This is a genomic window from Amycolatopsis eburnea (assembly GCF_003937945.1).
GTDB lineage: Bacteria > Actinomycetota > Actinomycetes > Mycobacteriales > Pseudonocardiaceae > Amycolatopsis > Amycolatopsis eburnea.
In genome coordinates this window covers 170,530-573,040 of record NZ_RSEC01000032.1, presented here as the reverse complement: position 1 = coordinate 573,040, position 402,511 = coordinate 170,530, and the positions used below count along the sequence as shown (strand labels likewise).

The 402,511-nt window shown below is 71.4% G+C and carries 421 protein-coding genes and 3 pseudogenes (1 of these 424 cut by a window edge); 201 read left to right on the top strand and 223 right to left on the bottom strand.

Going from position 1 to position 402,511, the window contains the following annotated elements:
• Nucleotides 1–246: 246 nt before the first annotated feature.
• The 4 genes from EIY87_RS10555 to EIY87_RS10540 all read left to right on the top strand — a co-directional run bounded on the left by EIY87_RS10555 (nucleotide 247) and on the right by EIY87_RS10540 (nucleotide 3,514).
• A complete protein-coding gene (locus tag EIY87_RS10555) occupies nucleotides 247–2,229 on the top strand; it encodes a type VII secretion-associated protein (RefSeq protein WP_125307468.1) in 1,983 nt (660 codons plus the stop codon).
• 14 nt (nucleotides 2,230–2,243) lie between these two features.
• Nucleotides 2,244–2,591, top strand: a complete 348-nt coding sequence (locus tag EIY87_RS10550; protein ID WP_125307467.1) for a hypothetical protein — start codon at nucleotides 2,244–2,246, stop codon at nucleotides 2,589–2,591.
• Nucleotides 2,592–2,845: 254 nt separating this feature from the next.
• The gene (locus EIY87_RS10545; RefSeq protein ID WP_086857635.1) at nucleotides 2,846–3,166 is read left to right on the top strand and encodes a WXG100 family type VII secretion target; all 321 of its coding nucleotides are present in this window, start codon (nucleotides 2,846–2,848) and stop codon (nucleotides 3,164–3,166) included.
• Between the two features lie 54 nt (nucleotides 3,167–3,220).
• Nucleotides 3,221–3,514: a WXG100 family type VII secretion target gene (locus EIY87_RS10540; protein ID WP_086857634.1), complete on the top strand. Its 294-nt coding sequence runs from the start codon at nucleotides 3,221–3,223 to the stop codon at nucleotides 3,512–3,514.
• 79 nt (nucleotides 3,515–3,593) lie between these two features.
• Here the strand turns inward: EIY87_RS10540 and EIY87_RS10535 are convergent, their stop codons facing one another.
• Together EIY87_RS10535 and EIY87_RS10530 are read right to left on the bottom strand one after the other, a co-directional pair.
• Nucleotides 3,594–4,295 carry a DUF4333 domain-containing protein gene (locus EIY87_RS10535; protein ID WP_125307466.1) on the bottom strand — a complete coding sequence of 234 codons (702 nt, stop codon included), beginning with the start codon at nucleotides 4,293–4,295 and terminating at the stop codon, nucleotides 3,594–3,596.
• 29 nt (nucleotides 4,296–4,324) lie between these two features.
• The gene (locus tag EIY87_RS10530) at nucleotides 4,325–5,218 is read right to left on the bottom strand and encodes a hypothetical protein (RefSeq protein WP_125307465.1); all 894 of its coding nucleotides are present in this window, start codon (nucleotides 5,216–5,218) and stop codon (nucleotides 4,325–4,327) included.
• A 261-nt stretch (nucleotides 5,219–5,479) separates the two neighbouring features.
• On the opposite strand from EIY87_RS10530, the gene rplM reads away from it, so the two are divergent.
• The 3 genes from rplM to glmM all read left to right on the top strand — a co-directional run bounded on the left by rplM (nucleotide 5,480) and on the right by glmM (nucleotide 7,915).
• Nucleotides 5,480–5,932, top strand: a complete 453-nt coding sequence (gene rplM / locus EIY87_RS10525; RefSeq protein WP_086857631.1) for a 50S ribosomal protein L13 — start codon at nucleotides 5,480–5,482, stop codon at nucleotides 5,930–5,932.
• Between the two features lie 14 nt (nucleotides 5,933–5,946).
• Nucleotides 5,947–6,459, top strand: a complete 513-nt coding sequence (gene rpsI / locus EIY87_RS10520; RefSeq protein WP_125307464.1) for a 30S ribosomal protein S9 — start codon at nucleotides 5,947–5,949, stop codon at nucleotides 6,457–6,459.
• 121 nt (nucleotides 6,460–6,580) lie between these two features.
• Nucleotides 6,581–7,915, top strand: coding sequence for a phosphoglucosamine mutase (gene glmM, locus EIY87_RS10515; protein ID WP_125307463.1), 1,335 nt, complete (start codon nucleotides 6,581–6,583; stop codon nucleotides 7,913–7,915).
• Here the strand turns inward: glmM and EIY87_RS10510 are convergent.
• Nucleotides 7,901–8,782 carry a cytochrome P450 family protein gene (locus tag EIY87_RS10510; RefSeq protein WP_125307462.1) on the bottom strand — a complete coding sequence of 294 codons (882 nt, stop codon included), beginning with the start codon at nucleotides 8,780–8,782 and terminating at the stop codon, nucleotides 7,901–7,903. The two genes, glmM and EIY87_RS10510, sit on opposite strands and share 15 nt — an antisense overlap.
• Nucleotides 8,783–8,812: 30 nt before the next feature.
• On the opposite strand from EIY87_RS10510, the gene EIY87_RS10505 reads away from it, so the two are divergent.
• The 5 genes from EIY87_RS10505 (at nucleotide 8,813) to EIY87_RS10485 (ending at nucleotide 14,132) form a co-directional block, all read left to right on the top strand.
• Nucleotides 8,813–10,390: a fatty acyl-AMP ligase gene (locus EIY87_RS10505; RefSeq protein ID WP_125307461.1), complete on the top strand. Its 1,578-nt coding sequence runs from the start codon at nucleotides 8,813–8,815 to the stop codon at nucleotides 10,388–10,390.
• Nucleotides 10,383–10,643, top strand: coding sequence for an acyl carrier protein (locus EIY87_RS10500; protein ID WP_125307460.1), 261 nt, complete (start codon nucleotides 10,383–10,385; stop codon nucleotides 10,641–10,643). Before EIY87_RS10505 ends, EIY87_RS10500 begins: the two co-directional genes overlap by 8 nt.
• A 177-nt stretch (nucleotides 10,644–10,820) precedes the next feature.
• A complete protein-coding gene (locus tag EIY87_RS10495; protein ID WP_125307459.1) occupies nucleotides 10,821–11,102 on the top strand; it encodes a hypothetical protein in 282 nt (93 codons plus the stop codon).
• Nucleotides 11,102–13,636, top strand: a complete 2,535-nt coding sequence (locus tag EIY87_RS10490) for a WXG100 family type VII secretion target (RefSeq protein ID WP_125307458.1) — start codon at nucleotides 11,102–11,104, stop codon at nucleotides 13,634–13,636. Before EIY87_RS10495 ends, EIY87_RS10490 begins: the two co-directional genes overlap by 1 nt.
• 19 nt (nucleotides 13,637–13,655) lie before the next feature.
• Nucleotides 13,656–14,132, top strand: a complete 477-nt coding sequence (locus EIY87_RS10485) for a hypothetical protein (RefSeq protein WP_125307457.1) — start codon at nucleotides 13,656–13,658, stop codon at nucleotides 14,130–14,132.
• A gap of 34 nt (nucleotides 14,133–14,166) precedes the next feature.
• Here EIY87_RS10485 and EIY87_RS10480 read toward each other — a convergent pair whose 3' ends face one another.
• Nucleotides 14,167–14,991, bottom strand: coding sequence for a poly(ethylene terephthalate) hydrolase family protein (locus EIY87_RS10480; protein ID WP_125307456.1), 825 nt, complete (start codon nucleotides 14,989–14,991; stop codon nucleotides 14,167–14,169).
• A gap of 281 nt (nucleotides 14,992–15,272) precedes the next feature.
• Between EIY87_RS10480 and glmS the strand changes: the two genes are divergently transcribed.
• The 8 genes from glmS to tsaE all read left to right on the top strand — a co-directional run bounded on the left by glmS (nucleotide 15,273) and on the right by tsaE (nucleotide 24,771).
• Entirely contained in the window at nucleotides 15,273–17,135 is a 1,863-nt protein-coding gene (gene glmS / locus EIY87_RS10475) for a glutamine--fructose-6-phosphate transaminase (isomerizing) (RefSeq protein ID WP_125307455.1), read from the top strand.
• A gap of 15 nt (nucleotides 17,136–17,150) precedes the next feature.
• The gene (locus EIY87_RS10470) at nucleotides 17,151–18,590 is read left to right on the top strand and encodes an NAD(P)H-hydrate dehydratase (RefSeq protein ID WP_125307454.1); all 1,440 of its coding nucleotides are present in this window, start codon (nucleotides 17,151–17,153) and stop codon (nucleotides 18,588–18,590) included.
• Between the two features lie 135 nt (nucleotides 18,591–18,725).
• The gene (locus EIY87_RS10465) at nucleotides 18,726–19,562 is read left to right on the top strand and encodes a DeoR/GlpR family DNA-binding transcription regulator (RefSeq protein WP_125307453.1); all 837 of its coding nucleotides are present in this window, start codon (nucleotides 18,726–18,728) and stop codon (nucleotides 19,560–19,562) included.
• A complete protein-coding gene (gene xylB / locus EIY87_RS10460; protein ID WP_125307452.1) occupies nucleotides 19,552–20,979 on the top strand; it encodes a xylulokinase in 1,428 nt (475 codons plus the stop codon). Before EIY87_RS10465 ends, xylB begins: the two co-directional genes overlap by 11 nt.
• Before the next feature lie 3 nt (nucleotides 20,980–20,982).
• Nucleotides 20,983–22,074 (top strand): ABC transporter ATP-binding protein, encoded by a 1,092-nt coding sequence (locus EIY87_RS10455; protein WP_125307451.1) that lies wholly within the window; start codon nucleotides 20,983–20,985, stop codon nucleotides 22,072–22,074.
• Nucleotides 22,075–22,103: 29 nt separating this feature from the next.
• Nucleotides 22,104–23,219: an alanine racemase gene (gene alr / locus EIY87_RS10450; protein WP_125307450.1), complete on the top strand. Its 1,116-nt coding sequence runs from the start codon at nucleotides 22,104–22,106 to the stop codon at nucleotides 23,217–23,219.
• Nucleotides 23,216–24,313, top strand: a complete 1,098-nt coding sequence (locus EIY87_RS10445; protein ID WP_191984032.1) for an alpha/beta fold hydrolase — start codon at nucleotides 23,216–23,218, stop codon at nucleotides 24,311–24,313. The genes alr and EIY87_RS10445 overlap by 4 nt, the downstream gene beginning before the upstream one ends.
• On the top strand, nucleotides 24,310–24,771 hold the full coding sequence (gene tsaE, locus EIY87_RS10440) for a tRNA (adenosine(37)-N6)-threonylcarbamoyltransferase complex ATPase subunit type 1 TsaE (protein ID WP_191984031.1): 462 nt from the start codon (nucleotides 24,310–24,312) through the stop codon (nucleotides 24,769–24,771). Before EIY87_RS10445 ends, tsaE begins: the two co-directional genes overlap by 4 nt.
• Here tsaE and EIY87_RS10435 read toward each other — a convergent pair.
• The gene (locus EIY87_RS10435) at nucleotides 24,758–26,083 is read right to left on the bottom strand and encodes a carboxyl transferase domain-containing protein (protein ID WP_125307448.1); all 1,326 of its coding nucleotides are present in this window, start codon (nucleotides 26,081–26,083) and stop codon (nucleotides 24,758–24,760) included. The two genes, tsaE and EIY87_RS10435, sit on opposite strands and share 14 nt — an antisense overlap.
• A complete protein-coding gene (locus tag EIY87_RS10430; protein WP_125307447.1) occupies nucleotides 26,076–27,500 on the bottom strand; it encodes an acyl-CoA synthetase in 1,425 nt (474 codons plus the stop codon). The genes EIY87_RS10435 and EIY87_RS10430 overlap by 8 nt, the downstream gene beginning before the upstream one ends.
• Nucleotides 27,501–27,598: 98 nt before the next feature.
• Between EIY87_RS10430 and tsaB the strand changes: the two genes are divergently transcribed.
• The 3 genes from tsaB to tsaD are packed head-to-tail and all read left to right on the top strand — an operon-like array spanning nucleotide 27,599 to nucleotide 29,783.
• On the top strand, nucleotides 27,599–28,261 hold the full coding sequence (gene tsaB, locus EIY87_RS10425; protein WP_125307446.1) for a tRNA (adenosine(37)-N6)-threonylcarbamoyltransferase complex dimerization subunit type 1 TsaB: 663 nt from the start codon (nucleotides 27,599–27,601) through the stop codon (nucleotides 28,259–28,261).
• Nucleotides 28,258–28,737: a ribosomal protein S18-alanine N-acetyltransferase gene (gene rimI, locus EIY87_RS10420; protein ID WP_125307445.1), complete on the top strand. Its 480-nt coding sequence runs from the start codon at nucleotides 28,258–28,260 to the stop codon at nucleotides 28,735–28,737. The genes tsaB and rimI overlap by 4 nt, the downstream gene beginning before the upstream one ends.
• Nucleotides 28,737–29,783 carry a tRNA (adenosine(37)-N6)-threonylcarbamoyltransferase complex transferase subunit TsaD gene (gene tsaD, locus EIY87_RS10415; RefSeq protein ID WP_125307444.1) on the top strand — a complete coding sequence of 349 codons (1,047 nt, stop codon included), beginning with the start codon at nucleotides 28,737–28,739 and terminating at the stop codon, nucleotides 29,781–29,783. Before rimI ends, tsaD begins: the two co-directional genes overlap by 1 nt.
• Here the strand turns inward: tsaD and wecB are convergent.
• From wecB to EIY87_RS10400, 3 genes are all read right to left on the bottom strand, one after another.
• Nucleotides 29,780–30,931, bottom strand: coding sequence for a non-hydrolyzing UDP-N-acetylglucosamine 2-epimerase (wecB, locus tag EIY87_RS10410; protein WP_125307443.1), 1,152 nt, complete (start codon nucleotides 30,929–30,931; stop codon nucleotides 29,780–29,782). The genes tsaD and wecB overlap by 4 nt on opposite strands.
• 194 nt (nucleotides 30,932–31,125) lie before the next feature.
• Complete coding sequence (locus tag EIY87_RS10405; protein ID WP_125307442.1) at nucleotides 31,126–31,305, bottom strand: LPXTG cell wall anchor domain-containing protein; 180 nt, start codon at nucleotides 31,303–31,305, stop codon at nucleotides 31,126–31,128.
• Nucleotides 31,306–31,316: 11 nt separating this feature from the next.
• Nucleotides 31,317–32,084, bottom strand: coding sequence for a choice-of-anchor P family protein (locus EIY87_RS10400; RefSeq protein ID WP_125307441.1), 768 nt, complete (start codon nucleotides 32,082–32,084; stop codon nucleotides 31,317–31,319).
• 360 nt (nucleotides 32,085–32,444) lie between these two features.
• Between EIY87_RS10400 and xrtP the strand changes: the two genes are divergently transcribed.
• Both xrtP and EIY87_RS10390 read left to right on the top strand, forming a co-directional pair.
• Nucleotides 32,445–32,954 carry an exosortase P gene (gene xrtP / locus EIY87_RS10395; protein WP_125307512.1) on the top strand — a complete coding sequence of 170 codons (510 nt, stop codon included), beginning with the start codon at nucleotides 32,445–32,447 and terminating at the stop codon, nucleotides 32,952–32,954.
• Nucleotides 32,951–34,327: a glycosyltransferase family 2 protein gene (locus EIY87_RS10390; RefSeq protein ID WP_125307440.1), complete on the top strand. Its 1,377-nt coding sequence runs from the start codon at nucleotides 32,951–32,953 to the stop codon at nucleotides 34,325–34,327. Before xrtP ends, EIY87_RS10390 begins: the two co-directional genes overlap by 4 nt.
• 22 nt (nucleotides 34,328–34,349) lie before the next feature.
• On the opposite strand, the gene EIY87_RS10385 is transcribed toward EIY87_RS10390, so the two are convergent.
• From EIY87_RS10385 to EIY87_RS10375, 3 genes are all read right to left on the bottom strand, one after another.
• Nucleotides 34,350–36,206 (bottom strand): N-acetylmuramoyl-L-alanine amidase, encoded by a 1,857-nt coding sequence (locus EIY87_RS10385; protein WP_404800028.1) that lies wholly within the window; start codon nucleotides 36,204–36,206, stop codon nucleotides 34,350–34,352.
• 323 nt (nucleotides 36,207–36,529) lie between these two features.
• Nucleotides 36,530–37,834, bottom strand: coding sequence for a GNAT family N-acetyltransferase (locus EIY87_RS10380; RefSeq protein WP_125307438.1), 1,305 nt, complete (start codon nucleotides 37,832–37,834; stop codon nucleotides 36,530–36,532).
• Complete coding sequence (locus EIY87_RS10375; RefSeq protein WP_125307437.1) at nucleotides 37,831–38,163, bottom strand: ArsR/SmtB family transcription factor; 333 nt, start codon at nucleotides 38,161–38,163, stop codon at nucleotides 37,831–37,833. Before EIY87_RS10375 ends, EIY87_RS10380 begins: the two co-directional genes overlap by 4 nt.
• Before the next feature lie 298 nt (nucleotides 38,164–38,461).
• Here EIY87_RS10375 and groES point away from each other — a divergent pair, with 298 nt between their 5' ends.
• Both groES and groL read left to right on the top strand, forming a co-directional pair.
• On the top strand, nucleotides 38,462–38,755 hold the full coding sequence (gene groES / locus EIY87_RS10370) for a co-chaperone GroES (protein ID WP_004559922.1): 294 nt from the start codon (nucleotides 38,462–38,464) through the stop codon (nucleotides 38,753–38,755).
• Between the two features lie 89 nt (nucleotides 38,756–38,844).
• Nucleotides 38,845–40,458, top strand: coding sequence for a chaperonin GroEL (gene groL, locus EIY87_RS10365; RefSeq protein ID WP_125307436.1), 1,614 nt, complete (start codon nucleotides 38,845–38,847; stop codon nucleotides 40,456–40,458).
• Nucleotides 40,459–40,595: 137 nt separating this feature from the next.
• On the opposite strand, the gene EIY87_RS10360 is transcribed toward groL, so the two are convergent.
• The gene (locus tag EIY87_RS10360; RefSeq protein WP_034286049.1) at nucleotides 40,596–40,898 is read right to left on the bottom strand and encodes a WhiB family transcriptional regulator; all 303 of its coding nucleotides are present in this window, start codon (nucleotides 40,896–40,898) and stop codon (nucleotides 40,596–40,598) included.
• Between the two features lie 248 nt (nucleotides 40,899–41,146).
• Here EIY87_RS10360 and EIY87_RS10355 point away from each other — a divergent pair, with 248 nt between their 5' ends.
• The 5 genes from EIY87_RS10355 to EIY87_RS10335 all read left to right on the top strand — a co-directional run bounded on the left by EIY87_RS10355 (nucleotide 41,147) and on the right by EIY87_RS10335 (nucleotide 45,890).
• On the top strand, nucleotides 41,147–42,052 hold the full coding sequence (locus tag EIY87_RS10355) for a MerR family transcriptional regulator (RefSeq protein ID WP_191984041.1): 906 nt from the start codon (nucleotides 41,147–41,149) through the stop codon (nucleotides 42,050–42,052).
• 350 nt (nucleotides 42,053–42,402) lie between these two features.
• Nucleotides 42,403–43,263: a hypothetical protein gene (locus EIY87_RS10350; protein ID WP_125307434.1), complete on the top strand. Its 861-nt coding sequence runs from the start codon at nucleotides 42,403–42,405 to the stop codon at nucleotides 43,261–43,263.
• A 131-nt stretch (nucleotides 43,264–43,394) separates the two neighbouring features.
• Nucleotides 43,395–43,991 (top strand): response regulator transcription factor, encoded by a 597-nt coding sequence (locus EIY87_RS10345; RefSeq protein ID WP_003073605.1) that lies wholly within the window; start codon nucleotides 43,395–43,397, stop codon nucleotides 43,989–43,991.
• A 396-nt stretch (nucleotides 43,992–44,387) separates the two neighbouring features.
• On the top strand, nucleotides 44,388–44,960 hold the full coding sequence (locus tag EIY87_RS10340; RefSeq protein ID WP_072474704.1) for a sigma-70 family RNA polymerase sigma factor: 573 nt from the start codon (nucleotides 44,388–44,390) through the stop codon (nucleotides 44,958–44,960).
• Nucleotides 44,961–45,890: an anti-sigma-D factor RsdA gene (locus tag EIY87_RS10335; RefSeq protein ID WP_125307433.1), complete on the top strand. Its 930-nt coding sequence runs from the start codon at nucleotides 44,961–44,963 to the stop codon at nucleotides 45,888–45,890.
• A 62-nt stretch (nucleotides 45,891–45,952) separates the two neighbouring features.
• Here the strand turns inward: EIY87_RS10335 and EIY87_RS10330 are convergent, their stop codons facing one another.
• Nucleotides 45,953–46,348, bottom strand: a complete 396-nt coding sequence (locus EIY87_RS10330; protein ID WP_086856224.1) for a DUF5319 domain-containing protein — start codon at nucleotides 46,346–46,348, stop codon at nucleotides 45,953–45,955.
• Between the two features lie 129 nt (nucleotides 46,349–46,477).
• Here EIY87_RS10330 and guaB point away from each other — a divergent pair, with 129 nt between their 5' ends.
• The 3 genes from guaB to EIY87_RS10315 all read left to right on the top strand — a co-directional run bounded on the left by guaB (nucleotide 46,478) and on the right by EIY87_RS10315 (nucleotide 49,871).
• A complete protein-coding gene (gene guaB / locus EIY87_RS10325) occupies nucleotides 46,478–47,989 on the top strand; it encodes an IMP dehydrogenase (RefSeq protein ID WP_125307431.1) in 1,512 nt (503 codons plus the stop codon).
• Between the two features lie 142 nt (nucleotides 47,990–48,131).
• The gene (locus tag EIY87_RS10320; RefSeq protein ID WP_125307430.1) at nucleotides 48,132–48,656 is read left to right on the top strand and encodes a hypothetical protein; all 525 of its coding nucleotides are present in this window, start codon (nucleotides 48,132–48,134) and stop codon (nucleotides 48,654–48,656) included.
• Nucleotides 48,657–48,737: 81 nt separating this feature from the next.
• Nucleotides 48,738–49,871 carry a GuaB3 family IMP dehydrogenase-related protein gene (locus EIY87_RS10315; protein WP_086856222.1) on the top strand — a complete coding sequence of 378 codons (1,134 nt, stop codon included), beginning with the start codon at nucleotides 48,738–48,740 and terminating at the stop codon, nucleotides 49,869–49,871.
• Nucleotides 49,872–50,021: 150 nt separating this feature from the next.
• On the opposite strand, the gene EIY87_RS10310 is transcribed toward EIY87_RS10315, so the two are convergent.
• Nucleotides 50,022–50,222, bottom strand: a complete 201-nt coding sequence (locus EIY87_RS10310) for a DUF397 domain-containing protein (protein WP_125307429.1) — start codon at nucleotides 50,220–50,222, stop codon at nucleotides 50,022–50,024.
• A gap of 385 nt (nucleotides 50,223–50,607) precedes the next feature.
• On the opposite strand from EIY87_RS10310, the gene EIY87_RS10305 reads away from it, so the two are divergent.
• From EIY87_RS10305 to drmB, 4 genes are read left to right on the top strand one after another with little or no spacing between them, the layout of a single operon-like run.
• Entirely contained in the window at nucleotides 50,608–55,272 is a 4,665-nt protein-coding gene (locus tag EIY87_RS10305) for a DEAD/DEAH box helicase (RefSeq protein WP_125307428.1), read from the top strand.
• Nucleotides 55,269–57,119 carry an ATP-dependent helicase gene (locus EIY87_RS10300; protein ID WP_225439807.1) on the top strand — a complete coding sequence of 617 codons (1,851 nt, stop codon included), beginning with the start codon at nucleotides 55,269–55,271 and terminating at the stop codon, nucleotides 57,117–57,119. Before EIY87_RS10305 ends, EIY87_RS10300 begins: the two co-directional genes overlap by 4 nt.
• On the top strand, nucleotides 57,119–60,274 hold the full coding sequence (locus tag EIY87_RS10295; protein ID WP_125307426.1) for a helicase-related protein: 3,156 nt from the start codon (nucleotides 57,119–57,121) through the stop codon (nucleotides 60,272–60,274). The genes EIY87_RS10300 and EIY87_RS10295 overlap by 1 nt, the downstream gene beginning before the upstream one ends.
• Complete coding sequence (gene drmB / locus EIY87_RS10290; protein ID WP_225439806.1) at nucleotides 60,192–62,147, top strand: DUF1998 domain-containing protein; 1,956 nt, start codon at nucleotides 60,192–60,194, stop codon at nucleotides 62,145–62,147. Before EIY87_RS10295 ends, drmB begins: the two co-directional genes overlap by 83 nt.
• A gap of 444 nt (nucleotides 62,148–62,591) precedes the next feature.
• Here drmB and EIY87_RS10285 read toward each other — a convergent pair whose 3' ends face one another.
• On the bottom strand, nucleotides 62,592–65,126 hold the full coding sequence (locus tag EIY87_RS10285; RefSeq protein ID WP_158641298.1) for an ATP-binding cassette domain-containing protein: 2,535 nt from the start codon (nucleotides 65,124–65,126) through the stop codon (nucleotides 62,592–62,594).
• Nucleotides 65,127–65,251: 125 nt separating this feature from the next.
• Between EIY87_RS10285 and EIY87_RS10280 the strand changes: the two genes are divergently transcribed.
• The 4 genes from EIY87_RS10280 (at nucleotide 65,252) to EIY87_RS10265 (ending at nucleotide 71,528) form a co-directional block, all read left to right on the top strand.
• Nucleotides 65,252–67,420, top strand: coding sequence for a UvrD-helicase domain-containing protein (locus tag EIY87_RS10280; protein ID WP_125307424.1), 2,169 nt, complete (start codon nucleotides 65,252–65,254; stop codon nucleotides 67,418–67,420).
• Nucleotides 67,421–67,490: 70 nt separating this feature from the next.
• On the top strand, nucleotides 67,491–69,200 hold the full coding sequence (locus tag EIY87_RS10275; protein ID WP_125307423.1) for a GMC family oxidoreductase: 1,710 nt from the start codon (nucleotides 67,491–67,493) through the stop codon (nucleotides 69,198–69,200).
• Between the two features lie 10 nt (nucleotides 69,201–69,210).
• Nucleotides 69,211–69,921, top strand: a complete 711-nt coding sequence (locus tag EIY87_RS10270; protein WP_125307422.1) for a maleylpyruvate isomerase family mycothiol-dependent enzyme — start codon at nucleotides 69,211–69,213, stop codon at nucleotides 69,919–69,921.
• Nucleotides 69,922–69,998: 77 nt separating this feature from the next.
• Nucleotides 69,999–71,528: an FAD-binding oxidoreductase gene (locus EIY87_RS10265; RefSeq protein ID WP_225439805.1), complete on the top strand. Its 1,530-nt coding sequence runs from the start codon at nucleotides 69,999–70,001 to the stop codon at nucleotides 71,526–71,528.
• Here the strand turns inward: EIY87_RS10265 and EIY87_RS10260 are convergent.
• Nucleotides 71,525–72,970 (bottom strand): aldehyde dehydrogenase family protein, encoded by a 1,446-nt coding sequence (locus EIY87_RS10260; protein ID WP_125307421.1) that lies wholly within the window; start codon nucleotides 72,968–72,970, stop codon nucleotides 71,525–71,527. The two genes, EIY87_RS10265 and EIY87_RS10260, sit on opposite strands and share 4 nt — an antisense overlap.
• A 42-nt stretch (nucleotides 72,971–73,012) precedes the next feature.
• Nucleotides 73,013–74,047, bottom strand: coding sequence for a zinc-dependent alcohol dehydrogenase family protein (locus EIY87_RS10255; protein WP_125307420.1), 1,035 nt, complete (start codon nucleotides 74,045–74,047; stop codon nucleotides 73,013–73,015).
• A 74-nt stretch (nucleotides 74,048–74,121) separates the two neighbouring features.
• Between EIY87_RS10255 and EIY87_RS10250 the strand changes: the two genes are divergently transcribed.
• Nucleotides 74,122–74,727, top strand: coding sequence for a rhomboid family intramembrane serine protease (locus EIY87_RS10250; RefSeq protein ID WP_125307419.1), 606 nt, complete (start codon nucleotides 74,122–74,124; stop codon nucleotides 74,725–74,727).
• Here the strand turns inward: EIY87_RS10250 and EIY87_RS10245 are convergent.
• Together EIY87_RS10245 and EIY87_RS10240 are read right to left on the bottom strand one after the other, a co-directional pair.
• Nucleotides 74,715–75,146, bottom strand: a complete 432-nt coding sequence (locus EIY87_RS10245; protein WP_125307418.1) for a hypothetical protein — start codon at nucleotides 75,144–75,146, stop codon at nucleotides 74,715–74,717. The genes EIY87_RS10250 and EIY87_RS10245 overlap by 13 nt on opposite strands.
• A gap of 69 nt (nucleotides 75,147–75,215) precedes the next feature.
• The gene (locus EIY87_RS10240) at nucleotides 75,216–75,761 is read right to left on the bottom strand and encodes a DinB family protein (RefSeq protein WP_125307417.1); all 546 of its coding nucleotides are present in this window, start codon (nucleotides 75,759–75,761) and stop codon (nucleotides 75,216–75,218) included.
• A gap of 108 nt (nucleotides 75,762–75,869) precedes the next feature.
• Here EIY87_RS10240 and guaA point away from each other — a divergent pair, with 108 nt between their 5' ends.
• The gene (guaA, locus tag EIY87_RS10235; RefSeq protein WP_125307416.1) at nucleotides 75,870–77,426 is read left to right on the top strand and encodes a glutamine-hydrolyzing GMP synthase; all 1,557 of its coding nucleotides are present in this window, start codon (nucleotides 75,870–75,872) and stop codon (nucleotides 77,424–77,426) included.
• A 63-nt stretch (nucleotides 77,427–77,489) separates the two neighbouring features.
• Here the strand turns inward: guaA and EIY87_RS10230 are convergent, their stop codons facing one another.
• The gene (locus tag EIY87_RS10230) at nucleotides 77,490–77,732 is read right to left on the bottom strand and encodes a hypothetical protein (RefSeq protein ID WP_125307415.1); all 243 of its coding nucleotides are present in this window, start codon (nucleotides 77,730–77,732) and stop codon (nucleotides 77,490–77,492) included.
• Nucleotides 77,725–79,005 carry a PspC domain-containing protein gene (locus EIY87_RS10225; RefSeq protein WP_125307414.1) on the bottom strand — a complete coding sequence of 427 codons (1,281 nt, stop codon included), beginning with the start codon at nucleotides 79,003–79,005 and terminating at the stop codon, nucleotides 77,725–77,727. Before EIY87_RS10225 ends, EIY87_RS10230 begins: the two co-directional genes overlap by 8 nt.
• A gap of 190 nt (nucleotides 79,006–79,195) precedes the next feature.
• Here EIY87_RS10225 and EIY87_RS10220 point away from each other — a divergent pair, with 190 nt between their 5' ends.
• The 7 genes from EIY87_RS10220 (at nucleotide 79,196) to EIY87_RS10190 (ending at nucleotide 85,033) form a co-directional block, all read left to right on the top strand.
• On the top strand, nucleotides 79,196–80,176 hold the full coding sequence (locus tag EIY87_RS10220; protein ID WP_125307413.1) for a hypothetical protein: 981 nt from the start codon (nucleotides 79,196–79,198) through the stop codon (nucleotides 80,174–80,176).
• A gap of 80 nt (nucleotides 80,177–80,256) precedes the next feature.
• On the top strand, nucleotides 80,257–80,520 hold the full coding sequence (locus EIY87_RS10215; RefSeq protein WP_125307412.1) for a helix-turn-helix domain-containing protein: 264 nt from the start codon (nucleotides 80,257–80,259) through the stop codon (nucleotides 80,518–80,520).
• Between the two features lie 125 nt (nucleotides 80,521–80,645).
• Nucleotides 80,646–80,924, top strand: coding sequence for a hypothetical protein (locus EIY87_RS10210; RefSeq protein WP_125307411.1), 279 nt, complete (start codon nucleotides 80,646–80,648; stop codon nucleotides 80,922–80,924).
• 83 nt (nucleotides 80,925–81,007) lie between these two features.
• Nucleotides 81,008–81,271: a hypothetical protein gene (locus EIY87_RS10205; protein ID WP_125307410.1), complete on the top strand. Its 264-nt coding sequence runs from the start codon at nucleotides 81,008–81,010 to the stop codon at nucleotides 81,269–81,271.
• The gene (locus tag EIY87_RS10200) at nucleotides 81,268–83,001 is read left to right on the top strand and encodes a zinc metalloprotease (RefSeq protein WP_125307409.1); all 1,734 of its coding nucleotides are present in this window, start codon (nucleotides 81,268–81,270) and stop codon (nucleotides 82,999–83,001) included. The genes EIY87_RS10205 and EIY87_RS10200 overlap by 4 nt, the downstream gene beginning before the upstream one ends.
• A 51-nt stretch (nucleotides 83,002–83,052) precedes the next feature.
• Nucleotides 83,053–84,345 (top strand): ATP-binding protein, encoded by a 1,293-nt coding sequence (locus EIY87_RS10195; RefSeq protein WP_225439804.1) that lies wholly within the window; start codon nucleotides 83,053–83,055, stop codon nucleotides 84,343–84,345.
• Between the two features lie 7 nt (nucleotides 84,346–84,352).
• On the top strand, nucleotides 84,353–85,033 hold the full coding sequence (locus tag EIY87_RS10190) for a response regulator (RefSeq protein ID WP_125307407.1): 681 nt from the start codon (nucleotides 84,353–84,355) through the stop codon (nucleotides 85,031–85,033).
• Here the strand turns inward: EIY87_RS10190 and EIY87_RS10185 are convergent.
• Nucleotides 85,030–85,935: a DMT family transporter gene (locus tag EIY87_RS10185; RefSeq protein ID WP_125307406.1), complete on the bottom strand. Its 906-nt coding sequence runs from the start codon at nucleotides 85,933–85,935 to the stop codon at nucleotides 85,030–85,032. The genes EIY87_RS10190 and EIY87_RS10185 overlap by 4 nt on opposite strands.
• A gap of 104 nt (nucleotides 85,936–86,039) precedes the next feature.
• Between EIY87_RS10185 and EIY87_RS10180 the strand changes: the two genes are divergently transcribed.
• Nucleotides 86,040–86,942 (top strand): LysR family transcriptional regulator, encoded by a 903-nt coding sequence (locus tag EIY87_RS10180; protein WP_125307405.1) that lies wholly within the window; start codon nucleotides 86,040–86,042, stop codon nucleotides 86,940–86,942.
• Here the strand turns inward: EIY87_RS10180 and EIY87_RS10175 are convergent.
• The 7 genes from EIY87_RS10175 to EIY87_RS10145 all read right to left on the bottom strand — a co-directional run bounded on the left by EIY87_RS10175 (nucleotide 86,939) and on the right by EIY87_RS10145 (nucleotide 93,883).
• Nucleotides 86,939–88,033 carry a serine/threonine-protein kinase gene (locus EIY87_RS10175; protein ID WP_125307404.1) on the bottom strand — a complete coding sequence of 365 codons (1,095 nt, stop codon included), beginning with the start codon at nucleotides 88,031–88,033 and terminating at the stop codon, nucleotides 86,939–86,941. The two genes, EIY87_RS10180 and EIY87_RS10175, sit on opposite strands and share 4 nt — an antisense overlap.
• Before the next feature lie 16 nt (nucleotides 88,034–88,049).
• Nucleotides 88,050–89,666, bottom strand: a complete 1,617-nt coding sequence (locus EIY87_RS10170; protein ID WP_125307403.1) for a serine/threonine-protein kinase — start codon at nucleotides 89,664–89,666, stop codon at nucleotides 88,050–88,052.
• 215 nt (nucleotides 89,667–89,881) lie between these two features.
• Nucleotides 89,882–90,739 (bottom strand): hypothetical protein, encoded by an 858-nt coding sequence (locus tag EIY87_RS10165; protein WP_125307402.1) that lies wholly within the window; start codon nucleotides 90,737–90,739, stop codon nucleotides 89,882–89,884.
• 260 nt (nucleotides 90,740–90,999) lie between these two features.
• Nucleotides 91,000–92,277: a hypothetical protein gene (locus EIY87_RS10160; protein ID WP_125307401.1), complete on the bottom strand. Its 1,278-nt coding sequence runs from the start codon at nucleotides 92,275–92,277 to the stop codon at nucleotides 91,000–91,002.
• A gap of 334 nt (nucleotides 92,278–92,611) precedes the next feature.
• Entirely contained in the window at nucleotides 92,612–92,929 is a 318-nt protein-coding gene (locus EIY87_RS10155; RefSeq protein ID WP_125307400.1) for a hypothetical protein, read from the bottom strand.
• 64 nt (nucleotides 92,930–92,993) lie between these two features.
• Nucleotides 92,994–93,290: a chorismate mutase gene (locus EIY87_RS10150; protein ID WP_125307399.1), complete on the bottom strand. Its 297-nt coding sequence runs from the start codon at nucleotides 93,288–93,290 to the stop codon at nucleotides 92,994–92,996.
• A gap of 167 nt (nucleotides 93,291–93,457) precedes the next feature.
• Nucleotides 93,458–93,883: a DUF1707 SHOCT-like domain-containing protein gene (locus EIY87_RS10145; RefSeq protein WP_125307398.1), complete on the bottom strand. Its 426-nt coding sequence runs from the start codon at nucleotides 93,881–93,883 to the stop codon at nucleotides 93,458–93,460.
• Between the two features lie 286 nt (nucleotides 93,884–94,169).
• Between EIY87_RS10145 and pcrA the strand changes: the two genes are divergently transcribed.
• Entirely contained in the window at nucleotides 94,170–96,581 is a 2,412-nt protein-coding gene (gene pcrA / locus EIY87_RS10140; protein WP_125307397.1) for a DNA helicase PcrA, read from the top strand.
• A 708-nt stretch (nucleotides 96,582–97,289) separates the two neighbouring features.
• On the opposite strand, the gene EIY87_RS10135 is transcribed toward pcrA, so the two are convergent.
• A complete protein-coding gene (locus EIY87_RS10135) occupies nucleotides 97,290–98,102 on the bottom strand; it encodes a M23 family metallopeptidase (RefSeq protein ID WP_225439803.1) in 813 nt (270 codons plus the stop codon).
• A 920-nt stretch (nucleotides 98,103–99,022) separates the two neighbouring features.
• Between EIY87_RS10135 and EIY87_RS10130 the strand changes: the two genes are divergently transcribed.
• From EIY87_RS10130 to EIY87_RS10090, 9 genes are all read left to right on the top strand, one after another.
• Nucleotides 99,023–100,804 carry a hypothetical protein gene (locus EIY87_RS10130; protein WP_125307396.1) on the top strand — a complete coding sequence of 594 codons (1,782 nt, stop codon included), beginning with the start codon at nucleotides 99,023–99,025 and terminating at the stop codon, nucleotides 100,802–100,804.
• A gap of 95 nt (nucleotides 100,805–100,899) precedes the next feature.
• Complete coding sequence (locus tag EIY87_RS10125; protein WP_225439802.1) at nucleotides 100,900–101,247, top strand: hypothetical protein; 348 nt, start codon at nucleotides 100,900–100,902, stop codon at nucleotides 101,245–101,247.
• 132 nt (nucleotides 101,248–101,379) lie between these two features.
• Entirely contained in the window at nucleotides 101,380–102,549 is a 1,170-nt protein-coding gene (gene sucC, locus EIY87_RS10120; protein WP_125307395.1) for an ADP-forming succinate--CoA ligase subunit beta, read from the top strand.
• 1 nt (nucleotide 102,550) lies between these two features.
• A complete protein-coding gene (gene sucD / locus EIY87_RS10115) occupies nucleotides 102,551–103,441 on the top strand; it encodes a succinate--CoA ligase subunit alpha (RefSeq protein WP_125307394.1) in 891 nt (296 codons plus the stop codon).
• 207 nt (nucleotides 103,442–103,648) lie between these two features.
• Entirely contained in the window at nucleotides 103,649–104,434 is a 786-nt protein-coding gene (locus EIY87_RS10110) for a DUF5336 domain-containing protein (protein WP_125307393.1), read from the top strand.
• Nucleotides 104,435–104,579: 145 nt separating this feature from the next.
• Nucleotides 104,580–106,031 (top strand): cell division protein PerM, encoded by a 1,452-nt coding sequence (locus EIY87_RS10105; RefSeq protein WP_125307392.1) that lies wholly within the window; start codon nucleotides 104,580–104,582, stop codon nucleotides 106,029–106,031.
• A gap of 77 nt (nucleotides 106,032–106,108) precedes the next feature.
• Nucleotides 106,109–106,726 (top strand): phosphoribosylglycinamide formyltransferase, encoded by a 618-nt coding sequence (gene purN / locus EIY87_RS10100; protein WP_125307391.1) that lies wholly within the window; start codon nucleotides 106,109–106,111, stop codon nucleotides 106,724–106,726.
• On the top strand, nucleotides 106,716–108,275 hold the full coding sequence (gene purH, locus EIY87_RS10095; RefSeq protein ID WP_125307390.1) for a bifunctional phosphoribosylaminoimidazolecarboxamide formyltransferase/IMP cyclohydrolase: 1,560 nt from the start codon (nucleotides 106,716–106,718) through the stop codon (nucleotides 108,273–108,275). Before purN ends, purH begins: the two co-directional genes overlap by 11 nt.
• A 25-nt stretch (nucleotides 108,276–108,300) precedes the next feature.
• Complete coding sequence (locus tag EIY87_RS10090) at nucleotides 108,301–109,038, top strand: hypothetical protein (RefSeq protein ID WP_125307389.1); 738 nt, start codon at nucleotides 108,301–108,303, stop codon at nucleotides 109,036–109,038.
• Here the strand turns inward: EIY87_RS10090 and EIY87_RS10085 are convergent.
• Both EIY87_RS10085 and EIY87_RS10080 read right to left on the bottom strand, forming a co-directional pair.
• Complete coding sequence (locus EIY87_RS10085; RefSeq protein ID WP_125307388.1) at nucleotides 109,035–109,793, bottom strand: hypothetical protein; 759 nt, start codon at nucleotides 109,791–109,793, stop codon at nucleotides 109,035–109,037. The two genes, EIY87_RS10090 and EIY87_RS10085, sit on opposite strands and share 4 nt — an antisense overlap.
• A gap of 147 nt (nucleotides 109,794–109,940) precedes the next feature.
• Entirely contained in the window at nucleotides 109,941–110,420 is a 480-nt protein-coding gene (locus EIY87_RS10080; RefSeq protein ID WP_125307387.1) for a GNAT family N-acetyltransferase, read from the bottom strand.
• A 211-nt stretch (nucleotides 110,421–110,631) separates the two neighbouring features.
• Here EIY87_RS10080 and EIY87_RS10075 point away from each other — a divergent pair, with 211 nt between their 5' ends.
• The 4 genes from EIY87_RS10075 to EIY87_RS10060 all read left to right on the top strand — a co-directional run bounded on the left by EIY87_RS10075 (nucleotide 110,632) and on the right by EIY87_RS10060 (nucleotide 117,120).
• On the top strand, nucleotides 110,632–111,330 hold the full coding sequence (locus tag EIY87_RS10075) for a hypothetical protein (RefSeq protein ID WP_125307386.1): 699 nt from the start codon (nucleotides 110,632–110,634) through the stop codon (nucleotides 111,328–111,330).
• A gap of 283 nt (nucleotides 111,331–111,613) precedes the next feature.
• Nucleotides 111,614–113,218 (top strand): DNA polymerase Y family protein, encoded by a 1,605-nt coding sequence (locus tag EIY87_RS10070; protein ID WP_449657940.1) that lies wholly within the window; start codon nucleotides 111,614–111,616, stop codon nucleotides 113,216–113,218.
• 2 nt (nucleotides 113,219–113,220) lie between these two features.
• Nucleotides 113,221–113,808, top strand: coding sequence for a chromosomal replication initiator protein DnaA (locus EIY87_RS10065; RefSeq protein WP_125307385.1), 588 nt, complete (start codon nucleotides 113,221–113,223; stop codon nucleotides 113,806–113,808).
• Nucleotides 113,809–117,120, top strand: a complete 3,312-nt coding sequence (locus tag EIY87_RS10060; RefSeq protein ID WP_125307384.1) for an error-prone DNA polymerase — start codon at nucleotides 113,809–113,811, stop codon at nucleotides 117,118–117,120.
• Here the strand turns inward: EIY87_RS10060 and EIY87_RS10055 are convergent.
• From EIY87_RS10055 to EIY87_RS10045, 3 genes are read right to left on the bottom strand one after another with little or no spacing between them, the layout of a single operon-like run.
• Nucleotides 117,092–117,841: a class I SAM-dependent DNA methyltransferase gene (locus tag EIY87_RS10055; protein ID WP_125307383.1), complete on the bottom strand. Its 750-nt coding sequence runs from the start codon at nucleotides 117,839–117,841 to the stop codon at nucleotides 117,092–117,094. The genes EIY87_RS10060 and EIY87_RS10055 overlap by 29 nt on opposite strands.
• 17 nt (nucleotides 117,842–117,858) lie before the next feature.
• Nucleotides 117,859–118,278 (bottom strand): acyl-CoA thioesterase, encoded by a 420-nt coding sequence (locus tag EIY87_RS10050; RefSeq protein WP_125307382.1) that lies wholly within the window; start codon nucleotides 118,276–118,278, stop codon nucleotides 117,859–117,861.
• The gene (locus EIY87_RS10045; RefSeq protein ID WP_125307381.1) at nucleotides 118,244–119,080 is read right to left on the bottom strand and encodes a helix-turn-helix domain-containing protein; all 837 of its coding nucleotides are present in this window, start codon (nucleotides 119,078–119,080) and stop codon (nucleotides 118,244–118,246) included. The genes EIY87_RS10050 and EIY87_RS10045 overlap by 35 nt, the downstream gene beginning before the upstream one ends.
• A 76-nt stretch (nucleotides 119,081–119,156) precedes the next feature.
• Between EIY87_RS10045 and EIY87_RS10040 the strand changes: the two genes are divergently transcribed.
• Both EIY87_RS10040 and EIY87_RS10035 read left to right on the top strand, forming a co-directional pair.
• Entirely contained in the window at nucleotides 119,157–119,624 is a 468-nt protein-coding gene (locus tag EIY87_RS10040; protein WP_125307380.1) for a VOC family protein, read from the top strand.
• A gap of 28 nt (nucleotides 119,625–119,652) precedes the next feature.
• Complete coding sequence (locus tag EIY87_RS10035) at nucleotides 119,653–120,240, top strand: pentapeptide repeat-containing protein (protein WP_125307379.1); 588 nt, start codon at nucleotides 119,653–119,655, stop codon at nucleotides 120,238–120,240.
• Nucleotides 120,241–120,286: 46 nt separating this feature from the next.
• Here the strand turns inward: EIY87_RS10035 and EIY87_RS10030 are convergent, their stop codons facing one another.
• A complete protein-coding gene (locus EIY87_RS10030; RefSeq protein ID WP_125307378.1) occupies nucleotides 120,287–123,367 on the bottom strand; it encodes a glycohydrolase toxin TNT-related protein in 3,081 nt (1,026 codons plus the stop codon).
• A gap of 187 nt (nucleotides 123,368–123,554) precedes the next feature.
• Between EIY87_RS10030 and EIY87_RS10025 the strand changes: the two genes are divergently transcribed.
• Together EIY87_RS10025 and EIY87_RS10020 are read left to right on the top strand one after the other, a co-directional pair.
• Nucleotides 123,555–124,412 (top strand): bifunctional methylenetetrahydrofolate dehydrogenase/methenyltetrahydrofolate cyclohydrolase, encoded by an 858-nt coding sequence (locus EIY87_RS10025; RefSeq protein WP_125307377.1) that lies wholly within the window; start codon nucleotides 123,555–123,557, stop codon nucleotides 124,410–124,412.
• Nucleotides 124,409–124,732: a DUF3017 domain-containing protein gene (locus tag EIY87_RS10020; RefSeq protein ID WP_125307376.1), complete on the top strand. Its 324-nt coding sequence runs from the start codon at nucleotides 124,409–124,411 to the stop codon at nucleotides 124,730–124,732. Before EIY87_RS10025 ends, EIY87_RS10020 begins: the two co-directional genes overlap by 4 nt.
• A 49-nt stretch (nucleotides 124,733–124,781) precedes the next feature.
• Here the strand turns inward: EIY87_RS10020 and EIY87_RS10015 are convergent, their stop codons facing one another.
• Nucleotides 124,782–125,963 carry an MFS transporter gene (locus tag EIY87_RS10015; RefSeq protein ID WP_125307375.1) on the bottom strand — a complete coding sequence of 394 codons (1,182 nt, stop codon included), beginning with the start codon at nucleotides 125,961–125,963 and terminating at the stop codon, nucleotides 124,782–124,784.
• A 183-nt stretch (nucleotides 125,964–126,146) separates the two neighbouring features.
• Nucleotides 126,147–126,470: an ArsR/SmtB family transcription factor gene (locus EIY87_RS10010; RefSeq protein ID WP_125307374.1), complete on the bottom strand. Its 324-nt coding sequence runs from the start codon at nucleotides 126,468–126,470 to the stop codon at nucleotides 126,147–126,149.
• Between the two features lie 109 nt (nucleotides 126,471–126,579).
• On the opposite strand from EIY87_RS10010, the gene EIY87_RS10005 reads away from it, so the two are divergent.
• Complete coding sequence (locus EIY87_RS10005; RefSeq protein ID WP_125307373.1) at nucleotides 126,580–127,746, top strand: MFS transporter; 1,167 nt, start codon at nucleotides 126,580–126,582, stop codon at nucleotides 127,744–127,746.
• On the opposite strand, the gene EIY87_RS10000 is transcribed toward EIY87_RS10005, so the two are convergent.
• Nucleotides 127,743–127,931: a DUF1918 domain-containing protein gene (locus EIY87_RS10000; protein ID WP_086858096.1), complete on the bottom strand. Its 189-nt coding sequence runs from the start codon at nucleotides 127,929–127,931 to the stop codon at nucleotides 127,743–127,745. The genes EIY87_RS10005 and EIY87_RS10000 overlap by 4 nt on opposite strands.
• 113 nt (nucleotides 127,932–128,044) lie before the next feature.
• Here EIY87_RS10000 and EIY87_RS09995 point away from each other — a divergent pair, with 113 nt between their 5' ends.
• Nucleotides 128,045–128,563 carry a TrmH family RNA methyltransferase gene (locus EIY87_RS09995; protein WP_225439800.1) on the top strand — a complete coding sequence of 173 codons (519 nt, stop codon included), beginning with the start codon at nucleotides 128,045–128,047 and terminating at the stop codon, nucleotides 128,561–128,563.
• 1 nt (nucleotide 128,564) lies between these two features.
• Nucleotides 128,565–129,113 (top strand): hypothetical protein, encoded by a 549-nt coding sequence (locus EIY87_RS09990; RefSeq protein WP_125307372.1) that lies wholly within the window; start codon nucleotides 128,565–128,567, stop codon nucleotides 129,111–129,113.
• An 8-nt stretch (nucleotides 129,114–129,121) separates the two neighbouring features.
• On the opposite strand, the gene EIY87_RS09985 is transcribed toward EIY87_RS09990, so the two are convergent.
• The 3 genes from EIY87_RS09985 to EIY87_RS09975 all read right to left on the bottom strand — a co-directional run bounded on the left by EIY87_RS09985 (nucleotide 129,122) and on the right by EIY87_RS09975 (nucleotide 131,587).
• The gene (locus EIY87_RS09985; protein WP_225439799.1) at nucleotides 129,122–130,135 is read right to left on the bottom strand and encodes an EcsC family protein; all 1,014 of its coding nucleotides are present in this window, start codon (nucleotides 130,133–130,135) and stop codon (nucleotides 129,122–129,124) included.
• Between the two features lie 62 nt (nucleotides 130,136–130,197).
• Nucleotides 130,198–130,779, bottom strand: coding sequence for an HhH-GPD-type base excision DNA repair protein (locus tag EIY87_RS09980; protein WP_125307371.1), 582 nt, complete (start codon nucleotides 130,777–130,779; stop codon nucleotides 130,198–130,200).
• Between the two features lie 31 nt (nucleotides 130,780–130,810).
• The gene (locus EIY87_RS09975; RefSeq protein ID WP_125307370.1) at nucleotides 130,811–131,587 is read right to left on the bottom strand and encodes an AraC family transcriptional regulator; all 777 of its coding nucleotides are present in this window, start codon (nucleotides 131,585–131,587) and stop codon (nucleotides 130,811–130,813) included.
• A 50-nt stretch (nucleotides 131,588–131,637) separates the two neighbouring features.
• Here EIY87_RS09975 and EIY87_RS09970 point away from each other — a divergent pair, with 50 nt between their 5' ends.
• On the top strand, nucleotides 131,638–132,051 hold the full coding sequence (locus EIY87_RS09970; RefSeq protein WP_125307369.1) for a DUF2000 domain-containing protein: 414 nt from the start codon (nucleotides 131,638–131,640) through the stop codon (nucleotides 132,049–132,051).
• A gap of 142 nt (nucleotides 132,052–132,193) precedes the next feature.
• Here EIY87_RS09970 and EIY87_RS09965 read toward each other — a convergent pair whose 3' ends face one another.
• The 3 genes from EIY87_RS09965 to EIY87_RS09955 are packed head-to-tail and all read right to left on the bottom strand — an operon-like array spanning nucleotide 132,194 to nucleotide 133,736.
• The gene (locus tag EIY87_RS09965) at nucleotides 132,194–132,811 is read right to left on the bottom strand and encodes a class I SAM-dependent methyltransferase (protein WP_125307368.1); all 618 of its coding nucleotides are present in this window, start codon (nucleotides 132,809–132,811) and stop codon (nucleotides 132,194–132,196) included.
• A gap of 9 nt (nucleotides 132,812–132,820) precedes the next feature.
• Nucleotides 132,821–133,201 carry a DUF2203 domain-containing protein gene (locus EIY87_RS09960; RefSeq protein WP_125307367.1) on the bottom strand — a complete coding sequence of 127 codons (381 nt, stop codon included), beginning with the start codon at nucleotides 133,199–133,201 and terminating at the stop codon, nucleotides 132,821–132,823.
• Nucleotides 133,202–133,226: 25 nt separating this feature from the next.
• Nucleotides 133,227–133,736, bottom strand: coding sequence for a hypothetical protein (locus EIY87_RS09955; RefSeq protein WP_125307366.1), 510 nt, complete (start codon nucleotides 133,734–133,736; stop codon nucleotides 133,227–133,229).
• A 257-nt stretch (nucleotides 133,737–133,993) separates the two neighbouring features.
• On the opposite strand from EIY87_RS09955, the gene EIY87_RS09950 reads away from it, so the two are divergent.
• Together EIY87_RS09950 and EIY87_RS09945 are read left to right on the top strand one after the other, a co-directional pair.
• Nucleotides 133,994–135,217 carry an NADP-dependent isocitrate dehydrogenase gene (locus tag EIY87_RS09950; RefSeq protein ID WP_003064245.1) on the top strand — a complete coding sequence of 408 codons (1,224 nt, stop codon included), beginning with the start codon at nucleotides 133,994–133,996 and terminating at the stop codon, nucleotides 135,215–135,217.
• A gap of 182 nt (nucleotides 135,218–135,399) precedes the next feature.
• The gene (locus EIY87_RS09945; protein ID WP_125307365.1) at nucleotides 135,400–135,696 is read left to right on the top strand and encodes an SH3 domain-containing protein; all 297 of its coding nucleotides are present in this window, start codon (nucleotides 135,400–135,402) and stop codon (nucleotides 135,694–135,696) included.
• Between the two features lie 15 nt (nucleotides 135,697–135,711).
• Here EIY87_RS09945 and EIY87_RS09940 read toward each other — a convergent pair whose 3' ends face one another.
• The 3 genes from EIY87_RS09940 to EIY87_RS09930 all read right to left on the bottom strand — a co-directional run bounded on the left by EIY87_RS09940 (nucleotide 135,712) and on the right by EIY87_RS09930 (nucleotide 138,097).
• Nucleotides 135,712–136,260: a permease gene (locus tag EIY87_RS09940; protein ID WP_125307364.1), complete on the bottom strand. Its 549-nt coding sequence runs from the start codon at nucleotides 136,258–136,260 to the stop codon at nucleotides 135,712–135,714.
• A 79-nt stretch (nucleotides 136,261–136,339) separates the two neighbouring features.
• On the bottom strand, nucleotides 136,340–136,921 hold the full coding sequence (locus EIY87_RS09935; RefSeq protein ID WP_125307363.1) for a TetR/AcrR family transcriptional regulator: 582 nt from the start codon (nucleotides 136,919–136,921) through the stop codon (nucleotides 136,340–136,342).
• Nucleotides 136,922–137,347: 426 nt separating this feature from the next.
• A complete protein-coding gene (locus EIY87_RS09930) occupies nucleotides 137,348–138,097 on the bottom strand; it encodes an MBL fold metallo-hydrolase (RefSeq protein ID WP_125307362.1) in 750 nt (249 codons plus the stop codon).
• 91 nt (nucleotides 138,098–138,188) lie between these two features.
• Here EIY87_RS09930 and EIY87_RS09925 point away from each other — a divergent pair, with 91 nt between their 5' ends.
• Nucleotides 138,189–138,995: an exodeoxyribonuclease III gene (locus tag EIY87_RS09925; protein ID WP_125307361.1), complete on the top strand. Its 807-nt coding sequence runs from the start codon at nucleotides 138,189–138,191 to the stop codon at nucleotides 138,993–138,995.
• Here the strand turns inward: EIY87_RS09925 and EIY87_RS09920 are convergent.
• Entirely contained in the window at nucleotides 138,992–139,465 is a 474-nt protein-coding gene (locus EIY87_RS09920; RefSeq protein WP_125307360.1) for a cupin domain-containing protein, read from the bottom strand. The genes EIY87_RS09925 and EIY87_RS09920 overlap by 4 nt on opposite strands.
• Before the next feature lie 82 nt (nucleotides 139,466–139,547).
• On the opposite strand from EIY87_RS09920, the gene EIY87_RS09915 reads away from it, so the two are divergent.
• The gene (locus tag EIY87_RS09915; RefSeq protein ID WP_125307359.1) at nucleotides 139,548–140,048 is read left to right on the top strand and encodes a MarR family winged helix-turn-helix transcriptional regulator; all 501 of its coding nucleotides are present in this window, start codon (nucleotides 139,548–139,550) and stop codon (nucleotides 140,046–140,048) included.
• A 57-nt stretch (nucleotides 140,049–140,105) separates the two neighbouring features.
• Here the strand turns inward: EIY87_RS09915 and EIY87_RS09910 are convergent, their stop codons facing one another.
• On the bottom strand, nucleotides 140,106–140,834 hold the full coding sequence (locus EIY87_RS09910) for a chitinase (RefSeq protein ID WP_125307358.1): 729 nt from the start codon (nucleotides 140,832–140,834) through the stop codon (nucleotides 140,106–140,108).
• A gap of 453 nt (nucleotides 140,835–141,287) precedes the next feature.
• Between EIY87_RS09910 and EIY87_RS09905 the strand changes: the two genes are divergently transcribed.
• The 6 genes from EIY87_RS09905 (at nucleotide 141,288) to EIY87_RS09880 (ending at nucleotide 146,120) form a co-directional block, all read left to right on the top strand.
• Nucleotides 141,288–141,632: a hypothetical protein gene (locus EIY87_RS09905; protein WP_191984028.1), complete on the top strand. Its 345-nt coding sequence runs from the start codon at nucleotides 141,288–141,290 to the stop codon at nucleotides 141,630–141,632.
• 314 nt (nucleotides 141,633–141,946) lie between these two features.
• A complete protein-coding gene (trpS, locus tag EIY87_RS09900; RefSeq protein WP_125307356.1) occupies nucleotides 141,947–142,981 on the top strand; it encodes a tryptophan--tRNA ligase in 1,035 nt (344 codons plus the stop codon).
• On the top strand, nucleotides 142,978–143,466 hold the full coding sequence (locus tag EIY87_RS09895; RefSeq protein WP_125307355.1) for an ATP-binding protein: 489 nt from the start codon (nucleotides 142,978–142,980) through the stop codon (nucleotides 143,464–143,466). Before trpS ends, EIY87_RS09895 begins: the two co-directional genes overlap by 4 nt.
• Before the next feature lie 45 nt (nucleotides 143,467–143,511).
• Nucleotides 143,512–144,522 carry an inner membrane protein YhjD gene (yhjD, locus tag EIY87_RS09890; protein WP_125307354.1) on the top strand — a complete coding sequence of 337 codons (1,011 nt, stop codon included), beginning with the start codon at nucleotides 143,512–143,514 and terminating at the stop codon, nucleotides 144,520–144,522.
• A gap of 57 nt (nucleotides 144,523–144,579) precedes the next feature.
• A complete protein-coding gene (locus EIY87_RS09885; RefSeq protein ID WP_125307353.1) occupies nucleotides 144,580–145,686 on the top strand; it encodes an acyl-CoA dehydrogenase family protein in 1,107 nt (368 codons plus the stop codon).
• Nucleotides 145,683–146,120, top strand: coding sequence for a winged helix-turn-helix transcriptional regulator (locus EIY87_RS09880; protein ID WP_125307352.1), 438 nt, complete (start codon nucleotides 145,683–145,685; stop codon nucleotides 146,118–146,120). The genes EIY87_RS09885 and EIY87_RS09880 overlap by 4 nt, the downstream gene beginning before the upstream one ends.
• Here EIY87_RS09880 and EIY87_RS09875 read toward each other — a convergent pair.
• Nucleotides 146,117–147,364: a D-alanyl-D-alanine carboxypeptidase family protein gene (locus EIY87_RS09875; RefSeq protein WP_125307351.1), complete on the bottom strand. Its 1,248-nt coding sequence runs from the start codon at nucleotides 147,362–147,364 to the stop codon at nucleotides 146,117–146,119. The two genes, EIY87_RS09880 and EIY87_RS09875, sit on opposite strands and share 4 nt — an antisense overlap.
• Nucleotides 147,365–147,407: 43 nt before the next feature.
• Here EIY87_RS09875 and EIY87_RS09870 point away from each other — a divergent pair, with 43 nt between their 5' ends.
• Nucleotides 147,408–147,641: an SCO4848 family membrane protein gene (locus EIY87_RS09870; protein WP_125307350.1), complete on the top strand. Its 234-nt coding sequence runs from the start codon at nucleotides 147,408–147,410 to the stop codon at nucleotides 147,639–147,641.
• Between the two features lie 63 nt (nucleotides 147,642–147,704).
• Entirely contained in the window at nucleotides 147,705–149,102 is a 1,398-nt protein-coding gene (locus EIY87_RS09865; protein ID WP_191984027.1) for a S8 family peptidase, read from the top strand.
• 61 nt (nucleotides 149,103–149,163) lie between these two features.
• Here EIY87_RS09865 and EIY87_RS09860 read toward each other — a convergent pair whose 3' ends face one another.
• The 5 genes from EIY87_RS09860 to sdhC form a co-directional block, all read right to left on the bottom strand.
• Nucleotides 149,164–150,093: a hypothetical protein gene (locus tag EIY87_RS09860; RefSeq protein WP_191984026.1), complete on the bottom strand. Its 930-nt coding sequence runs from the start codon at nucleotides 150,091–150,093 to the stop codon at nucleotides 149,164–149,166.
• A 188-nt stretch (nucleotides 150,094–150,281) separates the two neighbouring features.
• Complete coding sequence (locus tag EIY87_RS09855; RefSeq protein WP_125307348.1) at nucleotides 150,282–151,052, bottom strand: succinate dehydrogenase iron-sulfur subunit; 771 nt, start codon at nucleotides 151,050–151,052, stop codon at nucleotides 150,282–150,284.
• A complete protein-coding gene (gene sdhA, locus EIY87_RS09850) occupies nucleotides 151,052–152,806 on the bottom strand; it encodes a succinate dehydrogenase flavoprotein subunit (protein ID WP_125307347.1) in 1,755 nt (584 codons plus the stop codon). The genes EIY87_RS09855 and sdhA overlap by 1 nt, the downstream gene beginning before the upstream one ends.
• 19 nt (nucleotides 152,807–152,825) lie before the next feature.
• On the bottom strand, nucleotides 152,826–153,239 hold the full coding sequence (locus EIY87_RS09845) for a succinate dehydrogenase hydrophobic membrane anchor subunit (protein WP_086861783.1): 414 nt from the start codon (nucleotides 153,237–153,239) through the stop codon (nucleotides 152,826–152,828).
• A gap of 1 nt (nucleotide 153,240) precedes the next feature.
• Nucleotides 153,241–153,684: a succinate dehydrogenase, cytochrome b556 subunit gene (sdhC, locus tag EIY87_RS09840; RefSeq protein WP_125307346.1), complete on the bottom strand. Its 444-nt coding sequence runs from the start codon at nucleotides 153,682–153,684 to the stop codon at nucleotides 153,241–153,243.
• Nucleotides 153,685–154,306: 622 nt separating this feature from the next.
• Between sdhC and EIY87_RS09835 the strand changes: the two genes are divergently transcribed.
• From EIY87_RS09835 to EIY87_RS09810, 6 genes are all read left to right on the top strand, one after another.
• Complete coding sequence (locus EIY87_RS09835; protein WP_125307345.1) at nucleotides 154,307–155,449, top strand: BMP family lipoprotein; 1,143 nt, start codon at nucleotides 154,307–154,309, stop codon at nucleotides 155,447–155,449.
• 80 nt (nucleotides 155,450–155,529) lie between these two features.
• Entirely contained in the window at nucleotides 155,530–157,101 is a 1,572-nt protein-coding gene (locus EIY87_RS09830) for an ABC transporter ATP-binding protein (RefSeq protein WP_125307344.1), read from the top strand.
• Complete coding sequence (locus EIY87_RS09825) at nucleotides 157,098–158,189, top strand: ABC transporter permease (RefSeq protein ID WP_125307343.1); 1,092 nt, start codon at nucleotides 157,098–157,100, stop codon at nucleotides 158,187–158,189. Before EIY87_RS09830 ends, EIY87_RS09825 begins: the two co-directional genes overlap by 4 nt.
• A 32-nt stretch (nucleotides 158,190–158,221) precedes the next feature.
• On the top strand, nucleotides 158,222–159,451 hold the full coding sequence (locus tag EIY87_RS09820) for an ABC transporter permease (RefSeq protein ID WP_125307504.1): 1,230 nt from the start codon (nucleotides 158,222–158,224) through the stop codon (nucleotides 159,449–159,451).
• Entirely contained in the window at nucleotides 159,451–159,840 is a 390-nt protein-coding gene (locus EIY87_RS09815; protein WP_125307342.1) for a cytidine deaminase, read from the top strand. Before EIY87_RS09820 ends, EIY87_RS09815 begins: the two co-directional genes overlap by 1 nt.
• Complete coding sequence (locus tag EIY87_RS09810) at nucleotides 159,837–161,120, top strand: thymidine phosphorylase (RefSeq protein WP_125307341.1); 1,284 nt, start codon at nucleotides 159,837–159,839, stop codon at nucleotides 161,118–161,120. The genes EIY87_RS09815 and EIY87_RS09810 overlap by 4 nt, the downstream gene beginning before the upstream one ends.
• A 147-nt stretch (nucleotides 161,121–161,267) precedes the next feature.
• Here EIY87_RS09810 and EIY87_RS09805 read toward each other — a convergent pair whose 3' ends face one another.
• Nucleotides 161,268–162,392: a PA containing protein gene (locus EIY87_RS09805; protein WP_125307340.1), complete on the bottom strand. Its 1,125-nt coding sequence runs from the start codon at nucleotides 162,390–162,392 to the stop codon at nucleotides 161,268–161,270.
• Between the two features lie 213 nt (nucleotides 162,393–162,605).
• On the opposite strand from EIY87_RS09805, the gene EIY87_RS09800 reads away from it, so the two are divergent.
• Nucleotides 162,606–163,700 carry an adenosine deaminase gene (locus EIY87_RS09800; protein ID WP_125307339.1) on the top strand — a complete coding sequence of 365 codons (1,095 nt, stop codon included), beginning with the start codon at nucleotides 162,606–162,608 and terminating at the stop codon, nucleotides 163,698–163,700.
• A 91-nt stretch (nucleotides 163,701–163,791) separates the two neighbouring features.
• Nucleotides 163,792–165,000 (top strand): MFS transporter, encoded by a 1,209-nt coding sequence (locus EIY87_RS09795; RefSeq protein ID WP_125307503.1) that lies wholly within the window; start codon nucleotides 163,792–163,794, stop codon nucleotides 164,998–165,000.
• A 190-nt stretch (nucleotides 165,001–165,190) separates the two neighbouring features.
• On the opposite strand, the gene EIY87_RS09790 is transcribed toward EIY87_RS09795, so the two are convergent.
• Nucleotides 165,191–166,453: a primosomal protein gene (locus EIY87_RS09790; protein WP_125307338.1), complete on the bottom strand. Its 1,263-nt coding sequence runs from the start codon at nucleotides 166,451–166,453 to the stop codon at nucleotides 165,191–165,193.
• Between the two features lie 147 nt (nucleotides 166,454–166,600).
• On the opposite strand from EIY87_RS09790, the gene EIY87_RS09785 reads away from it, so the two are divergent.
• Together EIY87_RS09785 and EIY87_RS09780 are read left to right on the top strand one after the other, a co-directional pair.
• Nucleotides 166,601–169,105, top strand: coding sequence for a DEAD/DEAH box helicase (locus EIY87_RS09785; protein ID WP_125307337.1), 2,505 nt, complete (start codon nucleotides 166,601–166,603; stop codon nucleotides 169,103–169,105).
• 101 nt (nucleotides 169,106–169,206) lie between these two features.
• Nucleotides 169,207–170,250 (top strand): C45 family autoproteolytic acyltransferase/hydolase, encoded by a 1,044-nt coding sequence (locus tag EIY87_RS09780; RefSeq protein ID WP_125307336.1) that lies wholly within the window; start codon nucleotides 169,207–169,209, stop codon nucleotides 170,248–170,250.
• A 1-nt stretch (nucleotide 170,251) separates the two neighbouring features.
• Here EIY87_RS09780 and EIY87_RS09775 read toward each other — a convergent pair whose 3' ends face one another.
• The gene (locus tag EIY87_RS09775; RefSeq protein ID WP_125307335.1) at nucleotides 170,252–170,797 is read right to left on the bottom strand and encodes an NADPH-dependent F420 reductase; all 546 of its coding nucleotides are present in this window, start codon (nucleotides 170,795–170,797) and stop codon (nucleotides 170,252–170,254) included.
• Between the two features lie 68 nt (nucleotides 170,798–170,865).
• Between EIY87_RS09775 and EIY87_RS09770 the strand changes: the two genes are divergently transcribed.
• The gene (locus EIY87_RS09770; RefSeq protein ID WP_125307334.1) at nucleotides 170,866–171,189 is read left to right on the top strand and encodes a winged helix-turn-helix transcriptional regulator; all 324 of its coding nucleotides are present in this window, start codon (nucleotides 170,866–170,868) and stop codon (nucleotides 171,187–171,189) included.
• Here the strand turns inward: EIY87_RS09770 and EIY87_RS09765 are convergent.
• Both EIY87_RS09765 and EIY87_RS09760 read right to left on the bottom strand, forming a co-directional pair.
• Nucleotides 171,080–171,730, bottom strand: coding sequence for a hypothetical protein (locus EIY87_RS09765; protein WP_404800027.1), 651 nt, complete (start codon nucleotides 171,728–171,730; stop codon nucleotides 171,080–171,082). The two genes, EIY87_RS09770 and EIY87_RS09765, sit on opposite strands and share 110 nt — an antisense overlap.
• A 120-nt stretch (nucleotides 171,731–171,850) precedes the next feature.
• A complete protein-coding gene (locus EIY87_RS09760; RefSeq protein ID WP_125307333.1) occupies nucleotides 171,851–172,837 on the bottom strand; it encodes a sugar-binding transcriptional regulator in 987 nt (328 codons plus the stop codon).
• Nucleotides 172,838–172,966: 129 nt separating this feature from the next.
• Here EIY87_RS09760 and EIY87_RS09755 point away from each other — a divergent pair, with 129 nt between their 5' ends.
• Genes EIY87_RS09755 through EIY87_RS09740 form a run of 4 tightly spaced genes read left to right on the top strand, consistent with a single transcriptional unit; the run spans nucleotide 172,967 to nucleotide 177,054 of the window.
• On the top strand, nucleotides 172,967–173,971 hold the full coding sequence (locus EIY87_RS09755; RefSeq protein ID WP_125307332.1) for a zinc-dependent alcohol dehydrogenase family protein: 1,005 nt from the start codon (nucleotides 172,967–172,969) through the stop codon (nucleotides 173,969–173,971).
• A complete protein-coding gene (locus tag EIY87_RS09750; RefSeq protein ID WP_125307331.1) occupies nucleotides 173,964–175,298 on the top strand; it encodes an ABC transporter substrate-binding protein in 1,335 nt (444 codons plus the stop codon). The genes EIY87_RS09755 and EIY87_RS09750 overlap by 8 nt, the downstream gene beginning before the upstream one ends.
• Nucleotides 175,298–176,230, top strand: a complete 933-nt coding sequence (locus EIY87_RS09745; RefSeq protein WP_125307330.1) for a carbohydrate ABC transporter permease — start codon at nucleotides 175,298–175,300, stop codon at nucleotides 176,228–176,230. Before EIY87_RS09750 ends, EIY87_RS09745 begins: the two co-directional genes overlap by 1 nt.
• The gene (locus tag EIY87_RS09740) at nucleotides 176,227–177,054 is read left to right on the top strand and encodes a carbohydrate ABC transporter permease (RefSeq protein ID WP_125307329.1); all 828 of its coding nucleotides are present in this window, start codon (nucleotides 176,227–176,229) and stop codon (nucleotides 177,052–177,054) included. Before EIY87_RS09745 ends, EIY87_RS09740 begins: the two co-directional genes overlap by 4 nt.
• Nucleotides 177,055–177,124: 70 nt before the next feature.
• Here EIY87_RS09740 and EIY87_RS09735 read toward each other — a convergent pair whose 3' ends face one another.
• The 3 genes from EIY87_RS09735 to EIY87_RS09725 are packed head-to-tail and all read right to left on the bottom strand — an operon-like array spanning nucleotide 177,125 to nucleotide 179,791.
• Complete coding sequence (locus tag EIY87_RS09735; RefSeq protein ID WP_125307328.1) at nucleotides 177,125–177,319, bottom strand: ferredoxin; 195 nt, start codon at nucleotides 177,317–177,319, stop codon at nucleotides 177,125–177,127.
• Nucleotides 177,320–177,357: 38 nt separating this feature from the next.
• On the bottom strand, nucleotides 177,358–178,557 hold the full coding sequence (locus EIY87_RS09730; RefSeq protein WP_125307327.1) for a cytochrome P450: 1,200 nt from the start codon (nucleotides 178,555–178,557) through the stop codon (nucleotides 177,358–177,360).
• A 10-nt stretch (nucleotides 178,558–178,567) separates the two neighbouring features.
• Nucleotides 178,568–179,791 (bottom strand): cytochrome P450, encoded by a 1,224-nt coding sequence (locus tag EIY87_RS09725; RefSeq protein ID WP_125307326.1) that lies wholly within the window; start codon nucleotides 179,789–179,791, stop codon nucleotides 178,568–178,570.
• 180 nt (nucleotides 179,792–179,971) lie between these two features.
• Here EIY87_RS09725 and EIY87_RS09720 point away from each other — a divergent pair, with 180 nt between their 5' ends.
• Nucleotides 179,972–180,610 carry a TetR/AcrR family transcriptional regulator gene (locus EIY87_RS09720; protein WP_125307325.1) on the top strand — a complete coding sequence of 213 codons (639 nt, stop codon included), beginning with the start codon at nucleotides 179,972–179,974 and terminating at the stop codon, nucleotides 180,608–180,610.
• A gap of 202 nt (nucleotides 180,611–180,812) precedes the next feature.
• On the top strand, nucleotides 180,813–181,535 hold the full coding sequence (locus tag EIY87_RS09715; RefSeq protein ID WP_225439797.1) for a GH12 family glycosyl hydrolase domain-containing protein: 723 nt from the start codon (nucleotides 180,813–180,815) through the stop codon (nucleotides 181,533–181,535).
• A 10-nt stretch (nucleotides 181,536–181,545) separates the two neighbouring features.
• Here the strand turns inward: EIY87_RS09715 and EIY87_RS09710 are convergent, their stop codons facing one another.
• From EIY87_RS09710 to EIY87_RS09690, 5 genes are all read right to left on the bottom strand, one after another.
• Nucleotides 181,546–182,607 carry a beta family protein gene (locus EIY87_RS09710; protein WP_158641297.1) on the bottom strand — a complete coding sequence of 354 codons (1,062 nt, stop codon included), beginning with the start codon at nucleotides 182,605–182,607 and terminating at the stop codon, nucleotides 181,546–181,548.
• Nucleotides 182,608–182,763: 156 nt separating this feature from the next.
• A complete protein-coding gene (locus EIY87_RS09705; protein WP_125307322.1) occupies nucleotides 182,764–183,630 on the bottom strand; it encodes an aldehyde dehydrogenase family protein in 867 nt (288 codons plus the stop codon).
• A complete protein-coding gene (locus EIY87_RS09700) occupies nucleotides 183,623–185,053 on the bottom strand; it encodes an aldehyde dehydrogenase family protein (protein ID WP_125307321.1) in 1,431 nt (476 codons plus the stop codon). The genes EIY87_RS09705 and EIY87_RS09700 overlap by 8 nt, the downstream gene beginning before the upstream one ends.
• Complete coding sequence (deoC, locus tag EIY87_RS09695) at nucleotides 185,053–186,027, bottom strand: deoxyribose-phosphate aldolase (RefSeq protein WP_125307320.1); 975 nt, start codon at nucleotides 186,025–186,027, stop codon at nucleotides 185,053–185,055. Before deoC ends, EIY87_RS09700 begins: the two co-directional genes overlap by 1 nt.
• Before the next feature lie 84 nt (nucleotides 186,028–186,111).
• A complete protein-coding gene (locus EIY87_RS09690) occupies nucleotides 186,112–186,726 on the bottom strand; it encodes a DUF1707 SHOCT-like domain-containing protein (protein WP_191984039.1) in 615 nt (204 codons plus the stop codon).
• An 85-nt stretch (nucleotides 186,727–186,811) separates the two neighbouring features.
• On the opposite strand from EIY87_RS09690, the gene EIY87_RS09685 reads away from it, so the two are divergent.
• The 5 genes from EIY87_RS09685 to EIY87_RS09665 are packed head-to-tail and all read left to right on the top strand — an operon-like array spanning nucleotide 186,812 to nucleotide 190,659.
• Nucleotides 186,812–187,234 carry a protein-tyrosine phosphatase family protein gene (locus tag EIY87_RS09685; protein ID WP_125307318.1) on the top strand — a complete coding sequence of 141 codons (423 nt, stop codon included), beginning with the start codon at nucleotides 186,812–186,814 and terminating at the stop codon, nucleotides 187,232–187,234.
• A 5-nt stretch (nucleotides 187,235–187,239) separates the two neighbouring features.
• Nucleotides 187,240–187,863, top strand: a complete 624-nt coding sequence (gene upp / locus EIY87_RS09680; protein WP_125307317.1) for a uracil phosphoribosyltransferase — start codon at nucleotides 187,240–187,242, stop codon at nucleotides 187,861–187,863.
• 34 nt (nucleotides 187,864–187,897) lie between these two features.
• Complete coding sequence (locus EIY87_RS09675; protein ID WP_125307316.1) at nucleotides 187,898–188,806, top strand: pentapeptide repeat-containing protein; 909 nt, start codon at nucleotides 187,898–187,900, stop codon at nucleotides 188,804–188,806.
• A gap of 33 nt (nucleotides 188,807–188,839) precedes the next feature.
• Complete coding sequence (locus EIY87_RS09670; protein WP_125307315.1) at nucleotides 188,840–189,409, top strand: RNA polymerase sigma factor; 570 nt, start codon at nucleotides 188,840–188,842, stop codon at nucleotides 189,407–189,409.
• The gene (locus tag EIY87_RS09665; protein ID WP_125307314.1) at nucleotides 189,406–190,659 is read left to right on the top strand and encodes a hypothetical protein; all 1,254 of its coding nucleotides are present in this window, start codon (nucleotides 189,406–189,408) and stop codon (nucleotides 190,657–190,659) included. The genes EIY87_RS09670 and EIY87_RS09665 overlap by 4 nt, the downstream gene beginning before the upstream one ends.
• On the opposite strand, the gene EIY87_RS09660 is transcribed toward EIY87_RS09665, so the two are convergent.
• Complete coding sequence (locus tag EIY87_RS09660; protein ID WP_125307313.1) at nucleotides 190,632–191,249, bottom strand: TetR/AcrR family transcriptional regulator; 618 nt, start codon at nucleotides 191,247–191,249, stop codon at nucleotides 190,632–190,634. The two genes, EIY87_RS09665 and EIY87_RS09660, sit on opposite strands and share 28 nt — an antisense overlap.
• Nucleotides 191,250–191,333: 84 nt before the next feature.
• Here EIY87_RS09660 and EIY87_RS09655 point away from each other — a divergent pair, with 84 nt between their 5' ends.
• The 8 genes from EIY87_RS09655 (at nucleotide 191,334) to EIY87_RS09620 (ending at nucleotide 199,913) form a co-directional block, all read left to right on the top strand.
• Nucleotides 191,334–191,735: a MerR family transcriptional regulator gene (locus EIY87_RS09655; protein WP_125307312.1), complete on the top strand. Its 402-nt coding sequence runs from the start codon at nucleotides 191,334–191,336 to the stop codon at nucleotides 191,733–191,735.
• 50 nt (nucleotides 191,736–191,785) lie between these two features.
• Nucleotides 191,786–192,709, top strand: a complete 924-nt coding sequence (locus tag EIY87_RS09650) for an aldo/keto reductase (RefSeq protein WP_191984038.1) — start codon at nucleotides 191,786–191,788, stop codon at nucleotides 192,707–192,709.
• A gap of 136 nt (nucleotides 192,710–192,845) precedes the next feature.
• Nucleotides 192,846–194,387 carry an NAD(P)-binding domain-containing protein gene (locus EIY87_RS09645; protein ID WP_125307310.1) on the top strand — a complete coding sequence of 514 codons (1,542 nt, stop codon included), beginning with the start codon at nucleotides 192,846–192,848 and terminating at the stop codon, nucleotides 194,385–194,387.
• Entirely contained in the window at nucleotides 194,387–195,457 is a 1,071-nt protein-coding gene (locus tag EIY87_RS09640) for an alpha-hydroxy acid oxidase (protein ID WP_125307309.1), read from the top strand. Before EIY87_RS09645 ends, EIY87_RS09640 begins: the two co-directional genes overlap by 1 nt.
• Complete coding sequence (locus tag EIY87_RS09635; RefSeq protein WP_125307308.1) at nucleotides 195,454–196,719, top strand: cytochrome P450 family protein; 1,266 nt, start codon at nucleotides 195,454–195,456, stop codon at nucleotides 196,717–196,719. The genes EIY87_RS09640 and EIY87_RS09635 overlap by 4 nt, the downstream gene beginning before the upstream one ends.
• Nucleotides 196,716–197,996: a cation:proton antiporter gene (locus EIY87_RS09630; RefSeq protein ID WP_125307307.1), complete on the top strand. Its 1,281-nt coding sequence runs from the start codon at nucleotides 196,716–196,718 to the stop codon at nucleotides 197,994–197,996. Before EIY87_RS09635 ends, EIY87_RS09630 begins: the two co-directional genes overlap by 4 nt.
• Before the next feature lie 64 nt (nucleotides 197,997–198,060).
• The gene (locus EIY87_RS09625) at nucleotides 198,061–198,708 is read left to right on the top strand and encodes a response regulator transcription factor (protein WP_125307502.1); all 648 of its coding nucleotides are present in this window, start codon (nucleotides 198,061–198,063) and stop codon (nucleotides 198,706–198,708) included.
• Nucleotides 198,705–199,913 carry a sensor histidine kinase gene (locus tag EIY87_RS09620; RefSeq protein ID WP_125307306.1) on the top strand — a complete coding sequence of 403 codons (1,209 nt, stop codon included), beginning with the start codon at nucleotides 198,705–198,707 and terminating at the stop codon, nucleotides 199,911–199,913. Before EIY87_RS09625 ends, EIY87_RS09620 begins: the two co-directional genes overlap by 4 nt.
• 40 nt (nucleotides 199,914–199,953) lie before the next feature.
• Here EIY87_RS09620 and hisS read toward each other — a convergent pair whose 3' ends face one another.
• From hisS to EIY87_RS09580, 8 genes are all read right to left on the bottom strand, one after another.
• Nucleotides 199,954–201,243, bottom strand: a complete 1,290-nt coding sequence (gene hisS, locus EIY87_RS09615) for a histidine--tRNA ligase (protein ID WP_125307305.1) — start codon at nucleotides 201,241–201,243, stop codon at nucleotides 199,954–199,956.
• A gap of 26 nt (nucleotides 201,244–201,269) precedes the next feature.
• On the bottom strand, nucleotides 201,270–201,659 hold the full coding sequence (locus EIY87_RS09610) for a hypothetical protein (protein ID WP_125307304.1): 390 nt from the start codon (nucleotides 201,657–201,659) through the stop codon (nucleotides 201,270–201,272).
• A 461-nt stretch (nucleotides 201,660–202,120) separates the two neighbouring features.
• A complete protein-coding gene (locus tag EIY87_RS09605; RefSeq protein WP_125307303.1) occupies nucleotides 202,121–203,281 on the bottom strand; it encodes an amidohydrolase family protein in 1,161 nt (386 codons plus the stop codon).
• A gap of 1 nt (nucleotide 203,282) precedes the next feature.
• On the bottom strand, nucleotides 203,283–204,398 hold the full coding sequence (locus tag EIY87_RS09600; RefSeq protein WP_125307302.1) for an MAB_1171c family putative transporter: 1,116 nt from the start codon (nucleotides 204,396–204,398) through the stop codon (nucleotides 203,283–203,285).
• The gene (locus EIY87_RS09595) at nucleotides 204,395–204,916 is read right to left on the bottom strand and encodes a hypothetical protein (RefSeq protein WP_125307301.1); all 522 of its coding nucleotides are present in this window, start codon (nucleotides 204,914–204,916) and stop codon (nucleotides 204,395–204,397) included. Before EIY87_RS09595 ends, EIY87_RS09600 begins: the two co-directional genes overlap by 4 nt.
• Nucleotides 204,913–205,317 (bottom strand): helix-turn-helix domain-containing protein, encoded by a 405-nt coding sequence (locus EIY87_RS09590; RefSeq protein WP_125307300.1) that lies wholly within the window; start codon nucleotides 205,315–205,317, stop codon nucleotides 204,913–204,915. The genes EIY87_RS09595 and EIY87_RS09590 overlap by 4 nt, the downstream gene beginning before the upstream one ends.
• 306 nt (nucleotides 205,318–205,623) lie before the next feature.
• Nucleotides 205,624–206,076, bottom strand: coding sequence for a flavodoxin family protein (locus tag EIY87_RS09585; RefSeq protein ID WP_125307299.1), 453 nt, complete (start codon nucleotides 206,074–206,076; stop codon nucleotides 205,624–205,626).
• Entirely contained in the window at nucleotides 206,076–207,710 is a 1,635-nt protein-coding gene (locus tag EIY87_RS09580; RefSeq protein WP_125307298.1) for a phospho-sugar mutase, read from the bottom strand. The genes EIY87_RS09585 and EIY87_RS09580 overlap by 1 nt, the downstream gene beginning before the upstream one ends.
• A 30-nt stretch (nucleotides 207,711–207,740) precedes the next feature.
• Here EIY87_RS09580 and EIY87_RS09575 point away from each other — a divergent pair, with 30 nt between their 5' ends.
• Nucleotides 207,741–208,901, top strand: coding sequence for a glycosyltransferase (locus EIY87_RS09575; RefSeq protein WP_125307297.1), 1,161 nt, complete (start codon nucleotides 207,741–207,743; stop codon nucleotides 208,899–208,901).
• A 59-nt stretch (nucleotides 208,902–208,960) separates the two neighbouring features.
• On the opposite strand, the gene EIY87_RS09570 is transcribed toward EIY87_RS09575, so the two are convergent.
• Genes EIY87_RS09570 through EIY87_RS09560 form a run of 3 tightly spaced genes read right to left on the bottom strand, consistent with a single transcriptional unit; the run spans nucleotide 208,961 to nucleotide 211,094 of the window.
• Nucleotides 208,961–209,740, bottom strand: coding sequence for a purine-nucleoside phosphorylase (locus EIY87_RS09570; protein ID WP_125307296.1), 780 nt, complete (start codon nucleotides 209,738–209,740; stop codon nucleotides 208,961–208,963).
• Nucleotides 209,737–210,156 (bottom strand): ABA4-like family protein, encoded by a 420-nt coding sequence (locus EIY87_RS09565; RefSeq protein WP_125307295.1) that lies wholly within the window; start codon nucleotides 210,154–210,156, stop codon nucleotides 209,737–209,739. The genes EIY87_RS09570 and EIY87_RS09565 overlap by 4 nt, the downstream gene beginning before the upstream one ends.
• Nucleotides 210,153–211,094: a hypothetical protein gene (locus EIY87_RS09560; protein ID WP_125307294.1), complete on the bottom strand. Its 942-nt coding sequence runs from the start codon at nucleotides 211,092–211,094 to the stop codon at nucleotides 210,153–210,155. Before EIY87_RS09560 ends, EIY87_RS09565 begins: the two co-directional genes overlap by 4 nt.
• Nucleotides 211,095–211,213: 119 nt before the next feature.
• Between EIY87_RS09560 and EIY87_RS09555 the strand changes: the two genes are divergently transcribed.
• The gene (locus EIY87_RS09555; RefSeq protein WP_404800025.1) at nucleotides 211,214–211,840 is read left to right on the top strand and encodes a MerR family transcriptional regulator; all 627 of its coding nucleotides are present in this window, start codon (nucleotides 211,214–211,216) and stop codon (nucleotides 211,838–211,840) included.
• Nucleotides 211,841–212,107: 267 nt separating this feature from the next.
• Here EIY87_RS09555 and EIY87_RS09550 read toward each other — a convergent pair whose 3' ends face one another.
• Entirely contained in the window at nucleotides 212,108–213,817 is a 1,710-nt protein-coding gene (locus EIY87_RS09550; RefSeq protein ID WP_125307500.1) for a serine/threonine-protein kinase, read from the bottom strand.
• Nucleotides 213,818–213,955: 138 nt separating this feature from the next.
• On the opposite strand from EIY87_RS09550, the gene EIY87_RS09545 reads away from it, so the two are divergent.
• From EIY87_RS09545 to EIY87_RS09525, 5 genes are all read left to right on the top strand, one after another.
• The gene (locus EIY87_RS09545; RefSeq protein WP_191984025.1) at nucleotides 213,956–215,791 is read left to right on the top strand and encodes a methylmalonyl-CoA mutase family protein; all 1,836 of its coding nucleotides are present in this window, start codon (nucleotides 213,956–213,958) and stop codon (nucleotides 215,789–215,791) included.
• Complete coding sequence (scpA, locus tag EIY87_RS09540) at nucleotides 215,788–217,956, top strand: methylmalonyl-CoA mutase (RefSeq protein WP_125307293.1); 2,169 nt, start codon at nucleotides 215,788–215,790, stop codon at nucleotides 217,954–217,956. The genes EIY87_RS09545 and scpA overlap by 4 nt, the downstream gene beginning before the upstream one ends.
• A 3-nt stretch (nucleotides 217,957–217,959) precedes the next feature.
• A complete protein-coding gene (gene meaB, locus EIY87_RS09535; protein WP_125307292.1) occupies nucleotides 217,960–218,955 on the top strand; it encodes a methylmalonyl Co-A mutase-associated GTPase MeaB in 996 nt (331 codons plus the stop codon).
• A gap of 49 nt (nucleotides 218,956–219,004) precedes the next feature.
• Nucleotides 219,005–219,307 (top strand): hypothetical protein, encoded by a 303-nt coding sequence (locus EIY87_RS09530; protein ID WP_125307291.1) that lies wholly within the window; start codon nucleotides 219,005–219,007, stop codon nucleotides 219,305–219,307.
• 197 nt (nucleotides 219,308–219,504) lie between these two features.
• Entirely contained in the window at nucleotides 219,505–220,806 is a 1,302-nt protein-coding gene (locus tag EIY87_RS09525; RefSeq protein ID WP_125307290.1) for an amidohydrolase, read from the top strand.
• Nucleotides 220,807–221,103: 297 nt separating this feature from the next.
• Here the strand turns inward: EIY87_RS09525 and EIY87_RS09520 are convergent, their stop codons facing one another.
• Nucleotides 221,104–221,556 carry a gamma-glutamylcyclotransferase gene (locus EIY87_RS09520; protein ID WP_191984024.1) on the bottom strand — a complete coding sequence of 151 codons (453 nt, stop codon included), beginning with the start codon at nucleotides 221,554–221,556 and terminating at the stop codon, nucleotides 221,104–221,106.
• A gap of 128 nt (nucleotides 221,557–221,684) precedes the next feature.
• Between EIY87_RS09520 and EIY87_RS09515 the strand changes: the two genes are divergently transcribed.
• The 5 genes from EIY87_RS09515 (at nucleotide 221,685) to EIY87_RS09495 (ending at nucleotide 225,784) form a co-directional block, all read left to right on the top strand.
• Complete coding sequence (locus tag EIY87_RS09515; RefSeq protein WP_125307289.1) at nucleotides 221,685–223,085, top strand: NAD(P)H-quinone dehydrogenase; 1,401 nt, start codon at nucleotides 221,685–221,687, stop codon at nucleotides 223,083–223,085.
• A 71-nt stretch (nucleotides 223,086–223,156) separates the two neighbouring features.
• Nucleotides 223,157–223,606, top strand: coding sequence for a hypothetical protein (locus EIY87_RS09510; RefSeq protein WP_125307498.1), 450 nt, complete (start codon nucleotides 223,157–223,159; stop codon nucleotides 223,604–223,606).
• A gap of 85 nt (nucleotides 223,607–223,691) precedes the next feature.
• Nucleotides 223,692–224,177, top strand: a complete 486-nt coding sequence (locus EIY87_RS09505; RefSeq protein WP_125307288.1) for a hypothetical protein — start codon at nucleotides 223,692–223,694, stop codon at nucleotides 224,175–224,177.
• 81 nt (nucleotides 224,178–224,258) lie between these two features.
• Nucleotides 224,259–224,894, top strand: coding sequence for a class F sortase (locus EIY87_RS09500; RefSeq protein WP_125307287.1), 636 nt, complete (start codon nucleotides 224,259–224,261; stop codon nucleotides 224,892–224,894).
• 86 nt (nucleotides 224,895–224,980) lie between these two features.
• A complete protein-coding gene (locus tag EIY87_RS09495; RefSeq protein ID WP_125307286.1) occupies nucleotides 224,981–225,784 on the top strand; it encodes a VOC family protein in 804 nt (267 codons plus the stop codon).
• A 53-nt stretch (nucleotides 225,785–225,837) separates the two neighbouring features.
• Here the strand turns inward: EIY87_RS09495 and glpK are convergent, their stop codons facing one another.
• A complete protein-coding gene (glpK, locus tag EIY87_RS09490) occupies nucleotides 225,838–227,352 on the bottom strand; it encodes a glycerol kinase GlpK (protein ID WP_125307285.1) in 1,515 nt (504 codons plus the stop codon).
• 31 nt (nucleotides 227,353–227,383) lie between these two features.
• A complete protein-coding gene (locus EIY87_RS09485; protein WP_191984023.1) occupies nucleotides 227,384–228,133 on the bottom strand; it encodes an MIP/aquaporin family protein in 750 nt (249 codons plus the stop codon).
• 235 nt (nucleotides 228,134–228,368) lie between these two features.
• Between EIY87_RS09485 and EIY87_RS09480 the strand changes: the two genes are divergently transcribed.
• Complete coding sequence (locus EIY87_RS09480; protein ID WP_125307284.1) at nucleotides 228,369–230,102, top strand: glycerol-3-phosphate dehydrogenase/oxidase; 1,734 nt, start codon at nucleotides 228,369–228,371, stop codon at nucleotides 230,100–230,102.
• 439 nt (nucleotides 230,103–230,541) lie between these two features.
• On the opposite strand, the gene EIY87_RS09475 is transcribed toward EIY87_RS09480, so the two are convergent.
• The 7 genes from EIY87_RS09475 to EIY87_RS09445 form a co-directional block, all read right to left on the bottom strand.
• Nucleotides 230,542–231,072, bottom strand: a complete 531-nt coding sequence (locus EIY87_RS09475; protein WP_125307283.1) for a GNAT family N-acetyltransferase — start codon at nucleotides 231,070–231,072, stop codon at nucleotides 230,542–230,544.
• A 57-nt stretch (nucleotides 231,073–231,129) separates the two neighbouring features.
• Nucleotides 231,130–232,143 carry a hypothetical protein gene (locus EIY87_RS09470; RefSeq protein ID WP_125307282.1) on the bottom strand — a complete coding sequence of 338 codons (1,014 nt, stop codon included), beginning with the start codon at nucleotides 232,141–232,143 and terminating at the stop codon, nucleotides 231,130–231,132.
• Between the two features lie 81 nt (nucleotides 232,144–232,224).
• A complete protein-coding gene (locus EIY87_RS09465; protein ID WP_125307281.1) occupies nucleotides 232,225–233,244 on the bottom strand; it encodes a hypothetical protein in 1,020 nt (339 codons plus the stop codon).
• Nucleotides 233,245–233,317: 73 nt separating this feature from the next.
• Nucleotides 233,318–233,704, bottom strand: a complete 387-nt coding sequence (locus tag EIY87_RS09460; protein WP_125307280.1) for a DUF1707 SHOCT-like domain-containing protein — start codon at nucleotides 233,702–233,704, stop codon at nucleotides 233,318–233,320.
• A gap of 7 nt (nucleotides 233,705–233,711) precedes the next feature.
• A complete protein-coding gene (locus tag EIY87_RS09455; RefSeq protein ID WP_125307279.1) occupies nucleotides 233,712–234,254 on the bottom strand; it encodes a DUF1707 SHOCT-like domain-containing protein in 543 nt (180 codons plus the stop codon).
• A 58-nt stretch (nucleotides 234,255–234,312) separates the two neighbouring features.
• Nucleotides 234,313–236,106, bottom strand: coding sequence for an acetyl/propionyl/methylcrotonyl-CoA carboxylase subunit alpha (locus tag EIY87_RS09450; protein WP_125307278.1), 1,794 nt, complete (start codon nucleotides 236,104–236,106; stop codon nucleotides 234,313–234,315).
• A 106-nt stretch (nucleotides 236,107–236,212) separates the two neighbouring features.
• Nucleotides 236,213–236,488 carry an SAV_915 family protein gene (locus tag EIY87_RS09445; protein WP_163046922.1) on the bottom strand — a complete coding sequence of 92 codons (276 nt, stop codon included), beginning with the start codon at nucleotides 236,486–236,488 and terminating at the stop codon, nucleotides 236,213–236,215.
• 129 nt (nucleotides 236,489–236,617) lie between these two features.
• Between EIY87_RS09445 and EIY87_RS09440 the strand changes: the two genes are divergently transcribed.
• Nucleotides 236,618–237,352 (top strand): hypothetical protein, encoded by a 735-nt coding sequence (locus EIY87_RS09440; protein ID WP_125307276.1) that lies wholly within the window; start codon nucleotides 236,618–236,620, stop codon nucleotides 237,350–237,352.
• Nucleotides 237,353–237,417: 65 nt separating this feature from the next.
• Here the strand turns inward: EIY87_RS09440 and EIY87_RS09435 are convergent.
• Nucleotides 237,418–238,185, bottom strand: a pseudogene (locus EIY87_RS09435) (dicarboxylate/amino acid:cation symporter); the annotation flags it as partial.
• Nucleotides 238,186–238,277: 92 nt separating this feature from the next.
• On the opposite strand from EIY87_RS09435, the gene EIY87_RS09430 reads away from it, so the two are divergent.
• On the top strand, nucleotides 238,278–238,673 hold the full coding sequence (locus tag EIY87_RS09430) for a hypothetical protein (protein WP_125307275.1): 396 nt from the start codon (nucleotides 238,278–238,280) through the stop codon (nucleotides 238,671–238,673).
• Here the strand turns inward: EIY87_RS09430 and EIY87_RS09425 are convergent.
• From EIY87_RS09425 to EIY87_RS09415, 3 genes are read right to left on the bottom strand one after another with little or no spacing between them, the layout of a single operon-like run.
• The gene (locus tag EIY87_RS09425) at nucleotides 238,580–239,422 is read right to left on the bottom strand and encodes a helix-turn-helix domain-containing protein (RefSeq protein WP_125307274.1); all 843 of its coding nucleotides are present in this window, start codon (nucleotides 239,420–239,422) and stop codon (nucleotides 238,580–238,582) included. The two genes, EIY87_RS09430 and EIY87_RS09425, sit on opposite strands and share 94 nt — an antisense overlap.
• Nucleotides 239,419–239,949, bottom strand: a complete 531-nt coding sequence (locus tag EIY87_RS09420) for a DUF6879 family protein (RefSeq protein ID WP_125307273.1) — start codon at nucleotides 239,947–239,949, stop codon at nucleotides 239,419–239,421. The genes EIY87_RS09425 and EIY87_RS09420 overlap by 4 nt, the downstream gene beginning before the upstream one ends.
• Complete coding sequence (locus EIY87_RS09415; RefSeq protein ID WP_225439793.1) at nucleotides 239,949–240,278, bottom strand: hypothetical protein; 330 nt, start codon at nucleotides 240,276–240,278, stop codon at nucleotides 239,949–239,951. Before EIY87_RS09415 ends, EIY87_RS09420 begins: the two co-directional genes overlap by 1 nt.
• A gap of 187 nt (nucleotides 240,279–240,465) precedes the next feature.
• Between EIY87_RS09415 and EIY87_RS09410 the strand changes: the two genes are divergently transcribed.
• From EIY87_RS09410 to EIY87_RS09390, 5 genes are all read left to right on the top strand, one after another.
• Nucleotides 240,466–240,750, top strand: a complete 285-nt coding sequence (locus EIY87_RS09410; protein ID WP_125307272.1) for a hypothetical protein — start codon at nucleotides 240,466–240,468, stop codon at nucleotides 240,748–240,750.
• On the top strand, nucleotides 240,747–241,070 hold the full coding sequence (locus tag EIY87_RS09405; protein ID WP_125307271.1) for a hypothetical protein: 324 nt from the start codon (nucleotides 240,747–240,749) through the stop codon (nucleotides 241,068–241,070). The genes EIY87_RS09410 and EIY87_RS09405 overlap by 4 nt, the downstream gene beginning before the upstream one ends.
• The gene (locus EIY87_RS09400) at nucleotides 241,067–241,267 is read left to right on the top strand and encodes a DUF397 domain-containing protein (RefSeq protein ID WP_125307270.1); all 201 of its coding nucleotides are present in this window, start codon (nucleotides 241,067–241,069) and stop codon (nucleotides 241,265–241,267) included. The genes EIY87_RS09405 and EIY87_RS09400 overlap by 4 nt, the downstream gene beginning before the upstream one ends.
• A gap of 2 nt (nucleotides 241,268–241,269) precedes the next feature.
• Nucleotides 241,270–241,605, top strand: coding sequence for a hypothetical protein (locus EIY87_RS09395; RefSeq protein WP_125307269.1), 336 nt, complete (start codon nucleotides 241,270–241,272; stop codon nucleotides 241,603–241,605).
• A gap of 229 nt (nucleotides 241,606–241,834) precedes the next feature.
• Entirely contained in the window at nucleotides 241,835–242,269 is a 435-nt protein-coding gene (locus EIY87_RS09390) for a hypothetical protein (protein WP_125307268.1), read from the top strand.
• Between the two features lie 61 nt (nucleotides 242,270–242,330).
• Here the strand turns inward: EIY87_RS09390 and EIY87_RS09385 are convergent, their stop codons facing one another.
• The 58 genes from EIY87_RS09385 to EIY87_RS09110 form a co-directional block, all read right to left on the bottom strand.
• Entirely contained in the window at nucleotides 242,331–242,561 is a 231-nt protein-coding gene (locus EIY87_RS09385; protein ID WP_125307267.1) for a hypothetical protein, read from the bottom strand.
• Between the two features lie 23 nt (nucleotides 242,562–242,584).
• Entirely contained in the window at nucleotides 242,585–243,418 is an 834-nt protein-coding gene (locus tag EIY87_RS09380) for a hypothetical protein (RefSeq protein WP_125307266.1), read from the bottom strand.
• Between the two features lie 13 nt (nucleotides 243,419–243,431).
• Nucleotides 243,432–243,722, bottom strand: a complete 291-nt coding sequence (locus EIY87_RS09375) for a hypothetical protein (RefSeq protein WP_125307265.1) — start codon at nucleotides 243,720–243,722, stop codon at nucleotides 243,432–243,434.
• Nucleotides 243,719–244,261 (bottom strand): hypothetical protein, encoded by a 543-nt coding sequence (locus EIY87_RS09370; protein WP_125307264.1) that lies wholly within the window; start codon nucleotides 244,259–244,261, stop codon nucleotides 243,719–243,721. Before EIY87_RS09370 ends, EIY87_RS09375 begins: the two co-directional genes overlap by 4 nt.
• A complete protein-coding gene (locus EIY87_RS09365) occupies nucleotides 244,255–245,052 on the bottom strand; it encodes a hypothetical protein (protein WP_125307263.1) in 798 nt (265 codons plus the stop codon). The genes EIY87_RS09370 and EIY87_RS09365 overlap by 7 nt, the downstream gene beginning before the upstream one ends.
• Complete coding sequence (locus tag EIY87_RS09360; RefSeq protein WP_125307262.1) at nucleotides 245,052–246,179, bottom strand: hypothetical protein; 1,128 nt, start codon at nucleotides 246,177–246,179, stop codon at nucleotides 245,052–245,054. The genes EIY87_RS09365 and EIY87_RS09360 overlap by 1 nt, the downstream gene beginning before the upstream one ends.
• Complete coding sequence (locus EIY87_RS09355) at nucleotides 246,179–247,405, bottom strand: hypothetical protein (protein ID WP_125307261.1); 1,227 nt, start codon at nucleotides 247,403–247,405, stop codon at nucleotides 246,179–246,181. The genes EIY87_RS09360 and EIY87_RS09355 overlap by 1 nt, the downstream gene beginning before the upstream one ends.
• 10 nt (nucleotides 247,406–247,415) lie before the next feature.
• On the bottom strand, nucleotides 247,416–248,279 hold the full coding sequence (locus EIY87_RS09350) for a phage distal tail protein (RefSeq protein WP_125307260.1): 864 nt from the start codon (nucleotides 248,277–248,279) through the stop codon (nucleotides 247,416–247,418).
• A gap of 1 nt (nucleotide 248,280) precedes the next feature.
• Nucleotides 248,281–250,887: a coiled-coil domain-containing protein gene (locus EIY87_RS09345; protein WP_125307259.1), complete on the bottom strand. Its 2,607-nt coding sequence runs from the start codon at nucleotides 250,885–250,887 to the stop codon at nucleotides 248,281–248,283.
• A gap of 220 nt (nucleotides 250,888–251,107) precedes the next feature.
• Nucleotides 251,108–251,611 carry a DUF7426 family protein gene (locus EIY87_RS47605; RefSeq protein ID WP_158641296.1) on the bottom strand — a complete coding sequence of 168 codons (504 nt, stop codon included), beginning with the start codon at nucleotides 251,609–251,611 and terminating at the stop codon, nucleotides 251,108–251,110.
• The gene (locus EIY87_RS09335; protein ID WP_125307258.1) at nucleotides 251,611–252,384 is read right to left on the bottom strand and encodes a phage tail tube protein; all 774 of its coding nucleotides are present in this window, start codon (nucleotides 252,382–252,384) and stop codon (nucleotides 251,611–251,613) included. The genes EIY87_RS47605 and EIY87_RS09335 overlap by 1 nt, the downstream gene beginning before the upstream one ends.
• A gap of 10 nt (nucleotides 252,385–252,394) precedes the next feature.
• A complete protein-coding gene (locus EIY87_RS09330; protein ID WP_125307257.1) occupies nucleotides 252,395–252,829 on the bottom strand; it encodes a minor capsid protein in 435 nt (144 codons plus the stop codon).
• Entirely contained in the window at nucleotides 252,826–253,170 is a 345-nt protein-coding gene (locus tag EIY87_RS09325) for a minor capsid protein (protein WP_225439791.1), read from the bottom strand. Before EIY87_RS09325 ends, EIY87_RS09330 begins: the two co-directional genes overlap by 4 nt.
• Nucleotides 253,167–253,475: a hypothetical protein gene (locus EIY87_RS09320; RefSeq protein WP_125307256.1), complete on the bottom strand. Its 309-nt coding sequence runs from the start codon at nucleotides 253,473–253,475 to the stop codon at nucleotides 253,167–253,169. The genes EIY87_RS09325 and EIY87_RS09320 overlap by 4 nt, the downstream gene beginning before the upstream one ends.
• Nucleotides 253,475–253,909, bottom strand: coding sequence for a hypothetical protein (locus tag EIY87_RS09315; RefSeq protein WP_125307255.1), 435 nt, complete (start codon nucleotides 253,907–253,909; stop codon nucleotides 253,475–253,477). The genes EIY87_RS09320 and EIY87_RS09315 overlap by 1 nt, the downstream gene beginning before the upstream one ends.
• 66 nt (nucleotides 253,910–253,975) lie before the next feature.
• Nucleotides 253,976–254,302 carry a hypothetical protein gene (locus tag EIY87_RS09310; protein WP_125307254.1) on the bottom strand — a complete coding sequence of 109 codons (327 nt, stop codon included), beginning with the start codon at nucleotides 254,300–254,302 and terminating at the stop codon, nucleotides 253,976–253,978.
• A 5-nt stretch (nucleotides 254,303–254,307) separates the two neighbouring features.
• Entirely contained in the window at nucleotides 254,308–255,360 is a 1,053-nt protein-coding gene (locus EIY87_RS09305) for a major capsid protein (RefSeq protein WP_125307253.1), read from the bottom strand.
• A 16-nt stretch (nucleotides 255,361–255,376) separates the two neighbouring features.
• Nucleotides 255,377–256,171 carry a hypothetical protein gene (locus tag EIY87_RS09300; protein WP_125307252.1) on the bottom strand — a complete coding sequence of 265 codons (795 nt, stop codon included), beginning with the start codon at nucleotides 256,169–256,171 and terminating at the stop codon, nucleotides 255,377–255,379.
• 24 nt (nucleotides 256,172–256,195) lie between these two features.
• On the bottom strand, nucleotides 256,196–256,375 hold the full coding sequence (locus tag EIY87_RS09295) for a hypothetical protein (protein ID WP_125307251.1): 180 nt from the start codon (nucleotides 256,373–256,375) through the stop codon (nucleotides 256,196–256,198).
• A 10-nt stretch (nucleotides 256,376–256,385) separates the two neighbouring features.
• Entirely contained in the window at nucleotides 256,386–257,222 is an 837-nt protein-coding gene (locus tag EIY87_RS09290) for a hypothetical protein (protein ID WP_125307250.1), read from the bottom strand.
• Nucleotides 257,209–258,339, bottom strand: a complete 1,131-nt coding sequence (locus tag EIY87_RS09285; protein ID WP_125307249.1) for a phage minor capsid protein — start codon at nucleotides 258,337–258,339, stop codon at nucleotides 257,209–257,211. The genes EIY87_RS09290 and EIY87_RS09285 overlap by 14 nt, the downstream gene beginning before the upstream one ends.
• Before the next feature lie 6 nt (nucleotides 258,340–258,345).
• A complete protein-coding gene (locus EIY87_RS09280) occupies nucleotides 258,346–259,905 on the bottom strand; it encodes a capsid protein (protein WP_125307248.1) in 1,560 nt (519 codons plus the stop codon).
• A 1-nt stretch (nucleotide 259,906) separates the two neighbouring features.
• Nucleotides 259,907–260,092 carry a hypothetical protein gene (locus EIY87_RS09275; protein ID WP_125307247.1) on the bottom strand — a complete coding sequence of 62 codons (186 nt, stop codon included), beginning with the start codon at nucleotides 260,090–260,092 and terminating at the stop codon, nucleotides 259,907–259,909.
• A 1-nt stretch (nucleotide 260,093) separates the two neighbouring features.
• The gene (locus EIY87_RS09270) at nucleotides 260,094–260,366 is read right to left on the bottom strand and encodes an Acb2/Tad1 domain-containing protein (protein WP_125307246.1); all 273 of its coding nucleotides are present in this window, start codon (nucleotides 260,364–260,366) and stop codon (nucleotides 260,094–260,096) included.
• Complete coding sequence (locus tag EIY87_RS09265; protein ID WP_125307245.1) at nucleotides 260,363–260,581, bottom strand: DUF2829 domain-containing protein; 219 nt, start codon at nucleotides 260,579–260,581, stop codon at nucleotides 260,363–260,365. Before EIY87_RS09265 ends, EIY87_RS09270 begins: the two co-directional genes overlap by 4 nt.
• Nucleotides 260,578–261,882, bottom strand: a complete 1,305-nt coding sequence (locus EIY87_RS09260; RefSeq protein WP_125307244.1) for a PBSX family phage terminase large subunit — start codon at nucleotides 261,880–261,882, stop codon at nucleotides 260,578–260,580. Before EIY87_RS09260 ends, EIY87_RS09265 begins: the two co-directional genes overlap by 4 nt.
• Nucleotides 261,869–262,390 (bottom strand): helix-turn-helix domain-containing protein, encoded by a 522-nt coding sequence (locus tag EIY87_RS09255; RefSeq protein ID WP_125307243.1) that lies wholly within the window; start codon nucleotides 262,388–262,390, stop codon nucleotides 261,869–261,871. Before EIY87_RS09255 ends, EIY87_RS09260 begins: the two co-directional genes overlap by 14 nt.
• Nucleotides 262,391–262,586: 196 nt before the next feature.
• The gene (locus EIY87_RS09250) at nucleotides 262,587–262,850 is read right to left on the bottom strand and encodes a hypothetical protein (protein ID WP_125307242.1); all 264 of its coding nucleotides are present in this window, start codon (nucleotides 262,848–262,850) and stop codon (nucleotides 262,587–262,589) included.
• Between the two features lie 116 nt (nucleotides 262,851–262,966).
• Nucleotides 262,967–263,098 (bottom strand): hypothetical protein, encoded by a 132-nt coding sequence (locus EIY87_RS48900; RefSeq protein ID WP_263855608.1) that lies wholly within the window; start codon nucleotides 263,096–263,098, stop codon nucleotides 262,967–262,969.
• Complete coding sequence (locus tag EIY87_RS09245; RefSeq protein ID WP_125307241.1) at nucleotides 263,095–263,298, bottom strand: hypothetical protein; 204 nt, start codon at nucleotides 263,296–263,298, stop codon at nucleotides 263,095–263,097. The genes EIY87_RS48900 and EIY87_RS09245 overlap by 4 nt, the downstream gene beginning before the upstream one ends.
• Entirely contained in the window at nucleotides 263,292–263,558 is a 267-nt protein-coding gene (locus tag EIY87_RS09240) for a hypothetical protein (protein WP_125307240.1), read from the bottom strand. Before EIY87_RS09240 ends, EIY87_RS09245 begins: the two co-directional genes overlap by 7 nt.
• Entirely contained in the window at nucleotides 263,555–264,037 is a 483-nt protein-coding gene (locus EIY87_RS09235) for a DUF6221 family protein (RefSeq protein WP_125307239.1), read from the bottom strand. Before EIY87_RS09235 ends, EIY87_RS09240 begins: the two co-directional genes overlap by 4 nt.
• 53 nt (nucleotides 264,038–264,090) lie before the next feature.
• The gene (locus EIY87_RS09230) at nucleotides 264,091–264,543 is read right to left on the bottom strand and encodes a DUF6221 family protein (protein ID WP_125307238.1); all 453 of its coding nucleotides are present in this window, start codon (nucleotides 264,541–264,543) and stop codon (nucleotides 264,091–264,093) included.
• A complete protein-coding gene (locus tag EIY87_RS09225) occupies nucleotides 264,543–265,196 on the bottom strand; it encodes a hypothetical protein (RefSeq protein ID WP_125307237.1) in 654 nt (217 codons plus the stop codon). Before EIY87_RS09225 ends, EIY87_RS09230 begins: the two co-directional genes overlap by 1 nt.
• Nucleotides 265,193–265,795: a hypothetical protein gene (locus tag EIY87_RS09220; RefSeq protein WP_125307236.1), complete on the bottom strand. Its 603-nt coding sequence runs from the start codon at nucleotides 265,793–265,795 to the stop codon at nucleotides 265,193–265,195. Before EIY87_RS09220 ends, EIY87_RS09225 begins: the two co-directional genes overlap by 4 nt.
• A complete protein-coding gene (locus tag EIY87_RS09215) occupies nucleotides 265,792–266,274 on the bottom strand; it encodes a hypothetical protein (RefSeq protein ID WP_125307235.1) in 483 nt (160 codons plus the stop codon). Before EIY87_RS09215 ends, EIY87_RS09220 begins: the two co-directional genes overlap by 4 nt.
• A complete protein-coding gene (locus EIY87_RS09210; RefSeq protein ID WP_125307234.1) occupies nucleotides 266,271–266,582 on the bottom strand; it encodes a hypothetical protein in 312 nt (103 codons plus the stop codon). Before EIY87_RS09210 ends, EIY87_RS09215 begins: the two co-directional genes overlap by 4 nt.
• On the bottom strand, nucleotides 266,575–267,303 hold the full coding sequence (locus tag EIY87_RS09205) for an exonuclease domain-containing protein (RefSeq protein WP_125307233.1): 729 nt from the start codon (nucleotides 267,301–267,303) through the stop codon (nucleotides 266,575–266,577). The genes EIY87_RS09210 and EIY87_RS09205 overlap by 8 nt, the downstream gene beginning before the upstream one ends.
• On the bottom strand, nucleotides 267,303–267,716 hold the full coding sequence (locus tag EIY87_RS09200; protein WP_125307232.1) for a hypothetical protein: 414 nt from the start codon (nucleotides 267,714–267,716) through the stop codon (nucleotides 267,303–267,305). The genes EIY87_RS09205 and EIY87_RS09200 overlap by 1 nt, the downstream gene beginning before the upstream one ends.
• Nucleotides 267,713–267,913, bottom strand: a complete 201-nt coding sequence (locus EIY87_RS09195; protein WP_125307231.1) for a hypothetical protein — start codon at nucleotides 267,911–267,913, stop codon at nucleotides 267,713–267,715. The genes EIY87_RS09200 and EIY87_RS09195 overlap by 4 nt, the downstream gene beginning before the upstream one ends.
• Nucleotides 267,913–268,242, bottom strand: a complete 330-nt coding sequence (locus EIY87_RS09190) for a hypothetical protein (RefSeq protein WP_125307230.1) — start codon at nucleotides 268,240–268,242, stop codon at nucleotides 267,913–267,915. The genes EIY87_RS09195 and EIY87_RS09190 overlap by 1 nt, the downstream gene beginning before the upstream one ends.
• Entirely contained in the window at nucleotides 268,239–268,421 is a 183-nt protein-coding gene (locus EIY87_RS09185) for a hypothetical protein (protein WP_125307229.1), read from the bottom strand. Before EIY87_RS09185 ends, EIY87_RS09190 begins: the two co-directional genes overlap by 4 nt.
• Nucleotides 268,418–269,179: a hypothetical protein gene (locus EIY87_RS09180; RefSeq protein ID WP_125307228.1), complete on the bottom strand. Its 762-nt coding sequence runs from the start codon at nucleotides 269,177–269,179 to the stop codon at nucleotides 268,418–268,420. The genes EIY87_RS09185 and EIY87_RS09180 overlap by 4 nt, the downstream gene beginning before the upstream one ends.
• A gap of 147 nt (nucleotides 269,180–269,326) precedes the next feature.
• Entirely contained in the window at nucleotides 269,327–269,833 is a 507-nt protein-coding gene (locus tag EIY87_RS09175; RefSeq protein WP_125307227.1) for a DUF6011 domain-containing protein, read from the bottom strand.
• On the bottom strand, nucleotides 269,830–269,958 hold the full coding sequence (locus tag EIY87_RS48895; protein ID WP_263855607.1) for a hypothetical protein: 129 nt from the start codon (nucleotides 269,956–269,958) through the stop codon (nucleotides 269,830–269,832). The genes EIY87_RS09175 and EIY87_RS48895 overlap by 4 nt, the downstream gene beginning before the upstream one ends.
• Nucleotides 269,958–270,335 carry a response regulator transcription factor gene (locus EIY87_RS09170; RefSeq protein ID WP_125307226.1) on the bottom strand — a complete coding sequence of 126 codons (378 nt, stop codon included), beginning with the start codon at nucleotides 270,333–270,335 and terminating at the stop codon, nucleotides 269,958–269,960. Before EIY87_RS09170 ends, EIY87_RS48895 begins: the two co-directional genes overlap by 1 nt.
• The gene (locus EIY87_RS09165; RefSeq protein ID WP_125307225.1) at nucleotides 270,332–270,559 is read right to left on the bottom strand and encodes a hypothetical protein; all 228 of its coding nucleotides are present in this window, start codon (nucleotides 270,557–270,559) and stop codon (nucleotides 270,332–270,334) included. The genes EIY87_RS09170 and EIY87_RS09165 overlap by 4 nt, the downstream gene beginning before the upstream one ends.
• Nucleotides 270,556–271,248: a hypothetical protein gene (locus EIY87_RS09160; protein WP_125307224.1), complete on the bottom strand. Its 693-nt coding sequence runs from the start codon at nucleotides 271,246–271,248 to the stop codon at nucleotides 270,556–270,558. The genes EIY87_RS09165 and EIY87_RS09160 overlap by 4 nt, the downstream gene beginning before the upstream one ends.
• On the bottom strand, nucleotides 271,245–271,634 hold the full coding sequence (locus EIY87_RS09155; RefSeq protein WP_125307223.1) for a hypothetical protein: 390 nt from the start codon (nucleotides 271,632–271,634) through the stop codon (nucleotides 271,245–271,247). Before EIY87_RS09155 ends, EIY87_RS09160 begins: the two co-directional genes overlap by 4 nt.
• Nucleotides 271,631–271,984 carry an HNH endonuclease gene (locus EIY87_RS09150; protein ID WP_125307222.1) on the bottom strand — a complete coding sequence of 118 codons (354 nt, stop codon included), beginning with the start codon at nucleotides 271,982–271,984 and terminating at the stop codon, nucleotides 271,631–271,633. The genes EIY87_RS09155 and EIY87_RS09150 overlap by 4 nt, the downstream gene beginning before the upstream one ends.
• Nucleotides 271,981–272,646 carry a hypothetical protein gene (locus EIY87_RS09145; RefSeq protein WP_125307221.1) on the bottom strand — a complete coding sequence of 222 codons (666 nt, stop codon included), beginning with the start codon at nucleotides 272,644–272,646 and terminating at the stop codon, nucleotides 271,981–271,983. Before EIY87_RS09145 ends, EIY87_RS09150 begins: the two co-directional genes overlap by 4 nt.
• Nucleotides 272,643–273,215 (bottom strand): hypothetical protein, encoded by a 573-nt coding sequence (locus tag EIY87_RS09140; protein ID WP_125307220.1) that lies wholly within the window; start codon nucleotides 273,213–273,215, stop codon nucleotides 272,643–272,645. The genes EIY87_RS09145 and EIY87_RS09140 overlap by 4 nt, the downstream gene beginning before the upstream one ends.
• Entirely contained in the window at nucleotides 273,212–273,484 is a 273-nt protein-coding gene (locus EIY87_RS09135) for a hypothetical protein (RefSeq protein ID WP_125307219.1), read from the bottom strand. Before EIY87_RS09135 ends, EIY87_RS09140 begins: the two co-directional genes overlap by 4 nt.
• Nucleotides 273,481–273,765 carry a hypothetical protein gene (locus EIY87_RS09130; RefSeq protein ID WP_125307218.1) on the bottom strand — a complete coding sequence of 95 codons (285 nt, stop codon included), beginning with the start codon at nucleotides 273,763–273,765 and terminating at the stop codon, nucleotides 273,481–273,483. Before EIY87_RS09130 ends, EIY87_RS09135 begins: the two co-directional genes overlap by 4 nt.
• The gene (locus EIY87_RS09125) at nucleotides 273,765–274,208 is read right to left on the bottom strand and encodes a hypothetical protein (RefSeq protein ID WP_125307217.1); all 444 of its coding nucleotides are present in this window, start codon (nucleotides 274,206–274,208) and stop codon (nucleotides 273,765–273,767) included. Before EIY87_RS09125 ends, EIY87_RS09130 begins: the two co-directional genes overlap by 1 nt.
• Complete coding sequence (locus EIY87_RS09120) at nucleotides 274,208–274,960, bottom strand: hypothetical protein (RefSeq protein ID WP_125307216.1); 753 nt, start codon at nucleotides 274,958–274,960, stop codon at nucleotides 274,208–274,210. The genes EIY87_RS09125 and EIY87_RS09120 overlap by 1 nt, the downstream gene beginning before the upstream one ends.
• 123 nt (nucleotides 274,961–275,083) lie before the next feature.
• On the bottom strand, nucleotides 275,084–275,338 hold the full coding sequence (locus tag EIY87_RS09115; protein ID WP_225439789.1) for a hypothetical protein: 255 nt from the start codon (nucleotides 275,336–275,338) through the stop codon (nucleotides 275,084–275,086).
• A gap of 122 nt (nucleotides 275,339–275,460) precedes the next feature.
• Nucleotides 275,461–275,679: a helix-turn-helix transcriptional regulator gene (locus tag EIY87_RS09110; protein ID WP_125307215.1), complete on the bottom strand. Its 219-nt coding sequence runs from the start codon at nucleotides 275,677–275,679 to the stop codon at nucleotides 275,461–275,463.
• Nucleotides 275,680–275,876: 197 nt separating this feature from the next.
• Here EIY87_RS09110 and EIY87_RS09105 point away from each other — a divergent pair, with 197 nt between their 5' ends.
• Complete coding sequence (locus EIY87_RS09105; protein ID WP_125307214.1) at nucleotides 275,877–276,269, top strand: hypothetical protein; 393 nt, start codon at nucleotides 275,877–275,879, stop codon at nucleotides 276,267–276,269.
• Nucleotides 276,270–276,392: 123 nt separating this feature from the next.
• Nucleotides 276,393–277,037, top strand: a complete 645-nt coding sequence (locus tag EIY87_RS09100) for a hypothetical protein (RefSeq protein ID WP_125307213.1) — start codon at nucleotides 276,393–276,395, stop codon at nucleotides 277,035–277,037.
• A 101-nt stretch (nucleotides 277,038–277,138) separates the two neighbouring features.
• Here EIY87_RS09100 and EIY87_RS09095 read toward each other — a convergent pair whose 3' ends face one another.
• The 5 genes and pseudogenes from EIY87_RS09095 to EIY87_RS09075 form a co-directional block, all read right to left on the bottom strand.
• Entirely contained in the window at nucleotides 277,139–278,026 is an 888-nt protein-coding gene (locus tag EIY87_RS09095) for a tyrosine-type recombinase/integrase (protein ID WP_125307212.1), read from the bottom strand.
• A gap of 92 nt (nucleotides 278,027–278,118) precedes the next feature.
• Nucleotides 278,119–278,727, bottom strand: a pseudogene (locus tag EIY87_RS09090) (dicarboxylate/amino acid:cation symporter); the annotation flags it as partial.
• Nucleotides 278,728–278,827: 100 nt separating this feature from the next.
• Nucleotides 278,828–279,457, bottom strand: coding sequence for a Maf family protein (locus EIY87_RS09085; protein ID WP_125307211.1), 630 nt, complete (start codon nucleotides 279,455–279,457; stop codon nucleotides 278,828–278,830).
• A gap of 274 nt (nucleotides 279,458–279,731) precedes the next feature.
• Complete coding sequence (locus tag EIY87_RS09080; RefSeq protein ID WP_125307210.1) at nucleotides 279,732–281,345, bottom strand: DHA2 family efflux MFS transporter permease subunit; 1,614 nt, start codon at nucleotides 281,343–281,345, stop codon at nucleotides 279,732–279,734.
• Nucleotides 281,326–281,952 carry a PadR family transcriptional regulator gene (locus EIY87_RS09075; protein ID WP_125307209.1) on the bottom strand — a complete coding sequence of 209 codons (627 nt, stop codon included), beginning with the start codon at nucleotides 281,950–281,952 and terminating at the stop codon, nucleotides 281,326–281,328. Before EIY87_RS09075 ends, EIY87_RS09080 begins: the two co-directional genes overlap by 20 nt.
• 117 nt (nucleotides 281,953–282,069) lie before the next feature.
• Between EIY87_RS09075 and EIY87_RS09070 the strand changes: the two genes are divergently transcribed.
• The 5 genes from EIY87_RS09070 to EIY87_RS09050 all read left to right on the top strand — a co-directional run bounded on the left by EIY87_RS09070 (nucleotide 282,070) and on the right by EIY87_RS09050 (nucleotide 286,007).
• A complete protein-coding gene (locus tag EIY87_RS09070; RefSeq protein WP_225439788.1) occupies nucleotides 282,070–282,750 on the top strand; it encodes a nucleotidyltransferase domain-containing protein in 681 nt (226 codons plus the stop codon).
• A 1-nt stretch (nucleotide 282,751) separates the two neighbouring features.
• Entirely contained in the window at nucleotides 282,752–283,144 is a 393-nt protein-coding gene (locus EIY87_RS09065; RefSeq protein ID WP_225439786.1) for a thiamine pyrophosphate-dependent enzyme, read from the top strand.
• 58 nt (nucleotides 283,145–283,202) lie between these two features.
• Nucleotides 283,203–284,096, top strand: coding sequence for an LLM class flavin-dependent oxidoreductase (locus EIY87_RS09060; protein WP_125307208.1), 894 nt, complete (start codon nucleotides 283,203–283,205; stop codon nucleotides 284,094–284,096).
• A gap of 9 nt (nucleotides 284,097–284,105) precedes the next feature.
• Nucleotides 284,106–284,558 (top strand): MarR family winged helix-turn-helix transcriptional regulator, encoded by a 453-nt coding sequence (locus EIY87_RS09055; protein ID WP_125307207.1) that lies wholly within the window; start codon nucleotides 284,106–284,108, stop codon nucleotides 284,556–284,558.
• A 69-nt stretch (nucleotides 284,559–284,627) separates the two neighbouring features.
• The gene (locus EIY87_RS09050) at nucleotides 284,628–286,007 is read left to right on the top strand and encodes a M6 family metallopeptidase (protein ID WP_125307206.1); all 1,380 of its coding nucleotides are present in this window, start codon (nucleotides 284,628–284,630) and stop codon (nucleotides 286,005–286,007) included.
• Here the strand turns inward: EIY87_RS09050 and EIY87_RS09045 are convergent.
• Both EIY87_RS09045 and EIY87_RS09040 read right to left on the bottom strand, forming a co-directional pair.
• Entirely contained in the window at nucleotides 286,004–286,222 is a 219-nt protein-coding gene (locus tag EIY87_RS09045) for an acyl-CoA carboxylase subunit epsilon (RefSeq protein ID WP_125307205.1), read from the bottom strand. The two genes, EIY87_RS09050 and EIY87_RS09045, sit on opposite strands and share 4 nt — an antisense overlap.
• Entirely contained in the window at nucleotides 286,219–287,856 is a 1,638-nt protein-coding gene (locus EIY87_RS09040; RefSeq protein WP_125307204.1) for an acyl-CoA carboxylase subunit beta, read from the bottom strand. Before EIY87_RS09040 ends, EIY87_RS09045 begins: the two co-directional genes overlap by 4 nt.
• Before the next feature lie 55 nt (nucleotides 287,857–287,911).
• On the opposite strand from EIY87_RS09040, the gene EIY87_RS09035 reads away from it, so the two are divergent.
• The gene (locus EIY87_RS09035) at nucleotides 287,912–288,697 is read left to right on the top strand and encodes a GNAT family N-acetyltransferase (protein ID WP_125307203.1); all 786 of its coding nucleotides are present in this window, start codon (nucleotides 287,912–287,914) and stop codon (nucleotides 288,695–288,697) included.
• On the opposite strand, the gene EIY87_RS09030 is transcribed toward EIY87_RS09035, so the two are convergent.
• The 5 genes from EIY87_RS09030 to EIY87_RS09010 all read right to left on the bottom strand — a co-directional run bounded on the left by EIY87_RS09030 (nucleotide 288,694) and on the right by EIY87_RS09010 (nucleotide 292,476).
• The gene (locus tag EIY87_RS09030) at nucleotides 288,694–289,368 is read right to left on the bottom strand and encodes a hypothetical protein (protein WP_125307202.1); all 675 of its coding nucleotides are present in this window, start codon (nucleotides 289,366–289,368) and stop codon (nucleotides 288,694–288,696) included. The two genes, EIY87_RS09035 and EIY87_RS09030, sit on opposite strands and share 4 nt — an antisense overlap.
• An 86-nt stretch (nucleotides 289,369–289,454) precedes the next feature.
• Nucleotides 289,455–290,102: a response regulator gene (locus tag EIY87_RS09025; protein ID WP_125307201.1), complete on the bottom strand. Its 648-nt coding sequence runs from the start codon at nucleotides 290,100–290,102 to the stop codon at nucleotides 289,455–289,457.
• Nucleotides 290,099–291,202 carry a sensor histidine kinase gene (locus EIY87_RS09020; protein WP_125307200.1) on the bottom strand — a complete coding sequence of 368 codons (1,104 nt, stop codon included), beginning with the start codon at nucleotides 291,200–291,202 and terminating at the stop codon, nucleotides 290,099–290,101. Before EIY87_RS09020 ends, EIY87_RS09025 begins: the two co-directional genes overlap by 4 nt.
• Nucleotides 291,203–291,236: 34 nt before the next feature.
• Entirely contained in the window at nucleotides 291,237–292,028 is a 792-nt protein-coding gene (locus tag EIY87_RS09015) for an SRPBCC family protein (RefSeq protein WP_125307199.1), read from the bottom strand.
• Nucleotides 292,029–292,059: 31 nt separating this feature from the next.
• Nucleotides 292,060–292,476, bottom strand: a complete 417-nt coding sequence (locus EIY87_RS09010; protein ID WP_125307198.1) for a MarR family winged helix-turn-helix transcriptional regulator — start codon at nucleotides 292,474–292,476, stop codon at nucleotides 292,060–292,062.
• 78 nt (nucleotides 292,477–292,554) lie between these two features.
• On the opposite strand from EIY87_RS09010, the gene EIY87_RS09005 reads away from it, so the two are divergent.
• Nucleotides 292,555–293,118: a flavodoxin family protein gene (locus EIY87_RS09005; RefSeq protein WP_125307197.1), complete on the top strand. Its 564-nt coding sequence runs from the start codon at nucleotides 292,555–292,557 to the stop codon at nucleotides 293,116–293,118.
• A gap of 97 nt (nucleotides 293,119–293,215) precedes the next feature.
• Here EIY87_RS09005 and EIY87_RS09000 read toward each other — a convergent pair whose 3' ends face one another.
• A complete protein-coding gene (locus EIY87_RS09000) occupies nucleotides 293,216–293,788 on the bottom strand; it encodes a TetR/AcrR family transcriptional regulator (protein ID WP_125307196.1) in 573 nt (190 codons plus the stop codon).
• Between the two features lie 73 nt (nucleotides 293,789–293,861).
• Here EIY87_RS09000 and EIY87_RS08995 point away from each other — a divergent pair, with 73 nt between their 5' ends.
• Nucleotides 293,862–295,046, top strand: a complete 1,185-nt coding sequence (locus tag EIY87_RS08995; protein ID WP_125307195.1) for an FAD-dependent monooxygenase — start codon at nucleotides 293,862–293,864, stop codon at nucleotides 295,044–295,046.
• Here the strand turns inward: EIY87_RS08995 and EIY87_RS08990 are convergent.
• Nucleotides 295,012–295,377, bottom strand: coding sequence for a winged helix-turn-helix transcriptional regulator (locus tag EIY87_RS08990; protein ID WP_191984022.1), 366 nt, complete (start codon nucleotides 295,375–295,377; stop codon nucleotides 295,012–295,014). The two genes, EIY87_RS08995 and EIY87_RS08990, sit on opposite strands and share 35 nt — an antisense overlap.
• Before the next feature lie 83 nt (nucleotides 295,378–295,460).
• On the opposite strand from EIY87_RS08990, the gene EIY87_RS08985 reads away from it, so the two are divergent.
• Both EIY87_RS08985 and EIY87_RS08980 read left to right on the top strand, forming a co-directional pair.
• A complete protein-coding gene (locus tag EIY87_RS08985) occupies nucleotides 295,461–296,318 on the top strand; it encodes an NAD(P)-dependent oxidoreductase (protein WP_225439785.1) in 858 nt (285 codons plus the stop codon).
• Nucleotides 296,315–297,064 carry an SDR family NAD(P)-dependent oxidoreductase gene (locus EIY87_RS08980; protein WP_125307194.1) on the top strand — a complete coding sequence of 250 codons (750 nt, stop codon included), beginning with the start codon at nucleotides 296,315–296,317 and terminating at the stop codon, nucleotides 297,062–297,064. Before EIY87_RS08985 ends, EIY87_RS08980 begins: the two co-directional genes overlap by 4 nt.
• Here the strand turns inward: EIY87_RS08980 and EIY87_RS08975 are convergent.
• Nucleotides 297,048–297,824, bottom strand: a complete 777-nt coding sequence (locus EIY87_RS08975) for an NAD(P)H-dependent oxidoreductase (RefSeq protein WP_191984021.1) — start codon at nucleotides 297,822–297,824, stop codon at nucleotides 297,048–297,050. The two genes, EIY87_RS08980 and EIY87_RS08975, sit on opposite strands and share 17 nt — an antisense overlap.
• Before the next feature lie 71 nt (nucleotides 297,825–297,895).
• On the opposite strand from EIY87_RS08975, the gene EIY87_RS08970 reads away from it, so the two are divergent.
• Together EIY87_RS08970 and EIY87_RS08965 are read left to right on the top strand one after the other, a co-directional pair.
• A complete protein-coding gene (locus EIY87_RS08970; protein ID WP_125307192.1) occupies nucleotides 297,896–298,894 on the top strand; it encodes a GlxA family transcriptional regulator in 999 nt (332 codons plus the stop codon).
• 9 nt (nucleotides 298,895–298,903) lie between these two features.
• Nucleotides 298,904–299,764, top strand: coding sequence for a transglutaminase-like domain-containing protein (locus EIY87_RS08965; protein WP_125307191.1), 861 nt, complete (start codon nucleotides 298,904–298,906; stop codon nucleotides 299,762–299,764).
• Here the strand turns inward: EIY87_RS08965 and EIY87_RS08960 are convergent.
• Nucleotides 299,721–300,620: a LysR family transcriptional regulator gene (locus EIY87_RS08960; protein ID WP_125307190.1), complete on the bottom strand. Its 900-nt coding sequence runs from the start codon at nucleotides 300,618–300,620 to the stop codon at nucleotides 299,721–299,723. The genes EIY87_RS08965 and EIY87_RS08960 overlap by 44 nt on opposite strands.
• A 96-nt stretch (nucleotides 300,621–300,716) precedes the next feature.
• On the opposite strand from EIY87_RS08960, the gene EIY87_RS08955 reads away from it, so the two are divergent.
• Nucleotides 300,717–301,100, top strand: a complete 384-nt coding sequence (locus EIY87_RS08955) for a nuclear transport factor 2 family protein (protein WP_125307189.1) — start codon at nucleotides 300,717–300,719, stop codon at nucleotides 301,098–301,100.
• A gap of 299 nt (nucleotides 301,101–301,399) precedes the next feature.
• Here EIY87_RS08955 and EIY87_RS08950 read toward each other — a convergent pair whose 3' ends face one another.
• The 3 genes from EIY87_RS08950 to EIY87_RS08940 all read right to left on the bottom strand — a co-directional run bounded on the left by EIY87_RS08950 (nucleotide 301,400) and on the right by EIY87_RS08940 (nucleotide 303,795).
• Nucleotides 301,400–302,002 (bottom strand): TetR/AcrR family transcriptional regulator, encoded by a 603-nt coding sequence (locus EIY87_RS08950; RefSeq protein ID WP_225439782.1) that lies wholly within the window; start codon nucleotides 302,000–302,002, stop codon nucleotides 301,400–301,402.
• Nucleotides 302,003–302,027: 25 nt separating this feature from the next.
• On the bottom strand, nucleotides 302,028–302,846 hold the full coding sequence (locus EIY87_RS08945; protein ID WP_125307187.1) for a class I SAM-dependent methyltransferase: 819 nt from the start codon (nucleotides 302,844–302,846) through the stop codon (nucleotides 302,028–302,030).
• Between the two features lie 88 nt (nucleotides 302,847–302,934).
• Nucleotides 302,935–303,795, bottom strand: a complete 861-nt coding sequence (locus tag EIY87_RS08940; protein WP_125307186.1) for a sigma-70 family RNA polymerase sigma factor — start codon at nucleotides 303,793–303,795, stop codon at nucleotides 302,935–302,937.
• Nucleotides 303,796–303,860: 65 nt separating this feature from the next.
• On the opposite strand from EIY87_RS08940, the gene EIY87_RS08935 reads away from it, so the two are divergent.
• Nucleotides 303,861–304,913, top strand: a complete 1,053-nt coding sequence (locus EIY87_RS08935) for an alkene reductase (RefSeq protein WP_125307185.1) — start codon at nucleotides 303,861–303,863, stop codon at nucleotides 304,911–304,913.
• A gap of 9 nt (nucleotides 304,914–304,922) precedes the next feature.
• On the opposite strand, the gene EIY87_RS08930 is transcribed toward EIY87_RS08935, so the two are convergent.
• Entirely contained in the window at nucleotides 304,923–305,261 is a 339-nt protein-coding gene (locus tag EIY87_RS08930) for a VOC family protein (RefSeq protein ID WP_125307184.1), read from the bottom strand.
• A 10-nt stretch (nucleotides 305,262–305,271) separates the two neighbouring features.
• Nucleotides 305,272–305,586: a DUF6223 family protein gene (locus EIY87_RS08925; protein WP_125307183.1), complete on the bottom strand. Its 315-nt coding sequence runs from the start codon at nucleotides 305,584–305,586 to the stop codon at nucleotides 305,272–305,274.
• Nucleotides 305,587–305,737: 151 nt separating this feature from the next.
• Here EIY87_RS08925 and EIY87_RS08920 point away from each other — a divergent pair, with 151 nt between their 5' ends.
• From EIY87_RS08920 to EIY87_RS08910, 3 genes are read left to right on the top strand one after another with little or no spacing between them, the layout of a single operon-like run.
• A complete protein-coding gene (locus tag EIY87_RS08920) occupies nucleotides 305,738–306,838 on the top strand; it encodes a sensor histidine kinase (protein WP_125307182.1) in 1,101 nt (366 codons plus the stop codon).
• Nucleotides 306,835–307,494 carry a response regulator gene (locus EIY87_RS08915; RefSeq protein ID WP_125307181.1) on the top strand — a complete coding sequence of 220 codons (660 nt, stop codon included), beginning with the start codon at nucleotides 306,835–306,837 and terminating at the stop codon, nucleotides 307,492–307,494. Before EIY87_RS08920 ends, EIY87_RS08915 begins: the two co-directional genes overlap by 4 nt.
• Before the next feature lie 34 nt (nucleotides 307,495–307,528).
• Nucleotides 307,529–308,545 carry an aldo/keto reductase gene (locus EIY87_RS08910; RefSeq protein ID WP_125307180.1) on the top strand — a complete coding sequence of 339 codons (1,017 nt, stop codon included), beginning with the start codon at nucleotides 307,529–307,531 and terminating at the stop codon, nucleotides 308,543–308,545.
• Here EIY87_RS08910 and EIY87_RS08905 read toward each other — a convergent pair.
• Nucleotides 308,518–309,540 (bottom strand): C40 family peptidase, encoded by a 1,023-nt coding sequence (locus EIY87_RS08905; protein WP_125307179.1) that lies wholly within the window; start codon nucleotides 309,538–309,540, stop codon nucleotides 308,518–308,520. The two genes, EIY87_RS08910 and EIY87_RS08905, sit on opposite strands and share 28 nt — an antisense overlap.
• Before the next feature lie 81 nt (nucleotides 309,541–309,621).
• Here EIY87_RS08905 and EIY87_RS08900 point away from each other — a divergent pair, with 81 nt between their 5' ends.
• The 5 genes from EIY87_RS08900 to EIY87_RS08880 all read left to right on the top strand — a co-directional run bounded on the left by EIY87_RS08900 (nucleotide 309,622) and on the right by EIY87_RS08880 (nucleotide 313,218).
• A complete protein-coding gene (locus EIY87_RS08900) occupies nucleotides 309,622–310,419 on the top strand; it encodes a biotin--[acetyl-CoA-carboxylase] ligase (protein ID WP_125307178.1) in 798 nt (265 codons plus the stop codon).
• 85 nt (nucleotides 310,420–310,504) lie between these two features.
• Nucleotides 310,505–311,086, top strand: a complete 582-nt coding sequence (locus EIY87_RS08895; RefSeq protein ID WP_125307177.1) for a PH domain-containing protein — start codon at nucleotides 310,505–310,507, stop codon at nucleotides 311,084–311,086.
• On the top strand, nucleotides 311,086–312,015 hold the full coding sequence (locus EIY87_RS08890; RefSeq protein ID WP_125307176.1) for a hydroxymethylglutaryl-CoA lyase: 930 nt from the start codon (nucleotides 311,086–311,088) through the stop codon (nucleotides 312,013–312,015). The genes EIY87_RS08895 and EIY87_RS08890 overlap by 1 nt, the downstream gene beginning before the upstream one ends.
• A gap of 37 nt (nucleotides 312,016–312,052) precedes the next feature.
• Nucleotides 312,053–312,958, top strand: a complete 906-nt coding sequence (locus EIY87_RS08885; RefSeq protein ID WP_125307175.1) for a TNT domain-containing protein — start codon at nucleotides 312,053–312,055, stop codon at nucleotides 312,956–312,958.
• Nucleotides 312,958–313,218, top strand: a complete 261-nt coding sequence (locus EIY87_RS08880; RefSeq protein WP_003105220.1) for a hypothetical protein — start codon at nucleotides 312,958–312,960, stop codon at nucleotides 313,216–313,218. The genes EIY87_RS08885 and EIY87_RS08880 overlap by 1 nt, the downstream gene beginning before the upstream one ends.
• Here EIY87_RS08880 and hisN read toward each other — a convergent pair.
• Entirely contained in the window at nucleotides 313,215–314,000 is a 786-nt protein-coding gene (gene hisN / locus EIY87_RS08875) for a histidinol-phosphatase (protein ID WP_125307174.1), read from the bottom strand. The genes EIY87_RS08880 and hisN overlap by 4 nt on opposite strands.
• 42 nt (nucleotides 314,001–314,042) lie before the next feature.
• Here hisN and EIY87_RS08870 point away from each other — a divergent pair, with 42 nt between their 5' ends.
• Complete coding sequence (locus EIY87_RS08870; protein ID WP_086862134.1) at nucleotides 314,043–314,738, top strand: response regulator transcription factor; 696 nt, start codon at nucleotides 314,043–314,045, stop codon at nucleotides 314,736–314,738.
• Between the two features lie 3 nt (nucleotides 314,739–314,741).
• Nucleotides 314,742–316,025 carry an ATP-binding protein gene (locus EIY87_RS08865; RefSeq protein ID WP_125307173.1) on the top strand — a complete coding sequence of 428 codons (1,284 nt, stop codon included), beginning with the start codon at nucleotides 314,742–314,744 and terminating at the stop codon, nucleotides 316,023–316,025.
• On the opposite strand, the gene EIY87_RS08860 is transcribed toward EIY87_RS08865, so the two are convergent.
• From EIY87_RS08860 to EIY87_RS08830, 7 genes are all read right to left on the bottom strand, one after another.
• Nucleotides 316,022–316,654 carry a response regulator transcription factor gene (locus tag EIY87_RS08860; RefSeq protein WP_125307488.1) on the bottom strand — a complete coding sequence of 211 codons (633 nt, stop codon included), beginning with the start codon at nucleotides 316,652–316,654 and terminating at the stop codon, nucleotides 316,022–316,024. The genes EIY87_RS08865 and EIY87_RS08860 overlap by 4 nt on opposite strands.
• Before the next feature lie 119 nt (nucleotides 316,655–316,773).
• Nucleotides 316,774–317,418, bottom strand: coding sequence for a response regulator (locus tag EIY87_RS08855; protein ID WP_125307172.1), 645 nt, complete (start codon nucleotides 317,416–317,418; stop codon nucleotides 316,774–316,776).
• Between the two features lie 18 nt (nucleotides 317,419–317,436).
• On the bottom strand, nucleotides 317,437–318,291 hold the full coding sequence (locus EIY87_RS08850) for an NAD(P)H-binding protein (RefSeq protein ID WP_125307171.1): 855 nt from the start codon (nucleotides 318,289–318,291) through the stop codon (nucleotides 317,437–317,439).
• 10 nt (nucleotides 318,292–318,301) lie between these two features.
• The gene (locus tag EIY87_RS08845; protein ID WP_125307170.1) at nucleotides 318,302–319,591 is read right to left on the bottom strand and encodes an MFS transporter; all 1,290 of its coding nucleotides are present in this window, start codon (nucleotides 319,589–319,591) and stop codon (nucleotides 318,302–318,304) included.
• Nucleotides 319,592–319,819: 228 nt separating this feature from the next.
• Complete coding sequence (locus tag EIY87_RS08840; protein ID WP_169735049.1) at nucleotides 319,820–320,344, bottom strand: GtrA family protein; 525 nt, start codon at nucleotides 320,342–320,344, stop codon at nucleotides 319,820–319,822.
• 38 nt (nucleotides 320,345–320,382) lie between these two features.
• A complete protein-coding gene (locus EIY87_RS08835) occupies nucleotides 320,383–320,880 on the bottom strand; it encodes a GtrA family protein (RefSeq protein ID WP_125307169.1) in 498 nt (165 codons plus the stop codon).
• 10 nt (nucleotides 320,881–320,890) lie between these two features.
• A complete protein-coding gene (locus tag EIY87_RS08830) occupies nucleotides 320,891–323,089 on the bottom strand; it encodes a sigma-70 family RNA polymerase sigma factor (protein WP_125307168.1) in 2,199 nt (732 codons plus the stop codon).
• A gap of 269 nt (nucleotides 323,090–323,358) precedes the next feature.
• Between EIY87_RS08830 and EIY87_RS08825 the strand changes: the two genes are divergently transcribed.
• From EIY87_RS08825 to purE, 5 genes are all read left to right on the top strand, one after another.
• Entirely contained in the window at nucleotides 323,359–324,207 is an 849-nt protein-coding gene (locus EIY87_RS08825) for a GGDEF domain-containing protein (RefSeq protein WP_125307167.1), read from the top strand.
• A gap of 71 nt (nucleotides 324,208–324,278) precedes the next feature.
• Nucleotides 324,279–325,622 carry a glycosyltransferase 87 family protein gene (locus EIY87_RS08820; protein ID WP_125307166.1) on the top strand — a complete coding sequence of 448 codons (1,344 nt, stop codon included), beginning with the start codon at nucleotides 324,279–324,281 and terminating at the stop codon, nucleotides 325,620–325,622.
• A complete protein-coding gene (locus tag EIY87_RS08815) occupies nucleotides 325,597–326,805 on the top strand; it encodes a glycosyltransferase 87 family protein (RefSeq protein WP_125307165.1) in 1,209 nt (402 codons plus the stop codon). The genes EIY87_RS08820 and EIY87_RS08815 overlap by 26 nt, the downstream gene beginning before the upstream one ends.
• A 111-nt stretch (nucleotides 326,806–326,916) precedes the next feature.
• On the top strand, nucleotides 326,917–328,101 hold the full coding sequence (locus EIY87_RS08810; RefSeq protein WP_125307164.1) for a 5-(carboxyamino)imidazole ribonucleotide synthase: 1,185 nt from the start codon (nucleotides 326,917–326,919) through the stop codon (nucleotides 328,099–328,101).
• Between the two features lie 14 nt (nucleotides 328,102–328,115).
• Nucleotides 328,116–328,613 carry a 5-(carboxyamino)imidazole ribonucleotide mutase gene (gene purE, locus EIY87_RS08805; protein WP_125307163.1) on the top strand — a complete coding sequence of 166 codons (498 nt, stop codon included), beginning with the start codon at nucleotides 328,116–328,118 and terminating at the stop codon, nucleotides 328,611–328,613.
• Between the two features lie 6 nt (nucleotides 328,614–328,619).
• On the opposite strand, the gene EIY87_RS08800 is transcribed toward purE, so the two are convergent.
• Nucleotides 328,620–331,181, bottom strand: a complete 2,562-nt coding sequence (locus EIY87_RS08800; RefSeq protein WP_125307162.1) for a pentapeptide repeat-containing protein — start codon at nucleotides 331,179–331,181, stop codon at nucleotides 328,620–328,622.
• Nucleotides 331,182–331,324: 143 nt separating this feature from the next.
• Nucleotides 331,325–332,983, bottom strand: a complete 1,659-nt coding sequence (locus EIY87_RS08795; RefSeq protein ID WP_191984019.1) for a class I adenylate-forming enzyme family protein — start codon at nucleotides 332,981–332,983, stop codon at nucleotides 331,325–331,327.
• Between the two features lie 114 nt (nucleotides 332,984–333,097).
• On the opposite strand from EIY87_RS08795, the gene EIY87_RS08790 reads away from it, so the two are divergent.
• Nucleotides 333,098–334,255 carry an acyl-CoA dehydrogenase family protein gene (locus tag EIY87_RS08790; RefSeq protein WP_125307160.1) on the top strand — a complete coding sequence of 386 codons (1,158 nt, stop codon included), beginning with the start codon at nucleotides 333,098–333,100 and terminating at the stop codon, nucleotides 334,253–334,255.
• A 46-nt stretch (nucleotides 334,256–334,301) separates the two neighbouring features.
• Here EIY87_RS08790 and EIY87_RS08785 read toward each other — a convergent pair whose 3' ends face one another.
• Entirely contained in the window at nucleotides 334,302–334,490 is a 189-nt protein-coding gene (locus tag EIY87_RS08785; protein WP_191984018.1) for a hypothetical protein, read from the bottom strand.
• Nucleotides 334,491–334,662: 172 nt separating this feature from the next.
• Between EIY87_RS08785 and EIY87_RS08780 the strand changes: the two genes are divergently transcribed.
• The 3 genes from EIY87_RS08780 (at nucleotide 334,663) to EIY87_RS08770 (ending at nucleotide 337,035) form a co-directional block, all read left to right on the top strand.
• Nucleotides 334,663–335,592, top strand: a complete 930-nt coding sequence (locus EIY87_RS08780; RefSeq protein WP_125307159.1) for an esterase/lipase family protein — start codon at nucleotides 334,663–334,665, stop codon at nucleotides 335,590–335,592.
• 68 nt (nucleotides 335,593–335,660) lie between these two features.
• Nucleotides 335,661–336,086: a hypothetical protein gene (locus EIY87_RS08775; protein WP_125307158.1), complete on the top strand. Its 426-nt coding sequence runs from the start codon at nucleotides 335,661–335,663 to the stop codon at nucleotides 336,084–336,086.
• Between the two features lie 136 nt (nucleotides 336,087–336,222).
• Nucleotides 336,223–337,035, top strand: a complete 813-nt coding sequence (locus tag EIY87_RS08770; protein WP_125307157.1) for a DUF1206 domain-containing protein — start codon at nucleotides 336,223–336,225, stop codon at nucleotides 337,033–337,035.
• Here the strand turns inward: EIY87_RS08770 and EIY87_RS08765 are convergent.
• A complete protein-coding gene (locus EIY87_RS08765; RefSeq protein WP_125307156.1) occupies nucleotides 337,032–338,885 on the bottom strand; it encodes an elongation factor G in 1,854 nt (617 codons plus the stop codon). The genes EIY87_RS08770 and EIY87_RS08765 overlap by 4 nt on opposite strands.
• Before the next feature lie 247 nt (nucleotides 338,886–339,132).
• Between EIY87_RS08765 and EIY87_RS08760 the strand changes: the two genes are divergently transcribed.
• Nucleotides 339,133–339,570, top strand: coding sequence for a DoxX family protein (locus EIY87_RS08760; RefSeq protein ID WP_125307155.1), 438 nt, complete (start codon nucleotides 339,133–339,135; stop codon nucleotides 339,568–339,570).
• Here the strand turns inward: EIY87_RS08760 and EIY87_RS08755 are convergent.
• Nucleotides 339,567–340,277 carry a TIGR03089 family protein gene (locus EIY87_RS08755; RefSeq protein ID WP_125307154.1) on the bottom strand — a complete coding sequence of 237 codons (711 nt, stop codon included), beginning with the start codon at nucleotides 340,275–340,277 and terminating at the stop codon, nucleotides 339,567–339,569. The genes EIY87_RS08760 and EIY87_RS08755 overlap by 4 nt on opposite strands.
• 108 nt (nucleotides 340,278–340,385) lie before the next feature.
• On the opposite strand from EIY87_RS08755, the gene EIY87_RS08750 reads away from it, so the two are divergent.
• Entirely contained in the window at nucleotides 340,386–341,222 is an 837-nt protein-coding gene (locus EIY87_RS08750) for an NAD(P)H-binding protein (protein ID WP_125307153.1), read from the top strand.
• A 168-nt stretch (nucleotides 341,223–341,390) separates the two neighbouring features.
• Here the strand turns inward: EIY87_RS08750 and EIY87_RS08745 are convergent, their stop codons facing one another.
• On the bottom strand, nucleotides 341,391–342,653 hold the full coding sequence (locus EIY87_RS08745; protein WP_191984017.1) for an LCP family protein: 1,263 nt from the start codon (nucleotides 342,651–342,653) through the stop codon (nucleotides 341,391–341,393).
• 37 nt (nucleotides 342,654–342,690) lie between these two features.
• Nucleotides 342,691–344,217, bottom strand: coding sequence for an LCP family protein (locus EIY87_RS08740; RefSeq protein WP_125307152.1), 1,527 nt, complete (start codon nucleotides 344,215–344,217; stop codon nucleotides 342,691–342,693).
• Between the two features lie 137 nt (nucleotides 344,218–344,354).
• On the opposite strand from EIY87_RS08740, the gene rfbB reads away from it, so the two are divergent.
• Complete coding sequence (gene rfbB / locus EIY87_RS08735) at nucleotides 344,355–345,344, top strand: dTDP-glucose 4,6-dehydratase (RefSeq protein ID WP_125307151.1); 990 nt, start codon at nucleotides 344,355–344,357, stop codon at nucleotides 345,342–345,344.
• 10 nt (nucleotides 345,345–345,354) lie between these two features.
• The gene (gene rfbD / locus EIY87_RS08730) at nucleotides 345,355–346,245 is read left to right on the top strand and encodes a dTDP-4-dehydrorhamnose reductase (protein WP_125307150.1); all 891 of its coding nucleotides are present in this window, start codon (nucleotides 345,355–345,357) and stop codon (nucleotides 346,243–346,245) included.
• Here rfbD and EIY87_RS08725 read toward each other — a convergent pair.
• Nucleotides 346,224–346,721, bottom strand: coding sequence for a TetR/AcrR family transcriptional regulator (locus EIY87_RS08725; RefSeq protein ID WP_263855606.1), 498 nt, complete (start codon nucleotides 346,719–346,721; stop codon nucleotides 346,224–346,226). The two genes, rfbD and EIY87_RS08725, sit on opposite strands and share 22 nt — an antisense overlap.
• A gap of 101 nt (nucleotides 346,722–346,822) precedes the next feature.
• Between EIY87_RS08725 and EIY87_RS08720 the strand changes: the two are divergent.
• Nucleotides 346,823–347,504, top strand: a pseudogene (locus tag EIY87_RS08720) (ABC transporter ATP-binding protein).
• Here the strand turns inward: EIY87_RS08720 and EIY87_RS08715 are convergent.
• From EIY87_RS08715 to EIY87_RS08705, 3 genes are read right to left on the bottom strand one after another with little or no spacing between them, the layout of a single operon-like run.
• Nucleotides 347,498–348,583 carry a glycosyltransferase family 4 protein gene (locus EIY87_RS08715; protein ID WP_125307148.1) on the bottom strand — a complete coding sequence of 362 codons (1,086 nt, stop codon included), beginning with the start codon at nucleotides 348,581–348,583 and terminating at the stop codon, nucleotides 347,498–347,500. The pseudogene EIY87_RS08720 and the gene EIY87_RS08715 sit on opposite strands and share 7 nt — an antisense overlap.
• Nucleotides 348,576–351,086 carry a glycosyltransferase gene (locus EIY87_RS08710; RefSeq protein WP_125307147.1) on the bottom strand — a complete coding sequence of 837 codons (2,511 nt, stop codon included), beginning with the start codon at nucleotides 351,084–351,086 and terminating at the stop codon, nucleotides 348,576–348,578. The genes EIY87_RS08715 and EIY87_RS08710 overlap by 8 nt, the downstream gene beginning before the upstream one ends.
• A 30-nt stretch (nucleotides 351,087–351,116) precedes the next feature.
• Nucleotides 351,117–352,049 (bottom strand): glycosyltransferase family 2 protein, encoded by a 933-nt coding sequence (locus EIY87_RS08705; protein WP_191984016.1) that lies wholly within the window; start codon nucleotides 352,047–352,049, stop codon nucleotides 351,117–351,119.
• Nucleotides 352,050–352,058: 9 nt separating this feature from the next.
• On the opposite strand from EIY87_RS08705, the gene EIY87_RS08700 reads away from it, so the two are divergent.
• The gene (locus EIY87_RS08700; RefSeq protein WP_125307146.1) at nucleotides 352,059–353,135 is read left to right on the top strand and encodes a glycosyltransferase family 4 protein; all 1,077 of its coding nucleotides are present in this window, start codon (nucleotides 352,059–352,061) and stop codon (nucleotides 353,133–353,135) included.
• 72 nt (nucleotides 353,136–353,207) lie between these two features.
• Complete coding sequence (locus EIY87_RS08695; RefSeq protein ID WP_125307484.1) at nucleotides 353,208–354,338, top strand: glycosyltransferase family 4 protein; 1,131 nt, start codon at nucleotides 353,208–353,210, stop codon at nucleotides 354,336–354,338.
• A 114-nt stretch (nucleotides 354,339–354,452) separates the two neighbouring features.
• On the opposite strand, the gene EIY87_RS08690 is transcribed toward EIY87_RS08695, so the two are convergent.
• Nucleotides 354,453–354,986 (bottom strand): DUF3800 domain-containing protein, encoded by a 534-nt coding sequence (locus EIY87_RS08690; protein WP_125307145.1) that lies wholly within the window; start codon nucleotides 354,984–354,986, stop codon nucleotides 354,453–354,455.
• Nucleotides 354,987–355,121: 135 nt separating this feature from the next.
• Here EIY87_RS08690 and EIY87_RS08685 point away from each other — a divergent pair, with 135 nt between their 5' ends.
• A complete protein-coding gene (locus EIY87_RS08685) occupies nucleotides 355,122–355,979 on the top strand; it encodes a glycosyltransferase family 2 protein (protein WP_125307144.1) in 858 nt (285 codons plus the stop codon).
• On the opposite strand, the gene EIY87_RS08680 is transcribed toward EIY87_RS08685, so the two are convergent.
• On the bottom strand, nucleotides 355,976–356,428 hold the full coding sequence (locus EIY87_RS08680; protein WP_125307143.1) for a hypothetical protein: 453 nt from the start codon (nucleotides 356,426–356,428) through the stop codon (nucleotides 355,976–355,978). The two genes, EIY87_RS08685 and EIY87_RS08680, sit on opposite strands and share 4 nt — an antisense overlap.
• A gap of 142 nt (nucleotides 356,429–356,570) precedes the next feature.
• Between EIY87_RS08680 and EIY87_RS08675 the strand changes: the two genes are divergently transcribed.
• Together EIY87_RS08675 and EIY87_RS08670 are read left to right on the top strand one after the other, a co-directional pair.
• Complete coding sequence (locus tag EIY87_RS08675) at nucleotides 356,571–357,650, top strand: mannose-1-phosphate guanylyltransferase (RefSeq protein ID WP_125307142.1); 1,080 nt, start codon at nucleotides 356,571–356,573, stop codon at nucleotides 357,648–357,650.
• A 3-nt stretch (nucleotides 357,651–357,653) separates the two neighbouring features.
• Entirely contained in the window at nucleotides 357,654–358,550 is an 897-nt protein-coding gene (locus EIY87_RS08670; RefSeq protein WP_125307141.1) for a DNA-3-methyladenine glycosylase family protein, read from the top strand.
• A 73-nt stretch (nucleotides 358,551–358,623) separates the two neighbouring features.
• Here the strand turns inward: EIY87_RS08670 and EIY87_RS08665 are convergent, their stop codons facing one another.
• Genes EIY87_RS08665 through EIY87_RS08635 form a run of 7 tightly spaced genes read right to left on the bottom strand, consistent with a single transcriptional unit; the run spans nucleotide 358,624 to nucleotide 363,609 of the window.
• Nucleotides 358,624–358,887: a hypothetical protein gene (locus tag EIY87_RS08665; protein WP_125307140.1), complete on the bottom strand. Its 264-nt coding sequence runs from the start codon at nucleotides 358,885–358,887 to the stop codon at nucleotides 358,624–358,626.
• Nucleotides 358,887–359,252, bottom strand: coding sequence for a GntR family transcriptional regulator (locus EIY87_RS08660; RefSeq protein ID WP_125307139.1), 366 nt, complete (start codon nucleotides 359,250–359,252; stop codon nucleotides 358,887–358,889). The genes EIY87_RS08665 and EIY87_RS08660 overlap by 1 nt, the downstream gene beginning before the upstream one ends.
• The gene (locus EIY87_RS49115) at nucleotides 359,249–359,941 is read right to left on the bottom strand and encodes a hypothetical protein (RefSeq protein ID WP_125307138.1); all 693 of its coding nucleotides are present in this window, start codon (nucleotides 359,939–359,941) and stop codon (nucleotides 359,249–359,251) included. Before EIY87_RS49115 ends, EIY87_RS08660 begins: the two co-directional genes overlap by 4 nt.
• 27 nt (nucleotides 359,942–359,968) lie before the next feature.
• On the bottom strand, nucleotides 359,969–360,514 hold the full coding sequence (locus tag EIY87_RS08650) for an NUDIX hydrolase (protein WP_125307137.1): 546 nt from the start codon (nucleotides 360,512–360,514) through the stop codon (nucleotides 359,969–359,971).
• Nucleotides 360,511–361,905 carry a coenzyme F420-0:L-glutamate ligase gene (locus tag EIY87_RS08645; protein WP_125307136.1) on the bottom strand — a complete coding sequence of 465 codons (1,395 nt, stop codon included), beginning with the start codon at nucleotides 361,903–361,905 and terminating at the stop codon, nucleotides 360,511–360,513. Before EIY87_RS08645 ends, EIY87_RS08650 begins: the two co-directional genes overlap by 4 nt.
• Nucleotides 361,841–362,830, bottom strand: coding sequence for a 2-phospho-L-lactate transferase (cofD, locus tag EIY87_RS08640; protein ID WP_125307135.1), 990 nt, complete (start codon nucleotides 362,828–362,830; stop codon nucleotides 361,841–361,843). The genes EIY87_RS08645 and cofD overlap by 65 nt, the downstream gene beginning before the upstream one ends.
• Nucleotides 362,827–363,609 carry a GNAT family N-acetyltransferase gene (locus EIY87_RS08635; protein WP_125307134.1) on the bottom strand — a complete coding sequence of 261 codons (783 nt, stop codon included), beginning with the start codon at nucleotides 363,607–363,609 and terminating at the stop codon, nucleotides 362,827–362,829. Before EIY87_RS08635 ends, cofD begins: the two co-directional genes overlap by 4 nt.
• 57 nt (nucleotides 363,610–363,666) lie before the next feature.
• Here EIY87_RS08635 and EIY87_RS08630 point away from each other — a divergent pair, with 57 nt between their 5' ends.
• From EIY87_RS08630 to dapC, 3 genes are all read left to right on the top strand, one after another.
• Entirely contained in the window at nucleotides 363,667–363,840 is a 174-nt protein-coding gene (locus tag EIY87_RS08630; protein ID WP_086865078.1) for a hypothetical protein, read from the top strand.
• A 109-nt stretch (nucleotides 363,841–363,949) separates the two neighbouring features.
• Entirely contained in the window at nucleotides 363,950–364,270 is a 321-nt protein-coding gene (fdxA, locus tag EIY87_RS08625; protein ID WP_072474489.1) for a ferredoxin, read from the top strand.
• Complete coding sequence (gene dapC, locus EIY87_RS08620; protein ID WP_125307133.1) at nucleotides 364,267–365,358, top strand: succinyldiaminopimelate transaminase; 1,092 nt, start codon at nucleotides 364,267–364,269, stop codon at nucleotides 365,356–365,358. The genes fdxA and dapC overlap by 4 nt, the downstream gene beginning before the upstream one ends.
• Here dapC and EIY87_RS08615 read toward each other — a convergent pair.
• On the bottom strand, nucleotides 365,352–365,969 hold the full coding sequence (locus EIY87_RS08615) for a TetR/AcrR family transcriptional regulator (protein WP_125307132.1): 618 nt from the start codon (nucleotides 365,967–365,969) through the stop codon (nucleotides 365,352–365,354). The genes dapC and EIY87_RS08615 overlap by 7 nt on opposite strands.
• An 81-nt stretch (nucleotides 365,970–366,050) precedes the next feature.
• Between EIY87_RS08615 and EIY87_RS08610 the strand changes: the two genes are divergently transcribed.
• Complete coding sequence (locus tag EIY87_RS08610) at nucleotides 366,051–367,457, top strand: FAD-dependent monooxygenase (protein ID WP_125307131.1); 1,407 nt, start codon at nucleotides 366,051–366,053, stop codon at nucleotides 367,455–367,457.
• Between the two features lie 213 nt (nucleotides 367,458–367,670).
• Here EIY87_RS08610 and EIY87_RS08605 read toward each other — a convergent pair whose 3' ends face one another.
• The 3 genes from EIY87_RS08605 to EIY87_RS08595 are packed head-to-tail and all read right to left on the bottom strand — an operon-like array spanning nucleotide 367,671 to nucleotide 370,069.
• Nucleotides 367,671–368,600, bottom strand: coding sequence for a CHAD domain-containing protein (locus EIY87_RS08605; RefSeq protein ID WP_125307130.1), 930 nt, complete (start codon nucleotides 368,598–368,600; stop codon nucleotides 367,671–367,673).
• A gap of 28 nt (nucleotides 368,601–368,628) precedes the next feature.
• The gene (dapD, locus tag EIY87_RS08600) at nucleotides 368,629–369,612 is read right to left on the bottom strand and encodes a 2,3,4,5-tetrahydropyridine-2,6-dicarboxylate N-succinyltransferase (RefSeq protein ID WP_125307129.1); all 984 of its coding nucleotides are present in this window, start codon (nucleotides 369,610–369,612) and stop codon (nucleotides 368,629–368,631) included.
• Nucleotides 369,613–369,640: 28 nt separating this feature from the next.
• The gene (locus tag EIY87_RS08595; RefSeq protein ID WP_125307128.1) at nucleotides 369,641–370,069 is read right to left on the bottom strand and encodes a hypothetical protein; all 429 of its coding nucleotides are present in this window, start codon (nucleotides 370,067–370,069) and stop codon (nucleotides 369,641–369,643) included.
• A 23-nt stretch (nucleotides 370,070–370,092) separates the two neighbouring features.
• Between EIY87_RS08595 and dapE the strand changes: the two genes are divergently transcribed.
• Nucleotides 370,093–371,163, top strand: coding sequence for a succinyl-diaminopimelate desuccinylase (dapE, locus tag EIY87_RS08590; protein ID WP_125307127.1), 1,071 nt, complete (start codon nucleotides 370,093–370,095; stop codon nucleotides 371,161–371,163).
• Between the two features lie 126 nt (nucleotides 371,164–371,289).
• Complete coding sequence (locus EIY87_RS08585) at nucleotides 371,290–372,099, top strand: DUF3152 domain-containing protein (protein ID WP_125307126.1); 810 nt, start codon at nucleotides 371,290–371,292, stop codon at nucleotides 372,097–372,099.
• Nucleotide 372,100: 1 nt separating this feature from the next.
• Here the strand turns inward: EIY87_RS08585 and EIY87_RS08580 are convergent, their stop codons facing one another.
• From EIY87_RS08580 to EIY87_RS08555, 6 genes are all read right to left on the bottom strand, one after another.
• Nucleotides 372,101–373,153, bottom strand: coding sequence for a chitinase (locus tag EIY87_RS08580; protein ID WP_191984015.1), 1,053 nt, complete (start codon nucleotides 373,151–373,153; stop codon nucleotides 372,101–372,103).
• Nucleotides 373,154–373,321: 168 nt separating this feature from the next.
• A complete protein-coding gene (locus EIY87_RS08575; protein ID WP_125307125.1) occupies nucleotides 373,322–374,926 on the bottom strand; it encodes a M28 family metallopeptidase in 1,605 nt (534 codons plus the stop codon).
• A 100-nt stretch (nucleotides 374,927–375,026) separates the two neighbouring features.
• Nucleotides 375,027–377,288, bottom strand: coding sequence for a M4 family metallopeptidase (locus EIY87_RS08570; protein WP_191984014.1), 2,262 nt, complete (start codon nucleotides 377,286–377,288; stop codon nucleotides 375,027–375,029).
• 285 nt (nucleotides 377,289–377,573) lie between these two features.
• Nucleotides 377,574–378,839 carry a helix-turn-helix domain-containing protein gene (locus tag EIY87_RS08565; RefSeq protein WP_125307124.1) on the bottom strand — a complete coding sequence of 422 codons (1,266 nt, stop codon included), beginning with the start codon at nucleotides 378,837–378,839 and terminating at the stop codon, nucleotides 377,574–377,576.
• A 78-nt stretch (nucleotides 378,840–378,917) separates the two neighbouring features.
• The gene (locus EIY87_RS08560; protein ID WP_125307123.1) at nucleotides 378,918–380,948 is read right to left on the bottom strand and encodes a M4 family metallopeptidase; all 2,031 of its coding nucleotides are present in this window, start codon (nucleotides 380,946–380,948) and stop codon (nucleotides 378,918–378,920) included.
• A 257-nt stretch (nucleotides 380,949–381,205) separates the two neighbouring features.
• A complete protein-coding gene (locus EIY87_RS08555; protein ID WP_125307122.1) occupies nucleotides 381,206–382,498 on the bottom strand; it encodes a helix-turn-helix domain-containing protein in 1,293 nt (430 codons plus the stop codon).
• A gap of 95 nt (nucleotides 382,499–382,593) precedes the next feature.
• Here EIY87_RS08555 and EIY87_RS08550 point away from each other — a divergent pair, with 95 nt between their 5' ends.
• On the top strand, nucleotides 382,594–384,426 hold the full coding sequence (locus tag EIY87_RS08550) for a glycoside hydrolase family 9 protein (RefSeq protein ID WP_125307121.1): 1,833 nt from the start codon (nucleotides 382,594–382,596) through the stop codon (nucleotides 384,424–384,426).
• Nucleotides 384,427–384,442: 16 nt separating this feature from the next.
• Here the strand turns inward: EIY87_RS08550 and EIY87_RS08545 are convergent, their stop codons facing one another.
• On the bottom strand, nucleotides 384,443–385,117 hold the full coding sequence (locus tag EIY87_RS08545) for a lysophospholipid acyltransferase family protein (protein WP_125307120.1): 675 nt from the start codon (nucleotides 385,115–385,117) through the stop codon (nucleotides 384,443–384,445).
• 51 nt (nucleotides 385,118–385,168) lie between these two features.
• On the opposite strand from EIY87_RS08545, the gene EIY87_RS08540 reads away from it, so the two are divergent.
• A complete protein-coding gene (locus EIY87_RS08540; protein ID WP_125307119.1) occupies nucleotides 385,169–386,071 on the top strand; it encodes a glucosyl-3-phosphoglycerate synthase in 903 nt (300 codons plus the stop codon).
• Here the strand turns inward: EIY87_RS08540 and cydC are convergent.
• The 4 genes from cydC to EIY87_RS08520 form a co-directional block, all read right to left on the bottom strand.
• Nucleotides 386,007–387,599: a thiol reductant ABC exporter subunit CydC gene (cydC, locus tag EIY87_RS08535; protein ID WP_125307118.1), complete on the bottom strand. Its 1,593-nt coding sequence runs from the start codon at nucleotides 387,597–387,599 to the stop codon at nucleotides 386,007–386,009. The two genes, EIY87_RS08540 and cydC, sit on opposite strands and share 65 nt — an antisense overlap.
• A gap of 182 nt (nucleotides 387,600–387,781) precedes the next feature.
• On the bottom strand, nucleotides 387,782–389,341 hold the full coding sequence (cydD, locus tag EIY87_RS08530; protein ID WP_191984013.1) for a thiol reductant ABC exporter subunit CydD: 1,560 nt from the start codon (nucleotides 389,339–389,341) through the stop codon (nucleotides 387,782–387,784).
• A gap of 10 nt (nucleotides 389,342–389,351) precedes the next feature.
• Nucleotides 389,352–390,338, bottom strand: a complete 987-nt coding sequence (cydB, locus tag EIY87_RS08525) for a cytochrome d ubiquinol oxidase subunit II (protein WP_125307117.1) — start codon at nucleotides 390,336–390,338, stop codon at nucleotides 389,352–389,354.
• A 3-nt stretch (nucleotides 390,339–390,341) separates the two neighbouring features.
• Nucleotides 390,342–391,502 carry a cytochrome ubiquinol oxidase subunit I gene (locus EIY87_RS08520; protein ID WP_125307116.1) on the bottom strand — a complete coding sequence of 387 codons (1,161 nt, stop codon included), beginning with the start codon at nucleotides 391,500–391,502 and terminating at the stop codon, nucleotides 390,342–390,344.
• Between the two features lie 140 nt (nucleotides 391,503–391,642).
• Here EIY87_RS08520 and EIY87_RS08515 point away from each other — a divergent pair, with 140 nt between their 5' ends.
• Genes EIY87_RS08515 through EIY87_RS08495 form a run of 5 tightly spaced genes read left to right on the top strand, consistent with a single transcriptional unit; the run spans nucleotide 391,643 to nucleotide 393,965 of the window.
• Nucleotides 391,643–391,960, top strand: coding sequence for a helix-turn-helix transcriptional regulator (locus EIY87_RS08515; RefSeq protein ID WP_125307115.1), 318 nt, complete (start codon nucleotides 391,643–391,645; stop codon nucleotides 391,958–391,960).
• Nucleotides 391,957–392,625 carry a permease prefix domain 1-containing protein gene (locus EIY87_RS08510; RefSeq protein ID WP_125307114.1) on the top strand — a complete coding sequence of 223 codons (669 nt, stop codon included), beginning with the start codon at nucleotides 391,957–391,959 and terminating at the stop codon, nucleotides 392,623–392,625. The genes EIY87_RS08515 and EIY87_RS08510 overlap by 4 nt, the downstream gene beginning before the upstream one ends.
• Nucleotides 392,622–392,945: a DivIVA domain-containing protein gene (locus tag EIY87_RS08505; protein WP_125307113.1), complete on the top strand. Its 324-nt coding sequence runs from the start codon at nucleotides 392,622–392,624 to the stop codon at nucleotides 392,943–392,945. The genes EIY87_RS08510 and EIY87_RS08505 overlap by 4 nt, the downstream gene beginning before the upstream one ends.
• Nucleotides 392,942–393,400, top strand: a complete 459-nt coding sequence (locus tag EIY87_RS08500) for an SRPBCC family protein (protein WP_125307112.1) — start codon at nucleotides 392,942–392,944, stop codon at nucleotides 393,398–393,400. The genes EIY87_RS08505 and EIY87_RS08500 overlap by 4 nt, the downstream gene beginning before the upstream one ends.
• Nucleotides 393,393–393,965 (top strand): DNA-3-methyladenine glycosylase I, encoded by a 573-nt coding sequence (locus EIY87_RS08495; protein ID WP_125307111.1) that lies wholly within the window; start codon nucleotides 393,393–393,395, stop codon nucleotides 393,963–393,965. The genes EIY87_RS08500 and EIY87_RS08495 overlap by 8 nt, the downstream gene beginning before the upstream one ends.
• Before the next feature lie 50 nt (nucleotides 393,966–394,015).
• On the opposite strand, the gene EIY87_RS08490 is transcribed toward EIY87_RS08495, so the two are convergent.
• Nucleotides 394,016–394,810 (bottom strand): enoyl-CoA hydratase-related protein, encoded by a 795-nt coding sequence (locus tag EIY87_RS08490; protein ID WP_125307110.1) that lies wholly within the window; start codon nucleotides 394,808–394,810, stop codon nucleotides 394,016–394,018.
• Nucleotides 394,811–395,007: 197 nt separating this feature from the next.
• On the opposite strand from EIY87_RS08490, the gene EIY87_RS08485 reads away from it, so the two are divergent.
• Both EIY87_RS08485 and EIY87_RS08480 read left to right on the top strand, forming a co-directional pair.
• The gene (locus tag EIY87_RS08485; protein WP_013222969.1) at nucleotides 395,008–395,175 is read left to right on the top strand and encodes a DUF3117 domain-containing protein; all 168 of its coding nucleotides are present in this window, start codon (nucleotides 395,008–395,010) and stop codon (nucleotides 395,173–395,175) included.
• 90 nt (nucleotides 395,176–395,265) lie between these two features.
• A complete protein-coding gene (locus tag EIY87_RS08480; RefSeq protein ID WP_125307109.1) occupies nucleotides 395,266–396,720 on the top strand; it encodes a leucyl aminopeptidase family protein in 1,455 nt (484 codons plus the stop codon).
• Between the two features lie 303 nt (nucleotides 396,721–397,023).
• Here the strand turns inward: EIY87_RS08480 and EIY87_RS08475 are convergent, their stop codons facing one another.
• Nucleotides 397,024–397,923 carry a LysR family transcriptional regulator gene (locus EIY87_RS08475; RefSeq protein WP_125307108.1) on the bottom strand — a complete coding sequence of 300 codons (900 nt, stop codon included), beginning with the start codon at nucleotides 397,921–397,923 and terminating at the stop codon, nucleotides 397,024–397,026.
• Between the two features lie 62 nt (nucleotides 397,924–397,985).
• Here EIY87_RS08475 and EIY87_RS08470 point away from each other — a divergent pair, with 62 nt between their 5' ends.
• Nucleotides 397,986–399,170: an MFS transporter gene (locus EIY87_RS08470; RefSeq protein ID WP_125307107.1), complete on the top strand. Its 1,185-nt coding sequence runs from the start codon at nucleotides 397,986–397,988 to the stop codon at nucleotides 399,168–399,170.
• Between the two features lie 158 nt (nucleotides 399,171–399,328).
• Here the strand turns inward: EIY87_RS08470 and EIY87_RS08465 are convergent, their stop codons facing one another.
• A complete protein-coding gene (locus EIY87_RS08465; RefSeq protein WP_125307106.1) occupies nucleotides 399,329–399,973 on the bottom strand; it encodes an O-methyltransferase in 645 nt (214 codons plus the stop codon).
• Between the two features lie 190 nt (nucleotides 399,974–400,163).
• Between EIY87_RS08465 and sigE the strand changes: the two genes are divergently transcribed.
• The 3 genes from sigE to EIY87_RS08450 all read left to right on the top strand — a co-directional run.
• On the top strand, nucleotides 400,164–400,775 hold the full coding sequence (gene sigE / locus EIY87_RS08460) for an RNA polymerase sigma factor SigE (protein WP_125307105.1): 612 nt from the start codon (nucleotides 400,164–400,166) through the stop codon (nucleotides 400,773–400,775).
• Nucleotides 400,772–401,422, top strand: coding sequence for an anti-sigma factor family protein (locus tag EIY87_RS08455; protein WP_125307104.1), 651 nt, complete (start codon nucleotides 400,772–400,774; stop codon nucleotides 401,420–401,422). Before sigE ends, EIY87_RS08455 begins: the two co-directional genes overlap by 4 nt.
• 219 nt (nucleotides 401,423–401,641) lie before the next feature.
• On the top strand, nucleotides 401,642–402,511 hold the 5' portion of the coding sequence (locus EIY87_RS08450) for a trypsin-like peptidase domain-containing protein (RefSeq protein WP_191984012.1). 648 nt of this gene lie beyond the right edge of the window; the window shows 870 of its 1,518 coding nt (coding positions 1–870); the start codon lies at nucleotides 401,642–401,644; the stop codon falls past the right edge of the window.

The following is a 402,511-nucleotide window of genomic DNA, read 5'->3' as shown; positions in this document are numbered from 1 at the left end:
GCATGGTGATGAACGGCTCCCGCGACGAGGGCGCGCTGGTCGGCAACATCAAGCCGAGCGCGATGCCGCCGGGCCGGGGCAACCTGCTGACCCGGAAGAACGGCAAGCAGCTGATCCAGGTGTCGTGGATCCAGCCCGACTGAGCACGGCTTCGGGGCGTCCCGCGGCGGGGGGTAGGTTCCTCCCCGTGGGGGCGCCCCGACGGCGGGGTGCGGGGGAACGCGACGAGTACTGCGGGAGCTGCTGGTGACGGTCCGGGTTGCGGTGGACTTCGGGACATCGAGCACCTGCGTCGTCGCCTCGGTGAACGGGCGCGAGCCGCAGGTCGTGGTGATCGACGGCCAGCCGCTGATGTCCTCGGCGGTGTTCGCGGCCGCGGACGGCACGCTGTTCGTCGGCCAGGAGGCCGAGCGGCAGGCGGCGGTCGACCCGTCGCGGTACGAGCCGAACCCGAAGCGGCGGATCGACGAAGGCGAGCTGCTGCTCGGGGACAGCGTCCTGCGGGTGACCGACGTCGTGCACGCCGTCCTGGGCCGCGCGGTGGCCGAGGCGCGCCGCCTCGCCGGGGACGCCGAGGTCGACCTGCTGGTGCTGACGCACCCCGCGGACTGGGGCGCGATCCGCACCCGGCTGCTGCGGCAGGCGGCGGGCGGGCTGGCGCGCGAGGTCGCGCTGGTGCCCGAGCCGGTCGCGGCGGCGGTCTACCACGCGGCGACGTTCGCGCCGCAGGACGTGACGAACGATCGCACCGTCGAGTTCAGCGGCCGCCCCGGCGACGCGCTCGCGGTGCTGGACCTCGGCGGTGGCACGGTGGACGTCAGCGTGGTCCGGCGGCTGCCGCCGGAGACCGCGCGGGACCGCGCCGGCCGGCCGCAGCGCGGCGGGTTCCAGGTCCTCGCCACCCGGGGCGACCCGGGGTTCGGTGGCGCGGACATCGACCAGGCGCTGCTGGAGCACGTCGGCTCGCTGGTGTCGGCCGCCGACCCGGACGCGTGGCGCCAGCTCGTCGAAGGGCGCGAGCTGGTCGACCGGCGCCGCCGCCGCGTGCTGCGCCAGGACGTCCGCGGTGCGAAGGAAACCCTTTCGCGGCACGCCTACACGGACGTGCCGATGCCGCCGCCGTTCGCCGACGCCCACGTCACCCGCGAGGACCTGGAGCGGCTGATCGCCACGCCGCTGGGCCGCGCGGTGGAGCTGACCGTCGCGGCCATCGGCGACGCGGGACTGCGGCCGAAGCAGCTCACGGCGATCTTCCTGGTCGGCGGGTCGAGCCGGATCCCGATGATCTCGCGGCTGGTGCACGAGCGCACCGGCGTCGTGCCGACGAGCCTCGACCAGCCCGAAACGGTGGTGGCGCGCGGCGCGCTGCGGGCGGTGCTGGTGGACCCGGACCGCACCGGCGCCCTGCCCGGCGAAGCGATGGCGCGGCTGGGCGCGGTCCCCGGCGGCACCGCCGGCCCGGCGGCGCAGCGCACGGAGGTCGTCCGGCCCGGCGACGTCGCCCCGCGCCCGGCCCCGCCGCGCACCCCGCCCGCGCCGAGCGGGTTCCCGAACCGCCCGGTGCCGCCGCCGTCGCCGCCCCGCGGCCAGCCGGCGGCCCGCCCGTGGACCCCGCCCGCCGGCCAGCCGGGCCCGTCGTCCGGTCCCGGCCGCGCCGCGCCCGAACCGGCCGCGAAGAGCAAGCGGAAGCTGTGGGGTATCGCCGGGATCGCGGTGGTCGCCGTGGCCGCGCTCGTCGTCGCCGGCTTCTTCGTGTTCAAGAGCTCCGGGAACGACGCCGTGAGCGGCCGCACGCTCTCGCAGTACGACTTCAAGTTCGTTTCGCCGGAAGACTGGGTCCAGACCGACGACCGGGTCGCCGAGCGGCAGGTGGTGATCCACCCGCAGGAGTCCCGGGACGGCAACGACCTGCTGGTCGCGCAGGAATACGTGATGGACTACGACGCGACCGCCGATCCGCAGAAGCTGGTCGACGAACTCAAGCGCAGCGCGGAAGCCGACACCGAGCGCTGGAGCGCGTTCACGCCGAGCCTGTCCTACGCCGGCCGGACCGTGATCGGTTACCACGAAAGCAAACCGGGCCGGCCGGATCTGCAGGTCGACTGGTACGTCGTGGCGAAGGGCAAGGTGCGGGTGCACATCGGCTGCCAGTACGCGACGGCGCAGTTGCGGGACCGAGTGGCCGTCGCGTGCACGCAGGCCGTGTCCACGGTCGAAATCCTCAACTGAGAGGAGGGCACGCGGTGCCGTCCGAAGAATTCGAAAGCGCCGCGGCGTCCTTCAAGCGGGTCGGGCAGGACGCGGTGACGCACGCCCGTCGCGTCGCCGGGAACGCGAAGGCGCGCAGCCAGCGGCGCCGCAGCGAGAACGCCGAGCTGCTGAAGCGCAGCGGCCGCGGCGTGAAGTCCGGCGACCCGACGCCGGGTGCGCTGCGTGCCGCCGCCGAACGGTTCCGCCGCGCCCGCGGGCTGGCCGTCCCGGCGGTTCCCGATCCGGTTCCTTCGCTTCCGCAACCGCCGGCCCGGCCCCCTCGATCGGGTGACGAAGACGAAGACTTTTCCCAGATGCGAATCATGAAACGCGATCAGTGAGAGCGTGCAACTGGTCGCTGTGCGTGTGCTAACCCCGCTGGTAGAGAACACATTTTCGGGTGACGTGTCGCCGAGCCGGGTCCTCGGTCGAATACCCGTGGCGACCGGTTCCCGCGGCGAGCGTTAACGCAAGCAACTACTTGCGGGCAAAGCACGACAAGGGGGAACCGGTCATGGCAATGTCTGCGTCGTAGGGCCGTACAACGAACAAGCCTGGTACGGACGACCATCAATCTTGCGAAGGGGGTTCCGGCATGACTGTCGGATTCCAGGGAACACCGGCTCAGTTCACCGAGGCCGAAGGCCGCGTCACCGAGGTGCGCGCCGGCATGGACGCCAACCTGTCCACGCTGCGCGACCGCATCGAGGCCACCCGCGCCGGCTGGCAGGGTGAGGCGCAGAAGGCGTTCGACCACGTCATGCAGCGCTTCGACGAGGACGCCCGCGGCATGAACCAGGCCCTGCAGAAGATCGCGGAGCTGCTCAAGGAAGCCGGCTCGAAGTACGAGCGCTCCGAGCAGCAGCAGCAGGAGATCATGCAGGCCGTCAACCGCGGCTTCGACCGCCTCGGCTGACCCTTCCCGTCCACCAAGACCACCTGACTTCCGCATTCTCAAAAGGAGCACACCATGCCTGATGGCGCCGGCATTGTCGTCAATTACGCCACCATCCACGCGGCCGCCGAAGACTGCAGCACCACCGGCAACGAGCTGCAGCAGGCGTTCGACCGCCTGAAGGACGACCTCAAGCCGCTGGTCACCACCTGGACCGGTGCCGCGAAGGACCAGTACGACCAGGCCCAGCGCAACTGGGACCAGAAGTTCGAAGACCTGAAGCAGGTCCTGGCGCAGATCGCCGCCGCCCTGCCGCAGATCGCCGACGGCTACCAGAGCACGGACAAGGCCGTCGAGGGCCTGTTCTGAGCCGCTAGCCCCGGAAACCACGGCGGGCCCGCACTCCGGTGCGGGGCCCGCCGTTTTCCGTTGCCGGGTAAGGGAAAACTCAGTGGGGGGCGCCGACCTCGTACTCCGGCCGGTCGTTGAGCACCCGCACGGTCACCTTCTTCTCCTGCCCGCCGATCGTGACGGTGCAGTCGAAGGTCGTCCCGTTCTGCGCGGCCTGGTTCGCCGGGCACTGCGCGTTCTTCACGTCCGGCTCGCCGTAGTTCTCGTTGAGGACCTTGACCACACCGTCCTGAAGGGACTGTCGCTCGAGGACGTCCCCGCGGAACGCGCCCAGCAGCCACGCCGCGCCGCCACCGATGGCGAGCACCAGGACGGCCGCTCCCGCGATCAGCAACGGCTTCTTGGACTTCGGCTTCTTCTCCGGCTCCGCGGCGAACGCGCCGAGCCCGCCGTACTGCGACGGCTGGAACCCGCCGCCGTACTGCTGCCCCGGCTGACCCGGTTGCCCCGGCGCGGGTTGCGCGGGCCAGCCGCCGCCGGGTGTGCCCGGCTGCTGTGGCGTCGGCTGGGACGGCGGTTGCCACGGCGCCGGCGGCCCCGGCTGCCACGGCCCCGAGAACGACCCGGACGTGCCGGGCTGCTGGCCCTGGTTCCACTGGCCCGTGTAGGAACCCGTGCCGGGGTCGGCCTGCTGCTGGTGCTGCCACTGCCCGGCGTGCGGGCCGGTCGCCTGCTGCTCGGGCTGGTTCGGCTGCGGCTGCCACCACTGCGGCTGCTGCTGGTCCGGCGGCTGGGTCATCGGAGATCACCTCGGGTCGTGGTCACGCTTCAGCTGCCCTGGGCTTCGCCGAGCTTGCGGTAGAACTCGTTCATCGCCGCTCGGTCGGGCAGCACGGTGATCTGGGACGGGTCCGGCAGCTTCGGCATGTCCTGGAGGCTCGCCTTGCCGGTGAACCGGAAGTCGTACTTGAGCTCGACGTTGTGCCCGTCGCCGGAGAACTTGGCCTCCATCCCGAACGAGACGAGGCTGCCGTCGGGGTTCAGCGTGATCGTCGCCGGGACGGGCGCCTTCTTCAGCTCCGGCCCGATCTGGTCGGTGATGCTCTTCGGCAGGATCTCGACCTTCTTCTTGACGAAGATCTCGAACGGCACCATCACCGTCAGCGCGGTCTTGCCGTCGCCGAGGCTCTTCGCGCCGCGCACGGCCCGCTTGTCGGCCTCGTAGGCGCTGAAGGCCGAGTCGGCCATCCGGCACGGCGTCAGCACGCCGCCCCAGACGCACGGCTGGACCAGGCCGGCCTCCGGTTTCGGCATCGACACCCACGCCGTCGGCGAGACGCCCTTCTGGACGTACATCGGGCCGAGGTAGGTGTACTCGACCGTGCCGTCGGCCGGCGTGTAGGTGTCGATGATCTCGTCGGGGTTCTTCTGCGAGCGGTGCCGCACCGCGCGGCTCTCCGGGCTGCCGGTGCGGGCCGACGTCACGGTGCTGTGGATCCACTTCTCGTCGAACTTGAAGTAGGCGTCCAGCGAGTTGGTGACGTCGCGCGTGTCGGTGATGGCGTCGCTCAGCTTGCCGATCACCTGCTCGAACTTGCCGCCGACGTAGTCCGCGGCGTCGTCGCCCTTCGCCAGCGCGGTGCCCGCCTTCGCCTGGCCGCAGGCGCTGACCAGGGCCAGGAGGGCAGCCAGGACGAAGGTCGCCGTAGGTCGTTTCCTCATGCCGTCCCCATGCTCGCGTGTGCCGCCCGGATGGTCCCATCCTCGCGTGTCGTGGCGACGCGTGCAGGCGGTTCGGCCGGAAAACCGGGTAGAGTCCGGCTGCGCCCGGGCCGCTCGGAGCCTAGTATGAGCGCTCCCACCCACCCCCGATGCACGGGCGCGGTGGACGTGGGGGTATCTTCATATGTCGTTGTGCGTTGCGGCGCATCAGCGCTAGGCCCGCACAGAACCCACACGCAATGTTGACGACGAGGTAGACCCTTGCCCACGTACAGCCCCAAGCCCGGCGACGTCACTCGTGCCTGGCACGTGATCGACGCCGAGGATGTCGTGCTCGGCCGGCTCGCGACCGAGGTCGCCACGCTGCTGCGCGGCAAGCACAAGCCGACCTACGCCCCGCACGTGGACACCGGTGACTTCGTCATCATCGTCAACGCCGAGAAGGTCGCGCTCACCGGTAACAAGCGCGAACAGAAGTTCGCGTACCGGCACAGCGGTTACCCGGGCGGTCTGCGGAAGCGCTCGTTCGGCGAGCTCCTGGACACCAAGCCCGAGCACCTTGTCGAAAAGGTCGTCAAGGGCATGCTGCCGAAGAACAAGCTCGGCCGCGCCCAGGCGAAGAAGCTGAAGGTGTACGCCGGCCCGCAGCACCCGCACACCGCGCAGCAGCCGCAGGTGCGCGAGATCACCAAGATCGCGCAGGTCGCGCAGTGAGTGAGGAACAGTCTGTGACCAGCACCGAGACCGAGACCCCCGAGGTCGTCGAGGCCACCGAGACCGGCGCCGTGGCCACCAGCGAGACCCCGGTCGCCACCAGCGAGTCGGAAGCCGCGCCGCGTCCGTCGCGCGCCGCCGGCGGCAACGCGCAGACCGTCGGCCGCCGCAAGGAAGCCGTGGTCCGCGTGCGGGTCGTCCCGGGCACCGGGGTGTTCAAGCTCAACGGCCGCACCCTCGAGGAGTACTTCCCGAACAAGGTGCACCAGCAGCTCATCCGCGAGCCGCTGGTCACGGTCGAGAAGCCGGACTCCTTCGACATCTTCGCCAACCTCCACGGCGGCGGCGTCTCCGGCCAGGCCGGCGCGCTGCGCCTGGCGATCGCCCGCGCGCTCGTCGAGGTCGACGCGGACGACCGCCCGGCCCTCAAGAAGGCCGGCTTCCTGACCCGTGACGCGCGCGCCACGGAGCGGAAGAAGTACGGCCTCAAGAAGGCCCGCAAGGCCCCGCAGTACAGCAAGCGCTGATCGCGCCTTCTGGCGCAACCGACCGGAGCGCCCATCCGTCCATCGGATGGGCGCTTCGGCGTTTTCACCGGTCCGTCAGGATCGCTAGGTTGTCGTGGTGGTTCCACAAGGAGGTCGATCGATGGCACGCCTGTTCGGTACCGACGGGGTACGTGGCCTGGCCAACGCCGAGCTGACGCCGGAGCTGGCTCTCACGCTGGCGGCCAGCGCCGCCCGGGTGCTCGCCGCGCACGACCGCTCGCACCGGCCGGTCGCCGTCGTCGGCCGCGACCCGCGGGCCAGCGGCGAGATGCTCGAAGCCGCCGTGGTGGCGGGCCTCACGTCCGCCGGGGCCGACGTCCGCCTCGTCGGCGTCCTGCCCACGCCCGCGGTCGCGTACCTGGTCGGCGCGCTCGAAGCCGACCTCGGCGTGATGATCTCCGCGTCGCACAACCCGATGCCGGACAACGGCATCAAGCTCTTCGCCGCGGGCGGGCACAAGCTCCCCGACGGCATCGAGGACGAGATCGAGGCCGGCCTCTCCGCCGACGCGGTCCGCCCGACCGGCATCGGCGTCGGGCGCGTCACCACCGTCGAGGACGCCCTCGACCGCTACGCGACCCACCTGCTCGGCGCGACCCCGCACTCCCTGTCCGGGCTGAAGGTCGTCGTCGACTGCGCGAACGGCGCGTCGTCGGCCGCCGCGCCCGAGGTCTACCGCCGCGCCGGCGCCGAGGTCGTGGCCCTGCACGCCGACCCGGACGGCGTCAACATCAACGAGCACTGCGGCTCCAACCACCCCGAGAAGCTGCGCAAGGCGGTCGTCGCGCACGGCGCCGACCTCGGCATCGCGCACGACGGCGACGCCGACCGCTGCGTGGCCGTGGACTCCGCCGGCGAGCTGATCGACGGCGACCAGATCATGGCGGTGCTGGCGCTGGCGCTGGCCGAACGCGGTGAGCTGACCAAGGACACGCTGGTCGCGACCGTGATGAGCAACCTCGGCCTGCACCTGGCGATGAAGGTCAACGGCGTGAACGTCGTGACGACCGCGGTCGGCGACCGGTACGTCCTCGAGGAGCTGCGCGCGAGCGGCTACGCCCTCGGCGGCGAGCAGTCCGGGCACGTCGTGCTCCCGGCCCACGCGACCACCGGTGACGGCCTGCTGACGGCGTTGCGCCTGATGAGCCGCATGGCCGAGACGGGCAAGTCCCTCGCCGACCTCGCCGCCGTGATGAACCGGCTGCCGCAGGTACTGGTGAACGTCCCGGTCGCGGACAAGTCCGCGGTCGCCGGCTCGACCGAGGTCCGGGACGCCATCGGCGAGGTGGAAGCCGAGCTGGGCGAGGAGGGCCGGGTGCTGCTGCGCCCGTCCGGCACCGAGCAGCTGGTCCGCGTGATGGTCGAGGCCCCGGCCCAGTCCACCGCCCAGGCGGCGGCCGACCGCCTCGCAGGCGTCGTCTCAGCCGTTTCCTGACCTGGTCACCACGGCCTTCGCCAGGCCGTGGAACACCGGGTGGGTCTTCCAGCGGACGTCGGTGACCGAGCAGCCGCCGGCGAGGAGCTTCGCCAGCGCTCCCAGCGCGACCTCGGCCTCGGCCAGCGCCACCCCGGACCCCGGGCACGCGTGGCGGCCGAGCCCGAACGGCAGGCCGTCGGCCAGCGAGATCGCCACCGGGCCTTCCGGGCCGAAGCGCAGGACGTACCGGGCCGGGCAGATCTCCGCCGCCAGCTCGCGCACGGACTTCGGCCCCGAAGTGGCCAGCGCCAGCCCGGCGCAGGCCAGGAAGTTCAGCGAGTTCTCGTACGCGGCGTGCGCGAGCACCACCGGGTTGAACATCAGCTCGTCCTCGTCCAGCCGCCCGGCCGCGTGCGCGTCCCGCAGCGCCGTGAGGCCGCCCGGCCCGGCCGGGGTGCGGCTGAGCTGCACCGCGAGCCGGAACGCGGCCGCCTGGCCGGCCCGGTCCGTGCCGCCGAAGACGTCGAGGTTCGCCGTCGTCGCCTCCAGGCGGTCCAGGAAGCCGTCGTCGAGGGCGACCCCGAGCACCGAGGACGTCACGGCGCCCGCGACCGGCCGGGCGAAGTCGCGCACCAGGTCGAACTCCGGGCCCAGCCCGGCCACCACGGCCTCGATCCCGGCCAGCACCGGCGCCGGCAGCGGCTCCAGGCGAGCGATGATCTCCCGCAGCACCCCGCGCAGCCGGGTGTGGCCTTCGCCGTCGCGCAGCAGCACGCTGGGCGAGCCGATACCGGGGTCCGACGTCAGGTCCGGCGAGCGCAGCGCCCGCGCGCTCGCGTCGCGTCCGGTGACGACGCGGATCCCGTGCTCTTCGAACTGGTCCATCGCCCGCCCAACCTAGGGCAGGATGGGCCCGTGCCGCCCGCAGCCGTCCCGGACGAGGTCCTGGCCACGCCGTTCACGGACCACCTGCTCCGCAACGCCGCCGAAGACCGCCCGGCCTTCACCTGCCTGACCTTCCCCGGCCCCGCCGAGCACACGCTGACCTGGCCCCGGCTGCTCGCCCGCGTCCGCGGCGTCGCCCGCGAGCTGCGGCACCACACCCGGCCGGGCGACCGCGTGGCGATCGTCGCCCGCCAGGACCTCGAGTACGTCGTCGCGTTCCTCGGCACGCTCTACGCGGGGCTCGTCGCGGTGCCGCTGTCGGTCCCGACCGGCCGCACCCACGCCGCCCGGATCGAGTCGGCCTTCGCCGACGCCCGGCCGTCGGTGTGCCTGACCTCGAAGAACCTGCTGGAGAAGACCGCCTCGCTGGCCGGACGGCCGGACGTCGTGCTCGCGATCGAGGACATCGGGCCCGACGACGCCGAGCCGCCCGCCGCGGTCGCGATGGCCGACCCGGCGTACCTGCAGTACACGTCGGGCTCGACGCGCCGCCCGGCCGCCGCGGTGATCTCGCACCGCGCGCTGGTCGCCAGCTGCTGGCAGACCACGCGCTGCTACCACGCCGACGCGTCGACGCCGCTGGCCGGCTGGGTCCCGTTCTTCCACGACATGGGGCTGGTCCTGCTGATCGGCACGCCGGTCTTCCTCGGCTCGCGGTCGGTGTTCTTCACGCCGATGGAGTTCGTGCGCGACCCGCTGCGCTGGATCCGGCTGCTGGCGGAGTACCCGGGCGCGATCACCGCGGCGCCGAACTTCGCCTTCGACCTGGCCGCCGAAGCGGCGGGGGAGCTGGAGCCCGTCGACCTCTCGCACGTGAACTCGGTGCTCAACGGCAGCGAGCCCGTCCGCGCGGCCACCGTCGCGGCCTTCGAGCGGGCGTTCGCGCCGTTCGGGCTGCCGCGCGCGGCGCACAAGCCGTGCTACGGGCTGGCCGAGGCGACGGTCTTCGTCACGAGCACGGGGGACGAGGGCCCGACCGTGACGACGTCCGGCCTGGTCTCCGTGGGGCGCCCGTACGGCCAGCGGATCCGCGTTGTCGACAAAGCGACCGGCGAGCCGCTGCCGGACGGCGAGGTCGGCGAGATCCGGGTGTCCGGGCCGAACGTCGCCGACCGCTACTGGGGCCACGACGCCCCGCTGGCGGACGGCGGCTGGCTGGCCACCGGCGACCTCGGCTTCGTCCACGAAGGACTGCTGTACGTCACCGGCCGGCTCAAGGACCTGATCATCGTCGACGGCCGCAACCACTACCCGCAGGACATCGAAGCCACCGTCGAGGCCGCGCACCCGGCCGTCCGGGCCGGCCGGGTCGCCGCGTTCGCCGTGGACGGGGCGGGTGGCGAGGGGGTCGCGGTCGTGGCCGGCTGCGCGGCGCCGGACGAGACCGTGGAGAAGGCGGTGCGGCGGGCCGTCTCGGCGGGGCACGACCTGCCGCTGCGCGCGCTGTGGCTCGTCCCGCCGGGCGCGGTGCCGCGCACCTCCAGCGGCAAGGTGGCCCGTGCCGCGGCCCGCGACCGCTGGTGGGGCGAGAATGGGCGGCATGGCTGACCCGGGCACCTACGTCGACGAGATCAAGCGCACCATCTGCTTCGCGCTGGAGATCCCGCCCGAGCGGCTGACCGACACGACGCCGTTCGACGAGCTCGGGATGACGTCCCGGCAGCGGATCCAGCTGCTCTCGCGCGTCGAGGTGACCTACGGCGTTTCGGTCGACCTCGACGAGCTCGACCGGCTGGTGGACGTCCGCGGCGTCGCCGAGGTGATCTCCGAGGCGGTCGCCGCGCAACGCCCGACCGGGTGATGGGCCAGTTCGGCAAAGCCCAGGTAGGGCGCCGGACCGGCCGCTAGACTCTGTGTGCATCTGCGACGGCACCGAACGGCGGCCGGGCGCGTCACAGTCTTGAAACCCGAGCCAGTGACTGTGGGATCGAAGGGGGCAGCGACCATGCCAGACGGGTATGCAGCGAGTTCGGAGGCGATGACGCGGGCGCAAATCCGCCTCGCGGACGCCGCCGACGACCCGGCGGCCGAAGCGAAGAAGGTCGCGCCGACCGAGATCGCCGCCGCCGACTTCGGCCGCGTGCACCAGGAGGGTTTCGGCAAGTACAAGGCCGGGATGGACGAGATCGGCGCGGGCATGACGGGGCTGTCGAACGCCCTCATGAACCTCGGCAGCGGGATCGGGACGGCCGGCTCCAAGTACACCGCGCAGGAAGCGAACGCCGGCGCGCAGGCGAACCAGGCCGGGGGTAACCGCTGATGGCTGACTGGGCCGAAATCAAGAAGGTCCTCGATGACCCGAACGTCTCCATGGAGACGAAGACGAAGCTCATGGAGGAGTACGACCGCAACACCTTCAACTTCAACGACGAAGAAGAAGAGTACGCGAAGAAGTACATCGAGAACTACTCCGACGGCGGCGGCGGTTACGACCCGTTCGATTCCAACGACACCGACGACATCGTCAAGGAAGCGAAGACGGAGTCGGCGGCCAAGAACCAGGAACACCAGCGCCAGACCGACGAGCGCGACCAGGCGAAGAAGAACCTGGACGGGATCACCACGCCGACGCTGGGGGTCGGCGCGAAGAGTTCCGACGAGCAGCTGGACCAGGGCAACGTCGCGGTCGACCTGCTCGCGAAGTGGACCGACGAGGTCTGGAACCAGATCAAGGGCGGCGAGGGCGAGAAGAAGAATTCCCAGACCGAACTCAAGGACAAGTTCCACGAGAACCGCGGGATCCAGTACCAGAAGTTCCTTTCCGACGCCGACGACCTCGCCAAGGCGCACAAGGTCGTCGAGGACACGCTGAGCAAGAGCGACACCGAGCTCCAGACCCTCTTCGGGGAATGGAAGGGCAAGGGCGCCAACGCGGCGGAAATCAAGTACGACGAGACGATCAAGCCGCACGCCAAGGAGCTTTCGCAGCAGATCGACGGCGCGGCGAAGCTGATCCCGCAGACCGTGACGCACGTCTTCGACGCCGTCAAGAAGAAGGTCGACGAGGTCCTGCAGCTGCACCGCCCGGTGATCGCCGAAGCCGACATCCCGATGGCGAAGGACGTCCTCAAGATCGCCAACGGCGACACCGAGGAGTTCGACGACTTCATGAAGGTCGCGAGCTGGATCGACGCGGTCAACGCGAAGAACAACAACCCGTCGAACCTCGCCGAGCGCCTGCAGAACGACGACTGCGGCTTCAACGACGAGAACATCGAATACGGCCGCCAGGTCACCCGCTACTGGCGCGACGGTGCTTTCGCGCGGGAGTACAAGGGCCTGATCAACGCCTTCGACGGCTCCTGCAAGACCGCCAAGGACACCATCGACCAGCAGTTCGGCGCGCTCGCGCGGTACATGGACGGCTACCGCAACCAGCTGACCGAGGCGAAGAACGACGGCGGCGGCGACAAGGGCGGCGGGGACAAGGGCGGCAACACCGGGGGCGGCGACAAGGGCGGCAACACCGGCGGTGGCACGGGCGGCGGGACCGGTGGCGGCACCGGTGGGGGAACCGGCGGCGGCACCGGCGGGGGCGGCACGACGCCGTCGGCGACCGAGCCGCCGAAGACCGAGGACCCCGCGAAGCCGGACGACGGCAAGAACCCGATCACCGGCAAGCCCCTCGAAGTCGACCCGGCGACCGGCGAGCCGTACCCGATCGACCCGAAGACCGGCGAAGCCATCAAGGACATGGACGACACCGACACGGTGTCGGTCAAGAAGGGCGACAACACGATCGAGATGTCCGAGCCCGACAAGGAGGGCAAGCAGGACATCTCCGTGGACGACGGCCACGGCCACAAGAAGGACTACCACCTCGACTGGGGTGACGACGACAAGGCCGAAGCAGGCAAGGACGGCAAGGACGGCGCCAAGGCCGACGGCAGCTTCGGCCCGCAGGGCAGCCAGGCGGTCAAGGAGGGCCAGCCCTCGGCCGACGGCAGCTACAAGCCCGGCCCGGACGGCAAGATCCACATCCAGGACGGCAACCTCAAGATCACGGCCGAGCGGCCGGAGGGCCCCGACGGCCCGACGATCGTGACCGTCGACGACGGCAAGGGCGAGCCGACCACCTACACGCTCGACGAGAAGGACGACCCCAAGGCCGACGACCTCAAGGCGGACGGCAAGGGCGACGGCAAGACCGACCCGGCGGGCTCGGAGATCAAGCACGACCCGAAGGCCGAGACCCCGCTGACGAAGGACCCGGCGCCGCCCAACCCGGACCCGGGCTTCACGCGCAGCGAAGCGGCCGGTGGCGGCGCGAGCGGGTTCAGCGCCCCGGGCGGGGTCGACGTCGGCGGTGACTTCGGCGGCGGCAGCAGTGTCGGCGCGGAGCCCGCCGTGGCGACGGCCGACGCGGGCGGCGGTGCCGGTGGCGGTGGCGACGCGACGACGACGGCGGGGGCGAGCGACTTCGGCTCCGCGGTCACCGGCGGCGGCGCGACGGCGGACTTCGCCGGCGCGGTGTCGCTCGACCCGGGTGCCCAGACGGGCAGCGACGCGTCGATGCCGATGTCCGACGGCGGCGGGCTGGGCGCGACCCCGGTCGACGCCGGCGCGCACCAGGCCGCGGCGAGCGGCTCGTCCGGCATGAGCGGGATGAGCGGCATGGGCGGGATGATGGGCGGCATGGGCGGTGCCCCGGGCGGCGGTGGCGGCGGCGACCAGCAGCGCGGCCCCAGCCAGTACCGCATCGAGGGCGGCGTGTTCGAAACGAGCGGCGCGAAGGGCCGGATCAGCGGCTCGCTCGACGACGAGGGTGACCGTTCGATCCGGTACGACCGGTGACGAGGGCTGAGGAGGGCCGATGAGCAGCGCCGAAGACCGGTACCGCGCGGCGATCTCGACGATGGAAGCCGCGGCGCGGGAGCAGGACGAGCAGCGGGGGCTGCGCGAACGCCACGTCGCCGAGGCCACCGCGGAGGCGCGCGAGGGGCTGAAGCGGGAGATGGGCGCCGCGCAGAAGTACGCCGAGCACATGGACGAGCTCAACAAGCGCAAGCAGAGCGCGGGTGGCTGGGCGACGGAGAAGACGCTGGCCGACAAGTCCCGCGAGTCGCTGATGGAGTTCGGCGTCCAGGACGAAGAGGCGGACACGGGCTACACGGCGTACCCGACGCCGAGCTACGGAACGCCGGTGCCGGCGCCCGCGGCGGTCGCCCCGCGTCCCGAGCCGGCCCCGGAGCCGCCGGCCCCGGCCGCACCGGAGCCGCCGCGGCGGGGCAGGCACGCCCGCCAGCCGGACGACGAAGACGATTTCTCCAGCACCAGCTGGCTGGTGTGAGGAAGGGCCCGGCTCCGGCCGGGCCCTTTCCACGTCAGTGCGCGGGTTCTTCCTCGCGCTCGATGGGGGCGCGCTTGACGTCCGCCTCGAGCAGCGGCCGGTACTTGTCGGTGCCGGTCAGGTGCGTCAGGAAGAAGGCGGTGAACAGCGCCCGGGTCAGCTGCTGCGTCCCGCGGTGCGGCTTGCCGTGCATGATCAGCTGCGACCAGTGCCTGCCCTCGGTGACGCCCAGGTGCGACGCCTTGCCGAGCAGCCGCAGCTGGACGTCGTCGCCACCCCAGCCGTTCGCGATGGCTTCGGCGTGCCCGACGGCCGGCGCGACCAGGTCCCCGTCCGCGGCGAGGTGCAGCCCGGGCACGGTGATGGCCTGGGCGGCCTCGTGCGCCGGCGGCAGCGTCTGAGCGGCGGTGATGGTGGCGACCGCGCGGATCCGCGGGCGCTCGGCCTGGGCGTCCTGCGCCGCGGCGAGCACGGCGGCGCCACCCCCGGTCGAGTGCCCGGCGAGCCCGAGCTTGGCGGGATCGACGCTGATGCCGTCCGGCCCGAGCCGCACGGTGGTGACGACGTCGAGGGTGGTCAGCAGATCGGCGGCGAGCAGCCGGTGCGACGGCAACGGCCCCTTCTGCGTGGCAGGCGCGGCGGCGACGATGCCCCAGCTGGCAAGGTGCTGCAACAGCTGCCGGTACCGGTGCGGCGGCTGCAGCCACCCGTGCCCGAAGGCCACGGCGGGCAGCCCGAGCCCGGCCCGCGGCGTGAACACCACACCGGGCAGCCCGACCAGGGCGAGATCACCCCGCAGGACCTCGTGCGGACCCGGATGCGTCAACTCCGCGAGCAGCTGCTTGGGCTTGCTGGCCATAGCCGGAACCCTACTGCGCGAGCCCGCAGGAGGCTCGCTCGCCGCCCCGGCAAGCCCCGGACCCACCCCCAAGCGCCCCAATGTGGCCTTCGGTGCGTCAGACGCACCGAAGGCCACGTTGGGTGCGTGAGACGCAACCAAGGCCACCTTGGGGCGCTGGGCCGGTACCCGAGTGGGTGACGGGGCATTGGTCCGGACCATGACCGATCCGGCTTGCCCAGGTCAAGCGGCCTTTCCGGACCCCGTCAGCCTGCCGAACGTCCCTCGTTAGGCTGGTGCGCGTGTGTGGAATCGTGGGATATGTCGGGCACCGCCCGGCTCTGGACGTCGTCCTCGGCGGGCTCCGGCGCATGGAGTACCGCGGTTACGACTCGGCCGGGGTCGCGGTCCTCGACGGTGCCGGTGCGCTGACCGTCGAGCGCAAGGCGGGCCGCCTCGCCAACCTGGAAGCCGAGCTCGACGCGGTCGGCCGGGACAACTTCGCCGGGACCGCCGGCATGGGCCACACCCGCTGGGCCACCCACGGTGCGCCGATCGACCGCAACTCGCACCCGCACCGGGACACGAGCCAGCGCGTCGCGATCGTGCACAACGGCATCATCGAGAACTTCGCCGCTCTCCGGGCCGAACTGGAAGCCGACGGCGTCGAGATGGCCAGCGACACCGACAGCGAGACCGCCGCCCACCTCGTCGCCCGCGCCTACGCCGAAGGCGACACCAAGGGTGACTTCGCCGCGAGCGTCGCCGCCGTCTGCCGCCGGCTGGAAGGCGCCTTCACCCTGGTCGTGACGCACGCCGACGAGCCGGACACCATCGTCGCCGCCCGCCGGTCGTCGCCGCTGGTCGTCGGCGTGGGCGACGGGGAGCACTTCGTCGCCTCGGACGTCGCCGCCTTCATCGAGCACACCCGGGAGGCCGTCGAACTGGGCCAGGACCAGCTCGTCGTCATCACGCGCGAGGGCTACGACGTCCGCGACTTCCACGGCGACGCCGCCCAGGCCAAGCCGTTCACCGTGGACTGGGACCTCTCCGCCGCCGAAAAGGGCGGCCACGAGTACTTCATGCTCAAGGAGATCGAGGAGCAGCCCGAGGCGCTGGCGAACACGCTGCGCGGGCACTTCGAGTCCGGCCGGATCATCCTCGACGAGCAGCGCATCTCCGACCAGGACCTCCGCGACGTCGACAAGGTCTTCGTCGTCGCCTGCGGGTCGGCCTACCACTCCGGCCTGGTCGCGAAGTACGCCATCGAGCACTGGACGCGGCTGCCGGTCGAGGTCGAGCTGGCGTCCGAGTTCCGCTACCGCGACCCGGTGCTGGACCGCGACACGCTCGTCGTCGCCGTGTCCCAGTCCGGCGAGACGGCGGACACGCTCGAAGCCGTCCGGCACGCGCGTGAGCAGAAGGCGCGCGTCCTGGCCGTCTGCAACACCAACGGCGCGCAGATCCCGCGTGAGTCCGACGCCGTCCTCTACACCCACGCCGGGCCCGAGATCGGCGTCGCGTCGACGAAGGCGTTCCTCGCCCAGATCGCGGCGAACTACCTCGTCGGCCTGGCGCTGGCGCAGGCGCGCGGCACGAAGTACCCGGACGAGGTCGCCCGCGAGTTCGCCGAGCTGGAGGCCATGCCCGCGGCCGTCCAGAAGGTACTGTCCACTGTGGAGCAGACCCGCGACCTCGGCCGGCGCATCGCCGACTCGCGCGCGGTGCTGTTCCTCGGCCGCCACGTCGGATTCCCGGTCGCCCTCGAAGGCGCGCTCAAGCTCAAGGAACTCGCGTACATGCACGCCGAGGGCTTCGCGGCAGGCGAGCTGAAGCACGGCCCGATCGCGCTGATCGAAGACGGCCTGCCGGTCGTCGTCGTGATGCCGTCGCCCAAGGGCCGCGCGGTGCTGCACTCGAAGCTCGTGTCGAACATCAGCGAGATCCAGGCCCGCGGCGCCCGCACGATCGTGATCGCCGAAGAGGGTGACGAGACCGTCCGGCCGTTCGCCGACGAGCTCATCGAGGTCCCCGCGGTGCCGACGCTGCTGCAGCCACTGGTGTCCACGGTGCCGCTGCAGGTGCTGGCCGCGGAGATCGCCCGCGCCCGCGGGTACGACGTCGACAAGCCGCGTAACCTGGCGAAGTCCGTGACCGTCGAGTAGCGGGAGGCCTTCGCCGTGCAGGGAATCTGGACCACGGAACGGATTCGCGAGGCGGAGGCACGGGCGTTCGCCGTCACGCCGGAGGGCGAGCTGATGCGGCGGGCGTCCTTCGGGCTCGCGGTGCACATCGCGGACTTCCTCGAAGACCACACCGGCGGCGTTTCCGGCCGCCGGGTCGTGCTCCTGGTCGGCTCCGGCGACAACGGCGGCGACGCGCTCTGGGCGGGCGCCTTCCTGCGCCGTCGCGGAGTGGCCGTCACGGCGGTCCTGCTCAAGCCCGAGAAGGCGCACGCCAAGGGACTGGCGGCGCTGCGCCGGTCCGGCGGCCGCGCGGTCCCCGCCGACGAGGGTCCACAGTGGATTGAGCGGGCCGACGTCGTGGTCGACGGGATCGTCGGGATCTCCGGCAAAGGCGGCCTGCGCCCGGACGCGGCCCGGCTCGTCGAGCTGGTGGCAGCCCCGATCGTCGCGGTCGACCTCCCCAGCGGCGTCGATCCGGACACCGGCGCGGTCGACGGCCCCGCGGTGGAGGCGGCCAAGACCGTCACCTTCGGCGCGCTCAAGCCGGTGCACGCGCTCGCGCCCGCCCACTGCGGCGAGGTCGTGCTGGTGGACATCGGCCTCGAACTCAGCGACCCGGACCTGCGGCGGCTCGACATCGCCGACGTCGCCGCCGCTTGGCCGATCCCCGGCCCGGACGATGACAAGTACAGCCAGGGCGTGGTCGGCGTAGCGGCGGGTTCGGCGACCTACCCGGGTGCGGCGGTGCTGGCCGCGGGCTCGGCCGTCCGCGCGACGTCGGGCATGGTCCGCTACGCCGGTCACGCCGCCGACGTCGTCCGGGCGCAGTGGCCGGAGATCATCGCGACGGGCACGGTCGCCGACGCCGGGCGCGTCCAGGCCTGGGCGGTCGGCCCGGGCATCGGCACCGGCTCCGAAGGCCGGGACGTGCTGCGGTACGTGCTCGGCCAGGGCGTCCCGGTCTGCGCGGACGCCGACGCGACGACGATCATCGCGAAGTCACCGGACGTCCTCGACGCCCGCGACCCGGACACGCCGCTGGTGCTGACGCCGCACGCGGGCGAGTACGAGCGCCTGATGGGCCGCAAGCCGGGCGCGGATCGCGTCACGGCCGCGCGTGAGGCCGCGAAGAAGTACGACGCAGTCGTGCTGCTGAAGGGGCACGTCACGGTGGTGGCGGCCCCGGACGGCCGGGTCGCGCTGAACAAGCCGCACGGCGCCTGGCTGGCGACGGCGGGCTCCGGCGACGTGCTCTCGGGCTTGGTGGGTTCGCTCCTGGCGGCCGGCCTGGACCCCTGGCTGGCCGCGGCCGCCGCGGCCCACGTCCACTCGCTGGCGGGAGCTATCGCGGCCCAGAACGCCCCGACGTCGGCATCGGGCCTGGTCCACGCCATCCCGGAGGCCATCCGCGCCATCCGCTCCCTGACGCCCTGAACGTCACTTTCTCTACCAAAGTGATCCGGAGTTCCCGCTCCGGGGCCACTTTCGGGTGAAAGTGGCCCCGGGGTCGTGCGAAGAGATATCGAGTTCTCTGTTAACTCTGGGCCGTAAATCTGGTAAGAAGGCTGTGTGAGCGGCGGCACAGCACCCGGAGACCGGAAGACCCGGCCGTCCGACGCTGCCGTCGAGCAGCGCCGGCAGGAGATCCTCGACCACATCATCGAGCAGGGCGAAGCGCGGATCGACGACCTGACCGCGCGCTTCAAGGTCAGCCTCATGACCATGCACCGCGACCTCGACGACCTGGCCGAACGCCGGCTCCTGCGCAAGCTCCGCGGCAAGGTCGAGGCCTACCCGGCGCTCACCGTCGAGTCCGCCGCCCGCTTCGGCGACGCCCTCCACCGCGGTGAGAAGGACGCGCTCGGCGAGGCCGCCGCGCGGCACGTCCACCCCGGCCAGACCGTCTTCGTCGACGACTCCACCACCCTCCTCCCGCTGGTCACGCGGCTCGCGGAGATCGAGGGCCTGACCGTCGTCACCAACTCCCTGCGGGCCGCGCGCGTGCTCGGTGACGGCGGCGCCGACGTCGTGCTCGCCGGTGGCCGCTACTCCCGCGAGTACGACTCCTGCGCCGGTCCCGAGGTGCTCGGCCTGCTCGACTCGATCCGCGCCGACGTCTCCTTCGTCTCGGTCACCGCGGTCGCCGTCGGGCGGCTCTTCCACCCGGACCGCGACTACGCCGAGCTCAAGAAGGCCGCGCTCAAGGTCGCGAACCACAGCGTCCTGGTCGTCGACCACTCGAAGTTCGGCCGCACCGCCACCTACGCCCACGGCGACGTCGGCGACTACGACCTGTTGATCACCGGCGAAGCCACGCCGACCGAGGAGATCGAGGCCGCGCTCAACGCGGGCACCGCGATCGAGATCGTCGAACACGTCCCAGAGGGGCAGCCCTATGACAGCTGAGCTGGTCGCCGGCATCGACTCGTCCACGCAGTCGACCAAGGTCGTCGTGTGCGACGCCGAAACCGGCGAAATCGTCCGCACCGGCCGCGCGCCGCACCCCGAGGGCACCGAGGTCGACCCCGCCGCCTGGTGGGACGCCTTCGGCGAAGCCACGAACGGCCTGCTCGACGACGTCAAGGCCATCGGCGTCGGCGGGCAGCAGCACGGCATGGTCACCCTCGACGAGGACGGCGAGGTCGTCCGGCCCGCGCTGCTGTGGAACGACACCCGCTCCGCGCAGTCGGCGCTCGACCTCATCGACGAGCTCGGCGGCCCGTCGGTCTGGGCGAAGTCCGTCGGCTCGGTGCCGGTAGCCAGCTTCACCGTGACGAAGCTGCGCTGGCTGGCCGACAACGAGCCCGAGCTGGCCGACCGCGTCGCGCGCGTGCTGCTCCCGCACGACTGGCTGACCTGGAAGCTCACCGGCGGCGACCCGGTCACCGACCGCGGCGACGCGTCCGGCACCGGCTACTTCTCGCCGTCCGACAACGCCTACCGCCTCGACGTCCTGAGCCACGCCTTCGGCGGCCGGACGCCGGAGCTGCCCACCGTGCTCGGCCCGGCCCAGGCCGCCGGCCACACCGCGGACGGCGTGCTCGTCTCGGCGGGCACGGGCGACAACATGGCCGCCGCGCTCGGGCTGGAACTCAAGCCCGGCGACGTCGTCGTCTCCCTCGGCACCAGCGGCACGGTGTTCGGGGTCGCCGAGACCGGCGCGGCCGACGCCACCGGCGAGGTCGCCGGGTTCGCCGACGCCACCGGCCGGTTCCTGCCGCTGGCCTGCACCCTCAACGCCGCCCGCGTCCTCACCGCGACGGCGTCGATGCTTGGCGCGACGCTGAGCGAGTTCGACCGGCTCGCCCTGGCCGGCGCGCCCGGCGCCGAAGGCCTCACGTTCCTGCCCTACCTGGACGGCGAGCGCACCCCGAACCTGCCGGGTGCCACCGGCTCGCTCAGCGGTCTGACCAGGGCGAACATGACCCCGCAGAACCTCGCGCGCAGCGCCGTCGAAGGCATGCTCTGCGGCCTCGCCGCGGGTCTCGACGCGGTCCGCACGCACGGTCTCGACGTCCGCCGCGTGCTGCTGATCGGCGGCGGCGCGCAGTCGGCCGCCGTCCGCGCGGTCGCGCCGCTGGTGTTCGGCGTGCCCGTGCAGCTGCCCGAAGTCGCCGAGTACGTCGCCATCGGAGCGGCGCGGCAGGCGGCGTGGGCCCTGGCTTCCAGTGCGGAACCCCCGTCCTGGCAGGAAAACAAGAAAGCGCTCGAGCTGGACGAGCCGACCGAGGCGCAGCGCGCCGAGGGCCACCGGATCCAGCAGCGCCACCTCGAAGCCCGCGAAGCGGCGTACGGGGTCCGGCGGAATCTCGGAGAGGACTGACCGATGGCTTCCATCACCTACGACAAGGCGACCCGGCGCTACGCCGGTTCGGAGCGCCCCGCGGTCGACGCGCTGGACCTGGAGATCGCCGACGGCGAGTTCCTGGTGCTGGTCGGCCCGTCCGGCTGCGGCAAGTCGACCAGCCTGCGCATGCTCGCCGGCCTCGAGGACATCGACGAAGGCGCCGTCTGGATCGGCGACCGCGACGTCACCCAGCTGCCGCCGCGCTCGCGCGACATCGCGATGGTGTTCCAGAACTACGCGCTGTACCCGCACATGACGGTCGCGCAGAACATGGGCTTCGCGCTGAAGATCGCCGGCCGCCCCGCGTCCGAGATCAAGCAGAAGGTGCTCGAGGCCGCGAAGCTGCTGGACATCGAGCAGTACCTCGACCGCAAGCCGAAGGCGCTCTCCGGCGGTCAGCGCCAGCGCGTCGCGATGGGCCGCGCGATCGTGCGGGAGCCGCAGGTCTTCCTGATGGACGAGCCGCTGTCGAACCTGGACGCCAAGCTGCGCGTGTCGACGCGTACGCAGATCGCCGCGCTGCAGCGCCGCCTCGGCGTCACGACCGTGTACGTCACGCACGACCAGGTCGAGGCCATGACGATGGGTGACCGCGTCGCCGTGCTGTCGGACGGCCTGCTGCAGCAGTGCGACACCCCGCGCGCCCTGTACGACAAGCCCGCAAACGCTTTCGTCGCCGGGTTCATCGGCTCGCCCGCGATGAACCTCGTCACCGCGAAGCTCACCGCCGACGGCGCCGAGGTGGGTGGCGCGCGCGTGCCGCTGACCCGCGAGACCATCGCCGCCGCCGACGGCGACACCGTGACCCTCGGCTTCCGGCCGGAGGCCCTCGAGGTCGCCACCAGCGAGGACGGCACCCTGCCGGTCAAGGTGGACCTGGTCGAGGAGCTCGGCTCGGACGCCTACGTCTACGGCAAGCTCGCCGAGACCGACGCCGACGACAACAAGTCCAACGTCGTCGCCCGGGTCGACCCGCGCACGCCGCCCGCCATGGGCGACACCCTCCACCTGCGGATCCGCCCCGACGCGCTGCACGTGTTCTCCACCACGTCCGGGCTGCGCCTGCCCTGACCTCGGGTCATGGGAAACTGGAGGGCGTTATGACCTCCAGTTTCCCTCGGGCGCAGGTCGACATCGACCTCGACGCGATCCGCCACAACCTCGCCCTGCTGGGCGCCCGCGCGCCCGGCGCCGAGGTGATGGCCGTGGTGAAGGCCGACGCCTACGGCCACGGCGCGCTGCCGGTGGCGCGCGCCGCGGTCGAGGCCGGCGCGAGCTGGCTCGGCACCTGCTCGCTCGGCGAAGCCCTCGCCCTGCGTGCGGCCGGGATCACCACCCGCCTGTTCAGCTGGCTGGACACCCCGGACGTCGACTTCGCGCCCGGCGTCGAAAACGACATCGACCTCGCCGCGAGCTCGCTGGGTGAGCTACGCCGCATCGCCGCCGCGGCGAAACCGGGTACCCCGGCTCGTGTGCACCTCAAAATCGACACCGGGCTTTCGCGCAACGGCTGCCCGCCCGCCGCGTGGGCCGAGCTGGTCGAAGCGGCGGCCGCCGAACCGCGGGTCGACGTCGTCGCGATCTGGTCCCACCTCGCGTGCGCGGACGAGCCCGAGCACCCCTCGATCGACATGCAGGCCAAGCGGTTCGCCGAGGCCTACGACGCCGCCCGCGCGGCCGGCCTCGACCCGAAGCGGCACCTGGCGAACTCCGCGGCCCTGCTCACCCGGCCGGACCTGCACTTCGACCTCGTCCGCCCGGGCATCGCGATGTACGGGCTCAACCCGGTCCCGCAGGCCGAAGACCTGCGCCCGGCCATGACCTTCCGGTCCGCGGTCGCGCTGGTCAAGCGCGTGGAAGCCGGGGAATCGGTGTCCTACGGGCACACCTGGACCACGCCGCGCGACACGAACCTGGCGCTCGTGCCGACCGGGTACGCCGACGGCGTGCCGCGGTCGCTGTCCGGGCGGATGGACGTGCTCCTCGGCGGGCAGCGGCGCCCGGTGGCCGGCCGCGTGTGCATGGACCAGCTCGTCGTCGACTGCGGTGACTACGAGCCGTCCGTCGGCGACGAGGTCGTGCTCTTCGGCCAGGGGACCCGCGGCGAGCCGACGGCCCGGGAATGGGCCGACAAGCTGGGCACCATCGACTACGAGATCGTCACCTCGATGTACCGCCCGCGGGTGCGGCGCCGGTATCTGGGGGAGCGCTCGTGACACCTTCACGTCGACTGCTGGCCATCGCCGGCGGGGTGGGGGCCGTGGCCACGGGGACCGCCGCCGCTATCGCCGTCGCCGCGCAGCAGCGGCGGCACAGTGAGGATCCGTACGTGGACGAGCCGCTGGGGGAGCTGAAGCCGGACCGCACGTCGACGGTCGCGGCCGAGGACGGCACGCCGCTTTCGGTCGAGGAGATCGACCCGGAAGACGGCGGGGAACCGGAACTGACCGTCGTGGGGGTCCACGGCTTCGCGCTTTCGCGGCGCTGCTGGCACTTCCAGCGCCGCGACCTCGCGTCGCTGCGGCTGCCCCGCGTGCGGCAGGTGTACTACGACCACCGCAGCCACGGCCTGTCCGGCGCGGCCTCCGCGGAGACGTCGACGATCGAGCAGCTGGCGCGGGACCTCGACTGCGTGCTGCGGTCCGTGGTGCCGGACGGGCCCATCGTGCTGATGGGGCACTCGATGGGCGGCATGGTGATCATGGAGCTGGCCGCCGAGTTCCCGGAGCTGTTCGAAGACCGCGTCTGCGGCGTCGCGTTCATCGCGACGGCGGCGGGCGAAGTGGGCGCACGCGGGTTGCCCCGCTCGCTGCTCTCGAAGTACAACCCGCTGACGCGCGCCGCCGGTGGTCTCGCCGGCTGGCAGCCCGGGCTGGTGGAGTTCGTCCGCGCGGCCGGCGGGCAGCTGACGCGGCAGGCCGTGCGCCGGCTGGCGTTCGGCAGCCGGGACGTCGCGCCGCGGCTGGTCGACTTCATGCTCGAGATGCTGGAAGTGACGCCCGTGCGCGGGCTCGTCAACTTCGTCGACACGCTCGGCAGCCACAACCGGTACGCCGCGCTCGCCGGGCTCAAGCACGCGGAAGTGCTGGTCATCGGCGGTGATTCGGACCGGTTCACGCCGTTCGCGCACGCCGAGCGGATCGCGGCCGAGCTGCCCGACGCGGAGCTGGTGCGCGTCCGCGGCGCCGGCCACATGGTCCAGCTCGAGCAGCCCGAGCTGGTGAACAGCCATCTGATCGATCTCCTGCAACGCTGTTCCGGTGTGGACGGCGAAACCTCGTCCCGGCGAACCTGGTGGTGGCAGCGTTGAGCATGGTGTTTCCCACGCCCGAAGAGACCATGGACTTCGGGCGGGCCCTCGGCCGCGCGTTGCGCGCGGGCGACCTGGTGCTGCTCGCGGGCCCGCTCGGCGCGGGCAAGACGACGCTGACCCGCGGCATCGCCGACGGCCTCGGCGTCGGCGGCCGCGTCAGCTCCCCGACGTTCGTCCTGGCCCGCGTCCACCCGGCGGGCGCGCCGGGCGTGCCCCTGGTGCACGTCGACGCGTACCGCCTGGGGGGCGACCTCTCCCAGCTCGACGACCTCGACCTGGACACGGACCTGGAGCGCTCGGCCATCGTGGTCGAGTGGGGCGAGGGATCCGCGGAGCGCCTTTCGGACGACTACCTGGTCGTCCGGCTGGACCGCCGCGAGGACGACGTCCGCGAGATCACCCTCGAACCGCACGGCACCTGGACCGAGCGCGTCCCGGAGCTCACGACGGCTTGACCACCGCCCGCGCCACCCCCAGGTCCACCAGGTCCTGGGGCCGCAGGTGCAGGCGGTTCGCGATGTCCGGGACCTCCGCCGCCGGGCGCTTGAGGATCGCCGCCGCGGCTTCCGGGGACGTCACCGAGAAGTACGCGTCCGGCGTCACCCACGTCGACTCCGCCGCGGCGAACGCCAGCGCGCCGCCCGAGCCGCCTTCGCCGATCACCAGCGTCGTCACCGGGATCGCCGCCGTCGCGACCGCCTCGAACATCGCCGCGATCGCCGCGCCCGCGCCCGCCTGCTCGGCGGCCGCGTCGTTGGCCGCGCCCGGCGTGTCGACCAGCGTCAGGACCGGGAAGCCCAGCCGGGACGCCAACCGCACCAGCCGCGCGGCCGTGCGGAAGCCCGCCGGGGACGTCGGCGTGCCGCACTGCGCCGCGTAGGCGATCGTCCGGCCGTCGCGCCAGCCGAAGCCGCACGCCACGCCCGGGTCGACACCGCCGGCGCGGTCGCCGCTGATGTCCTCCCGCCAGTCGAAGTACGCGTCCAGGTACTCCGCGGCCCGGGCTCGCTCCGGTGAACGCGCCGCCTGCACCGCTTCCCAGCCTGTCGAGGGCAGGGAAGCGGCTCGTAGCGCCGAAGGCGGCGGAGCGGCCGCCGACGAACGCGCGGTGAGCAGCCGCAGCCAGCGTTCCAGCGTCGTGCCCAGCTCAGCCGGCGTGACGACGGCGTCGACCTGGCCCCACTCGAGCTTCGCCTCCGCGGTGTACGCCTCCGGGGCTTCCGGCGGCCGCACCCGCGAGCCCGCGAACCCGACCTGCGCTTCCGGCAGCGCGAGCACGACGTCGGCGCCCGCGCCGAGGGTCGCCCAGCCACCGCCGGTCGTCGGGTCGCGCAGCACCGAGACCTGCGGGATGCCCGCCGCGCGGGTCAGCGCCGCCGCCCGCGCCACGCGCTGCAGCTGCATGAGCGCGCGCATGCCCTGCTGCATGCGGCTGCCGCCGGTCGCGATCAGCGACACCACCGGCAGCCGCGCGTCGCGGGCGTGCGCGAACGCCGCCTCGATCCGGTCGCCGGTGCGCTGCCCGAGCGACCCGCCGAGGAACCCGAACTCGAACGCGATCAGCACGGCCTCGACGTCGCCGATCTTCGCCGTCCCGCAGACGACCGATTCCTTCTCGCCGGTGCGCTCTTCCGCCGCCGCACGGGCTTCGCGGTACCCCGGCCAGCCGATCGGCCCGTCGGCCGGCTCGTCGCGCAGCGGCGTGGGGAACTCCGTGAACCCGCTCGCGATCGCTTCGACGACTTCGCGCGCGGGCAGCCTAGACACCGAGCGCCCGCTTCATGACCTTGCCCATGTCGTTGCGCGGCAACGCGTCCAGGTACCGGACGACCCGCGGGCGCTTGTGCGGCGCGAGCAGCTTCGCGACGTGGTCGGCGAGTTCCTCGGCGGCCGGTGGCTCGCCGTCGGGCACGACCCACGCGACGATCCGCTCGCCGAGGTCGTCGTCCGGCTCGCCGGTGACGGCCGCTTCGGCAACGCCCGGGTGTTCGAGCAGCGCGTTCTCGATCTCGCCCGCGCCGATCTTGTAGCCGCCGCTCTTGATCAGGTCGGTCGCCTTGCGCCCGACGATCTTGACGTAACCGTCGGCGTCCCGCGTCGCCATGTCGCCGGTGCGGAACCAGCCGTCGTCGACCGCGGCCGCGGTCGCGTCCGGGCGGTTGAGGTACTCGGTGAACAGATTCGGCCCGCGCACCTGGATCTCGCCGACCGTCTCGAGGTCGTCGACCACCTCGCCGGCGTCGCCGATCAGCCGCAGGTCGACCCCGCCGAGCGGGACCCCGACCGTGCCGGGCTTGCGCTCGCCGTCGGCGCGGACGCTGGTGTTCATCAGGGTCTCGGTCATCCCGTAGCGCTCGACGACCTGCTGGCCGGTCGCCGCGGTGATCCGCTGGTGGTCGTGCACCGGCAGCGCGGCCGAGCCCGAAACCAGGAGCCGGGCGCCGCTCAGCGCCTTCGCCAGCACGGGGTTCTCGCCGACCTCGCCCGCGATGCGGTGGTACATCGTCGGGACGCCGAACAGCATCGTGGCGCCGTTCGCCAGCTCGCGCGCGACGCCCTCGGTCGAGAACCGGCCGAGGTGGCGCACCGAGCCGCCGCGGCGCAGCGGACCGAGGATGCCGAGGATGAGGCCGTGCACGTGGAACAGCGGGAGCCCGTGCACGAGGACGTCGGCGGCCGTCCAGCCCCAGGCGTCTTCGAGGGCGTCGAGCGTGGCCGCGATCGCCCGGCGGGGGAGGACGACGCCCTTGGGCGGCCCGGTCGTGCCCGACGTGTAGACGATCAGCGCGGGCGTCTCCGGATCCGGCTCTTCGGTGGCGAACGCTTTCCCGCCGGTCAGCGGGATGTCCCGCCGCGGCAGTTCGGCGAGGGCCGCGGGCAGCTCGGCGCCCGGTTCGGCGAGCACGAGCTGCGGCTCGCTGTCGGTGAGGATGTGGGCGAGTTCGCGCTCGCCGATCTTCGGGTTGAGCGGCACGGCCGGCACGCCGGCGAGCAGCGCGGCGACGACCGCGACGCTCGTGTGCGCGGTCGGGGTCGCCCAGACGGCGACGCGGCCGCGGGGCAGCTCGGCGGCGAGCCCCCCGGCCACGGCGGCGAGGTCGGGGTAGGTGAGGACGTGGTCGCCGAAGCGCAGGGCTTCTCCGGCGGAACCGTCGGCAAGGGCGGGGAACAACGGGGCGGGCACCGCGGGGACCTCCCAGAGTCGGACTCGTCCGCACGTTACCGTGCGGATCAGTCCCCTGCAGAGACCTCTCGAAGACGCTGGTCGTAGGCTGGGACACCGTGTTGGTACTGGCGATCGATACCTCGACCCCGGCGGTCACCGCGGGCGTCGTCGAGGTGGACGGCGAAGCGGTCGAGACGCGCGGAGAGCGCGTCACCGTCGACCCGCGCGCCCACGGCGAGCTGATCACGCCGCACGCGCTGGCCGCCGCCGAAGCCGCGGGGGTCGCGCTCAAGGACCTCGACGCGATCGTCGCCGGCGTCGGCCCCGGCCCGTTCACCGGCCTGCGCGCCGGGATGGCGACCGCCGCCGCGCTCGGCCACGCCCTCGGCCTCCCGGTGTACCCGGTCTGCAGCCTCGACGCGCTGGCCGCGGACGTCACCTCCGCCGAGCCGTTCCTGGTGTGCACCGACGCCCGCCGCCGCGAGGTCTACTGGGCCGCCTACGACGGCGCCGGGAACCGCACCGACGGCCCGCACGTCCAGCGCCCCGCCGACCTCGAGGCCGACGTCAAGGTGGCGGCAGGCGACGGCGCCGTGCTGTACGCGGAGGCGCTCGGCGTCCAGCCGATCGAGCCGCGCTTCCCGTCGCCCGCCGGGCTGGTGAAGGCCGCCCGGAGCGCGTTGCTGGCGAAGGCGGAGCCGGCCCCGCTGACCCCGCTCTACCTGCGCCGCCCGGACGCCGCCGAGCCCGCCGCGCCGAAACGGGTGACCGCGAGGTGAGACTCGAGCCGCTGCGCCGCCGGGACATCCCCCGGTGCGTCGAGATCGAGCAGATCCTCTTCCCGGGCGACGACCCGTGGACGTCCCGCGCCTTCCACTCCGAGCTGGACGCGGGCCACTTCTACCTCGCCGCGCGTCCGGACGAGGGCGACGAGCTGCTCGGCTACGCCGGGCTGGCCGTCGTCGGGCGCCGCCGCGGCGAGTACGAGTCGACCGTGCACACGATCGGCGTCGCCCCGGAACACCAGGGCAAGGGGATCGGCAAGGCGCTGCTGCGCGCGCTGCTGGAACGGGCCGACGAGTTCGAAGCGCCGGTCTTCCTCGAGGTCCGCACGGACAACACGACGGCACTCGCCCTGTACGAGAGCCACGGTTTCGAACGGCTCGGCATCCGGAAGCGCTACTACCAGCCTTCCGGCGCCGACGCGTACACGATGGTCCGCCCCGCGCGGACGCGAGACGGGGTGGCGGGCTGATGTCACGCATCATCATGGGCATCGAGAGCTCGTGCGACGAGACGGGCGTCGGCCTGGTCCGCCTGCACGACGACGGCACGGTCGAGCTGCTCGCCGACGAGGTGGCGTCCAGCGTCGAGCAGCACGCGCGCTTCGGCGGCGTGGTGCCGGAGGTCGCGAGCCGCGCGCACCTCGAAGCGATGGTCCCGACGACCACGCGGGCCTTCGAGAAGGCCGGGCTCGCACTGTCCGATGTGGACGCCATCGCGGTGACGGCCGGGCCGGGACTGGCGGGCGCGCTGCTCGTCGGCGTTTCGGCGGCGAAGGCGTACGCGACGGCGCTGGACGTGCCGCTCTACGGCGTCAACCACCTGGCCGGGCACATCGCGGTGGACACGCTGCAGCACGGGCCGCTGCCTGCGCCGTGCCTGGCGCTGCTGGTGTCCGGCGGGCACACGCAGCTGCTGCGCGTCGACGACATCGCGTCGTCGATCACCGAGCTGGGGTCCACTGTGGACGACGCGGCGGGCGAGGCGTACGACAAGGTCGCGCGCGTGCTCGGCCTGCCGTACCCGGGCGGCCCGCCGATCGACAAGGCGGCGAAGAACGGCGACCCGGCGGCGATCGCGTTCCCGCGCGGCATGACCGGCCCGCGCGACGCGAAGAACGACTTTTCCTTCTCCGGCTTGAAGACCGCCGTGGCCCGCTGGGTCGAGGGCGCGTCCCGGCGCGGCGAGGAGATCCCGGTGGACGACGTCGCGGCGTCGTTCCAGGAAGCCGTCGCGGATGTGCTGACGATGAAGGCGGTCCGCGCGGCGGAGGAGCAGGGGATCGGCACCATCGTGATTTCCGGCGGCGTGGCGGCCAACTCGCGGCTGTCGGGCCTGGCGGCTGAGCGCTGCGCGGCGGCGGGCATCGAGCTGCGCGTCCCGCGCCCCCGCCTGTGCACGGACAACGGCGCGATGATCGCGGCGCTCGGCGCGCACGTGGTGGCGGCGAAGCGCCCGACGGCCGCGCTGGACTTCAGCGCGAACCCGGCCCTGCCGGTGAACGTGGTTTCGCTCTAGGAGGCGACAGCCTGGTTGCGCGCCGGGGAGCCGACGCCGAGCAGCTCCTCGATCGCGGCCACCGCCAGCACGGCCGCGTTGCCTTCGCCGTAGGGGTTTCCGACCTGCGCCGGCCGCAGCTCGCCGCTCAGCAGGTGGGCCGCGGTGTCGGCGATGCGCTCGGTGTCCGTGCCCACCAGCCACGCGCAGCCCGCCTCCACGACCTCGACGCGCTCGGTCACGTCGCGCAGCACCAGCACCGGGGTGCCGAACGTCGGCGCCTCCTCCTGGATGCCTCCCGAGTCCGTCAGCACCAGCGACGCCAGCCGCAGGGCGCGGACCAGGTCCGGGTACTCCAGCGGGTCGGTGACCGTCACCCGCGGCAGGCCGTCGAGCGCCGCCTCCACCTGGGCGCGGACCTCCGGGTTCGGGTGCGCGGGGAACAGCACCTGGACGTCCGGGTGCTCGGCGACGATCAGCTGCACCGCGGCCAGCGTCCGCTCGAGCGGCTCGCCCCAGGACTCCCGGCGGTGCGACGTCACGAGCACCAGCCGCTCGCCCGCCTCGGCGATTTCCATCTCCAGCAACGCCAGCGCCGTGTCGCGGGCCGGGAGGTCACGGGCCGCGATCTCCAGGACAGCGTCGACGACCGTGTTGCCGGTGACCGCGATGCGTTGCCGCGCAACGCCTTCCGCCCGCAGCTCGGCCGCCGCGCCGAGGGTCGGGGCCAGGTGCAGCGCCGCCAGCCGCGACACCATCTGGCGCGCGCCCTCCTCCGGGAACGGCGCCGCGAGGTCGTGCGTGCGCAGCCCGGCTTCCAGGTGCACCACCGGGATGCCCAGCCAGAACGCGGCCAGCGCGCCCGCGAGCGTCGTCGTGGTGTCGCCCTGGACGACCAGCGCGGCGGGGGCGTGGCGGCGCAGCACGTCGTCGAGCGCGGGGAGCAGGCCGGCCACGAGCTCCGCCTGCCCGCCGGTGACCCGCGGCGGCACGTCCAGCCACACGTCGGCGGCCAGCCCGAACGGTTCGAGCGCCTGCTCGACCATGCCCGGGTGCTGGCCGCTGTGGACCAGGACCGGCCGCAGCGCCGGGTGCGCGTCCAGCGCCAGCGCCAGTGGCGCGAGCTTGAGCGCTTCGGGCCGCGTCCCGGCCAGCAACATCACATCCACCCCGCGGTGCCCCTTATCCACATAGACCATTTTTCCTGCTGTGCTGATGATTCCCAATCCGACCACAGCCACGGCCGAATGGCTTCGTACCAACGGTTACGTACCGCGCGGCGATCGGCCTACTTTTGGCCGGATTGGGAATGGCCACCGCGGGGCCGCCGGCGTGCGAGGGGCACACGCCGACGGCCCGTCTGTCACTCCCGCGCCTGGGAGAGACGGCGGTTGCGGCGGTGGACGGCGATCAGCGCGACGGTCCCGAGCAGGACCAGGAGCACGCCGACGGCCAGCCACCACCCGATGTCGGCACCGGTGGCGGCGAGGGTGCCCACCCCGCCACCGGCCACGCCGACCCCGGCGCCCGGCATCTTGTACACGCGGACCTCGCTCAGGCCTGCGTCGCGCGACGGCGGAAGATGCGCGTCCCGACCGGCACCGCGACGGCGCCGAGCAGGCCGAGCCCGATCCACAGGCCGGCACCGGAGGCCAGCGGCATCGGCGGCGCGGCCGGGCCGCAGGTCGCCGACGACACGATGACGTCACCCGAGCCGAGCGAACCGACCACCCCGCCGAGCAGCTTCACGTGGATGGCGTTGACCGTGAGGCTGCCGTCCTTGTTCGCGATCTGCTCGTTGAGGATGACCGTCGCGATGTGGATCCCGGCCAATGCGACCTTGACCTGGGTGTTCGGCGCCGGGGTCGCGTCGACCGCGCCCGCGCTGCCGAGGTTGGCGCCGACCAGCGTGGTGCTGCCCTTGACGCCTTCCTGGGTCGCCGTGCAGACCGCCTCGACGGCCTTGGCGCCGACGTTCGGCCCGAGGGCCTTGAGCAGCGGCAGCCCGACGTCGGCGGTGCTCGCCTTGGCGGTCACCGCGCCGGAGTTGTCGTCGCGCTTGGCCTCGGTGTTGATCACGCCGGTGGTCAGGATCCCGGGCAGGTTCACCGTCGCCAAGCTGTTGCTCGTCGGGCCCGCGGTGTTCGCGGCCGCGAGCGGCCCCGCCTTCACCGCGGGCTGCCCGAGCAGCGTCACGTCGACGTTCACGCCGTACGCGGACCCGTCACCGGGAGCGGCCGACGCGGGGGCGGCGCCGGCGAGCACGACGCTCGCCACGACCGCGGCGAGCAGGCCGCCGCGGCGCACGAGGGAGCTCTTCATCAACTGATCCTCCGAATTCGCTGGAGTTTATCGGGGGTGCGTGACGGCGGCGCGGATCAACCGGCTTGCCTCGAGTCGGCACGCGAATCGACTATCGCGAAGCGGGGCTCGAATAGCACACAAAATTTCCCGAATCACCGGATCGGGTAAGACATGGTGAAGTTTCCGCAGGTCGTTTTGGCATCACTCGGATGGCCTAGCAAGTTCTCGGGGGAAACTGCCGAATGGGCGCCTGAACCACACCTCCGGGTGGAAGCGGGGGCCGGTCGTGTCTTACGCTCGCCCCGGGGTCCGCAGCTTGATCCGAGAATCGACACCGAGAGGAACGTCGTGGCCGTAGCGAGCGCTCCGAACGCAGGTATGGCACGGTTTCCGCTGGTCATCGCGCTGAGCGCGCTGGCGGCCGCGGGTGCCGTGGTGGTGCTGGCCGAGCGGTTCTACCGCGAGCTGGAAGTACGGCTCGCAGGTGCGATCCTCGACGTCATCACTACATCGGGTGTTTATGTGGCCCCGGATCGGGAGTCCGTTTACTTTGGGTTGACGAGTACTGCTCCGTTCGGGTTGAGAATGACGCCGGAATGTTCTTCGGCGTTCCTTTTGCTGCCCCTGCTCGTTGTGACCATGATCATGTTGTACTTCCGCCCCGCGAATGCGAAGCGGCTCTTCTTTTCGCTCGGAATTTCCGCACTCGTCGTCGTGCTGGTGAACCAGTTGCGCATTCTCACCATCGTCGGGCTGGTGCACGCCTACGGCACCGACGAGGGCTACTACTGGGGCCACACGCTGCTCGGCTCGATGGTCAGCGTGTTCGGCGGCGCCGTCTCGCTCGTCCTGTTCGTCTGGCTGGCCACCCGGAAGAAGAAGGCATGAGCGTCAAGGTCCTGCTGGCGATCACGCAGGCGTTCGCGCTCACGATGAGCGTGGCGTTCCTGGTCTACGTGGTCCTGATCGTGGTGCCGTACCTGCGCCGCAAGCCCGCGCCGGTCGGCGACCCGGCCGAGTTCACGTGGCACTTCTTCGTCCCGTGCCGCGACGAGCAGGTCGTCATCCGCGACACGATCCGCTACCTGCGCACGACGTTCCGCAAGGCGCACGTCTGGGTCGTCGACGACGACTCGGAGGACCGCACCGCCCGCGTCGTCCGGATGCTGTGGCGCCGCCACGGCGGCTACGACCCGTACCTGCACCTGGTGCCGCGCACGCGGCCCGAGGCCCGGACCGGCAAGGGCGACGCCCTCAACGCCGCCTACCGCGCGCTGAACGACTGGATGGGCCCGGGCGCCTCGCGCGACGACGTCGTCGTGGTGGTCGTCGACGCCGACGGCCGCCCGGCGCCGAACTGCCTGGAGGTCTGCGCGGCCGACCACCTCTTCGGCGACCCGGCGGTCGGCGCCGTCCAGCTCGACGTGTGGATGAGCAACGTTTCGACGCCGCCGCCGTCGCGCAACCCGGTCGGCCGCTGGTTCGGGTTGAAGCTCGCGCAGCTGCAGGACCTGGAGTTCCGGACGGCGATCGCGGCGATCCAGACGTCCCGCGGCTTCACCGGCACGATCTCCATGGGCGGCAACGGCCAGTTCACCCGGCTCACCGCGCTGGACTCCATCGCGGGCACCGACGAACAGCCGTGGCGCGGCTCGCTGCTGGAGGACTTCGAGCTCGGCGTCCACCTGCTCACGGCCGGCTGGCGCACCGGGTTCACGCCGGATTCCCATGTGGCGCAAGAGGGTCTGTACAGCCTGCGGCGCTTCCTCGTGCAGCGCACCAGGTGGGGGCAGGGCACCATGCAGTGCGCGCGGTACCTGCGCCGGATCTGGGATTCGCCGCACGTCAGCACGCTCGGCGCGGCGGAGATGATGTACTACCTCGCCCAGCCGTGGCTGCAGCTGCTCGGCTCGCTGCTCTACCCGATCCCGTTCGTCCTGCTGGTGGTGAGCACCGCGGGCGACCCGGCGCAGATGTGGACGTGGTTCACCGGCGGCGCCTGGATCCTGTTCGCCATCTACGGCTCGTTCGGCCTGCTGCCGTTCCTCGTCTGGGGCCCGATCTACCAGCTGAAGTGCTTGCGCAGCAGGAACATCCTGCGCGGCATCGGGCTGGGGTTCGCGTACGCGGCCTACATCTACACGTTCTACGTGACGTCGTGGCGCGCGTTGTTCCGGCTGGTGCGCGGCCGCAACGGCTGGGCGAAGACGCGCCGCAACACGGAACAGGCGGCGGGGGCGAAGGTCGCGCTCGACGCGTGAGCGCGACCTCCGCCCGGCCGGCCTAGAAGGCGGGCGCGATCCGGACGTCGTCCGCCTTGACGAACGCGATCCGGTGCCCGAACTGGATCTGCACGTACTTGAGCTTGCCCTTCACGACCACGTGGTCGGCCGGGGCGAACGTCACCGCGTAGTAGTACTCGGAGCCGACCGTGCCCGCCGACGAGTACTTCTGGCCCGCTGAGAGCGTGTACGGCAGCGGCGTGATGGCCTGCACCGGCACGTTCGCGGGGTAGGCCGCCGGCTCCGGGTACGCGCGCCCGAACACCGGCACCGTGGCGAGACCCGGCTTCGGCGTCACGACCCAGCCGATCGCGGGCTTCGCGACCTTGGCGCCGCGCGGGTTGTGGAACCAGCCCTTCTGGCCGAGGTACCAGATCGCCGTCCAGTCACCGCGCACCTCCGCGACGGCGTACTGCTGCCCGGTCGCGACCCGGCTCCCGACGTCCGCAACGTCCATTGTGGACGGCGTACCGTCGGTGTGCAGGCCGATGTCCTTCAGCAGTGGCGAAGCGTCACTCGGCTCGGAGTGCAGCACGACGGCTTCGGAACCGCGTGGCGCGCACGGCGTCCCGGGGCTGTCGCAGCCGGTGAACGCGGGCTGGTTCTTCGCGAAGTCCGGGTCGATGGTGACCAGCGACGAGCCGGGCAGCCCGAACCCGCCGAGCGGCGCGCCCAGCAGGTCGAAGTAGTGCGACCAGTCCCAGTAGGGGCCCGGGTCCCAGTGCATGCCCTTGATGGTCGACGGGACGGTGCCCGGCACGTTGTCGTGGCCGATGATGTGCGCCCGGTCGAGCGGGATGCCGTACTTGCGCGCGAGGTAGCCGACGAGCTTGGCGCTCGAGCGGTACATCGCCTCGGTGTACCAGGTGCCCTTCGCGGCGAAGCCCTCGTGCTCGATGCCGACGGACTTCGCGTTGACGTACCAGTTGCCCGCGTGCCACGCGACGTCCTTGGTCGGCACGTGCTGCGCGATCAGGCCGTCGGTGGAGCGGATCGTGTAGTGCCAGCTCACGTACGTCGGGTCCTGGGCGAGCTTGAGCACGCTGTCCCAGTAGCCCTCGGTGTCGTGGATGACGATGTGGTCGATCTTCTGGCTGGCCGGCCGGTCGGCGAGGTCGTGGTTGCCGTAGTCGTCGTTCGGCAGCTCCTGGTAGGGAGCGGGAACGGACTCGCAGACGACGGTCCGCGGGCACTCGACACCCGCCGGGTTCCCGGGGCGCTGAGGTGTTGTCGTTTCCGGCGCGGCGGCGAGGGTGACCTGCTGGCCGTCGTCGGTGGTCCGGGCGACGCCGGTCCTGATGGTCTCGAAGACCTCGTCGGCGAACGCCTGCGCGGCGTCCCCGGTGGACCCGCTGTACTTCGCGACGGCGTCGTACCAGCCGGTCCGGCCGTTGTGGTACTTCGCGAGCAGCGCGGCGCCGCCCCGGATGTTCTGGGCGGGGTCGGTCCGGAGGGTCTCCGCCGGTTGACCGGTGAGCTGCGCGGCCTCGTCGACGGTCTGCAACCCGGCCGGCGGCGCGGCGGGCCCGGCCTGCGGGTGCAGGGCGGGCCGCGCGTCGTCGCCTCGCGGGTCTTCGGTGCCTTCGTCGTGGTGGGTGGTCGCCACGCCGGCTTCGCGCACGTCGGTGAGGTGCATCGGGCCGTAGCCGGCGGACGTGCTGGGCGTGCCGCCGTTGGTGTCCCAGCGGGACTCCAGGTAGGAGACGCCGAGCAGGACGTTCTCCGGGACGCCGAACTCCTTCGCCGCGGCGGTGAAGTCGCGTTGCCGCTGGCCGGCGGTGTCGGCGTGGGCAGGAGTGGCGAGGGCGGTCGTGAGGGCGACCGCGGCGATGAGCGCGGCCGATCTTGGGAGGGACATGGGCATAAACCCCCAGGGTTCTGGTGCCAGACGTCAGAACCTAACCAGAAACTCACGCTGGGGGTAAGGGGCCGGTCCGACCGCCTGGTCGGCTGCTCGCAACGATGCCGGGAAGTTCGCCAGTCCGGCCCAGTTGTCGACTGCGGAGGCGGTCGGCCAGGCAGATCACGATGCCGTCAGCTGTCTCCGCGGCGAGCTCGGCCAGTGCCTTGCAGAGGCCTGATCGGCGACCGTTGCCTGCCAGCCGTCGGTCGCCACCTCCCGGGCGACCTTGACGGCCTTCTCCATCCGTTCTTGCCTCTTGCGCTCCTTCGCCAACCGGGTTACTTCAAGTGTTTGTCCTGATGCGCTGTGTCAACAGCTGTCTCGTGCGCGAACCCCGAGCGGCCCTCGGCGGGCATGCCGACCGGGTGCCCGACGCCCACCCGGGTACTCCGGCGCTCGATCAGCACGACGTCGCGCCACCGGTCGCGGTGCCTGCCGACGTGGTGGCGGATGCCGATCTCCCGGAACCCGGCTCGCTCGTGCAGCTTCCGGCTCGCCGAATTCTCGGGGAACACCCCGCTTTGGACGGTCCACACCCCGGCGGCTTCCGTCGCGTCGATCAGCGCCTTGAGCAGGGCTTGGCCGATTCCCGAGCGGCGGTGGCCGGGGTGCACGTAGACGCTGTGCTCGACGACTCCGGCGTAAACGCAGCGGGAGGACACGGCGGTGACCGCGGTCCAGCCGGCCACTTCGCCCGAAGGGGCCAGGGCGACCAGCCGGTGCTCGGGGAGGTGGGTGGCGTCCCAGGTGTCCCAGCCGGGGGCGGTTGTCTCGAAGCTCGCGTCTCCGGTGTCGAGCCCGGCTTGGTGGATGGCCAGGACCTGCTCGGCGTGGTCCGCTGTCATCGGGACGACGCGGACGGGCGGGCGGCGGGCTCGGATGATCGCCGAGTGCAGCTTGTCGCCGACCTCGTGCGTCGGCCGGACGTCGATGCCGGCGAAACCGGCCTCACGCAGGAGAGCCCGGTAGCCGTCGGCGGTGAGCGCGCCGCCGAGGCAGTCCACCGCACCGGTTCGGGCCGCGCGTTCGGCGTCGGTGAGCGTGTCGCCGGCCAGGATGTCGGTGACGCCGAGCCGGCCGCCGGGGCGCAGGACGCGGGCGATCTCGGCGAAGACGGCGGGCTTGTCGGGGGAGAGGGCGATGACGCAGTTGGAGATGACGACGTCGACCGACGCGTCCGGCAGCGGAACGCGTTCGATCGTGCCCTTCACGAACTCGGCGTTCGTGACGCCGGCCTGCTCCGCGTGGCGCCGGGCGAGGATGAGCATGTCGTCGGTCATGTCCAGCCCGATGGCGCGGCCGGTGGGGCCGACCCGGCGGGCGGAAAGCAGAACGTCGAGGCCGCCGCCGGAGCCGAGGTCGAGGACCGTTTCCCCCGGGTGCAGGTCGGCGACAGCCACGGGATTGCCGCACCCGAGGCTGGTCGCGGTCACCTCGGCCGGCATCTCTTCGCCGTGGTAGTGGACGGCACCGAGCCGGTCGGTGTCGCCGTCGCCGGTGAGCAGGCCGGTTCCGTCGCCTGCCAGGGCGCGGCGGGCAGCGGTGGCGTAGCGGTCGCCGACGGCGTCACGGTCGGGGGTCATTGCGCGGTCTCGCAGGTGACGGCCGCAAACGGCAGGACTCCGCGGCCCATGACGACGTCGGCAGCGGTCGGGAAGCACGACACGCAGCGACGATTGACCTGGTAGAGCCGGGCCGTGCCGCGTGGTTCGGCGAGCACGAACCGAGCTTCGGTGAGGACCTTCAGGTGGGCGGAGACAGTGGACTGCCCAACGTCGACCTGCTCGACGATCTGCCCGACCGTCATCGGGGCGCCGGAGGAGGCGAGGAGGTTCAGGATCTGCACGCGGGTGGGGTCCGCGAGTGCGCGGAACCAGCCGGCGTAGGTCTCGGCGGTGGCACGGTCCAGCACGGCAACCCCTTTCATCGTTCATCGACGATAAACGATGAAAGGGGTTGGGGGAAGCCTCAGGACGCGGCGGTCTGTTCAAGGAGGACGTCTCCACGGAACCATCGCGGAACAAAAGGCCGGGTCAAGCCCCTGCGTGCCGCATTCCGGCACGCCGGGTGGACCCTCCTTGCGAAGCTGGCACTCACGTGGCTAGAGTGCTAATCGCACGGCCCGACAGCCCCGGCACCCGCGACGGCGGGGGTGGTAGAGCCGTAACCACATCCTGCCAACGCTTTCGACGACCGTGGAGGTCAACCCGGTGAGCGTGAACATCAAGCCGCTCGAGGACAAGATCGTTGTCCAGACGAGCGAGGCCGAGGAGACGACCGCTTCCGGCCTCGTCATCCCCGACACCGCCAAGGAGAAGCCCCAGGAGGGCAAGGTTCTGGCCGTGGGCCCGGGCCGGATCGACGACAAGGGCAACCGCGTTCCGCTGGACGTGAACGTCGGCGACGTCGTCATCTACTCGAAGTACGGCGGCACCGAGGTCAAGTACAACGGTGAGGACTACCTCATCCTGTCCGCCCGCGACGTGCTGGCCGTCATCAACTGACGTCCGCTCGCAGCGCATGACGCCCCGGGCCCCGCAACACCGGGGAGCGGGGCGTTCTTGCGTTCAGAGAAAGGTAAGCGGAACACGCTATGCCCAAGCAGATCAGTTTCGACGAGGACGCTCGTCGCGCGCTGGAGCGCGGGGTGAACAAGCTCGCCGACGCGGTCAAGGTCACCCTCGGCCCGCGCGGTCGCCACGTCGTGCTCGACAAGAAGTTCGGCGGCCCGACCATCACCCTCGACGGCGTGACCGTCGCCCGTGAGGTCGAGCTCGACGACCCGTTCGAGAACCTCGGCGCGCAGCTCGCCAAGAGCGTCGCCACCAAGACCAACGACGTCGCCGGCGACGGCACCACGACCGCGACCGTGCTCGCGCAGTCGCTGGTGAAGGTCGGCCTGCGCAACGTCGCGGCCGGCGCCAACCCGACCTCGGTCGGCCGCGGCATCGAGGCCGCCGCGGAGAAGGTCATCGAGGTCCTCAAGGCCAAGGCCACCCCGGTCAAGGGCCGCGAGAACATCGCCCAGGTCGGCACCGTGACCTCGCGCGACGCCAACATCGGCGCCCTGCTCGGCGAAGCCGTCGAGAAGGTCGGCGAGGACGGCGTCATCACCATCGAGGAGTCGTCGACCCTGGCGACCGAGCTGGTGATCACCGAGGGCGTCCAGTTCGACAAGGGCTTCCTCTCGGCGCACTTCGCGACCAACCCGGAGGAGCAGAAGGCGATCCTCGAGGACGCCTACGTCCTGCTGCACCGCGAGAAGATCTCGGCGCTGGCCGACCTGCTCCCGGTGCTGGAGAAGGTCGTCGAGGCCAAGAAGCCGCTGCTCATCATCGCCGAGGACGTCGACGGCGAAGCGCTGTCCACCCTCGTGGTGAACTCGCTGCGCAAGACGATCACCGCCGTCGCGGTCAAGGCGCCGTTCTTCGGCGACCGCCGCAAGGCGTTCCTGGACGACCTCGCGGTCGTCACCGGCGGCGAGGTCATCTCCGCGGAGATCGGCCGCAAGCTGGCCGACGTCGACCTCGGCGCGCTGGGCAAGGCCCGCCGGATCGTCGTCACCAAGGACGACACCACGATCGTCGACGGTGACGGCACCAAGGACGCCATCGCCGGGCGGGTCGCGCAGATCCGCAAGGAGATCGAGACCACCGACTCCGACTGGGACCGCGAGAAGCTGCAGGAGCGGCTCGCGAAGCTCGGCGGCGGCGTCGCGGTCATCAAGGTCGGCGCGGCCACCGAGACCGAGCTGAACGAGCGCAAGCACCGCATCGAGGACGCCGTGGCTTCGACCAAGGCGGCCGTCGAGGAGGGCATCCTGCCCGGCGGTGGCTCGGCGCTGGTGCACGCGGTCAAGGAGCTCGACGGCGACCTCGGCCTCTCCGGTGACGAGGCGACCGGTGTCCGCATCGTGCGTGACGCCCTGACGGCCCCGCTGTTCTGGATCGCGACCAACGCGGGCCACGAGGGCGCGGTCATCGTCAACAAGGTGCAGGAGCAGGGCTGGGGCCACGGCTTCAACGCCGCCACCGGCGAGCTGACCGACCTGCTGGCCGCCGGCATCGTCGACCCGGTCAAGGTGACCCGGTCCGCGGTGGCGAACGCCGCCTCGATCGCGCGGCTCGTGCTGACGACGGAGTCGTCGGTCGTCGAGAAGCCGGCCGAGGAAGAGCCCGCCGCGGCGGGCCACGGCCACTCGCACTGACCGGTTTCGCATGTTCGTGAAGGCCACCTTGAGGAACGACAAGTTCCTCAAGGTGGCCTTCACGAACTTGACCGGGCCCCGAACAGCACGAAGGGCGGCACCCCACCCGGTGCCGCCCTTCGATGTCGGTGGGGCGCTCAGCCGCCGGACATGCTGAGCGCGCGTTTGTCGGCCTTGATGAGGTGCTCGCGTTCGGACTCCGAGAGCCCGCCCCAGATGCCGTAGGGCTCGTGCACCGCCAGCGCGTGGCTGCGGCACATCTCCAGGACGGGGCAGCTCAGGCAGACCGCCTTCGCCCTGGCCTCCCGCCGTGCCCGCGCCGGGCCGCGCTCGCCGTCCGGGTGAAAGAAGGACGCGCTGTCCATCCCCCGGCACGACCCTTCGAGCTGCCAGTCCCACATGTCGGCGTTGGGTCCTGGGAGCCTGCGCGTGTCTGCCATCCTGACCGCCTCCGTCAATCGGTCGATGCCGCTAGCTGCTCTGCTGTGGTGCCGATACTCCATTCGGTGCAACGGCCGTAACGTTAGAAGCGCGCCAATAGTTGTTCAAGCGATCCGGCCCGATTCAGCCGTTAGGCATCCCCCGGATGTGTGAGCAGGCATTTCGCCTCCGGTTGCCGACTCCGCTGAGTGCCTGGATATTGAGGCTCGTGGGAGCTGGGTCGGGCACCGAAGAACCCACCCTGCCGGTGGCCTCGGTCGCCCGCCGGCTCGGGGTCGCCCCGTCCACCCTCCGAACCTGGGACCGCCGCTACGGACTGGGCCCCAGCCGCCACACCGACGGCCGCCACCGCCGCTACGGCAGCTCCGACATCGGCAGGCTCGAACTCATGCAGCGCGCGCTCCTCAGCGGCGCTTCGACCGCCGAAGCCGCGAAGTACGCCCTCGAGCAGATGCCGCGTTCCGGACCACCGCAGCCGGAGGAACCTTCGGAGCCCGCCGACGCGGCGGTGGCCGACGACGGCTCGGAGGTCCGCTCCCGGCTCGCCCGCCGGCTGAGCACGGCGGCGCTGGCGATGGACGTCGGCGCGGTGCAGCGCATGCTCGCGGACACGATCACCGAACTCGGCGTGCTCCCCGCGTGGACCGGCGTGCTCGAGCCGGTGCTGTCGGCGCTGGGCGCCCGCTGGCGCGGGGCGAGCGCGGGCGCGGAGGTCGAGTACCTGCTCGCGGAGTGCGTGTTCGCGGCGCTGGTGCGCGCCACCCCGGTGCTGGACGAGCCCCGCAACACCCGCCCGGTGCTGCTCGGCTGCGTCCCGGAGGAACGCGATTCGATGCCGATGTACGCGCTGGCTGCGTCGCTGGCCGGACGCCGGATCGGCGCCCAGCTCTTCGGCGTCCCGCTGCCGGCGGACGTCCTGGCGGTGGCGGTGCGGCGGAGCGCGCCGGCGGCGGTGGTGCTGTGGGCGAACCGGCGCGGCGTCGCGGACACGCGGTTGTTCGCGCGGGTTTCGCGCGGGCGGCAGCGGAGCCGGCTGTTCGCGTGCGGGCCGGGCTGGGACCCGGCGGCGCTGCCGGACAAGGTGGAGCTGCTGCCCGATCTGCCGGGTGCGGCGGACCGCATCGAGCACGTCCTGGTGGGTGGGCGCCGGTAGCCGCGCCTTTTGTCTGGCCGCGGCCCGCTCGGCGGCAAAGTCGGGCAGCACGGGCGATCCGCCCATCCGCGATGTCATGAAAGGGTCGTTCACCTCGCCAGACGACATGAACGACCCTTTCATGACATCCCTGCGACGCCGGGCAAACCACGCGGCCAGGCGCTCTGCCCCCGGTCGCCCGCTCGTCGGCGCGACCTTGCCAAGACCGGGCCCCGGCGAAGCCAGACCAGGGCATCCGCAACCCGAACACCAGGCCCAGCAGTCACATCAGTCACCGCTCCCGTCGGCCGGCCGGTGGGACACGGCAGTTCGATCATGTTTCTGTCGGTGGGAACCGCTAGAAAGGACGGGTGCACGAACCCGCCTTGAGGGCCGCCGCGTTCGGGAGTGATCCGCTCCCGGACCCCGCCGTGCTGCGCGGCGGCGGTAGCGGCAGCGGCAAGGAGCGCCTGCTCGCCGCGGTCGTGCTCGGCGCGCAGGGTCGGTACGCCGCCGCGGCCACCCTCCTCGGCCGCCTCCGCCACGACGCCGACCCCGTGACAGCCTCCCTCGCCGCCACCACCCTCGCTTCGCACCGGCGGCAGCTGGGCGGGCATCGCCTGGCCCGCGCGCTCGACGGTGAGGCGCTCGCCAAGGTCGCCGGCCTCGAGTCCGAGCCGGACCCCGACGGCCTCGACGCGGCCGGCGCGCGGGCCGATGCCTTCCTCGGCCTGGCCGCCGACAACCTCGCCTTGGGCCGGCAGCAGGCCGCCCGGCGGCTCGCCGCGCGGGCCGCGGAGGAGCACGCCGGGTGGCGGGCCTGCGTCCGCGGCGGCTGGGTCGGTGCCGAGATCGAGCTCGCCGCAGGTCACGGCGCCGCCGCCGTCGCGCCCGCCGAGCGCGCATTCCAAACGGCGGTCGCGCGGGGTGCGCGGCGGCACGCGGTGAAATCCGGGATTGTGCTGGCTGTCGCCGTGCGGGCAGCCGGGCGTCCCGATCACCGGGAGATTTCGGACGGTCTTGTCGGAAACGCGTTGGCGACCGCCGAGGAATGCGAACTGCTTTCACTTTTGTGGCCCGCCGCCCTCGTCGCGGCCGACCTGCGCCCAGGACACGCCGAGGAGTATCGATTCAGAGTCGCCCAGGTGTTGCACGCAGTGTTACGAAGCGCAGATCCTTGCGGGAGGAGGATCGCGGGGGAATCGCCATGGGTGCCCGACCCGGGTGGTTGAGCCGTCGGAATGGGGTGTTCCGGCATCCGGGCTAAGAAACTTCAAAAAAAGCCACCGGATCGTGTCAAGGTTCGGGCTAAAGCGTCCGATAGGGGAAGTGGAATGTCACCCGGCTGCAGGAAGGAAACCCCGTGACGACGGTCTTGATCTGCGATGACCGACGCAGTGTCCGTGAAGGGCTCACCCGAGTGATGTCCGCGGTCCCTGGGGTCAGTCGCATCGACTGCGTAGCGCACGGTGACGAGCTGCTGGCCCGGTACTCCCGTCAGCCCGTCGACGTCGTGCTTGTCGGGACGCAGCGCGCGGTCCCGACGGGTGTCGAAGCCACCCGGCGGCTCGTCTCGGCCAACCCCCAGGCGAACGTCATCGTCTTCGGCGCCCCGGACGACGCGGGCAGCATCGCCGCCGCGATCGCCGGCGGCGCGCGCGGCTACCTCCGCTGGGACGCGTCCCGGCCGGAGCTGGTCGCCGCCCTCGCGCACACCCTCGCGAGCACTTCGGTGCCCGCGCCCCGTCAGCCGTCCGACCCGGGCGTCCAGCTGACCGAGCGCGAGCTCCAGGTGCTCCGCGGGATGAGCCAGGGCAAGAGCAACGGCCAGATCGGCCGCGAGCTCTACCTGTCCGAGGACACGGTGAAGACCCACGCCCGGCGGCTGTTCCGGAAGCTCGGCGTGCGCGACCGCGCGCAGGCCGTGGCCCACGGCTTCCGCCGCGGCCTGGTCAGCTGACCCGTCCCCGCGGCAGTTCTCCCCGATCCTGACACGGCCGGAATACAGGTGACGACGGGCCAGGGCGCACCGCCCTGGCCCGTACCTGTGTGGTCCCCATCACACTCCGGCGCCCGATGAGGCAGCCCCCGCGGCCGATCGCCGCCGCGGCACCCGTCCCTCCGACGGATCTCGTACCTGAGGCCCCGTTCGCTCGTTGAATCTTCGACCAAGGCCGCAGGGTTGCAGGAAAATCCGTATTTTCGCGGCTTCGGCACGCACGGCGCGCCGGGGAACCCCGCGCGCGTCGGCCCGGAGCGGGCCGAAGGTACGGTAGCGGTCACCGGTTCGAGGTGGAGGCGACCACGGGCCGGGTTCTTTGCACACCTACACGTAACACTGGGACTGTTGTCTGCGATGGCCAATGTGGGGGATGGACTGGATGAGCCGGTCGCCGCTGCTGTCGAGGGAGATCCCCAGGCAGTGGAGCGGCTGCTGGCTGCTATCCGTCCACTGGTAGTGCGGTATTGCCGCGCTCGGGTTGGCAGGCAGGAGCGATCGTTCGCTTCGGCGGACGACGTTGCGCAGGAGGTGTGTCTCGCGGTGCTCACGGCATTGCCCTCGTACCGCGATCAAGGCCGCCCGTTCCTGGCCTTCGTCTACGGGATCGCCCAGCACAAGGTGGCCGACGCGCATCGCGCGGCGGCGCGCAACCGAGCCGAGCCGGTCGCCGAAATCCCCGACGAGATCGAAGGCGGGGTCGGCCCCGAGCAGCGCGCGCTGCAAGGTGAGCTGAACGAGCGGATGTCCCAGTTGTTGCAGGTGCTGCCGGACAAGCAGCGGGAGATCGTGGTGCTTCGCGTGGTTGTCGGCCTCTCGGCGGAGGAGACCGCGGACGCGGTCGGCTCCACCCCGGGTGCCGTCCGCGTCGCCCAGCACCGCGCCCTCGCGCGGCTGAGAAAGGTCCTGGCCGCGGAGGAGGTGATCTGAGTGACCGGTCACGAGAGAGGGTTCGAGCCGGATGACGTCTTCGGCAGTGGCCTGACGGCGTCGGAGGCGGAATTCGCCGCCGACCTGTCCGCCGTGCAAGCCGATGACGCGCTGCTCGACGCGCTCGGGGGGTCCGACCCGGCGCTGGCCGACGGCCTCGGCGACCAGGAGCTCAACGCGTTGCTGGTGGCGTGGCGAAGAGACATCGACAGCGAGCCGCTGGCCGAGCTCGTCGACGTCGACACCGCCGTGCGCACCGTCAGTACCGCCGCTCTCGCGAAGCGGCACGCCTCGAGCGGACGCCGCCGCAGGCTGCTCGTCCCGATCGCCGTCGCCGCCGCCGTGCTGGCGATCGCGTTCACCGGGACCGGGCTGGCCGCGCGCTCCGCGGAACCGGGCGACACCCTCTGGGGACTCGCGAAGGTCCTGTACTCCGACCACACCCGCTCGGTCGAGGCCGCCGCGAACGCGAAGCTCGACCTCGAGAAGGCGAACCTGGCCATCGCCGGCGGCAACCTCGACGCCGCGCGCGAAGCCCTCGACGCCGCCCAGGCCGCGCTGTCGCAGGTCAGCGACGAAGACAACCGCGACCAGCTGATGGAGCAGCACCGGCAGCTCGCCGCGCAGCTCTCCAAGCCCGAAGCTCCCGTCCAGGGCCCGATCCAGACGTCGGTGCCGCCGGCGCCGCCCGGCGCGTCGTCGACGCAGGTGCCGCCGGCGGGCTCGGCGACGTCCATCCCGGGCAGCGGCAGCGGCACCACCAGCCTGCCCGGCAGCGGGACGCCGACCCCGACGCCCCCGCCGCCGACCACCGAGACCCCGACCCCGACGCCCACCCCGCCGCCGACCACCACGGGCGCGACGGGGAACGAGCCCGGTACCCCGCGCAGCGAGACCGTGGGCGGGCAGCAGAGCGTCAGCGGCGAATAACGGCTGCGAAAAAAGCCCTGGTGAGCAAACTCACCAGGGCTTTTTCGTGGGCGGAGAGGCGCTCAGTAGGCGCTTTCGTTGGCCGTCACGCCGTCGGCGAAGCCGCGGCAGTAGTCCCAGCTGACGTAGTCGCCGGGGTTCGGGTCGTAGGCCGGCTCGTGCGGGCGCATCCGCCCGTCGGCCAGCAGCTGCTCGAGGCTGGCCCGCAGCAGGTGCCAGTCGTGGTAGTGCGGTTCGTCGCATTCGCCGCAGTCGACGACGATCCCGCGTACCCCGCGGGGCTCGAGAAGCGCCTGGTAGACGGCGAGATCCGAGAGGTCGGCCAGCAGTTCGGTGCGTTCGGAGTCGCTGATCGGCTCGTCCAGCCGGTCCTCGTCGTCGCCGAAGGCGCGGGCCGGGTCGTCCGGGTCGTCCGCGAACGGGTCTGGGGGCAGGACATCGTGCGCCACGGCCTGCACGGTACCCGGCGGTCGCGACGGCTCGCCCACCGCCCGGGGCGGGCGCGGCGCCCGGATATCATGAGGAGAAGGCTCCGAGTCGCCACAGCGACCCCGCTCATCCCGCGCCAGGAAGGCCCTTCACCCGCTATGACCAGCGACGGCACCACCGCTCCCGTTCCGGCCAAGTTCGCCATGCTCGGCCTGACCTTCGACGACGTGCTGCTGCTGCCGGCCGAATCGGATGTCGTTCCCAGCACCGTCGACACGAGCTCCCGGCTGACCCGGAACATCACCCTCGGCGTCCCCCTGGTGTCCGCCGCGATGGACACCGTCACCGAGGCGCGCATGGCGATCGCGATGGCCCGCCAGGGCGGCATCGGCGTGCTGCAGCGCAACCTGCCGATCGACGAGCAGGCCGCCGCGGTCGAGGTCGTCAAGCGCTCCGAGGCGGGCATGGTCACCGACCCGGTCACCTGTTCGCCGGACGCGACGCTGGCCGAGGTCGACGCCCTGTGCGCGAAGTTCCGCATCTCCGGCGTGCCGGTCACCGACGCGGCCGGGGCGCTGGTGGGCATCATCACCAACCGCGACATGCGGTTCGAGGTCGACCACAGCCGCCCGGTGTCCGAGGTGATGACGAAGCCGCCGCTGGTCACGGCCCAGGTCGGCGTCTCGGCGGACGCGGCGCTCGGGCTGCTGCGCCGCCACAAGATCGAGAAGCTGCCGATCGTCGACGGCGCGGGCAAGCTGCGCGGCCTGATCACGGTCAAGGACTTCGTGAAGACCGAGCAGTACCCGAAGGCGACGAAGGACCCGGACGGCAGGCTCATCGTCGGCGCCGCGGTCGGCGTCGGCCCGGACGGCCACCAGCGCGCGATGGCGCTGGCCGACGCCGGGGTCGACGTGCTGATGGTCGACACCGCGCACGGCCACTCCCGCGCGGTCGTCGAGACCGTCTCGCTGCTGAAGAAGGAGCTGGGCGACTCGGTCGACATCGTCGGCGGCAACGTCGCGACGCGGGCGGGCGCGCAGGCCCTGGTCGACGCGGGCGCGGACGGCATCAAGGTCGGCGTCGGCCCGGGCTCCATCTGCACCACCCGGATCGTGGCGGGCGTCGGCGTGCCGCAGATCTCGGCCATCTACGAGGCCGACCTGGCCGCGCGCCCGGCGGGCATCCCGGTCATCGGCGACGGCGGCATCCAGTACTCGGGCGACATCGCGAAGGCCATCGCGGCCGGCGCGTCCACGGTGATGCTGGGCAGCCTGCTGGCCGGCACCGCGGAGTCGCCCGGCGACCTGATCCTGGTCAACGGCAAGCAGTTCAAGGTCTACCGCGGCATGGGCTCGCTGGGCGCGATGCAGTCCCGCGGCCAGGCCAAGTCCTACTCGAAGGACCGCTACGCCCAGGACGACGTGCTCAACGAGGACAAGCTGGTCCCGGAGGGCATCGAAGGCCGCATCCCGTTCCGCGGTCCGCTGGCGAACGTCGTGCACCAGCTGGTCGGCGGCCTGCGCGCCGGCATGGGCTACGCCGGCGCCGAGACGATCGCGCAGCTGCAGGACGCGCAGCTGGTGCGGATCACCGCGGCCGGCCTCAAGGAGAGCCACCCGCACGACATCACGATGACGGTCGAGGCGCCGAACTACACGACGCGGTAGTTCTTCCCGCTACGGCAAGCAGCGTGGCCCGCACTCCGCACCGGCCGGAAGTGCGGGCTTTTCGCTGAGTCACCGTGACCTAGCGTGCTTACGGTAATCGGCCTATCGCCTTGCGTGGCGGTCGTGGTGTGCACTGAGGAGCATGACGGTCGGCCGCTTGACGCGGGTGCTGCGCGCGGTGTTCTTCCCGGCCGTCGCGCTGGTGTCGCTGTTCCTCGGCGGCATCGTCTGCCTGATGTGCCAGGTCCTCGCCGGGCGTGACGCGCCGACGCACCGCGTCGAGGGGTTCGTGGTGTCCCACGAGCGCGGCGCGCTCCCGGTCGGCGGGGAAGGCGGGCTCAGCCACACGCTCTCGATCGTCGCGGGCGGCCGGGCGTACCGCGTCACCGCCGTCGACCCCGGCCTCGACCTGCCGGCCGGCCAGGCGGTGGTGCTCGACGTCTCCACGGCGGACGGCGGCATCGCCTACCTCCGCGCGGGCGGCGGCGTGGTCGACCTGCGCCCGGGTGTCGTGCGGCCGGTCCTGCTGATCGCCGCGGCCCTGCTCGCCCTGGGCGCGGTGTACTTCGGCGCGGTCCGGCTCAACGTCCACCCGCCGGTGGCGACCTGGCTGGCCCTGGCGCTCGGGGCGGTGCTGGCGCCGATCGCGGTCTTCGTCCGGGTGTAGTGCCACCCCCGTGCGCGGGTCACCCACGCGGACTAGCGACAATGGGGCACGGCAGATTGTCGTCGTCGGAGGAGGCTTCACGTGCGGGACCTGGTCGAGATCGGGATGGGCCGCACCGCGCGGCGGGCGTATGACCTCGACGACGTCGAGATCGTGCCGTCACGGCGGACCCGGTCGTCTTCGGTGGTGTCCACCTCATGGCAGATCGACGCCTACCGCTTCGACCTGCCGCTCGTGACGCACCCGACCGACGCGATCGTCTCGCCCGGCACCGCGGTCGCCGTCGGCGAGCTGGGCGGGCTCGGCGTGCTCAACGCCGAGGGCCTCTGGGCGCGGCACGCGAACGTCGAGGACGCCATCTTCCAGCTGGTCCGCGCGGCCGAGGACCTCGAGGACCCGACCGCCGTCGGCCGCGTGCTGCAGGAGCTGCACGCCGCGCCGATCCGGCTCGACCTGCTGAGCGAGGCCATCAAGACGGTCCGCGAATCCGGCGTCACGGTGGCCGCGCGCGTCAGCCCGCAGCACGCGGCCGAGCTGACCCCGGACCTGATCGCGGCCGGCGTCGAGATCCTGGTCGTGCAGGGCACGATCATCTCCGCCGAGCACGTGCAGCGCGACGCCGAGCCGCTGAACCTCAAGGAGTTCATCGGCCGCCTCGACGTCCCGGTGATCGCCGGCGGCGTCAGCGACTACCGCACGGCGATGCACCTGATGCGCACCGGCGCGGCCGGCGTCATCGTGGGCCACGGCTACACGCCGGGCGTGACGAGCACCGACCGCGTCCTCGGCATCGGCGTCCCGATGGCGACGGCCATCATCGACGCCGCGGCCGCCCGCCGCGACTACCTCGACGAGACCGGCGGCCGCTACGTCCACGTCCTGGCCGACGGCGGCATGACGACCTCGGGCGACATCGCGAAGGCCATCGCGTGCGGCGCGGACGCCGTCATGCTCGGCTCCCCGCTGGCCGCCGCGCAGGACGCCCCCGGCCAGGGCCTGTACTGGACCGCGGCGGCCGCGCACCCGTCCCTCCCGCGCTCGCGCGTGGCGGCGGGGCCGGACTACGCGGTCGACCTCAAGACCCTGCTGTTCGGCCCGTCCTCCGACGCGGAGGGCGTGGTGAACCTGTTCGGCGCCCTCCGCCGCGCGATGGCGAAGACGGGTTACTCGGACCTCAAGGAGTTCCAGCGGGTGGGCCTCACCGTCCGTCGGTGAGGCGCGGCGTCCCCCGGAGGAGTGGGTCCGGACGCACCCAATGTGGCGTTCGGTGCGTTGGACGCACCCAACGCCACATTGGGGCGCATCCGCCGACCGCCGACAGGAGCCGGCGGCCATCGGACCTCAAGGAGTTCCAGCGGGTGGGCCTCACCGTCCGTCGGTGAGGTGGTCGAGGAACGCGGTGAAAGCGGTCCTCGAGAAGACGAGCACCGGGCGGGCGGCCAACCCCGCCTGCTTGGTGTCCCGCACGCCGACGACGCCGGGACCGGTGCCGACCTCGACGCAGGCGTTCTCCTCGAAGTGGCTGTGGCTCGACTTGCGCCAACCGGTGAGCTTTCGTGGGCTCATCGTGGTGCCTCCTGGGATCGTGTCCCGACCGGCGGTGTGTCGCCGACGTGGACATCGAGCACTTCGATAAGTACCCACGATCATCTCCCGCGATGCGCCAAAACGGGTGACTGACAGGTAACTCCTGACTCGCCCGACATCTGTCGTCCGAGGCTTCGCCTTTGCAACCGCGCCGCGGGAACGGTAACGTTTCGGAACCGACAGCCATTCGGGGTAACAGCCGCGTCCTAGATCACGAACTCATCGACGTAGGTCGGTCACGTGCGGGTGTGGGAGGACGCATGCGGTCGAGACGAAGCTCCACGCGTTAGCCGTTGACGTTGTCGTGCGGCTGACGTATTCTAGCCTGTTCTGTTCAAGTTCGAATCCTGGAGTTGGTCTGCCAGTGAATTCTGCCGGTTCGTCGGTTCTTCGTGTCGTAACGGAGCAATCGGAACGTGTTCTCGAGACCTACGGCATCGATCCGGGTCTCATCCGCGAACACGCCAACGCCGAACTGCGGATCACCCAAGGCGGGTACGGGGATCGACAGATCTACGAACTCGTTCAGAACGGCGCCGATGAGCTACGGGAGACCCAAGGGGGGGAAATTGCCGTCGTGCTCACCGGCTCGCACCTGTACTGCGCGAACGAGGGGACGCCGATCACCGCCGAAGGAGCCGACACGATCCTTCGGATGAGCGCCTCCCACAAACGCGGCGGGCAGATCGGACGGTTCGGAGTCGGCGTGAAGTCGGTGCTGAGCGTCTCGGACTCACCTGAGTTCTACAGCACCACCGGCTGTTTCGGCTTCGACAAGGACTGGTCTGCGAGGAAGATTCGAGCGGTTCAGCCGGACGCACGCGAGATCCCGGTTTTGCGGATGGCGCGCCCCATCGACAGGCAGCAGGCGCAGGCTTCGGATCCGGTCCTCGCCGAGCTGCTCGCCTGGGCGACGACGGTGGTCAGGTTGCCTCTCCATCCCTCGGCGGTCGTCGGGCTAATGCGAGACTTGATCACTTTTCCGGCCGAATTCCTCCTGTTCTCTCCACACGTCAGCACGGTTACGCTCGAGAACCGAGTTCGAGCGAAGATCGAGAAGCGTCAGATCTTCCAACGTGTCGACGGGGATCGGCACGTCTTGCAGGAGGAGTCCGCGTCGGGCGCGAGTTCGACGGTTCCGTGGCGAGTCTTCACTCGGGTGCACCGACCCAGTGAAAAGGCACTCCGCTCGGCCGGGGAACTGCACGACCGTCCCGAGATCGACATCGCGTGGGCGGTCCCCGACCGTCGTGGCCGCGAGTCGCGACAAGGCGAGTTCTGGGCGTACTTCCCCACCAAGTACAAGACCACGCTTCGAGGGATCGTCAACGCTCCGTGGAAGACCAGTGAGGATCGTCAGAACCTTTACGCCGGTAACGCCTTCAACGCCGAGTTGATCAAAGTGGTCGCCGACCTGGTGGTCGATTCGTTCCCCTTGCTGGCCAGGGAGGACGACCCAGCCGCCTACCTGGACGCCGCACCGGCTCGCGGGCGCGAGGAACCTCAATGGGCGTCGGATGACTTGGTCGAAGCCATTTGGTCGGCTGCGGCTAACAAGCCGTCATTGCCCGATCAAGCGGGTGAGCTGAAGGTACCGGCTTTCGTGCACATGCACCCCATCGATCTTCGACCTGACTGGCTGGACTGGTGGCGTGCTCATCCGGGCAGTCCGATCGACTGGGTGCATCATTCCGTCGAAAACTCGAAGCCGAGGAGACGGGCGAGTGCCGACCTGATCTGTGCGACGGCCGAGGTTGCGCCGGCATCACTGAGGGAGTGGCTCGAGGCCCTGGTCGTCGACGGGACACCTGAAGCCTCCGGGGTGGCCGTGCGGATCGCGGCGGAGATGATTCGAGCTGGTCATCCCCTGGCGAGCCAAGCATCGAAAGCCGCGATCGTGCTCACCGAGACTGGTGAGATGGTCGCACCCGCCCGGGGCGGCGTCTTCCGCCGGGTATCGACCGACTCGCTGGCCGATTCCAACGTCTACGTGGACGAACGGGTCGTCGATCAGTTCGGCGTGCTCAGCGCGCTGGATGTGCTCGGCATTCACGAAGCCGACGCAGTAGGCCGGTTCGCGGCCGTCGTCGAAGCGGGTTTTCACACCTACGGTGACTCCCACTGGTCCGAGTTCTGGGCTTCGTCGCGTCAGGCAGGCCCGAGCGCGACCATTCCGGTCCTTCGGGACTCGGTCCAGGACCCGGGACAGACGATCCACGTTCGCACAGTCGCAGGTACGTTCCGCGAGTTGGCGCGATGTCTGCTGCCCGGCGCCGTGGTGCCCGGCGACGGCTCGCGGGACGAGGCCGTCGCCGTCGATCTCGACTTCCACGCACCGGACCGGCAGGTCCTGCGCGAGCTGGGCATGAGCGAGACTCCCCGCGCGAACGTCGATCCCCGTCGTGAGGACTGGTTCGAAGAGTATCGAGAATGGTGCTGGCGCGCCTACCTCAAGGCGCTGCCCAGCGACGCGCCCAGGCCGCAACTCAAGTCGATGCGCGTCGATGGCGCTCCGATCGCCGGTCCGCTCCATCTGCTCACCGAGCTGTCCGATGAAGGTCGGGTGGCGTACGTGAACGCATTGCCTCGAGCCGGCATCACCCCGACATGGGCGGTCAGAGCAGGCGGCGGGCACACCGGCAGTCGCTCTCTCGTTTCGCCGCTCGTTTGGATGGTCCGCAAGTACGGCCGCCTACGGACGAGCCGAGGCATCCGCTCGGTCGCCGAATGCGTGGGACCTTCGCTTCAGCAGTTCGGTGAGTTCTTCCCGGTGGCAGACGTGCCGACAGACATCGCCGAGGCCCTCCGACTCGGGGACGATGTGGGGAAGCTCAAAGAGTCCCTCTGGCGAGCTCTGCTCGACGAAGTCGGGCGCAGCGAGGTCGACGAATTCCCCGGCAAGGTCTACGGGTTGATGTTCGAGCTTGGCGTCGATTTCCCGGAAGGCGAGTGGTCGACTCGCTGTCGGGTGGGGGAGAAGTGGACCAACGACCTGCCCGACGCGGACATCGTCGTGACTTCGAACCGCGCCGACTTCGAGCTCCTGGTCTCGGACGAGGTTCCGGTAATTCTGGTACCAAGCGAAGAGATCGCCCAGTCCATGGTGGAGAACTGGGAGATGCGCAGCGTTGCAGATGCGATCGAGCGGGAGTTCCGGTACGTCGAGCAGGGGGAAGCAGTACTTCTCGTTGACGAATTTCCGCCACTTCGACAGCTGTCCAAAGACAAGATCGAAGGACGTCGGCTCGTTCGATGCAGCGAACTCGAGCGGATCACGCACACCCCGAACGGTGAGCGAACCGAAATCGTCCCGCAGTTCCTGCAGGACAACGACGTCCTGGTTCTGAACCCGAGCGACGATCTTGCCGCCTTGAGGGCTGCAGACGTGATGTTGAAACTCGGCTTGGGCGTCGAGGGATGCAAATCGGTGCTCGAGCGTCGCCGCCGTCAGCAGGACGACGAGCAGCTGAAGCGCATCCGGGCGGCTAGGACGATTTCCGAGAAGGCGCTTCACCTGGTCGGCAAGGATGCCCTCAAGCGCAAGCTGCCCAAGGGACTGCTGGACAAGGAGCGCAAAGAAAAGGGGAGCGAACCCGACGGTCTTCGGATCGCCGAGCTCGCGGTGCATGCGCACGGTGACGACCTCCTTCGTCATCACGCGAAGGACATCGAGGCGAGGATCCCCGAGGCGGCCCGCTCGTTCCGGGGTGACAGCGCGTCGCGCCGATTGGTGAACGACCTGCAGCTGCCCGAGTCTTACGCAGGAGCTCGCGCATCGCAGACCCGGGAAGCACTCGAGGTTGTCGAAGGTCCCGCCAGCTTCCCACGATTGCACGACTACCAGGAACGTCTTGCCGTCCGGATGTTCGACCTTCTCACGAAGCCTGCGCCGCAGCGGGCCATGCTCTGTCTCCCTACGGGTGCCGGCAAAACACGAGTCGCGGCCGAAGCCGTGATTCGGGTGATCAAGGCTCGTGGCCTTGCGGGACGGCCGGTTCTCTGGATCGCCCAGACCGACGAGCTGTGCGAGCAGGCGGTGCAGAGCTGGAGCTTCGTCTGGTCGAAGGTCGGACCGGCCGAGCGACTGATGATCAGTCGTTTGTGGTCGGGTAATCACGCCACGGCCGTACGGGAGAGCCCGCACCTCGTGGTGGCGACCGATGCCAAACTCCACCAGTGCCTCGAAACGACGCAATACGCATGGCTGCGAGATGCGGCTCTCGTGGTGGTCGACGAGGCTCACATGTCGATCACTCCGCGGTACACTCAGCTGTTCAAGGCGTTGGGCATCACGCACAACAGAGTTGAACGTCCGCTGGTCGGGCTCACGGCTACTCCGTTCCGCGGGTTCAACGAATCGGAGACCAAGAGGTTGGTCGAGCGGTACGGTGGAGCACGTTTGGACCAGGGCGTGTTCGAAGGTGACCCCTACCCTTACCTCCAGCATCTGGGGGTGCTAGCGAAGGTCGAACATCGCGAACTTGCCGGTGTGACGATGCCGCTGACCGAGTCCGAGCTCGCAGAGGTCAAACACTTCCCGGGTAACCTGCCGTCCAAGGCGGAGAAGCGCATCGGCGAGGACGACGAGCGAAACAACGTGCTTCTGACGGAGATCCAGCGTCTGCCGAGCGACTGGCCGGTGTTGCTCTTCGCGACATCCGTCGAGCACGCCAAGCTCATGGCAGCCGTGTTGAGCGACAAGAACATCAGCGCTCGGGCGATCGATGCCGCGATGCCCGCGAACGACCGACGCCGGATCATCGAGGAGTACCGGAGCAAGAAGATTCGCGTCATCACGAATTACGGAGTGTTGGCTCAGGGCTTCGACGCACCCGCCACGCGCGTCGTCGTCGTCGCCCGCCCGACCTACAGTCCGAACATCTACACGCAGATGATCGGACGCGGGCTCCGCGGGCCGATGAACGGCGGAGAGGACACCTGTCTCATCATCGACGTCAAGGACAACATCACGAACTACCAGAAGGCAGTGACCTTCACCGAACTCGATCACCTCTGGGAACGTTCGTGACCGCGGTCGAGACCCTTACGGCCGAGCAGCGAGCCGTGGTCGAGCAGCCTGTCGACGCACTTGTGCTCGTCACGGCAGGCCCGGGCACCGGAAAAACGCACACCTTGGTCCGACGACTGGAACACCTGGTGACCGAGCACGGTGTCGCCGCCGGTGAGGTTCTCGTCTTGACGTTTTCCCGTGCGGCAGTCAGAGAGCTGCGCACACGCCTGACCTCGAATGGCGGGGCTGCTCGTCACATCCGGGCTCGGACCTTCGATTCCTGGGCCCTCGAACTCTTGACCGTGGTGGACCCGGAGGGCCGATGGCGGTCGGGCGGCTTCGACGACAGGATCCGAGCTGCAGCAAAAGCCGTCGTCGAGGGCCTCGCGGACGACTTCTGCGACGACCTCGTGCACGTCGCCGTCGACGAGATCCAAGATCTAGTCGGCGAACGACGTGTAATGGTCGAGGCGCTTCTCGACAGGTTCGCTTGCGGGATCACCGCCGTAGGTGACCCTGCACAGGCCATCTACAGCTTCCAGGTCGCCGATGCGCGGGAGCGACGTCGCGAAACGAATCGCTTTTTCACACGTCTTCGAGAGCTCTTTCCCGAGGGACTTGTGGAACTCGCCCTGACCGTCAACTTTCGCGTCCGGGACAGTGCTGCAGAGATCGCGCTTCCGTTCGGACGCGAACTGCGTGGTGACGGGGAGGTGACAGCAGAGCTCCGCACTCGTGTTCGCGGTGCCCTTTTGGACACGGCACCCTTCGGGAATCTCCACGACGACTTCGCAGCAACCGCTCTCTCCCGGTCCGACGTAACCACGGCCGTGCTCTGCCGCACGAACGGTCAGGCTCTCGTGGCGTCTGAGGAACTGCACACAGCCGGAGTTCACCATCGTCTGCAACGATCCGCGTCCGAGCGGATCGTGCCGGCCTGGATCGGTGAGCTCTACGCCGCCGGTGCCGGCGCAGTGCTCACCCGGCCGTCCTTCGACGAACTGCTGCCTCATCTTCCGTTGGAGGCGGAAGACAACCCCGAACGCTGCTGGCAGTGGTTGGTCCGTGCGTCTTCGCGGGGTGGCGAAAATCGAACCGTCGACTTGAGACGGCTGCGCGCCGCACTCGCGATCGGAGCGCTGCCGGACGAACTGTGCGAACAGCCGACAGCGCCGGTGACCGTTTCGTCCTACCACCGTGCAAAGGGATTGGAGTTCGACCGCGTGATTGTTGCCGACCCGGGTCCGCCTCGAGTCGGAGCCGACGACGACCCCGGAGAAGAGGCTCGGATGCTCTACGTCGCGATGACTCGCGCCCGGGACGATGTGATGCGTGTCGACAACCCCGCGGACGGCAGGATCCGAAAGGATCCGGTCACCGATCGGTGGGCCAGGTTCGGCTGGCAGCGATGGCAGCGCCTCGGGATCGAGATCGACGGTAATGACGTCTCCCGGGAGAAACCACCTGGGTGTGACTCGTTCGAATCCGACCCGGTGGAGCTTCGACGATACCTGCTCGACGCTGTGCGCAAAGCGGATGATGTCGTTCTGGAGCGCATAGAGGACACTGTTTTCGGTCTGAAGGAGAGTCCGCCTTACCGGGTACTTCACGATGGTCGTCCGATAGCGGTCATGTCCGGGCGCTTCCGGAACGATCTGTACAGGTTCCTGCGAGGTGCAGGCCGAGAGCCTCGGTGGCCGGCCAGGATCGCGAGAGTGCGGATCGACACCGTGGAGACAGTCGTCGGAAGCGGGGCGGACACCGCCGCAGCAGGCCTCGGGTCACACGGCGTTTGGCTTGTTCCCCGGCTCGCCGGTCTCGGGATGTTCATGTACGGCGGCTCCACTCAAGACGAGGACCTCTGATGACGGACCACAACGAGCACTACCGATTCCGTGCTGCAATGGTTGAGGGACTTCGCCGCGACGCAGTCGGCCCGCACAACGAGCACGAGGTGTTGATCGATCCACCGATCACGACCTATGTCGCAGGCATTCTTTTCCCGCGTACAGCGGAGCAGTCGGCCAACCCCGACGTCGACCTGGATCTGGCCTCGGCGGAAGCAATTGTGGACGAGCAACCGGACACCGGCGTCGCCATGGCCAACGTGCAGTCACCGTCATCGATGGGCCTCACCTTCGCTGTCGGGCATCTCGTTTCCCCGATGGTGCGGATCAAGGTGACCGCTGCCGTGTACGAGTCCGTCGATCTGACCGGGCGTCCGGTGGAAGCCAAAAGATCCGAGCGGCGGAGTACCGAGGATCAGGGCATCCGATGGCGGCGACGTCTGCTGCCCGAATTCACGACGGAGATCGACGTCGCGGAGCCCGAGCAACCGTTCCACGAGGTGGCCGCCGGCCTCCAGCTGCGAGTTCGGACCCGGCCTCCTCGGAAGGGGTCCGTTTCGGTAACCGTGACGTTGGTCAACACCGACAGCGTGCCACCGGGTGACCTCAAGGATCCCCATTGCTTCTTCCAACCGGAGATCAGGGTGGCCGGGACGCTCGTCGAGCGGCGTGGCCCGGGCGGGGGGGATGAGGAGGAGGTCAAAGGTACGCGACTGCTCTACCGCTACGCGCCGACTTTTGCAGTCGGGCACGGTTGTTCGGTCGTATGGGATTGGGAGGTGCCTCCGGTTCCGGAACTCATCCGGCTGGGGGGCCGTCCGGCGGTCGTGGCCGAGCTGTCGACAACATTCGTCCCCGAGCACGAGGTGCTACTCACCGACTCGAACGACGAGATCGAAAAGCTCGGCATGCGGAAGCTCGCCCAGGCGGGCGACGACGATCTCTTCGGAGCTCTCGAGCGGATCGTCGCTGGCTATACCAGATGGATATCCGAGAGGCGTTCGGAGGTCGACTTCCTCGCCGGGTCGGAACTGTACGAAGTGGCGAAAGAGCACCTCAGGAGGTGTGAAGAAGCTCGGCTGCGGATCGAAAACGGCGTCAAGGTCCTCAAGCGAGACAAGAACGCACTTCGAGCGTTCCGACTGGCGAACGAGGCGATGGCCCTCCAGCGGGGACGATCTTCCTGGATCAAATCGGGCCGCCGTGGACAAGTGCGGCTCAATGGTGAATGGCGGCCTTTTCAGATCGCTTTCCTTCTCCAATGCTTGGACGGGATCGTCGATTCGGAGCACGAAGACCGGGCTTTGGTCGATTTGCTCTGGTTTCCCACCGGTGGAGGTAAGACCGAGGCTTACCTGGGCTTGATCGCGTTCACAGTCTTCTTGCGACGTCTGCGAAAGGGTGAGGAGGGTCGAGGAGTCACGGCGATCATGCGGTACACGTTGCGGCTCCTGACACTTCAGCAGTTCGAGCGAGCAGCTGCACTGATCTGCGCCATGGAGACGCTACGACGTCCGCTGCGAGCGGAACTGGGCACGACAGAGATTTCCCTGGGCATGTGGGTGGGACGGGCGGCGACGCCCAACACCCTCGACCAAGCCGAAGCTGCGCTGAAGCGTCTGCGCAACCAGGAAAAACTGCAGACGGAGAATCCGGTGCAGCTGCGGAACTGCCCTTGGTGCGGCACGCCATTGGACGCCGATGACTATGTAGTAGATCTGCAGCTCAGGGACATGTCGATCAAGTGCAGATCTGCCGACTGTGCCTTCCGAGACGGCTTGCCTTGTCACGTGGTCGACGAGATGGTCTACCGGTCTCATCCCACTCTGTTGATCGCGACCGTGGACAAGTTCGCGCGGCTCCCGTGGAGAGAAGACGTCGCCGCGTTGTTCAACCGCGATGCGACGAGTCGAGGTGTCCCGCCGCCGGAGTTGATCGTGCAAGACGAGCTGCATCTGATCTCGGGACCGCTGGGCAGCTTGGCTGGCCTTTACGAGACTGTCGTCGACGAGGCGGCTGAGCGCCCCAAGGTCATTGCCTCGACTGCGACGATCCGTCGAGCCGAAGCACAGGCACGAAAGCTGTTCGATCGTGAAGTGGCCCAATTCCCACCCCCCGGCCTGGACGCTCGCGATTCCTGGTTCTCGGTCGAAGTACCGCGTGACAAGAAGGCTACGCGGCTCTACGCAGGCCTGATCACACCGAACACGAGTCAGGCGACTCTACTGGTACGGGCGTACGCCGCATTGCTGCACCATGCGGCGCAGACCGATGGCGAAGACGAAGTTCGTGACGCGTACTGGACCTTGGTCGGTTACTTCAACAGCCTTCGCTTGCTTGCCGCGGCCGAACTCCACGTCCATGACGACGTCCAGGATCGGCTTTCGTTGTTGGCCGAGAAGGATGCCGACGTTCGCAAGGCAGAGATCGTCACGGAACTGACCAGCCGTGTCGACTCGAGTGACATACCGGAGTACTTGAAGGGACTTGATGTCGCGCTGCCCGACGCCGCGATGGACGTGGTGTTGGCGACTAACATGATTTCGGTCGGCGTGGACATCGATCGGCTGGGGCTGATGGCGATCATGGGGCAACCGCAGACGACGGCCGAGTACATTCAGGCGAGTAGTCGGGTCGGGCGGAGCAGGCCAGGGCTGGTCGTCACGTTGTTCAACGCTGCGCGGTCGCGCGATCGCTCGCACTACGAGAACTTCGCCTCCTACCACGCGGCGCTCTACCGGCAGGTCGAATCGACCAGTGTCACGCCGTTTTCGGCTCGAGCTCGGGACCGGGCCTTGCATGCCGTGCTCGTCGGTCTCGCGCGGCTCATGATTCCGGAGGCACGCGCCAACGGAGCGGCCGCCGGGGTGGCGCGGTTCTCTCCACGGTTGGCGGAGATCAAGGCTTTGGTGCTCGCACGTGTCGGATCCGTGGCACCCGCCGAGCGTCCGGACACCGCCGCCCACCTCGACGACATCATCGCCCACTGGACGGACATGGCCACCGAGAATCCGAATCTGGTCTACGAGGCGCCGAGTACGCCGGGCCGAAAAAGGGACGCATCGGCTGCTCTGCTGCGCAGCTTCACGGATGACGACCTGGAAGAAGCGCTTGACACCCTTTGGAGCCTCCGCGATGTCGACGCGGAGTCAGATCTCTACCTGGAGCGATGAAATGCCGCTGCGAAGGCCGAACATCCACGGGAGGAGCGCAGCCAGTAAAGGGCTGCTCTTCAAGACGCCGCTGGGCGCCGTGAGAAATGCCCAGGTCGTGATGACCTACGGCGTCGGCTCGATGGTGGCGGTGGACGACAACTCGTTCATCGTCAGCGGCCTCGACACCTGGTCGATCGACAGCGCTCATCCGTTGTACGAACCCCGACTCCAAAGGCGCCTGGGCGTTCGCGTCTTCCGTTCGCCGCCGCCCGCCGATACACCCCCGGCGGGGGACGGCGTCCGAATCCGTCGGTTTCCCGAGATCTACTCCTGCCCAGGTTGCAGCGAGCTGAAGAAGTTCAAGTACTTCGGTACCACCACGAAGAGTGGTCGCTGCGCGGATTGCGACAGGCGCTTGGTGCCCTCACGATTCGTGGTTGCGTGCGAGAAAGGGCACCTGGACGACTTCCCCTACTGGCAGTGGGTGCACAAACGCAATGCACCAGCAGGAGAAGTGGGCGATCGGCACGACCTGACTTTGAGTACCGATGGTCGTACGGCGTCGCTTCGATCAGTCGTGATCAACTGTTCCTGTGGTCTGGCCTCCTCCATGGAGGGAGCTTTCGGCAGCAAAGCGTTGCATTCCCTCGGTGTCGCCTGCAGCGGAAGGCGGCCGTGGCTGGGAGAGGGCGCTGGAGAGTCCGGATGTGACGCGGTGCCTCGTACGTTGCAGCGTGGCGCTTCGGCTGCTTGGTTCTCCGTCACCAGGTCTTCGCTGTCGATCCCTCCGTGGTCGGACACGTTGCAGAAGTTGGTGGACAAGGAGTTCTCGGCGCTCGACGTGATCGTGGCACAGGCCGGGCACGCTGACGTCATCCGCCATCTCAGCTGGGTGAAGGAGAAAGGTTTCACTGTCGGCGAGGTGGTCGAGGCGGTCGAGAGGCGTCGACAGTTCTCCGGTGCCAATGCTGACGATGCCCAACCGGAGTCGATTCTGGAGGCGGCGGAGTCTTTCCGCATCGAGGAGTACCCCCCTCTGTACCACGGACATCATCAAGCGCGTCAAGGCGACGACTTCGAGTGTGTCCGGCCCGAGGACGTCGACGACGTCGAGCTTCCCGGCGGAATCGATCGCGTCATGCTTGTGAAGCGGCTGCGCGAAGTAAGGGCACTCGAGGCCTTCACCCGGGTCGAAGCGCCCGAGGGAACTTCGGACCGGCAGCGCTTCGCCCACCTCTCCCGTAGCCCGGTCGACTGGCTTCCGGCCGTGGAGGTCAGCGGGGAAGGGGTGTTCGTCGCTCTGGATCCGATGGCGCTGGCCAGATGGGAGACGTCGGACGTGCCGGTGCGGCGAGGAGCGCAGATCCGGAAAGCTCACACGGATCTTCTTCGCAGGCGTGCAGTACGCAGGGGCGATCCGACGGAGAGTGCCAAGATCGAGTCACCGATTTCGACGCGGTACATCCTTTTGCACACGTTGGCACACGCATTGATCAACGAATGGAGCCTCGACGCCGGTTATCCCGCTGCTGCTCTGCGTGAACGCCTCTACGTGTCCGACCAGTGGGCAGGCCTACTGATCTACACTGCGACCAGCGACTCTGCGGGTAGCCTTGGCGGGGTCGTCGCCCAGGGAAGTCACGCGCGGTTGGGTGAAACGCTCCGGTCTGCACTCGACCGGATCTCGTGGTGCTCCCAGGACCCGCCATGTATGGAGTCGGAGGCAAGTGGAACCGACAGCTTGAACCTGGCTGCTTGCTACGCGTGCGTGATGCTTCCCGAGAGCAGTTGCGAGACCAACAACAGTTTTCTCGACCGAGCACTGCTGGTCGGTCAGCCTGGCGAACCGAGAACGGGCTACTTCGAGCATCTGCTCGGAGAGGGCCGATAGCGTCGGCAACCCCGAGGTGGTGCCGGCACAGACCGTCGAGATCCTCGGCGCAATAGCCGAGTCAGTATTCACGGTCCGCTGTCAACAGCCTATCGACCGCGGATTCGAGAGCTGAGATGTCATCGCGCCATAAGTTGATCTCGCTCACTGGTGGGACCAAGCCGGAACGGCGGCTGTGCAGGTATTGACTGCTGGAACGGTAGACGAGTTGTACTCGTTGGACCAACTGTCGCAACAACACGAGTTCGTCGGCCGTTCCCAAGGTGACGAGACCCCACAACCTGAGTTCGATCCGTCCACGGGACGACAGTGAACGGTCAGCAGGAAGTCTGTTCGCCACCAGTTCGATTCGCATGCGCAGAAGCAACACTTCGCACCTGGCGCGGAGCACCGGTCGCATGTGCGACTGGTCGACCTGTCGATGTGCGTCGTCCGGTAGCCAAGTCATCCCTCGAGCGTCCCTATCAGCTCCAAACAGAACTGTTCAGTGGTGTCGACCCGAGCAAGCAGTCCCTGAGGGGTGGTCGTCGTCGCTGCTGCCGGATCGCCGTGAGACCCCGCATTGAGGTCGTTCAGAAGATCCCGCTCTCGGAGAAGTCGGGATGTCAGGACTTTCGCCGGGTGTCCGCGGTGGAGGAGCCGTTCGACCAGTTGGAGACCGTTCCTGGTTGTGAATGCCCTGTCCAAGGCGGCGACGGCGGTCTTGCTCATAATTCCGTTCCTGCTCGACTCGACGACGAACTCTCGGACGACGGCATCGACGGCCTGACGGCAGAAGGAGAGGACCAACACAGCGGCTGTCTCTGCAGACAGAACGGTGTACCTGCCGGCACTGTCGGTGTTCGCGGACAGGACCTTCCTTGCGTCGGTGACCAGCGACTGCCAGGGATGAGTGGCGTCGAGCTGCACGATGTTCCCGTTCGGATCCTTGCTCAGTTTGATCAAGTGCAACGACGCGACGTGGTGTCGCAGGACGTCGACCAATTGCTGGTCGTGGGTCAGCAGGACGACTTGCGTGCCCGACGCCGCCCGCGCGGCGATCAGTTCGGCGAACTTGTCGGCTCGGAAGTCGTCCATCGCATGCACGGGATCGTCCAGTACGAGGAACCGGAGCGGGGTCTGAACGTTCGCGCCGAGCAACAGTGCCAGTACGAGCGCGTTGTACTGACCGGCGGAAAGAGCGCCGGGCCGGATGACATGCTCCTTGACCGCGAGCTCGAGGCCGATGGCGTCGTCGAGGCCTTCGTTGTCCGAACCTTCGACGTTCAAGACCAGACGCCGTATCCCGATATCGCCGAGAAGCTCCTGGAGCGGTACAGCCGTTCCGTCGGCGAGTACCTGGCGCCGCTGCTCGTGCAATCGGTCATAGACTGCCCGCAATCTCACCAGAGCCTGACTTGTAGCGTCCACCGATGCCGCCGACTCACCGTGAGTACGGTCGACGGCCAGGAACGGTTCGCAACGGCGTCGACGTGCCGCTCGCCATTGGTCATCGAGCAGCGTCCGAGATTGCAGCTCGCTCAAAACTGTTCTAAGCCGCTCGGCGAACCGGTCGTCTTCGACCAGCGTCTTCAAAGCGCGCCACGCCGGATCGTCGTCGGAACGTGGGTGCAGGGGTACCAAAGGGTCGACCAGAGCTCGGAGTTTCGCCGCTGCCGATATCGCGGGTATCACCCGTTCGGCATGGCGGAGCAGGGGAAGCAGACGATCGACCAGGATGTCGCGTAGTTCGCTGACCCGAGCTTGCGCCAGGTTGAACTCCTCGCGGACACGACGAGCGCTCTGCAAGGTCAGGCGGGCGTATTCGCGCCAGTCGGAACCCGTCACGCCGCAGGCCGGGCAATTACCCCCGGGGTGCGACGGGCTGTGCTCGACGAGATCCATGAGGGCACGCAGGCCTTCGCCGGTGACCGATTCCGCAGTCTGCTCGCGTTTCGCGTGGTGGTAGGCAGTCAGCCCAGCGGCTGCGTCTCGGCGCGCCTCCAGGACGTCACTTTCCAAGTAGGGATCGACGTGGGGCTCATCCACCCCGGTCCGCTCGGCTGTCGGGAAGTTCTCTTCGAACCAGGTTCCGACGTCTTCAGCCGGTCCGGCGGGTAACTGGACAGCCTGTGGAACTCGTGCGTAGGGATACTGGAGTGCCAGCTGCTCATCGAGCGTTTCGAGTGCGGTTGCCGCCGTCTCCCGTGCTTGAAGCCAACAGTCAAGCGCTTGCGCGGACTTCAGGTGCCGAGTGTGCAAGAGGTGCCACAGCGTCAGCCACGAGTCGCCCAGGCCGAGGCGATCACGCACGAACTCGCTGAGATGACCGATCCGCAGACGATGGGTCCAGTGGTCGTAGCCGACCACCGCATGTTGCGTCGAGACAGCTGAAGCCCAACGATCTCCGGGGCGCGCTGTGACTTCCTCCCCGACGTGATCCGCAGGACGCCAGGTGACCTCCGCGTTCTCGGACGATCCGTCGGACCGCCACGCGATCCTGAGACGATCTCCGTGGTCGTTCTCGAGTGACAGCACGATGTCCGAGCCGGGAGTTCCGGTGTGCCGAGACTGTGGCTGTTCAAGGGCGGACGAGATGAATGCCGTTGATCCCTCGGTACTGCCACGCAGGGCTACCTCGACAGCGTCGGCGAGCGTCGACTTCCCCGTTCCGTTCGCCCCCTGGATCACGACCACCCGTGCCGAGCGTGGTAACGAAAGTCGGAACGGGTGAGCTTCGGCCCCGGGTGCGCCGGTCCCGTTGGCGGCCCCGCGGAAGCCGCTCGTCTCCACGGAGCGAAGCTCCCACGGCCCGGCCAACAGCGCGTCCAAGAGTTCGTCCTCGGACGTCTCCGTGCCTTGTCGGCAGTGTCGAAGAGCTTCGGCCAGCACTTGATCGGCCGCGTCGGCAGGCTGATCGGGCAGGAGAAGCGTCTCGATCTCCGCGATCGTGGTGGCACGGCCCAAGGTCGTCCCGAACGCGATCTTCGTATCCGACAAGCTGATTCCCCCGTTTGAGGTCGGAACGAGAACTCTACCCGAGGGTGAGTCACGCAGCGCACAACAGCTGATCGCCGCCGCGCTAAGGTCGGGTGTTCGGAGGACTGAGCTCGGAGAGGCCGCTGATGGCGACTGTCGTGTTTGCGAAAGAGTTCCAGAAGAACCTGTCCGTCGAGGGTTCCCTGAAGCCCCGCGCATGGGATCTCCTCACGAAGCTGAGCGCCGACCACGATCTCACCGGTTTGGATCTCAAGATCCCGAAGGGTGCCCGGGATCCACGAGTTCGAACAGCCCGCGTCACGGACAATCACCGGGCCGTATTGTTCGCTGCGGGCTCGACGGATGATCAGTACTACCTCCTCGTCGCGATCAGGCCACACGACGAGGCCTATGAGTACGCCGCTCAGGTGACGATGCGCGCCAATCCGGCCAACGGTGTGTTCGAGGTGTTGCACGACACCGAACTCCCCAGGCCTCGGTGGAGTCGTGGTGGTGAAACCGAGGAAAACCGACCTCTGCTGGTTCCGTATCGCCCCTCGGAACTCGAGTCGATCGGAATCCTCCCGGAACTGGCTGCACGAGCGGTGGAGCTGGTCGACGAGAACGATCTCGAGGACCTTTGTCTGCATGCCCCGACCTGGCAGGCGCATGCCTTGCTCGACCTCGCTTGTGGACTGTCACTCGAACAGGTCAAGAGAAGGTACGCTCCCCAAGGGGAGCGATCGGTCGGACACGCCATCCCGACCGACGTGGACGACCCGGCTCAGCTGCGTGATTCACTCGGACGCGCAGCCTCTCTGATGGAATTCGTCGTCGTCGAGGTCGACGAGCAGCTCAGGCGAATGCTCACCGGCGACTTCGCGGCGTGGCGTCTTTTCCTCCACCCCGATCAGCGACACCTGGTCGAACGAGCGAGGAAAGGCTCGTTCCGAGTGGCAGGCGGTGCGGGCACCGGCAAGACCGTGGTGGCCATGCATCGGGCAGTCGCCCTCGCACGGCGGAACCCGCAGTCGCGGGTGCTGCTGACGACTTATACCAGGAACCTCGCACAGCAGTTGACCGAGCACGTCAAGGGGCTGGCGGGACCCGATGTATTCGAACGCATCGATGTGTCGGGCGTGGACCAACTCGCTCGTAACATCGTGGCGCGGACGCACGGTGCGGGTCCCCGGATCATGAACGAACCCGATCAATTGCGCGTGTGGGCCTCCGCGCTCGCTGCGGTGCCCGATCTGCCGCCCGGTGATCGGGAACGACTTACTCCGTACTTCTTGATGAACGAGTACGAGCAAGTGATTCTCGGCATGGCGGCCCCGTCGTTGGACGGTTATCTGGTCGAACCACGACGCGGTCGGAGGGCGAAGCTGAGCCGTCTCCAGAAGACGCGCTTGTGGCGGGTGGTCGACGAATTCGTCCGGTTGATGGCTCGGGAGGGGAAGACGACCTACACCGACGTGGTGGCCCAGGCGGCGACGATCGCCGCGGGCGCCGACCTGCCACTGGCCAACCGGTACCACCACGTGGTCATCGACGAGGCGCAGGACCTCACCCCTGCTCACTGGCGTCTGCTCCGAGCGGTGGTCGCGAAGGGCCCGGACGACCTGTTCATCTGCGAGGACGCTCATCAGCGGATTTATGGTGAACGTCTGGTGATCAGTCGGTACGGGATCGAGACGAGAGGACGTTCGCAGCGACTCACGCTCAACTACCGCACCACCAAGCAGGTGCTCGGCTTCGCGACCCGCCTCCTGGCAGGGGGGAATTTCGTCGACCTGGCCGATGAGGACGAGTCGACATCGCACTACCGCTCCTTGCTGGGCGGACCCGAGCCGGTGACGCACGGAGCGGCCAGCTGGCAGGAGGAAAAGGACTTCGTCGTTGCGACGGTCAGGAGCTGGCTCGAGGAACAGACTGGTCAGGAGCCCGGGGCTTTCGCGGTGCTCGCGCGCAGTCACGAGATTCGTGACGAGATGGCGCGGGAGTTGCTTGCGGCGGATCTTCCCGCGGTTGTGATGAGCCCGGAACAGCCGGTCGACTTCTCGGGCGTGCAGGTGGCGACGATGCACCGGGCCAAGGGAACCGAGTTTGCTCGCTGCGTGGTGATGGGTGCGGACAGTGACCATATCCCGCACAAGTACGTCTTTCAGCGAGCCGAAGCAGAGGAGCGGGTGGACCTTCTTGCCAGGGAGAGGTGCTTGTTGTACGTCGCATGCACGCGGCCCCGTGATCAGCTCGTCGTGACCTGGACAGGTGATCCTTCGTCGTTGTTGCCGTCGCCGTTGCGGACGCGATAGTGCTCGCGGTGGTGACCGGCCAGTAACTTACCTCTGGTCAGAACTTGGACCCCGGGTTACGCTCCTGGGTGTGACTGCCAGTAACACCACCACCAGTGCGGGTGGCCCCGACTACGACGTCGTCGTGGTGGGGTCGGGGTTCGGCGGCAGCGTCGCGGCGCTGCGGCTCACCGAGAAGGGCTACCGGGTAGCCGTCGTCGAGGCCGGGCGGAGGTTCGCCGACGACGAGTTCGCGAAGACGTCGTGGGACCTCAAGCGCTACCTCTGGGCGCCGCAGGTCGGCTGCTACGGCATCCAGCGCATCCACATGCTCAACGACGTCATGGTGCTCGCGGGCGCCGGCGTCGGCGGCGGGTCGCTCGTCTACGCGAACACGCTTTACCGGCCGCTCAAGCCGTTCTACCGCGACAAGCAGTGGTCCCACATCACCGACTGGGAGGCCGAGCTCGCGCCGCACTACGACCAGGCGAGCCGGATGCTGGGCGTCGTCACGAACCCGACGATCACCCCGTCGGACGTCGTGATGCGTGAAGTCGCGAAGGACATGGGCGTCGCCGATTCGTTCCACCCGACGCCGGTCGGGGTGTACTTCGGCAAGCCCGGCGAGCGGGCGAAGGACCCGTACTTCGGCGGGGCCGGGCCTGAGCGCGTCGGCTGCACCGAGTGCGGCTCGTGCATGACCGGCTGCCGCGTCGGGGCGAAGAACACCCTGGTCAAGAACTACCTCTACCTCGCCGAGCAGGACGGCGCGAAGGTCATCCCGCTCACGACGGTGACGTCGGTGCGCCCGGTCGACGGCGGGTACGAGGTCGACCTGAAGAAGACCGGCACGACCTCGAAGCGGTTCCGCACGACGATCACGGCCGAGAAGGTCGTCTTCGCCGCGGGGACCTGGGGCACGCAGAACCTGCTGCACAAGATGAGGGACACCGGCACGCTGCCGAAGCTGTCGCGCCGGCTCGGCGAGCTGACCCGGACGAACTCCGAGGCCATCATCGGCGCGGCCCGCACCGACGTCGACGAGAGCCGGAACTTCAGCCGCGGGGTCGCGATCACGTCGTCGATCCACCCGGACGAGAACACCCACATCGAGCCGGTCCGCTACGGCAAGGGCAGCAACGCGATGAGCCTGCTGCAGACGATCGCGACCGACGGCGCTTCGCCGGTGCCGCGCTGGCGGCAGGCCGTCAGCTTCATGGTCAAGCACCCGATCCAGACGGCGAAGCTGCTCAACGGCTACCGCTGGTCCGAGCGCACGGTGATCCTGCTGGTGATGCAGAGCCTCGACAACTCGATCACGACGTACACGCGGCGCGGGCTGTTCGGCCGCCGCAAGTACACGTCGAAGCAGGGCCACGGCGAGCCGAACCCGAGCTTCATCCCGGCCGGCCACGAAGCCAACGAGCGCACGGCCGACCACATCGGCGGCATCGCGGGCGGCACCTGGGGCGAGATCTTCGACATCCCGCTGACGGCCCACTTCATCGGCGGCGTCCCGATCGGCGCCACCGCGGACGAGGGCGTCATCGACCCGTACCACCGCGTGTTCGGCTACCCGGGCCTGTCGGTGGTCGACGGCGCGGCGATCACGGCCAACCTCGGCGTGAACCCGTCCCTGACGATCACGGCACAGGCCGAGCGGGCGTTCTCGTTCTGGCCGAACAAGGGCGAGGTGGACCAGCGGCCGTCCCAGGAGGCGGGTTACGTCCGGCTGGAGCCGGTGGCGCCGAAGAACCCGGCCGTTCCCGCGGACGCCCCGGCGGCCTTGCGGCGGTCCTAGACTCGACGCCGTGACGACGGCATCCGAGAAGGCACACGCGCTCCTCGACGGGGTTCGCAAGCTCGACGACGAATGGGCCAGGGTCATCGGCGGCCTCGGCGAACCAGAACTCCGCGCACCCAGCGCGTTGCCCGGCTGGTCGCGGGCGCACGTGCTCGCTCACCTCGCCCGCAACGCCGACGGCCTCAAGAACCTCCTGACCTGGGCGGACACCGGCGTCGAGACGCCGATGTACCCCAGCGCCGAAGCGCGGGAAGCCGACATCGAGGCCAGTGCGCGGCACGGCGCCGCCGACATCCTGGCCGACTTCGTCGCGTCCGCCGGGCGGTTCGAGCAGTACGCCGCGGGCATGGCGGACGACGCCTGGGCGCGTGAGGCCCGCAACCGGCAGGGGGCGCCGGTCACCGGGGCCGTCGTCGCGCGGATGCGGCTGTCCGAGCTGACCATCCACCTCGCCGACCTCGACCGGGGTTACGACCTCGATCGCGTGCTCGGGTTGCTCGGGTCGCTCGCCGAGGACGTCGTGCAGCACGCCATCAGCTCCCGCGAGGCGCACCTGCCCGCGGTGCGGCTGGTCGCCGGCGGGTTCGAGTGGACGATGGGCGCCGCCCCGGGCGCCACCGTCTCCGGCAGCGCCGGGCAGCTGCTCGCTTGGCTCAGCGGGCGCTCCGACGGGGCGGACCTCGACGGCGCCGTGCCGCGGATCCCGGCCTGGTCCTGAACGCCGCGCCGCCGCCGCGCGTGTACCGAGTGGGCCCGCCGACCTAGACTGGGCGGCCCGGCCCCGAGGAGTCCGCTGTGGACAGTGAGCACGACCAGGCGCAACCCGCCGGACGGCCGCGCGTCCACCACCACGTGGACAGAAGGACGTTCCTCCGGGTGGCGGGGGTGTCGGCAGTGGGTGCCGTCGCCGCCGCGTGCGGGCCTGGTGGCACGCCGTCGCCGGTCGCGTCGAGCGCGCCGCCGCCCACGACGACGTCCGGGCCGCCGACCTCGCGGCTGCCGACCGGGCCGCCCAACTGGGACGACCTGCGCAGCCAGCTGACCGGGAACCTGCTGCGCCCCGGCACCGACGGCTACGACACCGCCAAGCGCGCGTTCAACCCGCTCTTCGACAGCCGGAACCCCGTCGCCGTCGTCACGGCGTCGACGGCCAAGGACGTCCAGGTCAGCGTGCGGGCCGTGGCCGGGCGCGCGAGCCTCGCCGCGCGCAGCGGCGGGCACAGCTACGCCGGCTACTCGGTGCCCGAGGGCGGGATGATCGTCGACGTCGCCGGGCTGAACAAGATCGACGTCCAGGGCAGCCAGGCCGTCATCGGCGCGGGCGCGAAGCTCAAGGACGTCTACGCCGCGCTCGGGCGAGCCGGGCGCGCGCTGCCCGCCGGCTCCTGCCCGACCGTCGGGATCGCCGGGCTGACCCTGGGCGGCGGCATCGGCGTGCTCTCCCGCAAGTACGGCCTGACCTGCGACCACCTCAGTTCCGCGAAGGTCGTCACGGCCGACGGCCGGGAGCTCACGGCGTCCGCGGACTCCGAACCGGACCTGTTCTGGGCGTTGCGCGGCGGGGGCGGCGGCAACTTCGGCATCGTCACCGAGTTCACCTTCGACACCGATCCGGCGCCGGACGTGACGGTCTTCTCGCTGCACTTCCCGGCCGGGTCCGCGGCCGACGTGCTCGACGCGTGGCAGCAGTGGATCGCCGCGATGCCGCCGGAGCTCTGGGCGAACTGCGTCGTTTCGGGCGGTTCGCCGGTGCAGTGCCGCGTCGGCGGCTGCTACGTCGGCGGGGCGTCCGGGCTGAACACGCTGCTCAACAACCTGACCACCAACGCCGGCGCGCGGCCGACCCAGCGCACCGTGAAGAGCCTCGACTACCTCGGCGCGATGAACTACTTCTCCGGCAGCTCGAACCGGCAGTCGTTCGTGGCGTCGTCGCGGATCATCACGACCCCGGTGGACGCCGCGAAGGTCGTCGCGCTCGCCGACGGCCGCGCCGGCACCGACCTGCTCATCGACGGGCTCGGCGGCAAGGTCGGCGAGCCGGCGAAGGACGCGACGGCGTTCTGGCACCGCGACGCGCTGGCCAGCGTCCAGATCTACGCGCCCGCGACGGCGAAGACCCAGACGAAGGTCGCGGAGTCGGTGGGGGAGATCGCCGCCGGGCTCGCCGCGGCCGGCGCCGGCGGCGGGTACGTCAACTACATCGACCCCGCCCTGCCCGACTGGAAGGCCGCCTACTACGGCGACAACGCGAAGCGGCTGCAGGACGTCGCCAGGAAGTACGACCCCGACAACGTCTTCCGGTTCGGGCAGAGCGTCGTCGCCTAAAGCTCGATGCCGGTGAAGACCGTCACGCGCTCCTCGGTCAGGTCGTGCATCGCCGCGAGCACGCCTTCGCGGCCTACGCCGGAACCCTTCACGCCGCCGTAGGGCATCTGGTCGGCGCGGTAGGACGGGACGTCGCCGATGATCACGCCGCCGACCTCGAGCTCCGCCGACGCGTGGAACGCCAGCTGGACGTCGGTGGTGAAGACGCCGGCCTGCAGGCCGTACGCGGAGTCGTTGACCGACCGGAAGGCGGCGTCCACACCGTCCACAACGGACACCGCGAGCACCGGCCCGAAGATCTCCTCCCGCCAGGCCTTGGTGTCCGGCGGGACGTCGGTGAGCAGCGTCGGAGCGACGGTGGCGCCTTCGCGGGTGCCGCCGGTGAGCACCTTCGCGCCCGCCGCGACGGCTTCGTCGACCCACGCGATGATCCGTTCGGCGGCGGCTTCGTCGACGACCGGGCCGACGTCGGTGTTGCGGTCGTACGGGTCGCCGGTGCGCTGCGATTCGACGGCTTCCAGCAGCGCGGGCACGAACTCCTCGGCCACCGCGGCATCGACGATCACCCGCTGCACCGCGATGCAGGACTGCCCGGCCTGGTAGTTGCCGAAGGTCGCGATGCGGTGCGCGGCGCCTTCGGGGTCCGGCCAGTCGCGCAGCACGACGGCCGCCGCGTTGCCGCCGAGTTCGAGCACGACGTGCTTGCGCGGCGCCGCGTCCTTCAGCGACCAGCCGACCGGGCCCGAGCCGGTGAACGACACCACGGGCAGCCGCGGGTCGGCGACGAGCTGCTGCGTCTCTTCGTTCCCCAGCGGCAGCACCGAAAACGCGCCCTCGGGCAGGTCCGTCTCGGCCAGGATCTCGCCGAGGATCAGCGCCGACAACGGCGTCCGCGGCGCCGGCTTGACGATGATCGGCGCGCCGATCGCCAGCGACGGCGCGACCTTGTGCGCGACCAGGTTCAGCGGGAAGTTGAACGGGGCGATGCCGAGCACCGGCCCGCGCGGGACGCGGCGGGTCAGCGCCAGCCGCGCTTCGCCCGCGGGGTCGGTGTCGAGGCGCTGGACGTCGCCGGTGAACCGGCGGGCTTCCTCGGCGGCGATGCGGAACACCGAAACCGCGCGCTTGACCTCGGCCTCGGCCCACTTGAGCGGCTTGCCGTTCTCGGCCGTGACGACTTCGGCGATCTCCTCGGCGCGCCCGGCGAGCACCCGGGACACGTGCTCGAGCGCGCCGGCGCGGACGTGCGCGGGCGTGCCGCGGAATTCGCGGGCGACCGACACCGCGGCGGCGACCGCGCGCTCGACCTGCTCCGGCCCGGGCACGGCGACCGTCGCGACCTCGCTGCCGTCGTACGGGTGGTGCACGACGAGGGTGGTGGCGCCCGCCTCGGGGCGGCCGGCGATCCAGGCGGGACGCGGCTCGGGGGTGATCATGTCCATGCCCACCAACGTAATCCGCGGGGGAACCCCCACCCGGACGGGTTATGGCTTGATGAGCACCTTCAGCGCTTCGCGGTCCGCCATCGCGCGGTAGCCGTCCGGCACGCCTTCGACGTCGATGGTCCGGTCGAAGACGCGTCCCGGCCGGTACTTGCCGTCCAGGACGTCCGGCAGCAGCTCGGGGATGTAGTGCCGGGCGGGCGCGACGCCGCCGGTGATGGTGACGTTGCGCCGGAACACGCCCACGCCGGCGGGCGCGTCTTCGTACTGCGGCAGGCCGACGCGGCTGACCGCGCCACCTGCCCGCACGACCCCGACGCCCATTTCGAACGCGCCCTTCGTGCCGACGCACTCGAGCACGGCGTGCGTGCCCTGGCCGTTCGTCAGCTCGCGGACCTTCTCGATGCCCTCCTCGCCGCGCTCGGCGACGACGTCGGTCGCGCCGAACTCGCGGCCCAGGTCGGTGCGGGCGCGGTGCCGTCCCATCAGGACGATCCGGCCGGCACCCAGGCGCTTCGCGGCGAGGACGGCGGACAGCCCGACCGCGCCGTCGCCGATCACGGTGACGTTCTGGCCCTCGCTCACGCGTGCCTTGACGGCGGCGTGGTGGCCGGTGGAGAAGACGTCCGACAGCGTCAGCAGGGACGCGAGCAGGTCGTCGTCCTCGGTGGGCGGCAGCTTGACCAGGGTGCCGTCCGCCTGCGGCACACGCACGGCCTCGCCTTGGCCGCCGTCGACGCCCTTCGCGCCCCAGCCGCCGCCGTGCAGGCAGGACGTCTGGAGGCCTTCGCGGCAAAACTCGCAGGTGTTGTCGGACCAGACGAACGGCGCGACGGCGAGGTCGCCCTTCTTGAGCGTGGTGACGTCGGCGCCGGTCTCTTCGACTACGCCGAGGAACTCGTGCCCGATCCGGCGCCCGTGCTCGCGCGGCGGCATGTCGGCGTACGGCCAGAGGTCGCTGCCGCAGATGCAGGACCGCACCACCCGCAGGACGACGTCGGTCGGCTCCACCAGCTTCGGGTCCGGCACGGTCTCGACCCGGACGTCGCCGGCGCCGTAGATGACTGTCGCTCGCATACTGGGGCCTTCCCTGGGCGGAACGTGACAAACGTCGGGGGTGCGGCGGCGGGGACGCGCCTAGATTTTCGTCCATGAGCACGCGCACCGCATCCCGCAACCCGTTCGCGGCCCTCGCCGGGGCCACCCGCCGCCCGTACCTGACGGCCGCGGTGTTCGCGGTGACGCTGGCGTGCGGGATCGCGCAGCTGGCGGACCGCGGGCTCTACGCCCACGTCGTCCGCGACGCCGCCCGCATCGACGACGGCGAGTGGTACCGCCTGGTGACGGGCATGTTCTTTCAGGACGCCTGGGCGTTCGGCCTGGTGTCCAACCTGCTCTGGCTGGCGGTGTTCGGCACGCTGGCCGAGCGCGTGTTCGGTCGCGCCCGCTGGCTGGTCCTGTACTTCGGCTGCGGCCTGTTCGGCCAGTTCACGAGCTACGTCTGGCTCAACCCGGTCGGCGCGGGCAACTCGATGTGCGTCACGGGCCTGATCGGCGGCCTGGCGGCGGTCGTGATGGTGGCTTCGCGCCGCTACGGCGTGGTGCTGCCGGTTCAGTTCCGGGTGCTGGCGTTCGCGGTGCCGGTGCTGGCCGTGGTGGACACGCTGGTGCACGACAACCACGGCCTCCCGTGCCTGCTCGGCCTGGCCCTCGGCTTCCTGCTCCTGCCGCCGCGCCCGGCCCGTCAGTCGGGGTAGTGGCCGCCGAGGCGGCACCAGTGCGCGACCAGGTGCGGCTGCGGCGGTACCGCGAGCAGCTCCGCCAGGTCCGCTTCGGCCTGGCGGGCCGCCCGCTCGGTGCGTTCCCACTCCAGGTCCTCGTCGACGCTGTCGCACCGCTCCGCCCGGGCCAGCGCGGCGGCGATCCCGTCGCACCGCAGCTCGTCGGCGCGGCCCAGGTCCTCGGTGTGCCGGGCGTCGAGGATGATCCCGCTGCCCGACCGGGCGCCGTACCGGAAGGCGATCCGCAGCAGGTCGGTGCTGAACTCCCGCGTTTCGGCGGGCACCCACGACAGCCGCTCCCAGTCGGGCGGGGGCTGGTCGTCGGCGCGGCAGACCACGTAACCCGGCAGATCACACCAGGTCAGGGCGCCTTTCGGGCGGAGTCGGTAGAGCATGCGCAGGTCCCCCTAGGAGCCGTCCTCGATACCCGGTCAATCGGGCCGACGGTGACTCCCCGTTACAGCTCACCGGTTGCGGTACAGGTCGCGCAGCAGGAGGACCTCGGCGCAGTGGTGGATCATCTCGCGGTGGATGTGGAGCACCAGCGTCGCCATCGGGTACTCCGCGTACGGGCCTTCGGCGGGTCCGCACGGCCGCGCCAGCGCCTCCTCGTCGAGTGACCGGACGCCGGAAACCCACCGGGCGTAGTACTCGTCCAGCAGCGCCAGCGCCTCCGCGGCCGTCCCCGGGTACGGGTAGTCGTCGTAGGTCATCGCCGGGCCGCCGAAGTGCGACGCCGCCCGCATGCCCAGGACGCCGACCAGGATGTGGCCGAGCCGCCACGCGATCGTCGTGACCGGCGGCGGAACCGGCTCGGGGAAGGCGAAGTCGATGGTGAACGGGCCCGTGCCGGGCTCGTCGTCGGACTTCCGCGGCCGCACGGTCCAGCAACCCGCGACCGGCTCCCAGAAGTACTCGTCGTCGGTGAGCCCTTCGAGCTTCGGGCGCGTGTGGGTGTTCCAGTGGAAGTCGAGCTGGTCGGTCAGCTCCTCGGTCCAGTTCACAGCCATACGCGGACCGTAGGCCGGATCGCGGACAGGGGCGGCCCTGAATCCCGGGTGACCCAGCCCACCTGGGACGATGGACGCGATTCCCGCTTCTCGCCAGGAGGTCCTCAGGTGCCCAACCCGACCGGTCCGGTTCTCGTCGTGGACTTCGGGGCGCAGTACGCGCAGCTGATCGCCCGGCGCGTCCGCGAGGCCCAGATCTACTCGGAGGTCGTGCCGCACAGCGCGTCCACCGAAGAGATCCTCGCGAAGAACCCCGCGGCCATCATCCTCTCCGGCGGCCCGTCGAGCGTGTACGCCGAAGGCGCCCCGGGCATGGACCCGAAGCTCACCGAAGCGGGCGTCCCGATCTTCGGCATCTGCTACGGCCACCAGCTGCTCGCCAGCGCGCTCGGCGGCGTCGTCGAGCCGACCGGCGTCCGCGAGTTTGGCCGCACCGAGGTCCGCGTGACCGGCGACGGCGGCGTCCTGCACGCCGGCCTGCCCGCGCACCAGCCCGCGTGGATGAGCCACAACGACAGCGTCACCAAGGCGCCGGAAGGCTCGGTCGTCACCGCGTCCTCCGACGGCGCCGAGGTCGCCGGCTTCGAGGACGTCGAGCGGCGCTTCGCCGGCGTCCAGTACCACCCGGAGGTCGCGCACTCGCCGCACGGCCAGGAGGTGCTGCGCCGGTTCCTGCACGACATCGCCGGCATCAAGCCGCAGTGGACGACGTCATCGATCGTCGAGGAGCAGATCCAGCGGATCAGCGACCAGATCGGCGACGGCCGCGCGATCTGCGGCCTGTCCGGCGGCGTCGACTCCGCGGTCGCGGCCGCGCTGGTCCAGCGCGCCATCGGCGACCGGCTGACCTGCGTGTTCGTCGACCACGGCCTGCTGCGCGCGGGGGAGCGCACCCAGGTCGAGCGCGACTTCGTCGCCGCCACCGGCGTCAACCTCGTGACCGTGGACGCGCGTGAGCGCTTCCTCGACGCGCTCGCCGGCGTCACCGACCCGGAGCAGAAGCGCAAGATCATCGGCCGCGAGTTCATCCGCGTCTTCGAGCAGGCCGAGCGCGACCTCAAGGCCCAGGGCGACTACAAGTTCCTGGTCCAGGGCACGCTCTACCCGGACGTCGTCGAGTCCGGCGGCGGCGAGGGCACGGCCAACATCAAGAGCCACCACAACGTCGGCGGCCTGCCGGACGACCTCGAGTTCGAGCTGGTCGAGCCACTGCGGCTGCTGTTCAAGGACGAGGTCCGGCGCGTCGGCCTGGAACTGGGCCTGCCCGAGACGATCGTGCAGCGCCAGCCGTTCCCCGGCCCGGGCCTGGGCATCCGGATCATCGGCGCGGTCGACCAGGAACGCCTCGATACCCTGCGCGCGGCCGACCTGATCGCGCGCGAGGAGCTGACGGCGGCCGGGCTGGACCGCAGCATCTGGCAGTGCCCGGTGGTGCTGCTCGCGGACGTCCGCAGCGTCGGTGTCCAGGGTGACGGCCGGACCTACGGGCACCCGGTGGTGCTGCGTCCGGTGTCGTCCGAGGACGCGATGACCGCGGACTGGACGCGCCTGCCGTACGACGTCCTGGAGCGGATCTCCACGCGCATCACCAACGAGGTGGCGGAGGTCAACCGGGTGGTGCTGGACGTGACGTCCAAGCCGCCGGGCACCATCGAGTGGGAGTGAGTCCACTCCTGGACAAGGCTCGAGGCCCCGGCGTGGGATCCGGGGCCTCGAGGGTTTTCGGTGCTAGCGGCGGCGTTTGCCGCCGAACGACGCGCCGAGCAGCAGCAGTCCCACGAACACCGCGCCGCCGGCGATCACCCAGCGGAAGTCGAACGAGGGCAGCCAGCTGGCGCCGTCCGAGAGGACGTAGGCCGACACCAGCAGGGTCGCGATCCCGACGATCAGCGTGAAGACGTCGAAGCCGCCGCGCTTGGCGGGCTGGGTGTCCGCCGGGTCGTCGTAGGCGTAGGGGTTCTGCTCAGCCACGTCGCACCTCCACGCTGCCCACGCTGTTGTCCACCTTCAGGGTGATCTTCTGGCCGCCGACGCCGTCGGGGCCGTTGTCCGTGCCCTTCAGCGCCGCCTGGCTGATGCCGTCGGTCGAGCGGTCGAAGCAGTCCGCCGAGCCCGCGCCGGTGTGGCACTCGTAGGTGACGTCCGCGTTCGCCGGCACGATGACCTTGGTGTCGCCCGCGCCGTTGGAGATCGTCGTCGAGTACGGGTCGCCGACCGGCAGCTTGCTCAGGTCGAGGTCGATGTCCCCGGCCGCGTGCTGGTAGAGCGGCTGCACGTCGGCGATCGTGGCCGGCGTCTGCTTGATGTCGCCGACGCCGCCGCGGAAGTCGAGGTTCTCGAACGGCGCCGTGGTCAGGATCATCCCGACGATCGCCAGCGGCACCGCGAGCCCGATCAGGCCGCGCCCGCCGCGGGCGAAGGCGCCGGCGACGAGACCGATGCCGGTCACGCCGAGCACCAGCCCGATGATGTGCTGCGCCGAGAACCAGTCCGCGCCGTTGAGGTTCAGCAGCACCCCGGCGCCGGCGGTCAGCACCGCGAGCGCGAAGGTCACCGAGCCGACCTTGGAGTGCGGCCGCCGCTCGGGTGCCCGGTACGGCGGCGGCGGTGTCGGCCGCGGCGGCTCGGGCGGCGCCTCGGGCAGGTCCCAGCCGGCCGGGTCGGCGGCGAGGGGGTCCCACCCCTTCGCCGGCGACGGCGCCTCGGCGGTGTCGGTCATGGTGAAGGCTCCGTTCCCGGTGAAGGCCTCGGTCCGCGTCCGCGCCACGACCGGCGCCGGCCGGTTCAGGTGCCCGCGGCTGCGGTGCAGCAGGTAGAGAGCGGTGGAGATGAGTGCGAAGCCGATCAGGCCGCCACCGTCGAACCAGGTGGAGCTGAACATCCCCCCGGCGCTGACGACCGTGAGCACGGCCAGCACGACGGCGAAGGCGGGCGACACCGAGGACCGGCCGCGCCCGATGAGGCCCTCGAAGCCGGAGACCTCGTCGTTCTCGCCCGGCAGGAACAGCCACGCCAGCAGGTAGAAGGTCAGGCCGAAGCCCCCGAAGATCGTCGCGACCACCAGTGCGATCCGCACCACGACGGGATCGACCCCGTACCGGTACCCGAACCCGGCGGCCACCCCGGCCACCTTCCGCCCCGCCTGCGGCCGCCGCGGCCGGCTGGCCCAGAAGTCCTTGGCGGTCTCCTCGAAGCCGTTCAACACCCCCGGCTTCGTCGACCGGCTTTCGCTCGCACCACTCATACCGAGAAGCATGCGGCACGGGCGGCGGCGGGACATCCGGGATGGTCCCTGAGGTTTCCCGGAGAGAGCTACCCGGGGTTGGCCGGCCTGGTTCCTTCAGGTGAAGTGCCTTTCGCCGCCGAATACCCCGCCCGGACGTCGGCAACCCGGCGAACGGACGAGAAGGCGAGACCGAACGGACGATCCGGCTTTGACTGTGACGACCGGGCGCCCCGCGCCCACCGCGGCGGCTGCCGGTCGCTGGACCGCACGGCTGCTCGTCGTCGGCGGGCTGCTGCTCCTGGCGTTCCTGCTGAGCGCGGCACTGGACCGTGCCGAGGCCGGTTCGCCGTGCGACCGGGTCGTCGGGTTCCTCACCTCCGCGGCCGTGGACGCCAGGTGCGGCGGTGCCGGGGCCGCGGCTCCGTCGCCGCGGAAGGTGGTGGGCGTCGTCGAGGACACGGTGCGGTCCGTCGCGCCGGTGGTCCGGGACACCGCACAGCCGCTGGTCGACACTGTCGGCGACATCCCGCCACGGCCCTCTCGCGTGCCCGACGGCGGCGGTGCCCGGGACAGAGCCACTCCCCGCCGCGACGCCGGTCCCGCGGCCGGGCACCCGGTCCGGGCCCCCAGCAGCGCCGCGACGAGGACCGACCTGGCCGGTGCCTGTGGCGACGTCGCGGCGGCGAAGATCGACCTGGTCCGGGCCCGGGGTGGCGTCGTGGCAGCGAAGACCCACGCGGCCCGGGCCTGCTGCGGCGTCGCGGCAACCAGGAGACCCGCCGTCCCGGCCTGCGGCAGCGTCACGGCGGCGAAGCTCCGCCCCGTTCCGGCCTGTGACACCACCGCGGCGGCGAAGCCCCGCCCCGTTCCGGCCTGTGACACCACCGCGGCGGCGAAGCCCCGCCCCGTCCCGGCCTGTGACACCACCGCAGCGGCGAAGTCCGGCCCGCGCCGAGCCTGCGGCACGACCGCACCGCCGCGAACCGCTCCGCACCGGTGGTCCCCACCCTGCCCGGCCCCCGCGTGGCACGGACAGGGCGGCGCCCTGCCCGAAACCGGCGGCTTCCCCGGCGCGGTCCTGAGCCGGACCCCGGCACCGCCCGATCCGGCGCGAGCGCACCGCTGGGACCCGGCCCGCGACGCCACCCGTCGGCACCGGCCCGCGAGACCGGTGTTTTCCCCCGACTGACCGGCCGGCGGGCCCCGCCCGGCATTCGTGTCCGCGAACCCGTGGCGTACCGGTGTGCGAGGGGAAGGAAAGAGCAGGGAATGAAGTGGAACCTGCGGCTGGTCGCGGCCAAGCGCGGCATCTGGAAGGCCGGTGAACTGCGCGAGCTGCTGGCCGCCGAAGGGATGGAAATCTCCGCGGGAAAGATGTCGAAGCTGTGGTCCGGCGACCCCGCCAGCGTGAAGCTGGCCGAGCTGGACGTGCTGTGCCGGGTGCTCGACTGCGCGGTCGGCGAGCTCCTGGTACCGGCCGTGCCGCGGCACAGTGAGTTCACGAAAAATGAAATTCGATCGAGAAAAATGTGATTGCTTCAGCGTGAGTACAAATTCCGCGGCGGGCGGTTGCGGCTGCGCCGGACGCGATGTTACAAAATGAATTGCGTGCTGCTGGTGCGCTGATCTGAATTCCGGAATGAGAAAGGAAGAGGACGATGAACGACCTTTCGTTCGACGCGCTGGACGCGCTGACCGGTGAAGTGCTGCCGGAGCGGGCCGTGCTGGGTGTCGTCTCGACCCCGTTCAACAACGCCGGTGAGTCGGGCGGCAACACCACCGTCGTGACCGGCGGCAACCACGGTGCCACCGCGATTTCGGCCTGCCAGTCCACCCACTCGGAGGGCACCCCGGGCCTGCTCGGTTCGGTGGGCCTGGGCTCCAACAACCCGAGTGAGTCCGTGACGTGCACGCCGGGTGCGGTCTCCAGCTACTGATCGGGGACCCGGTAGCCATCCGCTGACCACGCGGATGGCTACCGCCCCGGCCGCGCAGGCCCCGAACAGGAAGAAGTCTTGTCGTGGAAGCTGAAATCGGTTTCACGGAGCTGGCCGCGCTGGCCGGCGAGGTGCTGCCCGAACGGGCGGTGCTGGGGCTCGTTGGCGGCAGCGGGTCCGCGGCGCCCGCGCAGTACGTCGCGACCGGCCCCGACGGGTCCACTGTGTACTACGCCTGCCAGACCACCCACAACGCCGGTACCCAGGGCATCGTCGGCGCGACCGGGCTCGGGCAGCCGCCGTCGACCACGACGACGTGCGTGCCGGCCGTGGTCACCACGCGATGACCGGAGATTTTCCGAGCACGGACGTCGTCGGCCGGCACGGGCCGGTCGGCCTGCTCGAGGGGACCGAGCTGGTCGGCGAGTTCCAGGGTTCCGGCTACCGCGCACCGCCGCAGCTGGTGTCCCGCGCCGACGCGCAGCTGGTCCGCCTGCCGGACCTGCTGTACTCGGTCGTCAAGGCCTTCGACGCCGAGGCGGGGTCCGCCGCGGCCGGCCGGGACCACCTGGCGGCGGTCGCGCGGCACGTGGGCCGGGACGCCGGTGCCGGCCTCACGGTCGAGCAGGTCGGCTACCTGCTCGACCGCAAGCTGGCCCCGCTCGGCGTGACGACCTACAGCGACGGCTCGGCGCCGGAAGTGGCCAAGCCGGCCCCGTTCCTCTCCCTGCGGTTCCGGGTCTCGGTGCTGTCCGAACGGGCCACCTGGGCCCTCGGCGGCGCGTTTTCGATCCTGTTCCGGCCGGCCGTGCTGATCGCCGTGCTGCTGGCCGTCGCCGCGAGCGAACTGATCGTCTGGGTCGACCTGCCGGTCGCGGCGGCCGTCTCCTCGACCCTCGTCTCGCCGTCGGGCATCCTCGCCGTGGTCGCGCTCGCGGTCGCCTCCACCGCGTTCCACGAGTTCGGCCACGCGAGCGCGTGCCGCTACGGCGGGGTGCCGCCCGGGACCATGGGGTGCGGCATCTACGTCGTCTGGCCCGCGTTCTTCACCGACATCACCCGCACCTACCGGCTCGACCGGGCCGGCCGGCTGCGCACCGACCTCGGCGGCGTGTACTTCAATGGCATCTTCGTGTTCGGCCTCTTCGCCGCCTACGTGTTCACCGGCTACGAGCCGCTGCTCGTGGCGATCCTTTCCGTCAACCTCGAGATCGTCCAGCAGCTGCTGCCGACGCTGCGGTTCGACGGCTACTACATCGTCGCCGACCTGCTGGGCATCCCGGACCTGTTCAAGTACATCGGGCCGATCCTGGCCCGCTACGTCCTGCGCCGCCCGCCCGACCCGCGCCTGCGGGAGCTCAAGCGGTGGCCGCAGCTCGTCGTGACGGTGTGGGTGCTGACCATCGTCCCCGCCATGGTGGTGCAGCTGGCGTACGTCGCCGCCCAGCTGCCCGGCCTGATCCGGGCGGACTACGACGCGATCGGCCGGCTCTTCGACGGCGGCGCCGGCACCTCGGTCCTCGGGGTGGCCGCCGCCTGCGTGCAGGCCCTGCTGCTGCTGTTGCCCGTCGCCGGCGTGCTGTTCATCCTGGTCCAGCTCCTGCGCGCCGCGGCCCGGCTGGTGCGGCCGCGGGTCGCCGCGGTGTTCGCGGCCGCGCCCCGACGCGCGATCGCCGGGGCGGCGGCCGTCGCCACGCTCCTGGCCGCCGGTACCGCGCTGGCCTGGCCGCGCGGCCCGACCGGATCGGCCGAGGCGAACGGCCCGGCACCGCAAGCGGTCGCGCCACCGCGTCCCACGTCATCCGCGCCTTCGCCGGTTCCGCCGGCCACGCCACCGCCCGCTCCCGCGACGTCGGAAGCCGCGCCGGAGACCACTCGCCTGCGCGGCCGGGACGTCGAGCACCGGTCGAGCGAACCCTCGCGGACGTCGAGGCCGGCCGCACCGCGACCGGCCGCACCGCGGCCGTCCCCGGTGGAGCGGCCCTCGCCGGCACCGGACAGCCCGCCGCCGTCGCCGGCCCCGTCCTCGAGTTCCGAGTGCGTGCTCGGCCTGCGCGTGCTCGACCTGCTCTGCTGAGGCGTGGATCAGGGGTTTCCCCGATGGAACCCCCGGCCCCCGCGTGTGACCATGGACGGCGTGCAGGACTCCCTCGACCTCGTAGCCACCGACCAGGCGGTCGTCGTCCCGGAAAAGCCCAAGATGTTCCGGCGGCGCTCCGGCCGGGCGATCGCCGGGGTCGCCGGCGGGCTCGCCGATCACCTCGGGGTGCCGGTCCTGTGGGTGCGGACGGCCTTCGCGCTGCTCGCCGCGCTCAACGGGGCCGGGTTGCTCGCCTACGGGCTGCTCTGGGTGTTCGTGCAGCAGCAGGCCCAGGAAGCCACCGACACGCCGACGCCGAAGGAACGGCAGCAGGCGTTCGGCCTGATCGCGCTGGGCGTCGGCCTCGCCGTCGCCAGCGGGACGCTCACCGGGTTCATCAGCGGCTGGGTCGCCGTGCCGCTCGCCGTCGCCATGATCGGTCTCGCGGTCGTCTGGCGGGAGGCCGACGAGTCGCAACGCCGCCGTTGGCGCGTCGGGGCGAAGGACGGCTTCGCGGGCGCCTTCCTCGGCGGGGGCGGCTGGTCGGCCGCCATCCGGATCGTCGCCGGTGTCGCGCTGGTGATCACCGGCATCACCGTCGTCGTGCTGCGCAGCGGCACCCTCGACCAGGTCCAGTTCGCGCTGATCGCGGTACTGGCCACGCTGATCGGCGTCGCCGTGCTGACCGTCCCGTTCTGGCTGCGGCTGGTCCGCGACCTCTCCGACGAGCGCAAGGCCCGCATCCGCACCGACGAACGCGCCGAGATCGCCGCCCACCTGCACGACTCCGTGCTCCAGACCCTCGCGCTCATCCAGAAGCAGAGCGAACAGCCCCGCGAGGTCGCGCGGCTGGCCCGCAGCCAGGAACGCGAGCTGCGCGGCTGGCTCTACGGCCCCAACGGCTACGGCAAGCCTGCCGAGAGCGAAGAAGAAGCCGCCGGCCAGCTGTCCGAAGCGCTCGCGACGGCGTGCGGCGAGGTCGAGGACACCTTCGCGATCTCGGTCGGCCAGGTCGTCGTCGGCGACGCCGAACTCGACGAGTCGCTGGTCGCGCTCGTCCAGGCCGCCCGCGAAGCCATCGTCAACGCCGCGAAGCACGCCGGGGTCGACGAGGTCAGCGTCTACGCCGAGGTCGAGCCGACGTCGGTGACGGTGTTCGTCCGCGACCGCGGCAAGGGCTTCGACCCCGACCTCGTCCCGGACGACCGCCACGGCCTCGCCGACTCGATCCGCGGCCGGATGACCCGGCACGGCGGCACCTGCAAGGTCCGGACCGCGCCGGGCGAGGGCACCGAGGTGCAGCTCGCCATGCCGGTGAAAGCGGGCAAGGGAGCGGCGTGAGGCGGCTATGCTCGACGACGTGACGGACAGCAAGCGTGAACCGGTCAAGGTGTTCCTCGTCGACGACCACGCCCTGTTCCGCGCGGGGGTGCGCACCGAGCTCGACTCGATCACCGACGAGGTCCGCGTCGTCGGCGAGGCCGGTTCGGTAGCCGAAGCCGTCGCCGGCATCGCGCGGACGAAACCGCAGGTCGTGCTGCTCGACGTGCACATGCCCGACGGCGGTGGCGCCGAGGTGCTGCGCCGTGTCCGCCCGGAGCTGCCGGACGTCGTCTTCCTGGCGCTGTCGGTTTCGGACGCCGCCGAGGACGTCATCGCGGTCATCCGCGCCGGCGCCCGCGGCTACGTGACGAAGACGATCTCGTCGAAGGAACTGGTCCGCGCGGTGGTCCGCGTCTCGGACGGCGATGCGGTGTTCTCGCCGCGGCTGGCCGGCTTCGTCCTGGACGCGTTCGCCGACCGCCCCGGCTCGGCCCCGATCAACGACCCCGAGCTCGACCTGCTGACGCCCCGCGAGCGCGACGTCCTGCGGCTGCTGGCCCGCGGCTACGCGTACAAGGAAATCGCGTCGGAGCTGTTCATCTCGGTGAAGACGGTCGAGACGCACGTGTCGAGCGTGCTGCGGAAGACCCAGCTGTCGAACCGCTACGAGCTCTCGCGCTGGGCTTCCGACCGCCGCCTCGTCTAGACCCGTTCCATCACCGGTTCGGGAGCCGGCGCCCGGTTCGGCAGCCGCGTCAACGCGACGCCGCCGAGCACCACGACCATGCCCGCGATCACCCGCAGGTGCAGCTGCTCACCCAGGAACAGCGCGCCCAGCAGCACCGAAACCACCGGCAGCAGGTAGCCCACCACCGAAGCCGCCACCGCGCCTTCGCTCGCCAGCAGCTGGTAGTTGAGCGCGAACGCGAAGCCCGTCGAGCCGATCCCCAGCACCAGGACCGCGAGCAGCGGCCCGGGGGACACGTGCACCGGCGTGAGCCCGCCGACCGGCAGTGCCAGCACCAGCATCCCGCTGGCCAGCAGCATCTGGCCCGCCGAAGTCGCGTACGGCGACAACGACGTGTCCGACAGGTACTTGCCTTCGTAGACGAACGCGAAGCCGTAGCTGGCCGCCGCCGCGAGGCACGCCAGCGCGCCCCAGCTCAGCAGGCCCGACGCCTGCCACGGCGCGAAGATAAGCAGGATCCCGCCGAGCCCGATCAGCAGGCCGGCGAACCGCGCGCCGGTCATCCGCGACGACGTCCCCATCAGCGGCGCCGCCAGCAGCACCCACAGCGGCGTCGTCGAGTTCAGCACGCCGGTGATCCCCGAATCGACCGTCGTCTCGCCGATGGCGAACAGCAGGAACGGCAGCGCGTTGTGGAAGAACGCCGCCACCGCCAGGTGTCCCCACATCCGGCGGTCGCGCGGCAGCTTCGCCCGCTGCAGCCGGCACAGCACCAGCAGCATGGCCGCGCCCAGCACGAGCCGCGCCAGCACCAGCTGGACCGGCGAGAACATCCCCAGTCCCAGCTTGATCCAGAAGAAACTCGAGCCCCACATCAACGCCAGCGCGCCGATCCTCAGCAGGGTCTTCGTCTCGCCCACCCCAGTCCTCCTCAGCCGATCCAGCGTCAGCTTCGCCCGCGCCAGACGTAAGGACAAGCGAAAATAACTGCAGGAACACTTAAGCCCAGCTGTACGATCGGGCCATGCTCGACGTCCGCCGCATGCAGGTACTCCGCGCCGTGATCACCAGCGGGTCGATCACCGCCGCGGCCCGCAACCTGGGCTACACGCCGTCCGCGATCAGCCAGCAGCTGTCGGCGCTGGAACGCGAAGCAGGCACCGAGCTCCTCGAACGCGTCGGGCGCGGCGTCCGGCCGACCCCGGCGGGCGCGCTGCTGTCCGAGCACGCCGAGACGCTGAGCACCGAGCTCGCCAAGGCCGAGGCGGCGCTGGCCGAACTCAAGGAAGGCCGCACCGGCCGCGTCTCGATCCGCTACTTCGCCACGGCGGGCGCGTCGCTGGTGCCGCCCGCGATCGCCGCGGTCCGCCGCGAGCACCCCGGCGTCCACCTCGACCTCAAGCTCGTCGAACCCGACGACCCGATGACGGACGTCGAAGCGGGCAACGCCGACGTCGCGATCACCGTGTTCCCGCGCAAGACCCCGCCCGGCAAGGGCGTCGAGCTGGTGCACCTGCTCGACGACCCGTACCGGGCCGTGCTGCCGAAGGCCCACCCGCTGGCCCGCAAGCGCGTGCTCGACCTGACGGACTTCGCCGAAGAGCCGTGGGTCGGCGTCGACGGCCTGCCCGGCATCTGCCGCGACATCCTCGACAGCGCCTGCGCGTCTGCCGGGTTCGCGCCGAACGTCGTCGTCGAGTCCGAGGACTACCAGACGGCGCAGGGGTTCGTCGCCGCCGGCATCGGCGTCGGCCTCGTCCCGGAGCTCGGGCTCGGCGCGCAGCACCCCGGCGTGGTCGTCCGCAAGATCCGCAACCCGGAGCCGGTCCGCACGATCCACGCCGCGGTCGCGTCCCGCGCGTGGGGCCACCCGGCCGTCCGCACGCTGCTCGAAGCCATGCGCGCGGCGACCGCCAAGGTGGCCTAGACGAAGAACAGCTCCGAAACGAGAATGCCGACCAGCACCGCCGCGAGGATCGCGGCCACGGTGATCAGCGTCTTCTTCGACACCGGCAGGTTCCACGCCTCGGCAGGCCGGGCCGCGGGCGCGGGCGGCGGCGCGTACTGCGTCGCTTGCGGCGGCACGGGCTGCATCCGCTGGGTCGCGTCCGCCGCGGCGTAGCCGGGCGGGGGGAGCGGGATCTGCTGCTGGAACTGCGGACCCGACGGCGGCATCGGCGGCGCGGCGGGCGCCAGCCCCGGGTTGAACGGCGGCTGCGGGGGCGGCGGCAGCCCGGGCGCGGTCGGCGGGATGAACGCCGTCTCGCGGCCCTCGGTGATCGCCTTCAGCGAGCGGACGGTGTCCGCCATCGTCGGGCGCGTGGTCGGGTCCGAGCGCAGCATCTTGCGCAGCGCCTCGGTGAGCACGCCCGCGTTCTGCGGCGGGCGCTCGGACGACTGGCCGTCGTCGCCGAACGGCGGCACGCCCTCGACCGCGGTGTACAGCGTCGCGCCGAGGGAGAAGACGTCCGCGGCCGGCGTCGGCGGCAGCCCCCGCGCGACTTCGGGCGCCACGTACGCCGCGTGCGGCCCGCCGCCGCTGATGCCGATGTCGGTGAGCTTCACGCCGCCGTCGTCGGCCAGCAGCACCGTGCCGGGTTCGAGCGTGCGGTGGACGAACCCGGCGGCGTGGATCGCGGTCAGCGCGTTCCCGAGCTGGATGCCCAGCGCCGCGGCCTGGTCCGCGGTGAGCCTGCCGTGCTCGGCGAGGAACGTCGCCATGCTGCGAGAGGGGATGTACTCCATCACGAGCCAGACGTCCTGGCCCTCCGGCAGCACGTCGAACACCTTGATCGCGCACGGGTGCTCGATCCGGGCCGCGTCCTTGCCCTCCTGCATGGCGGCCGCGCGCGCCTGCTCGGCGCGGTCACCGCCGCCGACCGGCAGGTACATCCGCTTCATCGCGACGGTGCGGAACAGCCGCGTGTCGAACGCCAGCCACACGATGCCCGCGCGGCCACGGCCGATCGGCTGGTCCAGCCGGAACCGGCCGCCGACGATGGTGCCTTCAGAACTCAAGTCGGATCCCGGGCTGTCAGGAGTTGCCGGTCGGGCTCGTCGGCGTGACCGACGACTCGGGGGTAGTCGGAGTCGTGGAGGGCTCCGTCGGTTTCGTGGGCGTCGTCGTCTTCGGAGTCGTGGTCCGCTCCGGCTCGGTGGCCCGCGTGCTCGTCCGCTTCGACGACGTCGTCGGTTCCTCCGTGCTCGACGGCAGCTCGACCGTGCTGGTCGGCACCTCCGTCGTCGACGGCAGCGACTCCGACGTCGCGACGGGTGCCGGCTTGCTGCTCGACACCGGCGCGGCCGGCGCCTCCGGGTTGTTCGGGCTCAGCAGCCAGACGACGAGGGCGACCAGGCCCACGACCACGACGCCGCCGATGATCGCCGGGCGCTTCCACGCGCCGGGCTTCTCGTCGTCGTCCTCGGGCCGCTGCTGCGGGCGGGGCCGCGGCGGGGGCGGCGGGGCCGGCTCGTCGTCGTAGTCGTCGTACGGGTCGTCCGCGTACGGGTCCTGGCCGTGCGGCGGCACCGGCACCGCTCGGGTCGCGGCCAGCCCGGGCGGGACGCCGCCGTGGTGGTTGTCCTCGGGGTAGTGGTCGTACCCGTCGTAGTCGTCCTCCGGGTAGCCGGTGCCCTCCGGGTAGTCGTCCTCGTCGTAGTACGGGACGGCCTGGGTCGGCGCCTGCCCGTCGAGCAGGCTGCCCGAGTGGCCCGCGGGGACCTCGTCGAACATCTGGGTCGCGTTCGGGTCGGCGACGGCGGCCGCGCCGAGGACGCCGGCGGACGGCGCCAGCATCGTCTCCTCCGCCGGGCCGCCGAGCGGCGTCTCGCCGCGGGCGACGGCCGCGAGCAGCTCCTCGCACTCCTCGGCGGTCGGCCGGTGCTCGACGTCCGGGTGCAGCAGCACGGCCAGCACGCTGGCCAGCGGCCCGGACTGGCGCGGCGGGTTGATCTGCCCGGCCGCGACCGCGTGCAGCAGGCTCAGCGTGTTTTCCGACAGCCCGAACGGCGGCTGGCCCTCGCACGCGGCGTAGAGCGTGGAGCCGAGGGAGAAGACGTCGGACTCCGGGCCGGGGTCGCCGCCGATGGCGACCTCGGGGGCCAGGTAGGCGGGCGTGCCGGCGATCATCCCGGTCTTGGTGACGGTGACGTCGTCCTTGGCGCGGGAGATGCCGAAGTCGGTGATCTTCACGGTGCCGTTGCCGGCGAGCAGGATGTTGCCCGGCTTGATGTCGCGGTGGACGATGCCGACCGCGTGCGCCTCGCGCAGCGCCGCGGCGACCTGGGCGCCGATGCGCGCCACCTCGGTCGGCGGCAGCGTGCGGCGTTCCTGCAGCACGGCGGCCAGGCTGGTGGAGTTGAGGTACTCCATGATCAGGCAGGGCTGGCCGTTGTCGTCGGTGACGACGTCGAAGACGGAAATCGCGTTCGGGTGGTGCAGCCGCGCCGCGATCCGGCCCTCGCGCATGGTGCGCTGCCGGGCGTCTTCCTTGTCGTGCTCGTCCAGGTGCGGCTGGAGCAGGAGCTGCTTGATCGCCACGGTGCGGCCCAGGACCTCGTCGTGCGCCTGCCAGACGGCCCCCATCGCGCCCGTGCCGATCCGGCCGACGATGCGGTACCGATCGGCGACCAGACGACCCTCGTCGCTCACGCGACCTCCCTTTGGGCTCCGACTTCACCAGGGCGTGAGGATAGGTGCCTGGTGACGCGGCCACGAACACACCGCGTCGCTGGAGCGTATGCACATGTCGTGGGCTCTGTGCCGGCTTTTCCGAGACCGGCCCGTGACAAGGCTAGGCGCTCACTCTGCGCACACGAATCCGGCACGGGCACTTGAACCAGGGGTGAAGGGATGATCGCCGAGGGCTACATGTACTGGGCCGAGACGAGCTCGGCTTCGGTGATCAGCCCGCCGGTGTCGGCGACCCGGAACAGCTGGGTGACGCGCACCAGCGCGCCGTCCGGCCGGTGCAGGGTCGCGACCGCGAGGATCGAGCCGTCCGGCTTGATCTGCGTGTCGGCTTCCTGCACGTCGATGGCGTCCATCGAGCTCCAGGTGCGGACGAGTTCACCGGCCGCGCCGCCCGCCAGGTCGGGGCTCAGCAGCGCGAGCGCGCCCGAGGAGTCCCGCGCGATGGCCGCGTAGAAGTCCTTGACCGCCTGGATCTTCCGGCTCGCGCTGCGCTCGTCGGCCGCCTTGTCCGGAACCGGCTCGGCGGTGTCCGGCGCCGTCTCCTGCCGCGAGCCCTCGGTGGTCTGGGCGGTCGGCGAGCTGCCGTCGGCCGGCGAGCCCTGCGTCGACTGCCCGGGACGCGCCGGGGTGCCGCCGCCGGCCTGGTGCTGCGGGACGGCGAGGCCGCCGAGCTCCGCGGCCCCGCTGAAGCCGGCCGGGGTGGACTGCCCGCCGGCGGACACCGCGCGGTGCGAGCTGGTCAGCATCGGCGCGGCGATGACCGCGCCGGCGACGAGCGCGCCCGCGGCGACGAGACCGGTCAGCTTGGCGCGGCGGGCGAAGCGGCTTTCGGGCTCGCCGGCGTCTTCGACCTTCTCCGGTTCGCGCACCGGCTCCGGCCGCGGCGGCAGGAACTTCTGCGGGTCGCGGAAGACCTGCTCGAGATAGTCGCGGTCGGCGTCACCGACGCCGTCGAGAATCTCGGCCGGGATGACGTCCTCGACGCGAACGGCGTGGGGTGTCTCCCGCCGTGTGCGCTGCCGATCAAGCACGAAAGTCCTCGCTCTGGGGTTCCGGGGACGGTCACTCCGCCGTTCGGCGGGGCTTCCGTTGGTCCGGGTGGCCGACTCGTGGCCGGTTCCGGATCCGCTGTCGTCAGGTAACCCTGTGCGGACGGCGACCACCAGGCTCTGTCGCCGGAATGCCGTCGCGATACGACGAGCGGCAGCTTATGTCACCCACCCGGACCAGGCATAACCGCTCGGCGCACCGCACGTGCATCGGAACGGGCGAACCGCACGTGCAGGTGCGGTTACTGGCCGTCAGCCGCGATCTTGTCGCCGTCGCCGAACGTCAGCGTGCGTTGCTCGATCGTCTTGGTCCCGTCCGTGTGGGTGACCTCGACGGTGTTCACCGTGACGCCGCGTTGCTGGTCGATGCTGACCTTCTTGACCTCGAAGTAGGCGATGCCGGCGTACCGCTCCGCGAGCGCCTGCGGCCCCTGGTCGTGCAGCTCGCCGGTGGTCACCGACGACGCCGAGGCGGGGTCGGTGGTGACCGTGTTGAAGAACTTCTCCGAGTTGTCGCCCATGGTCTGGGCGTCCGGCGGGAAGGAGTACCACCACGGCGGTTTCACCGGGGTCTCCCGCTGCGCGGGCGTGACCGGCGGTTTCTGCGGCGCGCGGGCCGGCGTGGTGGTCGTGCCGGACGTCGTCCCCGAGGAGTCGGACGTGCTGCTGTCCGGGGTGGAGGCCGAGCTGTCGCCCGGCCCGGCGCCGCCGTTGGCGCTGGTCTTCCGTGCGCCGGCGTCGTCGTTCCCCGGCCGGGACGAGCTCTCCGGGCCGGACGCGGAACCGCCTTCCGAAGCCGGCTGGTGCTCGCCGGTCGGGTCGATGACCGTCGGCACGCCCTGGTAACCGGGCCACGAGCCTTGGACGGCCTGGTCCACCGGCGGCTTCCCGACCAGGAAGGACCCGGCGCACAGCAGCCCGACGACCACGGCGCCGGACGCGCCGGTGGCGAACCAGGCGGCCTTCCGCCACGTCTTCGGCGGCGTCACCGACGCGGGCACCGAGCCGATGGTGAAGCCGCCCAGCCCGTCGATCGGGGGCGCGCTGTAGATGCGGACGTCGTCTTCGTCCAGGTCGACCGCGCGCGGCTTCGGCGCGGCCAGCGAGACGCGGGTGCGGCGCGCGGCCTGGTCGGCGCGGGACTCGGCGGGTTCCGGTTCGAAGTCGTCGTAGCCGACCTGGACGGCGTCGAGGGGGAGGCTGCCGTGCGCGGCCGGGAACAGCGGCCGCCCGTCGCGCGGCTGGGGCAGCGGGAGCGAGCCCGAGACCGAGCCGCCGCCCGGTTGCGGGAGGGGGCCGGGGCCGCCTTGCCGCCGAAAGGGCCGTGCGCCGGGACCCGGTGCCCCTTGCTGGGGGAGCGGGAGCGAGCCGGACACCGGCGGGTCGACCGGCGTCGCGCGGTGCCGCACCGGGCGGTGCGGCGGCAGCGGCGGCGTCCAGTCGTCCGCGCCGCCGGGCCGGTGCCGTCCGGGGTGCGCGGGAGCGGCGCCGCGTCCGTGGAACTCCGTGCCGTTGCTCATGTCGGCTCGACCACCCGGCGGAGGAGTCCTGACGCCGTCCGGCGGCCGAACGACCCGAAAGGAGCACCCTCACGCGCGGAATCTCGTTCGGAATCCTGCGCAGATGCACGCGCACGCGACAGCGGACGCGCGGGGCCGGTGCCCCCGCGCGTCCCGCGGGCAACGCCCGACCCAGACGCAAGGGTCCTCACGACGTAAACCCTAAAAGCATCCGGTGTCGAAAGTCGCCCCCAAACCTGCAAGTTGCAGAGGTTTCACTCGGTCGGGCGCGACCGATCGGGCGAAGGTGACGCTATGGAGTTTCACGCAGCGCCATCAAGCCGGCTCAGGGAATTCAGCCTCCCGTGCGGTACCGATCCCGGGTGGACTGCAGGGCCTTCGTGGCCACCACACCGCTACCGCCCGCGATCAGGATCGCCACGATGTCGAGCGGCGTTCCCCCGGCCGTGAGCAACCAGGCGAACAACGAAGCCGCGGTGGTCCCGCCGGCGATGGCCCACCGGCTGCGGACGTACTGCCCGACCGGGGCGCCGCTCGCGCCGCGCTTGCCCGCCGCACTGTTCAGCAGCGCCAGATACCCCACATGGCCCAGCGCGGCCAGCACGCTCGCGAGCGCGACGATGACGGCGATGAGGTTCACGAGCCAGTCCATGACCCCAGTCTGCCCGTGCCGGGGCCACCGGTGCCTCCGGGAAGTCCCCGAATTCGGCCAACCGTTACCGGCCGAGCCTGCCCCGGCCGAGGTTGAGCAGCGCCATGGCGAGCTGGCGGCCGTCCGGACCGAGTTCGCGGTAGCGCGCGAGCACGTCCATCTCGCGGTTGTAGACGATGCGCGTGCCACCGGCGGCCATCCGCGCGGCCCCGATCGTCTTGGACACCTCCACCCGGCGTTTCACCAGCCGGAGGATCTCCTTGTCCAGCCAGTCGATCTCCTCGCGGAGCGCCGAGATGTCCTCACCGGCGGTGGTGTGCTCGGCGGGCTGGCCGTCGGCGTTCGTCGCGTGTGCGTTCATCGGGGACCTCTTCCTCGAATCCCGGACCCGCCCGGCCCCAGGGACGGCAGCAGCCCCGGGTCCGAGGACTCCGGGGCTGGCGGTGATGGCGGTGGTGGCACTACGCGATCACGGGAGCCGGAGTCCGGGTCCCGTAAAAAAATCGCTCTGCGTGGTGCCGCACGCCTTCAGTATGGCACAGCGGTACCGGAGCGCTCCCGGAACGACCGCGCGCCCGCGTGGACCACGAGGCTCACGGTGAGCCAGAACATCGGGAAGGCGGGCCAGAAGAAGCCGGCGCCGAGCACCGCCCACCGCACGATGGCGAGCACCGACAGCGCGACCACGACGGCGAGGTGGAAGCGCAGCGCCGGGTGCCGCCGCAGCGCGTCCCGGGTGAGCGGGAACCCCGGCCGCGGCGGCGCGGGCCGGGGCAGATCGGTGGTGAGGGCGGCCAGTTCGTCGGTGTACCGCGCGGCGTAGACGCGGGCGAGGCGCTCTTCGACCTCTTCGAGGGTGAGCCGGCCTTCGGAGCCGGCGGTCTGGACGGTCTTCGCGACGCGCTCGCGATCGGCGTCGGCGGCCCGGAGCCGGGCGGGGTTCGGTGCGTTCATGTCCACCGATGCTCCGCGCGGGAAGGCGGCGGCGCGTCGGGCGGCAGGCGACATTCCCCGCTACGCCCGGCGCGGTACCCGGCCCCACAGGGATGTCATGAAAGGGTCGTTCACCTCGCCAGACGACATGAACGACCCTTTCATGACATCGCGGACCACCGGACCGGCCGCACCGGCCCCGCTCCCGACCACCGCCGCTCGCGCGCCCGAGCGACCCCGACACCGGACGGCCCGCGTCGGCACGCTCTGCCGCCCTTCCACCCACCCGGGGTAGCGTGGACGGACGATGGACACCCTCTTCGATCTCCCCGCCGCGACCCCTGCGCGCAAGCCCGCCGCCGGCGGGCAGGCCGAGCTGCTCGACGACCTCAACCCCGCCCAGCGCGAAGCCGTCACCCACGCCGGTGGCCCGCTGCTGGTGGTGGCGGGCGCGGGATCGGGCAAGACCCGGGTGCTGACCCGCCGGATCGCCTACCTGCTCGGGCAACGCCGCGTGCACCCGGGCGAAATCATGGCGATCACGTTCACCAACAAGGCGGCCGCCGAAATGCGCGAGCGCGTCGCCGCGCTCGTCGGGCGCCGTGCGAACGCCATGTGGGTCTCGACGTTCCACTCGATGTGCGTGCGGATCCTGCGCCGTGAAGCCAAAACGCTCGACATGTCGTCGAGCTTCTCCATCTACGACTCCGACGACACCAAGCGGCTGATCACCCTGGTGGCGCGGGACCTCGACATCGACCCGAAGCGGTACGCCGCGCGCACGCTCGCCGTGCACATCTCGAACCTGAAGAACGAGCTCACCGACCCGGAGACGGCGGCGGCGAACGCGGGCAACGACCTCGAGCGCCGCGTCGCCGAGGTCTACGCCGAGTACCAGCGGCGGCTCAACCAGGCCAACGCCTTCGACTTCGACGACCTCATCATGCGCACGGTCTCGCTGCTGCAGGCGTTCCCGGACGTCGCCGAGTACTACCGGCGCCGGTTCCGCCACGTGCTGGTCGACGAATACCAGGACACGAACCACGCGCAGTACACGCTGGTCCGCGAGCTGGCCGGGACGGCGCCGAACGAAGCGGGTGTCGAGCCGGCCGAGCTGGTCGTGGTCGGCGACGCCGACCAGTCGATCTACGCCTTCCGCGGCGCGACGATCCGCAACATCGAGGAGTTCGAGCGGGACTTCCCGAACGCGCACACCATCCTGCTGGAGCAGAACTACCGCTCCACGCAGACGATCCTGTCCGCGGCCAACGCCGTGATCGAGCGCAACCCGAATCGCCGGGCGAAGCGGCTGTGGACGGATTCGGGCGACGGCGAGAAGATCGTCGGCTACGTCTCGGACAACGACCACGACGAAGCCGCGTTCGTGGCCGGGGAAATCGACTCGCTGGCCGAAAAGGGCGAAGCCGACTACTCCGACGTCGCCGTCTTCTACCGCACCAACAACCAGTCCCGCGTCTTCGAAGAGATCTTCATCCGGCTCGGCCTGCCGTACAAGGTCGTCGGCGGCGTGCGGTTCTACGAGCGGCGCGAAGTCCGCGACATGATCGCGTACCTGCGCGTGCTGGCGAACCCGGAGGACACGGTCAGCCTGCGACGCGTGCTGAACGTGCCCAAGCGCGGCATCGGCGACCGCGCCGAAGCCGTCGTGGCGACGCACGCCGAGCGCGAGCGGATCTCCTTCGCGCAGGCCCTGCGGGACGCCACGGAAGACAAGATCCCCTTGCTGAACCCGCGCTCGGTCAAGGCGATCAAGGGGTTCGTCGCGCTGCTCGACGAACTGGGGCTGCTGGTCGAACAGGGCGCCGAGGTGCACGACGTTCTCGAAGCCGTGCTGGAAAAGACCGGCTACCGCATCGAACTCGAAGAATCCGAAGACCCGCAGGACCACACGCGCGTGGAGAACCTCGACGAGCTCGTGACGGTCGCGCGCGAGTTCACCGAGATCACCGCCGAGGTCGCCGCGGACGAGAACGCCGAGCTGGTCGTGGAGCCCGGCGTGCCGGCCCCGGGGTCGCTGCCCGCGTTCCTGGAGCGCGTTTCGCTGGTGGCGGACGCCGATTCGGTGCCTTCGCCGGACGGTGGCGAGGAAGGCGACGGCGGCGCGGGCGTGGTCACGCTGATGACCGTGCACACCGCGAAGGGCCTGGAGTACCCCGTGGTGTTCTGCACCGGCTGGGAGGACGGCGTCTTCCCGCACATGCGGGCGCTGGGCGACCCGACGGAGCTGGCCGAGGAACGGCGGCTCGCGTACGTCGCGATCACGCGGGCGCGCAAGCGGCTGTACGTCTCGCGCGCGATCACGCGTTCGGCGTGGGGCCAGCCGTCGATGAACCCGGCTTCGCGGTTCCTGGACGAGCTGCCGCCGGACCTCGTCGACTGGCGGCGCCTGGAACCGTCCAGCCCGGGCTTCGGCTTCGGCGGCGGCTCACGCGGCACCCCGCGCGCGGCGACCACCTGGGGCGGCAGGCGGACTTCGTCGCCGTCGTCTTCGGGCACGCCGTCGTTCGGCAAGGGCTGGAAGGACACGGTGGCGCTGAAGCTGGACGTCGGCGACCGGGTCAGCCACGACAAGTACGGCCTCGGCACGGTGATCTCCTGCGACGGCGTCGGCCCCCGCGCGACGGCGACGATCGACTTCGGCGCCGCGGGCAAGGTCCGCCTGATGCTGATCGGCAGCGTCCCGATGGTGAAGCTCTAGCTTCCGCGCAACCCGGACGAGTGAATCCGGCGGCGATCCCCGCGATCGCCGCCGGAATCGTCGTACCCACCCGGTACAACTGACCCCGTGATCGAACAAATGTTCGACGGAGGGGGTAGTGTGGTGTGGACGCGGTGCTGTTTCACCTGCTGGCCGAAGGGGTACAAAACCACCTGCGGGGAGTCCTGCGGGCAACGGTTTCCGATCGGGGTCGGGAGCCTTCGGGGGCCTCAGGAACCGCCCCGCGTGCGGGAGCGGAGGCGTGCCGGCTGGCTGCCGCTTGGCGAGCGCTGCTCAGGCAGCACGAGCTGGGCGCGGACGGGCACTGCGTCACCTGCGGCCGGGGACGCCGCTGGACGACGAGAGCTCGCAGCGCCGCGCGTGTCCGCTCCGCGGGGGGCGCCGGGCGAGCCGCGCCCTGGGGCTGGCTGCCCGTGCGGCGGCCGGCGGAGCTGTGCACGGTGTGGCAGGTCGCGGTGGCCTACTTCATCCGCCGTCTGCCGGGCGGGCAGCGCTAGCGCGTTTCGGGCGCTGAGGCGCCTGTGGCGGGTTTTTCTCGGCCTCGTCGAGGTTCTGGGTGTCCCGGTGGGTTCCGGCGTCGCTGCGCGGCTCGTGCCGTCGACGGCGAATCTCGGCTCTACGACCGGTCTTCCCGTGTGCCCGGCAGCCGTGCTGCCGGGCCGGAGTGGTGCGGAGGGAGCAGGTGGCTCAGAGGACGATGCCGCGCGCGGCCAGCCAGGGCCGGGGGTCGATCTTCTTCGTGCCGTTCTGCCACACCTCGAAGTGCAGGTGCGGACCGGTGCTCTGACCGCGGTTGCCGATCTCGGCGATCTGCTGGCCGCACTTGACCTTCTGCCCCTCCTTGACGGAGAAGCTGTTCATGTGGCCGTAGACCTGGATCGTGCCGTCGTCGAGCTGGACGCGCACCCAGAGGCCGAAGCCGCTGGCCGGGCCAGCCTCGATCACGGTGCCGTCGGAGGCGGCGTAGATCGGGGTGCCGATCGAGTTGGCGATGTCGATGCCGAGGTGGCTCGTGCCCCACCGGGCACCGAAGCCCGAGGTGAAGGTCCCGTGGGCCGGGAGGCAGGTCTTGGGGCGAGCGGCTTCTTCGGCGGCCTTCCGGGCGGCGTCGGCTTCACGCTGCTCACGGGCCTGCGTGACGGAGGCGGAGTCCGCGATCTTCGCGGCCTCGGCGGAAGCGTCGACGGCGTGGCCGGTCGGCAGGAGCTCGGGGGCGCCCCCGGAGCCCGCACCTCCCGCGGTCAGCGAAGCGCTGGCGTCCTGGCTGTTGGCCAGCGGCGTGACGGCGGCGTCGGAGTCCGTGACGGTCTTGAGGGTCTGTCCTGCCGCTGCGGCAGCGAACGCTCCGGCCGCGACAGCGGCAACTACGACCCGGCCACGAAGGGCCGAGGAGGGCGGGGCGATGCGGTGCGCACCCCGGACACGAACGACCGCACCTTCCAGTGCGTCCTTCAATGCCGGGGAAGGAGCTTGGCCGCCGGGGGAGCGGTGTGAAGCCAAGACAGGGCCTTCCATCGTCGGGGAGCCGGGTCGAGGACTGCGGGCGGGGGAACCCGGTGAGCCAACCTCGGGGGCGGTTCGCTCGGCGTCCTACTTCGTGACCTGACTGTAATGGGGACCCCGGGACAGTAACGAAGGGGTACCGCTGTCGGCAAGATCTGCCCTGGCGGTCGGCCAATCGAGTGGCGAGCGGGTGACGCTCACCTGTGGGAATTACCCAAAGTTAGAAGGGGTTTACTGCATTGGTTGTGACTTGCCTTACAGCTCTTGCGGCCGGTTCAGGACCGCCAACGCTGTGGAGGGGTCCGGAGGCCGGAATAAGCGTTTGCCAGGGGATGTTTAAGCATCTTCGACTCCCTTGAGTCGGTTGTGGACGCTCCCTTCGCTGACGGAGCCCCATCTCGCAGCGCCCGAACTCGACCGTTCGTCGACGCCGGAGAACCGCTCGCCGACTGAGTCGCCAAGATCGCGGTTGTGCGTCCGATTTGCCCCCTTGTGCGCCGGTCTTCGGTCGCGAACGGGGCCCGCAACGTCACGTCTTTGGTCGCACGAGAGGCATCTGCGCCCGAGATCCCGGCGGTCTCTCCGGTGGCTCGACCCGTCGCTCCGGCTCGTCTGCCCATCAGTGCTCCGGTGGGGCTTGCCGGCCATCCCGCTGGCGGTGTCGCTGATCCGTCCGGCCACATCGGCTTCCCGGTGGGCTGCCGCACCGCCGGTCGATCTCGACTGACCTCGTCGGGGACCGCTCGAGCCCCGGCACCGCACCGGGTAACCGTCCCCTCATCGGCCTCCCAGTGCCCCTCCGCGCCGTCGCGCCCGTGCCCGCTCCCCGAAACTCCCGTCACCCCTCCCGGCCCGTTCGCCGACTCGCGCCCCGCCGACACCTCCCACCCGGCCCAACCTTGCTAGCGTCGCCCGCAATGCCCCCACGCTCAGAACCCCCAGGCCGAAGCGCCCCCGGCTCCCCGGCTCGCCAGGCCCCTCCGGCCGGCGAGCAGGCCTGGGCCGAAGCCGACCGCCCCCAGACCGTCGCCCTCGGCCTCGCCGCGGCCGGTGCCGTCGCTCTCGCCGCCGGTGCCCTTGCCCACGTCTCCCCGGACGCCGGTCCGGGGTTCACCAGCTGGCCCTGGCTGGCCGTGCTCGCGCTGGCTCCCGTCGTCGCCGCGATCGTGGCCGCCGGGAAACGGCCCGCGCTGGCCGGCGGGATCGTGCTGGGGCTAGCCGCGCTCGCGCCCGGGCGGCTGGTGCTCGACCTCCAGTTCGCCGTCAACGGGCCGCTCGCCGTCCGGCCGGAGCTCTACCTCGCCGATCGGTTCGTCGGTGGGTCGGCCGTCGGTGCCGGGTTCTGGCTGCTGATCGCCGGGCACCTGCTCACCGCGGCCGCCGGGGTCGCGGCCTGGCGGGCGAGCCGGACCGGGGAGGAGCCCGAACGGCGGCGGTGGCGGCTGCTCGCGCCGTTGCTCGCCGTCGCCGCGTCGGTCGGGGTGCTGACCGCTCCCGTGTCCGCCACGAACGGCTTCCTCCTCGCGCGCGCGTCCTTCGAAGGACCGTGGCCCGCCCTCGCCGGGTACCTGCTGCTCGCCGCCGCCCTTCCGCTGGCCGCCGCGCTCGCGCTCGCCGCGCCCGCCGAACGGACCGCGCGCGGGGCGCTGCTCGGGCTGGCCGCCGGTGCGTTCGGCGTCGCCGTGCCGCCCGTGCTCGCCGGGCTCCTGCGCGACGACCTCGGCGTCACCTGGGGGCCTGTCCTCGTCCTCCTTATGACGGCTGTCATAGGCGCGCTCGCCTTCACCCGGCTCACCGAACGGCCCGCGCAGGATGAAGCCGACCTCAAGATCCCCGGCCTCTTCTGGTGGCGGCTCGTCACCGGCCTGCTCGGCCTCGCCACGGCGGTCGCCGCGGTGATCGGGAGCTTCGCGCCGCAGGTCGCGGTCACCGCGCTGAACCCCGGGGCCACCGCGCCGGTCAGCGCCGCCGCCGAAAGCCCGGCTCGCTGGTTCCTGCTCGTCGCCGCCGTCGTGCTGGCCGTGGCCGCGCTCGGCGTCCTCGTCCCCAAGACCGCTCCCGGCGCGCGGCCGCTGCTCGGGCTCCTCTGGGCCGGCATCGTCCTCGCCGGCACGGCCGTCCTCAACACCGCGCTGACCGCCACCCAGGCCGGCAACCTCGGCGGCTTCGGGGGCACCGCCGCCCCCGCCTTCACCTACGACCTCGGCGCCGGCGCCGCCTGGACGTTCGCCGCGCTCGTGCTCGCGGCGCTGACCGCGCTCGCCGCCGCCGGGACCGGGGTCGTCGAACGCGAAGACGCCGGGAACGCCGCCGAGCCGGACAAGAACGTGCTGACGCCCGTCGTCGCCGGGGCCGTGCTGGCCGTCGCCGGGTTCGGGCTGCCCGTCTTCACCGTGCCCGGCTACGTCGCCGCCGGGCTGTGGTCGGACTTCGACACCCCGTCGTGGGGGCTGCTGACCGCCGCCGTGGCGGTCGTCGGCGCGGCCGCGCTCGCGCTGCGGTCCCGGCCGAAGCCCGCGGCCGCCCTGCTGACCGGCGCCGCCGTCCTCACCGGCCTGCACGCCGCGGAGCTCCCGCTCGTCGGCGGGACGCTCGGCGGCGCGAGCCCCTCGACCGGGTTCTGGCTCGCCCTCGCCGCCGCGGTCGCCCTGCTGATCGCGGCCGCGCTGGCCGCCGCGGGCGGACGCCGTGGCGCGTGACCGGATCGCACCCGCCACCGGTGGGCGCCGCCGTGAGACCCCATCGCGGCCGAGCCTGGCCGCCACCGTGAAGCACCCCGCGGGCGGACGCCGCCGTGAGACCGCGTCGCGGCCGGGCCGGGCCGCCACCCGTCCCGCAGGCGGACGCCGTGGCGCGTGACCGCCTCCGGGTGCTGCTCGTCGAGTTCGCCCGTCCCGATCCCGCCGCCACCGCGCTGGGCCGGCTCCTGCGCGACGAAGGCGTCGAGGTCGTCCACGCCGGACCCCTGGCCACCGAAGAGCAGATCCTGCGCACCGCCGAGCAGGAAGACCCCGACGCGATCGGCGTCCTCGGCGCCCCGCCGTCGGCGGAACTCGAAGGCGCGCTGACCGGTTTCCGCGTCTTCACCACCCCGGAAAAAGCCCTCCGGTGGGCGGTCTCACACCGCGAGAACACCGTCTGACCGCGTACGGTGACCGACTTCACCAGGTGCGGAGTCCCCGCCGTTCACGCAGGTCGCTAACCTCGACTGGTCCGACAGCGCGGTCCGGTAACGCGGACCACCACAGTGGCGTGTCGTCAGGAGACTGGAGTAGTGGACCTCTACGAGTACCAGGCGAGGGATCTCTTCGCCGCCCACGGAGTACCGGTTCTGCCGGGCTCGGTGGCTAGCACCCCCGAAGAAGCCAAGACCGCCGCGGAGCAGATCGGCAACCAGGTCGTCGTCAAGGCGCAGGTGAAGGTCGGCGGCCGCGGCAAGGCGGGCGGCGTCAAGCTGGCCCAGACGCCCGACGAGGCGAAGGAGAAGGCGGAAGCCATCCTCGGCCTCGACATCAAGGGCCACATCACGCGCCGCGTGCTCGTGGCCGAAGCTTCGGACATCGCGTCCGAGTACTACTTCTCCTTCCTGCTGGACCGCGCGAACCGCACGTTCCTGGCGATGGCGTCAGCCGAGGGCGGCATGGAGATCGAGCAGCTCGCGGTCGAGCGGCCCGACGCGCTCGCGAAGATCCCGGTCGACGCGATCGCCGGCGTCGACAAGGCGAAGGCGCTCGAGATCCTGAAGGCCGGCAACTTCCCGGCCGAGATCATCGACGAAGCCGCCGACGTGGTCGTGAAGCTCTGGGAGACCTTCGTCTCCGAGGACGCCACCCTGGTCGAGGTCAACCCGCTGGTCCGCGACCCGCAGGACAAGATCATCGCCCTCGACGGCAAGGTCACCCTCGACGAGAACGCGGACTTCCGCCAGCCGGGCCACGAGGCCCTGGTGGACAAGGAAGCCGAGAACCCGCTCGAGGCGAAGGCCAAGGCCAAGAACCTCAACTACGTCAAGCTCGACGGCCAGGTCGGCATCATCGGCAACGGCGCGGGCCTCGTCATGTCCACTTTGGACGTCGTGGCGTACGCGGGCGAGAAGCACGGCGGCGTGAAGCCGGCGAACTTCCTCGACATCGGCGGCGGCGCGTCGGCCGAGGTCATGGCGGCCGGGCTGGACGTCATCCTCAACGACACCGACGTGAAGAGCGTCTTCGTCAACGTCTTCGGCGGCATCACCGCCTGCGACGCGGTGGCGAACGGCATCGTCGAGGCGCTGAAGATCCTGGGCGACGAGGCCAGCAAGCCGCTGGTCGTCCGCCTGGACGGCAACAACGTCGTGGAGGGTCGCAAGATCCTGGCGGACGCGAACCACCCGCTGGTCACCGTGGTGGACACAATGGACAACGCGGCCGACAAGGCTGCCGAGCTCGCCGCGGCAGGTGCGTGAGATGTCGATCTTCATCAACGAGAACAGCAAGGTCATCGTCCAGGGGCTCACCGGCTCCGAAGGCACGAAGCACGCGACCAAGATGCTGAAGTCCGGCACGAACATCGTGGGTGGCGTCAACGCCCGCAAGGCCGGCCAGACCGTCACCATCGAGGGCAAGGACCTCAAGGTCTTCGGCACCGTCGAGGAGGCGATCAAGGAGACCGGCGCCGACGTGTCGGTCATCTTCGTGCCGCCGAAGTTCGCCAAGGACGCGGTCCTCGAGGCGATCGACGCCGAGATCCCGCTCGCCGTGGTCATCACCGAGGGCATCCCGGTGCACGACTCCGCCTACTTCTGGGCGCACGCGGTGGCGAAGGGCAACAAGACCCGGATCATCGGCCCGAACTGCCCCGGCGTGATCAGCCCCGGCAAGTCGAACGCCGGCATCATCCCGGCCGACATCTCCGGCCCGGGCCAGATCGGCCTCGTGTCGAAGTCCGGCACGCTGACCTACCAGATGATGTACGAGCTGCGGGACATCGGCTTCTCCACCGCGGTCGGCATCGGTGGTGACCCCATCATCGGCACCACGCACATCGACGCCCTCGAGGCGTTCGAGGCGGACCCCGAGACCAAGGTCATCGTGATGATCGGCGAGATCGGTGGCGACGCCGAAGAGCGCGCCGCGGCCTACATCAAGGAGAACGTGACGAAGCCGGTCGTCGGTTACGTCGCGGGCTTCACCGCGCCCGAGGGCAAGACCATGGGCCACGCGGGCGCCATCGTGTCGGGCTCCTCCGGCACGGCCGCCGCGAAGAAGGAGGCCCTCGAGGCCGCCGGCGTCAAGGTCGGCAAGACCCCGAGCGAGACCGCCGTCCTCGCGCGTGAGCTGTACAACAGCCTCGGCTGACGACTGCGTGTAACCGCTGGTAGAGCCGGGCACCCACAAGGTGCCCGGCTCTACTGCGTCCGGGTACGAAACCTCCGGAGGGATTCACGCGTCTGGTGGGCTGAGGGCTTGAGAGTGCGCTAGCGTTCTGCGCACACAAGCCGCCTCGTCTTCCCCCGGGTGCCCGCGTGCCCCGGAGTGCCGGTCGAACCGACAGGAGTGCATCCGATGACCTTCCCCAGCGGCGGGCCTGGCTACCCCCAGCAGGGTGGCGGCCAGCAGCCCCCCGGACCGCCGCCCACCGGTGGCTTCCCCCAGCAGCAGCACTCGGCCCCGGCGCCCTCGGGGTCCGGCCCGGCGGGCCTGCCGCAGAACCTGCCGCTGCTGCTCGCCCTGGTCGTCACCGGCATCAGCCTCGTGGAGTACTTCCTCGGGTTCGTCGACACCGGCGAAGTCGGCCTCGGCGGGGCCTTCCTGCTCGGTGGCGGTCTGCTCGCCGCGCTCCACGTGCTGCCGAAGGGGCCGCGGACGCTGCCGTTCGCGGCGCTGTTCAGCGTGCTCGGCGCGCTCGACGTCCTGGACACGCTGATCGGCCTGCAGACGACGCCGGGTGTCGTCATCGTCATCCTGATCCTGGCGTTCCTGCAGGCGGCGGCCGCGGTCGGCGCGCTGCTCATCGAGCACGACGTGATCAAGCCGCCGTCGCCGAAGCCCGCCGCGCCGTCCTACGGCGGCCAGCAGCAGTACGGCCAGCCCGGCCAGCAGCAGCAGTACGGTCAGCCGGGTCAGCAGTTCGGCCAGCCGGGCCACGGCCCGGGCCCGGTCGCCCAGACCGGCGAGCCGTCGGCGCCGTTCTCGCAGCCGGGTCAGTACGGCTCGCCGAACCCGCCGTCGACCACGCCGCCGCCGGGGCAGCAGGCCACGACGTACGCCCCGCAGCAGGGCTCGTTCTTCCAGCAGCCGCCGTCGGACAACCCGGGCACCCCGCCCGGTGGCTTCGGCAAGTCGAACTGACGCGGTCCGTCGGAACACCCGCTGTGACGCTGAGTGTCACAGCGGGTGTTTTGCACTTCAGGGGTTACTCGACCGGGTGGGTTAGCTTCCCCACTCCCGTCGGCGGCGGCGTGGCTCACCCGGTCGGACCAGCCCGGATGTCAGGGTGCGGATCATGGACCTGCTCACCGACGCCCGCGAGGAGCCGGTGAGCGACCTCGATCCCGACGTCGGACTCTCCCGGGCGGCGCGGGTGCGGGTGTTGCTCGCCGCCGCCCTCGGCCCGCTGGTCACCGGCTACGCCGCCGTCGCGACCGCGCTGACCCTGGTCGCGCTCACCGCCGACCGCACCGTCTTCTCCGGCACCGGCGTGCTGCTGGCCGCCGCGCCCGGCTGGCTCGCCGCGCACCAGGTCCAGCTCGGCTTCGGCGGGCACCCGCTCGGCGTGCTGCCGCTGCTGCCGACGCTCGGCGCGGCCCTGCTGGCGGCGCGGACCGCGGCCGGCGCCGCCCAGCGCCTCGGCTGCCGCTCGGTCCGCGAAGCGCTCCCCGTACTGCTCACGATCACCGGCGCGCACGCCGGGTTCGGGCTGGCCATCGCGCTCGGCACGCGGGGTTCGGCGGTGTCGGCGAACCCGCTGGCCGCCTTCGCCGTCCCCGGGCTGCTCGCCGCGGTGGCCGCCTCCGCCGGTCTCACCCGGTCCTGCGGGCTGCCGGACTTCGTCGCGGACCGCCTCGACCCCCTCGCCCTGCGCGGGCTCCGGGCCGGCGCGCTGGGCTTCGCGGTGCTCGTGGCCTGCGGTGCCGTGGTGTTCACCGTCGCGACCGCGGTGTCGTGGGCGACCGTGTCCGACATCTACGAGCCCGCCTTCGGCGCCAGCTTCGGGCTCTTCCTGCTGTCGGTGCTCTACCTGCCGAACGCCGTCGCCGCCGCGCTGTCCTTCGTCACCGGGCCCGGGTTCTCGATCGGCGACCTGAACGTCGGGATGTTCGGCTACCGCGGCGGCGCCGTGCCCGGCGTCCCCCTGCTCGGCGGCCTGCCCGAGCACCACGCGGCCTGGTGGCCCGCCCTGCTCGTGCTGCCCGCGGCGGCCGGCGCGCTGGTCGGCTGGTCGCTGCGCAAGGTCGACGCCGACCCGGCGCAGCGCATCCGCGCGGTCGCGGTGGCCGGCGCGGTCGTCGCGCTCGGCTGCGTCCTGCTCGGCACGCTGGCCGGCGGGCGGCTCGGCGACGGCCCGTTCGACCCGGTGAGCGTGCCGGTGGGGGTCGCGTCCGTCGTCGCGTTCTGCTGGATCGTCATCCCGGGGTCGTTCGTCGCGTTCTTCACGGGCGAGCACGAGCCGCCCGCGCCGCCGCCGGAGGCGCTCGAAGACAACGAAGCCTTCGAAGACGCCGACGAGGTCGACGTCGAAGAAGCGGCCGAAGCGATCGAAGAACTCGAATCCTCCGAAGAGAACGAACCAGACGAAGAACCCGGCGAGGACGCGTCGCTTTCACGTGAAAGCGACGCCGATGAAGAAGCGGAGCTTTCACGTGAAAGCGACGCCGAGCCGGACGAAGCTGTGACCAGAGGCACCGAGACCTGCGGCGACGTCGAGCCGGACGAGACCGACCGTTAGGGTTGACGCGACCTGGTGAAGCGCCGTGCGCCCGGCTGCGCACCGCCCGCGGCAAGGAGCCCGCTCTGTCTCAACGGTTGGAGCTGCCCACTCCGGTGAAGCTCGTCGTGCTCGCGTCGGGCTCCGGCACCCTCCTGCAGGCGGTGCTGGACGCCACCGGCCGGTCCGGCTTCCCGGCCAAGGTCGTCGCCGTCGGCGCCGACCGCACCGGCATCGAAGCCCTCACCCGCGCCGAGCGGTTCAGCGTCCCGGCGTTCACCGTCCGGGTCGCCGACCACCCCGACCGCGCCGCCTGGGACAAGGCGCTGACCGAGGCCGTCGCGGCGTACCAGCCCGACCTCGTCGTCTCCGCCGGGTTCATGAAGATCCTCGGCGAGCAGTTCCTCGGCCGCTTCACGGTGGTCAACACGCACCCGGCGCTGCTCCCGTCGTTCCCCGGGATGCACGCGGTCCGCGACGCGCTCGAAGCCGGCGTCAAGGTCACCGGCTCGACCGTGCACTTCGCGGACGCCGGGGTCGACACCGGGCCGATCATCGCCCAGGAAGCCGTCGTCGTGGAGCACGACGACACCGAAGACGTCCTGCACGAACGGATCAAGGCCGTGGAGCGCAGGCTGCTGGTGGAAACGATCGAGCGACTCGGCCGCGGTGGCTGCACCGTGGACGGACGAAAGGTGACATTTCGTGAGCACTGACCTGGGACGGCGCCCGGTCCGCCGGGCGCTGATCGGCGTCTCGGACAAGGCGGGCCTCCTGGACCTCGCGACCGGCCTGCACGCGGCCGGCGTCGAGATCGTCTCCACCGGCGGCACGGCGAAGACCATCGCCGACGCGGGGGTCCCGGTCACGCCGGTCGAAGAGGTCACCGGCTTCCCCGAGTCGCTGGACGGGCGCGTCAAGACGCTGCACCCGCGCGTGCACGCCGGCCTGCTGGCCGACCAGGGCAACCCGGACCACGTCGAGCAGCTGCGCAAGCTGGACATCGCGGCGTTCGACCTGCTGGTCGTGAACCTCTACCCGTTCGCGCAGACCGTCGCGTCCGGCGCGAGCCCGGAGGACTGCGTCGAGAACATCGACATCGGCGGCCCGGCCATGGTCCGCGCGGCGGCGAAGAACCACGGCAGCGTCGCGGTCGTCGTCGACCCGGCCCGCTACGGCTGGGTCGTCGAGCGCGTCGCCGGCGGCGGCTTCGACTTCGAGGACCGCAAGCGGCTCGCGGCCCGGGCGTACGCGCACACGGCGGCGTACGACACCGCCGTCGCTTCGTGGTTCGCCAGCGCGTACGCGCCCGCGGACGACGCCGGCTTCCCGGACTTCCTCGGCGCCACCTGGGAACGCGCCGACGTCCTGCGCTACGGCGAGAACCCGCACCAGAAAGCCGCGCTGTACAAGAGCGATCGCCCGGGCCTGGCGCACGCCGAGCAGCTGCACGGCAAGGCCATGTCCTACAACAACTACGTCGACACCGACGCCGCGCGCCGCGCCGCGTTCGACTTCGCCGAGCCCGCCGTCGCGATCATCAAGCACGCCAACCCGTGCGGCATCGCGGTCGGCGCGGACGTCGCCGAGGCGCACCGCAAGGCGCACGCGTGCGACCCGGTTTCGGCCTACGGCGGCGTCATCGCGACGAACCGGCCGGTCACCCGCGAGGCGGCCGAGCAGATCGAGAAGGTCTTCACCGAGGTCGTGCTGGCCCCGGACTTCGACGCCGAAGCGCTGGAGATCCTGCAGCGCAAGAAGAACATCCGGCTGCTCAAGCTGCCCGCGGCCCCGGCGTCGTCGATCGAGTTCCGCCCGATCTCCGGCGGCGTGCTGCTGCAGACCGCCGACGCGATCGACGCCCCGGGCGACAACCCGGCGTCGTGGCAGCTCGCCACCGGCGCCCCGGCCGACGAGCAGACCCTGCGCGACCTCGAGTTCGCGTGGCGCTCGCTGCGCGCGGTCAAGTCGAACGCGATCCTGCTGGCCGCCGACGGCGCGACCGTCGGCGTCGGCATGGGCCAGGTCAACCGCGTCGACTCCTCGCGGCTCGCGGTGTCGCGGGCGGGGGACCGGGCCAAGGGCTCGGTCGGCGCGTCGGACGCGTTCTTCCCGTTCCCGGACGGCCTGGAGGTGCTGGTCGAGGCGGGGGTCCGCGCGATTGTGCAGCCCGGTGGCTCGGTGCGTGACGCCGAGGTCATCGCGGCCGCGGAGAAGGCGGGCGTCACCATGTACCTGACGGGGACGCGCCACTTCGCGCACTGACTCGCGCTTCGAGAGGGAGGGCTCGATGCAGCAACCGCCGCAGTACGGACAGGGTCAGCAGGGGTACCCGGGCTATCCGCAGCAGCCCGGGTACCCGGGTTACCCGCCGCAGCAGGGCTATCCGCCGCCCGGCTACGGCGGGCCGATGCCGCCGCCGAAGAAGAAGCGCACCGGTCTGGTCCTCGGGATCATCGGCGGCGTGGTCGTGCTGCTCGGCGCGGGAATCCCGCTCGGCGTCTTCGCGAGCGACTACTTCGCGAGCACCGGCAAGGCGCCCAGCTCGTCGCAGCCGGCCGCGGAGTGCTCGATCCCGGCGCAGGTACTGGAAAAGGCCGGGTTCCCCAGCTACGTCGGCGGCAACCCGGGCAGCAGCGAAACGGTGCCGGGCTTGAAGCAGATCGGCTGCGGCTTCAAGCCGGGTCCGGACGAGAACGTCCGGGACGCCACCCTGAACGTCCGCGTCGTCGAGTACTCCGGCGAAGACGCGAAGCGGCAGGCGAAGGACAACTTCCTGTCGCCGAAGCCGGAGGGGGCGCCGATCGACGTGCCCGGCATCGGCGACAAGGCGGCACTGGTCCGCTTGGTCACGAAGAGCGCGTTCAGCGGCGCCGAGCTGCACGTGCTCGCCGGCGCGAACCTCGTCACGGTCGAGGTTTCCGGCTGGGACAAGGGGTTCTTCTCGAACTCGCCGATGCCGCAGGAGGAGTCCGACGCGGCCGTGAAGGCGGTCGGCGCCGAGGTCGTCAAGAAGCTGCCGCGCTAGGCGGGCGCGGGCAGCGCCTTGCAGAGCGCGACCGGGAACTTCGGCTCGGCCGCCCGGATGTCCGCGCAGCCCGCGGTCCTGGTCTGCGCGAACGACGTCCAGCCGCCGTCGCCCCAGCGGAACGCGGTGCGTGACGGCCCTTCGGTCTGCTTCACCAGCAGGTCGACGACCAGCCAGGCCGGGTCGCAGGCGCGGGTGGTCCCGGCGCTTTCGGCGCCCGCGGCGGACACCGCGGCGCCGATCCACGCGGGGTCGCAGTGGTCGGCGGGCGGCGCGCAGGTGCCCTGGCGGTCGCAGTGGCCCCAGCCGGCGCCGAGCTTGTGCCAGGCGTTGCCGGTGTCGGCGTTGAGGATCACGGTCCGGTCCGCGACCGGCTCGGACGTGGTCAGCCGCAGCTCGGCGGGCACCTTGTCCTGGCAGCCGCCCGCGGCGGGCCGCGTCGAATAGACGACGTCGGCGCGGATGTCGGTCTTCGCCTCGACGAGCTGCTCGATCCGCGGCTCACGGACGCAGCCGGGGTCCTTGCCGGGCAGCGCGACCTGCACGAACAGGGTGGTCGCGTCCGGCCCGGGACGGATCCCGGTGACGTCGGCGCGGAACGACCGCCACTCCGCGCCCATGGTCGTCGGCCCCGGGGCCGCGGCCGTGGCCCCGGGCACCCCACCACCCGCGGTCAGCACCACGGCGGCCACCGCGCCCGCCGCGACGAGCGCGCCGGCGATCCACAGGACCGGCCGTCTCCGCCGTTCGGTCATCGCCACCCCCAAAGTCCACCGGGCAATCTAGCCGACCCCGCGGCAGCCGGTGGCCGGACCGGGTTACTAATCCGGCCAAAGGTAGGCCGGCCCCCGAGCGGTACGTGCCGTTGCCGCGAAAATCATCCGGCCGTGACCGTGGTCGGATTAGTAACGACCGGCACCGTATTGGCGGGCCTTCTCCAGGTACACGGCGCCGACGATGTGGCCGCCGGCTTCGGGCGCGTCGGTCAGCCGGTAGCCCGCTCGCTGGTACATCGTGATGTTGCGGGCGCTGCGGGCCCCGGTGAAGAGGGCGAACCGGTGGGCCTCGGCGGGCGCCTGCGCTTCGGCGTGCGCGAGCAGGCGACGGCCCAGCCCGCGGCCGGCGAAGTCGGGCGCGACCATCAGCCTGCCGAGCTCCCAGCGGTCCGCCTCGAGCCGGGCGCGGACGGCGCCGATCAGGCGGTGCTCTTCCCGCAGCACCCACACCGACCAGGTCTTGGTCCAGTCGCGCACGTCTTCGAGCGATTCGTGCAGCGCGGGGATGTCGAGGGTGTCGTTCAGGATGGCTTCCTGGACCCAGCAGCAGCGTTGCAGGACCAGCAGTTCCGGGGCGTCTTCGGGCTGGGCGTCGGTGAGCTCCACGCGGTGTGTCTAGCCGGTCCGCCGCGGGCCGGGCAACTGGTTTGCCATGCCGCTTGTGGGTGACTTGACAGGTCTGGCGGTTCGCGGTTGACTGGTTCTTGTCGAACACGCGTTCGATACCGCCGCCTTCCCCGCGGCGGACCAGAGCCGTCGGTCGCGTTTTGGGAGAGGCCCGACCGCCGGCCCAGTCCGTGGTGGGGAGGTGCGTGCGGTGACCGCTGTGGTGGAGCCGCCGGTGGCCCGGCTGGCGGCCCTGCCCGGGGTCAGCACGGCGAGCCGGGTGGCGGCCCAGGCCGAGCGTGCGCGGGCGACGGGAAGGGTGTTCCCGGTCGCCGAGGCGCTGGCGGGCCTGCTGCCCGCCGCCGGGCTCCGGCGCGGGAGCACGGTGGCGGTCCACGGCTCGACGTCGCTGCTGCTCGCCCTCCTCGCCCCGGCCACGGCGGCGGGTTCGTGGGCGGCGGTGGTCGGCCTGCCCTCCCTGGGCCTGGCGGCAGCGGCCGAGCACGGCGCGGACCTTTCCCGGCTGGCCTTGGTGCCCCGCCCGGGCGCGGAGTTCCCCGCGGTGGTGGCGGCGCTGCTCGACGGCGTGGACGTGGTGGCGGTCCACTCGGAGACGGTGCTGCCCTCGGTGGCCCGCCGCTTGTCGGCACGCGCCCGCCATCGCGGCGCCGTACTGCTGGCGTCGGGGGCTTGGCCGGGAGCGGACGTCGAGCTGTCGTGCCGCCGCGAGGCGTGGACGGGCCCAGAGGAGGGCTACGGCCACCTGCGGCAGCGCCGGGTGGCGATCCGCGTCCACGGCCGGGGCTCGGCGGCCCGCCCGGTGTCGGCGGAGCTGCTGCTGCCCGGCCCCTCCGGCGGCGTGACCGAGGCGGTCCGCGGTGTGGCGCTGGATGCGGAGGCGACGGCATGAGTGTTGCCACGCGTACGGTTCGGGCGGTCCTGCCCGAGTGGCGGCCGAGCCCGACCCTGCCACCCGATCCTGCGGCCGACCACGCCGCGCACCGGTCTTTCGGCCGCGCGGGCCGCTGTTCGTGGGCAGTTATCCCAGCCCGGCGCGGCACCCCTGCTCGGCGGGCCCGCACACGTCTGCCCTGCGTCGGCGCGAGCTTCGGTGCGGCCGAAGCCGGCACCGTGCAGTGGTCCCTCGCGTGCGCGGCCAGGCAGTCCACTTCCGTGAGCCCGCGGGCGGCCGCATGACCGTCCCAGCCCAGCGTGGCACTTCCGACACCCCGGCCCGGATGCTGGTCCTCTGGTGCCCGGACTGGCCCGCGGTCGCCGCCGCGGCCGTCGCGGGGACACCGGTGACCGAACCCGCCGCCGTATTCAGCGCGAACCGGGTCGTCGCCTGCAACGCCGTCGCGCGCCGGAGCCGGATCCGGCGGGGGATGCGGCGGCGGGAGGCGCAGTCGAACTGCCCCGAGCTCGTCGTCTTCGCCGCGGACGACGGCCGCGACGCCCGGCTTTTCGAGCCCGTCGCGCGGGCGGTCGAGGCGCTCGTGGTCGGCGTCGAAGTCGTGCGGCCGGGGCTCGTCGCGGTGCCCGTCGACGGCGCCGCGCCCTACTTCGGCGGCGAACACGCGCTCGTCGAGCGCCTCGTCGACGAGGTTTCGGCCGCGGCCGGCGTCGAATGCCAGGTCGGGATCGCCGAAGGGCTCTTCGCCGCGACGCTCGCCGCCCGGCGCGGGGAGTTCGTCGCACCCGGGCGCGTCGCCGAGTTCCTCGCGCCGCTGCCCGTCACCGAGCTGGATCAGCCGGGCGCCGAGCGCGCGGAGCTCGTCGACCTGCTGCGCCGCCTCGGCCTGAAAACGCTCGGCGCGTTCGCCGAACTGCCGGAGCGCGACGTCGCCAACCGCTTCGGCACGGCCGGGCTGCTCGCCCACCGGCTGGCGCGCGGCCGCTCCGAACGGCCGCCGCTGCGCCGTCGCCCGCCGCCGGAGCTGACGCTGACCGAGGAGTTCGACCCGGTCGTCGAGCGCGTCGACGTCGCCGCGTTCCTCGCCAAGGGCCTCGCGGCGCGGTTCTGCGCGGGCCTCGCCGGCCACGGCCTCGCCTGCACCCGCCTCGGCATCCACGCGGTCACCGAAGACGGCGAACACCTCGGCCGCGTGTGGCGCTGCGCCGAACCGCTGACCCCGGCGGGCGTCGCCGACCGCGTCCGCTGGCAGTTCGAGGGCTGGCTGCGCGCGCCGAAGGGCCACCGCCCGACGTCCGGCGTCGTGCGGCTGCGCCTCGAACCGGAGGAGACGGTCGAAGGCCGGTCGCTGCAGCTCGCCCTCTGGCAGAACGGCGGCTCCGACGAGGAAGACGAGCGGGCGGCCCGCGCGTTCGTCCGCGTCCAGGGCCTCCTGGGGCCGGAAGGCGTGCTCACGCCCCTGCTCGACGGCGGCCGCGACCCCGCGGGCCGCGTCCGCCTGGTGCCGTGGGGCGACCCCCGCGAGCGCACGAACCCACCGGACGCGACCTGGCCGGGCCGGCTGCCGTCCCCGTCCCCGGCGACGGTCCTGGACCGCCCGGTCCCCGCCCAGGTCTTCGACGCCACCGGCCGGGCCGTCGCCCTCACCCCGCGCGACCAGCTCACGGCACCCCCACGCGACCTGACGATCGGCGGCGCGCGCCGGAAGGTCGTGGGCTGGGCGGGCCCGTGGCCGCTGACGCCGGACCGCCGTCGCCCGGGCCCCCGCCGCGCCCGGCTCCAGCTGCTGCTCGCCGGCGAGCGCGACGAGCCACCCGAGGCGGTGCTGGTGCACTGCGCGGGCACGGAAAATCCACTGTGGACGGTCGAGGGAGTGTACGACTGAGCATGGACGAGAACTACGCACGACGCCTGCGCGACTGGCTGCGAGCCGAACCGGAAACCGCCGAGCCCCGATGGCTCCGCGAGATCCCGGCCCCCGCCCCGGAGGAACCCCGCGACCACCCCCGACCGGACACCTGGTCGGTCCGCGGCCAGCTACCACAGACGGACGACGGCCAGCTGGCGGTGGTCATCCCGCTGCCCCGCCCGTCGGGGGAGAACGGCTGCCGCCTGAGCGGCCCGGCCCGCCGAACCCGCCGCGGGCAGGCCAACTCGCCAACCGCCATGAGCGAGGCGGAGGTCCGCAGCCGCCGCAATCACCCGTCCAACGCCGGTCGCGACGATCCCGCCGGACCCTTGAGCGAGGCCGAGGCTCGCAGTCGCCGCAACCACCCTTCGAACGCCGGCCGCGGCGAACCCGCCATCCCGATGAGCGAGGCCGAGGCCGATCAGCACCGCCGCGACCAAGCTGCCAACTCACCAACCCCCATGAGCGAAGCCGAAGCCCGCAGCCGCTGGAACCACCCGTCCAACTGGCACCGCCGACGCCGCGCCGCCGAAAACCCGCACCGGGAAGACCCCGGGAGCCGCTGAATGGGCTGGAACAACCCACCCGTCCGCTGGAAGGACCTCGCCCGCACCCTCGCCGGCGATCTCCCGCCCGGCGACCACGGTGACAGCCCCGCCTGGAGCCGCCACCGCGAGAGCTACCAGCGCCCCGAAGACCTCCCCGCTCGCGGCGCCGACGACGGTGGCGAAGCCGTCCGCGTGCCCTACGCCGAACTGCACTGCCACTCCAACTTCAGCTTCCTCGACGGCGCCAGTCACCCCGAAGAGCTGGTCGAGGAAGCCGCGCGCCTCCAGCTCGACGCCATCGCCCTCACCGATCACGACGGGATGTACGGCGTCGTCCGCTTCGCCGAAGCCGCGCGTGAGCTGGGCGTCAACACCGTCTTCGGCACCGAGCTCAGCTTCGGGCTGCGGAACCCGCAAAACGGCGTCCCCGATCCCGAAGGCGAGCACCTCCTCCTGCTCGCCCGCGGCGACCAGGGCTACCGCGCCCTGTGCCGCGCCATCACCGCCGGGCAGATCCACTCCGACGCCGAGAAGGGCAAGCCGATCTACGACCTCGGTGCGGTCGCCGAGGAGGTCGCCGGGCAGTGCGTCGTGCTGACCGGGTGCCGCAAAGGGGCGGTGCGCTCGGCGCTCGTCACGCACGGCCCGGCGGCCGCCGCCGAGCAGCTGCGGATCCTCGTCGACCGGTTCGGCCGCGACCACGTCTACGTCGAGCTCACCGACCACCGGCAGCCCCTGGACAGCACCCACAACGACGTCCTCAGCGGGCTGGCGGAGGAGCTCGGCCTGCCGACCGTCGCCACCACCGCCGCGCACTACGCCCGTCCCGAGCGGGCGCCGCTGGCCGACGCGCTCGCCGCCATCCGCGCGCGGCGCGGCATCGACGAGCTCGAAGGCTGGCTGCCCGCCGCCGGGACGGCGTTCCTGCGCAGCGGTGCCGAAATGGACGTCCTGTTCCGGCGCTACCCCGGCGCGGTGCGGCGAAGTGCGTTGCTGGGCATGGAATGCGCGTTCCCGCTCAAGCTGCTCGCCCCGGAGCTGCCGCCCTTCGACGTCCCCGGCGACCACACCGAAACGACGTACCTGCGCGAGCTGACCTGGAAAGGCGCGGAGGAGCGCTTCGGCGGCAAGCCCCACGAAGAAAAGGCGAAAACCCAGATCAAGCACGAACTGGAGATCATCGAAGAGCTCGGCTTCCCCGGGTACTTCCTGATCGTCTGGGACATCGTGCGGTTCTGCCGCGACAACAAGATCCTCTGCCAGGGCCGCGGCTCGGCGGCGAACTCGGCCGTCTGCTACGCGCTCGGCATCACGAAGGTCGACTCCGTCGCCTACGAACTCCTCTTCGAGCGCTTCCTCGCGCCGGACCGCGACGGCTACCCCGACATCGACCTCGACATCGAGTCCGACCGCCGCGAGGAGGCCATCCAGTACGTCTTCGGCAAGCACGGCCGCCTCCGCACCGCCCAGGTCGCGAACGTGATCACCTACCGCGCCCGGTCGGCGGTCCGCGACGCGGCACGCGCGCTGGGCTACTCGCCGGGGCAGCAGGACGCCTGGAGCAAGCAGATCGACCGCTGGGGATCGCTGCGCAGCACCGAAAAGGACCACGACCACGACATCCCGGACGAGGTCGTGCAGCTGGCCTTCGCGCTCGAGGACTTCCCGCGCCACCTCGGCATCCACTCCGGCGGGATGGTGATGTGCCAGGAGCCGGTGAGCCAGGTCGTGCCGGTCGAGTGGGCGCGGATGGCCGACCGCAGCGTCATCCAATGGGAGAAGGAGGACTGCGCCGCCGCCGGGCTGGTCAAGTTCGACCTGCTCGGCCTCGGCATGCTCTCCGCGCTGCACTACATGATCGACCTGGTCCGCGACTACAAGGACGAAGAGCTCGACCTCGCCGAGCTGGACCTCGCCGACGGGAACGTCTACGAAATGCTCTGCCGCGCCGACGCGATCGGCGTCTTCCAGGTCGAAAGCCGCGCGCAGCTGGCGACCTTGCCGCGCCTGCAACCCCGGGAGTTCTACGACCTCGCCGTCGAGGTCGCGCTGATCCGGCCCGGTCCGATCCAGGGCGGCTCGGTGCACCCGTACATCCGCCGCAAGCAGGGGCGCGAGGAGTGGAGCTACGACCACCCGCTGCTGGAGAAGGCACTGCACAAGACCAAGGGCGTGCCGCTGTTCCAGGAGCAGATGATGCAGATCGCGCTCGACGTCGCGAACTTCACCGCGGCGGAGGCCGACCAGCTGCGGCACGCGATGGGGTCGAAGCGCTCGGACCGCAAGATGGACCGGCTGCGGCAGCGGTTCCTCGAAGGCGCCGCCGCGAACGGCGTCGACGACGAGCTCGCCCAGAAGATCTTCTTGAAGCTCAAGGCGTTCGCGAACTTCGGCTTCCCGGAGAGCCACGCGCTGAGCTTCGCGCACCTGGTGTTTTCCAGCGCCTACTTCAAGTTCTACCACCCGGACGCGTTCCTGGCGGGCCTGCTGCGCGCGCAGCCGATGGGGTTCTACTCACCGCAGTCGCTGGTCGCCGACGCGCGGCGCCACGGCGTCACCGTGCACGGCCCGGACATCAACCGCAGCCTGCCGCACGCGACGCTGGAACCCTTGCCGGGCGGGGGTAAGCTGCACGCGGTGCGCACCGGGTTGAGCACCGTGCGGAAGATCGGCGAAGACGTCGCGAAGCGGATCACGGCCGAGCGCCAGGAGAACGGCGACTACCGCGACCTGGCCGACGTCGCGCGCCGCGTCCGGCTGACCACCCCGCAGATCGAGGCACTGGCCACGGCCGGCGCGTTCGCCGGCTTCGGCGGTGACCGCCGCCAGGCGCTGTGGACCGCGGGCGCGGTCGCCGGCGAACGGCCGGAGAAGCTGCCCGGCCTGGTCGGCACGCGGGCGCCGGTGCTGCCGGGCATGGACGGCCTCGACCTCGCGGCGGCCGACGTCTGGGCGACGGGCGTGTCCCCGGACAGCTACCCGACCGAGTTCATCCGCGACCACCTCGACGAACTCGGCGTCGTCCCGGCGAGCGGCCTGGCCGCCCTCGACAACGGCGCCCGCGTCCTGATCGGCGGCGCGGTGACCCACCGCCAGCGCCCGGCGACCGCGGCCGGCGTCACCTTCCTCAACATCGAGGACGAAACGGGGATGGTGAACGTGATCTGCACGCTCGGCCTCTGGCAGCGCTACCACCGCGTGGCGCGCAGCAGCCCGGCCCTGCTGATCCGCGGCGTGGTGGAGAAGGCCGACGGCGTGGTGAGCGTCCTCGCCGACCGCGTCGAGCCGCTGCAGATGCGGATCAAGGCGAAGTCCCGCGACTTCCGGTGAGCGGCCGCCGCACGAGGGTGATGATCTCCGGACCGGCCGGGCGGCGGTCCCAGTAGCCGTACTGCTCGTCGACGACCAGCCCCGCGTCGGCGACGAACTCGCCCAGCGCGGCGACGTCGAGGAACCGCAACGTGCTTTCGCTGTACCGCGGCGCGTCCCAGCTCGGGCTTTCGTACGTCGTCGTGAAGCTGACGTAGCCGTCCTCGAACGGTCCCGCGTCGTTCCACGACCGGACGGTGGTCCCGTCGGCCGTGACCACTTCGGACACGTGGGCCGGCGTCCACCGCTCCCAGCCGCGCGCCGCCGGGTCGCGGGTGTCGAAGCCGAATCGGCCACCGGGCTTCAGCGCGCGCCGGATCGCCGCGAAGGCCGTGCGCAGCTCGTCGTCGGTCAGCAGGACCTGGAACGCGTGGCCGGTCATCACGGCGAAGTCGAACTCGCCGTCCCACGCCACGGTCGACAAATCGCCCAGCACCCACTCGACGTCGTCGCGACGGCGGGCTTGCGCGAGCATCCCCTCGGCCGGGTCGAGGCCGACGAGGCGCCCCCGGTGCCCGGATTCGCGCGCCAGGTGCAGCAGGGAACCGGTGCCGCAGCCGACGTCCAGCACCGACTCCGCGGCCATGATCATCGGCAGGTAGAAGTCGTAGTCGCCGGAGCGCGGGTTCATCGCGTCGTACAGCGCGGCCAAGCCGGCATCGGCGAAGTGCTGGTCGGGCATGCCCGCCAACCTAGCGCTCAAGCCAGCCCCAGCAGGTCCGGTCGCGCGGCCAGCTCCCGCCAGTGCGCCGCCGGGTCGCTCACCAGCCGACGGCGGTCGAGGTCCAGCAGGCCCGACACCGATGTCACCGAAGCCACCAGAGTGCCGTCCGGGACGTGGAACTCCTGTGTCACCCGTGAGGTTTTCCCCGTGCCCCAATGGAACGAACAGCTGACCGTCACTTCGCCGCCCGGGACGAGCTCGTGGTGGAAGCGCACCGTCGTCTCCAGGTTGACCGGGCCGATCCGGCGCGCGGCCAGCTCCGCCAGGTCGATGCCCGCCGCCTGCACGCACGACCAGCGCGCGTGGTCGGCGTACGCCAGGTAAGCCGGGCCGCGGACGTGGCCGTTGGCGTCGATGTCGTCACAGCGCACGGGGATCGTCACCTGGAAAGCCATGCCCCGGATCCTGGCCCGGCGACGCGGCGGCCGTCCGGAACTTTTCGGCCACCCGGACGAGCGCCGCGGGCGAAGAGCCCGACAGGCGGCGGCAGTCGCGGCCGAGGTGGGACTGGTCGGCGTACCCGAGGTCGGCCGCGACGCCCGCCAGCGACGTCCGCCGGGCCACCAGGGGTTCGAGCCGGCGCAGGAAGTGCTGGAACCGCCGGATCCGGTGCACCTGCTTCGGCCCGGCGCCGACCGCGTGGGTCAGGTGGCGCCGCAAAGCGCGTTCGCTCACGCCCACCTCGTCGGCGACGTCGGCGGCCCGCGCCGAAGGACGCCCGAGCGCGTCGATCGCGGCGAGCAGCCGGCGATCCGGCGTCACGCCCCGGCCGGCGACGAGCGCCTCGAGGATTTCCCGCTGCGCCAACGGATCGGCCGTGGCCGCGAGGGCGTCTTCGGCACGCCTGGCCACCGCGCCCCAGAGGTCGGTCAGCCGGGTCGCGCCCGCGGGCAGCTCCGGCATCGGCGTGCCCAGGACCGCCGCCGCGGCGCCGCAGCGCAGCCGGACGCCGACGCGAGTTTCCGCCGCCGGGAGCCACAACCGCAGCGGGGCCCCGACGGTGACGACCACCGTGAGCGCGTCGCCGTCCCAGACCAGGTCCGCGCAGCCGTCCGGGAGGACGCGCAGCGGCCGCGCCCAGCCGGTGCGCCCGTGCCACCCGCAGGCCAGCACGTCGGCGAGCGCGGGCGGCGGGGCGACTTCGCGGTAGACCGACCGTGCCCCGGCCACCGCCAGCGGCCGCAGGGGAACTCCCATGGTTCCCAGTATGCAGCGGCCAGGAACTGGCCTAATTCACGAATAGCGTGGCCGGCACCCGACCGAGGAGGAAACCATGGCCAGCCCCGTTCCCGCCGGCTACACGACCGTCACCCCGTGGATCATCGGCCACGACACCGCCGCGCTGCTCGACTTCCTGAAGCGCGCCTTCGACGCCGAGGAGCTCGGCCGGGTCGTCGGCGACGACGGGAAGATCGGGCACGCCGAGGTCCGCATCGGCGACGCCGTCGTGATGGCGTTCGACGCACCCGACGGCTGGGCCGAAACCCCGGCCTTCCTGCGGCTCTACGTGCCCGACAGCGAGGAAACCCAGCGCCGCGCGATCGCCGCGGGCGCCACCGAGGTGACGCGCCAGACGGTGCTGTTCTTCGGCGATCGCGTCGGCCGCGTCCGCGACCCGTTCGGCAACCTGTGGTGGATCCAGACCCGGCTCGAGGACCTCGACGAAGCCGAGCTGGCCCGCCGCGCCCAGCTGCCGGAGTACATCGAAGCGATGGCGTACGTCCAGGGTGCGAAGCTCTGACGGCGCGAGCGTGTGAAACCCTGGGCCCGTGCTGGAAACCGGGGAGGACTACCGCGAAGCGGTGTTGTCGGGGCAGTGGTGGGAAAAGCGCCGGTTCGCCGGCTGCGACTTCACCGGGGCGGACCTCAGCGGGCTGCGGACCCGCGGCTGCACCTTCGACGACTGCGTGTTCAGCCGGGCCGACCTTTCGCGGTCGCGCCACGACGCGTCCGCGTTCCGTTCGTGCACCTTCGAGCGGACGGTGCTCGCCGAAAGCCGCTGGACGTCGTGCTCGCTGCTGGGGACGGCGTTCACCGACAGCGGGTTCGCCGGGATCGCGCTGACCGAATGCGACCTCTCGCTGACGTCGCTCGCGAAGGCGCGGTTGCGCAAGCTGGGCCTGTCGGGGCTGCGGCTGCGGGAGGCCAACCTGACCGACGCCGACCTCTCGGGCGCCGACCTCCGGGGCAGCGACCTCACCGGCGCGCGGCTGCACGGCGCGAAGTTCGAGGGTGCCGACCTGCGCGGCGCGCGGCTCGACGCGAACGCCCTCGTGCAGGCGAACCTGCGGGGCGCCGAGGTCGACGTCGAGACGGCGCTCGCCTTCGCCGCCGCCCACGGGCTCGTCATCCGCTGAACGCACGGGAACCGGCGGCCGAAGCCGCCGGTTCCCGGGGTGAACGTCAGTCGACCGGTGGCTCGCCCGGGTCGAGTTCGATCAGGTCGCCCTCGGCGAGCAGTTCCTCGATCGACGCCGGCAGCAGGTACGCCGACCCGCCGCCGGGCTGGTTGAACCACGGGATCGCGACGCCGGCGAGCGTCTCCAGCGGCCGCTGGACGCGGTAGACGTGGTACGGGCGGTTGACCCACTCCGGCACCAGCGACCGCTCCGCGAACGGCGTGCCCGCCGCGTACGTCAGGTTGCCGGTCGGGCCGCCGAAGCGGTCCAGCTCGCTGCCCGCGGGCAGCTCGCGCAGTTCCTTGCCGCGGAACAGCGTCAGCGGCGGCTCGCCCGCCATCGGCCCGATCGGCCACTGCTGCTGGCCACCGCCACCCCCGCCGTTGACGGCCGGGCGAGCGGGTTCCGGACGCGGCGGCACCGGCGGCGCGGCCGGCGGGACACCCGGCGGCACCGGGGCCAGCACGGTCGGCGCCGACGGCGGTTCACGCCGCGGCGGGGCGGGCGGCGGCGCGACCTGCTGCTGCGCCATCGGCGGCGGCCCGGCCGGGACCGGCGCGGGCGGGGCCGGCTGGCGCGGCGGGGCGGGCGGCTCGTCGTCTTCGAGGTCGCCGAACAGCTCTTCGGCGCTGGTGAACGCCGTCTGCTCCTGCGGCGGCACCGGGTCGGGCTTGCGCACGGGGTACGAGCCGGTCGCGACCTCGGGCGACACCGTCGCGACGACCCGCTGCGGCGCCGGTTCCGGCTCGGGCTCGGGTTCGGGCTCCGGCGCGGGCGGCTCCTCGGCAGGCACGTGGCCCTCCGGGTTGAGCAGCAGCTTGCCGAGCATGAACGCGGCCGCGTCTTCGGCGTCGCCGAACACCGCGGGGTTGCTGAGCTTGCCGTCGTACCAGCCGACGCGCCAGCCGTCGTCGACCTCTTCGACGCTCCAGCCGTGCTCGGCGGGCTCGCCCAGCTTGTAGCCGCTTTCGGGCACGTCGAGCTCGTCGAGCTTGGCCTGCAGCCCGGCGAGCACCGGGTGGTCCGGCGTCTCCCGGCGCAGCGCCCGGCGGCCCGACCGCGGCGGTTCCGCCTGAGCGGCGGGCTGGGGAGCGGGCGGCTCCGGCACCGGCAGGACGCCGGGAACCTCGGGCTGGGTGATCATGGTCGGCGGGCCCGGGTCGAACGCGGGCTGCTCCTCCCGCCGCGGCGGCTGACCGGGCTGGAAGGAGTGGGCGGCCTCGTCGTCGTGCCGTCGGCCGGGCTCGTCGTCGTGCCGGGCCTGTCCGGATTGGAAGGAGTGGGCGGCTTCGTCGTCGTGCCGTCGGCCGGGCTCGTCGTCGTGCCGGGGCTGTCCGGGCGTGAAGGAGTGGGCGGCCTCGTCGTCGTGCCGGGTCTGCCCGGGCTGCAAGGAGTGCGCGGCCTCGTCGTCCTGCCGTCGCCCGGGCTCGTCCTCGTGCCGGGGCTGTCCGGGCTGGAACGAGTGCGCGGCCTCGTCCTCGTGCCGGGCCTGCCCGGGCTGGAAGGCGTGGGCGGCCTCGTCGTGACGCGGCTGGTCCTCGTCGTGGGGCTGGAACGGGGACTCCTGGAAGCCGTGCGCGGCTTCCTCGTCGTGGCCGGGCTGGAACGGCGGCTCTTCCTCGTGCCGCGCCTGGGCCGGCGTGAAGGCGTGCGAGTCGTCGTGCCGCGCCTGGAAGCCCGCGGGCTCGTCCTCGCGGTGCGGTTGGCCGGGTGCGAAGGCGTGCGAGTCGTCGTCGTGCCGAGCCTGGCCCGGCGCGAAGCCCGCGGGCTCGTCCTGCCGCGGCGGCTGGAAGGCGGCGTGCGCCTCCTCGTCGTGCCGGGCCGCCTGACCTGAGTCGAACGCGTGCCCTGCCTCGTCCTCGTCGTGCCCGATCGGCTGGTCGGGCACGTACTCCGCGGTCTCGTCGAGGCCGGGGACCCGGCCCGGCTCCGGCGACGAGCCGTTCGCGCCGGCGGCGTGCGCGGCCTGCTGGTCGTACCCGTCGTCCTCGGCGAAGCGGTCGTCGAACTCCTGGTCGTCGTAGCCGTCTTCGGCGTACTCGTGCTCCTCGGCCGGGGCTTCCGCCGCCACGGGCGCGGGCGGGGGCTCCGCCGGCGCGGCCGGCTGCGGCGGGACGACCGGCGGAACGACGGCGGTGGGCGGCGGGCCCGCGGGAGCCTGCTGCGGCGGCGGGCCCTGGTGCGGCGGCGGCCCGGCCGGTCGCGGCGGGGGCGGCGGCTGGTTCCCCCGCGTGAGGTAACCCGCGGCCGCCTGCAACGTCGGCTCGTCGACCGGCGGCAGCTTGAACCCGACCGCGCGGACGTGCTCGACGAGGTCCGGTTCGGGCGAAACGCCGTACTTGTGCAAGTAGAAGTTGACGGCGGCGGGCCAGATCCACTGGCCGTCGCTGTGGAACGCGACCGGGACGGTGGCCTCCGGCGTCGCGGCCAGCCGGTCGATGTCGTACCCGCGTTCGGGTACCACCAGCGGCGCGCGCTCGAGGTACTCCAGGAGCCGGTCCTGCTCGTCGACCTCGAGGTCGGGCCGGTTGATGACCGGACGGCCGGCCGGGCCGACGGTGTCGAAGATCCGGGCGATCCGGAAGTGCGGCCCCGGCTGCTCCGGGCCGAGCCCGGACATCCGCCGGATCAGCCACTCGGGCACGTTGTCCTCGGTGCGCGGGAACATCCGCAGCTCGTCGGAGTAGGCCTGCGGCGGCGGCGCGAGGTTCCACACGGGTTCGTCGCGGTTGTACTCGAGGTTGTAGCTCGACGGGTGGTCGAGCTGGTAGCGCGCGTTGAACCAGGTGCCGCGGCCGTCGCGGTACATGCCGCCGCGCAGCCTGCCGAAGAGCGTGGCGATGTCGTGGGTGGCGAGCCACTCGTGGACCGTCCCGTCTTCGGTGACGATCTCGCCGGTCAGCTCGTGGTACCTGCCGACGGCTCGGTACTCCGCGGTGACCTTGCGCCAGTCGCGCGGGGCGGCACGCAGCAGGGCAAGTCCGATCTGCTTGACCAGGGTGTCCTGCTCGGTCGCGTTCAGCTGCGTCGTCGGTTGTGCCACGGGGACATTTTGACTGTTCGCGCGCGCGTGTGCACCCCGCATGTGGGTTTTGCCGCTCCGCGACCCGGCGGCACCCGGCCTGACCTCGTGTGATGCGAAGTGCGGTAGATCACAGCTTGATCGCGGTGAGCGTCGCGAATGGACCGTGTGGGGTAGCGGCCAGTCTACGGGCAGCGACCACCCGCGCCTGGAAGCGACGCGCGGGGGTCGCTTTGCCAGAATGGGCACCGTGACGGCGAAGATTCTCGACGGCAAAGCCACCAAGAACGCCATTTTCGCGGAGCTCGAACCCCGCGTCGCGGCGCTGGCCGCGAAGGGGGTGACGCCGGGCCTGGGCACCGTCCTGGTCGGCGACGACCCGGGGTCGCACTCGTACGTGCGGATGAAGCACGCCGACAGCGGCAAGATCGGGATCAACTCGATCCGCCGCGACCTGCCGGCGGACATCACCCAGGAGAAGCTCGAAGCCGTCATCGACGAGCTGAACGCCGACCCGGCGTGCCACGGCTACATCGTCCAGCTGCCGCTGCCGAAGCACCTCGACGCGAACCGCGTGCTGGAGCGGATCGACCCGGAGAAGGACGCCGACGGCCTCGCGCCGGTCAGCCTCGGCCGGCTCGTGCTGGGCCAGCAGGGCGCGCTGCCGTGCACGCCGTACGGGATCATCGAGCTGCTCAAGCGCCACGGCGTCGAGCTGAACGGCGCGCGCGTGACCGTGGTCGGCCGCGGCATCACCGTCGGCCGCACGCTGGGCCTGCTGCTGACCCGCCGCAGCGAGAACGCCACCGTCACCCTGTGCCACACCGGCACCCGCGACCTCGCCGCCGAGGTCCGCCGCGCCGACGTCGTGGTCGCCGCGGCCGGCGTGCCCGGGATCATCACGGCGGACATGGTCGCGCCGGGCGCCGCGGTGCTCGACGTCGGCGTGTCCCACGTGGACGGCAAGCTCACCGGCGATGTTCACCCGGACGTGTACGACGTGGCCGGCTGGGTCTCGCCGAACCCCGGCGGGGTCGGCCCGATGACCCGGGCGATGCTCGTCAGCAACGTCGTCGAAGCGGCGGAGCGCTCGCTCCTGGGCCGATGACGATGACCGAAGACCGGCGGGACGTCGGCGACCGCCGGGGCGCGCAAGCCCGGTTCACGCAGCTGCCGTTCGCGCTGGTGCTGCTGGTGGCCGCCGTCGCCGCGCTGCGGATCGTCCAGTACCACTGGCGGGAGGGCGCGGCGCTGATCGGCGTCGCGCTCCTCCTCGCCGGGGTGCTGCGGGCGGTGCTCCCGGCCGCCAGGGCGGGCCTGCTGGCGATCCGGGGCCGGGTCGTCGACGTCGTCACCTACACCGGTCTCGCGGCAGCGGTGCTCTACGTGGCGTTGACGATCATCGGCGGCCCGTTCGCCTCCTCCTGAACGCCGAAAGCGGCACTTTCACGTGAAAGTGACGCTTTCGGAACTGTAGTCAGGACGCCAGGGCGAGTTCGCGGCGTTCGGCCCTGGCTTCACGCCGGTCGAGGCCGCCGGAGACCACCGCGAGCGAGAGCCCGAACACCGCCAGCAGCGCGCCGACCCAGTTGGGCGCGACCAGGCCGAGCCCGCCCGCGATGACCAACCCGCCGAGGTACGCCCCGATCGAGTTGGCGATGTTGAACGCGGACTGGACGGCGGCCGACACCAGGGACGGGGTGCCGCCCGCCTTCTCCATGATCCGCGCCTGCATCATCGGGCCGATCATGAACCCGGCGACGCCGACGAAGAAGATCGTGATCGCCGCGCCGACCTTGCCCTGCGCCGTGATCGTGAAGATCCCGAGCACGCAGGCCAGCGCCAGCAGCGCCGCGTACAGGCCCGGCATCAGCGCGCGGTCGGCCAGGCGGCCGCCGGCCAGGTTGCCGATCGTCATGCCGACGCCGGCCAGTGACAGCAGCAGCGTGACGTTCGACGGCGAGTAGCCGGCGACGTCGGTCAGCATCGGCGTGATGTAGGACAGGCACGCGAACACGCCGCCGAGGCCGAACGTGACGATCGCCAGTGCGAGGTGCACCTGCGGCCGCTTGAACGCACCCAGCTCACCCCGCAGCGACGCGTCGGCGGGCTTGCCCTGGTGCGGCACCAGTTTCGCGATCGCGGCGACGGCGACCAGCCCGATCACGGCGACGACGCCGAAGGTGGCGCGCCAGCCGACCTGCTGGCCGAGCAGCGTGCCGAGCGGCACGCCGATGACGTTCGCCAGGGTCAGGCCGAGGAACATCATCGACACGGCCTTCGCGCGCTGGCCGGGGCCGACCAGGCTCGACGCGACGACCGCGCCGGCGCCGAAGAACGCGCCGTGCGGCAGGCCGGCGAGGAACCGGAACGCGACGCCGAACTCCTGGTTGGGGGAGAGCGCGAAGAGGGCGTTGCCCAGCGTGAACAGGCCCATCATGGCCAGCAGCATGGTCTTGCGCGGCAGCCGGACGGCGGCCGCGGTGAGCAGCGGGGCGCCGATGACGACGCCGAGGGCGTAACCGGAGATGAGGTAGCCGGCGGTCGGGATGTCGACGCCGAAGTCGGCGGCCGCCTGGGGCAGCACGCCCATCATGACGAACTCGGTGGTCCCGATGCCGAAAGCTCCGATGGCGAGCGCGAGCAGCGCGACGGGCACGGCACTCCTTCCAAGGTGGGAAATCGATTACTCAGCCGATCTCTGGATCGGTTCAGTACGGGGGCAAAAAGAAAGACAGCCGTTCGGCCCCAGCGCCGTGAGCTGCCTACGGACAGTCCAACAAGGGAAGGGGGTCGTTGTCATCCCGATATCGGGTGACGATCCACACCGTAACGCCGGTGATCAGCGCGGCGCGGCCAGCACCCCGTCGAGCAGGCCCGGGAACAGGGCGTTCAGGTCGTTGCGGCGCAACGAGTTGTACCGGGTCGTGCCTTCCTGGCGGCCGGCCACGACGCCGGCCTGGCGCAGGATGCTCAGGTGGTGGGTGATTGTGGACTTGGTCACTGGCACGGTCAGCCCGCCGCACGCGATCTCGTGGTCCGCGGCCGCGAGCTGGCGGACGATGTCCAGGCGCACCGGGTCGGCCAGCGCGCGGAGCACGCCTTCGACGGTGATCTCGTCCCGTTCGGGGTGGACGATCGGCGGCAGCGCGGCGGTCTTGGCCATGGGTCCCATTGTACGACGGCTGTCGAAATTGCGGCAGCCGCGTAGTACGGTGACTGTCGAACTACGACGTTCGTCGAACCAATCCTGCTTCGCTTGGGGGCCTCCGCCCATGTCCACACCCACGTCCCCGAGGATCTCGGTCCTCGCTTTCGGCGCGTTCGGCGTCGGGACCAGCGGCTACATCGTCGCCGGGCTGCTGCCCGCGCTGACCGGCGAGCTGCACGTCTCGGCCACGGCCGCCGCCCAGCTCGTGACGGCCTTCGCCATCGCGTACGCGATCGGGTCGCCGATCTTCGCCGCCGCCACCGGCACCTGGGAACGCCGCACGCTGCTGGTCGCCGCCCTCGCCGTCACCGGCGCCGGCAACCTCTTCGCGGCGCTCGCGCCCGGCTACGGCTCCCTCCTGGTGGCCCGGGTGGTGACCGCGATCGGCGCCGCGGTGTTCACGCCGGCCGCGAGCGCGGTGGCGGCCGAGCTGACCGCGCCCGAACGCCGGGGCCGCGCCGTCGCGCTGGTGTTCGGCGGCCTCACGGTCGCGCTCATCTTCGGCGTCCCGCTGGGCAGCCTGATCTCGCAGCACCTCGGCTACCGGACGGCGTTCGCGCTGGTCGCGGCGTTCTCGCTGGCGAGCGCGCTGGCCGTGCGGCTCGCGTTGCCCGCCGTCGCCGCGCCCCCGAAGGTGCGCCTCGCCGAGCGGTTCGCCGCGGGCCGCGACCCGCGTGTGCTCGTCATGCTGGCGGTCACGGTCCTCGGCTGCCTCGCCGCGTTCATGGTCTACACGTTCGTGTCGCCGCTGCTGGCCGCGACCGCGGGCGTCCACGGCACGACCGTCACGGTGCTGCTCTTCTGCTACGGCGTCGGCGGCGCGGTCGGCAACTTCGCCGCCGGCCGGGCGACCGACCGCTGGGGTTCGCGCACGCCGCTGCTGGTCGTGACGGCCGTGCTCACCGTGGTGCTGGCGTTGCTGCCGGTCACGACGACGACGCCGATCGCGGCGGGTGCCGCGTTGTTCGTGTGGGGCGTCGCGACCTGGTCGTTCAGCCCGCCGGTGCAGCACCGCCTGATCGAGCTGTCCCCGGGCCACGCCGGCCTGGTGCTCTCGCTCAACGCGTCCGCGATCTACCTCGGCGTCGGCTTGTCCGGCATCGCCGGCGGCGCGGTCCTGACCTCGGGCGGCCCGCTGCTGCTGCCCGAGGTCGCGGCCGCGCTCACCCTCGTCGCCCTGCTGCTCGTGGGCGCGGCGTGGGGGCGCGTCCGCGAGCCGGTGCCCGCTTAGTCGGCGCGGGCCTGGACTTCGCAGTCGGGCCCGGGGTAGACGAGCGCCTCGTGCCCGTCGGCGAACCGGACCAGGTAGGGCGGCGCGCCGTCGGGCCCGCGGACTTCGAGGATCTCGCCGTGCTGCTCGGCCGACCCGACCGTCCGGCCGTGCACCTGGATTTCGTCTCCCACTCCTGCGTGCATGGGGCTTCACCTCCGCATCCAGGGTAGGAGCGAAATCCGGTGCCCGGTCCCGGCGAACGGGTTAGGCTCGGTGGTGTGATCAGCGAATTCGGAGGCGCCGCGCCTCGGCGCCGGTGAGCCCCTCGGTCCGGGTCCGCACGCCGGGCGAGCTGCGGAAGACCCGGCGGCGCAAGGCCCATCCCTGCTGGGGCCACCTGGTGGCCGCCCCGCTCTGGCCGATGCACGGCGCGAACCTCGGCACGCTGCTGCGCACGTGCGACGCGGTCGGCGCGTGCCTGGCCGTCCCGCGCTTCCCGTGGGTCCCGGAGGCCCTGCGCCGCGGCAACACGTTGCGGCGCCCGGCCTGCGTGCACTGGGTGCACGACCCACCGGGCTGGCTCGAGCGCGAACGGGCGGCCGGTACCCGGGTGGTCGGCGTCGAGCTGGCCGAGGAAGCCGTGCGGCTGGCGGACCTGCCGATGGCCCGCGGCCGCACGATCGCCGTGCTGGGCCACGAGGGAACCGGGATCCCGCCGGAGGTCCTGGACCTGCTCGACACCGTGGTCGAGATCCCGATGGTCGGCACCGGCGCGAGCCTCAACGTCGCCGTGGCGGGCAGCCTGGTGCTCTACAAACTGGCGGGACTGGTGTGAGATGAGTCTGGAGTGGACAGTCGCGGAAAACGCGTCGTGGTGCGATCTGGTCTGGCCGGGCCAGTTCCGCCCGCGCGCGTGGACCAGCGCGACCCGCACCCCGGAGTACTACCCGGACGCGGTGACCCTGAGCCCCGACGCCACGGCCGCCGACGTCCTCCCGTTCATCGACGGCTCCGCGGGCTGCTCGGTGAAGGACAGCTTCGCGACCCTGGACCTGCCGGGCTTCTCGGTGCTGTTCGAAGCGACGTGGCTCGCGTGCGGCCCGGGCGTCCCCGAGCCGGGCTGGCAGCGGGCCGCGTCACCGCTGGGCCCGACGGTGGCGGTCCTGACCCACGGCGAGAACGAGGTGGTCGCCCACCGCGGCGAGGGAGTGGTGGGACTGTCCAACTTCTCGGGCTCGGCGGCGGCTTGGCCGGGAGCGGTGGCGGCGGTGGCGTCGGCTTTCCCGGGCGTCCCGGTGGTCGGCTACGAACACGGCGACGCTCTTCGGGTGGCCCTGGATCACGGCGCGCAGCCGCTGGGCCCGCTGCGGATCCTCGTCCGCTAGCCGGTGCGCTACAGCGGCTCAGGGGAGACGTCGTCGTCCCGGTTCGCCGTCAACGCGGCCGGCAAGGGCAAGCCGTACTTGTCACACAGGAATCGGGTCCGGCAGTACCGCTGCGCGTCGGCGGCCACGCTGCCCAGAATCGCGGCGTTCATACCCGCGCCGATGAGGACGCCGATGACTGGTATGACCTTGGCGACGTCCTTGACTGCAACTCTGGAGCCGGCCGGGCCCAGATGCTGCATCAACTTCTCGACGGCGGCCAGGAGGCGATGGTCCGCGCGGAGCTTGGCCGACCACTTGATCCGCCCCTTGACCGCGCCCGCCGCCCGTGCGGTCTCGCGCAACGGCTCGACCTTCGTCGCCTGCGCCAGGAAGGATCGCCGCACCAGGCGTTCGATGAAGATCTGCTCGGCCGGGTCCTTGGCGTCGTACCCGTAGGAATAAGCGGTGCGCGAGGCGATCGACACGCTCAGAACCTGGACGACGAGAATGTCGGCTGTCATCGCCAACGGGATCCCGGCGACGGGGACCATCGCCAGCAGACCCATCGTGCCGCCCTCGAACGCGCCGGCGGTCCGCCACTTCAGGTTGTTGCGCGCCAGGAGCCGATCGCAGGCTTTGAGATCTTGTTGCCGCAACTCGGTGAAGCTGCCGATTTCCAGGCCACGCTTGTGAGCGAGCTTTTCGAGACTTTTCGGATCGTTGAGTTCCCCGGCCCAGGCGTTGACCAGTTCCAGCAGTTTTATCGCGGCTTCAAGCACCGGCCGCACGGCGGCACCGGCCACCGCGTCGCCCGCGTGGCGGATCGGTTGCTTGACAACCTCCGGTACCGCGTCCGCAGCGCGGCTCACGGTGTTTCGCGTGACCTCACCGGTGCGCTCGAGCGCGGCGCTCGCCCAGTTCGGCAGGGCGCGGCGGTTGTTGCGGCGCTGCCAGTGCTCGTTGAGCGTGTCCCATGCCTGTCTCTCGTACGGGCTCATGGCGCCAACGCCGTCGCCGGGTGGGCCGGAATGCGTGCTCAACCAGGGCTCCCCATCTGGACCGTGACCACTCGGGCCGTGCTCGCACTACTTGTCGGCCGGCTTCAACCGGCTTTCGCGGCTGCTTTGGCGGCCTTCTTGAACGCCCGCACCTCGGCCAGGGTCTCGGCACTGGTGACGTCGGCGATCGACCGGCGCGAGCCGCGGTCGCCGTACGCCCCGGCCGCCTCGCGCCAGCCCTTCGGGGTGACGCCGCGCTGCTTGCCCAGCAGGGCCAGGAAGATCTTGGCCTTCTGCTCCCCGAACCCGGGCAGCGCCCGCAGGCGCTTGAGCACCTCGGGCCCGTCGGGCTTCGGCCGCCCGTCGAGCCAGATGCCCTCGGTGCGGCCGTCGTAGTGCTCGATGATGTGCTCCGCGAGCGCGTGCACGCGGCGGGCCATCGAACCGCCGTACCGGTGGATGGCCGGCGGCACCACGCACATCTCGACGAACGTCTCGACATCCGTCGCTGCGATCTTCGCCAGCGAGAACCCGTCCATCCGGTCGGCGATCTTCCGCGGGCCGGCGAACGCGTGCTCCATCGGGTACTGCTGGTCCAGGAGCATCCCGACGAGCAGGGCGAACGGGTCTTCGTTGAGCAGCTTGTCGCCCGCCGGGTCGCCGGTGAGGTGCAGTTCGCGCAGCATGCCCGTCATCTTGACACAGCAGGCGGACAGGTCAACGAGCCTTCGCGTACCGCGACGGCGTCGTCCCCAGGTACCGCTTGAAGTGCCGCGTCAAGTGAGCCTGGTCGGCGAACCCCGCGGCCGCGGCCACCTCCGCGGCCGGAGCGCCGTCGAGCAGCAGCCGCCGGGCGCGGTCGACGCGGCGGCCGGTCAGGTACCGGTGCGGCGGCAGCCCGAACCGCGCGCCGAAGCAGCGCACGAGGTACGCCGGGTGCGCGCCGAGCGTCTCGCCGGCTTCGGCGAGCGTCAGCGCTTCGGGCAGCTTCGCGTCGAGGAGGTCCCGCAGGTCCTCCGCCAGCCCGCGCTTCGGTTCCGAAGCGACCGGCTGCCCCAGGTGCGTCCGCAACCGGTCGGCCACCAGCACCAGCCTGCTCTCCGCCTCCAGCGCGTCGCCGGGGTGGGCGAGGGACTCGTGCAGCTGGTGGATGCGGGTGCGCAGCAGGCCGTCGGCGAGGCTCGGCCGGTCCACGGCGGCGCCGATCAGGTCGTCGCCGAGCACCGACGCGTCCAGGTACAGCACGCGCTTGCGGAAGCCGTGGCTGGTCGCGGCGCGCCCGTCGTGGGCGACGTTCGGCGGCAGCAGCGTCACGGCCGTCCCGAGCGCGCCGTGGTGGTGGCGGTCGAGGTCGTAGCGGATGACGCCGTCGTCGACGATCAGCAGCGTCCACGTGTCGTGCGTGTGGAGCGGGTAGGCGTGCGTCGTGAAGCGGGCGTGGAAGACCTCGGCGATCCCCGGGACCGCCGGCCGCCAGGCTTCGACGTGCGCCATGTCAAGAACGTACAAGACGCGCGGGTGGCCGCCGGGCGAGTCTTCCGGGCATGAGTTCCTTCGACACGAAGATCGCCGTCCTGCTCCGCGACGACCTGGCGTCCTGGCAGCGGCTGAACGTCACCGCGTTCCTGGTGAGCGGAATCGCCCACGTGACGCCGGAGCTGATGGGCGAGCCCTACGCGGACGCCGACGGCACGGAGTACCTCCCGATGTTCGGCCAGCCGGTGCTGGTGTTCTCGGGCACCGCGGCCGTCCTGACCACCGCGCACGCGCGGGCGCTGAGCCGCGGCCTGCGGTTCTCGATCTTCACCGACGAGCTGTTCCACACCGGCAACGACGCCGACAACCGGGCCGCGGTGCGCGCGGTGCCGGGGGAGAAGCTGGCGCTGGCCGGGCTCGCCGTGCACGGCCCGAAGAACGCCGTCGACAAGATCCTCAAGGGCGCTTCCCTGCACCGCTGAGGAGAAATCCACTCGTGCGGCGACGACTACGCGGACTTCACCATCGACCGCCTCGACGAGACCGGCATCGACGTGACGTTCGTGCAGCGCTGCCGGTCCCGGCGCTGGAGGGACCAGCCGCCGGGATCGGCTGGCATGCCCGTCACGGAGCCGTCGCGTGCACCAGGAACACGCTCCGCACCCGATCCCCGCCCTCGACGGTGAACGTCCGCGCCGAAGCGTCCACGAACCCGGCCGACGTCGCCAGCGCCGCGGCGCCGGCCTCGTCGGTCGGGAACGACAGGTCACGGGGCACGAAGTCCGCGAACCGGCCCGACGGCTTGAACCGCGCCCCCGAAACGACCGAGAACGCCAGCCGCCCGCCCGGCCGGAGCACGCGCAGCCAGTCCGCGAACGCGACCGCGCCGAGGAAGTGCAGCGAGGACGCGCACAGCACGACGTCGGCCGAGCCGTCCGCCGCCGGCATCGGGACCGCGGGCGCGACCTGCCACGTGATCACCTCGGACGGGTCCAGCGTGGCCGCCTTCGCCGTGGCCCGGGCCAGCATCGCCGGCGACAAGTCGACAGCCAGCACCCGAGCCGGCTTCAGCCGCAACGCCGCGTACGCCGCGAAGCCGGTCCCGGTGGCGACGTCGAGAACCAGCTCCGGTGCGTCGGGCAGCGGCGCCACCAGCGCCTCGGCCACGGAAGCGTGCCAGGGGTCTTCGTCGTAGTGCTCGGCCGTGCTGTCGAAGAGGGCTGCCCTCGAGTCGTGGTCCACGGACCCAACCTAGCCGGGCCCACCAGCGGTTTTCAGCGGACGACGGCCGGCGAACCCCAGGTCGGTGCGGTGGTACCAGCCCAGCTCGCGATCACCCTCGAGCCAGCACAGCAGCACGTCGGTGCCGTCGAGCTCGGCCGGGAAGTCGACCAGCAGCGGCGCGAACCCCTTGAGCTCGGCGCCGGTGCGCTGCACCGTCGTCATGAGGTCGTCGAGGCGCGCCTGCGCGGCCTTCCACTCCGGCAGCCCGCCCAGCTCGGTGGCCCGGCCGCCCGGGCGCAGCGACGCCGCGAGCTCGGCCGCGTCGGCGCGGACGCGCACCAGTTCGTCGAGGACCGGCCGCAGCCGCGCCAGTTCGTCACGTGCTTCCGCGACGGTGAACAGTCCCATCCGCCGATTTTGCCACCGGCGGGGTTCAGCTCTCGCGGCGCCGCCGCACCAGCGCGTTGGCCAGTCCGCTGCCGACCAGCAGGAAGCCCACGCCGAGCAGCCCGCCGATGAAGAGGAAGTCCATGACGCCGTACGCGATGTCGCTCTTCGGCATCAGGTTGACCAGCCGGAACCCCCACTCCGGCACCGCCATCGCGGCGACGCCGGGCAGCACGCCGTAGATCAGCCCGCCCAGGATCGGGCCGACCGCGGACAGCGCGCCGAGCGCGGCGACGACCAGCAGCAGGATCGCCCCGCCGGCCAGCAGCGCGATGCCGAGCGCGTCGCGGTTGGTGCTGAGGGTGGCTTGGATCAGCTGCTGCTGGCGCAGCCCGCCCCAGCTCAGCAGCCCGAGGGCCACCGGTGTGAGCACGAGCCCGCCCAGCGCGCTGACGACGTGCGCGCCACCTCGGCGCGGCCGTTCGTCGCGAACGTCGGTGCTGTCTTCGTAGTCTTCGTAATCGTCTTCGTAGTCGGCGTACCGATGGGTCGACATGGCCGTCACCTCCCGCATGATGAGTTCACGGGTGGCATCGTGCCTTGGTTCACCCCGGAACGCGACGCTCGCTCGGCGAGCGGTCGGCTGAGCCGAGCGGTCGGCCCCGGCCCCGTGAGCTGCGCCACAACGCGCGGGTGGAGACTTGATACCGGCCACTACTGGAACCATCCAGCTCGGTCAAGCAGTACGCTTGTACCGCTACCGGCGAGACTTAAAGAAGAACGCGAAGATCCGCGGAAGGAGCACCGCTGCTCATGGCCAAGATCAAGGTCCAGGGCACCGTCGTCGAACTCGACGGCGATGAGATGACCCGCATCATCTGGCAGTTCATCAAGGACAAGCTGATCCACCCGTACCTGGACGTGAACCTGGACTACTACGACCTGGGTATCGAGGAGCGGGACCGCACCGACGACCAGGTCACGGTCGACTCCGCGAACGCGATCAAGAAGCACGGCGTGGGCGTCAAGTGCGCCACGATCACCCCGGACGAGGCCCGCGTCGAAGAGTTCGGCCTCAAGAAGATGTGGCTGTCCCCGAACGGGACGATCCGCAACATCCTCGGCGGCGTGATCTTCCGCGAGCCGATCGTCATCCAGAACATCCCGCGGCTGGTGCCGACGTGGACGAAGCCGATCATCATCGGCCGCCACGCCCACGGTGACCAGTACAAGGCCACCAACTTCAAGGTGCCGGGCCCGGGCAAGCTGACCGTCAGCTACACCCCGGACGACGGCTCCGAGCCGATGGAGTTCCAGGTCGCGCAGTTCCCCGAGGGCGGCGGCGTCGCCATGGGGATGTACAACTTCAAGAAGTCGATCGAGGACTTCGCGCGCGCGTCGCTGCAGTACGGCCTCGACCGCGGCCTGCCGGTCTACCTCTCCACCAAGAACACCATCCTCAAGGCCTACGACGGCCAGTTCAAGGACGTGTTCGAGGAGATCTTCCAGAACGAGTTCAAGGCCGACTTCGACGCCAAGGGCATCTCCTACGAGCACCGCCTGATCGACGACATGGTCGCCGCGGCGATGAAGTGGGAGGGCGGCTACGTCTGGGCGTGCAAGAACTACGACGGTGACGTCCAGTCCGACACGGTCGCGCAGGGCTTCGGCTCGCTCGGCCTGATGACGTCGGTGCTGCGCACGCCGGACGGCCGGACCGTCGAGGCCGAGGCCGCGCACGGCACGGTCACCCGGCACTACCGCCAGCACCAGCAGGGCAAGCCGACGTCGACCAACCCGATCGCGTCGATCTACGCCTGGACCCGCGGCCTCGAGCACCGCGGCAAGCTGGACGGCAACCAGGAGCTGATCGGCTTCGCGAACAAGCTGGAGCAGGTCGTCGTCGAGACCGTCGAGAGCGGCCAGATGACGAAGGACCTCGCGCTGCTCATCAGCAAGGACCAGCCGTGGCAGACGACCGAGGAGTTCCTCGCGACGCTGGACGACAACCTGGCGAAGAAGATCGCCCAGGGCTGAGTTCTCCCCGCGAAGAAGCCCCCTTCCCGATTCGTCGGGAAGGGGGCTTCTTCGTGTACAGCGCGTCACCGTGGAGTGGCTCCACTGGCGCCTCCGGGTGGTTGCTGCGTACGGCGCTGTCGGTGCGGGTAAAGGATTGCCTACCCTTGGCGGAGGACGGGGCTCGCTGGTTGGAGGAAGGCATGTCGAAGAAGACTCTGATCATCTTGGGCGCCATCGTCCTGGTCGTCTTCGTGTACGCCATGAACACGGGGAAGCAGGCTTCGGGCGCTTCGGCGACCGGGTGCAAGGTGACCGTGACCGCGGACGTCCTGAACGCCCGCGAGACGGCGGACGGCAACGCCAAGATCGTCGGCAAGTACCTGCGCGACGCCCAGTTCGACGCCTTGCCGGGCGTGCAGAACGGCTTCCGGAAGGTGGCCGACGACAAGTGGGTGGCGGCCGCTTTCACCCAGCCTGTCGAGGGCTCCACCTGCTGATCCTTCGCTGATCCTTCAGACGCCGAGCAGGTCGGCCGCGAGGGTGGCGACACCGAACGCCGCGGCCGAGAGGCCCAGCGTGCGAGCGCGCTTCGGATCGCGTTTCGCCGCTGCGCGCCAGTAGAGGCCGATGCCGATCGCCAGCATCAGCAGCTCGACGACGGCCGAGACGGCGGGCAGCCGCCAGAGGCCGAAGCCGAGCGTGGGCAGGTCACCGGCGTTGCCGGGCAGGATCGGCAGGTCGGCGCGATGCACGACGAGGTCGAGCAGCCAGTGGGAGAACACGACGCCGCCGAGGATCAGCCCGGCTTCGCGGCCGAGCTTGATGGCCGCGACGCCGCCGAAGAGCGCGGCGAGCACGAGCGCGCTGACGAGCGAGTGCGTGTAGTCGGCGTGGATGACGCCGCCGCCGTAGCCCTCGCCGTCGACCGTCTCGATGCCGCTCAGGTAGAGCGGCACGAACACGACGTCGAGCCAGGCGGTGGCGAGCATGAGCGTCCAGACGGGGATGGCCGGCCGGCCCGCCTTGACGGCGGCGGCCAGTCCGAAGTGGCCGGCGATCATCTGCGGGCCTCCGTCCACGGGAAGCGGGCGTCGAGCACGCCCAGCCCCACGGTGAAGAGGAGCACGGCGAGGATGAAACTCATTTCGGTTCCTGTTCTGCGTAGCTCGCCAGACCCTGGACGAGCATCTTCTTGAGCACTTCGAAGCTTTCGCCGACGTCTTCCGGGCGCCCGAAGCCGCCGGACGCCTCGAGCCCGGCGAACCCGTGGACGGCGGCGCGGATGCACCGCGTCGCGTGCACGGCCCGGCCGTGGTCGAAGCCGAACGGCCGGAGCACGGCGAACACGACCTCGGCGACCGCGTGGGTCGCGCTGCTGAGTTCGGTGTCGGTTTCGTCCGGCGCGGTGACGAGCGCGTGGGTGCGGCGGGGGTATTGCCGCAGGTAGCCGCGGTAGGCATCGGCCAGCGCGGCCACGGCGTCCTCGCCTTCGCGACCGGTTGCGGCGGTCCGGAGGGTGTCGGCCATTTCCTTGACGACGCGGAGGTCGATGAGCCGCCGCAGGTCGGCGAGGTTCTTGACGTGCTTGTAGAGGGACGGTGCGGCGACCCCGGCCCGTTCGGCGACCTTGGCGAGGGTGAGGGCCTCGGGCCCGGCTTCGTCGACGACGGCGATCGCGAGGCTGACGACCGCGTCGGTGGTCAGGCCGGCCCTAGGGGACATCATGGCTACTTTGCATAGCTTTAAAGCTAATGTTCGTAGCTTCGGGCGTCAAGGCCCGGTTTTTGTCGGTGGTGGGTGCTAGAACTGATCACGTCGAAAACCGCAGGTGGCGGCCCATGGTCGCCGGAGAGGGGGGCACCGTCCGGGGACGGGCGACAACTGAATGCGGCACGAGCCGGACGGGACGTCCGCGAGGTCTCCAGGGGGAGTCTCGCGGGCGGCGAGAGCCGGGTCGGTGCGGCGCTGATCGGCGAGGCTGTGATGGCGGGCCCGCGATGGTCGAACCTGGGGAACGCGCTCGGACGGGGGTCGGAGCGCGAGGGGAGATCCTCGATGGACTGCGGTCGGCTGGCCGAGGCGAGAGGGGAGATTTCCGGCGGACTGAGGCCGGCTGGCCGGAGCGCGGGGTGGCGGTCTGGCCCGGCGTCAGAGCACGACCGTGAGGTCTTCCTCCGCGATCAGCACCTCACCACCGAACCCGGCCCGAGCCTCCTCGGCCGCGGCGGCACGATCGGTGCCCGGCCAGAAGTGCGTGAGCAGCAACCGCCGAGCGCCCGCCTTCGCCGCCCAATGGCCGGCTTCGGTGGCGGTCATCAGATAGCGAGGCTCCCCCTCCGCCGGTGGGGTGCGGAGGGTGGCGTCGCAGATGACCAGGTCCGCGTCGCGGCCGAGGTCGGCCAGCAGCGACGAAGGCCCCGTGTCCCCGGTGTACGCCACGGTGAGCCCGGGCGCGGTCAGGCGCACGCCGAAGTTCGGCTGGTGGTGCGGCAGGAGGTACGGCGTGAGGCGGAACGGCCCGACGTCGGCCGGGGTGCCGAGGTCGTGCACGGCGAACACTTCCGTCGGGTGCGGCCGCGGCTCCAGCGCCTCGAGCCGGCGGACGGTGCCGGGCGTGCAGTGCAGCGGCAACCGCGCACCGGGTGGGCCCGTGTAGTGCCAGGCGCGGCCGAGCGCGCTGACGTCGGCGCAGTGGTCCGGGTGCTCGTGCGTCACGACGACGGCGTCCGGCAGCCGGTCCCGGCAGTGCGCGAACAGCCGTGAGGCGGCGCCGTACCCGAGGTCGAGCACGACGCGGAACCCGTTGTGCGAGAGCAGGAATCCGGCGCACGCCCGGCCGGGTTCCGGCCACGCGCCGCAGCTGCCGAGCACGGTCAGGCTGCTCGCGTCGTCGCCCATGCGCGGCAGTCTGGCAGAGCACGTGCGCCGGCGCGGCGCGGTTTTCGCCGACCGGCCCCGATGGTCCGGACGCGGCCGCCCGGCCGGTAGCGTGCGAGGCGTGCTGACCGTCTCCACCGTGAACGTCAACGGCCTGCGTGCCGCCGCCAAGAAGGGCTTCGTCGAGTGGCTCGCCGCCACGAAGGCCGACGTCGTCTGCTGCCAGGAGGTGCGCGCCACCGCGGACCAGCTCCCGGCGTCGGTCGTCGCGCCCGAAGGGTGGTTCACCGCGCACGCGCCGTCGGCGGTCAAGGGACGCAACGGTGTCGCCGTGTACAGCCGCGTCGAGCCGGACGAGGTGCGCGTCGGCTTCGGCGAGCCCGAGTTCGAGGACAGCGGGCGCTACCTCGAGGTCCACCTGCCCGGTGTCGTCGTCGCAAGCCTCTACCTGCCCAGCGGGGACGTCGGCACCGAGCGCCAGGACGAGAAGGAACGCTTCATGGCCGCGTTCCTGCCCTACCTCGTCGAGCTGCGGGCGAAGGCCGCCGCGGCCGGGCGCGAGGCCGTCGTCGTGGGGGACTGGAACATCGCCTACGACACGATCGACCTCAAGAACTGGCGCGGCAACCGCAAGAACTCCGGCTTCCTGCCGGAGGAACGCGAGTGGCTCGGCCGGGTCTACACCGAGGCGGGCTACACCGACGTCCAGCGCCGGCTCGACCCCGAGGGCCCCGGCCCCTACACCTGGTGGTCCTACCGCGGCCAGGCCTTCGACAACGACTCCGGCTGGCGCATCGACTGCCAGCTCGCGACGCCGGGGCTCGCCGAGAAGGTCGTCGAAGTCGTCGTCGAACGCGCGGCCGCGTACGACCAGCGCTGGTCGGACCACGCGCCGGTCACCGCCACCTACGACATCTAGGCCGCGCGGGCCGCGCGCCAGGCCGCGCTGTCCACGAAGTGGTTGTCGAACCGCTCCTGCGTCGCCAGGATCTCCGCCGGTGACGCCTCGCCCCGGCGGATCCGGTCGATCATCCGGAAGTACTCGAAGCGCTCGACGCCGGGCGTGAACACGATCAGCACGTCCGCGCCCGAGCGCGCGGTCGCGCCGAACGCGTGGGTGGTGTGCGGCGGCACGAACAGCATGTCGCCGGTCCGCACCGTCACGATGTCGTCGCCGTTCAGCACGTCCAGCTCCCCGTCCAGCATGAAGAACATCTCGGCCGACGAGGTGTGGAAGTGCGGGGTCGCGCCGTCGCGCCCGCGGCCGAGGCACGCGCGGTTCGTGCTCAGGTGCCCGTCCGTCTGCGAGACGTCCGCGAGCAGGGTCATCGTGTCGGGGGTCGAGCCGAGCTGCTCGGCTTCGTCGTGGCGTACCAGCAATGTCGTCATGCCCTCGATGGTTCCACGCCTGATAGTTCGCTGTCAAACTATCAGGCGACGAATAGTGCTGGCGTCGAATAGAGTGGGTCCGGTGAGTGACGAAGACGCCGTCGACGCCGTCGTGTCGGCTTGGCACCGTGAACGCCCCGACCTCGACCTGACCGCCATCGGCGTCGCCGGCCGGATGGGCCGGCTGGCGCTCGTGCTCGGCCCGGCCCAGGAGCGCGTGTTCGGGAAGTTCGGCCTGCAGCGCGGGGAGTTCGACGTCCTGGCGGCGCTGCGCCGGTCCGGGCGGCCCTACACGCTGATCCCGTCCGAGCTGTCCGCGACGCTGATGATGTCCCGCGCCGGCATGACGAGCCGCCTCGACCGGCTGGAGAAAGCGGGCTTCGTCGAGCGCGCGCTCGACCCGAACGACCGCCGCAGCTTCCGCATCCGCTTGACGGACAAGGGTTTCGACGCCGTCGACGCCGCGATGACCGAGCACACCGCGAACGTCTCCGAGCTCCTTTCCGGACTGTCCGGAAAGGAGCTCGGCCTGCTGGACGACGTCCTGCGCAAGCTGCTGGGGTACCTCGATCCCCAGCCGTGATCGCGAAAAGGGCCTCCCCGGCACGGTGCCGGGAAGGCCCTTCTCGCCGCGCCCGGCTCAGCAGGACAGGTTGTTCCCGGCCGGGACCCCGAGGATCCCGGTGATCTGCGTGTACTTGTCGATCCGGCTCTGCACCTGGGCGGGGTTGCCGCCGTTGCACTCGATGGACCCGTTGATGCTGCGGATGGTCTCGCCGAACCCGCGCTGGTTGACCATCGCGTCGTGCGGCGTCATGGTGCCCGGCCCGGTCTGGGTGTTCCAGTACCAGAGCCCGGTCTTCCACGCGACGGCCGAGTTCTGCTCGACCTGGTACGGGTTGCCGAGCAGGTCGATGCCGAGCGCGTCGCCGGCGGCCTTGTAGTTGAAGTTCCAGCTGAGCTGGATGGGGCCGCGGCCGTAGTAGGCGGCCTGGCCGGCCGGGCAGCCGTAGGACTGGCTCGCGTCGCAGTAGTGCGGGTAGTTGGCGGTGTTCTGCTCGACGATGTAGACGAGGCCGCCGGTTTCGTGGTTGACGTTCGCCAGGAACGCCGCCGCTTCCTGCTTCTTGACCGTGTCGTCGCCGGTGTTGGCGAAGCCGGGGTAGGCCGACAGCGCGTCGGTGAGGCCGCTGTAGGAGTAGAAGCTGTTGCGGTTGGGGAAGATCTGGTCGAACTGGGCTTCGCTGACGACGAACGAGGCGTCCGCCGCGGCGGACGCGGTGGTCGCCGGGAGCACGACGGCGCCGGCCGCCGCGGCGAGCGCGCTCACCGCCACTCCGGTGCGCTTCAAGAACCGGGTAATCGACATTCAGACTCCTCTTGATCACGCCGGTCGTGCGCGGTCCGACCGAGCCGAACGGGCTACTCCAAGAGGTATAGACCAATCACTATCGAGTGAAAAGTTTTCCGAATAAGACGACGCGATCGGAGCATCGGCCGCTGCGTCGAATGGCAGAGTGTGAGCCGATCTTGCGATGAACGGGTGACGGCCATGCGGACACGGACCGGCCAAGCTCTACTTTGAGTACGAGCGTTCCGTCCTCCGCAACACCCACTTGGGCGGTTGGGGTGAACCACAGGGGTGCCGGGGCCGTGTTATCGGTTGGGCGCTAGTCTCAGCCCCCGAGTCGATCGGACCCTCGGGTCTTGACACGCTCGGTAGCTTTTTGACCAGCAACACGCAGCGTCTCACTCGGATGGGTGAGCGTTTCGCTCGTCAATCGCGGGAGGCACTCCGGTGCGCAACCCAGGTCATCTCCTGTTGCGGTCCACGCTGCGCGCGGCCGCGGTGGTCGCGCTCGTCCCGGCCGCCCTGCTCGTCGCGGGCGGCGGCAGCGCGTTCGCCGACGTCACGACGACCGCCCAGGCCGAAACGACCGCGGAGAGCTTCGGCGTGCTGGGCCCGGTGGGCCTGGTCGCGGTCGCGCTCGGCATCGTCGGCATGACCCTGGGCGTGCTGCGCCAGCGCCGCAAGAACCGAGTCGCCGAGGCCGCCCCGGCCACCCCCGAAACCCCCGGCCCGGTCACGGCCATGGCGGAAGCCGTCCTCGGCGAGCCCGACGCCACGCCGACCCGCCCGTTCCTCACCCAGCACCCGCACGCCTGACCCACCGGCGCCGCACGTCGCGTGCCCGCTCAGCTGATGTGCGGCACCGCCGGGGCCCGGCGCCCCACGCCGTTGTCGCTGTGGCACCCGCTTGGGCCGGAGCTGTTCCTGCTTTGCTCGACACCCGCACGCCGGGCCGCTCGCGCGCGTCCGCCCGGCTGATGAGCCGCGCCACCGGAGCCCGGTCCGCGTGCGACCGACCCGCCTGCTTCCACCCGGCATGTCGGGGTTGCTCGCGCCCGGCCCAGGCACCGACCGGGGCGCCGAAGGGCCCTCGCCGTCCGCGCTTCGACCCAGCCTGAAAGAATCTCCGCGTGTCCGAAGAGCAGACCGTCGCAGCCGCACGCCGTCCGCGGGTCCTGTCCGGGATCCAGCCGACCGCTGACTCGTTCCACCTCGGGAACTACCTCGGTGCCCTGCGCCAGTGGGTGCGGATGCAGGACACGCACGAGACCTTCTACTGCGTGGTCGACCTGCACGCGATCACCGTCGAGCAGGATCCGAAGGTGCTGCGGCAGCGCACCCGGGTCTCCGCCGCGCAGCTGCTCGCCATCGGGATCGACCCGCGGCGCAGCGCCCTGTTCGTGCAGAGCCACGTGCCCGAGCACGCGCAGCTGAGCTGGGTCCTCGAGTGCCAGACCGGGTTCGGCGAGGCCGGCCGGATGACGCAGTTCAAGGACAAGTCCGCCAAGCAGGGCTCCGACCGCTCCAGCGTCGGCCTCTTCACCTACCCGATCCTGCAGGCCGCGGACATCCTGCTCTACCAGGCCGACGCCGTCCCGGTCGGCGAAGACCAGCGGCAGCACCTGGAGCTCACCCGCGACCTCGCGCAGCGCTTCAACAACCGCCTCGGCAAGACGTTCGTCGTGCCCGAGCCGTTCATCATCAAGGACACCGCGAAGATCTACGACCTGCAGGACCCGACGAGCAAGATGAGCAAGTCGGCGTCCACCGCGAACGGGCTCGTCGAGCTGCTCGAAGACCCGAAGCGCTCGGCGAAGAAGATCCGCTCGGCGGTCACCGACACCGGCCGCGAGGTCAAGTTCGACGCCGAGAACAAGGCCGGCGTCTCGAACCTGCTGTCCATCTACTCCGCACTCACCGAGCGGACGATCGCCGACCTCGAAGCCGCCTACGAAGGCAAGGGTTACGGCGATCTGAAGAAGGACCTCGGCGAGGTGTTCGTCGAGTGGGTCACGCCGATCCAGGAGCGCGTCAAGTCCTATTTGGACGATTTCGCCGAGCTGGACAAGGTCCTCGCCGCCGGTGCCGAACGCGCCCGCGAGGTGGCGGCGAAGACGCTGGCCAAGACCTACCAGCGGATCGGGTTCCTGCCGCCGGTGCGGTGAAGCTGCTCCTGCTCAACGGCCCGCCGGGCAGCGGCAAGTCGACGCTCGCCCGGCGCTACGCCGACGACCACCCGCCCGCTCTGGCGCTGGACGTCGACCGCCTTCGCGCGATGGTCGGCGGCTGGCGCGCCCAACCGGGCCCGGCCGGGCTGCTGGCCCGAGACATCGCCGTGGCCGCCGCCCGTACGCACCTGACCGCAGGTCACGACGTCGTGGTGCCCCAGCTGCTGGTCCGCCCGGGGTTCGCCGAACGCCTCGAAGCGCTGGCCCGCGAAACGGGCGCCGAGTTCCACGAGTTCGTGCTCCTCCCCGGCCGCGACGTGGCCCGGCGCCGCTTCGAGGCGCGCGACTCGGAAGTCGAGACGGCCACCCCGCTGACCGCCGCCGAGCTGGACCGGAGCTACGCGGCCGTCGAGGCGTTCGCCGTGAGCCGCGGCGCGCACGTCGTGGACGGCTACGACGCCCTGCGAACCTCCCTCGCCTGAACCGCTCGCGTTGCAGGAGTCACCCGGCGTGGTTAGCGTTTTACAGTGCCGAACGAAGAGAAGGAAAAGCTCCTGCCGCGCCTGCGCAGGAAGTACCCGTGGCTCGATCACCTGATCCGCGCCAACGACGCCTTCACCGAGCGGTACGGCAACCACTACGCCGCCGCGATCACCTACTTCAGCGTGCTGTCGGTGTTCCCGCTGTTCATGGTCGCGTTCGCCGTCGTGGGGCTGGTGGTCAACCACGACCAGACGATCATCACCAAGATCACCGACGGCGTGAACAACGCCGTCCCCGAGGGCCTTCGCGAGCTGGTGAACGGCATCGTCAAGGGCGCGCTCGACTCCGGCGGCACGATCGGTGTCTTCGGCCTGCTCATCGCCCTCTACTCCGGCATCGGCTGGATGTCGAACCTCCGCGACGCGCTCACCGCGCAGTGGGGCCAGGAAAAGCAGGCGCAGCCGCTCGTCAAGCAGACGCTCAAGGACCTCGTCGCGCTCGTCGGCCTCGGGGTCGCGCTCATCGTTTCGTTCGCGCTGACCGCCGTCGGAGGCGGGGTCGGGCAGTTCCTGCTCGAACTGGTCGGGCTCGAACACGAAACCTGGGCGATCTACCTGCTCCGCGGGGCGACGATCGTGCTCGGCCTGCTCGCCAACACCCTCGTCTTCCTCTGGGTGATCGCGCGGCTGCCGCGGGAGCGGGTCGCGCTGCGCAGCGCCGTCAAGGGTGCCGTGGTCGCCGCGATCGGGTTCGTCGTCCTGCAGCAGGTCGGGTCGATCTACCTGGCCAGCGTCACGAAGTCGCCGTCGGCCGCGCTGTTCGGGCCGGTCATCGGTCTGCTCGTGTTCGCGAACCTCGTCTCGCGCTTCCTGCTGCTCATCACGGCGTGGACCGCGACGGCGAAGGAGAACCAGCACAAGGTCGTCCAGCCCCCGCCGCCGGTGCTGCTGGAGCAGAACGTGACGGTGCAGCGCGGGCCGGGCCTCGGGGCCGTCGCGGGCGCGTTCGGCGCCGGCGCGCTGCTCGCGTGGTTCGGGGGCCGCCGCAAGCCTTGACAGCGGGCTGGGCGGTAAAGAAACTGAACCGGTAAGAAATCTGAACCGGGAGGTTTCGTGCTGGACGCCGCCCGCGAGTGCGCCGCGCTCGCCAAGACGCTCGCGCCGGTCACAGAGCGGGAGCGCGCACTGCCTGCCGAGCTCGTCGCGAAGCTGACCGACGCCCAGCTCCTGCGCAGCGGCGTACCCGGTTACCTCGGCGGGCCCGAAGCGCCGCCCGCGGTGAGCCTCGAGACCGCCGAGACGGTCGCGCGCGGCGACGCGTCGGCCGGCTGGTGCGTCTCGATCGCCGTCACGAGCAGCCTGCTGTCGGCGTATGCGCCGCGAAAGTGCGCCGAAGAGGTCTTCGGCGACCCGCGCACCGTCGCCGCCGGGGTCTGGGCGCCGCGCGGCACCGGCGAACGGGTCGACGGCGGGTACGTCGTGTCCGGCCGGTGGGCGTTCTGCAGCGGGATCCCGCACTGCGACTGGCTTTTCGCCGGGTTCGTCCACGAAGGACAGCTCTACGTCGCCGCGTTCCCCAAGGCCGAGATCACCGTGCTCGACACGTGGCACACGAACGGCTTGCGTGGCACCGGCAGTCACGACTGCGTTGCCGATGCGGTGTTCGTCCCGGAGCACCGCGTCTTCTCGGTGATGGGCGGCCCACCGCCGGAAGCCGTTGCGCTGCACCGGTTCCCGCTCTTCGGCTACTTCGCGCTGTCGGTCGCCGCGGCCGCGCTGGGCAACGCGCGCGGCGCGATCGACGACCTCGTCGAGCTGGCCGTCACCCGGAAACCGCTGGGCTCCAGCCGGTCGCTGGCCGAGCGGGCGCAGACCCAGGCGTCCGTCGCGGAGGCCGAAGCGGCGCTGCGCGCGGCGAGGCTGCTCTTCTACCGCAGCATCGACGACGCCTGGCAGGCCGCGCAGGGCACCGAACCGGTGCCGGACGCGCTCAAGGTGGGCCTCCGGCTCGCCGCCACGCACGTCACGCGCACGGCCGCGAAGGTCGCGGAAAGCATGTACGACCTCGGCGGCGGCGCCGCGATCTACGAGACTTCGCCGCTGCAGCGCCGGTTCCGCGATGCCCACACCGCCACCGCCCACTTCCAGGTGAACCCCGCCAGCTTCGAGCTGCCGGGCAAGCTGCTGCTGGGCGTCCCGGCCCGGACGGAGCAGCTGTGACCGACCTCGGCCACCGGTTCACCGCGGACTCGGTCGGGCGCGCGCTCGACCTGGTCGGCGAGCGGTGGAGCCTGCTCATCCTGCGGGAGGCGTTCTTCGGCGTGCGCCGCTACGGCGAGTTCGCGCGCACGCTTTCGATCCCGCGCCCGACGTTGTCCGCCCGGCTGAAGACCCTCGTCGACGCGGGTGTGCTCGACCGCGTCGACCCGGTGCCCGAATACCGGCTGACCGCGGCCGGGCGCGACCTCTTCGGCGCGGTCGTCACGCTCATGCAGTGGGGCGACCGGCACCTCGCCGGGCCGGAGGGGCCGCCGATCCTGTTGCGGCACAACGACTGCGGCGAGATCGCCGAGACGTTCGTCGCCTGCGGGCACTGCGGTGGCGCGATCGCGACCGACCGGGTGACCCCGGAACCCGGGCCCGGGTTCCGCTAGCTCGCGGCCTTCTTGCGCTGGTGCCCGACGGCGAACCCGCCGACGATGATCAGGAACACGACCAGCGTGATGATCCAGCCGGTGACGCCGAACGGGTCGTCCTTGGCCGCCGCGGCCGAGGACGTCGTGCCGCTGTTGCTCGTGCCGCCGTCGGTCAGCACCGACGGGTCGCTGCCGGGCGCGTCGGCCGACGGCGCCTGGTAACTGATCTGCCCGACCGGCTCGGCGCGGTCGTCTTCCAGCGCGAAGCCGTAGTCGAGCAGCTTCGCCGCCTGGTCGACGACCTTCGTCGGCTTCTGCTCGGCGCGCAGCATCACGACCGCGAGCCGCTTGCCCTTGCGCTGCGCGGAGCCGACGTAGGTGTGGCGGGCGTCGTCGGTGAAGCCGGTCTTGCCGCCGAGGAAGCCGGGGTAGACGCCGAGCAGCTTGTTGTCGTTGAACACCGGGATCGCGGGCTTGCCGCCGGTCGGCGGGATCTCGAAGTTCTTCGTCGCGACGACCCGCGCGAACTCGGGCTGCTTCATCGCGTAGTGGAAGATCAGGCTGAGGTCGTAGGCCGAGGTCGACATGCCCGGCCCGTCGAGCCCCGACGGCGTCGCGGCCCGCGTGTCCAGCGCGCCGATGCGGGCCGCCAGCGCGTTCATCTTCGCCACCGTCGAGTCGACCCCGCCGAGCGCCGTGGCCAGCGCGTGCGCGACGTCGTTGCCCGAGTGCATCAGCAGGCCGTGGAGCAGCTGGTCGACCGTGTACTGGCCGCCGGCGGCGAGGCCGACGCAGGTGCACTCCTGCTCGGCGTCCTCCTTCGTCGCGACGAGCACCTGCTGCGGGTTCAGCTGGGTGACGACGACGAGCGCGAGCAGCGTCTTGATCAGCGACGCCGGCCGCTGCCGGGCGTGCGGGTCCTTCGCCGCGATGACCGCGCCGCTGTCGAGGTCCTGCACCACCCAGGACGCTGCGGTGTTGCCGTCCGGCGGGTTGAGCGCGCCGTCCGGGGTGATCAGGCCGCACTCGGCCATCCGCGGGCCGCCGACCGGGGTGGCGGGCACGGCCAGCGGCGCCGGGGCCTGCTTGCCGGGCGCGGGCTTCTCCGACGTGTCGACCGGCGGCGGGGGAGCGAGGTGGTTGGCGCACTGGCCCTGCTGCTGCGGCGCCGCGCCGGCGGCGACCGGGGTGCCCAGGGCCAGGAGGGCGGCGGCGAGCGTCGTCGTGAAGACCTTGAGCGACCGGGAGACAGCGGAGTGCACCCACGCAATCTAGCGCCGCGGCCGTCGGCGCATACTCAGGGGCATGCGCCTTTCCCGACGAACCTCGCTGTTCCTGCTGGCCTTCGGCGTGTGGTCGTGGATCATCTGGATCACGTTCGCCAAGAACCTGTGGGAGAGCGACCGCGCCTGGGCGCCCGACGGCTCGCCGACCGCGTACTTCGTCGTGCACGCGGTGCTGACCGTCGTCTCGTTCGTGCTGGGCACGATCATCGGCGTCCTGGGCTGGCGCGGCGTGCGTGCGCGGCCGTCCTCCTGACTTTGGTCGGTGGCGCGCGCTCCGGGGCCGGTTTAGGTTGACGCCACCGACTCTGGAGGTGGAATGTCCCGTTTACGCCGAATGGCGGCCCCGCTCGTGCTCGCCGTCGGGGGCGGCCTGTTCGCGGCGGCGCCGGCCGCGGAGGCCGCGCCGGTCACCTGCGACACGACGAGCACGCCGTACACCTACGTGGTGACGTACCAGCCGGGCACGCGCGCGTCGGCCGTCGACAAGGAGCTGGCGGCCAAGTGCGGCACGAAGGTCGCGTACTACGCCGAGATCGGCGTCGCGATCGCCAGCTCGCGCAACGCGGACTTCCAGCAGAAGATCGGCGTCTACCGGGCCTACTCGGGCGGCAAGGACGTGGCTTCCCAGGGCGGCGCCGCAGCTCGCTCGCTGGGCGCGGTCCGGACGCTGGAGGACACGCGTTCGGTGGCCGCCGCGGGTGACCTGTCGGCGCAGCAGTGGGACATGAAGGCGATCCACGCGCCCGAGGCGAACAAGATCTCCCAGGGCAGCTCCTCGGTGACCGTCGGCGTGCTCGACTCGGGCATCGACGCGACGCACCCGGCCCTTCGCAACGCCGTCTCCGCGTCGTCGTCGGCCGGATGTGTGAGCGGCGCGCCGGACCTCACGCCGGCCTCGTGGGCCCCGACGACGTCCGACCACGGAACGCACGTGGCGGGCACGATCGCGGGCAAGGACCCGGCGGCGGGCTTCACGGGCATCGCCCCGGGCGTGCGCCTGGCGTCGGTGAAGGTCGTGAACGACGACGGCTACATCTTCCCGGAGTCGGCGGTCTGCGGCTTCGTGTGGGCGGCCAAGCACGGCTTCCAGGTGACGAACAACAGCTACTACATCGACCCGGGCATGTTCTTCTGCTCCCGCGAACCGGGCGACGCGGCGGCGTACGAAGCGGTCCGGCGCGCGATCGAGTTCTCGACCCACCACGGCGTCCTGAATGTCTCGGCGGCGGGCAACTCGGGCTTCGATACTCGTACGCAGACAACCGATCCGAACCGGCCCCACCCGGTGGACTCGACCTGCGGCATCCTCCCGAAGGCGATCGACGGCGTGGTGACGGTGTCTTCGGTGGGCTACGCGGGCACGAAGTCGTCGTTCAGCAACTACGGCTCCATCGATGTCACGGCTCCCGGTGGAGACTTCTCGCAGACGCCCCCGGACGGCGCCGGCCCGGCCTGCCCCCTGTCGACAACGGTGTTCGGCGGCCTGTACGGCTCGAAGTGCGGCACATCGATGGCCTCCCCGCACGCCGCGGGCGTCGCGGCGCTGCTGGCATCGAAGTTCCGCGGGGCACCGCCGTCGTTCATCGCCCGGCTCCTGGAGGGCGAGGCGGACGTGGTGAAGTGCGCGTCGACGGAAACGGAGTGCACGGGCCCGGCGAAGAACAACTCGTACTACGGCCACGGCCTGGTCAACGCCCTGGACGCGGTGCGCTAACCAATTGCCGTGAAGGCCTCCTTACCGGGCAAAAATGCCGGTAAGGAGGCCTTCACGGCATTTAGGCCGTCTGAGCCAGGTGGACGGACGGGCGTGGGCTCGCATGGGCTGTGCGATAGGCCTTGTCCAACATGGCCATGACGCCGGTGGGATCGCGGGTGAGGTCGGCAGGCAGGGATTGGACGACCGAGATCCCGGCTGCCGCGTATCTCGTGTTCCGCTCCAGCGTGCGGGCGTAGTCGGTGCGGGCGAAGTGAAATTCGAACGAGTCGATCTCCCAGGCGAGGCCGACGTCGTCCCACCACGCGTCGGGACAAGCGATGTACTGGCCGGTGGCGTCGTAGAGATTGACGTTCCAGTGACTCGGCGGCACCGCCAGGCGATCGCTCAGGGCCTTTGCCCGCACTTCGGCCATCGATCGGACGTCCGTCCAGTCGGTCAGCAGTCGTCGCGCAACCGCAGTTCCCCGTTGCGTTCCGGCGTTCAACTCCCACAGCAGTGCGGCAGGTGCGCACCGACCGCGCTGGATCGCTTCGATCAGCAGCCGGGTGCTCTGTTCCAGGTCTTGGAGCCGGCGCACCGCGTCCGTCGTGGAACGGACCAGCGGAGCGAGCGGAAAGCCGTTCCGGACCACCGGAGCCGGCAGCCGCAGCGTGCGTTCGATGGTGACGAAACCGGTGCTGCGGACCTTGCGCTGGTGGGGAATCAGCAGATGCAGATCGTCTGTCGGCAGCTGAGCTGCTCGCAGGCCGTGGCGTCGGCACGCTTCCGTGCCGGTTATCTGCGCACCGGCTCCGGCGTAGAGCAACGCTGCCGTGGCGGGCTGATCCGCGGTCGGTTCGTTGTTGTGGAGCAGGATTATGCCGGGGAGCAGCCGTCGCCACGGCCCGCCGGGAAGGCACCGGCGGTAGATGGTCTTGCTGTCGATCCCGGCGGATTCCAGATCCGCGGCCCGCGCGACACCGTTGTGGCTCCGTTCGCGGAGCGACAACAGATGACTCGCGCGTCTTCCTTGTCTCGGCACCGTCCCATCGTCCTGACCAAGGCCCACGGGGCACCAGCCCCAACTCACCAGCCTGTGGACAACCGCCCCGTTGTGGATAACTGCCGAAAGCCGTGAAGGCCTCCTTCCCAGGCAAAAATGCCGGTAAGGAGGCCTTCACGGATCTTCGCGGAGCGTCAGACGCGCTTGAACAGCAGGGCGCGCTTCACTTCCTGGATCGCCTTTGTCACCTGGATGCCGCGCGGGCACGCGTCCGTGCAGTTGAACGTCGTCCGGCAGCGCCAAACACCTTCACCATCGTTCAGGATGTCCAGCCGCTCCTCCGCCCCCTCATCCCGGGAGTCGAAGATGAACCGGTGGGCGTTCACGATCGCCGCGGGCCCGAAGTACGAGCCGTCGTTCCAGTACACCGGGCACGACGACGTGCAGCACGCGCACAGGATGCACTTGGTCGTGTCGTCGAACCGGTCCCGGTCCGCCTGCGACTGGATCCGCTCGCGCGTCGGCTCGTTGCCGTACGTGATCAGGTACGGCTTGATCGCGCGGTACGCCTCGAAGAACGGGTCCATGTCGACGTAGAGGTCCTTCAACGTCGTCAGGCCCTTGATCGGGGCGATCGTGATCGTCGTCTGCTTGCCGTCCTTCGACAGCAGGTCCTTCATCAGGACCTTGCAGGCCAGGCGGTTGATGCCGTTGATCTGCATCGCGTCGGACCCGCACACGCCGTGCGCGCACGAGCGGCGGAACGAGAACGTCCCGTCGATGTAGTCCTTGACGTAGAACAGCAGGTTCAGCAGCCGGTCGGTGCGCTGCGCCGGGACGTCGTAGGACTCCCAGTGCGGCTCGGTGTCGACCTCCGGGTTGAACCGGAGGATCTTCAGCGTGACCGTGATCGGGGTGTGGTCCGAGTCCGAAGAAGCAGCAGGAGCTTCGGCAACGCTAGTCATCAGTACTTCCGCTCCATCGGCTCGTAGCGGGTGAAGGTGACCGGCTTGTAGTCCAGCCGGATGTCGGACGACAGACCCGTGCCCTGCTTGTAGGCCATGGTGTGCCGCATGAAGTTCGTGTCGTCGCGGTTCGGGTAGTCCTCGCGGGCGTGGCCGCCGCGGGACTCCTTGCGGGCCAGGGCGCCGACCACCAGGACCTCGGCCAGCTCCAGCAGGAAGCCCAGCTCGACGGCCTCGAGGAGGTCGGTGTTGTAGCGCTTGCCCTTGTCCGACACGGTGATCCGCTGGTACCGCTCCTTCAGCGCCTGGACGTCGGTCAGCGCCTGCTTCAGCGTGTCCTCGGTCCGGTACACCGACGCGTGCGAGTCCATCGTCTGCTGCATTTCCTTGCGGATGTCGGCGACGCGCTCGTCGCCGTGCTCCGACAGCAGGCCCGCGAGCTGCTCCTCGACCAGCGCGGTCGGGTTCTCCGGCAGCTCGACGTGCTCGTGCGCCAGCGCGTACTCCGCGGCCGCGATACCGGCGCGGCGGCCGAACACGTTGATGTCGAGCAGCGAGTTCGTGCCCAGGCGGTTCGAGCCGTGCACGGACACGCACGCGACCTCGCCCGCCGCGTACAGACCCGGGATGACGTTCTCGTTGTCCCGCAGCGCTTCGCCGTGCACGTTGGTCGGGATCCCGCCCATCACGTAGTGGCAGGTCGGGAACACCGGCACCGGCTCCTTCACCGGGTCGACGCCCAGGTAGGTGCGCGAGAACTCGGTGATGTCCGGCAGCTTGGTCTCGAGGACCTCCACCGGCAGGTGCGTGACGTCCAGGACGACGTAGTCCTTGTTCGGGCCGCACCCGCGGCCCTGCAGCACTTCCTGCACCATCGAGCGCGCCACGATGTCGCGCGGCGCGAGGTCCTTGATGGTGGGGGCGTAGCGCTCCATGAACCGCTCGCCGGAGGCGTTGCGCAGGATCCCGCCCTCGCCGCGGACGGCTTCCGAGATCAGGATCCCCAGGCCCGCGAGGCCGGTCGGGTGGAACTGGAAGAACTCCATGTCCTCCAGCGGCAGGCCCTTGCGGAAGATGATGCCGAGGCCGTCACCGGTGAGGGTGTGCGCGTTCGACGTCGTCTTGAAGATCTTGCCCGCGCCGCCGGTGGCGAACACGATCGACTTCGCCTGGAAGACGTGCAGCTCGCCGGTGGCCAGCTCGTAGGCGACGACGCCGGAGGCGACCGGGTTGCCGTTCTCGTCCTCGGACAGGATCAGGTCGAGCACGTAGAACTCGTTGAAGAACTCCGTGCCGTACTTGACGCAGTTCTGGTACAGCGTCTGCAGGATCATGTGACCGGTGCGGTCCGCGGCGTAGCAGGCGCGGCGCACCGCGGCCTTGCCGTGGTCACGCGTGTGCCCGCCGAAGCGGCGCTGGTCGATCTTGCCCTCGGGCGTGCGGTTGAACGGCAGGCCCATCTTCTCCAGGTCGAGCACCGCGTCGATGGCCTCCTTGGCCATGATCTCCGCGGCGTCCTGGTCGACGAGGTAGTCGCCGCCCTTGACCGTGTCGAAGGTGTGCCACTCCCAGTTGTCCTCTTCGACGTTCGCCAGCGCGGCGCACATGCCGCCCTGGGCCGCGCCGGTGTGGGACCGGGTCGGGTAGAGCTTGGTGAGGACCGCGGTGCGGGCGCGCTGGCCGGACTCGATGGCCGCGCGCATCCCGGCGCCGCCGGCGCCGACGATCACCACGTCGTACTTGTGGAACTGCATGGTGGGAGGTCTCCGGGGGTCAGTTCGCGGGCATGTTCGGGTCGAAGGTGAAGATCACCATCGTGCCGACGGCCAGGATCAGCACCATCGAGACGTACAGCACGATCTTCAGCCAGAACCGCGTGCTGTCCTTGCGCGCGTAGTCGTCGATGATGGTGCGCAGGCCGTTGCCGCCGTGGATCTCGGCGAGCCAGAGCATGGCCAGGTCCCAGAACTGCCAGAACGGCGAAGCCCAGCGGCCGGCGACGAAGCCCCAGTTGATCCGGTGCACACCGCCGTCGAGGATGTTCATGATCAGCAGGTGGCCGAGCACCAGGATGACCAGCGCCAGGCCGGAGATCCGCATGAACAGCCAGCTGTAGAGCTCGAAGTTGCTCCGGCGCGCGGCGGGGCGCTTCGGCGCGCGCGGGTTCGCGAGGGCGAGGTCGGCCATGTCAGTTACCCCCGAAGAGCGTTTCGGCGGTGCGCTTCAGCATGAAGAAGGCACCGGGGACCATCACGACGACCCAGACCACGCCGATGACCCACAGCATCGCCTTCTGCAGCTTCGGGCCCTTCGACCAGAAGTCGACCAGCATGACGCGGATGCCGTTCAGCGCGTGGAAGAGGACCGCGCCGACGAGGCCGACCTCGAGGAGGTTCACGATCGGCGTCTTGTAGGTCTCGATGACCTGGTCGTAGGTGTTCGGCGACACGCGCACGAGCGCGGTGTCGAGCACGTGCACGAACAGGAAGAAGAATGTGAGCACGCCGGTGATGCGGTGCAGCACCCAGGACCACATGCCGGGGTCGCCCCGGTAGAAGGTTCCCTGCCGGCGTGAGGCACCCGCCCGATCGCTCGCCCCTGCCGAGGTGGCAGTGCTCGCCGTGGTGGACATCGGTGAACGGCCTCCAACGTCTGACTGTGTGCCCGGTGGCCGTGAGGTCCGCAGTCGCCGTGTGCGTACGAGCTTGCCGAAGTCAACGTCATCGAGCGTGGATGAATCGGATGCTAGACCCGCCCCGGACGGACGGCTCACCTCCGGGTTCCTCTCTGTGATGGACCAGACACCTGGGTGTGCACCGGTTGTGGCCGCCGTCACAGCATGAGGGGTCCACTGTGGACGCATCGCGTCGGCTCGCTCGTCCGGCTGACGCCCGATCGGGCGGCGAGCAGCTGAAACGATTCGGAAGGCGCCTTGCCGCCTGCGTCTCACAGAGTGATCGGACTGGTCCACGCTTCGGTCGGACTGGCACACTGAGTCACGGCAAACGGCATTTCGGCCGTCCCGCCGGCTCGGGATTCCGCCGAAAGCAGCGCCCCGTGACGTCTTTGATCACGTAGGGTGCACGTTCCGTCGCGCGTGCGATGCGCGAGTAAACGTTTGTGTTACGTAGCGTGCCGTTCCTATGGCGCATTCCTGTCCGTTGGGTACGGTCCACCAGTCGACCCGGCAGTGGGCCCGGTCGTGCCCTGGACATCCGCTGGATCAGCGGGGAGGGAGAAACACGTTGCGTCGCATGCGTGGAACCGCGCTGGCCGCCGCGGCCATGGCCGGGGTGCTCGCCCTGGCCGGGTGCGCCAAGGACTCCAGCGGTGGTAGCAGCTCGAACAACACCGCGGCCTCTTCGGGCGGTTCCGACTGCGTCACCGCGCAGAAGCCGCCCGCCGCGCCCGCCGCGGCGAGCAGCTCGGCTTCGGCCGGTGAGAAGGTCGACGGCAGCAAGCTGAAGATCGGCCTGGCGTTCGACGTCGGCGGCCGGGGTGACGCGTCCTTCAACGACGCCGCCGCCGCGGGCACCGACAAGGCGAAGGCCGAGCTCGGCGTGACCACGGTCAACGAGAGCACCGCGTCCGCCAGCGAGGCCGAGTCGGCCAAGCAGCAGCGCCTCGACCAGATGGCCGCCTCGGGCCTGAACCCGATCATCGCGGTCGGCTTCGCGTACGCGCCGTCGGTCAAGGTCGTCGCGGCCAAGTACCCGAACACCAAGTTCGCGATCGTCGACGACGACTCGATCCAGCTCCCGAACGTGACGCCGCTGGTCTTCGCCGAGGAGCAGGGCTCGTTCCTGGCCGGCGTCGCCGCCGCGTACAAGAGCAAGAACTGCCACGTCGGCTTCGTCGGCGGGGTCAACACCCCGCTGATCCAGAAGTTCGAGGCCGGCTTCCTGCAGGGCGCGAAGACGGTTTCGTCCAAGATCAAGATCGAGGACGACTACCTGACCCCGGCCGGTGACTTCTCCGGGTTCCAGGACCCGGCGAAGGGCAACGTCAAGGCCGCGGCCGAGATCGCCAAGGGCGCGGACGTGATCTACCACGCCGCGGGCGCCTCCGGTAAGGGCGTGTTCGACGCCGCCAAGGCGGGCAACGCGCTGGCCATCGGCGTCGACTCCGACCAGTACAACCAGAAGACCGTCGCCGCCGACAAGGACGTCATCATCACGTCCATGCTCAAGCGCGTCGACGTCGCCGTCTTCGACTACGTCCAGGCGCTCGCCAAGGGCGACCTGACGACCCTGCCGAAGCGGTTCGACCTCAAGGTCGACGGCGTCGGCTACGCCACCTCCGGTGGCAAGGTCGACGACATCAAGGACGTCCTCGACGGGTACAAGGCCCAGATCATCGCGGGCGCGATCACCGTCTCGGACAAGCCGCAGAAGTAGCTCAGCACGCGTCGGGGCTCGGAGGATTTTTTCCTCCGGGCCCCTCACGCGTTTAGACGAGATATGGAATTCTCCCGCCCATGAGCACTGCCGAGGCCCCGGCCGAAGCCGTCCCCGACCGGGGCGCGCCCGCCGTTCAGCTGACCGGGATCACGAAGCGATTCCCCGGTGTGGTGGCCAACTCCGACGTCAACCTCACCGTCACCACCGGCGAGGTGCACGCCATCTGTGGCGAGAACGGCGCCGGCAAGTCCACCCTGATGAAGATCCTCTACGGCATGCAGCCGCCGGACGAGGGCACCATCGCGATCAACGGCGAAGAGGTGAAGCTGCGCAACCCGCAGGACGCCATCCGCGCCGGCATCGGCATGGTGCACCAGCACTTCATGCTCGCCGACAACCTCACCGTCGGCGAGAACGTCTTCCTCGGCGCCGAGGGCCTGCACGGCATCGGCCGCGCCGCCCGCGCGCGGCTGGCCGAGCTCGCGGAGCGGACCGGCCTGCACGCCAAGCCGGACACGCTGCTCGAAGAACTCGGCGTCGCCGACCGCCAGCGCGTCGAGATCGTCAAGGTGCTCTACCGCGGGGCGAAGATCATCATCCTGGACGAGCCGACCGCGGTCCTCGTGCCGCAGGAGGTCGACGCGCTGTTCGCGACCGTCCGGGAGATGAAGGCCGACGGCTACACCTTCCTCTTCATCTCGCACAAGCTCGACGAGGTGCGCGCGATCGCCGACACCGTCACGGTGATCCGGCGCGGCACGACCGTCGGGACCGCCGACCCGAAGACGATCACGTCCCGGCAGCTCGCGGAGATGATGGTCGGCTCGGAGCTGCCCAGCCCGGATACCCGCGAGTCCACGGTCACCGACCGGGACGTGCTGCGGCTGACCGGCCTGACGCTCGGCGCCGAGGGCTCGGACCGCAACGCGCTCGACGACGTTTCCTTCACCGTGCGCGCGGGCGAGGTGCTCGGCGTCGCCGGTGTCGAGGGCAACGGCCAGACCGAGCTGGTCGAGACGATCATGGGCATGCGCAAGCCGTCCGGCGGCACGATCGAGCTGGTCGACGCCGAGGGTGTGGCGCGAGACTTGACGAAGGCGGGCACGCTGGCGCGGCGCGAGGCCGGCATCGGCTACATCGCCGAAGACCGCACGCGGCACAGCCTCCTGCTGCAGCAACCGTTGTGGGTCAACCGGATCCTCGGGTACCAGACCCGCGAACCGGTCTCGAAGGGACAGCTGCTCGACATCGCCGGCGCCCGGGCCGACACCGAGCGGATCGTCCGCGACTACGACGTCCGCACGCCGGGCATCGACGTCCCGGCCGCCGCGCTCTCGGGCGGCAACCAGCAGAAGCTGATCGTCGGGCGCGAGCTGTCCGGCAACCCGGTGCTGCTGGTGGCTTCGCACCCGACGCGCGGCGTCGACGTCGGCGCGCAGGCGCTGATCTGGGAGCAGATCCGCCAGGCCCGCGCCGCCGGGCTCGCGGTGCTGCTGATCTCCGCCGACCTCGACGAGCTGATCGGCCTGTCCGACACGATCCGGGTCATGCTGCGCGGGCGCCTCGTCAGCGAGGCCGACCCCGCCACCGTGACCCCGCAGGAACTGGGCTCCGCGATGACCGGCGCGGGGGAGGGTGACGAGGAATGACGTCCTGGCGCACGAAACTGCTGCCACCGCTGCTGGCGATCGTCTTCGCCGTGCTGCTGTCGGCGATCGCGCTGATCATCTCGGGCGCCGACCCGCTGCAGGCGTACGGCACGATGATCGGCCAGATGTTCAAGGGCTCGACCGCGGTCGACACGGTGAACCTGGCGACGGTCTACTACCTGTCCGGGCTCGCGGTGGCCATCGGCTTCCAGATGAACCTCTTCAACATCGGCGTCGAGGGCCAGTACCGGTTCGCCGCGGTCGTCGCGGCCATCACCGGCGGCGCCCTGAAGCTGCCCCCGGTGATCCACACGCTGGTCATCCTGATCGTCGCCGTGGTCGCCGGTGCGGCGTACGCGGCGATCCCGGCGATCCTCAAGGTCACCCGCGGGGTGAGCGAGGTGATCGCGACGATCATGCTCAACGCGATCGTCGGCGGCATCATCGCTTTCCTCATCAACGCCGACCAGTTCGGCGTGCAGACCGGCAACAACATCGGCACCCGCGTGATCGAGCCGTCCGGCCGGATCCCGGGCATCCCGCTCGGCTCGGGCACGCTGTTCGGGTTCGTCTTCATCGCCGCGATCATCGGCGGCGCGTACTGGTTCATGCTCAACCGCACCCGGTTCGGCTTCGAGCTCAAGGCGTCCGGCGAATCCACCACCGCGGCCGCCGCGGGCGGCGTCAACGCCAAGAAGATGACGCTGATCGCGATGCTGCTCTCCGGCGGCGTCGCCGGCCTGGTCGCGATGCCGGAACTGCTCGGCCGCGACTTCAGCTACGGCATCACCTCGACCCAGATGTACGGCTTCACCGGCATCGCGGTCGCGCTGCTGGGCCGCAACCACCCCGGCGGCATCGCGCTCGGCGCGCTGCTGTGGGCGTTCCTCGACACCTCCGCGGTGTCGCTGGAGCAGATCAACGTGTCCAAGGAGATCGCGACGATCATGCAGGGCATCATCGTGCTGTCGGTCGTCGTGGCGTACGAGATCGTGCGGCGCGCCGACCTCGCGGCCGAGCAACGCCGGGTCGGCCGGGCGCTCGCCGGCCGCAAGGGCGCTTCGGTCGCCGAAGGGGGTGCGGTGTGATCACCGACGTTTCACCGGAGTCCGGCACCACGATGCCGGTGCGGCGCAAGCGCACCCGGGTCCCGGGCTGGCTGCGCGGGGTCATCTGGGCGGTCATCGCCATCGCCGTCCTCTCGACGGCGTCGTACTCCACCGGCGTGTCCGCGCTGACGTCCTCGAACACCGCGCAGGCCGCGTTGCGCCTGGCCCTGCCGATCCTGCTCTGCGGGCTCGGCGGGCTCTGGGCCGAACGCGCGGGCGTGGTCAACATCGGCCTCGAGGGCATGATGATCCTCGGGACCTGGGGCGCCGCCTGGGGTGCGTACTACGGCGGCGTGTGGGCCGGGCTGGTGGCCGCGCTCGTCTTCGGCGCGCTCGGCGGCCTGCTGCACGCGGTGGCGACGGTGACGTTCAACGTCAACCACATCGTCTCCGGCGTCGCGATCAACCTGCTCGGCCTCGGCGTCACGAAGTACCTCGCGAACCTGATCTTCGAGCCGCTGTCGGGCAACCCGCGGCAGTCGCCGGTGGTGCCGAAGTTCGACACCTACTCGGCAACGTTCCTCTCGGACTGGCTCGGCGACCTGGAGAAGGAGCAGCGCGTCGGCATCTCCGACGTCGCCGGCATCCTGCGCGGCCTGGTCACCGAGGTGGCGCCGCTGACGATGATCGCGATCATCCTGGTGCCGGTCAGCTTCTGGGTGCTCTGGCGGACCCGCTTCGGCCTGCGGCTGCGCTCGTGCGGCGAGAACCCGGTGGCCGCGGAGTCCCTCGGCGTCAACGTCTACCGGCACAAGTACATCGCGATGCTGATCTCCGGCGCCTTCGCCGGGATGGGCGGCGCGTCGCTGGTGCTGCTGCGCGGCGGCGCGGACTACCTGGAGAACCAGACCAACGGCCGCGGCTACATCGGCCTCGCGGCGATGATCTTCGGCAACTGGCGGCCGGGCGGCCTGCTCGGCGGCGCGGCGCTGTTCGGCTACGCGGACGGCCTGCAGCTCTCCGGCGGCGGCGAAGCGGTGCTCGCGCTGCTGTACGGCGCGGTCATCCTGGTCGGCGTGATCGTCGTCGTGCAGCTGTTCCGGCGGCAGTGGATCGCGGCCGGGCTCGGCGTCGTCGGCGCGGGCGTGCTGTACGCGATCTACTGGTCGAACGACACGCTGCCGTCCGACCTGATCCCGTACACCGCGCACTTCGTGACGCTGATCGTGCTGGCGGTGGCTTCGCAGCGGCTGCGGCCGCCGAAGGCCGACGGCCAGCCGTACCGGCGAGGTGAGGACTGATGTCCACTGTGGATTGGGACGCCTTGCGCGCCCAGGCGATCGAAGCCGCTTCCCATGCGTACGCGCCCTATTCGGGGCTGCACGTTGGTGTCGCGGGGATCGTCGACGACGGCCGCGTCGTGACCGGGTGCAACGTCGAGAACGCGTCCTACGGGCTCGGGCTGTGCGCGGAGTGCACGATGGCCGGGCAGTTGCGGCTGTCCGGCGGCGGCCGGCTCGTGGCGGTGGCGTGCCGCAGCGGCGCGGGTGACCTGCTGATGCCGTGCGGGCGCTGCCGGCAGATCCTGTTCGAGCTGGGCGGGTCCGCGTGCCTGGTGGACACGCCGAGCGGGATCCTGCCGATGTCCGACGTCCTGCCGGACGCCTTCGGCCCGGACGACCTGCCGTGAGCGCGTTCGCGGCGGTCGACGTCATCCGCACCAAGCGGGACGGCGGCACGCTTTCCGACGAGCAGATCGACTGGGTCGTCGACGCGTACACCCGCGGTCTCGTCGCCGAGGAACAGATGTCGGCGCTGGCGATGGCGATCTTCCTGAACGGGATGTCCGCCGCCGAGATCTCCCGGTGGACGCACGCGATGATCGCGTCGGGGGAGCGGCTGTCGCTTTCCGTTTCCCGGCCGACCGTCGACAAGCACTCGACGGGCGGCGTCGGCGACAAGATCACGCTGCCGCTGGCGCCGCTGGTGGCCGCCTGCGGGGCGGCGGTGCCGCAGCTGTCCGGGCGCGGGCTCGGGCACACCGGCGGCACGCTCGACAAGCTGGAGTCGATCCCCGGCTGGCGCGCCGCACTGTCCACTTCGGAAATCCAGGCGCAGCTCGAAGACGTCGGCGCGGTGGTCTGCGCGGCGACGTCCGGGCTCGCGCCGGCGGACAAGAAGCTGTACGCGCTGCGGGACGTGACGTCCACTGTGGAATCGATCCCGCTGATCGCCAGCTCGATCATGAGCAAGAAGATCGCGGAGGGCGCGTCCGGGCTGGTCCTGGACGTGAAGTTCGGGTCGGGCGCGTTCATGAAGACGCTTTCCCAGGCGCGTGAGCTGGCTTCGACGTTGACTTCGATCGGCGTCGACCACGGCGTCCCGACGACGGCGCTGCTGACCGACATGAACGTCCCGCTGGGGCGGGCGGTCGGCAACGCGGTGGAGGTCGCGGAGTCGGTCGCCGTGCTGCAGGGCGGTGGCCCTTCGGACGTGGTCGAGCTGACGGTCGCGTTGGCTCGGGAAATGCTGGCGCTGGCCGGTCTGGATGCCGACCCCGCCGCCGTGCTGGCGTCCGGCGAGGCGTACGAGGTCTGGTGCCGGATGATCTCCGCCCAGGGCGGCGACCCTTCGGCACCGCTGCCGACGCCTTCGCACGTCCACACAGTCGTCGCGCCGGCTTCGGGCGTGCTGGCTTCGCTGGACGCGTACGCGGTGGGCGTCGCGGCGTGGCGGCTGGGCGCGGGCCGGGCCCGCAAGGAGGACCCGGTCCAGGCCGCGGCGGGCGTGCTCTGCCTGGCCAAGCCCGGTTCGCCGGTGACGGAGGGTGAGCCCCTGCTGGAGCTGCACACGGACACCCCGGACGCGGTCCCAGCGGCCTTGACTGCCCTCGACGGCGGCTTCACGATCGCCTCGTCCGCGCCCACCCCGTCCCCGATCATCCAGGAGACGATCCGCGGCACGGTGTGACGACCATCGCCCGCCCGAGCGTCGCTTTCACGTGAAAGCTACGCCCCCAGGTCGCCGCTTTCACGTGAAAGTGACCCGGAGCGTGGACTCCGCAACGGAAGAGGCCCCCGTCGGGTGAACCGGCGGGGGCCTCTTCGTGGGGCTGGGTTACTCCGTGGCTTCTTCGGTGCCTTCGCCCGACTTGGCCTTGGCGTCGGCAGGCTTCGGGGCGCGGCCGTTGCGGGAGCTGCGGCGCGGCTGGCGCGGGGCCGGCGGGGGCGGGGCGATCTGCTGGACCGCCGGGCCGCCGCCGAGCATCAGCTCCGCGAACGTCGCCATCGCCTCGTCGAGCTGGCCGCCGATGCGGCGGACGCTCTCGTCGTTGCTCTTGCGGACCAGCGTGTCCACCGAGTCGGTGTCCGGCTGCTTGGACAGCGTGCCCTCGACCTTGGACAGCCCGGCCTTGAGCGCGCCGTCGAGGTCGCCGATGCCGGAGCGGAAGCCGTCCTCCACCTTGTCGAGGCGGCCGGTCAGGTCGTCGAGGCGGGCGGTGACCGTCTCGAGGCGGTTGCCCAGGTTCTCCAGGCGGTCCGAGGCGTCGATCATCTCGCCGGTCTCGGTCAGCGCCACCTTGAGCGCTTCGGTGTTGGCGTCGATCCGCTCGTGCGTGGTGCGGCCCAGCTCGCCGACGCGCTCCTGCGTGACGCGGCTGAGCTCGTCGACCTTGCCGCGCAGCTCGTGGTCGGTGCTGTCGACGCGCTCGCGCAGCGTGCCCTCGGCCTGCTCGATCCGCTCGCGGACCGGGCCGGTCACCGCCTGCGGGATCGAGTCGAGCTTGGCGTCCTGCTTGTCCAGGTGGCCGCCCAGCTCGTCGAGCCGGCGGTGGATGTTCTGGAGCTTGTCCTCGAGCCCGTCCATCCGCCCGGCGACACCCTCGAAGCGCGCGGCGACGCCGTCGAGGCGGCCGTCCAGCTGCGCGAAGGGCTTGGCGAGCTTGTCCGGGAGGCTCTCGATCGCCCGGGTCAGCGCCGCGATGGCGTTGTCCTGGGCCTCGAGGCGGGACATCGCCTCGTCGAGGCGCTCGGCCAGCACGCCGACCTCGGTGCGGTCGGGGAGCTCGGACAGCCGCTTGCGGACCGCGCCCAGCGAGTCCACCGGCGCGAGGCGGGCGTAGATGTCGTCGAGCGCGTCGAAGATCTGCTGCTGCTCGCTCTCACGCACTTCGGCCGCGCGCACCAGCATGTTGCGCATCCGGTCGAAGGACGGGGCGGCAATGTGGTTGTCAGTGGTCACTGCTGTGTGTCCTTCGTCGGCGGGGAAATGGAGGGACGTGCCACGAAGCTTATCGATTGCAAAAATTGCTGTCTGTATGGCCCCCGTGAAGCGCCTATTGCGGAGGCTGCCCCCGGATGGCCGATTCGTTCCTTGATCCTCGACGCTCAGGGTTAGCCCGGGGCTGGGACTTACGGCCATGTAGGGGAATGACAGCGAGGTTACCGTTGGGGGATGCCTGACGAAAGCCCTGTTCTGCCCAGCGAGACGCTCCGCCGCGCGCCCAAGGTGCTGCTGCACGACCACCTGGACGGCGGCCTCCGCCCGGCGACCGTCGCCGAGCTGGCCGACGAGACCGGCTACGACGGACTGCCCACCAGCGATCCGGCCGAGCTGGGCGCCTGGTTCCGCCGCGCGGCCGATTCCGGCTCACTCGTTTCCTACCTCGAGACCTTCGCGCACACCTGCGGGGTGATGCAGACCGAGGATGCGCTGGTCAGGGTCGCCGCGGAAGCGGTCGAGGACCTGGCCGCCGACGGCGTCGTCTACGCCGAGGTGCGCTACGCACCGGAGTTGTTCGTCGAACGCGGTCTGTCACTCGATGCGGTGGTCGAGGCCGTCCAGGCGGGGTTCACGGAGGGCACTCGCCGCGTGGCCGCGAACGGCGGCAGCATCCGCGTCGGGACGTTGCTCTGCGCGATGCGCCAGCACGCCCGCGCCCTCGAGATCGCCGACCTCGCGGTCCGCTACCGCGACGCCGGCGTCGCCGGGTTCGACATCGCGGGCCCGGAGGACGGATTTCCGCCCACCCGCAATCTCGACGCGTTCGAATACCTGCGGCAGAACAATGCGCATTTCACCATTCACGCCGGCGAGGCCTTCGGTTTGCCGTCCATTTGGGAGGCGATTCAGCACTGCGGCGCCGAGCGGCTCGGGCACGGCGTGCGCATCGCCGAGGACATCAAGACCGACGCGGACGGCACGGTCCACCTTGGACGGTTGGCCGCGTATGTCCGCGACCGCCGCATCCCCCTGGAGATCTGCCCGACGTCGAACGTCCAAACAGGCACGGTCCGCTCGATCGCCGAGCACCCCATCGGCCTGCTCACCAAGCTGCGCTTCCGCGTGACCGTGAACACGGACAACCGGCTGATGAGCGGATGCACGATGACCAGCGAATTCGCCGCGCTGCACGAGACGTTCGGCTATGGCCTGGACGACTTCCGCTGGTTCACCATCAACGCGATGAAATCCGCGTTCATCGATTTCGACGCGCGGATCCGGCTGATCGACGACGTGATCAAGCCCGGGTACGCCGCGCTGGCCTGACCCGGCCCGCTTCGCCCTTGCGGTCCTTAGCCATGCCAACTATCGTTCACCATGTAGGAATTACTTCTCAATATTTGAGACGGTGACGACGATGGCGCAGGTCGCGGACGGCTCGGTGGAGCGGGTGCAGGCGAGTTCACGGCGGTGGCTCATCCTCGCGCTCGGCCTCGCCGCGCAGACCGCGAGCTGCTCGTTCCTCTACGGCCTCCCGTTCCTGGTCCCGGCCATGCGGGCCGGGGAAGGGCTGACGCTGGCCGAGGCGGGCACGGTCGTCGCGGCCCCGAGCATCGGGTTGTTGTTCACCCTGATCGTGTGGGGCGCGGCTGCGGACCGTTACGGAGAGCGCCTGATCATGGCCCTCGGGCTCGGGGTCTCGGGGTTACTCCTGGTGTACGCCGGAGTCGGTGATCACTCGGTCGGGCTCCTCTTTGGGGTGTTCCTGGCGGCCGGCGCGTGCACGGCTTCGGTGAACGCGGCGAGCGGCCGCGTGGTGATGGGCTGGTTCGCGAAGTCCGAGCGCGGCGTGGCGATGGGGATCCGCCAGACCGCCCAGCCGCTGGGCGTCGGCGTCGCGGCGCTGGGGCTGCCGCCGCTGGCCGCGCACTTCGGCTTCCGCGCGGCCGTGCTGCTGCCGGCCGGGCTGGCGATCGGGGTGGCGCTGCTGGTGGCGTGGCTGGTGACCGACCCGCCCCGGCCCCCGCGGGCGCCTTCGGGGGAGAAGCCGCCTTCGCCGTACCGGCACGCGGCGCTGTGGCGGGTGCACGGGGCGAGCGCGCTGCTGGTGGTGCCGCAGTTCGCGGTGTCGGCGTTCGCGCCGGTGTACCTGGTGTCGGGACAGCACTGGAGCCCGCTGTCGGCGGGCTGGTACCTGGCGGTGGTCCAGGTGCTGGGCGCGCTGGGCCGCCTCGGCTCCGGCTGGTGGTCCGACCGCGTCGGCAGCCGCCTGCGCCCGATGCGGCAGCTGGCGGTGCTGAGCTGCTCGGTGATGCTGCTGGTGGCGCTGGGGGACGTGTCGTGGCCCTGGCTGGTGCTGCTGGCACTGGCGCTGGCGGGCATCATCACGGTGGCCGACAACGGCCTCGGCTTCACGGCGTCGGCCGAGCTGGCGGGCCTGGCCTGGTCGGGCCGCGCGATGGGCACGCAGAACACGGGCCAGAACATCGCGGCCTCCCTGACCCCGCCCCTGCTGGGCCTGGTGATCGGCGACAGCCGCTACGCACTGGCGTTCTGCGTGGCGGCGATCTTCCCGGCGATCGCGGTGGCGGTGGTCCCGGTCCGCGCGGAACACGAGCGGGACTGACCACCCGCGGGGGCGCCCCCCGTCTCCAGCGTATCGGCGGCCACCGACGGAAACGGCCGGCGATGTCATGAACGACCCTTTCATGTCGTCAGACGACATGAACGACTCTTTCATGACATCCGGACAGGCCCCGGACACGACGAAGGCCGCCTCCCCGAACCAGCGGGGAAGCGGCCTCCGGAGCGAAGGATCAAGCCACCGTCAGGCGGTTCTCGAACGTCTCCACCAGCTTCCGCCAAGCGCTCTGCTCGGCGTCGAACGGCGCGCTCGGCTCGAGGCGCGTCGGGTCCGGGCGGAGCACGAACGACACCAGCCAGCCCAGGCTTTCGTTCGACGCCAGCGCCGTTTCGACGCTCTCGTCGCCCGCCCAGTCGGCCGCGTCCGTGATCAGCTCGACCGCCAGTTCCAGCTGCGTCGGGTCGATCGCCTCCGGGCCCTCCGCGATGTCCGCGTCGAGGCCGGTCAGCACGTACGTGTTCTCCGCGTCGACCTCGATCTCGAGCTCGCCCGCGGTGGCCTTCGCCAGCACCTCGTCCCACGTGGACACGTCGGCGAGGTCGGTCTCGGCCAGGTCCTTGCCGTCGGCGAGGGCCCGGGCGAGCGCGCCGGGAGAGGTGAACACGTCGATCTCGCCCTCGCTGCCCAGGAACACCGGGGTGTCGTCGAGGTAGCAGCGCAGCGTGTAGTACTCCGCGCCGGACGTGATGATCTTGATCGGGTCGATGCCGACCTCGGCCCAGAAGCCGACCGGACCCTCTTCTTCGGCGGAATCCTCGTCGTCGTCCGAGTCGGCGTCGATCGCCTCGAGGTCCTCTTCGCCCTCCGCGCCGGCCTCGGCCTCGGCGGACTCCTCGTGGAACGCCGCCAGCTCCTCGGCGGTCTGCTCCAGGACCTTCTCGTCGACGTCCGGCACCGTGACCAGGCCGTCGATCGCGTCCAGCACGGTGTCCCACTTGGTCGACACCGTCTCGGACAGGTCGTTCCACACCTGCACGCCAACGCTCCCGGTGAACGGGAGGGTGCCCTGGTCCAGCAGCGAGAAGCCCTCGGTCGAGTCGAGGATCTCGTGGACCTCTTCGAGGTCGCAGACGTCGGCGAGCGAGCGCACGATGCCGACGATCTCCGCCAGCTCGGCGATGTGCCAGACGTCCGGTTCCTCGGCGACGAGCTCCGGCACGCCGACGAGGTCGTACGTGTGGTCCTCGTCCGGGATCAGCTCCGGCACGTTCAGCGACGGCACCGCGTCCCACGCCGGGTGGTCGAGCAGGTCGTGCCGCTCGGACGTGCGGACGAAAGCGGCCAGGTGGGCGGCGTCCGGGAAGGCGTACAGGTCGTCCTCGTCGCCGAGGAACGCTTCCCACTCCTCGCCGTCTTCCCGCCAGCGCGGGGCCCACAGGGTGACGACGTCGCCCTGCGGCAGCCCGAGTTCGATCGGGATGATGTCCTGTGCCATTCCTAAGCCCTCCGGAGTACCGCCCGTGTGCGCGCGACACCGTATCTCCCGGTCGAAGCGCGGTAACGCGAAGCCTACGGGTTTACCACGCGCGATGCGATCGCCCCTGCCGACTTTGCGACGAGCGGATGGCACGATGGACGTCTGATGACTCTTACAGACCTCCTGCCTGCGGATCCCGACCCCGACGCCCTCTTCGAAGCGTTCACGACCTGGACGGCCGATCGGGGCATCGAGCTGTACCCGGCGCAGGAGGAGGCGGTGATGGAGGTCGTCTCCGGATCGAACGTCATCCTCTCGACGCCGACCGGCTCCGGGAAGAGCCTCGTCGCCGTCGGCGCGCACTTCACCGCGCTCGCCCAGGGCCGCCGCAGCTACTACACCGCGCCCATCAAGGCCCTCGTCTCGGAGAAGTTCTTCCAGCTCATCGAGATCTTCGGGGCCGACAACGTCGGGATGATGACGGGTGACTCCAGCGTCAACCCGGACGCCCCGATCATCTGCTGCACGGCCGAAATCCTGGCGAACATCGCGTTGCGGTTCGGTGCCGACGCCCCCGTGGGGCAGGTCGTGGCCGACGAGTTCCACTTCTACTCCGAGCCCGACCGCGGCTGGGCGTGGCAGGTGCCGCTGCTCGAGCTGCCGAAGGCCCAGTTCGTCCTGATGTCGGCGACCCTGGGCGACGTGTCCTTCTTCGAAAAGGACCTCACCCGCCGCACCGGCAGGCCGACGGCGGTCGTCACGTCGGCGCAGCGCCCGGTGCCGCTGACCTTCCGGTACGCGCTGACGCCGCTGCACGAGACGATGTCGGAGCTGCTCAACGGCGGCCAGGCGCCGGTGTACGTCGTGCACTTCTCGCAGGCCGCGGCCATCGAACGCGCGCAGACGCTGATGAGCATCAACGTCACGACGAAGGCCGAAAAGGAGTCCATCGCCGAGCTGATCGGCGACTTCCGGTTCTCCGCCGGCTTCGGCAAGACGCTCTCGCGGCTGGTCCGCCACGGCATCGGCGTCCACCACGCCGGCATGCTCCCCAAGTACCGCCGATTGGTCGAGACCTTGGCCCAATCCGGGCTGCTCAAGGTGATCTGCGGGACCGACACCCTCGGCGTCGGCATCAACGTGCCGATCCGGACGGTCGTCTTCTCCGCGCTGACCAAGTACGACGGCGTCCGGCAGCGCCACCTCAAGGCGCGCGAGTTCCACCAGATCGCCGGCCGCGCCGGGCGCGCGGGCTACGACACCGACGGCTACGTCGTCGTGCAGGCGCCCGACCACGTCGTCGAGAACGCCAAGGCCCTGGAGAAGGCGGGAGACGACCCGAAGAAGAAAAAGAAGATCGTCCGGAAGAAGGCCCCGGAAGGGTTCGTCAACTGGACCGAGAGCACGTTCGACCGGCTCATCGCGGCCGACCCCGAGCCGCTGACGTCCAGCTTCAAGGTCACGCACTCGATGCTGCTCAACGTGATCTCGCGGCCGGGCAACGCCTTTGACTCGATGCGCCACCTCCTGGAGGACAACCACGAGGACCGGGCGTCGCAGCGCAAGCTCATCCTGCGCGCCATCGCGATCTACCGCGCGCTGCTCGCCGCCGGCGTCGTCGAGCGGCTGGACGAGCCGGACGAGCAGGGCCGGATCATCCGGCTCACCGTCGACCTGCAGTTCGACTTCGCGCTCAACCAGCCGCTTTCGCCGTTCGCGCTGGCCGCGATCGAGCTGCTGGACCTCGAGTCGCCGTCGTACCCGCTCGACGTGGTGTCCATTGTGGAATCCACTGTGGACAACCCGCGGCCGGTGCTGTCGCAGCAGCAGTTCAAGGCGCGCGGCGAAGCCGTCAACGCGATGAAGGCCGAGGGCATCGAGTACGACGAGCGGATGGAGCTGCTCGAGAACATCACGTACCCGAAGCCGCTGGAAGAGCTGCTGCAGGGCGCGTTCCACAGCTACCGCCAGGGCCACCCGTGGGTCGACGACTACGAGCTGTCGCCCAAGTCCGTCGTGCGCGACATGTACGAGCGCGCGATGAACTTCGTGGAGTACATCGGCTTCTACCAGCTCGCCCGGTCCGAGGGCCTGGTGCTGCGCTACCTCGCCGACGTCTACGACGCGCTGCGCCACACGGTGCCGGACGAGGCGAAGACCGAGCCGCTGCAGGACCTCATCGAGTGGCTCGGCGAGCTGGTCCGGCAGGTCGACTCCAGCCTGCTGGACGAGTGGGAAGCGCTGCGGCACCCGACGGAAGAAGGGCCGGTGTCGCACCGGCCGCCGGAGCTGCCGCCCGCCGTCACGCGCAACGAGCGCGCGTTCCGCGTCCTGGTGCGCAACGAGCTGTTCCGCCGGGTCGAGCTGTTCGCGCGGCGGGCGTGGTTCCCGCTCGGGGAGCTGGACGCGGCCTCGGGCTGGGACGCCGACGCGTGGCAGGAAGCCATCGAGGACTACTTCGAGGAGTACGACTCGCTCGGCACCGGCCCGGACGCGCGCGGCCCGGCGCTGCTGATGATCGAGCAGCAGCCGGACGTCTGGAAGGTGCGGCAGATCTTCGACGACCCCGCGGGCGACCACGACTGGGGCATCAGCGCCGAAGTCGACTTGGCGGCGTCGGACGAGGCCGGGGCCGCGGTGATGCGGGTGATCGAAGTGGGCGCGCACTGACGCTTTCGGGGGTTCCGGGTGGCGGAGCCCCCGGCCTGGGGCGAAGCCCCGGGACAGCACTGACCGTTGCGGATTCCTGACTGGTCAGTCATCGTGATCGCATGGTGGCGACAGTGCGGGAGCACCGGATCGGCGACGTGCGCTGGACGATCGTCCGCGGGGCCCGGGAAGCCGCTTTCCGCGAGCTGGGGGCGTACGCCGCCGCCGACATCGCGACCGTGCTGGCGGGCTTGCCGTCGTGGCCGGTCAGCGCGCGGGCCCGGCGCTCGCCGGTGCGGTTCCGGGCGGTCGAATCGGCGTCGCAGGTCGAGCACCCGGACGCCTACGCCGAGCTGACGGCGCTGGCCGAGGGCGCCGGCGTCCCGTTCGACGACCTGCTGCTGGCCAACCTGCGCGGCGACCTCGGCGCGGGCGACGGCACCGGCTGCACGGACCTCGCGTGGGCGGGTTCGCCGTCCCTGCTCGGCCACAACGAGGACGGCGCGCCGGTGTTCGACGGCATCGGGCGGCTGCTGACCCTGCTGATCGACGGCGAACCCGGCGTCTGCGTCTGGTGGTACCCGGGTTTCGTGCCCGCGAACACGTTCACGCTGACGACGCACGGTCTGGTGTGGGGGATCGACAGCGTGAGCGTGGCGGCACCTTCGCCGTGCGCCGGACGGCACTTCCTGGCGCGCACGGCCCAGCGCGCGACTTCCGTCGCGGAAGCGGTTTCCGTGTTGCGTTCCCACGCCTCGGCGGGCGGCTTCGCGTACACAATGGGGCAGGTGGGCGCGCCCGTGGTGACGGTGGTCGAGAAGGCGGGCCGCGACACCGCGGTGACCACTGTGGCCAGTGGGCTTTCCTGGCACACCAACCACTTCCGCCAGCTGCCGCCGCACCTGGACGTCGCGTCGGAGGAGAGCCTGGACCGCGCGGAGGTGTGCGCCCACCTGACCCCGACGTCCCCGGACGCGAAGTGGCTGGTCTCGACGTTGACGAACGCGGTCCACCGCAACGCGGACGGCGGCGACGAGCTGATGACGTTGAGCACGCTGGTGACGGACCTCGGCGCGGGCGAGGTGACCCTGGTCCCCCGCGGCGGCGCCCCGCTGACCGCCCGGGCGGCGGACCTGGCCGCGGGGAACGCCGACGCGGTGGGCTGAGCTAGCCCGCCGGGGTTAGGATCGCCTGGGCGTCTTCGCCCGCGAACCACAGGCCGATGACGAACGCCGCCGTGGCCTCCAGCAGGGCCGCGCGGTCCAGACCACCCGCGACCACCGGCTTCGCGCCGATGTCCCGGACCAGCGTGCTCACCGCCGCCAGTGCCGCCGGGTCGTCGCCGCACAGCGGGACCGACAGCGGGCGGCCGTCGAACACCGGGGGCGTCATGCGCCAGACGTCGACGTGCGCGAGGTTGAACGCCTTCACCACGTGCGCCTCCGTGACGATCCGCGACGCCACCGGCGCGCCGGTCAGCGCGGGGTCGTTGGTGCAGTCCACCAGCACCTTCCCGGCCAGCGGCCCGGCCTTCGCGAGGACCTCGCCGATGGCCGCCGCGGGGATGGCGAGGAGGACCACCTCGGCGAACGCGGCCACCTCGCCCCACGTTCCCGTCCTGCGGCCCGCCACCCTGATTTCGTGGCCCGCCCGTGCCCACTGCGTGCCGAGCGCGTCCGCCATCCCGCCCGTGCCGAAGATCCCGATCCGCATGCGTCCTCCTTGTGCTTGGCTGGTACCAGCACGACGGTAGGAACCCGGGAAGGAACCGAACGGTAACCATGGACTTCCTCGCCGACTGCCGGACGCGGCTCGCGTTCGACCTGGTCGCCAACACCTGGAACCCGGTGGTGCTCTGGGCCCTGCGCCACGGCCCGCGCCGGCACGTCGACCTGCGGCGCGAGATCGGCGGCATCAGCGCCAAGGTGCTCACGGAAACCGTGCGGCGCCTGGAGTCCGACGGGCTCCTCGAGCGCCGCGATGGCGCGTACGCGCTTACGCCGTTGGGCTCAAGCTTCCTGGAGCCGATCGAGGGCTTCGGGCGGTGGGCCGCCGAGCACGGCGACGCCGTCGTCGCCGCTCAAAACCGAGCACGACCAGCGTGACCAGGGACAACGCGGGCAGCGGGTAACCGAGCAGGAGTCCCGCGACGACGTCGGACACCGGGGCACCGACGCCCGCCACGAACACCCACGTCGGCGCGGTCGGCGGCTTCGCGGCCGGGGACCACGGCGTCCGGCGGCCCGGCTTCGCGACCGAAAGCCACGCCTGGAACGCCAGCGCGCTCGCCATCAGCGCCGCCCCGGCGGTCTGCGGCCAGGCGACCGCGCCGGTGTCCGCGGATTCGTGCAGGGCGGGGGAGAGCAGGAAGATCCCGGCGTAGAGCTGCACCAGCGTCAGGACGAACTTCGTGAGCACCCACCAGTGCCGGAAGAAGCCCCACGCGGTCGCGCCGGCGAGCAGGAGGCCGGTGAACGCGGCGACGTTCGCCATCGGCGCGAGCAGCACGGTGTCGAGCCGTTCGGCCATCGCGGGCGCGCCCGTGGCCGTCAGCACGACCAACGCGAGGGCCTGGCTCATCCAGGCGACGGACGACACGACGTGCAGCCAGACGACGGCCTGGCGCCAGCGGGGAGAAGTCTTCACGCGCTCCAGGCTCGCCGAACCGGGGACCACGGCACATCGGGCGCGACCCGGGTTTCGCCCCGGAGCCCGGGAGGCCGCGCGTACTCCCGGCGGAGTACGAAACCGAAGCCGCTGTACGCCTCAGGTCGGCACGACGGGGTTCTTCGCCGCCAGGGCCAGCAGGGGGACCGCGGCGGCGGCGTCGGTGATCAACGTCGTGACCATGCCCGAGCGCAGCACCGCGTCGACCGCCGCCGCCTTCGGCCTGCTGTAGCCCAGCGCGATCACCTCCGGCACCGCCGTCAGCTCCTCGTGGCTGATCGCCAGCACGTGGTGCGCCAGCCCGGTCGACAGCGCGTTCCCGGCCGCGTCGAACAGCCGCGCGGCCACCTCCGCGGTCGCGCCGCGGGCCGCGATCGCCGCGCGCTCGGCTTCGTCCAGCGCGTCGTACACCGTCGACTCGCCCGGCTGCCACGCGCCGATGCTGACCACCGCCTTGGTCAGGTTCCGGAACTGCCCGAACGTTTCCGCGATCCCCGGCTGCCGCCGCAGCGTCTCGGTCGTGCGGCGGTCGGGCAGCACCAGCGGGCCGAAGATCGGGTAGGCGTCGCCGCCGGACACCGCCGTCACGCGGTTGACCGTCTCCACCGAGCGCCCGCGCATGTCCATCCCCGCCTGCACCCCGCACAGCTGGACGACCGGGCAGCGCGGCAGCGACCGGATCGCCTCGGTCATCGCGTTGACCGAACGCGCCCACGACAGCCCGATGACGTCGGACGGGGTCGCGATCTCCTCGAGTAGCCGGGCGGCCAGCGCGCCGATCTTGGCCCGGACGACCTCCCGCGGCTCTCGCTCGGTTGAGCGTTCGAGCACGAGCGCTCGCTCCAGGCCGTACGCCGAGCGGACCTCGTCGGACAGGGCGAGGTCGACCGGCGCGGGCAGCGCGAACTCCACTCGGACGAGCCCGGACTCCCTGGCCGTGTCGAGCATCCGCGCGACCTTGAACCGGCTGACGCCGAACTCGTCGGCGATCTCCAGCTTGGAGCGTCCCTGCACGTAGAAGCGCCGGGCGACGGTCGCGAGCAGCATGGCTTCGGTCAGCGAAGCCGCCTTCTTCGACGTGCTCATATGAGCACTATAGCCGGAAATCTCTGCAAAAGGTTGACGAATCACACACGTCAGACCTGTAATGCCTTCACATGTTCTCGACGCCAATGGCCAATGCCGCTCATATGAGCGCGAGGAAAGGGGCTAGGCATGCGTGCCGCCATCATCGACCGGCCCGGCGAGATCAGGGTGGGTGACGTGCCCGACCCGAAGCCGCGGGAACGCGAGGTGGTCGTCAAGGTCGGGGCCTGCGGGATCTGCGGGACCGACCTGCACATCGCGGACGGGCACTTCCCGCCCACCCCGTACCCGATCGTCCCGGGCCACGAGTTCGCCGGGGAGATCGTCGAGCTCGGCGCGGACGTGCCGGGCGGCTGGCGGGTCGGCGACCGCGTCGCCGTCGACCCGTCGCTGTTCTGCGGCTACTGCGGCCCGTGCCGCTCCGGCCACGGCAACCTCTGCGCCAACTGGAACGCCACCGGCGACACGGTCGACGGCGCCTTCGCCGAGTACGTCGCCGTCCCGTCGGCGAACTGCTACCGCATGCCCGACTCGATGACCTGGGAGCAGGGCGCGCTGGTCGAACCCGTTTCCTGCGCGGTGCACGGCGTGCGCCGGGTCGGCGTCGAAGCGGGAGAGCGCTTCCTCGTCGTCGGCGCCGGCACGATGGGCCTGATCATGCAGCAGCTGCTGCAGCGGGCCGGCGCGCACGTCACCGTCGTCGACCGCAACGCCGATCGGCTGCCGCGTGCGGCCCGGCTCGGCGCCGTCGCCACCGCGGCGGACGCCGGCGAGCTGAACGACGAGAAGTTCGACGCCGCCGTCGACTGCACCGGCGCCGCGCCCGCGATCGAAGCGGCCTTCGACGCCACCCGCCGCGGTGGCCGGCTGCTCGTCTTCGGCGTCGCGCCGGCCGAAGCCCGCGTCGCGCTCTCGCCGTTCCGCATCTACAACGACGAGATCACCATCGTCGGCTCGATGGCCGTGCTGAACAGCTACGGCGCCGCGCTCGACCTCGTCGGCGGCGGCGCGATCGACACCGAAGAGCTGCTCACCGACCGGCTGCCGCTGGAGCAGTACCCGGACGCGCTGGCCAAGATGCGCAGCGGCGCCGGCCTCAAGGTGCAGGTGCTCCCGGGAGGCGGCCGTGCGTAAGCTGCTCAGCCTCCTCGCCGCGACGTCGCTGGCGGCCACGGGGTGCGCGGGCGCGGGTTCGATCGGCACCGGGAACAGCACGCTCGTCATCGCGATCGTGTCGAACCCGCAGATGAAGGACGCGATCTCGCTCGCGCCGGAGTTCGAGAAGGCCACCGGCATCAACCTCAAGTTCGTTTCGCTGCCGGAAAACCAGGCGCGCGCGAAGATCACCGCGTCGACCGCCACCGAGGGCGGCGAGTTCGACGTCGTGATGATCAGCAACTACGAGGCCCCGCAGTGGGCGGCCAACGGCTGGCTCGAGAACCTCGAACCGCACATGGCGGCCACCCCGGGTTACGACGAGGGCGACTTCATTCCGAGCATCAAGCAGTCGCTGTCGCACGAGAACCAGATGTACGCGGTGCCGTTCTACGGCGAGTCGTCGTTCCTGGCCTACCGCAAGGACCTCTTCGCGAAGGCCGGGCTGACCATGCCGGCCAAGCCGACGTGGCAGCAGGTCGCCGAATTCGCCGCGAAGCTCGACGACAAGGCGAACGGCGTCGCGGGGATCTGCCTGCGCGGCAAGCCCGGCTGGGGCGAGAGCCTCGCGCCGTTCAGCACGGTCGCCAACACCTTCGGCGCCCAGTACTTCGACCAGGACTGGAACGCCAAGCTGACCTCGCCGGAGTTCAAGGCGGCCGCGAACTTCTACGTGAACCTGATCCGCGAGCACGGCGAAGTCGGGGCCTCCAGCGCCGGCTTCTCCGAATGCGGCACGCGGTACACACAGGGCCAGGCCGCGATGTGGTACGACGCGACGGTCATGGCGGGCACGAACGAGGACCCGGCGAGCAGCAAGATCGTCGGCAAGTCCGGGTACGCGCCCGCGCCGGTGGTCAAGACGCGGGCCAGCGGCTGGCTCTACACCTGGGCGCTGGGCATCCCGAAGGTCGCCAAGGACAAGGACGCGGCCTGGAAGTTCATGGCCTGGATGACCGACAAGGCGTACGTGCGGAAGGTCGGGGAGACCTACGGCTGGAACCGCGTCCCACCGGGCGTGCGTCAGTCCACTTACGACATTCCCGACTACGCCAAGGCCGCGGCGGCGTACGCGAAGCCCACTTTGGACGGTATCGCCGACGCGAACCAGCAGCAGGCCATGGCGAACCCGGTGCCCTACCCGGGCATCCAGTTCGTCGGCATCCCCGAGTTCCAGGACCTGGGCACCCGGGTGAGCCAGCAGCTGTCGGCGGCGATCGCCGGGCGCGAGTCCGTCGACGACGCGCTGAAGCAGTCCCAGGACTACGCCCAGACGGTGGGCGACTCCTACAAGGCGGTGCAGTGATGTCCACGCTTTCGGTTGACACGGCCAAACCCCAGACACGCGCGAAGGCCGTGGAGAAGAAGGGCCTGAGCACCGCGGCCAAGCGGCGGCTGCCGCTGCTGCCCGCGCTGGTCTTCGTCATCGCGGTGACGCAGCTGCCGTTCCTGCTCACCGTGTTCTACTCGTTCCAGTCGTGGAACCTGGTCCGGCCGGGTTCGCGGCACTTCGTCGGTCTGGACAACTACATCGACGTCTTCAGCGACACGACGTTCCTGGTGGCGCTGCTCAACACCGTGCTGCTGACGGTGGTGTGCGTGCTCGTGGCGCTGCTGCTCGGCCTCGGGCTGGCGATCCTGCTCGACCGGAAGTTCTTCGGCCGCGGGGTGGTCCGGACGTTGCTGATCACGCCGTTCCTCATCCTGCCGGCGGCCGGCGCGCTGCTGTGGAAGACGACGATGTTCGACCCGACCTACGGGCTGCTGCACTTCGTCTTCGGCACCGACGTCGACTGGCTCTCGGAGTTCCCGCTGGCGTCGGTGATGGCGCAGATCGTGTGGCAGTGGACGCCGTTCATGATGCTGCTCATCCTCGCCGGCCTGCAGAGCCAGGCCAAGGACGTCCTCGAAGCGGCCAATGTGGACGGTGCGGGCCGCTGGCGGACGTTCGTGTCCATCACCCTGCCGCACCTGTCCCGGTTCCTGCAGCTGGCGACGCTGCTGGGCGCGATCTACATCGTGAACAGCTTCGACGCGATCTTCCTGATGACCCAGGGCGGGCCGGGCACCGCGAGCACCAACCTGCCGTACTACATCTACCAGCGCGCGTTCGAAGGCTTCGACGTCGGCCAGTCGTCGGCGATGGGCGTGGTCGTCGTGGTCCTGACGATGATCGTGGCGACCTTCGCGCTGCGCCTGATGTTCCGCACGTTCTCGGTGGACGGAGGCGTCAAGTGACCACGCTCGCTCGCCGCAAGGCCGGCGCCCGCTCGCTCACCGCCGTCACGTGGGTCGTCGCGATCCTGTTCGTGTTCCCGCTGCTGTGGCTGATCCTCACGGCGTTCAAGCAGGAGGCCGACGCCTACACCGACCCGCCCAAGCTGTTCTTCAGCCCGACGTTCGACCAGATCGCCAACGTGCTGAAGGGCGGGTTCCTGCCCTACCTGTCGAACTCCGCGTTCGTCACGGTGCTCTCGACGCTGCTCGTGCTCATCCTCGGCATCCCGGCGGCGTACGCGCTTTCGCTGGCGCCGGTGAAGAAGACGTCGAACGCGCTCGGCTTCTTCCTCTCGACGAAGATGCTGCCGATCGTGGCGGCGATCATCCCGCTGTACATCATCTCGCAGAACACCGAACTGCTGGACACGGTGTGGGCGCTGGTCATCCTGTACACGTCGATGAACCTGCCGCTGGCGATCTGGATGATGCGGTCGTTCTTCCTCGAGGTGCCGCACGAGATGATCGAGGCCGGGCGGATCGACGGCGCCACCCTGCCGACGTTGCTGCGCAAGATCATCATGCCGGTGGTCGCGCCCGGGATCGCGGCGACCGCGCTGATCTGCGTGATCTTCTCGTGGACCGAGTTCTTCTACGCGGTCAACCTGACGGCGGCGCGGGCCGGCACGGTGCCGGTGTTCCTCGTCGGGTTCATCACCAGCGAGGGCCTGTACTGGGCCCAGCTCTCGGCGGCGGCCCTGCTGGCTTCGCTGCCGGTGATGATCGTCGGCTGGATCGCGCAGAACCACCTGGTCCGCGGCCTCTCGATGGGCGCGGTCAAGTAGCCGGCGAAAGTTCGTGAAGGCCACCTTGAGGAACTTCAAGTTCCTCAAGGTGGCCTTCACGAACTTGGGCTCACTCCTGCAGTGAGAGGGCCTGGCTGGGGCAGACGTGCACCGCTTCGCGGGCCTTCTCGACCAGCTCGCCCTCCGGCGTCGCGTTCAGCACGATGACCGTGCCGTCGTCCTCGCTCTGGTCGAACAGCTCGGGCTCGGTCAGCACGCACTGGCCGGCGCCGACGCACTTGCCGGTGTCCGCGATGATCTTCATGGTCCTTCTTTCCTGTGGTGGGATGGCAGGTTCGATCTCTACCAGGTCACCGGCAGCCGGTACAGGCCGTAGATGTTCGCGTCGTCCTTGAACGGCAGATCGTCCACCGGGACGCCCAGCGCCAGCGAAGGCACGCGGCGGAACAGCGTGTCGAACACGATCTGCAGCTCCATGCGCGCCAGGTTCTGGCCGAGGCACTGGTGCGGCCCGAAGCCGAACGCGACGTGGTGGCGCGCGCCGCGCTCGATGTCCAGCTCGTCGGCGTTTTCGAACGCCCGCGGGTCGCGGTTGGCCGCGTAGCCCAGCGCCAGCACGCCTTCGCCCGCCCGGATCAGCTGCCCGCCGACCTCGACGTCCTCGACGCACAGGCGGGCCGTGGCCGCGTCGACGATCGTCCAGTAGCGCAGCATCTCCTCGACCGCGTCGAGCGTCTTGCCCGGGTCGGCCCTGATCACCGCGAGCTGCTCCGGGTTGCGCAGGAACGCCACGGTGGACAGCGAGATCATGTTCGCCGTCGTCTCGTGCCCGGCCACCAGCAGCAGGAACCCGGTCGCGGCCAGCTGCTCCCGCCGGTAGGTGCCCTCTTCGCGGAGCTTGACGATCTGCCGCCCGAGCAGGTCGTCCGGCGGGTTGTCCTCCTTCGTCGCGATGAGGTCGGCCATGTACCCGCGGATCGTGTCGAACGCCGCCCGCCGGTCTTCCGCCGACGTCGAGCGCTTGATCAGCTTCGCCGTGTGGGTCTGGAAGAAGTCGTGGTCGCCGTACGGGACGCCGAGCATCTCGCAGATCACCAGCGACGGCACCGGCAGCGACAGCGCCTCGACCAGGTCACCCGGCTTCGGCCCGGCCAGCAGCGCGTCGATCCGCTCGTCGACGATCTGCTGGATCCGCGGCCGCAGCGCCTCCATCCGGCGCACGGTGAACTCGCCGAGCACGGCCTTGCGGGCCGGCCCGTGCTCGGGCGCGTCCATGGTGATCATGGTGCGCTCGTCGCCCTTGCGCCGGAACCCGCCCTTGACCAGCTGCGGGAAGTCCGGGTGCTGCCGGTCGGCGCTGAAGCGCCGGTCGTTCAGCACGGTGCGGACGTCCTCGAGCCGGGTGACCACCCAGGCCGTGCCGCCGTCGGGCAGCCGCACCTTCGAGACCGGCTCCTCCTCGCGGATCTCCTCGTACGCCGGCGGCGGCGCGAACGGGCACGTGCGGGTCATCGGGAACTCGTGCTTCTCGACGGTGGTCATGGCGTCCCCCTCACCAGGTCACGGGCAGGCAGTAGAGGCCGAAGATCGACGAGTCGTGCTTGAACGGCAGCTGGTCGACCGGCGCGGCCAGCTTGAGCTCCGGGATGCGGCGGAAGAGCGTGTCGAAGACGATCTGCAGCTCCATCCGGGCGAGGTTCTGGCCGAGGCACTGGTGCGGCCCGAAGCCGAACGCCACGTGGTGGCGGGCACCGCGCTCGAGGTCGAGCTCGTCGGCGTTCTCGAACGCGGATTCGTCGCGGTTGCCGGAGTAGCTGAGGCCGAGCACGCCTTCGCCTTCGCGGATCAGCTGCCCGCCGATCTCGACGTCTTCGGTGGCGACGCGCGAGGTCGCGAACTCCGCGATGGTGAAGTACCGCAGCAGCTCCTCGACGGCGTCGAGCGTCTTGCCGGGGTCGTTCTTGATGATGGCGAGCTGGTCCGGGTGCTCCAGCAGCGCGACCGTGCCCAGCGAGATCATGTTCGCCGTCGTCTCGTGCCCGGCGATGAGCAGCAGGAACGCCAGCGAAACCAGCGAGTCGTGGTCGACGTCGCCGTGCTCTTCGCGCTGCTTGAGGATCTGGCGGCCGAGCAGGTCGTCGGTCGGGTCGGCTTCCTTCTTCGCGACCAGCTTGTCGAGGTAGTCCTGCAGCTCGTCGACGGCCTGGACGCGGGTGTCCTGGTCGACGTCGCGGTTGAGCAGCGTCGAGCTGCGGACCTGGAAGAACTCGTGGTCGTCGTAGGGCACGCCCAGCAGCTCGCAGATGACCAGCGACGGCACCGGCAGCGACAGCGCGGCGACCAGGTCGGCGGGCTTGGGGCCGGCCAGGATCGCGTCGATGTGCTCGTCGACGATCTGCTGGATGCGCGGCTCCAGCGCCTTCATCCGGCGGACGGTGAACTCGCCGACGACCTCGCGGCGGGCCGCGCCGTGCTGGGGCGGGTCCATGTTGATCAGCGACGCGGTGAAGTTGTTCCGCCGGACCGGCCGGCCCTGCTTGGTCAGGAACGGGAAGCCGGGGTTGAACCGGTCGGAGCTGAACCGCGGGTCGGTGAGCATCTGCCGGACGTCCTCGAGCCGGGTGATCGCCCACGCCTCCTGGCCGGACTGCAGCTCGACGCGGTGCACGGGGCCCGCTTCGCGCAGCTTGCCGTAGGCCGGCGGCGGGGCGAACGGACAGCTGCGCTCCAGCGGGAACACGTCGCCCTTGGTGGCGGGTTCGGCGACTTCGGTCATTTCGGGCCCCCTAAATCGGACGTACAGTATGCGGAGGATTACATTCCGGTTCCTCGACCCAAGGTACCGAAGCGGAAGGAAGTCGTCCACTAGCTAACGGGTGACCCGGTGCGGATCCATTGTGTGGCCCCCTGACCATGCGAGAATCAGGCCGCGCGATTTCAGCGAGGAGCGAACGGCATGACGGCAGACCCCGAGACCACCCTGCGGGCGGACGCGCGGCGCAACCGCGACCAGATCCTCGCGGCGGCGAAGACCATCTTCGCCGCGTCCGGTGCCGAGGCGCCGATGGAGGAGATCGCCCGGGCGGCCGGCGTCGGCGTCGGCACGCTCTACCGCCGCTTCCCGGACCGGGACGCGCTGATCCGCGCCGTCGCGATGGACAACTTCGAGCGCGTGCTGGTCGACGCCAAGGTGATCGCGGCCGAGGAGACGTCGTCGTGGCGCGCGCTGGAGCGCCTGCTGCGGCAGTCGGTGGAGCTGCAGCTGAGCGTCCAGCTGGCGATGGTGTCGCCGCGGGCGCTGGTGATCCTGAAGAGCGACCCGGAGGTCCGACGCCTGCGCGACGAGATCCTGGCCGTCCTGGACGGCTTCGTCGACGGCGCGCAGGCCGAGGGCAAGCTCCGCGAGGACGTCGGCGCCGGCGACATCGCGATCCTGTTCGCGACGCTGCTGCGCCAGATGCGCGCGAAGTCCCCGGACGTCGCCGAGATGGCGGCGCGCCGCTGCGTCGGCATCATGATCGACGGCCTCAGCGCACGCCCGGGAACCGAGCTCCCGGGGCGGCCGATCACATCCCGTGACCTGGAGCCCGGCTGATTCCGCGGATTTCCGTGTTAATGTTCCGCCTCGTTCTGCCTGATTCTGGCCGTGGGGCGGGAAAATGCGTCGAAGATCCGCGTTGTTGGGCTTTTTCTTGCTGGTGCTCGCCGGTTGCGGCCGCGACGGCGCGGCACCGGTCGCCGCGCCGCTTCCCTCGGTGCCGACGACCACCAGCGCGTCTCTCGCACCCGCGACCTCGGTGCCTTTCAGTGCGTCCCGATCTACGCCTCCACCTGCGCCGACGCCGACCGCGCCGTCGGTAACCCCGGCCCGCAACTGCGGCACCCCGGAGTTCACGACGAGCGACCCGGACGGCGGCTGGTCCGACGGCGGCTACTACGTGCACAACAACATGTGGAACGCGGGCGAAGCGGGCCCGGAAACGCTGCGCGCGTGCGCGTACGACAACTGGTACGTCGATTCCGTGCAGCCCGATTCCACGTCGGTGAAAACCTATCCGAACGTGCACAAGGACATAAATGACCAGAACGGCAAACCGTTCAACGACTACTCGGTGATCAAATCGACGTTCGCCGGCCGCGGCCCGGGCGTCGGCATCTACGACGTGGCGTACGACCTGTGGCTGAACGGCGTGGGCGACGGCAAGGGCGTCAGCGAGCTGATGGTCTGGACGGAGAACCGCAAACAGGTCCCGGCGGGCGACAAGCTCACGACCTACACCGCGGGCGGCTTCACGTACGACGTCTGGGCGGAGGACGAGGGCTACGTGGCGTTCGTTTCGCGGACGACGCAGTACTCGGGCACGGTGGACCTGAAGGCGATGATCGCTTGGGCGATCGGGAAGGGGCTGATCCCGGCCAACCCGACGGTGAACCAGATCGGGTACGGGATCGAGTTCTGCTCTACGGGTGGGGGTAAGGCGCGGTTCACGCTGACGGACTTCTCGGTGTCGATGAGCTAGCGGGCGTAGCTCACGCCGCTTGCCGTCCGGCCAGGTAGGCGAGGTGGTGCGAAGTCGCCAGTGCGACCGGCTGGCTCGACACGCCGAGACTGCTCCCTCGGCCGATCGCGGCCTCGTGGATCTCGTGATCTCCCCAGGAAAAGTCCGGGCCGGCGAAACTGTCCGACTCGACCAAGTGCCGACAGACGGCCCGGAGCGTGTGCCCTCGCGGTGACTCGTCGTCGTGGTCGTCGTGCTCCGGCATGCGCTCGCGCGAATAGAGCCAGTGATTCCGGCAGGTGTACTTCAGGGCGACGTGGTTGCTGCGGAACCCTGGCCCGGAGATCGGGTGCACCGCGCCGTAGTCGCCGAGGCGCAGGGTGGCGGCTCCGGCTTGCACCAGGGCGTCCCAGAACACCTCTTCGGTTCGGGGTTGCTCCCAAGTCGCGGTCTTGTCGAGCGTCTTCGGAATCGATCCGGCGAGCAAGCTCACCGACCGGAAACCGCCGAGGCCGGCGAGCACGGTGAGGATGGCCGCGGCCTCGTCCACCAGGACGGTGGTCACCTCGGCGACGTACTGGAAGTCCAGAGCGACGTCGATCTCGCTCGGGTCGAGATCCACCCACTCGAGGAGCTGTGCCAGCCGGTCAGTGCTGACCACGGGTCGTCGGACACGCAGCGCGGCCCCGGCTCCCAGTTCATGGCCGAGCCGGCCCAGCGCCGCGGCGGGCCCCTGGGCCGCGTCGCTGCGGACGACGGGGATGAACTCGACTGGGAACGCTGTGTCGAGGAGGTCGGCCGGACCACTCAGGCGATCGGCCAGCTGGCCCATTGCTCCGCCGGCGCCGAACCCGGGCTGGTCTGCGACGTCGGAGCTGTCGATCCAGCAGGGCCTGCCCAGGAGACGCAGCTCGCGCGCTATCCCTTCGACGTCGTCGAGCTGGTCGGCCGGGTTCTTCCTGCTCGGGTCGAGCTGCAGCAACGGCTGAACGCGCCGAACCTGGTCGGGCTGGGAAAGCGCGCGCAGCGCGGCTAGTTCGCCGGCCTTCGTGCGCAGCGCCACCAGGGTCGTGAAGCCGTCGTGAGCGTCCACGGAGCCTCGATCACGTCGAGTGAATATCTGATTACGCATCGAGCGTAGATCGACAAGGCCGGAGAGAGAATCCACCACTAGTTGGAACGTGCTGGTCGAGCGAACGTGAAGAAGGCCCCACCCGACGGATCGGATGGGGCCTCCCTGCGTCAAGCCTCAGACGCCCAGCGGGTGCCAGACCGTCTTCGCCTCCAGGTACCGCCGCAGCCGGGTCAGGTCCGGGGCGCTTGTCCAGTCCGGCTCCGCCTCCGGGACCGTCAGGACCCGCTTCACCGTGTTCGCCGCTTCGCGGGCCAGGCCCGGGCGGTCCTCGGCGGCCGCACCTGTCGGGTCCAGGGCGTTCACGTCGCCGTGCGAAGCCAGCCAGGGGCCCAGTTCGGACGCGTGGCCCGTCAGGATGTTCGCCACGCCGCCCGGGACGTCCGACGTCGCCAGGACCTCCGACAGCGTGATCGCCGGCAACGGGCGCTCCGCGCTCGAGACGACCACCGCCGTCGAACCGGTGGCCAGGACCGGGGCCAGGACCTCGACCAGGCCCAGCAACGACGAACTCTGCGGAGCCAGGACGGCCACCACGCCGGTCGGTTCCGGGACCGTGAACGAGAAGTACGGGCCTGCCACCGGGTTCGCGGCGCCGAGGACCGTCGCGATCTTGTCCGTCCAGCCCGCGTACCAGACCCAGCGGTCGATGGCCGCGTCCACAAGGGACTCCGCCTTCTTCGCCGCCAGACCCTCCGAAGAGGACACTTCCGCGATGAACTGGTCGCGGCGGCCTTCCAGTACTTCGGCCACCCGGTAGAGGACCTGGCCGCGGTTGTACGCCGTTGCCGACGACCAGCCCGGGAACGCCTTGCGGGCCGCCACCACCGCGTCGCGGACGTCCTTGCGGGATGCGTGGGCCGCGTTCGCCAGGAACTTGCCCTTGCCGTCCGTCACCGGGTAGACCCGGCCGGACTCCGAACGGGGGAACTTGCCGCCGATGTAGAGCTTGTACGTCTTCGCGACGGAAATCCGGTCAGACATTCAGGTACGCCTCCAGCCCGGTGCGGCCGCCTTCGCGCCCGAAGCCGGATTCCTGGTAGCCGCCGAACGGGGCGGCGGGGTCGAAGCGGTTGAAGGTGTTGGCCCAGACCACGCCGGCGCGCAGCTGGTTCGCCATCCACAGGATCCGGGAGCCCTTCTCGGTCCAGATGCCCGCCGAAAGCCCGTACGGCGTGTTGTTCGCCTTCGCCACGGCCTCGTCCGGCGTGCGGAACGTCAGCACCGACAGCACCGGGCCGAAGATCTCCTCGCGGGCGATCCGCATCGACTGGTGGACGTTCGCGAACACCGTCGGGGCGAAGAAGAACCCGCGGTCCGGCACCGGGCACGGGCTGGTCCAGCGCTCCGCGCCTTCGGCGTCACCCGACTCGACCAGCCCGCGGATCTTGGCGAGCTGCTCGGCCGAGTTGATCGCGCCGATGTCGGTGTTCTTGTCCAGCGGGTCGCCGATGCGCAGGGTCGAGACGCGGTAGCGCAGCTTCTCCAGCACCTCTTCGGCGATCGACTCCTGGACCAGCAGGCGCGAGCCCGCGCAGCAGACGTGGCCCTGGTTGAAGAAGATGCCGTTGACGATGCCCTCGATCGCCTGGTCCAGCGGGGCGTCCTCGAACACGATGTTCGCGGCCTTGCCGCCCAGCTCCAGCGTCAGTTTCTTCGGCGTGCCCGCGACCTGGCGCTGGATCGCCTTGCCGACCTCGGTCGAGCCGGTGAAGGCGATCTTGTCGACGTCGCCGTGCTCCACAATGGACGCACCGATGTCGCCGGCGCCCGGCAGGATGTTGACGACGCCCGGCGGCAGCTCCGCCTGCTGGCAGATCTCCGCGAAGACCAGCGCGGTCAACGGCGTCGTCTCGGCCGGCTTCAGCACCACGGTGTTGCCCGTGGCCAGCGCCGGCGCGATCTTCCAGGCCAGCATCAGCAGCGGGAAGTTCCACGGGATGATCTGGCCCGCGACACCCAGCGGCCGCGGATTCGGGCCGTACCCCGCGTACTCGAGCTTGTCGGCCCAGCCCGCGTGGTAGAAGAAGTGCGCCGCCGCCGTCGGGACGTCGGAGTCGCGCGACTCCTTGATCGGCTTGCCGTTGTCGAGGCTTTCCAGCACCGCCAGCTCGCGCGAGCGCTCCTGGATCAGCCGCGCGATGCGGAAGAGGTACTTCGCGCGCTCGGTGCCCGGCAGCTTGGACCAGGTCGAAAAAGCCTTGCGCGCGGCCTTGACCGCGGTGTCCACATCGGACTTCGACGCGGTGCCGACCTCGGCGAGGACCTCTTCGGTGGCCGGGTTGATCGTCTTGAGCGGCTCACCAGAGCCGTCGACGAATTCGCCGTTGACGAAGGGCTTGTAGGAGTCCTTCAGGTTCGCGATGGCGCGCGACTCCGGCGCCGGTGCGTACTCGAAAACAGGCATCAGTCCACCGTCACGTAGTCGGGGCCGCTGTAGTGGCCGTCCACCTGGGTGCGGCGCTGCAGCAGCAGGTCGTTGAGCAGGCTGGACGCGCCGAAGCGGAACAGGTCCGGGACCAGCCACTGCTCGCCGGCGACCTCGTGCACGGCGACGAGGTACTTGATCGCGTCCTTCGTGGTCCGGATGCCGCCGGCGGGCTTGACGCCGCGCAGCTCGCCGGTCTGCGCGTGCCAGTCGTGGACGGCCTGCAGCATGATGTGGGTGACCGGCAGCGTCGCCGCGGGGGAGACCTTGCCGGTGGAGGTCTTGATGAAGTCACCGCCGGCCAGCAGCGCCAGCCACGACGCGCGCCGCACGTTGTCGTACGTCGCCAGCTCGCCGGTCTCGAGGATGACCTTGAGGTGGGCGTCGCCGCAGGCCTGCTTGACGGCCTGGATCTCCTCGAAGACGGCCATGTAGCGGCCTTCGAGGAAGGCGCCGCGGTCGATCACCATGTCGACCTCGTGCGCGCCCGCGTCGACGGCGATCTTGGTGTCGGCCAGCTTGATCTCGCGGCTGGTGCGCCCGGCGGGGAAGCCGGTGGCGACGCTCGCGACGTGCACGCCGCTGCCCTGGAGCGCCTCGACGGCGGTGGCGACCATGTCCGGGTACACGCAGACGGCGGCGACGCGCGGGGTGTCCTGGCGTTCCGGGTCGGGGCGGACGGCCTTCGCGGCCAGCGCCCGGACCTTGCCGCGGGTGTCGGCGCCCTCCAGGGTGGTCAGGTCGACCATGGAGATGGCGGTGTCGATCGCCCACCGCTTGGCGTCCTTCTTGATGCTGCGCGTGCCGAGGCCCGCCGCGCGCTGCTCGACGCCGACCTGGTCGACACCGGGCAGCCCGAGCAGGAAGCGGCGCAGGCTCGCGTCGTCGCGAGTCGCGTCCGCCAGCGGTGCCGGGGTGGCCGGCGCCGCTGACGTGCTGGTCGTGGCTGTCATGCGCCTGAGTCTAGGCGGCGGGTACGACAGTGCGAGCCCCCATTGGTTGTGACGCTGGGTGCCGGACGCGTCACAATTTCCAGGTCAGTCCTTCTCGATCCGCGGCGGATCCACCCGCTGAGCCGGCCGCCGGTACACCACCACCCCACCCCAGAAACCCAGCCCGTTGATCTTCACCGTCGGCGCCGTCGGCGGCGCGGGCGGGGCGCCCGACTTGTCCTCCAGCACGAACCCGCCCATGAAGCCGATGCCCGTCACGTCGACGTTGATGTCGTCCGGGACCGTGATCTGGATGCCGCCCATGATCGCGATGGCCGTGATCGTGCAGTGCTTGTCCGCGAACCTCGCCTGGCGCAGGTCGATCTCCGCGCCGCCCCAGAAGGCGAAGCTCGTGTGCTGCGGGGGCAGGACCCAGCTGCCCTTGCGGACCGCGCCCGACAGCACGCCGATCGACACCGGGGAGCCCGCGTAGCCGCCGATGCGCTGGTCCGGGAAGCCGAGCGCGCGGGACGTGGCCGGCTCGACCGCGCCCGGCGACGTGGGCAGGTCCGCCGTCACCGGTTTGAGGTCGCCGACCGTCTTCGCCGCGTAGACCGTCGACAGGCGCTCTTCGAGTTCGTTCACCGTGATCCGCCCTTCCGCGAGGGCGTTGTGCAGCACCTGGGCGACGCGCTCGCGGTCGGCGTCGGAGGCCCGCATCTGGTCGGGCGTCAGTTCGCTCACCCGGCGCAGCTTATCGGCGAAAACCACCCTCCGTGTCCACCTTCTGGAGGACACTGCTCCGATGGTGCGTTTTCCCGACGGCGTCGAGGTCCGCGGCCGCGGCCTCGGCCGCCCGCGACCCGCCGGGCCCGAGCCGGATTTCGGGCTCTACCTGGGGACGAGCCGGCTGCGGCGCAAGCACGGCGGCGGCATCACCTGGCCGCACGAGTGGGTGACCTGGCCCGACTTCCTGCTCCCGGCGAACCCGCGAGACGCCCGCGAAAAGATCAAGGCCCTCCACGAACGGGCCAAGACCGAAACCGTCGAAGTCGCCTGTTACGGCGGCGCGGGCCGCACCGGCACCGTCCTGGCCTGCCTCGCGATCCTCTCCGGCGTCCCGGCCGGTGAAGCCGTCGACTGGGTGCGCGAGAACTACGACGAACGAGCCGTCGAAACTCCCTGGCAGCGCGGCTGGGTGAAGAGCTACGCGAAACGGCTAGATTGACCCGCATGGATGTGCACGTCGTCGACCACCCCCTCGCGAAGGCCCGGCTCTCCACGATGCGCGACGCGCGCACCGACAGCGCCGCGTTCCGGGCCGCGCTGCACGAGCTGACCGTCATGCTGGTCTACGAAGCCACGCGCGACGTCCCGGTGAAGACCGAGCGGATCCACACGCCGGTCGCGCGCACAGACGGCTTCAAGCTCGCGAAGCCGCCGCTGCTGGTGCCGGTGCTGCGGGCCGGGCTGGGCATGGCCGACCAGGCGCACAAGCTGATCCCGGACGCGCAGATGGGCTTCGTCGGCCTCGCGCGCGACGAGGAGACGCTCAAGCCGACGCCGTACCTCGAGTCGCTGCCGGAATCGCTGTCCGACCGGCCGGTGCTGGTGCTCGACCCGATGCTGGCCACCGGCGGCTCGATGGAGTACACGATCCGGCTGCTCACCGACCGCGGCGCCGACGACGTCACGGCCATCTGCGCGCTCGCCGCGCCGGAAGGCCTGGCGCACCTGGAAAAGACCGGCCTGCCGGTCCGCGTCGTGACCGCCAGCATCGACGAGCGCCTCAACGACTCGGGCTTCATCGTGCCGGGCCTCGGCGACGCCGGTGACCGCCAGTACGGCGCCGTCTGAGGCCTTGCCGGTCCTGAAGTGGCGGTGGATCGCCGTGACCGCCGCCGCGGTCGCGGCCGTCACCGCCGGGCTGCTGTGGCTGTTCCTCGCCTGGTCGGGGGAGCCGACCGCGCCGGTGCGCATCGACGCGGTCAAGACGGCGTTCGGCGTCGGCGCGGGCGCGGGCGGCGTGTTCGCGCTGTGGCTCGCGACGCGCCGCCAGCGCACCCTCGAACTCCAGCTGGCCGAGTCCACCCGCGTCGCCGCCGTGACCGAGCGGGACCTGGAGGAGCGGCGGGTCACCGAGCTGTACACGAAGGCCGTCGAACAGCTCGGCAGCGACAAGGCGCCGGTGCGGCTCGGCGGGCTGTACGCGCTGGAGCGGCTGGGGCAGGACAACCCGAGGCAGCGCCAGACGATCGTCAACGTCCTGTGCGCCTACCTGCGGATGCCTTTCAAGGGCCCGGAAAAGGGCCTGAAGGGCACCGCGGACCTCGAGCCGCCCGACTACGACGAGAGCGAGCTGCTGGTCCGCCTGGCCGCGCAGGAACTGCTCAAGACCCACCTGACCCACGGCGAACCCGGGTACTGGGCCGGGATGGCGGTCGACCTGCAGCGGGCCACCCTCGTCGACTTCCGGCTGAGCGGCTGCACCCTGGCCGCCGCGGACTTCAGCCGGGCGAAGTTCGTCGGCGCGGTGCACATCCGCGGCACGACCTTCACCGGCCTGGCGGGGTTCTTCGGCGCGCGGTTCACCTCGGCCGTCAACTTCGACCGGTCGGTCTTCGAAGAGGGCGCGTTCTTCACCTGGGCGCGCTTCGGTGCGAGCGCCCGGTTCACCCGGGTCCGCTCGGGCGCCCGGTTCGAGTTCACCCACGCGCGGTTCGAGGGCGAAACCGACTTCGAGGGCGGCGAACACCAGGACCTCGACCTGACGGATGCCCGGTTCCCGGAGAAGAGATAGCAACGGGCCGGCCGGTGCCGGCCACTGAAGGGTGTGACCAGCCATACGACGGGGGTACCGGTGGGTGATCGGGCCCTGTGGGACCAGGCGGCCGAAGGCGACGAAACGGCTTTCGGCGAGCTCTTCGAGCGGCACGCGGAAGCCGTCTGGAACCACGCCTACCGGCTGACCGGCTCGTGGGCCGCCGCCGAAGACCTGACCTCGAGCACCTTCCTGACCGCCTGGCGCCGCCGGGCAGACGTCACGCTCGTGCGGGACAGCGCGTTGCCCTGGCTCTACACCGTGACCGGCAACGCCGCCCGCGACGAGTACCGCGGCGCGAGACGGCGGCGGCTGCTGCTCCGGAAGATCCCGGACCCGCCGGTGGTGTCCGACCACGCCGACGCCGTGGCCGAGCGGCTCGACGGCGAGCGACGACTGCGCGATGTCGTCGAAGCCGTGCGGACGCTGCCGAAGGCGCAGCGCGCGGTCGTCGAGCTGTGCCTCCTCGGGGACCTCGGCACCGCCGACGCGGCCGCGGTGCTGGCCGTCGCGGAGGTCACCGTCCGCGCCCACCTGTCCCGGGCCCGTGCCCGGCTGCGCACCCTGCTGGAGGGGAAATGAGCGACGACCTCGGCCTGCCGCCCCGGCGCGAGCTGCCCGGCGACGTCCGCGACCGGCTGCGCGCGGAAGTCCGCGCGGGCACTGGGGAACCGCCGCGGTCGAAGCACGTCTGGTACGCCGCCGCGGCCGCGGTGCTCGTCCTGGCCGCGGGTGCGGTCGTCGTGACGCGGCAGCTGCGGCAGCCCGCCGAAGCACCGCCCGCGGTGCCCGCCGGTCCGGCGCTCGACGGCAAGCTCGCGACGACGGCGCTCGACCGGTGCTGGGCCGCGGTGCAGGCCGCGGGCAAGACCGACCGGGTGCCGCCGCGCGCGGAATGGGTCCCGCTGCTCACCGAGGACCTCGAAGGGGACGCCGTGGTCGCGGCCACCGCCGCGGGCAAGCCGATGTTCTGCGAGACGACCGCGACCACCGTGACGCTGTCGGACCCGGGCGCCACGCCCGCGTATGCGCCGGGCAGCCGGTCCGGGCTGCTGCTGCACAGCGCGACCGGGCTGGTCGGCGGGGTGCTGGACCCGGCGTGGCCGAAGGCGTCCCTCGCGACGTCGACCCCCGGCGGGTCGAGCGGGAGCGACGTCGAGTTCTCGCCGGTCAGCCGCCAGTTCGTGGCCCACACCCGCACCGCGCCGGACCGGACGGCGGTCTCGCTGATCGACGGCGGCCCCGGGCAGCCCCGGCAGGTGGACCTGCCGGCCGCCCCGGCGCCCCTGCTCGCGGTGACCGACCGCCCGGAACCCGCCGACCGGACCTCGGCGGCGGGCCGGGCGCTGGGCGACTGCCTCGCCGACGCCGAAGAGGTGATCCCGGACGCCGCCGCCTACCGGCCGGGACCGCTGCTGGCGGAGGGCGGCCAGCAGGTGGTCATGGGCCGCCGGGGCGACCGCGTGATCGTCTGCACGCGCGAGCCGGACTACCAGCGGCCGGGGAAGACGCAGGCCCGCGCGTACCCCGATCTGGTGTCGGTCCGGAGCGCCCCGGCGCGGATCCTGCGGGTGAGCACGCTCGGCGGCACCGAGTCGGGGGCTCCGGCCGGCGCGGCCCGCCACCCGGTCGCCGTCGCGCTGCCGGTCACCGCGACCTCGGCCGCCTTCGAGTTCGACGCCGGGAACGGCGCCGATCTGGCGGTCACCGACGGCATGGCGCTGGCCTGGCTGCCGCGGAAGGCCGCCATGGCGCCGGGGGCGAAGGTGCGCGTGCGGGCGTGGAACGCGAAGGACGAACTCGTCTACGACGGGTCGTTGCCGCTGTTCTGAGGTCGCAGCCAGCCGGAGGCGTTCGCGCGCAGGGCCCGTTCGTACGAGCCGGTCACGTCGAACTCCTCCGGCAGGTTGCCGGTCAGCTCCAGGGACACCAGCCCGTGCACGATGGCCCAGCAGCCGACCGCGACGGTCTCCGGCGGGACGTCGGAGAAGACGCCGTCGGCGATGGCCCGGCGGATGATCGCCTCCAGGGGCTCCAGCGTCTTGCGGGCCAGCTTCTCGGCGTCTTCGTTGGGCTCGAACCCGGGGACGGACTTGCTGAACATGATTCCGTACAGGTGCGGGTCGGCGAGCGCGCTGGCGCGGTAGGCGCTGCCGAGCGCGACCAGGTCGTCGACGGCGTCGCCGGTCAGCTCGGTGCCCGCCATCCGGGCGCCGAAGCGGCGGAAGCCCTCGGTGTAGAGCGCGTTCACCAGATCGGGCTTGCTGCCGAAGAGGGAGTACACGGCGGTGGTCGACGTGCCCGCGTCGGCGGCCAGCTTCCGCAGGGAAAGCGCCTTCGGCCCGTCGGCGGCGATCAGCTCACCGGCGCGGTCGAGGAGCTTCAGCCGGAGCGCTTCGTCGTGGGTCCGTGGCCGTGCCATCTACGCAGCGTAGTGCAACACTGTTATGGATGGCCAGGGTGAAGAGTTGACCTGGAGTGCACTCCAGGTCGTAGTGTCGAGGTCATGAGCTACTCGATAGCGGAAGCCGCTCGACGTAGCGGACTGTCCATCGACACCCTCCGGTACTACGAGCGCATCAAACTGCTCGACCCGCCCGCCCGGGACGCCGCGGGCCGCCGGGCCTACTCCGACGAAGACCTCAACTGGCTCGGTTTCCTGACGAAGCTGCGCACCACGGGAATGCCGATCAAGAGCATGCGCGAGTACGCGTCGCTGCGCCGCCACGGCGTCGCCAGCGCGGGCCGCCGCAAGGCCTTGCTGGTGGAGCAGCGGCGGTCGGTGGCCGAGCGGATCGCCGAGCTGCAGGTCTGCCTCGACGTCCTCGACTACAAGATCGACAACTACGCACAGGTCGAGCGCAGCGTGCTCGGCGTGGAACCCGGCAGGGAGGAAATTTCCGCGTGAAGACCAGGAAGCTCGGCGGGCTGGAGGTCGGGGCGCAGGGGCTGGGCTGCATGGGGATGAGCCAGGCGTACGGCGTCCGCGACAACGACGAGGAGTCGATCGCGACGATCCACCGGGCGCTCGAGCTCGGCGTGACGCTGCTGGACACCGCGAACGTCTACGCCAACGGCGTCAACGAAGAACTGGTCGGCCGCGCGATCGCCGGCCGCCGCGACGAGGTCGTGCTGGCCACGAAGTTCGGCATCGTGTGGACCGACGGCGTGATGGGGGCCCGCGGCGACGCGGCGTACGTCAAGCAGAGCTGCGACGAGTCGCTGCGGCGGCTGGGCGTCGACCACATCGACCTCTACTACCAGCACCGCGTCGACCCGGACACGCCGATCGAGGAGACCTGGGGCGCGCTGGGCGAGCTGGTCGAGGCCGGGAAGATCCGGTACGCCGGGATTTCCGAGGCGAGCGCCGCGACGATCCGCGCCGCCCACGCCGTGCACCCGGTGACCGCGCTGCAGAGCGAATGGTCGCTGTGGACCCGGGGGATCGAGGGCGAGGTCCTGGACACGTGCCGCGAGCTCGGCATCGGCGTCGTGCCGTTCTCGCCGCTGGGCCGGGGTTTCCTCACCGGCGCGGTGACGTCGGTGCGGGACTTGCCCGAGGACGACATGCGCCGCGGCTTGCCGCGCTTCGCCGAGGGCAACTTCGAGCGCAACCTGGCGATCGTCGACGCGCTGCGGAAGCTGGCGGAGGAGAAGGGCGTCACCGCCGGGCAGCTCGCGCTCGCCTGGGTGCAGTCCCACGGCGAGGACGTCGTGCCGATCCCGGGGACCAAGCGCCGCAAGTACCTCGAGGAGAACGTGGCGGCGGCTTCGCTGGAGCTGACCGCGGCCGACCTGGCCGCGATCGAGGCGGCCGCCCCGGCGGACGCGATCGCCGGCGAGCGCTACCCCGAACGCCTCGCCCGCGCCGCCGGCCGCTGACGCGTCGCTTTCACGTGAAAGCGCCCACCTGGGGGCGTAGCTTTCACGTGAAAGCGACGCTCTGAGGCTTTTCTGAGATCTCCGGAGCAGGCTCGGCGCCGATCAAGCGGTCGGTGCCGAGCTTCGGGAGGTCGTCGTGGCGGAGGAAGTGCTCGATTATCTGGTGGTCGGGGCCGGGCCCGCCGGGTTGCAGCTGGGGCAGCACCTCGGGCACGCCGGGCACCGGTACCTGGTGCTGGAGGCCGGGTCCGCGCCCGGCCACTTCTTCGCAACCTTCCCGCGGCACCGGACCCTCATCTCCATCAACAAGAAGCACACCGGGTACGACGACCCGGAACTGCGGATGCGGATGGACTGGAACTCCATCCTCGCCGACGGCGACGACGACCCGGTCGTCTTCACCGACTACAGCGACCTGCTCTTCCCGGACGCTCCGGACTTGCTGCGCTACCTCGCCGATTACGCGGCGAAGCACCAGGTGAACATCCGTTACGACACCCGGGTGACACGCATCCGACGCGAGCAAGAAAGCGCTCTCTTCGTCCTCACCGCCGGTGACGAGGAGTTCCGGGCGCGACGGCTGATCATGGCCACCGGCGTCACGAAGCCGTACCTCCCGCAGTTCCCCGGCGTCGAGCTGATCGACCAGTACGTGGACGTCAGCGTCGACCCCGACGAGTTCACCGACCAGCGCGTTCTCGTGCTCGGCAAGGGGAACTCCGCGTTCGAGACCGCGGACAACCTCATCGAGAAGGCCGCCGTCGTGCACGTCGGCGGGCCGCGGCCGGTGAAACTGGCCTGGCGCACCCACTTCGTCGGCCACCTGCGCGCGTACAACGCGGGCATCCTCGACATGTACCAGCTGAAGCTCCAGCACGCGATCCTCGACGGCGACGTGCGCGAAGTCCGCAAGGACGCCGACGGCTACCACGTCAAGTTCGCCTTCGCCCGCGCCGACGAGGTGATCAAGGAGATCCGCTACGACCGCGTGATCGGCTGCACCGGCTTCCGCTTCGACGCGTCGCTGTTCGACGAGGACTGCCGCCCCGAGCTGACGATCAACGACCGCTTCCCGGCGCAGACGCCGAGCTGGGAGTCGGTGAACGTGCCCGGCCTCTACTTCGCCGGCACGATCACGCAGGTCCGCGACTTCAAGAAGGCCACCAGCGCGTTCATCCACGGCTTCCGCTACGGCGCCCGCGCGCTGGCCAAGGTGCTGAACGAGCGCTACCACGGCACACCGTGGCCGAGCACCGAACTGCCCGCCAAACCGGACGCCCTGACCGACGCCGTGATCACCCGGATCAACCGGACTTCCGCGCTGTACCAGCAGTTCGGTTTCCTCGGCGACGTCGTGGTCGTCGACGGCGACACCGCACGCTACCTCGAAGAGGTGCCGGTGGACCGGGTGCTCGACGACCCGCCGGAGGACGCTTACGTCGTCACCCTCGACTACGGCCCCGACCACGACAAGATCGACCCGTTCGACTTCGTCGCGCGCGCCGCGCAGGACAAGGCCAACGACAGCGGCGAAGGCCACTACCTGCACCCGATCGTCCGGCACTACCGCCGCGGCGAGCTGGTCGCGACCCACCACGTCACCGAGAACCTCGAAAACGAGTGGGACAAAGAGGTGCACGTCGAACCGCTGACCGCGTTCTTCTCCCGGGAGCTCTGATGCGCACGATCGCGGAGTTCGAGGCGGCCGCCCGCGAGCGCCTCGACCCGGCGCACTACGACTACTTCGCGGGCGGCGCGCAGGACGAGATCACCGTGGCGGAGAACGAGTCCGCGTTCCGGAAGCTGCGGCTGCTCCCGCGGGTCCTGCGCGGCAGCGACAAGCGGGACCTGAGCGTCGAGCTGCTCGGGACGTCGTCGTCGATGCCGATCCTGATCGCGCCCACGGCGTTCCACCGGCTCGCGCACGCCGACGGCGAACTCGCCACGGCCCGGGCGGCGGCGCGCGCGGGCACGATCATGGTCGTCAGCATGGCCGCCACCACGGCGATCGAGGACATCGCCGCGGCGGCGCGCGAGGTCGCGCCGGATCCGGGCCTGTGGTTCCAGCTCTACCTGCAGCCGGACCTGGAGTTCACCGAGGCGATCGTGCGCCGGGCGGAACGCGCCGGGGTGAAGGCGTTCGTGGTCACCGTCGACTCGCCGGTGCTCGGCCGCCGGGAACGCGACGACCGCAACGACTTCCACGATCTCCCGGCGGGACTGGTCGTGGAAAACCTCCGCAACATCGGCGAAAACCGCAGCGGCGGCAATGCCAGCCACGTCCGCGACATCGTCATGTCGGCCGCGCTGAACTGGGACCACATCGCGTGGCTGCGGTCGAAGACCAAGCTGCCGGTGCTGATCAAGGGCGTGCTGCACGCCGAGGACGCGCGGCTGGCCGTGCACCACGGCGTCGCCGGGATCTTCGTGTCCAACCACGGCGGCCGGCAGCTCGACACCGTGCCCGCCACCATCGACGTCCTGCCCGACATCGCGGCGGCCGTCGGCGGCGCGATCCCAGTGCTCGTTGACGGCGGGATCCGACGCGGCACCGACGTCGTCAAGGCGCTCGCGCTGGGTGCGGACGCGGTGGCGGTCGGGCGTCCGGTCGTCTGGGGCCTGGCCGCGGGCGGGCGCGAAGGCGTCACGCAGGTCCTGGAGCTGCTGCGCGAGGACTTCGACCAGGCGCTGGCCCTCTGCGGCGGGCGGCACCCGGCCGACCTGACCCCGGACCAGGTGCGGCGATGATCGGCAAAGCACTGGCCGCGGCCGCCGTCGCCACCGCGCCCGCCTGGCTGCCGTCCCGGGTCGTGGCGTTGCGGATGAAGATCTTTTCGCTGGTCAACGGCCAGGAAACGGTGACCATCCCCGGCGAGCGGGTCGGCGTCGAGGACTTCCGCCGCGTCTACGCCGACCCGGCGGCGAACGGCCGCAGCCGCGGCGCCGCGCTGTCCGACCTGTTCTGGTACTGGCTCGCGCCCGGGCCCGAGGTGCACCAGGAGCACCTCGAACCCGGGCCGCGCTACGACGAGGTCGCCAAGTGCACCCGGCACATCCTGATCCGGTCCAAAAAGGACTCCGAAGAGCTGGCCCGGCGGGTGGCCGCGCACGTCCTCGACGGCGTCGAACCGGGACTGGTCCGGCTGCGCGACGAGATGATGCCGATCTGGGCCGAGCTGTACTACGAGCTGGTCTTCGAGGAGCCGTGCCCGCCCGAGGCGCGGGACCTCATCGTGGCGCACGCCGACGACGTCGTCTCGGCGCTGAAGTGCGTGCGGCCGCGCAACATGCGCCGCCGGGCCCGGCTGACGAAGTACCTGCGCCGGCGCCTCGGCGACGTCCCGCACCCGCTGCCGCAGTCGCTGACCCCCGAGGAGCAGGCCTACTACCTGCAGGGCACGTTCTTCAACACGGCCGTCGTGCAGATGTCCGAGGCGATGGCGCACCTGCTGATGATCATCGCGAAGTCCCCGGACACCCAGCGGCGCCTCGCCGAGCACCCGGACGACGACGCCTACCTCGACCGCGTCATCGACGACGGGCTGCGCCGGTTCCCGCTGTTCGGCATCGCGCACCGGATCTCCACCGCCGACATCGAGCTGGCCGACCTGACCATCCCGGCGGGCACGGTGCTGTGCTTCAGCTACCCGGAGTTCGCCGCGCGGTCCGGAAAGGACGACTTCATCCCGTTCGGCGTCGCGCAGAACCGCGCCTGCCCGGCCCGCGGGCTGGCCCCGCCGACCATGCGCGTGGTGACGCGCGAGGTGCTGCGCCGGTTCAGCCTCGCCTCGACGGCCGGGCACACGCGGTCGATCCCCAACCGCGGCCCGGCGCTGCTCACCCCGCGCGGGACGCCGCGAAAGCGCTTGCCGCTGGTCTGGCTGGCGGTCCGCGACCGCTGGGAAGACGTCTGGCGCAGCTTCGCCCAGCTCGTGTTCGGCACGTACATGGTCCTCGACGCCCGTCGTCAAGCCTTGTGCACCACCTACTTCGCCGGAGGTAACCGATGAGCCCGTCCGAGGCGGCACCGACGTTCTTCCTCGCCGTCGTGGTGATCCTCGTGGTGGTCCGGGTGGTCTGCCTGGTCGCGGTCAAGCTCGGCCAGCCGCCGGTGGTCGGGGAGATGATCGCCGGCGTGCTCCTCGGCCCCTCGCTGTTCGGGCTGGTGCTGCCGGACGTCCAGGCCGCGCTGTTCCCGGACGCGATCCGCTCGCTGCTCTACGTCGGCGGCCAGATCGGCCTGGTCATCTACATGTTCGGCGCCGGCTACGAGTTCAACCTGAGCACGATCACGAAGTCGCGGAAGTCGGTCGCGGCGATCTCCTCGGCCGGGACGCTGGTGCCACTGGCCCTCGGGGTCGGGGTCGCCGTGCTCGGCACGTCGTGGGTCGGCATCGGCAAGGAAGGCGTGCCGCTGGTGACGTCGGCCGCGTTCGTCGGGGTGGCGGTGGCGATCACGGCGTTCCCGATGATGGTCCGGATCATCACCGAACGCGGGATCGGGTCGACGCGGTTCGGCTCGCTGGCACTGGCGTGCGGCGCGCTCGACGACGTCCTCGCGTGGTTGCTGCTGGCGGTCGTGCTGGGGATGCACGCCGGGTCGCTCGGGCCGATCGCGCTCGCCCTCGGCGGCGGGCTGCTGTTCGCGCTGCTGGTGTTCCTCGTCGGGCGGCGCCTGCTGACCCGCGTGATGGGCAGCGACCGGGTGAGCGTCGACCAGCGGGTGCTGATCACCGCGATGACGTTGTTCGCCGCCGCCTGGTTCACCGACACCATCGGGCTGTACGCGGTGTTCGGCGCCTTCACCGTCGGCGTGGCGTTTCCGCGCGGCGCGGCCGCCGACGCCGTGCTGGCGAAGATCATGCCGATCGGGTCGATCGTGTTCGTCCCGCTGTTCTTCACCTATTCCGGCCTGAACACCCGCTTCGCGCTGCTCGCCGACCCGAAGCTGCTCGCGTTCGCGCTGCTGACGGTGGCGGTCGCGATCGTCGGCAAGCTGGGCGCCTCCTGGGGCGCGGCCCGGCTGGCGGGGGAGCCGCCGGCGATCGCCACGCGCGTCGGCGTGCTCGTCAACGCCCGCGGGCTGATGCAGCTGATCGCGCTCAACGTCGGGCTCGCCGCCGGGATCGTCTCGCCGGCGTTGTTCACGGTGCTGGTGCTCGTCGCGCTGGTCACGACGATCATGACCGCGCCGGTACTGGCGTGGCTCGATCGGCGTGATACCCGCAAGGGGAGCAGTGAAGTGCTCTTGATGGCGGAACCGGTGCCGGTAACCGGGAAAAGTTGATAGTTCAAATTTGGAAAATCACTGCCAGTATGGATCCGTGCACGATGGGGCGACCAAAACGCGGGTGCTCGTGGTCGAAGACGACCGCGACCTCGCGGGCATGCTCGCGGAACTGCTCGCCGACGAAGGCTACGAAACCGAGGCGGCGCACGACGGTCAGCGCGGCCTGCACCTCGGGCTCACCGGGCGGTACGACGTGATGATCATCGATCGCCGCCTCCCGGTGCTCGACGGCCTGGAGCTGGTGCGGCGGCTGCGGGCGAGGGCGGTGACCACGCGGGTCCTGGTGCTCTCGGCGCTGGGCGAGCTGGCCGACCGCGTCGGCGGGCTCGACGCCGGCGCCGACGACTACCTCGTCAAGCCGTTCGAGGCCGAGGAGCTGCTGGCCCGGTTGCGCGCGCTGGGACGCCGTGACCTGGAAGGTGCGGAGTGCCTCCCGCTCGGCACCGCGGCGCTGGACCTGCGGCGGCACGAGGTCGTGCTGCCGCGCGGCGAGCGGATCACGTTGTCCGGGCGGGAGTTCGAGCTGCTGCGGACGCTGGCGCAGCGGCCGAAGGCGATCCACCCGCGGGCGTCGCTGCGGGGAGCCGTCTTCGCCGACTCGACGGGGGAGTCCATAGTGGACACGTACGTGTACTACCTGCGGCGCAAGCTCGGCCGGGACGTCGTGCGGACCGTGCACGGCCTGGGCTACCAGATCGGCGCGGTGTGAGACCCCGCGGCGACCCCGAGGACGGGGCCCTGCGCCGGGCGCGGTGGGCGATCACCGCGCAGATCTCGGTGGTGGTGTCGCTGCTCGTGGCGGTCGCGGGCGCGATCGCGTACGGGATCCTGCTGGCCGGGCAGCACGCCGACGCCGACCGGGTGCTGGCCCGCACGATCCAGCTCGGCCCGGCCGAGACCCCGCCCGGCTGCGTCTGGCTGTTCACGCCGGTGCTGCACGCGCCCGCGGGACCGCCGCCGGCCGGGATGCCCCTGCCCGGGCTGGCGGCCACGGTTCCGTCACCCGGCGACGTCCACACGGCACGGCGCGCGATCGGCGCGATGACGTACACGATCCGCGTCGAGAACCGCGGCGGTGTGGTGTCGCAGGCGTACTTCGAAGAGGTCTACCAGATCCAGGACCGCTCGTCGCTGGTGTTCGGCCTCGGCGTCGCGGAGGTGCTCGCGCTGCTCGCGGCGGTGCTGTGCGGACGCGTCATGGCCGGCCGCGCGATCCGCCCCCTGGCCGACGCCCTGCGGCGGCAACGGACGTTCGTCGCCGACGCGTCCCACGAGCTCCGGGCCCCGCTGACCCGCCTGCACACCCGCGCGCAGCTGCTGGCGCGGCGCGCGTCGGGCCGGGACGCGGAGGACCTCGACCAGCTCGTCCGCGGCACCCGGGAGCTCGGCGAAGTCGTCGAAGACCTGCTGCTCTCGGCGCAGGCGGGCGACCGGCCGTCACTGGAGCTGGTGGACTTGGGATCGCTGGCGGAAGAAGCGGTCGCGGCGGAGACGGTCCGCGCGGGACAGGGCCAGGTCCGGCTCGCGGTGACCCGCGAGCGGCGGCCGTACGTCGTCCAGGGCGTCCCGACGGCGTTGCGGCGGGTGCTGTCGGCGTTGCTGGACAACGCACTCGGCCACACCCCACCGGGCGGCTCGATCGAGGTGCGGCTGGGCGTCCCGGACGAGCGGCACGTGGAGCTGCGGGTCCGGGATACCGGAGTCGGCTTCCCGGCCGCCGACGCGGACCGCATCTTCGAGCGCTTCGCCCGAGGCTCCGACGGCGACGGCCGCCGGTTCGGCTTGGGCCTGGCGTTGGTCCGCGAGGTGGTGACGGGCCACGGCGGCACCATCGCCGCGGCCAGCCGTCCCGGCGCGGGAGCGACGTTCACGTTGACCCTGCGGCGGGCCGACGCGGTCAGCGGGGGCGGGTGAAGCGGATCCGCCGGGCCGGCCCTTGATCGCCGCGCCGATTTCAGGCCAGCAGCGCCTGGACCGCCGCGGGGGCGTCCGCGATCGCGACCGGGTTCTGCTCGCGCGTGGCCAGGCTGCGGACCGTCACGTTGCCGGCCGCCCAGTCCTCCTGGCCGACGATCACGACCGCGGCCGCGCCCGCCTTGTCCGCGCGGGTCAGCTCCTTGCCGAGCTTGCGGTGCTCGATCGGCGTCGACGTCCGCAGGCCCGCCGCGCGCAGCGACCGCGCGACCGTCCGGGCCTCGTCCGCGAGGTCCTCCGTCACCGGGATGACCATGACGTCGACCTCGCTGCGCGGCGCCGGGGTCAGGCCGTGGGTGGTGAGGAAGTCGATCAGCGTGACGTCGCCCATGCCGAAGCCGATCCCCGGGATCTGCTGCGGCGTGAACATCGACGCGAGGTCGCTGTACCGCCCGCCACCGAACAGCGCGCGGCGGTTCTCCGGCGAGGTGTCGAAGACCTCGAACACGGTCGACGTGTAGTACGCCAGCCCGCGCACGATCATCGGCTCGTACTTCACCAGGTCCTTGGCGCTGCTGGTGAGCACCTTGACCAGGTTCGACTGCTCGCGCACCTCGGCGGGGATCTCGTCGAGCAGCGCCTCGCCCATGTCGAGCGTCTCGGCCAGCTTCTCGAACTGCTTGTCCGACAACCCGATCTCGCCGGCGCTCTCGGCGAGCTTCTCCCGCGGGTACTTCTCCCACCGGTCGACCAGCGCGAACACCTGCGCGAGGTGGTCCTCGGACACCCCGGCGACGTCGGTGAGCGCCGACGTCAGCAGGTTCCGGTCGTTGACCCGCAGCACGAACATGTCCGGCGTCGCCCCGAGCGCGGTCATCAGGTCGTGCACCAGCTCGAAGATCTCGATCTCGCAGTTGGCGCTGTCCGACCCGAAGATGTCGGCGTTGATCTGCCAGTGCTCCCGCACGCGCCCGCGCTGGGGCGCCTCGTACCGGTGGCAGTTCGGGTGGCTGTACCAGCGGACGGGGAAGGAGAGCGACTTGGCGCTCCCGGCGATCATCCGCGCCACCGACGGTGTCATTTCGGGGCGCAGCGCCAGCCGCCGCCCGCCCTTGTCGGTGAGGGTGTAGAGCTGCTTGTCCGCGATCTCCTGCCCGGACTTCCGCTCGTAGATCTCGGCGGATTCGAGGATCGGCCCGTCGTAGCGGAGGAAGCCGCGGCGCTCGAGGACGTCGTAGAGATGACCGAACACCTGGGTCCGCACGGACATTTCGGCGGGCAGGAAGTCCCGGGTCCCCTTGTAGGGCGCGGTCGGCAGGTATTCAGGCACGTCCTCAAGCTTAACGACCGGGTTCGTCAGGCGAAGGCGACCCCATAGGCGGTGAGCAGCATCGCCGCGGCGAGGAGGAGCGCGCCGGTGGTGGTGACCCGGCTGCCGAGCTTGGTCCGGTTCGGGAGGAGGTGGAGGAAGAAGCCGCCGGACTGGGCGAGGACGCCGAAGAGGAGGAGGAAGCACGTGGTCCAGAGGGTGGGGTCGGTCAGTGCTGTGCGGCTGAGGATTTGCAGGGTGACCAGGGCGAGGACCAGGAGGACGCCGGCGTGGGCGTGGCCGGCTCGGAACATCGCTCGCTGGTGGTCGGTGAGTTTGCGGTCTCTCATGACGCCCATGAGGGCGTAGCCGCCGTACATGACGGTGGGGAGTGAGATCAGGGCGATCACCGTGAAGAGCTGGGTGGGGCCGTGCATGGGGACTCCTCGGGTTGGGTGGCGCTTACTGTAACACTGTTTTAAAACGCTGTCACCGAACCAGGCATTCCCTGATCAGGGGCGCGAACGGTCCGTTCGCGCTTGCGGGGAGAACGACCGATCATGCCAGTGGTGGAACGATCGGTCTTTCCAGGGAGAGAACGAATGGTCTTGCCAGCGGGTGGCAGAACGACCGGTCGTGCCGGCGGGAGAACGACCGGTCGCCCGGCATGCTGGGAGAACGACCGGTCGGCCCTCGGAAAGAACGACCGGTCGCGCCGTCTCGGGAACGACCGGTCAGGTCGGCGGGAGAACGATCAGTCGCACCGCGTGCGGGCAGAACGACCGGTCGCTTCGTCTCGGAACGACCGGTCTTGCTGCGCCAAGAACGACCGGTCGGGCTGCAGGAGGAACGACCGGTCGTGCTGGGGAGAGAACGACCGGTCACCCCCCGGCTCGGGCTACGCGGCGGCGCGCCCCTGGGCCAGCACCAGCAGCGGATTACGCAACGCACCCAGCGACGCCAGCGGATCCCCCTCGACAACGAGCACGTCCCCCGCCAACCCCGCCTCGAGCCGCCCGGTCACCTCACCCAAACCAAGACCAGCCGCGGAATCGCAAGTAGCGATCTCCAGAATCCGCCGCCGCGAAAACCCCAGCCACTCGTACAACTCCAACGCCCCCACCGGATCGTCGAACACCGACCCCGGCAACCCCGCATCCGTCCCGGCCAGCAACCGCACCCCGTGCTCCTCCAGCCACGGCAACCGCCCGTACATCGCCGTCGCCGCGGGCTCGCCCAGTTTCTCGACGATCACCCGCCAGTTCCGGCTGCTCGTAGAACAAGCCGAAATCCCCGCCGAGGCCATCCGCGCGGCCACCGCGTCCGGCCGGTCGAACGTCCGCGGCCCGGTCAGGAAACTGCAGTGCTCCACCGTCGACACCCCGGCCGAAACCGCCGCCGAGATCGCGTCCGCCCCGTGCGCGTGCGCCGCCACCGGCAACCCGTGGGCAGCCGCGTGCGAGACCACAACCGCAAGCTCCCGCGAGGAGAACTGCGACTCCCACATGTCCGCGCCGCCCTCGGTGATCTGGCCGCCGCTCGCCATCACCTTGATCACGTCCGCGCCCGCCGCCGCGTTCTCGTCGATCAGCGCACGGATCTCCGAATCCGACGAGACGGCGCCGCCGAAGAAGTGGCAATGGCCGTCCGGCACCGTGATCGGCGGGCCCGACACCAGCAGCCGCGGGGCCGCCTCGCCCGCGAACGACGACCGCACGGCCGCACCCAGATGACCTCGGTCGCCGAGGTCCCGGACCGTCGTCACGCCACTGCGCAGCATCGACGTCAGGCGCGAACGCGCGTCGGACAGCGGAAATTCGAAGTGCGCCAGCATCTCCCGCGAAGCATCGAAAGCCAGGTGCACATGGGCGTTGAACAACCCGGCCAGCGCGGTCCCGGTCGGGAAGTCGTGCCGAACCGCGTCCGGGGCGGCCTGCGCGACGACGTCCGCCCGCGCGCCCGCCGCCACGATCACGCCGTCGCGGACCAGCACCGCGCCGTCGAGGACCGGGGCCGATGGGCGGGGCAGGACCCGGCCGGCCGTGATCAGCGTGTCCACGTCACGATTCCAGCGCCGCCGACAGCGCGAGCAGCGGCCGGACGTCGGATTCGATGTCGTCCGCGTGGGCGGGCAGGACCTGCTTGGCGCGGCCGTCGTTCTCCTCGCCCGCCGCGTGCCGCGCCAGCGCCGCCTTCAACGCGGCCGCCGCGGCGGCCGGGTCCGTCGCCACCGTCTCGCCGAAGTCCGCCGCCAGGTACGGCGACAGCTGGACCAGACCGTCCCGGATCTCGATGACGCGCCGGTAGTGCACTCGGTGGACGCCGCGCGGGGAGAACCGGTCGCGGCGCGGCGGCGTGCGCAGGACGATGCTCGGGAACGCCTGGACCAGCGCCGTCCACAGTGGAGCGAGGGCCTGGTGCTCGCGCCGGTGCTGACGGCGGCGGCGCAACGCCGAAAGCCGCGCCCGCACGCCCGGGTAGGTGACGCCGGCCAGGAACAGGATGCCGCCGATGATCACGAACGGCACGCCGAGCAGCAGCAGGACCTTCACCACCGGCCCGAACGCCCACGCCACCACGATGTACAGCGCGCGGAAGATGCTGCCCGCCGCCGCGGCGCCCATGCCGATCGCGCTCAGCTTGAGCCCGATCCGCAGGTTCCGGTCGGCGACCTTCAGGTACCGCAGGATCCACGCCGAGCACGCGATCAGGCCGTAGATCAGGTACAGCCCGGCGCCGAAGTAGAACAGCGCGATCCCGCTGTCGTGCACCGTCGACGGCCCCAGCGGGAGGCCGCGCAGCTCCGGCGGCGTCACGGCCATCGCCACGATCATCAGCGTGATCGCCGCCACCAGCGGCACCAGCTCGGCCGTCACCCGGCGGTACCGGCGGGGGCCCAGCGCCGAGCCGAGGAAGAAGATCACCAGCGCGCAGATGCCGCACGCCAGCAGCGCGTTGTTCGCCACCCGCGCCGCGCCGCGGCCGAGGAGCGCGTCCACCTCGTCGGAGATCGCCGTCTGCTGCAGCAGGAACGCCGCGGCGAAGCCGGCCACGCACGCCGTCACGGCCCAGTTCGGCACCGTCGGCGCACGCGTCACCTGGTAGATCCGCCACGCGAGCGCGGCGGCGAACAGCACCAGTGCCACAACGTTCACCGGACTGAAAAGTGTGCTCACAACCACCCTTGGTGATCGCCGAGCGCCCCCTGGATCCGGCGTAGGTCCCGGTCCGCGGCGCGCCGGGGGATCGTGTAGTTCAGGACCGACGCCCATTCGAGGATGATCGTCGCGACCGTTTCGGCTTCCCACTCGTGCGCGTCATCGTAGGACGACCGGCGCAGGGCGCGGTGTACGGCATCCGGGTCGAGATCGAGAGCGGGGCCGCGCAGGAAGTCCGCCGGCTCGGCGTCGCCGTGCGGGTGGTGGTCGGCCAGCATGTGGCCGAGCTCGTGCAGGATGATGTGGTCCTGGTGCGATTTCGTCGTTTCGGCCTGGTAGAAGATGTAGTCGGCGGACGACGTCGCGATCCAGCAGCCGAACGGGCCGGGCACTTCGAGCGGGTACGCCATCAGCCGGATCGGCTTGCCGCGCCGCTCACCCAGCCGCGCGCACAGCACCTCGACGTCGAGCGGGGGGCCGATGTCGAGGTCCTTCAGCAGCTTCCGGCACCGGCGGCGCAGCTCCCGCTCCTTCATCGCGCGGCGTCCTCCGGGTTCCGGCCCTCGCGCTCGGCCCGCTCGTAGCGCTCGACCAGGTCCAGGAGGTCCATCACCTGACGGCGGCCCTGCGGCGACAGCTCCTGCGCCCGCATCGCCATCAGCTGGGCCTCGCCCGCCGGGGGCGCGGCCGCCTCTTCGTCGAAGAAGTACGTGACCGGCACGCCGAACAGCCGCGCCAGCGCTTCGACGTAGTGGATCTTCGGGTTGACCCGCTTCCCGGTCGCCAGCTGCTGCAGGTAGGCGGGCGACATCGCCGGCCCGCCCGCGCGCTCGACGGCCGCGGAGATCTCCCGGTAGCTGTGCGGTGCGCGGCCGTCCAGCCGCGCCGCGTCGATCAGGGCACTCAGCCGTTCCGCGAAGGTGCGTTCCCGTGCCATCCCCGCCCCCTAGGTTTCCGCCGTGAAAATTCTAGCCGGGAAACCACTGTACGCACACGTTGACAGCTATCGTATGCAGTGGTTTACAGTTGGCACGCCTCTCGTCCGGCGGTCCGTGCCCTGGGGGTGTACGGAACGGCTGGACGAGGGGCTTGTCGTGCCTCCGGCTCGTCATGATCGGCGGTCTGTAGTACGCTGCACAGGCCAAGGTCGATCGCCTTCGGGAGGATCCCTTGGCCACGGCCTGTTGCCGGAGGTCGACCCCCAGGGCTTCCGGTGACAGGCCCCCTTATTTTCCGGGTTCCCTCAGTCCAGCAGGGTCGCGGCCAGCGTGCCGCCCAGTTCCACGCACGCATCCAGCGTCTTCTTGTCCGGTTCGCCCGTGCTGATGACCGGCGCCGCCGCCTGGGTCCACGCCAGGCCCGTGGTGATGGCCCGCAGCTGCCGTTCCGTCCCCGACGTGTCGCTGCCGCCGTGGATCCAGTACCCGAACGGGCGACCGCGCGTCGCGTCCAGGCACGGGTAGTACACGGTGTCGAAGAAGTGCTTCAGCGCGCCGCTCATGCTGCCCAGGTTCGCCGGCGTGCCCAGCAGGTAGCCGTCCGCTTCCAGGACGTCGGGGACGGTCGCCGCCAGTGCCGCGCGGCGGACGACCTCCACCCCTTCGACGTCCGGGTGCGTCGCCCCCGCGAGCACGGCCTCGAACAGCGCCTGCGTCGACGGCGACGGCGTGTGGTGCACGATCAGCAGCCGCGGCATCAGGCGAGTAGCTCCTCGACGTCGGCCCGCACCGCCGCCAGCCGCTCCTGCGCGGCGCCACGCGCGTCCGCGAGCGAGCCGGTGACCGGCGCCACCACCTGCAGGTACGCCTTCAGCTTCGGCTCGGTGCCCGACGGCCGGATCACCACGCGCACACCGTCGCCGGACAGGCGCACGACGTCCGCGTCCGGCAGCAGGTCCTCGAGCGCGACTTCGGCACCGCCGAGCCGCGACGGCGGCGATTTCCGCACCTTCGCCATCAGCTGCCCGCGGACGGCGAGGTCGGTGACGCGCAGGGAAACCTGGTCGGTCAGGTGGACGCCGTGGCGCTGCGCCAGCTCGTCGAGCACGTCCAGCGGCGTGCGGCCCTGCGCCTTGAGCTGCGCGGCCAGCCCGGCGGCCAGCGTCGCGGCGGCGATGCCGTCCTTGTCGCGCACGAAACCGGGGTTCACGCACAGGCCGAGCGCCTCTTCGTAGGCGAACACCAGCCCTTCGCCGGCGCGCACCAGCCACTTGAACCCGGTCAGCGTCTCGGCGTAGCGGGCGCCTTCGGCCTTCGCGATCTCGCCGAGCATCGACGACGAGACGATCGTGGTGGCCACCAGCGGTTCCGGCAGCAGCGTGCGGTCCACTGTGGACAGCACGTACGAGCCGAGCAGGACGCCGGTTTCGTCGCCGCGCAGCATCCGCCACGACCCGTCGCGCTCGCGCACGCCGAGGGCGCAGCGATCGGCGTCCGGGTCGAGCGCGATCGCCAGGTCGGCGTCCACATCGGACGCCAGCGCCAGCAGCAGGTCCGTCGCGCCCGGTTCCTCCGGGTTCGGGAACGACACCGTGGGGAAGTCCGGGTCCGGAGCGGACTGGGCGGTCACCAGGTGCAGGTCGGTGAACCCGGCCCGGTCGAACGCCGCGCGCAGCGTCTCGGCGCCGACGCCGTGCAACGCGGTCGCGGCCACCCGCACCGCGCGCCCCGCGCCGAGCGGCAGCGTCGCGACCTCGTCGAGGTACCGGCCGACGAGGTCGACGACCTCGGCGCCTTCGGCTCGTGCCACGCTCACCGCGGCGGGCGCGGCCTGGATGGCGCGCTCGATCTCGCCGTCGGACGGCGGCACGATCTGGCCGCCGGTGGCGTCGTAGAGCTTGTACCCGTTGTCCGCCGGGGGGTTGTGCGACGCGGTGATCTGGATCCCGGCCACCGCGCCGAGCCGCCCGACGGCGAACGCGAGCACCGGCGTCGGCAGCGGGCGGGGGAACACCTTGACGTCGAAGCCGGCCGCGGTGAGCACTTCGGCGGCCGCCGTCGCGAAGGCCTCCGAGCCGTGCCGCGCGTCGCGGCCGACGACGACCAGCGCGCCCGCGTGGCCGTGCGCCGTCAGCCATTCGGCCACGCCGGCCGTCGTGCGGGTGACGACGGCGACGTTCATCCCGTTGGGCCCGGCGCGCACCGGCCCGCGCAGGCCGGCGGTGCCGAACTCGAGCGGCCCGGCCATCCGGTCGGCCAGGTCGGCGGCGGCCTCGGCGTCGCCGCCCATCGCCTTCGCGAGGACGCCCTGCAGCTCGGCGCGCGAGCCGTCGTCGGGGTCGTCGGCGATCCAGCGGAAGGCGGCGTCACGCAGGGTGGAATTCACTGTCACCGCGCCAGCCTACGGGCTAGGGTGGGGTGAGTGCGCTTGCTCTTCACCTCACTGGGGTCCTTCGGTCACACGTTCCCGCTGGTACCGCTGGCGATCGCCGCGCGCGACGCGGGCCACGACGTCGTTTTCGCCACCTCGGAAGACTTCCTGCCCCAGCTGACGAAAGCCGGGCTCGAGACGGCCGCCGCCGGGCTCGCCATCAAGGACGCGTTCGGGCAGGCCTTCGCCGAGTCCGGTCCGCCCGGCCCGCGGCGGCCGCCCGGCGAGATCCCGCCCGAGGTGCTCGGCCCGATCGTGGCGAAGGTGTTCGGCGAGGTCATGCCGAAGCAGTTCGTGTCCGACCTGCTGCCGCTGTTCGAGCACGTCCGGCCGGACCTGGTGGTGAGCGAGGCGGGCAACTCCGGCGGCGCGTTCGCCGCGCTGAAGGCCGGGATCCCGGTGGTGGCGCACGGGTTCGGCCGTGTGTCGAGCGAAGACCCGATGGTGACGCGGATCCGCGACGCCATCCGCGAGCACGGGGCCACGCTGGGGATCGAGGTCGGCGAGGACCTGGCGTTCAGCGGGCCGTTCGTCGACATCTGCCCGGAGTCCGTGCAGGAGCCCGGGTTCCTGGCGTGGGCGCACCGCGTGCCGCTGCGGCCGGTCGGCTGGAGCGAGCCGGGCGAGCTGCCCGCGGGCGTGCTGGACAAGCGGCGTCCGCTGGTCTACCTGACCCTCGGCACGGCGATGGGCCACGCGGGCGTGCTGGGCGCGGCGATCACCGGTCTGTCCGGTTTGGACGTCGACGTCCTGGTCGCCACCGGCCCGACGGTCGATCCCGCGGTGCTGGGCGAGGTCCCGGAGAACGTCCGGCTGGAGGCGTGGGTCCCGCAGTCGGAGCTGCTGCCGCACGTCGACCTGGTGGTCCACCACGGTGGCAGCGGCACGACGCTCGGCGCGTTCGGCGCGGGCCTCCCGCAGCTCCTGCTGCCGCAGGGCGCGGACCAGTTCAGCAACGCGGACGCGGTCGTCGCGGCCGGCGTCGGCTCGCGACTGCTCGGCCCCGACGTCACCGCCGAAGCCGTCGCGTCCCAGGCCCGTCACCTCCTCACGGACACCGCGGTCCGCGACGCGACCCGCGCCCTGGCGGCCGATGTGGCGGCCATGCCGTCCCCGGCCGACGTCGCTGCCCAGCTCCCCGCTTTCGCCTAAAGCCGTGAAGGCCTCCTTACCGGCTTTTATGACCGGGAAGGAGGCCTTCACGGCTTTTGTCAGGCGCGGGTGATGAGGTCGCGCAGGAGGGAGCCCATCTTCGTGGCCGCCGCGCGGCCCGCCTCCAGGACTTCCTGGTGGTTGAGCGGTTCGCCGGTCATGCCCGCGGCGAGGTTCGTCACCAGCGACAGGCCGAAGACCTCGACGCCGGCCGCGCGGGCGGCGATGGCTTCCAGGACCGTCGACATGCCGACCAGGTCCGCGCCCAGCGTGCGCAGCATCCGGATCTCCGCCGGCGTCTCGAAGTGCGGCCCGGTCAGTCCCGCGTAGACGCCTTCTTCGAGCGACGGGTCGATCTCGCGCGCGATCTTCCGCAGCCGCGCCGAGTACAGGTCCGTCAGGTCGACGAAGTTCGCGCCGACGATCGGCGAGCGCGCGGTCAGGTTCAGGTGGTCGGCGATCAGCACCGGCTGACCCACCTGGAAGCCTTCGCGCAGGCCGCCCGCCGCGTTCGTCAGCAGCACCGTCCGGACGCCGGCCGCCGCGGCGGTGCGCACGTTGTGCACCACCGGGTCGATGCCCTTGCCCTCGTAGAAGTGCGTCCGCCCCAGCATGACCAGGACGTTCTTGTCGCCGATCCGCAGCGAACGGATGGTGCCGCCGTGCCCCACCGCGCCGGGCGTGGTGAAGCCGGGCAGCTCGGCGAACGGGATCTCCGTCTCGCACTCCCCGATGACGTCCGCCGCCGGGCGCCAGCCCGACCCCAGGACCACCGCGATGTCGTGCGCGGCCACGCCGGTGCGCTTGGCGATGGCGCTCGCGGCTTCGTGTTCACTCATGCCCGCGAGCGTATCCGGACGCTCCGGACCACCAGGAACGCCACCAGCCCGAACGGCGAGAGGAAGATCGTCACCACCAGGATCGGGCTGACGACCCACGGCGAGATGTCCCGCTCCCGCCCCTCGAAGTACATCCACCGCGCGATGAACAGGTCGAACGCGATGAGGTGCGCCCAGACCAGCCCGGCGCCCCACGGCGTGGCGAGCAACGCCTGCAGCACGCCGAGATCGGGCCGGAGCATCGCCCGCGCCCACTCGCCGAAGTGCGGCAGCACCAGCGCGAAGTAGCAGGCCAGCGGCAGCAGCGGCACCCACGGCGACGCCATGATCCGGGCCGTCCACCGCCACTTCGGCGCGAAGACCAGCAGCGCCCAGAACGGCGCCGCCAGCGGAAACGCCAGGTCGAACGCCGTCATCGGACGCGCACCGCCGCCCAGGAGCCCAGCCCGGCCGCTGTGACCAGCGCCGCGGCCACGGCCAGCGTCGCCGCGTCGGGGTGCACGATCGACTGCGCCCGCAGCGCCTGCCACGTCACCAGCGCGATCAGTCCGGCGTACGCGGCGGCCCCGATCAGGACGAGCCGCGCGCGGACGACGTCGTCGCGCAGCCGCGGGAAGCGGGCGGCCAGCGCCAGGAGTCCGATGGCCAGCAGCGGCAGCGCCTGCAGCGCGTGCATCCCGACGAAGTGCGGGATCCGCAGGTCGCCGCCCACCGTGCTCCAGCCGAGGATGGGCAGGCCGGGCCCGCCGTCGTCGAGCCCGACGGTGTGCGCGCCGACCATGTCCGGGTGCCCGCCGGTGCGCCACTGCGCGAGCTGCTGCGCGGACGGGCTCGTCATCAGGATGCCCAGCGAGATGCCGGCCAGGGACAGCACGGCGCCGGCGCGCACGGCCCAGAAGGTCGCCCGGTCTTCCAGCTTGGTGAACAGCACCAGCACGGTCAGGGCGAGCGTGGCGGCCTGCAACCCGATGATCATCTTGCCCATGACGTTGTAGATCAGCTCGTCCTGCGGGGTCGCGATGTTGAAGTGGCTGGCCCGCCCGCGCGCGGCCTGGAACGTCAGCAGGACGTACTCGGCGGCGAAGATCAGCACCAGGAAGTCCGTCAGCCACCCCGCCGTGCGGCGGAACCGCGGCAGCAGCGAGACGAGCCAGCTCCAGGTGGCGAAGTAGAGCGCGCCGGACACGGCGAACTTGAACGGCTTGGCCCAGATCGGCGCGCCGGCGAGCGTCCGCTGGTCGACGAGCATCGCGGCGACGCACAGCACGGCGACGGCCCCGAGCACGGCGGCGAAGACCGCGGACGGCCGGTGCCACCCGCGCGTTCTGCTCGCGGCGTCGGCAAGGATGGTCATGGTTCCTCCCAGAATGGATAGTCAAGCTCTCCGTTATGGGAAGTTAAACTCTCCATGCTGAGAAGTCTTCAGGGTTGCCCCGGAGACCGACCCTGGGATCGGAGCGGATGCGCATGCGGATGGCCGAACTGAGCGCCGAGTCGGGGGTGCCGGTCGCGACCGTCAAGTACTACCTGCGCGAAGGCCTGCTGCCGCCGGGGGAGCGCACCAGCCCGAACCAGGCCCGGTACTCCCCGGCGCACGTCCAGCGCCTGCGGCTGATCAAGGCGCTCACCGACGTCGGCGGCCTCCCGCTGGCCTCGGTCGGCGCCGTGCTGAGCGCGATCGACGAAGACCGGACCCCGCACGAGACGATGGGCGTCGTCCAGGAAGAACTGGCCGGCGAGCCACCCCGGGTGGCGGAGGACGCCGCGGAGTGGGCGTCGAAGCTGCTTCAGGAGCTGGCCCGCCGGTACGGCTGGAAGTGGCACGGCGCGGAGGACCGGACGGTCGCCAACCTGATCGCGGCACTCGCCACGGCGAAGGAACTCGGGCACGAGAAGCTGGCCGAGCGCCTGGACGAGTACTTCGAGCTGGCGCTGCGCGTGGCGGAGCTGGACGTCGAGGTGGTGACGGGGTTGACGTCGTTCGACAAGATCATCGAGGCCGGGCTGATCGCGACGGTGCTGGGCGACCGCATCTTCACCGGCCTGCGCCACCTCGCGCAGGAGTACGTGTCGCGCGAGGTGCTGGGCCGGGCGCCTTAGTCCGAGACGCTCAACGTCGGCGCGACGCGGTTGCCGGGCCGGCCGCGTGGTCTGCCCGGCGTCGCCGGGATGTCATGAAAGGCTCATTCATGTCGTCTGGCGAGGTGAACGACTCTTTCATGACATCGCGGATGGGCGGATCGGCCGTGCTGCCCGACTTTGCCGGGGCCCTGGTGCCGGACGCGGTGAACGGGTCGTTCAGTGCGCCGGACGCGATGAAAGAGTCGTTCATGACATTGCCGGGCGCGAGGTGCTGGACCGGGCGCCTTAGTCCGACACGCTCAGCGTCGGCGCGACGCGGTCGAAGACGTCCCGCCGCGTCGCGTCCTCCTGCTCGACCGGGGCCGTCACCGACAGCACCCACAGGCTGTCGCCCGCCTGGACCAGGTTCATGAACGTCACCCGCGTGACGCGGCCGTCGTCGCTGTTGCCCGGGAGCAGGCCGCTCTCCAGCGTGCGGTAGGTGAACGTGGTGCCCTTGCCGCCCGCGTCCGGGGACGGGCCGAAGAGCTCGAAGCCGTCGCCGGAGTACGTCTGCTTCAGCCAGTTGACGTACTCGGTGTCGTCCGGGAACTTGCCGAAGTAGTTCGCCAGCCGCTCCACGCGGATCGAGCGGCGGCCGTCCGGCGAGACGTACTGGACGGCCGTGCTCGCGCCGAACTTCGTCGTGTTGTGGGGTGCGACGAACTTCTGCCAGCCCTGCGGGACGTCGAGGCCGAACTGGCCGCCGTCGCCGGTCGCGTAGCTCGCGTCGCCGGACTGGCGGACCAGCGACGGCGGCGGGACGTCGGTGAGGCCGTTCGACGTGGTGCGCGGCTCGGCCGCCGGTGGCAGCAGCGACTGGCCGCCGACCGCCCTGGCCAGTGCGAACCCGCCGCCCGCCGCGATGAGGAAGAGCAGGATCGCCAGCGCGACGAGCAGGGCGGTGGCCCGGGCCCCGCGGCGGGCGGGCCGGGGCGGGGCGGCGAACACCGTGGGCGTCGTGTCCACCGCCGGGGCGGGCGGGCGCAGGAACGGCAGCGGGCCGGGATCCGTGGCGAGCTCGCTGCTCGACCCCTCGGACTTCTTCTCGGGCAGGACGGTCTTGATCACCTGCGTGTCCGTCGCGTCCGGCTGCGCGGACGTCTTCTTGCCGTCCGGGGTGCGGAACAGCTCGGGTCCGAACAGGTCGAGCGGCGTCTTCGACTGCAGCGGGTAGAGCCGGTGGCGGACCTCGCGCAGGGTGATCCGGTCGCCGGGCTCCTTCTTCATCAGCGCGGAGATGACCTCGGCGAGCGGCCCGGCCTTCGGCTTGGGGACCTTGCCGTTGACGACCTTGCCGACGGTCTCCAGCGGGTCGCCGTCGGCGTCGTACGGCGGCGCGCCCTCGACCGCGGCGAACAGCGTCGCGCCGAGGCCCCAGAGGTCGGCGGCCGGGACGACCGCGCCGCCGGAAGCGACCTCCGGCGCGATGTAGGCGGGGGAGCCGAGCATGATCCCGGTGCGGGTCATGGTCGCCTCGGAGACGTTGCGGGCGATGCCGAAGTCGGTCAGCTTGATCCGGCCGTCGCTGGCGACCAGGACGTTGCCCGGCTTGACGTCGCGGTGCGTGATGCCGGCGGCGTGCGCGGCCTCCAGCGCCGACGCCACGGCGATGCCGACCGCGGCGGCCTGCTCGACGGTCAGCGGCCCGTGGTCGCGCAGGATGTGCGCGAGGCTGCGCGAGGGCAGCAGTTCCATCACCACGAACGGCTGATCGTCCTCGCGGGCGACGTCGTGCAGGATGATCACGTTCGGGTGGGAGAGGACGGCGATCGCGCGCGCCTCGCGCAGTGTCCGCTCGCGCAGCTCGTCCGCCTGGGACGCCGGGATGCCCGGCGGCACCTTCATCTCCTTGACGGCCACCTGCCGGTGGAGGAACTCGTCGTAGGCGGACCAGACGGTGCCCATCGACCCGGAGCCGAGCACCGAACGCAGCCGGTAGCGACCGGCGACCACTCGTGTCTCTTCGCTGGAGGGGGGCACGCGTCAATTGTGTCGTACCCGCGTGACCGGCCCCTAACCTGCCCGGGGCGTCCCCCTAGCGCGACCAGACTCACAGGGCGGGCGCGGCGAGTGCCTCTACCATCACTGGGTATGACTGAAGTGGCCGGTCCGGAGTCAGTGCCGATCTCCGAACTCGACCTGGCGGCCGAGTTCCCCCAGGCGACGCGCGAGCAGTGGCAGGAGCTCGTCGCGGGTGTCCTGCGCAAGAGCGGCAAGCTGCCCGAGGACTTCCCGGGTGCGCCGGAGAGCAAGCTCGTCACGCGCACCTACGACGGGATCGAGATCCAGCCGCTGTACACGGCGGACGACGTCCCCGGCGAAACCGGCTTTCCCGGCCTGCCGCCCTACGTGCGCGGCGCGCGGCCGGAAGGCCAGGTCAGCACCGGCTGGGACGTCCGCGCCCGGTTCACCGGCGACGACGGCCGCGCGGTCAACAAGGCCGTCCTGACCGACCTCGAAGGCGGCGTGACGTCGATCTGGCTGACCGTGCCGCCGTCCGCGCTGGCCGACGCGCTCAACGAGGTCTACCTCGACCTCGCGCCGGTCGTCCTCGACGCGGGTGCCGATTTCGAAGCCGCCGCGGACGCGCTGTTCGAGCTGTTCGACGAGCGCGAGATCCCGGCTAGCGAGGCCACCGCCGTGCTGGGCGCGGACCCGATCGGGCTGGCCGCCCGCTCCGGCTCGGCCGCCGACCTCGGACCGGCCGCCGCGCTCGCCGCGCGTGCCGCCGCGAAGTACCCGAAGGTGCGCACGATCGTCGCCGACGGCCTGCCGTTCCACGAGGCGGGCGGGTCGGACGCCCAGGAGCTGGGCGCCTTGGTGGCCGCCGGGGTCGAGTACCTGCGCGCGCTCACCGACGCGGGTCTCGACGCTGAAGCCGCGGCCGGCCAGCTCGAGTTCCGCGTCGCCGCGACCGCCGACCAGTTCTCCACCATCGCGAAGCTGCGCGCGGCCCGCCGGCTGTGGGCGCGCGTCGCCGAGGTCTGCGGCTTCACCTCGCCGATGCGCCAGCACGCCGTGACGTCGCCGTCGATGCTGACCCGGCGCGACCCGTGGGTGAACATGCTGCGCACGACCGTCGCCTGCTTCGGCGCCGGCGTCGGCGGCGCGGACGCGGTCACCGTGCTGCCGTTCGACGCCGCGATCGGCAAGCCCGACGCGTTCTCCGCGCGGATCGCCCGCAACACCCACGCCGTGCTGCTGGAGGAGTCCAAGCTGGCCGGCGTGGTCGACCCGGCGGGCGGCTCCTGGTACGTCGAGAAGCTCACCGACGACCTCGCGCACGCGGCCTGGGCCGAGTTCACCGCCATCGAGGCGGCGGGCGGCCTGGTCGCCGAACTCGCGTCCGGCGCGCTGGCCGGCCGGCTGGCCGAGACGTGGGAGAAGCGGTCGAAGCGGATCGCCACCCGCCGCGACCCGCTCACCGGCGTCAGCGAGTTCCCGAACCTGGCCGAGAAGCCGGTGACCCGGGAACCCTTCGCCACCGCGGAAGAAGGCGGGCTGCCGCGCCACCGGTACGCCGAAGGCTTCGAAGCCCTGCGGGACGCTTCGGACGCGTACCTCGCTTCGCACGGCGAGCGGCCCAAGGTCTTCCTCGCCACCCTCGGCCCGGTCGCCGCGCACACCGCGCGCGCCGGGTTCGCCGCCAACCTGTTCCAGGCCGGTGGGATCGAAGCCGTCAACCCGGGCGCGACCGACGACCTGCCCGGCGCGTTCCGCGCGTCCGGCGCGAAGATCGCCTGCCTCTGCGGCACCGACGACGCCTACGCGGCACAGGCGGCCGACGTCGCCAAGGCCCTCGGCGCCGACCACGTACTACTGGCGGGCAAGGGCTCCTTCGACGGCGTGGACGGCAACGTCTTCGCCGGCTGCGACGCCCTCGACGTCCTCAACGGCCTGCACGCCAAGCTGGGAGTCACCCGATGAGCATCCCGAACTTCGCCGGACTCGACCTCGGCACGCCGTCGCCGGGCGACCGCGACGCCTGGGCCAAGGCCGTGCAGGACGCCACCGGCAAGGGCCCGGACGCCCTCGCCTGGGAGACGCCGGAAGGCATCGGCGTCAAGCCGGTCTACACGGCCGACGACCTGTCCGATGTGGACTTCCTGGGCACCTACCCCGGCATCGCGCCCTTCCTGCGCGGGCCGTACCCGACGATGTACGTCAACCAGCCCTGGACCATCCGCCAGTACGCCGGCTTCTCCACCGCCGAGGAGTCCAACGCCTTCTACCGGCGCAACCTCGCCGCCGGCCAGAAGGGCCTCTCGGTCGCCTTCGACCTGGCCACCCACCGCGGCTACGACTCCGACCACCCCCGCGTCTCCGGCGACGTCGGCATGGCGGGCGTCGCGATCGACTCCATCTACGACATGCGCCAGCTCTTCGACGGGATCCCGCTCGACAAGATGTCGGTGTCCATGACGATGAACGGCGCGGTGCTGCCGGTGCTGGCGCTGTACGTCGTCGCGGCCGAGGAGCAGGGGGTGAAGCCGGAGCAGCTCGCGGGGACCATCCAGAACGACATCCTCAAGGAGTTCATGGTCCGCAACACCTACATCTACCCGCCGCAGCCGTCGATGCGGATCATCTCCGACATCTTCTCCTTCACTTCGCAGCACATGCCGAAGTACAACTCGATCTCCATCTCCGGCTACCACATGCAGGAAGCCGGGGCGACCGCCGACCTCGAGCTGGCCTACACCCTCGCCGACGGCGTCGAGTACATCCGCTCGGGCGTCGACGCCGGGCTCAGCGTCGACAAGTTCGCGCCGCGGCTGTCGTTCTTCTGGGCCATCGGCATGAACTTCTTCATGGAGGTCGCGAAGCTGCGCGCGGCCCGCCTGCTGTGGGCGAAGCTGGTGAAGGGCTTCGACCCGAAGTCGCAGAAGTCCCTTTCGCTGCGCACGCACTCCCAGACGTCGGGCTGGTCCCTGACCGCGCAGGACGTCTACAACAACGTCGTCCGCACCTGCGTCGAGGCGATGGCCGCGACCCAGGGGCACACGCAGTCCCTGCACACCAACGCCCTCGACGAAGCCCTCGCCCTGCCGACCGACTTCTCCGCGCGGATCGCCCGCAACACGCAGCTGCTGCTGCAGCAGGAATCCGGCACCACGCGCGTGATCGACCCGTGGGGCGGCAGCGCCTTCGTCGAGAAGCTGACCTACGACCTCGCGCGCAAGGCGTGGGGCCACATCACCGAAGTCGAGCAGGCCGGCGGCATGGCCAAGGCGATCGACGCGGGCATCCCCAAGCTGCGCATCGAAGAAGCCGCCGCACGCACCCAGGCCCGCATCGACTCCGGGCGGCAGCCGGTGATCGGCGTCAACAAGTACCAGGTCACCGACGACGAAGAGATCGAAGTCCTCAAGGTCGACAACGCCGGCGTCCGCGCGCAGCAGCTGGAAAAGCTGCGCCGGTTGCGCGAAGAGCGTGACCCGGCGGCGACCGAGGACGCGCTGCGGCGGCTGACCGAAGGCGCCGGGAACGGCGGCAACCTGCTGGAGCTGGCCATCGGCGCGGCCCGCGCGAAGGCCACCGTCGGCGAGATCTCCGACGCGCTCGAGAAGCTCTGGGGCCGCCACTCCGGGCAGATCCGGACGATTTCGGGCGTCTACCGCGAAGAGGTGGGTAAGTCGCAGAACGTCGAACAGGCCCGTGAACTGGTCGAGAAGTTCGCCGAGGAGGAGGGCCGCCGTCCCCGCATCCTCGTCGCGAAGATGGGCCAGGACGGCCACGACCGCGGCCAGAAGGTGATCGCCACCGGCTTCGCCGACATCGGCTTCGACGTCGACGTCGGCCCGCTGTTCTCCACCCCGGCCGAGGTCGCCCGCCAGGCGATCGAAGCGGACGTGCACGTCGTCGGCGTCTCGTCGCTGGCCGCCGGGCACCTCTCGCTGGTGCCGGCGCTGCGCCACGAACTCGCCGAGCTGGGCCGCGAAGACATCATGGTGGTCGTCGGCGGCGTCATCCCGCCGCAGGACTACCCGGCGCTGCGCGAAGCCGGCGCGGCGGCGATCTTCGGCCCCGGCACCGTGCTCGCGGACGCGGCGATCGACCTGCTCGGCCAGCTGTCGGCGCAGGAGTCCTGACCCTTGCCGCGCAAGATCGACGTCGGCGCCTACGCCAAGGGGGTCCTCGCGGGGGACCGCGGGACGCTGTCGAAGGCCATCACGCTCGTCGAGTCGCAGCGGGAGGACCACCGGGCGCAGGCGCAGGAGCTGCTGGTCGAGCTGCTGCCGCAGTCGGGCGGCGCGCGGCGCGTGGGCATCACCGGCGTCCCCGGCGTCGGCAAGTCGACTTTCATCGACCAGCTGGGCACCGACCTGACGGCGGCCGGGCACAAGGTGGCCGTGCTCGCGGTCGACCCGTCGTCCACCCGGACCGGCGGCTCGATCCTCGGCGACAAGACCCGGATGGCGCGCCTGGCGGTCGACGAGCGGGCGTTCATCCGGCCGTCGCCGACGTCCGGCACGCTCGGCGGCGTCGCGCGGGCGACGCGCGAGACGATCGTGCTGATGGAAGCCGCGGGCTACGACACCGTCCTGGTCGAGACCGTCGGGGTGGGACAGTCCGAAGTGACCGTCGCGAACATGGTCGACTGCTTCCTGTTCCTGACCCTCGCGCGCACCGGCGACCAGCTGCAGGGCATCAAGAAGGGCGTGCTGGAGCTCGCCGACGTCATCGCGGTCAACAAGGCCGACGGCGACCACGAGCGGGACGCCAAGCGGGCGGCCCGCGAACTCTCGGGCGCGCTGCGGATGATCTACGGCCCCGAGGCCGCGTGGACCCCGCCCGTGCTCACCTGCAGCGGCCTGCACAACCTGCGCCTGGACGAAGTCTGGGGCGCGATCGAGAAGCACCGCGAGACGCTTTCGGCGTCCGGCGAGCTGGAAGCGCGCCGCCGCCGGCAGCAGGTCGACTGGACCTGGGCCATGGTGCGCGAGCAGTTGCTCAGTCGCCTGGCGGCGCATCCGGACGTGCGAACGGTCGTTCCCGACGTCGAACGGGCGGTGCGCGCCGGTGAGCTGACAGCTACCCTCGGTGCACAGCGGATCCTCGACGCGTTCGGTCCACCGCGTGGTGGCTGACGCGCCGGCGTTCCGCGGGCAGAATGCCTGGTCGTGGCGAAGGGATGACATGGCGAAACTGCGGGTTCTGGTCCTGGTCGGGGTGCTCGGTGCGGTGCTGTTCACCGCGTCGCCCGCGCTGGCCGAGCCGGTGCGTCCGGTGGCGGCTTCGGTGACCGCGGCGCACGTCGCGGTGGCGCCGGTCCCGGCGCAGACCCAGCCACCGGGCCCGGTGCTGGACCCGGCCCAGACCGACAAGGCGAACACCGAGAAGACGAAGAACAAGCTGGTCGCGGGCCTGATCGCGGTCGTGCTGCTCGGCATCGTCATCTGGGGCAGGCGGGTCCGTTCGAAGAAGGCCAAGGGATCCTGACGCCTTCGGCTTTGCCGAACTACTGCACGCCGTTCAACGCAGATCCGCTACCGGCCATCTAGGACGGCCCTTTTCGAGGCGCGGCTTGCCGCCTGCATGGTGCACGATCGTCTGCAAATGCGTACAACAGATCGATCGGCACGAAGCGTGACCCCAGCCGCTGCGCGGGTTACCCGTGTTGCGGGAGGAGGTGCGGCGTGACGGTGCTGGACTCACGACCGGACGTTCCAGGTGACCCCCATGGGCGCATGATGACCCCTATGGAGGGGCCTGAGGCGCTCATTTCCGAAGCCGGCGTAAGCATGGCTCCCGTGGAGGACCTTGGCGCGGGCCGCGGCCCGTTCTGGCTCGACGACTGGCTGCGCGCCAACGCGACGGACGTGCTCGCCTGGCGCCGGCACATCCACGCGCACCCGGAGCTGTCGCGGCACGAGTTCGCGACCACGGAACTGGTCGTCACGCTGCTGCGCACCGTCGGGCTCAAGCCGTGGGTGCTGCCCGGCGGCACCGGCGTCGTCTGCGACATCGGCAGCGGCGAGCGGTGCGTGGCGCTGCGCGCGGACATGGACGCGCTGCCGCTCACCGAGGCGACCGACCTGCCCTACGCGTCGACCGTCGAGGGCGCGGCCCACATGTGCGGCCACGACGCCCACACGGCGATCCTGCTCGGCGCGGCCCGCGCGCTGGCCGGCGCGCCCGAGCTGCCCGGCCGCGTCCGGCTGATCTTCCAGCCCGCCGAGGAGGTCATGCCCGGCGGCGCGCTGGACATGATCGCGGCCGGCGCGCTCGACGGCGTCGAGCGGATCTACGGCCTGCACGTCGACCCGCGTCTCGAAGTGGGTTCGGTGGGGCTGCGCGTGGGCGCGCTGACGTCCGCGGCGGACCTGATCGAGCTGCGGCTCACCTCGCCGGGCGGCCACACGTCCCGGCCGCACCTGACGGCCGACCTGGTCCACGCGCTGGGCACGGTGATCACCGGGCTGCCGGCGCTGCTCTCGCGCCGGGTCGACCCGCGTTCCGGCACCGTCCTGGTGTGGGGCGCGGTCCACGCGGGCCAGGCCGCCAACGCGGTGCCCCAGGACGGCGTCCTGCGCGGCACGCTCCGCACGGCCGACCACGAGGTCTGGACGTCGCTGGAGCCGCTGGTGGCGTCCTCTGTGGAGTCCCTGCTGGCCCCGACCGGCGTCGGCTTCTCGCTGGACTACCGCCGCGGGGTCCCGCCGGTGGTCTCGGACGCGGACTCGACGGCGCTGATGCGCGCCGGTGTCGAAGCGGCCCTCGGCGAGGGTGCGGTGGCCGGCACCGAGCAGTCCTCCGGCGGGGAAGACTTCGGCTGGTACCTCGAGCACATCCAGGGCGCATTCGCCCGCCTGGGTGTCTGGTCCGGCCCGCCTGCTCCGCAGTCGGACATCCACCGCCCGACGTTCGTCCTCGACGAGCGTTCCCTGCTCTGCGGGGTCCGCACGCTGGTCCACACCGCTTTGGCGGCGCTCGCCTGAGCGAGGTTGTCCACAGCTTCACCGAGTTGTCCACAGGCCGTGCACCGGCCCTTCCCTCGATCGGGGGAAGGGCCGTTTTGCGCGCCCGCGGACCGGCGGGCACACTGGACGGCGGCCCGTCGCGCGAGCCCGGCTGTCCTGCTGTTTTCGTTGTGCGGCAAGGACTTTCACGTTCGCCCGGAGCCGGGCCGGAGCCGGCATGCACAGGCCGGCCCGCGCGCTCGACGGGGTGCCCGCGAGGTCTCTCGCGGGCTCGTGGTAGCGCTCAGGCCACTGAGTTGTCCACAGGGTGTGGAGTCAGCCGCTGATGCCCGAACAGGGCCGGGTCCGCAGGTCGTCGACGTAGTCCGCCGGCGCCCCGGCCGCCTCCGCGGCGTCGGCCAGCACGCCCAGGTACCGCGCCGATGGCAGGCCGCCCTCGTAGGCGTCCAGGACGTACAGCCAGGCCAGCGCCGAGCCGTCCATGGTCTGGACCCGGAGCCGGATCTTCGTGTGCATCCCCAGCTCGCCGCCTTCCCAGCGGTCGAGCCCGTCCTCGTCCAGCGGCGTCACGTCGTAGAGGACGACGAAGACCCGGGATCCCGGGTCTTCGACGATCGTGGCCAGTGCACCTTCCCAGCCGAGGTCCTCGCCGCCGAAGGTCAGGCGCCACCCCTCCAGCCAGCCGGTGCCGGCCATCGGAGAGTGCGGCGCGCGCTCCAGCATCTGGGCGGGCTCCATGTTCGATCCGTACGCGGCATACAACGGCACGCCGACAGCCTAGCGACCTCTCCCTCACCCGAGTGGACGCACTCGCCGTGTTCGCCCACTTCAGTGTCCGGACACCTGCGCCGCGTACGGTGAGAGCACCGCACACGAGCACATCGAGGAGGACCCAGGTGACCAGGATCGTGATCATGGGCGGGGGCCCGGCCGGCTACGAAGCCGCGCTCGTCGCGGCCCAGCACGGCGCCGACGTCACGATCGTCGAGCGGGACGGCCTGGGCGGCGCCTGCGTGCTCTACGACTGCGTCCCGTCGAAGACGTTCATCGCGAGCTCCGGCGCGCTGGCGAAGATGCACGACCTCGGTGAGCTCGGCATCAACACCGACCTGGCCGACACCAGCATCGACCTCCCGACCGTGCACGGCCGCGTGAAGGGCCTCGCGCTCGCGCAGTCCGCCGACATCCGCGCCCGCGTCCAGCGCGAAGGCGTCCGCGTCATCGCGGGTGAGGCGCGCTTCTGCGACGAAGAGCCCGGCCTCGCGACCCACAAGGTCGCCGTGACGACGTCCGAAGGCACCGAGAAGCTGCCCGCCGACGTCGTCCTGATCGCCACCGGCGCCACCCCGCGCGTGCTGCCGGGTGCGGTGCCGGACGGCGAGCGCATCCTCGACTGGCGCCAGCTCTACGAGCTCCAGGAGCTGCCGGAGCACCTCGCCGTGATCGGCTCGGGCGTCACCGGCGCCGAGTTCGCGTCCGCCTACACCGAGATGGGCGTCAAGGTCACCGTCGTCTCCAGCCGCGACCGCGTCCTCCCGCACGAGGACGCCGACGCCGCCGCGGTGCTCGAAGAGGTCTTCTCCCAGCGCGGCACGACCGTGGCGAAGCAGGCGCGCGCGGACCGCGTCGAGCGCACCGACAAGGGCGTCGAGATCCACCTCGCCGACGGCCGCGTGATCGAAGCCAGCCACGCGCTGATGACCGTCGGGTCGATCCCGAACACCCAGGACATCGGCCTCGACAAGGTCGGCATCGCACCCGGCCCCGGTGGGTTCATCACCGTCGACCGCGTTTCGCGCACCTCCGTTCCCGGGATCTACGCCGCCGGCGATTGCACCGGCGTGCTCATGCTGGCCTCGGTGGCGAGCATGCAGGGCCGCATCGCGATGTGGCACGCGCTGGGCGAAGGCGTCGCGCCGATCAAGCTCAAGACCGTCGCCGCCAACGTGTTCACCCACCCGGAGATCGCCACCGTCGGCATCAGCCAGCAGGCGATCGACTCCGGCGAGGTGCCCGCGCGCACCATCATGCTGCCCCTGGCCACCAACGCGCGCGCGAAGATGGAGGGCCTCCGCCGAGGCTTCGTGAAGCTGTTCTGCCGCCCCGCCACCGGCGTGGTCGTCGGTGGAGTCGTCGTGGCGCCGCAGGCGAGCGAGCTCATCCTTCCCATCGCGCTCGCCGTCCAGAACCAGCTCACAGTGGACCACCTGGCACTGACATTTTCGGTGTACCCGTCGCTGTCGGGCTCGATCACCGAGGCCGGGCGCCAGCTCATGCGCCACGACGATCTGGACTGAACCGGTAGGCAACCCGTCGCGCCCTGTCGCGTCTTGTCGGTGGTAAGGCTGAAGACGTGAAGGGTGCGATGGTGCGCAAGACGGTGGTTTTCGTTGCGGCAGCGGTGATCGGTGCGACGGCGCTGGCGGCGCCCGCGACGGCGCAGAGCGGCAGTCCCGCGGCACCCGCGCCGGCCGGCAGCGTCCAGCTCAACGTCAACACCGCGATCAACCAGTCGCTCGTGGACAAGTACGTCCGCGACGCGCCGAACGTCGCGCTGGCCAAGTGCGAGGGCGCTTCGCCGAAGTTCGCGTCGCCGGTGCTGGACTTCGCCAACTACACCCCGGGCCCGTTCATGGGCGCGGATGCCAACATCAGCGCGGACGCCACCCTCAAGCCCGGCACGGCCGCGGGCGAGTACCCGCTGACCGTCACCTGCGGCGGCCAGACGTACACCACGAAGTTCACGGTGCCGGCCGCGCAGGTGGCGAAGGTGCCCTCCGGCGCCGCGAAAGCGGGCGACGGCAGCATGGCGGGCTGATTTTCTTTTCTCGAAACCGCCCCTTTCGCAGGTGAAGGCGTCTTTTGGGGTGAGGAGCGCGTTCATTCCCACAGGGGAGAAAAGAATGAAGAAGACAGCCGTTGCCGCGGGTTTCGCCGCCGCTTTCCTGGTTCTCACCCCGTCCGCCGCCCTGGCGACCCCGGACGGCTCGTCCTCGCGGATCACCCGGCCGCTGACGGTGTCCCCGGCCCAGGCGCAGCCGGGCGCACGGGTGAAGCTGGACTTCGCCTGCCAGACGCGCGAACCCGCGGAGAAGGTCACCGTGCGGTCGGCGGCGCTCGTCTTCGGCAAGGGGATGTGGGCCACCGGCACGGTCAAGGACGTCAAGCCCGGCAAGTACGCCGTCACGCTGCGCTGCGGCCCGGAAACGTCGAGCGCGACCCTGGAAGTCCTGCCGGTGCGGAGGCAGGTCGTCAAGGTCCCCGCGGGTGCGCCGCAGACGGGTGATGGCACGGCCGAGGGGTCCCCGCTCGCGGCGGCGGCCGCCATGGGGGCGCTCGCGCTCGGCGGCACCGGTCTCGTGCTCGCCCGGCGGTCCCGCCGACGCTGACGGCGGCCGGGTACCGTCGGGACTCAACCGAAGAGACCACCCGGACGTGTGAACCGCGAGCGAGGAAGCACGGGGGAGAACATGCCGACGAGGACCACGAGCAGACGGGGCTACCTGATCGCCCTCGTCCTCGCGTTGCTGGCCGCGCTGGTGGTCGTGGCGCTGGTGTTCAGCGGCGGTTCCGAGCCGCCGACCGCCCAGCCGCCGCCCGCGCGGCCGGTCGCCGTCCAGCCCGAACCCGCCGAGCAGGACGCCGCCCTGCCCAAGTCCACCCCCGTCTCGATCGACATCCCGAAGATCGGCGCGCACTCCTCGCTGGTCCCGCTCGGCCTCAACGCCGACAACACGATCGAGGTACCGCCGGTGACCACACCCCTGCAGGCCGGCTGGTACACCTACGCGCCGACACCCGGCGAAACCGGACCGGCCGTCGTGCTCGGGCACGTCGACGGGAACCACCAGAAGGGCATCTTCTTCCGGCTCAAGGAGCTGGCCGCGGGCGATCGGGTGTCGATCGCCCGCGAGGACGGCACCACGGCGGTCTTCGAGGTGACGAAGGTGCACCAGGTGCCGAAGAAGGACTTCGAGGGCGAAGGCGTCTACGACGACACCCCCGGCCCCGAACTGCGCCTGATCACCTGCGGCGGCGTCTTCGACCGGACCGCGCGCAATTACGTCGACAACATCGTCGTCTACGCGAAGCTCGTCGGGCACTGAGTCCTTCGGCCCTGGTTTTGTCGGTGGTGGGTGCCAGACTGTGTCGGCCGTCACCCCGGCGGCGTTCACGAGGGTTGGGAGTCGAAATGGTGTTCCGGGACGAGCGGTGGCCGGACGGTACGCCCAGTTGGGTGGACCTGATGGTGCCCGACCAGGCGAAAGCGGTGGCGTTCTACAGCGGCCTGTTCGGCTGGGACGTGCGGACGGGCGGTGAAGAGACCGGCTTCTACGGCATGGCCGAGCTGCGCGGGCGTCCCGTCGCCGGCATCGGGCAGACGCCGCCGGGCCAGGAGATGCCCGCGGTGTGGACGACGTACCTGGCGGTGTCCGATGTGGACAAGACGGTCGCGGCGATCACCGAAGCCGGCGGCCAGGTCGTGATGCCGGTCATGGAGGTCATGAAGGAGGGCCGGATGGCGGTGGCGGCCGACCCGGCGGGCGCCGTCTTCGGCCTCTGGGAAGCGGGCAACCACATCGGCACCCAGGTCACGGCGGCGCCGGGCACGCTGGCCTGGAACGAGTGCATGAGCCGCGACTACCCGGCGGCCAAGGCGTTCTACGAGCAGGTCTTCGGCTACGGCTTCCAGGACCTGTCGAACGACGACTTCACGTACGCGGTCCTGCTGCTCGACGGCCGCCCGGTCGGCGGGCTGGGCGCGCTGCCGGCGTCGGTCCCGGCGGAGGTGCCGTCGAACTGGTCCGCGTACTTCTCGGTGGCGGACGCCGACGCGAGCGCGGCGAAGGTCGTCGAACTCGGCGGGCAGGTGCTGGACCAGCCGTTCGACTCGCCGTACGGCAGGCAGGTGCGGGTGCTGGACGACCAGGGCGTGCCGTTCCTGGTGATCGCGCCGAACGAGCAGTCGGGCAAGCCGGAGGGCTGGGAGGAGTGAGTCCCTGACCGAGCAGGCCGGAGGCGCGTCACCGCGCCCCCGGCCCGGGCGGTTCAGTCCTCGTCGGACACCCAGTCGAAGGTCTTCGTCACGGCCTTCTTCCAGTTCCGGTACTCGCGCTCGCGGCGGGAGTCGTCCATCTCCGGGTCCCACTGCTTGTCCTGCGCCCAGTTGGTCCGGATGTCGTCTTCGGACTTCCAGAACCCGACCGCCAGCCCGGCGGCGTACGCGGCGCCCAGCGCGGTGGTCTCGTTGACCACCGGGCGGATCACCGGCACGCCGAGGATGTCGGCCTGGAACTGCATGAGCAGCTCGTTGACCACCATGCCGCCGTCGACCTTGAGGGAGGTGAGCGCCACCCCGGAGTCGGCGTTCATCGCGTCGATGACCTCGCGCGACTGGAACGCCGTCGCCTCCAGCACCGCGCGGGCCAGGTGGCCCTTGTTGACGAACCGGGTGAGGCCGACGATCGCGCCGCGGGCGTCGGACCGCCAGTAAGGAGCGAACAGACCCGAGAACGCCGGGACGAAATACGCGCCGCCGTTGTCCTCGACGCTGCGGGCGTGCTCCTCGATCTCGGCCGCGGTCGTGATCAGGCCGAGGTTGTCGCGCAGCCACTGCACCAGCGAACCGGTGACGGCGACGGAGCCTTCCAGCGCGTACACCGTGTCGTTCGAGCCGATCTTGTAGCAGACCGTGGTGAGCAGCCCGTTCTGCGACATCACCTTTTCGGTGCCGGTGTTGAGCAGCATGAAGTTGCCGGTGCCGTAGGTGTTCTTGGCCTCGCCGGGCGAGAGGCAGGCCTGGCCGAACGTCGCGGCCTGCTGGTCGCCCAGGATGCCCGCGATCGGGACGCCCGCGAGCGCGCCCTTCTCGCGGACCTTGCCGTACTCCTCGGAGGAGGAACGGATCTCCGGCAGCATCGAAAGGGGGATGCCCATCTCGCCGGCGATCTCGGCGTCCCACTGCAGGGTGTCGAGGTCCATCAGCATGGTGCGCGACGCGTTCGTGGGGTCGGTGACGTGCACCCCGCCGTCGGCGCCGCCGGTCATGTTCCACAGCACCCAGGTGTCCATGTTGCCGAAGATCAGGTCACCGGCTTCGGCCTTCTCGCGCGCGCCTTCGACGTTGTCGAGGATCCACTTGATCTTCGGCCCGGAGAAGTACGTCGCGAGCGGGAGGCCGACCTTGGCGCGGTAGCGCTCCTGGCCGCCGCCGAGGTTGCCGAGCTCGGTGACGATCTTGTCGGTGCGGGTGTCCTGCCAGACGATCGCGTTGTAGACCGGCTTGCCGGTCTTCTTGTCCCAGACGAGCGCGGTCTCGCGCTGGTTGGTGATGCCTACGGCGGCGATGTCCTTCGCGGTCAGGTCGGCCTTGGCCAGCGCGCCCGCGGCGACCCGGCGCGTGTTCTCCCAGATCTCCTCGGCGTTGTGCTCGACCCAGCCCGCCTTGGGGAAGATCTGTTCGTGCTCGCGCTGGTCGACCGAGACCACGCGGCCTTCGTGGTTGAAGATCATGCACCGGGTCGACGTGGTGCCCTGGTCGATCGCGGCTACGTACGAAGTCATGTGCGCTCCAGGAATCCGGTGGGTCGGGCGATCACTTCAGGTTGTGGACGAGCAGGTAGACCAGCGCGGCCAGCGCGCCGCCGGCGAGCGGGCCGACGACCGGGATCCACGAGTAACCCCAGTTCGCGTTGGCCTTGTTCTTGATCGGCAGCAGGAACGCGTACGCGATGCGCGGCCCGAGGTCGCGGGCCGGGTTGATGGCGTAGCCCGTCGGCCCGCCGAGCGACGTGCCGATCACGAGGACGACGAACGAGACGCCCGCGTAGCCGAGCGCCGAGTTGCCGAAGTTCGGCGTGCCGCCGTCGCCGGCCGCGAAGACCGGGCTGAGCAGGATCCACGCGACCAGCACGAAGGTGCCGATGATCTCGGTGACGAGGTTCCACGCGGTGTTCGGGATCTGCGGTGCGGTGGAGAAGATGCCGAGCGTGTTCTCCGGCTCGGGGTGGTCGTCGAACTGCAGCTTGTAGGTGGCCCAGCAGAGCACGGCGCCGAGGATGGCGCCGGCCATCTGGCCGATGAAGTAGAAGGGCACGTCGCCCCACGGCGTCTTGTCGGCGATGGCGAGCCCGAGGGTCACCGCCGGGTTGAGGTGCGCGCCACTGGGCGCGGCGATGCTGGCGCCGGTGAAGACGGCGAACGCCCAGCCGAAGTTGATGAACAGGAAGCCGGCGTTGTGGCCGTTGTTCTTCCGGAGCACGTGGTTCGCGACCACACCGTTGCCGAGCAGGATCAGCGCGGCCGTTCCCAGTAGTTCCCAGACGATTATTGCCCCAGCACTCACCGCTGCACCTCCACACTGGACACTCTGCGCAGGGTCGATCACGGCGTGCCACGGCACCGTTGCCGACCCACGTCGGGGGGACGTTACCGGGGCGTAGAAGCGGATTCCAAGCACCGGGTAGCGGAATCTTTTCAAGATCGCGGAGGGTTACGCCACAAGTGTCATCCGTGGACGGGCGGATGATCACCGGGTCGTGCGATGCTGGAAGCCTCGCCGGCACGAGGAGGAATGTCACGTGGCGCAGCACGCAGCGGAGACGAACCCGGCTCGACTGGGCCCGGTCAAGCGGGAAGAGACGTGGCAGCGCCTCGGCAAGGAGACGTTCGACCTCGTCGTGATCGGCGGCGGCGTGGTCGGCGCCGGTACCGCGCTCGACGCGGCCACTCGCGGGCTGCGGGTCGCGCTGGTCGAGGCCCGCGATCTCGCGTCGGGGACGTCGAGCCGGTCGAGCAAGCTCTTCCACGGCGGCCTGCGGTACCTGGAGCAGCTCGAGTTCGGCCTGGTCCGCGAAGCGCTCCGCGAACGCGAGCTGATGCTGACGACGATCGCGCCCCACCTGGTGAAGCCGGTGAGCTTCCTCTACCCGCTGACGCACCGCGTGTGGGAACGCCCGTACACCGCGGCCGGCCTGCTGATGTACGACACGATGGGCGGCGCCCGCAGCGTTCCCGGCCAGAAGCACCTGACCCGCGCGGGCGCGCTGCGGATGGTGCCGGCGCTCAAGCGATCCGCCCTGATCGGGGGAATCCGCTACTACGACGCCCAGTCCGACGACGCCCGCCACACCATGACGGTGGCCAGGACAGCGGCGCACTACGGCGCCGTCGTGCGGACGTCGACGCAGGTCGTCGGCTTCCTGCGCGAGGCCGACCGGGTGTCCGGCGTGCGCGTGCGGGACGTCGAAGACGGCCGCGAGACGGAGATTTCGGCGGCCGCGGTGATCAACTGCACCGGCGTCTGGACCGACGAGCTGCAGCGGCTCTCCGGTGGCCGCGGGCGGTTCCGCGTGCGCGCCAGCAAGGGCGTGCACATCGTCGTGCCGCGCGACCGGATCGTCTCGGAGTCGGGGATGATCCTGCGCACCGAGAAGTCGGTGCTGTTCGTGATCCCGTGGCGCAACCACTGGATCGTGGGCACGACGGACACGGACTGGAACCTCGACCTCGCCCACCCGGCGGCGACGAAGCACGACATCGACTACCTGCTGGAGCACGTCAACAGCGTGCTGGCGACGCCGTTGACGCACGACGACATCGAAGGCGTGTACGCGGGCCTGCGCCCGTTGCTCGCGGGGGAGAGCGAAGAGACGTCGAAGCTGTCACGCGAGCACGCGGTGGCGCGGGTGGCCCCGGGCCTGGTGGCGATCGCGGGCGGCAAGTACACGACGTACCGGGTGATGGCGGCGGACGCGGTCGACGCGGCCGCGGTCGACCTGCCGGGCCGCTCGCAGCCGTCGATCACCGACAAGGTGCCCCTCCTCGGCGCGGACGGCTACCACGCGCTGGTCAACCAGGCCGATCACGTGGCCGCCGAGCACGGCCTGCACCCGTACCGCGTCCGGCACCTGCTGGACCGCTACGGCTCCCTGGTCAACGAGGTCCTCGCGGCGGCGAACGGCCGCCCGGAGCTGCTGAAGCCGATCGAACACGCCCCGGACTACCTGGGCGTCGAGGTCGTGTACGCGGCTTCGCACGAGGGGGCGCTGCACCTGGAGGACGTCCTGGCCCGCCGGACGCGCATCTCGATCGAGTACGCCCACCGCGGCGTGGACTGCGCCGAGCAGGTGGCGACGCTGGTCGGCGAGGTCCTCGGCTGGTCGCCCGAGACGGTGCGGCGCGAGATCGAGGTCTACAACGCGCGGGTCGAGGCGGAGCGCGAGTCCCAGTCCCAGCCGAACGACGAAGCCGCGGACGCGCTGCGGTCGGCGGCCCCGGAAGCGCGGGCCGGCATCGTGGAGCCGGTGAGCTGAGTCGTCTGTCCACAGCCCCCGCGAGTCAGGCCTCGGCAGAGTCGGGCCGGTGCGGCCGGTCCGCGATGTCGTGAAAGGGTCGTTCACCTCGCCGGACGACATGAACGACCCTTTCACGACATCCCTGCGCTGCCGCTGCAGACCACACGGCCAGGCACTCTGCCGCCGGTCACCCGCTCGCCGGCGCGACTTTGTCCACAGCCCCCGCGAGTTGTGGACAACGGCGGCGGTGGGGCGGCGAGAAGGCGGCTTTCGTCCGGGGGCGCCGATAGACTGGCCTCGGGGCCGCCCCCCTGGGAGTGGCGGGGGCTGTCGCCAGGTCGGCCGGTGAGCTGCCGCAGCTGTTCGGGTCGCACCGGCACAGGCGGTGGTGTCGTCGCGGTTGCTGAGCCTGAGCGAGCTGCGATCGCCCAGCACCGCCGAGGGGCGGGGGCTGTCGTCAGGACGTCCGGTGCCAGCGGATCAGGCGTTCCCCCGTCGGCGCGAGTTCGTCCTCCGGGCCCAGCCGCGTGAACCCGCACCGCTCGGCGACGATCGCCGAAGCCGCGTTGCTCTCCTCGTACCGGTAGCTCACCTCGGTCAGGCCCAGCCCGCCGAAGCCGAATCGCAGGGCCGCGCTCAGCGCCGTTGTCGCGATCCCCTTGCCGCGCTCCGCCGGGTGCACCCAGATCGTCGCCTCCGCGTACGCCGCGTCCAGGTTCAGCTCGCGCAGGCCCACCTCGCCCAGCAGGCGCCCGGATGTCGGCTCGGCGATCGCCCACGAACAGCGCTCGTCGCCCGCCCACTGGGCCGCGCGCAGCGCCACGTACTCCGTGGCCTCGTCGAGGGTGCGCAGGCGGTAGTTCAGCACGTACTTGCGGTGCGTCGGGTCGGCGAACGCCTCCATCAGCAGCGGGCGGTCGTCCAGGTGCCGGTCGGCGCGCAGCTGGCGCAGGTAGTAGGTGCCCGCGTTGATCTCCACCGGTTCCACTCCGCCCAGCCTAGCCAGGCCGGGAGCACGCCGCTCCCGGCCTGGCGTCACGCGGGCTCAGGGGGTCAGGTGCCAGACCACGGGCACGCCGCCCGCGTCCACCGAGCCGTTCGTCGCGAAGCCGGCCAGCGAGCCGTCGTCCGCGGCGAGGCGGGCCTGGAACTGCGTGTACGTGCCCGGGCGCTGGACTTCGCCGGGGACCGTTCCCCGCCACGCCGTCGCGTTGCCGGGCCACGCCGAGCTCGACGGGTTGGGCAGCAGCCCCGCCGTCAGGCCCGCCTGGTTGATGCTGATCGCCGACGCGCCGCCCTCCAGGCCGACCGTGGCGTCGGGGGTCGACCAGCGGGCCGCCTGCTCGACCCCGCCCCAGGACCGCTTGCCGACGACGACCCCGTTGCGGATGGCCAGCGCCTCGGCCCACGCCGCCGGGCTCGGGGACAGCTGCCGGATCACGCCGTTCTTCCACAGCGCCGACGTCGCTCCCGAGTCGAACAGGACCGTGCCGTCGTCGTCGAGGTCGCGGGCGTAGTACGTGTCGTTGCCCGACGGGATGATCGTCGGCGCGGTGCCGTCCGCCGGCCACACGACCGTGGCGGCGTACGGGCCGGTGCGGTTGGCCCTGGCCAGCACGTCGCCGCGGGTGTTGACCGCGACCGCGTACAGGTTCTCCCAGGTCGGCGGGTTCTCCTTGAGGTGGAACCCGGTCGAGTCGAGGACGAACACGTGGTTCGTCTTCGTCTCGTAGTCGTAGGCGGTGCCGACCACGGTGCCGGCCGCGTTCTCGTCCACCGCGTCCGCGCGCTCGTACCCGGCTGGCAGCCCGCGCACCACCGGCTGCCCGCCGCGCCAGCTCACCACCTGCTGGACGCCGTTCACCGCGAACGTGCCGGTGTACTCGCCCTTCCCGTTCGACCCGGTCAGGAACCCGTCGCCGCCGCCGGCCGGCAGCGGCAGGACGGTGGGGCGCCACGGGATGCGGATCCCCAGCGCGCCGGCGGGCTGCGCCAGCGTCACCGCCGCGACCACGGCGACGGCGGGTGCGAGCGCGCGCACCCAGGACTTGCTGCTCATCGATTCTCCGTTTCCCCCCGACCGCACCGGGTTCATCGGTCCGGACGGGGGGATGTTGCGCGGCGAACGGAGTAATTCCGATCAAGGGGTCAGGCGCCACACCACCGGCACGCCGTACGAGTCCCCCGCGCTGTTCGCCGCGAAGCCCGCCAGTGAGCCGTCGTCCGCCGCCACCCGGGCCTCGAACTTCGAGTAGCCGCTCGGTGCGCGGACCTCGCCCGGGGTCGTGGTGCGCCACACGATCGCGTTGCCGACGATGACCGGCCCCGACGGGTTCGGCACCAGCCCGGCCGTCAGGCCCGCCTTGTTGACGCTCAGCGCGCGCCCGCCGCCCGGCAGCGCGACCCACGGGCTCGTCGCGGAGGACCAGCGCACCGCCTGCTCGACGCCGCCCCGGATCGCCGTCCCGACCACGACGCCGTTGCGGATCGCGTGGCCCCAGGCCTGGAGGGACGGCTCCGGCGAGAGGTACCGGAGAACGCCGTCCTTCCACAGCCCCGAGCGGTTGCCCGAGTCGAACAGGATCGTGCCGTCCTCGTCGAGGTCGCGCGCGTAGTACGTGTCCGGCGTCTTCGGGATGAGCACCGGCGCGCTGCCGTCCGCGCGCCACAGCACCGTGGCCTCGGCGCCGTCGCTGCCGAACTGCGTGGCCCGGCCGAGCAGGTCGCCGCGGGCGTTGATCGCGACGCCGTAGACGTAGTCGTAGCCCGCCGGGACGTCCCGCAGGTGGAACCCGGTCGCGTCCAGCGTGAACGCCCGGCTGACGAAGGTGTCGTAGTCGTGCGCCGTGCCGGCCACCACGCCGGACGGGTTCTCGTCCGCGGCGAGCGCCGCCTCGTACCCGCTCGGCACGCCCCGCACCACCGGCTGCCCGTTGCGCCAGCTGACGACCGTCTGCACGCCGTTCACGTCGAACGTGCCGGTGTATTCGCCCTTGCCGTCCGATCCGGTCAGGACGCCGGTGCCCCCGCCGGACGGCAGCGGCAGGACCGTCGGCCGCCACCCGATCCGGATCGCGGCGTCGGCGGGCTGCGCCAGCGCCGCCACGGAAAGCGCGGCCACGACGGGCGCCACGACCCGCCCCCAGAACTTGCGTTTCATCGTCTCTCCCTTGTCCCCGACCTGCACCCCCACCACGCCCGGTGCGGCGGTTCGGTTGCCGGGGAGGGGGAGATCAGCGCGGGCGGCGGACCCGCGCGAGCGCCGCCACCACGAGCGGCAGCGCGACCGAGATGATCAGCAGCCGGCCGCGTGAAAGGATCAGCACCGCGATCGCCAGCACGATCGCGATCGGCACCGCGCTGCGCGTCAGGAACTGGGACAGCGCGTTCTCGCCGGGAGGGGCCGCCACCGGGGCGGCAGCGCCGTTCAGCAACGCGCTCGGCCGCGGCGACGGCAGGTCGTCGAACAGCGGGACGAGCTCGCTGACCCGTTTGGCCGCGGTGACCTTCGCGGACCGGGACCCGTACTCGTCGATGTCGAGGCGGCCGCTGCGGACGTGCTCTTCGAGGACGTCCAGGGCGTCCTGGCGTTCGGCGTCGCTCAACCGCATGTCGCTCACGGCGGGCTCAGCGGTCCAGGCCGCGCCGGTGCTCGCGGAACGAGTCGCGCAGCTCGCGCCGGCGCTCCCGGTCGCGCAAGTGCCGGTCGTGGCGGTCGCGGTGGTTCTGGTCGTGGTTCCAGTCGTGGCCCCACATCGACTTGCCGAACACGGTCAGCCCGATCGGGACGAAGATGATCGGCCAGGCCAGCGTGCCCGTGGCGATCAGCGCGATCGCGGCGATGAAGGCCAGCGGCACGATCGCGGCGAGGAACCGCTGCGGCGGCGACCAGTTGTCGGGCGTCCGCGGACTCGCGGGCACGGGCGCGGCGGCGGGCTCCGGCGCCGCGACGGCCTGCTGGACCTCTTCGTACTGGGGGTGCGGCGCGGGCAGGTCCGCGAAGATCTCGACGAGCTCGCCGCGCGTCTTGGCCGCGGTGATCCGCGCCGAGCGCTCGCCGTACTCGTCGATGTCGATCCGCCCCGCGCTCATGTGCTCACCGAGCGCGGACAGCGCGGACTCGCGGTTCTGGTCGCTGATCCGCAGCTGCGGAGACGGGACTTCGGTCACGTAGTCGATGGTAGGCCGCCTCGGGGGCGGCCCACCACGACATCCGTAACGAACTGCCCTACTTGATCTCGAGCAGCTGCGTGCCCTGCGTCACGGCGGCGCCCACCTCGACCGACAGGCCGGTCACGGTGCCCGCTTTGTGCGCGGTGACCGGGTTTTCCATCTTCATCGCCTCGAGGACGACGATCAGCTCACCGGCTTCGACCGACTGGCCTTCTTCGACGGCGACCTTGACGATGGTGCCCTGCATCGGCGCGGTGACGGCGTCGCCGCTGACCGCGGCCTTGGTGCCCCCGGCCCGCTTGCGCGGCTTCGCCTTGACGGCGGTGCCGCCCCCGCCGCCGCCTTCGAGCGCGAACCCGCCCGGCAGCGACACCTCCAGGCGCCGCCCACCGACCTCGACCACGACGTTCTGCCGCGGCTCTTCTTCGGCGGTTTCGACGTCCGGCGCCACGAACGGCTCGATCTTGTTGTCGAACTCCGTCTCGATCCAGCGCGTGTGCACGCTGAAGCCGTTCTCGTCGCCGATGAACGCCGGGTCGTTCACGATCACCCGGTCGAACGGCAGCACCGTCGCCATGCCTTCGACGACCATCTCGTCGAGGGCGCGGCGGCTGCGCTCCAGGGCGTTGTTCCGGTCCGACCCGGTGACGATCAGCTTGGCCAGCATCGAGTCGAACTGCCCGCCGATGACGCTGCCGGACTCGACACCGGAGTCGACGCGGATGCCGGGGCCGCTCGGCGCGACGAACTTGGTCACCGTGCCCGGCGCGGGCAGGAAGCCGCGGCCGGCGTCCTCGCCGTTGATGCGGAACTCGATGGAGTGCCCGCGCGGCTCGGGGTCTTCGGTGATCCGCAGCTTCTCGCCGCGCGCGATGCGGAACATCTCGCGGACGAGGTCGAGCCCGGTGGTTTCCTCCGACACCGGGTGCTCGACCTGCAGGCGCGTGTTGACCTCAAGGAAGGAGATCGTGCCGTCGGTGGCGACGAGGTACTCGACCGTGCCGGCGCCGTAGTACCCGGCTTCCTTGCAGATCGCCTTCGCCGACTCGTGGATGCGCGCCCGCTGCTCGTCGCTCAGGAACGGCGCGGGCGCCTCCTCGACGAGCTTCTGGTGCCGCCGCTGCAGCGAGCAGTCGCGGGTGCCGACGACGATCGCGTTGCCGTGCATGTCGGCCAGCACCTGCGCCTCGACGTGGCGCGGCTTGTCCAGGTAGCGCTCGACGAAGCACTCGCCGCGGCCGAACGCGGCGACCGCCTCGCGGGTGGCCGACTCGAACAGCTCGGGGATCTCTTCGCGGGTGCGCGCGACCTTGAGGCCGCGGCCGCCGCCGCCGAACGCGGCCTTGATGGCCACCGGCAGGCCGTGCTCGTCGGCGAACGCGACGATCTCGGCGGCGTCCTGCACCGGCTCCTTGGTGCCCGGCACCAGCGGCGCGCCCGCGCGCATCGCGATGTGGCGCGCGGTGACCTTGTCGCCGAGGTCGCGGATGGCCTGCGGGCTCGGCCCGATCCAGGTCAGCCCGGCGTCGAGGACGGCCTGGGCGAAGTCCGCGTTTTCGGAGAGGAAGCCGTAGCCCGGGTGCACCGAGTCGGCGCCCGAGCGCTTGGCGGCGTCCAGGAGCTTGTCGAAGTTCAGGTAGCTCTCGGCGGCCGTGGTCCCGCCGAGCGCGAAGGCTTCATCCGCGAGGCGGACGTGCGGTGCGTCGCGATCCGGGTCGGCGTACACCGCGACGCTGGCCAGACCGGCGTCCTTGGCCGCTCTGATCACGCGTACCGCGATCTCGCCCCGGTTGGCGACCAGGATCTTGGTCACCGGACCACCGGTGGATTCGCCGACCTGCTCGGCCACCCCGCACCTCCTGCGTCCCGACAGCTGCATTGCTGACCGCCCACGCGGTACCGGGGAGTCTACGGATATGACGTCGCGAGTCAGTTGAGTGAGAGGTGAACCACGCTCAGACGTGGTGGCGCAGCTCCTGCGGCAGCGGCGAGTCGAGCACGATGACGTCGTACGGGTTCGCCGCGTGCACCTTCGCCAGGTGCTCGGTGTTCACCAGCACCCACGGCTGGTGTTCGCCGCAGCAGTCGATCAGCCGGTCCAGCGCGGTGAACGCGACCAGCGCGGTGCGCCCGTCCGGTGTCCGGCGCAGCTCGATCGACGCGCCTTCGGTCTCGGCGCTGGCCGGGCCGGTGGGCAGGTACAGGGCGGGGGGCAGGTTCGGGTTGGTCACCGGGACAACATAGACGGACACGCAGCGCGAGCCGGTACCTCACCGATCGGGTGGACCCACGGGGGATTTCAGCCACATCGGCCCGGGCGTCGCCCACACACCGTCGCGAACCGGCTTACGCTCTGTCTTATGCGGACTACGGCAGCGCGGACGCCCCGGTCGGCGCTGCTCACGGCGGTGCTGGCCGCGGTGGTGACGCTGGGCGCGATCGGCGCCGTGTTCGCGCTGCGCCCGCGGCCCGAAGCGCCCTCGGGCGCGGCCGAACCCGCGGCGGCGCCGGTGGCACCCGCGGTGACCTGCGGCGGCGGTCCGTGCCGCCAGCTCGCGGCGGTCGCCGTCGGGGGCACGCCGGTGGTGCTGCTGACCGACTCCTCGGGCGGCTCGGCGCGGCTGCGCGTCGGGCCCGAGCCGGGCACGGTGTTCGAGCTGGCGATCGCGCAGCTGGGCGTCCGGCTGGACCAGGACTCGCTGCGCTGCGTCGACGGCGCGGCCCCGGCGTGCCTGGTCCGCGGCGACGTCGGCGACGACAGCGAGGACGGCACGGCCGCGTACGGCGAGCTGCTGGTCGGCAGCGGGGGAGTGTGGCGGGATCCGGGCAAGCCGTACTACGCGGACGCCGGGACGCTGTCGCTCTACGACGTCACCGCCGACGGCCGCGCGGACGTGATCGTGGTCCGCCACGACTGCCCCGGCGCGGCGTCCGGCACCCCGAAGTGCGAGGCGTCGCCGGTGCTGGGCGAGGTGTACGACCTGGCGGGCAAGTCGGTCGGCTGCACCCGCCGCTACACCGCGCCCTCGGACCTGCGCGGCTGGCCGGACATCCGCCTCACCCGCGCCGACCTCCGCCCCTGCCCGACGTCCTGAAAAGCCGTGAAGGCCTCCTTACCGGCTTTAACGGCCGGTAAGGAGGCCTTCACGGCCTTTGCGGGTCAGGCGGGGGCGGGTTCCGTGTGGCGGGCGGAGGTGCCGTCGTCGCTGTGGAGCGGGGTGTCGGTGGGGGCGTTGAGGACCTCGTCGTCGAGGAGGCCTTCGCCGCGCGCCACGATCACGGGAACGGTGATCTGGCCGGCCACGTTCGTCGCCGTGCGCATCATGTCCATGATCGGGTTGACCGAGTAGATCAGCGCCAGGCCGATCGCCACCTGCTTGGCGTCGAGGCCGATGAACGACGTCGTCAGCGTGAACGCCGTCAGCCAGCCGGTGGTCCCGGCCGTCGCCAGCGCGCCGACCACGGCGACCACGACGATGCCCACGTACTGCCAGAAGTTCAGCGACACCCCGGCCAGGTTGGCGACGAAGATCGCCGCGATCGCCGGGAAGACCGCCGCGCAGCCGTCCATCTTGGTCGCGCTGCCGAGCGGGGTCGCGAAGGCCGCGTACGCCGGCTGGACGCCGAGGTTGACCGCGGACTGGCGGGTCAGCGGCAGCGTCGCGGCCGAGGACTGCGAGGCGAACGCGAACTGGATCGCCGTGCCCGCCTTGGCGAAGAACTTCAGCGGGCTGACCTTCGCCACGAACCGCAGCAGGATCGGGTAGACGACGAACAGCACGACCAGGCAGCCGACGTACACCGCGAGCGTGGCGGAGAACAGCGGCCGGAACAGCGCGTCGCCGTAGTTGGAGACGGCCGCGCCGATCAGGCCGACGATGCCGATCGGGGCCAGCCGGACGATCCAGCCGAGGTAGCGCTGGACTATGCCGCAGCGAAGCGGCGTACAACCCCACGATCTCGCTGGTGGTTGATGAGCGAACGGAGCCCAATATCCTCTACTGAGAGGCGGCGCTCCCGATGCCCGACACTACCGCTTCACACCTTGGTGAGACGTTCGCTCACGCCGCCGCGCGGGTGCTGTTCGTCGCGGCCGCGGTCGTCGTTCTGACGCTCGCCAAGACCACTGAGCACGGGTGGGCCGGGCCGATCCTCATCGTGGCGCAGATCGTGCTCGTCGCGCTGGTGCGGTTGTCCTGGCGCGCCCACGACAGGTGGGCCCGCGAGTACATCGCCTGGCTCAACTCCGCGAACGTCGAGACCTGGACGACGTGGCACCGCGAGTACGTCGCCTGGTGCGCGCGCCAGGCCGCGCGGCCGGCCTACTCGCGGCCGCGGACGTCGCTGAGGACCGCGAGCAGCAGCGCCCGCGCCTCGTCGCCCTTGGCGGCGACCTCCCACATCGCGTCGAGGTAGCCCCGGTACAGCTCGACGTCGGCCGGGTCGCGGGTGTTCACCTCGGTGTGCAGCAGCTCGACGTTGAGCAGGTCGTCGAGGATCCAGAAGCCGTGCAGCGGGGTGAACGGCAGCTCCACGCCGAGCGGCACGATGCCGAACTGGACGTTCGACTGGGCCGTCGCGGCGACCAGGCGGTCGAGCTGGACGGCCATTGCAGCCGGGGGCACGATCGGCTCGCGCAGCGCGGCCTCGCACGTCAGGAGGACGATCTTCTTGCCCTCGACGTACAGGATCCCCTGCCGGGCCATCCGCGCGGCGACCGCGGCGTCGATGTCGCCACCTTCGCCCTTGAGCGACGCCATCTTCGTGAACATCGCGCGGGCGTACGCCTCGGTCTGCAGCAGGCCATTGACCATGCCGGTCTCGAAGTTCAGGATCACCTTCGCCTTGCGCTCGGCCTCGCCGAACTGGACCTGCGCGCCTTCGTGCCCGGCTGCGCGCAGCCGGGCCTTCCAGCGGGCCTCGTCGAGCCGGATCGCTTTCATCTCGGCGAGCAGCTCCGCAGCCACCTCGTCCGAGACGCCTACGGCGTCGCACCAGACAGGATGATCTTTCTCGCTGAGCTGCTGCAGCCCGTTCTCCAGGCGCGAGACCTTCGACGTTTGCCATCCGGTGCGCTCGGCGAGATCGCGGTTGCGCAGGCCGGCAGCCTTGCCGAGCTGACATAGCCGGTCGGCGAACTGCAGTAGCCGGGTCGAATCGGTCACGGGCTCCTCGTCGTGGGCTCGAACTGCATGTCATGGGGTACCGCGACCGGCCAGACCCGGTCGCGCCACCGGCGATGTTCGGCGACAGTATCGGGGTGGTCGGTCAGCTCGGCGCCGGAAACGCCGTTCTCGTCGAAGTGAAGTACCGCGACTTTGAGGTCGTCGAGCAGGTAGAAGTCGTATGAGGGCGCGTCGAGCTCGCGGGCCTGGCGCTCGCCGATCCACCGAATGTCCTCGCCCGCGTCGACATTCAGGTGCGTGAACCCGAACAGCCAGCGCAGGTACTCGGTCGGCGGGTCGGTCAGCAACCGCACCCGCTCGAACCGCTTGCCCTCGGCGCGCTGCCGCCGGATCTGGTCGAGCCACGGGTCCATGAAGCTGTAGTCGGGTCGACCGTTCCGCCACGCCTGCAACGGCTCGCGCTCGTCAGGCTCCCGGTAGGTGCCCTGGCATTCCCAACGCCACGCTGACCGTTCGAAGCTCGCGAGCAGCTCGGCGAACTCGGCGCCCGGCTTGACCCACGCCATCAGCGACCGCTCGCCACGGCGTCGGCGAGCTGCTGCAGCTTCGCCGCGGACGCCGGGTCAACGAGGAAGTCGGGCCGGTCCTCGTTGGAGAAGGCCAGCTTCTGGAGCGCCTCGACGTCGATGAACGGCAGCAGCGCTGCGGGGATCTCGACGGCCGACTCGTACGCCGGCAGCCCGTTGCCCCGCGCCCGCATCTCTTCGAGCGCGACGGGGTCGGTGACCGTCGTTCCCTGGACGACGAGCGTGCCGCGGCGGGTGACGAAGATCGTCGGGCAGCCGCCACCTCCGGAGCTGGTACCCACGAAGACCATCTTGGCATCTTGCGACATGTTGCCTCCTTGGTGCGTCGGAGCCTCCATGCTCTCTAGAACTTCGCGCAACGTAGCAGGTCCGTCCGGGTGGAGATCTACTCATGCGGTGACACTGTGTAATCAAGTCGACTCCGTTTCGGTGAACGAAGTAGAAAATTGCGCAATATTCTTGCCGGGGGTGTCGAAACGGGGGAGTCTGTTGCCCATGACGGCGCGAGGGTGGACGAACCCGCGGATCCTGCGAACGGTCGACTCGGCCGGCGCGCAGGTCGACGTGATCACCGGCGTGACGACGGACGTCGAGGGTCGTCCAGTCGCAGGGATCGCGATCGAGCCAGCCCGAGCGCCGTTCGAAGGCGGTGGCCGCGGTAACGGCGGCCCCACCGCGCTCTTCAGCGCCCCCATGCGGGAACGAATCGAACTGAACATGGGCCAGACCCTGGCTGACGCCGAAGTGGCACAGCGGACCTGGCGGCGGCGGCCGCGATGACGGGCCTGGTGTACGTCGACCTTGATGCGGTCCGCCTGGTCGTCGACGGGGTAGCGCACAGGCTCCGGCTCGTCCGGATGCCCGCGGCCGGAGAACAGCTGACGACGCTGTGCCGGGTCGTCGTGCACGCGAGTTTCGACCTCACGCCGCCGCGCGTCGTACCCGAGCCGTGCTGGGCCTGCGCCGAGATGTACGCGAGCGACCGGGCCGCCCGGGCGGCGCAGCGCCGCTTGCACGTAGTGCCGGCCGAGCCGCCGCGCATCCCGCTGCAGCCGCGAGGGCTGCGGCGCCCACCCCAACCGAAGGAGATCACCGGATGAGCAGCAAACCCGAGCTGGCCGGCTGGCGCATGTCGACGTGGTGCACCCGCGACGACCACGACAACTGCGTCGAGATCGGCACCGGCGCCGGCGTCGTCGGCGTGCGGGACACCAAGGAAGGCGACCGGCCGGATCAGCCGACGCTCGTCTTCGGCGGCGACGCATTCACCGCGTTCATCCGGCACCTGGTGGCGTAGCCGTGGGCACCGTGGCGGAGCCCTACTACGTGCGAGACGCCGCCGAGCTGGCGCAGAAGCTCGCGCTCGGCCTGTGGGTCGTGCTGCCACGCGAAGCGCTCGGCGACGACTGCGATCTGGATACGTGGAAAGCGGCTCTCCGGACCGCATGCGAGCCGCACGACGTCGACGCGTTCTTCGTGGACATCCCGCGAAAGGACATGACGGTCGCGGTCAACTCTGCAGCCCTACCCTCCGACGACGAGATCCACGAGTCGGTGCGCCGCGTCGAGCTCGACCGCTGGCTCGGCCGCGAGCTGCAGCCCGAGCTGGCGGCGCGGATCGAACGTGGCGAGTGACCACCCGGCCGGCGCGGTGTACCCCTCGTCGTCGCGCCGGCCGGGTATCCAGCTCCGCCCGCCCCGTCCTCCATCGGCGCATCCCTGGAAAGCAGTCCCGCAGGGTCGCCCGGGGCGGGCGGACCAGACCGCGCCCGTTCGTGCACACGGCCACGGAGTGGAACCGCGATCGCTAGTAACGCGGAGCATGATCAAACCGACGCCTGGAGGAAACCAGGGAGGGAACTCGATGTTGGACCTGAAGCAGCTGAAGGGCCAGAAGGGCGCGATCGTCGGCGCGGCCCTGGCGGTCGTCGCCGTCGCCCTCGTGCTGGCGCTGCCGTCGGCGGGCGCGGCTCCAGCAGCACAACAGGTCCACGTCAGCATCATCGGCAACCTGGGCGGTTCGGTGATGATCGACGGCGGCGTACCAACACGGCTGGACGCCTACGACGGCACCGACGGACGCGACTTCACGGCGTCCAAGTCGGTTTTCGTGACGGTGACGTCCTCCGGCGACGCGCCCTGGTGCCACGTGGTGGACAAGGCCGGCAAGCAGCTGGCCGACGCGAAGGGCGCGAAGCCGAGCATCGTTCCGCAGACCTTCGCGACCGGGTACGGCCCGGCGCAGAACGTGGACGCGCCCACGATCGAGTCGGTCACCTGCGAAGTGACCCTGGGCTGAACACGACGAGGAGGGCCCGCGCTCGAGGTGAGCGCGGGCCCTTGTCGTGCCGGGGTGTCGGTCAGGCGGGCGGTTCGTTCGCCTTGGCCCGGTAGACGGCGGCCGGCGCGAGCAGCGCGGTGCCGACGCCGAGGATCAGCACGGCGCGCGCGGTGTCGATGTGGACGCCGAGCAGCGCCAGGACGCCCACGAGCGCCGGCGGGGTGAGCGTGCTCCACACCGCGGCCGTGGTCTTGCGGGTTCGCGCGAGCGCGGCCCGGAGCGTGCGCCACCAGGCGACGAGCTTTGTCACGGTTCTGTCCTCTTTCTGGCTGGTCAGCCGACGACGTCGATGTCGAACGGCTCGGCGGCGCTGTACTCGAGGTCGGCCCACACCGCGCCCGGCAGCGCGAAGCGCCGGTGCGAGGTCAGCCGGTCGACGTAGCCCGGGTCGGACTTCGGGTTGTGGCCGACGCCGATCTTGTCGGAGCCCCACGCGAAGATGTTGCCGACCCACATCGGCTTCGCCACGCCGTCGCGGTTGATCCGCGGCCGCACGATGATCGCGGCGCCGGCGCTGCCGGAGAGGTTGAGCCGGACGGTGTTCTGGCCGGTGTTGGGCGGGGTGACGGTGATGCGCTCCATGAGTTCCACTCCCGTGGTCGAGGCGGCCGAGCCGCCGGGTGAGGTCGGCGCCGGGTCGACGCCGGGCCAGTAGTCCGCGACGGCGGACACGTCGATGCCGGGCGCGACGTCGAGCAGGTACTGCGCGGCGATCGCGCCCGCCGGGATCTCCGGCCGGCCGCTGGCGGTGGCGATCCAGTACAGCGGCGGCTCGACGCCCTGGTCGGCGAACGCGGCCTTGACCAGCGGCCAGGTCGAGCGGTTGCAGTAGATCACCGGGTAGGCGAACCCGGAGCGCCGCCGCATTGCCGCCCACCCAGGCGCCTGGGCCGGGGTGGCGTCGCCGGGCTCGACGTCCAGGACGTGACCGTCGTTCGTGGACGCCTTCTTGACGATCCGCACCTTCAGCGCGTCCGGGAAGAGCGCCCAGTCGGCGTCGGTCCACGGCGCGAGCTTGATGCGGTCGATGTAGCCCGCGACCAGCATCGGCCGCTTGTCCTTCTTGAGGATGTTCCCCGCCGTGACGGCGTCGTACATCGTGCGCAACGTCGGTCTCCCTTCAGCTCTTGGTGACGGCTTGGATCACGGTGAAGCCCCCGCCGATCAGGCCGGAGGTGACCGCGGCGACGATGGCGACCTTCATCGCGCTCATGCCGCCGTCGCGCTGCTGCTGGTCGCTGGCGCGTGCGGTCTTGAGGTCGCGGACGTCACGCTCGACGGCGACGAGTCGTTCGGCGTGCCCGGCCAGGGTCTGGCCCTGGCTGTCGAGCTTCTCGTCGAGGCGATCGATCTTCCCGTCGATCCGGCCGAGCAGGTAGTTCGTCGAGCCGGGCTCGTCGCTGGGGCTCATGCGGGCTGGCCTCTCTCAACAGCCGCGCGCAGCGCGGCGATCCGGTCCGGGGGTGCGGCCGCGCGCGCCTGGGCGTGCGCGGCGCGGGCCTGCTGAACGAGCTGGCGTTTCAGCTCGATGGCTTCGGGGTGCAGCGGGGACTCGTCGGCGACGCGCTGGCACGGGTTCGGAACGGCCGGTGTGTCCTTCGTGGCCGCCCGGGTGCGGGTGGATAGCCGGTGGCGCAGCTTCGCGCGGGCGCAGCGGGCGATGTGGGCGCGGCGGGCGGTGTCGATGTCCGGCGCGTCGTGCAGCTGGTGGCCGGTGGCCCAGTCCTCTTCGGACAGGTACGGCTCGGCGAGCACGACGTCCAGCAGCGTCGCGGTGTCGGCAGGGTCGATGCCGTACTCGGCTGCCCGCCATTCCAGCGTGTCGGCGGGCATGATGTGTGCGCGATTGTGAACCGTTCCGTCCTCATCGGACAGTTCGAGGATGATGGCCCAGTAGCTGCTGTCGCCCTTGTCGACTCGCTGCACATCGATGATTTTCATGGTCACCATGCCTGGTTGATTCGAAGACCGTGGTACATCACGCGGACGGTCGAAGATGGGCTCCAGCGCACGCCGAACCCGGTCTGGCTGATCGCGTCGATGTTGTGCGACGTGACAGTTCCGCCGCTGAGGAAAATGTCCGTGACGAGGGACATCCGGGTGGCCATCGTCGGTCCCCAGGACACTGACGCGCCGGTTGCTGCACTGCCGAGGTCGTAGTTTCCGACGAAAACCGCGGTTTCGTTGAACTCGGAGTTGTCCTGGGTCCACTTTCCGCGCAGAGCGATTTCGCCGCTGTTGTTGAACCGAAGGTAGGTATCGAGAGACGCCGTCTGGTGGCCGAAGTAGGTCAATCCGTTGTAGAACGAGACCTTGCCGCCGTTGATCGAACTCGTCGCCTGGACTTCGCGCTGCTGCACGAAGTTGCCGCCGTTGAGGGAGAGCGAGACCCGGTCGGTGGTGTTGCCGTCGTCGTAGAACTCGATCCTTGCTGAACCGGCTGGGTTCGGGTTGATCGCGACGCGCTGGCTGGCGCCGCCTGCCGACACACTCCCGAAGATGATGTTGCCCGCAGCGTCGCGGATCCGGACCACCTGGTTGCCCAGTCCGTCGGGTCCGATGTAGACGATCTCGTTGTTGCTGGCGCCGAGCATCTTCAGGTAGGCGTTGTTCAGCAGCGTCAGCCCACCGGCGGCGATGGTGGCCGAAGAGAGCCCGACGTTCTTCCACAGCTGGGTGATCTGGGCCTCGGCGCGCTTGAGCCGGTCGAGGAGGTTGGCCGGCAGGTTGATTTGCCCCATCAGGCGACTCCGTCCAGCAGCGGCGCCATCGTCAGCTCGACTCGCTCGGCGTCGCCGCCCGGCGCGAAGGCGATGTCGACGACCCGGACCGGGCCTTCCCAGCCGGTCTTGTGGAAGCGGTCCGGCGGGATGGTGAGCCAGCCGTCGTCGCCGCGGTCGACCTCGGCGGCGGTGGGGGACTGGTCGCCGCGGACGAGCAGCTTCGGCAACACGACGGGCATCCGGCCGACCTGCTGGTCGGCTTGGGCGTGGCCGGTGAGGGTGCCGACGTCCTCGGCGGAGCCGTACTGGCCTTCCAGCTCGAGCAGCGGGTAGCCGCCGGCGTACTTGGTGGTGTCCTCCGAGACCGCGATTGGGAGGCCGAGCTCGACGCCCTGGCCGGTGGCGAATGCGCGGGTGGCCATCCGGGTGCCGTCGCTCGGCCAGGCGTAGGCGCTGGTGTTGCCGCCGATCTCCCAGCGGTGCGCGGAGCCCTGCGCGCCCAGCGACGGCGTGCCGACGCGGATGACCCGCTGCGGTGCTGAGGCGCCGGGGAGGACGTCGAAGACGATGTCGGGGCCGTTGATGACGTTGCAGAGGTTGGTGAGCGCGTCGCCGGTCGCGGTGAGGTCGTAGCCGTTGTAGGTGCGGTCCCGCAGCTGCCCGGAGGTCGCGGTGTCGGCCGGGACGACGCCGATGCTCCCGCCCGTGTGCGCCTGCGCGGCGGCGACCAGGCCGCGGGCGATGGCGTTCTGGTCGGTCGCGGTGTAGGTGAGGGCCAGCGCGGCGACCTGGGTGAGGGTGCCGTTCGGCGCGAAGACCGGCAGCACCTTGCGGTGGTCGAAGTACGACCACCAGTCCCCGGCGCCGATGGCGACGGTCTGCGTCTTGGAGTCGTAGGCGCGGGTCCAGATGATCCCGCCCCAGATCGGCCGGTCGTCCCGGAACGCGTAGACGACGCGACGGCACGGCATGGTGAGGTCGTAGGCGTCCAGGTGCGCGGTGTCCTCGCCGAGCTTCCAGCTCGCGGAGAACTTGCCGCTGGAGTTGAGCGGCTTGTTGAACTTCACCCCGGTCAGGACGACGTCCTCGAGGATCCGGTTCGAGGCGAGGTCGGCGATCTGGTAGCTGTAGACCGGCGCGGTCATCACAGCTCCCGCCACACGGCGAACTCCGCGACCCGCCCGGTGGTGGGGTTCAGGGTCAGCGCGTTGCCGTTGTTGTACAGGTAGGCGCACAGCTGCGTGCCCGCAGCGAAGAACCGGGTCGCGGAGCAGGCGGCTTCGGTTTGCCCGCTGGCGAAGTGCGGTGCGGCGTACCAGGACTGGCCGGCGGCTGGGGCGCCGCCGGTGCCGTAGATGCCGACGCCGAAGTTGTTGCCCGCGTTGAACGCGGCGCCCGCGGCGGCGTAGATCGAGTAGTTGCCGTCGACGGCGATGTTGACGGTGTTGCTGGTGGTGAGGGTGACGCCGTTGGCGGGGATCCGGACGCCGCCGAAGGTCAGCTTGTTCGCGCCGGAGTTGGCCGTGATGCTCTGGTTGGCGTTCGCGGTCCACTCGCCGCCGACCTTCGAGGCCGCGAACACCGGGGACCAGGCGGAGCCGGTCCAGCGGTAGACGTAGTTGTCGGTGGTGAGCAGTGCCATCTGCCCGGTGACCGGGTTGGTGATGTTGGCGAGCGCGGTGGTGCGGCACCACATCGGCGCGCGCCAGGCGGTGCCGTCGTAGGTCTCGATCCAGTCGAGGTCGCGGCGGTAGATCGCCATGCCGTCGTAGGGCTGGGCGATCGCGGCGCGCTCGGTGACGTCGGCCACGGGGAGGAGTCCGCCGGTGGCGACGGTGAGCTGGGTGGCGAGGTTGGTGATGTTGCCGGTGGTGATGGTGGTCGCGCCCGCGGGCACGGTCACGCGCGCGAGAACGAGGTAGTCCTGGCTGCCGGTGACGACGGGGTCGACCGGGGCCCCGGACGGGGTGCCGACGACCTGGCGCACGACCATGTCGCTGTTCGCGTCACCGAAGTAGGCGTCGTTCTGCTGGGCGATGATCAGGTCTCGACGGGCGTTCGATGGGTCGGCGCTCGTGCTGAGGATGTTGATGTCCTTGATCGCGTCCAGGCACATCACGTACACGCCGCCGCCGCGGACCGACTGCACGACGAGCCGGCCGGGCTGGACGTGCACGAACCCGTTCGGGGTGGGCGAGGTGGCGAGGACGCTGCCGGGCGCGGCCGCGGTGCCGGACGGGATGATGCCCGGCCGGGAGGTGATCAGCCCGGACGGCGTCCAGAGCGCGCTCTGGGTGAGCCGGACGTCTTCAACGGTCTGCTGACCGACCCCGGCGACCTGCTGGACGGCCGAGGAATGCCTCTCTGCCATGGGATTCCTCTCAGATCGAAGTGGAGTAGTAGAGGGCTTCGAGCAGCCCTTGGCCGTCGGCGGAGGTGAAGCGCACGCGGCTGATCCCGACGGGCAGCGTGAACCACTGCCGCGTGATGAGCTGGTTGCTTCGCGAGACGCCGTCGTCGAGCAGGACCGAGCGGGTCTCGTGGGTGAGCGACAGGGTTCGGCCGGCGGGGAGGACGTAGGCGGGGTCGAACTCCAGCTGCTGGCCGGTGTCGGGGTTGGTGATCGTCGGCCCGGTGCACTGCCCGGTGATCCGGAAGACCGGCTGGGCTGGTGCGTTGCCTTCGTTCTCCAGCACCAGCTCGCCGCCGGACTGCGCCGCCCCGTAGACCAGCGGGTAGACCAGCGGGTAGATGAGGCCGCCGGTGCCGGCGACGGGCGGGCTCACCGGCCCGGCGACGACCTGGGGCAGGTGCAGCAGCCGCGGGTTCGTGGCCCGCCACTGGATGGCGCCCTGGGTGTAGCCGGTGCCGTTGCTGCGCGGGACCGGGATGGAGCGGCGGACGCAGCGGGCGTTGACCATCGCCTTGACCCCGTCCCACTGGACGATCAGCGGCTCCTCGGCAGGGTTCTCGTTGGGCGCGGTCGCGGCCCGGAGGGCCTTCTGCGCGGCGGTGAACCCGGCCGGGTCGGTGCTGATGGTGAAGGACAGGGTCACGGTGCGACGGTCGGAGAGCAGCTGGCCGGGCTGGCTGCCGTGGTAGCTGTCGAACGGCACGTCGCCGTCGCGCATGTCCGGCAGGTCCAGCCAGCCCTCCAGGTTGGTGAGCTTGTAGGCGGATCCGGCGCCGAGCAGCAGCCCGCGCCACTGGAGCTGCCCGTCCTGGGTGATGAGTTCGCCGGCCACGTCAGCCCCCCGTCCGAGAGATCCAGTCGAGGTCCTCGGCCACGTCCCACGGTGAGGCGTTCGCCGGCGGGTGGAAGTGGTCGATCTGGACCAGCGCGCGGTCGCGCTGGACCGGCACGGGCACCGGGACGTCCAGCCCGATGCCCTCGTGCCGGGCGCCCGCCGTGATGAGGTCGCGGGTGCGCGCGGACCCGTTCAGCGGCGCGTACAGCTCGTCGTAGAGCTGGTTGTCACCGACCACGCGCTCAGTGCCCGGCGGCACCACCATGCCGACCGAGCTGGACAGCGGCTGCATGCTGTCGGTGGCGGAGAGCCCGCCGGAGGCGAACCGGGCGACGTAGTTGCCGCTGGCGCTGTAGACCGGCGCGCCGGTCGGGCTGATCCCCGTCGGGGACTTGCCGCGCTGGACGATGTCCACGTAGACCGTCTTGTTGTGCAGGTCAGCGAGCGCCTTCTGCACGGCGTACGCCGCATCGAGCGCCTGCGAGGCGTCGCCGGTGAGCACGATCTGCTTGCCGTTGGGCAGCGTGTACACGGCCTGGCCGACGTTGTTGATCGACACCTTCAGGCCGAGCGCCTGTGCCTCGGTGACGGTCATCTTGGAGATGGTCTGCTGCAGGCTCGCCGGGAGCGGGCCGCTGAAGCTGGACGCCAGCTTGATCGCTTCGGCGTTCGCCGCGCGCATCCCGTCGGCCTGCTTGGCCGTGTCGGTGGTCGCCTTCGACGCGGCGACGCCCTGCTGGTAGGCCGCGTTGATCTCCGCCTGCTGCGCGCGCTCGAGGTCGAGTGTCGCCTTCTCCTTGTCGCGGGTGCTGGCGGTGTGGTCCTTCATGACCTTGTCGTACTTCTCGGTTGCCTCCTGGGTGGTGAGCACCGCCCCGCGGAGACCGAGTTGCGCGTTGTTCAGCTGCTGGGTGGCGTTGTACGCCTCCAGCGCGCGGTCGCGGACCTCGATGTACGCCTTCGACAGCCCGGTGAGCCCTTCCTCCTGGGCGATGTAGGTGTCGTGAGCGTCCCGGGCGGCCTTGATCTGCTGGCCGACCGCGCCGGTGAGGTTCTCGGCTGCGCGGAGCGCGTTCTGCTGCTCGGCGGTGAGGTTGCCGTAGTCGTTGACGACGGTGTTCGCCGCGCCGCCGTTCTCGCGCAGCCAGGTCGTGTTCTTCTTCAGCGCCTCGGCCTGCGCGTCGGTGAGCTGCCCGGACCGCTCCCAGCCGTCGATCATGAAATCGGTGTGGTGCTTCAGGGTCTCCAGCGCGACGGAGTTGCCGAGAGCGCTGGCCTGCACCGTGGCCATGCTGATGCCGAGCGCACCCGCGTTGCTCGCAGCTTCCTTGTCCGCCAAGCCCTTGGCGACGGCGGCCTTGGAAGCCTCGCCGACGACGCCGGCGTCCTGGCGCAGCGCGTCGACGAGCAGCCGAACGGCTTCCTTGTGCTCGGCGGCCTTCTGCGCGGCTTCCTGCTGGCGGCGGCCAAGCTCGGACAGCAGGATCGAGAGGCCGACGGTGGCGATCGCGGCGGGGTTGAAGGCGCCTTCGATCAGGCCGGTGCCCGCGGCCTTCAGCGTCTCGACTGGGCCCTTGGCGGCCTTCACCTTGTCGATGAACCCGTCGAAGCCCTTCGTCCCGTCCACACCGAACTTGGACAGGATCATGTTCGTGGCCACGAGGGACCCACCGAACTGGGTCACCTGCGGGGGCAGCGCGGCCAGCATGCTCACCAGCCCGCTGAGCACTCCGATGGTGCCGGAGCCCGCCTGCGCGGCGCCGTGCAGGAACCCGATCAGCCCGGAGCCGGAGGAGGTCGCGTCGAGCAGCGCGTCCTCGACCTGGTTGAGCGCGCCATGCAGCACGCCGAGCTCGTTGTGGTTGGCCGCCAGGTTGGTGACCAGCTGGCCGAGGAACCCAAGCAGGTCCCGCGTGATGCCGCCCAGCTGCCGCATTCCCGCGCCGGCGTCCACGGAGCCGCGGGACATCGCGATGAACATGTCCGAGACGCCGGCGCCGGCCTGCCCGGCGAAGTCACGGATTCCCTTGATCTGCGGGAGAGCGTTGCGCGCGGCCACCTCGACGCCGGGGAGCGCTTCCTCGGCGAGGTCGGTGGCTGCGCCGACCAGCTCCCGCACGGCGGGAGCGGCGTCCTTCATGCCCTGCTGGATCCGGGGCGCCATCCGCGAGAACGCAGCGTCGACGTCCCCCGCCGCGCCGACCAGACCGTCCTCGAGGACGGTGGACATCTGGTTGGTCTGGTCGGTGATGTGGTTGGAGGTGGTGCTCCAGGCGTCGGAGACCTTCCGGCTTTCCAGCGCTGCGCCGAGCCCCACGCCGACGAACGCGGCGGTGGCGATCGTGAGCGCCGCGGCGACGCCGGCCGCGCCGACAGCCGCCGCGGCGGGCAGGCCGACGCTGAGCCCGCCGAAGGCCATGCCGTTGAAGTTCTTCTCGACGTTCTTGGCCGCGTCCTTCGTGGACTTGTCGATCTTCTTGCCGGAGCGCTCGGCTTCGTCGGCGATGTCCTCGAGGTCGCTCTTCGCGGACGTCTTCGCCCGATCCCAGCTGGCGTCCTTCTCCATCTTGAGGTAGGCGACCAGTTCGCCGATGTTGAGCGGCAAGGCGGCTACCTCCTTCGGGGGTCAGGCGGTGGGGGCGGGGGGAAGAACACCCGGTGTACGCGGGTGTCGGGGGACTGGAGCAGGCCCTGGATGCGGACGCGGAGCCATCGCCAGGGCCTGGCCTTCATCAGGGCCAGGTCCCCAGCGTCAACGCCGTACAGCTCGTGCAGGTCCGCCTCGACGAGCGCCCAGTGGGTGAGCAGCTCGATCCAGGTCGGGCCTACGTTGCCTTCGGCTTTCGCTTGGGCTTCCGGGGTGAGGTCGTACCAGCGGTGGAGCCCCGTTGCGTCGTCGACGTCGCCCCGCCCCGTGACGCCTTCCGGCGTGCGTTCCGGTTCGGGGCTTGGGCTTCCCCCGACGGCAGCAGCTGTTCCGCGACCGTCTCGCCCATCGTGAAGTGCACGAAGGCGTACTGCGTTACCCCGGCGATCTTGCGCAACGGCACCTGATCGGTGCACAGCTCGTCGTAGACGTCGCCGAGCACCATCCGCGTGAGGTCGACCTCGCGGCCGCCTTCGAACTGGAGGCTGGCCAGCTCGTCCGCGGTCACTTCGGCGCCGGAGGCGGCCCTGGTGGCGGTTTGGGCCAGCGCCATCAGGTAGAGGCCGGTGTGGGCGTCGGGCTCGGCGATCCGGTAGGTCTTGCCGTCCGGATGCGCCTTGCCCGACACCTTGACCTCCAGGACGTCGTCCTGGAGGTACTCGGTGAGGTCCTTGAGGGCCATCAGCTGTAGGTGTACTTCGTCGTGGCGGTGGCCGCCGAGGCGCCGGCCGCGTTGGTGACGACGACGTCGACCTGCCCGGCGGCGTGCGCCGGGACGATGGCCTCGATGAGGCCGTCGGAGATCAGGTCGTAGCTGGTGGCGTTGGTGCCGCCCACCTTGACGCCGGTCGCGCCGGTGACGCCGGTGAAGTTGGTGCCCTGGATGCGGAGCAGGTTGCCGCCCGCGGCGAGCCCGCCCGCCGGCGTCAGGCCGGTGATGACCGGGATCACGGCGCCGGTGTTCGGGTGCGTGATCGCGTTCTGCGCGCCCTGGCCACCGAGGGTCACCGACACGATGTCCAGATCGGACATCTTGCCGCCGTCCGGCGACCAGGTGACCGACGCGATGCCGTCGTAGGCCTCGACGCGCGGCCCGTTGGGCGTCATTTCGTACCAGCGGACGTGCACGCTGTTGTCGGGGCCCATCTTGCCGATCGCGCGCAAGCGCAGGTACTCCTGGCCCGCGTCGTACACGGTGGCGTCCGCGACGGTGACCTTGCGGGCGACCTTCATCACCAGGGACCACTTCTCCGCGGTCTTGGTCTCCGAACCGTAGCCGCGCGCGTCGTAGTCGGAGTCGTCCTGCATGGTCGGGTCGGACTTCGGCTGGAATTCCGTGATGCCGAACACGCCGACCCAGTTCGGGGACACGGTGCTGAAGTTCGTGTCGACGTCGAGGTACCACTTCCGGGCGGTGGTCGAGGCACCGAGCGGGACTCGGTTGGGAACAGGCATGGTCGTTCTCCTAGGTGCGGTTGGCCGAGGGCCTGTGGACGGTCAGGTAGTAGTTGTCGCTGTGCTCCCACCGGTTGCTGTCGTCGCGACCGAGCGGGACACCGGAGCGGCGCAGCGCCTCGACGACGTGCACCGGGCCGAGGTCGAAGGCGTACTTGCCGTGCAGGACGTCGAAAACGGCGTCGGCGACGTGCTTGACGTCGTTCGGGTCGGCGCCGCCCCGGCAGCGGACCTGCATCCCGACGACCGAGTCCGACAGGGACGCGTCGTCGGCGACCGGGTAGTCCGACAGCACGATCGCCCGGTCGGGGCTGGACGGCATCGCGGCGAACACGATCGCCGTCTCGCTCGGCAGGTAGGCCGAGCCGTCGCCGCGGTACGTTCCGACGCCGGCCGCGTCGAGGAACGCGGCCAGGCCCTTGAGCAGGTCTTCGGAGAAGGTCATTCGAGGGCCCTCCGCAGCTCGGCCGCGATAATCTCGCCGACCGTCTCGCGCTCGGCGTTCAGCGGGCCCTCGAGGTACTTCGCGGTGCGGCCGTTGGCGTGGCGCAGGTCGAGCCGCTCGTGCTGGTACCGGGCGTACACCGTGTCGTACGACACCGCCGCCGTCAGCCCCTCCTGCGTCGCCGTGCCGGAGCGTTCGAGCGTGCCTTCCTCGAGCGGGACGACCGCGCGAGAGGCCTGCAGCACGTGCTCGGCGCCGAGCAGGAGACCGAGTTCGGCTGCGGCTTCGGCGCGCTCGTCGACCTGGTCGCCGTTCCAGTTCACCGCTGCGCGGATGCTCACGTGCAGTTCACCTCCACGTGCGAGGGGACCGGCAGGGTGCCGCCGTCGCGGTCGGCCGAGGTGATCACGGTCGCGACGCGGGTACCGAGGTCGATCCGGGACTCCGGGGGCGCGACGGTGCCGGGCTGGCAGTACACAGTGGACTCCGACACGACCTGGCTGCCGTTCGCGCCGCGGACGAGCCGCCGCTTGTCGTCCCGGAAGCACGGCACCACGACGGGCGCCCCGTACACCGGCCCGTTGGCGCCGTTGCCCTGGAACGGCTCGATGGTCACGGTGTGCTGGAGCAGGATGGCCGGGAGCATCAGAACCAGCCCTCCCACGGGTAGGTCTGCACGATCGACCCGGCGAGGACGCCGGCGTCGCGCAGTTCGGTCTCGGCCTTCGGCGCCAGCTGCTGCCCGCCGGCCGCCGCGGCGCCGCTCGCCGAGCCACGAGAGAGCGACACGGAGCCGATGGACATCGACTGGAACTGCCCGGCCACGCCGGTCTCGTCGCCGGTCTCCGTCCACCACAGCGCCTGCGCGCACGTGGCGTCGCGGAACGCCTGCCGGATGTCCACGTCGGACGGGTAGTTCTGGGCGTCGGTGTCGTAGATCGCCGTCTTCGTCGCCCGGCGGATCACCTGCGAGGCGGAGGTGAGCAGCCGTGTCGCCTCCGGCTCGTCCGGCACGCGGGCCTTCAGGTTCGCGGGCGCGTAGGCGACGAGTTCGTCGCGGGTGGCGTAGACGAGTACCACGGTTTCACCTCCTTGTCGGTGGGGAAGCGGGCCCGGCCGGGTCTCCCGTGCCGGCCGGGCCCGCGGTCACTTCGCCGTGCCGTCGGCGGGCTTCGGCGCGGCCGGCTTGCGGGTGGCCGGCTTCTGCTCGGGTTTGACCGGCTCGGCCGGCGTCGGCTCGGGCTCGGCTGGTGTCGGCGGTTCGGCCGGCGTTGGCGGTTCGGCCGGGGGCGCGGGCGGCTCGGCGGGCGCCTGGCCCTCGTCGACGACCTGGACGTCGTAGCCGTCCGGGCGGGTCCGGAAGTACCGGAGGGCCGCGGGGTCGTCCGTGGTGGCCTCGCCCTTGGCGAACGCCACGCCGACGACCGTGCCGGTGAAGTCCTTGACCTGGGTGGTGGTGATCTTCCACGTCATCGCGGTCACCGGATCTTCACGTTGCGGAGCACGCCGCAGGTCTTGGAGTTCTTGAGGACCATCGTGACCGGGCCCATCTCGGCCTCGCCGGTCTTGACCGCGCCGGCGTGCTCGAAGTCGGGCATCCACGTGCGGACCAGCTGCGAGTTCGCGACCGAGGCGCCGTGGAAGGCGTCCAGGCCGAAGCTCACGGCGTAGAGGTCGGTGAGGTTGGGGATGTTGCCGCCCGCGCCGGCGCCGTCCGCGTCCCGGGTCTCGATCGGGATGATCGGCGCGGAGCCGTCCATCCTGTCGCCGATGTCGACCAGCACCCACGGGCCGTACCGCTCGACCATGCGGCCGAGGTCGTCCTTGGTGTTGGTGTACATGCCCGCGCGCCGCGCGAGGCTGCGCACGCGGGTGATGGACGCGGTGTTGCCGAGGATGCCCTTCGTGCCCGGCGGGACGTCGTCCGGGCCGCCCAGGCCGCCGCCGGTGTGCGACGGGTGGATCGTCGAGAGGAACTCGTCCAGGATGTCCAGGGCGTCGTTGGCCTTGTCGACCGAGTTGATCGTTGCCGGCGACCAGTCCGCGTAGTGCGTGGTCGCGCTGTTCGGGACGTACTCGGTCGAGGAGCCGGCCAGCGCCTTGGACAGGCCGTCGAAGCCGTTGGCGTCGACGGCGGTGTCGCCGAGGATCAGCTCCGTCTGGAACTTCACCTTGATGGCGATGACCAGCTGCTGCAGCTGGAACGTGACCTCGTTGGTGGCCGCCTCGCCGAGCGCGGCGAGCACGCGGTCGATGTTGAACGTGCCGCCGAGGGGCTTGAGGTCGCTGGTGAACCGCTGCCGGGTCGCCTGGCCGGCCACGTACTCGCTGTTGATCGCGCGGAACGCGGCCGCGGCCGCGGTGATCAGCCGCGTGTAGCCGTAGGTCAGCGTGCTGCCGCCGGTCGGGTTCACGACGTCGTCGAACACGATCTGGTCGAGCAGCCACGAGTAACGGCGCAGTTCGTCGATGACGGCGAAGGTCACGTCGTCCTGGACGTTGACCTTCGCCTGGGCGAGCGTGATCGCCATGGTCAGTCTCCTTGGGTCAGCTGCCGCTCATGCGGCGGCGTACGGCCGCACCGAGGCCGGTGGGGCGCTGGATCGTGGGCGGCGTGCCGCCGCCGGGGTGGTCGCCACCGGAGCGGGCGGCGCCCGTGGTGGCCTTGTGGTTCGGGTGGGTGGAGACCCAGGTCTTGATGTGGGCCTGCAGCTTCGTGCGGAAGGCATCCGACTTCGGGTCGTCCGCGATGAACTCCTCGAGGCTGTCGAGGAAGCTCGTGCTGTCGAGCAGGGCGTCCGCGTTCGCGCCGGCCGCGCCCGCGACCCGGAGGATCGCGTTCTCCGCACCGATTTCCCAGTTGATCGCCTGCTGGTCGGTGACCTGGGCCGCCAGGGCCTCGGGGTCGGGCGGGGCGTCGTCGCCGTCGGAGGTGAGTCCGAGGGCCTTGAGGATCGCGTCGCGCTGCTGCTGGGCCGCCTGGGCCTGCTGAGCCGCGGTCTGCTTGGCGGTGCGGTGGTTGGCGCTTTCGGTCCGCAGGTCACGGATCTGCTTCTGTGCCCATTCGGGCAGCGAAGCGATGTCCTGCGGGTCGGTGCCCTGCTGCTGGGCGGCCGGCGCCTGGCCGGGTGCCTGCTGCTGCGCGGGCGGTGCTGCGGGCGGCTGGTCTCCTTGCGGCGCCTGGCCGCTCGGTTCCCCGCCGCCGTGGTCCGGCGATGCGCCCTTGATGGGCCACACCGGCTTTCCCGCCACGATCCCGACTGCGGTGAGCCCGGTGCGCGGGTGGACCGGAAGGGCGGTCCCGTCGTGCGGGGCGCCTGGCCCCTTCGACGTTGCTGCCATGATCGTACGTCCTTCCTGGACGGTCTACTCGGACTTCCGCGACTTGGCCGCTTTGGCGGCGAGTCGCCCGAACTGCTGGGCGCCGTACTTCTTGCGCCCGATCGACGCGGCGAGCGCCTTCGGGTCGCTGGTGCCCTTCGCCGCCAGCTGGGCGACGAGCTTGCGAAACCTCGTGCCGGAGCCGAGCTTCGGTGTGTCGGCCACGTGGGCCTCCCTACTTCTTGCCGAGCGTCTTGAGCGCGGCCAGTTGCGCGCGCTCGCCCGGGAGGAGCCGCTTCTTCTTCTCCAGGAACGCGATGCGGGGCGCCACGCTCTCGTGGCCGTGCATCTCCACGAAGTCCTTCGCGAGGGCGCCGAGGTCCTGCTCGACCGGCTTCGCCGCGGGCTTCTTCGGAGCCGGGGCCGGTGCGGGCGCCGACGTCCGCGGCGCGGCGTTGGGGCGGTTGGGGTCGTCGGCGAGGGTGACCAGGTGGTTCGGTTCGCCGCCGATGTGGATGGCGGCATCGTGGTCTTCCTCCCGGAGGGCCTTGCGGTTGTCCTCCGGGACGATGCTGATCTTTCCCTCGGCGCTCATCCGCTTGAGCTGCTTGTCCTGCTCAGCGCGGGAAAGACCGCGGGCGTCGAGGGTCTTGCGGAGGTCGACCATCCCAGCCCAGCCCTGGTACTTGCCCCCGGTGAGCTTGTTGACGTCCTCGGTCAGCGCCGCGTCGAACCGGCTCTCCGGGGTGTCCGGCACAGCCGCGGGCTTCGCGGCCGGGGCGGCCTTCTTCGCGGCCGGGCGGGCCTTGGCGACGGGCAGCTTCCCGCGCACGGCGCCGCTGTCGTGGTCCGCCGGGGACAGCTTGCCCTTCAGCGAGCCGCTGCCGGGGGAGGTCAGCTTCCCGCTGAGGGTGGCCTTTCCGCCGTGCTCGACGGACGCCTTCTTCTTGGCGGACAGCTTCTTGTGCCGGCCGCCGCTGCCGAGGCGCATGTGCGCGAAGGCCGCGCGCTTCGCTTCCGGCTTCAGCGCGTCGAAGTCGAACGCCACTGTGGACTCCTCATCTCGCAGCACCGATTTGCTCTCGGTGTGGCTGGCGGAACAGCTGGGTGGGTGCGGTCTTGATGTGCTCGCGGATCTCGGCCTGCGCCGCGCGGACGTCGCGCTCGAAGGCCTTCTTCGCGGCGGGGTCGAGCGCGCCGGCGGCCTGGAGCTTCGCCCGGCGGACCTTCCGCTCGAGCACGCGCAGCTGCTGCCGCGCCTTGTCGCCGTCGGGGTCGGCTGTGTCGGTCGGGAGCCGGGTGACGCCGGGCAGGTACGCGGACAACGAGTGCCGGCAGTTCGGGTGCATCAGCCCGGCGGCGACGGCCTCGGTGACCGACCCGGCAATGTGGACGGTCACCTGCCAGTCCTGGGTGCCGTGCAGCACCCGGGCCTCACGCGGGCCCGGGGCGCCCGTGCGCGCGAGCACCTTGCCCTCCCACGGCCGGCACCGCGCGCACTCCTGCGGGGCGTCGGAGACGACGACGAGGTCGATCCCGGCTGCGCCGAGCCGGTCGAGGTTGCCCTGGACCGCGGCCTGGGCGGTGCCGGTGCGGGAGGCCATCTCGACGTAGGAGGCGAGTTCCCAGCGGCGGTTGCTCTTGTCGACGAACCCCGTGATGCCGCGGGCGAGCAGCTCCTCCCAGGCGCGCTGCGCGGTCCGGAGCCGGGTCTCCCGGCCGGTGAGCGTGCCGGTCAGCATGGTCTTGGCCATGACCTCGCGGTAGGCGTCGAGGTCCCAGCGCAGGATCCGCACGTGCGTGCCCAACAACTTCGAGGTGAGCGCGTACACCATGCGCTGGATCGCGCCGAGCTGCGGGAGCTGGCGGCGCAGGTCGGCCAGCATGTCGTCGGACATGCCGGATCGCTTGGCCAGCTCGGCGATCGCGGCCTCGCCGCCGCGGTGGTACGCCAGCACGATCGCCTGCTCGACGGTGCCGGTGAGGTCGGCCTGGATCTTGTTCAGCAGCGACCGGGCGCCGCGGGAGAGGATGCCGAGCGCGGCCAACTGCTTCTCGGCGTCCGGCGGTTCGGCGATGCCCGCGCGCAGCTGGCGGGAGATCTGGTCGGCCAGCTGGACCTCAAGGCCGTGGTACAGCTCGGCGATCGTCCCGGCGATGTCCGCGCCGAGCGTCCGGTCGACCGGCACGGAACGCTACTTCTCCGCCGGGGGCTTGTCGGCCGGCGGCTCGTCGCCCGGCAGGCCGGTGAAGGTCTCGGGGTTCTGCACCTCGGCCGGGCCGGCTTCCTGGAGGATCCGGGCGACCTCCTTGCCGACCTCGGTGTCGTCCCACTCCGGGTGCAGCATCCGCACCTTCGTCTCGGTGGACGCGGCGCGCGCGGCCTCCAGCTGGGCGAGGGTCTGCGACAGTGACGCCGGGTCCTGCTGGACCGCGTCGGGGAAGTTCACCGTCGGCGCGTCGCTCGGCGCGGCCGGCCATCCGAAGTGGACCTGGCCGAGCTTGGCCAGCGTCCAGAGGATGGCCTGCAGCTGAGGCCGCACGTACTTGATCTTCTTGTCGCGGGTGATGAGCGACTTCCGCTCGCGCGCGGCGACTTCGGTGGCGGTGACGGCGACGTCGCCGGTGAGCCCGAACGTCTGCTGGCTGTAACCCGCGGTGGTGACGATGCGGCCGACGAAGTCGAGCGCGGACTTCTGGTGCTCCTCCACGCGGATCTCGAACTGCTGCAGCGTCAGCTGCGTGCTGCCGTCCGCGGCCGGGATCATGCCGAGGCCTTCGTAGGCCTCGCGGTCCGGGTCGAACATGGCGCCCTTGCCGGGCCCGCGGTCCTGGAGGAACACCTCGGGGACGATGATCCGCGCCTTGGCGAGGCGGATGTCGCGCATCCACGAGGTGTAGGTCTCGTCGAGGGCGTCCATGAACCCCTCGACGCCGTCGAAGTCGCTGCGCCCGAACGGGGCGCACGCCGGCAGGTGCCGCCACTGCCGGTTCGGGCGGATGTTCGGGATGTACACGGCGGTGAGGCTGTCGACGCCGGTGTCGACGTCCTTCAGGCCCTTGGTCTGCGGGGCGTCGTCGAGCGGGACCGCGCGGCCGAGCGACTCCCGGGTGCCCTCGTAGAGGCCGTGCAGGATCTTGCCGGGCTCGTGCCGCTCGAGGTGGCGGAGGACGACGCGGGTGTCGGCGCGCAGCTCCTGCACGAACGTGACCGCCGTCAGCCGGCCGTAGCGCCAGTCGGGGATGGCGGCGTCGGCGTGCACGGGCGCGAGCCACGGGCCTTCGGGGCGGACCTCCTTGTCCCACACCGCGCGCAGGTACACACCGGACAGCGCGGCGCACAGCTCCGCGGACTCCAGCAGCGTCGCGTGCAGCTGGTCGTCGAGCAGCTTGTCCAGCTGCTCCTGCGCGGCCTTGTCCTTGTCCTCGGTGGTGAGGGTGATCGGCTCGGAGAACAGCAGGTCGGCGCTCGTGGCGGCGAGGTCCGCGGCGATCGGGACGTGCAGCTTCACCCGCTTCTCGCCGGGCGGGACGGGCTGGCCCCAGAACCAGCGCGCGAAGGTGCCGACGACGCCGCCGCGCAGCTGGCTCGGCCGGACGTTCGGGGTGTTGACCAGCTGGTGGCCGATCGCCTGGTACGCGCGGGAGAGGTGGTCGGGGTTGCCGGAGTACCAGGCGCCCCAGGTGTGCATCTGGGCGAGCGCGTCGGCGAACTCCGGGGGCGGCCACGGCGTGCCGTTGTCGGGGAGCGGCACGTCAGATCTCCTCTTCGGCCATGATCTTCACGAGCGCGTCGACGGGGACGTGCAGCTCGGCGAGGGCATCCAGTGCGGCGTTCGCGTGGTCCTCCCACGTCGAGTCCATGTCGTTCTCGCCGCGCATCCGGTCGGCCATCAGCGCGGCCAGCTCGTCCCGGGTGGCGTACCGACGTCGCTGGACCACGTCAGTCGCCTTCGAACGGGTCGACCGGCTGGAACACCGCGCGGTTGAGGTGCATGAAGCCCTCCTCGAACGCGGTGCGCGCGAGGGCCAGCTGACGCGGGTCGGTCGGCACGGTCGGCCGGGCGCGAACCCAGCGCCACAGCTTGGCGACGACCTCCTCGACGTGCTTGATCTCGTTGACCGTGTCGAGCGCGTCCGGGGTCTGCTTGCGGTAGCCGGTGACGTTCTGGCTGCCCGTGTCGATCAGCTCGCTGGTGGGCTGCTGCTCGCTCATGCGACGGTGCTCCAGTCGGTGGCGAGGAGGTCGGACTGGGACGCGACCCAGGGCACGAGGTCGCCGTCGACGGGGCGCATGAAGATGTAGGGGCGGCGCATCTTCGAGTGCTCGTCGGGCACCTGCAGCGCGAGCCACATGCCGGCGCCGTTCCAGCCCGCGCGGGTGACCTTCTCGCCGCGCCGCAGCGCCTTGAGGGCTTCGCCGAAGTTCATGCTGCCTGTCCTTCCTGGACGTAGGGGCGCCAGAGCGCCTCGGTGGTGTGGATGCCGTACCGGCCGCCGTCGAGCGAGTGGTCGGCTGCCTTGATCGGGGCGTCCTCGCCCTTCTCGGCCTTGTCGGGGTCCCAGCTGTAGCCGGGGATTTCGGAGATGAAGCCCTCGCAGGACTCGTGGACCTTGAGCAGGTCGCGCGCGAACAGCGAGCTGAGGGTGCGGATGCCGTCGAGGACCTCGTTGCGCGCGAGCGTGGGCGTGAGGCCGTCGTGGTGCAGCTGCTGCACGAACGACGCGGCGCTCGGGTCGACGACCGTCCACTCCGGCCAGATGCCCTTCGCCGCGGGGAACTGCGGGTGCGGCAGCTCGCCGAGCCAGCCGCGGAACCGCTCGCTGTACTCGACGTCGGTCAAGGACCTGCGCTGGTGCTTGGAGTCCCAGCGCCACTCGTGGGTGAGGTACAGGCGGCGGGCGCCGTCCTGCTCGGGGTGGCCGAGGCCGAGGATCAGCGCGGCGAACGGGTTCGTGGTGCCGTAGTCGATGCCCGTGCTGAGCCAGCGGTCGATGACCGGCAGCTCCTTGACGACGTGCCGGTCCGGGTCCCACATGTCGTAGACCGCGCCTTCGGCCAGGCACCACTCGCCGAGCACGAACCGGCGGAACCACAGGCCGACGTACTGCCGCTTGAGCCGCTCGACGTACGCCGGGTCGAGGCTCGGGTTGTCGTCGAGGGTGAAGTGCCAGCTGCGCAGCCCGACTTCGCCGGCGCGGAGCAGGAAGTCCTTCCGCAGCCAGTGCGCCGGCCCGTCGGGGTTCGTGGTGCCGAACAGCTTCGCGCCGACGACGGAGAGCCGGGAGAGCAGCATCATCCAGAAGCCGCGGGGGAGCAGCGTCGCCTCGTCGACGTAGGCGAGGGCGATGGTCATGCCGCGGATGCGGTCCTCGGCGCGGACGTCGTTGGCGCCGATCAGGTGGATCGTGCGGCCGAGGACCGTCGCGGTGGTGGCGCCGCGGGTGTGGTGGACCTGGCGGGCCAGCACGCCGAACAGCGCGACCGACTGGAGCGGCTCGATGAGGTTCCGCTCGATGGTCTCGCGGGTCTTGCCGATCATCACGATCAGCCCGGTGTCCGGCGCGACCGAGACGGCGATGAGGAACGCCAGCAGGGAGGCGATGGTCTTGCCGGAGCGGACGGCGCCGGACCACACCGCGATCTGCTCGACGCGGAGGGCCTCGACGATCGAGCGGATCTGCTTCGGGCTCAGGATCGTCGTGACCCGCGAGAGGTCAATCCCCGGCATCGCCGTCGGGCGGGAGCTGGTCGTAGGCGGCCTGGAGGCCGGCCGCGAGCGCGCCGAGCATGCTCTTGGCGCCGTCGACGCCGCCGGCGCCGGTGTCGTGCTCCTCCAGCTTCATGGAGGTGTTGGCCGCAGTGGCGGTGGCCTGCATCAGCTTGAGCTTGTCCTGGGCGGTCGGCTCCGGCTGCGTCCAGACCTCGCGGACGAAGTCCTTGCCGCCGTGGTCGACGTACGTGTGCGGCGTCCACAGCTGCGCCCGCAGCCGCGCGGCGTCGTCGAGCAGGTCCAGCATCAGCGCGGCCCGGCGCGCGCGGGCGTCGGCGACCTTGGCCTCGGTGGCGGCCCGCACGGCCTCGCGGTCGAAGCTCAGCTCCAGCTCGTCGGCGATCTTCGAGACCGTGGCGCCGGAGCGGCCGATGGCCTTCGCGATGGCGTTGCGGGACTCGCCGGCGGCGTGGAGGTCGCGGACGCGGCGCTTGTCCTCGTCGGTGATCGGGCGCGCTCTGGCCACGTGATCACCTCCAGCTGGTCTCGGGGTTGCCCTCCACGTCCTGCCCGTGCGCGGGCCTGGGCCGAGGGCTCTGCCGGACTCAGCCCGGCAGCCCCGGGTACAGCGCAGCCCCCGCCGAGGGCGCCCGGCGGGGGCTGCGTGATCCCGGAGCCGATCCCGGGTTACGGCGTCACCAAAGGGGTAGCTGCGGGCCTGCCTACGCGGGCGCGGGGGCGGGGTCGTACTGCTTGTGGAACTCCTCGTCGGACAGGAACTCGCCGAAGAGGTCGTCGGTGACGATCCAGTCGCCGACGTTGAGGGTGAAGTCGCCCATCGTGGACGGGACGGTGATCACGCCGTTGGCCTCGACGGGCTGGCCGGCGTTGAGACCGACGACGCGGCGGCTGAGCACGCCGAGCACCTTGTCGAAGTTGTCGCCGGTCCACTGTTCCGCTTCACGCTTCCGGACGTAGAAGGCCACAGCTCGCTCCTGGGGGTTGCGCCGATGACGGCTGATGGGCATAGCTCCGCCCGCAGAAAGCGTGACACACGTGATCACCTGGGCCAAGCACCGGGGCCCGGTCGGGGGTGTCGCGGTCAGTCCGGCAGCCGCACGGCCTTGATCGCGGTCAGGCACGCGGGGCAGAGGATGCCGCCGGGCCCGGCGGGCTTCTCGCCGCACTTGGAGCAGGTCGGGTACTTCGGCGGCGCGGTGGTCTGGTCGGTCATGCCTCGATCACACCATCGCGGCGCTCGAGGTAGGCCAGCAGCTCGCCGAGGTCGTAACCGCCGTCACCTCGGGTGAGGTGCCCGCGCTCGACCCACTTGCGGAGGGTGGCCGGCCCGATGCGGTAGCGGTCGTCGCCGGACGCGTCGGCCTGCTGGTGCAGCAGCAGCACCGCCAGGCGCGCGGGGACGCGCTTCACCACGCACCCTCGTCAGGCTCGGCCGGCTCGTCGTCTCCGGGGCGGTAGATCACGTCGCTGTACTGCGCCAGGACGCCGTGGAAGGCAACGCTCCGGTACCCGTTGGTCTCGATGACGTAGTACCGGTCGTCGGTGATCTGCGCGGTCTTCATGACGTTCGGGTGGTGGTGGTAGTCGGCGACGATCTCGGTCACCGTGCCGGTCTCCCGGCGGCGGAGCTTCGTGCCGACCTCGAACCGCGGGGGGTCAGTCGGGCTGGTCACGGTCGCCACGCGGGGTCGTAGTCGGGGTGTCCGGCGTAGACGGTCGCCAGGCGCTTGATGACGTCGCGGGTGACCTGGCAGATCAGCTCACGGGCCGGGTTGTCGACGTCGGCGCAGTACCGCGCGTAGTCGTCGAGGATCGCCTTCTTCGCTCCCACGTCGTCGAGCACGGCCTGCGGGTCGCGGTCGGCGATGAGGGCGAGTTCCGAGGCCACGAAGGGGCCGGTGTCCTCTTCGCCGGGCCGGGTAGCGGCCGGGATCGTGCGGTCGGCGACGTGCAGGAAGTAGTCCGTCCCGAAGTCGTCGTCGGTCAGCCTCTGGAACTGCCAATCCGGAGCGCCGCCGAAGGTCTGGGCCGCGGCGCGCGCCTTCGTCTCGGCTTCGTCGAGGCGGGCCCAGTAGAACGCGATGAGCGGGTCGACCGGCGCCAGGCCGACGACCTCGCGGGTCGGCACGTGGTGGTGCTCGTTGTCAGCCATGCCTCGAATGTAGGCCGCGGTGCCCGCCGAGCGCGACCCGGCGGGCACCGCGGTTACGGCCTCCAGGCCTCCAGGTAGCCCGGCCGATCCGCGTACGGCAGGGCCAGCAGGCGAACGGCCAACTCCAGCCCCCGCCTCCGGCCGAGCGTGTCACGGTGGGCCTCTTGGCGCTGTGGGATGTCCCGGAGCGCTCCAGCCTTCAGTGCGGTCATGAGCGCGCGTTCGTCCACGCGTTGCTCGCCGGATACGCGTTCGTACGCCTCGATGATCTTCCGCTTGGCCTCGACCTCGGGGAGCACGCGAGCCGGGTCGCTGCCGGCCGCCTTGAGCGCGGTCTCGGCCAGCCCGTCGTAGTACTCCTTCCGCGCTTCGTACGCGCCCGGGTAGGTCTCCAGGTCAGCGTCGGCGAGCGCGCGCCCAACGCGCCCGACGAGGTACGCCTGCTCGCGCTCGTCTTCGTCGATCTGGGCTCGCAGCCACGTCACCAGGTCATCCACGGCGCCCATCATGCCGCAGCGTCCTGGGCTCGGCGGAGCTTCACCAGGCCGAGCCCGACGTACGGGCGGGCGCAGACCTCGCAGCGCCCGCCCGCGCCCTCCGGGAGGACCTGGCCGCCGCACCGGGTGCAGTCGCCGAGCGTGGCCTCCGGCCGGTCGTGCGCCAGGCCCTGCGCTCGCCGGTGCAGCTCCTGGATGGCGTCGGCGACGTCGCCGAACTCTTCCTGTCCGGCGGCCCACTGGAGCTGGGTGAGGACGTACCAGAGCCCGCGGGGCTGCTCGCCGCGCTCGGCGGCGATCCAAGCGGCGATCCGGTCGAGGGTGCCCCAGATCGACCACACGTCGTCCTCCGGCGTCGGCAGCGTGCGCGGGTCCAGCGCGGCCAGCACGTCGAGCCGGAGCGGCGGCCGCGATCCGTACCCGGGCGAGCCCCGGCCGGCCGCGCCGCGGACCGGTTCCTTCATGTGCCGCAGGACCAGCGGGTACTCGCCGAGCTCGCGCAGCTGCGCGCCGAGTTCGGTCACACAATCGGGGCACGCCTTGCCGGTGTAGACCGGGCGGGTGCAGCCGCGGACGACGCACACCGCCGCGGCCGTAGAACGCGCGAGAGCCGGACGCGACCGGTCGCGCGGACCGGTCGCCGGGACGGAGGTTGTGGTCATGGCTGCTGCTCCTTGCCCTCGTCGCGGGCCCGGATGGCGGCGGCCGCGACGTGGTCGCGCTCCTCCGGGGACGGTAGGAAGATCTCCAGGGCGTAGCCGGTCTTGACCACTCGATCCGCGTGGTGCCGCCAGACGCCTCCGACGTGGTTCACTACCGCCATGCCCGCGGGCACGGTGTCGCCCGGGAGGAACACCCGAGGCGCGGGCGGCGGTGACGTGGCCACTCGCAGCGCCGCCTCCAGGGCGTGCATGTGGTGCGCCGTCGGGTGCGCGGCTGCCCCGTGCGGGTCCGTCTCCTGGTACTCGCGGAACGCCTTGACGTAGGCGTCCCACGGGGACGGGCCCTCGGTCTCGCTGTCGGGCAGCGGCGCGAACGGCTGGCGACACGGGGCGTCCGGGTTGCGCGCGCAGGCGGCGCAGTCTCCGTCTCCGTTCGCGTCGTTCACGCATCGGGTGGTCGGCCGCCAGCCGGCGGCGAGGATCGCGTCGGCGAAGTGGTCGTAGGGCACGTCCATGCCCTCGAACGTCACCTGCGGACCGCCCCAGCGCGCCGTGTCGGCGGCCTTGAGCAGCTCGACGAGCTCCTCGCGCCCGGTCATCGGCGGAACCAGCCGATCGCACGGGCGAACCAGCCGCGGCGGGGCGCGGGCGAGATGCCCAGCATGGCGGCCTCGATGTTGCGGTGGTACGCCTGGGCGTGGGCGGCGAGGTGCTCGCGGGCCGCGTCTTCGACAGCCTGGAACGCGGCAGCCTGGTCCTCGGTCGCCGGCGGGCCCGACGGCCACTCCAGCTGGCCGATGCTGACCGCGAGCTGGGCGGCGACGTGGTGCACGGCGAGCGGCGGGCGCTCGGCGGGCGGCTCGGTGTCGACGTCCATCGTCTGGTAGGCGCCGAGGGTGCCGGTCTTCGGCCAGCCGGTCGCCGGGCGGGGCCGGCGCGCGGGCGGCGTCCAGGGCTCGGCCGCGGGGACCAGGCGCTCAAAGTGCGGGTGCGCGGACCAGCTGCGGACGGGCGGGCCGTCGTCGCGGATCAGGTCGTCCAGGACCTCTTCGTCGGTGCGGGTGTCCGGGTCGGTCACGGTGCCTCCAGGGCGGTGCGGGCGGCGGTGATCGCGGCCCTGAGTCGGGCTTTGACCTGCGCACCGTTGTGGATGGTGCAGTGCTTGGTGTGGATCTCGCCGTCGGGAATGCAGCGGATGGCGGCCAGGCCGGCCATGACGAGCTCCTGGCGGACGGCGAGGTGCGGGTCCTCGGTCGCGAGCTTCTCCTTGGCCGCGCGGACGACCTCGCCGAGCGCGGCCTGGCCGGCGTCGTCGAGCGGCTGTCCGCCGTGGACGCGGACGGGCTCGCCGTCGACGTCGTAGGCGCGGCAGGTGTCGTCAGCCACGGGCCGCCTCCGCGAGAATCGGGCGGATCGGCCACTCGGTGGGGACGTGGTCGTCCTTGCCCTGCTGGCGGAAGTACTTGGCCAGGCCCTCGGCCTGCTCGCGGTACCAGGCGACCTGGTTGGTGTGCAGCTCCTCGTGGGTCATCGCGCCGAGCTGCGGGTAGCAGCGGGCGAGCTTCCAGGCGACGCGGGCGGCGGCGAGCGCGTCGGCCGCGGCGCCGTGTGCGTCCAGTTCGGACAGCTGGATGCCGTAGTGCGCGGCCACCGCGGTGAGCTTCCGGGAGCCGGGCCGGTACCGGTCGTAGTGCTTGTCCAGGCACATCGGGTCGACGACCGGGCCTAGCTGCAGCTGCTCGCCGCCGACCGTGACGCCGTGGCGCGCCATCTCGTGGCCGAAGAGGCTCAGGTCGTAGGGGGCGTTGAAGACCACCAGCGTGCCGCCCGCGCGCCAGCCGGCGTCGAGGGCCGCGGCGATCTCGGCGGCGACCTCGGCGGCCGGGCGGCCGCTGGCGCGGGCCATCTCGGTCGTGATGCCGTGCACCGCGGCGGCCTGTTCCGGGATCTCGACGCCCGGGTCGGCGAGCCACTGCTGGGTGTCGACAGACCCGGCGATCGGGTTGATCGTGACCACCGCAGCGGTCACGATCCGCGCGGTCTCGACGTCCACGCCGGTGGTCTCCAGGTCGAAGGAGACCAGGATGCGTTCGTGCCAGCCAGTCATCAGCGCAGCACCTCGGCGTCCACTGCGACGAGGTCGGCGAACGACTCGGTCGCGTTGTCGTCGTGGTCGTCTGGCACCGCGAACGTCAGGGTCTCGGCGGCCTCGTCGACGGCGAGGACCACGTCCACGCTGCCGGTGTGCGGGAAGCGGATCCGCTTGCCGACGTCGTTGGAGGTGAACGGCAGCGCGGCGTTCGCCTTGCCGTGGATCTCGTCCCAGATCGCCAGGTACGAGCGGATCTCCGCCACGTCGCGCTCGTCGAGCTCCACGCGGGCCAGCGGCGGCGTGTCGTCGCCGGCGTACTTCGGGCCGGCCAAGCGGTGGCCGTGGCCGTAGCCGCGGTCGTCCTCGCAGCTGATGTTGATCCGGCCGCGCCGGTCGGACTCGATGACGACCTTGGTGTACTCGGTCATGGGTTTTCCCTTCGTTTGTCGGCGTCGAGGAGGGCTCGGCGCAGTTCGGCGGGGCGGAGGTTGGGTTTGCAGTCGTAGCAAGGGATTGCGGGGTCGCCGTCGCGGTCGACCCAGCCGCGGCCGTCGCAACGCGGGTCGTGGGTCGGGATCGCGGGCGGCTCGTCGTCGATGACGTCGCCGGTGCGGTCGTGGCTCATCACGGCGCACCGCTCGCGGTCTGCAGGTGCTTCGCGATCGCCGCGGCGGCCTCGTCGGCCATCCCGGCGAGGACGGCGGCGTGGCCGAGGCACGGCCGGCACCAGCGCCAGGGCGCGTGTCCGCAGCCGTCGTCGTGCCGGTGCGCGGCCGTGGTCCAGCCGAGCGCCTCGGAGATCGGCACGAGGTCGCGGTTGCGGGTGGTGCCGAAGCCGTTGCAGAGCACCGCGTCGGCCGGGTGGCGCTTCTTCTTGCCGGGCTGGTAGCCCGCGCTGTACAGGTGGATCGTGGTGCCGTTGCCCCACGGGCGGACGGCGAGGATCTCGGTCACAGGCCCAGTTCCTTTCGGCGGCGGAGGTAGTTGGCGGCGTGGTCGCAGCCCTCGCGGGCGTCGAGCATCACGAGGTCGGGCGAGACGCCGTGGTCGCGCACGAGCGCCGCGGCGGCCTTCGTGAGTTCCCAGCGCGCTCGCTCGGCCGGCGTGAGCGCGACGTCGGTCTTGGGGATCACGCTGGCTCCTTTCCGGAGGGAAGGCCGCGGCGGCAGGCGAAGCAGCTCGGCTTGCCGTCGTTGCGCTTGTGGTTGGGCAGTCCGTGCGGGCACTTGGCGGGCGTCGGGCTCGCGCGGGCGTTCGGTGGTTGCGTCGGGTGGTGACCAAGTGGGTGGTCGTCTTGTGGTGGTTGGTCACGTGGGTGGTAGTGGGCCATGCATGGCTGGCCCGTCAAAGATCGAATTTGGCCCCTCAATCCGTCCGAAGTGGCCGGATCTGGCCCCTGAAAGTCGTTTTCAGGGGCCATCTGGGTGTCCCCTGAATCTGCCGGTTGAGGGGACACCTGGGTGGCCCCTGAATCGGGTGTGTCCACAAGGGACGGTTCGGTTTCAGGGGCCACGTGGGTGGCCCCTGAAACGGTCGGCAGCGGCGACAGCTCGACGCGCTCGAGGAGATCGGCGGGGAACACCAACCGGTACTCCGCGGCCCGGCCCTTGCCGTTCCGGCCGCCGCCGCGCGAGATCTGCGCGATGAGCCCGTAGCCGTCCCTCAGCTCCGCGAGGAGGCGCTTCACGCTCCGCGGGGCCTTGTCGGTGTCGGCGGCCAGCTGGTCGACGCCAGGGCGGACACGGGAGCCGTCAGCGTCGGCGTAGGTGGCGAGCGTGAAGGCCAGGCGCGCGAGGGCGTCCGGCATCGCGATGCGCCGGAGGATCCGCTCCCATTCGAACCGGCCGACCGGCGTCGGGGCGCCATCGTTGTCACTGAGCACGGCCGTCATGCCACCGGCTCGGCGGGCTTGAGGAGGTGGGTCAGGGCAGGTTGTTCGCGGTGCTGGTTCACCGGGCTCACCTCCGTGTGGTTGGGGCCGTCGGGCGGGCTGGCGGGGAAGTCCAGCCCGGCCGACGGCGGCTGTGGGGTGTGCGGGTCAGGCTTGAAGGCGGTGTGCCGGGGCGGGGCGGTAGTCGTGGCAGGCGGGCCACCAGGCGCGGACGTCGGTGCCGGCGCCGCCGGTGGCTCTTCGCCAGTCCCCGCCGAAGTTGCACTTCGGGTAGACCCGGGCGGTGTCGCGGTGCGGGGCGACGCGGTGCAGGCAGCTGCCGCACCGCAGCCCGGCCGCCTTGCGGTCGACCGGCGCGGCGGCCGGGTGCAGCGGGATCGGCACGCGCAGCGCGACGCCGAGCGGGTGGTAGCCGAGGCTGATCGCCTCGGCCTGCCGCTTCGTGCGTCGCCGGTCGGGGCTCAGCTTCCGCGGCGGCGGGATCGGCGCGCCGGGCAGCTCGAACAGCGCGGCCGGGCCGACCGGGTCGCCGCCGCGGACCGGGGCCGGGCGGCCGAAGGTCTTGCGGTAGCAGACCGGGCCGTAGCCGAGGCGTTGGCTCTGCGGGGACGTCAGCTTGCGCCCGCAGCGGGGGCGCTGGCAGCGGGTGGTCACGCGTCCTCTTCCGTTTCCCAGCCGCACGCGTACTCCCAGTCGTCGTTGTCGCGCATGGTCCAGTGGACCGACGACGGGCGGAGGGCGTAGCGGATCCAGTAGGCGACCGTCCGGAGCGCGCGCATCACGAGGCACCGCCGAGGATTCCGCGCTGGTATCCGATGTGGACGGCGTGCGCGCGGCTGTGCACGCCGAACTTCCGGTAGATGCTCTTGGTGTGCGTCTTCACCGTGTCGACCGAGACCTTCAGGTGGCCGGCGATGTCCGGGTTTTGCAGGCCTTCCGCGATCAGCTCGAGGACGTCGACTTCCCGGTCGGAGAGGTCGCGTTTTCGGCCGGCGGCCGGGGTGAGTTCGAACCGGGGCACGGTGTCGGGGCTGGCCAGCGACGTGCTCGCCAGACCGGACCGAGGCAGCCAGCGGACGACCGTCTGCCACGCTTCGGGGCGGATCAGGAGCACGGCCTGGTAGCGCGCGGCGGGCCGCCGCGCGGCCGCGGTCATGACCCGGCTCCGGCGCGCCAGCTGTCGACGGCATCGCAGACCATCTCGACCCGGCGCGGGCCGAGGCCGGTGACGCGGGAGAGCGCCGACTGCACCGCCGGAGCGGCGCGGTGGGCGTCGACGAGGTAGGCGACGCGCTCGACGGTGTCGTGCCCGGCGTCGCGGAGCGGGCCGGTCTGGTGGTGGGTGAGGCCGTGCGCGTGGAGCGCTTTCAGCTCGGTCATGCCTTCCACCCCGCCGTCTTGGCCTCGGCGCGGATCTGGCCGAACAGCTTCGCCCAGGGTTCCGGCGGCGACGGCTTCACCGGCTCCGTCGGGACGACGGCGCGCGGGTACGGGTGCCCGCACTCGCAGGCCTGCGGCTCGGTGCCGGGGGCGTCGACCAGGTACCGGTGCTGGTGCGGCGGTGTGGCCTGCTCGGCGGCGTCGAGCTTGCGGCGCAGCTCGTCGACGTTGGCGTGCAGCTGGGCGATGTCGGCGTCGCGGCGCTCGATGATCGCGCCGCGGGCCTGCACCTGGGTGTCCAGCTCGGTCACCTGCGCGGTGAGGCGCTCGACGTCGGCGTCGGCCGCGGCGAGCTTCGCGGCGGCGGCTCGGCGTGCGCTGGCAAGCTCCGCCTTCGCCTGCTCGACGGTGGCCTTCTGCGAGTCGATGGTGCGGTCCCGGGCCTCGACGTCCTTGCGCAGCTCGGCGACGAGGTCGCCGAGGCGCTGCTTGTCGTCCCGCAGTTGCTGCACCTGGTCGCCGTCGGCCGGGGCGGCGACGGGCTGGCCGAGCAGCGGCCGGACGGCGTCGACGATCTGGCGCAGGTACTCCGGGGCGGCGGGCTCGTCGCCGTGGCGGCGCGCCCAGCGGTCGTCGGCGCGGCGGACGACGCCCTCCAGGTCGGCGGCCGGGGCGAGCGTGGCGGTCATGCCGTCACCCGGGTTCCGGCGAAGGCCTCGGCGTGCCAGCCCGCCAGCTCGCGGCAGACCGCGCGCATGTCGCCGGTGGCGAGCAGCGGGCGGAAGGTCTCGCGGTAGCGGGCGGTGCTGGTGGTGGCGTAGCAGCGGCCGCCGAGGACCTTGCAGACCTTCGTGAAGCTCTCGTCGAGGCCGGCCACGGTCCGGGACTGTCCGGAGTGGATGATCAGCTGGCCGGAGCGCGGGGCGGGGTTCCCGCAGGAGAGCCAGCTCAGCTCGACGGCCCCGAGGGCGTTGTGGGCGATGATCGCGAAGTCGCCGTCGGCGAGCTGGCCGCGGAACCGCAGTCCGGGGATGAAGAAGGTGGTCGGGACGAGGTCGTCCGCTGTGGTCGTCACGATGCCTCCTGGGCGGGTTCGCGGTGGAAGTGGTAGTCACCGGCCTCGTCGAGCAGGACCAGGCCGTAGTCCGGGTGCTCGAACGGCACCTCGAGCGGGTCGGCCCACGAGGGGACGGACCAGCCGCGGCGGTAGGCCTCTTCGGGGTGGGCGTGGATGTAGCCGTGGCACCCGGTGGTGCCGGTCCCGCACACGTCGAGGCCGTTAGGCGGCGTCCAGCGGCCGCCCTGGGAGCGGTTCTTGCGGTGCTGGAAGTTCGTCGCCCGGCCGAGGCACACGCCGGTGACGCGGACCTCGCAGCCGCCGTTGCTGCGCTGGCGGACGACCCGGCGGCACGTCGTCTCGTTCACGGGATCCCCAGGTGTTCCTTGTAGGCCAACAGGACGCGGGCGGGCGCGTCGCGCCACTCGTGCTCGCCGTGGCACCACTTCCGGAACGCGCCGACGACCTGGCCGAAGTTGCGGCCCTTGCGCTGGCAGTGCTTGAGCACCTCGTCGCGCAGCTGCTTCGCGCGCCGCGGGTCCTCGTCGATGGCCGGCGTGGCCGCGGTGGTGGTCGTGCCGCGGCGTTTCCACATCTCCAGCGCCACGCCGAAGTTCTGGCCGGCGTTGCGGAACGCGTCGCCGATCGCCTCTTTCACGGCGTTGCCGCCGAAGGCGCCGGGGGCGTCGCCGTAGCCGAGCACGGTCCGGTCACCGATCGTGAGCTTGATCCAGAGACCGCCGTGCTTGTCGAACTTCGGGAGGCCGTGCTCGTCGGTCGCGACCGGTTCCCAGTTCCAGTCCGGGTCGGCCTGGGTGAAGCGCTCGCGGACCCAGGCGTGGCCGATGTACTCGAGGTGCTCGTGCCCTTCCGGCGCGGTGGCCCCGCAGGTGGTGCAGAGGACGGCGGGCTGGTGCTTGCCGCACTCGACGTCGGTTGCCTTGCAGGCCGGGCAGACCACGACGGGGCGGAGCCCGACCGCTTCGGCCGGGAACTCCTCCCGCAGCTTGTCGCTGACGCCTGGCTTCACTCGCCGCCGTCCGGCGCGTCCGGGACGTCGAGCAGGTCCGGGACCTTCACGGTGCCGTTGCGGATCAGCTCGGTCAGCGTGGCGGCGGCGTCCGGGGACGGGCGGAACGACACGTTCGACGACGCGGCCGCGGACATGATGATGCCGGGGATGTCCAGCTCGCCGCCCGGCCCGGCCGGTTCCTTCGCGGCGTTCGACGCCTCGAGGACCTTCGCGCGGAACGCGGGCTTGACGATCTCCTTGAGCTTCACGAGGTGCTTGGCGTGCTGGTAGAGCACGGCCTTCACCTCGTCGTCCGGGCCGACGATGTCCATGTCCCAGTCGACGTCGTCGGGGTAGTTGGCCTTGACCCAGTCGAAGAACGCTTCGGCGTCGCCGACGCCGGCGGTCTTCTCCGGGTTGCTCTTCGACACCGCGCCGAGGTAGATCTTCTCGTCGGGGTCCCAGACGCTCAGGCGGTCGGAGCGCTTCATGTCCTTCTCGGCCACGGCCCGCTGGGCGTCGTAGGCGGCCTTCGCGCGGTCGCGGAGCAGGCCGAGGGCGGCGAGCTGCAAAAGATTGTCGGTCACTTCGGGGCGTCCTTTCTGGACTGGAATTCGGTGTAGAGCCGGGTGAGGTCGTCCCAGCGGCCGTTGGTGTGCTGCTCGTAGAAGTCGGCGAACGGCCTGGCGTCGTCGAACGACGAGTAGTCGCCGCGGGCGACGTCTTCGCTGATTCGGCCCATCGCGTAGCCGAGCGCGATGGAGTGCGTGCGGATGGCTTCGCGCTCGCGGTCGAATCCCTCGCGCAGCTGCGCGATGTAGTCGTCGAGCGCGTCCCTCGGCCTGGCGGTGGTCATCGCCGGACGGCCTCGGCGTCGTCGCCGCGGTGGCACCACGAGGCGGGCTCATCGCACGACGCGCGGACCGGCGGCGGTGTGGACGGGCAGCGGCCGTTGCCGTCGTAGCCGCACTGGTAGTCCGGCTTGTCGGCGTCCTCGGTGTAGGGCGGGCGGGGCTCCGGCTGGCCGGCGACCTTGTCGCACCCGGCCACGGCGCCGAGCAGCGCCGCGCCGACGGTGAAGGCGACGAGCCCGGCGAAGCCGATCCGCGCGCTCAGCGCCTGGACGATCTTGGACATCAGAACCTCGTTTCGAATTTTGTCCAGCGGCCGTCGCGGTCGAGGTGCTCGACGTGGACGTCCCGGCCGTCGAAGGCCTCGCGCTGCAGGCGGTCCATGAGCGGCTCGGCGAGCCGCTGGGGGCCGGGGCCGGTGCCCCAGAGGCAGCACCAGCACGCCTCGACGAGGTCGGTGAGGACGTCGCCGGGCGGGCAGGGGCCGGGGTCGAGCACGGGGTAGGCGCGCCAGCGGACGACGTGGCCGCGGTGCTGGCACCACGGGCAGGCGTGCGGCTCGTTCTCGTGCGCGACGGCCTCGTAGGTCTTGAGGTAGTCGCCGAGCGTTCCGGCGGAGCCGAGCAGCGCCGGGACGGTGACGGCGGCCGCGCCGAGCTGGACCATCGCGCGTACGGCGTTCCGGACGACGTCGCCGGGGAGGGTGAGGAGCACGGTGGTGGCGGACATCAGCCGATCACCAGCCAGGCGGCGAACCAGGTGACGACGATGGCGGCGACCACGCTGACGGCGAGCACGCTGCCCGGCACGACGGGCGGGCCCCAGCGGCTGTCGTCGTCGCCGAGGTCGGCCTCCAGCTCGGCCCATTCGGCGGCGGTGTGCTGCTCGGCGAGGAACTCGGCGACGTCGTCCGGGCCCGGCGTGTCCTGGATGGCGGCCAGCAGCTTCTCGCCGTAGTCCGGCGACACCACCTCGGCGACCGGCAGGCCGGGCAGCGTGCCGCTCAGCGGCATCGGTTCGGTCGGCAGCTCGACGCGGTCGATCGCCTCGGTGGGCCGGTCGTCGGCCGGGACCGCGCGGTGGCGGCCGGTGCTCTCGCTGTCGGCGCGGGCGTCGAGCTCGTCCTGGATGGCTTCGACGTCGACCAGGGCGCGCTCGCGCAGCACCGGGTCGGTGCTGCCGTGGAAGAACGCCCTGAGGTCGCGGATCGTCTTGCGCAGCTGGGCGGACGGGGCCTCGCGGAGGAACGCCTCGCCGTCGGCCGCGTCCCACGCGTGCTCCTTGACGACGTCGCGGCCCGCCGCGGTGATCTCGTATCCGCAGTCCGGCGTCCAGCGGGACAGGCCGGCGGTCTCCAGGCCGCGGAGGATCTCGATGTCGCGGGCGACCGGCGGGCGGTAGCTGGCGGCGCCGGGCGTGGTGTCGGCGAGCAGGGCGGCCAGCTGCTCCAGCTGGTCGGCCGTAAGATCCGTGGTGATCAAGAGGAGGGTCCTTCCTCGGGTCTTGCCTGCTCCGCGCCCGGCATGGCGCGGGGCAGGCTCTTTTCTGGGGAGTGGTCACCGGCGGGCTGGGCGGGGTGCGAGCACGTCCGGCCCGCCGGCAGATCAGGAGGCCTTGCGCTTCGCGCGGGCCTTGGCCGACTTCAAGGCCAGGGCGAGGAAGTAGGCCTTCCTCGCGTGCGCCGCGCGCCGAGCGCGCTCGGCCGGGTCGAGCTGTCCGTCCGGGTCGACCTGGCGCTCGAAGCGGTCCAGGAATGCCTTCGTGCCTGGCGCCGTGCGTGCCGTCCGGTCGGTGGTCTGGGCCCAGCTGGCGTGGACCGCGACACGAGCGGCCAGAGACCGCTGCTCTGGACTCCGCACACGCGGGCTCGACTTGGTCGGCCGCGGAGGCGGGACAGGGCGCTCGGGGCGAGGGTGCGACGTCGGGTTCGGCTCGCGGGTCGGCGTCTGCGGGGCCGGGTTCGGCCGCGGGGTGGCAGAGTTCACGCGCTCGCTCCGGCGATCTCTTCGAAGGGCACCCCGAGGACTTCCGCCCAGAGGTGCAAGCTCTCGGCCTTGGTGCCCTTGCGGCCCGTCTCGACGTTGTAAACGTGCTGGTAGGAGCGTCCGACGGCCTTCGCAAAGGCGGTCCGCGACATGCGCTTTCGCTCGCGCGCCTCCTGGATTGCCCGGCCAATGGGCTCCGTCTTCCGGGTGGTCATGAGGTCAGAATAGGACAGAAGAGGTCAGTTGACAACAGAAGAGTGGACGGAACTGGTGGCTTCTCTTGTCAGAAGAGGTCAGAAGAGGTAAGAAGAGAGTTGGAGGGGAGGCCACAATGAGGCATCTGAAGAGACAGTCGAGGCGCCGCCCGCCCTGTCGGGTGGACAGTTCGAGACCGCCCGGGCATCCTTTGCGAGTGGCCGGAAGAGATTGGAAGAGACTCGCGTCGTACGTCATCGACGCGCGTACGGCCGCAGGTTTCCCGGTGCGGCGCACGTTCGCGAAGCACATTGTCGTCTCCGACAAGACCCTTCAGCGTCTGGAGCTGGACCACATGGCGATCCGGCCAGCCAAACTGGCCGCGATTGAGCGCGGTGTCGGCTGGGCGCCAGGTAGTGCTGAGGCTGTACTCGCGGGCGGCGAGCCGACACTGCTGGCCGGAGTCACTCATATCGCCGGCCCCGACCTTCGCGACGACACGGAGCGTCAGCTCTGGGCCCTTCCTGACCTCTCGGACGAAGAGCGGTGGGCGTTCATCGATCTCCACCGGGCGCACCAGGTGCGCGAACACCGCCGGTTCGGTGAGTAGACACCGCCATTCGGCCGAACGAGTGGTGGACAATTTGCGCGAATTAGGCCGTTAGAGTTGACGTGAATCGCGAACTTCCACGAACAGGTCGCGCGCCGATTCTTTAGCGTGCAACGTGCAAGTATGTTATTCGTAATACTCCTGGTCAGCGGGCTGAGCGTGGCCGCCATCGGCACCTCCGCGTACGCCGTCTGGTACATGCGGCGCTTCCGGCGTTCGATGCTCAGCTACGTCCGCGCGCAGACCCTCGCGACCCAGCCGCCGCCCGACGACGATGACGACGGGCGCCGCCGGCACCTCCGCCTCGTCGCCGTGTTCGTCGCCCTCGGCAGCGGCATCGCCTGGCTCGGCCGCTGGCTCCGCGACCATCCAGCCACCTCCGCCGGCGTCGCACTCGCCGCGGCCGGCGCGGCCGTTGCCGCGCTCCTCGTGCTCCGCCCGGCCCCGACACCGCCACGGTCCGCGCCACCGCCGACGGAACCAACGACGGCAACGATCACCAGACAGACCACGTCGACACAGACCACCGTGACCACGCCACCCGGCGGTGCCTCGGCCGTCCCGCGCTCGACAAACTCGCGAAGCAGCAGCACCGCCAGCACTCCGCCGACCAACCTGCCGACCGGTCCGACGCCCTCTGCGAACTCCTCGACAACGACCACCAGCTCGGCGCCGCCGAGCACCGACCCGACGTCACCGGACGACTGTGCGATCAACGTCGACGTCCTCGACGTTCTGCACGCGTGCATCTTCCAAGCGGCAGCATGAAGCTGTCCGACCCGTAACGGGGCGGGCGGGGAAAAGAGGCTTCAGACGCCCCCCCCCCCGCACTTTTAGAGTTCTCTGGGGGAGTTCCTGATTCCGCGGGGCTACAGGTCGCCCAGGTTCAGCCCGCGTGCCTCATCGAGAGCGCGTTGCGCGGTAGTTGCCCTGGTGTAGCGCGCCATCGTGGCGCGGTCCTTCCAGCCGCCGACCGCCATCAGCCCTTCCTCCGAGCCGCCGGCCGCGCGCCAGCGCTGCGCGGCTGTATGCCGGGTCAGGTGCGGGTGGAAATCCGCGATCCCGGCCAGCTCGGCCCGCCACTTCAGCGTGCTGTACAGCCCCTGGTAGCCGAATCCGGTGCCCCGCTCACCGAGCCACATCCGCGGTGTCTCCGCGAGCCGGTGGGTGCGCCGCATCCGCTGGTAGCGGTCGATCGCCCGGGCGGTCTGCGGGCTGAACGGCACCAGGCGCTCACGCCGGCCCTTGCCGACCACGCGCGCCACGCCGCGACCGAGGTCGAAGTCGTCGGTCGTCTGGCCGATCACCTCGCCGGCCCGGACGATCGCCTCCAGCATGAACCGGACGATCGCCTCGTCGCGGCGATCGCGGAAGTCGGAGCCCTTGCACGCCTTGATCAGGGCCGTGCACTGCTCGTCGGTCAGCCGGGGGGTGAGCTTCTCGTCGAACGATGGCGCCTTGAGTCCGAGCAGGACGTCCTCGGGCAGCTCCTTCTCCTCGACGAGCCAGCGGGAGAACTGGCGTACCGCCAGCTGGCGCGCCACGGCCGTGGTGGCCTCGCGCTGGTCGAGGAGGTCCGCGGTGAACGCCACCACGGCGTCGCGAGCGATGGCCACGGGCAGCTCCTCGCGCTCGCAGTACTCCAGGTACTGGGTCACGCCGGTGGTGTAGCTCTTGATCGTCTGGCGGGACTTGCGCTCGGCGCGCAGGTGCACGCGCCACGACTCAAGCAGGGCCCAGAGGTCTACGGCTGGCATTCCGATATCTTGACTGGGAGCGGCGTTCGAGGCAAGATGAGTGTCGGTTACCCCATAAAACCCGAGGTCAGAGGCTCTTTCGCCGGGCGACCCCAGTAGAGATACCGCTGGATGATCTCGAAGACGCTGGTCGTGAAGTCCACGAACGGCTTGGCCTTGTCGCCCAGGCTGTACGCGGCCGCGCCGATCACCAGCGCGAGGAAGAGCACCTGCAGCGTCTCGCCGTCGGCAAACGCTTTCACGAAGTTCTCGGGCAGCAGGCCGTTCACGAAGGCGCTCCACGAGCCCCAGTGGTCGACGCTGGCCGCGGCCTTGTCGGCGTTCTTGGCGGTCGCTTCGACGCCGCCGAGCCCGCCCGCGCCGGGGTTGAAGATCCGGCCGGCCGCGATGCCGATCAGGGACGCGATGAACGACGTGATCGCGAACCACAGCACCGTCTTGCCGCCCAGGCGCGCGGCGGTGCGGCCGCCGCCGAGCCCGCGGAGGCTGTTGATGCCGACCACGATGGCCGTGAAGACCAGCGGGATCACCGCGATCTGCAGCAGCGTCGTGAAGATGGTGCCGATCTGGTCGAGGAGATCGGTCAGCCAGCCGGCCTCGGTCTGCCGTGCGACGACGCCCAGCAGGGCGCCGACGACGAGCGAGCCGAGAACCGCGGCCGCGAACACCCGCGGTTTGGTGTATGTCCGTACGAAAGACACGGGGCGACTCCGGTGCTCGAAAATTTCTCGTCTTGCCTCGTGAACAGAACGTTAGGCAAGGGAGCACTCTTCCGGATCACCCGTTCGTGTGGCGCCTTTCTCAGGATGCGGGACGCTCCCAGAGATCCACGACACCCACCCCGACCTCGGCCAGCAGCCGGCGCGTCAGCGGCAGGCTGATCCCGATCACGCTCGTGTGCCCACCGGTGAGCCCTTCGACGAACCAGCCGCCCCGGCCGTCGATCGTGAAGCCGCCTGCCACGTGCAGCGGCTCGCCGCTGGCGACGTAGGCGTCGATCTCGTGCTCGCTGGGCGTGCCGAACCGGACGGTCGTCGACTCCCAGCCCGAGGACTCCTTCGCGCGCGTGCCGCCGTCGAGCCGGACGACCGCGTGCCCGGTGAGGAGTTCACCGGATGTCCCGGCCATCGCGGCCCACCGCTGCCGCGCGGTGTCCGGATCGGCCGGTTTGCCGACCATCCGGCCGCCGATGTTCAGCATCGAGTCGCAGGCGACGATGACGGCGTCCGGGTGCACCGCGGCGACCTTGTCGACGACGGCTTCGGCCTTGGCCGCGGCGAGGGCGGCGACGAGCTCGGACGGCGAGGGATCGGTCAGCGCGGCGGCGACGGCGTCCTCGTCGACGCCGGAGACGAACACGGCCGGGTCGAGGCCCGCGGAACGCAGGAGGGCGAGGCGGGCGGGGGACTGGGAGGCGAGGACGAACTGCACCCCCGGAACGTACCCGGCGGCTCGTCGTGACCGAATTGTGACCGGCGCCACTTTCGGGGCGGGTTATTTTGTTGTCACTCGCAACATATGGATCCGGTGCGGGAGGTGCCCATGACCGTGCGCGTGACGGAGTCGACACCGCCGCGACCGCCGTGGTGGGTGAAACGGCGGGCGCCGCGGCGGCCGCAGCCCCCGCGCTGACGACTTCTCCGGCCACCGCTCCCGCGGTCCGGTCGAGCCCCCGGCACCCGACACCGGGGGCTCGACCGGGTTTTCAGGCCGCGGCGGCTTCGGGGGCCGGCGCCGGGGTTTCCCAGCGCGGCTTGACCCGCCGCATCAGCGCCGCCGACAGGATTCCCAGCAGCAGCACGCCCATCGGCAGCAGCATCGTCACGCGGGCGGCGTCGGTGAGTCCACTGTGGACCGCGTCCGAAGCCAGCTTCCCGGCCTGCGCGGCGATTTCCGCCGGCAGCCCCGGCATCGGCGACGGCCCGCCGGCCGAGCCGAACTCACCGGTGCTCGCCGCGGCGTGCGCGATGCCTTCCGCGAACGGCGCCCGGTACTGCTCCGGCAGCTGCGAAGCCGCCTTCGTCGCTTCGTCGGCGATGGACGCGCTGATCCGCGCCTGCAGCAGCACGCCGATCGCCGCGCTGCCCAGCACGCCGCCGACCTGGCGGGCGGTGTTGAAGATGCCGGACGCCGTCCCGGCCAGCCGCGGCTCGACCGACCCCATCGTCATGTTGCTCATCGGCGAGAAGATGCAGCCGATGCCGAGCCCGCACACCAGCAGCGCGGGGATGAACGCCCACGGGCTGCTCGTCGGCGTCGCCTGCAGCGCGATGATCCCCAGCCCGGCCGCGAGCGCGGCGAGGCCGAACACCACCAGGTACTTGCCGTTGACCTTGTCCGACGCGCGCCCGACGAACGGCGCCACGATCCCGGACAGCAGCGACATCGGCGCCGTCAGCAGGCCGCCCATGGTCGGGGTCAGCCCGAGCACCGACTGGATGTAGATGACCAGCGGCAGGAACATGCCGGTCATCGCGAAGCCGACCGTGGTCGCGGTGAGCGTCCCCGCGGAGAAGTTCCGGTTCGAGAACACCTGCAGCGGCAGCAGCGGCTCGCGCTTGTTGAACCGCTGCCACACCAGGAACGCGGCCAGCAGCACCACGCCGGCGCCGATGATCTCGAAGACGGTGACGCCGCCGAAGACCGTGCCCCAGTCGTACTGCTGGCCGTTCTGGATGCCGAACACGATGCAGAGCAGCGCCGCGCTGGACAGGAAGATCCCCAGCAGGTCGAACGAGTGCGAGTGCTTCGGCTGCCAGTCCGGGACCAGCAGGAGCGTGAGCACGATGGCGACCACGCCGATCGGCACGTTGACGAAGAAGATCCACTCCCAGCCGAGGTGGTCGACCAGCACACCGCCGAGCAGCGGGCCCGCGATCGTCGCCAGGCCGGCGACGCCGCCCCACATGCCCATCGCCGGGCCGCGCTTGGCGGGCGGGAACAGGTGCGTGATGAACGCCAGCGTCTGCGGCGTCATCAGCGCGGCCCCGAGCCCCTGCACGGCCCGCGCGGCGATCAGCATCTCGGCGTTGCCGGAGAGACCGCACCACAGCGACGCGCCGGTGAACACGGCCAGCCCGGCGAGGAACACCCGCTTGGGGCCGAAGCGGTCGCCGAGCCGGCTGGTGAACAGCATCGGCACCGCGTAGGTGAGCAGGTAGACGCTGATCACCCAGACGATCGAGTTCAGCCCGGCGTTGAGCTTGTTCAGCATGGTCGGGATCGCGATCGACACGATCGTCGTGTCGAGCAGGATCATGAAGAAGCCGAGGCACAGCGCGCCGAGCGCGGCCCACGGGTTAGCTTGTCTGGCGTTCATCGTCGTCTTCCCTGGTGATGAGCGTGAGCTGGGGTTGTTCGCAGTCCTGGAACGGGATCCGCCCGGACCTGAGGTCGTCGATGAGCCGCTCGGTCCACTCGAGCTCGAACTTCCGGTGGTCGCAGTGGTAGCGCCAGTCGAGCCAGTAGATCTCCGGCGTCCCGTCCGCGGCGAGGTGGTCGAGCACGGCCTGGTCGGCGGCGACGCCGGCCCGCAGCCGCGTGACGCGGTGGTCGAGCTCGAGCAGCGAGGCTTCCCGGCCCAGCTCGTCGATGACGGCGAGCCCGGAGAGGTAGGCCGGGTACTCCTTCGTGAGGTCCCCCAGGAGTTCGCGGCCGCGCTGGTTGAACTCGTCGAGGCCCGCCTGCGTCATGCCGTAGACGGTCCGTTCGGGCCGCCTGCCGTCACGCTGCGTGTCGACGACCTCGATGAAGCCGTTGCGCTGCAGGCGTTCCACGGTGTGGTAGAGCGAGCCCGCCTTCACGTTGACCCGCGTGTCGACGTACCGCTCCCGCATGAGCTGAGCCATCTCGTACGGGTGCATCGGCTTCTCGTGCAGCAGCTCGAGCACGGCGATGCCGAGCGGCGTCAGCTTGGCCGAGGCCATGGGGCGATCCCTCCAGGTCGGTTATTCCACGTGGACTATACGGCGTGGGTTAGTGACCGGTCCACGGCCATTCCTGTGACCGTCCGTGCACGGGGTGAAGGCCCTCATGGTGTCGTCATGGGGAACAACCTGTACTATAGTTGGTATATATGTACTAAAGTACAGGTTGGTGCGATGGAGCTGAATCGGCCGCTGGCCACGGTGACTCCGACTCTGGACGGCGACGTGCTCGCCGTCCTGGCCGGCTTCGAGGGGACCTATACGACCGGTCAGCTGCACCGCGTGCTGGGCAGGCACTCGGAAGAGGGGATCCGGAAAGCCCTGCGGCGGCTGGTGCGCCAGGGTGTGGTGCACGCCGACCGGGTGGGCAACGCTTTCGCCTACCGGTTCAACCGGGACCACCTCGCCGCGGAGTACATCACCGGACTGGCGGGACTGCGGGGGAAGCTGCTCGAACGGATCGAGGCCGCTTTGGCGGCCTGGAAACCGCGGCCGCGGTACGCGGCGGTGTTCGGCTCGGCCGCACGCGGTTCCATGACTGCCGAGAGCGATATCGACCTCCTCCTCGTTCGGCCGGATGACGCCGACGAAGATCGCTGGGGTCTTCAGGTTGACGGCTTGGCTGCCGATGTTTCCCGGTGGACGGGCAATGACGCCCGGATTCTCGAATTCACCGTGGCCGAGGTCGTGGCTCGCGGCCGCGACGAGCCGGTACTGAGCGACGTGGTGCGCGACGGCCTCACTGTGGCCGGTCGCCACGCCTGGCTGGCCGGGCAGATCCGGAAGAGAAAGAGCTGAAGTGCGAACGAAGAGATGCGGTCCCGACGTCCTGCGCGGCCGCTTGGCGAAGGCGGAACAATTCTGGGAAGTGGCCGGAATGGTGCGCGACCTCGCCGACGAGCAGGACCCCAGTGAGATCGGGGACGCGTACGTGACTCTCTGCGTGCACGCCGGGATCGCCGCCGCCGACGCGCTCTGCTGCGCGGGGCTGGGTGAGCACGCGCAGGGTGAGAACCACGTTGACGCGGTCGAGCTGCTCGCCAAGGTGGACAAGGATGCGAGCCGGGCCCTGCGCGCGCTCCTGTCGTTGAAGACCAAGGCGGGCTACAGCCACACCTCCGCCACGTCCGAAGACTTCAAGCGGGCCGGTCGGACTGCCGAAGCGTTGGTGATGCGAGCGCGGCGCCACTAGTTCGTGCTAAGAACTATCTATAGTAAGTTCGTAGCACGAACTACCACTGGGAGGAATCATGACGTACTTCGGCATCGGCGTCTCGACCGCGGTCGCCGCCGTCCCGGCCACCCTCGACCTCGCCGTCCAGGTCGATCGCGCGGGCCTCGACCTGCTCACCGTCTCCGATCACCCCTACCACGCCGACCGGCTCGACGCGTACGCCGAGATCGGCGTCCTGCTCGGGCGCACCGAACGGATCTCCGGCCTGGTCAGCGTCACCAACCTGCCGACGCGCCCCGCGTCCATGCTCGCCCGCACCATCACCAGCCTCTCCGCGCTCACCGGCGGGCGGATCGTGCTGGGCATGGGCGTCGGCGGGCTCTGGGACGACATCGCGCGGCTCGGGTTCACCAAGCTGAGCCCCGGTCAGGCCGTCCGCGCCTTCGAAGAGGGCATCCGGCTGGTCAAGATGCTCGGCGGGGGCGGCGGCCCCGTCACCTTCGACGGCGAGTTCCACCAGGTCACCGATCTGGTGCCGGCGGACGAAGCCATGCCGCCGGTGTGGACCGGGTCCGTCGGGCCGAAGTCGCTCGCCGTCACCGGGCGGGTGGCCGACGGGTGGATGCCCGGGCACGCCGCCGACTGGCTCAGCGAGCGCTTTCGCACCTCGCGGCCGGTGATCGACGAAGCCGCCGTCGACGCCGGGCGCGATCCCGCCGACGTCGTCACCGTCTACAACTTTCCCGGCCGCATCACCACGACTCCGTTGGCGAAGACCCGCGCTGACGACGGGCGCTGGATCGGCGGCTCGCCGGAGCAGTGGGTCGAGGAGCTGACCGGTGCGGTGCTGGAGCACGGCGCCGCCGGGTTCGTCCTGTTCGGGCCCGGTGGCAGCACGCCCGACGCGGAGTCCGCCGCGCGGTGGGCGGGGGAGATCGTGCCCGCCGTGCGGGAAGCCGTCGCGAAGTAGGCTGGCGCGATGGGGAAACACGGGGAGGACCTCGGTGTGGTGGCCGGGCTCGTGCGGGCGTCGTTCCTGGTGAACGCCGTCTACGCCGAGTCGGCCCGCGAGTACGGGCTGACCGTGCAGCAGGGGCAGCTGCTGTGCGTGCTGATGGCGCAGCCGTACGGCATGGGCGAGCTCGGCGCGACGCTCGGCCTCGAGAAGTCCAGCCTGACGGGGCTGGTCGACCGCGCGGTCCGGCGCGAGCTCGTCCGCCGCGAGCCCGACCCGGACGACCGCCGCGCGGTGCACGTCGTGCTGACGGCCGAAGGGCGTGACCTGGCGGAGGAGTTCTACGCGGCGACGTGCCGGCGCGTGGACGAGCTGGCGGCCGGACTGCCCACATCGGACCGCGACCGGCTCGCGGCGCTGCTGGGCCGGGTGGTGCGCGACAACGAGGTGCCGACTGTTTTCCTCGACGTCATCTGAACCCGACTTTCGTCGGGCCGTCGCCGGGTGACAGTGGGAGCGCCAGGTTCCCCGCCGTCGAGGAGCACCATGAAGCGCCTCATCCCGTTCGCCGTCGTTGCCCTTTTCGCCGGGTTGCTCGCCGCTCCGGCGCACGCCGCCGTCGTGCACCGCGTTCTGTTCGACAACACCAAAGCCGAGACCGCCGGCAACGCCGACTGGATCGTCGGTACCTCCCAGCCCGATCCGACGGCGCAGAACTCCGCGCCGCAGAAGGAAACCGACTGGACCGGCGCGCTCTCGGCGTGGGGCGTCGCGCTGCAGAAGACCGGACAGTACAGCGTCAAGACGCTGCCGCCCGGCAACACCATCAGCTACGGCACCGGCGGCGCGCTCGACCTCCAGAACTTCGACGAATTCGTGCTGCCCGAACCGAACGTCGTGCTGAGCGCGTCCGAAAAGTCGGCCGTCATGCGGTTCGTCCAGAACGGCGGCGGGCTCTTCCTCATCTCCGACCACACCGGCAGCGACCGCAACAACGACGGCTGGGACTCCCCGGAGATCATCAACGACCTGATGACCAACAACGGCGTCGACAACACCGACCCGTTCGGCTTTTCGGTCGACCTGAAGAACATCTCCAGCGACCACCCGGTGGCCATCAGCGACGCCACGAACCCCGTGCTGAACGGCGCTTTCGGCAAGGTCAAGCACAGCCTGATCGCCAACGGCACGACGTTCACCCTCAAGCCGGCCGACAACGCGTCCGTGAAAGGCCTCGCGTACCTGAGCACGTCGTCGCCGGGGAACTCCAACGCCTTCTTCGTGACGAGCACCTTCGGCTCCGGCCGCGTCGCGATCTGGGGCGACAGCTCGCCGGCCGACGACGGCACCGGCCAGTCCGGCAACACGCTCTACAACGGCTGGACCGACTCGACGGCCGACAACGCGGCGCTCGGCCTCAACGCCACCGCGTGGCTGGCCGGCAGCGGCACGACCACGCCGCCTGGCAACTGCACCGCCGGGCAGCTGCTCGCCAACCCGGGCTTCGAGTCGGGCGCGACCGCGTGGACGGCGTCGTCGGGCGTGATCGGCCAGCACGGCACCGACGAACCGGCCCACGCCGGGACGTGGAGCGCCTGGCTCGACGGCTACGGCTCGGCGCACACGGACACCGTGAGCCAGACCGTGACGCTGCCGAGCGGGTGTTCGGCGTACACGTTCTCGTTCTGGCTGCACATCGACACGGCGGAGACGGGCACGACCGCGTACGACAAGCTGACCGTGAAGGCGGGCAGCACGACGTTGGCGACGTACAGCAACCTCAACGCGGCGAGCGGGTACCAGCAGCGAAGCTTCTCGTTGTCCGCGTACGCCGGTCAGTCCGTGACGCTCAGCTTCAGCGGCGTAGAAGGCTCACAGCTGCAGACGTCCTTCGTCGTCGACGACGCCGCCGTCAGCGTGAGCTAGCTGGGGAAGCCCGAAGCGCGCCAAGCACCTTCGCCGGGGTGGAGCGGTCTACGCAGCGAAGCCGCGTGATCGCCCCACCACGACGTACGCGGCTTCGGCTTCTCCGGCGCCTTTGCGGCCGACGCCGCGGCGACGACCGCCGTCAGCGCCGCCAGCTCGGCGTCGCTCGGGTTCCCGCGGACCACCCGCAGCAGGGGACGCTTCTCCTCGCTCACAGCGGGATGTTCCCGTGCTTCTTGGGCGGCAGCGACTCGCGCTTGTTCCGCAGCAGCGACAGCGCCCGCGCGACGTGCCCGCGGGTGTGCGCCGGCACGATCACCGAGTCGACGTAGCCGCGTTCGGCCGCCGCGTACGGGTTGAGCAGCGTGTCCTCGTACTCCTGGATCAGCTCGGCGCGCAGGGCGTCGACGTCGCGACCCTCGTTGGCCGCGTTCGCCAGCGTCTTGCGGTGCACGATGTTCGCCGCGCCCTGGGCGCCCATGACGGCGACCTGCGCGGTCGGCCAGGCGAGGTTGATGTCGGCGCCGAGGTGCTTGGAGCCCATGACGTCGTACGCGCCGCCGTACGCCTTGCGCGTGATGATCGTGACCAGCGGGACCGTGGCTTCCGCGTAGGCGTAGATCAGCTTCGCGCCGCGGCGGATGATGCCGTTCCACTCCTGGTCGGTGCCCGGGAGGAAGCCCGGGACGTCGACGAAGGTGAGCACCGGGATGTTGAACGCGTCGCAGGTGCGCACGAACCGCGCGGCCTTCTCGGACGCGTCGATGTCGAGGCAGCCGGCGAACTGCGTCGGCTGGTTGGCGACGACGCCGACGCTCTGGCCGTCGACGCGGCCGAAGCCGACGATGATGTTCGGCGCGAACAGCTCGTGGACCTCGAGGAAGTCCCCGTCGTCGACGACGCGGGTGATCACCTCGTGCATGTCGTACGGCGTGTTCGGCGAGTCCGGGATGATCGTGTCCAGCTCGCGGTCGGCGTCGGTGACGTCGTCGAAGAACCCGGCCGGGCTGTCCGACGGCTCGAACACCGGCGCGTCGGACAGGTTGTTCTGCGGCAGGTAGGAGAGCAGTTCCTTGACGTAGGCGATGGCGTCCTCGTCGTCGGAGCCGAGGTAGTGCGCGACGCCGGACTTCGTGTTGTGGGTGCGGCCGCCGCCGAGCTCCTCGAAGGTGACGTCCTCGCCGGTGACCGTCTTGACGACGTCCGGGCCGGTGATGAACATCTGCGAGGTCTCGTCGACCATCACGATGAAGTCGGTCAGCGCGGGGGAGTAGACGTGCCCGCCCGCGTTGGCGCCCATGATCAGCGAGATCTGCGGGATGACGCCGGACGCCTTGACGTTGCGGTTGAAGATCTCGCCGTAGAGGCCGAGCGAGACGACGCCTTCCTGGATGCGCGCGCCGCCGCCCTCGTTGATGCCGATGATCGGGCGGCCGGTCTTGATCGCCAGGTCCATGACCTTGACGATCTTCTCGCCGTAGACCTCGCCGAGGCTGCCGCCGAAGACGGTCACGTCCTGGCTGAACACGCAGACCGGGCGGCCGTCGACGGTGCCGTACCCGGTGACGACGCCGTCGCCGTACGGGCGGTTCTTCTCCTGGCCGAAGTTGGTCGAGCGGTGCCGGGCCAGCTCGTCGAGCTCCACGAACGAGTTCTCGTCGAGCAGCAGCTCGATCCGTTCCCGCGCGGTTTTCTTGCCCTTGGCGTGCTGTTTCTCCACCGCGCGGGCCGAGCCCGCGTGCACCGCCTCGTCGTACCGGCGGTACAGGTCGGCCAGCTTGCCGGCCGTGGTGTGGATGTCCGGTTCATCCTCGGGCGGCGTCCCGAGCGGCTCCGTCGCACTGCTCATGCCACGGGAGCTTAGCTACTTGCCGGTCACTTCGCGTGTGGCGTAGGCAACGTCCATGGACATCCGGACCCTCGCCGCGGCGGACCTGCCCGCGTGCTCCGACCTGGCCGAATCCCGCTCGTGGCCGCGCGAGCCGCCGAAGTGGGCCCTGCTGCACCAGGTCGGGCGCGTGTTCGGCGTGCCGGCTCCGGACGGCGCCGGCCTGGCCGCCACCGCGGTGCTGGTGGCGTTCGGTCCGGTGGCGTCGATCTCGATGGTGCTGGTCGCACCCCGCTACGCGCGGCGGGGGCTGGGCCGCGCCATCACGGCCCACGCGGTCGCGGCGGCGGGGGAGGCGGTGGTGTGGCTCCACGCGTCGAAGCTCGGCCGCCCGCTGTACGAGTCGATGGGTTTCGTCGCCGACGGCGGCTGCCAAGGCCACGTCGGTCGATTTGCCGACGACGGCGGACCGGGTGCGTCGCCGGGGAGCTTGTCCGACGTCGTCCAGCTGGACCGCGCGGCCCACGGTGTGGACCGGATGGCGCTGCTGGAACGGCTGGGGACCCCGTTCGTGGTCGACGGCGGCTTCGCGTTCGGCACGGACATCGGGCACGTGACGGTGATCGGCCCGGTGGTGGCGGAGACGGAAGAGCAGGCGAAGGCCCTGATCCGCGGGGTGGCGCGGGCGGCGCCGGGGGAGGTCCGGGTGGACCCGGACTTCCGGTTCCCGGCGCTGACGGCGTGGGTGCGCGAGCGCGGGCTGGCCCCGGGCGCACTGGCCCCGCGGCTGGTCCTCGGCGGGCGGCCGCTCCCCGGCGACGCGGGGAAGCGGTTCGCCCCGTTCACGCGGGCCGTGGGTTAGACGGCGGGTTCGGGCGTTCCCGTGATCGCCTGCTTTTCGGCGCCCGTGATGCCGAATTCGATCGTTTTCGTGATCCAGTAGGCGCTGAACACCCAGAGCCCGGCGGCTTCCACCCAGAAGAGGTTGACCCAGCCCGCCCAGTCGAAAAGGCCGACCACGGCGGGGAGCAGGATCATCAGCCAGCCGATCGTCCGGTACGTGACGCGGAAGATCTTCTGTTTGTCCTCCGGGAGCAAGAAGACGGTCTTTTTCGCGCAGAGAATCGCGGTCAGGCCGATGCAGACGAAGGTGATGATCGCGAAGACCGCGTGGCCGGCCGGGAAGGTGAACTCGGCGGGCGGGCGGCCTTCGGGGACCGCGCACGGCAGCATGGCGACCAGGATGGCGCTGACGCCTGCGATGTTGAGCAGCCAGTTCTCGAGCGGGGTGAAGATCTTGTACAGGACCATGAAGGTCCCGGTGGTGACCAGTGCGCCGACGAACACGTCCCGCAGCGGGGTGTGGTAGTAGCCGCTGATCGAGTCCGGTTGCGGGCCGGCGTCGGTCAGCGGGCCGACGAAGAGCAGGAAGAAGGGGAGCAGGAACGCGATTCCCGCCATTCCCCAGCGCAGGGCGTAGTAGGTCTTGGCGATGTAGGTCCGCAGGGTTTCGCTGTTCGGTGGATTGTTCATGACGGCACCTCGGAAATCTCGTGTGCCGGTGAGTCGGCCGCGGCGCGGCGGCGGTTACGTCATTCGCGCTGCTGACACCTGAAACGTTACTGCGCCGACGGCCGGATCAATCCCGATTCGTAAGCCGCGATCACCAGTTGCGCCCGGTCGCGCGCCGCCAGTTTGTGCAGCAGCCGGCCGATGTGGGTCTTCACCGTCGCGATCCCCAGGTGCAGGCGGCCCGCGATTTCGTCGTTCGACAGCCCTCGCGCGATCAGCGTCAGCACCTCCTGCTCCCGCGCCGTCACGCCGGCCAAGCGCGTCACCGGGCCCGTCGGGAGCCGGGCGAACTCCGCGACCAGGCGGCGCGTCACCGAAGGGGCCAGCAGCGCGTCGCCGGACGCCACCACCTCGATCGCCGCCAGGAGGTCCGCCGGGCGGGTGTCCTTGAGCAGGAAGCCGCTCGCGCCCGCGCGCAAGGCCGCGTAGACGTACTCGTCGAGGTCGAACGTCGTCAGCATCAGGACCCGGACGTCGCTCTCCGCGCAGATCCTCCGTGTCGCCTCGATCCCGTCCATCGACGGCATCCGGACGTCCATGAGCACGACGTCCGGCTGTTCGCGCCGGGTCAGGGCGACCGCCTCGACGCCGTCGGACGCCTCGCCGACGACCTCCAGGCCCGGCGCGCTGTCGACCAGCACCCGGAAGCTGCCGCGCAGGAGCGCCTGGTCGTCGGCGATCAGGACGCGGGTCATCGGGTCACCGCCGTTTCGTACGGCAGCCGTGCGAACACGCGGAAGCCGTGGTCGGCCGGGCCCGCGGAGAACTCGCCGCCGTAGACGGCCACGCGCTCGCGCATGCCGATCAGGCCGTGGCCCGGGGTCGCGACGCCGCCGCGGCCGTCGTCGCGGACTTCGATGCCCACTTCGCCGTCGCCGCCCGTGACGCGGATCCGGCACGTCGTCGCGGCTGCGTGCTTGACCACGTTGGTCAGCGCCTCCTGCACGATCCGGTACACCGACTGGCCGGCGCCGCCCGGCAGTTCGTCGAGGCCCTCGACGGCGAGGTCGACCGACAGGCCGGTCAGCTGCGCGCGGTCGGCGAGCGCGCGCAGGTCGGCGAGCGTCGGCGCGGGCGCCAGCGCCGGGACGCCGGTGCCGTCGCGCAGCACGCCCAGGACGCGCCGCAGCTCCGCCAGCGTCTCGCGGCTCGTGTCTTCGATGACCCGCAACGCTTCCCGCGCCTGGTCGGGTTGTTCGAGGGCGACGTGGTTGCCGACCGCGGCCTTCACCGCGATCAGGCTCATGCTGTGCGCGACGACGTCGTGCATCTCCCGCGCGATCCGCAGCCGTTCCGCGGAAACCGCTTCCCGCGCGTGGTTTTCCCGCTCGATCGCGGCGTATTCGCGGCGGCCGTGGACGGCGATGCCGAGCGCGAACCCGACGATCAGCGCCGACGCGCCGAAGTTCACCGTCGTCGCGGTGCTCGGGTTCGGCACCGCGACGCCGAGCAGGCCGATGCCGAGCAGTCCGGCCGCGAACCCGATCCGCGAGGCGCGGCTGCCGCGGTCGACGACGAACGTGTACAGCGCGCACCCGGCGGCCACCACGGCGACCGCCAGCACCGGCCCGCCGATCGGGATCGCCGCCGCGGTCAGCACCAGGGACAGGACGTAGGCGGGCCGCGGCCACCAGCGCCGCAGCAGGATCGGGGTGACGCTCGCCAGCAGGATCGCCCAGCCGAGCCAGGGCGGCAGCCACGGCGGCAGCGTCCATGCGCCGGCAGCGAGGTTGCCGCCGGCGCCGATCGCCAGCACGAGGACCGCCAGCACGTCGAGAACCACGCGGATGCGCATGAACCGAACGTAATGCGGACCCGCCCGCCGCGCGTCAACCCTGGGTCGGACGCTCCGCGTAGTGCTTCCTGACGGCCTCGACGCGCTCGGGCGGCCACTCCGGCAGCGTGACGCCGTGCGTGGCGGCGAACAGCTGGTCGAGCTGCTCGTGCCGCCGGGCCAGCTGGGTGGCGACGTCGGGCTCGGCCGCCTCGGTGAACTCGACGCGGGTGCCGTCGAGGGGATCCTGGACGACGTGCCAGCCGGGTTCGTCGGGCAGCAGCGCCCGGACCTCGTCGACCGGCTTCCAGACCAGGTCGCGGCGGAAGCGGATGGTCCCGCCGGCGAGGACCTCGCCCTCGCCGAGGCCGAATTCGTCCACATAGGACGCCATGCGGGCGTGCCAGTCCGACGGCTGTTCGGCGTCGCGGCCGGACAGCCGCGCGTCGAGGGCGTCCAGGCAGACGTCCCAGCCGGCGGCGGTGCGGCCCGCGGCCAGCTTCGCGATCGCCGGCTCGCCGCGGCCGAAGGTGTGCGTGAACTCCAGGAGGCAGCCGTCGCCGTCCGGGGTGATGAGCCAGCGCAGGGTGTCGTCGTTCCAGACGAACGTGAACTCGCGCGGCGGGTCGGCGGTGACGACCCGGCCGGTCGTCGACGTGTCCTCGCCGGGGAAGGTGAACCGGATCGCGCCGCCGTCCCGCAGTTCGACGTCGACCTTCGCCGGGAACCAGTGCTCGAGTTCGGCCGGATCGGTGATGGCCCGCCAGACGTGCTCGGGCGCGTGCTTCAGCCGGCGTTCCAGCCGGAGGGCGGGGCGGTCCTCGTCGGTCAGCAGTTTCGCGGGCATGCCTGTATATAACCACCGAGGCATATAAGGGTCAAGCGCCGCGGACGGCGGCGACCGCGGCGGCCAGCTCCGGGTCGCTCGCGGCCTTGTCGAGCGCCGTCCGCAGCACCGCGCAGTACGTCGGCTCGGTTTCGGCGTAGCGCTTGCGGCCGGTGTCGGTGATCACCGAGTAGACGCCGCGGCGGTCGTCTTCGCACAGGTCGCGGATGGTCAGGCCGGCGTCCTCGAGGCGGGCGCACATCCGGCTGACCGAGCTCTGGTTGAGCCCGATCGCGTCGGCGAGCTCCTGCATCCGCAGGCCGCCGCGCGGTCCGGCGACCAGCTTGCCGAGCGCGCGGTACTCGGACAGGCCGAGCCCGTGGCGCCGCTGCAGGGCCTTGGCGAGGTCCTGCTCGATCCGGGCGTGCAGCACGAGGACGCGTCCCCACGCCTGTTCGTCGACAGTCATTTCCGGCCTCCTCTTGACGCCAGGATAGTCCATGGGCAGTCTTTATATGTACATGCAAATAACTGGAGGGGTTCGGACATGAGTGACCGCAGCTTCCTGTTCCTGGTGGGTGCCGCGCGGGCCGGCGGAAACACGGAGATGCTGGCCCGGCGGGCGGCGAAGGCGCTGCCCGCGGACGTCGAGCAGTGCTGGATCCGGCTGCCGGAGGTGCCGCTGCCGCCGTTCGAGGACCGCCGCCACGGCGCCGGTTCGCACCCCGAGCCGGGCGAGAACGAGCAGCTGCTGATGGACGCCACCTTCGCCGCGACCGACATCGTGATCGTGTCGCCGGTGTACTGGTACTCGGTCGCGGCGAGCGTGAAGCTCTACCTCGACTACTGGTCCGGGTGGATGCGCCTGCCGGTGGAGTTCAAGCCGCGGATGCGCGGGAAGTCGCTGTGGGGCGTCAGCGTGCTGAGTGAAACCGCGCGGGAGGCCCAGCCGCTGATCGGCACGCTGGAGCTCTGCGCGGAGTACCTGGGCATGAACTGGGGCGGGGTGCTGCTCGGCAACGGCAGCCGCCCCGGCGACGTGCTGCTGGACGAGGACGCGATGGCGGCCGCGCCGTCGTTCTTCGCCGGCGCGGACCTGGTCACCGCCTGAGTCTCAAGCGCCCCAATTTGGCCTTCGGTGCGTCTGACGCACCCAAGGCGGCCTTCGGTGCGTGAGACGCAACCAAGGCCACATTGGGGCGCTCGGGTCAGTCCAGGACGGCCTTCGCGATCAGGCGCAGGCCCTCGACGAGGTCGGCGCCCGACGGCGCGTGGCCCGGGTCGATCAGCCACTGGAGCATCACGCCCGAGAGCAGGGCCTGGTGCACCGTGCCGGCGGCCCGGGCCTCGGCGCTGCCGTCGTCGAGCCCCTGGAAGAGGTTCGCCAGGCCGTCGCGGGCCTGCTCGAGGGCGTTCGCCAGCTGCGCGCGGACGTCGTCGTCGAGGTCCGGCTGCGCGTACGCCTCGAACGTCATCGCCCACATCCGGCGGTGCTCGGGGAACGACTCGATGACGCGCTGCCAGATCAGCTCGAACCGCTCGGCAGGCGACGTGCCCGCGGGCGTCTCCACCCGCAGCGTCGCGGCCAGGGTCTCGCCCCATTCTTCGTTCGCCTCGATCAGGGCCGCGTTGAGCAGCGCTTCGCGTGAGCCGAAGTGGTACCCGATCGCGGCCATGCTCACGTTCGCCGCCGAGGCCAGGTCCCGGACGGTCGTGCGGGCGTAGCCCTTCTCGTTCAGGCACTGCTTCGCGCCGGTCAGGAGCGCTTCCCGGTTTCCCATGCCCGCAGCCTAGCACGAACGCCTTAGGCGAACGTCTTGCGCGATCGCCCAAATCGGGGTTACCGTTCTCGGCATGACGAACCGACGAGTCCTCATCTCCGGCGCGAGCGTCGCCGGCCCCGCCCTCGCCTTCTGGCTCCACCGGTACGGCTTCACGCCGACGGTCGTCGAACGCGCACCCGAACTGCGTGACGGCGGCTACGCGGTCGACTTCCGCGGTGCTTCGCTGCGGGTCCTCGACCGCATGGGCCTGCGCGGCGCGGTCGAAGCGGCCGCGACGCGGATGGGCGACGTGACCTATGTGGACGGTGACGACCGGCCGCTGGTCGTCACGCCGTCGACGTACCAGAGCGGCGAGCTGGAGATCCTGCGCGGCGACCTCTCGCGCATCCTGTACGACGCCACGAAGGACGACACCGAGTACGTCTTCGGCGACTCGATCACCGGCATCACCGAGCACGGCGACGGCGTCGCGGTGACCTTCGCGCACGGCGAACCCCGCGAGTTCGACCTGGTCATCGGCGCCGACGGGCTGCACTCGAACGTGCGCTCGCTGGTCTTCGGCGACGAGCGCGAGTTCCGCCACGACCTCGGCTACTACGTCTCGATCTGCACCGTGCCCAACCACCTCGGGCTCGACCACACCGGCCGCTTCTACAACGAACCCAACCGCACGGTCGGCGTCTACAGCGCGCGGGACAACAACGAAGCCAAGGTGATGTTCTGGTTCGGCGCCGACCGGCTCGACCACGACCACCGCGACGTCGAGCAGCAGCGCCGGATCGTCGAGGAGCGGTTCGCCGGCGTCGGCTGGGAGACAACCGCGCTTCTCGACGCCATGCGCGCGGCGCCGGACTTCTACTTCGACTCGGCGAGCCAGATCAAGCTCGGCTCGTACGCGCGCGGCCGCGTCGCGCTGGTCGGTGACGCCGCCTACTGCGCCGCGCCGCTTTCGGGGATGGGCACGAGCCTGGCGGTCGTCGGCGCGTACGTGCTGGCGGGCGAGCTGGCTTCGGCGTCGCACGAAACGGCGTTCGCCGCGTACGAACGCGAAATGCGGCCCTTCGTCGACGCGTGCCAGAAACTGGCCGAGGGCAACGGGAAGTGGTTCGTCCCGCCGACGCGCGCGTGGCTGAAGTTCCGCAACCTCAACTACAAGCTGCTGCCGTACCTGCCGTGGCGCAAGCTGATCGAGGAGCTGCCGCTCAAGGCGGGCAACGCGATCACGCTGAAGCCGTATGCGGGGGCGCCGGTGTGACGCCGCGGCGCTTCGCGATGCCTGCCATGTTCTCTTCGCCCCAGTCGCCCAGCGGCAGCAACGCGGTGTTCAGCCGCTGACCCAGCCCGGTCAGCGAATACTCGACCTTCGGCGGGACCTCGTGGAACACCTCGCGGTGCACGACCTCGTCCGCCTCCAGCTCCCGCAGCGCCTGGATGAGCATCTTCTCGCTGATCCCGGCGACCTTCCGCTTCAGCTCGCCGAACCGCAGCGGCTCGGCGTGCAGCGCCCACAGGATCAGGGCCTTCCAGCGCCCGCCGATCACGTCGACGGCCGCGTCCAGTCCGCAGCGGTACGTCCGAGGCTGCATGCGCGATCCTTACTTTTTGGTGGGTACCTGACTTATTAGTCGGTACTTGTCCAGTGTAAAGCGCTACCCGCAGCATGGAACCCATGGGAGAAAGCAAGAAACAGGTGGGCGTGCTCGGCCTGGGGCGGATGGGCGCCGCCCTCGCCGGCGCGCTCTTGGGGGCGGGACACGACGTCTCGGTGTGGAACCGGTCGCCGCTCAAGGCCGGCCCACTGCTCGACCGCGGCGCCCGGCTCGCGGCCACGCCTTCGGAGGCGGCCGCGGCGGACGTGGTCATCAGCTGCCTGTCCACGTACGAAAGCCAGCAACCGGTGCTGGACGCGGCTTCGCTGCGGGGCCGGACGCTGGTGAACCTCACGTCCGGGACGCCGGAGCAGGCCCGCGGCGCCGCGAAGTGGGCGGCCTCGGAAGGCGTCGACTACGTGGACGGCGTCATCATGGCGGTGCCGCAGGGCATCGGGACGCCGGGCGCGCGGATCCTCTACAGCGGTTCGGAAACGGCGTTCGCGGCGCGGCGGGACGTCCTGGAAGTGCTCGGCGAGCCGGTGTTCCTCGGCGAGGACGCCGGCATGGCGGCGCTGTACGACCTGGCGCTGCTCGGGATGATGTGGTCGGCGATGGGCGGCTACCTGCACGCGCTCGCCCTGGTCGGCAGCGAAGGCGTCACCCCGGCGGAGTTCACGCCGATGGCCCTGGACTGGCTGTCCTCGGTCGGCGGCTTCCTGGCCGGGATCGGCGCGCAGGTGGCCAGCGGCGACTACGAAACCGACGTGTCCGCTTTGGACATCAACGCGGCCGGCCTCGCGATGCTCGTCGAGACGAGCCGCGCACAGGGCATCGGCACGGAGGTGCCCGCGACCCTGCGGGCGTTGTTCGACCGCGCGGTGGCGGCGGGCCACGGCGCGCACGCGATCGCGAGCGTCATCGAGGAGATCCGGTGAAGTACCTGGGGAAGAAGGCCGTCGTCACCGGCGGCACGCACGGCATGGGCCTGGCGGTGGTGCGCGCCCTGCTCGACGGCGGCGCCGAGGTGCTGCTGACCGGCCGCGACGTCTCGCCGCTCGAAGGGAAGCTGCCGGGCAAGGCCCACCTGCTGTCGTCCGACGCGGCCCGCCTGGCCGACGTCGACGAGCTGGGCGCGGTCGCCGCTTCGACGCTCGGCGAGCTGGACCTGGTGTTCGTCAACGTCGGCTTCGCGACGCTGACGCCGTGGGACGCCGCGACGCCCGAGGTCTACGACCGCACCTTCGACGTCAACACCAAGGGCGCGTACTTCACGGCGCAGAAGCTGGCGCCGCTGGTGCGTCCTGGTGGTTCGTTCGTCTTCACGACGTCGGTCGCGGCCGAGGCCGGGATCGCCGGGATGGGCCCGTACTCGGCGGCGAAGGCGGCGGTGCGGTCGTTCGCGCGCACGTACGCGGCCGAGCTGGCGCCCCGCGGGATTCGGGTCAACGTGGTCAGCCCGGGCTACACGGACACCCCGACGATGGGCGTCACCGGCGTCCCGGCCGAGGTTCTGGCGGAGTTCAAGGCGGCGGGCGACGAGATCACCCCGTTGAAGCGCCATGCGACGTCCGAGGAGGTGGCGGCGGCGGTGTTGTTCCTGGCGTTCGAGGCGACGTTCACCACCGGCGCCGACCTCCCGGTGGACGGCGGTCTCGGCCAGCGCCTCACCCTGCCCGCGTGAGGTGCGCGGCGAGCCCGGTCTCGCTTGGCGCGCGATCGGGGCGGAGGACGAGGTCGTCGTCGTAGTCGCCGCCGTTCTGCGTGCGGAAGGGGATCGGCTCGGTCGTTTCGAGGGCGCTGAGGCGGGTTCGCAGTAGTTCGCGGGCTTCGGCGAACTCGGCGTCGGACACCCGGTCGGCGCCGAAGACCGGAACCGGTGGCAGCACGGACATCCCGGCGTAGAACAGCGTCCCGTGGTGCAGCGGGAACAGGACGTCGGCCAGCGCGCCGTTCACGCCACGCGGCCCCATGGCCGGCTCGCGGGCACCCGCGGTGAGCACCACCACCGCGCGCTTGCCCGCGAGCCGGCCTTCGCCGTAGCGCAGCGTCCGGCCGTCCTCGCCGCGGACGCCGTACCCGAACCCCTTCACGAAAACGCGGTCGAACCAGCCCTTCAGGATCGCCGGCAGGCCGTACCACCACAGCGGGAACTGCACGACGACGGCGTCCGCCCAGTCCAGCTTTTCCTGCTCGGCGACGATGTCCGCGCTGAGTTCGCCCCGCGCGTGCGCCCGGGCCGACGTCGCCCCGACGACCAGCCGCTCGTCCCCGGCCTCGGCCCCGAAGTCGGCGGCGTCGACCACCGGGTTCCACTTCATCGCGTACAGGTCCGACTCCCGGACGTCGTGCCCGAGCTCCCGGAGCGTCCGGACCCCGTCGTCGCGGAGGGCCCCGCTCAGCGAGCGCGGTTCGGGATGCGCGAATACCCACAAGACGTTCATGACCTCGATGGTCACGTCCTCGGCGAGCCGATTCGAGTGGCCCGATGGCCAACCTGTGCAAGAATCGGGCCATGGCCGAATTCGCGCACCCGAACCGCCACCACGTCGCCGTCCTGGTCCGCCACGGCATGCTCGTGATCGAGCTGGGCATCGTCCACCGGCTGTTCGGGCAGGCGCGGTCGGCCTCCGGCGAGCCGCTGTACGAGGTCGTGACCTGCACGCTCGAGCCCGGCCCGGTGCGCACCGACTCGGACTTCACCATCCCGGTCGACCGCGGTCCCGAGGCGCTCGCCGAGGCGGACACGGTGATCGTCCCCGCGTCCCGGGCCGAGTACGAGCCGATGGCCCGCGTGCTGACCCCGCCGCTCAAGGCCGCGCTCGCCCGCATCCCGCGGCACGCGCGGATCGCGTCGATCTGCACCGGCGCGTTCGTGCTCGCCGCGGCCGGCCTCCTCGACGGCCGCCCGGCCACCACCCACTGGCGCTCCGCCGAGGAACTGCAGGACCGCTTCCCCGAGGTCGACGTCGACCCCTGCGTGCTCTACACCGACGACGGCGACGTCCTCACTTCGGCGGGTGTCGCCGCCGGCATCGACCTGGTGCTGCACATGATCCGGCGCGACCACGGCGCGGCCGTGGCCAACGAGGTCGCCCGCGGCACGGTCGTCTCCCCGCACCGCGAGGGCGGCCAGGCCCAGTTCGTCCGCCGCCTGGTTCCCGAGCCGAGCACGTCGTCGACGAAGGAAGCCCGCGCGTGGGCGCTGGAGAACCTGCACCGGCCGCTGACCCTGCGCGAGCTCGCCGCCCGCGAGGCGATGAGCACCCGCACGTTCACCCGCCGCTTCCGCGAGGAAGTCGGTATCTCGGCCCTGCAGTGGCTGACCCAGCAACGCGTCGAGCGCGCCCGCCAGCTCCTCGAGGAAACCGACCTCGCGGTCGACCGCGTCGCCACTGAGGCAGGCTTCGGCACGGCGGCGTCCCTGCGCCAGCACTTCCAGGCGGCCCTCGGGGTGTCGCCGAGCGCGTACCGCTCGACGTTCCGCGGCGAACTGGCCGCCCAAGCCGGGTAGCGTCGGCTCATGGACGACTTCTACGTCAGCCAAAGCCGTTTCACCGACCCGGGCCCCCAGGCGTCCTGGCTCGACACGACACCCCGCGACCTCGACGCCCTGCGCGCGGCGGCGTTCCAGCTCGTGTTCCACTACTGGGCCCACGGCGACATCACGCAGCACGGCTTCCCGACTTCGCGCCGGGGTGAGATCACCTTGCGCTACGCGTCGGACATGTTCGCGCGCCTGCGCGAACTCGACCCGGCCCCACCCGGCGGACCGCGCCCGCCGCTGCACCGGATCGTCGGCTGCTGCCGTGATTACACCCTCCTGTTCGTCTCGATGGCCCGCCACCACGGCATCCCGGCCCGCGCCCGCGTCGGCTTCGCCGGCTACCTGATGCCCGGCTGGTACCTCGACCACGTCGTCGCCGAAGTCCACGACGGCACCGGCTGGCACCTGGTCGAACCGGGCTTCGGCGGCAACGTCGCGTTCGACCTCCTCGACGTCCCCCGCGACCAGTTCCTCACCGGCGCCGACGCGTGGACGGCGGCCCGCGCGGGCGACCTCGACCCGGCCAGGCTGGTCGTCTCCCCGGACCTGGACGCCCCGTTCCTGCGCGGCCTCCCGTACGCGCGGCACAGCCTCGTGCTCGACCTCGCCTCGCTCAACAAGCACGAGATGCTCCAGTGGGACCTCTGGGGCACCCTCGACACCGCCGCCCCCGACCCGGCGGCCATCGCCCGCACCGACGAGCTGGCCGAGCTGATGGCCGACGCAGACGTCGATCAGCTGCGCGTCGCCTTCGAGGCCGACGACGTCCGGGTGCCGCCGGTGATCCGCTCGCTCACCCCGCCGGCACAGCTCCCGGCCGAGGTCGTGCTTCGCTGATCTCGACGGCGGTCCGCACGAACCGCGCGATCCGCACGTCCCGCGCGGTGGCCGCCCAGGCGAGCGCGAGCGCGTACGGTGTCGCGTCCACCACCGGCCGGTAGACGACGTCGTTGCGCGAGCGCAGGTCGGCCACCGACGCGGGCAGCAGCGCGATCGCCTGCCCGAGCGCGACGGTCTCCAGCAGCTGAGCGCTGTCGCGCACCACCGGCCCCGGCGTCACCGGCCCGCCGGTGACGTCCTGCCCCGACCAGTACGCCCGCTCCGCGGCGGACGAACCCGGCCAGAGCGGCGTCGCCCGCCCGGCGAAGTCGGCGCAGGTCAGTACCGAGCGCCGGGCCAGCTCGTGCCCCGCAGGCAGCGCGGCGACCCGCGGCTCGCTGACGAGCACTTCGACGTCCAGCCCGTCGTGGTCGCCCGGGCAGCCCAGCACGGCGACGTCGGCCTGGCCATCGCGCAGCAGGCCGGCCTGCTCGCCGAACCCGCTGACCCGGATTTCCACCGGATCCGGGTGCGCGTCGGCGATCCGCCGCAGCAGATCGGTCGCGACCCCGGGCTTCGCGGTGACGACGAGCGCCGGCAGCTGCTGAACAGCCCGCCGCGTCCGCCGCACCGCCGCGGCGACGGCGTCCAGCGCCTTCGCGGACTCGACGAACAGGACGTTCCCGGCCGGCGTCAGCGAGACGTGCCGGCTGGTGCGTTCGAAGAGCTGCACGCCGAGCCGCCGCTCCAGCAACCGGATCGCCCGCGACAGGGGCGGCTGCGCCATCCCGAGCCGCTCGGCCGCGCGGGAGAAGTTCAGCTCCTCGGCGACCGCGCGGAAATACCGCAGCTCACGGACCTCGACATCGTCCATACCGGGAGAGTATCGCGGCAGAGTCCACAGGTCTTTCCCTTTCTGTTTCGCGAATGGTGGGGTTGGTGTCGATAACTCCACAAAGGACGGACAGTGATGACGGATTCGCAGCGGAACAAGGAAGTGGTCCTCGGGTTCCTCCAGATGGCCTTCGGTGAGAAACGCCCGGTGGCGGCGTTCGAGACGTATGTGGGCGAGGGGTATGTCCAGCACAACCCGCACGCGCCGGGGGACGCGGCGGAATCGGCCCGGTATCTGGCGCGGTTCGTGGAGAGGTTTCCGGAGCTGAGGTTGGAGGTGCGGCGGGTGGTCGCGGAGGGGGATCTGGTTTGCACGCACAGCTTGATGCGGTTGACGCCCGATTCGCGGGGGAGCGCGATCGCGGATGTGATGCGGGTGCGGGAGGGGCGGATCGTGGAGCATTGGGATGTGGTGCAGGAGGTGCCGGAGGTGACGGTGAGCGGGAATCCGATGGTTTAGGCGGGCTTGCCGGGGGTGGGCGGTTGCGGTGACGGGCGGAGCGTGCGTGGAGTTCGTGGCGGTCGGGCTTGCGCGAGTGGTGGTGGGCTCGGTTGTGAGGGGGCGCGCCGGTGCCGGTCGGTCGGTAGTGCCGCGCGGGTGGGCCGCGGAGCCGTGGGTGGGCGATCGGAGACCCGGCGGCGCCTTGGGTCGGCACGGCCGCCGCGCCGGCGGGCGGATGAGTGCGTTGGTCGGGGGCGTGCTCCGCCGACGATGGGCGGGATCGCGGGGTGGGTGCGGTGAGAGGGTGGCGGGTGCCGTTACGGGGCGATGCCGTTGAGCACCGTGCGGACCACCGCTTCCGGCTCCGGGGGGTTCGTTCGGCTTGCGTGGGGGAAGATCGTGCCCAGGACCGTCTCGTGGCAGTAGCCCACCAGCAGGGCTGCTGCCGCGTCCACATCGGACTCCGGGTGGAGCCTGCCCAGGGCTTGCTCCTCCTTCAGATACGCCAGCAGGCGGTCGCGCCAGTCGGCCGGGCGCTCGCCGAGGTCCGCGAAGCGCTGGAGGATCTCCGGGTTGCCGTAGAGGCCGCTGAAGGCCGGGACGATCACGCGGTGGAGGCCGAGGCCGTACTCCAGGTGACGCTCGAGGTTGGCCGCCAGGGTTCCTTCGCCCGCCACCGGGAGCTTGCCCAGCAACGTCTCCGCGCCGCGGACGTGGCGGTCCAGTGCCCAGGCCACCAGCTCCTCCTTGTCGGAGAAGTGGTTGTACAGCACGCCGTCGGCGACGCCTGCCGTGCGCGCTATTTCGCGCACCGTCAGGCCCGCTGTGCCGCGGGTGGCGATCAGCTTCTCGGCGGCTTCGACCAAGAGGTCGTGCAGGGACTGCCCGTCCTTCTGGGCCGCGGCTTTCCTCGGTGACATCACCGCCATCGTACGGGGACCCGCGTCACGACCTCCTTCCCGTGACCAGCCACGCCGTGCCGCGCAGGCGGACCGCGTCCGGTTTCGCGAACTCCTCCAGCGCCGCGGTGAGGGCGCCGGTCGCCTCGGCCGCCGTCTTGGGGTCGACGAGGCCCAGGTGGTGGCGGACCGGGCCCCAGCCGGCGATGAACTTCGCCGCGTCCGGGACGTCGTGGCCCCAGACCTGGTCCGCCTCGACGTGGGTGCACGTCACGTCTTCGAAGCCCGCTTCGGTCAGCACCGCCTTCGTCCGGTCCGGGTCCGCGAAGGACGTCGGGCCGCTGCCGTCCGGGCCGGTCGGCTGGGGGAGGTACGGCGCCATCGCGCCGAACAGCCGGCCGAGGTCCGTGCCGGACAAAGCCGTCATGCACAGGAACGCCAGGCGGCCGCCTGCGCTCAGCGCCCGGTGGATGTTGGCGAACGCGGCCACCGGGTCGGCGAAGAACATCACGCCGAAGCGGCTCACGGCCAGGTCGAAGCCGCCGTCGGGGAACGGGTGGACCTGCGCGTCGCCCTGCTCGAAGGTCACGTTCGGGGACTCCGCCGCCCGGGCCCGTGCCGTCGCGAGCATCGGGCCGGACAGGTCCACGCCGGTCACGGACCGGGCGCGGGTCGCCGCCAGCCGGGTCAGCTGGCCGTTGCCGCAGCCGATGTCGAGGACCCGGTCCGTCAAGCCGACCTGGTCGAGCAAGTAGTGGTTGAAACCGCTGTTCACCGCGTCATAGCGGTCGGCGTTCGTCGCCCAATGCTCCCCCTCGTACCCGTTCCACGCTTCGGCCTGCGCGGTGTTGACGATCCCGGTCATCTCAGCCTCCATTCCATGAACACTCGTTCATGAACATGTGTTCATCGTGGCCCGCTCAGGAGCCTGCTGTCAAGGGAGTCGCATTCGATCACCTGTTCGAGTGGTCGACCGCGATGTGCAGGGAGGCAAGGCGCGCGGGATCCGCGATCACCTCGTACGCCGCCACCCGATCGCCCTCGACCACCACGGTGAGCACGAGCGAAAGCCGTCCGCGCGGAGCGACGACGACCCCGATCGAGCCGTCGATCAGCGCCGCTTCGGCGAACCGGGCCCGCTTCCCGAACACCTGCGTTTCCTCCGCCACCGCACGGGCTCCCCGCACTTCGAGCGCCGCTCCCGCCGGCAGCGCGGCCGCGTCGGCGCGGCGGACGACGTCCGGGGCCAGCACTTCGAGCAGCGTGGCGAGGTCGCCGCCGCGGGCCGCGGTCAGGAACGCGTCCACCACCCGGCGGTGCCGAGCCAGGTCGGCGGGCGGCAGCGGGGACGTGCCCCGCACCCGGTGCCGCGCCCGGCTCGCCAGCTTCTTCGCCGCCACCGGCGTGCGGTCGAGCACCGGCGCGATCCGGTCGAACGGCACCGCGAACAGGTCGTGCAGCACGAACGCGATCCGCTCGGCGGGCCCCAGCGCGTCCAGCACGACGAGCAGCGCGCGGCCCACCGAGTCGGCCAGCTCGACTTCACCGGCCGGATCGGTGTGCGCGACCGGCTCCGGCACCACCTCGAACGGCTCTTCGCGCCGGGCCTTCCGGGAGCGCAGCACGTCGAGGCAGACGCGGGAAACGACCGTGGTCAGCCACGCCGCCAGGTTGTCGACGGACCCGGCCCGGGTGAGCCGCAGCCAGGCTTCCTGGACGGCGTCGTCCGCTTCGGCCGCCGAGCCGAGCATCCGGTAGGCCAGCCCGCGCAGCCTGCCGCGCTCGGCCTCGAACAACTCCGCCAGCTCGTCCATCGGTCACCTTTCGCCGCCGCCCACCGTCGCTCCTTCGACGACCGACGACAACCAGAGGTGACCGAATGAGCTTGCTGACCCCCGCCGACCTGGGCGGCTGGCGCCTGCCGAACCGCGTCGTGCTGGCGCCGACCACCCGGGCCCGCGTCCCCGACGGCGTGCCCGGCGACCTGCAGACCGCCTACTACGCGCAGCGCGCCGGCGCCGGGCTCGTCGTCGCCGAGGCGACCTGGGTGAGCGAACGGGCCATCGGCTTCGAGAACGTCCCGGGCCTCTACACCGACGAGCAGGTTGCGGGCTGGCGGCGGGTGACCGACGTCGTGCACTCGCTGGGCGGCCGGATCGTGGTGCAGCTGTGGCACACCGGGGCCGTTTCGCACCCGGACATCCTCGGCGCGCACCCGGCCGGGCCGTCGGCGGTGAACCCCGAAGAGCCAGTGCACCTCGCCTCCGGACGTAGTTCGACGCCGACTCCGCGGGCGATGAGCGTCGCCGAGATCCGCGCCACCGTCGCGGACTACGGCGCGGCGGCGAGGAACGCGCGCCGCGCCGGCTTCGACGGCGTCGAGATCGCGGCCAACGGCGTGTACCTGCTCGCCCAGTTCCTGCACCCGCGGCTCAACCACCGCACCGACGCCTACGGTGGGTCCGCGGCCAACCGGCGGCGCCTGCTCACGGAGGTCGTCGAGGCGGCCCGCGAACACGGCCGCGTCGGCGTCCGGCTGTCGCCGTGGTGGACCGGCGGGCTGTTCACCGTGGACGAGGAGCTCCGCACCGAGTACGACGCGCTCGTCGCCGCGCTCGACGTGGACTACCTGCACCTGCGCGGGCCCGACACCGGACCGGACTTCGCCGCCTTCGCGCGGTACCGGCGGCTGTTCGGCGGTTTCGTCATCGTCAACAACGGTTTCGGCCGCGACACCGGCAACGCCGTGCTCGACGCCGGGATCGCCGACGCGGTTTCCTTCGCCCGGCACTTCGTCGCGAACCCGGACCTGGTGACGCGGTTCGCGCTCGACCTCCCGCTCGCGCCCGGCGACCCGGCGACGTACTACGGCGGTGGCGCGGAGGGGTACCTCGATCAGCCGCAGGCCGCGATGGCGGCGGTGTCCCAGTAGAACGGCGAACTACTCCGCCGGGCACCACACCGCCAGCTCGCTCCCGCCCGGCTCCCGGAAGTGGAACCGCCGCCCGCCGGGGAAGGAGAACGGTTCCTTGGTCACCTCGCCGCCCGCGGCCACCACCGCCTCGCGGGCGGCGGGGAGGTCGTCGGTGCGGATCGTGATCAGGGGCGCGCTGGGCCGCTCCGCCGCGTCGGACTGGAACCCGAACGTGAGGCCGGCGGCCCGGACGTCGGTGTAGTCCGGGCCGTACGGTGTCACGCGCCAGCCGAAGGCGCGCTCGAAGAACTGCCCGGACGCCGTGGCGGAGGCGGACGGGAACTCGGCGAAGTCGACTTCGTACATGCCGCCGACGCTAGCGGCGACCACCGACAAAACCGCGCGACCGAGCCGCCGCCAGCGCGCCGAGTGCCGCCGCGACCAGGCCGATCACCAGCGCCGCGTAGCCGCCGACGATCCCGTAGCCGGTGCCCGGACCGCCCTTCGCGGCGGCCACGACCCACCCGCCGATGCCCACGCCCGCGACTCCCGTGACCAGCGCGGCGACCGCGCCCTTGCCGCGGCGGAGGGCCAGCGCGCCCAAGACCACCCCGGCGATGCCCAGTGCGGCGCCCACCAGGGACCACAGCCGTCCCGGCGTCAGGTCGTAAGCGCTGGCGGCGATGTTCATGAGCTGCTCCTTCGGTTCCGGATCGGACGTCCTCGAGCATGTCCGCGAAGGCGCCGCCGGTCGTCGTGCGGACGTCGACATCGGGCTACCGCGTTCGCGGTAGCCGGAAAATGCTCCCTGGGCGGCAGTTCCGCGCGGCTAGGGTGCGGGGATGAGCCGCGCGCGGATCGTGGACGGGGTGATCGCCGCCGGCGTGGCGGTGGCGTTGCTGAGCGCCGGGCTGTCCGCGGACCACCCGCCGTCCCCGCTGGGTTACGCCGCATTGGTCGCGGGCGGGCTGGCCCTGTTCCCGCGCCGCCGGGCGCCGGTCGCCGTGTTGGTGGCGACCGCGGTGTGCGCACTCGTCTACCAAGCTGCCGGGTTCGAAGTGCCGGTCGTGGCCTACCTCTTCGCCGTCTACGCGGCGGTTCGCGCGGGGCACCGCGTCGCCGCGGTGGTGGCGTCGGTGGCCATGCTGGGCGCGGTGCCGCTGACGCTCCTGGCTTCGGGCCTGCACGACGCGGGCCAGGCCTTCACGCAGTCGCGCGACGTCCTCCAGCTGGCGTGGCTGATCGCGGCGGGCGCGGCCGGGGAGGCGCTGCGCCAGGCCGAGCGCCGCGCCGACGAAGCCGAACGCACCCGCGAGGAGACCGCGCGGCGGCGGGCCGACGAAGAACGCTTGCACATCGCGCGGGAGCTGCACGACTCGCTCACCCACCAGATCTCGGTCATCAAGGTGCAGGCCGAAGTCGCCGTCCACCTGGCGCACAAGCGCGGCGAGGACGTGCCGGAGCCGCTGCTGGCGATCCGGGACGCCGGTCGTGAAGCCGCGCGGGAACTTCGCGCGACCCTCGAAGCGTTGCGCGACGACGACAAGAACCCGCCGCGCGGCCTCGACGACGTCCCGGAACTCGTGCGCCAGGCACGGACCGCGGGTCTCGACGCGCGGCTCACCATCGAAGGTGGCGGCGCCGGGGTGCCGGCCGCGGTGGGCCGGACCGCCTACCGGATCGTCCAGGAGGCGCTGACCAACGTCGCCCGGCACGCCGCCGCGGCCACCGCGTCGGTCCGGATCGACCACCGGCCCGGCGCGCTCGTCGTCCGCGTCGACGACGACGGCCGCGCCACCGCGGGTGCCGCACCGGAACCGGGCGTCGGCCTGCTCGGGATGCGCGAACGCGTCACCGCGCTCGGCGGACGGCTCGAAGCCGCTCCGCGCACTGAAGGCGGCTTCCGCGTCGAGGCCGAACTGCCCGTGGACCACCCGGCGTGATCCGCGTCCTGCTGGCCGACGACCAGCCCCTCATCCGCAGCGGCTTCCGCGCGCTCCTGGACGCCGAGGACGGCGTCGAGGTGGTCGCCGAGGCCGCCGACGGCCGCGAAGCCGTGGCGCTGGCGAGGGAACACCTGCCGGACATCGTGCTCCTCGACGTCCGGATGCCGGACGTCGACGGCCTCGAAGCGACCCGGCGCATCGCGGCCGACCCCGCGCTGGCCGCGGTGCACGTCGTCATCCTGACCAACTACGGCCTGGACGAGTACGTCTTCGAAGCCCTGCGCGCCGGCGCGGCCGGGTTCCTCGTCAAGGACATCCGGCCGGAGGACTTCCTGCACGCCGTCCGCGTCGCCGCCCGGGGTGACGCCCTGCTCGCGCCGTCGATCACCCGCAAGCTGATCGACCGGTACGTCACCCAGCCGCCCGCACCCGGGAAGGGCCTCGCGGAGCTGACCAACCGCGAGCGCGAGGCCGTGGCCCTGGTCGCGCGGGGCCTGTCCAACGACGAGATCGCCGCGCGGATGGTGATCAGCCCGCTGACCGCGAAGACGCACGTCAACCGGGCCATGGCGAAGCTGCGCGCCCGCGACCGGGCGCAGCTGGTGGTGTTCGCCTACGAGTCCGGGCTGGTGCGGCAGCGACGGAGCTCTTGACCTGGAGCGCGCTCCAAGCCCTAGCGTCGGAGGCATGATCACCCGAACCACGCTCGGCTCGCCCGGTCTCACCGTCAGCGCGATGGGACTGGGGTGCATGGGCATGAGCGAAAGCTACGGCGCCGCCGACTGGGACGGCGGCCTCGCCACCATCGACCGGGCCCTGGAGCTGGGCGTCACCTTCCTGGACACCGCCGACGCCTACGGCACCGGGCACAACGAGGTGCTGGTGGGCCGGGCCGTCCACGGCCGCCGTGACCGGGTGCAGCTGGCCACCAAGTTCGGCATCGACCGCAGCGCCGGCGACCGGGCCCGCCGCATCCGCGGGGCCCGGGACTACGTGCTGCGCGCCTGCGACGCCTCGCTGCTGCGGCTGGGCGTCGACGTGATCGACCTGTACTACGCCCACCGCCCGCCCCAGGACGTCGAGATCGAGGAGACCGTCGGGGCGATGGCCGAGCTGGTCCAGGCGGGCAAGGTCCGCCACCTCGGCCTCTCCGAGGTCGACGGCGAGCTGCTGCGCCGGGCGCACGCGGTGCACCCGATCGCCGCGGTGCAGAGCGAGTACTCGCTGTGGACCCGCGACGTCGAGGCGGTCACGCCGGTGCTGGCCGAGCTGGGGGTCGGGTTGGTGCCGTACGCGCCGCTGGGGCGGGGGTTCCTGACCGGCACCCTGGACCGCGCCGCACTGGGCGAGAAGGACTTCCGGCGCACCAACCCGCGCTTCGCGGGCGAGGCGGGCGAGGCCAACGAGAAGATCGCGCGGACCGTGCGCGAGGTGGCCGAGCGGCTGGGTGCCACCCCGGCCCAGGTGGCGCTGGCCTGGGTGTACGCCCAGGCCGAACGGCTCGGCGTCGCGGTGGCGGCCATTCCGGGCACCCGCAGCCCGGCCCGGCTGGCGCAGAACGCGGCCGCGCTGGAGCTCACCCTGGACGCCGAGGCGCTGGCCGCGCTGGACCCGCTGGGCGACCAGGTGACGGGCGAGCGCTACCTCCCCGTGCACACCGCCGAGGTCGGCGGACCTCAGGCGGGGCGGCCGGCGCCCGCGTAGTCGTCGCCCTTCGAGTGGTACGTGTGGATCTGGATGGCCTGGCCCTCGGTCGGCGCGTTGATCATCAGGCCGTTGCCCAGGTACAGGCCCACGTGGTGGATGCGCGTCGCCGGGCTGCCGTAGAACACGAGGTCGCCGAGGCGGGGCTCTTCCGAGGCCGGCACCGGCGGGAGCGCGCGGAACTGGCTGTCGGCCGTCCGCGGCAGGGCCACGCCCGCGCTGTCGTAGGACGCCTTCGTCAGGCCGGAGCAGTCGAAGCCCGCCGCGCCCGCGTCCGGGCCGTTGCCGCCCCAGACGTAGGGGAGGCCCAGCTGGCCGAGCGCGAAGCGGGTCGCCTTGACCCGCGGGGAACTCGCCGACGCCGGGTCCAGCGACAGCGTCGCGTACAGCTGGGCCATGCCGAGGACCCGCTGGCGGAACAGCTCGGAGTCACTGCCCGGGTGGTAGGCCGCGATCGCCTTCCACCAGCCGGTGCCGGCACCGAGGTCCGTGCCGCCCGCGCAGAGCGCCCGCCCGGCCGCGGTCGCCGCGTCGTCGCCGTACTTCTTCGCTTGCGCCGCGGACAACCCGAGCGGGTTGCCGCCGCCGCGGCCGTGGTCGGACGCCGCCGAGCCCACCCCCGCGAGGGTGACCCACGAGAGGTGGCAGGACGGGTCTTCCTTCCGCAGCGCCAGCTCGCCGTTGGCGTAGCCGATCAGGGCGTTCGCGGGGATGTCGAGGGGGCCGGCCAGTTGCTCGGCCCACTGCTGCAGCGGGCTCTTACCGCCCTGGCCGGACGCGCCCTGGCCGGGCTCCTGCGCCTTCACGGGCGCGCTGACCTCGAGGACCGACGGGCCCGAAGCCACGTCACGGGCCACGGGCAGCGGGGCGGGCGCGGGTTCCGGCGAGCGGTCGGCCAGCAGCCAGCCCGCCGTCGCCAGCCCCGCGACGAGCGGCAGGGCGACCAGGCCGCGCAGGGCCGCCCCACGGGCCCAGGAACTCGGCTTCGTCGTCACGGGGTCCAACTTAGAAGAGCGCACCTCTAAGTGAACGACTGAGTAGCTTGCACGTTAGGGGGACTCCCATATGGTGGGCACATGGCTGAGATCGACGTCGTCCGGTTGCGGGGCGCGCTGCAGGATCGGTACGCGAAGATCGACGTCGTCGAGCGCACCGGCTCCACCAACGCTGACCTGCGGAAAGCCCTCGAAGAAGGCGCTACCGACCGGACCGTCCTGCTCGCCGAAGAGCAGACCGCGGGCGTCGGCCGCCGGGCTCGCCCGTGGAGTTCGCCGAAGGGCGCCGGGCTGTACCTGAGCGTCGCCCTCCGGCCCGGCGTGCCGTTCGCCGCCCTCGGCTCGCTCTCCGTCGTCGCCGGGCTCGCCGTCCGCGCGGCCGCCGCCTCCGTCGGGGTCGACGCCGGGCTGAAGTGGCCGAACGACGTCCTCGTCGGCGGCGCCAAGTGCGCCGGGATCCTCGCCGAAGCCGTCGCCGGCGCCGAGCCGTCGATCGTGCTCGGCATCGGCCTCAACGTCCTCCCGCTCGGCGACGTCACGCCGGGGCCCGGCGGCCTGCCCGCGACCTCGCTCGCCGAGCAGGGCGCCACCACCACCGACCGCACCGACGTCGCCGTCGCGCTGCTCACCGAGCTCGCCGACCTCGAACAGCGCTGGCGGCTGGCCGGCGGCGACCTCACCGAAGCCGGGCTCCTCGGCGACTACCGCGCCCACTGCACGACCCTCGGGCAGGACGTCGAGGTCCAGCTGCCGGACGGGACGTCGCTGACCGGGCGCGCGGCCGACATCGACGCCGCCGGGCAGCTGCAGGTCGACATGGCGGGCGGGCAGCGGCACACCGTGTTCGCGGGTGACGTGGTGCACGTCCGCCCGGCCTGATTTCTCGGGGCGTTGCACTCACCGGCCGAGCGTCTCGCCGGTACGGTGAAGCGACACCGCCGCACCGACCTTGGGAGCGTCCGCCGTGGCTTATCCGGACGATTTGCTCAGCGAGCAAGAGCACGTCGTGGTGCACAGTCACCCGCACTTCAAGATGCTGATCTTCCCGACGCTCGCGTTCCTGGTCACCCTGGGCGCGGGCATCTGGCTCGCGATCCTCGCGAAGGACGCCGGCTCGCCGTGGAACACCGTCGGGCTGATCGCCATCGCGGTCGTCGCGCTCGTGCTGATCGTGTGGCTGTTCCTGGCCCCGCTGGTGCGCTGGCGGACCACCCACTTCATCGTGACGACCGACCGCCTCATCGCCCGCGAGGGCGTGCTCAAGCGCACCGGCATCGACATCCCGATGGGCCGCATCAACAGCGTCCAGTTCGAGCACGGCCTGCTGGACCGGGTGTTCGGCTGCGGCACGCTGATCATCGAGTCCGCGTCGGACGAGCCGCTGCGGTTCGAGGACATCCCGCACGTGGAGAAGGTGCACACGGTGATCTACCGCGAGGTCAACGACAACCCGTACGACGACTACCGCCCGGGCACCCAGCAGCAGACCACGCCGCTGCCGCCCCAGGGTGGCGGGCACCCGCCGCGCGGCGAGCGACGCCGCTGATGGGCACGCGCGAACTGGGCCTGCCGGAGCGGTCGCCCGCGGCGGGCGAGCTGCCGGAGCGGGTCACGATCTGGGAAGTCGGCCCGCGGGACGGCCTGCAGAACGAGAAGGCGATCGTCCCGGTCGAGGTCAAGCTGGAGTTCCTCGACCGGCTCGCCGGTGCCGGGCTGACCACGCTGGAGGCGACCAGCTTCGTGCACCCCAAGTGGGTGCCGCAGCTCGCCGACGCCGAGCAGCTGCTGGCCGGGCTCGACCGCCGCGAAGGCGTCCGGTACCCGGTGCTGGTGCCGAACGAAAAGGGCCTCAACCGGGCCCTGGACGCCGGTGTCGAGCACATCGCCATCTTCGCCAGCGCGACGGAGACGTTCGCGCGCAAGAACCTGAACTCCTCGCTGGACGAGCAGTTCGCGATGTTCGAGCCGGTCGTCACGCGGGCCAGGGCAGCCGGCGTGGACGTGCGCGGGTACCTCTCGATGTGCTTCGGCGACCCGTGGGAGGGCGTCGTGCCGGCGAAGCAGGTCGCCGACGCCGGGCGCCGCCTGCTGGACATGGGGTGCTCGCAGCTGTCGCTGGGCGACACGATCGGCGTCGCGACCGCCGGTCAGGTCGAAAACCTCATCGGGCTGTTCGGCGATGTCGGTACTTTGGCCGTGCACTTCCACGACACCTACGGTCAGGCTCTCGCGAACACGCTGGCGGCGCTCCGATGTGGAGTGTCGACTGTGGACTCTTCGGCGGGCGGGCTGGGCGGCTGCCCGTACGCCGAGTCGGCGACCGGGAACCTGGCCACCGAAGACCTCGTGTGGCTGCTCGACGGCCTCGGGGTCGAAACCGGGGTCGACCTCGACGTGCTGGTGGCGGCCAGTTCCTGGATGGCGGGACAGCTCGGCCGCCCGAGCCCGTCCCGCGTGGTCAACGCGCTGAGCTGACGCGGACCACGGTGCACGACCGAGCCGGAGGATGTGGGTGACGGAGCCTTCCGAGGCGGGCGAGGACGACCTCGACACGGGGCCGGTGCGACTGCCCGGCGGGGACGAGGACGCCCCGACGCCGCCTTCGGGCAGCCCGGCCGCGTGGCCGCACGCCGTGTCGCCGCTGCTGCCGCCGTTCCCGCTGCCGCCGGCCCCGCCGATGCCCGCGGCCCCGCCGCCCCCGGTTTCGCCGGCGCCGATCGCGCCCGCGCCGTTGCCGCCGCTGGGCTCGCCGCGCACCGAGCGGGAAAGCGTTGTCGCGCTGTTCCTGGTGCACATGTTCCCGATCGGGCACCTGCCGGTCGCCATGGACCGGCCGGCGCGGCAGCTGCCCCTGCCCGACGACCCGGACGGCTTCGGCCCGAACGACCACCCGGACGCCCGGCTGATCTTCGACGACCAGGCGCTCACCAACGTCACGGCGGGCTTCCGCCGGTCACCGACCGCGCCGTCGCGGCCGGTGCCGCGGCACCTGACCGAGGGGTATGTGCCGTACGCCCACGCGACGCAGGCGGTGTGGATCCGCCGGTTCGTCGTCGGGCACAGCGAACTCGGGCCCGAATACGCGTGGCCGCCGGGCGAGGACTACCCGGAGGGCGGCGTCGACCACGGCGAGCCGGTGATGGTCCCGATGAACACCGTCCTCGACCGCTTCGGACCGGCGTACGGGCGCGTGTTCTTCGCCGACGGCACGCCGTTCGCGGAACGCTCGCTGCCGCCGGGGATGCTGGACGCCGAGTACCGCCGGTACGTCGTCGTGCGCGCGGTGCCGATGTGGCGGGCGGAGACGGCGAACTGGTTCGGACAGGTCGGCGGGGGTACCCGGTACCGTGCGCTGCTGGCCGCGGACGAGCTCGTGACCCTCGGCTACCTCGCCGAGGCCAAGGGGGAAGACGATTGATGAACACCCAGTCGATCCAGCGCTGGCTAGGCGTGCTGGGCGTACCGCCGGAGGTCGTTTCGCTCGGCGCCGAGGTCGACAACGCCTGGTGCCTGATGCAGGGCGAGGACGAGGCGTGGGAGGTGTTCTGGCGGGAGCAGGGCAACCGCTACGACTGGGCGCGGTTCACCAGTGAACAGGTGGCGTGCCACTACCTCTTCGGCCGGCTGGCCTGGGCCCAGGTGGCGCGCGGCGCGGTCGGCCTGCTCCCGGGTTCCTAACGCTTGAGGATGCGCAGGGCCTCGTCGTGCAGGAGGCCGTTGGTCGACAGTGCGCTGCCGTTGTCGTAGCGCCCGACGCCGTCGAGGTCGCTGAACCGCCCGCCCGCCTCGGTGACGATCACCTGCGCCGCGGCGACGTCCCACGGGTTCACGACGCATTCCGCGGCGACGTCCAGCGCGCCCTCCGCGACCAGCATGTGCGACCAGAAGTCGCCGAACGCGCGGGACTCCCAGCACGCGTTCACCAGGTCGAGGTACTTCTCGCGCGAGTGGTACTCGACCCACGAGTTCAAGTCCGTTGTGGACAGATAAGCGTCCGAAAGGGACGAAACGCCGGAAGCCGACAGCCGGCGGGTCCCCGCGGAATCCGACGAGAACGCCCCGGAACCGGTGGCCGCCCACCAGCGGCGGCCCAGCAGGGGCGCGCTGATCAGGCCGACCACCGGGTCGCCGTCCTCGACGAGCGCGATCAGCGTCGCCCAGACGGGTACGCCGCGGAGGAAGTTCTTGGTCCCGTCGATCGGGTCGAGCACCCACGCGCGGCCGGTCGCCGCGGAGCCGCCGCGCTCCTCGCCGAGCACCGCGTCGGCGGGGCGTTCCGCCGCCAGCAGCGCGCGGATCGCGTCCTCGACCGCGGTGTCGGCGTCGGTCACCGGGGTGCGGTCGGGTTTGCGTGACACCGCCAGGTCCAGGGCGCGGAACCGCGCCGTCGTGATCGCGTCGGCGGCGTCAGCCAGCCGGGTGGCGAGGGCCAGATCATCTCCGTAGCCAGGCACGGTCACGATGGTTTCACGTCCCCGCGCCGTAGAGTTGAGCAGGTGAGCATGGTCCTACTTGCCGAAGACGATCCGGCCATCGCCGAACCGCTCTCCCGCGCCCTCGAACGCGAGGGATACGAGATCCACGTCGTCACCGACGGCCCTTCGGTCCTCGACGCCACCGCCGCCCAGCGCGTCGACCTGCTCGTGCTGGACCTCGGCCTGCCCGGGATGGACGGCTTGGAGGTGTGCCGCAGACTGCGCGCCAACGGCACCGAGCTGCCCGTCCTGATGCTCACCGCCCGCACCGACGAGGTCGACTTCGTCGTCGGCCTGGACGCGGGGGCCGACGACTACGTCGCGAAGCCGTTCCGGCTCGCCGAGCTGCTGGCCCGGATCCGCGCGCTGCTGCGCCGCCGGGTGCCCGAAGTGCTCGAAGCGGGCGGGGTGCGGATGGACGTCGGCGCCCGGCTCGTCACCGTCGACCTGCACGAGGTGCAGCTGGCGAACAAGGAGTTCGAGCTGCTGCGCGTGCTGATGAGCCGCGCCGGGCAGGTCGTCAGCCGCGACGAGATCCTCGCCGAGGTCTGGAACGACCTCGAGTCGAAGACGTCCAAGACCCTCGACATGCACATGTCCTGGCTGCGGCGGAAGCTCGCCATCGCCGCCGACGAAGCCGCGGGCCGCACCAGCAAGGCCCACGACGGCGAACGGCGGATCGCGACCGTCCGCGGCGTCGGCTTCCGGTTCAACGCCGAATAAGCCGTGCGCCGCCGCATCCTGCTGGCCATCCTGCTCGCGGTCGCCGTCACCGCGGCGGTCCTCGGCATCCCGCTGGGCATCGTGGCGAGCTGGCAGATCGAGTCGAGCTACCGCGAGACGCTCGCCGAGAACGCCCGCGCGGCGGCGGCGATCCTCGACACCGAGATCGCCAACGGCCAGGAGATCGACCTCGACCAGGTGCGCGCCGCGGTCCCGGCCAACGGGCTGCTGACCGTGCGGGCCAGCGGGCAGATCGAGAAGCGCTACGGCAGCGACCCGGGCAGCGACACCGTCACCGAGACGGCCGACCTCGCGCGCGACGGCAAGGTGGAGATCGCCGTCCCCGCCGGGCCGATGCACGAGCGGCAGACGACGGTGACGCTCGTCGTCGTCCTGCTGGTGCTGCTGTCGATCGGGACCGGCGCGGTGGTGGCGATCGCGACGGCGCGGCGGCTCGCGAAGCCGCTTCGGCACGTCGCCGAGCGCGCGGCCCGGCTCGGCGGCGGCGACTTCCGGCCCGACCCGAGCCGCTACGGCGTCGGCGAGCTCGACATGGTCGCCGAGGCGCTGGACGCGTCCGGCACCGCGCTCGCCCAGCTCGTGCAACGCGAACGGCAGCTCGTCGGCGACGTCTCGCACCAGCTGCGCAGCCGGCTGACGGCGTTGCAGCTGCGGCTGGAACCGCTCACCGTGCACCCGGACGAAGAGGTGGCCGACGAGTCGAAGGCCGCCCAGGAGCAGGCCGACCGGCTCGCGGAGGCGCTGGACGAGCTGCTGGCGGCGGCGCGCGCGGCGCGTGAGGTCGGCGCGGAACCGGTGGACCTGCCCACGCAGCTGCCCGAAATGGCGCAGGAGTGGCGAGAACTGCTTCGCGCGGAGGGCCGCAACCTCCGGACCCGCGTGGCCGACGGGCTGATGGCGCGCGCCACGCCCGGCCGGCTGCGCGAAGTCATCGGGGTCCTGCTCGACAACGCGCTGCGCCACGGCTCGGGCACGGTCACGCTGGCCGCCCGCCGCGGCGACGCCGAAGGCACGGTGGTGATCGAGGTGAGCGACACCGGCTCCGGCGTCCCCGACGAACTCGCCCCGCACATCTTCGAACGCGGTTTCTCCGGCGGCGGCTCCACCGGCGTCGGCCTGGCGCTGGCCCGGGCGCTGGTCGAGGCCGACGGCGGGCGGCTGGAGCTGTCCAACCGCCGCCCGGCCGTCTTCAGCCTCTTCCTCAAGGTGCCGCGGCCCAGCGACGTCCCGGAAGTCCGCTGGCCCGCCGAACGCGTTCCGCGCTAGATCAGCCCTTCACGCAACGCGTAGGCGACGGCGTGCGACCGGTTGCGCAGCTGGAACCGGTTGGTCACGTCGTGCAGGATGCTCTTCACCGTGCGCTGCGAGTAGCACAGCTGGTCGGCGATCTCCTGCGTCGAATACCCCGCCGCGACGAGCCGGAGCACCTCCGTCTCCCGGTTGCTCATCCCGCCCATGTGCAGCCCCCGCGGCTGGAGAACCTGGCGCTGCAGGCGGGAAACCCGGTTGAGCAGCCTGCCGAGCAGGTCCGGCGGAAGCGCGCCCTCGCCCGCCGCGGCCGCCTTGATCAGCCGGACGAGCACCTCCGGCCCGGCGTCGGCGCGGCGGGCGACCGCGCAGACGCCGTGTTCGACGGCGTTGAGGATCTCGTTGTCGTCGACTTCGCCCGCGATCAGCACGATGCGGGTGAAGCCCTGGTGGTGCAACGCGGACAGCAGCTGGGTCATCGTCTCGTCGAGCCGGTCGGCGACCAGCAGCGCGACGACGCCGGGGCCGGCCGGGTCGCCGTCGACCACGCGGACTTCGTCACGCGAACGCAGCGCCACGCAGACGCCGTTGTGCAGGATCGGATCGGTGGCGCGGACCACCACCGGAGTCCGGTCGGATTCGAACATCGTCACCCATTCCCCTCGAACGGTGCGAAGGGGGTTCATCCCCCACGTCACCACAGTGCCCGCAGAGGTGTCCCGGGCGCATGGGACCGGCGTCCCGATGTTGCCCGGGAGGCTGCCCGTCAGGACCGGCCGAGGCCCGCGTCCCTGGCCCGGACGATCGCGCCGGCGCGGTCGGTGACGTGCAGCTTGGCGAAGACGTTCGAGATGTGGTTGCGGACGGTCTTGGGGCTCAGGCACAGCGTGTTCGCGATGACGCTGTTGCTGTGCCCGGCCGCGATCAGCTCCAGCACTTCGCGTTCGCGCGTGGTCAGTTCCGGGAACACCGGCTCGCTGGCCGGCGCGGGCTGGTTGAAGAAGCCGAGCACGCGGTTGGCGATGTCCGGCCCGAAGATGGCTTCGCGCCGGGCGACCGCCTGCACCGCGCGGATGATCTCGTCCGGCTCGGCGTCCTTGAGCAGGTAGCCGCGGGCACCGGCGCGCATCGCCGCGAAGACCGACTCGCTTTCGTCGGCCATCGTCAGCATCAGCACGCCGGTGCCCGGGTTGGCCGTCACGATGTGCCGGGCCGCCTGGATCCCGGAGAGGTCGGGCAGGTGCAGGTCCATGACGACGACGTCCGGCCGCAGCGCGGCGGCGGCGTCGACCGCGTTCGCGCCGCTGGCGGCTTCGCCGACGACCTCGATCCCGGGTTCGTTCCCCAGCAGGGTCACCACGCCGAAGCGGAACAGGGGGTGGTCGTCCACGACCAGGACGCGCAGACCCATCCCGTCACCTCCCCGCCGTCACCCCCCGTAATGGTAGGCGAACGCGGCCGCGTTCTCACGTGCCCATTCCGCGAAGTTCAGCGGGGGCCTGCCGAGCACGCGTTCCACGGTGCCGAAAACGACGTGTTCGCGCTCGGCGGACTCCCGCTTCAGCGCGAAGAAACCGTCGACGGCATCGGCGGGCCAGCCGTACTTGCGCATCATGCGCTCACTGGCGGCGCTTTGCGGTTCTGCCACGAATTCGATCGGGCGACCGAGAACATCGGAAAGGATCGCGACCTGTTCCGCGGTGGTGAGGGCTTCACCGCCGGTGAGTTCGTAGGTCGCGCCCTCGTGGTCCGCCGTCGTGAGGGCGAGGGTCGCGACCGCGGCGATGTCCCGCACGTGGATCAGCGCGGACGCCGGGTCGCCTTCGGGGACGTACACGGCGTTCTCCTCGCGGATCGAGTCGCGCCAGGCGAACCGGTTGTCCATGAAGGCGCCGGGCCGCAGGATCGTCCAGGCGGGCCCGGCTTCGCGGATCGCTTGCTCGGCTTCGGCGTGGGCGCGCGTGATCGGGTCCGTCTGTCCGAAGTGGACACCGGTGGTGGACAGCTTGACGAGGTGGGTGGCGCCGGCGCGCGCGGCCGCCCGGGCGACGGCCGCTTCCCGGTCGGCGCTGTGCCCCTGGGTCAGCACGAACACGCGGTCCGAGCCGTCGAGCAGCGCGGGCAGGTCCGCGGTGTCCAGGTCGCCCTGGACGACTTCGGCGCGCGGGTCGATCCGGGCCTTCGCCGGGTCGCGGGTCAGGGCGCGGACGGCGGCGCCGGCGTCGAGGAGGGCGGGGACGAGGGCGCGGCCGACCTTGCCGGTGGCGCCGAGGACGAAGATCATCGTGGTTCTCCTAGCGGTGGAGGGGGACGTGGGGGAGCGCGAACGCCGTGACGAGGGCGAGCGCGAGCACGGGCAGCAGGGCGAGGAAAACGCCGTGGGCGCCCGCGTTGTAGGCGAAGCCGAGCGCGACCGGCCCGAGGGCCGAGCCGAGCGCGCGGGCGAGGTTGACCGCGGCGGCGACCGCGCCGCGATCACCGGCCGGCGCGGTGTTCTGCGTGGCCAGCGCGAGCACCTGGAGGTTGAGGCCCGCGGCGAGACCGAAGACGACCAGGCAGGCGAGGACTACCGGAAGGCCGTGCAGCGTGGTCAAGCCGAGCACCGCGAGCAGGCCGAGCGCCATGCTGAGCCGCGGCGCCCACCGGTAGGCACCGGTGCGGGCGATGATCTTGCTCGAGACGACGGACGACAGCGCGACGGCGAGCGTCATCGGCACGAGCAGCAGGCCGCCTTCCGCGGGACCGGCGTCGGCCTGCAGGTAGCCCGCGATGTAGTTGACCGAGCCGAGGAAGGAGAACCCGGCGAGCACGCTGAGCACCACGGACACGGTGAACGTGCGGTCCCGGAACAGCCTGAGCGGCAGCACGGGCGCCTCGGCCCGGCGTTCGGCCACCACGAACGCGGTGGCGGCGATGGCCCCGAGTGCGACCGACCACGGCGTGAGCAGGGTGAACCCGGTGATCGCCACGCCGAGGAGGACGACGCCGGTGAAGTCGAACGGCGCGTCCTTCCGCCGTCGCGGCAGTTCGAGGGTGGAGAGGCAAGCCGCGGCGACGAGACCGAGCGGCAGGTTGACGAGGAAGATCGACCGCCAGCCGGCGAGCCCGGTCAGGAAGCCGCCCGCGACCGGCCCGGCCAGGGAAGCGACGGCGAAGCAGATCGAGAACCACCCGAAGTACTTCGCGCCTTCGCGGGGCGAGAACATCTCGCCGAGCGAAGCGCCTACGGAAACGAAGAGCCCACCCGACCCGGCGCCCTGCAGCACCCGGCTGGCGATGAGCAACGCGGCCGACGACGCCAGCCCGCAGGCGAGCGAACCGGCCACGAAGAGGGCGAGCGCGCCCAGGAGCACGCGTTTGCGGCCGTGGACGTCACCGAGCTTCCCGTAGAGCGGAGCGGTGACGCTGCCGGCGAGCAGGTAGGCGGTGGTGACCCAGGCGTAGGCGCCGGTCCCGCCGAATTCGGCGGAAATCCGGGGCAGCGCGGTGGCGACGGCCTGTGCGTCGAGCATCGCGAGGAAAACGGACAGGAACAGACCCGTGAGAGCCGTTTTTCGGGCGCGCTGAGGCGCGATGGTGTGCAAGAGAAGTCCTTGTTCGTCAGAAGGGACGAGAGATGCGGACGCGCGGGAAAACGCGTCCCGTCGAGCCGGGAAAAGGGTCCATCGTCACCCGCGGTGCGGGTGCGACCTCTTCGCGCTCGGAAACCACCTCGAATCGTCCCGCTCGCCCGGCCGAACCCGGACGGCGTCCTCACGAAGGAACACTGACGAGGATGACTGTAGACAACTACATGTCAGAAGACAAGTACTTCAGCGGATCCGGGTGACGTCGCTGTCCCGCCGCCGCTCGCCCAGCTCGTCCGGGAACACCCACTTCTTGAAGCCCCAGAACCGGAAGAACATCGCGAGCAGCATGCCGATGATCGACCCGCTCGCGAAGTCCGCGACCTCCTGCACCAGCCGTGTGACGTGCGGCATCTCCAGGTGGAGCACGTACCTCGACACGTACAGCGGGATCAGGTTGACCACGACCGCGATCCCGCTGATCACGAAGAACAGCGCCGCCTCGTGGTGGCGTTCGCGGCCGCCGCGGGTGCGGAAGGACCACTCGCGGTTGAGGATGTACGACACGATCGTCGCGACGATGATCGCGATCGCCTTCGCCGTGGTCGGTTTCGGCTCCAGCACCGTCAGCTTGAGGACGTACCAGACCCCGTTGTCGACCAGGAACGTCGTGCCGCCCACGATCGCGAACTTCAGCAGCTCCCGGTGCTTGATCAGCACCGAACGCAGTGGTTCCGGCGTGCGCTTGAGCACGGTTTCCACAACGGTCACACCACGCAGTCTAGGAGCACATCGCGATGACCTGTGGTTCAGGCGGCTTTCCGGTCCTGAATGTCCGGATCCTCCGCGACCACGGCGAGCCGCGCGTCCTCGTCCGGGAACACCCACTTCTTGAACGCCCACCAGCGGAACGCCGTCCCCAGCAGCGTCCCGATGACGATGCCGCTGACGAAGTCGGCCACCTCGACGCCGACCGGCGACAGCCGCGGGACCTGCAGGTCCAGCACGTACCGCGAGAACCACTGCGGCAGCGCGTTCAGGCCCAGCGCGACGCCGCTGAACAGGAAGAACAACGCCGCTTCGTGCGCCCGCTCGCGGCCGCCGCGGGTGCGGAACGACCATTCGCGGTTGGCGACGTAGGAAAAGATCGTCGCGACCAGGACGCCGAGGATCAGCGCCGTCACCGGGTGGGTCCGCAGCACGGTGAACTTCAGGCCGTAGTCGACGGACATCGTGATCACGAAGCTGATCCCGCCGACGACGGCGAAGCGGAGGAGCTCGCGATGCCTTTTCAGCAGCTCGCGCACCGCGCGGACGCTACCCCGTGAGCCAGCCGAAGCCCTTCTCGGGGGTGACGGTCGGCTGCTTCGGGCCCGGGTTCTTGCCCGGTCGCGGCGGCGCGCTGGACGTGGTCGTCGACGCCGGGGGCTCGCTCGTCGGCTCGGTCTCGGTCGTCGTCGGCGGGGTCGACGAGGGCTTCGACGGCGCCGGCTTGGACGGCTTCGTCGGGGTGGTCGTCGCCGACGACGACGGCGGGGTGGACGTCGGCAGCGGGTCCTTGCCGCACCAGTGGTGCCAGCAGCCGAAGTCGACGGTCACCGGCGGTGCGGACGCCTTGCCGAGCGTCGCGGTGATCGTCACGCGCCCGTCGTCGGGACGGCCCTTCAGCCGCACCCACAGGTTGACGTGCTGGCCGGGGGCCAGCGCGCTGCTCGTGGTGCAGGTCGCGCCCGCGCCGGAGGACGTGCAGGGGAAGCCGCGCAGGCTCCACCACTGCCAGAGCGGGTGGTCGAAGGTGACCGTGACCGGCTTGGTCGTCTCGCCGGTGTTGCGGACGCGCACGTAGACCAGCGGGTTGCGGGTCCACGGGAACGCCGACAGCCCGTCGCCTTGCGCTTCCAGGACCACCGCATCCGGCGGCTGCTTCACCGTGACCTTGACGCTCACCTTGACGTTGACCTGCACGCCCGCGGTGACCGACCCGGTGACCGTGCCGCCCTCGGCGTCGTCGTCGGCCTTGAGCCGGAAGTTCAGCGTGGCGCTCTGGCCGGGCTCGAGGCCGCTGCCGGTCTTGCAGGTGACCGTGCCGTCACCGCCGGGGCAGTTCACCGTGATCGGGGCGCTGCCCTGCGCGAACGCCATCGGCGCGCCGCCGCCTGCCGCGTCGACCGCGTGCACGCCCGGGGGCAGGTTCAGCGTGGCGGACACCGGCTCGGACACGCTGCCGCCGTCGTTGCGGACGGTGATCGGCAGGTTCGCGGTGGAGCCGGGGCTCAGCTCGACGCCGCCCGGCGGGGTCGTCGCGGACACCGATGGCGGGGCCGGTGCGGGCGGGGCCGGGGGTGCCGGCGGTGCGGGGGGCACGACGGGCGCCGGTGCGGGCTGGACCGCGGGCGCCTGGGGCGGTGCGGGGGGCTGCGGGGGTGCCGGGGGAGCCGGTGGCTGCGGTTTCGGCGCGGGCGGCTGGGCGGGCTGGGCGGCCGGCGGCGGCACGGCGGCCGCGACCGGGACCTCCTGAGCCCCGCCGCCCGCGGTGAGCGCGATCACGACGGCCGCGACGACCGCGGCGCCCGAGGCGGCCACCCCGGCGAACTGGCGGGGCCCGGCCGCGGCGGCTCCGGCCGCCGCGCCTGCCTTGCCCCCGGCGGCCGCACCCGCGGCGGCGGCCGCGCCGGCGGTCGCCGCCGTGGCCGCGCTCGCCTTCGCGGCGCCGATGGTGGCGAGGTACCCGAGGGCCGCGCCGCCCAGGACGATCGGGGCGATGATCGCGCGCAGCCCGCCGTTGACGTCGGCGAGCTCGGCGGCCAGCGCCCGGCAGTTCTCGCACTCGTCGAGGTGGTTCTCGACCTGGCTGCGTTCGCGCTTGGACAGCCCGTCGCGCGTCCAGGCACCCAGCCGGTCGGCGCAGGCGCGGCAGCGTTCCTCGGCGTTCTCCTGCAGGTGGACCTGCAGGTACGCCTGCCGGAGACCTTCGCGGGCGCGGTAGGCGAGTGCCGAAACGCCGTTCGCGGTCAGCCCGAGCAGGGGCGCGACCTCGGCCGGGCTCTGCTGCTCGATTTCGGTGTGCCAGAGCACGGCCTGCCAGCGCTCGGGCAGCCGCGCGAACGCCTTCGCGGCCATCGTCCGTTCGAGCCCGGCGACGGCGGTGTCGGAGAACGGGACGGTCAGCGCCTCGGCCGCGGCCCCGCCGACCTCGCTCATGTCCTCGTTGAGGTCGACGCGGCGTTCCTTGCGGGTGCGGTCGTACGCCGTGTGACGAAGAGCGGTCAGCAGGTACGCCCGGAAGGCGGTGTCCGGGCCCTTGCCGCCACGCAGCGTGTCGAGCACCTTGGCGAACGCTTCGGACACGAGATCGTCCGCCTCGGAGCTCGAGCGAGCCAGCTGGCGGGCCAGGTTGTGGGCCGCCCCGGTGTGCCGTTCGTAAAGTGCCCCGTACGAGGCGATCTGTCCCGAGCGGACTTCCGCGATCAGCTCGGCGTCACTCTTTCCGCTGAGATCGGCGGGAACGGTGGACACGGCACTCCTCGGTCGGTTAAAGCCAGGACCTGCCATTACAGGCGGATCCGGGACGCGAGACAAGTGTGACTGACCCACCCTGAGTCGTCACGCGGTGGTAGGGGTGTTGACTCCGACGGCGCAGCGAAATCACCCACTCCTGGGTCACGGCGTGGAAAAGCTTCTTAACAAAACTCGCGAGTACGCGTCACGGGATCCGGTGGGGCACGTCCTCACCGTGAAGCACCGATCAAGATCGACACGCACCGGACGAAAGGGATGGGGGGCCAGTGGACGTTCCGGCTACGCGCTCCGGCCCCGGTGACGTCCCACCTCAGGCCCAGGCCGAGCGCGATCGCTCCCTGCGCGCGCTGCGCGCCCGCTGGCGCACGGCCAGCCTGGCCGCGGGCTGGCGGTTCCCCAGCGACTGGGCGCTGCCCGAGGTCGACGCCGTCTGCGCGGCCGTGATGGCCAAGGGCCGGGCCGAAGCCGCGGAGACCGCGCTCGCCGGGCTGGCCAGGGCACGGGCGGCGGCCGGCGCGGGGCTCGCGGAAACCCTCGCCGACCTGGCCGCGCTGCACGCCGTCCTCGACCACGGCGGCGACGGCTTCGTCCTGCCGGACGTCGACGCCACCCCGGCGCGGCTGCTCCGGACCACCGCGCTGGCCTGGGCCGACGTCGCCACCGACCAGCTCGTGCACACCGAGGTCACCGATCCGCTGACCGGCCTGCCCTCGGCCGCGTACCTGCGCACCCGGCTCTACGAGGTCTATCGGGCCGCCGCCGCGCGGGAGCGGCCCGCCGCCGAGGAGCACGTGCTCCTGGTTGTCTCGCTCGACCTCAGCGCCGTGGCCGGGTTCCCCCGGCTGACCGGGATGATCCTGGTCGCGGACGCGCTGCGGGCGGTGTTCGACAGCGGGCAGAGCGTCGCTTCGCTCGGGCCGTCCGTCGTCGCCGCGCTGGTCCCGAAGGACGACCGGGTCGGTTCGCACGGCGTCGCGCTGCGGCGGGCGCTGAACGAGCGGCTGTCGGTGGACGCGCAGCTGGCGGAGGCGGGCAAGCCCCGCGTGTCCGCGGTGCGGCTGCCGACCACCCACGAACTCGCGTGCGACCTGCTCACCCAGCTCGCGCGCGCGTAGAACGCCCGAAAAGTCCGCTTCCGCCCGGACCTCGCTGACCCGGATCGGGCCGGTCATGATTTCCTGGTGCGGTGACCAGGACCGTACCCTCCGACGTCGACGGCGAAGTCGTGGCCAGCTCCCAGCACCGGCTGGCGCTGCGGAAGTCACTCGCCCGCCTGTCCGTCCGCCCGCGGTCGATCCTGATCCTGTCGGTGATCCCGCTGGTCGCGATCGGGTACGGCATCTACGGCTGGCAGCACGACTGGGTGCTCGGCGTGGACAGCGCGGTGTACCGGGCGGGCGCGCTGACGCTGCTGCACGGCGACTCCCTCTACGACGCCAACACGCTGCCCAACGAGCCGTGGTGGGCGCTGCTGCCGTTCACCTACCCGCCGACGGCGGCGCTGATCTTCGTCCCGCTCGCGGCCTTCCCGACGCAGATCTCGTGGGGCCTGATCACCGCCGTCTCGCTGGGTGCGATGGCGCTGTCGATCCGGATCGCGATCGGCGCCCTGCCCCGCCCGGCCGCCGACGGCCCGCGCTGGTGGGCCTCGCCCGCCCGCTCGACCATCGTGTTCTTCCTGGTCTTCCTCGGTCTCGAGCCGGTGTGGCGGACGATCTTCCTCGGCCAGATCAACCTGATCCTGATGGCCATGATCCTGCTGGACATGCTGGTCATCGGCGCCCGTGGGAGCCGCTGGGGCGGCGTGCTGGTCGGCGTCGCGGCGGCGATCAAGCTGACGCCGCTGGTGTTCCTGGGGCACCTGTTCGTGACCGGCCGCCGGATGGACGCGATCCGCGGTTTCGCGACGTTCGTGCTGCTCCAGGGCCTGATGTTCCTCATCAACGCGCACGACGCGGCCAAGTACTGGACCGTCACCCTGCCCGACACCGGCCGGATCGGGCCGGTGCACTGGGCGGGCAACCAGTCGCTGAACGCGCTGATGAACCGGGCCACCGACCTCGCGCCGTGGGCGTCGAAGGCGGCGATGGGCATCGGCTTCCTGCTCGCGATCCCGGCGCTGTGGCTGCTCATGCGGTTCCACCGCAAGGGCCAGGCGCTGGCCGCGCTGCTGGTCACGGCGTTCTGGACGCTGCTGATCTCGCCGATCTCGTGGACCCACCACTGGGTGTGGGTCATCCCGCTGATCGTGCTGCTGGTCTCGCGGCTGCCGAAGACCACCCCGAAGACGGCGTGGAAGCGCTGGGTCGGGACCGGGCTGGTGGCCTTCGTGTTCGTCAGCTGCGTGCTGCTGATCCTGCCGAACGGACGCAACGTCGAGCTGCACTGGAAGGTGTGGCAGAACGTGCTGGGGGACGCCTACATCCTGATGCCGGTCGTGCTGGCCTTCGCGCTGATCCTGCGCTGGGGGCTGCAGCGGCGGGCGCGGAAGAAGGCGGCCGCTGATGTCGACGTCCCGGCCGGGGTCTGAGGCGCGCGCCGGCCGCTTCGCCGCCGGCGGGATCGCGCTGCTCGTACTGGCTTTCGGGGTGGTCGGCTGGCTGGCGGGCTGGCACCTGGGCGCGGACAGCGCCGTCTACCGCGCGGGGGCGCTGACGCTGCTGCACGGCGACCCGCTCTACACCCGCGACGTGCTGACCGCGCTGCCGGACTGGGTCCGGCTGCCGTTCACCTACACCCCGGCCGCGGCGCCGCTGTTCCTGCCGCTGGCGCTGGTGCCGTCCGGGCTGGTGTGGGGCGTGATCGCGTTTTTGTCGGTGGTCGGTCTTATGGTCGTCATCACGGTGGTTTCGTCGTCGCCGGGGGGCTCGCCGCTTCTGGGAAGAAGCTGGTGGGCGCTGCCGGCGGGAACGGCCATCGCGCTGGCGCTGGAACCGGTGTGGAAGACGCTGTTCCTGGGCCAGATCAACTTGATACTGATGGCGTTCGTGGTGCTGGACGTCCTGGTGCTGTCGGCGAGGGGCTCGCGCTGGGCGGGCGTGCTGATCGGCGTGGCGGCGGCGATCAAGCTGACCCCGCTGATCTTCGTGCCGCACCTGTTCTTCACGGGCCGGTGGAAGGACGGGCTGCGGGCACTGGGCACGTTCGTGGCGCTCGAAGCGGTGATGTTCGCGGTCATCCCGGCCGACGCGGCGCGGTTCTGGCGGGATTCGGCGACCGACCCGAGCCGGGTCGGGTCGGTGCACTGGATCTTCAACCAGTCGCTCAACGGGCTGGTCAACCGGGCTTCGGCGCTGGCGCCCTGGTCGCTGGCGGTGGCGGTCGGGGTGGCGGCGGTGCTGGCGGTGCCCGCGGTGTGGCTGGTGGTGCGGCTGCACCGGCGCGGTGAGGACGCGGCGGCGCTGCTGGTGACGGCGTTCTACGGGCTGCTGCTGTCGCCGGTGTCGTGGTCGCACCACTGGGTCTGGTGCGTGCCGTTGCTCACGGTGCTGGTGGTCAAGGCGCGGTGGTGGGCCGCGGCGGCGGTGGCGGCGCTGTTCGGCTCCCAGATCGTGATGCTGGTGCCCAACGGCGGCGACACGGAGTTCTCCTGGGGCCTGGGCTGGTCGGTCCTCGGCAACGTCTACGTGCTCGCGGCGGCGGCCGGGATCCTCGGGCTGGCGGCGCGTGAGCTACGCCTGGTCCGGCGGTCACCCCAGGTGGTCACAGTTTGACAATCCGGCCGAAAGCAGGCGGAACGGTCCGGCGCCGATCCACTGACCGCACTTTCCGCCGTGGCTGCCGGTCGGATTGTCAAAAATCGGCGCAGTAGGCTGACTGGCGCTATGGACAAAAACACCGGTCTGCCCGTCGTGGGCATGGTGGGCGGCGGGCAGCTGGCCCGGATGACCCACCAGGCGGCGATCTCCCTCGGCCAGTCCCTGCGCGTGCTCGCCGCGGGGGAGAACGAAGCCGCGGGTCTCGTCGCGGGCGACGTCACCCTCGGGCACCACACCGACCTCGACGCGCTGCGGAAGTTCGCGGCCTCGGTCGACGTGCTCACGTTCGACCACGAGCACGTGCCGGGCGAGCACCTGCTGACGCTGGCGATGGAGGGCCACGTCATCCGGCCGGCGCCGTCGGCGCTGGGCTTCGCGCAGAACAAGCTGGTGATGCGCGAGATGATGGCGGGCCTCGGCGTGCCGGGCCCGGCGTTCGCCGAAGTGTCCACAGTGGACGACGTGGTGGCGTTCGGCGGCGAGCACGGCTGGCCGGTCGTGCTCAAGGCGTCGAGCGGCGGGTACGACGGCCGCGGTGTCTGGATGCTGGACACCGCGCGGCACGCCCGCGAGACGGTGCCGGAGCTGCTCGAAGCGGGCACGGCGCTGCTGGTCGAGGAGAAGGTGGCGATGCGGCGGGAGCTGTCCGCGCTCGTCGCCCGCTCGCCCTTCGGCCAGGGTGCGGCGTACCCGGTGGTCGAGACGGTCCAGGAAGGCGGCATCAACACCGAGGTGCTGGCGCCGGCGCCGGGGCTGTCCGAGTCCCGGGTGCACGAGGCCCAGGACCTGGCGCTGCGGGTGGCGTCGACGCTGGACGTCACGGGCCTGCTGGCGGTGGAGCTGTTCGAGACCGACACCGGCCTGCTGGTCAACGAGCTGGCGATGCGCCCGCACAACTCCGGCCACTGGACGATGGACGGCTCGCGCACGTCGCAGTTCGAGCAGCACCTGCGCGCGGTCCTCGACTACCCGCTGGGCCGCACCGACCTGGTGGCGCCGGCGTGCGTGATGGCGAACGTGCTGGGCGCGGCGGAGCTGCCCGAAATGGGTCCGGACGAGCGGCTGCACCACCTGTTCGCGCGGTACCCGGAGGTCCGCGTGCACCTGTACGGCAAGCAGGAGCGCCCGGGGCGCAAGCTCGGGCACGTCAACTTCACCGGCGAGCGCATGGACGACCTGCGCAACCGCGCGCTGCTGTCGGCGCACTGGCTGTCCCACGCCGTCTGGCTCGACGGCTACGAGATCCACTGACGGGAGTGACGGGTATGGCGCCGCAGGTGGGCGTGATCATGGGCAGCGACTCGGACTGGCCGACCCTCGAGGCGGCCGGCGCGGCGCTGGACGAGTTCGGCGTCGAGTACGAGGTCGGCGTCTACTCGGCGCACCGGACGCCCCAGCGCATGCTGGACTACGCGACCTCGGCGGTGGCCCGCGGCATCCGCGTGATCATCGCGGGCGCGGGCGGCGCGGCCCACCTCCCGGGCATGGTCGCCTCGGCCACGGTCCTCCCGGTGATCGGCGTCCCGGTCCCGCTGAAGTACCTGGACGGCATGGACTCCCTCCTGTCGATCGTCCAGATGCCGGCGGGCGTCCCGGTGGCAACGGTCTCGGTGGGCGGCGCGCGCAACGCGGGCCTCCTGGCGGTCCGCATCCTGGCGGCGTCCGACGAGGGCCTGCGCGCGAAGATGGCGAAGTTCCAGCAGGACCTGGAGAAGCTGGTCCTCGACAAGGACGCGGCCCTGCGCGCGAAGACCGGCCACTGAGTTCGGCTACTGGCTCAGGTTCTGCTCGAAGAAGGGCAGCAGCGTCTCGTCGATCTGGGCGTTTTCGCTCAGCCGGGCCACGACGGGGCGGCCGCTCTGCGTAGTTCCGATGAGCTTGCCGCCGGTGCCGTTCTTGATCTGGACGTGCCCGACGGAGATCAGGAACTGGACGAACTTCTTGGCCAGCCGGACGTTGCGCTCGGACGCGCCGCGCTGCTCCAAGCCGAGGCGCTGGTGCCACGCGCCGTCCAGCAGGACGCGGCAGATCTTCTCGCAGATGTCGAAGTTCTGGTCCAGGCAGTACATGAAGTACGGGTTGACGGGGTCGGTGACGGCCCCGCGCCGCTTCAGGTAGCCCCGGAGCCTGGTCGCGTCGAGCACGTGGAGGTCTTTCCCGACCCTCAGCAGCGCCGTCGAGTCCTTGGTGAGGTTGGTGAAGTTCGCTCCGGTGCACACCAGCCCGGTGATCTCCGTGTCCAGCATCAGGAGGTTGGAGAAGTCGGCACCACTCACGTCGGCGTTCGTGAGCACGCACGCGTCGATCGCGGATTCCGAGAAGTTGGAGCCGGCCAGGTTCACTTCGGTGAACACGGTGTCGGTCATGATGCTGCTCGACGCGTTCAGGTTGCGCAGGTCGACGTCGTCGCCCGAACTGAAGTTGACACCGGTGAGCGTGCAGTTCGAGAGGTCGAAGCTGTCACCGATGAGGTCGCGCAGGCTGGCGGCGACGCCCTGGTTCTTGCGTTCGTTGTGCCGCTTCGCACCCCAGAGCAGGGTGAGCATCTGATCGATGCCCTTGTGCATCTTCCGCGACGGCCACAGGGCGGAGAGCTGCGTGTACGCCTCCTGCAGCTTCTCCTCCGGCATCGAGTTGACGAAGGTGATCATGGTGTCTGTCACCGGCACGGACTGCGGCTCCGGCTTGCCGTCGACGAGGCAGTCGATGAGGTAGCCGGCCAGCAGGAACTCGCGCAGGGAGTTGTGGGAGAACTGCCACTGCGCGGTGGACTTGTCGGTGCTCCTGGTGAGCGTGGTGGAGGACCGGAGGTCGTCGAAGAGGGAATCTTCCGCGTCGGTGACGCCTTCGATGCGTTTCCTCGTCATCTTCGACTCGAAAACCGTTCGGACGACTTCGCGGAAACTGGCTTCGTTGACGCTCTTCTGCTGGCTGATCGACGTGTGCAGGGCGAGTTTCTGGAGGAAGAGCAGCCGTTCCGTCGGGAACAGGGTCGCTGTCCGCGCCCAGTCGCGAAGCATGAGCTTGTTCACGATCAGGTTGTAGATGTCCCACTCGGACATCTTCCGCTCGAGGTCCTCGTTGTCGTCCTTCTTCAGTTCTTCGACGACGTCGAGGAGGTAGGTGATGATCACCGGCTTCCCGGATAGCGATACGTTCCGGTCCTCCTCGTTGCGGAAGACCTTCGACAGCAGCCCGGTGACCACTTCCGCGCCTTCGGGGTCGTCCTTCAGCCGCCTGCGGACCAGTTCGATGGTCTGCTCGTACGTCAGGTCCCGCAGGCTGCGTTCCACGCGGTTGAGCACGAACCGCTCCAGCAGCGAGTCGACTTCGCGCTCCTGCTCGACCACCGCGCGGTCCAGGACGTCCATCGGCCGGTGTGACCCGCTCAGCTTCTGGTAGAGGACCTCGAACACCCGCAGCTCTTCGGCTTCGGTGAAGTAGTTGGGGCGGCTCGTCAAGATCCCTTTCGCCCCGTTGCTCGCCAGGTCCGCGAGTGCCTCCAGGCACGCGCGCCGCTCGCGCACGTTCAGGTACTGGGCCATTTCGTCGTAGCCGTCCAGGAGGAGCACGACGCGACCGTTGGAGATCATGCTTTCGACGAAGGAAACCGGGAGGTGGGTCAGCTCGTTCCGGTCGAGGAAGTGGTGCAGCAGGCCGCGGGAGTCGAACTGCTTGGCGAAGTCGCGCAGCTCGATCCGGAAGGGCAGGCGCGGGCTGAGGCCCTGCTGGTACAGCTCGGCCCAGCGCTTCTGCAGCACCTCGGTCAACGCGGTCTTGCCGGTGCCGTACTCACCGACGATGATCAGCCAGGACCGGTCCTTGTCCTCGTCGTGCAGCCATTCGGTGAGGTGGCGCGTCGCCCACTGGTTCCCGTACTTGTCGTCGAAGTTGGGCTCTTCGTAGACCTCGTCGAGCGCCTGCAGGGTTTTGGCCTGACGCGAATCGCCCAGGATGTACGACAGATAGGGCTGAACCCGTTCGAAGTTCGCGAACAGCTCGTCGTAGGTGAAGGTGAGAATTCCTTCGGTGACGGCCCGTTCTTTGACACCCGGCGCGAATCCCGCCGGGGAAATGATCATCCGCTGCGCGCCGGGTTCGTTGCGGAACGGCGTCAGCTTGGCGAGGTACTCGTCGTACCTCAAGGCGTCGACCTGCTGGACCGTGGGCTCGATGTAGACGTTCTGCTCGCTGAAGCCGGAGAGCTGGGTCGCGACGAGCTCGACTTCGACACCGCCGCGTTCGACGGGTCCGCTGACGTCGTAGCCGTTGGTTTCGAAAAGCCAGCGCACTGCCGCGGGCAGGCTGATTGCCGTGAACTTCTGCTCCATGCGAATTCCCCCGGCCGGCGGACCAACGTGGCGATCCCCGCCATGATAGGCAGTTCGCCGCGGCTTCGGAAGCGCTTCGCGATCGACCCGGATTTCGTTACGCCGCCGGGGGTCCGATGCGTATTCGATATTGCCCGGTTACCTCACAGCCGTTCCCGCAGTTCGCGCTTGAGCACCTTCCCCGCCGCCGACACCGGGATCTGCTCGACCACGTGCACCTCCCGCAACCGCTTGTACGGCAGCACCTTCTCGTTGACCGCGGCCATCAGCTCGTCCGCGTCCAGCGGCCCGCGCGGCACCACGAACGCGACCGGCAGCTCGCCGACCTCGGTGTCCGGGCGGCCGACCACCGCGGCCGCCGCGACGCCGGGCATCGTCACCAGCAGTTCCTCCAGTTCGCGGGGGAAGACGTTGTAGCCCTTGTACAGCAGCATGTCCTTCTTGCGGTCGACGATGGAGAGGTAGCCGTCGGCATCGAGGACGCCGATGTCGCCGGTGTGCAGCCAGCCGTCGACGAGGGCGTCGGCCGTCTCCTGGGGGCGGTTGCGGTAGCCCCGCATGATCTGCGGGCCGCGGAGGCAGACCTCGCCCTTCTCGCCCGGCGGAAGGGGGTCTTCGCCGCCCTCGGCCGCGACGATCTTGACCTCCGTGTCGAAGATCGGGACGCCCACCGAGCCGACCTTGCGCGTGCCCGACCGGTACGTCGGTGAGATGACCGCGCCCATCGTCGCCTCGGTGAGGCCGTAACCCTCGCTGACGACGACGCCGGGGAAGCGGTCGCGCAGCGCGGTGATCATCGCGTGGTTCATCGGCGCCGCGCCCGAGCCGATCGAGCGGACCGACGACAGGTCCGCGGTGTGGAACGACGGCGTCGCGAGCAGCGCGGCGAACAGCGCCGGGGCGCCGCCGATGCCCGTGATGCGCAGCCGTTCGGCGTCGGCGACGTAGGCCGGCGGGTCGAAGCGCGTGTGCAGGACGATCGTCGTGCCCGCGAGGACCGCCGCGTTCAGGCCGCCGATGATGCCCATCGCGTGGAACCACGGCGTCAGGTTGATCGCGACGCCGGTGCCCAGGCGCGTCGGCCACTCGTCCTCGCTGCCGATCTGGTCGAGGGTGACGTCGCCGTGCGCGTCGAGGGCCGGGACCGAGCCGGAGCCCCAGCAGGCGTGCTGGAGGGTGTTGACGACGACGTTGCGGTGCGTGAGCCGCACGCCCTTCGAGCGGCCGGTGGTGCCGCCGGTGTAGGCCAGGTGCGCGAGGTCTTCGTGGACGTCGATGTCCACGTCGGGCCGCGTGGTCGGCTGGCCGTCCTGGAACGCCTCGAACTCGACGGCGCCCTCGGGCAGGTCGCCGGTGGGGGCGACGACGACCGTCAACCGCGCCGGGATCCGGTCGGCGACGCTCGCCAGCGCGCCCGAGACCGGGCCGAACGTCACCACGGCCGCGGCCTCGCAGTCGGTGAGCTGGAAGGCGAGGTCGTCCGGCGGGAGCAGCGGGTTCGCCGGGCTGAAGGTGGCCCCGGCCAGCAGCGTCCCGTAGTAGGCGACCGGGAACGCGAGGCAGTTCGGCAGGTGCAGCGCCACGACGTCGCCGCGGCCGATGCCTCGGGCGCCGAGCGCGTGCGCGAACCGGCAGGCGGCGTCCCACGTCTCGGTGAAGGTGAGGCTGCGCCCGTCGTGCTCGAACGCGGTCCGGTCGCCCCAGCGGGCGGCGCCCGCGGCGAGGATCGAACCGACGGGGACTTCGGGGTAGTCGAGGGAGGCGGGCAAACCGGGCGGCGTCGTCGGCGCGGTGAGCGGCATCACTCGACCATACGAATTCTGCGGTCAACGACACAAGGACGAGGGCGCCACCCGCTGTGAACGAGCGCTAACATCGACAGAACTCTTCCGACGTTGCAGAGAAGGTGACCCGAAGTGACCGACGGCCTGTACCAGCTTGCCGAGGAGCACGAGGAGCTGCGGGCCGCGGTCCGGGCTCTCGCCGAGAAGGAGATCGCGCCGTACGCGGCCGAGGTCGACGAGAACGAGCGCTACCCGATCGAGGCGTACAACGCGCTGGTCAAGTCGGGCTTCAACGCCGTCCACATCGGCGAGGAGTACGACGGCCAGGGCGCGGACGCCGTCGGCGCCTGCATCGTGATCGAAGAGGTCGCGCGGGTCGACGCGTCGGCGTCGCTGATCCCGGCGGTGAACAAGCTCGGCACCCAGCCGATCATCCTGTCCGGCTCGGAGAGCGTGAAGAAGCTGGTGCTGCCCTCGATCGCGTCGGGCGAGGCTTCGGCGTCGTACGCGCTTTCGGAGCGCGAGGCGGGTTCGGACACCGCGTCGATGCGCACGCGCGCCCGGCTCGACGGCGACCACTGGGTGCTCAACGGCACCAAGTGCTGGATCACGAACGCGGGCGAGTCGTCCTGGTACACGGTGATGGCCGTGACCGACCCGGACGCGGAGAAGAAGGCCAACGGCATCTCGGCGTTCGTCGTGCACAAGGACGACCCGGGCTTCTCGGTGGGCCCGAAGGAGAAGAAGCTCGGCATCAAGGGCTCGCCGACGCGCGAGATCTACTTCGAGAACTGCACGATCCCCGAGGACCGCATCATCGGCGAGCCGGGCACCGGCCTGAAGACGGCGCTGCGCACCCTCGACCACACCCGCCCGACGATCGGCGCCCAGGCACTGGGCATCGCCCAGGGCGCCCTGGACGCGGCCGTGGCGTACGTGAAGGACCGCCGCCAGTTCGGCAAGGCGATCGCGGAGTTCCAGGGCGTCCAGTTCATGCTGGCCGACATGGGCACCAAGATCGAAGCGGCCCGCCACCTGGTCTACGCCTCGGCAGCGGCCTCGGAGCGCGGCGACAAGCGCGCGGGCTTCATGGCCTCGGCGGCGAAGGCGTACGCGTCGGACATCGCGATGGAGGTCACGACGGACGCGGTCCAGCTCTTCGGCGGCGCCGGCTACACCCGCGACTTCCCGGTGGAGCGCATGATGCGCGATGCGAAGATCACGCAGATCTACGAAGGCACGAACCAGATCCAGAAGGTCGTGATGGCGCGGGCCCTGCTCAAGGGCTGACCCTCGCGCGAACGACGCCCCCGGCACCCCAGTGGTGCCGGGGGCGTCATCGTTTCCGCGCCCGGTGGCGCTTGAGGAGCGCGGTGATCTTCGCGGGGTCCTTGGCGCCGTTCAGCTCGACGAGCAGGTCGTCGGGGCACAGCTCGTAGTGGTCGCCCCACCAGCGGCGGCCCTTGGTGTCCCAGACGCGGTAGCCGCCGGGTACGCCCCTCGCCACGTACCGCCGCCTCGACATGGCCGCAGCCAACCGCCGCGAGGGGCTCGCCGTCAAACCGTTTGCCGTCGTGCTCTTACCAGCACAAACACCGAAAGAAAATCACTCACCAGGGGGAGTGTCCAGACAAGTTACTCGCGCGTTAACTCTGCGGTGACGCGGATCACCATCGGTTCACAGAGAGGTGAAACGGATGGGCGCAACGACGCGCAGGTGGCTCACGGCGGCCGTCGCCTCGGTGGCGGTACTGGTACTGGGGGCCGGGACCGGTCAAGCCGCGGAACGGGAGCGCTCCGGGCCCGTGCAGCCGAACATCCTCACGGCCGCGGTCTACTCGCTGGCCGATCCCACCATCGCGCCGCCCGGGGCGAACGACTGGGACTGCAAGCCGTCCGCCGCGCACCCGAATCCCGTGCTGCTGTCCAACGGGACCACCGCCAACGCCTACGAAAACTGGGCCAACCTGTCGCAGAAGCTCGCCAACGCCGGGTACTGCGTCTTCGCCGGGAACTTCGGCGGGGCGCCCGGGGCCTTCCTGCAGACCGTCGGGCCGGTCGCCGACACCACGAAAGCGCTTGCCGCCTTCGGGGACGAGGTCCTGGCCAGGACCGGGGCGAGCAAGCTGGACGTCGTCGGGCACTCGCAGGGTGGGATGAACATCCGGTACTGGATCAAGTACCTCGGGGGCGCGAGCAAGATCAGCCGGCTCGTCGGGCTGTCGCCGTCCAACCACGGGACCGATCTCTTCGGGCTGCTCAGCACCCTCGAACGGATCCCGGGGGTGCCCGCCGCGCTCGGGACCGTCTGCCAGGCGTGCAACGAACAAGCCGTCGGGTCCGACTTCCTCACCGACCTCAACGCCGGGGGCGAGACCGTCGACGGCATCCAGTACACCGTCATCCAGACCCGGTACGACGACGTCGTCACGCCGTACACGAGCGCGTTCCTGCCCACCAAGCCGAACGTCAAGAACATCCTGCTGCAGAACGTCTGCGGGCTCGACTTCACCGACCACCTCGGCATCACCTACGACCCCGTCGCGCAGGGGCTGGTGCTCAACGCGCTCGACCCCGCGCACGCCAAGACGCCGCCGTGCGTGCCGGTGCCGCCCGTGATCAGCTGAGTTTCGCCACATGAGACATAACCCACCGCCGGGGCGGTTTTCCGCTCCGGCGGTGTCACCCTCGAAGCATGTACTGGCCGGTTCCGGCGTCCTGGACGCCCCACGACGAAGCCGAGCTGGTCGCCGGCTGGCGGCTGTGGCTCGAGCTGTCCGACCGCGCCTGGCCGACGGCCGCCTGGGACGGCACGCCGGCCGGGGCCGTCCGGCAGTTGCGGGAACTGCTCGCCGCCTGCGACGAGATCGAAACCGCTTACCGCGCCGACGCCGCTGAGCCGTCGGACGGCTTCCTCCGGCTGACGCAGGGGCTCGCCGTCACGGCCGGGTCGGTGATCTCGCTCTGGTTCGACGACGCCGACCAGCTCGACGGGGAGCGCGCCGCGCTGCTGCACGAAGACCTCGCGCGGTTCGCCGAGCAGGCCGAGCAGGTGCTGACGCTGCTCGCCGTCAACGGCGGCTGGGCCCGGCTCGACGAGGTCCGGCGCCGGCCCGCCTGAGCCGGAGCCGGGGTGCGCCCCGACTCCGGCCAGTAGCCGCTCGGTCGCGCTGCCGTGCCCCGGTCGTCCCATCGCCGCGCCGGATTGCGCCGCTCAGCCCAGCGGGTTCCGCTTCGGACTGGGTACCCGGGAGGGCATGAACCGGACAGAGGCCACCGCCGAACGTGGCGAGAAGAGCGACACCACGCAGCTGCTCGGCCGGATCGGCATGGCGTGCTACGGCGTGGTGCACCTGGTCATCGCCTACCTGGCCCTGCAGGTCGCGTTCGGCGACAGCGAGCAGGCCGACCAGAAGGGCGCGCTGCAGCAGATCGGCTCGACGGCGTTCGGCCAGGTCCTGCTCTGGATCGTGGCCGTCGGCCTGGTCCTGTTCGGCCTCTGGCAGTTCCTGATGGCCGCCACCGGGTACGAGTGGGTCAGCGGCGGGAAGCGGACGCGCAAGCGGATCGGCGCCGCCGCCCGCGGCGTCGTCGTGATCCTGCTCGGCTTCAGCGCCTTCCGGATCGCCACCGGCAGCGGGGGCGGGTCGAGCAGCCGGCAGCAGCAGGAGTTCACCGCCAAGCTGCTCCAGCTGCCGGCCGGGCCGGCGCTGGTGGTCGTCGCCGCGGCGTGCGTGCTCGGGGTCGCGATCGCCGCCGGGGTGAAGGGCGCCAAGAAGACGTTCCTCGAAGACCTCGACACGACCGAGCTGCCGGGGAAGAGCAAGCGCTGGATCGGCTGGGTCGGCGCCACGGGTTACCTCGCCAAGGGCGTGGTCTTCGCGATCGTCGCGATCCTCCTGGCCATCGCCGGCTTCCAGGCCGACCCGAACAAGGCGGGCGGGCTGGACGCCGCGCTCAAGACGCTCGCCGCCCAGCCCTTCGGCGTCGTGCTGCTGATCGTGGTGGCGCTCGGCCTCGCCGCGTTCGGCGCGTACTGCTTCGGCGCGGCCTGGGCGCACAAGCGTTAACGCCGGGCGACCTGCGCCAGGTATTCCTTGCGGTCCAAGGGGTTGTCGCCGGTCCGGGGCCGGACCGGTGGCGGCCCCGGGTACGGCCGGTACTCGCAGAACTCGCTGAGGAAGACGCCTTCGCCCTGGCCGAGCGCCGGCAGCGCCTGCTCGAACTCGTGGACGTGCGCCGCCGGGATGGTGCCGTGCAGCGTGCAGGACCCGTTCGCGGTGACCGGTTCGCCGGGCACCGCGCGCAGCTCGGCCAGCTTGAGCAGCACCGCGCTGACGGCGTTGACCGGGACTTCCAGCTCGAAGCGGTGCACCGGCTCGTGCACCCGCGTGCCGGCTTCCTTCAGCGCCGCCATGAGCACCAGCGGCGTCATCTTGCGGAAGTCGCCCGCGGCGCTGAGCGGGCTGAAGAACGCCGTGTGCGTGAGCGTGACGGCGATGTCCAGCACCTCCCAGCCGTACAGTCCCTGTTCGAGGGTGCGGTGGACGGTTTCCTCGATCGCCTTGTGGAACGCCAGCGGCAGCGAGCCCAGCTCCACCGACAGTCCGAACGCGACTCCCGGACCGGGCTCCACCCGCAGCCCGACTGTCGCGAAGAAGTACAGCCGCTGCTCCGGATCCAGTTCCTCGACGGCCTCGCCGCGGGCGATCGGCTTCTCGACGTACAGCGGGCGCGTGCGCTCGAAGGTGACGTCGATGCCGGCGCCGTCGGCCAGCATCGAGCGCAGCACCTCCTTCTGGACTTCGCCGTAGAGCCGCACCGAAACGTCGTGGCCGGACCGGCGGACGTCGATCAGCGGGTCCTCTTCGGACAGTCTGGTCAGCGCGGTGAACAGCGCCGCCGCCTGCTCGGCGCGGACCGGCCGGACCACGGTTTCCAGGCTCGGCGGCGCGAACACGCGGTCGCGGGCGGCGCCGGGGGAGCCGAGCCGGTCGCCGATCCGGACCTCGCGCAGGCCGCGCACCCGGGCGACGTCCCCGGCGAGCGCGACGTCCTCACCGGCGGCTTCGACCGCGGAGACCCGGCCGGTGAACTCGGTTTCGCCGCGGTAGAAGGAAATTCGCTGCCGCGGCGCCAGGGAGCCGGAGTGCAGGCGGGCGTAGGCGACCTTCTCCCCGGCGCGGCCGCGGTCGATCTTGAACACCGTCGCGGCCAGCGGCCCGTCGCCGGTGCGCTCGGTCGCCGGGAGCAGCTCGGCCATCGCCGTCACCAGGGCCGCGACGCCGGCGCCGGTGATCGCCGAGCCGGTCAGCACCGGGTGCAGCTCGGCGCGGGCGACCTGCCGGGCCAGCTCGGCTCGGCAGGCGGCGGCGTCGACCCGGTTGTCCACATAGGACTCCAGGAAGGCGTCGTCGCCGTCGGCCAGCAGCTCGCCCAGCTCGTCGGGCGACGTCGCGGGCAGCGCGAACGCCCGCGGTGCCAGCTTCGCGCGGATGTCGCCGAGCTGGTCGCGGGCGCCGTCCCGGTCGGTCTTGTTGACGAAGACCAGCGTCGGGATGGCCAGCCGGCGCAGGCTGCGCATCAGCACGCGGGTCTGGGCTTGGACGCCTTCGACGGCGGACACCACGAGGACGGCGCCGTCGAGCACGCGTAGGGCGCGCTCGACCTCGGCGATGAAGTCCGAGTGGCCCGGGGTGTCGATCAGGGTGATCCGGGTGTCGCCGGTCCGGAACGACGCCACCGCGGACCGGATGGTGATGCCGCGACGGCGTTCGAGCTCGAGCGAGTCGGTCTGGGTGTCGCCCCGGTCGACGCTGCCGAGGTGGTCGATGACGCCCGCCTCGAAGAGCAGGCGCTCGGTCAGGCTGGTCTTACCGGCGTCGACGTGCGCGAGGATGCCGATGTTCAGGGTTTTCACGGTCGCGAGGAGTCCTTTGTGATGCGGGTGACAGGCCGGGTCGGACGGTCTGTCGGCGCATCGGGGTCTCCTCACGGTCGTCGGCGCAGGTCAGGGCGAAGATAGCGCTCGTGCCGGGTGCCGCCAAACGCTTTTCTGGTCCCTGTCGGTTCCCTGTCGATCACCCTCCGATGCTTCGACCGGGCGTTTCGGACCTCTAGCTTGGGGCGGGTCAGTTGAAAATTCACCCACCGGGGAGCTGAAACCGATGTTCGGACGATTCAAGGACGTGGCCCTGTTGCTGGGGAGGATCGGCGTCGCGGTCGTCTTCCTCGCGCACGGCCTCCAGAAGTGGAACAACGGCATCGACGGCACGGCGAAGTTCTTCGAAATGACCGGCATCCCGCTGCCCACGGCCGCGGCGATCTTCGCGATGACCGTCGAAATCCTCGGCTCGATCGCGTTCATCGCCGGGTTCCTGCTGCCGCTGGTCGGCATCGGGTACGTCGTGATCTCGGTCGGCGCGCTGCTCTCGGTGCACATCGACAACGGCCTGACCGGGCAGGGCGGCTACGAACTCGTCTTCGTGCTGGCGCTGGCCGGGCTCGCCCTCGGCTTCAACGGCGGGCGGCTTTCGCTGGACCACCTGCTGTGGGGCCGCAAGCGCGCCCGCCGCGTCGAAGCCGGGGAACTGCAGAACGCCTAGGCCGGGAGGTCCGCCGTGGTGCGCTCCGCATCACGGCGGGCACCCAGTTTCGCCTCGTCCGCGTTGCTGACGTGGACCAGGTGGGCGCCGGCGGCGAGGGGGACCAAGAGGCCGTCGAGGATGCCCTCCGGCCCGTCCCACTCCTTTGTGGACAGTACCCGGTCGTCCGGGGTGAGGCCCAGTTTCGCCGCGCGGGCGCGGGCTTCGGCCAGCACTTCGTCCACAGTGGATTCGAACAGCGCCGCCGTGTCGCCGGGGATCGGGAAGAGCGGGCTGTACTGGTCGCCCGCCATCCGGGACTCCGTCAGGTAGTCGAACGCGCCGCCGCCGGGCGGTTCGGCGAGGCCGCGGCCCATCGGGTCGAGTGTGACGACGGCGGTCGCGGTCGCGCCGGTCGGCTCCGGGTCGTCCGGCCCGACGAACGCCACCCGCGCGCCGGCGCCCTCGGTGACCACGCGCGCCCCGCACCACCACGCCCCGAGCAGCACGCCCACGGTCTGCCAGTGCGCCGGGAGCTGCACGGCCACCGCGTCGCCCGGCTCGACGTCGAACTCCTCGGTCAGCCAGTTGGCCGTCTTCGCCGCCCAGTTGGCGGTCGTCGCCACGGACAGCTCGACGCGGCTGCCGAGCTGGTCGTCGTAGTGGGTGATCAGCGGTCGGGCGGGCGAGGCCAGCAGCGGGCGCAGCAGCTCGTCGGTCAGGCTCATGCGGACAAGGCTAAAGCGCGGACCAGGGGCCGCGCCGGTTGACACCGGATCGCCGGGCTGAGTAGCTTTGTTTTGCAAGCAAAGCTATCTCGGAACTGGGGAACAGCCATGACCATTCTCGTCACCGGAGCCCGCGGCAACGTCGGGCGAGCGGTGCTGGAAGAACTCGTTTCCGCAGGTCAGGACGTCCGCGCGGCGAGCCGTGACGCGACGACGCTCGACGTCCCGGACGGCGTCGCGAAGGTGAGCGCGGACCTCGAGGACGCGTCCACCTTGGACGCCGCGCTCGACGGCGTTTCGGCGGTCTTCCTCTACACGCGCCCGCAGGGCACCGAAGGGTTCGCGAAGGCGGCCGAGGCGGCGGGGGTGCGGCACGTGGTGCTGCTGTCGTCCGCGGCGACGCTCGAACCGGAGTCGGCGCAGAGCCGGATCGCGCGGCTGCACCACGCCGCGGAGGAGGCGTTGGCGGCGGCGTCGTTCGCCTCGACGGTGCTGCACCCGGGCGCGTTCGCGACGAACACCCTGGGCTGGCGCGCGGACATCCGGGAGGGCGTGGTCCGCACGGCGTACCCGGACTCGCGGATCGGCGCCATCCACGAGCGCGACATCGCGGCCGTGGCGGCCCGCGTCCTGATCGACGGCTCGCACGCCGGGCAGTCGCTCGCGCTGACCGGCCCGGAGCCGATCTCGTTCCGCGAGCAGGCGGCGGTGCTGGCGGACGTCCTCGGGCGGCCGTTGCCGGTCGAGGAGCTGACGCCGGAGCAGGCGGCCGAGCGGATGGTCGCCCTGGGCTGGCCGCCGGAGGTGCCGCCGGACGTCTTGCGGGTGTGGGCGCGGACGTTGCGGGAGCCGTCGCCGGTGACGGACGTGGTCCACAAGGTGACGGGCCACGCGCCCCGGACGTTCCGCCAATGGGCGGAGGACCACCACACCGACTTCGCCTGACGACGCGTCGCTTTCACGTAAAAGCGACGCGTGAATTCCGCGTGAGGCGGCCGCACTTTCACGTGAAAGTGCGGCGTGAGGTTCGTGTGAGGTGGCCGCACTTTCGTAGGGAAAGTGGCGTGAGGTTGGTGTGAGGCGGCCGCACTTTCACGTGAAAGTGCGCGGGGGTCAGTTGACGCAGGGGACGCCGGGGGTGGCTTGGGGCAGCGGTGCCGCGGCGGGGGCGGCGCCGCTGCCCGAGCCGCCGCCGGCCGGGGGCGGGGTCGCGGTGCGGCCCGCCAGGCCGGCCACGTACTCCCGGACCGCCTTCGGGTCGACCTCCACGATGCTCTGGCCGTCCGCGCTCCGCCCGTTCGCGGTGATCACCGGGATCGTCGCGAACGCCAGGTCGCCCGACGCGATCCCCTTCGCCTGCTGCGCGAACTGCAGCAGGTCGAGCCCCGGGTCGATGGTCAGCGCGCGGTGCACCGCGTCCATCAGGCCGTTCAGCGTCCCGGGGCTGGTGAGCGTCCCGGCCGACAGCACCTGGTGCAGGGCCGAGGACAGGAACGCCTGCTGGCGCACGATCCGGTCCAGGTCGCCGCGCGGGAGGTTCTTGCGCTGGCGGACGAACGACAATGCCTCGCCGCCCGACACCGTTTGCTCGCCGCGGCGGAAGTTCGCGCCCGAGTCCTTGTCCTCGGTCGCGTGGTTCAGGCAGACCTTCACGCCGCCGAGCGCCTCGGTCAGCAGGTAGAAGCCCAGCAGGTTGACCTCGGCGTAGTGGTCGATCCGCACCTGCGTCAGGTCCTGGACCGCCTGCACCAGCACCCGGCGGCCCTCGGTGTCCGAATCGCGCTCGATCTTCGCCTGGTCGCGCTCGCCCTGCCCGCGCAGCTCCTGCGCGTAGTGCGCCTTCGCGATGCCGTACGCCGAGTTGATCTTCCCCGGGCCGCGCCCGGGGATGTCGGTCCACGTGTCGCGCGGGATCGAAACGGCGGACGGCTTTCCGCCGTTCTTCGGCACCCGCAGCACGATCACCGTGTCGGTGTTCACCGCGCCGTTGTTGGCTTCCGTGCGCAGCTGCCGCAGCAGCCGCGCCGGGAGCGGGTTGCCCTGGGCGTCCGTGCGCGCGTCGCTGCCGACCAGGAGGATGTCGTCCGCGCCGTCGTCCGCCGGGGGCGGGGCGGGCTCGCCGGCGCGCGGGGTCAGCGCGTCGGTCGTCGGGACCGTGCTCTGCAGCTGGTCCTTCGTCACGTACGCGTATCCGCTGGCGCCGAGCGCGAGCAGCGACACCAGGCCGAGCGCGACCCGGCGGGTCACGCGGCCGGCTTTTCGCGCGCGCGACGGCGTCGCGACGGGAGCCGCCCGCGGAAACGGCGACGGCTTCCAGTCGTCGCTCTCCGTCACCGGCTCGGCGGCCGCATCCGGCTTTTCCTGCTCGTCTTCCACCCTGGACTACCTCCCCCGGCCACCCTGCGTACGCAGTCTAGTTGACACAGGGGACGTCGCCCGCCGTGATCGGCGGCGCGGCGGGGGTGGTGGGCGTCGCAGTGGACGACGGCGGCTTCGCGGCCGTGGACGTCGGCGCGCCACCCGGGGCGGCCGCCGAGTTCCGGAAGTCCTTGCCGAGCAGCACGCGCACGTGCCCGGCCGTGACGTCGCGGTCCGGCTCGGCCTGGACCGCCGTGCCCAGCGCCTGCTTGACCAGCGCCAGCGCCGTGTCGTCGGCCGGGTTGTACCGGACGATCGTGGTGTTGCGGGTGCTCAGCTTCTGGTCCGCGGCGAGGGTGAAGCCCTTGCTCTGCAGCATCGCGTGCGTCTGGCCGGCCAGCGTCGCCGCGCCCGTGCCGTCGAACAGCTCCACCGTGACGGCCTTCGCGCCCGGCAGCTGCGTCGACGTCGGCGCCGCCGGGGTGTCGCCGTCCGACGTCAGCCGCGCGACCTCCGCCGCCACCGACGGCTGGTCGACGCGGAGCACGTCCGCGCCGCCGATCACCGCGTTGCCCAGCGTCGGGATGGTGTGGAACTCGATGTTCCCGCCGGTCAGGCCGCGCATCTGCTCGGCGAACTCGGTCAGGTCCCAGCCCTGCGAGAGCACGACGGACTTCTTGACCGCCGCCACGAGGTCGGCGATCTTGCCCGGGCTGGTCAGCACGTCGGTGGAGATGACCTTGCGGGCCAGGCCGGACAGGAACGCCTGCTGGCGCGCGATCCGGTCGAGGTCGTAGTTGGGCAGGCCGTAGCGCTGGCGGACGAACGCGAGCGCCTGCACGCCTTCGATCGTCTGGCGCCCGCCCGGCAGGTCCACGCCGGACTTCACTTCCTTGACCGGCCCGTTGAGGCAGACCTCGACGCCGCCGATCGACTTGGTGATCTCGTAGAAGCTCGCCAGGTTGACCTCGGCGTAGCGGTCGATCATGCCCGGCTTGCCGATGAACTTCTCGATCGTCGCGATCAGGTTCTTCCGCCCGGCGACCTTCGCTTCCGCGTCGGCCTGCTTCAGGTCGGTCACACCCTGGCGCTGCAACGTTTTGTAAGTGTCCGTGTACGCGTAGACGAAGGCGCTGTTGAGTTTGTGCTTGCCGTAGCCGCCGGCCAGCTCCACCCAGGAGTCGCGGGGGAACGAGATCGCGATCGCGTGCTTCCCGTTCTGGGGGATGTGCACGAGGATCATTGTGTCGGTGTTCAGCTCGCCGTCGGAGACGCCGGCGTGCAGCATGTCCAGCACCTCGCGGGGCAGCGGGTTGCCCTGCGCGTCGGTGCGGCTGTCCTGGCCGACCAGGAGGATGTCGATCGCGCCGTCGAGCGGCTTGGCGTGCGCCTCGGTGTCGGCGAAGACGTTCGTGGTGGTCAGGCCGCTGTTCGGGTCACCGATGAAGTGCCAGCCGTACCAGGTCACGACCAGGATCGCGACGGACAGCAGCGTCACGACGACCTTGCCGCCACGCCGCGCGAAGAGGGCGGCGCCGCTGCCACGACGCGCCGGGACCGGCGGCGCAGGCCATTCGGTCACGCGCTTCCTCCCCTGTGAACCCCGTGCTTCCCCCAGGGCACCAGTGTGCCTCCAGTGAGACTCTACTGAGGGTGTTGTGGGACCTCCGTAGGCTGGGGGCGGATTGCCCCGTCCGGGGCGCGAGGAAAGGCGGGGTTATGCGGGTCCTGGTCACCGGTGGTGCGGGCTTCATCGGGTCGCACTACGTCCGGCAGGTGCTCACCGGCGCCTACCCGGCGCTGCGTGACGCCGAGGTGGTGGTGCTGGACAAGCTCACCTACGCCGGCAACGAGGCCAACCTGGCCCCGGTCGCCGCCGACCCGCGGCTGCGCTTCGTCCGCGGCGACATCTGCGACACCGCGCTGGTCACCGACGTCATGCGGGGCGTGGACCTGGTCGTGCACTTCGCCGCGGAGTCCCATGTGGACCGCTCGATCCTCGGCTCCGCCGACTTCGTGCTGACGAACGTGCTCGGCACCCAGAACCTGCTGCAGGCGGCCGTCGAGGCGGGCGTCGGCAAGTTCGTGCACGTGTCCACCGACGAGGTGTACGGCTCGATCGCGGAAGGCTCGTGGACCGAAGACCACGTGCTGGAGCCGAATTCGCCGTACTCGGCGTCGAAGGCGTCGTCCGACCTGGTGGCGCGGTCGTTCTTCCGCACGCACGGGCTGCCGGTCTGCGTCACGCGGTGTTCCAACAACTACGGTCCGTACCAGTTCCCGGAGAAGGTCATCCCCCTGTTCGTCACCAACCTGCTGGACGGGCGGAAGGTGCCGCTCTACGGCGACGGGCTGAACGTCCGTGACTGGCTGCACGTGGACGACCACTGCCAGGGCATCCAGCTGGTCGCCGAGGGCGGGCGGCCCGGCGAGATCTACAACATCGGCGGCGGCACCGAGCTGACCAACCGCGAGCTGACGGAGCGGCTGCTGGCCGCGGTGGGCGCCGGCTGGGACAGCGTCGAACCAGTCGAAGACCGCAAGGGCCACGACCGCCGGTACTCGGTGGACATCACGAAGATCAACCGGGAGCTGGGGTACGCTCCGCGCGTGTCCTTCGAGGACGGTCTGGCCGCGACAGTGGCCTGGTACACGGACAATCGCGCGTGGTGGGAGCCCCTGGCGGAGCGGGCCGCGCTGAAGAAGTGAGGACTTTCCTGTGCGGCTGACGGTGCTCGTGCCCGGTGGTTCCGGGCAGCTCGGCCGGGATCTCGCCGCGCTGGCGTCCCCTGCGGTGGACGTCGTGGCGCCGGGGTCCGCGGACCTCGACGTGACGGCGACGGGCCAGGTCCTCGCGGCGGTCGGCGCCTTGGCCGACCGCGCGCGGGAAACGGGTTCGGCGCCGGTGGTCGTCAACGCGGCGGCGTACACGGCGGTCGACGCGGCGGAGAAGGACGAAGAACGCGCTTTCGCGGTGAACGCGGACGGGCCGCGGGTGCTGGCGGCGGCGTGCGCGGCCCGGCGCGTGCCGCTTATCCACGTGTCGACGGACTACGTGTTCTCGGGCGACGCTTCGGCGCCGTACGAGCCTTCCGACGAGCTGGGCCCGCGTTCGGCGTACGGCCGCACGAAGGCGGCGGGCGAGGACGCGGTGCTCGGGTCCGGGGCGGCGTCGTGGGTGGTCCGGACCGGGTGGCTGTACGGGAAGTCCGGGTCGAACTTCGTGAAGACCATGGCATCGCTGGAAGCTTCGCGGGACACGCTGTCCGTTGTGGACGATCAGGTGGGCGGTCCCACGTGGACGGCCGACCTGGCGGCGGGGTTGCTGGAGCTGGCTTCCCGGGTGGCGGGCGGGGACGGGCCGGAAGCGCGGATCCTGCACTGCACGAACGCCGGTTCGACGAGCTGGTGCGGCTTCGCCCGCGCGGTTTTCACGCGGCTGGGCGCGGATCCCGCGCGGGTCCACCCGTGCACGACGGAGGAGTTCCCGCGCCCGGCCGCGCGACCGGCGTACTCGGTGCTGTCACCGGCTTCGTGGAAAGCGGCGTGGCTGACGCCGATGCGGCCGTGGGAAGAGGCGCTGGACGCCTACTTCGCGGCCGCCAAGTAGGCGAGCGCGAGTTCGGTCGTCTCGGCGGCCCACGTGGTCCAGTCCAGGCCGTCGGGCCAGTAGCGGCAGGTGGCGGCGCGGTGCACGCAGGCGCCGATGACGGTCCGGGCGGTCATCCGGACGGCCTGGCTGTCGCCCGCGGCTTCGACGAAGGCGCGTTGGATCGCTGCCAGGGCTTGGAGTCCGCGCTCGCGGCCGTCCGCGCGCTGGCCGTCGAGCAGCTCGGGGAAGATCCGGTCGTGGGTGGCGAAGGTGTCCGCCAGGGCCCGTGTGAAGGCGGCGACGACGTCGTGCGGTCCTGACCCGGCGAGTGCTTCGGCGACGTTCGTTTCCAGCCGGGTGAGCAGCTGGTCCTTCACGGCGTAGAGGAGCTGGTCCTTGCCGGTGAAGCGGCGGTAGATCGCGCCCACCGACAAGCCCGCCTGCTCGGCGACCGCGCCGAGGGTGAAGTCCTCGTGCCCGTGGTGGGCCAGCACGTGTTCGGCAGCGGCCAGGACCTTCTCCAGGGACGCCCGGCTGCGCGCCTGCTGGGGCGGTTGACTTGCGCTCGCCTTCGAGACGTGGAGGGGTGGCAGCAGTGGTGAGCATCGAGGTGCGGAACGCCTACGTCGACTTCCCGATCTTCGACGCCAAGACCCGGTCGCTGAAGAAACGGGTGCTCGGCAAGGTCGGCGGGAAGATCGGCACCGGCGCGAAGACGCCGATCATCGAAGCACTGCAGGACATCACGCTGTCCCCTCGACGACGGGGACCGCGTCGGGCAACGGCACCGGCAAGTCCCCCTCTTGCGGCTGCCCGCCGGCAGCTACGAGCCGACGCGCGGGCACACCCGCGTCGCCGGGCGGATCGCGCCGGTCTTCGACCTCGGCGTCGGCCTCGACCCCGAGGTCTCCGGCCGCGAGAACATCCGGATCCGGGGCCTGTTGCTCGGCATGAGCCGTGCGCAGCTGGGGAAGCGGGTCGACGACATCGCGGAGTTCAGCGAACCGCGCGTGCGGCTCGCGCTCGGCGTCGTCACCACCATCGACCCCGAGATCCTCATCCTCGACGAAGGTCTCGGCGCGATCGACGCGGCCTTCCTCGCCAAGGCCCGCGAGCGCCTGGTCGACCTCGCCCGCCGCTCCGGGATCCTCGTGTTCGCTTCGCACTCGGACGAACTGCTCGGGGAACTGTGCACCGACGCCGTGTGGATGGACGAAGGCCGGATCCGTGCGAGCGGCGGACTTCGCGAAGTGCTTTCCGTCTACAAAGGTCAGTGACGGCCGGAGGCCAGGCGGTACGCGCCCACCGTCAGTTCCGCGCACGTGCGCCACGTGAAGTTGGCCGCGTGCGTGCGTCGGGCCGCCGACGTCGCCACCGCGTGCGGGTCGGTCACCGCCGTCCGCAATGCGTCAGCCAGGCTGTCCACGTCGCCGTACGGCACCAGGCTCGCGCAGTCGCCCGCGACCTCGCGCAGGGCCGGGATGTCCGTGCAGACCACCGGGACGTCCGAGGCCATCGCCTCCAGCACCGGCAGGCCGAAACCCTCGTCGCGGGACGGCAGCACCACCGCCGACGCGCCCGCGACCACCGTGCGCAGGTCCACATCGGACAGATAGCCCGTCTGGGTGCGCCGGGGGCCGTGCGGGAACGGGCCGGGGCCGGCGAACACCAGGTCCGGGAGGTCCGGGGCCGCGTCGTGGGCGCGGGTCAGCCAGTCCAGGCCCTTGCGCGGGCCGGCGGCGCCCGCGAACAGCAGGTAGCGCGCGGGCAGGCCGAGGCGGGCGCGGCGCTCGTCGTCCGGGGGACGCGCGGTGAACCACGCCGGGTTCACGCCCAGCGGGGTCACCACGATCTTCTCGCGGGAGACGTCGAGGCGTTCGGCCACCGCGTCCGCGACCGCCGCCGTCGGGGTGCAGATCACGTTCGCCCGGCGGGCGCCGCGGCGGACCAGTTCCGGGAGGTCGCGGTCGCTCGGCGCCAGCTCCGCCGGATTGTCCAAAAAGGCCAGATCGTGGATGGTCACCACGCCCGCCGCCCGGAACCGGCCCGGCAGCACGAAGTTCGTGCCGTGCACGACGTCGGTCGGGCCGGCGAACAGCTCCACCGGCGGGAAGTCCGAACGCAGCCACGCCATCCGCAGCAGCCGCGCCGCCACCGGCATCCCGCGGGCGCGGGCGCCGTAGGGGAGCACGTGCCGCAGGCGCCGCCAGCCGCGCAGGGTGAACGCCACCGCACGCGTGTCCACCTCGGGGATCGAGATCAGTTCTTCGCTCAGCGCGGCCGTGTACCGGCCGATCCCGGTGCGGGCGCCGAGGAGCGGGGTGCCGTCGAGGAGGACGCGGAGTGACCTAGCCACGGCGCAACCGCTGCTTCGCGACCTTCAGCACCCGGCCGCCCGCGCGCCGGGCCAGCTCGCCGGCACCGCCCGCGGCCAGGTATTCGCGGACGAGTTCGACGTCCCGGCGCAGCAGCGCCCGCCCGCGCACCGCCGGCGTCTTCACCAGGTCGGCCGACCCGGGCAGCCGGTCGGCCGCCGGGCGCGGGTCGCGGCAGAACTCCACCAGCGGCTTGAGCGCTTCCGGCCAGGCGAACCGCTGCGCGACGACGGCGATCCGCTCGACGCAGGCCGCGGCGAACTCCTCGTCGTACAACGCCTTTTCGAGCGCGTCCGCCAGCGCGGAAGCGTCTTCGGCCGGGACGACGACGCCGAGCTTCTCCGCCCGCACCAGGTCGGCGAAGGCGTCGCCGTCGGTGGTGACGATCGGCAGCCCGGCCCACAGGTAGTCCAGGACACGGGTGCGGAACGCGAACGTGGTCTCGACGTGCTCGTAGTGCGTCGTCACGCCGCAGTTCGCGTCGAGCAGCCAGTTCTGGCGCTCGTGGTAGGGCACCCACTGCTCGTTGAAGTAGACGTGCTTGCCGGTCAGCCCCAGCGAATCCGCGAGCCGGATCGTCCGGGTGCCGATGTCCATCTCGGCGACCTCGGGGTTCGGGTGCTTCATCCCGAGGAACACCAGCCGGACGTCGCCGCGGCGGCGGCGCAGCTCGTCGATCGCGCGGACCAGGGTCAGCGGGTCGAACCAGCTGTACACCCCGCCCGCCCACAGCACGACGTGGTCGGTGCCGCCGATGCCCAGCGACGAGCGCAGGCCCGGCCCGGTGCGCACCGGCGGTTCCGGCGACAGTCCGAAGGGGACGACCGCGAGCAGCGACTGCGTTGTCGGGTCCGCGTCGTAGAGCCGCGGCGAAAGCCGGCCCAGCGCGGCGAGGTGCCCGAGCCAGAAGTGCCGCTGCCGCTCGGACGCGCAGAGGAAGAAGTCGCCGCGCTCGAGCTGCGCGTCGAGGACGCGGGTGACGCCCGCGAGGTCGGCCGCGCGCTGGTCGTCCGCGACGCCCTTGCCCTGCTCCAGCAGTTCGAGGTGCATCGGGTCGTAGAGGTCGGCGACGACGATCTTGCCGCGGTGCTGCTTCTTCAGCGTCGGCGCGAGTTCGAGCACGTGCCCCTGCAGGACGACGACGTCGGCCCAGCCGATCGGTGCGTCCAGCTCGCGGTGCTTGCCGGCGCTGACGCGGAACGGCGCGGGCGGCGGCGTGGCGAGCGGGTTCGTCGTGACGAGGTGGACGTCGTGCTCCGCGGCCAGCGCCAGCGCGATGTTCCAGGCGCGGATCGCCGGGCCCGCCATCCGCTCGGTGAGCGCGTCGCCGGTGATCACGAGGATCTTGCGCCGCTGCCCGAACGCCTTTTCGATGCCGAACGCCTCGACGAGGATGTCGTGCGCGGCGAGGTAGCGCGGCAGCGGGTAGGCGGGCTCCAACGCCTTGCGCAGCAACGGAAGCAGGTCGGCGTCGGTGCGGACGCGGGCGGCCTGCTCGGCCTTCCGCGATTCGGCGAGCGACGGCAGCTGCTCGACGAACTGGTCGATGGCCAGCAGCCCGGCCAGGGTCGTGCGCGGGACGGCGACGTCACCGGATTCGATCGGGCCGACGCCCTGTTCGAGGTCGAGCTGGGTCGCGTCCAGCTCGCCGCGGGCGGTCGCCCGGCGCACGGCGAGCGCGAGCGCCGCGGGCAGCGCGCGCGCCAAGGTCTCGTCGGAGAGGTTCTTGTAGAGCGCGGCGAGGGCGTTGCGCTCCAGGAGGAAGGTCTCGCGGCCGGTTTCCGGCGCGTCGACGGTGGACATCGTGCCGTGGTGGCGGTGGAACGTAAGCGACTCCGGGACGTACCGGACGCGCCAGCCGCGCAGGTTGAGCCGCCAGCCGAGGTCGACGTCCTCGTAGAACATGAAGAACCGCTCGTCGAAGCCGTCCAGTTCGGCGAACACCGAAGAGCGCACGAACATCGCCGAGCCGGTGCCGAACAGGACGTCCTTCGCGACTTCGTGCTCGGCGGCCGGGACGTCGGCCAGCGGCGAGCCGGCGTGGCGCTTGTAGCCCATGCCGAACCAGGTCAGGCCGCCGTCGACGAAGTCGGCGCCGGTGCCGTCCCAGTCGAGGACCTTGCTGGCCACGGCGGCGACGCGGGGCTGGGCGCGCAGTTCGGCGACGGCCGCGGCGACCCAGCCGGGCGCCGGGCGGGCGTCGTTGTTGAGGAAGCCGAGGACAGTGCCCTTCGCGTGCTTCGCGCCGAGGTTGCAGCCGCCCGCGAAGCCGGTGTTGCGCCCGGCCTCGACCACCTGCGCCTGGGGAACAGCCTCGCGGATCCGGGCTGCCTCACCCTCGCCGGAGGAGTTGTCGACGCAGATCAGCTCGAGCTCGGGGTAGTCGTGCTCGGCGAGCGCGCGCAGGCAGGTGATCGTGTCGTCGGCGCCGTGGTAGTTCACCACGATCACCGAGACGAGCGGTTGCGGTTCCCCCTGCGCCAAAGCCTGCTCCTTCGTCGGGTGGGCGCCAGCTTAAAGGCCCGCCCAAGCCTCCCAGACCGCGCCTCGGCCGAGCGCCGCACCGCGGCCGATCTTGCGCCGGGCGAGCAACGTCGCTGGTAGCCGCGCGGCCACCTCGGCCAGGACGCGGCAGCGCAGGCCGAACCGGAAGTTCGCCGCCGCCGGGCGGCCCCGCAGCGGCAGCACCGCTGTCAACACGGCGAACCTGACCAGCTGGTTCACCGCGACGCCGCGGGGCGCGCAGCGCAGCAGCATGAGCAGCCGGTTGCGCTCGTTCCAGCGGTGGAACAGCGGCGAGCCGGGCTTGCTGCTGACGCCGTGGGCGTGCCGGACCCGGGCATCCGGCGCCGCGACGACGTCCCAGCCCGCCAGCCGCAGCCGCCACGCCGTGTCGGTGTCCTCGTAGTAGCAGAAGAAGCCCGCCGGGACGCCGTGCACGCTCCTCAACGCGTCGGTGCGCAGGAGGGCCGCGCCGCCGCAGAAGGCGAACACCTCTTCGGCGGGCTCGGTGAGGTCGGCGCCGTGGCCGTCGGCGGTCAGCCGGACCCCGGCGGACTGGGTGGTGCCGTCGGGCCGCACGAGCAGCGACGTCGCCGCGGCGGCCAGCGGCGCTTTCCCGAGGGTGTCCTCCAGCGTCGCGAGCCAGCCGGGCGCCGGCTCGGCGTCGTCGTTCAGCCAGGCGATCAGCGGCGTGCTGACCTTCTTCAGCGCGACGGCGAGGGCGCCCGCGTACCCGGTGTTGCGCGGCAGGCGAATTACTTGCAGACGCGAAGGATGGGCTTCGAGCAGGGCGGCGGTGCCGTCGTCGGAGGCGTTGTCCACCACGAGCGTCCGATGTGGACGCGTCTGCGCGGCGAGCGCGTCGAGGCAGGCGGTGACGTGCCCGGCACCCCGCCAGGTCACGACGACCACCGTGGTGGCGGGATTCGCGGTCACGTCCCGCACAATAGCCGCGTGCCCAGATTGGTCGTGCTCGCCGAGCAGCTCCTCGCGCCCGTGCCCGGTGGCACCGGGCGCTACACGGCGGAGCTGCTCCCCGCGCTCGCCAAGACCGCGCCGCCGGGGTGGACGGTGTCCAGCGTCTGCGCGCGGCACGCCGACGTGACCGCGGCCCGGCTGGACGGCGTCGAGGGCCCGCGGGTGCTGCGGATCCCGCCGCGCGCGCTGGTCGCCGCGTGGCAGCTGGGCCTGCGCTGGTGGCCGGGCGGCGACGCGGTGCACGCGCCGACGCCGTTCGCGCCGCCGCGCGCGCCGGCCGGGAAGACGCTGAGCGTGACCGTGCACGACACCGTGCCGTGGACCCACCCCGAGACGCTGACCTCGCGCGGCGTCAGCTGGCACCGGTCGATGATCGCGCGGGCGGCGAAGCGGGCGTCCGGGCTGGTCGTGCCGACCCGCGCGGTCGCCGACGAGCTGGCGGTGCTGATCGACCTCGACGTCCCGGTGCGCGTGGTCCCGCACGGCGTGCGGGTGCCCACCGGGGAGGCGGACCTGGAGCTGCCCGCCCAGTACGTGCTGGCGGTCGGCACGATCGAGCCGCGCAAGGGCATCGACGTGCTGATCGACGCGGTCGCGGCGCTGGAGGGCACGATGCTCGTGCTGGCCGGCCAGCCGGGCTGGGGCGGCATCGACCCGGTCGAGCTGGCCCGCGAACGCGGCCTGCCCGCGGAGCGGCTGCGGGTGCTCGGGAAGGTGTCGGACGCCGAGCTGGCGACCGCGCTGCGGCACGCGAGCGTGCTGGCGGTGCCGAGCCTCGCCGAGGGCTTCGGGCTCGGCCTGCTGGAGGCGATGGCGGCCGGCGTCCCGGTGGTGCACACCGACGTCCCGGCCCTGGTCGAGGTGGCCGGCGGCGCGGGCGTGACGGTGCCGCGCGGCGACGCGACGGCCCTGGCGGCCGCCCTGCGGGAGGTGCTCGGGTCGCCGTCGCGCGCGGCCGAGCTGGTGCGCTCGGGACGCGACCGGGCGAAGACGTTCACCTGGCGCCGCGCCGCGGAAGCCGTCTGGGCCATCCACCGGCGCCCTCACGATTAGCCCGGTTTGCCAGTTCCCCACCAGCGCGGACGGTGGTCGCCGTACCCTGCAGGGGTGAGCGATGACCCCCGGGTGCTGATCGACGCGACCGCGGTGCCCGCGGACCGCGGCGGGGTGGGCCGGTACGTGGATTCGCTGGTCGCCGCCCTGGACGCGGACGGCGCGCGGCTCACGGTCGTCTGCCAGCCCCGCGACCTGCAGCTTTACGATCGGCTGGCACCGCACTCGCGCGTCGTCCCGGCTTCGCCGTCGACGACCACGCGGACGGCCCGGCTGACCTGGGAACAGGCGACCCTCCCGCGGCTGTCCCGCCGCCTCGGCGCGGACGTCGTCCATTCGCCGCACTACACGATGCCGCTGGCGACGTCGGCGGCTTCGGTGGTGACGCTGCACGACGCGACGTTCTTCACGGACGCGGTGCTGCACTCGTCGGTGAAGGCCCGCTTCTTCCGCGCGTGGACGGCGACGGCCCTGCGCCGGGCGACGCTGTGCGTGGTCCCGTCCGCGGCGACGGCGTCGGAGCTGGCCCGCGTCGCCCCGGTCCGGCACGCGTCTTTGGAAGTCATTCACCACGGAGTCGATACGGAGCGCTTCCACCCGCCATCCCCGGCGGAGATCGCTTCGGCACGGGCGGCGGTCGGCCTCGGGCGGACGCCGTACGTGGCGTTCCTGGGGGCGCTGGAGCCGCGGAAGAACGTGCCGGCGTTGATCCGGGGGTTCGCGCGGGCGGTGGCGGGTCAGCGCGAGGCACCGGCGTTGGTGCTGGCGGGGCAGCCGGGGTGGGACACGCAGGTGGAGCGGGCGCTGGACGCGGTGCCGCATCGCCTGCGGGTGATCCGCGCGGGGTACCTGCCGTTCGGGACGTTGGCGGGGTTCCTGGGGGGTTCGTCGCTGGTGGCTTACCCGTCGCTGGGGGAGGGGTTCGGGCTCCCGGTGCTGGAGGCGATGGCTTGCGGCGCGTGCGTACTGACCACCCGGCGGCTGTCGTTGCCCGAGGTGGGCGGGGACGCGGTGGCGTATTGCGGTGTCGGTGCGGGGGACGTGGCGGCGGCGATCAGCGAGCTGCTGGCGGATCCCGGGCGGCGGGCGGAGCTGGCTACGGCGGCGCAGCAGCGGGCGAAGGAGTTTTCCTGGGCCACGACGGCGGAGCGGCACCGGGAGGCGTACGGGAAGGCCTGGTCACGCCATCTGCGGAGCCGCTGACCCGCACCGGGCGGTGATCGGCGGTGGTACGCTGGATGTGCGAGGTCCCCGTGGGGCCGAGTATGAAAGCCCGTGACGCGTCCGGACGGTCGTCTCGCGGGCTTTTCGCTGTCCTCACACCTCGAAGCGGTTGGTGACCAGCGGATTCGCGCGGCGTCGCCAATCGCCGCCCGCGCCGGTGCACCAGGCGACCGCGTCGGAGATCCACAGCAGGGGTTCCGCGGTCGAGTCGACGTGTTCGTAGGTGAGTTCGGTCTTCGACGGCCGGGTGCCGAGGGCCTGCTGCAAGGTCTGGCGGTCGTGGGCGTCGCGGTGGTCGCGGCTGTCGAGGACGAGCCGGTGGGCTTGCAGCCCAAGCAGGTCTTGGGTGAGCAGCGCGAGGCACCGTTGCCGGGCCGCCTCTTCGGTCTTGGGTGCGCAGCTGCCGGAGTAGAGCCGGACCGTGACCGGCAGTGCCGCCATCCGATCGATGAGCATCCTCCGGCGGGGTTCCTTCTCCTTCTTGAAGTGCAGCTCGCGGGCACCACGCAGCAGCAGCGACTGCAAAGCGCGCCGGGTGAGGCTGAGATGAGCCGGTTCGACGATCGTCGCGCAGAGTAGATAGCTGCCGGCGCGTCCTGACTCGTCGACGAAGGCGTGCACCGTCATCGCGACATCATGACGTGCGAAGTTGCACGTGCCGCATTCGGGTGACTACTTCAAGTGACACCCGCCGACTTCTCTCAGCGTGCTTCTGACCCGGGGCGCCGGGACCGCGCAGCGTGACGAAGGGACAATGGCCCGGTGACTGAGCAGACCCGCTACGGCGACCAGATCGGCGTCGTCACCGTGACGTACTTCTCCGGCGAAACCCTCGAGCGGTTCCTCGACACCCTCGAGAAGGCCACCGACCGCGACGTGCAGGTCGTCGTCGCCGACACCGTCTCCACCGACGGCGCTCCCGAGAAGGCCGCGAAGCGCGCCAACGTGCACCTGCTCAGCATCGGCGAGAACGTCGGGTACGGGACCGGGTGCAACCGCGGGGTCGCCGAGCTGGACGACCGGTACGGGTGGATCGTCATCTCCAACCCCGACCTCGAATGGGAGCCGGGGTCCCTGGACACGCTGCTCGAAGCCGCCAAGCGGTGGCCGCGTGGGGGGTCCTTCGGGCCGCTCATCCACGAGCTCGACGGGACCACCTACCCCTCCGCCCGGCTGCTGCCCTCCTTCGGGCGCGGGATCGGGCACGCCGCGCTCGGGAAGGTCTGGCCGGGCAACCCCTGGACCAAGCAGTACCGGCAGGAGACCGGCACGCCGGTCGAGCGCACGGCCGAGTGGCTGTCCGGGTCGTGCCTGCTGCTGCGGCGGGAGGCGTTCGAGTCCGTCGGCGGGTTCGATTCGCGGTACTTCATGTACTTCGAGGACGTCGACCTCGGGGACCGGCTCGGCAAGGCCGGCTGGCTCAACGTCTACGTGCCCTCGGCCGGGGTCATGCACCTCGGCGGGCACTCGACGTCGCAGGCGTCCAAGAAGATGCTCGCCGCCCACCACGCGAGTGCCTACCAGTACCTCGCCGACCGGCACCCCGGACTGCTCTGGAAGCCCGTGCTGGCCGCGACGAAGCTCGGGCTCGCGCTGCGGCTGAAGCTCGAAACCCGCTAGATCCCGTCGAGCCGGCGCGAAAGGTCGGACTTGCCGTTGGTCTGCGTGACCGTCGGCACCAGGCCGGTGTCCTCCGGGTCGGGCTCCTTCAGCGGGCTCGTGATCGGCTCGGCCTGGGGACGGCGGGCCAGCGGCGTGGGCATCGGCGTCGTCGGCGTCGGCGTGCTCAACGGCGTCGTCGGCTGCGGGCGGCGGCCGCCCGGGACCTCCAGGCGGCGCGTCGGGGACGAGCCGGCCAGCGGGTGGTCGTTCTCCTCGATCAGCGACGCCGGCAGCTGCGTCGTCGTGTCGGGGTCCTGGCTCCGGTCGAGGCCGTCGATCGCCGCGCGCGGGATCTGCTGGGTGTTCGACGAGTCCATCGGTGACGTCGCGCTGTCGGGTGTCACCACGAACACACCGCGCGCCTGGGCTCGTGCGAGCAGGGCGTCCGCCCGATCGCGGGGGTCCATCCCCTCGGCCTCCCGACTGACCCGGGGGCCCTCTGGGGAGGGGCCCGCCTGTTTCCTGTCTAGGGTAGGCCCTCCGGGCGACCTCCGTCAGGGTTTCCCGCGGCTTGTCGCTCAGCGGTGCGTGATACAGGAGGAGATTTCCGTGACGTCCGAGGTCGAGGTCGACGCCGTCGTGCTGGTCGGGGGCAAGGGCACCCGGCTGCGCCCGCTCACCCTTTCGGCGCCGAAGCCGATGCTCCCGACAGCCGGGACGCCCTACCTGAGCCACCTGTTCTCCCGCATCCGCGAGGCCGGGATCCGGCACGTCGTGCTGGGGACGAGCTACCGGGCGGAGGTGTTCGAGGAGTACTTCGGCGACGGCAAGTCGATCGGCCTGGACCTCGAATACGTCGTCGAGGAGGAGCCGCTCGACACCGCGGGCGCCATCCGCAACGTCTACGACAAGCTGCGCGCCGAGCACGTGATCGTCTTCAACGGCGACATCATCTCCGGCTCGGACCTCGGCGAGCAGCTGCGCGTGCACCGCGAGTCCGAAGCCGACGTCACCCTGCACCTGCAGCGCGTCCCGGACCCGAGCCGGTTCGGCTCGGTGCCCACCGACGAAACCGGCCGGGTCCAGGCGTTCCTCGAGAAGACGCCGAACCCGCCGACCGACCAGATCAACGCCGGCTGCTACGTCTTCCGCCGCCCGGTGATCGAGGCCATCCCGACCGGCCGCCGCGTGTCGGTCGAGCGCGAGACGTTCCCGCAGCTGCTGGAGCAGGGCGCGCACATCCACGGCTTCATCGACGCGTCCTACTGGCTGGACGTCGGCACGCCGGAAGCGTTCGTCCGCGGCTCCGCGGACCTGGTGCGGGGCGTCGCGCCGACGTCGGCGCTGCCCGGCCGCCCCGGTGAGTTCCTGGTCCTCGACGGCGCTTCGGTGGCCGAGGACGCCCAGCTCTCCGGTGGTTCGACCATCGGCGGCGGCGCGGTCGTCGGCTCCGGCGCGAAGATCGACGGCTCGGTCCTGTTCGACGGCGCGGCCGTCTCCGAAGGCGCCGTCGTCGAGAACTCGGTGCTCGGGCACGGCGCGCGCGTCGGGGCCGGCGCGGTCCTGCGCGGCGTGGTCCTGGGCGACGGCGCGTCCGTCGGCGCCGGCTGCGAGCTGCTGGAAGGCGCCCGCGTCTGGCCGGACACCGTGCTGCCCGACGGCGCCATCCGCTTCTCGAGCGACGCGTAGCCGATGTTCTGGCGTCCCGCGTTCGAGGTCGACTTGGGGAGGGTCCTGAGTCCGCTGAAGCGCGGCCGCGGGTCGCTGAACATCCTCACCGACGAGCGCGGGATCACCTGGCTCGCGTCGAACACCGCGGACGGCCCTGGCACGCTGGCGCTGCGCCGGCTCACCGACGGGCGGATCGAGGCGGCGGCCTGGGGTGACGGGAAAGATCGCCTGCTCAGCGGCGTCCCGGCACTGCTGGGGGCGGAGGACGACGACAGCGGGTTCGTCGCGCACCACGACGTCGTCGCGCGGGCCCGGCGGGCGAACCCCGGGCTGCGGCTGGGTGCGACGGGCGTGGTGTGGGACTGGCTGGTGCTCGCCGTGCTGGAGCAGAAGGTCGCGGGCAAGGAGGCGATCCGGTCGTGGGCCGAGCTGTGCCGCCGGTTCGGCGCGCCGGCGCCCGGGCCCGGGCCGGAGCGGTTGCGCGTGCCGCCGACGCCGGTGGCGCTGCGCTCGCTGCCGGACTGGCACTGGCACCGCGCGGGCGTCGACATCAAGCGCCGGACGGCCCTGCTCAACGCGGCTCGCGTCGCCGCCCACCTGGAGCGGGCCGTCCAGCTGCGCGGGCTCGAAGGACGGCACTGGCTGCGGCAGGTCCCGGGCATCGGCGTCTGGACGGCGGCGGAGATCGCGCAGCGCGCGTGGGGCGACCCGGACGCGGTGAGCTTCGGCGACTACAACATCCCGTCGATGGTCGGGCACGCGCTGGCGGGCACGAAAACGGACGACGCGGGGATGGCGGAGCTGCTGGCGCCGTACGCCCCGCAGCGGCAGCGGGCGGTCCGGTACCTGGAGGCGGCCGGGCACACGCGCCCGCGCTTCGGGCCCCGCATCGAGCTGCGCGACTACCGCGCCATGTGAGGCCCTTCGAGGCCAGGTGGCCCACCGGCGACGCCGCGCCCGGCGAGCCGTCGCACCTTGGCCTTGCGTTCGGCTACTGCTGCGGCGGCGGGGGATAGCCGCCCGGCGGGGGCGGGTACGGCGGCTGCTGGCCGGGGTACGGCGGCTGGGGCGGGTAGCCCGGGGGCTGCTGGCCCGGGAAGCCCTGCTGGGGCGGATAGCCCGGCTGCTGGTAACCCGGGTACTGCGGCGGGTACGGCGGCTGCTTGGGCTTGCTCGAGTTGACGATCAGCAGCACCGCCCCGACGATGCCCCCGAGCACCACCAGGATGATCAGCAGCATCAGCACGCTCACCATCAGCCATTCCCCTCGTCGAGCGCGGCGCGGACGATCGACAGCGCCTCGGCGGAACCCAGGCCCAGCTTACGAGTGACCTGCGCGTACTCCGCGGCGGCCTCTTGGGCGCGGCGGCGGCTCTGGTCGCCGGCCGCCGCGACGAAGCTGCCCGCGCGGCCGCGTGTCTCGATCAGGCCCGCTTCCTCCAGCTCGCGGTAGGCGCGCGCGACGGTGTTCGGGGCGATGCCGAGGTCGGCCGCGAGCTGCCGGACCGTCGGCAGTTTGGTGCCCACGGCCAGGCTCCGGTCGTTGATCCGCGCGGCGAGCCCGGACCGGACCTGCTCGAAGGGCGGCACCGAAGAGGAGCTGTCGAAGGGGACGATCACCAGCTCTGCGGCCCCGCTCCCGGACCCGGCAGCGGCTGCTGCGGGAACGACGGCCCTTGCGGCGCGTACTGCTGCGGCGCGGGCGGGTACCCCGGCTGCTGCGGGAAACCCTGCTGCGGCGAAGGCGGGTAGCCGGGCTGCTGCGGGAACCCTTGCGACGGCGGCGCGGAACCCGCTTGCGCCGGAGGGAACCCCGGCTGGGGCGCGGCACCCGTGGGCGCGAACCCCGGCTGGGGCGCGGAACCCGCTTGCGCCGGGGCGAATCCGGGCTGCGGCGCGGCACCCGGTGGCGCGAACCCGGGCTGGGCTGCGGAATCCGCTTGCGTGGGCGCGAACCCTGGCTGCGGCGCGGCACCCGGTGGCGCGAACCCTGGCTGGGCTGCGGAACCCGCCTGCGTGGGCGCAAACCCCTGTGGCGCCGCGGCACCCTCGAACCCGGGCTGCTGCGGGAACCCCTGCGACGGTGGCGCGGAACCCGCGAACCCTTGCTGCGGCGGGAAGTTCGGCGGGAACTGCCCGCCGTTCTTCATCGCCTCTTCGCGCCGCATCTTCGACACGCGCACGATCACCGCGATGATGAACACGATGACGCCCAGGATGATCAGCCCGAGCACGATGTAGCCGAACACCCCGGTGTCCCCACCGCTTCCGGAGTGGTAGTGCACCCGCTCGGGGAACTGCGTGGCCATGTGGTCCCTCCCTGTCCGCGTCCCAGGCTAGTGCCCGGCACCGACAGGAACGGCCGCTTTCACCAGATCGGCGAGATCTTCCGACCCCGCCGGGAGCGCGTCCGCCGGCCACCACCGCAGGTCGTCGGACTCGTCGCTGCGCACCGGCGAAGCACCTGCCGGCGCGCGGACCGCGAACCGGACGTCGAAGTGGCGCGTCGGGACGCCGAGCGAGCACGTGATCGGGTGGACGTCCAGGTGCACCGGCTCGGCCGAGATCCGCAGGCCCGGCATGCCGGACTCCTCGGTGGCCTCCCGCAGCGCCGCTCCGGCCAGCGACGTGTCCGACGGCTCGCAGTGCCCGCCGAGCTGCAGCCAGCGGCCGACTCGCGGGTGCAGCGTGAGCAGCACCCGCGTGCCGGTGTGGTCCAGCAGCACGGCCGACGCCGTGAGGTGCCCGGCCGCGCACGAGCGCTGACAACTGTCCTCGCGTGCCGCCAAGAAGCCGAGGAACGCCTGCCGCAGGGATTCCTGCGCGGGATCCTCCGGCCGCCACGAATCCAGCGTCGCGACGGCGTTCGCGTGCAGCGTCACAGCTCCAGCAACCCTTCGCCCGGCGAGACTTCCCCGCGCGGGGGCGGCGATTCCAGCGGGACGCCGATCGCGACCGAGCCCAGCGGCTGCCAGCGCTCGTCCAGGCCGAGGACGTCCCGCACGAGGTCCGCCGCGAAGATCGTCGACCCGATCCAGCACGAGCCGAGCCCTTCGGCCGCCAGCGCGACCAGCAGGCCCTGCACCGCCGCGCCGCCCGCCACGGTGAACATCGTCTTCTCGCAGGCGTTGCGGCGGTCGTCGCGGTAGGTGTGGGCGCCGTCCGGCACCAGGAACGGGATGACGACTTCCGGTGCCCGGTACAGGATGTCGCCGCGGCTGAGCCGCTTCGCGATCTGCTCCTCGGTGAATTCGTCGCCGGCCAGGTCGGCCCGCCACGATTCGCGCATGGCGTCGAGCAGCTTCTTGCGCGTTCCGCCGTCGCGCAGCCAGACGAACCGGACCGGGTGCGTGTGGTGCGGCGCGGGCGCGGTCAGCGCGGACCCCACCGCCCGCCGCAGCGCGTCGGGATCCACCGGCTCGTCCGCGAACCGGCGCACCGATCGCCGGGCCGGGACGGCTTCCCGGCGCCCCTGCGCGATGGCTTCGTTGGTGCCCAGCCGGAAGAGGTCCTCTTCCAGCGGGCGGATCAGGTTCCGCGCGGTCGAGCCGTCGTCGACGAGGTCGAGCCCGCGCACCACCGCGACCGGCATCCCGCCCAGCTTGCCCTTGACCAGGTCGGCGGCCGCCGCCAGTTCGTCGGCGACGGCGACCTCGGTGACGGCGAGCTCGTTGCCCTGCCCGTCGATCTGCCCGCGGTAGGCGTGCAGCACGCGCAGCCCGGACGCGCCGATCGCGTTGTCGGTCTGCCCGACGCGCCAGGCGCGGCCCATCGTGTCGGTGATGATGACGGCGACCTCGACGCCGAGCCGTTCGCGCAGGCCGTTGCGCAGCGCCAGCGCGGAGGCGTCCGGGTCGGCGGGCAGCAGCGCGACCTCGTCACCGGCCACATTGGACGCGTCGATCCCGGACGCGGCCTGCACGATGCCCAGCGGGTTCTCGGTGATCACCGTGCGCGCGATCCGCGCGACCACCCGCACGGCCTCCTGCTCGACGAGCTTGCGGCGTTCGGCGTCGCGGGCCTCCGGGTCGGTCGGCACGCGCACGAGCCTGCCCTCGGCCTTGGAGACGATCTTGCTGGTCACGACCAGGACGTCGCCCGAGCGCAGCCAGGGCGCCGCGGCGACGATCGCGCCGGTCAGGTCGTCGCCGGGGCGGAACTCCGGGAGCCCGGGGACGGGCAGGATCTCCAGCTTGGCGGAAGCGTGGTCACTCAACAGGGGCTCCGGCGAGTTCGAGCGCCGCGCGGGCCATCGCCGCGGTCGCGTCCACATCGGACATCAGCAGCGGGACGTCGCGGACGGTCACGCCCGGTACGTCGGCCGTCTCGCCCTCGGCGATCAGCCAGCCGTCGAGCACGCCGCCGTCCTTGCGCGAGCCGTAGTGGCGGCCCACCGCCTCGGCCGACGTCTCGACGCCGATCGCGTCCAGGCAGGCGTCGGCCATCCCGCGCAGCGCCTTGCCGCCGATGATCGGCGACACCCCGACGACCCCGGCCGACGTCTTGCGCAGCGCCTCCCGGACCCCCGGCACGCCCAGCACGGTGCCCACCGACACGACCGGGTTCGACGGCGCGAACAGCACGGCGTCGGCGTCCTTGATCGCTTCGAGGACGCCCGGCGCGGGCTTGGCCTCGTCGGCGCCGACCGGGACGATCGAGTGCGCCTTCGGCTCGGCGCGGTAGCGCACCCACCACTCCTGGAAGTGGATGGCCTTCTGCTGCCCGTCCTGCTCCGGGTCGTCGATCACGACGTGCGTCTCGACGCGGTCGTCCGACATCGGTAGCAGCCGGACGCCGGGCTGCCAGCGGTCGCACAGGGCCTCGGTCACCGCCGAGAGCGGGTAGCCCGCGCGCAGCATCCGCGACCGGATCAGGTGGGTGGCGATGTCCTTGTCGCCGAGCCCGAACCAGTCCGGGTCGGCGCCGTAGGCCGCCAGTTCCTCCTTGACCACCCAGGTCTCGCCCGCGTGCCCCCAGCCGCGTTCCTTGTCGATCCCGCCGCCGAGGGTGTACATGCAGGTGTCCAGGTCGGGGCAGATCCGCAGCCCGTGCATCCAGACGTCGTCGCCGGTGTTGACCAGCGCCGTCACCTCGTGCTCGGACTCCGAAGCACCTTCCGGTGCCATGCCCAGCGCTGCCTTGACACCCAGCAGGAAGCGGGCCCCGCCCACTCCGCCGACCACTACCACGATCTTCACGACGTCGAATCCTCGCACGAGCCGGGTGCGGGCACCCAGTACCGGTATCTGTGGTGCGGGGCGTAGCCGAGCCCCGCGTAGAGCGCGAGCGCGCCCGTGTTCCCCTCCGCCACCTGCAACACCGCGCGGTCCGCTCCCTGTTCCACGCCCCAGGTTCCCAGCGCCGCCATCAGCGCCGACGCCAGCCCCCGCCGCCGGTGCGCCGGGCGCACCGCCAGCCGTCCGACGTGCAGCCAGCCGTCCACCAGCGCCCCGCGGACCACGGCCGTGGTCACCTCGCCGTCCTCCACGACGCCGTACCCGACCTTCCCGCCGGTCAGCACAGCCCGCGCGGCCGCCGTATCGCCGTCCGCCCCGAGCACCAGCTCCCACCACCCGGGAGTCGGTTCGTCCGCCACTTTCACGTGAAAGTGGCGGTTGTCCACACCCGAGGCCGCCGCTTTCACGTGAAAGTGGCGGTTGTCCACAGTGAGGACGACGACCTCGTGGCCGGCGCCGTGGGAAGTGGCCGGGAGCCAGCCCGCGGCGGCGATCGCGTGCTCGTTCGGGCTGTCGCGGACCACCTGCGCCATCGGCGGGATCCCCCGATCGTGGGCGAAGTCACACACCGCCCGCAGGGCCTCCGCCGCGGGACGGCCGGGGTCCCCGACGGCGAGGACGCTGTTGGCGCGCCCGGTGAAGCCGTCCGCCCAGCGCAGCCGCCACTCGCCCAGGTACTCCTCGACCACCGGCGGCCATGCTCTGCTGCAGGCGATTTCGAGCGTCTCCGGTGTGTTCACCGCTAGATTGTGACGGAGGCGGTGAAGGCCGCGGAACGGATTTCCGAGGAGGTGGCCGTGGGCATCCAGCGCAAGGACGAGCGGCACAACGAGAAGCTCGTCGACGAGATCTCCGAGGGGTTCAACCGGGCCGTGGGGGAGAAGAAGGCCGAGGACGAGGCCCCCAAGCCGCGCTTCGTCATCACCGGCGACGCCCGGGCGACCCCGCCCCCGCGCCGCCGCGAGCGGTGAGCTCCATACCCGGGGTATGGCTAAGGCTTGCCTCACCAACCGAACGGGTGCCGATGCCGCGTAATGTCGGCACGGACTGGCTGTTTGCAGAGAAAAGCAGGAGTGCGCAGTGACCTACGTGATCGCCGAGCCCTGCGTCGACGTGCTCGACAAGGCGTGTATCGACGAGTGCCCCGTGGACTGCATCTACGAGGGCGAGCGGATGCTGTACATCCACCCCGACGAGTGCGTCGACTGCGGCGCCTGCGAGCCGGTCTGCCCGGTCGAGGCGATCTACTACGAGGACGACGTCCCGGACAACTGGTCGGACTACACCAAGGCCAACGTCGACTTCTTCGACGAGCTGGGCTCGCCCGGCGGCGCCTCCAAGGTGGGCAAGACGGCCAACGACCCGGCCTTCATCAAGGCGCTGCCCCCGCAGGGCGAATGAGCCCGGTCGCGCTGCCCGACTTCCCCTGGGATTCGCTCGCCGAGGTCAAGGCCACGGCGCAGGCGCATCCCGGCGGGGTCGTCGACCTCTCCATCGGCACCCCGGTCGACCCGGTCCCGGCCGGCATCCGCGACGCGCTGGCGTCGGTTTCGGAGATCCCCGGGTACCCGACCACGCACGGCATCCCGGCGCTGCGCGCGGCCGCGATCGCCGCGCTCGGGCGCCGGCACGGGGTCACGGGCATCGAGCCGGACGCCGTGCTCCCGACGATCGGGTCCAAGGAGGCCGTGGCCTGGCTGCCGCGCCTGCTCGGCTTCGGCGCGGGTGACCTCGTCGTCATCCCGGAGCTGGCGTACCCGACGTACGAGGTCGGGGCGCTGCTGGCGGGCGCGTCGATCCTGCGCGCCGACAGCACGTTCGCGCTCGGCCCGCAGAAGCCGGCGATGATCTGGCTGAACTCGCCGTCCAACCCGACCGGCAAGGTGCTCCCGGCCGAACACCTGCGCAAGGTCGTCGAGTGGGCGCGCGAGCGGGACGTCGTCGTGGTCTCCGACGAGTGCTACCTGGCGCTCGGCTGGGAGGCCGAACCGCTGTCGATCCTGCACCCGGACGTCTCCGGCGGCCGGACCGACGGCCTGCTCGCGGTCCACTCGCTGTCGAAGTCGGCGAACCTGGCCAGCTACCGCGCCGGGTTCCTGACCGGTGACCCGCGCCTGGTCAAGCAGCTGCTCGACATCCGCAAGCACGCGGGCATGATCGTGCCGCGCCCGGTCCAGGAGGCCATGGTCGCCGCGCTGACCGACGACGAGGCGCTGGAAGCCCAGCGCGGCCGCTACGCGCGTCGCCGGCTCGTGCTGCGGAAGGCGTTGGAGGACAACGGCTTCCGCGTCGACCACTCCGAGGCCGGCCTGTACCTGTGGTCCACCCGGGACGAGGACGCCCACGCCACCGTCGCGTGGCTGGCCGAGCGCGGGATCCTGGTCGCGCCCGGCACGTTCTACGGCCCGAAGGGCGGCAAGCACGTCCGCGTCGCGCTGACCGCGACCGACGAGCGCGTCGACGCCGCCGTGGAGCGGCTCACTCAGTAGTCGTGGCCGGTCAGGCCGCGGTAGACGAACCGGGTCAGCAGCTCGATCGCCTCTTCGTCGGTCGGCGGGGTCCAGCCCGCCGGTGAGCCGTGCAGCCACGTCGCCGCGAAGGCGTCGACGAGGTTGTACATCAGCATCCCGCAGCGGTCCGGCGTCGTCGGCAGCTTCAGCCCGGCGCGGGTGACGTGCGCGAGGTGGTCGTCGAGGTCGGCGGCCTGGGAAGCGCCGAACCGCGCGAGCGTGCGCGCGAACGACTCGCTGACCATCGCCGCCTGGCGCAGCGCCAGCATGGTCGCGGCGTTGTCCCGGTAGAACTCCCAGTACTGCCGGACGTGCCAGCGCACGGCCGCCGGGTCGCTGAAGTCGTTCAGGTGGTCCTCGCGCTCGGCGCTCTCGTCGCCGGACGCCGCGATATCGGCCAGGAGCGCCTCGAGCAGCTCTTCCTTGCCCGCGAAGTGGTTGTAGAACGACCCCGCGGCCCGCCCCGCTTCGGCGGTGATGTCGGTGATCTTGGTGTTCAGGTAGCCCTTGCGCGCGAAGACGCGCTTGGCCGCGGCCTTGAGCGCGTCCGCCGTCTCGGCGGCCTTCTCCTTGCGGCTCGTCGCCGTCATCGGCACCTCCCTTGACACGGGACGCTAGCAGCGCCATTCTGAATCCAGATTCACTGAATAGCAATTCACTGGGAGGATGACATGGACACACGGGTGCTGATCGCGGGGGCGGGACCGACCGGGCTGACGCTGGCCATCGAGCTGGCGCGGCGCGACGTCCCCGTGCGGATCATCGACAAGGCGGAGGCGTACTTCGTCGGCTCGCGCGGCGACGGCATGCAGCCGCGCACGCTGGAGGTGTTCGAGGACATCGGCGTGCTCGACGCCGTGCTGGCCGCGGGCATGGCGCCGGTGCCGATGAAGATCCACCTCGGCGGTGCGGTGGTCGGCGAGCGGATGATGTTCGACCCGGTCGAGCCGACGCCGTCGACGCCGTACCCGACCGGCTGGTTCCTCGGCCAGTCGCAGACCGAGGGCATCCTGCGCGACCGGCTGGCCGAATTCGGCGTGCGCGTCGAGCTGAACACCGCGCTGACCGGGTTCGAGCAGGACCCCGACGGCGTCACGGCCACGCTGAGCACGGGCGAGACCGTGCGGGCGGCGTACCTGGTCGGCGCCGACGGCGGGAAGAGCTTCGTGCGCAAGGCGCTGGGGATCGCGTTCGAGGGCACCACCGACGAGTCGATCCGGATGCTGCTCGGCGACGTCCGGGCCGACGGGCTCGACCGCGCGTACGGCCACTGGTTCGCGACGCCGGACGAACCGATGAACGGCATGATGTTCAGCCCGCTGCCGGGGACCCCGCACTTCCAGTTCGGCGCCTCGCTCGGCGACGGCGAGACCGACGTCGAAACGGCGTTGCCCGCGGTGCAGGCCCGGCTCGACGTGCTCAGCGGCGGCACGGTCAAGCTGTCCGACCTGGCCTGGTCGACGGTGTGGCGGCCGAACGTCCGGCTCGCGGAGCGCTTCCGCGACGGCCGCGTGTTCCTGGCCGGCGACGCGGCGCACGTCCACCCGCCGACCGGCGGCCAGGGCCTCAACACCGGCGTCCAGGACGGCTACAACCTGGGCTGGAAGCTCGCCGACGGCGCTCCCGAGCTGCTCGACAGCTACGAGCCGGAGCGGCGCGCGGTCGCGGCCCGCGTGCTCGGCGTCTCGACGGCGCTGCTGCAGAAGTACGTCGACGGCGACGAGGACGCCCACCGCCGCGGCGAGGACACCCAGCAGCTGGACGTCGGCTACCGCGGCGGCCCGCTGTCCCCGCCGGGAACGGGCGAGCTGCGGCCGGGCGACCGGGCACCGGACGCGCCGCTGGTCGACGCGAACGGCAAGCGGGTCCGGCTGTTCGAGCTGTTCCGCGGCCCGCACTCGACGGAGCTGGTGTTCGGCGAGGGCGAGACCTCGGGGTACCGGATCCTGCCGGCGGGAAGCGTGGCGACGGGCACGGACCTGGTCGACGACGGCGGCCACGCATACGCGGCTTACGAGGCTTCGGCCGGTCGGCGCGTGCTCATCCGGCCGGACGGGTACGTCTGGTCGATGTCCTGATCACGACATCCCGCCCGCGCCGCACCCGGCGGCCGCGCCGGTCTGGGGGCGGCCGAACTGCCATGAAAGGGTCGTTCATGTCGTCAGGCGAGGTGAACGACCCTTTCATGACGTGCGGGCAGCCGGGGCCCCGGCCGGTCCGGCCCACCGGCGCCGGCCGTGGCGAGTGGTGCCGCGCGGGCCTGCGATGTCTTGAATGACTCATTCAAGACCTCAGGCGTGCAGGGCCTTCGCGGCGCGATCCACCGCCGCCCAGGAAGCCCGCCAGGCCGCGCGGGCCTCGGCGCGGCGGGCCAGCTCGCGCTCGGCGATGCGGCCGGCGACGAAGCCGACCTCGCCGTCGGCCGTCGCCAGCACCGCGCGCATCCGCTCGGCCGCGATGACCGCGTCCTGGTGGTCGCCCAGCACCGTCTGGAAGTCCTTGGTCGCCTTGATCAGGGCCTTGATCCGCTTCGCGCGCTTCTTCTTCGCCGACGTCTGGGCCAGCTCGGCGGCGTAGCGCAGCTTCTTGCCGTGGATGCGCAGGGCGTGCAGGTCGTCGTCCGGCGGGTCGGCGGGCAGCGCGCGGACGGCCTTGGCGAGCTTGCGGTGCGGCTTCGCGAGCCCGCCGACCAGGTCGTGCGGCTGGTCGGGCACCTCGGCCGTCGACCGGGTCAGCAGGCTGACCTCGCGCAGCAACGTCGAGTAGCGGGCGCTGGTCAGGGCCTGGGTCAGCCGCCGTTTCGCCGCCGCGCGCTCGGTCACGAACCGGGACACCAGGCGGTGCCCGGCGGCCTGGTCGCGGACCTCGAAGTCGGCGATGACCTCGCGCAGGTGCCCGATCAGGACGTCGTAGTCACGCACCTCGCCGAGCGACTGCCCGAGCCAGCCGAGTTCCGCGCGCACCGGCTCGGCGCCGTCGCCGACCAGCCGGCCGGACAGCTTGAGCACGCTGCGCATCCGCCGCAGGGCGACGCGCATCTGGTGCAGGTCCTCGGGGTCCGCGCCCGATCGCGTGCCCGGTTCGTACGCGAGCAGGGCGCGGATCTCCCGGTCGAGCTTGGCCCGCACGTGGTGCCCGGCCGGGTCGGCGGGCCCGGCTTCCACCGGTGCGTCGGGCAGGCCCAGCTCGGCCGGGGTGCGAGGCAACGATTCGGTGGTCACCTCATGAATGGTAGGTGAACGAACGCGCTCAGTCGTTGGCGTGCAGCATCGCGTTCAGCTCGACCCCGGTGCCCGTCCGCGGCACGACCTCGACCGCGCCGGTGCCCGAGTTGCGGCGGAACACCGCGCCGGAAATGCCGTTGAGCTCGAGGGCCTTCACGACCTTGCCCTCGACGACGACCTTCGTCCCCGCCGTCACGTACAGGCCGGCCTCGACGACCGAGTCGTCGCCCAGGGAGATGCCGATGCCGCCGTTCGCGCCGATCAGGCAGCGCTCGCCCAGCGAGATCGTCTCCTTGCCGCCGCCCGAGAGCGTGCCCATGATCGACGCGCCGCCGCCGACGTCCGAGCCGTCGCCGACGACCACGCCGGCCGAGATCCGGCCTTCGACCATGGACGCGCCGAGCGTGCCGGCGTTGAAGTTGACGAAGCCCTCGTGCATGACCGTGGTGCCGGACGCCAGGTGGGCGCCGAGCCGGACGCGGTCGGCGTCGCCGATCCGGACGCCGGACGGCAGGACGTAGTCGACCATCCGCGGGAACTTGTCCACGCTGTACACGGTGACCGTGCCGCGCGCCCGCAGCCGCAGGCGCGTCTGCTCGAAGCCTTCGACCGGGCACGGGCCGTGGTTGGTCCACACGACGTTGGCCAGCAGGCCGAACATGCCGTCGAGGTTCTGGCCGTGCGGCCGGACCAGCCGGTGCGAGAGCAGGTGCAGCCGCAGGTACATGTCGTGCGTGTCGGCCGGGGCGTCGGCGAGCCTGCCGATCGTGGTCCGGACGGCGACGACCTCGACCCCGCGGTCGGTGTCCGGGCCGAGCAGGCCCGCGGCCGCTTCGCCGAGGAGCTCGGTGGCTTCCGCCGCGCTCAGGCGCTCGGTGCCGGGCGTGCCACCCTCGACGAGCTTGGGCTGCGGGTACCAGGTGTCGAGGACCGTCCCGTCGGTCGCGACGGTGGCCAGCCCGACGCCGCTGGCGCCGGTCGTTTCGGGGTTCGGGCTCTGCTCGCTCACGGCCCTCACCGTAGTGGAGTGACGCGGATCAACCACTCGTGGGCTGCGCGTCTACCTGCTTCTTCAGGTCGCTCAGCGCGCCGGCGATGTCGGCGAGCGCCTGGGTGCAGGGACCGCCCGGGTCCGGCACGATCGTGCAGCCCGCGCTGCGGAACGCCTTCACGGCGGTGTCGAGCTTGTCCGCTTCGGCGACCAGCCGCGGGTCGCGGTCGTCCGCGCGCTTGCGGGCCGCGCCCGGGACGTTGCCGACCTCCGTGACGTACTTCTCACAGCCCTTCGGCAGCTGCGTGCGGGGGCTCGCGTAGCACTGGTCGGCGGTCAGCGCGTCGAGCTTCGTCGGGAGCGCGTCCGGGCCCGGCTCGCCGCCCCGCTTGGGCGTCGGGCCCGCTTCGCTGCCGCAGCCGGACAGGACCAGGACCAGCAACGCGCCGCCGACGGCGACTCCGAACCTACGCACACCCTCACGGTAGCGTGCCGGGCATGAGCCTCGACCTGCGCGCCGATCCCGTCGACCTGACCGCGGCCCTCGTGGACGTCTTCAGCGTGTCCGGTTCGGAAGCCGAGCTCGCGACGCTGGTGCAGGAAGCGCTTCAGGAACAGGCACCGCACCTCGAGGTCGTCCGCAACGGCGACGCCGTCCTCGCGCGCACGAACCTCGGCCGCGGCTCGCGGGTCGTGCTCGCCGGGCACCTGGACACCGTGCCGGAGAACGGCAACTTCCCGTCGCGGCGCGAAGGCACCGGCGACGACGAGGTCCTGCACGGCCTCGGCTCGGTCGACATGAAGGGCGGCGACGCCGTCTTCCTGCACCTGGCCGCGACGCTGCCGTCGCCGAAGCACGACGTCACCTTCGTCTTCTACGACAACGAAGAGGTCGAGGCGGTCAAGAACGGCCTCGGCCGGATCGAGCGCGAGCTGCCGGAGTGGCTGGCGGGCGACCTGGCGATCGTCGGCGAGCCGTCGAACGGCGTCATCGAGGCCGGCTGCCAGGGCACGATGCGCGTCGAGCTGCGGTTCACCGGGAAGCGCGCGCACACGGCGCGGGCGTGGATGGGCGAGAACGCGATCCACGCGCTGGCCGGCCCCCTGCGGCGGCTGGCCGAGTACGAGCCGCGGATCGTCGACATCGACGGCCTGACCTACCGCGAGGGCCTCCAGGCGACCGCGATCAGCGGCGGGGTGGCGGGCAACGTCGTCCCGGACGCGGCGGTGCTGACGGTGAACCACCGCTTCGCCCCGGACCGCTCCCCGGAAGCGGCGGAACGCCACCTGCGCGAGGTGTTCGACGGCTACGAACTGTCCGTTGTGGACCTGTCCCCGGGAGCGCTGCCGGGCCTCTCGGCCCCGGCGGCGGCGGAACTGGTGACGGCGGCGGGCGGCCGCGCGGCGGCGAAGCTCGGCTGGACGGACGTGGCCCGCTTCGCGGCGCTGGGCATGCCGGCGGTGAACTTCGGCCCGGGCAACCCGACGCTGGCGCACACGCAGCAGGAGAACGTCCGGACGGCGGAGATCCGTCAGGTCGCGGAGGTGCTGCGCAAGTTCCTGGGCTGAGCGCTGTGGCCGTCGTCACACTCGCCCATCCTGAGCTGCGGTGACGCAGCGTCGCCAGACGTCACCGCAACTTTTCGCCGTCCTCGCCCGTATCCACTGGTGAAGCCGCGCACCCGGGGAGGACCCATGCCCAAAACCGCTGGCCGAGCCGCGCTTGCCGGCGTGCTCGCCGTGGCGGTGGCCGTGGTGCTCACTGCCTGTGAGGGGCAGCCGGTGGCGGCGCCCGCGGCCGGGCCGATCCTCACCGCCATCGGGGAGGCGACCGCGTTGCCGCCGCCGCCCGAGGAACCCGCTGCGCCCGTGACGCAGGCCGCGCCCGTCGAGGTGGCCATCACCTTCCCGCGGACCGGGTCCGGGCAGTGGATGTTCACTCCGGGCAGCGACGAGGTCGCCGGCACCCAAGGCCGCCTGATGCGGTACCGGATCGCGCTCGAAACCGACATCGACGGCGTCGGGCCCGCCGACTTCGCCAAGAAGATCCGCGGCATCCTCGGCGACCCCCGCGGCTGGACCGCCGGCGGGCAGTGGCGGCTGCAGCAGGTCGGTCCCACCGACAGCGCCGACTTCACGATCTACCTGGCCACGCCCGCCAGCCGCGACAAGCTGTGCGGGGGCACGCCGGACAGCTACACGTCCTGCCGCAACGGCAGCAACGTCGTGCTCAACGTCGCCCGCTGGGCCAACGCCGTGCCGAACTACGGGGCCTCGCTCGACGTCTACCGCCAGTACATGGTCACGCACGAGACCGGGCACCGGCTCGGCCAGGGCCACGAGCTGTGCCCCGGCCCGGGGCGGCCAGCGCCGGTGATGGAGCAGCAGACGCTCGGGCTGCACGGCTGCGTCCCGAACCCCTGGCCGTTCCCGGACGGCGGCGGCCGCGAATACGCCGGCCCGCCGGGGGAGTACGACGACCCCATCCCGGCGGGCGACTCCTGAACTACCGGCCCTGCAACGACTTGACGTTGTCGCCGAACGTCCAGCCCTTCGAGCCGTCCCAGTTGATCGACCAGTCCATCAGGCCCTTGATCCCCGGAACCGACCGCCACGCCTGGGAAACCAGGCTCGGCGACATGTACCCGCCGCCCGCGCCGGGCTGCGCGGGCAGGCCCGGGACCTGCTTGTCGTAGGGGACGCGGATCGTCGTGCCCTGCACGACCAGGCCGTTGTTCAGGCACTGCGTCTGCACGGTGAAGCCCTGCACGGTCCCGGCCTGGTAGGAATCGCCGGCGCAGCCGTACATGGATCCGTTGTAGTACTGCATGTTCAGCCACCACAGCCGGCCGTTGTCCGCGTACTTCTTGATGATCGGCAGGTACGCGCCCCAGATCGAGCCGTAGGTGATGCTGCCGCCGGTCACGTACGCGGTTTCCGGCGCCATCGTGAGCCCGAAGCCCGCCGGCATCTGCGCGAGCACGCCGTCGATGATGCGGATCAGGTTCGACTGCGACGCCGAGAGCGTCTTGATGTTGCCGCTGCCGGTGAGCCCGGTCTCGATGTCGATGTCGATCCCGTCGAAGTTGTACTGCTTGAGGATCGGGACCACCGTGGCGACGAACCGGTCCGCCACGGTCGACGACGATAGGTCTATACCAGCGGCCGCGCCGCCGATGGACATCAGGATCGTCGCGCCCGCGGCCTTCGCCGCGCACATCTCGGTGGGCGTGGACACCTTCACGCCGGCGTCCATCCCGTTCTCCCACAACACGGTGCCGTCGGAGCGGATCACCGGGAAGGCGGCGTTGATGACGTTGTAGCCGTGCTGGGCCATCCGGCTGTCGGTGATCGGGACCCAGCCCAGGCCGGGGTGGACGCCGTTCGCGGCGCCGTCCCAGTTTTCCCAGTAACCCTGGAGGACCTTCCCCGCGGGACGCGGTTTCACCGCGCACGTGTCGGCCTGCACCGCCCCCTGCGCGGGGGCCGGCACGAGCAGCGGGACGGCCAGCACCGCTGCCAGGAGCGTTCCGAACAGGCGGGTTCTGCGACCGGACATACCGGCTCCCATCGTCGTTGAGGGGCGTACGCGGCGTGTCCGATCACGATATGGGCCGCGGGGAACCGGTGACTACCTACGAACGGGTGGTCTAGACAACCGTAGCTTTCACGTGAAAGCGCCCACCTGGGGGCGTAGCTTTCACGTGAAAGCTACGCCCCTCCGGGACTAGACGGTGAGGGTCCAGCTCGACAGGTAGCCGGTGTCGGCGGGGCCGACGTCTCGGATGCGGAGCTGCCACGCGCCGTTCGCGGCTTCCGAAGAAGCGTTGACGGTGTAGGTGGTGTCGAGGTTCGGCGTCGAGTCGCTGCTGGAGTTCTTCAGCCGGTACGCCGTGCCGTCCGGGGCCACGAGGTCGATGACCAGGTCACCGCGGTAGGTGTGGGTGATGTGCACCTCGACCTTGGTGGTGCCGGACGCGTTGCGCGCGCAGCCGGCGACGTTCGCCGTGCTGTTCACCGCGCTGGCCGGGTAGTCCGGGATGTCCAGGCGCGTCGAGTTGGTCACCGGCCCGCACGACGCCGTCCCGACGCCGAGCGTGAACGACGCCGTGTGGTCGACGTTCGCGCCGTCCGCGGTCACGGTGACCGGGAAGGTGCCGGTCGGGGTCGAAGCCGACGTCGAGATGGTCAGCGTCGAGGAGCCGCCCGAGGAGATGGTCGCCGGGCTGAACGACGCCGTCGCGCCCGCGGGCAGGCCCGAAGCGGACAGCGAGATGGACTGCGCGCTACCGGACGTCGTCGTGGTGTTCACCGCGACCTGCAGCGACTGTCCCGGTTGGACGGTGCCGGCCGTGGGGTTCAGCGCGACGGAGTAGTCGTTGCCCTGCGTCGTGGCGACGGCGAGCTTCCAGAGCGCGTACCCGATGGCGTCGGAGTTCTTCTCCAGCGGGGTGTCCGGGATGTTGGCCGTCGTGTCGCAGGCGCGGTGGTAGCAGTTGTCGAACGGCGAACCCGCGGTGCCGCCCCACTTCTGCGCCTGCGTCGAGCTCTTGATGTCACCGGCGCCGGTGGCCAGGCCGCCGACCGGGATGCCCGCGCTCTTGAACGACGCGTGGTCGGAGCGGCCGTCGCCTTCGCTGTCGCCCTCGGTCTGGATGCCGATGGAGGAGAAGTACTCGTCGAAGACCGCCTTGACCGAAGCGACGTCGTCGTAGACGAAGTAGCCCCAGTTCTTCGAGCCGATCATGTCGAAGTTGAGGTAGGTCTTGATCTTCGTGCGCTCGGTGCTCGGCAGGTTGTTGACGTAGTACTTGGAGCCGACCAGGCCGGACTCCTCGTCGGCCCACCAGGCGAACCGGACGCGCTTGGCCATCGCGGGGTTGGTGCGCGCCAGCGTCAGCGCGGTCTCGAGGATCGACGCGCTGCCGGAGCCGTTGTCGTTGATGCCGGGGCCGGCGCTCACCGAGTCGAGGTGCGCGCCGAGCATGATGACCTGGCTCGCGTCGCCCTGCGGCCACTCGGCGATCAGGTTCTGCGACTGGCCGATGCAGCTCGTGCACGTCTGCCGCGTGGTGGTGAACCCGGCGTTCTTGAGCAGGTTTTCCACATAGGACACCGATGCCGCGTACCCGCCGCCGCGCGGCGAACGCGTGCCGCCGTTGTTGTTGGCGATGGTCTGCAGCTGGTTGAGGTGGGCCTTGATGTTGGCCAGTGAGATGTCCGGCGCGGCGAGGGCGGCAGCCGGAGCGGCGGTGGCCGCCGGCGCGGTCACCACACCCAGCACAGCGGCCAGGGCGGTGACCCCGGCGCCGATCTTGCTCTTCCACTTCATGGCGGTGAATTCCTTCGGTGGGGGTTGGGGAAACGCCGTGAAGGACTCCTTACCGGCCCTAAGCGCCGGGAAGGAGTCCTTCACGGACTTCGGGGTGGTGCTACACGGTCAACGTCCAGGAGGACAGGTAACCGGTGTCGGCGGGGCCGACGTCTCGGATGCGGAGCTGCCACGCGCCGTTCGCCGCTTCCGAGGAAGCGTTGACGGTGTAGGTGGTGTCGATGTTCGGGGTGGAGTCGCTGCTGGAGTTCTTCAGCCGGTAGGCGGTGCCGTCCGGCGCGACCAGGTCGAGGACCAGGTCACCGCGGTAGGTGTGGGTGATGTGCACCTCGACCTTCGTGGTGCCGGACGCGTTGCGCGCGCAGCCGCTGACCGTGCTGGTGCTGCTCACGGCGCTCGCCGGGTAGTCCGGGATGTCGAGGCGCGTCGAGTTGGTCACCGGGGCGCACGAGGACGTCCCGACGTTCAGCGTGTACTGCGCCGTGTGGTCGGTGCTGGCCCCGTCGGCGGTGACGGTGATCGGGAAGCTGCCGGTCGGGGTCGACGCGGTCGTCGCGATGGTCAGCGTCGAGCTGCCACCGGAGGAGATCGTGGCCGGGTTGAACGTCGCGGTCGCGCCGGCGGGCAGGCCCGAGGCGGACAGCGTGATCGACTGCGCCGCGCCCGAGGTGATCGCGGTGCTGATCGTGGTGGTGGCCGACGCGCCCGGCTGCACCGAACCCGAAGCCGGGTTCAGCGCGACGGAGAAGTCCGGTCCGCCGCCGCTGCACGAGGTGGGCTCACCGGTCGCCGCGGTGACGGAGATGGCGTCCCACGCGGCCTTCGTGGCGTTGTACTCGGTGCAGCTGCCGGGGAAGAGCGCGATCGCGGCTTCGAGGGTCGCCTTGCGGGCGGCCTTGTGGTTCCACGACGAGGTCTTCTTCAGCAGGCCGTTGTAGAAGATCTTCCCGGCCTTCTGGATGCCGATGCCGGTGACCGACGAGTTGTTGCACGTCGGGCTCGTCGGCTTGCCGCCGCCCGGGTTCGAGCCCTCGGCCAGCAGGTAGAACCAGTGGTTCTGCGGGCCGGCCGCCGCGTGCACCTCGGTGCTCGGGATCGACGACGAGTAGCAGTTCGGGTCGCCGACCTTCGACGGCTGGTACATGTAGCGGATCGGGCCCTGGCCGACCAGGTTGACGCCCTCGCCGACCTCGTAGTCCGGGGTGTCCTTGGCGTTGTTCGCGTACGCCTCGGTCAGCGCGCCGAAGATGTCGCCGGTGGACTCGTTGAGCCCGCCGTTCTCGTTGCCGGAACCCGCGCCACCCGGGGTGGTCTGGAAGATGGCGTGCCCGTACTCGTGTGCGACGACGTCGATCGAAGTGGCCTGGCGCTGGTTGTCCTGCGAGTGGCCGAAGTGCGTCGACGAGCCGTTCCAGTAGGCGTTGACGTCGGACAGGCCCACCGAGGCCGGGTAGCCGCCGCCGTTGCCGTTGATGCCGTTGCGGCCCAGCCAGTCGCCGAGCATCTTCCATTCGGTCTGGGACCCGAACAGCGTGTCCACGCAGGCGGTTTCGAGGTCGGTGCCGGAGCCGTTGCCCCAGTTGTTGTCCGGTCCACTGTAGACGGATCCGCCTTCGCGGCCGCAGCTGAGGCCGGTGCGGGCGGGGTCGCGCATCGTGTAGGTGCTGCCGGACTGCGTGGTGTCGATGGAGACGTTGCCGACGTAGTAGCTGTTCCCCGTGCCGGCGACGTTCACCGTGCCGGGCTGGGCCTGGGTGCGGGCACCCGAGGAGAACGTCTTCACGTCGTCCCGCGTGTCGAGGACCGCGCCGGTCGCCGCGTCGACGAACACGTGCAGGTTGCTCGGCGCCTTCGCGGTGCGCCCGGCGACGACGACCTCGTACGCCAGCTTCGGGCTCGTGCCGCCCAGCACGACCTTTTCCGGCGTGCTCACACTGTCCACAGTGGGCAGTTGAGCGCGTGCGGTGGCGGCGGCCTTCGCGGCGTCGACGAGCGCCTGCGTCCCGACGGTGATCGGGGCGGTCTCGGCGGCGCTCGTGCCGCGCACCCGCCCGGCCCCGTCGGCGACGACGACCGCGTCCCCGCCGACGACCCGCAGACCCTGGTAGGTCCGCTGGTAGGCGCCGTAGAAGAGCCCGCCACCGCCGGCTGTGAGGCCGACGCGCTGGAAGGCTTCGGCGGGGCCGCGCTTGAGCGCGTCGAGGCCGCTGGCGGCCGCCTGGTCGGCGGCGCGGGCGGCGGCGACGTCCGGGGCGGCGGGCTGCGCCGCCGGGACCGCGCTCGCCGGGGTCACCGGCAGCGCGAGCGACATGGCGAGCCCGGCGGCGGCCGCCAAGCCCGTTCTGAACCCACGATGGGTCATCGAGGTCTTCCTTCCACGAAGAATGGGTGCGGTGAAGGAAAAGGGGGACGTGTCCCGTGGACCAACAGGAGCTATGCGTCCGGACGCATCCGAGTAAAGGATCAGCGGTTCCGGGCGTCAATGCGCCGAACGGACCAACACCCCGTTACGGATTCGCCGGTCAATTCGTACAAACCCCGCCGGTGCTGGGGATTCGCCGCGCGATCCGCACCGGAACGACTTTCGTAGGGACTGTCCCCGACACCATCCGAACGCCGGATGATCTCGATCACCGGGAAAACGACGTCAGTCGGCTTCCGCGCCCAGCGCGATGAGCCCGTCGCGCAGCACGTCCGCCGCCTCCGCCTGCTTCCCGGTCTCGCCGAGCAGCTCGCTCAACGGCCGCAGCGCGCGGACCAGCACCCCGCGCGCGCCCAGGCCGGTGGCCAGCTCGACGGCGGCGCGCAGGTCCTCGGCCGCGCGCCGGGCGTCGCCGCGGGCCCTGGCCAGCGAACCCAGCTGCAGCTTCAGTTCCGCGGCCAGCGCCGTGCCCGACACGACCGAGGGGCGGACCTGGTCGAGCAGTGCGGCCGCCGTTTCCAGCCGGCCCGCCGCCAGGTACTCGGCCGCCAGCTCGACGGTGATCGCCGGGACGTCGTCCGGCCACGCCGTCTCCCGCGCTGCGGCGAGGTCGGCCAGCGCGCCTTCGACGTCGCCCGCCCGGCCGCGGACGCGGGCCCTGGCCAGCAGGCAGTGCGCCATCGCCGGGTGCAGCGCCCGTTCCTGCATGAGGTCGTAAGCCGCGGCGACGGACGCGGCCGCGTCGGCGAAGCGGTCGGCCGCCAGGTGGCTGCGGCACACCTCGACGTGGCTGCGGGTCAGCTCGGCCAGCACCGCGGGGCCGCCCCGGGTGAGCCGCAGCGCCGAATCCGCGTACTCCGACGCCCGCTCCAGGTCGCCCTGGCGCAGGTGCCGCTCGGCCAGGCAGGCCCGCAGCGTCAGCAGCATCGACGGCTGGGGGTAGCCGTCGCGCAGCAGCTCCGCGTGGCAGGTTTCCAGCAGGTGCAAGGAATACTGCGCTTCGCCCCAGCCGGACAGCACCGCCGCGCGCAGCGGGACGACCATCGCCCGCACCGGCGGCGGCTCGCTCGACAGCGCCGTTTCGGCCTCCGCGACGTACTTCGTGCGGACGTCGCCCGTCGAGTACCCGGCCAGCCACAGCAGCGCGATCCCGGCCTGCCGCGGCCGGTCCAGGCGTTCGGCCTGGCGGCGGATCCGCTGCATGCGAGGGGCCGCGCGGCGGACGTCGCCTGCCAGGAACCGTTCCGCCGTCTCGATCAGCTCGAGGTCGAGTTCGAGCAGCTCGCGCGGGGACCGGCCGCCGAGCAGCTCGTCGGGGTCGATGCCGAGCTGCCGGGCGAAGAACCGCAGCGCGTCGCCCGACGGGGTCCGCGCGCCGGTCTCGACCGACGACACGTACGCCGCGGAGTACTGCGGCCCGGCGAGCTCGCGTTGCGTGAGCCCGCGTTCGGTGCGCAGCTCACGCAGGCGTTCGCCGACGCTCTCGCTCACCCAGGTGCCTTTCCGCCGTGGACGTCCAGGGTAGGCCGCGCGGTGGCGGGGGAGTCGCCCGCCACCGCGCGGCCGGGATCAGCAGGCGCCGCCGTCGCTCCACACGGCCCACGAGGTGGGCGCGCCGGGCTCGGCACCGGTCGAGTACCACAGGGACGTCCACTTGTGACCGTTGTGGCCGACGACGTCGTTGGGCACGTACGCCTTGGCCACGTCCCACTCGGCGAGGCCGTCGCAGCCGGTCGGCGGGGTGCCGGTGCCGACGGTCAGCGAGAACTGCGCGCTGTGGTCGGCGTCGGGGCCGTCGCCGGAGACCGTCACCTGGCTGGTGCCCTGCGGCGTGGACGCCGACGTGGTGATGGTCAGCGTGGCGGTGCCGCCGGACTGGATGCTCGCCGGGCTGATCGTCGCCTTCGCGCCCTCGGGCAGTCCGGTGGCCAGCAGCTGGACGGTCTGGGCGGTGCCCGACGTGACCCGCGTGGTGATGGTCGTGGTCGCCGTCTGCCCGGGCTGGACGGACGCCGACGTCGGCGACAGCGTCAGGGAGTAGTCGTTGCCGGCCGGCGGCTGGCCGCTGCACGTCGGCTCACCGCTGACCGCGGGGACGCTCACCGCGTCCCAGGCGGCCTTGGTGGAGTTGAACTCCGTGCAGCTGCCCGGGAACAGCGCGATCGCCGCTTCCAGCGTGGCCTTGCGGGCCGCGCGGTGGTTCCACGACGAGGTCTTCTTCAGCAGGCCGTTGTAGAAGATCTTGCCCGCCTTCTGGATGCCGATGCCGGTCACGCTGGAGCCGTTGCACGTCGGGCTGGTCGGCCCGCCGGACCCGTTGCTGCCCTGGGAAAGCAGGTAGAACCAGTGGTTCTGCGGGCCCGCGGCGGCGTGCACCTCGGTGTTCGGGATCGAGGACGAGTAGCAGTTCGGGTCGCCGATCTGGCCCGGGTTGTACATGTAGCGGATCGGGCCCTGGCCGACCAGGTTGACGCCTTCGCCGACGGTGAAGTCGGGGGTGTCGACCGGGTTGTTGGCGTAGTACTCGGTCAGCGCGCCGAAGATGTCGCCGGTGGACTCGTTGAGGCCGCCGTTCTCGTTGCCGGACCCGGCGCCGCCCGGGGTGGTCTGGAAGATGGCGTGCCCGAACTCGTGGCCGACGACGTCCATCGGGGTCGCCTGGCGGCGGTTGTCCTGCGAGTGCCCGAAGTGCGTCGACGAACCGTCCCAGTAGGCGTTGACGTCGTTGAGGCCGACGCTCGCGCGGAAGCCGCCGCCTGCCCCGTCGATGCCGTTGCGGCCGAGCCAGTCGTTGAGCATCTTCCACTCGGTCTGGACGCTGTAGAGCGTGTCGACGCAGGCGGTTTCGAGGTCGGTGCCGGAGCCGTTGCCCCAGCTGTTGCTGCTCTTGGTGAAGATCGAGCCGCCCTCGCGGCCGCAGGCGATGCCGCGGCGGCCGGGGTCGGTCATCGAGTAGGAGCTGCCGGAGCCGGACGTGTCGATCGAGACGGTGCCGGCGTAGTAGGAGTTGCCGGTGCCCGCCTCGCGGACGTCGTCGCGGGTGTCCAGCACGGCGCCGGTGGCGCTGTCGACGAAGACGTGCAGGTGGGTGGGCTTGCCGCGGTCGCGGCCGCTGACGACGACCTCGTAGGCGAGCTTGGGGGCGTCGCCGGCCAGCACGACCAGCTTCGGCGCGTCCGCCTTGTCCACTGTGGACACCTTGGCGGCGGCGATCTTCGCCGCCTGCGCGGCGCTCAGCGTGGCCTGGGTGCCGACGGTGATGGGCGCGGTCTTCGCGGCCTCGGTGCCGCGGACGCGCCCGGCCCCGTCGGCGACGACGACCGCGTCCCCGCCGACGACCGGCAGGCCGTGGTAGGTGCGCTGGTAGGAGGCGAAGTAGAGCCCGCCGCCACCCGGGGTGACCCCGGTGCGGACGAAGGCCTCCCCGGCGCCCTTGGCGAGCCGGTCGGCGCCGCTGAGGGCAGCCTGGTCGGCGGCTCGCGCGGCGAGCGCCTCGGGTGGGGTGGCGGCGGGGGGTGCGGAGGCGGCGGCCGGGATCACCGGCACCGCGAAGCTCAAGGCCAGGCCGGCGATCGCCGCCAGCCCTCGTGGGGATCTCATGGGGAACCTTTCCGGGGACCGTGGGGAGTGTGTCCGCCGGAATAACTGCTGTTATTGCGCCGGACGCGTCCGAGTAAAGGGTTCCGGTCGTGCGCCGGTCAATGGGCCGAACGGAGTAGTGGCGGCTCGCGAAGATCACGGCGTTCGGGGCGAAACCGCAGGAAACGGCCGGGTTGGCGACTGGTCTGAACCAATTCACCAACTTTGGTAGGAACTTCGGCGTTGGTCCGGACCACCGAGCCCAGTGGTCCGGGAAATCAGCCCTCGGTGCCCGCCGCCGAGTCGAGGCCGCGGCGGTAGGCCTCGATGGCCTCGGTCAGCTGACCACGTTGTCGGAGCGCGTCGCCGAGCCGCAGCGACGTCGAAACCGCCGCCCCGTGCAGGGACGCGCCCCGCTGGATCTCCGCCGCTTCGCGCAGCAGCCGGATCGCCGTCTCCAGGTCGCCCTGGGCGGCCGCGATCTGCCCGCGCAGGCCGGTCGCCTCGCCCAGCGCCTCGACGTCGCGGGCCAGCAGCGGCCAGACCTCCGCGACCAGCGCCGCCGCCTCGTCCGGGGCGTCCTGGCGGAGCCGGACCTCGGCCAGCTCGACCGTCGCACCGGCCAGGCCTTCGTCGGAGCCGATGGTCGCCAGCTGGTCGCGGGCCGCCGTCAGCTCGGAGCGGGCTTCGTCGAGGCGGCCGAGCCGTCGCAGGAGATAGCCGCGGGCCCAGCGGCAGCGGGCCGCGTCGCGGTCGAAGCCCACCGACTCGAACAGCCGGCACGCCTCCGTCAGGTCCCGCAACGCCTGGTCCGCGCGCCCGATCGCCTGCCACACCTGCGACGCCTGGCGGTGGAAGCGCGCCACGAAGTCCGGCCGCGTCGCCGCGCGGGCCAGGCGACGGCCGTCCTCGGCGGCGCGGCGGGCGCGGTGCAGGCCGCCCATCTCCATCAGCGGGTGGATCAACGCGCTGAGCAGGCACAGCTCGGCGTCCGGGTCGGCCGGGTCCGCGGCCAGCTCCGCCTCGACGCGCGCGATCCCCGCGCCCGCGTCGCCGCTCAGGTACCGGCAGCCGGACCAGCGGTGCACGATCATCGCCCGCAGCCACGGCGGCGCCGCGGCCGCCAGCTCGTCGGCGTGCTCCAGCTCCGCCTGCGCGCCGGCGACGTCGAAGAGCTGCCACTTCACCTCGGCCTGGCAGAACCGCGCGTAGCACTCGACGTCGTCGAGGTGGTAGCCGGCGGCCTGCTTCGCCACCGCGGCGAACCGCGTCTCCGCGTCGGCGACGCGGCCCTGCTCCAGGTCGCGGTAGCCCTCGTCCAGCGACGCGCGCAGCTCGTCGGCGACGCCCGGGGGACGGTCGAACCGCAGCTCGTCGACGGTGAGCCCGAAGCGTTCGGCCAGGTAGGCCAGCATCTCGTCCGACGGCGGGCGGCTGCCGGTCTCGACCTTCGCCAGGAAGCCGCGGTCGTAGCCGGGCTCGGCGAGCTCGCGCTGGGTCCACCCGCGGTCGGTGCGCAACCGCCGGATCCGCGCGCCGAGCGGTTCGGTCATCTCCCCACGGTAGGTCATCGGTGCCGCCATCGCGGAAACGGACATATTGACGCCCTGGTCGCCGTCAGGCTAGCGTTTAATAGGAAACTTTCCTAACAAAGCGGAGGCCGATCATGCGCCTGCTTCCCCTCGCGACGGCGGCCGCCCTCGCCGTGCCCCTCGCCGCCGCCCCGGCCGAGGCCGCGACCCCGGCCGAGGTGCGCGTCGACCAAGTCGGCTACGCGCTGGGGGAGGCCAAGCACGCGTACCTGCTCGGGAGCGTGCCGGGGCCGTTCACCGTCGTCGACGAGCGCGGGCACACCGTCCGGAAGGGACGGACCGGCGCGAGCCTCGGTGCCTGGAACGCTCGCTACCCGGCGGTGTTCGACCTCGATCTGTCCACTCTGGACCGGTCGGGCACCTACCGGGTCAAGGCCGCGGGCGCGACCTCACCGCCGTTCCGGATCGACACCGCGAGCCGGCTGTTCCGCCCGCTCGTGCGCGCCACCACCGAGTTCTTCCAGGCCCAGCGCGACGGCCACGACGTCATCCCCGGGCGCCTCGGCCGCAAGCCCTCGCACCTGGCCGACCGGACGGCGACCGTGTACGCGGAACCGAAGTTCGCCGGCGAGGGCGGCGACGAGATCGTCGAGCCGCTGAAGCCGGCCGGCGGCCCGGTCGACGTCGAAGGAGGCTGGGTCGACGCCGGCGACTTCGTGAAGTTCACGTCCAACACCGCGTATTCGTTGGCCGAGCTGGGTTTCGTCCTGCGTGAGGACCCCGATCCGGTGCTGGCGAAGGAGGTCCGGTTCGGCCTCGACTGGCTCGACAAGGTGTGGGACGGCCGGACCAGGACCCTCTACGCCCAGGTCGGCATCGGCACCGGCAGCGAGGAGTTCGGCTTCCTCGGCGACCACGACGTCTGGCGCAACCCGCAGGACGACGACGCGCTCGACGTCAAGCCCGGCGACCCCGCGTACTTCGTCAAGCACCGCCCGGTGTTCCCGGCCGGCCCGGCGGGCGCGCCGCTGTCGCCGAACCTCGCCGGGCGCGTCGCCGCCGCGTTCGCGCTCGGCGCGCAGGTGTACGCGCACCGCGACCCGCGGCTGGCCCGCCACTACCTGACCGAAGCCGCGGCGGTGTTCGGCCAGGCCAAGACATCGGGTGTCGGCGAGCTGGTCACCGCGTTCCCGCACGCCTACTACCCGGAATCGTCCTGGGAGGACGATCTCGAGCTGGGTGCCACGCAGCTCGCGCTGGCGGCGCGTGCCTTGAAGGACCCGCGTGCGAACGGCTGGGCCCGCGACGCGGCGAAGTGGGCGAAGGCGTACATCGGCAGCGGCGACACGAGCACGTTGAACCTCTACGACACCAGCGCGCTCGCCCACGCCGACCTGGCCGGGCTGCTGCGCACCGGCGTCCCCGGCGCCGCGCTCGGCGTTCGCGAGCTGGCCGCGGACCTGCGCCGCCAGCTCGACTCCGGCGTCGAGGCGGCGAAGAAGAGCCCATTCCGGACGGCGGTCGCCGTCACCGACTTCGACGCCGCCAGCAAGAGCTTCGGCTTCGCCGCCACCGCGCGGCTCTACCAGCGCGTCACCGGCGACACCCGCTACGCCGCGTTCGGCGCGCAGCAGCGCGACTTCACGCTCGGCGCCAACGCCTGGGGCGTCTCGCTCGTGGTCGGCGTCGGCTCGACGTCACCGCAGTGCCCGCACCACCAGGCCGCGAACCTGGCCGGCCCGTCGAAGGTGCTGTACGGCGCGGTCGTCAACGGCCCGAACGGCGCGGACAACTTCGCCGACCTGCCGTTCCCCGCGGGTGCCAAGGAATGCACCCGGCCGTACGAATCGTTCGACGGGCAGGGAAGCCGCTACGCCGACGACCTGAGTTCGTGGCCCAGCAACGAACCGGCCATCGACTTCACCTCGACGGCGCTGTTGGCGTTCTCGCTGGCGGGCAGGCCGTAGCCGGTGCCCTGGTGACTCAGGCGACGCCTTCGCTCGGCCGCTTGTGGTAGGTGTCCACGTACTCCTGGCCCGAGATCTCCAGGATCGCGTACATCACCTCGTCGGTGACCGACCGGCGGATCGCCGGCGCGTAGTCCTGGCCCTCGTAGCGGGAGAAGTCCAGCGGCTTGCCGAACGTGATGGAGATCTTCGCGAGCCGCGGGATCTTCGCGCCGCCGGGCTGGAGCTTCTCGGTGCCGGTCAGCGCGACCGGCACCACCTTGGCGCCGGTCGCCAGCGCGAGGGCCGCGACGCCGGTGTGGCCGCGGTGCAGGCGGCCGTCCAGGGACCGGGTGCCCTCCGGGTAGATCGCGAAGACGCCGCCCGCGTCGAGGACCTTGCGCGCCGCCTCCAGGGCGGCGAGCCCCGCCTGGGCGTTGCCGCGCTCGACCGGGACGTAGCCGAGGCCGCCGAGGAAGCCCGCCAGTGCCTTGCCCTTGAGGCCCTTGCCGACGAAGTACTCCGCCTTGCCGAGGAACTTGACCTGCCGCGGGGTCGTGAACGTGATCACGCCGGTGTCGAGCGCCGCCCGGTGGTTGGCCGCGAGCAGCACCGGGCCCGTGGCGGGCACGTTCTCCACGCCGTGCACCTCGGGCCGGTACAGCGCCCTGGCCAGCGGCCCCAGCACGAAGCGGACAAGCTGCGCGATCAAGTGGTCCTCCTCCTCGGTGGCGGTGACACCAGCATGGCACGATCGTTACCCGTGAGTTGGTTCGAGCGGCGTACGTGGCAGGAGCCCGGTTGGACGCCCGAGGACATCGTGACCGCGAAGGGTGACCGCACGGTTTCCGTCGTGCTACCGGCCCTCGACGAGGAGCGGACGGTGGGTGCGGTCGTCGCGTCGATCCGGCCCCTGGTCGGTTCGGTCGTCGACGAGCTCGTCGTCGTGGACTCGGGTTCGACGGACGCCACGGTCCGGACGGCCGAGGCCGCGGGCGCCCGGGTGGTCCGCCGCGAGGACGTGCTGCCGGACCTGCCGCCGGTCCCCGGCAAGGGCGAGGTGCTGTGGCGGTCGCTGGCCGCCACCAGCGGCGACCTCGTCGTCTTCCTCGACTCCGACCTGGTCGACCCGGACCCGGCGTTCGTGCCGTCGCTGCTCGGGCCGCTGGTCACCGAGCCGGGCGTGCACCTGGTCAAGGGCTTCTACCGCCGTCCGCTGCGGCTGGAGAGCAGCGGCGGCGGCCGCGTCACGGAGCTGCTCGCGCGCCCGGTGCTCTCGGCGCTGCGCCCGGCGCTCGGCGGGCTGGTCCAGCCGCTCGGCGGCGAGTACGCGGGCACGCGCGAGTTCCTCGAGTCGGTGCCGTTCGCCGCCGGGTACGGCGTCGAGATCGGGCTGCTCCTCGACGCCGAAGCGCGGTACGGCCTCGACGGGCTGGCCCAGGTCAACCTCGGTGTCCGCAAGCACCGGAACCGGTCGCTGCCCCAGCTCGGCGTGATGTCCCGGCAGATCCTCGGCACGGCGCTGGCGCGCTGCGGGGTGCCGGCCGCCGACGCGCCGTTCACGCAGTTCGTCCAGGTCGACGAGGAATGGCTGCCGGACGTCACGACCGTCCGGGTCGCCGACCGGCCGCCGATGCGGGAAGTGCTCGCCCGTCCTCGAGGGTGAGCACCTCGTCGAAGCCGTCGAGGTGCTCGGGGCGGTGGGTGACCAGCACGACCGTGCCCTTCGCGTGCGCGAGGACGTTCTTCAGGACGGCGTCGCCGTGCGCGGGGTCGAGGCCTTCGACGGGCTCGTCGAGCACGAGCACCGGCGGGGCGGCCAGGACCGCGCGGGCCAGGACCAGCCGCTGCCGCTGACCGCCGGAGAGGGCGTCGCCGTCCGGCCCGGTCTCGCGGTCGAGAGCCAGGCCGAACCCGGCGACCGCGCAGGCTTCCCGCAGCTCGTCGTCGGTGGCGGCCGGCTTCGCGAGGAGGAGGTTCTCGCGGACGGTGGCGTGGAAGACGTGCGCGTCGGCTTCGGCGCCCGAGATGACTTGCGCCAGGTCCGCGTACTCGCCGAGCGGGTGGCCGTCGAGGAGCACCCGGCCTTCGGTGGGGGACTGGCTGCCGAGCAGGAGGCGGAGCAGCGTCGTCTTCCCGGCGCCGCTGGGGCCGAGGATCCCGACGCGCTTGCCGGGCGGCAGGTCCAGGTCGACATGCCGTAGTGCGGGGGCGCGGCCCGGGTGGCGGACGCCGGCGTTCTCGAGCCTGAAGTGCCCTGGTCCCGGCGTCCGGGTGCCTTTTGGCGCGGGTGGCGCGGCGAGGACGGCCCGCACCCGGGCGGCCGACGCGCGGATCTCCGGCACCCGCCGGGCGGCGCCGATCAGCGGCAGGACCACCTCGAAGCCGGCCATGGCGGCCAGGGTGAGCGCGGCGGTCCAGGGCACGGAGGCGTCGGCCAGCAGCGCGACGGCGACCGTGGTGCCCAGCTGGACGAGCACCCCGGCGGCGGCGAGCAGCGCCGACGTGCCCGAGGTGGCCCGCTCGCTCGCGGCGATCCCGGCCACGACGCCGGTCGCCCGGGCGCGGTGTTCGGCCAGCGCGCCGGCGGCGACCAGCTCCCGGTGCCCGGTGACGAGTTCGACGGCGCGTTCGGCCAGTTCGGCCCGTTTCGGGGCGGTTTCCCGCGCGGCCCGTGCGGTGACGCGGACGACCAGCCAGGGCAGCAGCACTCCGGTGACCAGCAACCCCGCGGCCAGCGCGGCGGCGGCGGGAGCGGAAGCGGTGGCCGTGACGGCGACGGCGGCGACCCCCACGATCGCGGCGACACCGGCGGGCAGCAGCCACCGCAGGACCGCGTCCTGCAGCGCGTCCACATCGGACACGAGCCGGGTGACGAGGTCGCCGCCGGAGAAGGACGAGCCGGGCACGAGGGCCTGGTAGACCCGGGTGCGGAGCGTGCCGAGCCAGCGCAGCACGACTTCGTGCCCGGCGAGCCGCTCGGCGTAGCGGAGGCCGCCGCGCAGCAGGGCGAGGGTCCGGACCCCGACGATGGCGACGGTGAGCGCGCCGAGCGGGGGCCGTTCGGCGGCGCGGAGCAGCAGCCAGGCGGCGGTGGCCATCAGCGCGAGCGCGGCGAGTTCGGCTCCGGCACCGAGGAGGGCGGCGCGGACGAGGCGGAGAGTGTCCCTTGTGGACACGGCCCAGAGGTTCACGCGGCCACCTCCGCCACCCCCAAGCGCCCCAATGTGGCGTTGGTTGCGTTCAACGCACCGAACGCCACATTGGGTGCGTTGGACGCACCGAACGCCACATTGGGTGCGTTGGACGCACCGAACGCCACATTGGGTGCGTTGGACGCACCGAACGCCACATTGGGGCGCTTGGGTCGGGTGGTTCACGCCGCCACCTCCGCGCGAATCCGGCCGTCCCGCAGCTCCACCACCCGGTCCGCCAGCGTCACCATCGCCGGCCGGTGGGCGACGAGCACCGCGGTCCGGTCCGGCAGCAGCCGCCGGGTCGCCGACAAGACCGTCTCCTCCGTCCGCGAGTCCAGCCGGGTCGTCGGCTCGTCCAGCAACACCAGCCCCGCTGACGTCCGGGCCAGCGCCCGCGCCAGACCCACGCGCTGCCGCTGGCCCGCCGACAAGCCCTCGCCCAGCTCGCCCACCGGCGTCGAGTACCCCGCGGGCAAGCCCGCCGCCACCGAGTCCAGCGCCGCGGCCCGAGCCGCGGCCGGGACGTCGGCCTGCTGTCCCAAAGCGATGTTCTCCGCCAGCGTCCCCCGGAACAATGTCGGCCGCTGCGGCACCCAGGCCACCTCGGCGAGCCAGTCCTCCGGCGACAGCGAACGCAGGTCCACCCCGTCGACGAGCACCCGCCCCGACGAGGGCGCCACGAACCCCAGCAGCACCGCCAGCAGCGTGCTCTTCCCCGACCCGCTCGGCCCCACCACCGCGATCCGCGCCCCCGCCGGAACGCGCAGGTCCACATCGGACAGCACCGGAACCCCGTCGTAGCAGACCGAAACCCGGTCCAGCTCCAGCGAAGGCGCACCCCGCCGCCGGGTGGCGACAGCCGAGCGCGGGGTGACCAGCGGTACCGCCAGGGCTTCCCGCAACGCCGTCAACCCCTCGGCCGCCGCGTGGAACTTCGCGCCCGCCGCGCGCAGGGGCAGGTACGCCTCCGGGGCCAGGACCAGCACCAGCATCGCCGTCCGCGCGTCGAGGCCGCCGTCGAGGAGGCGGAACCCGATCGGCACCGCCACCAGCGCCACCGACATGGTCGCCACCAGCTCCAGCACCAGCGCGGAAAGGAACGCGATCCGCAACGTCTTCAGCGTCGCGTCGGCGTGGGCGGCCGCCATCGAACGGACCGTCGAGGCCTGCGCCGCCGCCCGGCCGAACAGCCGGAGCGTCCCGAGACCCCGCACCACGTCGAGGAAATGGCCACCGAGGCGGAGCAGCAGCGACCACTGGCGCTCGGTCCGCGCCGCCGTGTGCTTGCCGACCAGGATCGCGAACACCGGGATCAGCGGCAACGTCGCCGTGACGACCAGCGCCGACACCAGGTCCGTCGCGAACAGCCGCGCGATCACCGCGACCGGCACCACCACCGACACGACCAGCGACGGGAGGTAGCCGGTCAGGTAGCTGTCCGTGGCGTCGGCCCCGCGCGTCACCTGAGTGGCGACGACGCCCGCCCGATCGGCGCGCGAGTCGAGCAACCGGCGGCGCAGGCCGGCGCGCACCGAAGCCGCGAACCGTCCACTGAGGACACCGTGGCCCCACGAAAGCAGCACCCGCGCGGCGATCGCGATGACCAGGAACAGCGAGACACCACCACCGGTGAGCAGCGTGGCGAGACCTTCGGCCTGGAGCAGCACCGAAGCGGCAGTGAGCACCCCGAGCGTGGCCAGCACGGCCAGGTAGCGCCGGAGTCCGGGCAGAGCGGGCACGGCGTTCCCCCTAGAAGTGCAGCAGCGAGCGCTGGTCGACGGGGTGGCGGTGGGCGCGCCAGGTCAGCCACTGCACGACCAGCAGCACCAGCACCGACGGCGGCGCGAACCACGCCAGGAGCGCGAACGTCCCCGGTGCCGTCGCCGCCTGCTCGACCGTCAGCGCGTACCCGGGCGAGACCAGGACCGCGGGGAACCGCAGCGTGCCGGCGAGCAGGGCCGGGCAGGCGGCCAGGACCATCGAGCCGACGAGCGCGACGCGGTTCCGCCGCAGCGCCAGGCCGAGCCGCGTGACGGCGAGCGCGGCGAAAGCCAGCACGGCCACGCCCACGCCGAGCGCCGTCACGCCGTCGAGCGCGAAGGCGCTCCACACCGTCGCGATCACCAGGAACGCGAGCACGGGCGCGGTGAACGCGCGGGCCAGCCGCACCGCCCGCCCGGTCAGCTCGGCCGGGGCGCGCACGGCGAGGAACGCCGCGCCCTGCAAGGCGAACAGCGCCACGAACCCGAGCCCCCACAGCACGGCGTACGGGCTGAAGAGCGCGAGGACGTCCCCGGACGGCGAGCCGTCGGCAGCCAGCGGCAGCCCGGCCACGAGGTTGCCGAGGAACAGGCCCCACGACACCGCCGTCACCAGCGCGCCGCCGACGATGCCCGCGGTCCAGGCGCCGCGCCGCGCGTCCGGGCGGCGGCTGCGCAGCTGCATCGACGCCGTGAACGTGACCAGGCCGAGCAGCAGCGTCACGACCAGGACGTACGCCCCGGCGAACACCTTGCCCTCCAGGTGCGGGAACGCGCCGAACAACAGCCCGACCGCGGCGACCAGCCACACCTCGTTGGCCAGGAAGAACGGGCCGAGCGCGCCGAGCGTCTGCCGGCGTCGTCGTTCGTCGGTCTCGAACACCGGCAGGAGCATGCCGACGCCGTAGTCGTAGCCCGCGAGCGCGAAGTACCCGCAGGTCAGCAGGCCCAGCACGCACCACCACAAGGTCACCATCGGTCAGACTCCGCTCAGGACGGGCAGCTCGGCCGGCTCGCCGGCCGGGTCCGGGCCGCGCTTGGCGACCCGCGCCATGAGCACCCAGTCGGCCACCGCGAGCGCGGCGAACAGCAGCGAGAAAGCGATGAAGGAGAACAGGATCTGGCCGGCCGGGACGTCCGCGACCGCGTCGGCGGTGCGCAGCTTCCCCCAGATCAGCCACGGCTGGCGGCCGAGTTCGCGCACCAGCCAGCCCATGATCGACGCGACGAACGGCAGCGGGATCGCCGCGACCATCAGGTAGTGCAGGAGCCGCGCCTTGGTGAGCCAGTTCCGGAACAGCAGCAGCGTGCCGAGGAGCGCGCAGAGGAGCATCGCGAACCCGAGCGTGATCATCAAGCCGAGCGGCGCGCCCACCGCCGCTTCGCCCAGCTTGTCCGGTTGGTACATCTTCAGCTTGCCGAACTGCGCGAAACCCTGGTTGACCACGAAGATCGAGCCGATGAGCGCGGTGACGACGCCGAGCCGCATCGAACGGCGGAAGAACTCGACCTCCGCCGTGCGCTTGAGGAAGTGGTAGGCGCTGACACCGACGACGAAGAACCCGCCGGTCACCAGCGCGGCGCTGACGACGTGCGGCAGCGACGCGGCCAGCGCCGGGTTCGAGAACAGCGCGCCGAAGTCGTCGAGGTGCAGGGTGCCGCCTTCGAGCCGGCTGCCGACCGGGTTCTGCAGGAACGAGTTGGCCAGCATGATGAACAGCGCCGACGCGTACGCGGTCAGCGTGACCAGCCAGATCAGCGCCAGGTGCAGCCACTTGTGCATGCGGCCGAAGCCGAAGATCCACAGGCCGAGGAAGGTCGACTCCAGGAAGAACGCGACCAGCGTCTCGATGGCCAGCGGCGCGCCGAAGACGTCACCGGCGAAAGCGGAAAGCCCGGTCCAGGTCAGCCCGAACTGGAATTCCATCACTATTCCGGTGACGATCCCGAGCGCGTAATTGATCACGTACAAGCGGCCCCAGAAGCGGGTCATCCGCAGCAGCTCGGGCTTGCCGCCGACCGCCGCGCGCGTCTGCATCACGGCCACCATCGTGACCAACCCCAGCGTGAGCAGCACGAACAGGAAGTGGAACGAAGTCGTCGTCGCGAACTGGAGTCTCGCGACCGGGAGTGCGTCCATGTCGAGCGACTATATACGTAGCCTGGCTACATGTAGGCACCAAATCCATGAGATCCGGGTCATCTCCGGGAAATCCCCGGGTGTGCCCCCGGTGGCCGGGCAATAGCCTCTCCGGGGTGGGATGCGTAGACTGCGTACCTATGAAGGCGGACACCCTGCGCGGGCACCTCGACGCGTTGCTGCTGGCGGTGCTCGACGGCCGGAAGCTGCACGGCTACGCGATCATCGAGGCGCTCCAGCTGCGCAGCGACGGCGCGCTCGACCTGCCGACCGGCACGGTCTACCCGGCGCTGCGCCGGCTCGAGCGGGCCGGCTGGCTGGCCAGCGAGTGGGACGTCGTCTCCGGCCGCAAGCGGCGCACCTACCGGCTCACCCGCTCCGGCCAGCAGGCACTGGCCGCCGAACGCGCCGAGTGGCGGGAGTTCACCACGGTCATCGGGGGAGTGCTGGGGGCATGATCGACGAATACCTGGGCGACCTGGACCGCAGGCTGCACGGCTGCGGCCGGTTCAAGGCCGACCTGCTGGCGGAGGCCAGAGACGGCCTGCACGACGCCGCCGACGCGTACCGCGCGGGCGGCTGGAGCGACGAGGACGCCGAGCGCCGCGCGGTCGCCGACTTCGGCCCGGCGGCCGTCGTCGCCCGCGACTACCAGGCCGAGCTGGGCATGCTCAGCGGCGTCCGGACGCTGTGGAAGCTCGTCATCGGCGTCCCGGCGATGCAGATCGCGTGGGACTACGCCCGGATCCTCACCTTCGGCGAGTGGACGAGGATCTCGACGCCGACGCCGGAGTGGTACAAGGTCGTCACGCACGTCACCCACGGCGCGGTGTTCGTCGTGCCGGTGATCGGCGTGCTGGCCCTGCTCGGCATCCGCTGGCTGAGCCGCCACCTGGACGGCACCGGGCTCGCGCGGTTCTGCGGCACCCTCATCGCGATCGCGGTCGGCGTCAACCTGGCCTCGGTCGGGCTGCTGATCAGCACGACCGGGTTCGTGGACGCGTCACGGCTGTTCCTGAGCGTCCCGTGCGCGGTGCTGATGGTCGCCTGGGTGCTGCTTTCGCTCCGGCTCGTCGTGCTCGCGAGACGATCCTGGGGTGGGTATGCCACGATCGTCGCGTGACGACCGCGCTGATCTACCTCGTAGTCATGCTGCTGGTGGCCGCCGTGGTGTTCCTGCTGGCCGCCGTGGTCTTCGGCCGGGGTGAGGAGCTCGCCCCGCTGCCGCCGGGCAGCTCGCCGACGCGGCTGCCCGCCGAGGACATCACCGGCGAGGACCTGACCGAGGTCCGCTTCCAGCTGGTGCTGCGCGGCTACAAGATGTCCGAGGTGGACTGGGTGCTGCGCCGCCTCGGCGTCGAGCTGGACGAGCTGCGCGCCCGGGTCGCCGAGCTGGAGCAGCGCGAGCGCGACCGGGAGAGCACGCCCGAAGGGGCCCAGTGACGGATCTGATCCTGTCGGTCGACGTGCGCGCGCCGGCCGGGACGACCTGGCTCGCGCTCACCGACTGGACGCGCCAGGGCGAGTGGATGCTCGGCACCGAGGTCGAGGTCGTCGCGGGCAACGGCCGCAGCGTCGGGTCGCGCCTTTCGGCGTTCACCGGCGTGGCCGGCATCGGGTTCACGGACAAGATGGAGATCACGAGCTGGGAGCCGCCGGTGCGGTGCGCCGTCCGGCACCTCGGGAGCGTCGTGCAGGGCACCGGCGTGTTCCAGGTGGTGGCGAAGGGCGCGACGCGCTCGACGTTCGTCTGGGCCGAGCACCTGCGGCTGCCGTTCGGGCCGCTGGGCCGGCTCGGCTGGCCGGTGGTGCGGCCGGCGTTCGCGCTGGGCGTGCGCCAGTCGCTGCGGCGGTTCGCGCGGTTCGCGGAGAACTATTCGGTGGGTGGGGATGAGTGAGCTGTTCGGCACCGACGGCGTCCCGCGGTGCAGCTGGGGCAATTCGGCCCCGGACTACGTGGCCTACCACGACGAGGAGTGGGGCGTCCCGCTCCACGGCGAGGACGAGCTGTACGAGCGGCTGTGCCTCGAGTCGTTCCAGTCGGGGCTCTCGTGGATCACGATCCTGCGCAAGCGCGAGAACTTCCGGAAGGCGTTCAAGCGGTTCAAGCCGGCGAAGGTGGCGAAGTTCGGCGACGCCGACGTCGAGCGGCTGATGCAGGACGCGGGGATCGTGCGGAACCGGGCCAAGATCCTGGCCGCGATCAAGAACGCGCAGGCGATCGCCGCGCTGGACACGCCGCTGGACGACCTGCTGTGGTCGTTCGCGCCCACGTCGCATCGCCGTCCTCGCACCATGGCCGACGTCCCGGCGATCACGGACGAGTCCAAGGCGATGGCCAAGGAGCTGAAGAAGCGCGGGTTCGTCTTCCTCGGCCCGACCACGTGCTACGCGCTGATGCAGGCCACCGGCATGGTCGACGACCACGTCTCCGGCTGCTTCCGGGCCGCCAAAAGCCGTTAAGGCCACCTTACGGGCGTCAGACGCCCGTAAGGTGGCCTTGACGGCACGTCCTACTTGCCCTGGAAGTTCGGCTTGCGCTTGCCGACGAAGGCCTCGACGGCCTCGGTGTGGTCGGCGGTCGCGCCGAGCGCGGTCTGGGCGGCGTCCTCGGCGTCGAGGGCTTCCTCGAACGTCGACTGCGCGGCCAGGTTGAGCACGCCCTTGATCTTCGCGTAGGCCACCGTCGGACCGGCCGCGAGCTTCGCCGCCACCTGCTGGGCCCGGGCCGCCAGCTCCTCGTCCGGCACGACCTCGCCGACCAGGCCGAGGCGCAGCGCCTCCGTCGCGTCGACGGTCCGGGCCAGCAGCATCAGCTCGGCGGCGCGGCCGTAGCCGACCAGCCGCTGCAGCGTCCACGACGCACCCGAGTCCGGCCCGAGCCCGACGTTGGCGAAGGCCATCAGGAACGACGACGACTCGGCGGCGATCCGCAGGTCACTGGCGTAGGCGAAGGCGGCCCCGGCGCCGGCGGCGGTGCCGTTGATCGCGGCGATCACCGGCTTCTCCATCGACACGATCGCCTTGACGATCGGGTTGTAGTGCTCTTTCACCGTGTGTAGCGGGGCGGGGTCACCCGCTTGCAGCAGCCCGACGTGCTCCTTCAGGTCCTGGCCGGCGCAGAACGCCTTGCCCGAACCGGAAAGCACCACCGCGCGGACGGCTTCGTCGTCCGCCGCCTCGCGCAGCGCCGCGAGCAGTGCTTCCTTCAGCTCGACGGTCAGCGAGTTGTACGCCTGCGGCCGGTTGAGGGTGAGGGTGCGCACCCCGTCGGCGTCGGCGGTCAGCAGGACGTCGGATGTGGTCACGTCTTCTCCTTGCGCGGAAACATCGGTCGTCCGACAGTCTTCCACCCCGCGCGAGCCGCATACCAGCACCGATACGGCGGCAAAAGATCGGTCCGCTGATGCGCCCGGCCGCTGATGAGGGACAATGGACACCAGACCCGGCTGGCTTTCACGCGAGCGCGACCCGGGCGCGCCGGTTGAGACGGAGGGAGCACGCTATGGCGGCCATGAAGCCCCGGACCGGAGATGGTCCCCTCGAAGTGACTAAGGAGGGGCGGGGCCTCGTGATGCGCGTACCGCTCGAGGGCGGTGGGCGACTCGTCGTCGAACTTTCCGCGGAAGAAGCGAAGGACCTCGGCGCCGCTTTGGCGGAGGTCACCGGCTAGCAAGCCTCCCTCGAACCGTCCTTCCGTCGCACCCCGGTCTCCCTTCGGAGGCCGGGGTCGCGGTTCCTCAGCGCCCGGAGGTTGCTCACTGTGCGTAATCCGCTACCCCCCGTTCCGACCAGTCTGCTCGACATCGAGGTAACGGCGGAGCTCCGCCGCGGCACCCCGACGGCCCGGTTCGTGACCGCGCCCGCGGACGACGTGGAGTCCGAGCCCCTCGAGGTCGGCGGCATCCGGATCACCGGCAAGGCGGGCGACGTGCAGACGGTCCCCGGCGACGGTCCGCGCTGGGTGGCGGGCCTCGGCGACGGCGAGCCGAAGCAGTACCGCAAGACCGGCGCGGCGCTGGTCCGCGCGGTGAACGCGGCGCTGGCCGACGACGTCGACAACGGGGGCAAGGCGTTCCGCGCGGTGCAGGTCGAGCTGCCGGAGGAGGCGTCCGGCGAGCACGTGACCGAGCTGGCGCTCGGGCTGCTCCTGGGCGGCTACCGCTTCAAGGTGTCGGGTGAGGACCCGAAGCCGTCGGTGCGCACGGTGCGGCTGGTGACCGCCGACCCGGCCGCCGCCGAGCTGGTCGCGCGTGCTGCGGCGCTGGCCGCGGCGACGGCGCTGACCCGCGACCTGGCGAACACGCCGTCGAACGTGAAGAGCCCGGCGTGGCTGGCGGACACGGCGGCGAAGGTGGCCGGCCCGGGCGTCGAGGTGACGATCCGCGACGAGAAGTGGCTGACGACGCAGGGCTTCGGCGGCGTCGTGGCGGTCGGCGGCGGCTCGGCCCGCCCGCCGCGCCTGATCGAGATGGCGTACCGGCCGTCGGGCGCTTCGAAGCACCTGCTGCTGGTCGGCAAGGGCATCACGTTCGACACCGGTGGCCTGTCCATCAAGCCGGCCGACGGCATGCACCTGATGCGCACGGACATGGCGGGCGGCGCGGCCGTGATCGCCGCCACCCGCGCGATCGCGGCCCTCGGCCTGCCGGTGCGCGTGACGGCGCTGGTGCCCGCGGCGGAGAACCACGTGTCGGGCTCGTCGTACCGCCCCGGCGACATCGTCCGCCACTACGGCGGCAAGACGACCGAGGTCGGCAACACCGACGCGGAGGGCCGCATGGTCCTGGCCGACGCGCTGGCCTACGGCATCCGCAAGTTCAGCCCGGACTACGTCGTCGACGCGGCGACGCTGACGGGAGCGATGAAGGTCTCACTGGGCCTGCGCACGGGCGGGTTGTTCGCTTCGGACTCCGCGCTGGCTGATGCGGTGATCGGCGCGGGCGCGCGCGTGGGCGAGGCGTGGTGGCGCATGCCTCTGGTGGAGGACTACGCGGAGAACGTCCGCGGCGAGTTCGGCGACGTCCGGCAGACGCCCGGCGGCCCCGGCAGCATCACGGCGGCGCTGTTCCTGCGCGAGTTCACGTCGGGTCTGCCGTGGGCGCACCTGGACATCGCGGGACCGGCCCGGTCGGAGAAGAACTACGACGAGGTGGTGCCGGGAGCGACGGGCTTCGCGGCCCGGACCCTGGTGGAGCTGGCGGCCTCGCTGGGCTGAGGGGTTGTCCACATCCCGGCTGGGGTGTGGACAACCCGCTGTTCGTGGCCGGGTTCGTCGGTGGGTGCCGATACGCTGGAGCGGGGACGCCCCCCAGGGTTGGGCGGGGGCTGTCCGGTGGGGGATGGGGTGGCCTGACGGGGTGCCGGGCCCGGCCGGCAAAGGTCTTGAATGACTCATTCAGGACCTCCGAAGACCTGAATGAGTCATTCAGGACGTCCGGTTGCGCGGCCCTCGCCCCAAGCGCCGCTGCGACCCGACGTCCGGCAGGGAGCACCTGCACGGCGTGCCGGGCTCCGGGGCTCAGTCCCGGGCCGCAGCCAGCACGTGGTCGCGGAAGCCGGTCACCGCCGGGGTCATCGGCTCCTCCGCGCGCCACGCCAGGCCGATCGTCCGGTACGGCCGCGGTGACAGCGGCACCTCCGCGACCCCCGCCGGGCTGCCCGGGCCGAACCGCGGCAGCAGCGCCACCCCCAGGCCCGCCGCCACCAGGCCGCGCACCGTGTCCGACTCCTGGCCCTCGAACGCGATCCGCGGCGTGAACCCCGCCGCCGCGCAGAGCTCGTCCGTCAGCGTCCGCACGCCGTAACCCTGCTCCAGCAGCACGAACTCCTCGTCCGCCAGCTCCGAAACCCGCACCGAGCGCCGCCCGGCGAGCGGGTGGCCCGCCGGGACGGACAGCAGGATCTCCTCGTCGACCAGGCCCGCCGAAGCCAACGCCGGCACGGACGGCAGCGGCGCCAGCAACGCCAGGTCCAGCTCGCCGGCGACCAGGCGGTCGACCATCTCCTGCCGCGAGCCCTGCACCAGCGTGAACCGCACCCCCGGGTACCGCGCCCGGTGGCCGCGCAGCAGCGACGGCACCAGTGACCGGCCGAGCAGGTGCAGGAACCCGAGCACCACGTGCCCCGACTCCGGCGACACCTCCTCCCGCGCCAGCCGGACGCCGGTGTCGAGCGCCGCCAGACCGCGCTCCGCCGCCTCCGCCAGCAGGTCCGCCGCGCGCGTGAGGCGGATGCCGCGGCCGTCCGGCACCGTCAGGGGCGCGCCCAGCGCGTCCGCCAGCGCCGCGAGCCGGCGGCTGACAGTCGGTTGCGGGACGCCGAGCAGCTCGGCCGCGCGTGTGACGTTCCCCGTCTTCCGCAAGGCGGCCAGCAGCAGCAGGTGCGGCGCGACCTGCGCCGACAGCGAGTCATACGTCATCGCATGAATCATGCCAGTCGAACGCATTGGACGTATTGGTTAGCTCTGCTTACTTTCGGGTCGTGACCTCCACGCGCCGAGTCAAGACCGCCGTCGCCGCGGCCGGGATCTCCTCCTTCGCCCTGCTCTACGCGCCGCAGCCGGTGCTGCCGCAGCTCGCCGCGCAGTACCACCTCGACCCCGGCGGCGCGGCGCTCGCGGTGAGCGTCGCGACCGGCGCGCTCGCCATCGCCGTCCTGCCGATCGCGGCGCTGTCCGAAGTGGTCGGACGCCGGCGGGTGATCCTGACGTCGGTCATCGCGTCGGTGGTGTTCGGGCTGCTGCTGCCGCTGATGCCGACGTACCCGGCGCTGCTCGTCCTGCGGGCGCTGCAGGGCATCGCGATCGCCGGCTTCCCCGGCGTCGCGGCCGCCTACCTGGCCGAACGCCTGGGCCGCGCGGGCGTCGCGGCCGCGGTCGGCGCGATGATCGCCGGCAACACGATCGGCGGCATGCTCGGCCGCCTGGCCAGTGGGTTCACCGCGGGCCCTCTCGGCTGGCGCGGCGCGCTGTACGTCGTCGCGGGGGTGGGCGCGGTGTGCTCGGCGATCACCGTCGTGACGCTGCCGCCGGGCCCGCGCCCACGCGGGAACGCCCAGCTCCGCGCGGTCGCACAGGGGCTGGTCACGGCGGTGCGCAAGCCGGTGCTGCTCGCGCAGTACGCGGTCGCGCTGCTCGCGATGGGCTCGTTCGTCGCGCTGTACAACGCCGCCGGCTTCCGCCTGACCGGCGAACCGCTCGGCCTGTCCCCGGCGATCGCGTCACTGGTGTTCCTCGCCTACGCGACCGGCTCGGTGTCCTCGGCCGCGGCCGGCCGCCTGGTCGCGCGGGTCGGCCGCCGCCGCGCGCTGGTCGGGGCCCTGCTGCTGACGGCGTTCGGCGCGGCGCTCACGCTGCCCGACTCCCTGCCGCTGGTCATCGCCGGGTTCCTGGTGCTGACCTGCGCGTTCTTCGCCGCGCACGCGGTCGCGAACGGCTGGGCGGCCGCCGACGCGCCGGAGAACGCGCGCGGCCAGGTCGGCGGCATGTACACGGCGACGTATTACCTGGGCAGCAGCGTCGGCGGCGCGGCCGGCGCGTGGGTCTACGGCCACGAGGGCTGGCCGTGGCTGATCGCGGTCGTCGTGGCCTGGCTGCTGCTCGCGGTGGCGGCGGTCGGCGCGGGCACCCGGGTGCGCGCGGTGCGGCGGGAGCTCGTGGCGAGCTGAGTCGGACGGGTCGGCACGTCGTGAACGACTCATCCGCGACGCCCGATCCGCCCCCTCCGCGATGTCATGAAAGGGTCGTTCACCTCGTCAGACGACATGAACGACCCGTTCATGACATCTCCGCGACGCCGGGCAGGCCACGCGGCCGGGCGGCTGAGTCAGATCGCCGCCGCGACCAGCAGGCCGCCGCCCACCGGCAGCAGCGCCGGGACCAGCCGGTCGTCCTCGCGGAACGCCCGCGCCACCTCGCGCAGCGCCAGCGTCTCCGGGTCGCGGTGGGACGGGTCGATCACCCGGCCGCCCGCCAGCACGTTGTGGAACGCGATGATCCCGCCCCGCCGCAGCAGCGAGACGCCCAGTTCGTAGCAGCCGGGGTACTCGATGTACGCGGAATCGACGAAGACCAGGTCGTAGCCGCCCGGCGTGAGCCGCTGGAGCACGTCCAGGGCGCGGCCGATGATCAGCCGCGTCCGGCCCGGCGCGTAGCCGGCCTCGCGGAACGTCGCGCGCGCGGCCCGCTGGTACTCCGGCTCGACGTCGATCGAGGTCAGGATGCCGTCGGGGGCCATGCCGCGGAGCAGGCTCAGCCCGCTGACCCCGGCGCCCGTGCCGACCTCGACGACCGCCTTCGCCCGCAGCGTCGCGGCCAGGAAGCGCAGCGTCGCGCCCGCGCCCGCGCTGAGCGGGACGCAGCCCAGGTCCTCGGCCCGTGCCCGCGCCGAAGACAGCACCTCGTCGTCGGGCAGGTACCCGTCGACGAACCCGGAATCGGCCGGTGCGGCCGCAGGGGTGGGCGTGTTCACGCACGGAGGTTAGCGTTGGTTGTCGATAAATCCTCGCAGGCTCCCTGGTAAGCACCCGGGAAGAACTTCTCAGCCTGCTCTCAGTCCAGTCTCACTAGAACCATAAGGAACCCCGACAGACTGAAATCCAGACGCACGGGAACACCGTGGCCACAGCCCGCGTTGGGTGGAGCAGACAGGAGAGACGCAGATGGAGGTGCCTGCTCCCGCTATGCAGAACGCCGTTGCCGACGCCGGGGCTCAGCCGGTGACCCTGGACGAGGCGGCGTGGACGCCACCGTCCTGGGACGAGGTCGTGCGCGAACACGGTGACCGGGTCTACCGGCTCGCCTACCGCCTGACCGGCAACACCCACGACGCCGAGGACCTGACGCAGGAGACCTTCATCCGGGTCTTCCGCTCGCTGGCGTCGTACAAGCCGGGCACGTTCGAAGGCTGGCTGCACCGGATCACCACCAACCTCTTCCTGGACATGGCCCGCCGCCGCTCGCGCGTGCGGATGGAAGGCCTGCCCGAGGACACCGACCGCATCGTGGGCGACGACCCGAGCCCCGAGCAGGTCTACTCGGACACCCACCTGGACCCTGACCTGCAGGCGGCGCTCGACGAGCTGCCCCCGGAGTTCCGCGCCGCCGTGGTGCTGTGCGACGTCGAAGGCCTGTCGTACGAGGAGATCGGCGCGACGCTGGGTGTCAAGCTGGGCACCGTCCGCAGCCGGATCCACCGCGGTCGCCAGGCGCTGCGCGCGTCGCTCGAGCGACGGCGCGCTTACGCACCGCAGTCTGCGAAGGTGTCGGTATGACCGCACCGCGAGGCTGGGGACTCCCCGAGTCGCACCTGCTGCCGGACGTCGTCGTGGCGTTCGTCGACGGCGAGCTTTCGCACGGCGCCCGCGACCGCGCGGCGTCGCACATCACGCGCTGCCAGGCGTGCGCGGCCGAGGTCCGCGCCCAGCGGCAGACAGTCGACACGATCCGGCACGCCGGTGCCCCCTCGATGTCGGCGGGGTTCCTGGCGAGCCTGCAGTCGATCCCGCAGCACACGGAGCTGCCGGGCACCCCGGACAACCTGGCGATCACGGCCGACGGCCAGCTCGTCGCGGTCCAGCGCCCCGACCGGGTAGCCGGCCTGCGCGACACCGGCGTCTTGGGCGGCGTGGCCCCGCTGGGCTCGTCGGCCCCGCTGGGCCAGTCCCCGAACGTCCTCGGCGGCGGCCGGTTCAAGCGCCGCGCCGCACAGGGTGCGGGGGTCGTCGTGTCCGGGCTGGTGCTGAGCGCGCTGGCCCTGGTCGGCACGTCGGCGGACGGCGACGGCGGTCCCGAGCAGGGCGGCAGCGTGCCCCAGCCGGCGAACCTGCTCCCGGCCCAGCTGGCGGTGCCCCCGCAGCAGGCGCCGACGTCGGTCCCGCCGACCACCACGGCCGCTGTGGTGCCCGCGGGGATTCGCTGACCTGATTGACCGAGGCCGCCGTGAGGAAATCCTCCTGGCGGCCTTTGTCGTGTCCGGGGGCGGTCCGGCGGCACGCAGGCCTGCCCGGCCGGTCTGGCGGCTTCGCCGGGACCCCGGCCCACGGTCCAAGAAACAGCCACTTCACCGGCGGACCGGCAGACTCGGAGCACTGGGCTTGGGTATCGTCACGCCCAGCCACCTGATCTTCTGCACCGGGGAATGATGACCGAGCCGAACGTGAATCCCGAGCAGCCCGGCGCGCGCGATGCCGATCGGCTGGGTCCGCGGCCGCTCGCGCGGCCCGCCGTCGATCCGGCGCAGGCCGCCGTGTTCGGGCGGCCGCAGGGGGTCGACGGGGCGTTCGACAAGCTCTACACCCCGCAGCAGGCCAACGGCGTCAACCTCGCGCCGCCCGCGCCCGAGTCGCTCGCCGAAGCCTTCCGGCGGCCGCCCGGCGCCGAAGGGGTGCTGCTCGAACGCCCGCGTGAGGCCACCGGCGAGCCGAAGCAGGCCGACCCGCCGCTGTGGAACAGCACCAGCGACCCGTGGCGTGATCCGGGGGCCGGTGCCGTGCTGGCCGGGCCCGCGATGCCCGCCGAGGACGAGGAAAAGCCCACCAAGCGGCCGCCGGGGGCGTTGCTCAGCCTGCCCGAGGTGCTCTTCGGGCGCCGGGTGCAGCCGAAGGCGCTCGCGCTGCTCGGGGTCGTCGCGCTGCTCATCGGCGCCGCCGGCGGGTTCGTCGGCTGGTGGGTCGGCGACACCGGCACCGAGCTGACCGGGTCCGCCACGATCGCCGAAGCCGAGGCCGCCAAGGAACGCCCGGCCGGATCGGTCGCCGAGATCGCCAAGCGCGTCGCGCCCGCCGTCGTTTCGCTCGAGGTCTTCAAGCCCGGCGCCGAATCCGGCGAGCAGGGCTCCGGCGTGATGATCGACCCGCAGGGCTACATCCTCACCAACGAGCACGTCATCGCCTCCGCCGCCGCGGACCCGGGCGTCAAGGTCACCGCGATCTTCGTCGACGGCACCCGCACCGAGGCCAAGCTCGTCGGCGCCGACCAGAAGACCGACCTCGCCGTCGTGAAGGTGAAC

Bases quoted from the DNA above. Each gene is read 5' to 3' on its own strand.
- EIY87_RS09320 (WP_125307256.1), bottom strand. From the start codon at position 253,475: ATGCTCCCGGCCATCCTGCTCCAGCACACCGTGACCATCGAGCCGTTC.
- EIY87_RS09980 (WP_125307371.1), bottom strand. From the start codon at position 130,779: ATGCTGCGCGAACTGCACCTCACCGGCGACCCGGCGGGCGACAAGCTG.
- EIY87_RS48895 (WP_263855607.1), bottom strand. From the start codon at position 269,958: ATGCGCGCGCTCCGGACGGTCGCCTACTGGATCCGCTACGCCCTCCGC.
- EIY87_RS09165 (WP_125307225.1), bottom strand. From the start codon at position 270,559: ATGACCGAGCTGAAAGCGCTCCACGCGCACGGCCTCACCCACCACCAG.
- EIY87_RS09855 (WP_125307348.1), bottom strand. From the start codon at position 151,052: ATGACTAGCGTTGCCGAAGCTCCTGCTGCTTCTTCGGACTCGGACCAC.
- EIY87_RS08990 (WP_191984022.1), bottom strand. From the start codon at position 295,377: ATGCAGCCTCGGACGTACCGCTGCGGACTGGACGCGGCCGTCGACGTG.
- EIY87_RS10495 (WP_125307459.1), top strand. From the start codon at position 10,821: ATGACGCGGGCGCAAATCCGCCTCGCGGACGCCGCCGACGACCCGGCG.
- EIY87_RS09705 (WP_125307322.1), bottom strand. From the start codon at position 183,630: ATGTCTGACCGGATTTCCGTCGCGAAGACGTACAAGCTCTACATCGGC.
- EIY87_RS09585 (WP_125307299.1), bottom strand. From the start codon at position 206,076: ATGCCGCGGCTGCTGATCGTGCACCACACGCCGTCGCCGTCGACGCAG.
- EIY87_RS10030 (WP_125307378.1), bottom strand. From the start codon at position 123,367: ATGCGGGGTGCACACGCGCGCGCGAACAGTCAAAATGTCCCCGTGGCA.
- EIY87_RS08520 (WP_125307116.1), bottom strand. From the start codon at position 391,502: ATGGACGCACTCCCGGTCGCGAGACTCCAGTTCGCGACGACGACTTCG.
- EIY87_RS09975 (WP_125307370.1), bottom strand. From the start codon at position 131,587: ATGGCGCACGTCGAAGCCTGGCGGCCGGCGGTCCCGGGGATCGCCGAG.
- EIY87_RS48900 (WP_263855608.1), bottom strand. From the start codon at position 263,098: ATGACCGACCAGACCACCGCGCCGCCGAAGTACCCGACCTGCTCCAAG.
- EIY87_RS08665 (WP_125307140.1), bottom strand. From the start codon at position 358,887: ATGGTGAGCGTGCTGATGCTGCTGATCATCCTGGTGGTGCTCGGGGGC.
- EIY87_RS08555 (WP_125307122.1), bottom strand. From the start codon at position 382,498: ATGACCTACCGTGGGGAGATGACCGAACCGCTCGGCGCGCGGATCCGG.
- EIY87_RS08780 (WP_125307159.1), top strand. From the start codon at position 334,663: ATGGGCGCAACGACGCGCAGGTGGCTCACGGCGGCCGTCGCCTCGGTG.
- EIY87_RS09080 (WP_125307210.1), bottom strand. From the start codon at position 281,345: ATGAACGCCAGACAAGCTAACCCGTGGGCCGCGCTCGGCGCGCTGTGC.
- EIY87_RS08670 (WP_125307141.1), top strand. From the start codon at position 357,654: ATGTTCTGGCGTCCCGCGTTCGAGGTCGACTTGGGGAGGGTCCTGAGT.
- EIY87_RS10385 (WP_404800028.1), bottom strand. From the start codon at position 36,206: ATGTCCCTCCCAAGATCGGCCGCGCTCATCGCCGCGGTCGCCCTCACG.
- EIY87_RS10110 (WP_125307393.1), top strand. From the start codon at position 103,649: ATGACCTTCCCCAGCGGCGGGCCTGGCTACCCCCAGCAGGGTGGCGGC.
- EIY87_RS10480 (WP_125307456.1), bottom strand. From the start codon at position 14,991: ATGGCCAGCAAGCCCAAGCAGCTGCTCGCGGAGTTGACGCATCCGGGT.
- EIY87_RS09415 (WP_225439793.1), bottom strand. From the start codon at position 240,278: ATGTCGCAAGATGCCAAGATGGTCTTCGTGGGTACCAGCTCCGGAGGT.
- EIY87_RS10400 (WP_125307441.1), bottom strand. From the start codon at position 32,084: ATGAAGAGCTCCCTCGTGCGCCGCGGCGGCCTGCTCGCCGCGGTCGTG.
- EIY87_RS49115 (WP_125307138.1), bottom strand. From the start codon at position 359,941: ATGGCCACGCAGTTCCCCGAGCGGGTGCACTACCACTCCGGAAGCGGT.
- EIY87_RS10045 (WP_125307381.1), bottom strand. From the start codon at position 119,080: ATGGGAGTTCCCCTGCGGCCGCTGGCGGTGGCCGGGGCACGGTCGGTC.
- EIY87_RS10390 (WP_125307440.1), top strand. From the start codon at position 32,951: ATGAGCGTCAAGGTCCTGCTGGCGATCACGCAGGCGTTCGCGCTCACG.
- EIY87_RS09050 (WP_125307206.1), top strand. From the start codon at position 284,628: ATGAAGCGCCTCATCCCGTTCGCCGTCGTTGCCCTTTTCGCCGGGTTG.
- EIY87_RS10380 (WP_125307438.1), bottom strand. From the start codon at position 37,834: ATGACCCCCGACCGTGACGCCGTCGGCGACCGCTACGCCACCGCTGCC.
- EIY87_RS09845 (WP_086861783.1), bottom strand. From the start codon at position 153,239: ATGGCCGACCTCGCCCTCGCGAACCCGCGCGCGCCGAAGCGCCCCGCC.
- EIY87_RS10160 (WP_125307401.1), bottom strand. From the start codon at position 92,277: ATGAGCAACGGCACGGAGTTCCACGGACGCGGCGCCGCTCCCGCGCAC.
- EIY87_RS09570 (WP_125307296.1), bottom strand. From the start codon at position 209,740: ATGAGTGAACACGAAGCCGCGAGCGCCATCGCCAAGCGCACCGGCGTG.
- groL (WP_125307436.1), top strand. From the start codon at position 38,845: ATGCCCAAGCAGATCAGTTTCGACGAGGACGCTCGTCGCGCGCTGGAG.
- EIY87_RS09035 (WP_125307203.1), top strand. From the start codon at position 287,912: ATGGACATCCGGACCCTCGCCGCGGCGGACCTGCCCGCGTGCTCCGAC.
- EIY87_RS08910 (WP_125307180.1), top strand. From the start codon at position 307,529: ATGATCACCCGAACCACGCTCGGCTCGCCCGGTCTCACCGTCAGCGCG.
- EIY87_RS09400 (WP_125307270.1), top strand. From the start codon at position 241,067: ATGAGCAGCAAACCCGAGCTGGCCGGCTGGCGCATGTCGACGTGGTGC.
- EIY87_RS08890 (WP_125307176.1), top strand. From the start codon at position 311,086: ATGGGCACGCGCGAACTGGGCCTGCCGGAGCGGTCGCCCGCGGCGGGC.
- sdhA (WP_125307347.1), bottom strand. From the start codon at position 152,806: ATGCAGTTCCACAAGTACGACGTGGTGATCGTCGGCGCCGGCGGCGCC.
- EIY87_RS10540 (WP_086857634.1), top strand. From the start codon at position 3,221: ATGCCTGATGGCGCCGGCATTGTCGTCAATTACGCCACCATCCACGCG.
- EIY87_RS09360 (WP_125307262.1), bottom strand. From the start codon at position 246,179: ATGACCGCGCCGGTCTACAGCTACCAGATCGCCGACCTCGCCTCGAAC.
- EIY87_RS09960 (WP_125307367.1), bottom strand. From the start codon at position 133,201: ATGGGACTGTTCACCGTCGCGGAAGCACGTGACGAACTGGCGCGGCTG.
- EIY87_RS09365 (WP_125307263.1), bottom strand. From the start codon at position 245,052: ATGGGGCAAATCAACCTGCCGGCCAACCTCCTCGACCGGCTCAAGCGC.
- EIY87_RS09300 (WP_125307252.1), bottom strand. From the start codon at position 256,171: ATGGCAGCAACGTCGAAGGGGCCAGGCGCCCCGCACGACGGGACCGCC.
- EIY87_RS09040 (WP_125307204.1), bottom strand. From the start codon at position 287,856: ATGAGCAGTGCGACGGAGCCGCTCGGGACGCCGCCCGAGGATGAACCG.
- EIY87_RS09020 (WP_125307200.1), bottom strand. From the start codon at position 291,202: ATGCGCATCCGCGTGGTTCTCGACGTGCTGGCGGTCCTCGTGCTGGCG.
- EIY87_RS09135 (WP_125307219.1), bottom strand. From the start codon at position 273,484: ATGACCACCGCCAGGCCGAGGGACGCGCTCGACGACTACATCGCGCAG.
- EIY87_RS09030 (WP_125307202.1), bottom strand. From the start codon at position 289,368: ATGAACAATCCACCGAACAGCGAAACCCTGCGGACCTACATCGCCAAG.
- EIY87_RS10500 (WP_125307460.1), top strand. From the start codon at position 10,383: ATGGCTGACCCGGGCACCTACGTCGACGAGATCAAGCGCACCATCTGC.
- EIY87_RS08930 (WP_125307184.1), bottom strand. From the start codon at position 305,261: ATGTACGAAGTCGACTTCGCCGAGTTCCCGTCCGCCTCCGCCACGGCG.
- EIY87_RS09665 (WP_125307314.1), top strand. From the start codon at position 189,406: ATGAGCGACGACCTCGGCCTGCCGCCCCGGCGCGAGCTGCCCGGCGAC.
- EIY87_RS08785 (WP_191984018.1), bottom strand. From the start codon at position 334,490: ATGTCGAGGCGGCGGTACGTGGCGAGGGGCGTACCCGGCGGCTACCGC.
- EIY87_RS09060 (WP_125307208.1), top strand. From the start codon at position 283,203: ATGACGTACTTCGGCATCGGCGTCTCGACCGCGGTCGCCGCCGTCCCG.
- EIY87_RS09305 (WP_125307253.1), bottom strand. From the start codon at position 255,360: ATGGCGATCACGCTCGCCCAGGCGAAGGTCAACGTCCAGGACGACGTG.
- EIY87_RS08815 (WP_125307165.1), top strand. From the start codon at position 325,597: ATGTCGACGTCCCGGCCGGGGTCTGAGGCGCGCGCCGGCCGCTTCGCC.
- EIY87_RS09730 (WP_125307327.1), bottom strand. From the start codon at position 178,557: ATGACCACCGTCGAGAAGCACGAGTTCCCGATGACCCGCACGTGCCCG.
- EIY87_RS09220 (WP_125307236.1), bottom strand. From the start codon at position 265,795: ATGACCGGGCGCGAGGAGCTCGTCGAGCTGCTCAAGGCCGCCGACACG.
- EIY87_RS09130 (WP_125307218.1), bottom strand. From the start codon at position 273,765: ATGTCCAAGATCGTCCAGGCGCTGAGCGCGCGGATCGGCTTCGCCGGG.
- EIY87_RS09375 (WP_125307265.1), bottom strand. From the start codon at position 243,722: ATGAGCCCCAGCGACGAGCCCGGCTCGACGAACTACCTGCTCGGCCGG.
- EIY87_RS09820 (WP_125307504.1), top strand. From the start codon at position 158,222: ATGCCGGTGCGGCGCAAGCGCACCCGGGTCCCGGGCTGGCTGCGCGGG.
- EIY87_RS09685 (WP_125307318.1), top strand. From the start codon at position 186,812: ATGGTGCGTTTTCCCGACGGCGTCGAGGTCCGCGGCCGCGGCCTCGGC.
- EIY87_RS09095 (WP_125307212.1), bottom strand. From the start codon at position 278,026: ATGCCAGCCGTAGACCTCTGGGCCCTGCTTGAGTCGTGGCGCGTGCAC.
- EIY87_RS08515 (WP_125307115.1), top strand. From the start codon at position 391,643: ATGAAGGCGGACACCCTGCGCGGGCACCTCGACGCGTTGCTGCTGGCG.
- EIY87_RS10260 (WP_125307421.1), bottom strand. From the start codon at position 72,970: ATGGACATGATCACCCCCGAGCCGCGTCCCGCCTGGATCGCCGGCCGC.
- EIY87_RS09795 (WP_125307503.1), top strand. From the start codon at position 163,792: ATGGCGCAGGTCGCGGACGGCTCGGTGGAGCGGGTGCAGGCGAGTTCA.
- EIY87_RS10055 (WP_125307383.1), bottom strand. From the start codon at position 117,841: ATGCCCGACCAGCACTTCGCCGATGCCGGCTTGGCCGCGCTGTACGAC.
- EIY87_RS08810 (WP_125307164.1), top strand. From the start codon at position 326,917: ATGGACAAAAACACCGGTCTGCCCGTCGTGGGCATGGTGGGCGGCGGG.
- EIY87_RS09200 (WP_125307232.1), bottom strand. From the start codon at position 267,716: ATGACCGAGTACACCAAGGTCGTCATCGAGTCCGACCGGCGCGGCCGG.
- EIY87_RS47605 (WP_158641296.1), bottom strand. From the start codon at position 251,611: ATGGCCCTCAAGGACCTCACCGAGTACCTCCAGGACGACGTCCTGGAG.
- EIY87_RS09720 (WP_125307325.1), top strand. From the start codon at position 179,972: ATGACGGCAGACCCCGAGACCACCCTGCGGGCGGACGCGCGGCGCAAC.
- EIY87_RS10530 (WP_125307465.1), bottom strand. From the start codon at position 5,218: ATGAGGAAACGACCTACGGCGACCTTCGTCCTGGCTGCCCTCCTGGCC.
- EIY87_RS10200 (WP_125307409.1), top strand. From the start codon at position 81,268: ATGACCGGAGATTTTCCGAGCACGGACGTCGTCGGCCGGCACGGGCCG.
- EIY87_RS09640 (WP_125307309.1), top strand. From the start codon at position 194,387: ATGCGCACGATCGCGGAGTTCGAGGCGGCCGCCCGCGAGCGCCTCGAC.
- EIY87_RS08575 (WP_125307125.1), bottom strand. From the start codon at position 374,926: ATGAAGTGGAAGAGCAAGATCGGCGCCGGGGTCACCGCCCTGGCCGCT.
- EIY87_RS09560 (WP_125307294.1), bottom strand. From the start codon at position 211,094: ATGACCATCCTTGCCGACGCCGCGAGCAGAACGCGCGGGTGGCACCGG.
- EIY87_RS08550 (WP_125307121.1), top strand. From the start codon at position 382,594: ATGCGCCTGCTTCCCCTCGCGACGGCGGCCGCCCTCGCCGTGCCCCTC.
- EIY87_RS09630 (WP_125307307.1), top strand. From the start codon at position 196,716: ATGAGCCCGTCCGAGGCGGCACCGACGTTCTTCCTCGCCGTCGTGGTG.
- EIY87_RS08950 (WP_225439782.1), bottom strand. From the start codon at position 302,002: ATGTCACCGAGGAAAGCCGCGGCCCAGAAGGACGGGCAGTCCCTGCAC.
- EIY87_RS10535 (WP_125307466.1), bottom strand. From the start codon at position 4,295: ATGACCCAGCCGCCGGACCAGCAGCAGCCGCAGTGGTGGCAGCCGCAG.
- EIY87_RS09655 (WP_125307312.1), top strand. From the start codon at position 191,334: ATGAGCTACTCGATAGCGGAAGCCGCTCGACGTAGCGGACTGTCCATC.
- EIY87_RS09180 (WP_125307228.1), bottom strand. From the start codon at position 269,179: ATGACGGCCGTGCTCAGTGACAACGATGGCGCCCCGACGCCGGTCGGC.
- EIY87_RS10005 (WP_125307373.1), top strand. From the start codon at position 126,580: ATGTCCACACCCACGTCCCCGAGGATCTCGGTCCTCGCTTTCGGCGCG.
- EIY87_RS09025 (WP_125307201.1), bottom strand. From the start codon at position 290,102: ATGACCCGCGTCCTGATCGCCGACGACCAGGCGCTCCTGCGCGGCAGC.
- EIY87_RS09125 (WP_125307217.1), bottom strand. From the start codon at position 274,208: ATGTCCGCCACCACCGTGCTCCTCACCCTCCCCGGCGACGTCGTCCGG.
- EIY87_RS09785 (WP_125307337.1), top strand. From the start codon at position 166,601: ATGACTCTTACAGACCTCCTGCCTGCGGATCCCGACCCCGACGCCCTC.
- EIY87_RS08960 (WP_125307190.1), bottom strand. From the start codon at position 300,620: ATGGACGATGTCGAGGTCCGTGAGCTGCGGTATTTCCGCGCGGTCGCC.
- EIY87_RS09100 (WP_125307213.1), top strand. From the start codon at position 276,393: ATGTTATTCGTAATACTCCTGGTCAGCGGGCTGAGCGTGGCCGCCATC.
- EIY87_RS10250 (WP_125307419.1), top strand. From the start codon at position 74,122: ATGAGCACGCGCACCGCATCCCGCAACCCGTTCGCGGCCCTCGCCGGG.
- EIY87_RS09265 (WP_125307245.1), bottom strand. From the start codon at position 260,581: ATGAACTTCGGCGAAGCCCTCAAGGCGCTGCGGCGCGGCGAGAAGGTC.
- EIY87_RS08610 (WP_125307131.1), top strand. From the start codon at position 366,051: ATGGACACACGGGTGCTGATCGCGGGGGCGGGACCGACCGGGCTGACG.
- EIY87_RS09225 (WP_125307237.1), bottom strand. From the start codon at position 265,196: ATGACCACAACCTCCGTCCCGGCGACCGGTCCGCGCGACCGGTCGCGT.
- drmB (WP_225439806.1), top strand. From the start codon at position 60,192: ATGACGACCTGGAAGAAGCGCTTGACACCCTTTGGAGCCTCCGCGATG.
- EIY87_RS10150 (WP_125307399.1), bottom strand. From the start codon at position 93,290: ATGAACGCACACGCGACGAACGCCGACGGCCAGCCCGCCGAGCACACC.
- upp (WP_125307317.1), top strand. From the start codon at position 187,240: ATGGATGTGCACGTCGTCGACCACCCCCTCGCGAAGGCCCGGCTCTCC.
- EIY87_RS09355 (WP_125307261.1), bottom strand. From the start codon at position 247,405: ATGGCAGAGAGGCATTCCTCGGCCGTCCAGCAGGTCGCCGGGGTCGGT.
- EIY87_RS09000 (WP_125307196.1), bottom strand. From the start codon at position 293,788: ATGGGAAACCGGGAAGCGCTCCTGACCGGCGCGAAGCAGTGCCTGAAC.
- EIY87_RS09990 (WP_125307372.1), top strand. From the start codon at position 128,565: ATGAGTCTGGAGTGGACAGTCGCGGAAAACGCGTCGTGGTGCGATCTG.
- EIY87_RS08975 (WP_191984021.1), bottom strand. From the start codon at position 297,824: ATGAACGTCTTGTGGGTATTCGCGCATCCCGAACCGCGCTCGCTGAGC.
- EIY87_RS09335 (WP_125307258.1), bottom strand. From the start codon at position 252,384: ATGCCTGTTCCCAACCGAGTCCCGCTCGGTGCCTCGACCACCGCCCGG.
- EIY87_RS09420 (WP_125307273.1), bottom strand. From the start codon at position 239,949: ATGGCGTGGGTCAAGCCGGGCGCCGAGTTCGCCGAGCTGCTCGCGAGC.
- EIY87_RS09770 (WP_125307334.1), top strand. From the start codon at position 170,866: ATGGACTTCCTCGCCGACTGCCGGACGCGGCTCGCGTTCGACCTGGTC.
- EIY87_RS10065 (WP_125307385.1), top strand. From the start codon at position 113,221: ATGGACGAGAACTACGCACGACGCCTGCGCGACTGGCTGCGAGCCGAA.
- EIY87_RS10360 (WP_034286049.1), bottom strand. From the start codon at position 40,898: ATGGCAGACACGCGCAGGCTCCCAGGACCCAACGCCGACATGTGGGAC.
- EIY87_RS08755 (WP_125307154.1), bottom strand. From the start codon at position 340,277: ATGAGCCTGACCGACGAGCTGCTGCGCCCGCTGCTGGCCTCGCCCGCC.
- EIY87_RS09775 (WP_125307335.1), bottom strand. From the start codon at position 170,797: ATGCGGATCGGGATCTTCGGCACGGGCGGGATGGCGGACGCGCTCGGC.
- EIY87_RS09505 (WP_125307288.1), top strand. From the start codon at position 223,692: ATGAAGAAGACAGCCGTTGCCGCGGGTTTCGCCGCCGCTTTCCTGGTT.
- EIY87_RS08940 (WP_125307186.1), bottom strand. From the start codon at position 303,795: ATGGACGAGCTGGCGGAGTTGTTCGAGGCCGAGCGCGGCAGGCTGCGC.
- EIY87_RS10060 (WP_125307384.1), top strand. From the start codon at position 113,809: ATGGGCTGGAACAACCCACCCGTCCGCTGGAAGGACCTCGCCCGCACC.
- EIY87_RS09230 (WP_125307238.1), bottom strand. From the start codon at position 264,543: ATGGGCGCCGTGGATGACCTGGTGACGTGGCTGCGAGCCCAGATCGAC.
- EIY87_RS10085 (WP_125307388.1), bottom strand. From the start codon at position 109,793: ATGACCGAACGGCGGAGACGGCCGGTCCTGTGGATCGCCGGCGCGCTC.
- EIY87_RS09870 (WP_125307350.1), top strand. From the start codon at position 147,408: ATGCGCCTTTCCCGACGAACCTCGCTGTTCCTGCTGGCCTTCGGCGTG.
- EIY87_RS09555 (WP_404800025.1), top strand. From the start codon at position 211,214: ATGGCCGAACTGAGCGCCGAGTCGGGGGTGCCGGTCGCGACCGTCAAG.
- EIY87_RS09235 (WP_125307239.1), bottom strand. From the start codon at position 264,037: ATGGCTGACAACGAGCACCACCACGTGCCGACCCGCGAGGTCGTCGGC.
- EIY87_RS09010 (WP_125307198.1), bottom strand. From the start codon at position 292,476: ATGACTGTCGACGAACAGGCGTGGGGACGCGTCCTCGTGCTGCACGCC.
- EIY87_RS09170 (WP_125307226.1), bottom strand. From the start codon at position 270,335: ATGACCGCGGCCGCGCGGCGGCCCGCCGCGCGCTACCAGGCCGTGCTC.
- EIY87_RS09660 (WP_125307313.1), bottom strand. From the start codon at position 191,249: ATGGCACGGCCACGGACCCACGACGAAGCGCTCCGGCTGAAGCTCCTC.
- EIY87_RS10070 (WP_449657940.1), top strand. From the start codon at position 111,614: ATGACCGTCCCAGCCCAGCGTGGCACTTCCGACACCCCGGCCCGGATG.
- EIY87_RS08585 (WP_125307126.1), top strand. From the start codon at position 371,290: ATGCCCAAAACCGCTGGCCGAGCCGCGCTTGCCGGCGTGCTCGCCGTG.
- EIY87_RS09910 (WP_125307358.1), bottom strand. From the start codon at position 140,834: ATGTCGATTACCCGGTTCTTGAAGCGCACCGGAGTGGCGGTGAGCGCG.
- EIY87_RS09650 (WP_191984038.1), top strand. From the start codon at position 191,786: ATGGGGATGAGCCAGGCGTACGGCGTCCGCGACAACGACGAGGAGTCG.
- EIY87_RS09780 (WP_125307336.1), top strand. From the start codon at position 169,207: ATGGTGGCGACAGTGCGGGAGCACCGGATCGGCGACGTGCGCTGGACG.
- EIY87_RS10545 (WP_086857635.1), top strand. From the start codon at position 2,846: ATGACTGTCGGATTCCAGGGAACACCGGCTCAGTTCACCGAGGCCGAA.
- EIY87_RS10455 (WP_125307451.1), top strand. From the start codon at position 20,983: ATGGCTTCCATCACCTACGACAAGGCGACCCGGCGCTACGCCGGTTCG.
- EIY87_RS09015 (WP_125307199.1), bottom strand. From the start codon at position 292,028: ATGCCCGCGAAACTGCTGACCGACGAGGACCGCCCCGCCCTCCGGCTG.
- EIY87_RS09330 (WP_125307257.1), bottom strand. From the start codon at position 252,829: ATGACCTTCTCCGAAGACCTGCTCAAGGGCCTGGCCGCGTTCCTCGAC.
- EIY87_RS09970 (WP_125307369.1), top strand. From the start codon at position 131,638: ATGAGTTCCTTCGACACGAAGATCGCCGTCCTGCTCCGCGACGACCTG.
- EIY87_RS09370 (WP_125307264.1), bottom strand. From the start codon at position 244,261: ATGGTGACCATGAAAATCATCGATGTGCAGCGAGTCGACAAGGGCGAC.
- EIY87_RS09610 (WP_125307304.1), bottom strand. From the start codon at position 201,659: ATGCACGGCCCCACCCAGCTCTTCACGGTGATCGCCCTGATCTCACTC.
- EIY87_RS09055 (WP_125307207.1), top strand. From the start codon at position 284,106: ATGGGGAAACACGGGGAGGACCTCGGTGTGGTGGCCGGGCTCGTGCGG.
- EIY87_RS09835 (WP_125307345.1), top strand. From the start codon at position 154,307: ATGCGTGGAACCGCGCTGGCCGCCGCGGCCATGGCCGGGGTGCTCGCC.
- EIY87_RS09755 (WP_125307332.1), top strand. From the start codon at position 172,967: ATGCGTGCCGCCATCATCGACCGGCCCGGCGAGATCAGGGTGGGTGAC.
- EIY87_RS09430 (WP_125307275.1), top strand. From the start codon at position 238,278: ATGCCCGACACTACCGCTTCACACCTTGGTGAGACGTTCGCTCACGCC.
- EIY87_RS10000 (WP_086858096.1), bottom strand. From the start codon at position 127,931: ATGCACGCAGGAGTGGGAGACGAAATCCAGGTGCACGGCCGGACGGTC.
- EIY87_RS08935 (WP_125307185.1), top strand. From the start codon at position 303,861: ATGAGCTTGCTGACCCCCGCCGACCTGGGCGGCTGGCGCCTGCCGAAC.
- EIY87_RS10020 (WP_125307376.1), top strand. From the start codon at position 124,409: ATGACGATGACCGAAGACCGGCGGGACGTCGGCGACCGCCGGGGCGCG.
- EIY87_RS09440 (WP_125307276.1), top strand. From the start codon at position 236,618: ATGCGGACTACGGCAGCGCGGACGCCCCGGTCGGCGCTGCTCACGGCG.
- EIY87_RS09590 (WP_125307300.1), bottom strand. From the start codon at position 205,317: ATGGCACGGGAACGCACCTTCGCGGAACGGCTGAGTGCCCTGATCGAC.
- EIY87_RS08795 (WP_191984019.1), bottom strand. From the start codon at position 332,983: ATGCCGCTCACCGCGCCGACGACGCCGCCCGGTTTGCCCGCCTCCCTC.
- EIY87_RS10340 (WP_072474704.1), top strand. From the start codon at position 44,388: ATGGCCAATGTGGGGGATGGACTGGATGAGCCGGTCGCCGCTGCTGTC.
- EIY87_RS09270 (WP_125307246.1), bottom strand. From the start codon at position 260,366: ATGAGCGAGCAGCAGCCCACCAGCGAGCTGATCGACACGGGCAGCCAG.
- EIY87_RS08690 (WP_125307145.1), bottom strand. From the start codon at position 354,986: ATGACGGTGCACGCCTTCGTCGACGAGTCAGGACGCGCCGGCAGCTAT.
- EIY87_RS08645 (WP_125307136.1), bottom strand. From the start codon at position 361,905: ATGTGGACGCGACCGCGGCGATGGCCCGCGCGGCGCTCGAACTCGCCG.
- EIY87_RS08680 (WP_125307143.1), bottom strand. From the start codon at position 356,428: ATGGACCCCCGCGATCGGGCGGACGCCCTGCTCGCACGAGCCCAGGCG.
- EIY87_RS09530 (WP_125307291.1), top strand. From the start codon at position 219,005: ATGGCGAAACTGCGGGTTCTGGTCCTGGTCGGGGTGCTCGGTGCGGTG.
- EIY87_RS09500 (WP_125307287.1), top strand. From the start codon at position 224,259: ATGCCGACGAGGACCACGAGCAGACGGGGCTACCTGATCGCCCTCGTC.
- EIY87_RS09825 (WP_125307343.1), top strand. From the start codon at position 157,098: ATGACGTCCTGGCGCACGAAACTGCTGCCACCGCTGCTGGCGATCGTC.
- guaB (WP_125307431.1), top strand. From the start codon at position 46,478: ATGACCAGCGACGGCACCACCGCTCCCGTTCCGGCCAAGTTCGCCATG.
- EIY87_RS09470 (WP_125307282.1), bottom strand. From the start codon at position 232,143: ATGAGCAGCAAGTCCTGGGTGCGCGCGCTCGCACCCGCCGTCGCCGTG.
- EIY87_RS10010 (WP_125307374.1), bottom strand. From the start codon at position 126,470: ATGGCCAAGACCGCCGCGCTGCCGCCGATCGTCCACCCCGAACGGGAC.
- EIY87_RS10255 (WP_125307420.1), bottom strand. From the start codon at position 74,047: ATGCGAGCGACAGTCATCTACGGCGCCGGCGACGTCCGGGTCGAGACC.
- EIY87_RS08775 (WP_125307158.1), top strand. From the start codon at position 335,661: ATGTACTGGCCGGTTCCGGCGTCCTGGACGCCCCACGACGAAGCCGAG.
- EIY87_RS09110 (WP_125307215.1), bottom strand. From the start codon at position 275,679: ATGACCACCCGGAAGACGGAGCCCATTGGCCGGGCAATCCAGGAGGCG.
- EIY87_RS10485 (WP_125307457.1), top strand. From the start codon at position 13,656: ATGAGCAGCGCCGAAGACCGGTACCGCGCGGCGATCTCGACGATGGAA.
- EIY87_RS09760 (WP_125307333.1), bottom strand. From the start codon at position 172,837: ATGAGCACGTCGAAGAAGGCGGCTTCGCTGACCGAAGCCATGCTGCTC.
- EIY87_RS09955 (WP_125307366.1), bottom strand. From the start codon at position 133,736: ATGTCGACCCATCGGTACGCCGACTACGAAGACGATTACGAAGACTAC.
- EIY87_RS09725 (WP_125307326.1), bottom strand. From the start codon at position 179,791: ATGACCGAAGTCGCCGAACCCGCCACCAAGGGCGACGTGTTCCCGCTG.
- EIY87_RS08995 (WP_125307195.1), top strand. From the start codon at position 293,862: ATGACGAACCGACGAGTCCTCATCTCCGGCGCGAGCGTCGCCGGCCCC.
- EIY87_RS10130 (WP_125307396.1), top strand. From the start codon at position 99,023: ATGCCCCCACGCTCAGAACCCCCAGGCCGAAGCGCCCCCGGCTCCCCG.
- EIY87_RS10245 (WP_125307418.1), bottom strand. From the start codon at position 75,146: ATGCTCTACCGACTCCGCCCGAAAGGCGCCCTGACCTGGTGTGATCTG.
- EIY87_RS08770 (WP_125307157.1), top strand. From the start codon at position 336,223: ATGAACCGGACAGAGGCCACCGCCGAACGTGGCGAGAAGAGCGACACC.
- glmM (WP_125307463.1), top strand. From the start codon at position 6,581: ATGGCACGCCTGTTCGGTACCGACGGGGTACGTGGCCTGGCCAACGCC.
- EIY87_RS09260 (WP_125307244.1), bottom strand. From the start codon at position 261,882: ATGCCGGGGATTGACCTCTCGCGGGTCACGACGATCCTGAGCCCGAAG.
- EIY87_RS09465 (WP_125307281.1), bottom strand. From the start codon at position 233,244: ATGAAACGCAAGTTCTGGGGGCGGGTCGTGGCGCCCGTCGTGGCCGCG.
- EIY87_RS08970 (WP_125307192.1), top strand. From the start codon at position 297,896: ATGGCCGAATTCGCGCACCCGAACCGCCACCACGTCGCCGTCCTGGTC.
- EIY87_RS10145 (WP_125307398.1), bottom strand. From the start codon at position 93,883: ATGAACGCACCGAACCCCGCCCGGCTCCGGGCCGCCGACGCCGATCGC.
- EIY87_RS09545 (WP_191984025.1), top strand. From the start codon at position 213,956: ATGACTGAAGTGGCCGGTCCGGAGTCAGTGCCGATCTCCGAACTCGAC.
- EIY87_RS08965 (WP_125307191.1), top strand. From the start codon at position 298,904: ATGGACGACTTCTACGTCAGCCAAAGCCGTTTCACCGACCCGGGCCCC.
- EIY87_RS09930 (WP_125307362.1), bottom strand. From the start codon at position 138,097: ATGGGCGACGACGCGAGCAGCCTGACCGTGCTCGGCAGCTGCGGCGCG.
- EIY87_RS10195 (WP_225439804.1), top strand. From the start codon at position 83,053: ATGGACGGCGTGCAGGACTCCCTCGACCTCGTAGCCACCGACCAGGCG.
- sucD (WP_125307394.1), top strand. From the start codon at position 102,551: ATGTCGATCTTCATCAACGAGAACAGCAAGGTCATCGTCCAGGGGCTC.
- EIY87_RS09070 (WP_225439788.1), top strand. From the start codon at position 282,070: ATGGGGAACAACCTGTACTATAGTTGGTATATATGTACTAAAGTACAG.
- EIY87_RS08800 (WP_125307162.1), bottom strand. From the start codon at position 331,181: ATGGAGCAGAAGTTCACGGCAATCAGCCTGCCCGCGGCAGTGCGCTGG.
- sdhC (WP_125307346.1), bottom strand. From the start codon at position 153,684: ATGTCCACCACGGCGAGCACTGCCACCTCGGCAGGGGCGAGCGATCGG.
- cydB (WP_125307117.1), bottom strand. From the start codon at position 390,338: ATGGTGACCTTGTGGTGGTGCGTGCTGGGCCTGCTGACCTGCGGGTAC.
- EIY87_RS10040 (WP_125307380.1), top strand. From the start codon at position 119,157: ATGGCCAGCCCCGTTCCCGCCGGCTACACGACCGTCACCCCGTGGATC.
- sigE (WP_125307105.1), top strand. From the start codon at position 400,164: ATGGAGGTGCCTGCTCCCGCTATGCAGAACGCCGTTGCCGACGCCGGG.
- EIY87_RS08850 (WP_125307171.1), bottom strand. From the start codon at position 318,291: ATGATCTTCGTCCTCGGCGCCACCGGCAAGGTCGGCCGCGCCCTCGTC.
- EIY87_RS10240 (WP_125307417.1), bottom strand. From the start codon at position 75,761: ATGGCTGTGAACTGGACCGAGGAGCTGACCGACCAGCTCGACTTCCAC.
- EIY87_RS10225 (WP_125307414.1), bottom strand. From the start codon at position 79,005: ATGAGTGGTGCGAGCGAAAGCCGGTCGACGAAGCCGGGGGTGTTGAAC.
- EIY87_RS09815 (WP_125307342.1), top strand. From the start codon at position 159,451: ATGTCCACTGTGGATTGGGACGCCTTGCGCGCCCAGGCGATCGAAGCC.
- EIY87_RS10090 (WP_125307389.1), top strand. From the start codon at position 108,301: ATGCAGCAACCGCCGCAGTACGGACAGGGTCAGCAGGGGTACCCGGGC.
- EIY87_RS08985 (WP_225439785.1), top strand. From the start codon at position 295,461: ATGGGAGAAAGCAAGAAACAGGTGGGCGTGCTCGGCCTGGGGCGGATG.
- glpK (WP_125307285.1), bottom strand. From the start codon at position 227,352: ATGACTTCGTACGTAGCCGCGATCGACCAGGGCACCACGTCGACCCGG.
- EIY87_RS08580 (WP_191984015.1), bottom strand. From the start codon at position 373,153: ATGTCCGGTCGCAGAACCCGCCTGTTCGGAACGCTCCTGGCAGCGGTG.
- EIY87_RS09940 (WP_125307364.1), bottom strand. From the start codon at position 136,260: ATGATCGCCGGCCACTTCGGACTGGCCGCCGCCGTCAAGGCGGGCCGG.
- EIY87_RS08925 (WP_125307183.1), bottom strand. From the start codon at position 305,586: ATGAACATCGCCGCCAGCGCTTACGACCTGACGCCGGGACGGCTGTGG.
- EIY87_RS10210 (WP_125307411.1), top strand. From the start codon at position 80,646: ATGAACGACCTTTCGTTCGACGCGCTGGACGCGCTGACCGGTGAAGTG.
- tsaD (WP_125307444.1), top strand. From the start codon at position 28,737: ATGTCACGCATCATCATGGGCATCGAGAGCTCGTGCGACGAGACGGGC.
- deoC (WP_125307320.1), bottom strand. From the start codon at position 186,027: ATGACAGCCACGACCAGCACGTCAGCGGCGCCGGCCACCCCGGCACCG.
- purE (WP_125307163.1), top strand. From the start codon at position 328,116: ATGGCGCCGCAGGTGGGCGTGATCATGGGCAGCGACTCGGACTGGCCG.
- EIY87_RS09195 (WP_125307231.1), bottom strand. From the start codon at position 267,913: ATGAGCCACGACCGCACCGGCGACGTCATCGACGACGAGCCGCCCGCG.
- EIY87_RS10490 (WP_125307458.1), top strand. From the start codon at position 11,102: ATGGCTGACTGGGCCGAAATCAAGAAGGTCCTCGATGACCCGAACGTC.
- EIY87_RS09205 (WP_125307233.1), bottom strand. From the start codon at position 267,303: ATGACTGGCTGGCACGAACGCATCCTGGTCTCCTTCGACCTGGAGACC.
- xrtP (WP_125307512.1), top strand. From the start codon at position 32,445: ATGGCACGGTTTCCGCTGGTCATCGCGCTGAGCGCGCTGGCGGCCGCG.
- EIY87_RS10510 (WP_125307462.1), bottom strand. From the start codon at position 8,782: ATGGACCAGTTCGAAGAGCACGGGATCCGCGTCGTCACCGGACGCGAC.
- EIY87_RS08495 (WP_125307111.1), top strand. From the start codon at position 393,393: ATGAGTGAGCTGTTCGGCACCGACGGCGTCCCGCGGTGCAGCTGGGGC.
- alr (WP_125307450.1), top strand. From the start codon at position 22,104: ATGACCTCCAGTTTCCCTCGGGCGCAGGTCGACATCGACCTCGACGCG.
- EIY87_RS10190 (WP_125307407.1), top strand. From the start codon at position 84,353: ATGCTCGACGACGTGACGGACAGCAAGCGTGAACCGGTCAAGGTGTTC.
- EIY87_RS09945 (WP_125307365.1), top strand. From the start codon at position 135,400: ATGTCGAAGAAGACTCTGATCATCTTGGGCGCCATCGTCCTGGTCGTC.
- EIY87_RS09735 (WP_125307328.1), bottom strand. From the start codon at position 177,319: ATGAAGATCATCGCGGACACCGGCAAGTGCGTCGGCGCCGGCCAGTGC.
- EIY87_RS09595 (WP_125307301.1), bottom strand. From the start codon at position 204,916: ATGAAGGAGCGGGAGCTGCGCCGCCGGTGCCGGAAGCTGCTGAAGGAC.
- EIY87_RS09160 (WP_125307224.1), bottom strand. From the start codon at position 271,248: ATGACCGCCACGCTCGCCCCGGCCGCCGACCTGGAGGGCGTCGTCCGC.
- xylB (WP_125307452.1), top strand. From the start codon at position 19,552: ATGACAGCTGAGCTGGTCGCCGGCATCGACTCGTCCACGCAGTCGACC.
- EIY87_RS10050 (WP_125307382.1), bottom strand. From the start codon at position 118,278: ATGGCTTTCCAGGTGACGATCCCCGTGCGCTGTGACGACATCGACGCC.
- pcrA (WP_125307397.1), top strand. From the start codon at position 94,170: ATGGACACCCTCTTCGATCTCCCCGCCGCGACCCCTGCGCGCAAGCCC.
- EIY87_RS09005 (WP_125307197.1), top strand. From the start codon at position 292,555: ATGAGTGACCGCAGCTTCCTGTTCCTGGTGGGTGCCGCGCGGGCCGGC.
- EIY87_RS10320 (WP_125307430.1), top strand. From the start codon at position 48,132: ATGACGGTCGGCCGCTTGACGCGGGTGCTGCGCGCGGTGTTCTTCCCG.
- EIY87_RS09920 (WP_125307360.1), bottom strand. From the start codon at position 139,465: ATGACGACATTGCTGGTACGCCACGACGAAGCCGAGCAGCTCGGCTCG.
- EIY87_RS09745 (WP_125307330.1), top strand. From the start codon at position 175,298: ATGTCCACGCTTTCGGTTGACACGGCCAAACCCCAGACACGCGCGAAG.
- EIY87_RS08560 (WP_125307123.1), bottom strand. From the start codon at position 380,948: ATGAGATCCCCACGAGGGCTGGCGGCGATCGCCGGCCTGGCCTTGAGC.
- EIY87_RS10310 (WP_125307429.1), bottom strand. From the start codon at position 50,222: ATGAGCCCACGAAAGCTCACCGGTTGGCGCAAGTCGAGCCACAGCCAC.
- EIY87_RS10295 (WP_125307426.1), top strand. From the start codon at position 57,119: ATGACGGACCACAACGAGCACTACCGATTCCGTGCTGCAATGGTTGAG.
- EIY87_RS09495 (WP_125307286.1), top strand. From the start codon at position 224,981: ATGGTGTTCCGGGACGAGCGGTGGCCGGACGGTACGCCCAGTTGGGTG.
- EIY87_RS09310 (WP_125307254.1), bottom strand. From the start codon at position 254,302: ATGACGTGGAAGATCACCACCACCCAGGTCAAGGACTTCACCGGCACG.
- dapE (WP_125307127.1), top strand. From the start codon at position 370,093: ATGAGCCTCGACCTGCGCGCCGATCCCGTCGACCTGACCGCGGCCCTC.
- EIY87_RS09635 (WP_125307308.1), top strand. From the start codon at position 195,454: ATGATCGGCAAAGCACTGGCCGCGGCCGCCGTCGCCACCGCGCCCGCC.
- EIY87_RS09075 (WP_125307209.1), bottom strand. From the start codon at position 281,952: ATGGCCTCGGCCAAGCTGACGCCGCTCGGCATCGCCGTGCTCGAGCTG.
- EIY87_RS08475 (WP_125307108.1), bottom strand. From the start codon at position 397,923: ATGACGTATGACTCGCTGTCGGCGCAGGTCGCGCCGCACCTGCTGCTG.
- EIY87_RS08945 (WP_125307187.1), bottom strand. From the start codon at position 302,846: ATGACCGGGATCGTCAACACCGCGCAGGCCGAAGCGTGGAACGGGTAC.
- EIY87_RS10180 (WP_125307405.1), top strand. From the start codon at position 86,040: ATGCTCGACGTCCGCCGCATGCAGGTACTCCGCGCCGTGATCACCAGC.
- EIY87_RS09405 (WP_125307271.1), top strand. From the start codon at position 240,747: ATGACGGGCCTGGTGTACGTCGACCTTGATGCGGTCCGCCTGGTCGTC.
- EIY87_RS08870 (WP_086862134.1), top strand. From the start codon at position 314,043: ATGGTCCTACTTGCCGAAGACGATCCGGCCATCGCCGAACCGCTCTCC.
- EIY87_RS08570 (WP_191984014.1), bottom strand. From the start codon at position 377,288: ATGACCCATCGTGGGTTCAGAACGGGCTTGGCGGCCGCCGCCGGGCTC.
- EIY87_RS09935 (WP_125307363.1), bottom strand. From the start codon at position 136,921: ATGTCCCCTAGGGCCGGCCTGACCACCGACGCGGTCGTCAGCCTCGCG.
- EIY87_RS09865 (WP_191984027.1), top strand. From the start codon at position 147,705: ATGTCCCGTTTACGCCGAATGGCGGCCCCGCTCGTGCTCGCCGTCGGG.
- scpA (WP_125307293.1), top strand. From the start codon at position 215,788: ATGAGCATCCCGAACTTCGCCGGACTCGACCTCGGCACGCCGTCGCCG.
- rfbB (WP_125307151.1), top strand. From the start codon at position 344,355: ATGCGGGTCCTGGTCACCGGTGGTGCGGGCTTCATCGGGTCGCACTAC.
- EIY87_RS10155 (WP_125307400.1), bottom strand. From the start codon at position 92,929: ATGGACTGGCTCGTGAACCTCATCGCCGTCATCGTCGCGCTCGCGAGC.
- EIY87_RS09700 (WP_125307321.1), bottom strand. From the start codon at position 185,053: ATGCCTGTTTTCGAGTACGCACCGGCGCCGGAGTCGCGCGCCATCGCG.
- EIY87_RS09950 (WP_003064245.1), top strand. From the start codon at position 133,994: ATGGCCAAGATCAAGGTCCAGGGCACCGTCGTCGAACTCGACGGCGAT.
- EIY87_RS08510 (WP_125307114.1), top strand. From the start codon at position 391,957: ATGATCGACGAATACCTGGGCGACCTGGACCGCAGGCTGCACGGCTGC.
- EIY87_RS08855 (WP_125307172.1), bottom strand. From the start codon at position 317,418: ATGGGTCTGCGCGTCCTGGTCGTGGACGACCACCCCCTGTTCCGCTTC.
- EIY87_RS08615 (WP_125307132.1), bottom strand. From the start codon at position 365,969: ATGACGGCGACGAGCCGCAAGGAGAAGGCCGCCGAGACGGCGGACGCG.
- EIY87_RS08955 (WP_125307189.1), top strand. From the start codon at position 300,717: ATGACGGATTCGCAGCGGAACAAGGAAGTGGTCCTCGGGTTCCTCCAG.
- EIY87_RS10215 (WP_125307412.1), top strand. From the start codon at position 80,257: ATGAAGTGGAACCTGCGGCTGGTCGCGGCCAAGCGCGGCATCTGGAAG.
- EIY87_RS09790 (WP_125307338.1), bottom strand. From the start codon at position 166,453: ATGGCACAGGACATCATCCCGATCGAACTCGGGCTGCCGCAGGGCGAC.
- EIY87_RS08455 (WP_125307104.1), top strand. From the start codon at position 400,772: ATGACCGCACCGCGAGGCTGGGGACTCCCCGAGTCGCACCTGCTGCCG.
- EIY87_RS08750 (WP_125307153.1), top strand. From the start codon at position 340,386: ATGACCATTCTCGTCACCGGAGCCCGCGGCAACGTCGGGCGAGCGGTG.
- EIY87_RS08900 (WP_125307178.1), top strand. From the start codon at position 309,622: ATGGCTGAGATCGACGTCGTCCGGTTGCGGGGCGCGCTGCAGGATCGG.
- EIY87_RS09565 (WP_125307295.1), bottom strand. From the start codon at position 210,156: ATGACGGCGTTCGACCTGGCGTTTCCGCTGGCGGCGCCGTTCTGGGCG.
- EIY87_RS08920 (WP_125307182.1), top strand. From the start codon at position 305,738: ATGAGCCGCGCGCGGATCGTGGACGGGGTGATCGCCGCCGGCGTGGCG.
- EIY87_RS08485 (WP_013222969.1), top strand. From the start codon at position 395,008: ATGGCGGCCATGAAGCCCCGGACCGGAGATGGTCCCCTCGAAGTGACT.
- EIY87_RS09830 (WP_125307344.1), top strand. From the start codon at position 155,530: ATGAGCACTGCCGAGGCCCCGGCCGAAGCCGTCCCCGACCGGGGCGCG.
- EIY87_RS09390 (WP_125307268.1), top strand. From the start codon at position 241,835: ATGTTGGACCTGAAGCAGCTGAAGGGCCAGAAGGGCGCGATCGTCGGC.
- EIY87_RS08880 (WP_003105220.1), top strand. From the start codon at position 312,958: ATGAACACCCAGTCGATCCAGCGCTGGCTAGGCGTGCTGGGCGTACCG.
- dapC (WP_125307133.1), top strand. From the start codon at position 364,267: ATGAGCCCGGTCGCGCTGCCCGACTTCCCCTGGGATTCGCTCGCCGAG.
- EIY87_RS09690 (WP_191984039.1), bottom strand. From the start codon at position 186,726: ATGCGGGCCTCCGACGCCGACCGCGAGCGCGTCGCCCAGGTGCTGCAC.
- EIY87_RS10280 (WP_125307424.1), top strand. From the start codon at position 65,252: ATGGCGACTGTCGTGTTTGCGAAAGAGTTCCAGAAGAACCTGTCCGTC.
- EIY87_RS08760 (WP_125307155.1), top strand. From the start codon at position 339,133: ATGTTCGGACGATTCAAGGACGTGGCCCTGTTGCTGGGGAGGATCGGC.
- EIY87_RS09410 (WP_125307272.1), top strand. From the start codon at position 240,466: ATGACGGCGCGAGGGTGGACGAACCCGCGGATCCTGCGAACGGTCGAC.
- EIY87_RS08860 (WP_125307488.1), bottom strand. From the start codon at position 316,654: ATGTTCGAATCCGACCGGACTCCGGTGGTGGTCCGCGCCACCGATCCG.
- EIY87_RS09800 (WP_125307339.1), top strand. From the start codon at position 162,606: ATGCCTGACGAAAGCCCTGTTCTGCCCAGCGAGACGCTCCGCCGCGCG.